At 55.5% G+C, this 452,044-nt stretch carries 431 protein-coding genes, 6 tRNA genes, 16 pseudogenes, 1 CRISPR repeat array and 1 riboswitch (2 of these 455 only partly in view); of the genes and pseudogenes, 239 read left to right on the forward strand and 214 right to left on the reverse strand.

Annotation, left to right across the window (positions count from 1 at the left end):
• A protein-coding gene (locus O77CONTIG1_RS20260) for a DnaJ C-terminal domain-containing protein (protein WP_068514461.1) crosses the window boundary here: on the forward strand, nt 1-95 show its 3' portion. It extends 883 nt beyond the left edge of the window; only the last 95 of its 978 coding nucleotides appear in the window; the start codon falls outside the window, past its left edge; the stop codon is at nt 93-95.
• 279 nt (nt 96-374) lie between these two features.
• Here the strand turns inward: O77CONTIG1_RS20260 and O77CONTIG1_RS20265 are convergent, their stop codons facing one another.
• A complete protein-coding gene (locus tag O77CONTIG1_RS20265; RefSeq protein ID WP_084783070.1) occupies nt 375-1,994 on the reverse strand; it encodes a sensor histidine kinase in 1,620 nt (539 codons plus the stop codon).
• 356 nt (nt 1,995-2,350) lie between these two features.
• Here O77CONTIG1_RS20265 and O77CONTIG1_RS20270 point away from each other — a divergent pair, with 356 nt between their 5' ends.
• Nucleotides 2,351-2,962, forward strand: coding sequence for a hypothetical protein (locus tag O77CONTIG1_RS20270; RefSeq protein WP_068514466.1), 612 nt, complete (start codon nt 2,351-2,353; stop codon nt 2,960-2,962).
• Between the two features lie 39 nt (nt 2,963-3,001).
• Complete coding sequence (locus O77CONTIG1_RS20275; protein WP_068514469.1) at nt 3,002-3,526, forward strand: GNAT family N-acetyltransferase; 525 nt, start codon at nt 3,002-3,004, stop codon at nt 3,524-3,526.
• Between the two features lie 90 nt (nt 3,527-3,616).
• On the opposite strand, the gene O77CONTIG1_RS20280 is transcribed toward O77CONTIG1_RS20275, so the two are convergent.
• Nucleotides 3,617-3,697, reverse strand: a tRNA-Leu gene (locus O77CONTIG1_RS20280).
• 247 nt (nt 3,698-3,944) lie between these two features.
• Between O77CONTIG1_RS20280 and O77CONTIG1_RS20285 the strand changes: the two genes are divergently transcribed.
• The gene (locus tag O77CONTIG1_RS20285) at nt 3,945-5,501 is read left to right on the forward strand and encodes an adenylate/guanylate cyclase domain-containing protein (protein WP_068514471.1); all 1,557 of its coding nucleotides are present in this window, start codon (nt 3,945-3,947) and stop codon (nt 5,499-5,501) included.
• Between the two features lie 554 nt (nt 5,502-6,055).
• A complete protein-coding gene (locus O77CONTIG1_RS20290) occupies nt 6,056-9,754 on the forward strand; it encodes a Calx-beta domain-containing protein (RefSeq protein ID WP_068514475.1) in 3,699 nt (1,232 codons plus the stop codon).
• Nucleotides 9,755-9,879: 125 nt separating this feature from the next.
• Here the strand turns inward: O77CONTIG1_RS20290 and O77CONTIG1_RS20295 are convergent, their stop codons facing one another.
• Nucleotides 9,880-11,025, reverse strand: a complete 1,146-nt coding sequence (locus O77CONTIG1_RS20295) for an NAD(P)/FAD-dependent oxidoreductase (RefSeq protein ID WP_197673252.1) — start codon at nt 11,023-11,025, stop codon at nt 9,880-9,882.
• A gap of 31 nt (nt 11,026-11,056) precedes the next feature.
• Entirely contained in the window at nt 11,057-11,515 is a 459-nt protein-coding gene (gene psbQ / locus O77CONTIG1_RS20300; RefSeq protein ID WP_068514484.1) for a photosystem II protein PsbQ, read from the reverse strand.
• A 263-nt stretch (nt 11,516-11,778) separates the two neighbouring features.
• On the opposite strand from psbQ, the gene O77CONTIG1_RS20305 reads away from it, so the two are divergent.
• Nucleotides 11,779-12,699, forward strand: coding sequence for a PfkB family carbohydrate kinase (locus tag O77CONTIG1_RS20305; protein ID WP_068516856.1), 921 nt, complete (start codon nt 11,779-11,781; stop codon nt 12,697-12,699).
• A 22-nt stretch (nt 12,700-12,721) separates the two neighbouring features.
• Here O77CONTIG1_RS20305 and O77CONTIG1_RS20310 read toward each other — a convergent pair whose 3' ends face one another.
• Nucleotides 12,722-12,943, reverse strand: a complete 222-nt coding sequence (locus O77CONTIG1_RS20310) for a hypothetical protein (RefSeq protein ID WP_068514486.1) — start codon at nt 12,941-12,943, stop codon at nt 12,722-12,724.
• Between the two features lie 321 nt (nt 12,944-13,264).
• On the opposite strand from O77CONTIG1_RS20310, the gene O77CONTIG1_RS20315 reads away from it, so the two are divergent.
• Nucleotides 13,265-14,176 carry a 3'(2'),5'-bisphosphate nucleotidase CysQ gene (locus O77CONTIG1_RS20315; RefSeq protein ID WP_225894625.1) on the forward strand — a complete coding sequence of 304 codons (912 nt, stop codon included), beginning with the start codon at nt 13,265-13,267 and terminating at the stop codon, nt 14,174-14,176.
• Between the two features lie 213 nt (nt 14,177-14,389).
• A complete protein-coding gene (locus O77CONTIG1_RS20320) occupies nt 14,390-14,596 on the forward strand; it encodes a hypothetical protein (protein ID WP_068514492.1) in 207 nt (68 codons plus the stop codon).
• Here the strand turns inward: O77CONTIG1_RS20320 and O77CONTIG1_RS27230 are convergent.
• Nucleotides 14,593-14,718 (reverse strand): hypothetical protein, encoded by a 126-nt coding sequence (locus O77CONTIG1_RS27230; protein WP_286132429.1) that lies wholly within the window; start codon nt 14,716-14,718, stop codon nt 14,593-14,595. The genes O77CONTIG1_RS20320 and O77CONTIG1_RS27230 overlap by 4 nt on opposite strands.
• 81 nt (nt 14,719-14,799) lie before the next feature.
• Here O77CONTIG1_RS27230 and O77CONTIG1_RS20325 point away from each other — a divergent pair, with 81 nt between their 5' ends.
• Both O77CONTIG1_RS20325 and O77CONTIG1_RS20330 read left to right on the forward strand, forming a co-directional pair.
• Complete coding sequence (locus tag O77CONTIG1_RS20325) at nt 14,800-15,939, forward strand: glycosyltransferase family 2 protein (protein WP_068514495.1); 1,140 nt, start codon at nt 14,800-14,802, stop codon at nt 15,937-15,939.
• A gap of 75 nt (nt 15,940-16,014) precedes the next feature.
• The gene (locus tag O77CONTIG1_RS20330) at nt 16,015-17,025 is read left to right on the forward strand and encodes a glycosyltransferase family 2 protein (protein ID WP_068514498.1); all 1,011 of its coding nucleotides are present in this window, start codon (nt 16,015-16,017) and stop codon (nt 17,023-17,025) included.
• 113 nt (nt 17,026-17,138) lie between these two features.
• On the opposite strand, the gene O77CONTIG1_RS20335 is transcribed toward O77CONTIG1_RS20330, so the two are convergent.
• Nucleotides 17,139-18,371 carry an MFS transporter gene (locus O77CONTIG1_RS20335; RefSeq protein WP_068516857.1) on the reverse strand — a complete coding sequence of 411 codons (1,233 nt, stop codon included), beginning with the start codon at nt 18,369-18,371 and terminating at the stop codon, nt 17,139-17,141.
• A 223-nt stretch (nt 18,372-18,594) separates the two neighbouring features.
• Between O77CONTIG1_RS20335 and O77CONTIG1_RS20340 the strand changes: the two genes are divergently transcribed.
• Complete coding sequence (locus tag O77CONTIG1_RS20340; RefSeq protein WP_068514501.1) at nt 18,595-19,275, forward strand: hypothetical protein; 681 nt, start codon at nt 18,595-18,597, stop codon at nt 19,273-19,275.
• Between the two features lie 112 nt (nt 19,276-19,387).
• Here the strand turns inward: O77CONTIG1_RS20340 and O77CONTIG1_RS20345 are convergent, their stop codons facing one another.
• The 3 genes from O77CONTIG1_RS20345 to O77CONTIG1_RS20355 form a co-directional block, all read right to left on the reverse strand.
• On the reverse strand, nt 19,388-20,572 hold the full coding sequence (locus tag O77CONTIG1_RS20345) for a glycosyltransferase family 4 protein (RefSeq protein ID WP_068514504.1): 1,185 nt from the start codon (nt 20,570-20,572) through the stop codon (nt 19,388-19,390).
• Entirely contained in the window at nt 20,547-21,248 is a 702-nt protein-coding gene (locus O77CONTIG1_RS20350; protein ID WP_068514511.1) for an ATP-dependent Zn protease, read from the reverse strand. The genes O77CONTIG1_RS20345 and O77CONTIG1_RS20350 overlap by 26 nt, the downstream gene beginning before the upstream one ends.
• A 161-nt stretch (nt 21,249-21,409) precedes the next feature.
• Nucleotides 21,410-22,003 (reverse strand): hypothetical protein, encoded by a 594-nt coding sequence (locus O77CONTIG1_RS20355; protein WP_156435512.1) that lies wholly within the window; start codon nt 22,001-22,003, stop codon nt 21,410-21,412.
• Nucleotides 22,004-22,331: 328 nt separating this feature from the next.
• On the opposite strand from O77CONTIG1_RS20355, the gene O77CONTIG1_RS20360 reads away from it, so the two are divergent.
• Both O77CONTIG1_RS20360 and O77CONTIG1_RS20365 read left to right on the forward strand, forming a co-directional pair.
• Nucleotides 22,332-23,189 carry a ParA family protein gene (locus O77CONTIG1_RS20360; RefSeq protein ID WP_068514514.1) on the forward strand — a complete coding sequence of 286 codons (858 nt, stop codon included), beginning with the start codon at nt 22,332-22,334 and terminating at the stop codon, nt 23,187-23,189.
• A gap of 3 nt (nt 23,190-23,192) precedes the next feature.
• On the forward strand, nt 23,193-23,921 hold the full coding sequence (locus O77CONTIG1_RS20365) for a ParB N-terminal domain-containing protein (RefSeq protein ID WP_068514516.1): 729 nt from the start codon (nt 23,193-23,195) through the stop codon (nt 23,919-23,921).
• Nucleotides 23,922-23,999: 78 nt separating this feature from the next.
• Here O77CONTIG1_RS20365 and O77CONTIG1_RS24915 read toward each other — a convergent pair whose 3' ends face one another.
• Nucleotides 24,000-24,287 (reverse strand): hypothetical protein, encoded by a 288-nt coding sequence (locus O77CONTIG1_RS24915; protein ID WP_156435514.1) that lies wholly within the window; start codon nt 24,285-24,287, stop codon nt 24,000-24,002.
• A 282-nt stretch (nt 24,288-24,569) separates the two neighbouring features.
• Between O77CONTIG1_RS24915 and O77CONTIG1_RS20370 the strand changes: the two genes are divergently transcribed.
• The 3 genes from O77CONTIG1_RS20370 (at nt 24,570) to O77CONTIG1_RS28165 (ending at nt 27,107) form a co-directional block, all read left to right on the forward strand.
• The gene (locus O77CONTIG1_RS20370) at nt 24,570-26,051 is read left to right on the forward strand and encodes a PLP-dependent aminotransferase family protein (protein ID WP_286132430.1); all 1,482 of its coding nucleotides are present in this window, start codon (nt 24,570-24,572) and stop codon (nt 26,049-26,051) included.
• Between the two features lie 340 nt (nt 26,052-26,391).
• Complete coding sequence (locus tag O77CONTIG1_RS28160; RefSeq protein WP_317134149.1) at nt 26,392-26,799, forward strand: Uma2 family endonuclease; 408 nt, start codon at nt 26,392-26,394, stop codon at nt 26,797-26,799.
• Nucleotides 26,800-26,834: 35 nt separating this feature from the next.
• Complete coding sequence (locus tag O77CONTIG1_RS28165; RefSeq protein WP_317134150.1) at nt 26,835-27,107, forward strand: hypothetical protein; 273 nt, start codon at nt 26,835-26,837, stop codon at nt 27,105-27,107.
• Between the two features lie 113 nt (nt 27,108-27,220).
• Here the strand turns inward: O77CONTIG1_RS28165 and O77CONTIG1_RS20380 are convergent, their stop codons facing one another.
• Nucleotides 27,221-27,478: a hypothetical protein gene (locus O77CONTIG1_RS20380; RefSeq protein ID WP_068514522.1), complete on the reverse strand. Its 258-nt coding sequence runs from the start codon at nt 27,476-27,478 to the stop codon at nt 27,221-27,223.
• Nucleotides 27,479-28,077: 599 nt separating this feature from the next.
• Between O77CONTIG1_RS20380 and O77CONTIG1_RS20385 the strand changes: the two genes are divergently transcribed.
• Nucleotides 28,078-28,596, forward strand: coding sequence for a hypothetical protein (locus O77CONTIG1_RS20385; RefSeq protein WP_068514523.1), 519 nt, complete (start codon nt 28,078-28,080; stop codon nt 28,594-28,596).
• Here O77CONTIG1_RS20385 and O77CONTIG1_RS20390 read toward each other — a convergent pair.
• Together O77CONTIG1_RS20390 and O77CONTIG1_RS20395 are read right to left on the reverse strand one after the other, a co-directional pair.
• Nucleotides 28,593-28,922, reverse strand: a complete 330-nt coding sequence (locus tag O77CONTIG1_RS20390; RefSeq protein ID WP_068514526.1) for a TMEM165/GDT1 family protein — start codon at nt 28,920-28,922, stop codon at nt 28,593-28,595. The two genes, O77CONTIG1_RS20385 and O77CONTIG1_RS20390, sit on opposite strands and share 4 nt — an antisense overlap.
• A 6-nt stretch (nt 28,923-28,928) precedes the next feature.
• Nucleotides 28,929-29,360, reverse strand: coding sequence for a TMEM165/GDT1 family protein (locus O77CONTIG1_RS20395; protein ID WP_225894626.1), 432 nt, complete (start codon nt 29,358-29,360; stop codon nt 28,929-28,931).
• Nucleotides 29,361-29,450: 90 nt separating this feature from the next.
• Here O77CONTIG1_RS20395 and O77CONTIG1_RS20400 point away from each other — a divergent pair, with 90 nt between their 5' ends.
• From O77CONTIG1_RS20400 to O77CONTIG1_RS20420, 6 genes and pseudogenes are all read left to right on the forward strand, one after another.
• Entirely contained in the window at nt 29,451-30,134 is a 684-nt protein-coding gene (locus O77CONTIG1_RS20400) for a bifunctional 4-hydroxy-2-oxoglutarate aldolase/2-dehydro-3-deoxy-phosphogluconate aldolase (protein ID WP_225894627.1), read from the forward strand.
• 150 nt (nt 30,135-30,284) lie between these two features.
• Nucleotides 30,285-30,894, forward strand: a pseudogene (locus tag O77CONTIG1_RS20405) (superoxide dismutase).
• 188 nt (nt 30,895-31,082) lie between these two features.
• Nucleotides 31,083-31,289, forward strand: a complete 207-nt coding sequence (locus O77CONTIG1_RS20410) for a hypothetical protein (protein WP_068514529.1) — start codon at nt 31,083-31,085, stop codon at nt 31,287-31,289.
• Between the two features lie 204 nt (nt 31,290-31,493).
• Nucleotides 31,494-31,841, forward strand: a pseudogene (locus O77CONTIG1_RS28170) (RNA degradosome polyphosphate kinase); the annotation flags it as partial.
• Between the two features lie 107 nt (nt 31,842-31,948).
• Nucleotides 31,949-33,508: a polyphosphate kinase 1 gene (gene ppk1 / locus O77CONTIG1_RS20415; protein ID WP_317134151.1), complete on the forward strand. Its 1,560-nt coding sequence runs from the start codon at nt 31,949-31,951 to the stop codon at nt 33,506-33,508.
• 320 nt (nt 33,509-33,828) lie between these two features.
• Nucleotides 33,829-34,350, forward strand: coding sequence for a hypothetical protein (locus tag O77CONTIG1_RS20420; RefSeq protein ID WP_068514533.1), 522 nt, complete (start codon nt 33,829-33,831; stop codon nt 34,348-34,350).
• Between the two features lie 8 nt (nt 34,351-34,358).
• Here O77CONTIG1_RS20420 and O77CONTIG1_RS20425 read toward each other — a convergent pair.
• The 3 genes from O77CONTIG1_RS20425 to O77CONTIG1_RS20435 all read right to left on the reverse strand — a co-directional run bounded on the left by O77CONTIG1_RS20425 (nt 34,359) and on the right by O77CONTIG1_RS20435 (nt 35,975).
• Nucleotides 34,359-34,430, reverse strand: a tRNA-Thr gene (locus tag O77CONTIG1_RS20425).
• A 10-nt stretch (nt 34,431-34,440) separates the two neighbouring features.
• A tRNA-Tyr gene (locus O77CONTIG1_RS20430) sits at nt 34,441-34,522 on the reverse strand.
• A gap of 190 nt (nt 34,523-34,712) precedes the next feature.
• Complete coding sequence (locus tag O77CONTIG1_RS20435; protein WP_068514538.1) at nt 34,713-35,975, reverse strand: aspartate aminotransferase family protein; 1,263 nt, start codon at nt 35,973-35,975, stop codon at nt 34,713-34,715.
• A 529-nt stretch (nt 35,976-36,504) separates the two neighbouring features.
• Here O77CONTIG1_RS20435 and ureE point away from each other — a divergent pair.
• The 3 genes from ureE to O77CONTIG1_RS20450 are packed head-to-tail and all read left to right on the forward strand — an operon-like array spanning nt 36,505 to nt 38,651.
• Nucleotides 36,505-37,182 (forward strand): urease accessory protein UreE, encoded by a 678-nt coding sequence (ureE, locus tag O77CONTIG1_RS23880; protein WP_084783072.1) that lies wholly within the window; start codon nt 36,505-36,507, stop codon nt 37,180-37,182.
• A complete protein-coding gene (locus O77CONTIG1_RS20445) occupies nt 37,172-37,888 on the forward strand; it encodes an urease accessory protein UreF (protein WP_068514540.1) in 717 nt (238 codons plus the stop codon). Before ureE ends, O77CONTIG1_RS20445 begins: the two co-directional genes overlap by 11 nt.
• 31 nt (nt 37,889-37,919) lie before the next feature.
• Nucleotides 37,920-38,651, forward strand: coding sequence for a phytanoyl-CoA dioxygenase family protein (locus O77CONTIG1_RS20450; protein ID WP_068514543.1), 732 nt, complete (start codon nt 37,920-37,922; stop codon nt 38,649-38,651).
• A gap of 38 nt (nt 38,652-38,689) precedes the next feature.
• Here O77CONTIG1_RS20450 and O77CONTIG1_RS20455 read toward each other — a convergent pair whose 3' ends face one another.
• A complete protein-coding gene (locus O77CONTIG1_RS20455; protein WP_084782877.1) occupies nt 38,690-39,061 on the reverse strand; it encodes an ArsR/SmtB family transcription factor in 372 nt (123 codons plus the stop codon).
• A gap of 275 nt (nt 39,062-39,336) precedes the next feature.
• On the opposite strand from O77CONTIG1_RS20455, the gene O77CONTIG1_RS20460 reads away from it, so the two are divergent.
• From O77CONTIG1_RS20460 to O77CONTIG1_RS20490, 6 genes are all read left to right on the forward strand, one after another.
• Entirely contained in the window at nt 39,337-41,901 is a 2,565-nt protein-coding gene (locus O77CONTIG1_RS20460; protein ID WP_068514547.1) for a sigma 54-interacting transcriptional regulator, read from the forward strand.
• Between the two features lie 385 nt (nt 41,902-42,286).
• The gene (locus O77CONTIG1_RS20465; protein ID WP_068514549.1) at nt 42,287-43,300 is read left to right on the forward strand and encodes an ABC transporter ATP-binding protein; all 1,014 of its coding nucleotides are present in this window, start codon (nt 42,287-42,289) and stop codon (nt 43,298-43,300) included.
• A complete protein-coding gene (locus O77CONTIG1_RS20470) occupies nt 43,301-44,101 on the forward strand; it encodes an ABC transporter permease (protein ID WP_068514552.1) in 801 nt (266 codons plus the stop codon). It abuts the gene before it with no gap.
• 260 nt (nt 44,102-44,361) lie between these two features.
• Complete coding sequence (locus O77CONTIG1_RS20480) at nt 44,362-45,738, forward strand: GldG family protein (RefSeq protein WP_068514559.1); 1,377 nt, start codon at nt 44,362-44,364, stop codon at nt 45,736-45,738.
• The gene (locus O77CONTIG1_RS27235) at nt 45,696-45,953 is read left to right on the forward strand and encodes a hypothetical protein (protein WP_068514562.1); all 258 of its coding nucleotides are present in this window, start codon (nt 45,696-45,698) and stop codon (nt 45,951-45,953) included. Before O77CONTIG1_RS20480 ends, O77CONTIG1_RS27235 begins: the two co-directional genes overlap by 43 nt.
• A gap of 111 nt (nt 45,954-46,064) precedes the next feature.
• Nucleotides 46,065-46,628: a DUF4340 domain-containing protein gene (locus tag O77CONTIG1_RS20490; RefSeq protein ID WP_068514565.1), complete on the forward strand. Its 564-nt coding sequence runs from the start codon at nt 46,065-46,067 to the stop codon at nt 46,626-46,628.
• 130 nt (nt 46,629-46,758) lie between these two features.
• On the opposite strand, the gene yidD is transcribed toward O77CONTIG1_RS20490, so the two are convergent.
• Both yidD and O77CONTIG1_RS20500 read right to left on the reverse strand, forming a co-directional pair.
• Entirely contained in the window at nt 46,759-46,980 is a 222-nt protein-coding gene (yidD, locus tag O77CONTIG1_RS20495) for a membrane protein insertion efficiency factor YidD (RefSeq protein ID WP_068514569.1), read from the reverse strand.
• A gap of 15 nt (nt 46,981-46,995) precedes the next feature.
• Nucleotides 46,996-47,655: a Uma2 family endonuclease gene (locus O77CONTIG1_RS20500; RefSeq protein ID WP_068514573.1), complete on the reverse strand. Its 660-nt coding sequence runs from the start codon at nt 47,653-47,655 to the stop codon at nt 46,996-46,998.
• Between the two features lie 245 nt (nt 47,656-47,900).
• Here O77CONTIG1_RS20500 and O77CONTIG1_RS20505 point away from each other — a divergent pair, with 245 nt between their 5' ends.
• From O77CONTIG1_RS20505 to O77CONTIG1_RS27245, 4 genes are all read left to right on the forward strand, one after another.
• A complete protein-coding gene (locus O77CONTIG1_RS20505; RefSeq protein ID WP_156435518.1) occupies nt 47,901-48,362 on the forward strand; it encodes a hypothetical protein in 462 nt (153 codons plus the stop codon).
• A 69-nt stretch (nt 48,363-48,431) separates the two neighbouring features.
• On the forward strand, nt 48,432-48,887 hold the full coding sequence (locus tag O77CONTIG1_RS20510) for a hypothetical protein (protein WP_068514578.1): 456 nt from the start codon (nt 48,432-48,434) through the stop codon (nt 48,885-48,887).
• Nucleotides 48,888-48,900: 13 nt separating this feature from the next.
• Entirely contained in the window at nt 48,901-50,340 is a 1,440-nt protein-coding gene (locus tag O77CONTIG1_RS27240; protein WP_172799734.1) for an ATP-binding protein, read from the forward strand.
• Nucleotides 50,277-52,226, forward strand: coding sequence for a tetratricopeptide repeat protein (locus O77CONTIG1_RS27245; RefSeq protein ID WP_084783073.1), 1,950 nt, complete (start codon nt 50,277-50,279; stop codon nt 52,224-52,226). Before O77CONTIG1_RS27240 ends, O77CONTIG1_RS27245 begins: the two co-directional genes overlap by 64 nt.
• Nucleotides 52,227-52,241: 15 nt before the next feature.
• On the opposite strand, the gene O77CONTIG1_RS20520 is transcribed toward O77CONTIG1_RS27245, so the two are convergent.
• The 3 genes from O77CONTIG1_RS20520 to O77CONTIG1_RS20530 all read right to left on the reverse strand — a co-directional run bounded on the left by O77CONTIG1_RS20520 (nt 52,242) and on the right by O77CONTIG1_RS20530 (nt 53,334).
• Nucleotides 52,242-52,613 carry a XisI protein gene (locus O77CONTIG1_RS20520; RefSeq protein WP_068514581.1) on the reverse strand — a complete coding sequence of 124 codons (372 nt, stop codon included), beginning with the start codon at nt 52,611-52,613 and terminating at the stop codon, nt 52,242-52,244.
• On the reverse strand, nt 52,604-53,026 hold the full coding sequence (locus O77CONTIG1_RS20525; RefSeq protein ID WP_068514583.1) for an element excision factor XisH family protein: 423 nt from the start codon (nt 53,024-53,026) through the stop codon (nt 52,604-52,606). Before O77CONTIG1_RS20525 ends, O77CONTIG1_RS20520 begins: the two co-directional genes overlap by 10 nt.
• A 71-nt stretch (nt 53,027-53,097) precedes the next feature.
• Nucleotides 53,098-53,334, reverse strand: coding sequence for a hypothetical protein (locus O77CONTIG1_RS20530; RefSeq protein WP_068514586.1), 237 nt, complete (start codon nt 53,332-53,334; stop codon nt 53,098-53,100).
• Nucleotides 53,335-53,436: 102 nt separating this feature from the next.
• On the opposite strand from O77CONTIG1_RS20530, the gene O77CONTIG1_RS20535 reads away from it, so the two are divergent.
• Together O77CONTIG1_RS20535 and O77CONTIG1_RS20540 are read left to right on the forward strand one after the other, a co-directional pair.
• On the forward strand, nt 53,437-53,685 hold the full coding sequence (locus O77CONTIG1_RS20535; RefSeq protein WP_068514590.1) for a helix-turn-helix domain-containing protein: 249 nt from the start codon (nt 53,437-53,439) through the stop codon (nt 53,683-53,685).
• Nucleotides 53,686-53,905: 220 nt separating this feature from the next.
• On the forward strand, nt 53,906-54,493 hold the full coding sequence (locus tag O77CONTIG1_RS20540; RefSeq protein ID WP_068514592.1) for a Uma2 family endonuclease: 588 nt from the start codon (nt 53,906-53,908) through the stop codon (nt 54,491-54,493).
• Nucleotides 54,494-54,546: 53 nt separating this feature from the next.
• Here the strand turns inward: O77CONTIG1_RS20540 and O77CONTIG1_RS20545 are convergent, their stop codons facing one another.
• A complete protein-coding gene (locus tag O77CONTIG1_RS20545) occupies nt 54,547-54,924 on the reverse strand; it encodes a winged helix-turn-helix transcriptional regulator (protein WP_068514596.1) in 378 nt (125 codons plus the stop codon).
• Nucleotides 54,925-55,190: 266 nt separating this feature from the next.
• On the opposite strand from O77CONTIG1_RS20545, the gene O77CONTIG1_RS20550 reads away from it, so the two are divergent.
• The 4 genes from O77CONTIG1_RS20550 (at nt 55,191) to O77CONTIG1_RS20565 (ending at nt 57,186) form a co-directional block, all read left to right on the forward strand.
• Complete coding sequence (locus O77CONTIG1_RS20550; protein WP_068514597.1) at nt 55,191-55,430, forward strand: CDGSH iron-sulfur domain-containing protein; 240 nt, start codon at nt 55,191-55,193, stop codon at nt 55,428-55,430.
• Nucleotides 55,431-55,559: 129 nt separating this feature from the next.
• A complete protein-coding gene (locus tag O77CONTIG1_RS20555; protein ID WP_068514600.1) occupies nt 55,560-56,258 on the forward strand; it encodes a pirin family protein in 699 nt (232 codons plus the stop codon).
• 79 nt (nt 56,259-56,337) lie between these two features.
• Complete coding sequence (locus O77CONTIG1_RS20560) at nt 56,338-56,523, forward strand: hypothetical protein (protein ID WP_156435520.1); 186 nt, start codon at nt 56,338-56,340, stop codon at nt 56,521-56,523.
• Between the two features lie 81 nt (nt 56,524-56,604).
• Complete coding sequence (locus O77CONTIG1_RS20565; RefSeq protein ID WP_068514608.1) at nt 56,605-57,186, forward strand: Uma2 family endonuclease; 582 nt, start codon at nt 56,605-56,607, stop codon at nt 57,184-57,186.
• Nucleotides 57,187-57,211: 25 nt separating this feature from the next.
• On the opposite strand, the gene recQ is transcribed toward O77CONTIG1_RS20565, so the two are convergent.
• Nucleotides 57,212-59,503, reverse strand: a complete 2,292-nt coding sequence (gene recQ, locus O77CONTIG1_RS20570) for a DNA helicase RecQ (RefSeq protein WP_068514610.1) — start codon at nt 59,501-59,503, stop codon at nt 57,212-57,214.
• A gap of 561 nt (nt 59,504-60,064) precedes the next feature.
• On the opposite strand from recQ, the gene O77CONTIG1_RS20575 reads away from it, so the two are divergent.
• The 5 genes from O77CONTIG1_RS20575 to O77CONTIG1_RS20595 all read left to right on the forward strand — a co-directional run bounded on the left by O77CONTIG1_RS20575 (nt 60,065) and on the right by O77CONTIG1_RS20595 (nt 66,250).
• Nucleotides 60,065-60,997: a prohibitin family protein gene (locus O77CONTIG1_RS20575; RefSeq protein WP_197673253.1), complete on the forward strand. Its 933-nt coding sequence runs from the start codon at nt 60,065-60,067 to the stop codon at nt 60,995-60,997.
• 104 nt (nt 60,998-61,101) lie between these two features.
• Nucleotides 61,102-61,518 carry a fluoride efflux transporter CrcB gene (gene crcB, locus O77CONTIG1_RS20580; RefSeq protein WP_068514613.1) on the forward strand — a complete coding sequence of 139 codons (417 nt, stop codon included), beginning with the start codon at nt 61,102-61,104 and terminating at the stop codon, nt 61,516-61,518.
• Between the two features lie 34 nt (nt 61,519-61,552).
• Nucleotides 61,553-61,966, forward strand: a complete 414-nt coding sequence (crcB, locus tag O77CONTIG1_RS20585) for a fluoride efflux transporter CrcB (RefSeq protein WP_068514616.1) — start codon at nt 61,553-61,555, stop codon at nt 61,964-61,966.
• A gap of 70 nt (nt 61,967-62,036) precedes the next feature.
• Nucleotides 62,037-64,094, forward strand: a complete 2,058-nt coding sequence (locus tag O77CONTIG1_RS20590; protein ID WP_286132431.1) for a cation:proton antiporter — start codon at nt 62,037-62,039, stop codon at nt 64,092-64,094.
• Nucleotides 64,095-64,294: 200 nt separating this feature from the next.
• Nucleotides 64,295-66,250 carry a PAS domain S-box protein gene (locus O77CONTIG1_RS20595; RefSeq protein WP_068514620.1) on the forward strand — a complete coding sequence of 652 codons (1,956 nt, stop codon included), beginning with the start codon at nt 64,295-64,297 and terminating at the stop codon, nt 66,248-66,250.
• Nucleotides 66,251-66,314: 64 nt separating this feature from the next.
• On the opposite strand, the gene O77CONTIG1_RS27250 is transcribed toward O77CONTIG1_RS20595, so the two are convergent.
• Nucleotides 66,315-66,446 carry a hypothetical protein gene (locus O77CONTIG1_RS27250; protein ID WP_286132432.1) on the reverse strand — a complete coding sequence of 44 codons (132 nt, stop codon included), beginning with the start codon at nt 66,444-66,446 and terminating at the stop codon, nt 66,315-66,317.
• Nucleotides 66,447-66,661: 215 nt separating this feature from the next.
• Here O77CONTIG1_RS27250 and O77CONTIG1_RS20605 point away from each other — a divergent pair, with 215 nt between their 5' ends.
• Nucleotides 66,662-66,874 carry a helix-turn-helix domain-containing protein gene (locus O77CONTIG1_RS20605; protein WP_068514626.1) on the forward strand — a complete coding sequence of 71 codons (213 nt, stop codon included), beginning with the start codon at nt 66,662-66,664 and terminating at the stop codon, nt 66,872-66,874.
• A gap of 68 nt (nt 66,875-66,942) precedes the next feature.
• Here O77CONTIG1_RS20605 and O77CONTIG1_RS20610 read toward each other — a convergent pair whose 3' ends face one another.
• From O77CONTIG1_RS20610 to O77CONTIG1_RS24925, 3 genes are all read right to left on the reverse strand, one after another.
• A complete protein-coding gene (locus tag O77CONTIG1_RS20610) occupies nt 66,943-67,155 on the reverse strand; it encodes a hypothetical protein (protein WP_068514629.1) in 213 nt (70 codons plus the stop codon).
• A gap of 213 nt (nt 67,156-67,368) precedes the next feature.
• Nucleotides 67,369-67,593, reverse strand: coding sequence for a hypothetical protein (locus O77CONTIG1_RS25740; protein WP_197673254.1), 225 nt, complete (start codon nt 67,591-67,593; stop codon nt 67,369-67,371).
• Nucleotides 67,593-67,949, reverse strand: coding sequence for a hypothetical protein (locus O77CONTIG1_RS24925; RefSeq protein ID WP_156435522.1), 357 nt, complete (start codon nt 67,947-67,949; stop codon nt 67,593-67,595). Before O77CONTIG1_RS24925 ends, O77CONTIG1_RS25740 begins: the two co-directional genes overlap by 1 nt.
• 207 nt (nt 67,950-68,156) lie before the next feature.
• Here O77CONTIG1_RS24925 and O77CONTIG1_RS25745 point away from each other — a divergent pair, with 207 nt between their 5' ends.
• From O77CONTIG1_RS25745 to O77CONTIG1_RS25760, 4 genes are read left to right on the forward strand one after another with little or no spacing between them, the layout of a single operon-like run.
• A complete protein-coding gene (locus O77CONTIG1_RS25745) occupies nt 68,157-68,399 on the forward strand; it encodes a hypothetical protein (protein WP_197673255.1) in 243 nt (80 codons plus the stop codon).
• Complete coding sequence (locus O77CONTIG1_RS25750) at nt 68,390-68,581, forward strand: hypothetical protein (protein ID WP_197673256.1); 192 nt, start codon at nt 68,390-68,392, stop codon at nt 68,579-68,581. Before O77CONTIG1_RS25745 ends, O77CONTIG1_RS25750 begins: the two co-directional genes overlap by 10 nt.
• Before the next feature lie 8 nt (nt 68,582-68,589).
• The gene (locus O77CONTIG1_RS25755; RefSeq protein ID WP_197673257.1) at nt 68,590-68,778 is read left to right on the forward strand and encodes a hypothetical protein; all 189 of its coding nucleotides are present in this window, start codon (nt 68,590-68,592) and stop codon (nt 68,776-68,778) included.
• 28 nt (nt 68,779-68,806) lie between these two features.
• Nucleotides 68,807-69,100 (forward strand): transposase, encoded by a 294-nt coding sequence (locus O77CONTIG1_RS25760; RefSeq protein ID WP_197673258.1) that lies wholly within the window; start codon nt 68,807-68,809, stop codon nt 69,098-69,100.
• Between the two features lie 336 nt (nt 69,101-69,436).
• Here O77CONTIG1_RS25760 and O77CONTIG1_RS25765 read toward each other — a convergent pair whose 3' ends face one another.
• The 4 genes from O77CONTIG1_RS25765 to O77CONTIG1_RS20645 form a co-directional block, all read right to left on the reverse strand.
• A complete protein-coding gene (locus O77CONTIG1_RS25765; protein WP_068514635.1) occupies nt 69,437-69,916 on the reverse strand; it encodes an NACHT domain-containing protein in 480 nt (159 codons plus the stop codon).
• Nucleotides 69,917-70,493: 577 nt separating this feature from the next.
• The gene (locus O77CONTIG1_RS25770; protein ID WP_068514641.1) at nt 70,494-71,519 is read right to left on the reverse strand and encodes a hypothetical protein; all 1,026 of its coding nucleotides are present in this window, start codon (nt 71,517-71,519) and stop codon (nt 70,494-70,496) included.
• Nucleotides 71,520-71,679: 160 nt separating this feature from the next.
• Nucleotides 71,680-73,419 carry a ShlB/FhaC/HecB family hemolysin secretion/activation protein gene (locus O77CONTIG1_RS20640; RefSeq protein ID WP_068514643.1) on the reverse strand — a complete coding sequence of 580 codons (1,740 nt, stop codon included), beginning with the start codon at nt 73,417-73,419 and terminating at the stop codon, nt 71,680-71,682.
• Nucleotides 73,420-73,567: 148 nt separating this feature from the next.
• Nucleotides 73,568-74,755, reverse strand: coding sequence for a DNA double-strand break repair nuclease NurA (locus O77CONTIG1_RS20645; protein WP_068514646.1), 1,188 nt, complete (start codon nt 74,753-74,755; stop codon nt 73,568-73,570).
• 411 nt (nt 74,756-75,166) lie between these two features.
• Between O77CONTIG1_RS20645 and O77CONTIG1_RS20650 the strand changes: the two genes are divergently transcribed.
• Entirely contained in the window at nt 75,167-75,385 is a 219-nt protein-coding gene (locus tag O77CONTIG1_RS20650; RefSeq protein ID WP_068514648.1) for a hypothetical protein, read from the forward strand.
• A 62-nt stretch (nt 75,386-75,447) separates the two neighbouring features.
• Here O77CONTIG1_RS20650 and O77CONTIG1_RS20655 read toward each other — a convergent pair whose 3' ends face one another.
• The 5 genes from O77CONTIG1_RS20655 to O77CONTIG1_RS20675 all read right to left on the reverse strand — a co-directional run bounded on the left by O77CONTIG1_RS20655 (nt 75,448) and on the right by O77CONTIG1_RS20675 (nt 78,998).
• A complete protein-coding gene (locus O77CONTIG1_RS20655) occupies nt 75,448-76,272 on the reverse strand; it encodes a dienelactone hydrolase family protein (RefSeq protein WP_084782880.1) in 825 nt (274 codons plus the stop codon).
• Between the two features lie 75 nt (nt 76,273-76,347).
• On the reverse strand, nt 76,348-76,989 hold the full coding sequence (locus O77CONTIG1_RS27255) for a hypothetical protein (protein ID WP_068514650.1): 642 nt from the start codon (nt 76,987-76,989) through the stop codon (nt 76,348-76,350).
• 122 nt (nt 76,990-77,111) lie between these two features.
• Complete coding sequence (locus O77CONTIG1_RS20665) at nt 77,112-78,122, reverse strand: DMT family transporter (protein WP_197673259.1); 1,011 nt, start codon at nt 78,120-78,122, stop codon at nt 77,112-77,114.
• 88 nt (nt 78,123-78,210) lie between these two features.
• The gene (locus O77CONTIG1_RS20670; protein WP_068514656.1) at nt 78,211-78,531 is read right to left on the reverse strand and encodes a DUF6464 family protein; all 321 of its coding nucleotides are present in this window, start codon (nt 78,529-78,531) and stop codon (nt 78,211-78,213) included.
• Between the two features lie 242 nt (nt 78,532-78,773).
• The gene (locus O77CONTIG1_RS20675; RefSeq protein WP_068514662.1) at nt 78,774-78,998 is read right to left on the reverse strand and encodes a Calvin cycle protein CP12; all 225 of its coding nucleotides are present in this window, start codon (nt 78,996-78,998) and stop codon (nt 78,774-78,776) included.
• Nucleotides 78,999-79,429: 431 nt separating this feature from the next.
• Here O77CONTIG1_RS20675 and O77CONTIG1_RS20680 point away from each other — a divergent pair, with 431 nt between their 5' ends.
• Nucleotides 79,430-80,668 carry an FIST C-terminal domain-containing protein gene (locus O77CONTIG1_RS20680; protein WP_317134152.1) on the forward strand — a complete coding sequence of 413 codons (1,239 nt, stop codon included), beginning with the start codon at nt 79,430-79,432 and terminating at the stop codon, nt 80,666-80,668.
• A gap of 130 nt (nt 80,669-80,798) precedes the next feature.
• Here the strand turns inward: O77CONTIG1_RS20680 and pyrF are convergent, their stop codons facing one another.
• Nucleotides 80,799-81,542: an orotidine-5'-phosphate decarboxylase gene (pyrF, locus tag O77CONTIG1_RS20685; RefSeq protein WP_068514666.1), complete on the reverse strand. Its 744-nt coding sequence runs from the start codon at nt 81,540-81,542 to the stop codon at nt 80,799-80,801.
• 149 nt (nt 81,543-81,691) lie between these two features.
• On the opposite strand from pyrF, the gene O77CONTIG1_RS20690 reads away from it, so the two are divergent.
• The 3 genes from O77CONTIG1_RS20690 (at nt 81,692) to O77CONTIG1_RS20695 (ending at nt 84,287) form a co-directional block, all read left to right on the forward strand.
• Nucleotides 81,692-82,438 carry a SulP family inorganic anion transporter gene (locus O77CONTIG1_RS20690; RefSeq protein ID WP_068514669.1) on the forward strand — a complete coding sequence of 249 codons (747 nt, stop codon included), beginning with the start codon at nt 81,692-81,694 and terminating at the stop codon, nt 82,436-82,438.
• Nucleotides 82,410-82,598 (forward strand): hypothetical protein, encoded by a 189-nt coding sequence (locus O77CONTIG1_RS28175; protein ID WP_286132434.1) that lies wholly within the window; start codon nt 82,410-82,412, stop codon nt 82,596-82,598. Before O77CONTIG1_RS20690 ends, O77CONTIG1_RS28175 begins: the two co-directional genes overlap by 29 nt.
• A gap of 297 nt (nt 82,599-82,895) precedes the next feature.
• Nucleotides 82,896-84,287, forward strand: a complete 1,392-nt coding sequence (locus O77CONTIG1_RS20695) for a malic enzyme-like NAD(P)-binding protein (RefSeq protein ID WP_068514672.1) — start codon at nt 82,896-82,898, stop codon at nt 84,285-84,287.
• A gap of 89 nt (nt 84,288-84,376) precedes the next feature.
• Here O77CONTIG1_RS20695 and O77CONTIG1_RS20700 read toward each other — a convergent pair.
• Nucleotides 84,377-84,448: transfer RNA gene (locus O77CONTIG1_RS20700), tRNA-Lys, on the reverse strand.
• 44 nt (nt 84,449-84,492) lie between these two features.
• Between O77CONTIG1_RS20700 and O77CONTIG1_RS20705 the strand changes: the two genes are divergently transcribed.
• Nucleotides 84,493-85,731 (forward strand): anion transporter, encoded by a 1,239-nt coding sequence (locus O77CONTIG1_RS20705; RefSeq protein ID WP_286132435.1) that lies wholly within the window; start codon nt 84,493-84,495, stop codon nt 85,729-85,731.
• Nucleotides 85,732-85,792: 61 nt separating this feature from the next.
• Here O77CONTIG1_RS20705 and gatA read toward each other — a convergent pair whose 3' ends face one another.
• Nucleotides 85,793-87,250, reverse strand: a complete 1,458-nt coding sequence (gatA, locus tag O77CONTIG1_RS20710; protein WP_068514674.1) for an Asp-tRNA(Asn)/Glu-tRNA(Gln) amidotransferase subunit GatA — start codon at nt 87,248-87,250, stop codon at nt 85,793-85,795.
• 460 nt (nt 87,251-87,710) lie between these two features.
• On the opposite strand from gatA, the gene O77CONTIG1_RS20715 reads away from it, so the two are divergent.
• On the forward strand, nt 87,711-89,048 hold the full coding sequence (locus tag O77CONTIG1_RS20715) for a serine hydrolase (RefSeq protein ID WP_156435526.1): 1,338 nt from the start codon (nt 87,711-87,713) through the stop codon (nt 89,046-89,048).
• The gene (locus tag O77CONTIG1_RS20720; RefSeq protein ID WP_068514683.1) at nt 89,048-89,938 is read left to right on the forward strand and encodes a carbohydrate ABC transporter permease; all 891 of its coding nucleotides are present in this window, start codon (nt 89,048-89,050) and stop codon (nt 89,936-89,938) included. The genes O77CONTIG1_RS20715 and O77CONTIG1_RS20720 overlap by 1 nt, the downstream gene beginning before the upstream one ends.
• Nucleotides 89,939-90,062: 124 nt before the next feature.
• On the opposite strand, the gene O77CONTIG1_RS20725 is transcribed toward O77CONTIG1_RS20720, so the two are convergent.
• Both O77CONTIG1_RS20725 and O77CONTIG1_RS20730 read right to left on the reverse strand, forming a co-directional pair.
• Nucleotides 90,063-90,413 carry a hypothetical protein gene (locus O77CONTIG1_RS20725; RefSeq protein WP_156435528.1) on the reverse strand — a complete coding sequence of 117 codons (351 nt, stop codon included), beginning with the start codon at nt 90,411-90,413 and terminating at the stop codon, nt 90,063-90,065.
• Nucleotides 90,389-91,027, reverse strand: a complete 639-nt coding sequence (locus tag O77CONTIG1_RS20730; protein WP_068514688.1) for a hypothetical protein — start codon at nt 91,025-91,027, stop codon at nt 90,389-90,391. The genes O77CONTIG1_RS20725 and O77CONTIG1_RS20730 overlap by 25 nt, the downstream gene beginning before the upstream one ends.
• 185 nt (nt 91,028-91,212) lie before the next feature.
• Between O77CONTIG1_RS20730 and O77CONTIG1_RS20735 the strand changes: the two genes are divergently transcribed.
• Nucleotides 91,213-92,340: a pentapeptide repeat-containing protein gene (locus O77CONTIG1_RS20735; RefSeq protein WP_068514692.1), complete on the forward strand. Its 1,128-nt coding sequence runs from the start codon at nt 91,213-91,215 to the stop codon at nt 92,338-92,340.
• Between the two features lie 584 nt (nt 92,341-92,924).
• Nucleotides 92,925-95,735: a calcium-binding protein gene (locus O77CONTIG1_RS27265; protein WP_156435529.1), complete on the forward strand. Its 2,811-nt coding sequence runs from the start codon at nt 92,925-92,927 to the stop codon at nt 95,733-95,735.
• A 21-nt stretch (nt 95,736-95,756) separates the two neighbouring features.
• Here O77CONTIG1_RS27265 and O77CONTIG1_RS20745 read toward each other — a convergent pair whose 3' ends face one another.
• The gene (locus tag O77CONTIG1_RS20745) at nt 95,757-96,380 is read right to left on the reverse strand and encodes a DUF4126 domain-containing protein (protein WP_068514698.1); all 624 of its coding nucleotides are present in this window, start codon (nt 96,378-96,380) and stop codon (nt 95,757-95,759) included.
• A 124-nt stretch (nt 96,381-96,504) separates the two neighbouring features.
• Entirely contained in the window at nt 96,505-97,995 is a 1,491-nt protein-coding gene (locus O77CONTIG1_RS20750) for a sodium:solute symporter family transporter (RefSeq protein WP_068514700.1), read from the reverse strand.
• Nucleotides 97,996-98,299: 304 nt separating this feature from the next.
• A riboswitch (TPP riboswitch) is annotated at nt 98,300-98,424 on the reverse strand.
• Nucleotides 98,425-98,514: 90 nt separating this feature from the next.
• Here O77CONTIG1_RS20750 and O77CONTIG1_RS20755 point away from each other — a divergent pair.
• The gene (locus tag O77CONTIG1_RS20755) at nt 98,515-99,231 is read left to right on the forward strand and encodes a Uma2 family endonuclease (RefSeq protein WP_068514703.1); all 717 of its coding nucleotides are present in this window, start codon (nt 98,515-98,517) and stop codon (nt 99,229-99,231) included.
• 53 nt (nt 99,232-99,284) lie between these two features.
• On the opposite strand, the gene O77CONTIG1_RS24930 is transcribed toward O77CONTIG1_RS20755, so the two are convergent.
• Nucleotides 99,285-99,455 (reverse strand): hypothetical protein, encoded by a 171-nt coding sequence (locus O77CONTIG1_RS24930; RefSeq protein WP_156435531.1) that lies wholly within the window; start codon nt 99,453-99,455, stop codon nt 99,285-99,287.
• Nucleotides 99,456-99,803: 348 nt separating this feature from the next.
• On the opposite strand from O77CONTIG1_RS24930, the gene O77CONTIG1_RS20760 reads away from it, so the two are divergent.
• On the forward strand, nt 99,804-100,100 hold the full coding sequence (locus O77CONTIG1_RS20760; RefSeq protein WP_068514707.1) for a YkvA family protein: 297 nt from the start codon (nt 99,804-99,806) through the stop codon (nt 100,098-100,100).
• Nucleotides 100,101-100,320: 220 nt separating this feature from the next.
• Here O77CONTIG1_RS20760 and O77CONTIG1_RS20765 read toward each other — a convergent pair whose 3' ends face one another.
• The 9 genes from O77CONTIG1_RS20765 to O77CONTIG1_RS28185 all read right to left on the reverse strand — a co-directional run bounded on the left by O77CONTIG1_RS20765 (nt 100,321) and on the right by O77CONTIG1_RS28185 (nt 106,302).
• Complete coding sequence (locus O77CONTIG1_RS20765; RefSeq protein ID WP_068514709.1) at nt 100,321-100,983, reverse strand: Na(+)/H(+) antiporter subunit B; 663 nt, start codon at nt 100,981-100,983, stop codon at nt 100,321-100,323.
• Nucleotides 100,980-101,561, reverse strand: a complete 582-nt coding sequence (locus O77CONTIG1_RS20770) for a DUF4040 domain-containing protein (RefSeq protein ID WP_286132436.1) — start codon at nt 101,559-101,561, stop codon at nt 100,980-100,982. Before O77CONTIG1_RS20770 ends, O77CONTIG1_RS20765 begins: the two co-directional genes overlap by 4 nt.
• 74 nt (nt 101,562-101,635) lie before the next feature.
• The gene (locus tag O77CONTIG1_RS20775) at nt 101,636-102,022 is read right to left on the reverse strand and encodes a monovalent cation/H(+) antiporter subunit G (protein WP_317134153.1); all 387 of its coding nucleotides are present in this window, start codon (nt 102,020-102,022) and stop codon (nt 101,636-101,638) included.
• A gap of 45 nt (nt 102,023-102,067) precedes the next feature.
• Nucleotides 102,068-102,331, reverse strand: coding sequence for a hypothetical protein (locus O77CONTIG1_RS20780; RefSeq protein ID WP_068514712.1), 264 nt, complete (start codon nt 102,329-102,331; stop codon nt 102,068-102,070).
• On the reverse strand, nt 102,328-102,654 hold the full coding sequence (locus O77CONTIG1_RS20785) for a cation:proton antiporter (protein ID WP_317134154.1): 327 nt from the start codon (nt 102,652-102,654) through the stop codon (nt 102,328-102,330). The genes O77CONTIG1_RS20780 and O77CONTIG1_RS20785 overlap by 4 nt, the downstream gene beginning before the upstream one ends.
• Nucleotides 102,655-102,710: 56 nt before the next feature.
• Entirely contained in the window at nt 102,711-104,240 is a 1,530-nt protein-coding gene (locus tag O77CONTIG1_RS20790) for a cation:proton antiporter (protein ID WP_317134155.1), read from the reverse strand.
• Nucleotides 104,228-104,617, reverse strand: a complete 390-nt coding sequence (locus O77CONTIG1_RS20795) for a cation:proton antiporter subunit C (protein ID WP_068516863.1) — start codon at nt 104,615-104,617, stop codon at nt 104,228-104,230. The genes O77CONTIG1_RS20790 and O77CONTIG1_RS20795 overlap by 13 nt, the downstream gene beginning before the upstream one ends.
• Before the next feature lie 300 nt (nt 104,618-104,917).
• Nucleotides 104,918-105,703: a magnesium transporter gene (gene mgtE, locus O77CONTIG1_RS28180; RefSeq protein ID WP_286132437.1), complete on the reverse strand. Its 786-nt coding sequence runs from the start codon at nt 105,701-105,703 to the stop codon at nt 104,918-104,920.
• The gene (locus O77CONTIG1_RS28185; protein ID WP_286132438.1) at nt 105,679-106,302 is read right to left on the reverse strand and encodes a magnesium transporter MgtE N-terminal domain-containing protein; all 624 of its coding nucleotides are present in this window, start codon (nt 106,300-106,302) and stop codon (nt 105,679-105,681) included. The genes mgtE and O77CONTIG1_RS28185 overlap by 25 nt, the downstream gene beginning before the upstream one ends.
• A gap of 225 nt (nt 106,303-106,527) precedes the next feature.
• Here O77CONTIG1_RS28185 and O77CONTIG1_RS20805 point away from each other — a divergent pair.
• The 3 genes from O77CONTIG1_RS20805 to O77CONTIG1_RS24940 all read left to right on the forward strand — a co-directional run bounded on the left by O77CONTIG1_RS20805 (nt 106,528) and on the right by O77CONTIG1_RS24940 (nt 108,365).
• Nucleotides 106,528-106,604 (forward strand) — tRNA-Met (locus tag O77CONTIG1_RS20805).
• A gap of 201 nt (nt 106,605-106,805) precedes the next feature.
• The gene (locus O77CONTIG1_RS24935; RefSeq protein ID WP_068514718.1) at nt 106,806-107,591 is read left to right on the forward strand and encodes a hypothetical protein; all 786 of its coding nucleotides are present in this window, start codon (nt 106,806-106,808) and stop codon (nt 107,589-107,591) included.
• Nucleotides 107,592-107,594: 3 nt separating this feature from the next.
• Nucleotides 107,595-108,365 (forward strand): YcjF family protein, encoded by a 771-nt coding sequence (locus O77CONTIG1_RS24940; RefSeq protein ID WP_068514722.1) that lies wholly within the window; start codon nt 107,595-107,597, stop codon nt 108,363-108,365.
• 17 nt (nt 108,366-108,382) lie between these two features.
• Here the strand turns inward: O77CONTIG1_RS24940 and O77CONTIG1_RS20820 are convergent, their stop codons facing one another.
• The 4 genes from O77CONTIG1_RS20820 to O77CONTIG1_RS20830 all read right to left on the reverse strand — a co-directional run bounded on the left by O77CONTIG1_RS20820 (nt 108,383) and on the right by O77CONTIG1_RS20830 (nt 112,576).
• Complete coding sequence (locus O77CONTIG1_RS20820) at nt 108,383-109,942, reverse strand: anthranilate synthase component I family protein (protein ID WP_068514724.1); 1,560 nt, start codon at nt 109,940-109,942, stop codon at nt 108,383-108,385.
• 275 nt (nt 109,943-110,217) lie between these two features.
• A complete protein-coding gene (gene psaD, locus O77CONTIG1_RS20825; RefSeq protein WP_410503475.1) occupies nt 110,218-110,526 on the reverse strand; it encodes a photosystem I reaction center subunit II in 309 nt (102 codons plus the stop codon).
• A 480-nt stretch (nt 110,527-111,006) separates the two neighbouring features.
• Nucleotides 111,007-111,201 carry a hypothetical protein gene (locus tag O77CONTIG1_RS27280; RefSeq protein ID WP_197673260.1) on the reverse strand — a complete coding sequence of 65 codons (195 nt, stop codon included), beginning with the start codon at nt 111,199-111,201 and terminating at the stop codon, nt 111,007-111,009.
• Nucleotides 111,182-112,576: a DUF6930 domain-containing protein gene (locus O77CONTIG1_RS20830; protein WP_197673261.1), complete on the reverse strand. Its 1,395-nt coding sequence runs from the start codon at nt 112,574-112,576 to the stop codon at nt 111,182-111,184. The genes O77CONTIG1_RS27280 and O77CONTIG1_RS20830 overlap by 20 nt, the downstream gene beginning before the upstream one ends.
• A 299-nt stretch (nt 112,577-112,875) precedes the next feature.
• Between O77CONTIG1_RS20830 and O77CONTIG1_RS20835 the strand changes: the two genes are divergently transcribed.
• The 6 genes from O77CONTIG1_RS20835 to O77CONTIG1_RS20860 all read left to right on the forward strand — a co-directional run bounded on the left by O77CONTIG1_RS20835 (nt 112,876) and on the right by O77CONTIG1_RS20860 (nt 117,723).
• Nucleotides 112,876-113,232 carry a HesB/IscA family protein gene (locus O77CONTIG1_RS20835; protein WP_068516864.1) on the forward strand — a complete coding sequence of 119 codons (357 nt, stop codon included), beginning with the start codon at nt 112,876-112,878 and terminating at the stop codon, nt 113,230-113,232.
• A 50-nt stretch (nt 113,233-113,282) separates the two neighbouring features.
• On the forward strand, nt 113,283-113,708 hold the full coding sequence (locus tag O77CONTIG1_RS20840) for a tetratricopeptide repeat protein (RefSeq protein ID WP_068514727.1): 426 nt from the start codon (nt 113,283-113,285) through the stop codon (nt 113,706-113,708).
• Nucleotides 113,709-113,974: 266 nt separating this feature from the next.
• Entirely contained in the window at nt 113,975-114,157 is a 183-nt protein-coding gene (locus tag O77CONTIG1_RS20845) for a hypothetical protein (protein ID WP_068514730.1), read from the forward strand.
• A 426-nt stretch (nt 114,158-114,583) separates the two neighbouring features.
• Nucleotides 114,584-114,838, forward strand: coding sequence for a hypothetical protein (locus tag O77CONTIG1_RS20850; RefSeq protein WP_084782882.1), 255 nt, complete (start codon nt 114,584-114,586; stop codon nt 114,836-114,838).
• A 344-nt stretch (nt 114,839-115,182) separates the two neighbouring features.
• The gene (locus O77CONTIG1_RS20855; protein WP_156435539.1) at nt 115,183-116,940 is read left to right on the forward strand and encodes a sensor domain-containing diguanylate cyclase; all 1,758 of its coding nucleotides are present in this window, start codon (nt 115,183-115,185) and stop codon (nt 116,938-116,940) included.
• 243 nt (nt 116,941-117,183) lie between these two features.
• Nucleotides 117,184-117,723 carry a DoxX family protein gene (locus tag O77CONTIG1_RS20860; protein ID WP_068514740.1) on the forward strand — a complete coding sequence of 180 codons (540 nt, stop codon included), beginning with the start codon at nt 117,184-117,186 and terminating at the stop codon, nt 117,721-117,723.
• A 146-nt stretch (nt 117,724-117,869) separates the two neighbouring features.
• Here the strand turns inward: O77CONTIG1_RS20860 and O77CONTIG1_RS20865 are convergent, their stop codons facing one another.
• The 5 genes from O77CONTIG1_RS20865 to O77CONTIG1_RS20885 all read right to left on the reverse strand — a co-directional run bounded on the left by O77CONTIG1_RS20865 (nt 117,870) and on the right by O77CONTIG1_RS20885 (nt 123,115).
• Nucleotides 117,870-118,505, reverse strand: coding sequence for a DUF3318 domain-containing protein (locus O77CONTIG1_RS20865; protein ID WP_068514743.1), 636 nt, complete (start codon nt 118,503-118,505; stop codon nt 117,870-117,872).
• 326 nt (nt 118,506-118,831) lie between these two features.
• Entirely contained in the window at nt 118,832-119,545 is a 714-nt protein-coding gene (locus O77CONTIG1_RS20870; RefSeq protein WP_068514745.1) for a rhomboid family intramembrane serine protease, read from the reverse strand.
• A gap of 377 nt (nt 119,546-119,922) precedes the next feature.
• A complete protein-coding gene (petE, locus tag O77CONTIG1_RS20875) occupies nt 119,923-120,282 on the reverse strand; it encodes a plastocyanin (RefSeq protein WP_286132439.1) in 360 nt (119 codons plus the stop codon).
• A gap of 273 nt (nt 120,283-120,555) precedes the next feature.
• Entirely contained in the window at nt 120,556-121,458 is a 903-nt protein-coding gene (locus O77CONTIG1_RS20880; protein WP_068514752.1) for a cell division protein FtsX, read from the reverse strand.
• A gap of 247 nt (nt 121,459-121,705) precedes the next feature.
• Complete coding sequence (locus O77CONTIG1_RS20885; protein WP_068514755.1) at nt 121,706-123,115, reverse strand: amidohydrolase; 1,410 nt, start codon at nt 123,113-123,115, stop codon at nt 121,706-121,708.
• Nucleotides 123,116-123,236: 121 nt separating this feature from the next.
• Between O77CONTIG1_RS20885 and O77CONTIG1_RS24945 the strand changes: the two genes are divergently transcribed.
• The 8 genes from O77CONTIG1_RS24945 (at nt 123,237) to O77CONTIG1_RS20920 (ending at nt 129,842) form a co-directional block, all read left to right on the forward strand.
• The gene (locus O77CONTIG1_RS24945) at nt 123,237-123,464 is read left to right on the forward strand and encodes a hypothetical protein (protein ID WP_156435541.1); all 228 of its coding nucleotides are present in this window, start codon (nt 123,237-123,239) and stop codon (nt 123,462-123,464) included.
• 247 nt (nt 123,465-123,711) lie between these two features.
• Entirely contained in the window at nt 123,712-124,101 is a 390-nt protein-coding gene (locus O77CONTIG1_RS20890) for a RidA family protein (RefSeq protein WP_068514758.1), read from the forward strand.
• 249 nt (nt 124,102-124,350) lie between these two features.
• Entirely contained in the window at nt 124,351-125,106 is a 756-nt protein-coding gene (locus O77CONTIG1_RS20895) for a cysteine hydrolase family protein (protein WP_068514761.1), read from the forward strand.
• A gap of 86 nt (nt 125,107-125,192) precedes the next feature.
• On the forward strand, nt 125,193-125,648 hold the full coding sequence (locus O77CONTIG1_RS20900) for a cupin domain-containing protein (protein ID WP_068514764.1): 456 nt from the start codon (nt 125,193-125,195) through the stop codon (nt 125,646-125,648).
• Between the two features lie 368 nt (nt 125,649-126,016).
• The gene (locus tag O77CONTIG1_RS20905) at nt 126,017-126,316 is read left to right on the forward strand and encodes a hypothetical protein (protein WP_225894628.1); all 300 of its coding nucleotides are present in this window, start codon (nt 126,017-126,019) and stop codon (nt 126,314-126,316) included.
• A 762-nt stretch (nt 126,317-127,078) separates the two neighbouring features.
• On the forward strand, nt 127,079-128,404 hold the full coding sequence (locus O77CONTIG1_RS20910; protein ID WP_068514767.1) for a mechanosensitive ion channel: 1,326 nt from the start codon (nt 127,079-127,081) through the stop codon (nt 128,402-128,404).
• Nucleotides 128,405-128,540: 136 nt separating this feature from the next.
• Complete coding sequence (locus O77CONTIG1_RS25780) at nt 128,541-128,753, forward strand: hypothetical protein (protein WP_068514770.1); 213 nt, start codon at nt 128,541-128,543, stop codon at nt 128,751-128,753.
• Between the two features lie 276 nt (nt 128,754-129,029).
• On the forward strand, nt 129,030-129,842 hold the full coding sequence (locus tag O77CONTIG1_RS20920; RefSeq protein WP_084782884.1) for an intradiol ring-cleavage dioxygenase: 813 nt from the start codon (nt 129,030-129,032) through the stop codon (nt 129,840-129,842).
• 18 nt (nt 129,843-129,860) lie between these two features.
• Here O77CONTIG1_RS20920 and O77CONTIG1_RS26420 read toward each other — a convergent pair whose 3' ends face one another.
• Both O77CONTIG1_RS26420 and O77CONTIG1_RS20925 read right to left on the reverse strand, forming a co-directional pair.
• Entirely contained in the window at nt 129,861-130,082 is a 222-nt protein-coding gene (locus O77CONTIG1_RS26420) for a hypothetical protein (protein ID WP_225894629.1), read from the reverse strand.
• Nucleotides 130,079-130,879: a phytanoyl-CoA dioxygenase family protein gene (locus tag O77CONTIG1_RS20925; protein ID WP_225894630.1), complete on the reverse strand. Its 801-nt coding sequence runs from the start codon at nt 130,877-130,879 to the stop codon at nt 130,079-130,081. The genes O77CONTIG1_RS26420 and O77CONTIG1_RS20925 overlap by 4 nt, the downstream gene beginning before the upstream one ends.
• A 75-nt stretch (nt 130,880-130,954) precedes the next feature.
• Between O77CONTIG1_RS20925 and O77CONTIG1_RS20930 the strand changes: the two genes are divergently transcribed.
• The 8 genes from O77CONTIG1_RS20930 (at nt 130,955) to O77CONTIG1_RS20950 (ending at nt 137,426) form a co-directional block, all read left to right on the forward strand.
• Complete coding sequence (locus O77CONTIG1_RS20930; protein WP_068514772.1) at nt 130,955-131,665, forward strand: substrate-binding periplasmic protein; 711 nt, start codon at nt 130,955-130,957, stop codon at nt 131,663-131,665.
• Between the two features lie 11 nt (nt 131,666-131,676).
• Nucleotides 131,677-133,536 carry a DUF1989 domain-containing protein gene (locus O77CONTIG1_RS20935; RefSeq protein ID WP_084782885.1) on the forward strand — a complete coding sequence of 620 codons (1,860 nt, stop codon included), beginning with the start codon at nt 131,677-131,679 and terminating at the stop codon, nt 133,534-133,536.
• Nucleotides 133,537-133,646: 110 nt separating this feature from the next.
• On the forward strand, nt 133,647-134,048 hold the full coding sequence (locus tag O77CONTIG1_RS20940; RefSeq protein WP_068514775.1) for a hypothetical protein: 402 nt from the start codon (nt 133,647-133,649) through the stop codon (nt 134,046-134,048).
• A gap of 45 nt (nt 134,049-134,093) precedes the next feature.
• Nucleotides 134,094-134,339 (forward strand): hypothetical protein, encoded by a 246-nt coding sequence (locus O77CONTIG1_RS24950; protein WP_156435544.1) that lies wholly within the window; start codon nt 134,094-134,096, stop codon nt 134,337-134,339.
• 133 nt (nt 134,340-134,472) lie between these two features.
• The gene (locus tag O77CONTIG1_RS28190; RefSeq protein WP_286132440.1) at nt 134,473-135,000 is read left to right on the forward strand and encodes an NAD(P)/FAD-dependent oxidoreductase; all 528 of its coding nucleotides are present in this window, start codon (nt 134,473-134,475) and stop codon (nt 134,998-135,000) included.
• A complete protein-coding gene (locus O77CONTIG1_RS28195; RefSeq protein ID WP_286132441.1) occupies nt 134,945-135,448 on the forward strand; it encodes an NAD(P)-binding domain-containing protein in 504 nt (167 codons plus the stop codon). Before O77CONTIG1_RS28190 ends, O77CONTIG1_RS28195 begins: the two co-directional genes overlap by 56 nt.
• Nucleotides 135,448-135,813, forward strand: a complete 366-nt coding sequence (locus tag O77CONTIG1_RS28200) for a hypothetical protein (protein ID WP_286132442.1) — start codon at nt 135,448-135,450, stop codon at nt 135,811-135,813. Before O77CONTIG1_RS28195 ends, O77CONTIG1_RS28200 begins: the two co-directional genes overlap by 1 nt.
• 110 nt (nt 135,814-135,923) lie before the next feature.
• Nucleotides 135,924-137,426: a glutamine synthetase family protein gene (locus tag O77CONTIG1_RS20950; protein ID WP_197673262.1), complete on the forward strand. Its 1,503-nt coding sequence runs from the start codon at nt 135,924-135,926 to the stop codon at nt 137,424-137,426.
• A 111-nt stretch (nt 137,427-137,537) separates the two neighbouring features.
• On the opposite strand, the gene O77CONTIG1_RS20955 is transcribed toward O77CONTIG1_RS20950, so the two are convergent.
• Complete coding sequence (locus O77CONTIG1_RS20955; protein WP_084782886.1) at nt 137,538-139,763, reverse strand: pentapeptide repeat-containing protein; 2,226 nt, start codon at nt 139,761-139,763, stop codon at nt 137,538-137,540.
• An 82-nt stretch (nt 139,764-139,845) separates the two neighbouring features.
• Nucleotides 139,846-139,995, reverse strand: coding sequence for a hypothetical protein (locus O77CONTIG1_RS24955; RefSeq protein WP_156435546.1), 150 nt, complete (start codon nt 139,993-139,995; stop codon nt 139,846-139,848).
• Between the two features lie 180 nt (nt 139,996-140,175).
• Here O77CONTIG1_RS24955 and O77CONTIG1_RS20960 point away from each other — a divergent pair, with 180 nt between their 5' ends.
• A complete protein-coding gene (locus O77CONTIG1_RS20960) occupies nt 140,176-140,406 on the forward strand; it encodes a hypothetical protein (protein WP_068514778.1) in 231 nt (76 codons plus the stop codon).
• Between the two features lie 196 nt (nt 140,407-140,602).
• A complete protein-coding gene (locus O77CONTIG1_RS20965; RefSeq protein WP_068514781.1) occupies nt 140,603-141,358 on the forward strand; it encodes a Uma2 family endonuclease in 756 nt (251 codons plus the stop codon).
• 42 nt (nt 141,359-141,400) lie between these two features.
• Here the strand turns inward: O77CONTIG1_RS20965 and O77CONTIG1_RS20970 are convergent, their stop codons facing one another.
• On the reverse strand, nt 141,401-142,447 hold the full coding sequence (locus tag O77CONTIG1_RS20970) for a thiamine phosphate synthase (protein WP_068514783.1): 1,047 nt from the start codon (nt 142,445-142,447) through the stop codon (nt 141,401-141,403).
• 347 nt (nt 142,448-142,794) lie between these two features.
• Here O77CONTIG1_RS20970 and O77CONTIG1_RS20980 point away from each other — a divergent pair, with 347 nt between their 5' ends.
• Nucleotides 142,795-144,363 carry a DUF1565 domain-containing protein gene (locus tag O77CONTIG1_RS20980; RefSeq protein ID WP_084782887.1) on the forward strand — a complete coding sequence of 523 codons (1,569 nt, stop codon included), beginning with the start codon at nt 142,795-142,797 and terminating at the stop codon, nt 144,361-144,363.
• Nucleotides 144,364-144,459: 96 nt separating this feature from the next.
• Here O77CONTIG1_RS20980 and lpxD read toward each other — a convergent pair whose 3' ends face one another.
• The 5 genes and pseudogenes from lpxD to O77CONTIG1_RS21010 form a co-directional block, all read right to left on the reverse strand.
• The gene (gene lpxD, locus O77CONTIG1_RS20985; RefSeq protein ID WP_068514791.1) at nt 144,460-145,509 is read right to left on the reverse strand and encodes a UDP-3-O-(3-hydroxymyristoyl)glucosamine N-acyltransferase; all 1,050 of its coding nucleotides are present in this window, start codon (nt 145,507-145,509) and stop codon (nt 144,460-144,462) included.
• A 12-nt stretch (nt 145,510-145,521) separates the two neighbouring features.
• Complete coding sequence (grpE, locus tag O77CONTIG1_RS20990) at nt 145,522-146,223, reverse strand: nucleotide exchange factor GrpE (protein ID WP_068514794.1); 702 nt, start codon at nt 146,221-146,223, stop codon at nt 145,522-145,524.
• Between the two features lie 15 nt (nt 146,224-146,238).
• On the reverse strand, nt 146,239-146,499 hold the full coding sequence (locus O77CONTIG1_RS20995) for a sulfiredoxin (protein ID WP_068514797.1): 261 nt from the start codon (nt 146,497-146,499) through the stop codon (nt 146,239-146,241).
• A gap of 518 nt (nt 146,500-147,017) precedes the next feature.
• Nucleotides 147,018-148,077 (reverse strand): annotated as a pseudogene (locus O77CONTIG1_RS21000) (ISKra4 family transposase).
• A gap of 243 nt (nt 148,078-148,320) precedes the next feature.
• Nucleotides 148,321-149,217 (reverse strand): AraC family transcriptional regulator, encoded by an 897-nt coding sequence (locus O77CONTIG1_RS21010; RefSeq protein WP_068514800.1) that lies wholly within the window; start codon nt 149,215-149,217, stop codon nt 148,321-148,323.
• 339 nt (nt 149,218-149,556) lie between these two features.
• Here O77CONTIG1_RS21010 and O77CONTIG1_RS21015 point away from each other — a divergent pair, with 339 nt between their 5' ends.
• The 8 genes from O77CONTIG1_RS21015 (at nt 149,557) to O77CONTIG1_RS21045 (ending at nt 155,694) form a co-directional block, all read left to right on the forward strand.
• Complete coding sequence (locus O77CONTIG1_RS21015) at nt 149,557-150,330, forward strand: class I SAM-dependent methyltransferase (RefSeq protein WP_068514803.1); 774 nt, start codon at nt 149,557-149,559, stop codon at nt 150,328-150,330.
• Between the two features lie 3 nt (nt 150,331-150,333).
• Nucleotides 150,334-151,704: an SMI1/KNR4 family protein gene (locus O77CONTIG1_RS21020; RefSeq protein ID WP_068514805.1), complete on the forward strand. Its 1,371-nt coding sequence runs from the start codon at nt 150,334-150,336 to the stop codon at nt 151,702-151,704.
• A 102-nt stretch (nt 151,705-151,806) separates the two neighbouring features.
• Nucleotides 151,807-152,181 (forward strand): bleomycin resistance protein, encoded by a 375-nt coding sequence (locus O77CONTIG1_RS23905; protein ID WP_172799735.1) that lies wholly within the window; start codon nt 151,807-151,809, stop codon nt 152,179-152,181.
• 159 nt (nt 152,182-152,340) lie between these two features.
• The gene (locus tag O77CONTIG1_RS21025; protein ID WP_197673263.1) at nt 152,341-153,654 is read left to right on the forward strand and encodes a tetratricopeptide repeat protein; all 1,314 of its coding nucleotides are present in this window, start codon (nt 152,341-152,343) and stop codon (nt 153,652-153,654) included.
• The gene (locus O77CONTIG1_RS21030) at nt 153,651-154,124 is read left to right on the forward strand and encodes a DUF6882 domain-containing protein (protein ID WP_068514810.1); all 474 of its coding nucleotides are present in this window, start codon (nt 153,651-153,653) and stop codon (nt 154,122-154,124) included. The genes O77CONTIG1_RS21025 and O77CONTIG1_RS21030 overlap by 4 nt, the downstream gene beginning before the upstream one ends.
• Nucleotides 154,125-154,151: 27 nt before the next feature.
• Nucleotides 154,152-154,841 carry an ATP-dependent Clp protease adaptor ClpS gene (locus O77CONTIG1_RS21035; RefSeq protein ID WP_068514813.1) on the forward strand — a complete coding sequence of 230 codons (690 nt, stop codon included), beginning with the start codon at nt 154,152-154,154 and terminating at the stop codon, nt 154,839-154,841.
• 255 nt (nt 154,842-155,096) lie between these two features.
• Nucleotides 155,097-155,309: a type II toxin-antitoxin system VapB family antitoxin gene (locus tag O77CONTIG1_RS21040; protein WP_068514815.1), complete on the forward strand. Its 213-nt coding sequence runs from the start codon at nt 155,097-155,099 to the stop codon at nt 155,307-155,309.
• Nucleotides 155,296-155,694 carry a PIN domain nuclease gene (locus O77CONTIG1_RS21045; protein WP_068514818.1) on the forward strand — a complete coding sequence of 133 codons (399 nt, stop codon included), beginning with the start codon at nt 155,296-155,298 and terminating at the stop codon, nt 155,692-155,694. The genes O77CONTIG1_RS21040 and O77CONTIG1_RS21045 overlap by 14 nt, the downstream gene beginning before the upstream one ends.
• A gap of 333 nt (nt 155,695-156,027) precedes the next feature.
• Here O77CONTIG1_RS21045 and O77CONTIG1_RS21050 read toward each other — a convergent pair whose 3' ends face one another.
• Nucleotides 156,028-157,149, reverse strand: a complete 1,122-nt coding sequence (locus O77CONTIG1_RS21050) for a transposase (RefSeq protein WP_084782520.1) — start codon at nt 157,147-157,149, stop codon at nt 156,028-156,030.
• 75 nt (nt 157,150-157,224) lie between these two features.
• On the opposite strand from O77CONTIG1_RS21050, the gene O77CONTIG1_RS21055 reads away from it, so the two are divergent.
• From O77CONTIG1_RS21055 to O77CONTIG1_RS23910, 3 genes are read left to right on the forward strand one after another with little or no spacing between them, the layout of a single operon-like run.
• The gene (locus O77CONTIG1_RS21055) at nt 157,225-158,055 is read left to right on the forward strand and encodes a restriction endonuclease (RefSeq protein WP_225894631.1); all 831 of its coding nucleotides are present in this window, start codon (nt 157,225-157,227) and stop codon (nt 158,053-158,055) included.
• A 23-nt stretch (nt 158,056-158,078) separates the two neighbouring features.
• Entirely contained in the window at nt 158,079-158,321 is a 243-nt protein-coding gene (locus O77CONTIG1_RS21060) for a hypothetical protein (RefSeq protein ID WP_068514821.1), read from the forward strand.
• Complete coding sequence (locus tag O77CONTIG1_RS23910) at nt 158,308-158,760, forward strand: HNH endonuclease (RefSeq protein ID WP_084782888.1); 453 nt, start codon at nt 158,308-158,310, stop codon at nt 158,758-158,760. The genes O77CONTIG1_RS21060 and O77CONTIG1_RS23910 overlap by 14 nt, the downstream gene beginning before the upstream one ends.
• Nucleotides 158,761-158,912: 152 nt before the next feature.
• Here O77CONTIG1_RS23910 and O77CONTIG1_RS24960 read toward each other — a convergent pair whose 3' ends face one another.
• Complete coding sequence (locus O77CONTIG1_RS24960; protein ID WP_156435547.1) at nt 158,913-159,224, reverse strand: hypothetical protein; 312 nt, start codon at nt 159,222-159,224, stop codon at nt 158,913-158,915.
• A gap of 372 nt (nt 159,225-159,596) precedes the next feature.
• Here O77CONTIG1_RS24960 and O77CONTIG1_RS21065 point away from each other — a divergent pair, with 372 nt between their 5' ends.
• Nucleotides 159,597-160,460: a M48 family metallopeptidase gene (locus O77CONTIG1_RS21065; RefSeq protein ID WP_068514823.1), complete on the forward strand. Its 864-nt coding sequence runs from the start codon at nt 159,597-159,599 to the stop codon at nt 160,458-160,460.
• A 26-nt stretch (nt 160,461-160,486) separates the two neighbouring features.
• Nucleotides 160,487-160,807, forward strand: coding sequence for a hypothetical protein (locus O77CONTIG1_RS21070; protein WP_225894632.1), 321 nt, complete (start codon nt 160,487-160,489; stop codon nt 160,805-160,807).
• Between the two features lie 21 nt (nt 160,808-160,828).
• Here the strand turns inward: O77CONTIG1_RS21070 and O77CONTIG1_RS21075 are convergent, their stop codons facing one another.
• The 3 genes from O77CONTIG1_RS21075 to O77CONTIG1_RS21080 form a co-directional block, all read right to left on the reverse strand.
• On the reverse strand, nt 160,829-163,198 hold the full coding sequence (locus O77CONTIG1_RS21075; RefSeq protein WP_172799736.1) for a T3SS effector HopA1 family protein: 2,370 nt from the start codon (nt 163,196-163,198) through the stop codon (nt 160,829-160,831).
• A gap of 318 nt (nt 163,199-163,516) precedes the next feature.
• Nucleotides 163,517-163,732, reverse strand: a complete 216-nt coding sequence (locus O77CONTIG1_RS24965; protein WP_156435551.1) for a hypothetical protein — start codon at nt 163,730-163,732, stop codon at nt 163,517-163,519.
• 335 nt (nt 163,733-164,067) lie between these two features.
• Nucleotides 164,068-164,988, reverse strand: a complete 921-nt coding sequence (locus O77CONTIG1_RS21080; RefSeq protein WP_286132444.1) for an IS4 family transposase — start codon at nt 164,986-164,988, stop codon at nt 164,068-164,070.
• Nucleotides 164,989-165,519: 531 nt separating this feature from the next.
• Here O77CONTIG1_RS21080 and O77CONTIG1_RS21085 point away from each other — a divergent pair.
• From O77CONTIG1_RS21085 to O77CONTIG1_RS25790, 5 genes and pseudogenes are all read left to right on the forward strand, one after another.
• Nucleotides 165,520-166,483: pseudogene (locus O77CONTIG1_RS21085) on the forward strand (transposase).
• Nucleotides 166,484-166,850: 367 nt separating this feature from the next.
• Nucleotides 166,851-167,189 (forward strand): hypothetical protein, encoded by a 339-nt coding sequence (locus tag O77CONTIG1_RS25785; protein WP_068514829.1) that lies wholly within the window; start codon nt 166,851-166,853, stop codon nt 167,187-167,189.
• A 130-nt stretch (nt 167,190-167,319) separates the two neighbouring features.
• Nucleotides 167,320-171,072, forward strand: a complete 3,753-nt coding sequence (locus tag O77CONTIG1_RS21095; RefSeq protein WP_068514832.1) for an ATP-binding protein — start codon at nt 167,320-167,322, stop codon at nt 171,070-171,072.
• On the forward strand, nt 171,045-171,260 hold the full coding sequence (locus tag O77CONTIG1_RS26425) for a hypothetical protein (RefSeq protein ID WP_068514835.1): 216 nt from the start codon (nt 171,045-171,047) through the stop codon (nt 171,258-171,260). Before O77CONTIG1_RS21095 ends, O77CONTIG1_RS26425 begins: the two co-directional genes overlap by 28 nt.
• A complete protein-coding gene (locus O77CONTIG1_RS25790; RefSeq protein WP_068514838.1) occupies nt 171,229-172,374 on the forward strand; it encodes a sensor histidine kinase in 1,146 nt (381 codons plus the stop codon). Before O77CONTIG1_RS26425 ends, O77CONTIG1_RS25790 begins: the two co-directional genes overlap by 32 nt.
• A gap of 237 nt (nt 172,375-172,611) precedes the next feature.
• On the opposite strand, the gene map is transcribed toward O77CONTIG1_RS25790, so the two are convergent.
• Together map and pabB are read right to left on the reverse strand one after the other, a co-directional pair.
• A complete protein-coding gene (gene map, locus O77CONTIG1_RS21110) occupies nt 172,612-173,391 on the reverse strand; it encodes a type I methionyl aminopeptidase (RefSeq protein WP_068514841.1) in 780 nt (259 codons plus the stop codon).
• A gap of 109 nt (nt 173,392-173,500) precedes the next feature.
• Nucleotides 173,501-175,339, reverse strand: coding sequence for an aminodeoxychorismate synthase component I (pabB, locus tag O77CONTIG1_RS21115; protein WP_068514844.1), 1,839 nt, complete (start codon nt 175,337-175,339; stop codon nt 173,501-173,503).
• Nucleotides 175,340-175,793: 454 nt separating this feature from the next.
• Between pabB and O77CONTIG1_RS21120 the strand changes: the two genes are divergently transcribed.
• From O77CONTIG1_RS21120 to O77CONTIG1_RS21130, 3 genes are all read left to right on the forward strand, one after another.
• A complete protein-coding gene (locus O77CONTIG1_RS21120) occupies nt 175,794-176,954 on the forward strand; it encodes a caspase domain-containing protein (RefSeq protein ID WP_068514848.1) in 1,161 nt (386 codons plus the stop codon).
• Nucleotides 176,873-177,760: a hypothetical protein gene (locus O77CONTIG1_RS21125; protein ID WP_156435553.1), complete on the forward strand. Its 888-nt coding sequence runs from the start codon at nt 176,873-176,875 to the stop codon at nt 177,758-177,760. The genes O77CONTIG1_RS21120 and O77CONTIG1_RS21125 overlap by 82 nt, the downstream gene beginning before the upstream one ends.
• 529 nt (nt 177,761-178,289) lie before the next feature.
• On the forward strand, nt 178,290-179,336 hold the full coding sequence (locus tag O77CONTIG1_RS21130; RefSeq protein ID WP_068514853.1) for a pentapeptide repeat-containing protein: 1,047 nt from the start codon (nt 178,290-178,292) through the stop codon (nt 179,334-179,336).
• A 1,180-nt stretch (nt 179,337-180,516) separates the two neighbouring features.
• On the opposite strand, the gene O77CONTIG1_RS21135 is transcribed toward O77CONTIG1_RS21130, so the two are convergent.
• Both O77CONTIG1_RS21135 and O77CONTIG1_RS24970 read right to left on the reverse strand, forming a co-directional pair.
• On the reverse strand, nt 180,517-180,777 hold the full coding sequence (locus O77CONTIG1_RS21135) for a hypothetical protein (RefSeq protein ID WP_068514856.1): 261 nt from the start codon (nt 180,775-180,777) through the stop codon (nt 180,517-180,519).
• 194 nt (nt 180,778-180,971) lie between these two features.
• Nucleotides 180,972-181,220, reverse strand: a pseudogene (locus O77CONTIG1_RS24970) (helix-turn-helix domain-containing protein); the annotation flags it as partial.
• A 161-nt stretch (nt 181,221-181,381) separates the two neighbouring features.
• Between O77CONTIG1_RS24970 and O77CONTIG1_RS21145 the strand changes: the two are divergent.
• Both O77CONTIG1_RS21145 and O77CONTIG1_RS21150 read left to right on the forward strand, forming a co-directional pair.
• On the forward strand, nt 181,382-181,846 hold the full coding sequence (locus tag O77CONTIG1_RS21145; RefSeq protein ID WP_084782890.1) for a DUF4168 domain-containing protein: 465 nt from the start codon (nt 181,382-181,384) through the stop codon (nt 181,844-181,846).
• Nucleotides 181,847-181,850: 4 nt separating this feature from the next.
• On the forward strand, nt 181,851-182,831 hold the full coding sequence (locus O77CONTIG1_RS21150; RefSeq protein WP_068514859.1) for a carbohydrate kinase family protein: 981 nt from the start codon (nt 181,851-181,853) through the stop codon (nt 182,829-182,831).
• 12 nt (nt 182,832-182,843) lie between these two features.
• Here the strand turns inward: O77CONTIG1_RS21150 and O77CONTIG1_RS21155 are convergent, their stop codons facing one another.
• Nucleotides 182,844-184,268 carry a uridine diphosphate-N-acetylglucosamine-binding protein YvcK gene (locus O77CONTIG1_RS21155; RefSeq protein ID WP_084783078.1) on the reverse strand — a complete coding sequence of 475 codons (1,425 nt, stop codon included), beginning with the start codon at nt 184,266-184,268 and terminating at the stop codon, nt 182,844-182,846.
• A gap of 546 nt (nt 184,269-184,814) precedes the next feature.
• Here O77CONTIG1_RS21155 and O77CONTIG1_RS21160 point away from each other — a divergent pair.
• Nucleotides 184,815-185,723 (forward strand): ABC transporter ATP-binding protein, encoded by a 909-nt coding sequence (locus O77CONTIG1_RS21160; RefSeq protein WP_197673265.1) that lies wholly within the window; start codon nt 184,815-184,817, stop codon nt 185,721-185,723.
• A 74-nt stretch (nt 185,724-185,797) separates the two neighbouring features.
• On the opposite strand, the gene O77CONTIG1_RS21165 is transcribed toward O77CONTIG1_RS21160, so the two are convergent.
• Nucleotides 185,798-188,788, reverse strand: a complete 2,991-nt coding sequence (locus O77CONTIG1_RS21165; protein WP_068514862.1) for a GAF domain-containing protein — start codon at nt 188,786-188,788, stop codon at nt 185,798-185,800.
• Here O77CONTIG1_RS21165 and O77CONTIG1_RS24975 point away from each other — a divergent pair.
• Entirely contained in the window at nt 188,787-188,942 is a 156-nt protein-coding gene (locus tag O77CONTIG1_RS24975; RefSeq protein ID WP_156435555.1) for a hypothetical protein, read from the forward strand. The genes O77CONTIG1_RS21165 and O77CONTIG1_RS24975 overlap by 2 nt on opposite strands.
• A gap of 622 nt (nt 188,943-189,564) precedes the next feature.
• Here the strand turns inward: O77CONTIG1_RS24975 and O77CONTIG1_RS23920 are convergent.
• The 3 genes and pseudogenes from O77CONTIG1_RS23920 to O77CONTIG1_RS28205 all read right to left on the reverse strand — a co-directional run bounded on the left by O77CONTIG1_RS23920 (nt 189,565) and on the right by O77CONTIG1_RS28205 (nt 192,907).
• A pseudogene (locus O77CONTIG1_RS23920) lies at nt 189,565-190,326 on the reverse strand (IS5 family transposase).
• A 56-nt stretch (nt 190,327-190,382) separates the two neighbouring features.
• The gene (locus O77CONTIG1_RS21180) at nt 190,383-192,536 is read right to left on the reverse strand and encodes a DNA topoisomerase (ATP-hydrolyzing) subunit A (RefSeq protein ID WP_286132445.1); all 2,154 of its coding nucleotides are present in this window, start codon (nt 192,534-192,536) and stop codon (nt 190,383-190,385) included.
• Nucleotides 192,485-192,907, reverse strand: coding sequence for a DNA gyrase subunit A (locus O77CONTIG1_RS28205; protein ID WP_286132446.1), 423 nt, complete (start codon nt 192,905-192,907; stop codon nt 192,485-192,487). Before O77CONTIG1_RS28205 ends, O77CONTIG1_RS21180 begins: the two co-directional genes overlap by 52 nt.
• A gap of 465 nt (nt 192,908-193,372) precedes the next feature.
• Between O77CONTIG1_RS28205 and O77CONTIG1_RS21190 the strand changes: the two genes are divergently transcribed.
• Together O77CONTIG1_RS21190 and O77CONTIG1_RS21195 are read left to right on the forward strand one after the other, a co-directional pair.
• Nucleotides 193,373-193,771: a response regulator gene (locus tag O77CONTIG1_RS21190; RefSeq protein WP_068514867.1), complete on the forward strand. Its 399-nt coding sequence runs from the start codon at nt 193,373-193,375 to the stop codon at nt 193,769-193,771.
• A 368-nt stretch (nt 193,772-194,139) separates the two neighbouring features.
• Nucleotides 194,140-195,381: a glycoside hydrolase family 10 protein gene (locus O77CONTIG1_RS21195; RefSeq protein ID WP_225894633.1), complete on the forward strand. Its 1,242-nt coding sequence runs from the start codon at nt 194,140-194,142 to the stop codon at nt 195,379-195,381.
• 119 nt (nt 195,382-195,500) lie between these two features.
• Here the strand turns inward: O77CONTIG1_RS21195 and O77CONTIG1_RS21200 are convergent, their stop codons facing one another.
• Nucleotides 195,501-196,343: a tetratricopeptide repeat protein gene (locus O77CONTIG1_RS21200; protein ID WP_225894634.1), complete on the reverse strand. Its 843-nt coding sequence runs from the start codon at nt 196,341-196,343 to the stop codon at nt 195,501-195,503.
• A gap of 272 nt (nt 196,344-196,615) precedes the next feature.
• Nucleotides 196,616-197,380: pseudogene (locus tag O77CONTIG1_RS21205) on the reverse strand (IS1 family transposase).
• A gap of 222 nt (nt 197,381-197,602) precedes the next feature.
• Between O77CONTIG1_RS21205 and O77CONTIG1_RS21210 the strand changes: the two are divergent.
• Complete coding sequence (locus tag O77CONTIG1_RS21210; protein WP_068514869.1) at nt 197,603-197,818, forward strand: hypothetical protein; 216 nt, start codon at nt 197,603-197,605, stop codon at nt 197,816-197,818.
• A gap of 18 nt (nt 197,819-197,836) precedes the next feature.
• Here the strand turns inward: O77CONTIG1_RS21210 and O77CONTIG1_RS21215 are convergent, their stop codons facing one another.
• Genes O77CONTIG1_RS21215 through O77CONTIG1_RS21225 form a run of 3 tightly spaced genes read right to left on the reverse strand, consistent with a single transcriptional unit; the run spans nt 197,837 to nt 201,908 of the window.
• Nucleotides 197,837-199,213 carry an O-antigen ligase family protein gene (locus tag O77CONTIG1_RS21215; protein ID WP_084782891.1) on the reverse strand — a complete coding sequence of 459 codons (1,377 nt, stop codon included), beginning with the start codon at nt 199,211-199,213 and terminating at the stop codon, nt 197,837-197,839.
• Between the two features lie 31 nt (nt 199,214-199,244).
• Nucleotides 199,245-200,687 carry an undecaprenyl-phosphate galactose phosphotransferase WbaP gene (gene wbaP / locus O77CONTIG1_RS21220; protein ID WP_068514874.1) on the reverse strand — a complete coding sequence of 481 codons (1,443 nt, stop codon included), beginning with the start codon at nt 200,685-200,687 and terminating at the stop codon, nt 199,245-199,247.
• Nucleotides 200,688-200,732: 45 nt separating this feature from the next.
• On the reverse strand, nt 200,733-201,908 hold the full coding sequence (locus tag O77CONTIG1_RS21225; RefSeq protein ID WP_286132447.1) for a glycosyltransferase family 4 protein: 1,176 nt from the start codon (nt 201,906-201,908) through the stop codon (nt 200,733-200,735).
• Nucleotides 201,909-202,156: 248 nt separating this feature from the next.
• Between O77CONTIG1_RS21225 and O77CONTIG1_RS21230 the strand changes: the two genes are divergently transcribed.
• Entirely contained in the window at nt 202,157-202,972 is an 816-nt protein-coding gene (locus tag O77CONTIG1_RS21230; protein WP_068514880.1) for an ABC transporter permease, read from the forward strand.
• Nucleotides 202,973-203,031: 59 nt separating this feature from the next.
• Here O77CONTIG1_RS21230 and O77CONTIG1_RS21235 read toward each other — a convergent pair whose 3' ends face one another.
• Nucleotides 203,032-204,249, reverse strand: coding sequence for an NAD(P)/FAD-dependent oxidoreductase (locus O77CONTIG1_RS21235; protein WP_317134267.1), 1,218 nt, complete (start codon nt 204,247-204,249; stop codon nt 203,032-203,034).
• A gap of 161 nt (nt 204,250-204,410) precedes the next feature.
• Here O77CONTIG1_RS21235 and O77CONTIG1_RS21240 point away from each other — a divergent pair, with 161 nt between their 5' ends.
• Genes O77CONTIG1_RS21240 through O77CONTIG1_RS21250 form a run of 3 tightly spaced genes read left to right on the forward strand, consistent with a single transcriptional unit; the run spans nt 204,411 to nt 206,321 of the window.
• A complete protein-coding gene (locus O77CONTIG1_RS21240) occupies nt 204,411-205,049 on the forward strand; it encodes a Uma2 family endonuclease (protein ID WP_225894635.1) in 639 nt (212 codons plus the stop codon).
• A gap of 45 nt (nt 205,050-205,094) precedes the next feature.
• A complete protein-coding gene (locus tag O77CONTIG1_RS21245; RefSeq protein WP_068514886.1) occupies nt 205,095-205,688 on the forward strand; it encodes a Uma2 family endonuclease in 594 nt (197 codons plus the stop codon).
• Nucleotides 205,689-205,733: 45 nt separating this feature from the next.
• Nucleotides 205,734-206,321, forward strand: a complete 588-nt coding sequence (locus tag O77CONTIG1_RS21250) for a Uma2 family endonuclease (RefSeq protein WP_068514888.1) — start codon at nt 205,734-205,736, stop codon at nt 206,319-206,321.
• 19 nt (nt 206,322-206,340) lie between these two features.
• Here O77CONTIG1_RS21250 and O77CONTIG1_RS21255 read toward each other — a convergent pair whose 3' ends face one another.
• Nucleotides 206,341-207,084: a sucrose-phosphate phosphatase gene (locus O77CONTIG1_RS21255; protein WP_068514891.1), complete on the reverse strand. Its 744-nt coding sequence runs from the start codon at nt 207,082-207,084 to the stop codon at nt 206,341-206,343.
• A gap of 212 nt (nt 207,085-207,296) precedes the next feature.
• On the opposite strand from O77CONTIG1_RS21255, the gene O77CONTIG1_RS21260 reads away from it, so the two are divergent.
• Complete coding sequence (locus O77CONTIG1_RS21260) at nt 207,297-208,706, forward strand: polysaccharide pyruvyl transferase family protein (RefSeq protein ID WP_197673266.1); 1,410 nt, start codon at nt 207,297-207,299, stop codon at nt 208,704-208,706.
• A gap of 121 nt (nt 208,707-208,827) precedes the next feature.
• Here O77CONTIG1_RS21260 and ilvB read toward each other — a convergent pair whose 3' ends face one another.
• The 4 genes from ilvB to O77CONTIG1_RS21270 all read right to left on the reverse strand — a co-directional run bounded on the left by ilvB (nt 208,828) and on the right by O77CONTIG1_RS21270 (nt 212,655).
• Nucleotides 208,828-210,426 carry a biosynthetic-type acetolactate synthase large subunit gene (gene ilvB / locus O77CONTIG1_RS21265; protein ID WP_317134156.1) on the reverse strand — a complete coding sequence of 533 codons (1,599 nt, stop codon included), beginning with the start codon at nt 210,424-210,426 and terminating at the stop codon, nt 208,828-208,830.
• On the reverse strand, nt 210,336-210,716 hold the full coding sequence (locus O77CONTIG1_RS28210; protein ID WP_317134157.1) for a thiamine pyrophosphate-binding protein: 381 nt from the start codon (nt 210,714-210,716) through the stop codon (nt 210,336-210,338). The genes ilvB and O77CONTIG1_RS28210 overlap by 91 nt, the downstream gene beginning before the upstream one ends.
• A gap of 449 nt (nt 210,717-211,165) precedes the next feature.
• Nucleotides 211,166-211,321 carry a protein adenylyltransferase SelO family protein gene (locus O77CONTIG1_RS28215; protein WP_286132724.1) on the reverse strand — a complete coding sequence of 52 codons (156 nt, stop codon included), beginning with the start codon at nt 211,319-211,321 and terminating at the stop codon, nt 211,166-211,168.
• A gap of 29 nt (nt 211,322-211,350) precedes the next feature.
• Nucleotides 211,351-212,655: a protein adenylyltransferase SelO gene (locus tag O77CONTIG1_RS21270; protein ID WP_286132449.1), complete on the reverse strand. Its 1,305-nt coding sequence runs from the start codon at nt 212,653-212,655 to the stop codon at nt 211,351-211,353.
• 282 nt (nt 212,656-212,937) lie between these two features.
• Here O77CONTIG1_RS21270 and O77CONTIG1_RS21275 point away from each other — a divergent pair, with 282 nt between their 5' ends.
• From O77CONTIG1_RS21275 to O77CONTIG1_RS21290, 4 genes are all read left to right on the forward strand, one after another.
• Entirely contained in the window at nt 212,938-213,252 is a 315-nt protein-coding gene (locus O77CONTIG1_RS21275; RefSeq protein WP_068514894.1) for an RNA recognition motif domain-containing protein, read from the forward strand.
• Between the two features lie 430 nt (nt 213,253-213,682).
• Nucleotides 213,683-213,865, forward strand: coding sequence for a 30S ribosomal protein S21 (gene rpsU / locus O77CONTIG1_RS21280; protein ID WP_068514896.1), 183 nt, complete (start codon nt 213,683-213,685; stop codon nt 213,863-213,865).
• A gap of 269 nt (nt 213,866-214,134) precedes the next feature.
• Complete coding sequence (locus O77CONTIG1_RS21285; protein WP_068514898.1) at nt 214,135-214,890, forward strand: ParA family protein; 756 nt, start codon at nt 214,135-214,137, stop codon at nt 214,888-214,890.
• A 3-nt stretch (nt 214,891-214,893) separates the two neighbouring features.
• Nucleotides 214,894-215,535, forward strand: a complete 642-nt coding sequence (locus O77CONTIG1_RS21290; protein ID WP_068514900.1) for an ABC transporter permease — start codon at nt 214,894-214,896, stop codon at nt 215,533-215,535.
• A 1-nt stretch (nt 215,536) separates the two neighbouring features.
• Here the strand turns inward: O77CONTIG1_RS21290 and O77CONTIG1_RS21295 are convergent, their stop codons facing one another.
• Both O77CONTIG1_RS21295 and O77CONTIG1_RS27310 read right to left on the reverse strand, forming a co-directional pair.
• Nucleotides 215,537-215,914, reverse strand: coding sequence for a TspO/MBR family protein (locus tag O77CONTIG1_RS21295; protein ID WP_286132725.1), 378 nt, complete (start codon nt 215,912-215,914; stop codon nt 215,537-215,539).
• Entirely contained in the window at nt 215,886-216,014 is a 129-nt protein-coding gene (locus O77CONTIG1_RS27310; RefSeq protein ID WP_286132450.1) for a hypothetical protein, read from the reverse strand. Before O77CONTIG1_RS27310 ends, O77CONTIG1_RS21295 begins: the two co-directional genes overlap by 29 nt.
• 206 nt (nt 216,015-216,220) lie before the next feature.
• Here O77CONTIG1_RS27310 and O77CONTIG1_RS23925 point away from each other — a divergent pair.
• A pseudogene (locus O77CONTIG1_RS23925) lies at nt 216,221-216,981 on the forward strand (IS5 family transposase).
• Here the strand turns inward: O77CONTIG1_RS23925 and cobS are convergent.
• Entirely contained in the window at nt 216,974-217,780 is an 807-nt protein-coding gene (gene cobS / locus O77CONTIG1_RS21310) for an adenosylcobinamide-GDP ribazoletransferase (protein ID WP_068514905.1), read from the reverse strand. The pseudogene O77CONTIG1_RS23925 and the gene cobS sit on opposite strands and share 8 nt — an antisense overlap.
• A 578-nt stretch (nt 217,781-218,358) precedes the next feature.
• On the opposite strand from cobS, the gene O77CONTIG1_RS21315 reads away from it, so the two are divergent.
• Together O77CONTIG1_RS21315 and tgt are read left to right on the forward strand one after the other, a co-directional pair.
• Nucleotides 218,359-218,766 carry a hypothetical protein gene (locus O77CONTIG1_RS21315; protein ID WP_286132451.1) on the forward strand — a complete coding sequence of 136 codons (408 nt, stop codon included), beginning with the start codon at nt 218,359-218,361 and terminating at the stop codon, nt 218,764-218,766.
• A gap of 18 nt (nt 218,767-218,784) precedes the next feature.
• On the forward strand, nt 218,785-219,894 hold the full coding sequence (gene tgt / locus O77CONTIG1_RS21320) for a tRNA guanosine(34) transglycosylase Tgt (RefSeq protein WP_084782892.1): 1,110 nt from the start codon (nt 218,785-218,787) through the stop codon (nt 219,892-219,894).
• 110 nt (nt 219,895-220,004) lie between these two features.
• Here the strand turns inward: tgt and O77CONTIG1_RS21325 are convergent, their stop codons facing one another.
• A complete protein-coding gene (locus tag O77CONTIG1_RS21325; RefSeq protein ID WP_068514912.1) occupies nt 220,005-220,994 on the reverse strand; it encodes a M48 family metallopeptidase in 990 nt (329 codons plus the stop codon).
• A gap of 215 nt (nt 220,995-221,209) precedes the next feature.
• Here O77CONTIG1_RS21325 and smc point away from each other — a divergent pair, with 215 nt between their 5' ends.
• On the forward strand, nt 221,210-224,944 hold the full coding sequence (gene smc / locus O77CONTIG1_RS21330) for a chromosome segregation protein SMC (protein WP_068514914.1): 3,735 nt from the start codon (nt 221,210-221,212) through the stop codon (nt 224,942-224,944).
• Nucleotides 224,945-225,199: 255 nt separating this feature from the next.
• Nucleotides 225,200-226,159 (forward strand): PRC-barrel domain-containing protein, encoded by a 960-nt coding sequence (locus O77CONTIG1_RS21335; protein ID WP_068514916.1) that lies wholly within the window; start codon nt 225,200-225,202, stop codon nt 226,157-226,159.
• A gap of 336 nt (nt 226,160-226,495) precedes the next feature.
• Here O77CONTIG1_RS21335 and O77CONTIG1_RS21340 read toward each other — a convergent pair whose 3' ends face one another.
• The gene (locus O77CONTIG1_RS21340) at nt 226,496-228,721 is read right to left on the reverse strand and encodes a GAF domain-containing protein (RefSeq protein ID WP_068514918.1); all 2,226 of its coding nucleotides are present in this window, start codon (nt 228,719-228,721) and stop codon (nt 226,496-226,498) included.
• Between the two features lie 567 nt (nt 228,722-229,288).
• On the opposite strand from O77CONTIG1_RS21340, the gene O77CONTIG1_RS21345 reads away from it, so the two are divergent.
• Nucleotides 229,289-230,539: an IS256 family transposase gene (locus O77CONTIG1_RS21345; protein ID WP_068510290.1), complete on the forward strand. Its 1,251-nt coding sequence runs from the start codon at nt 229,289-229,291 to the stop codon at nt 230,537-230,539.
• Between the two features lie 197 nt (nt 230,540-230,736).
• Here the strand turns inward: O77CONTIG1_RS21345 and rsgA are convergent, their stop codons facing one another.
• The 5 genes from rsgA to grpE (O77CONTIG1_RS21370) all read right to left on the reverse strand — a co-directional run bounded on the left by rsgA (nt 230,737) and on the right by grpE (O77CONTIG1_RS21370) (nt 236,560).
• Nucleotides 230,737-231,858 carry a small ribosomal subunit biogenesis GTPase RsgA gene (gene rsgA / locus O77CONTIG1_RS21350; RefSeq protein WP_068514921.1) on the reverse strand — a complete coding sequence of 374 codons (1,122 nt, stop codon included), beginning with the start codon at nt 231,856-231,858 and terminating at the stop codon, nt 230,737-230,739.
• A 2-nt stretch (nt 231,859-231,860) separates the two neighbouring features.
• Entirely contained in the window at nt 231,861-232,115 is a 255-nt protein-coding gene (locus tag O77CONTIG1_RS21355; protein WP_068514924.1) for a sulfurtransferase TusA family protein, read from the reverse strand.
• A gap of 9 nt (nt 232,116-232,124) precedes the next feature.
• Nucleotides 232,125-233,255 carry a molecular chaperone DnaJ gene (dnaJ, locus tag O77CONTIG1_RS21360; RefSeq protein ID WP_068514926.1) on the reverse strand — a complete coding sequence of 377 codons (1,131 nt, stop codon included), beginning with the start codon at nt 233,253-233,255 and terminating at the stop codon, nt 232,125-232,127.
• 282 nt (nt 233,256-233,537) lie between these two features.
• A complete protein-coding gene (dnaK, locus tag O77CONTIG1_RS21365) occupies nt 233,538-235,544 on the reverse strand; it encodes a molecular chaperone DnaK (protein ID WP_068514929.1) in 2,007 nt (668 codons plus the stop codon).
• Nucleotides 235,545-235,867: 323 nt separating this feature from the next.
• Nucleotides 235,868-236,560, reverse strand: a complete 693-nt coding sequence (gene grpE / locus O77CONTIG1_RS21370; RefSeq protein ID WP_068514932.1) for a nucleotide exchange factor GrpE — start codon at nt 236,558-236,560, stop codon at nt 235,868-235,870.
• Between the two features lie 797 nt (nt 236,561-237,357).
• Between grpE (O77CONTIG1_RS21370) and O77CONTIG1_RS21375 the strand changes: the two genes are divergently transcribed.
• The 4 genes from O77CONTIG1_RS21375 (at nt 237,358) to O77CONTIG1_RS21390 (ending at nt 242,903) form a co-directional block, all read left to right on the forward strand.
• Complete coding sequence (locus tag O77CONTIG1_RS21375) at nt 237,358-239,361, forward strand: GspE/PulE family protein (RefSeq protein WP_068514935.1); 2,004 nt, start codon at nt 237,358-237,360, stop codon at nt 239,359-239,361.
• A gap of 91 nt (nt 239,362-239,452) precedes the next feature.
• Nucleotides 239,453-240,583, forward strand: a complete 1,131-nt coding sequence (locus tag O77CONTIG1_RS21380; RefSeq protein ID WP_068514937.1) for a type IV pilus twitching motility protein PilT — start codon at nt 239,453-239,455, stop codon at nt 240,581-240,583.
• Between the two features lie 328 nt (nt 240,584-240,911).
• On the forward strand, nt 240,912-242,147 hold the full coding sequence (locus tag O77CONTIG1_RS21385; protein ID WP_068514940.1) for a type II secretion system F family protein: 1,236 nt from the start codon (nt 240,912-240,914) through the stop codon (nt 242,145-242,147).
• Nucleotides 242,148-242,297: 150 nt separating this feature from the next.
• Nucleotides 242,298-242,903, forward strand: coding sequence for a hypothetical protein (locus tag O77CONTIG1_RS21390; protein ID WP_068514943.1), 606 nt, complete (start codon nt 242,298-242,300; stop codon nt 242,901-242,903).
• A gap of 35 nt (nt 242,904-242,938) precedes the next feature.
• Here O77CONTIG1_RS21390 and O77CONTIG1_RS21395 read toward each other — a convergent pair whose 3' ends face one another.
• Genes O77CONTIG1_RS21395 through O77CONTIG1_RS21400 form a run of 3 tightly spaced genes read right to left on the reverse strand, consistent with a single transcriptional unit; the run spans nt 242,939 to nt 243,986 of the window.
• Entirely contained in the window at nt 242,939-243,397 is a 459-nt protein-coding gene (locus O77CONTIG1_RS21395) for a hypothetical protein (RefSeq protein ID WP_286132454.1), read from the reverse strand.
• The gene (locus O77CONTIG1_RS27315; protein ID WP_286132455.1) at nt 243,349-243,528 is read right to left on the reverse strand and encodes a hypothetical protein; all 180 of its coding nucleotides are present in this window, start codon (nt 243,526-243,528) and stop codon (nt 243,349-243,351) included. The genes O77CONTIG1_RS21395 and O77CONTIG1_RS27315 overlap by 49 nt, the downstream gene beginning before the upstream one ends.
• 20 nt (nt 243,529-243,548) lie before the next feature.
• Nucleotides 243,549-243,986, reverse strand: coding sequence for a DUF4079 domain-containing protein (locus O77CONTIG1_RS21400; protein WP_068514946.1), 438 nt, complete (start codon nt 243,984-243,986; stop codon nt 243,549-243,551).
• A gap of 287 nt (nt 243,987-244,273) precedes the next feature.
• On the opposite strand from O77CONTIG1_RS21400, the gene atpD reads away from it, so the two are divergent.
• Both atpD and atpC read left to right on the forward strand, forming a co-directional pair.
• A complete protein-coding gene (gene atpD, locus O77CONTIG1_RS21405) occupies nt 244,274-245,731 on the forward strand; it encodes a F0F1 ATP synthase subunit beta (protein ID WP_068516879.1) in 1,458 nt (485 codons plus the stop codon).
• Nucleotides 245,732-245,841: 110 nt separating this feature from the next.
• On the forward strand, nt 245,842-246,255 hold the full coding sequence (atpC, locus tag O77CONTIG1_RS21410; RefSeq protein ID WP_068514949.1) for an ATP synthase F1 subunit epsilon: 414 nt from the start codon (nt 245,842-245,844) through the stop codon (nt 246,253-246,255).
• A 153-nt stretch (nt 246,256-246,408) separates the two neighbouring features.
• Here atpC and O77CONTIG1_RS21415 read toward each other — a convergent pair whose 3' ends face one another.
• Together O77CONTIG1_RS21415 and O77CONTIG1_RS21420 are read right to left on the reverse strand one after the other, a co-directional pair.
• Nucleotides 246,409-247,089, reverse strand: coding sequence for a queuosine precursor transporter (locus O77CONTIG1_RS21415; protein ID WP_068514952.1), 681 nt, complete (start codon nt 247,087-247,089; stop codon nt 246,409-246,411).
• A gap of 150 nt (nt 247,090-247,239) precedes the next feature.
• The gene (locus O77CONTIG1_RS21420; RefSeq protein WP_068514956.1) at nt 247,240-247,332 is read right to left on the reverse strand and encodes a cytochrome B6; all 93 of its coding nucleotides are present in this window, start codon (nt 247,330-247,332) and stop codon (nt 247,240-247,242) included.
• Between the two features lie 1,163 nt (nt 247,333-248,495).
• Between O77CONTIG1_RS21420 and O77CONTIG1_RS21425 the strand changes: the two genes are divergently transcribed.
• Entirely contained in the window at nt 248,496-248,849 is a 354-nt protein-coding gene (locus O77CONTIG1_RS21425; protein ID WP_068514960.1) for a resolvase, read from the forward strand.
• Nucleotides 248,850-249,026: 177 nt separating this feature from the next.
• Here the strand turns inward: O77CONTIG1_RS21425 and O77CONTIG1_RS21430 are convergent, their stop codons facing one another.
• Nucleotides 249,027-249,992, reverse strand: a complete 966-nt coding sequence (locus O77CONTIG1_RS21430) for a hypothetical protein (protein WP_068514963.1) — start codon at nt 249,990-249,992, stop codon at nt 249,027-249,029.
• Nucleotides 249,993-250,312: 320 nt separating this feature from the next.
• Between O77CONTIG1_RS21430 and O77CONTIG1_RS24980 the strand changes: the two are divergent.
• The 4 pseudogenes from O77CONTIG1_RS24980 to O77CONTIG1_RS21450 form a co-directional block, all read left to right on the forward strand.
• Nucleotides 250,313-250,695, forward strand: a pseudogene (locus O77CONTIG1_RS24980) (ISKra4 family transposase); the annotation flags it as partial.
• Between the two features lie 94 nt (nt 250,696-250,789).
• A pseudogene (locus tag O77CONTIG1_RS21440) lies at nt 250,790-251,801 on the forward strand (IS4 family transposase).
• 64 nt (nt 251,802-251,865) lie between these two features.
• Nucleotides 251,866-252,554, forward strand: a pseudogene (locus O77CONTIG1_RS21445) (ISKra4 family transposase); the annotation flags it as partial.
• A gap of 109 nt (nt 252,555-252,663) precedes the next feature.
• A pseudogene (locus O77CONTIG1_RS21450) lies at nt 252,664-253,913 on the forward strand (IS256 family transposase).
• On the opposite strand, the gene O77CONTIG1_RS21455 reads toward O77CONTIG1_RS21450, so the two are convergent.
• From O77CONTIG1_RS21455 to O77CONTIG1_RS21470, 5 genes are all read right to left on the reverse strand, one after another.
• Nucleotides 253,910-254,722, reverse strand: coding sequence for a hypothetical protein (locus O77CONTIG1_RS21455; protein WP_068514969.1), 813 nt, complete (start codon nt 254,720-254,722; stop codon nt 253,910-253,912). The pseudogene O77CONTIG1_RS21450 and the gene O77CONTIG1_RS21455 overlap by 4 nt on opposite strands.
• 194 nt (nt 254,723-254,916) lie before the next feature.
• Nucleotides 254,917-255,708, reverse strand: coding sequence for an HNH endonuclease (locus tag O77CONTIG1_RS23930; protein WP_084782894.1), 792 nt, complete (start codon nt 255,706-255,708; stop codon nt 254,917-254,919).
• 196 nt (nt 255,709-255,904) lie between these two features.
• Nucleotides 255,905-256,447 (reverse strand): ElyC/SanA/YdcF family protein, encoded by a 543-nt coding sequence (locus O77CONTIG1_RS23935; protein ID WP_084782895.1) that lies wholly within the window; start codon nt 256,445-256,447, stop codon nt 255,905-255,907.
• Nucleotides 256,448-256,457: 10 nt separating this feature from the next.
• Nucleotides 256,458-257,753: a tetratricopeptide repeat protein gene (locus O77CONTIG1_RS21465; protein ID WP_084782896.1), complete on the reverse strand. Its 1,296-nt coding sequence runs from the start codon at nt 257,751-257,753 to the stop codon at nt 256,458-256,460.
• A gap of 15 nt (nt 257,754-257,768) precedes the next feature.
• Nucleotides 257,769-259,172, reverse strand: a complete 1,404-nt coding sequence (locus O77CONTIG1_RS21470) for an ATP-binding protein (RefSeq protein ID WP_068514978.1) — start codon at nt 259,170-259,172, stop codon at nt 257,769-257,771.
• A gap of 527 nt (nt 259,173-259,699) precedes the next feature.
• Here O77CONTIG1_RS21470 and O77CONTIG1_RS24985 point away from each other — a divergent pair.
• Together O77CONTIG1_RS24985 and O77CONTIG1_RS24990 are read left to right on the forward strand one after the other, a co-directional pair.
• Nucleotides 259,700-259,927 carry a hypothetical protein gene (locus O77CONTIG1_RS24985; protein ID WP_156435561.1) on the forward strand — a complete coding sequence of 76 codons (228 nt, stop codon included), beginning with the start codon at nt 259,700-259,702 and terminating at the stop codon, nt 259,925-259,927.
• Nucleotides 259,928-260,011: 84 nt separating this feature from the next.
• Nucleotides 260,012-260,275: a hypothetical protein gene (locus O77CONTIG1_RS24990; protein WP_156435563.1), complete on the forward strand. Its 264-nt coding sequence runs from the start codon at nt 260,012-260,014 to the stop codon at nt 260,273-260,275.
• 154 nt (nt 260,276-260,429) lie between these two features.
• Here O77CONTIG1_RS24990 and O77CONTIG1_RS21475 read toward each other — a convergent pair whose 3' ends face one another.
• The 3 genes from O77CONTIG1_RS21475 to O77CONTIG1_RS23945 all read right to left on the reverse strand — a co-directional run bounded on the left by O77CONTIG1_RS21475 (nt 260,430) and on the right by O77CONTIG1_RS23945 (nt 263,045).
• A complete protein-coding gene (locus tag O77CONTIG1_RS21475; protein ID WP_068514980.1) occupies nt 260,430-260,882 on the reverse strand; it encodes a ribonuclease III domain-containing protein in 453 nt (150 codons plus the stop codon).
• Nucleotides 260,883-261,094: 212 nt separating this feature from the next.
• On the reverse strand, nt 261,095-261,982 hold the full coding sequence (locus O77CONTIG1_RS23940) for a NotI family restriction endonuclease (RefSeq protein ID WP_084782897.1): 888 nt from the start codon (nt 261,980-261,982) through the stop codon (nt 261,095-261,097).
• The gene (locus O77CONTIG1_RS23945) at nt 261,975-263,045 is read right to left on the reverse strand and encodes a DNA-methyltransferase (protein ID WP_084782898.1); all 1,071 of its coding nucleotides are present in this window, start codon (nt 263,043-263,045) and stop codon (nt 261,975-261,977) included. The genes O77CONTIG1_RS23940 and O77CONTIG1_RS23945 overlap by 8 nt, the downstream gene beginning before the upstream one ends.
• Before the next feature lie 145 nt (nt 263,046-263,190).
• Here O77CONTIG1_RS23945 and O77CONTIG1_RS24995 point away from each other — a divergent pair, with 145 nt between their 5' ends.
• Both O77CONTIG1_RS24995 and O77CONTIG1_RS28475 read left to right on the forward strand, forming a co-directional pair.
• Nucleotides 263,191-263,328, forward strand: coding sequence for a hypothetical protein (locus O77CONTIG1_RS24995; RefSeq protein WP_156435565.1), 138 nt, complete (start codon nt 263,191-263,193; stop codon nt 263,326-263,328).
• Between the two features lie 420 nt (nt 263,329-263,748).
• Nucleotides 263,749-263,925: a hypothetical protein gene (locus O77CONTIG1_RS28475; protein ID WP_172799737.1), complete on the forward strand. Its 177-nt coding sequence runs from the start codon at nt 263,749-263,751 to the stop codon at nt 263,923-263,925.
• Between the two features lie 103 nt (nt 263,926-264,028).
• Here the strand turns inward: O77CONTIG1_RS28475 and O77CONTIG1_RS21485 are convergent, their stop codons facing one another.
• Together O77CONTIG1_RS21485 and O77CONTIG1_RS27320 are read right to left on the reverse strand one after the other, a co-directional pair.
• A complete protein-coding gene (locus O77CONTIG1_RS21485; RefSeq protein WP_084782900.1) occupies nt 264,029-264,301 on the reverse strand; it encodes a hypothetical protein in 273 nt (90 codons plus the stop codon).
• A gap of 299 nt (nt 264,302-264,600) precedes the next feature.
• A complete protein-coding gene (locus O77CONTIG1_RS27320) occupies nt 264,601-264,732 on the reverse strand; it encodes a hypothetical protein (protein ID WP_286132456.1) in 132 nt (43 codons plus the stop codon).
• Nucleotides 264,733-264,919: 187 nt separating this feature from the next.
• Here O77CONTIG1_RS27320 and O77CONTIG1_RS21490 point away from each other — a divergent pair, with 187 nt between their 5' ends.
• Together O77CONTIG1_RS21490 and O77CONTIG1_RS21495 are read left to right on the forward strand one after the other, a co-directional pair.
• Nucleotides 264,920-265,453, forward strand: a complete 534-nt coding sequence (locus tag O77CONTIG1_RS21490; protein ID WP_068514986.1) for a DUF4330 domain-containing protein — start codon at nt 264,920-264,922, stop codon at nt 265,451-265,453.
• A 232-nt stretch (nt 265,454-265,685) separates the two neighbouring features.
• Complete coding sequence (locus O77CONTIG1_RS21495; RefSeq protein WP_068514989.1) at nt 265,686-266,630, forward strand: glycosyltransferase family 2 protein; 945 nt, start codon at nt 265,686-265,688, stop codon at nt 266,628-266,630.
• A 33-nt stretch (nt 266,631-266,663) separates the two neighbouring features.
• On the opposite strand, the gene O77CONTIG1_RS21500 is transcribed toward O77CONTIG1_RS21495, so the two are convergent.
• Genes O77CONTIG1_RS21500 through O77CONTIG1_RS21510 form a run of 3 tightly spaced genes read right to left on the reverse strand, consistent with a single transcriptional unit; the run spans nt 266,664 to nt 268,517 of the window.
• Nucleotides 266,664-267,065, reverse strand: a complete 402-nt coding sequence (locus O77CONTIG1_RS21500) for an ExbD/TolR family protein (RefSeq protein WP_068514992.1) — start codon at nt 267,063-267,065, stop codon at nt 266,664-266,666.
• The gene (locus O77CONTIG1_RS21505) at nt 267,049-267,699 is read right to left on the reverse strand and encodes a MotA/TolQ/ExbB proton channel family protein (RefSeq protein ID WP_068514995.1); all 651 of its coding nucleotides are present in this window, start codon (nt 267,697-267,699) and stop codon (nt 267,049-267,051) included. Before O77CONTIG1_RS21505 ends, O77CONTIG1_RS21500 begins: the two co-directional genes overlap by 17 nt.
• 23 nt (nt 267,700-267,722) lie before the next feature.
• Nucleotides 267,723-268,517 carry a DUF2993 domain-containing protein gene (locus O77CONTIG1_RS21510; protein ID WP_068514998.1) on the reverse strand — a complete coding sequence of 265 codons (795 nt, stop codon included), beginning with the start codon at nt 268,515-268,517 and terminating at the stop codon, nt 267,723-267,725.
• A gap of 463 nt (nt 268,518-268,980) precedes the next feature.
• Between O77CONTIG1_RS21510 and O77CONTIG1_RS21515 the strand changes: the two genes are divergently transcribed.
• From O77CONTIG1_RS21515 to O77CONTIG1_RS27325, 6 genes are all read left to right on the forward strand, one after another.
• Nucleotides 268,981-269,928, forward strand: coding sequence for an NAD(+) kinase (locus tag O77CONTIG1_RS21515; RefSeq protein ID WP_410503477.1), 948 nt, complete (start codon nt 268,981-268,983; stop codon nt 269,926-269,928).
• Between the two features lie 44 nt (nt 269,929-269,972).
• Nucleotides 269,973-270,323 (forward strand): DUF565 domain-containing protein, encoded by a 351-nt coding sequence (locus O77CONTIG1_RS21520; RefSeq protein ID WP_068515001.1) that lies wholly within the window; start codon nt 269,973-269,975, stop codon nt 270,321-270,323.
• A gap of 29 nt (nt 270,324-270,352) precedes the next feature.
• Entirely contained in the window at nt 270,353-271,447 is a 1,095-nt protein-coding gene (locus tag O77CONTIG1_RS21525; RefSeq protein ID WP_156435568.1) for a glycerate kinase, read from the forward strand.
• A 92-nt stretch (nt 271,448-271,539) separates the two neighbouring features.
• Nucleotides 271,540-272,952 carry a protein translocase subunit SecD gene (gene secD / locus O77CONTIG1_RS21530; RefSeq protein WP_068515005.1) on the forward strand — a complete coding sequence of 471 codons (1,413 nt, stop codon included), beginning with the start codon at nt 271,540-271,542 and terminating at the stop codon, nt 272,950-272,952.
• Nucleotides 272,953-273,028: 76 nt separating this feature from the next.
• Entirely contained in the window at nt 273,029-274,015 is a 987-nt protein-coding gene (gene secF / locus O77CONTIG1_RS21535; protein ID WP_068515008.1) for a protein translocase subunit SecF, read from the forward strand.
• Between the two features lie 124 nt (nt 274,016-274,139).
• Complete coding sequence (locus tag O77CONTIG1_RS27325) at nt 274,140-274,649, forward strand: hypothetical protein (RefSeq protein ID WP_197673267.1); 510 nt, start codon at nt 274,140-274,142, stop codon at nt 274,647-274,649.
• On the opposite strand, the gene O77CONTIG1_RS25000 is transcribed toward O77CONTIG1_RS27325, so the two are convergent.
• Nucleotides 274,590-274,829 carry a hypothetical protein gene (locus O77CONTIG1_RS25000; RefSeq protein WP_156435570.1) on the reverse strand — a complete coding sequence of 80 codons (240 nt, stop codon included), beginning with the start codon at nt 274,827-274,829 and terminating at the stop codon, nt 274,590-274,592. The genes O77CONTIG1_RS27325 and O77CONTIG1_RS25000 overlap by 60 nt on opposite strands.
• Nucleotides 274,830-274,856: 27 nt before the next feature.
• Here O77CONTIG1_RS25000 and O77CONTIG1_RS21545 point away from each other — a divergent pair, with 27 nt between their 5' ends.
• Nucleotides 274,857-275,231 (forward strand): hypothetical protein, encoded by a 375-nt coding sequence (locus tag O77CONTIG1_RS21545; protein WP_156435572.1) that lies wholly within the window; start codon nt 274,857-274,859, stop codon nt 275,229-275,231.
• A gap of 362 nt (nt 275,232-275,593) precedes the next feature.
• Here the strand turns inward: O77CONTIG1_RS21545 and O77CONTIG1_RS21550 are convergent, their stop codons facing one another.
• Together O77CONTIG1_RS21550 and hpf are read right to left on the reverse strand one after the other, a co-directional pair.
• Nucleotides 275,594-277,039 (reverse strand): sugar transferase, encoded by a 1,446-nt coding sequence (locus O77CONTIG1_RS21550; protein WP_068515014.1) that lies wholly within the window; start codon nt 277,037-277,039, stop codon nt 275,594-275,596.
• Nucleotides 277,040-278,063: 1,024 nt separating this feature from the next.
• Nucleotides 278,064-278,729, reverse strand: a complete 666-nt coding sequence (hpf, locus tag O77CONTIG1_RS21555; protein WP_068515016.1) for a ribosome hibernation-promoting factor, HPF/YfiA family — start codon at nt 278,727-278,729, stop codon at nt 278,064-278,066.
• A gap of 173 nt (nt 278,730-278,902) precedes the next feature.
• Here hpf and lipB point away from each other — a divergent pair, with 173 nt between their 5' ends.
• Nucleotides 278,903-279,595: a lipoyl(octanoyl) transferase LipB gene (gene lipB, locus O77CONTIG1_RS21560; protein WP_068515019.1), complete on the forward strand. Its 693-nt coding sequence runs from the start codon at nt 278,903-278,905 to the stop codon at nt 279,593-279,595.
• Nucleotides 279,596-279,941: 346 nt separating this feature from the next.
• Here the strand turns inward: lipB and O77CONTIG1_RS25005 are convergent, their stop codons facing one another.
• On the reverse strand, nt 279,942-280,136 hold the full coding sequence (locus O77CONTIG1_RS25005) for a hypothetical protein (RefSeq protein WP_156435575.1): 195 nt from the start codon (nt 280,134-280,136) through the stop codon (nt 279,942-279,944).
• A gap of 45 nt (nt 280,137-280,181) precedes the next feature.
• Between O77CONTIG1_RS25005 and O77CONTIG1_RS25795 the strand changes: the two genes are divergently transcribed.
• The 3 genes and pseudogenes from O77CONTIG1_RS25795 to O77CONTIG1_RS28480 all read left to right on the forward strand — a co-directional run.
• Nucleotides 280,182-280,595, forward strand: a complete 414-nt coding sequence (locus O77CONTIG1_RS25795) for a hypothetical protein (protein WP_197673268.1) — start codon at nt 280,182-280,184, stop codon at nt 280,593-280,595.
• 432 nt (nt 280,596-281,027) lie between these two features.
• The gene (locus O77CONTIG1_RS21570; RefSeq protein ID WP_225894636.1) at nt 281,028-281,327 is read left to right on the forward strand and encodes a hypothetical protein; all 300 of its coding nucleotides are present in this window, start codon (nt 281,028-281,030) and stop codon (nt 281,325-281,327) included.
• A 123-nt stretch (nt 281,328-281,450) separates the two neighbouring features.
• Nucleotides 281,451-281,576, forward strand: a pseudogene (locus O77CONTIG1_RS28480) (type I glyceraldehyde-3-phosphate dehydrogenase); the annotation flags it as partial.
• A gap of 393 nt (nt 281,577-281,969) precedes the next feature.
• Here the strand turns inward: O77CONTIG1_RS28480 and O77CONTIG1_RS21575 are convergent.
• A protein-coding gene (locus O77CONTIG1_RS21575) for an ISKra4 family transposase (protein WP_156434832.1) occupies nt 281,970-283,030 on the reverse strand; the annotation gives its coding sequence in 2 pieces (ribosomal slippage) (nt 281,970-282,874 and nt 282,874-283,030; 1,062 coding nt in all).
• Between the two features lie 160 nt (nt 283,031-283,190).
• Here O77CONTIG1_RS21575 and O77CONTIG1_RS21585 point away from each other — a divergent pair.
• Nucleotides 283,191-284,282 carry a DNA cytosine methyltransferase gene (locus O77CONTIG1_RS21585; protein WP_286132726.1) on the forward strand — a complete coding sequence of 364 codons (1,092 nt, stop codon included), beginning with the start codon at nt 283,191-283,193 and terminating at the stop codon, nt 284,280-284,282.
• Here the strand turns inward: O77CONTIG1_RS21585 and O77CONTIG1_RS23960 are convergent.
• Nucleotides 284,274-284,747, reverse strand: coding sequence for a SinI family restriction endonuclease (locus tag O77CONTIG1_RS23960; protein ID WP_084782902.1), 474 nt, complete (start codon nt 284,745-284,747; stop codon nt 284,274-284,276). The genes O77CONTIG1_RS21585 and O77CONTIG1_RS23960 overlap by 9 nt on opposite strands.
• Nucleotides 284,748-284,836: 89 nt before the next feature.
• Between O77CONTIG1_RS23960 and O77CONTIG1_RS21595 the strand changes: the two are divergent.
• Nucleotides 284,837-285,896, forward strand: a pseudogene (locus O77CONTIG1_RS21595) (ISKra4 family transposase).
• A gap of 74 nt (nt 285,897-285,970) precedes the next feature.
• On the opposite strand, the gene O77CONTIG1_RS23965 reads toward O77CONTIG1_RS21595, so the two are convergent.
• From O77CONTIG1_RS23965 to mfd, 3 genes are all read right to left on the reverse strand, one after another.
• Nucleotides 285,971-286,734 (reverse strand): IS5 family transposase gene (locus O77CONTIG1_RS23965; RefSeq protein ID WP_410503478.1). Its coding sequence is split into 2 segments (ribosomal slippage): nt 285,971-286,404 and nt 286,404-286,734, totalling 765 coding nucleotides; the frame shifts between segments, so codons are not numbered across the junction.
• 261 nt (nt 286,735-286,995) lie between these two features.
• Complete coding sequence (locus O77CONTIG1_RS21610; protein ID WP_068515025.1) at nt 286,996-288,159, reverse strand: PIN domain-containing protein; 1,164 nt, start codon at nt 288,157-288,159, stop codon at nt 286,996-286,998.
• A gap of 112 nt (nt 288,160-288,271) precedes the next feature.
• Entirely contained in the window at nt 288,272-291,817 is a 3,546-nt protein-coding gene (gene mfd, locus O77CONTIG1_RS21615; protein WP_068515029.1) for a transcription-repair coupling factor, read from the reverse strand.
• A 388-nt stretch (nt 291,818-292,205) separates the two neighbouring features.
• Here mfd and O77CONTIG1_RS21620 point away from each other — a divergent pair, with 388 nt between their 5' ends.
• The 5 genes from O77CONTIG1_RS21620 (at nt 292,206) to O77CONTIG1_RS28225 (ending at nt 298,405) form a co-directional block, all read left to right on the forward strand.
• Entirely contained in the window at nt 292,206-293,534 is a 1,329-nt protein-coding gene (locus O77CONTIG1_RS21620; RefSeq protein WP_068515032.1) for a hemolysin family protein, read from the forward strand.
• A 105-nt stretch (nt 293,535-293,639) separates the two neighbouring features.
• Nucleotides 293,640-294,413 carry an ABC transporter permease gene (locus tag O77CONTIG1_RS21625; protein ID WP_068515034.1) on the forward strand — a complete coding sequence of 258 codons (774 nt, stop codon included), beginning with the start codon at nt 293,640-293,642 and terminating at the stop codon, nt 294,411-294,413.
• A 284-nt stretch (nt 294,414-294,697) separates the two neighbouring features.
• Entirely contained in the window at nt 294,698-295,615 is a 918-nt protein-coding gene (gene nei / locus O77CONTIG1_RS21630) for an endonuclease VIII (protein ID WP_068515037.1), read from the forward strand.
• Nucleotides 295,616-295,785: 170 nt separating this feature from the next.
• A complete protein-coding gene (locus O77CONTIG1_RS21635) occupies nt 295,786-296,676 on the forward strand; it encodes an ABC transporter permease (RefSeq protein WP_068515040.1) in 891 nt (296 codons plus the stop codon).
• A 7-nt stretch (nt 296,677-296,683) separates the two neighbouring features.
• Nucleotides 296,684-298,405 (forward strand): ROK family protein, encoded by a 1,722-nt coding sequence (locus O77CONTIG1_RS28225; RefSeq protein ID WP_084782903.1) that lies wholly within the window; start codon nt 296,684-296,686, stop codon nt 298,403-298,405.
• 332 nt (nt 298,406-298,737) lie between these two features.
• On the opposite strand, the gene O77CONTIG1_RS21645 is transcribed toward O77CONTIG1_RS28225, so the two are convergent.
• A complete protein-coding gene (locus tag O77CONTIG1_RS21645; protein WP_068515043.1) occupies nt 298,738-299,217 on the reverse strand; it encodes a hypothetical protein in 480 nt (159 codons plus the stop codon).
• Between the two features lie 445 nt (nt 299,218-299,662).
• Here O77CONTIG1_RS21645 and O77CONTIG1_RS21650 point away from each other — a divergent pair, with 445 nt between their 5' ends.
• On the forward strand, nt 299,663-300,058 hold the full coding sequence (locus tag O77CONTIG1_RS21650; RefSeq protein WP_286132457.1) for a DUF1499 domain-containing protein: 396 nt from the start codon (nt 299,663-299,665) through the stop codon (nt 300,056-300,058).
• Nucleotides 300,059-300,383: 325 nt separating this feature from the next.
• On the opposite strand, the gene O77CONTIG1_RS26445 is transcribed toward O77CONTIG1_RS21650, so the two are convergent.
• From O77CONTIG1_RS26445 to O77CONTIG1_RS25020, 4 genes are all read right to left on the reverse strand, one after another.
• Nucleotides 300,384-301,202, reverse strand: a complete 819-nt coding sequence (locus O77CONTIG1_RS26445; protein ID WP_225894638.1) for a CAP domain-containing protein — start codon at nt 301,200-301,202, stop codon at nt 300,384-300,386.
• Between the two features lie 272 nt (nt 301,203-301,474).
• Entirely contained in the window at nt 301,475-302,257 is a 783-nt protein-coding gene (locus tag O77CONTIG1_RS21660; protein ID WP_084782905.1) for a M15 family metallopeptidase, read from the reverse strand.
• Nucleotides 302,254-303,297: a diguanylate cyclase gene (locus O77CONTIG1_RS21665; RefSeq protein WP_068515047.1), complete on the reverse strand. Its 1,044-nt coding sequence runs from the start codon at nt 303,295-303,297 to the stop codon at nt 302,254-302,256. The genes O77CONTIG1_RS21660 and O77CONTIG1_RS21665 overlap by 4 nt, the downstream gene beginning before the upstream one ends.
• A 1,173-nt stretch (nt 303,298-304,470) precedes the next feature.
• Nucleotides 304,471-305,130, reverse strand: coding sequence for a hypothetical protein (locus O77CONTIG1_RS25020; RefSeq protein WP_156435577.1), 660 nt, complete (start codon nt 305,128-305,130; stop codon nt 304,471-304,473).
• Here O77CONTIG1_RS25020 and O77CONTIG1_RS28230 point away from each other — a divergent pair.
• Both O77CONTIG1_RS28230 and alaS read left to right on the forward strand, forming a co-directional pair.
• Nucleotides 305,111-305,794 (forward strand): alanine--tRNA ligase-related protein, encoded by a 684-nt coding sequence (locus tag O77CONTIG1_RS28230; RefSeq protein WP_317134158.1) that lies wholly within the window; start codon nt 305,111-305,113, stop codon nt 305,792-305,794. The genes O77CONTIG1_RS25020 and O77CONTIG1_RS28230 overlap by 20 nt on opposite strands.
• 53 nt (nt 305,795-305,847) lie before the next feature.
• On the forward strand, nt 305,848-307,791 hold the full coding sequence (gene alaS, locus O77CONTIG1_RS21675) for an alanine--tRNA ligase (protein WP_317134159.1): 1,944 nt from the start codon (nt 305,848-305,850) through the stop codon (nt 307,789-307,791).
• 259 nt (nt 307,792-308,050) lie between these two features.
• On the opposite strand, the gene O77CONTIG1_RS21680 is transcribed toward alaS, so the two are convergent.
• Together O77CONTIG1_RS21680 and O77CONTIG1_RS25025 are read right to left on the reverse strand one after the other, a co-directional pair.
• The gene (locus tag O77CONTIG1_RS21680) at nt 308,051-309,178 is read right to left on the reverse strand and encodes a transporter substrate-binding domain-containing protein (RefSeq protein ID WP_225894639.1); all 1,128 of its coding nucleotides are present in this window, start codon (nt 309,176-309,178) and stop codon (nt 308,051-308,053) included.
• A 26-nt stretch (nt 309,179-309,204) separates the two neighbouring features.
• Entirely contained in the window at nt 309,205-309,426 is a 222-nt protein-coding gene (locus O77CONTIG1_RS25025; RefSeq protein ID WP_156435579.1) for a hypothetical protein, read from the reverse strand.
• 9 nt (nt 309,427-309,435) lie between these two features.
• Here O77CONTIG1_RS25025 and O77CONTIG1_RS21685 point away from each other — a divergent pair, with 9 nt between their 5' ends.
• Together O77CONTIG1_RS21685 and nblS are read left to right on the forward strand one after the other, a co-directional pair.
• Nucleotides 309,436-310,584 (forward strand): glycosyltransferase, encoded by a 1,149-nt coding sequence (locus tag O77CONTIG1_RS21685; protein WP_068515057.1) that lies wholly within the window; start codon nt 309,436-309,438, stop codon nt 310,582-310,584.
• Nucleotides 310,585-310,679: 95 nt separating this feature from the next.
• Entirely contained in the window at nt 310,680-312,746 is a 2,067-nt protein-coding gene (nblS, locus tag O77CONTIG1_RS21690; RefSeq protein WP_286132458.1) for a two-component system sensor histidine kinase NblS, read from the forward strand.
• Nucleotides 312,747-312,847: 101 nt separating this feature from the next.
• Here the strand turns inward: nblS and mutY are convergent, their stop codons facing one another.
• The 5 genes from mutY to O77CONTIG1_RS21715 form a co-directional block, all read right to left on the reverse strand.
• Complete coding sequence (gene mutY, locus O77CONTIG1_RS21695; protein WP_068515061.1) at nt 312,848-313,927, reverse strand: A/G-specific adenine glycosylase; 1,080 nt, start codon at nt 313,925-313,927, stop codon at nt 312,848-312,850.
• A 120-nt stretch (nt 313,928-314,047) separates the two neighbouring features.
• Complete coding sequence (locus tag O77CONTIG1_RS21700; protein ID WP_068515063.1) at nt 314,048-314,380, reverse strand: DUF760 domain-containing protein; 333 nt, start codon at nt 314,378-314,380, stop codon at nt 314,048-314,050.
• Between the two features lie 128 nt (nt 314,381-314,508).
• A complete protein-coding gene (locus O77CONTIG1_RS21705) occupies nt 314,509-314,898 on the reverse strand; it encodes a RidA family protein (RefSeq protein ID WP_068515068.1) in 390 nt (129 codons plus the stop codon).
• Nucleotides 314,899-314,933: 35 nt separating this feature from the next.
• On the reverse strand, nt 314,934-315,365 hold the full coding sequence (locus tag O77CONTIG1_RS21710) for an NUDIX domain-containing protein (protein ID WP_068515070.1): 432 nt from the start codon (nt 315,363-315,365) through the stop codon (nt 314,934-314,936).
• A 153-nt stretch (nt 315,366-315,518) separates the two neighbouring features.
• On the reverse strand, nt 315,519-315,890 hold the full coding sequence (locus O77CONTIG1_RS21715) for a PleD family two-component system response regulator (protein ID WP_068515072.1): 372 nt from the start codon (nt 315,888-315,890) through the stop codon (nt 315,519-315,521).
• Between the two features lie 512 nt (nt 315,891-316,402).
• Between O77CONTIG1_RS21715 and psbV the strand changes: the two genes are divergently transcribed.
• From psbV to O77CONTIG1_RS21735, 4 genes are all read left to right on the forward strand, one after another.
• Complete coding sequence (gene psbV, locus O77CONTIG1_RS21720; protein WP_068515074.1) at nt 316,403-316,894, forward strand: photosystem II cytochrome c-550; 492 nt, start codon at nt 316,403-316,405, stop codon at nt 316,892-316,894.
• A 382-nt stretch (nt 316,895-317,276) separates the two neighbouring features.
• Nucleotides 317,277-318,056 (forward strand): WD40 repeat domain-containing protein, encoded by a 780-nt coding sequence (locus O77CONTIG1_RS21725; RefSeq protein WP_068515077.1) that lies wholly within the window; start codon nt 317,277-317,279, stop codon nt 318,054-318,056.
• 79 nt (nt 318,057-318,135) lie between these two features.
• Entirely contained in the window at nt 318,136-318,723 is a 588-nt protein-coding gene (locus tag O77CONTIG1_RS21730) for a DUF924 family protein (RefSeq protein ID WP_068515080.1), read from the forward strand.
• A 151-nt stretch (nt 318,724-318,874) separates the two neighbouring features.
• Entirely contained in the window at nt 318,875-319,582 is a 708-nt protein-coding gene (locus tag O77CONTIG1_RS21735; protein WP_068515083.1) for an N-acetylmuramoyl-L-alanine amidase, read from the forward strand.
• Nucleotides 319,583-319,834: 252 nt separating this feature from the next.
• On the opposite strand, the gene hppD is transcribed toward O77CONTIG1_RS21735, so the two are convergent.
• Nucleotides 319,835-320,950, reverse strand: a complete 1,116-nt coding sequence (gene hppD, locus O77CONTIG1_RS21740; protein ID WP_068515086.1) for a 4-hydroxyphenylpyruvate dioxygenase — start codon at nt 320,948-320,950, stop codon at nt 319,835-319,837.
• 576 nt (nt 320,951-321,526) lie between these two features.
• Between hppD and O77CONTIG1_RS21745 the strand changes: the two genes are divergently transcribed.
• Nucleotides 321,527-321,958, forward strand: coding sequence for a CAAD domain-containing protein (locus O77CONTIG1_RS21745; RefSeq protein WP_068515090.1), 432 nt, complete (start codon nt 321,527-321,529; stop codon nt 321,956-321,958).
• A 201-nt stretch (nt 321,959-322,159) separates the two neighbouring features.
• Nucleotides 322,160-323,143, forward strand: a complete 984-nt coding sequence (locus O77CONTIG1_RS21750) for a glycosyltransferase (protein ID WP_068515093.1) — start codon at nt 322,160-322,162, stop codon at nt 323,141-323,143.
• A 99-nt stretch (nt 323,144-323,242) separates the two neighbouring features.
• Here O77CONTIG1_RS21750 and O77CONTIG1_RS21755 read toward each other — a convergent pair whose 3' ends face one another.
• Nucleotides 323,243-323,620, reverse strand: a complete 378-nt coding sequence (locus O77CONTIG1_RS21755) for a hypothetical protein (protein WP_225894640.1) — start codon at nt 323,618-323,620, stop codon at nt 323,243-323,245.
• Nucleotides 323,621-323,793: 173 nt separating this feature from the next.
• On the opposite strand from O77CONTIG1_RS21755, the gene O77CONTIG1_RS21760 reads away from it, so the two are divergent.
• From O77CONTIG1_RS21760 to queG, 3 genes are all read left to right on the forward strand, one after another.
• Complete coding sequence (locus O77CONTIG1_RS21760; protein ID WP_068515099.1) at nt 323,794-324,429, forward strand: LppP/LprE family lipoprotein; 636 nt, start codon at nt 323,794-323,796, stop codon at nt 324,427-324,429.
• A gap of 115 nt (nt 324,430-324,544) precedes the next feature.
• Nucleotides 324,545-326,410: a mechanosensitive ion channel family protein gene (locus O77CONTIG1_RS21765; RefSeq protein WP_225894641.1), complete on the forward strand. Its 1,866-nt coding sequence runs from the start codon at nt 324,545-324,547 to the stop codon at nt 326,408-326,410.
• Complete coding sequence (gene queG / locus O77CONTIG1_RS21770) at nt 326,407-327,360, forward strand: tRNA epoxyqueuosine(34) reductase QueG (protein ID WP_068515101.1); 954 nt, start codon at nt 326,407-326,409, stop codon at nt 327,358-327,360. The genes O77CONTIG1_RS21765 and queG overlap by 4 nt, the downstream gene beginning before the upstream one ends.
• Nucleotides 327,361-327,495: 135 nt before the next feature.
• Here the strand turns inward: queG and O77CONTIG1_RS21775 are convergent, their stop codons facing one another.
• Nucleotides 327,496-327,708, reverse strand: coding sequence for a hypothetical protein (locus O77CONTIG1_RS21775; RefSeq protein WP_068515104.1), 213 nt, complete (start codon nt 327,706-327,708; stop codon nt 327,496-327,498).
• Nucleotides 327,709-327,771: 63 nt separating this feature from the next.
• Nucleotides 327,772-329,256, reverse strand: coding sequence for a glutamate synthase subunit beta (locus O77CONTIG1_RS21780; protein ID WP_068515107.1), 1,485 nt, complete (start codon nt 329,254-329,256; stop codon nt 327,772-327,774).
• Between the two features lie 68 nt (nt 329,257-329,324).
• On the opposite strand from O77CONTIG1_RS21780, the gene O77CONTIG1_RS21785 reads away from it, so the two are divergent.
• The gene (locus tag O77CONTIG1_RS21785) at nt 329,325-329,678 is read left to right on the forward strand and encodes a hypothetical protein (RefSeq protein WP_068515110.1); all 354 of its coding nucleotides are present in this window, start codon (nt 329,325-329,327) and stop codon (nt 329,676-329,678) included.
• 48 nt (nt 329,679-329,726) lie between these two features.
• Here the strand turns inward: O77CONTIG1_RS21785 and gltB are convergent, their stop codons facing one another.
• The 8 genes and pseudogenes from gltB to O77CONTIG1_RS21820 form a co-directional block, all read right to left on the reverse strand.
• Nucleotides 329,727-334,424 (reverse strand): glutamate synthase large subunit, encoded by a 4,698-nt coding sequence (gltB, locus tag O77CONTIG1_RS21790; RefSeq protein ID WP_068515113.1) that lies wholly within the window; start codon nt 334,422-334,424, stop codon nt 329,727-329,729.
• Nucleotides 334,425-334,955: 531 nt separating this feature from the next.
• Nucleotides 334,956-335,357, reverse strand: coding sequence for a fasciclin domain-containing protein (locus tag O77CONTIG1_RS21795; protein WP_068515115.1), 402 nt, complete (start codon nt 335,355-335,357; stop codon nt 334,956-334,958).
• A 189-nt stretch (nt 335,358-335,546) separates the two neighbouring features.
• The gene (locus O77CONTIG1_RS21800; RefSeq protein ID WP_068515117.1) at nt 335,547-336,854 is read right to left on the reverse strand and encodes a CO2 hydration protein; all 1,308 of its coding nucleotides are present in this window, start codon (nt 336,852-336,854) and stop codon (nt 335,547-335,549) included.
• A gap of 133 nt (nt 336,855-336,987) precedes the next feature.
• Nucleotides 336,988-338,568 (reverse strand): NADH-quinone oxidoreductase subunit M, encoded by a 1,581-nt coding sequence (locus tag O77CONTIG1_RS21805; protein ID WP_068515123.1) that lies wholly within the window; start codon nt 338,566-338,568, stop codon nt 336,988-336,990.
• Nucleotides 338,569-338,708: 140 nt separating this feature from the next.
• Nucleotides 338,709-340,571, reverse strand: a complete 1,863-nt coding sequence (locus O77CONTIG1_RS21810; RefSeq protein WP_068515124.1) for an NAD(P)H-quinone oxidoreductase subunit F — start codon at nt 340,569-340,571, stop codon at nt 338,709-338,711.
• A gap of 441 nt (nt 340,572-341,012) precedes the next feature.
• Nucleotides 341,013-341,442: pseudogene (locus O77CONTIG1_RS28485) on the reverse strand (peptidylprolyl isomerase).
• 85 nt (nt 341,443-341,527) lie between these two features.
• Complete coding sequence (locus O77CONTIG1_RS26450; RefSeq protein ID WP_225894642.1) at nt 341,528-341,842, reverse strand: hypothetical protein; 315 nt, start codon at nt 341,840-341,842, stop codon at nt 341,528-341,530.
• Nucleotides 341,839-343,596: an HAD-IC family P-type ATPase gene (locus O77CONTIG1_RS21820; RefSeq protein WP_225894643.1), complete on the reverse strand. Its 1,758-nt coding sequence runs from the start codon at nt 343,594-343,596 to the stop codon at nt 341,839-341,841. Before O77CONTIG1_RS21820 ends, O77CONTIG1_RS26450 begins: the two co-directional genes overlap by 4 nt.
• A 93-nt stretch (nt 343,597-343,689) precedes the next feature.
• Between O77CONTIG1_RS21820 and O77CONTIG1_RS26455 the strand changes: the two genes are divergently transcribed.
• On the forward strand, nt 343,690-343,836 hold the full coding sequence (locus tag O77CONTIG1_RS26455) for a hypothetical protein (RefSeq protein WP_225894644.1): 147 nt from the start codon (nt 343,690-343,692) through the stop codon (nt 343,834-343,836).
• Nucleotides 343,837-344,039: 203 nt separating this feature from the next.
• Here the strand turns inward: O77CONTIG1_RS26455 and O77CONTIG1_RS27345 are convergent, their stop codons facing one another.
• The 3 genes from O77CONTIG1_RS27345 to O77CONTIG1_RS21830 all read right to left on the reverse strand — a co-directional run bounded on the left by O77CONTIG1_RS27345 (nt 344,040) and on the right by O77CONTIG1_RS21830 (nt 345,888).
• Nucleotides 344,040-344,786, reverse strand: coding sequence for a hemolysin family protein (locus O77CONTIG1_RS27345; RefSeq protein ID WP_286132460.1), 747 nt, complete (start codon nt 344,784-344,786; stop codon nt 344,040-344,042).
• Between the two features lie 189 nt (nt 344,787-344,975).
• Nucleotides 344,976-345,500, reverse strand: coding sequence for a CNNM domain-containing protein (locus tag O77CONTIG1_RS27350; RefSeq protein WP_286132461.1), 525 nt, complete (start codon nt 345,498-345,500; stop codon nt 344,976-344,978).
• A gap of 37 nt (nt 345,501-345,537) precedes the next feature.
• A complete protein-coding gene (locus O77CONTIG1_RS21830; protein ID WP_156435581.1) occupies nt 345,538-345,888 on the reverse strand; it encodes a hypothetical protein in 351 nt (116 codons plus the stop codon).
• 305 nt (nt 345,889-346,193) lie between these two features.
• On the opposite strand from O77CONTIG1_RS21830, the gene O77CONTIG1_RS25030 reads away from it, so the two are divergent.
• From O77CONTIG1_RS25030 to O77CONTIG1_RS21845, 5 genes are all read left to right on the forward strand, one after another.
• Nucleotides 346,194-346,266, forward strand: a tRNA-Ile gene (locus tag O77CONTIG1_RS25030).
• A gap of 74 nt (nt 346,267-346,340) precedes the next feature.
• Entirely contained in the window at nt 346,341-346,931 is a 591-nt protein-coding gene (gene pyrE, locus O77CONTIG1_RS21835) for an orotate phosphoribosyltransferase (protein WP_317134160.1), read from the forward strand.
• A 5-nt stretch (nt 346,932-346,936) separates the two neighbouring features.
• Complete coding sequence (locus tag O77CONTIG1_RS21840; RefSeq protein WP_084782908.1) at nt 346,937-347,722, forward strand: zinc-dependent alcohol dehydrogenase; 786 nt, start codon at nt 346,937-346,939, stop codon at nt 347,720-347,722.
• Nucleotides 347,617-348,078 (forward strand): zinc-binding dehydrogenase, encoded by a 462-nt coding sequence (locus O77CONTIG1_RS28245; protein ID WP_084783082.1) that lies wholly within the window; start codon nt 347,617-347,619, stop codon nt 348,076-348,078. Before O77CONTIG1_RS21840 ends, O77CONTIG1_RS28245 begins: the two co-directional genes overlap by 106 nt.
• A gap of 495 nt (nt 348,079-348,573) precedes the next feature.
• Nucleotides 348,574-348,810 (forward strand): hypothetical protein, encoded by a 237-nt coding sequence (locus O77CONTIG1_RS21845; protein ID WP_068515125.1) that lies wholly within the window; start codon nt 348,574-348,576, stop codon nt 348,808-348,810.
• Nucleotides 348,811-349,107: 297 nt separating this feature from the next.
• Here O77CONTIG1_RS21845 and chlP read toward each other — a convergent pair whose 3' ends face one another.
• From chlP to O77CONTIG1_RS21865, 4 genes are all read right to left on the reverse strand, one after another.
• Nucleotides 349,108-350,331 (reverse strand): geranylgeranyl reductase, encoded by a 1,224-nt coding sequence (gene chlP / locus O77CONTIG1_RS21850; RefSeq protein WP_068515126.1) that lies wholly within the window; start codon nt 350,329-350,331, stop codon nt 349,108-349,110.
• A gap of 253 nt (nt 350,332-350,584) precedes the next feature.
• Nucleotides 350,585-351,088, reverse strand: a complete 504-nt coding sequence (locus tag O77CONTIG1_RS21855; protein ID WP_068515127.1) for a hypothetical protein — start codon at nt 351,086-351,088, stop codon at nt 350,585-350,587.
• Nucleotides 351,089-351,237: 149 nt separating this feature from the next.
• Nucleotides 351,238-352,047 carry a cobyrinic acid a,c-diamide synthase gene (locus O77CONTIG1_RS21860; RefSeq protein ID WP_068515130.1) on the reverse strand — a complete coding sequence of 270 codons (810 nt, stop codon included), beginning with the start codon at nt 352,045-352,047 and terminating at the stop codon, nt 351,238-351,240.
• A 554-nt stretch (nt 352,048-352,601) separates the two neighbouring features.
• Complete coding sequence (locus tag O77CONTIG1_RS21865) at nt 352,602-354,317, reverse strand: CocE/NonD family hydrolase (RefSeq protein ID WP_317134161.1); 1,716 nt, start codon at nt 354,315-354,317, stop codon at nt 352,602-352,604.
• A 42-nt stretch (nt 354,318-354,359) separates the two neighbouring features.
• Here O77CONTIG1_RS21865 and O77CONTIG1_RS25035 point away from each other — a divergent pair, with 42 nt between their 5' ends.
• From O77CONTIG1_RS25035 to O77CONTIG1_RS21885, 5 genes are all read left to right on the forward strand, one after another.
• On the forward strand, nt 354,360-354,536 hold the full coding sequence (locus O77CONTIG1_RS25035; protein WP_156435583.1) for a hypothetical protein: 177 nt from the start codon (nt 354,360-354,362) through the stop codon (nt 354,534-354,536).
• A gap of 330 nt (nt 354,537-354,866) precedes the next feature.
• Nucleotides 354,867-355,592: a tetratricopeptide repeat protein gene (locus O77CONTIG1_RS21870; RefSeq protein ID WP_068515135.1), complete on the forward strand. Its 726-nt coding sequence runs from the start codon at nt 354,867-354,869 to the stop codon at nt 355,590-355,592.
• Between the two features lie 461 nt (nt 355,593-356,053).
• Nucleotides 356,054-360,484, forward strand: coding sequence for a glycogen/starch/alpha-glucan family phosphorylase (glgP, locus tag O77CONTIG1_RS23980; protein ID WP_084782909.1), 4,431 nt, complete (start codon nt 356,054-356,056; stop codon nt 360,482-360,484).
• A gap of 260 nt (nt 360,485-360,744) precedes the next feature.
• Nucleotides 360,745-361,140 carry a hypothetical protein gene (locus O77CONTIG1_RS21880; RefSeq protein WP_068515140.1) on the forward strand — a complete coding sequence of 132 codons (396 nt, stop codon included), beginning with the start codon at nt 360,745-360,747 and terminating at the stop codon, nt 361,138-361,140.
• A gap of 209 nt (nt 361,141-361,349) precedes the next feature.
• Nucleotides 361,350-363,737: a DUF4912 domain-containing protein gene (locus O77CONTIG1_RS21885; protein ID WP_084782910.1), complete on the forward strand. Its 2,388-nt coding sequence runs from the start codon at nt 361,350-361,352 to the stop codon at nt 363,735-363,737.
• Nucleotides 363,738-363,931: 194 nt separating this feature from the next.
• Here O77CONTIG1_RS21885 and O77CONTIG1_RS21890 read toward each other — a convergent pair whose 3' ends face one another.
• Entirely contained in the window at nt 363,932-365,242 is a 1,311-nt protein-coding gene (locus O77CONTIG1_RS21890) for a TldD/PmbA family protein (RefSeq protein ID WP_068515144.1), read from the reverse strand.
• Between the two features lie 81 nt (nt 365,243-365,323).
• Nucleotides 365,324-366,190, reverse strand: a complete 867-nt coding sequence (locus O77CONTIG1_RS21895) for a Tab2/Atab2 family RNA-binding protein (RefSeq protein ID WP_068515146.1) — start codon at nt 366,188-366,190, stop codon at nt 365,324-365,326.
• Between the two features lie 141 nt (nt 366,191-366,331).
• Between O77CONTIG1_RS21895 and O77CONTIG1_RS21900 the strand changes: the two genes are divergently transcribed.
• A complete protein-coding gene (locus O77CONTIG1_RS21900; protein WP_197673269.1) occupies nt 366,332-366,658 on the forward strand; it encodes a hypothetical protein in 327 nt (108 codons plus the stop codon).
• A gap of 63 nt (nt 366,659-366,721) precedes the next feature.
• On the opposite strand, the gene O77CONTIG1_RS21905 is transcribed toward O77CONTIG1_RS21900, so the two are convergent.
• The 4 genes from O77CONTIG1_RS21905 to O77CONTIG1_RS21920 all read right to left on the reverse strand — a co-directional run bounded on the left by O77CONTIG1_RS21905 (nt 366,722) and on the right by O77CONTIG1_RS21920 (nt 371,823).
• On the reverse strand, nt 366,722-367,750 hold the full coding sequence (locus O77CONTIG1_RS21905; RefSeq protein WP_317134162.1) for an alpha/beta fold hydrolase: 1,029 nt from the start codon (nt 367,748-367,750) through the stop codon (nt 366,722-366,724).
• Nucleotides 367,751-367,897: 147 nt separating this feature from the next.
• On the reverse strand, nt 367,898-368,527 hold the full coding sequence (locus O77CONTIG1_RS21910; protein ID WP_068515151.1) for a ribonuclease H-like domain-containing protein: 630 nt from the start codon (nt 368,525-368,527) through the stop codon (nt 367,898-367,900).
• Nucleotides 368,528-368,548: 21 nt separating this feature from the next.
• Complete coding sequence (trpB, locus tag O77CONTIG1_RS21915; protein ID WP_410503510.1) at nt 368,549-369,766, reverse strand: tryptophan synthase subunit beta; 1,218 nt, start codon at nt 369,764-369,766, stop codon at nt 368,549-368,551.
• A 185-nt stretch (nt 369,767-369,951) separates the two neighbouring features.
• The gene (locus O77CONTIG1_RS21920; protein ID WP_068515156.1) at nt 369,952-371,823 is read right to left on the reverse strand and encodes a PPC domain-containing protein; all 1,872 of its coding nucleotides are present in this window, start codon (nt 371,821-371,823) and stop codon (nt 369,952-369,954) included.
• 825 nt (nt 371,824-372,648) lie between these two features.
• Here O77CONTIG1_RS21920 and O77CONTIG1_RS21925 point away from each other — a divergent pair.
• The 5 genes from O77CONTIG1_RS21925 (at nt 372,649) to hydA (ending at nt 378,014) form a co-directional block, all read left to right on the forward strand.
• The gene (locus O77CONTIG1_RS21925; RefSeq protein WP_068515159.1) at nt 372,649-372,981 is read left to right on the forward strand and encodes a translation initiation factor; all 333 of its coding nucleotides are present in this window, start codon (nt 372,649-372,651) and stop codon (nt 372,979-372,981) included.
• A 356-nt stretch (nt 372,982-373,337) separates the two neighbouring features.
• On the forward strand, nt 373,338-374,672 hold the full coding sequence (locus O77CONTIG1_RS21930) for an MlaD family protein (protein WP_068515162.1): 1,335 nt from the start codon (nt 373,338-373,340) through the stop codon (nt 374,670-374,672).
• A gap of 78 nt (nt 374,673-374,750) precedes the next feature.
• Complete coding sequence (plsY, locus tag O77CONTIG1_RS21935; protein ID WP_068515164.1) at nt 374,751-375,410, forward strand: glycerol-3-phosphate 1-O-acyltransferase PlsY; 660 nt, start codon at nt 374,751-374,753, stop codon at nt 375,408-375,410.
• Nucleotides 375,411-375,702: 292 nt separating this feature from the next.
• A complete protein-coding gene (locus O77CONTIG1_RS21940; protein WP_172799739.1) occupies nt 375,703-376,275 on the forward strand; it encodes a Spy/CpxP family protein refolding chaperone in 573 nt (190 codons plus the stop codon).
• 317 nt (nt 376,276-376,592) lie between these two features.
• Nucleotides 376,593-378,014, forward strand: a complete 1,422-nt coding sequence (gene hydA, locus O77CONTIG1_RS21945) for a dihydropyrimidinase (protein ID WP_068515168.1) — start codon at nt 376,593-376,595, stop codon at nt 378,012-378,014.
• A 113-nt stretch (nt 378,015-378,127) separates the two neighbouring features.
• Here the strand turns inward: hydA and O77CONTIG1_RS21950 are convergent, their stop codons facing one another.
• Nucleotides 378,128-378,910, reverse strand: coding sequence for an RNA polymerase sigma factor SigF (locus tag O77CONTIG1_RS21950; RefSeq protein ID WP_084782913.1), 783 nt, complete (start codon nt 378,908-378,910; stop codon nt 378,128-378,130).
• A gap of 372 nt (nt 378,911-379,282) precedes the next feature.
• On the opposite strand from O77CONTIG1_RS21950, the gene O77CONTIG1_RS21955 reads away from it, so the two are divergent.
• Nucleotides 379,283-380,008: a Bax inhibitor-1 family protein gene (locus O77CONTIG1_RS21955; RefSeq protein WP_068515172.1), complete on the forward strand. Its 726-nt coding sequence runs from the start codon at nt 379,283-379,285 to the stop codon at nt 380,006-380,008.
• 253 nt (nt 380,009-380,261) lie between these two features.
• Here O77CONTIG1_RS21955 and O77CONTIG1_RS25040 read toward each other — a convergent pair whose 3' ends face one another.
• From O77CONTIG1_RS25040 to O77CONTIG1_RS21970, 4 genes are all read right to left on the reverse strand, one after another.
• Entirely contained in the window at nt 380,262-380,498 is a 237-nt protein-coding gene (locus O77CONTIG1_RS25040) for a hypothetical protein (RefSeq protein ID WP_156435585.1), read from the reverse strand.
• 563 nt (nt 380,499-381,061) lie between these two features.
• The gene (locus O77CONTIG1_RS21960; RefSeq protein WP_068515175.1) at nt 381,062-382,468 is read right to left on the reverse strand and encodes a diacylglycerol/polyprenol kinase family protein; all 1,407 of its coding nucleotides are present in this window, start codon (nt 382,466-382,468) and stop codon (nt 381,062-381,064) included.
• Nucleotides 382,469-382,670: 202 nt separating this feature from the next.
• Nucleotides 382,671-383,849, reverse strand: coding sequence for a sensor histidine kinase (locus O77CONTIG1_RS21965; RefSeq protein WP_084782914.1), 1,179 nt, complete (start codon nt 383,847-383,849; stop codon nt 382,671-382,673).
• The gene (locus O77CONTIG1_RS21970) at nt 383,850-385,013 is read right to left on the reverse strand and encodes an FIST signal transduction protein (protein WP_068515176.1); all 1,164 of its coding nucleotides are present in this window, start codon (nt 385,011-385,013) and stop codon (nt 383,850-383,852) included.
• An 11-nt stretch (nt 385,014-385,024) separates the two neighbouring features.
• On the opposite strand from O77CONTIG1_RS21970, the gene O77CONTIG1_RS25045 reads away from it, so the two are divergent.
• The 12 genes from O77CONTIG1_RS25045 to O77CONTIG1_RS22020 all read left to right on the forward strand — a co-directional run bounded on the left by O77CONTIG1_RS25045 (nt 385,025) and on the right by O77CONTIG1_RS22020 (nt 399,323).
• Entirely contained in the window at nt 385,025-385,240 is a 216-nt protein-coding gene (locus O77CONTIG1_RS25045) for a hypothetical protein (protein WP_156435587.1), read from the forward strand.
• A gap of 132 nt (nt 385,241-385,372) precedes the next feature.
• A complete protein-coding gene (locus O77CONTIG1_RS21975) occupies nt 385,373-388,828 on the forward strand; it encodes a CHAT domain-containing tetratricopeptide repeat protein (protein WP_068515178.1) in 3,456 nt (1,151 codons plus the stop codon).
• A gap of 357 nt (nt 388,829-389,185) precedes the next feature.
• Complete coding sequence (locus O77CONTIG1_RS21980) at nt 389,186-390,544, forward strand: hypothetical protein (RefSeq protein WP_068515179.1); 1,359 nt, start codon at nt 389,186-389,188, stop codon at nt 390,542-390,544.
• Between the two features lie 59 nt (nt 390,545-390,603).
• Nucleotides 390,604-391,734, forward strand: a complete 1,131-nt coding sequence (locus tag O77CONTIG1_RS21985) for a DUF1822 family protein (protein ID WP_068515181.1) — start codon at nt 390,604-390,606, stop codon at nt 391,732-391,734.
• Nucleotides 391,735-391,744: 10 nt separating this feature from the next.
• Nucleotides 391,745-394,144 (forward strand): CHASE2 domain-containing protein, encoded by a 2,400-nt coding sequence (locus tag O77CONTIG1_RS21990; protein WP_068515183.1) that lies wholly within the window; start codon nt 391,745-391,747, stop codon nt 394,142-394,144.
• A complete protein-coding gene (locus tag O77CONTIG1_RS21995; RefSeq protein ID WP_068515185.1) occupies nt 394,131-394,889 on the forward strand; it encodes a hypothetical protein in 759 nt (252 codons plus the stop codon). Before O77CONTIG1_RS21990 ends, O77CONTIG1_RS21995 begins: the two co-directional genes overlap by 14 nt.
• 73 nt (nt 394,890-394,962) lie before the next feature.
• A complete protein-coding gene (locus O77CONTIG1_RS22000; protein WP_156435589.1) occupies nt 394,963-395,493 on the forward strand; it encodes a hypothetical protein in 531 nt (176 codons plus the stop codon).
• A 200-nt stretch (nt 395,494-395,693) separates the two neighbouring features.
• Entirely contained in the window at nt 395,694-396,380 is a 687-nt protein-coding gene (locus O77CONTIG1_RS22005) for a hypothetical protein (RefSeq protein ID WP_068515190.1), read from the forward strand.
• A gap of 364 nt (nt 396,381-396,744) precedes the next feature.
• Entirely contained in the window at nt 396,745-397,221 is a 477-nt protein-coding gene (locus O77CONTIG1_RS25050; RefSeq protein ID WP_156435591.1) for a hypothetical protein, read from the forward strand.
• A gap of 30 nt (nt 397,222-397,251) precedes the next feature.
• The gene (locus tag O77CONTIG1_RS22015; RefSeq protein WP_156435593.1) at nt 397,252-398,247 is read left to right on the forward strand and encodes a hypothetical protein; all 996 of its coding nucleotides are present in this window, start codon (nt 397,252-397,254) and stop codon (nt 398,245-398,247) included.
• Nucleotides 398,248-398,482: 235 nt separating this feature from the next.
• Nucleotides 398,483-398,689 (forward strand): hypothetical protein, encoded by a 207-nt coding sequence (locus O77CONTIG1_RS25055; RefSeq protein WP_156435594.1) that lies wholly within the window; start codon nt 398,483-398,485, stop codon nt 398,687-398,689.
• Nucleotides 398,690-398,816: 127 nt separating this feature from the next.
• Complete coding sequence (locus tag O77CONTIG1_RS22020; RefSeq protein ID WP_156435596.1) at nt 398,817-399,323, forward strand: hypothetical protein; 507 nt, start codon at nt 398,817-398,819, stop codon at nt 399,321-399,323.
• Nucleotides 399,324-399,557: 234 nt separating this feature from the next.
• Here O77CONTIG1_RS22020 and O77CONTIG1_RS22025 read toward each other — a convergent pair whose 3' ends face one another.
• From O77CONTIG1_RS22025 to O77CONTIG1_RS27605, 4 genes and pseudogenes are all read right to left on the reverse strand, one after another.
• On the reverse strand, nt 399,558-400,748 hold the full coding sequence (locus tag O77CONTIG1_RS22025) for a lipocalin-like domain-containing protein (RefSeq protein WP_084782915.1): 1,191 nt from the start codon (nt 400,746-400,748) through the stop codon (nt 399,558-399,560).
• A 115-nt stretch (nt 400,749-400,863) separates the two neighbouring features.
• Nucleotides 400,864-403,440: an FtsX-like permease family protein gene (locus tag O77CONTIG1_RS22030; protein WP_068515217.1), complete on the reverse strand. Its 2,577-nt coding sequence runs from the start codon at nt 403,438-403,440 to the stop codon at nt 400,864-400,866.
• Nucleotides 403,437-403,652: a hypothetical protein gene (locus tag O77CONTIG1_RS28250; RefSeq protein WP_286132731.1), complete on the reverse strand. Its 216-nt coding sequence runs from the start codon at nt 403,650-403,652 to the stop codon at nt 403,437-403,439. The genes O77CONTIG1_RS22030 and O77CONTIG1_RS28250 overlap by 4 nt, the downstream gene beginning before the upstream one ends.
• A gap of 42 nt (nt 403,653-403,694) precedes the next feature.
• A pseudogene (locus O77CONTIG1_RS27605) lies at nt 403,695-404,233 on the reverse strand (ABC transporter ATP-binding protein); the annotation flags it as partial.
• Between the two features lie 250 nt (nt 404,234-404,483).
• On the opposite strand from O77CONTIG1_RS27605, the gene O77CONTIG1_RS22040 reads away from it, so the two are divergent.
• Nucleotides 404,484-405,293: a DUF4058 family protein gene (locus O77CONTIG1_RS22040; RefSeq protein ID WP_068515220.1), complete on the forward strand. Its 810-nt coding sequence runs from the start codon at nt 404,484-404,486 to the stop codon at nt 405,291-405,293.
• A 19-nt stretch (nt 405,294-405,312) separates the two neighbouring features.
• On the opposite strand, the gene cas6 is transcribed toward O77CONTIG1_RS22040, so the two are convergent.
• Complete coding sequence (gene cas6, locus O77CONTIG1_RS22045; protein WP_225894645.1) at nt 405,313-406,404, reverse strand: CRISPR-associated endoribonuclease Cas6; 1,092 nt, start codon at nt 406,402-406,404, stop codon at nt 405,313-405,315.
• 584 nt (nt 406,405-406,988) lie between these two features.
• Between cas6 and O77CONTIG1_RS22050 the strand changes: the two genes are divergently transcribed.
• Entirely contained in the window at nt 406,989-407,195 is a 207-nt protein-coding gene (locus O77CONTIG1_RS22050; protein WP_068515225.1) for a hypothetical protein, read from the forward strand.
• A gap of 76 nt (nt 407,196-407,271) precedes the next feature.
• On the opposite strand, the gene O77CONTIG1_RS22055 is transcribed toward O77CONTIG1_RS22050, so the two are convergent.
• The 3 genes from O77CONTIG1_RS22055 to cas1 form a co-directional block, all read right to left on the reverse strand.
• Nucleotides 407,272-407,847: a four helix bundle protein gene (locus O77CONTIG1_RS22055; RefSeq protein WP_286132463.1), complete on the reverse strand. Its 576-nt coding sequence runs from the start codon at nt 407,845-407,847 to the stop codon at nt 407,272-407,274.
• A 306-nt stretch (nt 407,848-408,153) separates the two neighbouring features.
• A CRISPR array of direct repeats spans nt 408,154-408,711; the repeat unit is 35 nt; unit sequence GTTTCAGTCCCCTTGCGGGGAAGTGGTGGTGAAAG.
• A gap of 327 nt (nt 408,712-409,038) precedes the next feature.
• Nucleotides 409,039-409,314: a CRISPR-associated endonuclease Cas2 gene (gene cas2 / locus O77CONTIG1_RS22060; protein WP_068515230.1), complete on the reverse strand. Its 276-nt coding sequence runs from the start codon at nt 409,312-409,314 to the stop codon at nt 409,039-409,041.
• A gap of 12 nt (nt 409,315-409,326) precedes the next feature.
• Nucleotides 409,327-411,054: a CRISPR-associated endonuclease Cas1 gene (cas1, locus tag O77CONTIG1_RS22065; protein ID WP_225894646.1), complete on the reverse strand. Its 1,728-nt coding sequence runs from the start codon at nt 411,052-411,054 to the stop codon at nt 409,327-409,329.
• Here cas1 and O77CONTIG1_RS25285 point away from each other — a divergent pair.
• The 3 genes from O77CONTIG1_RS25285 to O77CONTIG1_RS22075 all read left to right on the forward strand — a co-directional run bounded on the left by O77CONTIG1_RS25285 (nt 410,945) and on the right by O77CONTIG1_RS22075 (nt 412,545).
• Nucleotides 410,945-411,238: a hypothetical protein gene (locus tag O77CONTIG1_RS25285; protein WP_172799610.1), complete on the forward strand. Its 294-nt coding sequence runs from the start codon at nt 410,945-410,947 to the stop codon at nt 411,236-411,238. The two genes, cas1 and O77CONTIG1_RS25285, sit on opposite strands and share 110 nt — an antisense overlap.
• A 77-nt stretch (nt 411,239-411,315) precedes the next feature.
• Nucleotides 411,316-411,927 (forward strand): Uma2 family endonuclease, encoded by a 612-nt coding sequence (locus O77CONTIG1_RS22070; RefSeq protein ID WP_068515232.1) that lies wholly within the window; start codon nt 411,316-411,318, stop codon nt 411,925-411,927.
• Between the two features lie 6 nt (nt 411,928-411,933).
• Nucleotides 411,934-412,545: a Uma2 family endonuclease gene (locus tag O77CONTIG1_RS22075; RefSeq protein ID WP_068515236.1), complete on the forward strand. Its 612-nt coding sequence runs from the start codon at nt 411,934-411,936 to the stop codon at nt 412,543-412,545.
• Between the two features lie 127 nt (nt 412,546-412,672).
• On the opposite strand, the gene O77CONTIG1_RS22080 is transcribed toward O77CONTIG1_RS22075, so the two are convergent.
• From O77CONTIG1_RS22080 to nifB, 25 genes are all read right to left on the reverse strand, one after another.
• Nucleotides 412,673-413,584 (reverse strand): phosphodiester glycosidase family protein, encoded by a 912-nt coding sequence (locus O77CONTIG1_RS22080; protein ID WP_068515239.1) that lies wholly within the window; start codon nt 413,582-413,584, stop codon nt 412,673-412,675.
• Nucleotides 413,585-413,972: 388 nt separating this feature from the next.
• Nucleotides 413,973-414,251: a CHAT domain-containing protein gene (locus O77CONTIG1_RS22085; RefSeq protein ID WP_068515241.1), complete on the reverse strand. Its 279-nt coding sequence runs from the start codon at nt 414,249-414,251 to the stop codon at nt 413,973-413,975.
• Entirely contained in the window at nt 414,248-414,415 is a 168-nt protein-coding gene (locus O77CONTIG1_RS25060; protein ID WP_156435598.1) for a hypothetical protein, read from the reverse strand. The genes O77CONTIG1_RS22085 and O77CONTIG1_RS25060 overlap by 4 nt, the downstream gene beginning before the upstream one ends.
• Nucleotides 414,416-414,698: 283 nt before the next feature.
• On the reverse strand, nt 414,699-415,577 hold the full coding sequence (locus tag O77CONTIG1_RS22090; RefSeq protein ID WP_068515242.1) for a Uma2 family endonuclease: 879 nt from the start codon (nt 415,575-415,577) through the stop codon (nt 414,699-414,701).
• Nucleotides 415,578-415,637: 60 nt separating this feature from the next.
• Nucleotides 415,638-415,967 (reverse strand): transposase, encoded by a 330-nt coding sequence (locus O77CONTIG1_RS28490; protein ID WP_315874834.1) that lies wholly within the window; start codon nt 415,965-415,967, stop codon nt 415,638-415,640.
• Complete coding sequence (locus O77CONTIG1_RS26460) at nt 415,859-416,119, reverse strand: hypothetical protein (RefSeq protein ID WP_225894821.1); 261 nt, start codon at nt 416,117-416,119, stop codon at nt 415,859-415,861. The genes O77CONTIG1_RS28490 and O77CONTIG1_RS26460 overlap by 109 nt, the downstream gene beginning before the upstream one ends.
• Nucleotides 416,116-416,757, reverse strand: coding sequence for a hypothetical protein (locus O77CONTIG1_RS25805; RefSeq protein WP_197673271.1), 642 nt, complete (start codon nt 416,755-416,757; stop codon nt 416,116-416,118). Before O77CONTIG1_RS25805 ends, O77CONTIG1_RS26460 begins: the two co-directional genes overlap by 4 nt.
• A gap of 1,539 nt (nt 416,758-418,296) precedes the next feature.
• Nucleotides 418,297-419,895, reverse strand: a complete 1,599-nt coding sequence (locus O77CONTIG1_RS22105) for a helix-turn-helix domain-containing protein (protein ID WP_068515247.1) — start codon at nt 419,893-419,895, stop codon at nt 418,297-418,299.
• A 247-nt stretch (nt 419,896-420,142) separates the two neighbouring features.
• Entirely contained in the window at nt 420,143-420,796 is a 654-nt protein-coding gene (locus tag O77CONTIG1_RS22110; RefSeq protein ID WP_068515249.1) for a (2Fe-2S) ferredoxin domain-containing protein, read from the reverse strand.
• Nucleotides 420,797-420,861: 65 nt separating this feature from the next.
• On the reverse strand, nt 420,862-421,065 hold the full coding sequence (gene nifT / locus O77CONTIG1_RS22115) for a putative nitrogen fixation protein NifT (RefSeq protein ID WP_068515251.1): 204 nt from the start codon (nt 421,063-421,065) through the stop codon (nt 420,862-420,864).
• Nucleotides 421,066-421,137: 72 nt separating this feature from the next.
• Nucleotides 421,138-422,259 (reverse strand): homocitrate synthase, encoded by a 1,122-nt coding sequence (nifV, locus tag O77CONTIG1_RS22120; protein ID WP_068515253.1) that lies wholly within the window; start codon nt 422,257-422,259, stop codon nt 421,138-421,140.
• 164 nt (nt 422,260-422,423) lie between these two features.
• Nucleotides 422,424-422,966 carry a Dps family protein gene (locus O77CONTIG1_RS22125; protein ID WP_068515255.1) on the reverse strand — a complete coding sequence of 181 codons (543 nt, stop codon included), beginning with the start codon at nt 422,964-422,966 and terminating at the stop codon, nt 422,424-422,426.
• A gap of 412 nt (nt 422,967-423,378) precedes the next feature.
• Complete coding sequence (locus O77CONTIG1_RS22130) at nt 423,379-423,855, reverse strand: NifX-associated nitrogen fixation protein (protein WP_068515272.1); 477 nt, start codon at nt 423,853-423,855, stop codon at nt 423,379-423,381.
• Entirely contained in the window at nt 423,852-424,277 is a 426-nt protein-coding gene (gene nifX / locus O77CONTIG1_RS22135) for a nitrogen fixation protein NifX (protein WP_068515278.1), read from the reverse strand. Before nifX ends, O77CONTIG1_RS22130 begins: the two co-directional genes overlap by 4 nt.
• 220 nt (nt 424,278-424,497) lie before the next feature.
• Nucleotides 424,498-425,802: a nitrogenase iron-molybdenum cofactor biosynthesis protein NifN gene (gene nifN, locus O77CONTIG1_RS22140; protein WP_286132465.1), complete on the reverse strand. Its 1,305-nt coding sequence runs from the start codon at nt 425,800-425,802 to the stop codon at nt 424,498-424,500.
• Entirely contained in the window at nt 425,784-427,259 is a 1,476-nt protein-coding gene (nifE, locus tag O77CONTIG1_RS22145) for a nitrogenase iron-molybdenum cofactor biosynthesis protein NifE (RefSeq protein ID WP_084782916.1), read from the reverse strand. Before nifE ends, nifN begins: the two co-directional genes overlap by 19 nt.
• Nucleotides 427,260-427,394: 135 nt before the next feature.
• Nucleotides 427,395-427,700 carry a Mo-dependent nitrogenase C-terminal domain-containing protein gene (locus O77CONTIG1_RS22150; RefSeq protein ID WP_068515281.1) on the reverse strand — a complete coding sequence of 102 codons (306 nt, stop codon included), beginning with the start codon at nt 427,698-427,700 and terminating at the stop codon, nt 427,395-427,397.
• A gap of 91 nt (nt 427,701-427,791) precedes the next feature.
• Nucleotides 427,792-428,094 carry a nitrogen fixation protein NifZ gene (locus O77CONTIG1_RS22155; RefSeq protein ID WP_068515283.1) on the reverse strand — a complete coding sequence of 101 codons (303 nt, stop codon included), beginning with the start codon at nt 428,092-428,094 and terminating at the stop codon, nt 427,792-427,794.
• A 60-nt stretch (nt 428,095-428,154) separates the two neighbouring features.
• Nucleotides 428,155-429,732 carry a nitrogenase molybdenum-iron protein subunit beta gene (gene nifK / locus O77CONTIG1_RS22160; RefSeq protein ID WP_068515285.1) on the reverse strand — a complete coding sequence of 526 codons (1,578 nt, stop codon included), beginning with the start codon at nt 429,730-429,732 and terminating at the stop codon, nt 428,155-428,157.
• A 106-nt stretch (nt 429,733-429,838) separates the two neighbouring features.
• On the reverse strand, nt 429,839-431,293 hold the full coding sequence (gene nifD / locus O77CONTIG1_RS22165) for a nitrogenase molybdenum-iron protein alpha chain (protein ID WP_068515287.1): 1,455 nt from the start codon (nt 431,291-431,293) through the stop codon (nt 429,839-429,841).
• A gap of 224 nt (nt 431,294-431,517) precedes the next feature.
• On the reverse strand, nt 431,518-432,393 hold the full coding sequence (nifH, locus tag O77CONTIG1_RS22170) for a nitrogenase iron protein (protein WP_068515290.1): 876 nt from the start codon (nt 432,391-432,393) through the stop codon (nt 431,518-431,520).
• A 198-nt stretch (nt 432,394-432,591) separates the two neighbouring features.
• Nucleotides 432,592-433,497 carry a Fe-S cluster assembly protein NifU gene (gene nifU / locus O77CONTIG1_RS22175; protein ID WP_068515292.1) on the reverse strand — a complete coding sequence of 302 codons (906 nt, stop codon included), beginning with the start codon at nt 433,495-433,497 and terminating at the stop codon, nt 432,592-432,594.
• 179 nt (nt 433,498-433,676) lie between these two features.
• The gene (gene nifS / locus O77CONTIG1_RS22180; protein WP_068515294.1) at nt 433,677-434,870 is read right to left on the reverse strand and encodes a cysteine desulfurase NifS; all 1,194 of its coding nucleotides are present in this window, start codon (nt 434,868-434,870) and stop codon (nt 433,677-433,679) included.
• Between the two features lie 105 nt (nt 434,871-434,975).
• The gene (locus O77CONTIG1_RS22185) at nt 434,976-435,350 is read right to left on the reverse strand and encodes a 4Fe-4S binding protein (RefSeq protein ID WP_068515297.1); all 375 of its coding nucleotides are present in this window, start codon (nt 435,348-435,350) and stop codon (nt 434,976-434,978) included.
• Between the two features lie 152 nt (nt 435,351-435,502).
• A complete protein-coding gene (nifB, locus tag O77CONTIG1_RS22190; protein WP_068515299.1) occupies nt 435,503-436,993 on the reverse strand; it encodes a nitrogenase cofactor biosynthesis protein NifB in 1,491 nt (496 codons plus the stop codon).
• Nucleotides 436,994-438,320: 1,327 nt separating this feature from the next.
• On the opposite strand from nifB, the gene cysE reads away from it, so the two are divergent.
• The 11 genes from cysE to O77CONTIG1_RS22240 all read left to right on the forward strand — a co-directional run bounded on the left by cysE (nt 438,321) and on the right by O77CONTIG1_RS22240 (nt 443,993).
• On the forward strand, nt 438,321-439,046 hold the full coding sequence (cysE, locus tag O77CONTIG1_RS22195) for a serine O-acetyltransferase (RefSeq protein ID WP_068515300.1): 726 nt from the start codon (nt 438,321-438,323) through the stop codon (nt 439,044-439,046).
• Nucleotides 439,043-439,309, forward strand: coding sequence for an Asr1405/Asl0597 family protein (locus O77CONTIG1_RS23990; protein WP_084782917.1), 267 nt, complete (start codon nt 439,043-439,045; stop codon nt 439,307-439,309). The genes cysE and O77CONTIG1_RS23990 overlap by 4 nt, the downstream gene beginning before the upstream one ends.
• Nucleotides 439,310-439,412: 103 nt before the next feature.
• Entirely contained in the window at nt 439,413-439,631 is a 219-nt protein-coding gene (locus O77CONTIG1_RS22200; protein WP_068515301.1) for a CCE_0567 family metalloprotein, read from the forward strand.
• Nucleotides 439,628-439,945: a nitrogenase-stabilizing/protective protein NifW gene (gene nifW, locus O77CONTIG1_RS22205; RefSeq protein ID WP_068515304.1), complete on the forward strand. Its 318-nt coding sequence runs from the start codon at nt 439,628-439,630 to the stop codon at nt 439,943-439,945. Before O77CONTIG1_RS22200 ends, nifW begins: the two co-directional genes overlap by 4 nt.
• Before the next feature lie 208 nt (nt 439,946-440,153).
• On the forward strand, nt 440,154-440,954 hold the full coding sequence (locus O77CONTIG1_RS22210; RefSeq protein ID WP_172799740.1) for a HesA/MoeB/ThiF family protein: 801 nt from the start codon (nt 440,154-440,156) through the stop codon (nt 440,952-440,954).
• A gap of 139 nt (nt 440,955-441,093) precedes the next feature.
• The gene (locus O77CONTIG1_RS22215; RefSeq protein WP_068516892.1) at nt 441,094-441,462 is read left to right on the forward strand and encodes a HesB/IscA family protein; all 369 of its coding nucleotides are present in this window, start codon (nt 441,094-441,096) and stop codon (nt 441,460-441,462) included.
• Between the two features lie 109 nt (nt 441,463-441,571).
• Nucleotides 441,572-441,874 carry a 2Fe-2S iron-sulfur cluster-binding protein gene (locus tag O77CONTIG1_RS22220; RefSeq protein ID WP_068516893.1) on the forward strand — a complete coding sequence of 101 codons (303 nt, stop codon included), beginning with the start codon at nt 441,572-441,574 and terminating at the stop codon, nt 441,872-441,874.
• Nucleotides 441,875-441,944: 70 nt separating this feature from the next.
• Nucleotides 441,945-442,256 carry a ferrous iron transport protein A gene (locus tag O77CONTIG1_RS22225; protein WP_068515317.1) on the forward strand — a complete coding sequence of 104 codons (312 nt, stop codon included), beginning with the start codon at nt 441,945-441,947 and terminating at the stop codon, nt 442,254-442,256.
• A 53-nt stretch (nt 442,257-442,309) separates the two neighbouring features.
• Entirely contained in the window at nt 442,310-442,840 is a 531-nt protein-coding gene (locus tag O77CONTIG1_RS22230; RefSeq protein ID WP_068515319.1) for a flavodoxin, read from the forward strand.
• A 62-nt stretch (nt 442,841-442,902) separates the two neighbouring features.
• Nucleotides 442,903-443,316, forward strand: coding sequence for an ArsC/Spx/MgsR family protein (locus O77CONTIG1_RS22235; RefSeq protein WP_068515322.1), 414 nt, complete (start codon nt 442,903-442,905; stop codon nt 443,314-443,316).
• A 74-nt stretch (nt 443,317-443,390) separates the two neighbouring features.
• Nucleotides 443,391-443,993, forward strand: coding sequence for a class I SAM-dependent methyltransferase (locus O77CONTIG1_RS22240; protein ID WP_225894647.1), 603 nt, complete (start codon nt 443,391-443,393; stop codon nt 443,991-443,993).
• A 1-nt stretch (nt 443,994) separates the two neighbouring features.
• Here the strand turns inward: O77CONTIG1_RS22240 and O77CONTIG1_RS22245 are convergent, their stop codons facing one another.
• Nucleotides 443,995-444,204 carry a molybdopterin-binding protein gene (locus tag O77CONTIG1_RS22245; protein ID WP_068515324.1) on the reverse strand — a complete coding sequence of 70 codons (210 nt, stop codon included), beginning with the start codon at nt 444,202-444,204 and terminating at the stop codon, nt 443,995-443,997.
• Nucleotides 444,205-444,517: 313 nt separating this feature from the next.
• Between O77CONTIG1_RS22245 and O77CONTIG1_RS25065 the strand changes: the two genes are divergently transcribed.
• The gene (locus O77CONTIG1_RS25065; RefSeq protein WP_156435600.1) at nt 444,518-444,712 is read left to right on the forward strand and encodes a hypothetical protein; all 195 of its coding nucleotides are present in this window, start codon (nt 444,518-444,520) and stop codon (nt 444,710-444,712) included.
• Nucleotides 444,713-444,758: 46 nt separating this feature from the next.
• Nucleotides 444,759-445,208, forward strand: a complete 450-nt coding sequence (locus tag O77CONTIG1_RS23995) for an ArsR/SmtB family transcription factor (protein WP_197673272.1) — start codon at nt 444,759-444,761, stop codon at nt 445,206-445,208.
• A gap of 234 nt (nt 445,209-445,442) precedes the next feature.
• Here the strand turns inward: O77CONTIG1_RS23995 and O77CONTIG1_RS22255 are convergent, their stop codons facing one another.
• Entirely contained in the window at nt 445,443-446,771 is a 1,329-nt protein-coding gene (locus O77CONTIG1_RS22255; RefSeq protein WP_068515330.1) for an FAD/NAD(P)-binding oxidoreductase, read from the reverse strand.
• Between the two features lie 343 nt (nt 446,772-447,114).
• On the opposite strand from O77CONTIG1_RS22255, the gene O77CONTIG1_RS22260 reads away from it, so the two are divergent.
• The 6 genes from O77CONTIG1_RS22260 to cydB all read left to right on the forward strand — a co-directional run.
• Complete coding sequence (locus O77CONTIG1_RS22260) at nt 447,115-447,813, forward strand: MBL fold metallo-hydrolase (protein WP_068515333.1); 699 nt, start codon at nt 447,115-447,117, stop codon at nt 447,811-447,813.
• Between the two features lie 57 nt (nt 447,814-447,870).
• On the forward strand, nt 447,871-448,359 hold the full coding sequence (locus tag O77CONTIG1_RS22265) for a beta-lactamase hydrolase domain-containing protein (RefSeq protein ID WP_068515336.1): 489 nt from the start codon (nt 447,871-447,873) through the stop codon (nt 448,357-448,359).
• Complete coding sequence (locus O77CONTIG1_RS22270; RefSeq protein ID WP_068515340.1) at nt 448,343-448,930, forward strand: rhodanese-like domain-containing protein; 588 nt, start codon at nt 448,343-448,345, stop codon at nt 448,928-448,930. The genes O77CONTIG1_RS22265 and O77CONTIG1_RS22270 overlap by 17 nt, the downstream gene beginning before the upstream one ends.
• A gap of 159 nt (nt 448,931-449,089) precedes the next feature.
• Nucleotides 449,090-449,869 (forward strand): sulfite exporter TauE/SafE family protein, encoded by a 780-nt coding sequence (locus O77CONTIG1_RS22275; protein WP_068515344.1) that lies wholly within the window; start codon nt 449,090-449,092, stop codon nt 449,867-449,869.
• A gap of 136 nt (nt 449,870-450,005) precedes the next feature.
• On the forward strand, nt 450,006-451,382 hold the full coding sequence (locus O77CONTIG1_RS22280) for a cytochrome ubiquinol oxidase subunit I (RefSeq protein ID WP_317134268.1): 1,377 nt from the start codon (nt 450,006-450,008) through the stop codon (nt 451,380-451,382).
• 58 nt (nt 451,383-451,440) lie between these two features.
• Nucleotides 451,441-452,044: the 5' portion of a cytochrome d ubiquinol oxidase subunit II gene (gene cydB / locus O77CONTIG1_RS22285; RefSeq protein ID WP_068515353.1), read on the forward strand. The gene runs 410 nt beyond the window's last position; 604 of the gene's 1,014 nt are visible here — the first part of the coding sequence; it begins with the start codon at nt 451,441-451,443; the stop codon falls past the right edge of the window.

Raw genomic sequence — 452,044 nt, forward strand, 5'->3', positions numbered from 1 at the left:
AGGATCTCAGCTCCATAGAGCGCGAATACTACGAAAAAATCCGCAATATCCGCACGTTTGACCCCCGCAGTGGACTAAAGCACATCCGGCTCTAGCCCCTGTTTTCAATTTAGAAAGCAGGCTGCTGGAAAGCGGCTCCTCATATTTACCTCCTGAGACAGAGGACACACCTGGATCAAGTTAAATACTGTGGATACATATCTTGACTCCCTGAGGGGATGTGCCAACGGCGCGTCCCTCTTTTTGTTGCCAACCTCTTTATTGCCAACCTCTCATGGGGTTCGCTGGATTATGGCGATTGTGGATTTTAGATTGCCGATTTTGGATTGTAAATCCATGGATTTATCGAGCTTTTAGCTATTCCGGGCTTTTGGCTACCTCGACTCCAGCGGCAGAAACACCGTCAGCACTTCGCCTCGCTGGGGTCTTTGTTTCACAATCAGCTTGCCGCCTAGCGCCTGGAACAGATTTTTAGTCACTGCTAGGCTGAGGCTGAGGCTGCCGGTTTCCGGCTGGAACATCAGCAGTTGCCCCAGCGATTTTAGCGGTGGCACAAAGCCTAGATTAGCTCCGGCTGGGTCGGCGGCTGGCTGTTCTGCCTCGAACTGGAGCTTGAGCTGGTGTCCGGCTAGCTCCACCTGGAGGCGAATTTCGCTCCCTGGCGCAAGGGTCTGCGTGAGTCGGTCGATCAGCCCTGTCAACACCTGATCAAATAGGTTGGGGTCGGTGACGACGTTCGGCAGCTTTTGCGGCAGTTCGACCTTGAGTTCTAAACTGCGCTGGCTGGCCAGTTGCTTCCACCGAGACACGTTTTGCTCGAACACCTGCGCCAGAGACACCGGGGCCAGCGGCATCAGCGGATGCTTGACCGGAGCCGTCTCCAGTTCTGCGGCTCGGAAAATCAGGTTAAACCGATCGATTTGTTCGGTGCATTCCTGGTCGATGACTTGCAGGCGCTTTAGCACGTCGGGGCTGAGGTCTTTGCGCTTGAGCAGGAGCCGCGTCAGGGTGCGGATGGTGGTTAGCGGGGTGCGGACTTCGTGGGCGATCGCCTGCAAGAGTTCCATATCCAGGTGTTCGCTCTTGGCGCTCAGCAGATCATCTGCCTCTGCCTGGCCCTTGCGGCTAGCGTTGTTGCCATTGGTCGAGCTTGACTGCTGCAAGCCCAGGGCGATCGCCTCGCCATCGTGGAGCCAGTGCAAGGGCGACACCGCCACCACTTCGGCCGATTCGTCTTTGGCGCTGGGGCGATCGCCCAATGTTGGCAGCGAGTTGGGGTGGGCTTCCCACTCCAGCGGCTCTGGCAAAAAGTCGAGCATCAGCCGATTGAACCGGGACACTAGTCGATAGTCAGGCAGCGCCGTGGGACAATCGTCGGGACGATTTGGATCAAGCGGCATGAACTGGATGACCAGTGGCTCGATCTGTCCCAAAATGCCTGCGCCCGCAAACAGCAGCCGCGCCCGCAGCGCTTGCCACGCCGCCCGTACCACCACCGGGTCAAAGGACAGCATAAACGCAGGCGTGCCTTCCAGATCTTCCCCCAGCACCATGACCAGCCCAAAGGTCGGCGTTAGCACCAGACAAAACTGCTCCGCCGCCAGCGGATCGTTGGGCATGAGGGGCACTGTGGCTGCCGTAGAGCCGTGCGGGGCGTTATGCTGGGCCGAGGGCAACAGCCGAAACGGCAGCCACGAGGCTGTTTCTAGCGCATTTACCGTGAAATTCCAGGTGGCAACCCGCGCCACGAGATCGGGCACTTCCAGCACAGGCAGCGGCCCCGACAGCACCAACGCCTGGGCTTTTGCTTTTGATGTGCGAGATTTTGGGTCGGTGGGCAGTGTTTCCAGAAGCAGATGGTTGAGCGCGGCGATCGCCCCCCACCATTCGCGCTCAGCCTTAAGCTGCTGCCGGGCCACAGGGCCAGGCTGCCGCACCGGGCTTTCTGCCTGGGCAACGACTTCACTGAGGGTGGGTAGATACCACTTATGCACGGCTGCGCGTCCTGGAAACAAAGGGTTCCAATGTCGATGAGTGCAGAGCGGCGAGAGAGAACGCGGCTGCAATTGCCTTTGAGAAGGTTCTTTTGAGAAGGTTCTTTTGAGAAGGTTCTTTTGAGAAGGTTCTACAGAGGCAGTATACCCGCAGGCATCCGTCTCTGGCACATCTCTCTGGCACATCTCTCTGGCACAACCCATGCCGCTGACTGGCACAGGGCTAATTAGCACAGGGCTAACGGGTAGAAGGGCGATCGCGCCCTGCCATCTCATGCTCCTATATAAGACGATATCGACAAACTCCCAGAGAGCCTAGCTCTAGAACCGAACTCAACGGTCGCAATGCCCGCCCTATGATGAAAGAGCAAAGGCTGGGGATTGGAAATTTGGCGGGTGTGATTGTGGTGTGTCCGGGGGTGCATTCGCCCCAGTTGACGGAGGCGTTTTTGCGGGCAATCGCGCTGGAGGCGCTGGGCGGAGCATCAGTCTGCATAGTGCCGGGCGATCGCCTACCCGTTTATGCGCCGCTGCCTGTGCTGAGTTTTTTGCAGCAGCGCCTGGGCGCTCCCTGGAATGCGCCGCCTGTGCTGTTTCTGGGCTTTAGCGCGGGGGTGGTGGGGCTGGCGGCGGTCGCGCCTGTCTGGCAAGCGCTGGGTGGAACGGTGCAAGGGCTAATCGCGCTGGACGGCTGGGGGGTGCCGCTAGCGGGCAATTTCCCGATTCATCGACTCAGCCACGATCGCTTTACTGACTGGAGTTCGGCGCTGCTGGATGTGCCCCTGGATCTGCTCACTGCTGCGGCAAGGGGCGATCGCTTTTATGCAGAGCCAGCCGTAGCGCATCTAGACCTGTGGCGATCGCCCCACATGACGACGGGCTGGTGGCATTCGGCATCGGGGTCTCAGGTGTTTACCACGGCGGCGGCGTGCCTGCAAGCGCTGATTCAGACCGCTGTTGCTCAATGACCGCTTTAGGGTCGCATATCCACCTAATCGACAACCCCAATGCTCCACTCCACACCTGAACTAGAAACGCAGCAACTTTATCTACAACAGTTTCAACCCAGCGATCTAGATGCGCTGGCGGCGCTATGCGCCAAGCCAGACGTGATGCGCTATGTGGGGCATGGTATTCGCACACGGGAGGAAACCCAGACGGGGCTGCATCGCATGATGGCGCACTGGCAAGCGCACGGCTTTGGCATGTGGAAGCTGCTGGAAAAAGAGACAGGCGCTTTTGTTGGGCGAGCAGGGCTGAGTTATCTGGACAGGACACCGGAGATCGAAGTGGGGTATATGCTCGATCGCCCGTTTTGGGGACGTGGGCTGGCCACCGAAGCGGCGCGGGCCAGCCTCCAGTTTGGGTTTGACACGCTGGGGCTAACGCGAATTGTGGCGATCGCCCGCCCCGAAAACCTGGCTTCGCAGCGCGTCATGCAAAAACTCGGTATGACCTACGAAAAAGACGCTTTTTATTACAACTGTGAGGTCGTATATTGGGCGATCGCCCGCGAAAACTTTTCGCTATAACGCACCCTAACCCCTTTCCGAACGAAACTAGCCTGAGACTGCCTTCAAACTGGCGTAGAAGGGAAGAATAGAGCAATACACTAAACTCAATGCGGATGGCGAGACTCGAACTCGCAAGGCAAAGCCACACGCCCCTCAAACGTGCGCGTATACCAATTCCGCCACATCCGCGTGGGGGAAACGGGCAAATCAGCATGAGGGATCACTGCTGACTTACTCACAGTCTTTAACTGTACTCCAAAATCGCGCAATCGTCCAAGCCACGCGCTGCAAATTTGCCACCAATTTCTCGCCAATTTCGCCTATGTTTTTCTCAGGGTTAGAAAATTTTTGCATCCCTCAAGTTTTACGCCTCTCATTGTTGCGTCCTCTCAAGGGGTGCGCCTCGTCTCGGTTGGGCCCATTTCGTTAGCCGCTGATGCTGTCTCCTTCTTCGCCCAACTCACTCCCAAAGCCGCTGGTTGACCTAGAGCAGCGAATGCGCCCGCTTCTGCCCGCCAGCCTCTATGCCGCGCTGTGGGTCGATCCCACCGCCGACACGCTGATGCAGGTGTTTCAGCACCTACGCACGATGCAGCAGGTGTTGCATGACTACATGCCCCGCCAGGTGTCCGAAGCGCCGCCCATGCCAGGAGAACTGCGCTATGGCTGGCAGGAGGGGACGCTGCTGTTTACCGATTTGGCGGGCTTCACGCCCCTGCTAGAGGCAAATGCGGATGCAGGTCAGGAGGGCGCGGCGGCGCTGTTGACGCTGATTAACCAGTATTTCTCCAGCATGATTGAAATTGTCAGCAAGTCGGGGGGCGACCTGCTGGAGTTTACGGGAGATGCCATGCTGGTGCAGTTTTTGCCAGGGCGAGATGGCAGCGATGCGGCGCAGGCGGTGCGGGCGGGTCTGCGAATGCAGCGGGCAATGACTCAATTCACTGCGCTGGAAATGCCCCAGGGTCAGTTTTCGCTGGAGATGCGGGTGGGCATTCATTCTGGCCGATTTCTAACAGCGGATATTGGCACGCCAGAGCGCATGGGGCGGGTGCTGCTGGGAAAGACGGTGCAGCAGGCGAAGCGGGCAGAGTCGGCTAGCGATGTGGGGCGGGTGTGCGTGAGTCGGGAAGTGGGCGATCGCCTGGGGAATGAATTTCCGCTCCAGCCGCTCGATGCCCAGCACAGCCTGGTGATTGACCAGCTTAGCCCGGAGGAACTGGGAGAATATGACATCACGCTGCCCCGTCGCCGCATGGCTTCATCAATGCTGATGGATCGCAGCATCCTCGGTCTGAGTGAGGAAATTCAGAAGTCGGTAGGTCTGGTAGAGCCGCTGGCCAGCTACTTGCCCGCGCCGATTCTGAACCTGCTGGTGGAATGCGCTGCTCAGCGTCAGATCCCGCCCGCCTTTCCAACGCCGACTGTGGTCTTTGTTAACCTCATGGGGCTGCCCGAAGCGGTAGATCTGGCCTCACCCGATGAAGTGGATCTGCTGGTGCGCCGCTATTCGCAGGCGTTTGCGCTGATCCATGCCAGCGTGCGATCGCGCGGCGGCATTTTGCAAAAGGTGACCTATCATTCCCTCGGTTCCGACATGCTGGTCTACTTCGGAGCGCTAGGCAGCCACCCCGAAGATGCGCTGCGGGCGGCGGACATGGCTCTGGAGGTTCGCCAAATCGTCCGCCAGCTTGCACCACCACGATCTGCGAGTCAGCCTGTGGACATCGCCTGTCGCATCGGCCTCGACCAGGGCCCAGTGTTTGCCGCCGAAATCGGCTCGCCCCGCGCCCGCCGCGAGTTTAATATCCTGGGGGACCCCGTGAACACGGCCGCCCGCCTGATGACCCTTGCCAGCAGTGGACAAATTTTGCTGACGGAATCGGTGTATCGGGCGATCGCCCCCCACTATCCCTGCATGCCCATCGGTAATTTGGTTCTCAAGGGCAAAACCACACCCCAGCCCACCTTTGAGCTTGAATCCCCTGTTTGAGAGGAAGACGCATTAAGTTCCAATCCCAGCTTCAGGCTCAAAAAAATTGTCCTGACTGAAACAGGGGTTGCTATCATTAAGCCGTTTTTCAGAGCAATTTTTGCAGCGCTCTGAAAAGCAGGCTTCAGCGCGACTTGTGCAGATACAGCATGGTTTTTCAGATGACTTATCCACACGCCAAACTCCAGATTCAAAGCCGCCTTTACGCTTTCTCTGAGGGAAAATTATAGGGCGATCGCATACGGATTCAGTTTTATGTCAAAAAGGACACTTGGTTAATTGAATTAATCAGTTGGCATGTTAATTTCATCGCTCTAGATTGGGCAACCTTGCCTTATCACATTTGTTTCAAACGCTAGAGTTCAGGTTCAACCTCCTGGCAAGGTCACGTCCTAGTTCCCTTCCTCAACCTTCCAAAGAGTTCTCAAACATGCTCTCAGAAGCATGAAACAGAACTCCGAAAAAATTCCGATGTTCCCGATCTAGCAACACAGAATCCCTTTTCCCCCCTCCGTACTTCCTCCCGCTGTTCAAGTTCGTTAGGAAAACAGTTAATGGCTACTCTGATTGGAACCCCCGGCCCGGACTTTTTGCTTGGTACTCCTGATGCTGATCTCATTTTTGGTGAAGATGGAGATGACTACCTCCTCGGCGCTGCTGGCGACGATCAAATTAACAGTGGCAACGGCAACGACCTGCTCCAAGGCAATGCAGGCAATGACCTGATAGACGGTGGATCTGGAGACGATACCCTCTCCGGCGGCATCGGCAATGACACCCTCAATGGTGGCGACGGCGACGACTTGATCTATGCCGACAGCGGCCTCAATCGGCTAAATGGTGGACAAGGAGCCGATACGCTGGTCGCGGGCACTGGCGGGCGCGATGTCATGACCGGCGGCCCCGGCCGCGATGTGTTTGTCCTGGCCAACGGCACGGGCGGTAGTCGCCGGAGAAACGCCAACGTTATCGCCGATTTCAATCCCAACCAAGACCGCATTGGTCTAGCAGGCGATCTTCGCTTCAATAACCTCAGCATCGTCCAGGGCACAGGCAACAACCGCAACAACGTCATCATCCGAAATCGTCAGACGGGTGAATTTTTGGCAATTGTCCGGAATGTGAACGTCAGCCGCCTCACCCGCACCAACGTCGTCGCCTTCCCGCTGCCTGCCCGCGACACCACGCCGCCCAGCGCTGCCAACCTAGTCATCGCCAATCCCAATATCACTGTTGCGGGGGGAACTACCCAGACCTTCACCATTCAATATGCCGATGCGGTTCAGCTCAATAGCCTCAGCTTCCGCAATGGCAACCTGCTCGTCACAGGCCCCAACGGTTTTGTCCAGGGGGCGCAGTTGGTCGGCTTTACACCCGTCGGCAATGGCACTTCCCGCACCGTGACCTATCAAATCACCGCCCCCGGCGGCACTTGGGATGCCAACGACAACGGCACCTACCAGGTTTCGCTGCAAGCCGGACAAATCTTCGACACCAGCGGCAACGCAGCGCCTCCCGCAACGCTCGGCAGCTTTAATGTCAGCGTGCCAATCCCTATCGTGCCTGTTAGCGTTGCCGTCTCGCCCGCCAACGTGGTCGAAGACAGCGGTGGCACTCTGGTCTACACCTTCACCCGCACCACCTACATTCGCAACGCCCTGACCGTCAACTTCACCCTGGGCGGCACTGCTACGCGCGGCAGTGACTACAACGTGACGGGAGCCAGCATCACTGGCAGTACGGGTACGATCATCTTTGCCCCTAACGCCAGCACCGCTACTATCCGAGTCACTCCCATCGCCGACAATCTGGTTGAGCCAAACGAAACGGTCATCGTGGCGCTGGCTCCTGGGGTAGGCTATAGTCTGGCTTCTGCCAGCAGCGCCACAGGCACCATCATCGACGACGAGAGCCAAATCGCGCTGTCTGTTTCTCCTGCCAGCGTCCTAGAAGATAGTGGCAGCGAGCTGGTCTATACCTTCACTCGTACGGGTTTCCTCGACCGCAGCATCACGGTTAGTTTTGGCGTGGGCGGCACCGCAGGCTTCGGCGTGACGAGTGACTATACTGTGAACGCACCGCCAGGGACTACGTTTACCTATGGGGCATCGGCGGGCACGATTACCTTTGGCGCAGGGGAAAGCACCAAAACGCTCCGTATTCGTCCCAATGCAGACACAGTAGTTGAACCTGATGAAACCGTCGCCCTTACCCTGAACAACGGGGTGGGTTATGCTCGGCTGACCACGGCTCCTGTGGTTGGCACCATCCTAAACGACGATAGTTCAGTGAGCGTGGCGGTTTTGCCCAATACTGTGCTAGAAGACAGCGGTACGGGTATGGTCTACACCTTCACCCGCAACGGATTCACAGGCAACGCAATCACGGTGAACTTTACAGTTGGCGGCACGGCAACCCTGGGCGGCCCAAGCTCAGACTATACGATTACGGGCGCAACGGTCACGGGCGGCACAGGCACCATCAGTTTCGCAGCCGGAGAAACCACCAAGACTATCACCGTCACGCCTACCAGCGACAACGTCGTGGAGCCGAATGAAACCGTTGTGGTTGGGGTTGCGGCTGGCACGGGCTATATTGTCGGCACATCCAGCAACGCGACGGGCACGATTCAAAACGATGATTCTAGCGTCCAGCTTTCGGTATCGCCTAGCAGCGTGCTAGAGGATAGCGGTAATGATCTAGTCTTTACCTTCACCCGTACAGCTTTCCTCGATCGCCCGATTACGGTCAACTTCGGCGTGGGCGGCACAGCTACCTTCAGCACCGACTACACGGTGTCTGCGCCCGTCGGCACGACCTTTACCTACACGGCGCTGGGGGGAACGGTGCAATTTGCAGCGGGCGAATCGACCAAGACGATCCTCGTGAAGCCCGTTGCAGACTCCAACCTGGAGCCGAATGAACTGGTGACGCTGACCCTGCAACCGGGGACAGGCTACACGCCCGTCAGCACCACGCCAGTCTCCGGCATCATCGAAGACGACGACGCAATCGTGACACTAACGGTTTCGCCCGACAATGTTTTGGAAGACAGCGGACAGGAAATTGTCTACACTTTTACGCGAGTAGGGGCAATGAGCCGTGAACTGACGGTGAGCTTCACGGTCGGCGGGACGGCAGTATTTGGCACGGCGGGCAATGACTATACCGTCGAAGGCGCAGCCAGCTTTAACCCCACGGCGGGCACGATTAAGTTTGCGCCCGGTGCGACTACGGCGGTTTTGCGGATTAAGCCCGTTGCAGATCTAGACACAATTGAGCCAGACGAAACCATCAGCCTGACGCTGGTCAACGGGCCGGGCTATACCTCTGGCACGGCCAGTCCGCAGGTCAGCACTATCCGCAACGATGACGGCATCGTCACCAATACGAACGATTCTGGAGCGGGGTCGCTGCGCCAGGCGATTATTGCCGCGAACAATAACAACTCGATCCTTAACCCAACGATTACCTTTGCGCCATCAGTGAGCGGCACGATTCAACTTGCCTCAGCGTTGCCTACTCTGTCGCGCAATATGACGATCGATGGCCCTGGCGCTGGAACGCTTACTATTTCACGAAATTCGACAGACAACTTCAGGATCTTTACTCTCCAATCTGGTATAGAAGCAACTATTGAAGGGCTGACGATTTCAGGCGGCAACGCAGGCATTGGGAATGGCGGTGGTATTGCCAACCTGGGCGGCACGCTGACGCTGCAAAATCTGGTCGTGCAAAATAACCAGGCGCGGCTGGGGGGCGGCATCTTTAACCAGAGCGGCACGTTGACGTTGATCAATACCAATGTGAACACTAACGCTGCTGTGCAAACTGAGAGTCAGGGTGGCGCAGGCGGTGGTATCAGCAACCAGGCTGGCACAGTCAATATTCAGGGTGGCAGCCAGATTGTAGACAACACAGCCGTCAGCATTGGCGGTGGTGTTTCAAATGATGTGGGCGGGACGTTGAACGTGACGGGTGCCGCAGGATCGCCAATTTTGTTCTCAGGCAATATTGCTCAGAACTCTTCTGGCGGTGGTTTGTACAACGCTGGAACCTCCACTATCAACTTTGCCAACTTTGTTAACAACCGGGCGAGCAACATCGGGAGTGGGGGCGGCGGGATCTTTGTAGCGCCCGGTGGAGTTTTGACTGTGAATAACTCTATCTTTAATAACTCGCCGCTTAATACGCCGAACAACCTTGCAGGCGACTTGGCCAACTTTACTGGCTCTGGCAATCAAGGCATTTAGCCTGTATTTTGCATTGTGTGACATGAGCTAACCGCTGCTTAACCCGATGCGCCAGTTTGCGAGTGGTGCATCGGGTTTTTCCGTTAAGAGGTTTTCGGCTGGGTATTGGGTAGGCGATCGCCCCCTTACTCAATTCCCGCCAAAATCTCTCCTTTCACCCACTCAGCGGTCGCAGGAGCCAGCAGCACGCCGTTGCGGTAGTGCCCCGTTGCCAGAATGAGGTTTGGGCAGGTATTTAGCCGCTCCAGCACAGGCGCGGGGCGGTTGGCGGGGCGGGGGCGCAGACCCGACCAGGTGTGCAGCACTTCTGCCTGGGACAATTCAGGACACAGGGCGATCGCCCCTTCCCAGACCGTTTCCAGCGCGGCGGGATTGGCGGCGATCGCCTCCAGCTTGCTAAACGAGTCTGTAGTTGAGAAATCGCTTTCGGGAAACTCGACGGTTGCGCCGATCCAGTATTCGCCCTGGCCCAGCGGCACGATATGGATGTCGTCGCCCGTAATCACGGGTTGAAACGTGCGATCGCCCATTGGTTCTCCCAGTTTCACCCGCATCGCCTGTCCCAAAACGGGGCGGATGTCGATTTTGGGGAGGGGCAGCGCGTCTAGCAGCGGCGTTGTGCCTAGCCCGGAGGCGATCACTACCCAATCGGCCAAGAGGCGATCGCCCTGCGCGGTTCGCACGCCCACGCAGCGCTGCCCCGTCGCATCGACAAATTCTAGCGATGCAACCGGACTCGAAAAATCAAACTGCACGCCGCGCTGTGCGGCCCCTGTCACCAGCGCACGGGTCAAGGCCGTCGGATCAATCTGGTAGTCCTGTGGCGAGTAGATGCCCGCTGTGACTGCATTCAGAGAAACCTGGGGACAGCGATCGCCCACCTGGGCAGGTCTCCAAAGCTCCAGCGGCCAGCCCTGCTGCTGACGAATGCTGGACAGCGTTTCCCACTTAGACAAATCTTCTTCAAAAGACAGCAGCAAAACTCCCTGACGGTTTACGGGCACTGGCTGCTCGGTGAGCGCTTCTAGCTCTGGGAGCCACTGCTGATAACGGCGCAGGCTGGTTTGCCGCAGATTCCAGGCGCGTCCTTTGGTCTTCTGGCTAATCACGCCCATCAACACGCCCAGCGCGGCCCCCGTCGAGGCGCGGGCCGGAGGCTGGCGATCGACGACAGTAATTGCCAGACCATTCACCTGGCTTAGCTCGTAGGCGATCGCCGCTCCCACCACGCCGCAGCCCACGATTACCACACGACCCCCGTCGGTTGGCACAGGTCTACTCGTCTCTACGCACTCGGCTATACTAACCGTCTTGTGTCGTCGGCATCAGATCCAAAAACACTTGGAAGTCGCGCAGGGCCTCGTTATAGTTCAGCAGCGCCTTCTGAGAATCACCCGTCTGCGTCGCCTCGTCAATTGCGATCAGGTGACCAAATACGTCCTTGGCGGCATCCAGTGCGGCGGGCTGAGCCTTCTTGGGTTCTAGCAGTCGCGCCAGACGGGTCATCTTAGCCCGCAGTTCACCCAGCGGCCCGTGAATAAAGGACTGCACATCCACCCATTCTTTCTTTTCCACGAGCGGCGGAATTTCTTGCATCCGCACCCTCAGTGCGTCTACATCGCTTACGTATTTTTCAATTTGCGCCAGTTGTTCGGGTGAATAAAGTGGCCCTTTGGCAACGGGGGCGCTGCTACAGCCAATGGACAGGAGGGCGATCGCCACCAACACCAAACTGAGGACGCTTCGATACCACTTTTTCATAGATCTCACTCTATTACTTACCCAATATTTGCCAACGGATTACCCCAGAATACATCAGCCAATGGCGGGATAGTCGCGGCATCCCGATAGACTGAACACTGGCTCCGGTAAAGCACTATAAACCACAAGGGGACGAGTGGGAAGGGCTTCCCAGGGCGAGAGGGCACTGAATCTGACCGGAACCCTGCGCGTTCCCAATGCATGGTTCCAAACGGCAATCGAAAATCCAAAATCCAAAATCCAGAAATCCAAAAGTAATGAACATGGGAGAGCCTTCAAAAGGGCGTGGGCTATTTGTTGGCCTAACAACCCTCGATCTGATTTACCAGGTCGAGGCAGTGCCTACCAGCAATCAGAAAGTGGTGGCCCAGGATGTGGCGATCGCCGCTGGGGGCCCCGCAACCAACGCAGCCGTGACCTTTGCCCACCTGGGCGGAGACGCTATGCTGCTCAGCAGCTTGGGACGGCACCCAATCGCAGGGCCAATTCGGGCAGACTTGGCAACCTGGGGGGTGCAGCACCTCGACCTTGACCCAGAGCGGCAGGCCTCGCCAGCGGTGTCGTCGATTTTGGTGACGGCGGCGACGGGCGATCGCGCGGTCGTGTCGCGCAACGCGGTCGGGGCGCAGGTAGCGGGCGATCGCCTTCCAGCCGACCTGATGCAAGCCCTGAAAGAGCGCAGGTTTGACGTGGTGCTGCTCGACGGACACCAGATGGCCGTGAGCGAGGCGATCGCCCAGCAGTCAAAAGCCCTGGGCATTCCCGTGGTGGTCGATGGCGGCAGTTGGAAACCCAGCTTTGGGGCGGTCTTGCGCCACACGGACTATGCCATTTGCTCGGCCAACTTTTTGCCGCCGGAGTGCGACTCGGCGGATGTGCTGCCCTACTTGCGATCGCTCGGCATTGCCCAAGTCGCACGAACCCACGGTTCCCAGCCCGTGGAATATCTTAATGGCGAACAAGCAGGGCAAATAGCGGTTCCCACCATTTCCCCAGTAGACACCCTAGGGGCAGGCGATATCTTTCACGGTGCGTTTTGCTACTTCATTTTGCAAACAGGATTTGAGGCGGCGATCGCCCAAGCAGCCCAAGTAGCTGCCCGCGCCTGTCAATTCTTTGGCCCGCGCCGCTGGATGGACGCGCCACCCCACCTAGACAAATCCAGTTTGTCTAACGAGGGATGAGGAGAAAAAAGCTGCCTGGAGATTAGTCCACGTTTAAGACTGGTGGTGCGGTGGGTTCTTCCCATTCCAGTTCAGCAGGCGGCGACACCCGCACCCACGAGATGCCCATCACCAGACCCAGAAAGATTCCCAGCATCAGCGTCCATATATGAGATGGGTCTAGCGAACACAGCAGGCGGCGATCGCCACTGTACACTTGAACAGACCATCCTCCATCTGTCACTTGATCTGGCAGCTTCTTCATCGCAGTTACCTCTAGCAAAAGAGTGGCAAAAGAGCAGTGGCAGACGCAGACAGCACCGATCGCCATCGCGTCTATTTCCTAGACTAGATATAAATTCAATTCATGAAAAGAGGTTTTATATATAGCCTTGCTTTATGCCTGATAACGCCTGCTTAAGCTTTAGTTCAGAATTGGGCAAACTCGTGCCCTATAATTGACGAGCCGTTCTATGCTGATGCCGTAGCGGCTTGCAGTAGCGATTTGCAGTAGCGGCTTGCAGTAGCGGCTTGCAGTAGCGGCAAAGACGCTCGCCCATGCCCAAAAAACGCGAAAGGAGACGTTGTGATCCAGGCAAACCCTGCGGAATTGAGAGATAGCCATCCCTTGGAAGACCTATTGGCGATCGCCCGTGCGTTGGGCTGGGGTGCGGCAAAAATTCTGCGGGCCTATTATCGGGGGGAACCGTTTCAGGATGGCACGGCCCGCAATCTCGATATCCAGAACGAAAAAGACGGCCCGGTGACCGCAGCCGATCTGGCAGTGAACAGCTTCGTACTCGGCAGACTACATGATTTGCTGGGGGGTGAGCAGTTTGGCTATCTCAGCGAAGAAACCTACAAATCTCAAGCCTCCGCCGCGCCTTTCCCCCAAGACTGGGTGTGGATTCTCGATCCGCTCGACGGCACGCGAGATTTCATTGACAAAACGGGGGAATATGCCTTTCACCTGGCGCTGGCTTATCGCGGTCGCCCGGTGCTATCGGTGGTCACCTGCCCAGAGCTAGAGCGGCAGTATTTTGCTACCCTCGGTGGCGGGGCATTTGTGGAAACGCCCGATGGAAAGGTGGAGCGGTTGCAGGTGTCGGCGTGCGATCGCCCTGCCGATCTGGTCGTGGTGGTCAGCCGCACCCACCGCGACGGACGGCTGAATGCCCTGCTGCAAAAGCTGCCCTGCCAAAACCAGCTCTCCGTTGGCAGCGTGGGTGGCAAAGTCGCCGCCCTGGTCGATCGTCGGGCCGACCTCTACATCTCGCTCTCCGGCAAGTCTGCCCCCAAGGATTGGGACATGGCCGCCCCCGAACTCATCCTCACCGAGGCTGGCGGCAAATTTACCCACTTTAACGGCGAACCCTTGCGGTATAACACGGGCGATGTCAACCAGTGGGGCGGGCTGATGGCCTCCAACGGTTGCTGCCACGAAGCCCTCTGCGCCGAAGCCACTCGCATCCTGGCGGAAATCGACGGTCTTTCCTGACCCCCAAGCGCTGCGCCCAGCTCCGCTGCTACGCAGAATCTTCACAGTCCTGACACCTGCCATTACAGAAGCTTTGCCCCCGATCTCCTGGTTTCGCCAGATGATCGAGCTATAGGGGCGGAACCTGGGTTTACTAAGGCTAGGGAAACCGTTCCTGTCATAAGGATCTGGTCAGAGTTTAGCAACAAAGGTTCACTAGCAGAGGTTCACTACATGGTTTGGGCGCTTCCTGGTCGCGCCAGCGTCTCCACGCAAGCGCTGGTCGATCGAATTTTGTCTTCAGGGCAAATGACCCGCAAAGAGCATCTTCAACTTGCTGCCACAATCCTGTCAGATCGGCGGTTAACCCAGGCGGAACGCTATCACATTAGCCGCGTATTTGATGAGTTGCAGGCGGGCCGCGTCACGCTGGTGGATTAGGTTGAACTGAGTGGAGAGTGGGCGAGGGCTGAATTGGGCGATTGATTGGGCGATCGCCCAGCGCGATTCACCCCAGTGTTCAGCACTGACGTAATTGGATTGGCAGCAGTCTCACGTAGCACGTCTGCTAAGCTCTGGGTGTAGGTTTATCGTCTCCGTCATTTCGAGGGTTTGGAGCCGTGCCCCACGCATCATCTGTTCCTATGCCACACGTTACCCTCATCGTGACGCAGCGAGAGCGATTCAGCCTCAGCCAGGTGTCGCTAGAGAGCCTGCTGGCCAGCTATAGTGATTACCCGTTTCGACTGATTTATGTAGACGGCAACTCGCCCCCGCCCGTGCGCTGCTATCTGGAGCGTCAGGCTGCGACCTACCCCTGGATGACGCTGATTCGTCGGGAGCGCTATCTGCGGTCAAACGAGGCGCGAAACCTGGCGCTGCCGCAGGTGCAGGGTGCAGATCAAGATACAGATTACGTGGTGTTTTTGGATAACGACGTGGTGGTGCGGCCAGGATGGTTGCGATCGCTCGTTTTGGCGGCCGAAGCGGAACAGGCCGCTGTTGCTGCGCCGTTGATTTTGCAGGGCGACCCCAGTGCCGAGGCGCTAGAGGTTCACGTCGCGGGTATTGCCACCCGCTTTCATGCCTGTCGGTGGGGCAAGCGCTGGTTTGAGCAAAAGCAACTCATGGCTGGCGTGCCCCTCTCTCAGGCAGAGCCTAACCTGCGAAGACAAGAGATGGACTCCGCCGAGTTTCACTGTCTGATGGTGCGGTGGGATGTCTTGAAACGGGTACAACTTGACGACCAGTTCGACAGCCTCGCCAGCCATACAGATTTGTCGTTTCAGGTGGCGGCGCTCGGTGGCAAGCACATCCTGGAACCGTCTGCCCGCGTCATTTTTCTGAATCCGGAACTGGTGCCCCAGTTTGACAAAACGGATCTACCGTTTTATCGATTCAAGTGGAGCGAGGGCTACACCGCGCGAAATTTTGCCCATGCGGTGCGGAAGTGGGGACTGGCGGCGGATGATCCCAGCATTTGGTCGATCTGGCGATGGGTGATCAAAAATCGGCAAATTCCAGCGCGGCTGTCGGTGCAGGAGGGGAGTTTGGAAGAGCAGTTGTTGACGCTGTGTGGCGATCGCCGCTGTCCTGGCTGGCTGCGAATGGCGATCGAGGGCTGGGTGCTGCGGGCGAACTTCCCGTCAGAGGGCTTATCAGCCGCCAAGCCAGACGCGAGCGTGTCGCGAACAGATCAAACGGGTCAAACTCAAACGGGTCAAACTCAAACGGGTCAGACTCAAACGGGGCAAACCCAAACTTACCAAACTTATCAAACTTAAACTTGCCAAACTTGTCTAGACAACCATTCCAGGGTCAACGGTTCAACTCGGTAGGTTATCTTATTTTCCTTGCTCATGCCTCCGCTGGTTTCGGTCGTCGTCACTGCCTTTGACCAGGCGCGGTTTCTGGAAGATGCCGTGAACAGCGTGCTGTGGCAGGATTATGAGAATATCGAGTGCTGGATTATCAACGACGGCTCGACTGATGATACAGAGGCGATCGCCCAAGGGCTGATGCAGCAAGATGGGCGAGTTCATTACCAGTCGCAGCCCAACGGCGGCGTGTCGGCGGCTCGCAATCTGGGGGCGCAGTGTGCCCGTGGGGAGTGGGTGCAGTTTTTGGATGGCGACGACTGGATTGCGCCGGATAAGCTATCACGCCAGCTTGCGGCGGTGGCCGGGAGTAACCCCGAGCGGCTGGTCATTTACTCCGACTATGAGCGGGTGGAGCGATCGGGACTGCGCCAGCGCTGTGAAATTGGCTCACAGCCTCCAGAAGCCCTAGCGCGGCGATTGCTGATTTGCCCCGATCGCCTGGCCGACACCCCCTTTCCGCTGCTGCAACAGGCCATGCTGCTGCATCGGTCGGTGCTGGCTCAGTTCTCGTTTGACGACACCCTGCGAGCCTGTGAGGATCGCGCCTTTGGGCTGACGCTGCTGCGGGGCGGAGCGCGGTTGGTGTACGTGCCGATGGTGGCGGCGTTTTATCGACAGCATGGCGCAAACCTGACGCAAAACGCCAGGATACTGAGGCAGTCCTACGCAGCGCTATTTCGCTGGGTGGGCGATCGCCATCCCGATCTACTCCCCCATTGCCAGCAGAGCCTTCATTTCTTACTCGATGCAACCCTGGAGGCGGCAGAATATGACCTGTTTCAGGCGATCGCCCCGCTGGTGCAGTTTTCAAGTCAGGCAGCCCTGATTGAGGAACCGCTGCGGCTATTGGGCGGTATGCTGCCAGTCCGCTCCCATCAGGACTTGCGGCTGGCCGTAGCGCTGCGCCGACTGCTGCCCGCCCGCTGGCTCTATCCCCACCAGCGCGGCCCCAGGCTGCGATCGCTCCTACAGCATTTTCTTGCCTCGTGAGGCACATGCTGTCCTCACGAGGCAAGGGCTTATTGACCATCCGTGTGCCTCACTAGCTTCAAAAACGCTGTAGCACGGTTTGGGAAGTGACGGAATGCTGGAAGGTCGCTCCATCAGCCCACGATTCCCCGCTTTCCCACACCCTCTTTGTCCCTCAGCTTTAGCCACAGCACCGCACCCAGCGTCACCAGCAGCAGCGGCAGTGCAGCATAATTCACCACAGTCCAGCCAAAGTCATTGAGCAGGTGCCCTGACAGAAACGTAAAGCCTGCCACCGCGCCAAACATCAGGAAATCGTGGGCGGCTTGCGTTTTTGCTTTTTCGGCGGGCGTGTAGGTTTCGGTGAGCAGCGTGGTGGAGCCGACAAACATGAAATTCCAGCCCAGCCCCAACACCGTGAGCGCAATTAGGAAATGGAGGAGCGTCACGCCGGAGAGGGCGATCGCCACGCTAGCGAGATTCAGCACGACTCCTGCAAGGATAATATTGAGAACGCCAAATCTCGCAATCAGGAATCCGGTGAAGAACGACGGTGCGAACATGCCCAGGACGTGCCACTGAATAACGGAGGCCGCTGAATGGAACGGATGATTCATTCCCGTCATGGCAAGCGGTGTGGCGGTCATTAGCAGCGCCATCACGCCATAGCCGACGCTGCTGCCCAGGGCTGCAACGATAAACACAGGCTGTCGCAAAATCTGTGAAAGGCTTCTGTCTTCAGGCTTTGAGGGCGATCGCCCTGCTGCTGCAATGCCCTTTTGCATTACAGAACGCTGCACGACAGGCAGCCGGATGCCGATCAGCAGCAGCAAAATCAAGACTTGCAGACCCACGATCGACAGCAGCGATCCGGCGAATTCTGCCTGGGCGATTGCATCTTTTGCTAGGCTGGCCAGGTTGGGCCCTAGCAGCGCTGCAACCACGCCGCCTGCCACCACCAGCGAAATCGCCTGCGCCCGAAACGACTCGCTAGCGGCCTCTGCCGCCGCAAATCGATAGAACCCCGAAAACCCGCTAAACACGCCCATCAAGACGGTTCCCGCACAAAACAGCGGAAAGCTCTGGATCAGCACTGCCGACACCGCCAACCCAATCCCGACGATGCCAATTAGCGTGCCAGTTGCAAAACCAAACCGCCTGCCCCGCCGCTGCATCAGCATCGACGCTGGAATCGTCGCCAGCATCACTGCAAACTGCATGATTGCCAGTGGCAAGGTTGCCAGCGATGCGTCGGACACCAGTGCCTTACCTACCAGTGCCGCCACGGTAAACAGCACCGTCATGCTGGTCATGGCGAGAGCTTGACACAATGCCAGCAAAGCTACATTCTGCGTTTCGCGATTCATAGTTCGCAGTTCATGGATGGATAGCAACTTGAGATGCTGCATTCTCAGCTTCATGCTCGGGCGGCAACTTCCCCCGATTGGGCTAGCCTTGGGCAAATTGGGTGTGCGTATGTGCAAGCATTGCGGAAACTTGAAAACATTGTGTACAGCGAGTTTTCAGCCTTGTCCAATGTGCTAAATTCCTCAGCGAAAGGGATCTCATACATCCGAGGAGCTGAACGGTATGACGCGACAAATAACGTGGACTCACAAGTTTCTTAACTATGGCGGACTGGTTGCAGGAGTTGCAGGTCTGCTGGGCATGAGCGTGCTGTCTCCGCTGACGGCTCAGGCGATCGCCCCATCCACTGACTCCGCCGATGCCCCCAGTCTGCGCGAGTCGGCAGATTTGCTAGCCCAAGCCCCGATCGCCCAGGCAACCGATGTCCAGGTGTTTGAGCGGCCGAGCTATGTGAATACCTGTCGCAACAGTGGCGCGAGTACGCTAGCCGTTTATACCAGCACTGCCCAAGGCACCGTTGTCCGACAGCTTCCGCCCTACACCCGAATTACGCTGACGGGCGTGCTGGGGGATGGGGTCGCACAGATTCGTGAACCTGCGGTAGGCTGGGTGCGTTCGGCGACGCTGTTGACCAACTGCGACGCGCGGCCCCCCGTTGATCCTGTTGGTCAATGCTATCAGGTGACGCAGCCCGAACTGATTGTGCGCTCGGCTCCCTACGGCACGATTCTGTCTAGCGTATTGAGTGGCGAGCGCATTTACGGCACCAATCCTGTCCAGCGTCAAACGACGGCTGATGGCCGCATCTGGCAGCGCGTCTATTATCGCGGCACGACGAACCTCGGCTGGGTTGCTGAAACCGGAACAGGTGGCATTGGGATCAACTTCGTGCGATGCCCGTAGCGATGCCCCTAGGTTAAACAAGGGTGGGGGGACGGCGTGTATCCTTCATTTGTAGCCCTCACCCTGAACCCCTCTCCCAGCGCGGGAGAGGGACTTAAGCCCCAATGCCTTGTCACCCGGTTACTCGCTCCAGCACTGCCCGCAGCGCGATCGCCATTCGGTCAAGGCTATACAGCGCCACGCAGCGATCGCGGGCCCGCTGTCCTCTACGTTGGGCCTCATCGGGATGGTCAAGGATCTGCTGAAGCTGAACGGCAAGCTGGGCGGGCGAGTCCGGATCTGCTAGGTAGCCCGTGTCGCCGAGGATATCGGGAATATCGCCGACGCGAGTGGAAAGGACGGGTTTGCCCATGGCCATGCCGTCGGTCAGCTTGAGCGGAAACTGGGCACGGGCGATCGCCGTGTCGCGCTGGGGCACGACGACCACATCGGCGGCCGCCAGCACAGCGGGCATTTCCGCTAAAGGCGTTTTGGGTAGCGAGATAATCCACCGACCCCAGCGCGATCGCAACTGCTCGTCATAGTCGTCGTAGGGGTTGCCGCCCACAATCACCAGCCGCGCCGAGGAATGGTTCAATTGCTCGATTGCGGTTAGCAAATCCTCCAGCCCCTTGTGCGGACGCGGCGCACCGGGAAACATCAGCACCCAATAGTCTGCCAGTCCCCACCGCTGACGGCTGGCGGCTGCATCCTGCCGCGCTGGGTCAAATAGCGACGTATCTTTGCCGTTGGGCAGATACGTGCCGCCAAACCGCCGCTGCAAAAAGGTGGTGTCCACCGTCAGTCCGTCGGCCCAGGGCACGGCCTGCTCTAGCCAGCGAAGGTAAAGGGGATGATCGGGCGATTGCAGCGCCCCGCTGGGTTTCAGCAGATCTCGCGCCAGTTGCCGGGGGCCAGGTCGATAGCGCCAGTCGTCGCCACCGTGCCAGCTTAGCTCCCAATCGTCCATGTCCAGCAGCAGCGGCCGCCGCACTTGCAACCGTCGCAGCAGCCCCAGTCCAAAGCTAGTGGGCTTGGGCTTCACGGCATAAAGGACATCGCCCGTCAGGTGGGACAAAACCCGCCGCACCGTGCCCAAGATCGCGGGATAGCTTGCACCCGGAAACGCCAGCACCTCTATCCCCGCAGGCGGCTCTGTATACAGCGCCTTGCCAAACTGAAAGCCGACCAACTGTACGCCACAGCCCAGGGTTTTCAACGCCTGCGCCAGCAACAACGCCCGCACAGCCCCGCCCCCCGACCAGTCGCTGACCACCAGCGACACCGTGAGTTCATGCAGCGGACGGAGAGGAGGCATCGAGTGAGCTATCTAAAATGGCGCGACAGGCTTCTACGCTGTCTCGGCGCTCCATTGCTGCCACCAGTCGATCGTAGGCAGCGCGATTGGCTTCCAGAATTGTCTTCGCCTGGAGCGTCGCCCAGCGTTCTTTGAGGACGGCTTCGGCGGGCGATCGCCGCAACGCATTCCACAGCGCATAAAGCGTCTGGCGATCGTTGCCGCCGCCCTCGGCATTGCCATAGACCAGCGTTTCCGCCGCGATGCCCGCCATCCAGACGGTACAGTAGCGATCGATTTGCTGAGCCGACAGTTTACCCTGCAAGAGTTCTGCGTCTAACTGGGTCGTGTCGAAGCTCACGCCGCCCGCGCCAGATTGCCCCTGCCGCAACGCTTCCCAGGCGCTCAGCGTGTAGCCCGTGATGGGAATGTCGAGGTGGTGTGCTACCAGAAAATGCCCCGCCTCGTGCCGTAGCACCCGCGCCCGATGTTCTGGCGAAAAGCCCGCCACCCAGTCCAGCAGCAGCGTCCCGCCGCGCCCCTGCCAGCTCAGCGTATCCAGCGTCGCCGCGCCCAGCAGCCCTCCAGCGGCGATCGCTGTCACCAGCGGCGACACATGAATCACCGGCCCCAGCAGGCTCAGCATCGTAAACGCAAAGACCGTAACCGCGATCAGGTTCAGCGCAGACTGATTCATGAACACTCAAGCACAAGAAAACAACAACCGGAGGCAGCAATAATTCCCCCTCCCCTTCCCATCATCGCATCATCCCTCTTCGTTCTTCGTTCTTCCCTCTTCCCTCTTCCCTCTTCGTTCTTCCCTCTTCCCTCTTCCCTCTTCCCTCTTCCCTCTTCCCCTTAGCTCCAAACCACCCCGCCCCCCGAACACCCCTGCATCCCGGAAAACACCGCCTGCGAAGCCCGCCATGTCTCAAGCTGACGGCGATATTGCACCAACTGGGCGCGATATTCTGGCGAAATGCTGGGAGAGCCAATCATCGGGCCAATCACCCGCAGTGCCTCGGCCCAGTCATTGCTGCAAATCGACCCCTGAAACGCGGCATAGAGCTGCTCAAAGCTAATGTCTTGGGCTTCGGGCGCAAAGACAATGGTGCGCTCAACGGGCTGATCCGACCAGATGGGCTGGGCGCTGCTCTGGCAACTGGGCAGGTTGGCGTAGACCGCCCGCACGGCCCGCAGATCCTCGAGTTGGTGGCGATATTCGACCAACTGCTGACGCGACTCTGGCGTAATGCCCGCCGAGGCAATGAGGGGGGCGATCGCCCTGAGTGCCCCGTTCCAGTCGTTGCTGCACACCGACAGTTGCAGATTGCGATACAGTTCCTCAGCCCGCAGGTTGACCGGCGACTGCGCCGCCTCTGCCGCCTCGCCCAGCGCCCCCACGGCCAGCGCCGGAGCCATCATCGTCAGGGAATAGATTGCTTTTTTCATAACCACGCTCATCCAGGAAACGTTGAGAAAGTTGAACTCAGACATCCGTCCAAATATCTCAACTTCCACCAGGGCGATCGCCCATCCGGAAGAAGCATGAGCGCCTCCCTACAGCAGCACCCTGGACATCAGCCCGATTGGTGAAACAGCAAGCAGGTATCTGGTAGTTTATCTGTCTGCATCAAGCAAGTGCCCCGTAGAACAAGACTTAAATCTTTACTAGATTCCTGTGGATCTGGATGATTTGTTTAGAATCCTGATGGTAATACTTGTGCTTGAATACTTGTGCTTGAATAAACGAGAGATTTTTTAGCGGAATGTAGTCCTGATGAAAGCGATCGCTATATACCACAACAAAGGTGGAGTCGGAAAAACCACTACGGCTGTTAACCTGGCTGCTGCCTTTGCCAATAAGGGCAAGAAGGTATTGCTGGTGGATATTGATGCCCAGGCCAACTCCACCTTTGCGACGGGCCTGATCAAGTTTCAGTTTGAAGAAGAGGACGACCTCAAAGACCGCAATATTTTTCACATCATCAGTGCCGGAGATTTCAACTTCATCCCCAGAATTGTCCGTCGCTCCAAAAGGTTCAACACGCCAGAAATTGATGTCATCCCTTCGCACATTATGCTAATCGATGAACAACAGCGCCTTACTCGCATTGCCGCCAGTCGCCTGCGCCTGAACATGAAACTCCAGCAAGTAGAAGACGACTACGACCTTGTGATTATTGATGCGCCACCCTCCCGTGACCTCTATGCAGAAATTGCGCTAATTGCAGCTGATTATTTGATCATTCCTTCGGATTTGAAGCCCTTTGCAAACCAAGGCTTGAGCAATGTCAAGAACTTCGTCAGTGAGGTAAATGAAACACGGTCTAGCATCGGCAAGCAGCCACTCAATGTCTTAGGGGTTTTGCCTTCTAAAGTGTTAACGAATAACCGTTACCTGGAGCATGTCTTTCCCCGGCAGCGGGAAGCGGTGGTTCAGCGGTATGGGCTTCCGCTGCTGGATACTGTCATCTATGAGCGGATCGCCTTGTCTAACTGTGTAAACAACACCTTGACGATGGGAAACTTGGAGATTCCAGATCCCAAGTCTATTTTTGAATTTGATGCGGATTCCGAGTCGGTGAAGGAGTTCAGGAACCTTTCCTACGAAGTGATGCAAAAAATTGGGGCCTAGGGGATGAGCGAATACTATCTGGTGGATGTCAAAAGTATTATCTCGAAGGTGCCCCGCTCTCAGTTTGCTGTGGATGAAATCGAAGCGCTGGCTAAGAGCATTTTGGCGGCGGGGGGGTTGCTGTCTCCCATTCTGCTGAAGCAAACCGGGGCAGAAAGCTATGAAGTGCTAGCGGGCGATCGCGAGTATTATGCCGCTGTTCGGGCACGAGAAATCAACCCTCGAGAAGCCGAGATGGTTAATGCGTTTGTGGTTCCAGAGGGTATGTCAGACGCTGCGGTTGAACAATTTGAACGATCTAGAGCGCTGCATCCGTCTCTGCCTTCAGTGCCCATCTCTGACACGCAAACGCCTACCCTAGCCCCTCCTGCCTATGTGGATCAACGAATCACCAATCTGGAGTCACGATTGGATGCAGCAATCCAAGACATGAAACAAACCCAGCAGCGAGACATGCAGCGGTTAGAGCAACAACTCCAGGCGCTCCAGCAGCAGATTCCTCAGAAGGTAGAGCCGCTGGAAATCTTTAATACCGCCGCTCCAGAAACCCTGATGCAGAAGCTGGCGATCGCCGGAATTCGGGGTAAAACGGCTGAAACACTCATCAAAAACATGGAAAAAGCTCGTGCCAAAGCGCCCTTTACCTCATTTGTAGATGTGGTCAAACGGGTAGAGAAGTTGGGCGAAAAGCGAATGCTCAGTATCCTAGATGCCTGGAATGGAGTCTTCTAAGAGACTCGAAGAAGAGCTTACAGGTCAGTCTTCTCTTCGTAGGGTTGCCATGAGCTGGGGTTTGTTATTAGCTGGCAGCTATTTTGCAGAATAGTGCTGCTCTATCCAAATTCTGACTTCGCGTTCGGAAGCGCAAGTGATTTTAGATTGAGTGTGTGGATCGTAGATTTGCCAGAGGCTTGAGCCAGTCTTTTGCGGAATTTCTCGAATGATTGGCTCTGAGCTTCCTGAGAGGTGATTAACCCAACTTGAAACCAGTTCTAACCAATGATTTTGAGTTGAATGATTCGGATTTTCGAGATGAGATGCGGCGCTGACCGAAGGAGCCTGGGATGAAGAGGTGGGAGAAACTTCAGAAATATTCATACGGCTTGGAGAAGGGAAAGGGGTTCACAGTTCCAAGCTTCGCTAATTCAAAGTCATTTGATAAGGTACAGATTTTCAAACTTTAACTGGTACAGTTATTGGAGACCGAAAACCGTACTACCTGTTTTGAGCCAAACTGTACCGGGTGAAACCGGGGGCGATCGCCTATAGTGCATCTACAGCATTTTCTTGCGGGGTGAGGCACATGCTGCCCTCACGAGGCAAGGGCTTATTGACCATCCGTGTGCCTCACTAGCTTCAAAAACGCTGTATAGTGCTTTCGTGGCGGTTGTTTTGCGCCGCTCTGCGCCTGTGAAAATTCCCCTCGATCGGCGATCGCCCCAGCCCGTCTACCTGCAAATTCGCCAGCGCATCCATCGCCTGATTCAGTCGGGAACGCTGCAACCGGGCGATCGCCTGCCGTCTATCCGGAGCCTTGCTGAAGCAGCCCAGGTCAACAAGCTGACAGTCATCGAAGCCTACAGCGTGCTAGAAGCAGACGGGCTGATCTATGCCCGCCCTGGCTCTGGCTATTTCGTTAGCGAACCGTCCGTCACCTCGCCGATTCCGCCGTCCCGCTTTGCCCCCTCTCAGGAGGTCATTATTCCTGACCAGGGCGAAATGTCTTACTTCGACATTTACATGGCCTCCGTGTCGGCGCTGCATCAGGATGGCGTGACGGTCTTCAGTTCCGGCTTTCCCCACCCCCACGACACAGACATTCTCCAGCGGGTGGCTCGTCGCGCCTTTAAGGAGATGGGGGCGCTGCTGTTTAACTATGACCTGCCGCAGGGACAATATCCCTTGCGAAAGCAAATTGCTCAACTGCTGGTGCAAAAGGGGCTAGATGCCTCGCCCGACCAGTTGATTGTCACCAATGGTTCGATGCAGGGACTGTCGCTGGTGATGCAGGAAATTGTGCAGCCCGGTGACTGGGTCATTGTAGAAAGCCCGACTTTTCACGGCGCGTTGGCGGTTCTTCAGCAGCTTGGCGCACGGGTGATCGGCATTCCTATGACTCGCGACGGCATGAACCTCGACCTGCTGGCGCAATATCTCCATAGTCACCGCCCCCGGCTGATTTACACCATCAGCACGCTGCACAACCCAACGGGCATCACCACCGACCTCGCCCATCGCCAGCAGTTGCTCGACCTGGCCCGCCGCTACGATTGCCGCATTCTGGAAGACAACGCCTACGAAGGGCTGAACTTTGACCCCGTGCCGCCACCCATCAAGGCGCTGGATCAAGACAACCTGGTGATTTACGCAGGGACATTTACCAAAACGCTGATGCCCGGTCTGCGGGTGGGCTATCTGGTCGCGACGGGGGACGACTATGGACGGCTGCGGGAGCGCAAGATGCTGCATGACCTGTGTGTGTCCACGGCTTCGCAGGCGATCGTCAGCGAGTACCTGGCGACGGGCTACTATCGCCGTCATCTGGCGCAGTTGTGTACGCGCAATCTTCAGGGGCGCGGCGTGATGCTGAAGGCATTGGAGCGTCACTTTCCCGCTGAGGCATCGTGGACAGTGCCCACCGGGGGGCTGTTTCTCTGGGTAAAGCTGCCGGACTCTTTGCCGATGCAGTTGGTGTGCAGCGAGGCAGCGGCCGAGGGCATCTTGGTCACGCCCGGTTCCACGTTTTTCCCAAATTTGCAGGGCTACCCGGCGATGCGGCTGAATTTTTCCTTTGATGCGGAGACGATTGAGCGGGGGATGGCAATCCTTGGACGCATCATGAAGCGCCATTTGGCCACCTGAGCGGAACATTTCGGAGCAGTTTGGGCAACCCTGGTGCTCTTGGAGCGCGATCGCCCACCTTCTCCCCCAACCAAGCCGCCCTTAAAATAGAACTCAGCAGTTTAGATCGATTTGCGATTTTGGATTTGCAATTTTGGATTGTCAGCCAAGCGTCTATTGCCAGCCAAACGTCTACAGAGCTTCCAGCAGCCTCATTTTTAGCAATCTCATTGGTAACGCTACTTCACAAATCTCGCAAATCTACAGATGTCACTATCCTTGGATAGCTCGCCCAAGATCTTCAATTCAGAATCCAAAGTCTAAAATCCAAAATCAGCAGCGCTCCATCGGGAGGACAACGATGGTTCAAATTCCTGAAAAATCGACCGTCATCTATCCCGAAGCCGATGGGGAACCGATGGCAAACAATACCGAGCAGTTCACTTGGATTGTCACCATTAAGGAAAACCTGGAACTGCTGTTTGCCGACGATCCTGACGTGTTTGTGGCGGGCGACCTGCTGTGGTATCCCGTCGAGGGCGACAACACACTACGTCAAGCTCCTGATGCGATGGTGGTGTTTGGGCGGCCCAAAGGACGGCGCGGCTCCTATCTTCAGTGGCGCGAGGCAAACATCCCGCCTCAGGTGGTCTTTGAAATTTTGTCGCCGGGGAATACACTCAAAGAAATGGCGAAAAAGTTTCGCTTTTACGAGCAATATGGCGTGGAGGAGTATTACCTCTACGACCCCGGACAAGATTTGACTTAAGCGGATGGCTGCGATCGCCCGCTGGACGGCTCGACGTGATCGAGGAGATGGACGGCTGGGTCAGTCCGCGCTTGCAGATTCGGTTTGAACCCAGCGAGTCGAGCTTGCAGATTTTCCGCCCAGATGGGCAGCCTTTTCTGACGTTTGTAGAACTGGAAACGCTACGACTTCAGGCCCAGCAGCGAGCCGAGCAGGCAGAGCAGCGGGCTGAACAGGCCCAGCAGCGAGCTGAGCAGGCAGAGCGCCGCGCAGAACGGCTCGCCGAGCGCTTGCGGGCCCTCGGCATTGATCCAGAATCTATCCAATAGCGAAGGAACCCCGAACCTTGAGATGGCGAACTGTGGGAAAGGGCAAACGTCGGGCGCGATCGCCCCAAATCATTCCCTAAGGAATGCTTAGACGAAACGGTATATCGAACTTACTAGCGAGACACGCCGATGGTATCGGTGATGGACTGGCTGAGCGATCGCCACTCTTCGTACTCCAGCTTGTCCGATTCGTACAGTTCGCGCAGCACGCCGGAAAACTGCTGGCAGGCGAGATAGAGATCAACTAGCGCCTTGCCTGCATTTAGCGCCAGAAAGTCGCGCGAGTAGATTACGTCGTCATCGATCCGCTGCCGAGAGGGGGAATAGCAAACGCTGGTATAACCGATTCCTTGAGGCACAACCTCAATCATCCAACCGCGATAAAAGTCTGTTAAGCAAGCACTATTCATACAGTTGACTGGTTTTTCTACATTCGTTGGGAATTCGTTGAGATTGTTCGAGTCTGCGTACGCTACGAGGCACCGAATTTGATTCAGTAGCACCAAGACCTGAAGCAAACGGACGAAAGCGAGTGCCGGAATGCTCTGGCAGCTTGCGCCAACCTGGCTAGTCAAGCCTTAATGCCTTACAACGCTCATCAGCGACCCGTACTGCCGAGCGTGCTGAGCGGTATCAAGCTGCGCTGAGAGAATTTCTCCGTAGGATCGAGAGCGATCGCCCCAGACGGCTACATGAGACAAACTAAAACCAAGAATTTCCTGAACGCTCTGGAAAACCAGCAGAACCGAGCAATCTAAATTAAGGAAGCTATCCGAGAAAATACTGAATTTTCCTGATCTGAGAATAGCGCGAACCAGCGTAATTACTTACGTTAAGTCAGCAAGAATTTATTAATGATTTGTTGAAGCTCGATTCAGACAAATCTAGTTACGACTCGAAACGATTGTTCATGACTGGATTGAGCCAGATCCGATAGGCTGGAGATGAGAGTTAAGAATGTCTTATATTCATGATTACTTCTACTAAAGTTAATCTGCTGCCGGGTCGCTCTGTCTGGCAGTCGGCGGTATTCCTGGCGGTAGGGTTTTGGCTCAGCGGCAGCCTGATGCTGGATCTGGTCGTGATGCCTGCCCTATATGTCAGCGGCATGATGACGCAGCCCGGTTTTGCCAGCGCTGGCTACAGTATGTTCTGGATTTTCAACCGTCTGGGGCTGCTGTGTGTGGCGATCGCCTTCGTGGGGCTTCTCTCGCTTTTGCGGCAGCACAAAGTCGCGGGCTGGGCGATCGCCGCAGTCTGGCTTCTGTTGGGGGTGACCTTTGCGCTGACTTACGTGATGACTCCCGTGATGAGCGGGCTGGCGATGCCGCTGAACTGGCTGACGAGCGAAGCCCGCATTCCTGGCAGCATGGCGCAAATGCACGGAATTTACTGGGTCTTGGAACTGGTTAAGCTGGGGCTGAGTGCAGCACTGCTGGTCGCGGTGGGTTTGCGGTTTTCGGGCGATCGGCTAGAAGCGGGACGCTAGGCAGGTTCGTTACCATCCAGCGACTCATCCAGCGGCTCGTCTGGCAACTCATCCGCCGCGTCCGGCAGCAGCAAACGGATGGCCATGACGACAAACCCAATGGCAGCGATCGCCTTGATCCACCGGGTCGGCACGACCTGAGCCACGCCGCCGCCCAGCATCACGCCCAAAAAACTGGCCAGCACCAGCGCTACTGCCGTTCCCAAAAACACAGCCCGAACAGACTTGCCGCTGCTGCCGAGGGCGATCGCCGCAAGCTGGCTTTTGTCGCCCAGTTCCGACACAAACACCGTGACAAACGCCAGTCCCAGCAAATTCCAGTCCATTTCGCTCTACCCCTGAATGACATCCCACACCAGCATTCCCGCCACCACCAGCAGCAACACGGCCGCTGCTTTGTCGAGCAGCCGGGGCGCAATGCGGGTCGAGAGCCACTTGCCCAGCAGCACCCCACAAAGACTCGTGGCGATTAGCGCTGAACCTGCTCCCAGAAACACCACCCACGGCGCTTGGGACTGGGCACTCATGAGCAGCACCGTCATCTGAGTTTTGTCGCCAATTTCTGCCAGGAAAATCGTGATGAACGTCGAGAAGAAAATGCCGAATTCGTCTCGCAGACTGAGCGGCTGAGCCGTCGGCGCAGGCTGGGTCGAATCGACAGCCCTGTCAGACGACGCAGCAGGGGGCTGAATCGAAGGGGGGGCGGGGCGCTCAGCGGTCAAAACGGGTGAAGATAGAATCGAGTCGGGGGAAACCAGGCTCACGGGCAGTCACCAATGCTTTTCATATTCTTTTCATTTTATGGCAATGCGTCTGCTCCGTCACCCGCCCTCCTGAAAGTCCGCTAAAAAATCGTGATTTCCTCACACTCTCAGGCTGTTTCATTCAAAGATCGATGGCTGCATTGGCTGCAAACCGAACGGGCGATCGCCGTCATTCGTGCGCCCAACCTGGCAACCGGCGAGGTCATGGCGCGGGCAGTGGCGGCGGGCGGAATGCGGCTGATCGAAGTCACCTGGAATAGCGATCGCCCTGAAACCCTGGTGCGTCACCTGCGGCAGCGCTTGCCCGACTGTCTGATTGGCGCGGGCACGATTACCACTCCCCAACAGGTCAGCGCGGCGATCGCCAGCGGGGCCCAGTTTTTGTTTAGCCCCCATACGCATCGAGCGCTGATTCAGCAGGCGGCCGAGTTCGAGATTCCCTTTGTGGCAGGGGCCCTCACGCCGACAGAAATCGTGACCGCATGGCAGGCGGGCGCAGCAGCGGTGAAGGTGTTCCCCATTCAGTGTGTCGGCGGCGCAGACTATTTGCGGGCCGTGCGAGAGCCGCTGGGCGAGATTCCGCTAGTGCCCACGGGCGGGGTCACGCTGGAGAATGCGCGAGCCATGCTGGAGGCAGGGGCGATCGCCGTTGGGCTGGCAGGGCAGTTGTTTCCCAAGGCGGCTGTGAAAAATGGCGAATGGGCGATCGTGCAAGAGCGAGCCGCGCAGCTAAAACAAAGCCTCGGCAGTCGGGCTACGTTCGGTGCTGTGTAAGACACGACACTGGCGATTTTTGATATAAAATTCTATCAATAGTTTGAGACTGCATTCCGTCCTAGCTCCGTCTGGCGGATCATGCGTAAGGGATGTTAGCGCTCTTACACTCAAACTCAGTACAGCGCAGTTATGTAGAGGACGAACACTATGCCTATCGAACAGCCGCCCTTGCCTTTTGCGATGGATGCTCTAGAACCCTATGGCATGAAGGCCGAAACCTTTGAATATCACTACGGCAAGCATCACAAAGCTTACGTCGATAACCTGAACAAAGCGATCGAGAGCGATTCTTCCCTGGCGGGCAAGTCTCTGGAAGAAATCATCGTGGCGACTTTTGGCGACTCTGCCAAGGCTGGCGTGTTCAACAACGCTGCTCAGGTCTGGAATCACACCTTCTTCTGGAACAGCCTGAAGCCCGGTGGTGGCGGTGCGCCGACGGGCGACCTGGCCGCCAAGATCGACGCTTCTTTCGGCAGCTACGACAAGTTCCGTGAGGCCTTCGCCAACGCGGCTGCGACCCAGTTTGGCAGCGGCTGGGCCCTGGCTGATTGATGACAACGGTACGCTGAAAGTGACCAAGACTCCCCAACGCCGAAAACCCCCTAGCACACATGGGCAAAAAGCGCTGCTGACCCTCGATGTGTGGGAACATGCCTACTACATCGACTTCCGCAATGCCCGCCCTGCCTTTATCCAGAACTTTTTGGATAAGCTGGTGAACTGGGATTTTGTCGCTGAGAACCTGGCTGCTGCCTAGATACAATCTGGTTTCGGCTGACGCTGGCGCTTTTTCTGAGGCTTTTTCTAGCTTGATAAAGCGCACGGTTCAGTTTTGCAAGTTATGAAACTGCTGCGAGTGGATAGAGTACAAAATCGCTTTATCCACTCTTGCTTTCTGAGCAGTTTCCTATGAATAGTTCCTAATAGTTGCTGCGGATAGTTCCTATGAATAGTGAGGACTTAGCGCGTTATATGGCCGAGAGCGATCGCCTCCATCAGCCGTGGCTCCTGGCACAACTGCGACTCAAAAAATTGCAGGAGCAGCGAGAAAGCCTTTCTAGCGAGGAGTATCTCCGGGCGTTGGCGGATGTGCATCACGACCTGATGCAGCTTGGGGAATGGTGGGTCGGCCGCGAGGATGAGGTGTTTTGAGTATCTTCAGTTCGAGAATAGGGGGATAATAATCTGATATGATCGGCTGTCCAGCGTTCGCTTCAGATTTCCTAGCTTCAGCCCCCCGCCTTTCCTATCGTGTCTTCTACCCAGCCGCCCCAACCCAACTGGTCAGATCCGCAATACTACTTCAGCCGCGAACTGAGCTGGATTGAGTTTAATGCGCGGGTGCTGCATGAGGCGATGGACGAGCGCACGCCCTTGCTGGAGCGGGTAAAGTTTGCGGCGATTTTTAGCAGCAATCTGGATGAGTTTTTTATGGTGCGAGTGGCGGGCATCAAGCGCCAGATCCAGGCACAGGTGGATCGGCGATCGCTCGACGGGCGCACGCCACAGGAACAGCTCGAAGCCATCTGCCAAAAGCTCTTGCCCCTGGTGACAAAGCAGCATCAGCATGTGCAGTCGGTCTTGCGGCCGCAGCTTGCAAGCCACGGCATTTTCCTGCTGGACTATGCAGCGCTCAACCAGGCCCAGCAGCGCTATTTGCGGGAGTATTTTGAAGAGCGGATTTTCCCTGTGCTAACGCCGCTGGCGGTCGATCCGGGGCATCCCTTTCCGCATATTTCTAACCTCAGCTTGAAATCTGGCGGTGGGTGGTGCGATCGCCCGAAGGAACCAGCCACTTTGCCCGTCTCAAAGTGCCCAGTTCACTGCCCCGATTCGTCCTGTTGCCGCTGGAACTGCAACGTCGCAAGCAGATGCCCGTGTGGATGGGCGTGCCAATTGAGCAAATCATTACCCACAATCTGGACAAGCTGTTTCCAGGCATGGAGGTCGTCGCCTGCCATGTGTTTCGAGTTACCCGCAATGCTGACCTGGAAGTGCAGGAGGACGAAGCCGATGACCTGCTCCAGGCAATCGAGCAGGAGCTTCGTAAGCGGCGGTTTGCGGGGTCTGTGGTGCGGCTAGAAGTTCACGAATCCATGCCGGATGAAATTCGCCAAACGCTGATGGCGGAGATGGGGCTGAGCAACGCAGATGTGTATCCGGTGGTGGGGCTGTTGGGCGGGCGCGACCTGATGGCACTGGTGGATCTGCCGTTGCCCCATCTCAAGGATGCGCCCTGGAAGCCTGTGAGTCATCCCCGACTGCGCCGACTCATGGAGTCTGAATATTCCACAGATGAGGATTTTTTTGCCCTGATTCGTAAGCAGGATTTGCTGGTGCATCATCCATATCAGTCGTTTTCGTCGTCGGTGCAGGCGTTTCTTCAGCGGGCAGCCCAAGATCCCGACGTGCTGACGATTAAGATGACGCTGTATCGCACGTCGGGCGATTCGCCAATTGTGGACGCGCTGATCGCCGCCGCCGAGAACGGTAAACAGGTGGCGGTGCTGGTGGAGCTAAAGGCACGCTTTGACGAAGAGAATAATATTCAGTGGGCGCGGAAGCTAGAGCAGGTGGGCGTTCATGTAGTCTATGGGCTGGTGGGGCTAAAAACGCATACTAAGCTAATGTTGGTGGTGCGGCAGGAGGGCGATCGCCTGCGTCGCTATGTCCACATTGGCACGGGTAATTACAACCCCAAAACGGCGCGGCTCTACACCGATCTGGGCTTGCTGACCTGTCGGGAGGATTTGGGTGCAGACGTGACGGAGTTGTTTAACGCGCTGACGGGCTACTCGCGGCAGCAAACCTATCGCAAGCTGCTGGTGGCTCCGACCAATTTGCGCGATCGCCTGCTTGACCTGATTCACCGAGAGCGCGAGACTGCCCGTGCGGGTCGCCATGCCCGGATCGTCGCCAAGATGAACGCGCTGGTTGATCCGCCGCTGATTGCTGCACTCTATGAAGCGTCGCAGGCCGGCGTGCAAATTGATCTCATCGTGCGGGGCATTTGCTGTCTGCGGCCGGGGCTGTCAGGCGTGAGCGATCGCATTCGAGTGATTAGCATCGTGGGGCGGTTTTTGGAACATTCCCGCATTTTTTATTTTTACAATGGCGGCGCGGAGGACGTATACATCGGTAGTGCCGACTGGATGCCGCGCAATCTGGATCGGCGCGTGGAGGCCGTTACGCCAGTGGATGACAGGGCGATCGCCAAAGATTTGCAGGAAATTCTCGGCATCTTGCTGGCCGACAACCGCCAGGCATGGGAGCTTCAGCCCGACGGCAGCTATCGCCAGCGCCATCCTGTCTCCCCAGACGCGGTGCAAAGTGCCCAACAAATTCTCATGGACATGGCGCGGCAGTCCTGATAAAGCGGTTGGGCGATTCGCGAAGCGATCCCTACGGGAATCACGCTCAGGTGTGCCCTGCGGCTCCCACTACGCTGAGGGATGGGTCAGAGCCAGGACTCGATCTGGCATTTCCAGACCTGAGCATCCCGATCGAAATGTTACTCCAGTAAGTCTTCAATCTGTAGGTCTTCAATCACGTCGGGAATCGCCATGATTCAGCGCTCCAATCCCCTACACGACGTTTGATGAGTTCGTTAAGTGGCTGCCCGAATTTTCAGAATCCCGCTATGAGTTGTGCCGTGGGAATATTATTCAACTATTCGCAGCGGAATAGCGCCATGAGTGAGAACCAACCAACCATCGATGAACGCCTTGACCGTGTGGCAGTGTTGCTAGAAACCTCGACCCAGCAAATTGCCTATCTGTCAGAGCTAATTGTTACTAATGGACAACAGGCGGCCCAGCGGGATGCGTCGCTGAATGCCAAGCTGGATCGATTATCTGAAGAGGCGGCCCAGCGGGATGCGTCGCTGAATGCCAAGCTGGATCGATTATCTGAAGAGGCGGCCCAGCGGGATGCGTCGCTGAATGCCAAGCTCGACCGATTGTCTGAAGAGGCGGCCCAGCGGGATGCGTCGCTGAATGCCAAGCTGGATCGATTGACTGAGGCGATCGCCACGTTTGTTGACCAGACCCAGCAGCGAACTGTTGCCATTGACGACAGACTTGACCGCATTGCGATTACGCTGGAAAGCCAGAACCGGGCGCTAGAGGGGCACATCCGCCTAGCGGAGCAGCAGGCGCAGAGTGTGGCAACGCTCACGACACTGGTTTCTCAGCTACTCGCAGCCAGGGTATGAAGCGATAAAGCCCGTGATGAGGATTGAACTCATGACCTCACCCTTACCAAGGGTGTGCTCTACCACTGAGCTACACGGGCAATCGGGGGATGGGCCGGGCTGGATTCGAACCAGCGTAGGCGTAGCCAGCGGATTTACAGTCCGCCCCCATTAACCACTCGGGCACCGACCCGTCCATCCCACGATTGATAATCGTAGCACGGGAAGAGGGGACTCTTCTACAAATTTCTCACACAAATTTCTCAAAAGATTTCCCAGAAAAGTTTCAGGGCATCTACGACCTTGCTTCGGGTTAGGCAGTATTGACCCGAAAATTGACCCGAAGCAAGGTCGCCTGGTTGCCTAAAACCAACGCCTCAGCCCTAGAGAGACAGGTTGCTGAGGGCCTGGTTTAGCCGTCCGAGGGCTTGCTCAATTTCCGCAGCAGTGACGATCAGCGGGGGCACAAAGCGCACCACCTTCGGGCCAGCAGGAACGAGCAGCAGCCCTTGGGCGATCGCCGCCTTCACGATATCTGCCGATACTGTAGCAGCGTCTTCCTTCAGCACCAGACCGTTAATTAGTCCCCAGCCGCGCACTTCTGCGACGAGTGCAGGATATTGCTGGGCGATCGCCCGCAGCCCGTTCCGCAGTTGTTCGCCGCGCTCTCGCACATTGTGCAGCAAGTTGTCGCGCTCCAGAGTTTTGCACACTTCTAGCGCCACGCCGCAGGCGAAGGGATTGCCGCCGAAGGTGCTGGCGTGGTCGCCGGGCTGAAAGATGTCGCAAAACGACTTGCAGAGCATCGCGCCAATGGGGATGCCGCCGCCCAGGCCTTTAGCTGAGGTGAAAATGTCGGGTTCGATGCCCAGATTCTCGTAGCCCCAAAGTTGCCCGCTGCGGCCCATGCCGACCTGCACTTCGTCCAGAATGAGCAGAATTCCCTTTTCATCGCAGATTTCACGAATCCGCTGGAAATAAGCGCGATCGCCCGGCCGCACGCCGCCTTCGCCCTGGAGTGCCTCCAGCAGAATGGCCGCCACCTGGGGCTGGTTGGCATCCAGTTGGGCGATCGCCGCTTCCAGGGCTGCAATATCGTTGTAGGGAACGTAGTGAAATCCTGGCATCAGCGGGTCAAAGTTCTTCTGATACTTTGGCTGACCGGTGGCAGTGATGGTAGCCAGAGTGCGCCCGTGGAAGCTGGCATGAGCCGTCAGCACGATCGGGTTGGCGATGCCGCGCACCGTGTGGGCATACTTCCGCGCCAGTTTAATTGCGCCTTCGTTCGCCTCTGCGCCAGAGTTGCAGAAAAATACGCGATCGGCACAGGAATGCTCGACCAGCCATTTTGCCAGGTCGCCCTGCTCTGGGATATAGAACAGGTTAGAAACGTGGTGCAGCTTTTGAATCTGGCGATTGACTGCGTTCACCATAGCCGGATGGGCGTGGCCCAGCGTGCAGGTGGCAATACCCGCCACAAAGTCCAGATAATCGCGTCCCTCACTGTCCCACACGCGGCAACCTTCGCCTCGCTCTAGCACGATGGGAAAACGAGCATAGCTATTGATGACGTAGGCATCGAACTCGGTGGGAGAGTAGGGACTTGCGGCGGCAATCGGCGGCGAGATAAGGGTTTCTGGACTCACAAGCGGCTCCTTGATGATATGAAGTGGCTCAATCTAAAAATGAAGTTGACTCCGCAGCGCACCTGACACTTTATGCACCTGACACTTTATACAGCAGGTTGCCCAGGGCTAGAGGCTGCATCAAGTAATCATCGAATGATTGTCGAACGATTCTCAAGTGGCTATCGAATCATTAGTTTAAGCCCCATCTTAGGGTAGTTTTTGGGCTGGGGGCTATGCCTGATCGGGTGAGGCGATCGCCTTCTGGTTATGAAATCCAGATATTCGGCGCCCCGATACTTGGCAATAGGGGGAGCGCAAGACTGGCGCACCTGCGAGGGTTGGATTGGCGTGGGTTGGCGGGTTTGGCACTCAACCCCCTGGGTAGATGCACCTAACCGATGTGTTTGGCAATGGTTGGCGCTGTAGATGATTCCTGATTCGGGTGTAATCTACTTCCATAGTGCTTTTTAGCCCCCGGGGGCATGGCACATCCCTGATGAATCCCTCAAAACGCGAACCCCAAATCACCCAGAATCTCAAATCTGCCATGCTTGTCCTCACCCAACGGCTTTCTCTGAGCGATCGCCCCGAAGTCTGCCCTGAACCTGCTGAGTTGACGCTGCTGCTGACGGCGGAAGAACGAGTGCGATCGCGCCATTATTTTGAATCTGTGGAGGGCATACCCTGTTCGCTGCAATTGCCCAGGGGAACCGTGCTGCGAGATGGAGACGTGCTGCTGGCGGCTTCGGGGGAGCGAGTGCGCGTGGTGGCCAGGCCAGAACCCGTCGTCACCGTCACCGCCCACACGCCGCTGGCGTTGCTGCGAGCCGCCTATCATCTGGGCAATCGCCATGTGCCGCTGGAGGTCGCAGAAACCTATCTGCGCTTTTCGCCCGACTCGGTTTTGCAAGACATGGTGGAAAAAATGGGGTTGCATCTGCAACTGGAGGAGCGTCCCTTTCAGCCAGAGACGGGAGCCTATGAAGGGTTGGGGTTCAAAGATCAGGAGTTAGGCCATTCGCATCATGGTTCGCCTCACCATTCGCCTCACCATTCTCACCGTCATTCTCACAATCATGATTCCGAACATAATCATGCCAATGAGGATATACATCATCCTGAGCCTTTACGTCAGCATTCTGAAATGAGTTCTCAAGTAGGTTCTCTTCAGCATTCTCACAAGTCTACATCTGAGGATTCGCAGGAGTCTTCTCATGACGTGTGAAGCGGCGTTGGGTGGAGAGCGTCTGCTGCGGCTATTGCAGTTGGCGAGTCCGGCGCTGCCTGTAGGGGCTTACAGCTACTCCGAAGGGCTGGAGACGCTGGTGGCGCAGGGGCAATTGCCAGATGTATCCAGCTTGCAGCACTGGATTGAGCAGGAGTTGGCGGCTGGAGCGATGCGGCTGGAGGCGGCGGTGATGGCGCGGGTCTATGAGGCGGCGATCGCCCCCGATCTTCCTGCTTTGCGCCACTGGAACCAATGGCTGTCGGCGCTGCGCGAGGCAGAGGAACTGCGGCTACAAAGCTGGCAAATGGGGCGATCGCTCTACCGGCTGCTGCTCGAACTTGACCCCAGCGTTTCCCCGCTCTTGGAAGCCTGCGGGGAAACCAGCAACGCAGCCGAAAGTTTTGCGGTGAATTTTGCCGTCGCGTATGCGATCGCCGCTGCCCACTGGCAGATCGACTCGCGGGCTGCCATCCTTGGCTATTTGCACAGTTGGGCCAGCAATTTGGTCAATGCAGGCGTGAAGCTGATTCCGCTGGGACAAACGGCCGGGCAACGGCTGCTGCTGAGTCTTGCTCCAGCGATCGCCCGCACAACCGACGAAGCGCTAGTCTTACCCACAGACGACTTTGGGGCGTGCAGTTGGGGACAGGCGATCGCCTGCATGGCCCACGAAACGCTTTACACCCGACTATTCCGCAGCTAATTCCCAACGATTCCCGATTCAGGAGACAATCTTGAACGCACAAGAATGGTATTTATTCGACTTGCAGGGTTATCTGGTGGTGGAAAACGTGCTGACGGCAGCGCAACTAGATGCGCTCAATGCCGAACTCGATCGCCAGATTGCCGCCGTCAACGACCCCGATCGCCTCTGGTTTCGCTGGGACAGGCTGCTGCCCTGGGGAAAACCGTTTCAAGACCTGATCGACCCTGCGCCGCTGATGCCCTACTTGAAGACCCTGCTGGGCGAGGGCTTTCGGCTGGATCACGACTACACGCACATCATCCGCCGGGGCAAAGGGCCCATCGGCACGCGGCTCCACGGCGGCGGCACGCCCTACGACCCCTGCCAGTATTACCACGTCCACAATGGGCGCATGTATAACGGGCTGACGGCTGTCGCCTATGAACTGCGGGACGTGCGCCCTGGCGAGGGCGGCTTTGCCTGTATTCCCGGCAGCCACAAAAGCAACGCCCCCTTTCCGGACGAATGGCGCGATCTGGAGCATCCGCCTGCCTGTATGCGGCCCATCGCCCTCTCCGCAGGCAGCGCCATTGTGTTTACCGAAGCACTCACCCACGGCACGCTGCCCTGGCGCGGCCAGGGAGAGCGGCGCACCCTGTTCTATAAATACTCGCCGCGATCGAATGCTTGGGCGCGATCGCTCTACAATCCTGACGAGTTTCCCAACCTTACCGAAGCTCAGCGGCGGCTGCTCCTCTCGCCGGGCATTTATCCGTACTAGAGACTCGACGCTCGCTGGGTTACTGCCTCCTCAACCCATCACACCGACCGCTTCAACACCTGCCCACTGGTCAGCCCGAACGCCCGAAATCGCCGGGCCTGGAGTTCGATGCGGCTGGCGAGGCGATCGCACACCAGGTTACACAGCTCAAACGTCAAGTCATCCTGCACACTGTAGTATGCAGAGGTGCCCTCGGTGCGGCGCGAGAGGATACCCGCTTGCAGCATCACTTTCAAGTGCTTGGAAACGTTGGCCTGGCTGGTGGCGGTCGCTTCGACCAAATCTTGCACACACCGTTCGCCGTTGCGGAGGACGCTGAGAATGCGGAGGCGGGTCGGCTCACTCAGCACGCTAAAATACTCCGCCACCTGCTGCATGATTTCAACTGAGACCGGATCTGCCGTTTTCATGCGGGTCATTTCAAAAAAGACTTAATTTTAAGATATTCAGGACTTACGCATTTGCGATAGGCTCTTTGGGTTTTGGACAATTTCTCACGGGCTGCGCCCGCTAGAAATTGTCCAACTGCGTAAGTCCTAATATTAACAATTTGTTCAGAATTAAAAATAGAGTAGTAGATTACACATTAGAATTTTGAAACTCTCGCAGCAGGCACTCACCTTAGAAACATCAGTGCCACAATCAAAAGCAATGGGTTCTATTTTGCCAGGCGAGGGGTCGCTTCATGGAACTTGCCGACCGAGTGCAGTGGATACAGCAGCAGACCCAATTTGGAGACCTGTCGGTAGCGGCAGTGCGGGCGATCGCCCAGCAGATTCGCGAAATCCACATGCCCGAAAATCATCGGCTGGCGCTGGAAGACACTGAGCCGAAAGCCCTCTACATTCTGAAATCAGGACGGCTGGAGCGCTATCGCACGCGGCCAGACAGCCTGGCAGACACGCTCAGTCTGCTGCCTGGTTCAGTGCTGTATCTAAAAGAATTGTTACTCGAAAAGCCTGCGGAACACACCGTCGTTACCCTCAGCGATTGCGAAATCTGGACTGTGCCCCGTGAAGCCTTCCGCGAACTGGTGGCGCAGTTTCCGGAGCTAAACCGCACCGTGTCGCGGCAGTTGGCAGACGAAGTGACGGAACTCAGCTCCCAGCTTGCCTTTGAGCAAGAGCGTCAGGCAGCCCTGCGACCCTATCTCGTGCCCAAAGTGCGGCGGGGCATTGTGGGCGCAAGTCGCTACGCCGTGCGGCTGCGGCAGGCAATCAAAAAAGCTGCGGGCGATCGCCTGCCAGTACTCATCTTTGGCGAGCCGGGGCTGGGCAAGGACAACACAGCGGCGCTGATCCACTTTGGTAGTGGCGATCGCAAGCAGCCGATGATCAAGCTCAATGGCGATATGCTGCAACCCAGCGGCGCAGATCTGTTTGGTCGGGTCAATGGGAAGCCCGGTTTACTCAGTTGGCTGGGCAGCGGCACGCTGCTGATTAACAACGTGCAGGATGTGCCCAAGGCGCTCCAGCCCAAGCTGGCGGAACTGCTGGAAACGGGAATCTACCGACCCGTCGCCCGCGAAGGCGAGCCAGAACCAGAGCCGCGCCAGTCGAATGCGCGAATTATGTTCACCTCAGAGCGATCGCTCTCTGAACTCGATCGCCATGTCGGCCATGTCATTAAAGTTCCGCCCCTGCGCGTGCGACGGGCTGACCTCGAAACCCAGGTCAACTATTACATCAGCCTATACTGTGCCGCTCGCGGGTTGTCCCGCCCCAAGGTTGCGCCAGAGGCACTGCGGCGGCTCCAGGGCTACGACTTTCCGGGCAACCTGACGGAGCTAGAGGGCATGGTCGGCCGCGCCATTATCCAGTCCAACGGCGCACCTATGCTAACGGAAGAGGTGTTTTGGGCAACGGGTAGCAAAAATCGCCGCTTCCGCGTCAATCTGCTGAATGCCTACCCCAAGCTGCGCCAGTTTCTTCGCAGCCCGTGGTGGCCCGACCGGATAAACTACGGCTTCACGCTCTGGTTTTTCCCGCTGGTGATTGCGGTGCTGTGGCTGGGGCCGCAGACGCGCGATCGCAACTTTGCGCTGAATTTCTTCTGGGCCTGGTGGTGGCCGCTGGTGCTAGTCGGCTTCCCGTTTGTGGGGCGGCTGTGGTGCGCCGTGTGCCCGTTTATGATCTACGGCGAAATTTCGCAAAAAGTCTCAACTAGCGTGTTGGGACGCACGCTGCTGCCCTGGTCGCGCCCAGAGGCGGAAAAATGGGGCGGCTGGTTTCTGTTTGGGCTATTTGCGCTGATTTTGCTCTGGGAAGAACTGTGGCATCTGGAGAACACAGCCTATCTCTCTGCCTGCCTGCTGCTGTTGATTACCGCTGGAGCCATGATTTTTTCGTTCCTGTTTGAGCGGCGCTTCTGGTGTCGCTATCTCTGCCCCATTGGCGGCATGAACGGCCTGTTTGCCAAGCTGTCGATGATTGAACTGCGGGCGCAGCAGGGCATCTGCTCTGCCACCTGCACCACCTACCAGTGCTATAAGGGTGGGCCGCAAAAGGGCGAAGGGCAAGAAACGGGCGGCTGTCCGATTTATTCCCACCCGGCACAACTTCAGGACAATCGCGACTGTGTGCTGTGTATGACCTGCCTAAAGGCGTGTCCGCACCGCTCTGTTGAGCTAAACTTGCGTCCCCCCGGTATCGAACTCTGGACGACCCACAAGCCGACGCTGCCGGAGGTGTGCCTGCTGTTTTTGCTGACGGGGGCGGTGGTGCTGCATCGGCTGCCGACGATTTTGACGCTGCTGGGGTTTGGCGACCGTGATTTGCTAGCAACGCTGCTGCAATACGATGCGGCTCCGCTGGGCCCCTTTGCCCTCCATGCGGGACTGGCTGGGCTGGCGCTGGCGCTACCGGGGGCGATCGCCCTCTTCTGCCACAGCCTGCTAAAACTCTTCAACCCCAAGTCCAAACCCTTCGTCGAACTGGCCTACGGCTATCTGCCGCTGACCCTCGGCTGCAACCTGGCGCACTATCTGCATCTGGGATTGACCGAAGCCGGCCGCATCGTGCCCGTTACCCTCGCCACCTTTGGACTGAGCGGCGCAGGGCTGCCCGTCGTCGTCGCCCATCCCGCCGTGATTGCGTTTTTGCAGGGCGTGACGCTGCTCAGCACCCTTGCCCTCAGCGTTTTTCTGACGCAGAAAATTGCCCGCCAGCGGCTGCAAAACCTGCTGCCGCAGCACGTTGGACTGGGGGCGATCGCCCTTTTGGTCTGGTGGAGTGTGGTTGGACAAGACTAAGCCAAAGCTGGAACCTGAGTCGCAAAGCATGAGTTGCAAAGCATGAGCCGCAAAGCATGAGTCGCAAAGCATAGCCGACAAGCAAAGATTCGATGCGCCGTCACACGCTTGACACATCTCCGTCAGATCGGAAATTCGCAATTTTGGCTACAATTTGCCGTTGTTGGGCGTTGAGGAATTCAGAGGCAAGGGATGTTGTTTCGCAGCGCTTTCAATCCTGCTGCAAGCCTCCTGCGACACAGGAACTGCTGAATCCTCCTTGTTTCCTCACTCCAACATCCCCAAACCCTTGATCCCTTAATCTAAATCCCTGAGGCTAATTCCTGAATCTAAATCCCTGAATCTAAATCCCTGAATCTAAATCCCTTAATACTGATAGCCCCTCATGATTACCGTCGAACACCTCAGCAAAATCTACGGCTCTACCCCTGCAATTACGGACGTGACGTTCTCAGTAGAGCCGGGGGAGATTCTGGGCTTTTTGGGGCCAAACGGGGCAGGCAAAACGACGACAATGCGGATTTTGACGGGCTACCTGCCCGCCACTAGCGGCACAGCTACCGTAGCCGGGTTCGACGTGCATGAAGACTCGATGGCAGTGCGGCAGCGGATTGGCTATCTGCCCGAAACACCGCCGCTGTACCCAGACATGACGGTGGAAGGGTTTCTGCATTTCGTGGCGCGGCTAAAGGGCGTGGCAGCGGGCGATCGCCCCCAGCGCGTACAGTCTTCGCTAGAACGCTGCAACCTGCTGGAACGGCGCGACACCCTGATTCGCAAACTGTCTAAGGGCTTTCGGCAGCGGGTCGGCATTGCCCAGGCAATCGTTCACGACCCGCCCGTCATCGTGTTGGATGAGCCGACGGTCGGCCTCGACCCGCGCCAAATCATCGACGTGCGGAACCTGATTAAAAGTCTGGCCGGCGACCACACCATCATTCTTTCGACCCACATTCTGCCGGAAGTCAGCATGACCTGTAGCCGTGTCGCTATTATCAACCGCGGCCGAATTGTGGCAACTAATACGCCCGATCGCCTGATGGAAGAACTGTCGGGCGGCGCGGGCTATGAGCTAGAAGTGGAGGGCGAACTGTTGGTGGCTCAGGAGCGGCTGCAATACCTCGCAGGCGTAAAGTCCGTCACCGCACTAACTGTCGAAGGGCTGCCGCCCCACCGCTACAAACTGCGCGTCATCTCCAATCCAGGAACCGACCCTGGCCGCGACATTGCCGCCACCGTCATCAACGCAGGGGTGGGGCTATACGAAATGCGGCGGGTGCAGGCCAACCTAGAGCAGGTGTTTCTGGAACTCACCATGGCCGACGCACCCGCCGACCCCGACCCCAGTCTTTCCAATGAACCCCAAAACCAGTCCCCATCCCAGGAGGAAGCAGCCTAGATGCGCGTCATTTTGAGCAATATTCTGGCGATTTATCGGCGAGAACTCCAGAGCTACTTTGCCTCGCCCTTTGCCTATGCGATCGCCGCTGTGTTCTGGCTGCTAAGCGGCTTTTTCTTCGTAGTGATTCTATTTGGCCCAGAGGGGCTGCTGGCCGCCGTCGCCCAGCGCGACCAGGCCGGCATCACCGACCCGCCCGTAGACGTGCCCTACCAATTTCTGAATGTGTTTTTGGGGTTGCTCGGCTCTCTAGCATTATTCCTGCTGCCGATGCTGTCGATGGGACTCTATTCCGAAGAGCGCAAGCGCGGCACGCTGGAACTGCTGGCCACCTCGCCCATTACCAACTGGGCCGTCGCTGTCGGCAAGCTGCTGGGCGTGTTGACCTTCTTCATCACCATGCTGCTGCCCATTCTGCTGTATGAAAGCAGCCTGTTTATTGCATCCAACCCCGCCGCCAATCTGAACGTGCTGTTTATGGGGCATCTGGGTCTGATTCTGATGGCCGCCGCCGTGCTGTCCCTGGGTATGTTCATCTCCTCCCTCACCGACAGCACTATCCTCGCCGCCGTGTTGACCTTTGGGCTGATGCTGCTGCTCTGGGTCACCGACCTAATCGCCAACGGGGTCGGCGGTTCCACCGGAGAGGCGATCGCCCACCTCTCGCTAATCAAGCACTACAACGACCTCAGCCGAGGCATCTTCAACACCAGCAGCCTCGTCCTCTACCTCAGCTACATCCTGCTGGGCATCTTCCTCACCGCCCAATCCATCGAAGCCCTCCGATTCCAGCGTTCCTAAGCAACCAGAGCCAATACCCCAAGGCGAATCCTAGACAGGGAAAAAAGCAGAAAGAAGAACGAAGAACGAAAAACGAAAAAAAACACCTATTTCTTCGTTCTTCCCTCTTCGTCCTTCTCTCTTCGTCCTTCCCTCTTCGTCCTTCCCTCTTCGTTCTTCCCTCTTCGTTCTTCGTCCTTCCCTCTTCGTTCTTCCCTCTTCGTTCTTCCCTCTTCCCTCTTCGTTCTTCCCTCTTCCCTCTTCGTTTTTCATTTTTTCTCATGAAACTCCTCCGTCCCTACCTCAAACTCAAACACCTGATCTGGCCTGGCCTGTTTCTCATTCTCATGGGGCTAACGGCAGGTCTGGTGGCAGGAACTTGGGGCCCCGTACCCGTCGGGCTATTGAGCGCGGGCATTGGGCTATTGGTGGTGTGGCTGGGGTCGCAGGCCAGCGGGTTTCAGGGGCTATGGGGTAAACGCTCGACCCAGGCAGGTACGAATGCGGTGCTGGCAACGCTGGCAGTGCTGGCCATTTTCCTGCTGACGAACTTTTTGGCATCGCGCTACAACACACGGCTAGACCTGACGGAAAATCGCCTATTTACTCTCGCGCCCCAGTCGCAGGAGGTGGTGCAGTCGCTCGAAGATCCGGTCAAGGTGTGGATTTTTGACCTGGCTCCAAATCCCGCCGATCGGGATCTGTTGGAAAACTATCGCCGCCAAAATCCCGACGGGTTTGCCTACGAATATGTCGATCCACAGGTGCAGCCCGGACTTGCCGAGCGCTTTGGCGTGCAGAACTTTGGCGAAGTGTATGTAGAGAAGGGCGATTCGCGAAGCGATCCCGCTGGGAATCGCCGTCAGTTGGTGCAGACCATCAGCCCATCCCAACGCCTCTCCGAGCGACGGCTGACCACTGCGCTGGTGAAGATCACGAGCGATCGCCAGACCAAGGTCTACTTTTTGCAAGGGCACGGCGAGCGGCAGCTAGACCCCGGTCAGGGCGGGCTGGGGCAAGCCGTCACCAGCCTAACAGACGAAACCTTTCAGGCAGAGCCGCTAAACCTGGCAAACACTGCCGAAATTCCCGCCGATGCTGCGGTGATTGTGGTGGCTGGGCCGCAGCGGCCGCTTTTGGCAGAAGAAATCTCTCGCCTCAAGGACTTTCAGACCCGCAAGGGCGGGCTGCTGCTGCTGGTCGATCCGCAGACCAATCCCGAACTAGATGGCTTGCTGGAAGGCTGGGGCGTTGCCTTTAGCGATCGCGTCTTAGTAGACCCGGCCGCCGGACGCGATGGCGCAGTCACCATCATCACGGAATACGGCCCCCACCCGATTACCGACGGACTCAACAACGGCATCACCTTCTTTCCCCTGGCGCGACCGCTGGAACTGGGCGAAGTCGAAGGCGTAGAGATCACCCCACTGCTGTTTACCAACGTTCGCACCCAGGCGCAGCAGATTGGCGAAGACGGCCAACTCCAGCTTGACCCCGAAGCGCCAGAGGGCAATCTTGTTCTGGGCGCTGCCTTTAGCCGTCGCCTGTCAAACGCGCCCGCCCCCAACCCCCTCGCCCGATGCAGAGGAGCCCGCCTGTTCAGGACGAAGCGCGAATGGTGGCGATCGGCAACTCCACGTTTGCCACCAATGGACTAATTGATCAGCAGCTCAACCGCGACCTCTTCCTCAACGCTATTGGCTGGCTCAGCCAGGAAGCCGACCCAACCTTCTCCGTCCGCGCCGCCGAACCCACCAATCGCCGCGTGCTGTTCTCGCCTTCCCAGCAAATTGCGCTGATTCTTGCCTCGCTGGTCTTTTTGCCGCTGGCGGGGCTGGCGCTAGCGGTGGGGGTGTGGTGGCGACGGCGCTAATCAGGGTTCGGCGGATACCTGAGAAACCTGCACCAGAAACCTGCACCGGAAACTTGCGCCGATTCCCCAACCCTCTAGCCCTCCAATCCCTCGTCACTGTTACCCTGCGCTATGAAACTCAAGCCCGCTACTTTCTGGCTCCTCTTTGCCGCGCTGATCTTGGGCAGCGTCAGCCTGTGGTCGTTGCAGCAGCCTCCACGCACCGAAGAGGCAGGACAAACCACTCCGCAAAAGCTGTTTGCAATAGAGGAGAGCCAGATCCAGTCGCTGACGGTGAAAAAGCCGGATCAAACGCTGGTGTTTGAAAAAGACGAAAATGGCGTGTGGCAAATGAAGCAGCCCCAGCAAGGCGTGGCCAACGATGCCGCCGTTGCGTTTTTGGCGAACTTGCTGGCGACTGGGACGAGCGATCGCACTTTCTCGGTTCCCCCCGCTGACCTTGCCACCTACGGACTCGACCAGCCCACCACCACCCTTGAATTCACCACCGCCGACGGCAAACCCCACACCCTCGCCCTCGGCAGCAAAAACTTTAACCAGAGCGCGATCTACGCCCTGATTGACGCACCGGAAAATCCGCAGAACCTCACCGTTTCTCTCGTCTCGCTCGATTTTGAAACCGCTACGGGGCGATCGCCCGATAGCTGGCTCCAGCCAGAAGCGGCAGGGGAGTGAGGGAAGAGGGAAGAGAGAAGAGAGAAGAGAGAAGAGGGAAGAACGAAGAGGGAAGAACGAAGAGAGAACAGGTTTGGGAGATGCGTAAGAATTTTCGTTTTTCGTTCTTCGTTCTTCTTTTTTCCATTTGTCACTTTTCTTCCGTCGGCACGGGGTCATAGCCGCCTTCGCTCCACGGATGGCAGCGGGCGATGCGCTTGGCCGTCAGCCAGCCGCCTTTGATGGAGCCGTAGCGGGCGATCGCCTCCAGTCCGTATTGCGAGCAGGTGGGGTGAAAGCGGCAGGTCGGCGGGAATAGCGGCGAGATCAGGATGCGGTAGGAGTGGATGAGTCCGAGAAGGAGGACTTTCATAGCGGTTGGGAACGTTCAAGCGGTAGGTTCGATGCCTATGGCCCGGAGCTGATCTGCCAGCAGGTCGGCGCGGTGCTGGGCTTGCAGGGCGACTTCTTCGGGCGTGGGCACGCGCTGCCCGTCGGGCTGAAAGTAGCGCAGGTTTCCGTCTTCTACGCCCAGATACAGGCTCAGGCTGTCGCTCCACAGCCACCCTGCCTCATTCGCGGCGATCGCCTCATACACCTGGTTGACCAGCCGGAAGCCTTCTAGCTCCAGCGTGTCGGGCGAAAACCAAAAATATTCATGCGTCCGAAAGCGGTCTTGATATAGCTCCTTTTTCAGCGTCTGATCGACCTCAGCCGTGGACTCCGACAGCAGCTCGATAATCAGGTCGGGATATTTGCCGTCCTCTTCCCACACCACCCACGATTTGCGCGGGTGCTTCTGCGTCTTTTTGACCAGGAAAAAGTCGGGCCCGCGAAAGTCTCGATGCTTAAGCTGCTGACGGCTAAAGTAAATCGTCAAATTCGCGCCGATAAAGAAATCGGTGCGATCGCGCCACAGCCACTCCAAACACGCCACCAGCAGCGCCAACTGGGCATAGTGCAGCGAACTTTCCATTTCTGGCTCGTCGCTCTCGATTTGGGTGGCATCTGGCATGAGGTCTGCCAACTGCTGCGCGGTGATGACCATCGGCGTGTGTCCAGATAGAACTGAAGGGGCGATTCGCGAAGCGTTCGCGCAAGCGGTGCGGCGCACTTTCCCTGCGAGAATCGCCCGCCTGTTTCCATCTTAGAGATTGGACGGGCGGTTTTGGATTTGGGGTTTTGGATTTTGGACTGGTGTTGGCGTAGGTCTGGAGGGCAACGTTGCGCTGTCGTCTACGCTAGGGTATCTCAGAGATCGGATACAGAATGCTAAGCAGCGGCAACTCGAATTTGAAGACTTACGATAGCTTACTGACGGCGATCGAATTTAGTGAAGGGCAACTGAGTCTTTTGCTGGCGGTGTGTGATGATCGGCAACGTCGAGCTGCTCTAATTGCCAGCTGTGAACGCGACCTTGCGCCCCAGATTCGAGCCTATCGGCTGTCTCTAGACTGCTATGAACCGAGTTTGAAGGGTGCGATTTATCAAGTCTGGAAGCAAGATGATTACTTGCAACAGGGCGGACGTGCAGTGCTGACGCTGGAGATCACAGAACCGCTTTTAGAACAGAATCAGGAACAGGATGACACTGGGCGAGATAGGTTCTTTGGCTATTTGCAATGGACAAGAGAAGGGCTGCGAGAATTCCGTTTCCCGATTGTGATTTGGATGCCCTCGCTGTTTCTAGAAGTGCTGAGCCGTAGAGCGCCAGACTTTTGGAGCTGGCGTAAGGGTGTATTTCGATTTCTCTAAAAGAAATGCTCGAATCTCCGAAACTTTTGGGTTATAACGGAGCTAGCGCATTCAGGCTGGATAGAAAAAATGGTTGACCCGGCAACGCTGACCGCAGGCGCGATCGCCACTCTTGCCTTCCAAAAGTTTATGGAAACGAGCGCGGGGAAACTGGCGGAAAAGTTTTCGGAAATGGCGATCGCCCGCATGGATGATCTCTTAAAGCGCATCTGGGCCAAGCTGCGCGGACGGCCGCGTGTGGAGGAGATCAAAGCCGCCGTCGAAAAGACCCACAAAATCACGGCAGAGCAGGTGAATCAAATCGCGGCCTATCTCCAGGTGGCGATGGACGAAGACCCGCAGTTTGCCAACGAGATTCGGCTTTTGGCCCAGGAAATCAACGCAGGCAAGCTGATCGACCAGAGCCACATGACGCAAAACATCATTGGCGACCATGCCAAAGGCTGGCAAACCAAAGTCGAAGGTGGCACGGCCTACATTGGCGACATCACCATTCACCAAACCCAACCGCCCGCAAGCTCCTGACGCAATCCTCCCCATGAGCGACCAGCACATTCACGACCAGGGCAAGGGCTATCAGGTTGAAGTGAAAGGCGGCACAGCCTACATCGGCGACAACAAAATCTATCAACCGCTGCCACCGCCCTCGCCTACCGGAATTCCTAGCAATCTGCCGCAGTATCCCAGTAAAACCTTTCGGGGGCGCGAGGACGACTGGGCCAAGCTGCACGACGCCTTGCAGCAGACGGAGCGAGTTGCGATCACTGCGCTGCACGGGATGGGCGGCGTGGGCAAAACGGAGCTGGCGCTGCAATATGCCACGGCAAAGCTGCGGGAGGGCGCGTATCCCGGTGGCGTGTGCTGGCTGGGGGCGCGAGAGCAAGAGATCGGCACGCAGATTACGCAATACTTTCAGGCGCAACTGGGATTGCAACTGCCGGAAGAGCTGGATGACCTGGCCGCGCAGGTGGGCTATTGCTGGCGGCACTGGCGCGAGGGCGAGGTGCTGGTGGTGGTGGACGACGTGGCCTATCAGCGGGTGGCGGAATACGAGAAAACGATCAAGCCCTACCTGCCCACCGACCCGCGCTTTCGGGTGGTGGTGACGACGCGCCAAGACCTGGGAGCCAGCTTTCGTCGGGTGCCGCTGGGCGTGCTGGCGGAAGGCGCGGCGCTGGACGTGCTGCGAGATTTGGCGGGAGCCAGCCGCATCGATAGCCAGATCGCTGACGCAAAGCGGCTCTGTGAATGGCTGGGCTATTTGCCGCTGGGGCTGGAGCTGGTGGGGCGATATTTGGCAAACAAGCCAGATTTGGCGCTGGCGGAACTGTTGCAGCGGCTGGATCGCCAAAAGCTGGCGGCGCGGGCGCTGAACAGACCAGAAGAGGTGATGACCGCCACCCACGAGAGCGTAGCCGCCGCCTTTGAACTAAGCTGGAACGACCTGACGGCAGCGCAGCGGCAACTGGGAGAACGGCTGAGCCTGTTTGCGCTGGCCCCGATTCCCTGGGCACTGGTGGAAGCGATGCAGTCCGAAGCGGAGACCGAAGACCTGGAAGATGATTGCAGCACGCTGGTAAACCGCAACCTGCTGAACCGCGTGGGCGAGGGCAGCTACCAACTGCACAGCCTGATTCGCGAGTTTTTTGCGGCAAAGCGAGAGCAAGATGCTGATGCCAACACGCTGAAGCAAGCTCATTGCGCGGTGCTTGTGCAAATTGCCAAAGCGATTCCCTGGACAGCCCCACAGGCAACCTATTTGGACGTTGCTCCGGTTGTGCCGCATCTGGTGGAAGTGGTGAATCACCACATGCAGGCGGTCAGCGATGAGGCGGTGCTTTCCCCTGCCAACGGGTTGGCAATGTTCTACTACGGACAGGGCTTGTATGCCGAAGGCGTGCGCTGGGCGGAGCAATGCAAGGAACAGGTGGAAAGCACGCCTGGGGCGCAGACCATCCCGACACGGCGAGTAGTTTGAACAATTTGGCGGGGTTGTATCACTCAATGGGACGCTACAGTGAGGCGGAACCGTTGTATCGGCGATCGCTCGCCATCCGCGAAGCGCAGCTCGGCGCAGACCATCCCGCCACGGCGAGTAGTTTGAACGCTTTGGCGGGGTTGTATTGCTCAATGGGTCGCTACAGTGAGGCGGAACCGTTGTATCGGCGATCGCTCGCCATCTACGAAGCGCAGCTCGGCGCAGACCATCCCGCCACGGCGAGTAGTTTGAACAATTTGGCGGGGTTGTATTACTCAATGGGTCGCTACAGTGAGGCGGAACCGTTGTATCGGCGATCGCTCGCCATCCGCGAAGCGCAGCTCGGCGCAGACCATCCCGACACGGCGAGTAGTTTGAACAATTTGGCGGGGTTGTATCGCTCAATGGGACGCTACAGTGAGGCGGAACCGTTGTATGGGCGATCGCTCGCCATCCACGAAGCGCAGCTCGGCGCAGACCATCCCGACACGGCGATGAGTTTGCACAATTTGGCGGGGTTGTATTACTCAATGGGACGCTACAGTGAGGCGGAACCGTTGTTGGTGCGATCGCTCGCCATCCGCGAAGCGCAGCTCGGCGCAGACCATCCCGCCACGGCGAGTAGTTTGCACAATTTGGCGGGGTTGTATTACTCAATGGGACGCTACAGTGAGGCGGAACCGTTGTTGGTGCGATCGCTCGCCATCCACGAAGCGCAGCTCGGCGCAGACCATCCCGCCACGGCGAGTAGTTTGAACAATTTGGCGGCGTTGTATGACTCAATGGGACGCTACGGTGAGGCGGAACCGTTGTTTCGGCGATCGCTCGCCATCCGCGAAGCGCAGCTCGGCGCAGACCATCCCGACACGGCGACGAGTTTGCACAATTTGGCGGCGTTGTATGAATCAATGGGACGCTACAGTGAGGCGGAACCGTTGTATCGGCGATCGCTCGCCATCCGCGAAGCGCAGCTCGGCGCAGACCATCCCGACACGGCGAGGAGTTTGAACAATTTGGCGGGGTTGTATGAATCAATGGGACGCTACAGTGAGGCGGAACCGTTGTATGGGCGATCGCTCGCCATCTGCGAAGCGCAGCTCGGCGCAGACCATCCCGACACGGCGAGGAGTTTGAACAATTTGGCGGGGTTGTATGAATCAATGGGACGCTACAGTGAGGCGGAACCGTTGTATGGGCGATCGCTCGCCATCCGCGAAGCGCAGCTCGGCGCAGACCATCCCGACACGGCGAGTAGTTTGAACAATTTGGCGGGGTTGTATCGCTCAATGGGACGCTACAGTGAGGCGGAACCGTTGTATGGGCGATCGCTCGCCATCCGCGAAGCGCAGCTCGGCGCAGACCATCCCGACACGGCGAGTAGTTTGAACAATTTGGCGGCGTTGTATCGCTCAATGGGTCGCTACAGTGAGGCGGAACCGTTGTATGGGCGATCGCTCGCCATCCACGAAGCGCAGCTCGGCGCAGACCATCCCGCCACGGCGAGTAGTTTGAACAATTTGGCGGGGTTGTATGAATCAATGGGTCGCTACAGTGAGGCGGAACCGTTGTATGGGCGATCGCTCGCCATCTGCGAAGCGCAGCTCGGCGCAGACCATCCCGACACGGCGAGTAGTTTGAACAATTTGGCTCTGTTGTATTACTCAATGGGACGCTACAGTGAGGCGGAACCGTTGTATTTGAGGGCGCTGCCGATTTTATTCAGCCGCCTGGGGCAAGACCATCCCACCGCTCAAACGGTAAGGAAAAACTTTGAGGAGCTTGTAAAGTTAGCAGTGCAGGCGAGGCGGGCGGGCGAGTTGTCTGACCATCCGCTGACGCAGGCGCTGATTCAGCAGATTCCAGGCGGAGAAGAAATAGAGCGGTAGGGCGCAATTTTCCTGTTAGGCTTCTGAAGTCAACCCAGCCAGCACTCGATATTCCGGCGGGATAAGTCCTTGCACAATATCCTGCTGCGGAATGCCCAACGTGATTAATTCCGCTTCAATTTCAACCTCAGTTTGATTGCGCTGAATCCAGACCTTTCCCTCGCGGATGTCCAGATGCATCAACACCCAATACACCCGCTCTTGCCCGCGCCATCCCTGACTGAGGATTAAATAGCGATCGCGCTTCGGGTCAAAAATAGGCTGACTCTCAATCCCGCTGCCATCATCTTCGCTGCTTTGACTCAACAAAAACTGCATCACAATCTGACGATAGCGCTCAATCCCTGACAACCCATCTTGGGAAATATTCACCAGTTCTACAGCCATTGCAAAACCTCCTGACGAATGGGGTCGTATACCATTAACGACAAACCATTTTCCTGAACGAGACGTTTTGGAAACGGACGTTGAAAAAAGTCAGCATACGCGGCAAGCGGAATCGCTAGGTAGAGCTGGCGATCGGGTTCCAACTCTGACAGCGCTAAACGATAGGCAATAAACTGTCCCAACGCAGCATGGAGTTCATTGGTTGGCGAAGATGAAATAAAACTCTTCACTTCAACCGCAATTTTCTCCGTATCCCGCTCGGCAGCCAAAACTCCGTCAGCTAAGGCTTCAGCCCCAAAATCAACTTCTAGCTTCACGCCCCCGATTTCCAGCTTGAGCGGGTCATGGGTTATCTTCCAGCCTGCCTTGATCAAAGCAGCTTTGACTTGCGAGTAGAAGCGATCTCTAGCCATGCCTCTGCGAGCTGATGCCACCCTTTCATCATAATTCTATGAGACAGGGGTATTACACGGTCGCGGTTAGGCTAGCGCCACAGCCATTTGGTCAACACGCTCATCCACTGGCGCGTGGCGGGTTCCACTTGCAGCTTGCTCCATTCGCCCGCCTGCGCGAACCCCAGCCGATGCAGCGTGTGGATGATCAGCAGCACCGCCCAGCGCGAGCCAACGACCATAATTTTCACAGGTTCCCGCTCAGGGTTCACCGGGGGCGCAGCGGGAGCTTGGGACTCAGCCCCGTTTGAGAAAAATTCTTTAGCCATTGTTTTCGCTTAATGTGGTCTAGAAAGACAACATTAAATTTATCAGATGTAGTCTACATAGACAACATTTACGACTCACCCATCCTCTGACAGGATTGGGGCATGGGACGGGCAAACCAAGCACTAAAGCAAGTTCTAGAAACCTATCGCATCAGCCAAAATCGACTTGCCGTGATGCTGGGAATCGATCGCTCTGCGGTGTTTAAGTGGGTGCGCGACCAGCGAGAACCCAGCTCCGAGACCATTGCTGAAATTACCAAAGCGCTGAAGCAGTTGAATCCCGACGCAGCGCGGGACTTTGTGCAGCTTTACTTGGGCGACATTTTGGAGGACGATGCGGGCGAGGAATGAGGAATAACCGTCAATCAATTTGCGTAAATGTCCGACAAAGCAGCGCGATCGCTATTTCTAGCTAATTACATTTCTAGCTAATTACATTTCATCAAAATAGAATCAAAGTTCAGATCTGCAAGGCTAACGCCAACGCCCCTGCGCCAAATTCCCTCATCTAGCGATCGCCTATACTGAAGGCACTGCTTTGGATGCGAACTCGTGACGGGGAGGGGGTTTGATGGCGATCGCAACGCAAAAACTGACCTTTGAGGAGTACCTGACCTACAGCGATGGCACTGATACCCGCTATGAACTGGTCGATGGAGAACTGGTGCCCATGAGTCTGGGAACTGGCAAACATGGGGCAATCATCCGGTTTATTGTGCAGCAATTTGAAGGCGCACTGGCGCAATCCGGACAGCCCTGGGTGGCGTTGCCTGCTCTGGTGGGGGTTCGTTCTCCACGAGGGCGCAACTGGGACACGTCTCGCATTCCCGATGTCACAGTTTTAACGCTGGCTCAGTGGGAAGCGATGGGCGACCGCGAAGCGGTGATTAACCTAAATGAATCGCCTCCCCTTTTGGTGGTTGAGGTTGTCAGTCCCTCTACCAAAATGGATGACTACCGCTCGAAACGGGCTGAGTATGGATTGCTAGACATCCCTGAATATTGGATCGTAGACCCGCTAGATGAAAAAGTTACGATCTGTCTTCTGGAGCATCATTTCTACGACGCGGCGGAATACCAAGGAAATGATTTGATTCAATCGCCTACCTTTCCAGAGCTTCGCCTCACTGCCGCTCAAATCCTTGCAGGCAAGCGGTAGGCTCCAAAGTCCACAATCCAAAGTCCCCAATCCAAAATCCAAAATCGCCAACTCTACCGCTCTCCTTGCTCTGCCAAATACCGCTCGCCCCACTCGTGCATGACTGCCAGGATCGGCTCCAGGCTTTGACCCAGGGGCGTTAGGGAATATTCCACCCTGGGCGGCACCTGCTGATAGACCTCGCGATGCACGATGCCGTCGTCTTCCATCTCGCGCAGTTGCTGCGTCAGCATCTTTTGGGTAATGCCCGTGAGCGACCGATGCAGTTCGTTAAACCGCTTCACGCCGCCGAGCAGTTCCCGCAAGATCAGCACCTTCCAGCGGCCGCCGATGATGGCGATGGTGGTTTCTACCGCGCAGCTTGGGCGCTCCAAAACGGTGGGCGATGGGGCAGGTTGAAGGGTTTTGGGGTCAGCGTTGTGGAGTGACATTGCCTGACTAGGTTCCAATGTAGGGATATCTTTTATAGTCATACCTTCAGCCTCTGACAGTTTCCTTTTGGGAAGTACCTTACCAAAAAGTGCATACTTCCCAAACTCATTGTATCTACTATAAACTCAAAGTAGTTCCGAGTACGACTTTGATTTAAACCACTCAACACTTTGATTCAAGTCTGCTCGAACGTTTCGCAAGCACTTTGAGAACACGCGAGCGCTGACTGGCACGCCAGTTGACTCGTACACAGAGGAGAACACCAATGAGCGAACCCGTGATTGCAGATACGAAACCCGTGGTGATGGAGCTAGAACCGGGCACCTACTACTGGTGTCGCTGTGGGCGATCGCAAGGGCAGCCGTTTTGCGACGGTTCCTATGAGGGCACAGACTTTACGCCCCTCGCCTTTGAAGTGACCGAAACCCAGAAAGTGGCCCTCTGCCTCTGCAAGCATACGGGCAGCGAACCCTTCTGTGACGGGTCGCACACCAAGCTCAAGTGATGGCTTGATGGCGTGATGGCGTGACGGGATTTTGGAGCAACTTCATCCCATCCCCCCATCCCCCTTACTCATTCATCCCTGATCCTTCCTTCTTCGTTCTTCGTTCTTCTTTCTTCAAGGAGCCTCTCCATGATTACTGTCCGTCCGTCTGAAGAACGCGGTCACGCTAACCACGGCTGGCTGGATAGCTACCATACGTTTTCCTTTGCCAACTACTATGATCCTGACCACATGGGCTTTCGCGCCCTGCGCGTGATCAACGAAGACCGGGTTGCGCCGGGTCGCGGCTTTGGCACGCATCCGCACCGCGACATGGAAATTATTTCCTACGTGCTGTCGGGGTCGCTAGCGCACAAAGACAGCATGGGCAACGCCGCCACGATTGGCGCGGGCGAAGTGCAAAAAATTACGGCGGGTACGGGCATTGCCCACAGCGAGTTTAACCCGTCGCAAACGGAAGGCGTGCATTTTCTGCAAATCTGGATTTTGCCAGAGGAAGCAGGATTAACGCCCAATTACGAAGAGAAGGTGTTTCCTCCTGAGGCCAAGCGGGGGCAGTGGCGACGCATTGCCAGCCGCACGGGGGCCGATGGCGCGGTGCAAATTCATCAGGATGTGGAACTGTATGCAACGGTGCTGAAGGCCGGTGAAGGGCGATCGCTCGAATTGCGTCTTGGCCGATATGCCTGGGTGCAGGTGGCGCAGGGCAAAATCAGCCTCAACGGAGTGTCGCTGGAAGCGGGCGACGGCGCAGCCATCAGCGACGAAACGCTGCTGGAGGTGCAAGCTGTCAGCGATGCGGAAGTGCTGCTGTTTGACCTGGCGTAGGTTTAGGGGAGTGGGAGATCGCATCGACTCGATCTCCCGCCTGTCTCTTCCCTGCTGCTGCCGATCTGCGAAATTGCCCTTGACCCAGCAGATTGGCCAGGTGAACCGTGATTTCTGGGAAACGAGCGTCGGGCGATCGCCATCCATTAAGGCGATCGCCCTTTTCTGCAAGCACCCGCACCTGGGCGATCGCCCTTTGCCCCATTTGATCACGCTCTCACTGTTACACTTGGGGCAGCCAACACCCGATTTTCAGCGCATCTAGCGCACCGTCTCGTACCATTTGGCATTGTCTATCAGATGCTTCCGGTAACTAACCATTTCAAATCTTGGAGGTAAGCCTGTCATGATGGCTCAAACTGAGACAAAACGCTATACCGCTGAAGAATATTTGGAACTTGAAGTTGCGTCGGAAACCCGCAACGAATATCGCGATGGAGAAATTGTTCCTATGACGGGCGGCACCCCAAACCACAATGACATCGCAGGAAACTTATATATTCTGCTTAAATCTGCCCTTAAAGGAAAAGACCATCGGATCTTCTATGCTGATCAGCGGCTCTGGATTCCCGGCGCAAGTCTCTATACATATCCTGATGTGATGGTTTTGCCAAAGCCGCTAGAGTTGCAAGCTGGGCGAAAAGACACGGTGATGAATCCCTGTTTTATTGCTGAGGTGTTGTCCAAATCAACCCGTAGCTATGACCGGAGTGATAAATTTGCAGCTTATCGCACCATCTCTAGCTTTCAGGAATACCTGCTCATTGATCAGGATAAAATCCACGTTGAGCATCATGTAAAAGTTGCGGAAAATCAATGGCTTTTTTCTGAATATAACGATCCAGAATTTAACCTTTCACTTCGCACATTAGATTTGCAAGTTCAGATTGCAGATCTCTACGAAAATATTGAGTTTTCTGAAAGTTAAATAGAGGCTAAATGTTCGCTGGTTTCTAGCTATCTTGGCGATTGGCATGTCGCCATTTGGCACGGACGAGGCGAATCGAGTTGTAATCAATCGTTTCGCCCAGCGTGTTTTGGAGGTGTTCGTAAAGCGCCTTGAGCGATGCAGTGCCCACCGCTTCGATCGCCCCTTCGATTTTTGCCTGGCGATCGCCCGCCACTAGCTTACCTAAATCCACCGCCTGCCCCGCCTCCAGTAACTTATCCAGGTGGTTGTAAATCGTGTGGATGCCGCAGCCGCGTTTTTCGGCAATCTCTGCGGGTGATAAACCTTGCTGATGCAACTCCAGCGTATAAAACACCGTGCGAGACACAGATTTGAGACGCATCGCTGAACGCGACTCGGAGCGATCGCGCGGCGGTTTTGCATAGGCAAGTACAGGGTCAAACGAATCTTCCTCAGAATCACTAGGGATTGTGCCGATGCTGGGCGATCGCAGCGGGATGTCATGCTCTGTGCAAAAGTCGCGGATTTCGGTGACGAACGCTTCGCCGTATTGACTCAGCTTGCGGCTGCCCACGCCAGAGATCCGCGCAAACTCACGCAGCGTGTGCGGCTGTTTCTCCGCCATTTGCCGCAGGCTGACATCCGAAAAGACCACGTAGGGCGGAACGTTTTGCGCGTCGGCGAGGCGCTTTCGCAACTGGCGCAGGCGCTCAAACAGGCTGTCGGCTTTGGGCCCGGTTTGTTTCAAGAAGCGATCGCCCACGGGGGCAGGTTCGTCGAGCGATCGCGCAGGCAGGGAAATCATCACCGTCCGCTGACCGCGCATCACTTCCCAACTCTGGGCGTTTAGCTTGGGGATAGAATAGCCGTCGGTGGTTTCATCCATCAAGCCCTGGTGTAAGAGCGATCGCCCCAGGTGTTTCCAGGCTTCGATGCTGCGGTGTTTGCCAATGCCATAGGTGGAAAGCTTGTCATGCCCATATTGCAGCACTTTTTGGCTGCGAGAGCCGCGCAGCACGTCGATTAGGTGGTTCATGCCAAAGCGCTCTTTGCACCGCGCTACGCAGGAGAGAAACTTTTGCGCGTCGATTGTCCAATCTTCCACCGGCCGCGGGTGCAGGCAGTTGTCGCAGTTCTGGCAATTGCCTACAAAGCTTTCGCCAAAGTACGCTAGCTGAATCTTGCGGCGGCAATCTGTCCCTTCGGCATAGTCCACCACGCGGCGGAGCTGCTGACGGGCGATGCGCTGCTCGTCTTCGAGGGGCGCTCCGGTAATCGGATCGACCTTCTGAGAAATCATAAAATCGACTGTGTTCAAATCGCCATAGCCAAAGAACAGCGTGCATTTCGCCGGATCGCCATCGCGCCCCGCCCGGCCCGCTTCCTGATAATAATTTTCCAGGCTGCGCGGCAGGTCGTAGTGAATCACAAACCGCACGTCGGGCTTGTTGATGCCCATGCCAAAGGCGACCGTGGCCACCATCACGCGCACGTCATCGCGGATAAAGCGGGTTTGATTCGTAGTGCGGGTTTCATCCTCCAGTCCGGCGTGATATGGCAGCGCCTCAATGCCGTCCTGCTGGAGCCGGAAGGTAAGTTCGTCTACCTTTTTGCGGCTGAGGCAATAGACGATTCCAGCGCCGGGGGTTTGGCGAATCAGTTGCAGCAGGTCGCGATACACATCGCGCCGCTTAGGGCGCACTTCGTAATACAGGTTCGTGCGGTTGAAGCTGGCGACGTGGATGCGTGGGTTCCGCAGGGTGAGTTGAGCAACGATATCTTCCTGGACGCGCTGGGTGGCGGTGGCCGTCAGCGCTGTCATGGGCACGGCGGGATAGCGCTGGCGCAGGGTTTTAAGCTGGCGATATTCCGGGCGAAAGTCGTGACCCCATTCTGACAAACAGTGGGCTTCGTCGATGGCAAAGGCGGCAATGCCCACTTCGGCATTGATGCGCTCCAAAAACGGCAAGAAGCGATCGCCCATCAATCGCTCTGGCGCGACATACAGCAGCTTGATTTTGCCCGCCAGCACCGCCTGTTCCGTCGATCGCAGTTCCGCCAGCCCCAGGCTGCTATTCAAAAACGCCGCGCCAATGCCGTTGTCTTGCAACGCCTGCACCTGATCCTGCATCAGCGCAATCAGCGGCGACACCACAATCGTCACGCCGTCCATCAGCAGCGCCGGAAGCTGGTAGCAAATCGACTTGCCGCCGCCCGTTGGCATGATTACAAGCTGGTCGCGTCGGGCGATCGCCGTGTCGATGATCTCGCGCTGTCCGGGGCGAAAGGCATCATAGCCGAAGTAGAATTTGAGGGCTTCTTCGGGAGTGGGCATGAGAATGGATAAAGAGGGAGTGAGAGTGAGAGATGCTGGGGTGAGGAATCGTCCCCAATTTTTGCAGCACTGATTCAAGCTTACCCAAGCTGGCTAGTTATCTTTGATGGTCTACCTAGTGCAAGGTCGTTCGGAGTGGCGACTCGTTCGTAGTGGCGACTTCAGTCGCCCGATTCAAGGCTTCGGAGTGGCGACTTCAGTCGCCCGATTCAAGGCTTCGTAGTGGCGACTTCAGTCGCCCGATTCAAGGCTTCGGAGTGGCGACTTCAGTCGCCCGATTCAAGGCTTCGGAGTGGCGACTTCAGTCGCCCGATTCAAGGCTTCGGAGTGGCGACTTCAGTCGCCCGATTCAAGGCTTCGTAGTGGCGACTTCAGTCGCCCGATTCAAGGCTTTTCGGAGGCAGACTAAAGTCTGCACTACAAACTAGGGGCAAAACTTCTGCCTCAGAGTATCTTGAGGAGCTACCGGCCCTTGATTTCAGCCTAATTTCACACTGCCATCTGGAATCTGCCTGGCGCATAGTGGAAACAAGGTATAGGAAAGTTTTGGAGCATTGACAGATGATGAAATCTGCACCGACCAATACAGCCTGGGGCTTGCTGGCGGCGGGGGCGATCACCCTCTTTTTGGCATTCAATTCCTTCGTGGTGATTAATCCCGGCCAGGCCGGCGTGCTGAGCATTCTCGGCAAGGCCCAGGACGGCACGCTGCTGGAGGGCATCCACCTGAAGCCGCCGTTCGTCTCTAAAGTGGATATTTACGATGTCACGGTGCAAAAGTTTGAAGTGCCCGCCCAGAGTTCTACCAAGGATTTGCAGTATCTTTCCGCCAGTTTTGCGATTAACTTCCGGCTTGACCCCATGCGAATTGTGGAAATTCGCCGCAAACAGGGCACATTAGCCAACATTGTCACCAAAGTCATTGCACCCCAGACCCAAGAAGCCTTCAAAATTGCCGCCGCCCGCCGCACGGCCGAAGAGTCCATTACCCAGCGAGAGGAGTTGAGGCAGGATTTTGACATTGCCCTTAGCCAGCGGCTAGAGAAATATGGCATTTTGCTGCTGGATACCAGCGTGGTGGATGTCAAATTTTCAGATGAATTTGCCCATGCGGTGGAAGATAAGCAAATTGCCGAACAGCAGGCACAGCGAGCGGTCTACATCGCGCAACAGGCTCAGCAAGAGGCCCAGGCAGAAATCAACCGCGCCAAGGGCAAGGCAGAAGCGCAACGGCTTTTGGCAGAAACGCTGAAAAGTGCAGGCGGGCAACTGGTGCTGCAAAAGGAGGCGATCGAGGCATGGCGAGAGGGGGGTGCCCAGATGCCTCGCGTGCTGGTGATGGGCAAGGATGCCGGGAGTGTGCCGTTTTTGTTCAATCTGGGAGATCCAGGAGATCCAGACGAGGAGCTAGTCGCACAAACCGTGGATTCAAACGGCGATCGCCCCCGCCCCAACAGCAAATCGGGCAGTAAAGTCAGCAGCAAGGATCTATAGAAATCTGTAAAAGACCTATGATGCTTCCTGGTTGCTTCTCATCAAGCAGCCTCGATCCAGCAACCTGTGCTAGGGCGATCGCCCCTCTCTCCTTCTGCAAACCCATGCTGCAAAATCTCGCGTTCCGAACCCCAATGGCGATCGCCCTAGGAGCCATCCTCGGTGCCCTCAGCCGCTACTTTCTCAGCAGTTGGATTTCCCACTGGGGCGGGTCTGACTTGCCCTTGGGTACGCTGCTGGTCAACCTGACGGGCTGTTTTGGTATGGGGCTATTGGCGACGCTGTTTAGCCAGCGGGTGCTGGGTCATGCGCCCGAACTCCAGCTCATGCTGACGACCGGGTTTCTCGGCTCCTACACCACCTTCTCCAGCTATGAGCTAGACCTGGCGCGGCTGGCCTATCGGCGAGAACTGTTGGCCGACGGGCTATATTGGGGCGCGAGTACCCTGCTGGGGTTCGGGAGCCTGCTGCTGGGGGTGTGGGTCGCTAGGGCGATCGCCCCGCCTGTCACCCTAGATTGACCCAAAGCTTGATCCAAACTACCCCTCCCTCATCATGTCTGCTGGATCAGATTCGCTACCGCTAACCGTGCTGCTCATTTCCCTGGGCGCGGTGCTGGGCGCATGGAGCCGCTACTATGTCACCCGATTTTGCACCCGGCGGTTTGGGCTGGACTTTCCTGTGGGGACGCTGCTGGTGAACCTGTCTGGGTCGCTGCTGATGGGCGTGGCGGCGGGGCTGTTTCGCATTCGCTTTGCGCTGCCCAATCTCGATCACCTGTTTATGGTTGGGTTTTTCGGCTCCTACACGACCTTTTCCACCTACGCGCTGGATGTCCATGCCCTGTTTCGACGAAAGGCGATCGCCCCAGCACTGCTCTTTTGGCTGGGCAGTCCGCTGGCGGGGTTTCTGTGTGTAGAACTGGGCATCTTGCTGGCGCTCTGGCTAACGGGGGGAATTTCCTCCTGAGAGGAGGGTGAAGAATTCCAACAGGCAGACTAGGATGAGGCTGACACATTTGCACATCCAAGGGTTGCCTGTGGTTCTTCAACCTGCCCTCGTGGCGTTCATTTTCCGGCCGATTACCGACCCGGTGGCAGTGTTTTTGGTGATTATCGCCATCATGCTGGTGTCGCCGCTGGTGTTTGAGCGGATTCGGCTACCGGGAATTGTAGGGCTGATTTTGGCTGGGCTAATTGTGGGGCCCTACGGGCTGAACATTTTGGAGCGCGACAGCACGATCGTTCTGCTGGGAACCGTAGGGCTGCTGTTTCTAATGTTTATGGCGGGGCTGGAAACCAGCCTGGATGACCTGAAAACGAACGCCAAGGGAGCCATTTCCTTTGGGCTGGCCACATTCTTGATTCCCATGATTATGGGCACGGTGGCGATGCTGCTGCTGGGCTATTCGTTTTTGGCGGCAATCCTGGTTGCGTCCTGTTTTGCGTCACATACGCTGCTGTCTCTGCCCATTGCCAGCAAGCTGGGCATCATGCGGACGCAAACCGTCACGATTACGCTGGGTGGCACACTGATTACCAACGTGCTGGCGCTGCTGGTGCTGGCGGTGGTGGTGAAGGCGCACCAGGGCGACCTAACGCTCAGCTTTTGGCTATTTCTGATTCCGTCGCTGGCAATCTATACCTTTGCGACGCTGTGGGGCGTGCCGCGCATCGGGCGCTGGTTTTTTCAGCGGTTTGGACACGACGAAGGGGCCGAATTTACCTTTGTGGTGGCGGCGCTGTTTCTGGTGTCCTACGTGGCGCGGCTAATCGAGATTGAGCCAATTATTGGCGCGTTTTTGGCGGGCGTGGCGATCGCCCCCCTGATCCCCCAGTTCAGCCCGCTAATGAACCGGATTCAGTTCATCGGCAACAGCCTATTTGTGCCGTTTTTTCTGATTTCGGTGGGAATGTTGGTCAACCCGCTGATTCTGCTTCAGGAACCCAAGTCGATTGCGGTGGCGGCGGTGATGGTGGGCGTGGCAATTGTGGCGAAGTATCTGCCCGCCTGGATGACAGCCAAGTGGTTTCGCCTCAGCCCCCCCAGCATGATGGTCATGTTTGGGCTGTCGGTGGCGCAGGCGGCTTCCACCCTGGCGGCAATCACCGTTGCCTACAATATCGAACTCGTGGGATCAGCGACCGTGAATGGCACGATCATGATGATTCTGGTGACCTGCATCGCGTCGCCGTGGATTACCTCGCGCTGGGGCGATCGCATCCCCGTTGCCTCCGACATGGCAGCCGAACCCGCCTCAACGCTGGTCGCCGATTCGCAAAAAGAACTGAAAACCGTACCGCTGCGGGTGCTGGTGCCCGTCGCCAACCCCGACACCGAAGCCAACCTGCTGCAACTGGCGCTGATTTTGGTGCGCTCTACCGAGGGGACGCTGCTGCCGCTGCACGTCCTGCCCGATTCACAAGACTGGGTGACAGCGGCCGACAAAAGTCAGCAAATGATGCTGCTGGGTGCGGCAGAAACTCTCGCCAACGCGGCTGTGGCCGATGTGGAACCCATCGGACGCATCGACGACGCTATCGACCGGGGCATTTTGCGGACGGCGCAGGAGCGGGATGCGAACCTGATCGTCTGCGGCTGGAAGGGGTTTTCTACTTACCGGGATCACCTGTTTGGCAGCGTCATCGACAATGTGGTGCGGCGGGCAGGCATTCCCGTTTTGGTGACGCGGCTGATGCAGCCGATGAACACGGTAGAGCGGGTGCTGCTGGTGGTGACGGCGGAAGACTTTGCCTCGCCGCAGTTTGCCGATGCGCTGGCGCTGGTGAAGGGGCTGGCGACGGGGCTAAAGGCGACCTTTGTGCTGGGGCTGGCCATGTCAGACGAGGCGATCGCCACCAATCACCTCGACTCGCTCAAAAGCGAACTAAAAGATTCGGTCTATCCGCTGCACGGCGACATCGTTCGCAGCCTGTCGTACATTCTCGACCCAAACGATCTGCTGGTGGTGCTGCATGAAACGCGGCCCTATGCCCCCTATGCCTTTGGCCAGCCGACGCTGGGCGTGACTCCAGAGGCGATCGCCCGCCAATATCGCGCTGTGTCGATGGCGATCGTCAACTTGCCAGGTGGCTGAGCCTGCCCATCTCCCGCCCATCTCCCGCCAATCCTCGAAGGAAAAATCCGCAGCATATCTTTCGCAGCATATCTTCCGCAGCATATCTGGAGACCCGGCTGGTTAGCTGGCTTAGGCGTGTTTGAAATTCGCTTAAACAGGGAATTTTTAAATCAGCACTGATGCTGATTTTAATTGCTGAATTAATATTCTCTGTGTGTATGCCCAACCAATCCTGCCAGTCGGAATGGGAAACCTTGCAGCAGCGCAACCAGCAGCTTGAGCAAGAATTGCAAACCCTCACCCAGACCAATCTTGCGCTGACACACGAGATCGAACAGCTCAGACAAGCAGAAACCCAACATCAGCACACCGAAGCTGCACTAAAGCAATACGCCGACGAGATCGCCGATCTCTACAACAACGCACCCTGTGGCTACCATTCTCTCGACCCCAACGGCATCATTGTGCAAATCAATGACACCGAACTGGGCTGGCTGGGCTACGCCAGAGAAGAAGTCCTTGGCAAAATGCACATCACAGAACTGCTCACGCCAGAGGGCGGGGCGGCGTTTCGTGCTGGGTTTGCTCAGTTCAAACAAGAGGGTGAGTCCAGGGATCTAGAATTCGATTTGGTTTGCAAGGATGGTTCGACCTTTCCGGTGTTGCTAACCAGCAGCGTTATCTACGACGCAGATGGCAACTATGTCATGAGTCGGTCTACGGTGTTTGATATTCGAGAGCGCAAACGCGCAGAACAGTCCTTGCGACAGGCCAAAGAGGCGCTGGAGTCGGTGGTGAAGGAACGCACGCTAGAACTCCAGGCAATCGTATATCAGCTCCGCCAGGAGCAAGAATTTACTCAGGTGGTGGTGGAAAATGTGTCGGATGGCGTGGTGGCCTGCGATGCCGAGGGGCGGCTAAAGTTGTTTAACCGGGCGGCCCGCGAGTGGCATGGCTGCGACCCGCGAGAGGTGCCGCCAGAATTGTGGGCAACGCTATATGACCTCTACGAAGCAGATGGCGTAACGCCGCTGGCGACCGAACGGATTCCGCTGCTGCGGGCATTTCAGGGTGAGTCGGTGCGGCAGGCGGGCATGGCGATCGCCGCTCAGGGCCAGGAAACGCGCTACATTCTGGCCAGCGGTGACCCCCTGTTTGACGCAAGCGGGCACAAGATTGGCGCAGTGGTGGCGATGCACGATATCACCGAGCGGCGAAAATCGGAAGCGGCGCTGCGCCAGTCAGAAGCTCAACTGCGACAGCGAACCCAGGAGCTAGAAGAAGCACTGCGAGAGCTACAGCGCACCCAATCGCAACTGGTGCAGAGCGAAAAAATGTCATCCTTGGGGCAATTGGTGGCCGGTGTGGCGCATGAAATTAACAATCCCGTGAATTTTATCTACGGGAACCTGGCCCACGCCAACGCCTACACACAGGATTTGCTGAACTTGGTTCGGCTGTATCAGCAGCACTATCCCAACCCAGTGCCTGCGGTTCAGCAAGAGATTCAGCAGGTTGATTTGGATTTCTTACTTGCAGACTTGCCCAGACTGCTGTCGTCGATGCGGGTAGGGGCCGAGCGGATTCAGAAGATTGTGGCTTCGCTGCGGACGTTTTCTCGCATGGACGAGGCGGAGTGCAAGGCAGTGGATATTCACGAGGGCATCGACAGCACGCTGATGATTTTGCAAAATCGCCTGAAGGCCAAGGGCGATCGCCCAGAAATTCAGGTCATCAAGCACTATGGCATCTTACCTTTGGTGGAATGCTACGCCGGCCAACTGAATCAGGTGTTTATGAACATTCTGGCAAATGCCATCGATGCGCTGGAGGAATCCTACGCGCTCGGCCGCTGGAACCCAAACATGCTGCCCAACTTGGGCGATCGCCCCATAGACTCTCCCAGTGGGCCGATGATCACGATCCAGACCGAACAGGTTAGCCCCAGTTCGATTGCAATTCGCATTGCCGACAACGGCATCGGCATGTCTGCTGCCGTCCAACAGCGCCTCTTCGATCCGTTCTTTACGACCAAACCCGTCGGCAAGGGGACGGGCATGGGCCTCTCGATCAGCTACCAAATTATTACCGAGCGGCATCAGGGTACGCTGCGCTGCTGCTCAGAAGTGGGCCAGGGCACTGAGTTTATGATTCAGATTCCGGTGCGTCAGTAAGGGCGATTGCCACCTGGACTCGCCCCTCGCCTTTGCTGAAAGAGACAGAGGGGCGGGAAATGCATCAGTCTGCGCTCCGCCAATAGCGCACCAAAATGCGAATGACTTCACCCTGCACCGGCGAGGGCAGCGGCGGCGACCACTCACCCGCTTCGGCAAAGCGGCGGACATGAAGCTGATGAACGATATGATTCACTCCTGGACACGCCGCAGAGCAAGATGCGGACGGGCTGCTGATCGGGCGCAATCGGAACGGGCACCCGCAGTAAATCGGGTACGGACTTTGGGGTTATCATGGTGTCACCTGTAATAAGGTACAGCGATCGCACTTCTAGCCTCGAAAACTTGAGTGCGATCGCTTTTTGATTAACGACCATTAAAGGATGCAATTGCAGACTTGTCAATACAGGAATGGGGCTAATTCGGCTGCGGATTAAGGAGTTTGCCGAGGAGCGAGGCTGGACTCTCAAAGAAGTAGCCGATCGCTCTGACGTAAATTACAAAACGATTGTGAGCTATGTTCGGCGAGATCGCATGGCAATGATCGACTATACTGCCGTTCTCAAAATTGCCCGCGCTTTTGAAATTCCGATCGAAGATTTAGTGGAAGTATTGGAAGAATAGGGCGATCGCAACTAAACCCTATGTCCTGACTTAAATCACTGAAGAGTCCATTCTAGGACGGAGAAAAACTAACCTTTCCAGTTTTGTTTAGCTCTAGAAAAAATCTCGTCTAATTGCTGTTCTTCATAGATCTGACGAGAAATTTTTACATAGTCAGTCGAGTTTTGATTGATCAATGCTAAAAAGCGCAGAGTAGCCGCCATGCCGAGTTCCTGTTTGAGGGTGGCAAGAGCTTTGACTCGAAGTTGAGAGTCATTCAGAGTTGGCGTGGAATCTGTCATAGGGTTTTTCTCCGAATATAATCAACTGGGTTCATGACTTCACAGGTTAAGGTAAGCTTCTTGGCTTGACGCATTAGGGCATCATCACAGGTGAGGAAAAAGTTTGCCTGAGCATGACTAGCACACGCCACATGCAAAATGTCCTTTGCCGAAAACTTGCCCTTATGGATGAGTTCTTGAGCAAGAATATAGATAGCGTCTTCTGGGGCAATTCTAATTTGGCAAGGCTGGAAAGTTCAGGGCAAACTCTTGTCGTTCTGGAAAAGGGCAGAGTAACGTTTCGTCTTCATGCATGAATGACCAGATCAACTGAACTGTTTTAGCTTCTGCCTGATTGAAGATTTCCTGGCAGGCTAATGCTTCAATTTGAATGCGAATCTGGTTGGGGTCATCAAATCTTTGCTGAAAGCAGTTGTAGTCCAGGTAAATCAAGTCCATCAGCCTGATCCTCCCTGGCTCTCCATCTTCTGCAACCGCTCCTGTGCCCATTCTCGTAGTTGTTCATCGGGGTCATTGAGGGCGCGATCGCGCAGCAGCGCCGGAACTTTAGGATTGTTAGGATAATAAGTGGAGAGAGCCTGTAAAGCTAGTTGACGTGGGCTATCTACAGCACAACCTACTAAACTTCCCGCCGCATCCATAGAGTAAAAATTGTTTTCTACTGCAACTTCGCTCAGTGATGCAATTAAGCTTGGATGATCTTTCCAATTATCCACTAGTCCGAGTATCGCAGCCAAACACATTTCTTGTAGGACTGCCTCTTTTGCTGTATTCACAAGCCAATGATAAACCATTGTATCGCCTCGTCCTACATCAGCAATAAGGCGGACTATCTTAATACATTCCTTAACAAGGAATACTTACATCTTGCACCAGTACAGATGAACGGCTTTTCGGCGGGTGCAATCAATGAGAGAAAAGGGCGTGAAGTCACAAACAACAAGAACAGTGGAAACCATTCTTGGCACGCCCAAGCGTTAGTCTACACCCTGCTCAGCCTGATGCCGAGTGCCTACCAAAGAGACAGCCTGCAAGCGATGCTGGGGTTGTTCCTAGAAGCTCAAGGGCAACCCTCGCCGCAACACAGTTTGATTAAGTCGGGTAGTGCGTTGAGCCGATTTCTCAACGAGTATGCCTGGCCCACCCGCCAAGTCGTGCGCGTGGTGCGACGGCAGATCGTGCAGCAACTGTTGCAGTCTGCTCCAAAGGTCGCCGTCCCTGGTTGCAGGTGGTGGTGGATCTGACGACGTTGGAGAAATGCGGCAAGTTCAAAGCGTTTGCATCGCTGATTCGTGTGCTGCAAGGCAAGCGAGGATTGCATCTGGTGGTGCTGTATCTGGTGGTTGGAGAGTGTCGAGTGCCCTGGAGTTTTCGGTCTGGCGTGGCAAACATCAGCGGACTGCGGTGCAGTTGGCGATTCGCTTAATAGGTAGCTTGCCCCCTGCGTTAACGAGCGCCTTCCGGGTGGTCATTCTGGCAGACACCGCCTTTGGCAGCGTGGCCTTCCTCAAAGCGATGCGAAAGCGCCGTTACTCGGTAATTGTCGGGGTGCGGTGTGACCGCAAACTGGCTGATGGTCGCTGTGTGAGCAAACTGGTGAAAAAAGGGCAACAGGTGGCTTAGAGGGACTGAACTTCCCGGTGACGATTTCTTGGCTTTACCTCAAACGCGACGGCCAGTTGGAGAAACGCTTTGTCCTCTCGACTCGTCCCCTCAAAGGCAGCACCATCACTTGGTGGGGGCGCGTAGACGATGGAGCATTGAGGGATTTTTCAAAACCATCAAACATCGCTTTGGGTTGCATCGCTTTGCTCAGCAGACGCTCAAGGGCGTATATCGCTGGTTGATGTTGTGTTTCCTCAGCTTTGTGCTGGTTCATTGGGTTACCGCGCAACTCACGCCAAAGCGACCCCTGATTGGAAAGTCGCTGCAACTGCTGCATTAGACGCCTTGTTCCCGGAAGTCGCAGCTTGTTTAGCGCTGCTTCAAGTTGAGCGAGCGCGATCCCTGCTCGATTCACTCGGTATTGCGGTGCACTTTGTCCACCTCGCTGAGCTAAAAACGTAGGCTAAATGTACTGGTGCAAGATGTAAGAATATCAATTCAGGTTCACTAAGACCCAAAAGGCTCATCGCCAACAGAGATGAAAGAAATATTTCAAGCTTACTGATTAATAGCAGCGCGATGTGTCTAATTTCTTGATAACTGTCAACCTCTTGGAGAAATGTAGAAGTTAGACAAATATCACCTCCTACGGATTTAAGAATGTGGTTATATAAAGTCAAAAGTCATCATCTTTATTCTTTAAATTATTGAATTCTACTTCATCTCCTAAAGATATATCCATCAAAAATTCAACTAATTGACCTACAAATTTAGGAGAAATCATTCCACAAATCAATCTCAAAACTTCATGCCAGGTTTCATCTTGCCAGTGTTGCCCAAATACCTCATCTCGCAGTTGTTCAAAAGTGAGGGTATATTGTTTCTCAAAGCGATGAACAATTTCGACAGCACAGAAATATTCTAAAAAAGTACGATGTACAAAACCGTAGGTATCGGAACCGTAGTGGCAAATTGCAGAATCTCGTCTGTAAAGCTGATCAATCAGGAGCTTTGCAATACTTGGCGCATTTAGTGCTTCCAAAGTCAGTTTTTCAAAGTAGAGCTTTAAACAATTCTCCAAGTCCTCTCTTGAAATCAAATTTCCATTTAATCCGCTGCTACTTGCTTGCATGAAATAGGCAACTTGCCGAAGCATCGCTTGCTTATCTCGATAATCAATTTCAACTGGATACTTCTCCCCAGCGAGGATCTTTTAGATCATGCTTTGCTTCATAATCCCCACTTGTGCAACAGAAGTTTAGAAGCCCTCGTTGTAAGGTCAATCTTTATTTTGAGGTAAACCTTCTTCTTTCTCTTTATTCAGAGTTACCATCATTGTTAGCAACAGTGGATTGTCTGCTAAGTTGGCGATAGCTTTTGATTGGCGATCGCATCCTTCAATCGCTGTTTCAGTCGCGCTTTATCGGGGATCGCTGCTCATCGAGAGGTCATACCAGCGATCGATAAATTTGTGGATTTCGTTAGTATCAAGTGATTGAATGGTGAAGTGTCGGAACCCCGCTGTGCTGGAGGCGCTCGGGGATTGTAACCAAATGATGCGAGACGTGACCAAAACCTGGGCTTTGGGATATTGCTGCGAAAAGCGAATGATGTCGTCGATGACGGTCGATTGAGTGGCGCGATCGAATACCTCGTCCAGACCCGTCGAACATCACTAATGTGGGGAAATTCTAGCAAGTGCTGATGAAGCTGTTGCTGATCAAACTGCCAATCTACACCTCGACCGCGATGGAGAAATTCGAGAGAAAGTTTGCAGATGGATTGACAGCAAATTCTCTTAACTCAATTAGTAACGGAAGTTTCTCGTTTTTGCCCTCAACCCATTCCAGTGCCAGATATTGCAACAGACTTGACTTACCCGATCCCGGATCACCTAAAATCACCGCCCGCTGAGAGTCTGCTACTGCTTCTAGAATCTTTCGCGCAGGTTGCTGAAAGTATTCATGACGATAATGCTCCAGGGCTTTAGGCGATAAATTGGCTTCAAGTTGTCCTGCGGCTTGCAGTTGTCGTTTCAAATCCAAAGGTAGGTCATAGCGCGTTGGGGGCAAGGCTTCTCGTACCGTTTGCTCAATGAACATTGCCCAGAGCTTGATGGCATCAGCGCGATCGGTGCTGTCGAGGGTGTATAGCTTCAGAGAGCCATAGCTAGACTGCAAACTGTGACGATATTTTTCAACATCAAATCCAGGTGAAAGTTGTGCGGTATTACGAGCAATGTCTCCGAGTAGGTCAGAGTTCAAAATTTCCCGCAATTCTGCATTCGCCTTGATAATCCCTTTAACTTCATAGATATATTCTTTGCAGACACCGCGCCAATCAAATTCTTCTGTAGGAAATTGCCATCCGGAGACTTGATGCTGCTCTGTCCAAATTTTCTCTAGCTGTGCGTAGTCAATTTGTTTGCAATCCTTATCAAAGGCTTTTCCCAAAAGTGGGCGCACCGCCTCATCCTGCACAAACTTTTTGATCGCTGCGTGATAGTGATGCTGAATGCTAGTTTCGGGAACGTCGTTAATCTGAAGCTCTTTAATAAAGCGCTTAATAAAGTAGCCAACTGCTTCTGCCATTAGCGTTTTCAGTGCTGCGGCATTGAGGCGGCTGATTCCGCTACTCAGGCAATCCTTAAAAAAATCTTGAACATATCCCTCTAGAACAGGCTTACTCAAATCGAGAACCTGTTCTAGCACTAGCTTTCCTAGCTCTATTCCTGTTGTAGCTGCCAACCAATCCAGCATACGGGGATTTCAGGGGTGACTAAGTAATACCTCTAATATTGCACTCATATTTGAGGAGGAACCAGAGATTACGAACTCAAACTACAGCAGGCAATCTTGCATCACACCCTGAGCGCACTGAATAGGTTTTGTGTCTAAAATCGGCCATTCAAACCACCCATTAGAACCGATAGTCTACGGAAAAGTAGAACCCGCGATCCTGGGCGTTTTCGCCTGCGCCATCAAACTCGGTGATGGGAATGGCGAAGTCGAGTCGTAGATTGAGCCGGGGCAGTGCTTCCCACAGCAGCCCCACACCCGCCCCGATGAGAAACGGGCTGTCGTCGTCTTCGCCATTTAGCCAGACGGCTCCCGCATCCACAAACGGCGCAACCTGAAACACCGACTCGCCCGCCTCATTGCGTCCCAGCGTAATGCGGTCTTCGATCGAGACGCGAAAGCCGCTGTCGCCCAGCAGCGCATTTTGCCGATAGCCCCGCAGCGACTGCCCGCCGCCGATCGCCAACTGCTGGGAAGACGGGAGGCGATCGCCCGACACCTGCACATCCGCCTGCAAAATCAGCAAGTTTCCCGGCTGCAAAATCTGCACCCGCTGTACTCGCCCCAGCCAGTAGACAAACAAACTGTCGCGATCGCCCCCCACATCTGCATCCAGCAGCCCCACGCCCACATTCAGCGTCGATTGCAGCGCCCAGGCCCCCGACGCATCCCGCCGCACAAAATCCTGCCCAAAGGCAATCAGGCTGGTAGATTCACTCTTCAGCAAAAAATCCTCAAAAAAGCGATTGTCACTAAAAAACGAGCTGCCATCCCGGTGCAGCAGACTCAGCGACAGGGCAAATTCTTCGCGGGGCGTTTTGAACAAGGGCTGGCGAAAGCTGAGTTCATATTCATCGGCGCTGCCGCTGAGGTCAAGGTCTACAAATTCCGGGTCAGTAATGCGATATTCGCTGGGGGCGTAGCGGACCTGCACGGTGCCATCCATCGGGTTGAGCGACAGGCGATAGGCAAAGTCGAAGCTGCTCGACCCGCCCGTAGTGCTGCGATAGTACGTTCCCGAAAGCTCGTCGCCCCAGCCCGTCAGGTTGCGGACCACCAGCTCCGCGCCCAGCCGCTCGGAGCCGACACCGGGAGGCGAATAGTTGTCCACACTGACAAAGCCGCTGACGGGACGCGCCTCCGTCACGCGCACCACCAGGATACTCTGCCCCAGCCCGCTGCCCGCCCGCAGGCTGGCCTCCACGGTTTCAAACAGCGGATTCAGCCGCAGCAGCCGCAGTTGGTCTTCTAGTCGCGCCTGATTCAGCGGCGTGGTTGCGCCCAGCAAGATGCGGCTCCGCACATAGTCCGGATGGAGACGATTGGTTCCTTCCACCTCGATGCGCTCCAGGCTGCCTTCTACAATGCGGTATTGCACCACACCATCGGCCACGAGTTGGTCGCCCAGAATGGCCCGCGAGGTTAGGTAGCCTTGGTCAAGATAGAGCTGGGTGAGCTGGTCGGCAATGTCGCGCAGTTCCCGCAGCGTGAGCGATCGCCCTTCGTAGGGCTGCACAATCGGCGCAAAGTCTGGTTCGGTAAACACCGTGCTGCCCCGCACCTCAATCCGCCGGATGGGAATCTGCACGGTTTCATCCGTCGGCAGCGGTTGGGGAAATCCATCGGGCGTGGACAGAATGGGCGACTGCTCTTCGGGCGACAGGGGAACGGCGGGTAGGGTCGGCGCAGGCAGGCGATCCCTGTAGGGATCGCTTCGCGAATCGCGCTCTGGCTGGGTCGGCGCAAGCTGAGGCGAAACCGCTTGGGCCAGGGCGATCGCCCCGCCTGGCATCTCGCCCCATCGGAACCCCAGCAGCACCCAAACGCCAGCAGCGGCAATGGTCTGCCCAATCTTTTGCATGAATGGCTCTCCTCACGGTGGCTCTCCAGCAGGGTGTACGCTGGAGAGTCCCGACCTCATAGATAGCGTCATTGCGGGCCGTTTGGGGATAATCTCTAGAAAATTTTATTGATCCTGAATTCCTCGAATCGGCTACGGGCTGGTGGAGCTAGCGCCGCCGGGCCTTGCTCAACATCTTGCGAGAAAAGCGCAGGTCTAGCCCCTGCTTGTCTGCCCATTCTTGCAGCAGGCGAAAGAACAACTGGCGATCGCCCACTTGCAGCACCGCAGTCTGATCCGCCGTTTCGATGGCGTAGGGGTAGCCGCCCCCTGCGATCACCTCCGCCCGCACCCAGTCGATCACGGTGTCCGCCAGACCCGCCTCCACCACCCACAGCGGGAGTTCCAGCCGAGCCGGATAGGTGTCGCGGGTGGTTTTCAAATACGTAAAGGCAATCCGGCGGCGATGGTGGCCATAGCGGCTTAAAATGCCCGGCCGCTCGCAGAGAAACAGCGGCGTGCGATCGCCCCAGCGCATCAGCGCGTTCAAAATCTGCGCGTCGTGAATCGCGTCGGCTGGCTCCAGGTCGTACAACAGTCGCAGCATCCGCACCAAGTCATCGGCATAGGACGTGTCGATGTAGGCCACCAGCGGCACTCGCTGGGCTTCGCTGGCGTGCAGCAGCGGCAGCAGGCAGTCTACGTAAAACTGCTGGTTTGCCTCGTCAAACGGCTCCGCAAAGCTGGCCACCATCGACCCATCTAAAAACACCAGCGTTTTCTCGGAAAGGCTCTGTGATTGCGCTTTGCGGCTCTGGATGTACTCCGTCAGCCGCCGCGTCTCAAGCTGAAATCGACGCATATTCACCCGCCGATCCACCGGGTTGCCCTGGCCACCCTCGCGCAAATCCTGTGGGGTCATCAGGTCTACCGCCACGTCCTTTTCGTAAGCTCCGCTGGGACTGTGGCGATTTTCATACCAGCCGATTTGCACCAGCGCCACAGGAATCGACAGATCTTTGCCAGGGTAAATCTGCGACCCATCAACGGCAAAGGTGGTGATATTCAGCAGGCGATCGCGGGCCCACGCCAAACTCTGCTCTCGGTTATCCCACTGAAACGTCCAGGGCACGACACACTGCGGCGCGTCGGACAGGCTCTCGATCGGCCGTGCGCCCAGGTCATTGCCCGGATATTGGGCCAGCAAGTGCGATCGCCCTTCGTCAGAAAGCTGGCAAAACTGGCACAGTGCCGCCCGATAGCGCTGAAACTGCTGCACCGCCGACTGGTCAAACGCGGTGAATTGCTCTCGTCGAGCATCCAGCAGTTGCAAAATCTGGGAAGGCTTGAGCGTCATAGCGACCCTGGGTACACGGGCTTGAGTAATACTTAAATACTAATTCCAAATCTCTGATTCCAAGTCACAACTTTCTCGCAACTTTCAAAGCTTCCTGGTGCGAGAACTAATACCTACGTATCTTACGGAGAAAACCTTGCCAACGAAGAAAAAATCGTTGAATCTACGGAGTGCCAAAGATTAAAAAAATATAAAAAATAAGAGTATTCAGGAATGCTTCTATGAAGGCTTTTGGAACGTCAGTCGCAAAACTACGGATACACGACCAAGGAGCCTCTTTTGTGCTGGAACCGCTCAACAGTTGCCAAATTTCCCGAAATGAAGCGCTGAGCTGCCCGCATATCCCCTCAGCCAAGGTTCATCCAAACCTAGTCCAAACTTAGTCCAAGCCTAGATGGAGTCAAGACTCACATGATTGGTAGTACCGTGAATATTGCAGACGTGTTTCGCCTCGCGGAAGACCGGGGCTGCACCCTCCGCATCAGCATGATGGACAATCGCCTTCTGTACTGGGTCGAAAGTCGCTACTTTATCGGTCGTCCCTACAGCCAGATGAATGATTTGGTGGAGTTTATTGAAACGCTGCCGCTGGTCATGCCCGGAGAAGCAGCCGCCAACTTCAGCCTTTAGCAGCAGAAGCGCTGGCGTTTCCGATGACTCGATCCAGAGTAGCAGTTCGGAATCGCAGCCTACTACTCGCTATCGGTGTCGCTATCGGTGTCGCTGTCAGTCTCGCTGTCGGTGTCGCTGTCAGTCTCGCTGTCGGTCTGAAGCTGTTGAAAAAGCTGCTGGACTTTTTCCCAGGCATCAGCAGCCGCTTTGGGCCGATAGTCGGGACGGCGATCGCAGAAGAAGCCGTGCCCCGCACTGTCGTAGCGAAAGATGCGATGCGCGATGTAGTTTTCCTGGAGGGTCGATTCGATTTGATCTACCTGCTCTTGGGGAATGCTGGCATCCTCTTTGCCAAAGAATAGATAGATCGTGCCGTTGATATCCGGCGTGTAGCTGACGGTGGGAATGCCGTTGCCAGGACACCAAGTGGTGATGCCCGCCCCGTAGAAAGATGCAGTAGCCACAACTTCTGGCAGCGTCGCCGCCAGATACGCCACATGCCCGCCAAAGCAAAAGCCGATGCAGCCAACACCGCCGGGTTTGACTTGGGGCAGCATGTGTAAAAAGGCGATCGCCGCCTGGATATCACTCAGCAGGTCTTCTCGCTTCGTCTGCTCTTTGTAAACCCGTCCCTGCTTCACGTCTTCCGGCGTATAGCCCGCCTCGAACCCCGGCGCAAGTCGCTGATAGATGGCGGGGGCGATCGCCACGTAGCCCAGTCCTGCGATGCGCTCTGTCACGTCGCGGATATGCTCGTTCACCCCAAAAATTTCCTGAATCACCACCACCGCCGGAAACGTCCCGTCACCCGCAGGCATCGCCAGATAAGCATCAATTTGCAAGTCGCCGTTGGGCACCTGCACCCATTGCGTCGGGCTAGAGAAGAGTGGTGTCTGGAGGGGCATGGTGAGTCAACCTGATGATGAATCGGGGCTTAATTTCGGATTGGGACTTGAATCAATCTTCAGGACAGCTTTATCCTAATTCTCCAGCTTACTATAGACGATATATCCCCTCAAAACTTCCCATACAGAAGAAGACCAATAGGACAAAAAACTCCTCAGCAAGACAACCTCGATAAATAGCAAAACAACACCCAAAAACAAGAAAATTGAGAGTTCCATCCTCTTGGAAAACTTTCGGGTAAACGCCTTTGTTGCAGATAGGGCAAAAATGGGGAAGCAGATGAGAAGGCTCCTGGACGTTGTACTCATAGCCATCATCTTTTCAGCGATTTCGGCGGTTTTAGGCAGCTTTTCATAGACAATGAGCGATGCATATCGATAGTAGTCAACATCGCCCAAGGGAGTAATTTCCAGGCTGCTGTCGATCAGCGCTCGAACCATTTTTATATCTGGAAAGTCTCTAATAATCCCCTCTAGGACTCCCTCTCCAAACAGGTAGTACAGCGGATAGATGACCGCTCCTGAGAGCCGATGAACGATGATGCCCAATACATAGGACAGAATCAAAAAAAGGGTCAGCATTCCAAGTCCAATCTTGTCGTTATCTAGGCTTAGGGATTCTGGTGAGAATAGAAACAGCAAAGAAATGCCGATTAGAAATCCTGGAATGACATAGACTAGTGTGTCGAATAGATTGGACGGTAAAATGCTGTTCACGCCGCTTTGCTGGTTTAACTTGTAAGGTTCCAGGTGAAAGTATAGCGATGGCTTTCGACGATTTTCTAAATCGTAACTTATGTTTTTCTTCTAGAAATAATTAAAGCAAAAACTTCGCGATCTTACTTGGTAATTGACAGATAAATGCCTGTCAGCACGACCGCAAAGGCGATCGCATCCATCAAACTAATGGTCTGCGAAAACGCCACCAGCGCCAGCCCTGCGGAGATTATCGGCACCGCCAGCAGCACCACCGACACCACACCCGCTGAAAACCGCTTGAGGCTGTAGGTAATCAGCCCGTGGCCGCCCATCTGCGTTACTAGCGCCAGCCCCACGACGGCCGCTGCGCTCGTTCCGTTGGGGGGCAGGGGCGATTCACCTTGCAGCAGGACGGTGGGCAGCAGCAGCAGACTGCCGATCGCGCATTCGACCATCGCCAGCAGGGACACTGCAAAGCGCGATCGCAACTGTTCCATAATCAAAATTTCGGTGGCAAACAGCAGCGCCACGCCCAGGGCCGCTGCATCCCCCCACAGACTGTTGTCGCCGCCGCCAAAGTCGTCGATGCCAATGGCGATCGCCCCGACCACCGCCACCATCATGCCGATCAAAAATCGCCTGCTAAACCGCCGCCCCAGCACCAGCCACGCGCCCAGCGTGGTGAACAGCGGCATCATGTGGGTAAACAGCGAGGCTTTGGCAACGCTGGTCTGGGTAAACGACCAGGCCAGCAGCACCAGCGACAGCGCAAAGCAGATGCCTGCCGCCAGCAGCAGCAGCCAGTCCAAGGCTTTTGGTGGATTGGTCTTACGAAGCTCCGGAATCAAATCGGGCTGGCACAATGCCTGAATGCCGTTTAGCGCAGCAAAGACGATCGCCGCGATGATCAGACGATTGAGGGCGATCGCATTGGGACTCATCTCGCGCCCCGCCGCCACAGAAAAGATAGAGCCAATGGAAATGCCGAACAGCGCCAATCCCAGCGCTGCGGCCGCCTGCCAGTCTGTAGGATCGGCCCGTCCTACCGGAGAATCTGTCGCTGCCTGCCATTCTAGATCCGTCGAACCGGATGCCGAACTTGCCGCCAAATCGGTCATTTGCGGCTCCAGATTTTGCTCTGCGTTACTCAAAGTTGCTCGACCGCCTGCTGCCTGCCTGAACCTTACGTTTGACCTCTGCACTATAGAGCAATTCGCCTTGGGAAATTGTGCGCGTTGCTCAGGAATCGAGCATCACCGACTCATCGGGAATCACCGGGTCGTATTGTCGGCAGCCTTCGCAGGGGCCCGATGGGTTGATGGCGCAGCGGAGGTAGCGCGATCGCGCGTTGTAGCGACAGGTAAAATCTCCAATCAGCAGCCCAATGCCTTCGATGTAGCGCAGGTCTGGCGTGGGCTGGAGGGAGGGGAGTCCTCGATGGGCGATCGCCTCTAGCACATGGCGCAGTCGCTCCTGAGCTTGGGCATCAGCTTGGCGCATGATCCAGAGCGACACCAGCGAAGGCGTGAGTCCAATCATTAAAATAAGCAGCGCAACCATCACAGCACAGCGTTTGAAAAAACCGAGTGGTGAAACCGAGTTTTCTTCATGCTAATGCCAGATGGGGCAAAAGGCAGAGGGCAGAAACAGCAATGGGCAGGGAGAATAGAACGGGCGATCGCTCTCCTCTCACTGCCCATCACCTAAACTAACTGCTGAAAGTCGCTGCTGAGAACGAGCTAGCCCGCAGCCACTCTCGCCCGCAGTAACTTGTCACTTGCCCCAAAGGGCTGCCAATCGCTTTAGTTGTCGTAGACGCGGCACTCTGCGGCTTCAGGATTGTCGTCGCAGTATTGCTCCAGCGAAGTCTTCTCTATTTCCTTGTCGCGCTGGTGGGCGGCTTCTGCCTGAAGTTCTTCAACCGCATCCCAGGCGGCAGCGCACTCGGCAGATCCGTCACCCTTGAGTTCACAGACTTCGCGAGCTTCTTGGCGCTCTTGTTGAATTTTGGCTTGGATATCGCTCATAGATTTCAGTGGCTCTAAAGTTGCAAATTTGATTCTAAGGTTCGAGCTTCAAGCTCTACTAGGGAGAATAGGAAACATCTAATCTGAGAGACATCTCATCTGAGATATATCTGAACAGCAGCGTTCAGAACAGGCATCTCGGTAGAAAGCTTCCAGACAGATCGTGCGAGGAACCTCTCGGTAGCAGGCCGGTATCCTTTTTCTTAGAGTACCCTGAGGACGGGAGCCGTCAAGAGAATGGCGGGAATGTCTTAAGGTCTTAAGGCAAGGGGTCTGTCTACCTAAAGCGGGAATCAATCAGGTTTTTGTCTCGTCTCCATGCTAGCAAGCGATCGCCCTTTCCCGTGGGTCGAGAGATCCCGAGTGTCCCATTCGGCACTACCATTTTTCTATGAGTAGCTGGTTGTCACTGATACGAGGGAGAACTGCCCGTGGCTGACACGATGCGATGGGTCAATGCATTATCCACGCGCCCGTCTTTGGAAGCGGCGGTGCGAGAGGTAGTAGAGCGATCGCAGGCGCAGCTCGAGTCCCCTGCCGACTTGGGGCTGGTTTTTATCTCCTCTACCTTTGCCAGCGAATATCCCCGCCTGCTGCCCCTGCTCAGCGAGGCGCTGGATTTGCCTGTGCTGGTGGGCTGCGGAGGTGGTGGCATTGTGGGGATGGAAAGCCCCAACCGCATTCAGGAAATCGAAGGCGAAACCGCCCTCAGCCTCACCCTCGCTCGCCTGCCAGGGGTAAAGCTCCACGCCTTTCATCTGTCTGCGGAGGATCTGCCTGATTTGGACAGCCCTCCCGATGCCTGGGCTGAGTTGGTCGGCGTTGACCCGGCGGAGCAGCCCAATTTCATCCTGATGGCGGAGCCTGTCTTTTCCAGCATTAACGACCTGCTGCAAGGGTTGGACTATGCCTATCCGGGCGCAATCAAGGTGGGTGGGCTGACGGACGGCAGCGGGATGGGCCACGGCAACCTGTTTTGCAACGGCAAGCTCTACCGAGACGGCGTGGTGGGCGTGGCGCTGAGTGGCAACCTGGTGATGGAAACCATTGTGGCGCAGGGCTGTCGCCCCATTGGTCAGCCGTTTCGCGTAGTGGAGGGCGATCGCAACATCATGATCAAGATCGCACCAGAAACCGCTCAACCGGGTTCCACCCCCGACCGCACGCCGCTAGAGGCGCTGCAAGAGCTATTGCAAGACCTCAGTGATGCAGATCGTGAGCTAGCCCAGCATTCGCTGTTCGTCGGCATTGCCCAGAGTGAGTTCAAGCAGCAGCTCGAGCAGGGCGATTTTCTGATTCGCAATTTGCTGGGGGTCGATCCCCGCGCTGGGGCAGTGGCCATTGGCGATCGCGTCCGGCCAGGTCAGCGCATCCAGTTTCATCTGCGCGATGCCGATGCGTCGGCGACAGACCTAGAAACCCTGCTGCGCCGCTATCAGGCCCAGTCGGGGCAAGCCTCTGCCGCCGGAGCGCTGATGTTTTCTTGCCTGGGGCGCGGCGAAGGGCTGTATGGCAAACCCAACTTCGACTCTGCCCTGTTCCAGCGCTACATCGCCCACACGCCCGTCAGCGGCTTCTTCTGCAACGGCGAAATTGGCCCCGTTGGCAGCACGACGTTTTTGCATGGCTATACGTCGGTGTTTGGCATTTGCCGGCCGCGGCAGGCGTGAAGAGAGGGAGGTTTAGAAGGCTGCTGGGATGGTGTCATCTGGATTTTGGCTTTTCGATTTTGGATTACCAGTCAACAGTGCTGCTCAAGTGCTGCTCAAGTGCTGCTCAAGAGAAATACACGCCGCTTCGTTACCCTGTGACCTCTGCAACCTCCTGACAAATTCGCGCAAACGCTTCTGCTGGGTCGGGGGCGACGGTGATTGGGCGACCAATTACCAGATAGCTTGCGCCTGCCCGGAGCGCTTCGGCAGGAGTCATGACGCGGCGCTGGTCGTTGGCGCTGGCCCAGATGGGGCGCACGCCGGGGCAGACGAGCAGGAAGCGATCGCCACAGACCTGGCGCAGGTGGGCAGCCTCCTGGGGCGAGCAGACCACGCCGGATAGCCCGCTGTCTTGCGCCAGCAGCGCCATCTGGAGGGCAAAGTCGGGCAGTTCTAGAGGCATCTTTAGCTCGAAGGCGAGGGCACGGGGCGAAATGCTGGTCAGCACCGTCACAGCGATGACCTTGGGGGGCGGGTTGCCCGCAGCAGCGGCACCCTCTTGGGCGGCGACGTTGGCGGCGACGAGGGCCTCTTTGCCTGCCGTGGCGTGAACGGTAAGCAGGTCTACGCCATAGCGTCCGGCAGCGCGACAGGCTCCGGCCATGGTGTTGGGAATGTCGTGAAATTTGAGGTCGAGAAAAATCCGCTTCTGCCGGGCTTTCAGTTCTGCCAGAATGGTTGCGCCCGTGCTGACGAAGAGTTCCAGCCCGACTTTCCAAAAGCGGACGGCGGGGATCTGGTCTACGAGGGCGATCGCCTCTTCTAGCGTTGGTGCATCCAGCGGCACAATAATCTGATCCCGGTTATCCCTAAAGTCTTGAGAGTCTGCCATAGTGCCTGCGTCGAATGGGTGAATGCATGTCGAATGGGTGAATGAAGTCAAGACATCTTGAAAGAAACGCCCAAACCAGATTTCCAGCCGTATCCTGCGAGGCTAGGGCCTATCGCAACATCTGGGCCATATCCTGGAGGCTTGCCATTGTGACTGCAATCAACTCCTGGCTAAGACAGTTTACTCATGTTCTGAAACCCCCAGACCTCCATTTTCGTAATTTTCGAGATGACTTTTGGGGCGGACTCACCGCAGCAATCGTGGCGTTGCCGCTGGCGCTGGCGTTTGGCGTATCGTCTGGGGCGGGTGCGGTGACGGGACTCTACGGCGCAATCTTCGTCGGCATTTTCGCGGCATTGTTTGGCGGCACGCCCGCTCAGGTGTCTGGCCCAACTGGGCCAATGACGGTGGTAGTAGCAACGATTTTCACGGTACTGATTGGCCGGTATCCCGAAACCGGCCTGGCGCTTTCATTTACTGTCATTGCGCTGGGGGGGCTGTTCCAGATTTTGTTTGGGGTGCTGCGTTTGGGAACGTACATCACGCTCATGCCCTACACGGTCATTTCTGGCTTTATGTCGGGCATCGGGGTCATTATTATCTCCCTCCAGATTGGGCCGTTGTTTGGCTACAAAGGGTCGAGTGGAGTCGTGGAATCTCTGCGGAACCTGCCGACGTATCTGACGCATCCCAACGGGTTCGCGCTGGGGCTGGGGCTGATGACGCTGGCGATCGTGTTTACCTGGCCGCGTCGGCTGAATCGCATCATTCCTTCGCCGCTGCTAGCGCTGGTGATCGGGACACTCGTATCGCTGTTTTTTTGGCGAGGGTGCAAACCTGACGCGGATTGGGGCCATTCCTACAGCAGTGCCACAGCCGCACTGGCCAGCGTTTGAGTGGGAGGCACTGCGCGTGATGACGGGCTATGGGCTGATGCTGGCGACGCTGGGATCGATCGACTCGCTGCTGACTTCTCTCGTTGCCGACAACATCACCCGGACACAGCACGCTTGTTTCCTACGCGCCCGTCTGCGCTGCAACGGGCGATCGCCCTAATTGCCCCCCCGAAGCAGGAATTAGAGGTTAAGAGTTAAAGCTGATTAGAAGTGGGTTTCAGGTTTCAGTCTTTAGCACCATTAGCCCCAGCACCATTAGCACCAACGGTTGGCCGCCTTGCCCACCAGAACCCGAACCCTAATCGATTGTTCACTCTGGCACAATTGCAGTCCGGCAACTCCCTTACGCTAGGGACGATCCGTAGCGGTAAGATGATCACTGCACTGCGGATAGGGAAGACATTCAGCGTCCCCAAAATCCAAAACCCAAAATCCAAAATCCAAAATCGAGAATCCTATGGTCAGCCTCACTCCCAATCCCAGCTTCAGCCTCATGGTGCGCGTGCAGTTGCCCAACCAGGCAGGAATGCTGGCCTACGTCACCATGGCCATTGGCGAGGCGGGCGGCAATATTGACCAGATCGAGGTGATCGAGCGGACGCTGAAAACCATCATCCGCGACATCACGATTGAAGCGTCGAGCGTGGAACATGCCGAGGCAATCGTCACGGCGCTGAAGGGACTGGAGCATATCAAGGTGCTGAACGTGTCGGATCGCACGTTTAACCTGCATCGGGGCGGCAAGATCAGCGTTCAGAGCAAGATTTCTCTGAAAAACCAGAGCGACCTGGCGATGGCCTACACACCGGGGGTGGGGCGCATCTGCACGGCGATCGCCGAAGATCCTGCCAAGGTCTATTCTCTGACGATCAAGAGCAACACTGTGGCGATCGTCACCGATGGCAGTGCCGTGCTGGGTCTGGGCAATCTTGGCCCCGCCGGAGCGCTGCCCGTGATGGAGGGCAAAGCCATGCTGTTTAAGGAATTTGGCGGCATTGATGCCTTTCCGATTTGCCTGAACACGCAGGATACCGACGAAATCGTGCGGACGGTGAAGAACATTGCGCCCGTGTTTGGCGGCGTGAATCTGGAAGACATCAGCGCCCCCCGCTGCTTTGAAATCGAGGCGCGGCTTCAGCGGGAGCTGGATATTCCCATCTTTCACGATGATCAGCATGGCACGGCGATCGTCTCGCTGGCGGCGCTCTACAACGCGCTGAAGCTGGTGAATAAATCGATGGAGTCGGTGCAGATTGTGATTAACGGCGCGGGCGCAGCGGGACTGGCGATCGCCCGACTGTTGCAAAAAGCCGGAGCCACCCAGATTGTAATCTGCGACTCGCGGGGCATCCTCAGCCACAGCCGCAGCGACCTGACCGACCAAAAGAAAGAATTTGCCGTAGACCAAAGCGGCTCCCTGGCGGATGCGATGGTGGGCGCGGATGTATTCATGGGCGTGAGTGCGCCGGGGGTGGTAACGGTGGACATGGTGAAGTCGATGGCAAAAGACCCGATTGTATTTGCCATGGCCAATCCAATTCCTGAAATTCAGCCGGAACTGGTGACCGATGACGTGGCGGTGATGGCGACAGGCCGCAGCGACTATCCCAACCAGATCAACAATGTGCTGGCCTTTCCCGGCATCTTTCGCGGGGCCCTGGACTGCGGCGCAAAGACCATGACCACGACCATGTTCCTGGAGGCAGCAGGGGCGATCGCCTCGCTCATTACCGCCGCCGACCTCAACCGGGAGTACATCGTGCCATCGGTGTTTGACGAGCGCGTGGCGACTGCCGTCTCTGCTGCGGTTCAGCGGGCTGCCCGCGCCGACGGGGTGGCGACCCGCTAGGCTGGCGATCGCGAAGGGGATCAATTGGGCGAGGGATTGCCCTCCCTAACCGCCACAACTCAGCTTCTCAATTCAGCCTCTCAAAGTGATGGGTGACCTGGGATTCGAACCCAGAACCAGCGGATTAAGAGTCCGATGCGCTACCGTTGCGCTAGTCACCCTGGGGTTTACTATTGTATCACCTGAACTTTGGGCATCAAAACCAGTGCTATATTTTGGCATCGCGTTTCGCGCCCTCGCCCAATGGCTTCCCGTTGCCCAGGCGGCGGTGATTGGGCTGACCTATGTGGGATTGGCACTGGGGTCAGTGCCAGGGCTGCGGATGAATCGGGCCACGATGGCGATCGCCGGAACGGCTGCCCTCATCGCCCTGGGCACGCTGTCCCTCAAGGAGGCCTGGCAGGCCATTGACCCAACGACCATTGTGTTTCTGCTCAGCACGATGATCGTCAATGCCTACCTTAGCTACGCCGGATTTTTTCAGCTGGCGCTGCTATATCTCATCCGCCTCACAAGTAGCCCCTTTGGGCTGCTGGTAGCGCTGACGCTGGGCTGCGGGGCACTCTCGGCGGTGTTCCTGAACGACACGATTGCCCTGGTGTTTACGCCGCTCACGGTCAGCCTGGCCCAAACCCTGTCGCTCAATCCGGTTCCCTACCTGCTGGCGCTGGCAGCCGCCACCAACATCGGCTCCGTCGCTACGCTCAACGGCAATCCGCAGAATATTCTGGTCGGCTCCTTTTCGGGCATTGCCTACGCCGAGTTTGCGCGGGTGATGATCCCCATTGCCCTGATGGGTCTGCTGCTGCAAATTGGGCTGCTGGGGTGGATGTATCCAGACGTGCGATCGCTCAAACCGCGCCCCTACGTACCCACCTTTCGCCCCCGCGCCTACCGCCCGCTGCTGCGAAAAACGCTGCTTGTGAGTAGCTTAATGCTGGCTGCCTTTGTGGTGGGATTGCCGCTGGCCGAGTCGGCTTTGGCGGCGACGGGCGTGCTGCTGATTACGCGCCGCATCAAGCCTCAGCGCGTGTTGCAGGATGTGGACTGGGGCCTGCTGGTGATTTTTTCGGGCCTGTTTGTGCTGACGCGCAGCCTGCAATCCTTTAATCTACTGTCGGGGCTGCTCCCCTGGATTGCCCATCCCGTGGGTCTGGTCAGCATCACAACGCTCTTGTCAAACCTGATTTCCAATGTGCCTGCGGTGCTGCTGCTGCAATCGCTGATCGACCGTGGAGATAAGCAATCCTGGCTGCTGCTGGCGGTTAGCTCCACGCTGGCAGGCAACCTGACACTGTTTGGCGCGGTGGCCAACCTGATTACCGCCGAAGCCGCCGCCAGCCAGGGATATTCGCTGTCGTTTTGGACGCACCTGCGGTTTGGGCTGCCGCTGACGCTGGCGACCCTGGCGATCGCCACCACCTGGGTTCTCTGGCAGGGTTGACCCGAAAGCAGGATTAACACTGATCAGCCTCAGCCAATGGGACAGCCCGCCCGCGCCAGTCCTAGACTACAGGCGCTTTCTTATGCCACTCCGTCGTCTGCTCATAGGCATGGGCCACACTCAGCAGCAGGTCTTCCCGCAGCACGTTGCCAATCATCTGCAGGCCAATCGGCAAGCCCTGTTCGTCAAAACCGCAGGGCAGACTGAGGGCAGGCAATCCCGCCAGGTTCACCGGAATCGTCATCAGGTCAGACAGGTACATGCTGAGCGGATCATCGGTCTTTTCGCCCGCCTTGAAGGCCGTTGTCGGTGAGGTGGGGCACACCAGCACGTCCACTTTTTGGAAGGCAATCTCAAAGTCTTGCTTGATCAGCGTCCGCACCTTTTGCGCCTTGAGGTAGTAGGCATCGTAATAGCCCGCTGACAGCGCATAGGTGCCAATCATGATGCGCCGCTTCACCTCTGCGCCAAAGCCCTTAGCGCGGGTCTTGGCGTACATATCTAGTAGGTTTTCGGGGTCGTCGGCGCGAAAGCCATACTTCACGCCGTCGTAGCGGGCCAGGTTGGCCGAGGCTTCAGACGGGGCGATGATGTAGTACGTAGGCAGCCCATAGCGAAACTTAGGACAGTTAATCACCTGGATTTCGGCACCGAGTGCTTGCAAGGTTTCAACGGCTTTGGTGACGGCCGCTTCTACGGTAGAGTCCAGCCCTTCGCCAAAGGTTTCTTGAATTACGCCAATCCGCAGTTTGCCTCGCGGCTTGAAGTCGGGCTTGAGGGCAGCGGCGTAGTCAGGGATTTCGACCTTAAGGCTGGTGGAGTCCTGCGGGTCATACCCAGCGATCGCCCCCAGCAAGATTGCCGCGTCTTCCACCGTGCGAGCAAAGGGACCAATCTGATCCAGCGACGAGGCGTAGGCCACCAGCCCATAGCGCGACACCAGCCCGTAGGTCGGCTTCATGCCCACCACGCCACAGAGAGACGCAGGTTGACGGATCGAACCACCCGTATCTGATCCCAGCGCCACAACGCACTGCCCCGCGGCCACCGCTGCGGCAGAACCGCCCGAAGATCCACCCGGTACGCGCTCCAAATCCCACGGGTTCGCCGTCACCTGATAGGCAGAGGTTTCCGTCGAACTGCCCATCGCAAACTCGTCCATATTCGTTTTGCCCACCATCACCGCGCCTGCATCGAACAAGCGCTGCGTCACGGTGGACTCGTAGGGCGGCACAAAGTTTTCCAGAATGCGGGAGCCGCAGGTGGTGCGGATGCCTTTCGTGCAGAGGTTATCCTTGATGCCAATCGGAATGCCCGCCAGCAGCCCAATTTCCTCACCGGCTGCAATCTGGGCATCCACGCGCTGCGCCTGGGCGATCGCCCGGTCGGCCGTCACGCTGATAAAGCTGTGCAGTTTGGGTTCTAGGGCTTGAACCCGCTCCAGGGCTTCGGTGGCAATTTCGACGGCCGAGCGCTCTTTGCGGACGAGCTGTTGATGCAACTCACGGATGGATGCCATTGGAGAACCTCAAAATGAAACGGAAACGCGGTGCGTAGACGGCAATCGGAGCAGATGGCAAAAAACTCCAACCCTCACTCTAGACGATTTCCAGACGCTTTTTGGCGATCGCCCCACCCAAGCCGAGCCACCCTGACCTCCTATGGCTTTGCGCCCTCTATTCCCCAGTGCCCCAACGTCTATCTACTGGAGCGTTCCGGTTTAATCCGCAAGCCATATACTTGAACTGGCCTAGTGGTCTGACCGCAATGCCCTGGGCAGCTGCTTCCGCCACAACTTCTTGCCAGATTGCGTCACACTGCACCATTCAAATACGGAGAATGGTCTTATTATTTAACTTTAATTAAGTTCAGTTACAGAGTTGCTTGTTCAAAGTCGAACTTCGTCGAACTTCCCTCGTCGAACTTCAAAGTTTCACTGATGGATACGCATCTGGTCTTGCGTGGTGAGGAGTGAATCCGTGGTCGCAATCATGAAATCAGTGGCGCATCGCTGGTGGTGGTATGCCCTCGTTGCACCCATCAGCGCAGTCGGAGTCATGGCAGGATCTGTCCTGGTTCATTCTTATCCAGCCCTGACACCCGTGCTGGAGCGTCCCTCCGAAGAGGGGGAATCTCTCATTTCTGAAGCCAAGTCGCTGGCAGAGCTATACGAAATCCGCGATCGCCTCCAGCAAGACATCGAGAACCAGCCGCCCACCCTGGTTTCCGTGGCAACAGGAGCGGCCTCTACCCCCACAAACTTGCTAGAAAAGCTGCAAGCGGTCGAAATCCGCATTGGCGTGGAAGAATCTGCCAAAGCAAGCTGGGAACAAGCCATCCGCACGGCAAATCAGGCGGTTGAACTGAAGCAACAGCCAGACCAAACCGAGGAAACCATTGCCAAGCGCTATCAGCTCTGGAAATCTGCAACCGATTCGCTGCGGGAAGTGTCCGCCGATTCATTTGTGGGGGAACAGGCTGCCAAGAAGCTGAAGGAATATGAGGGCATCTTGAGCGTGGTGGCCTACGAATACGACACTGCCCGCTCCGGGTTCCTGAAGGCGATCGCCGACAGCACAGGCATGGGCGCTCGCGTTCATGTCACGGTCTGCACGCTAGAGCGCGAGTGTCGCCGCTATCAGGGCAAAGAGCCACCCGCCAGCCCCGCCAGCCTGATCAAGGTGCCGCTGGCGATCGCCACAATGGAAAAGCTGACCCGCGAAAAGATCGACCCCAACACGCCAATTTTCATCGACCGCAGCAACTACACGGAAGACGCAGCCAAGATCTGGGTCGGCACGGAGTACCCGATTCGGCAGGTGCTTCTGCAAATGATTACCCACAGCAGCAACATCGCCACGAATCAACTCATTGACTACGTGGGCTGGGAAGCGATTAACCAAACCCTGCGCGATCGCGGCTACGAATACACCCGCGTTAGCACCAAGCTCGTTGGTAACTACACCTACCCTACTGCCAACATGGGCGGCGTGCCCAACGAAATCAACATGGACGAACTCACCGACATGATGGTGAGCGTCTATAACAATGAAGTCCCCGGTGCAGACCTGATTTTGGAAGGACTCGTAAACCAGTACGACTGGGAATTGGGCTATGAGGCCATTCGGCGACCCGCTGTGTGGATTGGCGAAAAAACGGGGCAAAACTCCAGCGTACTGGGCACGACCGTCGGCGTGAACATCAAGGGCAAACGCTACGTCATTTCGGTCGCCATTAATTACACCGCCAGCGAACCCGCTGTGAAGCAGGTGATCTCTGGCATTGTGAAGCATTTAATAGACCACGACGGCTTCTGATGTCCCCAAGGTTTCAAAGGCCCGGTGGGGGCGATCGCCCTTCACAGGATACCCTCACTGCATGGCTGTTTCTCGCCCCAGCGCTGACGTTTTTAGGCGTTTTTGTATTTTTCCCGATTGCCTATCTCGCCTATCTCAGCCTGACCCAGGGCAGCTTCACTCGCAGCGGCGTGCATTGGGTGGGTTTAGGAAACTACGAACGCTTGCTGGCTACGCCCGATTTCTGGCAGGTCTTGGGCAATACGGTTTACTTCACCGTGGCAACCGTCCTGCCCAGCTTGGTCTTGCCGCTTGGATTGGCTGTGTTGCTAAATCGAGCCGTGAAGTTTCGGGACTGGCTGCGAGCGGCCTATTTCATCCCTTCGATTACGTCTTTGGTCGCCGTAGGTCTGGGCTGGCGCTGGCTATTTCAAACCGACGGCCCCGTCAATGCGGCGCTGGGCTGGCTGGGGGTTGATCCAATTCCGTGGCTGGGCAGCACTACTTGGGCCATGCCCGTGCTAATTTTGTTCAGCATTTGGAAGCAGCTTGGATTTAACCTCGTCGTTTTTTTAGCAGGGCTGCAAACCATTCCCCAAAGCCGCTACGAAGCCGCCGAGCTAGACGGAGCCAATGACTGGCAGCAGTTTTGGCACATTACACTCCCCGGACTGCGACCGACTCTGATCTTTGCCATTGTCACAACGACCCTCTTCACGCTCCGCAGCTTCGAGCAGCCCTACGTGATCACAGGCGGCGGCCCGCTGAATACCACGAACCTACTGGTCTATTACGTCTACACCGAAGCCTTCGCCCAGTTTGATTTTGGCTATGCGGCGGCGGCGGCGACCCTGCTGCTGCTCGTCACGCTGCTGCTGATTTATCTCCAGTTCACAAGGATGAACGAATAAAAGCGCAAATCCCTGGCAGCATTCTATGCAGCAATTGGCCCTTGAATGGCTAATCGCTACAGTCGTCTGTGGGTCATAACAACTGCCCAATATTTTCGTTTGGAATGTTGACTAGTAACCAGACCTAGAGAGCCAGTAGACGCTCAATCAATGGTGGCTTGTTTATTTTTTTAGGAACAGTGATTCCTAATTCCTCAGCCCAGGCGAGAAGACAATCTTTTGTCACCTGCTTTTGATTTAGGTCGGCTTTTAGCTGGGCCGCGGGCACAGAACTGGGGTCTTGGCGGAATTGTTTGAGCCTAGCTGCAAGATCGCTGAGATCGACGGTCTTTCTACCCGTAGAGCGCGAGGCAGCGGGACGTTGCTTGAGGCTTTCTACGCTGTGGGTGAGGTTGGAAATCGCATCGGTGAGGTGGTTGAGCCGTCTTTCCAAAAGGTCTAGCTTGTTTTCTAGGAGGGCGATCGCCCCCTCCACCCCCATTCCCCAGCACCCACCAAACTCGACAGCCGCGCCAGCGTTTGATCCAGCTTTTGATCAAGCGTTTGATTCAGCTTTTGATCGAGCATAGAACTGAGCGATCGCATCAGCGTTTCCAGCATCAGATCAGACGCAGATACGATTGACTGGGGCGTAGAACTGGAATACATCGGGGCGGATTCTTGAGGTTCAGCCGCTGCTTGAAGGGGCGAGGCAGGGTTATCGGCGGAGGTGTCTGGAGGAGTGGCTAGAGAAGTGTCTAGCAACATGGCGAATTCAGCTTGCGTCACCTTCACCTCTTCATCGCTCAAGTCAAACACCCATGCCCACAGCGTCTCAATGCCCATCTCCTCCGCAACCTTAACCCAATCGGCTCCGTAAATCGCTTCGTATTCCTTTTCATCGCCGAGGCTATCGGTGCGGCGCACCACAATGGGGATCAAATTACTCTTGTGATTCTCCAGGCTCCAGCGCAACTCCGCATAGCGTTCAGGAGAAATCTCTGGCTGCGATCGCACGCCCACCGTGTAGGTATAGACCTGTCCGTGGCTGAGGGGCTGAATTTTCAAGCTTTCGCGAATCAGCCTGCGACGCTCGTGATAGTCGGCCATAGTGTTGTAATGGGTGGTGTGATGGGGGATGTAATATGAATAGCCCCCCGTTCGTGTTCTAGCGTGAATGATTCCCGCAAGAGGCGCAAGCGGGCAATCCCTCATCGGTTAGGCTGGAGGTGTTTGATCGATTGCTAGGGGCCTAGAGTTCCGTGCTAAAGCCAATTTCTTCCCTTTTTCCTGCTATGGATCGAAAAGATATCATGGCGCTGCTAACGGTCGCCGTCTTTTTGGGATCGCTGGTCACCGCCGTGGGATTGGTTCGTATGGGCAATGCCGCAAAGGCCGGGCGAGTGAACCAGCTCTTGCGGACGAAAGCCTGCGTCAGTTGTGACCTGGAGCGCGTCAGGCTGAATAATGCAGAACTCGATGAAGTAGACCTACAATATGCCAACCTCCAGGATGTCTTGATGCGCGGGGCTGACCTGAAGCGGGCAAACCTGAGTAGTGCCAACCTGACCAGAGCCGCCCTGGACAGAGCCGATCTGCGGAAGGGGCTGCTGACAGATGCGACGCTGGGTGGAGCCGTGTTGATGGACGCGCGACTAGAAGAAGCCGACCTGCGGCGGGCTTATCTAGGGGATGCCGACCTAGAGCGGGCCCGGCTCAATGCGGCCTATCTGGGGGAAGCGATTTTTAGTCGGGCAAATTTGCGGGCAGCCACGCTCAACCGAGCCTACTTGGTTGGGGCCAACTTGGGCGAGGCCAACTTGACCGGCGTGGATGCTCGAAATGCCGATATGCGGCGGGCTTACTTGGGCAATGCACGACTCAAGGATGCGCGGCTTCGCAATGCCAACCTGTCGCGGGCCAACCTGACCCGCACCGACATGCGCCGCGCCAGGCTGCAACAGACTGCACTCAATGATACTGACCTGACGGCAGCCAACTTGAGTGAGGCAAACCTGACGGCAGCCAGTCTGCTGCGGGCCAATCTGGGGCGGGCCCAACTGCCAGGGGCGACCCTGCAACGGGCAAACCTGCAATCGGCCAACCTACGGCGCTCTGACCTGACGGGGGCGAACCTGACCGACGCAAATCTAACGGGGGCGAGCTTGAACGGCGCAAAGCTGGACGGGGCGATTCTTTGCCGCACGACGATGCCCGATGGGGCGATCGCCCACGATGATTGCCCCGTTCCCCTCGATCCGTTCGCTCCCAATTCACCAACCACTCCCCGAAAGCTCCTGCCGCCCGCGTTTCACCCACAGAAGCCGCGCCTACTGGAACTCCCTCGCCCATGCCCACGCCCTGATTCGGAGTTTGCAAGTCGCAGTTTTGGATCGCATTTTCCCCATCAGGCTCCTCCGTAATCTTTGTGACCTGCTGCAATCAGCAGACTCGGCTTCATCAAGCTGGGATAATTTTGCGAATAATTCAGGAAATTTTTGAGAAATCGAGCAAATCCGCATTTGGGCGATCGCTCTTGTCTGTGTGGTTTGACGCAGACAATGGGATGCCTCCGCCAAAGAGTAATGCGGTTCTGTAAGCTCACTCGGCTTTGAACATCAAGCAACTGTGAGGTTAGCAACCTACAGACGCGGAGATTAACAGGTGTGAAGTCTTCTTAAAGAGTCGCGCAGAGAGCCGAAGCCATTTTCTGATAAGGGGTTGGGCGATCGCCCCTAGCATTTTAGGTGAAAAATCCAGTTCCCAAAGTTTTCGGAGGTCTTTGTCTAAAGCAGCACCGCACACTTTGTATTGTCAGGGTTTCTCATCTCCGGTATTTTGCCGAATTTATGCAGTTCTCCGGTCGTCCGCCCGGATTTCGGCAAGGGGGTCAGTACTAGAGATTGGCTCTCAGGGGTCAGCGGGTGGGAAGGGTGATGGGTCAAGGCCCGCGTCCTGTCGCATCCGCTTGCAGCCAGCTTTACGACAGTCTGGGAGGATTGCATTCATGCCAACAGCACGTTTGCCAACAGCACGTTTGGAGGAGGAGCGGTCAATCACAGGGCGATCTATAGAGCGATCGCTCGGCATCGGTCTAACCAGCATCAACGACTTTTCGCCCCAGCTTCCGTTTCTGGATCTGTTCAAAACCGCTCGCGCCTGGATTCCGCAAACTGAACAGGTCTGGGACACCCGTGAAACAGTGCTCAATCTGGATGCCCACGGCTGGCCCACCCGTCTGCCCACTGCCGCCAACGGCACGACCTACACCAAGCTCAGCACGCTGCTGCTGCGCGACATCCCCGGAGCCTATCGCCCCGGTCACTATGTGGTGATGTATGACGGGCAGGGCACGCTGGAATATGGTTTTAACGCCGCAAAACTAGAGAACCTGTCCCGGCCCGGCCGCGACGTAATCCAGGTCGATCCCGCCAAAGACGCGGGCATTCTGCTCTCGATCACCGCGACCGACCCGCAGAAAACGGGCGACTACCTGCGAAACATCCGCGTTTATCACGAAGATGACCTGCCCTTGGTGGCGCAGGGTTTGATTTTTAACCCCACGTTCCAGGAGCGGATTCGCAACTTTGGCACGCTGCGGTTTATGGACTGGATGGAGACCAACGATTCCACCCAGCGCGAGTGGCGCGATCGCCCCAAACCGACCGACGCAAGCTGGGCCTGGAAGGGCGCATCGGTGGAAACAATGGTGGCCCTGGCGAATGAAATGCAGGTGTCGCCCTGGTTCAACATGCCGCACCAGGCAACGGATGAATACATCGCCAACTTCGCCGCCTACGTGCGCGACCATCTCGACCCCAACCTGCGAGTGTATGTGGAATTTTCCAACGAGGTGTGGAACTGGCAGTTTGAGCAGGCCCACTATGCCCAGGCGCAGGCCGAAGCCCGCTGGGGCAAAGACGTGCAGGGCGGCTGGATGCAGTGGTACGGCATGAGGGCGGCGCAGACCGCCAAGATCTGGAAGGACACCTTTGCAGAAAAGAGCGGTGGCAATCGCCTTGCAGCGCAAGATCGCGTCATCGCTGTGCTGGCTACGCAAACGGGCTGGAAGGGGCTAGAAACCTATGCGCTAAACACGCCCGCCTGGGTTGCTGAGGGCAACGAACCCGCCTGGAAAGCCGTCGATGCCTACGCCGTTACGGGCTACTTTGGCAACAATCTGGGCAGCCCCACCCACGCCAACACGGTGCGCTCTTGGCTCTCGGAACCCGACGGCGGCTTTGCCAAAGCCTTTCAGCACCTCCGCGAGGGCGGCCTGCTGGGCGACAGCAAAGATTCCGTCAAAGACACGATCGCCCTATTTAAGTACCATGCCGACGTGGCCAAGCGCCACAATTTGCAACTGGTGGCCTACGAAGGCGGGCAGCACATCGTCGGCACGTCGGGCATCGAAAACGACGCGCAGTTGACCGAGTTTTTCATTGCGCTCAACCGTCGCCCCGAAATGGGTGAACTCTATCAACAACTGCTCGACGGCTGGAAAGAGTCAGGCGGCACGCTGTTCAATCATTTCGTCGATATTGCCCGCCCCAGCAAATGGGGCAGTTGGGGCATGATGGAGAGCCTTTATCAGACCGATGCGCCCAAATATACCGCCCTGCAAGCCTTCATGAGCGCCAATCCCCGCTGGTGGGCAGAACCAGACTTGGGCACTGTGTCGCCAGAACCACCCCGCCCGTCTGACCCGCTGAACCTAGCGGGAACCGACGGCAACGATCGGTTAATCGGCGGCGACGGCAGCGACACGCTGATGGGTGGTGCGGGCGACGATACGCTGATGGGGCACGATGGGGGCGATCGCCTCGACGGGGGCCCTGGGGCCGATGAGCTAGTCGGCGGCAAGGGCAATGATACCTACAGGGTGGATCATGCGGGCGATCGCGTGATTGAGCAAGCCGACGGCGGCATCGACACTGTGGAAGCCAGCATCAGCTACACTCTGCCCGACCCTGTAGAAAACCTGACGCTGAAGGGCACAGCGCTAGAGGGCATCGGCAACGCACTGCGTAACGGGATGTTGGGCAATTCCCGCAGCAACATGCTGAGGGGCATGGGCGGCCACGACCGGATGCGCGGCTTCGACGGACACGACTGGATGGATGGGGGCAGCGGCAACGACACGCTGGAGGGCGGTCGCGGCAACGATACCTATGTCGTAGCCAGCCTCGGCGATGGGGTCATCGAACTGCTCAGGGCAGGAGCTGATACGATCATCGCTCTAGTGAGTTGGGTGCTGGGCAATCCTGTAGAAAACCTCACTCTCAGCGGCGATGCCCTCACGGGGCGCGGCAATGGGCTGAGCAATCTGATCATTGGCAATGGAGCCGATAACCTGCTCTTGGGGGGGGGCGGCGGCGACACCCTGCGCGGCGAGGGCGGGAATGACACGCTCAAAGGGGAAGCCGGAAATGACGTGCTGATCGGCAATGCGGGGAACGACCTGCTGGTGGGTGGCGTAGGACGTGACACGCTGACTGGCGGCGCAGGTCGCGACTCCTTTGACCTATCTACCACCCGCAGCGACGGACTGGACACGCTGATTGACTTTCGCCCCGGTGAAGATGTGCTGCGGGTTCCCGCCGCCGAGTTTAATCTCGCAGATTTAGCAGGGACATTGCCCACAACGCTTCTACGCCAAGGCACGCGGGCCGTTCGAGAAGGCGATCGCTTCATTTACGACCGCAGCACGGGCAACCTGTTCTTTGACCCCGACGGCAGCGGCAGCGCTCCCCAGGTGCAGATTGCTCAACTCCCCATTGGCGCGGCGCTAGCGGCGACGAATATCCTGGTGATTTAGCAGCGTGTTTTAGCAGTCGCTTCAGGTGGACGGGGGCAGCATGTCGGAATCAGGCGCAGGTAATTCCGTCGCGGGCTGTCCCAGCAGCCCTGTCCGCACTCGCAGCCATAGCCGCCCCAATAGCCCCAACAGTCCTAGGAGCAAGCCGATCGCTGCGCCCGGAAGGGCGATCGCCAGCACCGACAGCACCACCGCGATCAGGATTTCCAGCGACGTAATCAAAAAATTCGCCAGTCCGCCTGTGAAGATTGTGGTTAACTGCCGCGAAAACCCCGACAGCCCCCGCATTGCGCCGGCCGCACCACCCCCCGCCAAAATCGCCAAACTCCACCCCAAAAACGGGTCTAGCCCGCTGGAGAACGCCGCCGTCAGCAGTGTCCCCGCAATAATCGACGCGGGAAAGGCAACCAAATCCAGCAGCGTATCCAGCCAGGGCACAAAGTAGGCGATCACCTCCACCAGCACCGCCACGCCCAGCGTCAGGAGGGCTGGGAACGAATCCACCCACTGCAAATCGGGCGTGACGGGGAAATGCCCAAATAGCGCCGCCATGCTCAGCACCAAAAACGGAACCAGCAGCCGAAAGCCAGCCGCCGCGCTGAGGCCGATGCCGATGCAGAGGTCGATGATGAGGTTCCAGTCCATTTAGGGGGGTCGGCGTAGTGCAGGGCTGAGGTCGTGGAGGCTTGGGGTACAGATGCTTGACTGGCAGTTTAAAAATTACAAATCCAAAAATTACAAATCCAAAATCAAGAATTGCTGGAAGCCCCTACTTGCTGATGTTAATCTGATCGGGTGCGAGAGCGGCGTAGGCGCGGCTACGATCGCCCAGGGTGGCAAAATCAAATTGTGCCGCACGAGGGGCGATCGCACTTCCAAGGAGGGCTATTCCAGCAGAAACGGCGATCGCCACGGCAAAGCTCACCAGCAGGTCGCCCGCAAAGGGCAGACTGTTCCAGGGCGAAAAGTCGGGCTTTGGGAAAAACAGGGCACCCGCGCCGATGCCTGCGATCGCGCTGAGGAACGCCGTTTTGCCTGTGATGCGGCGAGAGTAGAGGCCCCAAACGACCGGAAACAGGGCTCCGGCGCAGACCAGATCCGCCAGCAGAAACAGATACAGCACGTCGAAGCCCCGCGCTGCGATGGCGATCGCCGGAAGCCCCACTGCCACCGTTAGCAGCCGCGACGCTCGCAGCAGTCCGCTGGTCTGCATTTGCGGAAACAGGCGAATCAAGTCAATGGTAAACACGCTGGCAATGCCATTCAGCAAAGAAGACAGCGTACTCATCACCAGCGCCAGCGCCAGCACCAGCACCAGCACCGTGAACCACAGCGGCAAAGCAAGCTGCTGCAACAGAGAAAAGAAAGCGCGATCGTCCGTGAAGCCCAAGCTGGCCGCCAGCAGCCCCAGCGCCCCCGCTACCATCAGCAGCGGCAGAATGATCACGGCGGAACCCAGAAACGATTGCTGTACGGTCTTGTCGGTGCGGCTGGCGTAGACCCGCTGCCAGTTTGCCTGGTTAAACACCTCAGCAGCAACAATTGCCAGCACCAGGGTTGCGCCAAACTTGATGCCGTCTATATTTCCCAGCGAGAGTAACTGGGGTGCATTCAGCCGCACGGGTTGCAGTGCCGCTTCCCAGCCGCCCATCGCCACCAGCGCTACCCCAAAGCTGATTAGCAGCAGCGGCACCATCACCGCAAACTGGATCGCGTCGGTGAAAATCGTTGCGCCCAAGCCGCCGTAGGTGGTGTAGACGAACGTTGCGGCGATGACCACCAGCGCCGTCCAGCCGAGGGGCACGTCTGCTAGGATTTGCACCGCTTTGGCGATCGCCGTCAGTTCTGCCGCCAGGTAGATGAACATATAAAACACAATCACGCCCAGCGCTAGCAGATACATCGCATTGCCAAAGCGATACAGCACAAACTCGTTGAGCGAGTGACCCTGCGGCAAAATTCGGCGCAGGCGCGGGCCGATTTGGGTAAACAGCGCCAGCGGAGCCGCTGACCCCAGGCAATAGCCAACGATGCCCGCAATGCCGCTGCTGGCTCCCACCTGGGGCGGACTAAACAAAATCCACACGCCCAGCGCCGACGCAACCACAGTGGCAAACGACATCCACGGGCCAAACCGATTGCGGCTGACCATGTAATCTTCTAAGCTCATCGTCTGCTGGCTAGCCCGCACCAGCCCCAGCAAGGCAAACCCGCCCGCCGTCGCCAGCGTCACCAGCAGTGCCACAGATTGAACCGACATGCTCAAACCCTCCTCTGGGAATTGTTCGGTAAAGTCGCTAGAGGCTGGTTTGGTCTTGGGGATTGTCGCAGCTTGTTTGCAAGCGAGTGTCGCTGAATCTAGTCTGTCCTTGCAGGTTTTTGCCAGGATTTACGCAAGCCCTCGTGAATGCAACTCGGATGCTTGCGCGAATTGACCGGACTGATGTTGAAGACGCGATCGCGAACGGTGACGTGAATAGATTGGAGGGCAGCTTGGGGTAGGGTAGAGGGCGATCGCCCCCACCCATTTCACTCACCTAATTCTGCCAACCCTTCGGATGTCGTCGATGCAAACCTCGCTTCCCTCCGCTGGCATAACCCAGTCTCAGGTTCCAAGGGTGTAATCTCAGCCCGCTCTGTCTTGATTCATGTCTTGATTCAGACAAGGCAGGCACCCCTAGCTTGAGAAGCATTCTATCATTGAGCGACCGTTTCTCAGCCGCTAGAATCAAGTCACGCGCTCTCAAGCCCCTCGCGCTGTTGCTCTCACTCCGCTGCCATGCTTAAGTTCTACGATCCGCGCCTCTGCCTGCCCTCGTCCGAAGAACTGCCCGACTCCGACGAAACGCCCGTGGATAACGAACTCCAAGACCTGATGCCCGGTTTGTTGAAAGCAATCCTGGCCCAGATCTGGGCCGATCGGCAGGACTGGTTTTTTGGCGTAGACATGGGCATCTACTACGACCCGGAGGAGCCAGCCATCGTCCCCGACGGCTTTTTGAGCCTGGGCGTGGAGCGGATTGTAGACGAAGAATTGCGCCTTAGCTATGTGCTGTGGGAGGAGCAGAACATCGTTCCAGTGCTGGTGCTGGAGGTTGTCTCGCGCAAGTATCGGGGCGAATACAGCAGCAAAAAAGCCTTTTATGCTGAGATGGGCGTGAAATACTACGCCGTTTATTCCACGCGCCGCCGCCGCAAACCGCCGCTAGAAATCTACCGCCTGCAAGACGGTGTGTACACGCTCCAGCGCGACAATCCCCTGTGGATGCCGGAAATTGGGCTGGGGCTGGGGCGCGATCGCGGCACGTACCTAGGCATCACGCGGGAATGGCTGTACTGGTATTCTGAAGCGGGCGATCGCTACCCCACGCCTGAAGAACGCGCAGCCCAGGCAGAAGCAGAACTCGCTGCCGAACGCCAGCGCACCCAGCTCCTCCTGGAGCAACTGCGGCGGCGCGGCATCGACCCGACGGAGCTACTGGAAGGACTGGAATAGGGCGATCGCCCACTAGCATTGTTCAGCTTACGGCCCTGATTTGCGAATCAGGCTCAGCGGCTGAGCCAATGCCAGTGCTGATAGTTGGGATGCAGATGGCGCGGCAGGGCAAGATGGCGGATGGAGCCTAGTTCATGGCGATCGCCCGCGATCACGGGCAGGCGATCTCGAAGTGAAGCATCAGAAGCAAGCAAACTGGAGCAGTCAGATTTTAGATTTCGCATTGCGAACCTCCTGGTAAATCAACGATCAGGAGGCACATCCAAACCTGTCACCATGCTTGATGCAGCCAAGTATGGCGAACTTGGGCAGCAGGGGCATGTGCGAATCTTTTTTTGTGCCTTGGGGGGCAGCCGTTTCAGCGTTCAAACAGGCTGAAAAATTGGCTCACCTCTAATCATATCGAATAAACTTCCATTTTGTATCTTAAGCTACAGAAGCTTGGAACGCATCCTCCTGCGGAGCTAGACCGAGAGTGGGTGGGGTTCCTATCCCAACGCAGACGGTTTTTCCCACTCTACAGCGCAGGCACAATCTCGCAGAATGAAGATGTTGAGTAAAGGACATTCCCGATGGCGTTCTCCCTGCAAAGTCTCTACGACTGGTATCGCGATGTCATTCGCAATCCCAAATACCGCTGGTGGATTATCTTAGGCACGATTGCATATATCGTTATGCCGTTTGACATCGCGCCCGATTTCATTCCCATCATCGGTCAAATTGATGATGCGATCATTATCACGCTGCTGTTCACAGAAGTTTCTCAACTGCTGATCGAGCGCGTGAAAAACAAGAAAGAAGTGGTGGATTCTGAGCAGGTTGCGTCTGCGGACACGCCTGTAGATGTGCAAGCAGTGTCCATCGACTAAGATTTCATCTTCTCGTCGTTGCTACTGAAAGCGTCTGTTCTAGAAACAGGCGATCGCCCTTCACAATTAAGTTTTTTCCCAGCAATCGAGAGCGAAGGGTGAGGCTTCGAGATAAAAACTCAGGCTAGAGTTGTTGCAGAGAGTCGATTCTCAACTTGGAATCGGCTCTCTGCTTGTATTACAAGAATTTGACTCTCAAAGCCTTGATTGTTAAGCCTTGCTACAGCAAACCTCGATAGCGGATAAATACTAAGATGACTGCCCAGGAACCCAGCGCCACTTTCAGCGCCACCAAAATATTCAGAATGGGAATCACGCCGCCGCTAACCAGGCTGCCCAGTTCGCCGTGCGGCAGTTCGAGTCCCACCAGCGTCATCACAGCTAGCACGATGAAAATCATCACCGAGATTTTTTCCCAGCGGGCGGTGTGCCAGCGTTGGTAGATGCTCTGCATCAGTTCTGAAGAGGATGTGATTGCCACCAGTCCGATGGCCGTGCCGCCTGCCACACCAGCCGCAAAACCGCCGCCGGGGCTGAGGTGTCCGCGAATCGCCAGTTCAATGCCCACCAGGGCGGCGATCGTCGCGCCCAGCCGCGCCAGCACGATGGAGGGTTCGTCGGTAAAGCGGCGAAACTTAGCCGAAGGCTTTTCGTTTGCCAGTAGGAAATAGGCTCCCATGATAGCAATGGTGAACACCACGACTTCAAAGATGGTGTCGTAGAGCCGATTGCGAAAGATGATGCCCGTGACGGCGTTGGGCACGCCGCTATCTTGCACGATGGCTTCAACGATGGAAAACTCCAGTTCACTAGGGGCAGGCTGGGGCATCAGCAGGATTTTCAAAAAAATGGCAACGCCTGCCAGCAGATAAATCCAGATCATGGCTGCTTTGCTCCGGGAGTGGGTGGGCCAACGTAGGCGATCGCCGGGGAAGACGGCAACTCGGCTTGCAAGATGTCGTAGATGCGGCGGAGGCGCGTGGCTGTCTGGTAGGCCGTCTTGACCGCGACATCGTGCGGGGTAGATGAGTCGTCTGCCTCAAGCTGGGTGCAGGTGAGATGCACCTCCTTTTCGAGGAGCGCCTGCTGCAAATCTTCTGGGCTGAGATAGGGAATTAGCTCCAGTCGCAGATGGTATTTCCCAAATGTGATCCGGAGGTCATCGATGAGCGACTTGAGGGGAGATTCAATCGGCAAGGGCGATGATGGATTGGAGGGTTGGTCAGATGCCTCTGGCAACAGGCGAAGGGCGATCGCCTCATCCTTTAGCACGCCCAGCCGCAGCACCATTGAGGAACGGACGGCCACCGCGTAAAGCGTTACCGCCAGCATCGTGCCCACCATTGCCTCCGTCAGCGCCACATCTGCTGCGCCCAGCAGCGTGTATACCAGGGCCGCCACTGCGCCCAGAATGCCGCGAATCACCAGCGCATGGTAGGGATTCACCTGAAACACCAGCATGGCAGCGGACAGAGGCAGAAGCGCCGTAATTGCGTACACGTATTCGTCGTGGGGTCCGAATATGCTGTGTGGCATCATGCGTCCCCCCGATCAGTCTGCGGCTCGTTCGTCAAGCTACTCGTCATGCTGCTAAACGGCTCTACAGCCTCTCCCCAGCGTTCTTCGGCGGGCAGGTCGCTGGCGCAGTAGGCCAGCACATAGCCCAGCATGGTGTTCCATAGCGCCAATGAGAAGATGGCCAGCAGCAGCAGCGGCCACTCGCGGGGAATTTTTAGCAACAGCCCAAAGACGATGCTGAGCGACCCCAGCGTGTCGGCGATCGAGAGGCTGTGCAGCTTGTAAAGAACAGAGCGATCGCCCACCAGCGGCCAGGTACCCCAAAACCAGAAGACCAGCCCCAGCCCGATGCAGCCGTAGCTTAAAACATTGACCAAAGTGTTAATCACTGGTGCGTTGATCATGACAGGTTTCTAATCAGATGCGGTGCAATTTGGGGTGGTTTTTTTCTAAAGGGTTTGCGAGAGATCGTTCAACCGCTTGATGACGTGAGCCAGCAACATCAAGCCTGCATTTCCCACACTGAGAATTAGCACACCTACTACGCCAATCATCCAGTCGTCTTGCAAAATCGACACGATCAAAATCATGATCGAAGTTTTGGTGGCGATGCTGGCAAAAGCCAACATTTTCTGCCAGATATTATCGTCTTGCCACGCTTCGTAAATTGGGATCAGCAGCGCCGCCAGCATAATCATGAGTATCAAGTTCATGATCCGCTCCCCCGCTTAACACGATGCACTTCAAACCATCCCGCTTCGTGATATTTCAACACAATGGTTTTGGGTGTGAAGGTAATCAGAAAAATGTCTAGAAACAGAAGATGGGGCGATCGCCGAGGCTGCACATGCTGCAAGACAATTTCCTCCCGTTTGTGGGGACGAAGAATCATCTCCAAGGCTTCGGCATAGGCTTGAGGAATAGATGCGAAAACCTTGAACACCACCCGCAGCCATTCGCTGAGGCGGTCGTCTCGGCCGGTATCACCCCGGGGCAGCAGCAGCGCCACAGTCACGCCGATCACGATATTTGCCAAGCTCAAATTTGCGGTGAGCAAAAACCAAATTGTGAGCCTTAAGATAAGCTGCCGAGCTAGTTTGCCACCCATGCAAAGACCATCCAGAATACGAGGATTAACATTAAGCTCATGCCGCCGATTAAATGCTCAAACTTTTCAGCCGTGCGGGGAAGTTTGACATTTGCTTGCCGGAAGATCAGCTTGTGGACAATCCAGGCAATTCCAATAATGAGCAGCGGCTTCAGGATATTTTCGACCGTATACGCTTCGTAGTAGACCGCATTAGCCAGCACCAATCCACCCAGTAGCAACAGCATCGCCGCCCAAAATCCGGGCTTGAGCGGCTGGCTCTGGGAGTCTGGTGGAAATGAGCGATGGGGCAGAAAGATAAATTTTGCAAAGGCGATCGCCGTTCCGACGGCTGCCAGATTCATGCCAACGACCTGCCACGGCAGCAGGCTTTTCATCGTCAGCACTTTTGCGCCAAAGCCCGACAGCAGCGGAAACCCAGAAATTGAGAAACTAGCGATCGCCAGCGCAATCCACAGCGACCTGCGAATCGGCACCTGGTGTAGCTCCTTGAAACTGCGACTGGGCAGGTTGCCTGCCAGCAAGAATAAGGACGACTTCACCAGTCCGTGCGTCAGCGCATAGAAGCCGCCCACCTCCGGTGCCGCCAGCACAAAGCCCAACTGCGAGACAGTGCTAAACGCCAGCAGGCGCTTGGTGTCTTTTTCAAACACTGCATAGGCTACGCCCAGCAAGGCCCGTCCCCCACGCCAAACACCCGCACCATCGGGGTCGATTTCCGGCAGCAGCAGGGCACAGCGCATCAGCGGGTAAATCCCTGCCTTCACCACCACGCCCGACAGCAGCGCCGACACAGGCGATTCTGATTCGGAATGCGTGAGTGGCAGCCACAGCCCTGCCACAAACACACCGCCCTTGACCAGCAGCCCCAGAAAAATCAGGGCGATCGCCTCTAGTGGCGCACGGCTCAGCCCGCTGTAGGCAAAGGAGTGATTCGCTTGGTAGACCAGCACCGCCCCCATCAGGTAAAACAGCATTGCCGTATTGCTGACAAAGAGATAGCGCAAGCCCACCCAAATCGAGCGATCGCTCCGGGGATAGGCAATCAGCAGAAACGCCGCAATGCTGATTACCTCCAGCGCCACGTAGAGACTCATAAAATCAGCACAGGCAAACGCTGCGTTGACGCTGCCGTGCAAAATCGTGAGCTGAGTATAAAAAAACGCCGACTTGCCTGTATCCCAGCAGTAGAGAATCACGGCTGCGGTCACCAGCGCGTTGGTGAAAATGAAAAATCCGCTGAGCGGGTCGAGTAGCAGCGTCACGCCAAACCGATCCAGCAGCCCAAAGCTGAGCGGCACTTCGCGCAAAAACAGCAGTGTGGCGTAAACCGCAGAGGCGAGTGCTGCTGCCAGCGCCAGAGGGCGAGCCAGACGGGGTATCAGGTACACCACAAATCCAGCAAACAGCGGCAACGCCACCCAGCCAATGGTCAAACGACTCATCGTGGTGTTGCTAATGCTCAGATCTGTGGCAATCGGGCTGCTAAACGAAAACCCGCTCATCCACCCCATTGAACCCCCTCCAAGAGGCCGGCGAGATGGTTCATGGCGTGTTCCCCCCTTTCAATCTCGTTGGCCTCCAAAATGGGGTTGTCTCTCGCCAGTTTCATGATGCCAACCAGCATCAGCGCTTGGATCGAGAATCCAATCACGATTGCGGTCAAAATCACGGCTTGGGGCACGGGGTCGGCATAGGCTGTTGCTGCGCTGTCCAGTCCCTCGGTCAGAATTGGCGTTTTCAAGCCCTCTCGCGAAGCAATCAGCACGTAGTAGGCGATCACGCCTGTACTCATCACGTCCATCGAGATGATTTTCATCACCAGATTCTTTTTGAAGACGATGCCAAAGAACCCACACAAAATGGTGGCAATTACAAAGGCCTCTAACACAGCATCCTCCTTGTCCAAATCAAGCCTGACCCCTTTAGCGCTGCCGCAGCCCAATCCCTGCGGCAATGGTTTCAACCCATGCTGTCTAGAGCGAGCCAAAACTATAGACTTAATTCAATCATCAAATACCCATTGATAGCAATCATACTATGATTGGTTCTCGGTGTCTGAGAATATGAACTTTTTGTAAGGGCATAGAAACCCGGCTGAAGATGTCTAGGCGGAGATAGCCAGTTGGGGATATCCAGTTAAAAATATCCAGTTAGAGATATCCAGTTAGAGATATCCAGCCGGAGATAGCTAGCCAATGTTGAGCAGTAGTTTGGCGATGTTGAGGTAGATTAAAATGCCTAAGATGTCGGCAACGGTGGTGATGAACGGCGATGCCATAAACGCTGGGTCAAAGCCCATTTTGTGAAACAGATAGGGCAGCAGTGTGCCGACTGTGGCAGCCAGAGCAGCGATCGCAATCAGACTGAGACCCACCGTCAGCCCAATCTCCACCTTGCCGACAAACACCATCGCAATGCCCAACACCAGCACCGCCAACACCAGCCCCAGCGCAGCCCCAGCGAACAGTTCTCGCAAAATAACCCGCACAGGCTTCTTGTTTCGCAACTCGTCGGTACTCAGCCCGCGAATCAGCACCGTAGAAGACTGCGCCCCGATATTACCGCCCGTATCGATGAGCAGCGGCGTAAAGAAGGCGAGTTCCACCACGCTGTCCAGCACTTCTTCGTACCGCGACATGATGAACACAGTGGCAATATTTGTCACCACCAGCACCAACAGCCAGGGCGATCGCTTTTTCAAGATTGACAAAAAGCCGCTGTCGAAGTAGCTTTCGCCTTCAGCCCGCACGCCGCCGATGGCGTAAATATCCTCAGTTGCTTCCTCTTCTAAAATGTCGATGACATCGTCTACCGTAACCACGCCCAGCAGAATGCCCTCCTGATCCACAATCGGCAGTGCCAGCAGGTCATAGCGCTGAATCAGCCGCGCCACTTCTTCCTGGTCTACATCGGCTCGTGCAAAGATCACGTCGCGCTCCATCACGTCTTCTACCCGCTGATCGGGCGATGCCAAAAATCAGATCGCGCAGCGACACAGTGCCCCAACAGCCGCTTGACCGGATCGGTGACGTAGACGTAGTAAGCCACTTCCTTGTCGCGGGCCAGTTCTCGAATGCGCTCCTGGGCCTGGCTAACGGTCATATCGGCCCGCACCGAGATAAATTCGGGGGTCATGACGCGGCCAGCGGTGTCGGGCTTATAGCCTAGCAGCAGGGCGGTGGCCTGGCGTTCGCTGGGGTCGAGTCGGGCTAGCACCCGCCGCACTAGGTTTGCGGGCATTTCGTCGAATAGGTTAGCCCGGTCGTCAGGGGCCATGCTCTCTACGATGTCGAGCGCTTCCTGATCGCGAAACTCTTCGAGAAGAGATTGCTGAACATCGCTGTCGAGATATTCATAAACGGCGATCGCCTCTGCTTTACTCAACAGGCGAAACGCAAGCATTTGCATTGGCTTCGACAATCCCTGAATCGCCTCGGCAATATCCACAGGAGGAACCGGAACCAGCAACATCTTTGCGCCTTCGTAGTTTTTTTGCTCCAGCAGCAGTTGGAGCTGATTGCGAACAATGTCGCGCAGTTCGCTGCTGGAGGTGGGGTTGACGGCTTGGGCCATTGCCTTTGTCCTCCTTGCTTACAAGATCAACAGGAAAAAAAATCAACAGGATGGAGAGAGCGATCGAATCAGATGCGATGCGATCGCCCCTCTCCGTCACACTCCCACATTGTTCAACAAAAGCCCCCACCCTGACTAGGTTGACCAGAATGCACAGCCAGTTTTCCACGAGTTCTCCAAAAAAAGGACACACCCGCCAATCTTTCGCTATACTTGAAAAGACAACGCGGGATAGAGCAGCCTGGTAGCTCGTCGGGCTCATAACCCGAAGGTCAGTGGTTCAAATCCACTTCCCGCCACCAAATTCGATCCCTGTATTGGGTTTCTAATTTAAGGAAAGTCAGATATGTTCTGGCTTTCCTTTTTGCTTTTCATCTTCAGGATTAACGCAAAAGCAGCCAGTTTGGTGGATTCTGGCTGCTTTTTGTAGAGGACTCCACACTCCAGCGCACCCAGCCAGCCCGGTAGAATAGAACAGGTGATGTGAAAGCGGTGAAACGAGCATGGTTCCTAAGATTCGGCGGCCGTTGGTGGTGGGGAGTGTGGGGCTGACAGCGAGCGCCTGGCTGATGCAATTGGGTCATCCCACCGGGGCGCATTGGGGCGAAACGATTGTTTGGGGAGCGATCGCCCTCGGCGGCGGCCTGTGGTGGTTTCGGCAACAGCAGCCTACGCCAGAGTTGGACACCACGGCTCCGCTAGACCGCACGACAGTTGAGCAAGCGCTGAAGGCGCTAGAGCCGCTGCTAGATCAGCTAGAGCGAGAATCCGCCACGCCTGCAAAATCGGCGGACAGCACCGTTACGCCGTCGCTGCAACCCGGACTGAGCGATATTGCTCCGCAACGCTGGCGCGAGCGCCTCGCCCTGCTGAAAACGGAACTGAATCGCGACCAGCTCAACGTCGCCATCGTGGGTGGCAAATCCGTCGGCAAAACCACGCTTGCCCAGCGCCTCACCGCCGAATGGCTCCCCAACCTGACCCAAACCGTAACGCTGACCGATACTCCGGCGCTGTTCGATAAGCTAGATGACGCATCAGAAGTCGCCCTAGCTGCGGCGGCTGATTTGGTGGTTTTTGTGACGGCAGGCGACATCACCGATTCAGAATTTCAAGTGCTGAAGGAATTGTCGCGCCAGCAGCAGCGAATCGTGCTGGCGTTTAATAAGCAGGATCAGTACCTACCGGGCGATCGCCCGCTGATTCTCCAACAAATTCGAGAGCGCTTGCTGGGTCAGGTTCCGGTGCAGGAAGTCGTCGCCCATTGCCGCCGCACCTGCACCCCTTAAAAAGTGCGCCAGCATCAGCCCGATGGCACAGTTCAAGAAATGATGGAGCAGCCCGCGCCGGATCTATCGGCGCTGACCGAGCGATTGACGGGAATCGTCTCCGTTGCGGGGCCGCAGTTGGTGCTGAATACGACCCTGCGCCGCGCCGCTGCACTAAAAGCCGAGATCCTGTCCACGCTGAATCAATTACGCCGCGATCGCGCCCTGCCGATGATCGAGCAGGCGCAGTGGCTTGCGGGCGCGGCTGCCTTTGCCACGCCAGTGCCCAGCCTCGACCTGCTGGCAACGGGCGCAATCAACATACAGATGGTGATGGATTTGGGCGCAGTGTATCAGCAGGCGTTTTCGATGGAGCAGGCGAAGGCGATCGCCACCACCATGGCCGAAACGATGGTGAAGCTGGGGCTGGTGGAAGTCTCGACCCAGGCGATCGCCCCGCTGCTGAAAAGTCATCTGGCAACGTTCGCAGTGGGCGGTGCCCTACAAGGGGTGAGTGCCGCCTACCTGACCCGCGTCGCCGGCCTCAGCTTGGTCACTTATTTTGAGGAGCAAAGCCCGACGGCGGCTCCGGCAGGCGAGTTTGCCCTAAAGCGCGATCGCCTGATTCAGTCCATCAAAGCGGTCTTTCAAAACAACCAGCGCACAGACTTTCTGCAAACCCTCGTGACACAAGCCGCCAAACAACTCGCCCCCGCCGCCGCGCAACCTGTGGCGCTATCTACCGCAACACCCATTCCAGAACCCGTCAGCGCCCAGACCCAGCTCGGCAGCTAAGCCCTGACCCCTGACCCCTAACCCTGCTGTAAACAGCGGATGGCTTCCAGCATTCCCCGCGCCTTGTTCAGGGTTTCCTGGTATTCCTTATCGGGGTCGGAGTCGGCGACGAGGCCTGCGCCTGCCTGCACGCTGACGGTGGAGGAGCCATCGGGCTGATTGCGGACGACCATCGTGCGGATGGCGATCGCCGTATTCAGTTGACCCTCAAAGTCGTAATAGCCGTAGGCTCCGGAGTACACGCCGCGACGGTTGCCTTCGAGTTCATGAATAATTTCCATCGCGCGAATCTTAGGTGCGCCGCTGACGGTGCCCGCTGGGAAGCAAGCCTTCAGCAGTTCCCAAGCCGTTTTGCCCGGAGCCAAAATGCCCACTACGTTGCTGACGATGTGCATAACGTGGGAATAGCGCTCGATCACCATCAGCTCATCCACGCGCACCGTACCGCTGCTGCACACGCGCCCCAGGTCGTTGCGCCCCAGGTCTACCAGCATGACGTGTTCGGCGATTTCTTTGGGGTCTTGCAGCAGGTCTGCGGCGAGGGCGTTGTCTTCGGCGGTGGTTTTGCCACGCGGGCGAGTTCCAGCGATGGGGCGCACGGTGGCGATTTTGCCGCCCTCGCCGTTTTCTGCTTTCACCATCACCTCCGGGCTAGAGCCAATAATCTGCCAGGTGGGGAAGTGAAAATACGCCATATAGGGCGAGGGGTTGATTAGCCTTAGCGACCGATAGAGCGAGAACGAGTCGCCGCGATACTGCGTCGAGAGCCGCTGGGAAATCACCACCTGGAAGATGTCGCCAGCGCGGATGTAGTCCTTCGCCTTGACCACGTTCGCGCAAAATTGCGCTTTGGTGGTGTTGCTGCTGTAGTCCGGAGGCACGGAAGCGTTTAATTCCGCCTTCATCCTTCTGCCTTCATCCTTCCTCGGCGGTGTCCATTCCAAGATCGTGTCTTTGCCTGCCAGCGGCAGTTGCAGCTTGTCTACCATTTGCCGGACGCGATCGCCCGCCTGCTCATAGGCCGCCCGCAAATCAGTCGCCGGATCGCGCAGATCGGCATAGGCGATCGCCCAAATCTTGCGCTGTACTTGGTCAAACACCAGCAGGTGATCAATCTGCATCCACAATCCATCCGGCGTGTCGTCGTCCTGCGCGGCAAATACCGGCACTCGCGGCTCGATCCAGTGAATTAGCTCATAGCCCCAAAAGCCAAACAGCCCGCCAATTCCCGGCGGGAGCTGCGGCAGCGTCACCGGGTGATAGGGTTCCAAACAGGCTGACAACGCCTCAAACGGATCGCCCTCAAACGCAACCTGGGAACCATCCCGATGAGTTTGCACAGTACGAGAACCCCGCGCCTCCAATACCCACTGCGGGTCGCAGCCGACAAAGCTATAGCGCCCGACGCGATCGCCCCCTTCTACCGACTCCAGCAAAAAGCTGTAGGGCTGCCCCGCGCACACCTTAAACCACGCCGACACGGGCGTATCCAGATCGGCAACCCACTCCTGATACACCGGGACAAAGTTGCCCTGGGCAGCGAGTTCGGTGAAGTGCTGGAAATCAGGAAGGAGCATTGCGGTGAGGGAGTAATGGGGTGGTGGGGTAAGGGGAAAGAACGAAGGAGGGAGCAACCGTTGGGGTCAAGACCTCCTGACTGCACTATTCCCCATCTCTGACCCCTCATTCTAATCTGACCCCTCATTCTAAGAGGAAACCCACAAAAAAACAGGGCAGACCTGAGCCTGCCCCATCGCCAAAAAATATAGAAAATTAGGCCAAGAGAAACCTGGCCAAGAGAAATTCGGCCAAGACGTTAGACCAGAAATTAGGACAGACCCAGGGCGATCGCCTAAGCATCAAACGTGTTGCGACCACTGAACTTGACCGTGGCAGGGTCGGGGTTGCTGCCAATGTTCCGCATCACCGTACCCACCTGCTGGCGGCCTTGGTTCACCTTTTCAGGGAACACACCGTCTGCTGGGTGGAGATACTGGATCTCACCGTTGGGATAGATGCGGTAGATCTTGTAGTCCTCAATCCTAGGCTTGAATTTCGTGCGAAGTTGAGTGCCCAGCGCAAGACATTGCTCCTTGCGGGCCAGATAGAGTAGGTTTTCACCCTGGTTCATAATGGCCGCGCCGCCCGTGGGGCATTTCAAAGACCTGCTCCTTGGGGCTGGTCCCACGTGATGGCGTATTTTTCTTCAGTATCAGCTTTTGCTCAGCAGGCCGCCGATGCTGCCGCCGAATTTGGGCGTTTGTCCAGTAAGCGTCTCTGTCATGAAAAGTATTTCCCTGAACAGTTTTACGCATCGTATCACTGGGTTTGAACCCCCGAATCAAATTCTTGAGGAACTGTTACAGTTCTTTAGGCAGAAGGGATTCCGAGGCGATGCCCCCCCATCCACAGGTGGACATTTAGGGGGCAACAGGGGCACGCCTGTCAAGCCTGTTTGATTGCCTGTTGAGCGACAGACTTGGTGGGCTAAAGGTTGGTGGGCTAAAACTCGTCAAGTGGTCTTGCAAGTGGTCTTGGTAGAAGCTGGAGCGTCCCCAATCCAACTTCTTCGGAGGAGAGCGATCGCGCTCAAAAAAGCCCAGCATGTGTTGCAGAGCCGGGTTGCCGCGAGATTTGCCCGTCAGCCCCCATTGCCCACAATTAGCCCCCACACTGTCCCCTTGGTCTTTTTGCAGCGCTGATCCCACTTGCGCCCGCGCTGCAAGGTGAACCGGATCTCGGTCACGAAACTCGCCCCAGCAGATGCATCTTGCCATCGTTGGTGTGCAAAAATGGCGAGGTCGAAGTGACTCTGGCTAGACGGGGTCTTCGCCAAGGTTAAAGGAGATACCCTTCACGCCGCCAAACGCTTGAATTTCAGCCAGCAGTTCATTCGCTTTGGGGCGCGAAGTTTGGATCATGATGACCGGAAACTCGCTGGCTTTGGCAGGGAGTGGGGCGGGGCCAGGCTGGTGATGGGACACCCTCAGGCGCAGCGTTTCAATCAGCGTAGTTGGGATTGCCCCCAGACTGTACATCGCATCTTTGGGCACTAGATCGTCTAGCAAGACGGGCACTGGCTCCGACTCATCCTCTAAGACCCCCAGCGAGTTGAGATAGTTCATATAGTCGGAAGGGTCGCTGCCCGACATTTCTGCCAGTTCTGCGGCTACATCGGGCAGGGTAGACACTTTGACCGAGACTTTTGCTTTGGGATTTTTGGGATCGGGCAGACGATAGCTCTTGGTCAACGCCGGAAAGGTTTCCGGGCTGAGCCGATCGAGGTGCTGCCCAAAAAACTTGTGGAGTGCTTGGAGCGTGAGCAAAACGGCGATCGCCTCTTCTTCGTACAGCACCGATCGCATTCCCTCAAGCGGGTGCAAATTGCCGAAGGTCGGGATCATCTCGTCCAATTCCCCTAAGTCTTGTAGGAGAGACTCGACAGGGTCTGCCCCGTTCCCCAAAAACTCCTCGTCTGCGGGGTCAAAGGTCAGAAAAAAGCAGTCTTGCTGCAAAAAAGCCTGCTGCAATTCGCGGGGCGAGTCTTCGGCGGCGAGAGCTTGCTGACGAAACTGCTTGAGAGACTCGACCGAGCGATACATCAACACGCCAAATTCCGCGCCCATCAGCCCCAAAATGGAGATATAGAGCGTGCCTACATCGCCGTAGTTCAGCTCGACGGCGAAAATCTTTTCTTCGTCCAGGGTTTCCCAGGGGGCATCTTCCCAGATTTGTGCGGCCGCTTCTAGCACGGCACTGGCATATGTGGGCGGGAGGGATGGCGGGCGCTGGCGGGCGGCATCCTGCAATCCGTAGAAGATTTCGTCGATAATCGGCAACTCAGCGACATATTCCACGGCGATATCTAGGCCCTGCAGCACACCGCGCAGAAAAAACTGAAGCTCGCGATCGCGCACCAAAATGCGCTGGGGCCGGCCGGGCCGAGCGCTGCCGCTATGGGGATTTTCCATCGCCCGCAGCAGCGTCCGCACGATCGCCTCCGAGCCAGTTTCGCTGGGGACAACATCCATCGCCCGCACAATTTCCTCGACCCCATCTACCCAGAGAATGCAGTCGCCCTGCATGTCTTCGTCGGCATCCAGGGTTCCGGCAATCTCTGGCATCAGCGTCCGGCGATCGCCCTCCCACACGCTAGAGAGCAGGGGCAATTTTTGCAGCCGTCGCCGAGTCGATGGAGTCAATCCTGTCATACGTCTAAACCAGAGCTAGCCCAATGGGGCTGGGTAGATATAGCGATTCTGCAAACTGAATACACCGTCTTTGAAAACTTAGCTATTGAAAGCCTGCTCAACGGCATATACAGCCTATCTAAATGCTAAATGATACTAATCCTAGATGATTCGGCAGACCGAAGAACCCAGGTTTTGTTAGCATAAATTCACGCTCGCAGCGCTAAAACCGACCTGTGAGCCGTTTGCGTGTCTTTCCTCAAGTCTTTCTGGAAACGTTTGAGAAGTTCATTTACCTCGCCAAGGAGAGCTTCAAGCCCATGACCACTCAAGCACCACAATCCCAACAGCGCGGTATCTTGATGACCGACGCAGCGCTTCAGCATGTGCTGCAACTGCGCGAAAAGCAGGGCAAGGATCTTTGTCTGCGGGTGGGCGTGCGCCAGGGCGGCTGCTCTGGCATGTCCTACATGATGGATTTTGAAGATCCCAACAACATCCAGCCCACCGACGAAGTGTTTGACTATGACGGGTTTAAGGTCGTCTGCGACCCCAAGAGTATGCTGTATCTCTACGGACTGGTGCTGGACTATAGCGACGCGATGATTGGCGGCGGCTTCCAGTTCACCAATCCCAACGCCAACCAAACCTGCGGCTGTGGGAAGTCGTTCTCCTAAGTTAGAACTCCTAAGCTAGAACTCCTAAGTTAGAAACTATCCGTTAAACCATGACCGAACTGACCGTCGAAGAATTGTTTGAGCAGGGGGTGCAGCGCTATCAGGCTGGTGAAAGTCCAGACGTTTTGATTCCGCTGTTTAAGGAAGTGTGCGATCGCTCGCCCAAGAGTAGCGCCGCCTGGACCTGTCTGTCGTGGCTATACCTGCTAGACAGCAAGCCCACGCCTGCCCAGAAGGCTGCTCAAAAAGCCGTCAAGCTAAACCCCCAAGACCCACAGGCGCGAGTCAATCTGGCGATCGCCATGCTGGAAACCGCCAGCAAAGGCGTGCGCGAACACGTAGAAATTGCAGGGCAAATTGTGGCGATCGCTCCCGAACTCAAGGAAGAAGTCGAAGGCAACTTTAAAGAAGGGTTAAGCCGCCGTCCCGACTGGAAGAGCCTAAAGCGCGTCCAGTCGTGGTTGTTTGAGAGCTGAGTTACAACGCTTAATAGTTTGAACTGCTGTACTGCCTCCATTTTCTGCCGGGTTAATGTTGCTCAACCCGATAGAGAATGGAGGTTTTGCCATTTTGAATTGGGGCACTTACACAATCATTTAATTATTTAGAAGACGCAATCTTTCCTTAAGACTTTTAACCATGATTCAGCGAGGCGGATGATAAGATTTCATGAAATCGGTGATAAGTTTCGGCTATGACTTATCGCCCACAAAGCATATTCATATTCAAGGAGTTGACAGCTATGTCGTATGACAATGTCGAAGTAAAGCCGGATACTCGCAATCACAAGGGCTTTTTCATCCAAGAAGGTCAATACAAGTTCATGGGCATTGACCAATCGGGCTGGGCACTAATCTGTGTGGATGACGCGACTTGTCACTACGTAGATCCCGATAGCCTGGAATTGGTGGGCAGCGCCGAGTAATCAGTCCTCTGGGTTGATTGAGCAAGGCTTGCCTGAAAGCTTGCCTGAGAGAAAGTTAACTGAGAGAAGGCGAAACGGCGTTCTCTCAATCCTTTCTCAAACGCAATTCTCAGCAGGTGTGTTCAACAACGAATCCCAAGATCAATCCCAACTATTCAATTGTTTTGAGATCCGTGTGAAAACTACAAGTGTGAGGCTCGTCTTGCGGCTCCTAGCCAACTGAGACGAGCCTTCTCCTTTGATGGGGCAGTGGGTTATGGGGTTATTGGGGCATTCTAAATTTCAAGCAGCCTGCCGCGTCGGGAGGCTATTCTATGATTTAAGCAAGGATAGTCCTAGCAGACTGGAAGGGGCAGGCTGGTTTACCCTCGCCGTTAACCTGGTTGCTCTGACTGATGTGTTTCGTTGATTTGCTGCCAATTGCCTATGCCACTCGACAATTGCCCAAAATGCCAGCATCGGTTGGGGCCGCCGCTGAAGTCTTCGGGTCGTCAGGTTTGCATGAAATGTGGCTGGTCGGATAAGCCGCGCCAGGCCGCCGCACAGCCGCAGAAAGCTGCGCCCCCGCCGCGTGACCTCACGCCAGATGAAATTCACAAAATTTTGTCGCAAGCGGCGGCTGTTTCGCTTAACAATATGAAACCAAAGAGCAAACAAGATCCAACGATTAAAGACGAATAGGTGGCACGGCACATGCACAGGACTGCATCCTTTGGGAGGATACTGATACCCCCTCATCGAAGGATGCCGCAGAATTGCGATTGAGGCTAGGCTTTAAGTGCTACAGCATTTTCTTGCGGGGTGAGGCACACGCTGCCCTCATGAGGCAAGGGCTTATTGACCATCCGTGTGCCTCACTAGCTTCAAAAATGCTGTACACAGGTTCCGGTTTGGCGATTAGCCAGGTAGTTAGCTCAGTGACCTTGTGAGCGAGTGCTTGGACGCAGTTTGAGGTTTCGGGTTTGAGTTTGGGCGTTTTTCCTTGTCCTCTGCGCTTTGAGCGGCGCAGGCCGTTTGGTGAAAAAGTGAAACCCTTAAAACAACTGGTCAGCCTTGAGGAGCGGGCGATCGCTCTCCCAAGCCCCACCGACTTGCTGCTGCGAAGGGCCGTTCAGGCGATCGCCTCCTACTTCCAGGTTGAGTGTTTGCTGTGGACGGCTCTGGAGGGCGAACCGGGTGAGTCCCGCGTGTATGGTTCACCGGGTGCAGGGGCCATGCTCCATGATGTGGAGGTTCAGCCTACTGGGGTAGAGCCTGCTGTTCCTAACCTCGCCGATTCGGATGCCGATTCTGATATTGATCAGCCCGCGCAGGATGAGGGGTCGATCGCCTGCTACATGCCGAGCGACTTTCCGGCATGGCTGATTGACCAACTCGATGCGCCCCGGCTGACCCAGCTAGAGACAGGCGACCTGATCGTGCCAATTTTGGCGCAGGTGTTCGATGTGGATGGATTCACCCCAGAAACCTACAGCGGGACTCGCGGCAATCTGCAACTGCTGCTGCAAGTCCGGCGATCGCCCCAAGACTCGATTCTGTGTGACCCAGCCCACGCCTCGGATCTGAGCAGCCCTGCTGTGATCGCGCCGCCGGGAGACTCTGCCGATGTCAATCAACTGGAGGGCTGGACGGCTTATGATGTTAGCTTGCTCAAGCGGCTGGCTAATGAGCTTGGGTTGACATATAGTTCGCTGCTGTGGCGAGAAAAGTTTGAGCGATCGCAGCGACAGATCGCCCTGATGAGCCGGATTGCTCACCTGCTGAATTCTGGTTTGGAAACAGATGACATTTTGCAGCAAATTGCCGCTGAGTTAGGCCAGGGGCTGATGGGCGATCGCTGCTTGGTGATGCGGCTCCAAGCGACAGGCGTTGCGCCAGTGGCGCGCTGGGAGCGATCGCAGGTGGCGTTGCCTGCGCTAGAACATCTGGAGCGCAGCGAGGTCTGGCAGCCCGTCATCGACACCTTCTTAGACGGTGGTGCGTCTTATTTGACGGTTCGCCCCGATGCGACTTCTAGCGCTCTCCAACACTGGCTGCAACACATGGGCGCAACGTCTGCCCTGCTGATTCCAGTTTTGATTCAGTCCGATTTCTTTGGCGCGATTTGCCTGCTCGACTATTTCAAAGTGCGGTGGTATGCCCTGGATGAGGTGCAAACCGTGCGACAGGTGGCAGATCATACGGCGATCGCCCTCGCCAGCGCCCAACACCACCATGATTCCCATCGGCAAACCACGGCGCTGCGGCTGCAAGTCATGGTTCCCCAAACGTCCCTGCGCGACTCGCTGACGCAGTTGCTCAATGCCGAAGCCTTCGACCAGGAGCTTCAGCAGCTTAGTCGGCCGGCCCTGTGGACAGTGCAGCCGCCCTTCAGCCTGATTATTTGCGATATTGACTATTTCAAGCTGATTAACGAGACCTACGGCTACAGCGTCGGCGACCAAATCTTGAGCCAATTAGCCCAGCGCTTGCGTCGCCAGTTGCGCCAGGGTACGCTAGCCTACCGCTATGGTGGCGAAGAATTTGCCATTATCCTGCCGCGCACCTCGCTGACCGCTGCGCTAGACGTGGCCGAGCGTCTGCTGAATGCGATTCATGGCCACCCGTTTGACACATCGGCGGGGCCGGTTTCGGTCACCGTTAGTTTTGGGGTGGCGCAGCAAGACCCCAGGGGCGATCGCAACGCCCGCAGCGTGCTGCAACGCGCCGAGAAAGCCTTACAAGATGCAAAACGTCAGGGCCGCGACTGTGCCAAAGGGCTGGAATTTGGGCTGGGTGCTTGAAGCTTAAGGGCTGCCGTTCAGTAGGGCCGCCGTTGAGTCAGTCTGCCGTTCAATAGGGCCGCCTTGCAATGCCGCCTTGCAATGCCGCCTTGCAATAGAGTTCATGCAAGATGCAGATTCGAGGTGGGGAAATCTCACTAAGAATTTGCATTTGGGAACTGGTCTTGACTATTAATTTTCGTTATATTACTTAATGAAGATATGTATCCACTTTAATCTCGTTTACCTCCAGTCGCACCCCTTATGAATACAATCCAGCGTGCCACCGGGCTATTGTCCGCCGTCCTCCGTCCAAACCTCACGCCGAACTATCCCTCACAACTTGCCTGGACAGTGCTTCGTGTGATTGCTGGTGTGGTGATGATCCATAACGGACTTGATAAGCTGTCCGACATTCCCAGCTTCGCGGAAGCCTACGTCAAAGTGATTGGGCTGCCGTTCCCGATTTTCTTTAGCTACCTCGCCGCCTACACCGAACTGCTGGCATCGCCGCTGGTGGCGCTAGGCCTGTTCACTCGCCCCGCTGCGCTGGGCCTGTTCTCGACGATGCTGGTTGCCATGTATCACCATGTCAAGGTGGCGGGCTTGAGCATTCCCTACCTGGAACTCTCGACGCTCTATGCAGCCGTGTTCCTGTTCTTCACCATCAACGGTGCGGGCCTGTTTTCGGTGGATGCGCTGCTGTCGGGCTGGCTGACGGCAATGTGGGGCGGCACGCCGGCTAAGTCCATTGCAGACTTAGAAAATGCCTACCAGCTTTCTGAAACGGCTTCTAATCAGTAAGGCTGCCGTTAAGCACTCAGAAAGGTCTGCCCGAATAGAGAGAGGAAAAAAATGCGATCGCCTTTCATGAGTGCGATCGCATTTTTTACAAGTTTTTTAACAAGTTTCTCACGGGTCAAACCGAAGCCATCAAGCGTCGCAAAGCCTTAGTACGCTTCTCCCTTCGAGCGAGCTTTTGCCTTAGCAGCGCTCTTCTTCAGCGCGTCCAGACGCAGTTCATAGCGGCGGCGCTCCTTTTTGTTCTTGCTTTGCTCCACCAAAATCTTGAGCGCACTGCCCAGGCTCTTGTAGGCATTGGGCAGAGAATAGCCAAAGCGCGTCGCCAGGGCGATCGCCTTTTCATCCGCTTCAATTGCCTCTCGCAGCGTCTTCTCACTATTGTTTCGGGCATAGAGCCGCCAACCCGACACGCCGCACAGCCCCAGCGCCAACATCAGCAGCAGTCCGTCCTGCACCCACAGTTCGCCAACCGCGCCGCCCAAGCCGATGGCCAGAGCCGCCATTTCCCAGCCATCCTTAGGAATGGTGTCGTTTTGGATGCGGGCCACTTCATGCCAGAACAGCAGGTTTCGCTGATCCAGCGCCAGCGCATCCCACTTGGCCAGATCGACTTGAACCTCGACCTGATCTTTGCCAATCTCCTCACTGGTGATCAGCGGCGGATTGACTCCAGGCGACGCTTCGATCGTTACCCAGCTCCGCAACTCAGGCGGCAGCAGCGATTTCAGTCGGCGCAGTTCGCTTAAATCGGCTCTGGCAGAAGCAGTTGCGTAAGAGGTCATAGGACTTGTCTGGACTTGTCTAAGGAGTATGGTCTAAAAATATGGTCTAGTTTTGTCTACAGGAAAACCGGGAATCGCCAAGTACGCCACGAATCTGCCGTCACCCTGTTCTCCGCAATTCTAAAACAGCACCCTCGTAAAGGTACTTTCATGCAGTATAGCGATCGCTCGCTCCAAGTTCATAGCCGGATCTCCGAACTTCAATCAGGCGACTAAGCACCCCCAAAAACCTCGCTCTCCCCTCTTCGTTCTTCCCTCTTCGTTCTTTCCTCTTCGTTCTTCGTTCTTTCCCTTCTCTCCCTATCCTAGCTCGACCCACACGCGCCTCAACGAAACTCGCGAGTGCCGTCGCTAAACAGCCCCAGCAGCGGCCCCAAAATCATGCCAAAAATAAAGCCGCCTGCGTGGGCCCAATAGGCAATGCCACCTGTTTCTACCGCAGTAGTCACGTTTAGGCTAGCCAGGCCAGAGAATGCCTGCATCACGAACCAAAAGCCGAGGAATAGCAGCGCCGGAATGCGAAACGGAATCAAGATAATGCCCAGTGGCACCAGCGTCAGAATTCGCGCCTTGGGGAATCGCAAAATGTAAGCTCCCATCACACCGGCGATCGCCCCACTCGCGCCCAGCGACGGCACATTTGACCCCGAAGCGACAAACCATTGACACAGCGCCGCCAGCGCACCACAGGCCAGGTAAAAAATCAGGAATTTGCTGTGACCCAGCTTGTCTTCGATATTGTTACCGAAGATCCACAGATAGAGCATATTGCCCGCCAGATGCAAAAAGCCGCCGTGGAGAAACTGAGAAGTAAACAGCGTCACCCATTCTGGAACGGGCGTAGAAGAGATGGCTGCCGTGCCATCTCCAAAACTTGCCGTAAGCTGGCGAGGCACGACTGCCCAGGTTTGCAGAAACCGCTCTAGCTCTGGCTGCGACAGCGAAATCTCATACAAAAAGACCAGAACGTTCGCAATAATCAACCCGTAGGTGACATAGGGGGTGATTCGGGTTGGATTGTCGTCGTTTAAGGGAACCACAAGAAATTTTCCGGCTAACTCATACCGAGTACTCTACTATGGGGACGCTCAGGGGGGGAATATCTACTGCGAACGATATTGCTCAAGGTAGGGAAAAACTTTCAAAAAATTACTCTAGGGAGGGTTTCCCAAGACTCCAGGAACCGGGCTAATTTCTAGTTCAAATCATTGGCAATAACTAATCTTCGACAATCCAGTCCTCGACAATCTCTCCAAAAATTTTTCCAAAAACTAAGGCTTGCGCTCCAGAGCAAGCTGATGGAAAGCATCGGCTGAACTGGACACCCAAGCCTTAGTTTTGAATCGGTTTTGACGGAGGCAAGCCCTATGCCGATGTGCGTCAGATGCCACACATTTTGGAGTTACGGAGAAGCAAGTTAGCCTTCGACCGTGATTTTGCCCACCATGCCAGCCCCCCGGTGAGGAGCGCAGTAGTAGGTGTAGGTTCCGGCAGGGAAATCGCTGGAGAAGGTAATCTCGTAGGACTCGCCAGGAGAAAACATCAGCTGATTGTGGCTCAGTTTATCGGCCAAATCTTTGCTAGCGCCGGGAACTTGCTTGTCATCAAACAGAATGTTATGGGGAGGGAGCTTGTTATTCACCCACTTCACGGTATCGCCAGGATGAACAGTGATATTGGCAGGCTCAAACTGGAGCAAGCCGCTATCGGCTCCCATCTTGACGGTGAAGGTTTCAGCCGCGGCAGGAGAAACCACTGCCACGAAGCTGCTAACCATCAGCACAAGCGCGAAGAGGGCAAGACTTAGACTCCGTGAAATTTGAGCAATCAACTTCATGGTGACCTCGAAAATTTAAGTGTTAAGTCATGACCCACATAGCATTCTAGCCTGAAGCCGTCATTCTGAAGCAATCATAAAGCCCGTTCAAAAACAAAAATCCGTCGCTAGCTTGAGCCTGTGTGGCAATTGCTGCTTCAGGCGATACGGGAATCTGGATTGCTCTATAGAATAGCGATGAAGTAAAGGCTCTACTTGCTGGCGAATGGGCTTCTAACGGGTGGCGAAACGGCGCACTGCAAACAGGCTGCCAAGCAGCCCAACGGAGCTACCCAGGGCCAGCAATGCTAGCGGCAAGATAAGCGCTTTTTCTGGGCTGAGGCGGAGTCCTTCGGTCAAAAACTGAATGAAGTCTGCCTGCTGGCTGAGCAGTTCATGGATAAAGCCCTGAACGCCCGAAATGAGGCCCCAGGAGGCGATCGCCCCCACCACGCCAAACGCCAAGCCCTGCAAAATAAACGGCAGATAAATCCAGGCAGAGGTTGCGCCGACCAGTTGCATCACCTCGATCTCGCGGCGGCGGGCCATCACGATCAGACGAATCGTGGTCGTGAGAACGGCGATCGCCGTTAGCGTCAGTACGGTAATAATCCCCGCGCTGATCCAGCCCAAGCCCTGATGCAGTTGAGCAATCCGGCGCACTGCCTCATCGACATACTGCACCGCATCCACACCCGGCGTTTTTTCGAGCCGCTGCGCCAAAGTTGCCACACTCTCAGAACTCCGCGCCCGCACCTTTAGCTCGTCCACCAGCGGGTTGCCATTTAGCTGCTGCGTCGCGCCGCGAATATCGGAGATGCCCAACTCCTTCACCAATTGCTCCCAGGCTTCCTCCTTAGACACAGCCACCACCTCTGCCACCTCCGGCATTGCCTGCACCTGGGGCGCAAGCGTGTTGGCCTGCACTCCCGACTGGAGGAATACGGACACCTGAAGCTGGCTGCCAAACTGATTGAGCAACCCTTCCAGTTGCCAGGATGCCTGCAAGCTGATGCCAAACAGGAACAGCAACACCGTCATCGTGCTGATGGCGGCCCAGTTCATCCAGCCGCCCCGCCGTAGCCCTAGTAGCGTCTCCCGCAGTAGATAATCCGATTTGGTGAAAAAGCCTAGCATGACGAAATCCCAGGATGTTGCACAAACTCCGATTCAGAAACTTTAGCGCAACAAACGTAGGATGACGTGTCAAGTTCTGTGATCGGCAGGCGGGAGTGATGAAGTGTTGAATCAGGTTCTACAGCATTTTTGAAGCTAGTGAGGCACACGGATGGTCAATAAGCCCTTGCCTCGTGAGGGCAGCGTGTGCCTCACCCTGCAAGAAAATGCTGTATCAGCCTGCCCCAGGCTCCATCGCCCTGCCAGCCTATCCCCCCTGCAATCCCATTACGTCGCGATACCGGGACTCCAGCGCATTCCGAGTTGGCGATTCTCGATTAAAATCCCACCGGCTCCGGGCAAAGAGTTCCTGACGCAGATGGTGGACATCTACCGTCGTCATGTTGCCCTCGGCAATCACCTGACGGCCGCCCACCCAGGCGCTATGAACAGCCTGCACCGGGCGACCCAGCACCAGCAGCCCGATGGGGTCGGTGCGCGGCAGCAGCGATAGGTTGGTGAGGTCATACAGCACCAGATCGGCCAGCTTCCCGACTTCCAGAGAGCCGATCTGGTCTTGCATTCCCAGCCCGGTTGCGCCGCCAAGGGAGGCCATCGTGACGGCCTGACGGGGGGTGATCCAGTGGCGATAGTCAAAGTCGGTGACGTTGTGCAAAATAGAGCCGATTTTGATCGCTTCGAGCAAGTCCTGAGAATCGTTGCTGGCGGAGCCATCGCAGCCAAAGGTAACGTTCACACCGGCCTGCCGATATTTCAAGATTGGCGCGATGCCGCTGCCCAGGCGCAGGTTGCTGAGGGGATTGTGGACGACGGTGGAGTTTGTGGCGGCGAGAAGCTGGATGTCTTGGTCGTTCAGCCAGACGCAGTGGGCCAAGGAGGTGCGTGGCCCCAGGAACTCTAGCCGTTTCAGATATTCCACTGCCGTACAGCCGTATTTTTCTTCTGCTAGCAGCTTCTGGGCTTTGCTCTCTAGCAGGTGGGTGTGGCGGCAGAGTCCGTGGCGATCGCTCAGTTCATTGCACCCAGCAAATAGTTCGTCAGAGCAAAGCTGGGGCCCAGTCGGAGCCATCACAATATAGATACCGTCGTCGGGACGATGAAACTGGGCGATCGCCTCGCTCATCATCTCTAGTGTTTCTTGGGCTGTGCAGGCATACGGCTCGTAGACCTGGGCAGTTCCTCCCGTGGGAATGCTAGAGGGCAGCGACTGATCCTGAATCAGCGGCGCGACAAACGCGCGAATGCCCGCCTCGCGATAGCCCTTCACCGCCGCGCCAATGGTTTCCAGTTCTTGACCCGGCATGATGGTCAGGTGATCGACAACGGTGGTGCCCCCAGAGAGCAAGGTTTCCACTGCCGTACCAATAGCACTCAGGTAGACCTGCTCCGGATCGGCAGGCGCAAAGTCGTAGAGTTCCGCCAGCCATAGCTCCAAGGGATAAGGCAAAATTGCCCCCCGCTGCCACAGTTCCGAGGAGTGGGTATGGGCATTGACAAACCCTGGCAACAAGAGCTTGTCGCGTCCATCCACAACGGTTCCCACGGGGTCAAGCTGGGGAGCAATCTTCGCAATTTGCCCGCCCTCAATTTGTACGTCTACTGTGTCGTAACCCGTTTCACTTGCAATCCATGCCTGCCGAATCGTATAGCCTGTCAATGGTTTAACCCTCAGAATCGCTGTATAGAAAATTTCGTCCCTCGGCTTGGCAGATGGCATACTGCCTTTTCTTGCAGGGTGAGATTGTCCTGTCCTGAACAGGACGAGACTTCGTAACTACTTGCATATCTCACGCGCTGCAAAAACACCGTATCAAAAATTCGCCAACTGCCTCAATCCTCCTTGGGGTTATTACAGAGGAGATTGGAACAGCATTCGCAAAAGCATCCAAAACTTTTCAAAAATGCTGACCTTTGCACAGCAGGATTATGACATTTCCTGCCTGTGGCACGCACGAGAGTTCCGTAAAGTACCTATTTCAAGGGATGCTCGTTTTGCGATAGAGTGACCGGATGTTTGTAGGAGAATGCAGTTACTTTTGAGTTCCAACTTTGTAAGTTCCAGCGTTCAAGCGCAAACTTTCAAGTTGCAAATGGGTATAAACCGTTCAAAATATCCAGTGCTTTGAGTAATTGGCAATTAAAACTAGATCCAGGTCAGATTTAAGTCGGATTTAAGTCAGATTTAATAAATTCTCTGGATTACTGCCTACAAAACTATATTCTGTTTGTCTTCTCATCTACCCGTTCCCAACCATGCTTCAGTACATCACTCTCGATGGTCTACCCTGCGTCGCGCCCTATTGCCATGCTGTGCGAGCAGGCGATTTCCTGTTTGTGACAGGGCAACTCGCAGAAGACCCCAAGACTGGCGAGGTCGTGCGCGGCCCCATTGAGGAGCAGGCAGTGCGGGTGATGGAAAATCTGAAGATGGTGCTAGAGGCTTCGGGTAGCAGCTTTAGCCAGGTTGTGATGGCGCGGATTTTTGTCACCGATTTTCGCTTCTATGATGCAGTGAATGATATCTACAAGTCGTACTTTGAAGCAGGACGACTGCCAGGACGCACCACAGTCGGCGTGTCGGCGCTGGCAGACTTTGGCGATGTCGAAATTGATTTGATTGCCTACTGCGGGGAGTCGGCTTGAGGGGTTGAGGAGCGGGGATCGGCTCTGGGAACAAAGCCAAAAGAGCCTGTCCCTGGTTTTGCAGTGCAAAATCCCCAATCCCATATCTAAAATCGGCAATCTAGAAATCTAAAATCAGCGCGGCACATTAAGCTTTGTGGTGCAAATCCGCCAATCGCAGAAGTGTCGGTGAATACTGAAGGCGATCGCCTTTTATCGTAGGACTAGTCGATACTGGCTTGTCATAACAACTTTGGACGAGGTTTCCCTATGCGATCGCTTGGCACGCCGCCCAACGCCTGGACTGTCGATGCCCACAATGCCGACCTTACGCGCCCACCGCTGCCGCCCCGCCCTATCTCGCTCAAAGCAGACACCAAAATGCTGCGAGTTGATCTGGCAAAAGCAGCCATGCTGGTCATTGACATGCAAAATGACTTTTGCCATCCCGACGGCTGGCTGGCACATATCGGCGTAGATGTGACCCCCGCCCGCGCCCCCATTGGCCCGCTGCAAGGTCTACTGCCCGTGCTGCGTGGGTTGGACGTGCCCATTCTCTGGGTCAACTGGGGTAACCGACCCGACCTGCTCAATATCAGCGCCGGACTGCGCCACGTCTACAACAGTTCTGGCGATGGCGTGGGGCTGGGCGATCCCCTGCCCAAAACCGGCGCACCCGTTCTGCAAAAAGATAGCTGGGCCGCCGCCGTAGTAGACGAGTTAGAGCAACTGCCGCAAGATATCAAAGTCGATAAGTATCGCATGAGCGGCTTTTGGGACACGCCGCTCGACAGCATTTTGCGAAACCTGGGGCGGACGACCCTGTTCTTTGGCGGAGTCAACGCCGATCAGTGCGTCATGGCCACGCTGCAAGATGCCAACTTTCTTGGCTACGATTGCATTTTGATTAGCGATTGCACTGCCACCACGTCGCCCGAATACTGCTGGCAAGCCACAGTCTACAACGTGAATCAGTGCTTCGGCTTTGTTACTCACTCTCACGCAATTCTGGATGCCGTGAAGTAAGTATTTGGAGGGTGGGAACAAGCTTTCTGATCTTGCCCGGTCACCCCTTATCCTGTCACTCTATACCCTATCCCTCCTGCCTACCCATGACTACCGAAACCTGCGTCATTCCGGTGATCAAAACGCCCAAGGACTATCAGGCGTTTCGCATTAGTCCACAGGATACAAATCGACTGGCGATCGTATTTGACCCGATCAGTGCAAATATGTCGCTGACCTATTGCGTGGAAATTTTTGACGTGGGTGGGAAAACGCCGCCCAATCGGCATCAGCTTGCTGTGGAAATGTTTTTTGTCTTGAAGGGCGAGGGGAGAGCCACTTGCGACGGCAAGACGGTGGATATTTCCGCAGGAGATAGCATTCTGGTTCCTGCAACGGGGACGCATGAAATTGAAAACACCGGGCCGGGGCGGCTATATGCTCTGTGCATCATGGTGCCTAATGAAGACTTTGCCGAACTAATCCGCAGCGGCATCCCCGCAGAACTGGATGAGGAAGACCTAGCGGTGCTGCGCCGATCAGACGGGCTGCGGGTAAGCTAGGGCCGACATTGCGGTGCAAGTTTCGGCGTGCAAGCTTCGGCAGGGTATTCTTGCCTCCAAAGCGGCGACAAACCCCTTCACATTCCGTAGCAAAATTTTGCTTGCGTCGATTAGGGGTATCCACTACAATCGTCCATCAAGCTGTAATTTTTCCAACACGCAGCTTATTCCACGCCCCGAAAATTTGGCCGGTTCGTCGATTACGGCATTGGTAGATGCGCCAACACCTACCAACGCCTGACCCCAGGACAGTAGTAGCTGTCTCAGGGCTTTGCCTATTGTATGGCCGCCTTGAAACCTGCTTTGCGTCGTTTGGGCGGCCATCTTTTCGGGGTTTCCCTACCTCGTTTCCAAGGAGGAAACCCCAAATGCTGACAGTTCAATCCACCTGGTCGTCCCCGCGCTCGGAGGCGACCCAGTTTTCGCTGCCGCCGCTCACCTGCGAACTGCCGCGCCGTCGCCGCCTGCGCCACTACATCATCGGCCTGCCCGAAGACGCGCAACTGGCCATCGACCGGCTGCACCTGCTCCGCTACGCCGAACGCTTCGAGTGGACGCACGCCTTGGAATTTCCGCCCAACGGCATCGTCCTCAACGCCGAGCAACCCGGCGAAGTGCTGCGCTGCCTGCACCGTGAAATGCGGAGCAACCCTAGCGCGAATGAGTAAGAACAGATAAGGGTGATTTTGGGTTTTGGATTTTGGCGGTTCAATCCCCCAATCCAAAATCCAAACTCCCCAATCGAAAATTTCAAACAGGGCGCTCAGACGTTGGTTACAAGTCTTTCCTGTCGCTTCACTGCAAACCGGATTTGAGCAATTGACGCACAGGAGGAATGGGTTCTTCTGCCCACTGGTGCAGGTTGAACCTGAAACTCATCTTTTCATCTGCTTAGAGTGACCGAAGAGGGATTGGGTGCATCCCACTTTTGTAACCCTTACCCTAAATCTCTCTCCCAAAGCGGGAGAGGGAAATTCCAATCCGGCTCCCCTTCTCCCTATTTTGGGAGAAGGGGCTGGGGGGATGAGGGCAAGCTTGCAGAACCGGGATGCGCCTGAGGGATTAGCCCTTTTAGGGTATGGAAACGGTGCTGTAAATGTGTTCTAGCACTCATCGATCCAGGAAGCAAAACCGATATACTGATTTGGTCTATTTTTTCTCCCTATCTTAAAGATTTGTCTGTCGGTGGGATGATGGATTTCCTTTAGGAAGCTATTAACATTACTCTCGACAGGCTTATATTTCTAGGTGATTCTAGCTGGTTGCGCTCTGGCTGTTTCGTAGTCAGGGCTGCAAGATTTGCCCCTCACACTCTTCATTCGCTTTAGAAATACTGTCAATCTTCGGGAGCTTCTTGAGGGGGTTCTCTAAGGTTTTTTTGCGTAGCTTGATTGTTCTCTTTGTAGTTCTCCTTGTATCCAAATGGTCTTATGGCGTTTGATCCTGCTTTTCTGACGAATATCAACACTCAATTGGGGAGCTTTCTGCCCAGTCTGCTGGGTGCAATTTTAATTCTCATTGCCGGTTGGGTTCTGGCGGCGATCGCCGCTTCTATTACCAAGCGAATTCTGCTGCAAACGAACCTGGACAACCGACTGGCATCTACCTTTTTGCCCGCCGGATCAACGGCTCGTCCCCGTGTGGAACAGTGGGGCGCGGCGCTGGTGTTTTGGGTGATCATGATCTTTGCTATCGTAGCGTTTCTGAATGCGCTGCGGCTGGATGTAGTCTCGCAACCTTTGAACAATTTCCTCCAGCAGATTTTTAGCTATCTGCCTCGGCTGGGCGGTGCTGCAATTCTGGTGGCGCTGGCTTGGGTTTTGGCTAGCCTAGTCAAGGTTTTGGTGACTCGCGGATTGGCGCGATTTGGATTAGACGAAAAGCTAAATGTCGCCCCAAGAGAATCAGAGGCGGGGGTGGCTGATCCCTACGTGGCCGCAAGAAGCGCAGAGGTAGGCGCGGTTGATCCATCCCAACAGCCTGTAGCCGAAAGCCCGTTTCTCCTGAGTGAAACGCTGGGCAATGTGCTGTATTGGTTTGTCTTTTTGTTCTTTTTGCCGCTGATTTTAGATGTGCTGCAATTGCAGGGGCCGTTGCAGCCTGTGCAGACCCTGCTCAACGATTTTTTGGTGATTTTGCCGCGAGTTTTGAGCGCGATCGCCATTGGTGCGGCGGGCTGGTTTATTGCCCAGGTTGTGCGGAATATTGTTACGAACCTGCTGCGGGCTGCGCGGGTCGATCGGCTGGGTACTCAGTTTGGCCTTTCCCGCACTCAGGGGGCGCTGTCCCTTTCTAGCTTGATTGGTACGCTGGTTTATGTGCTGATTTTGATCCCGACGGCGATCGCTGCGTTGCAAGCACTAGGAATTCGGGCGATTTCCGATCCGGCGATCGCCATGCTGAACGACATTCTGACCGCGTTGCCTCGCATCTTCACGGCGGTAGTGCTGTTGATCGTGTTTTACGTCATTGGGCGATTTATTGCAGACTTGGTGACGAACCTGTTGACCAGCTTCGGTTTCAACAATGTGTTTGAGTGGATGGGGCTGCCCAGACAAACGGTAGCTGCGGTTTCCCCTCCGCCGTCCAGCCCGCCCTACGATGCAACGCCGGGAGGGGAACCCACGGTCGTCCAGCCTGCTGCGACGCTGCCCTCGGCGCACCCCCTTCAGAAATCGTCGGCATTTTGGCGCTGGTGGGGATTATGCTGTTTGCCGCCGTGGCAGCGGCTGAGGTTCTGCAATTCCAGCAGCTAACGGCTATTGTGAATGGCATTTTGGCAGTGTCGGCGCGGGTGCTGGTGGGCATCATTGTCTTTGGCGTGGGGTTATACCTGGCGAATTTGGCCTTTAATCTCATTGCGGGATCGGGCGGGTCGGCAGGCGCGAATTTTTGGCGCAGGCAGCTCGGATTGCGATTATTGCGCTGGTTTCTGCGATGGCGCTCCAGCAGATGGGCATTGCGACCAATATTGTGGCGCTGGCGTTTGGCCTGCTGCTGGGGGCGATCGCCGTGGCGCTGGCGATCGCCTTTGGGCTGGGCGGACGTGAGGTTGCCGCAGAGCAGCTCCGCGAATGGCTGGCTTCTTTCAAGCAGCACTCCTAGGGCGTGCTTGAAAGCCCTTTGATCCCCCTCAGCCCCCCCTCAGAAAAGAGGGGAACCGGGCCGAACCGCTCTGGCAGTCTCCCCTTAGAAAAGGAGGATTTAAGGGGGATCGACTCAGGTTCTCCTGCATGAATCGTTGTGTGGGTAGCGTCGCGCAACGATTCAAACCCTCAAAAGAGGTCTTCGTGCAGGCGGTTTAACATGGATTAGGTGTATGGATTCAGTGCGAGCGAGTGTCTACAGATGACTGAGCCTGTATCCAAAAGAACTAGCGTCATGAACCACCTGCGCTCGCCAGCAATTTCACGCTCCCCCCACCAGCAGGCTTGCGCGATCTCGGCGAGAAGTCCCTCGGCTTTTTGGGGCGGCGTTGCGGGTACGGCGCTGTTTGGGTGTTCCCGTCAGCCGGAGGGGGTTGCCGCCTGTGCGTCATCTAGCTCGGCGAATGCAGAAGCTCCGCTCGATTGTATTGTGCGGCCCCAGCAGACGGCAGGGCCCTTCTTTGTCGATACGCAACTCAATCGGGTGGACCTTCGCGCTGACCCTGCCACAGGGCGGATCAGTTCAGGCGTGCCTCTGGGGCTGTCTTTTCAAATCTTTCAGGTGGGGAACATTCAGCCGGAAGGCCCCCGCATGTGTATGCCGCTGCCCAATGCCGTCGTGGATGTGTGGCACTGTGATGCGGCGGGTCTCTACTCTGGCGTGCGCGATCGCCAGTCAGACACCACAGGTCAGGCATTTCTACGGGGCTACCAGGTGACTGATCAAAACGGGGTTGCAGAGTTTATGACTATCTATCCGGGTTGGTATCCTGGCAGAACTGTTCATATTCACTTCAAGATTCGTACCGTCTCTGCATCAGGGGCGATCGCCCCAATCCACTACGAGTTCACCTCCCAGCTTTACTTTGACGATGCCCTGACCGATCGAATTCATCGCCAAACGCCTTACACAGCTAGGGGACAGCGGGCCCAGCGGAATCATCAAGATGCGATCTTCCAGTTTGGCGGAGCGCAACTTCTGCTGCCTGTAGCGCAGACCGATCGGGGGTATTTCGGCAGATTTGGGATTGGATTAGAGATGGGCTAGAGATGGGCTAGAGATGGGTTAAACCAGGGCTGGTAGGGCGATCGCATCTCTGCAATAGCTGGCTAGATGGGGCGATCGGTAGCCGTCCTGCGTCCACAGGATGGGGAAGAAGGATTCATCCAGGGTGTTGTCGTTGATCCGCTTGTAGCGGCCGTAAATATAGCCGGGGGGAACGTCGCTAAACCGCGCTTCAGAACTAATCGTGTGAAATGCCCAGGCTGCGGCGCGGCGTGGTTTCACTCAGGGTTTTTGCCAGAGCCGTGCCACAACAGCCCGTGGTGGAAAGCGCAACCCCCGGCGGGGATTGTCAAGGGCACGATGTCTGGCTCGCTGACCCCGGCTGCTTTTGCGGTTTCTAGCATGGCCCAGCGATAATCTTTTTGGGGCGCATGAAACTCTCCCGCAACCTCAAGCAAGGGCCAGCGGTGGGACCCGCGTACATACTGAAGCGTGCCCGTTTCCAGGCTCACATCATCCAGCGCAATCCAGCAGGTAACCATTTCGGCGGGCGTGAGATAGTTGATGTAGGCTCCGTCCTGATGCAGGGCAATCTCCTTGCCGCCACCGGGTGGTTTGTACCAAAGGCTATCCTGGCCAATGCGTGCCCCCGGCCAGCCCGCCAGTTGGGCGCTGATGCGGCCAACCTCTGCTGATAGAGCGACACTGGCAATCGTGCGATCGCTCTTCCACGCATTGCAAATTTCGCGGGTCACGTCTGGCAGGCTCAGCCCGGGTCGCCAGTGCCATTCGTCGGGGTAGACCGTTGTTTCAAATTCGCCCCGAAACAGCGGCTCGATGCGATCGCGCAGCCGCTGCACTAGCTCCAGATCGATAAACTGCTCCAGGATGACAAATCCGTCTGTCTGGAAGCGTTGAATGTCGTCCTCAGTGATCTGAAGGGGGAGAATAAGCCATACCGCAGAAATCCGAATGAAACGCGATGAAACGTGATGAAACGTGGGGGGAATCGAGCCTGTCTGGATCACCAGCGGAATACAGCCCCGGTATCGATGGCCACTGTAGCGCTGCCTGCCCACTCTATATTGTGAAATTCGCTACGGTCTGCAAGGGCCAAGTTCCGCACAATGGGGTGCGTCCGTTTGTGCAGGATTATGGAATTTTCAACGCTAACGCCGGGGCAACTCACGATTGCCGCTAGTGATTTTGATGCTCGCCCCATGAGCTATCTCGAAAATGGTGAACGGCTGGGATATGAACCCGCCGTGGCCCGGGCCGTGTGTGCCAAGCTGGGGCTGGTGCCCGTGTGGCAAAATCTGCCCATGTCTGAGTTTTATTCCACGCTGCACGCGGGGCAGTGTGATGTGGTGTGGTTTAACCAAGCGGTGACGGCAGAACGCCTCAGCCACAGCCGCTTTACCCAGCCCTACGGGATCTATAACGAAGCGGTGATTGTGCGGGCCGATAGCCCTATCTACGCGGTGGACGATCTGCGGGGAAGGAAACTGGGAGGATTGGCGGATAGCACGAACCTGGCGCTGGGGGAGCAATTTGCCAACGTGACGCTGGTGCCGTTTCCGGGGAGCGATCAGGTGTTGCCGGAGATGCTGGCGGCGCTGCGGGCGGGCGAGATTGACGCGCTGGTAGATGATGAACTGGTGCTGATCACGGCGGCCGAGGCTGACCCGTCGCTGCGGCTGGCGTTTACGGTGGAAACGCGGCATCCGTTTGCGATCGCCCTCCGACCGGCTGACGAAGGTCTGCGACAAGCGCTGGATCAAACCCTAGAGGCGCTGCTCAGCGACGGCACGCTGGCTGCGCTGTGGAGCCAGTGGATTCCCTGGCGACCGTTTCCGTTTGTGTAGTGGGGGGTGTGATGCAACAAGCTTGGGTGCCCGCGCCAGACCGCTATGATGACCTGCCCGCGCCTCTTGCGCCCGTCGTGGCGGAGTATCGGATTGCCCCAGGAACGGCGATCGCCTATTCGGTCAAAGCGGGTCAATTCATCCAGATTATTGACGTAGACGGCAGCCAGTGTTCAGATTTTCTGGCCTTTGCGGGCGAGGGCTATGAAGAGGAACTGGACGGCACCGTAACGCGGACGCTGCTAGGCCTGGCGATGCCCCAAGTGGGCTTGTTCAGCCACTATTTTTCTCAGCAGATGCGGCCGCTGGTGGAGGTGGTGCAAGATACCTGCGGTCGCCATGATAGCTTCATGCTGGCCTGCACCCGCCGCTATTACGAAGATGCGGGCTATCCAGGGCATCCCAGTTGCAGCGAAAACTTTAATCGGGTGCTTGGGCCCTACGGCATTGCGCCCCGGTTGGGCTGGCCTGCGATCAATTTCTTTTTCAATACCGAGGTGGATAGCACGGGCGCGATTCTTGCCGGAGAAGCCTGGTCGCGTCCAGGAGATTATGTGCTGCTGAGGGCGCACCAAGACTTGCTCTGTGCGAGTTCGGCTTGTCCGGACGACATCGACCCTGTAAATGGCTGGCATCCCACGCCTATTCACGTCCGCATCTATGGGGCGGAGTCTTCGTTCTCCAGGCTGAGGGGCCATCGCGCTGCGCTCAGTCTGCCGCTGCGCCTGACGCAAGACAGCGCCTTTACGCCGCGCATTCGAGACCTGACGCGGCATCTGGCAGACTACAACGGCTTTTGGGTTCCCATTTCGTATCCTCAGCAGGGCAAGGCGGCGGACTATTGGGCCCTGCGGGAGCGGGTGGCGGTGATGGATCTGTCGGCGCTGCGAAAGTTTGACCTGACGGGAACCGATGCGCTGGCGCTGCTCCAGTGGGTGTTTTCGCGCAACGTTGCCCAGCTCACGGTGGGGCAGTCGGCCTATGGCTGCTTGCTCAATCCCCATGGAGGGATCGTGGACGATGGGATTGTGTTTCGCCTGGGGGAAGCGGCGTTTCGCTATGTGGGCAACTGCGACACTGATGAACTGTGGCTGCGAACCGTGGCCCAGGAGCGGGGCTTTGCGGTGGAGATTACGCCAACGAGCGATCGCCTCCATAATTTATCTGTGCAGGGGCCTCACTCTCGCGACCTGCTGACCCCGCTGATCCGGCTCGACCCCCAGTGGGGCCTCTCGACGCTGGCGGAACTAGGCTATTTTCGCTTTGCCACGGGGACGCTGGAGGGCATCCCGGTGTTCATTTCGCGCACGGGCTACACGGGTGAGCTAGGCTATGAACTGTTTGTAGACCCCCGTGACGGACTGGCGCTGTGGGATGCAGTGATGCAGGCGGGCAAACCGTTTGGGCTGTTGCCAATGGGAATGCAGGCGATCGACTGTGCCCGCATCGAAGCTGGGCTGCTGGCGGCTGGTCGGGAATTTAATGACCTGATCTCGCCCTATCAGGCGGGCATTGGGTGGAGCGTGGCGCTGAAGAGCAAAGGCGATTTTATCGGTCGGGCGGCTCTAGAAGCGCTGCGATCGCGCCCCCCCTTTGTCGCGGTTGGGCTAACTCTGGCGGGGAATGAGGTCGCCTGTGGCGGGCAGGGGGTCTATGCCGAAGGGCAGCCCTGGCGGATTGGACAGGTGACGAGCGGGACGTTTTCGCCCGTGCTGAACCGCAGCATTGCGATCGCCCAGATTGCGCCAGACTATGCCCAACTCGGCACGGTCGTTGAGGTTGGCTTTTTGGATGGCATCAAGCGGCGCGATCGCGCAACGGTCGGTCCCCTCTCTCCCTACGACCCCAGCAAAAGCCGGGTCAAAGCATAGCCATCAGACTCCGACTTCTGGTGTTCAGCGAGGCTTGTCTCTCCATCTTCACCTTCTAGCGTTCCGCAACGCTTGTATCTCTATCTCCATCTCCATTTACGCTACGCGCTATGCCCCTTGCCCCCTCCACCGATCGCACGCTCTGGGACCTTGCTGGAATTGACGGACTGCAAGTCGCCCGCCATCTGTTTGGCGAGTCCATTGCCCATATCAGCCCGTTCCAATCCCTCACAACTACGCTGCAAGGCTATCCCTGCGCGGTGCTGCGGCTCTGTGAAAATAACTTTCGGGTTGCCTTGCCGCAGGTGTTGGCACTCGATGGGCTGATTCGTCCGCTGCGCTGGCGGGTCTGGGTGGCGCGATCGCCCTACCTGACTGCACTCACGCTGCCTGTGGAGCCGGGTCTCTGCTGGCTCTATCAGCGGGCCACGACCAAGCCCCTCTATAGGCTGCAACCGCTGCTGGGCGATCGCGCGGTTCCTGCCCCGACTGGAGGGCATTGCCCCTGCTAATCTGGCATCACGAATGGCTTGGCCAGCCCCCGGCTAGAACTTCACATGGCCACCGCTGATTTGCCCTCTGGTGCAGGCGCACATTGCGAAGGCTGGGCTGGGGGAGGAACGGCGGGCGATCGCCCCGTAGCCAGGTGCCATAATCCTGCCAAGAGCAAAATTATCTCAGCCAACCTGAGCAAACCCCCGTTGAAAGTGGGTCAAAATTCACAAAGCCCTACACCGCAAGCACCCCAGACCCAGCCGCCATCCCGTCCCCTGACTCCCGACGGCATTCAGTATCCGTTTTAGCAAAATCAACTTGTCGGAACACAAGCTATAAAACCCCAGTATTTAGAGCGGGCGATCGCTCTAACCTCCAAACCCTGACCCCAAACCCAACTATCCGTCGAAAACTATCAGTCGAAAGAGGTAAAACCAAGCGATGACTCCTCGTGTGGCGATCATTGGGGCTGGCCCCTGCGGACTCTCTCAGCTTCAAGCCTTCGAGCAAGCTCGGCTGAAGGGGGCCGACATTCCAGAAATTGTGTGCTTTGAAAAGCAGTCCAACTGGGGCGGACTGTGGAACTATACCTGGCGCACCGGGCTAGACGAATACGGCGAACCCGTCCACGGCAGTATGTATCGCTATCTGTGGTCGAATGGGCCCAAAGAATGCCTGGAATTTGCAGACTACACCTTTGACGAACACTTTCAGCGACCGATTCCCTCGTTCCCGCCGCGCGAGGTGTTGTACGACTACATCACAGGACGGGCTAAGAAGAATAATCTCCAGCGCTACATCCAGTTCAGTACGGTCGTTCGGCAGGTGGAGTTTCGCGAGGGACAGTTTCGCGTCCGCGTCAAAGACTTGGTGGCCGACCAGGAGCGCGTTGAAGCCTTTGACTTTGTGGTGGTTGCAACGGGGCACTTTTCAATCCCCCAACCCTGCCCAAATTCGAGAGGGGATTGAGCAATTTCCCGGCCGCGTTCTGCACAGTCACGACTTTCGGGAAGCCCGTGAGTTTGCAGGTAAGGATCTATTGGTGGTGGGCAGCAGCTATTCGGCTGAGGATATTGCGCTGCAAACCTACAAGTACGGCGCAAAGTCGGTCACAATTAGCTATCGCACTGCGCCGATGGGGTTCAAATGGCCGGAGGGGATTGAGGAAGTTCCGCTGCTGACCAAGCTGGAGGGCAAAGTGGCGCATTTCCAGGACGGCAGCAGCAAAAAGGTCGATGCAATCATATTCTGTGTGGGCTATCAGCACAGCTTCCCGTTTCTGGAAGACAGTCTGCGGCTAAGAACCAAGAACCGCCTCTATCCTGGCGCTCTCTACAAAGGTATTTTCTGGCTGCCTAATCCCAAGCTGATGTACCTGGGGAATGCAGGATCAGTTCTATACCTTCAGCATGTTTGATGTGCAGGGCGTGGTATGCGCGGGATGTGATGCTGGGGCGCATTGCCTTGCCGTCTTATGAGGAAATGGCTGCCGACATTGCCCACTGGCAGGCGCGGGAAGAGAGTCTGGCCAATCCCTTCGAGCAGATTGACTTTCAGAAGGATTACATCGTCGATCTGGCTGACCATGTAGACTATCCCCCTTGCGATTGGGAACTGACGACGGAGCTATTCAAGGAATGGGAACACGATAAGGAACAGAGCATTTTGGGCTATCGAGATCAGGCGTTTCGATCTCCCTGCACAGGGACGGAAGCAACGGTACATCATACTCCGTGGATTGAGGCGATGGACGACTCGCTGGCTAGCTTTTTAGGGAAGTAGCAGCCCTAGTTCTTTTTGCTTCGCCGCTTGTATCGAACTTACTTGAGACTTGATTGACGCTTACTTGAACTGACCTGGAATTTGCAATTTGGCAATAAGGAGATTGACCCGTGACTGCTCTCGTTCCCAAACCGGAAACCCTGACCCACCTAGAAGCCTACGTCGCTCAGCCGGGACGTGCAGAACTGGTAGCCCAGGTTCGCGCCAAGATTGATGAACTGGGTATCCAGTACATCTATTACCAGTTTGTGTCGGTGACGGGGCGGATTACGGGTAAGGGGGTTCCTGCTGCTCACTGGGAAAGCGTTGCAGAGCGCGGTATCCAGTTGGTGTATGGGGCGATGGCCAATCTGTTTCTCGACCGCTACGGTAACTACATCGGCTATGGGCCCGAAGCGTCGGAACTGGTGGCGATTCCTGACCCAGATACCTTTTGTCAACTGCCGTGGGATAAGCGGGTGGCTCGTGTCTTTTGTACGTGCTTCCGCAACCGCGAAGAGCCGGAAGCGCCCGGATCTTATCTAACGGCTGACTGTCGCGGCAATTTGCGCCGTATCCATGCCCAGTTTCAGGCGGATCACGATGGGTTGCACCTGCGCCACGGCACGGAGCCGGAGATGATGTGGCTGAAGAAGGGGCCAGATGGCAAGCCGGATGGCGGAGTGACGAAGCCCAACTGCTACCATATCCACCAGTTTGAGGAACTGCGGCCGGTGGTGTTGCGGGTGATTGAGTATGCAAACGCGATGGGGCTGGATATGATTCAGGGCGACCATGAGGACGCGCCAGGGCAGTTGGAGCTGAATTTCATGTTTGATGAGGCGCTGCGGACGTGCGATCGCCTCACGACCTATCGCCAGATCTGTGCCCAGGTGGCCCGTGAATTTAATCTCATTGCCTGCTTTATGTCGAAGCCGTTTATGGGGCTATCGGCCAATGGCTGTCACCACAACCTGTCGCTATGGTATGGCGGACAGGATGAGGTCAACGCCCTGGGGCTGGATTCGCTGCCTGGAATGCCCGGCACGTTTAGCTATCGCAAGGGCGGCGAAAACACCTTCCTGCCTGATCCGAGTCTTAGCCAGACCAAGCCCGGCCCGATCGGGCTACAGTCGATTGGGGGTGTGATTGAGCATTTGGGGGCGCTGACAGCGATTGGCTGCTCTACGGTCAACTCCTATCGTCGCCTGTGGGACAAGGGGTTGTGGGCCCCGGTCTATGCGGATTGGGGCTTTCAGAATCGTACCTGCGGGCTGCGAGTCTCGGCACCGGGTCGGTTTGAGTATCGCGCGGTGGATTCGATGGTCAATCCATATTTGATGGCGGCTGCTCTGCTGAAGGCGTTTGATGATGGGATTCGGCGCAACCTCGATCCGGGTGAGCCGGAAAGCCGAAACCTCTACGAAGCGATGGAGGCTGGAAAGCAGGTGAAGAAGCTGCCGATGTCGCTGGGGGAGGCGCTGGCCCGTCTCGATGAGGATGAGGTGATTCGGTCTGCACTGCCGGGTGAGATGTACAAACTCTACACCTGGTATAAGCGGGATGAATGGGAGAAGTTTCTGGCGACGACCTCGGACTGGGATGTGGAGATGTATCTGGATTGCTTGCCTTAGGGTGTTTGTGAATCCTTTGAAGATTAGTTACTTGAAGTAGTTTGCTTGAAGTAGTTTGCTTGAAGCACCTTACTTAAAGCAGTTCACTTAAAGTAGTTTACCTGAGGTAATTTACTTGAAGTAAATAAGCAGGTTTAGCCCCGGAATGGTGCGCGAGAGCGTCCACAGCAATAGGCCGGTGTAGATCAGTCCAAAGGCCCACTGATACCAGACCAAGGTGGTGATTAGCCCCGGCAGATGCTCGTCGCGCAGGCGGATGTCGTTGAACCCAAAGCGCAGCAGGTTGTTGGCGCTGAGGTCGAGATAGTTGAGCCAGTTCCAGCGGCGATCCCACAGTAGCGGTGCATAACGCTCCCGAAACATGGGGTAGCGGGGAATGGTGGGCAAGCGCCCAATGAGAATCCGCAACTGGCGCAGCGTGCCCTCTTCGACAAAGTAGCTCACGTCCATTTTGGGATGGAACCGCCCGCCGCGATAGAGCAAAAATAGCAGGGTTGCCGGGACGGGAATGATGACTGCGCCGAGGCAGGCGAGGGTAAGCCAGGGTGATTCTGCGAGCCGAAAGACGATGGAGAGTCCGATGGTGGCTAGTAGCCCGGTGCTGCTGAGCATCCACATGGCTTCGCTGGGGGTGGGCAGGATGGGCTGGGGATGGAGCCGCCGCACGCGGTCTACGAGCCAGAATACGAGCGCAAAGTAGGCGACGGCAATTAGCCCCACGCCGAAGGTGAGTCCGGAACTGGTGCCGTAGCGGGTCAGGGTGAGCAGGAGCGCTAGCCCGACCCAGTTTAGCGCAGTGCCCAGCCAGCCAAAGATAGAGCGGGGTTCGCTGGCAACGACGCGATCGCGCACTTTGACATAGGTGGCCAGGTCGATGCTGTCGAGTTTGAGCAGGTCGCCCAGGCTGCGAAAGGGATGCTGGGCGCGGGAAAGGGCGATCGCCTCGGCCTGTTTTGCCGAAAAGCCAATCTGCTGAAGCTGTGCCTGGGAAGCGGTGTTCAGGTTCAGGCCCCAGAGGGAGCGCTCGATTTGGCGCGATCGCAGTCGTTGCGCCAGGTAGCCAATCTGGTTGGCATCGGCAATTTGCTCGATGGAGCGGAAGTTTCGCACCAGGTTTCGCAAGATCGTTTCGTTGCCTTGCAGGGTGGGCACGGAAATGGCTCGACCGATCTGTCCTGGACTGCCCAAGATTTTGGCGCGATCGGGGTTGAATTGCAGTCCGGCCACATTTAAGTAGGCCCCCGGGGCAAAGCTGGCATCGCCAAAGTCAGTCTGCGCCTGAATGACTGCGCCGCGTAGGTTAACGGGCTGCCCAAACTGCACCTCGCGGAAGGTCGCTGTCTGCTCAAACACTGCATCCGAGAGAAAATACCGACTGGGCAAAACTGGCTCTGGTTGAAAAACTGCCGCTGCTTCCCAGTGGGTCTGGGCAAAGTCGGCATTCCCCTGCCAGCGTACCCGGCTGAAATTGGCGACCTGCTGAAAGGTTGCCCGATTGAAGTTTGCCGCACCCTGAAACTCGCTGCTCTGAAACGTGGCTCCACCCTGAAAGCGCGATCGCCCAAAGGTAGCTCGCTCAAAAAAGATGACGCTGCGAAACCGCGCCTCCTGACGAAAGCGGGCATCGGCAAAGCTGGCGGGCTGCCCAAAGCGGGCATCCGACCAATCTGCTTCCTGACTAAAATCGGCTCCGGCGGCGTCTACTTTACCCAAGAAAAACGTGTTGCTGAAATCCGCCACGCCTTCGATTCGCGCCTGGGCCAGCAGCAGGGGGCCGCGCAGCACAGTCAGCTTTAGCACTGGGGGTGGGTCCTGGGTCAGCAGGGATCTGGATAGTTGGCTGAGTTGGGTAATCCGGCGGCGATCGCGCTTGAGTTGGTTGCGCTCGTCTTCGGTCAGCAGGTCAGATAGCTCGTCGCCAAAGACCGGAGCCTGCAAGCCCAGTTGGGCGATGTCGAGCTTGCCCTGGATCAGGCTGCTGCTGAGGTCGAGGCCGAGGGGTGTGGGCGATCGCCGCAAGGTTGCCTGCACCAGCCGATAAAACTGGTCGCGGAAGGCGATATTTTCTGGCCGCAGGTCGATCGCTACGTTCCGCAGATCAATCGCTGCGCCGTCGTCCAGGGTCACGGGCTTTTTGAGCCGCTGCTGCAACAGTTCCAGCGTCAGGGGTTGCTGATCTTGCAGCGGAGCCGCGGCCTGAGCAGGATGCATCCACCCCAGCCCGCTTACCAGCACCAGCAACGCCACCGCCCAAACCCATCCCAGCCGCCGCAAGCCTGCCCACTGTTGCTTCAGTTGCCTGCCCAGCCGCGCCCCCACGTTTTGCCTGACTCCCATCTACCCGTCACAAGGTTCGCCACAGCGTTTGCCCTTGCATCATCCCACACGACCGTCACCAGAGTTGCTATAGCTCGTCAGTCTAGCCGTGACCTGGATTCGGCGGTGTCCCCCGTTTTTCACCTTTCGCTAAAATCACCAGGGCTTTGTCAATCTCCCGCACTTTAATTGCCCGCACTGCCGTCAGCAGGGCGCGAATCAGCGCCACTTCATTTTCAAACAAGACCACCATTTGCTGAAACTCCGTTGTTCTTATTTGCCAGGTCTCTGCATTATGCATAAAAGCAGATAAGCATATAATCAGATAATCAGATAATTAGATAATTAGATAAGCAGATAAGCAGATAAGTAGATTTATTGCAGTGCATATTGCCCTATGACAGAATTGCAATAATGTTTATCTGTCTTCACAATGGTCAAGGTTAAGACTGTTCAGTTTAGAGCGCAGGTTCCACAGGATATTGATTTCCTGATTCGGGCGATCGCCCCCTTCAAAAACGCAGGGAAAGACTGGACGCTCAGTGATATTGCAGTGGAAGCTCTGACAGAGTGGCTGCAAAAACCAGAAAATCGTGAGTTGGTGGAGGCTCACAACATTCTGGAGGGATTAGAGCGTAGAGGCTTGACTAGCAATATTTTTTGAACCTATTTACAGCATTTTTGAAGCTAGTGAGGCACACGGATGGTCAATAAGCCCTTGCCTCGTGAGGGCAGCGTGTGCCTCACCCCGCAAGAAAATGCTGTATCAACCTGGCAATATTTGACCTTGCATCCCGAGCCGCCTTCATTCCCCTGCCCGCCTACAATGGATGCATTCTAAGGATGTTTGAGGTTTCGCTATGCTGCCGATCGACCTACAGCATTTGCCCTCCAGCGAAGAGCTGCCTTGCTCGGATGATACGCCCGTGGACAATGAAGACCAGAATCTTTTGCCCAATATTCTGCTGTTTTTGCTCAATTCGATGTGGGCGAACCGCAACGATTGGTATTTTGGCGTGGACATGGGCATTTATCACACGACTGGCAAAAATCCGAGAGTGCCTGTGATTCCGGATGGATTTTTGAGTTTGGGGGTTGACCGTCGCAAGCCGAGCCGCAAGGGACGAGGACGGCTCAGCTATGTGCTGTGGGAAGAGAACAACATTCCGCCGATTTTGACGCTGGAGTTGGTGTCTCATAGCTATGGCGGGGAGTATGACGAAAAGATGAACCTCTACGCCCGCTTGGGGGTGCTTTACTATGTCATCTACAATCCAGAGTTTTGGCAGCGGGACGGGCATCAGCCGTTTGAGGTGTACAAATTAACGAACGGACAGTATGAGTTGCAGAGTGGGGAACCGTACTGGATGCCGGAGGTGGGGTTGGGCATTGGACGGCATCAAGCTGTGTTTGGCAATCTGCCGCAGGAGCAGTTGGCGTGGTTTGATGCGAAGGGCGATCGCTACCTGAGTGAAGCTGAAATCGAACGGCAGCGGGCCGAAGCCGAACGGCAGCGACGAGAGCAACTGGAGGCGTTTTTGCGATCGCACGGCTTTGATCCAGACCAGTTGCCGCCTGGCCAAGTGCCTGAAAACCTGAAAAATAGAGGCGACTGAGAAGGGCATTTCTTCAGCAAAACCCGGTTCAAGACCTAAGCGCTACGCCCCAGCCCCCAGCCTAGTTAGCAGCGCTTGGGTCGCCTGGGTTGGCTGCTGCGCTTGCATGATGGCTCGCACGACGGCAACCTGGGTTGCGCCAGCGGCGATTACGTCGCCCAGATTTTCGGCATCGATGCCGCCGATGGCAAACCAGGGCACAGGCGAATGGGCTGCGGCGTAGCGCACGTAGTCGAGGCCGGCGGCGGCTTTGCCTGCTTTGGTTGGCGTTTCGTACACGGGGCCCACGCCGATGTAGTCTGCGCCTTCGCTGAGGGCCCGCTGCATTTCGTCGGGGTTGGTGGTGGAGCGGCCGATGATGCGGCTGGGGCCGAGGATTTGCCGGGCCAGGGCGATGGGAATGTCCTGCTGACCCAGATGCACGCCGTCGGCATCGACGGCCAGGGCAATGTCTACTCGGTCGTTGACCAAAAACAGGGCATCGTAGCGACGGCAGAGGTGACACAGCTTTTCAGCAAGCTGGAGCCGGGTGGGGTCGTCGGCGGTTTTGTCGCGATATTGCACCAGGCTCAGCCCGCCCTGGAGCGCGGCTTCCACAATGGGCAGCAGGTGTTCGTGGGGCGAGGTGACGAGGTAGAGGGGCGATCGCCGCAGTTTGTGCATCCGTCCGTCGTGCGATCGCCCCATGAGCTGGCTGTCTAGCGCATAGACCCGATAGCGGAGTTGTTTGCAGGCGGCGGCCATTTCGGGCCGGTCAATTTTGCTGTATTCCTCCAGCACCCGCAGTGCCTCCTGCACTCGACACAGGTTGGCTTGTAGCAGTGCATCGAGGCTAGGACGCTCCATTTCGGCGGCGTGGGTCAGGTCGGTGCCGGGGTCGCCAGGGGTGTCGCGGGCGGCTCGCAGGTCGGCGGTGTGCCACTGGGCGAGGTGCTGGCGCAGGTCTTTGCAGTCTGCGGTCAGGCTGGCATCGTTCAGCCCAAAGCGGCACCACTCTTCTACGATTCGCAGCCCCTCGCGGGCCCGATCCAGGTTGGCATCCAAAATGCGGTGAATGGCGGTGAGGGGGCGGTCGGCTGGGTGGTGCATACGACAAGGGATGAGGGTGAAGACGATTAGACTGCGGAGGGGTTGGGCTGAATCGGGGAGCAAGTTGCAGCAAAACAAAGCCGAGAGCGATCGTAGCGAATTTGAGCAGCAGGGGCAAAGGCGGGAGGGGAAGTGTGAATGTTGCAGGGGAGAAATTGAGGCGGAAGGTGCTGGAAGGAGCAGGAAAAATGATGGGGGCGATCGCCAGAAGTTATCTTTATTCGACTTGCTTCAGAACTTTTTTACATAAAAAAGTGAGCAGATTTTGAGAGATTCGCTAGTATGAATGGCTGAATTTCTAAACACCATAACCCGTAAAAATTTCCAGCTTTTTTGGGAGGGCAGCGATGACTCTAAAGGGATGGGTACGGCCGCCAGTCGGGATGCGAGTGCAATCTATTCGGTCGATTCGGCAATCTCCGGCGACGCTGCACATCCAGCAGGGGAGCCAGTTGGCCGTTCTAATGTTGGGGCTGTTGGGGACGTTGGGCGCGCTGGAGGGTGTGCCTCGCCGATTTGCTCAGGCCAATGAACCTGTGGTGCAAGCGGCCGTTTCCCAACTGATCTTTGTGCATCCGGTGTTGGGCAGCGATGCCACAGGAGACGGATCGCCGCGATCGCCCTTCCGCACGATTACCCACGCTGCCCGACTTGCGCCGCCCAATACAGTCATTCTGCTTGCGGCGGGAACCTATGCAGCGGCCAACGGGGAACGATTTCCGATTTTGCTGCCGCCGGGGGTGGCGGTGCAGGCAGATCCGACCACGGGCGGCGAGGGGGTGGTGATTCAGGGGCAAATCGCGCAGGGCGATGCGACCCCGATGGCTGCGACTGCTGCCCCTGCTGTTATGCCGCGCCCAGCCGCCCGGTCTGCTGTGCCAATTGCGCCGCAGGCCAGCATCAGCGCTGAGGTTGTGGAAGAACCCGCTGTGCCGTTTCCCTTTGCAGCGGCGGGCACCGGGTTTCTGCCAACCATGCCGACGGGCGATTTTCCGGTATCCAGCGGGCTGAACCCACAGCGAGGAGCCACCCCGCGCACGTTTGGGCGGGCGGCTGGAGGGCGATCGCCCTCGTCTGCCAGTGCCCCGCCCGCAGCGCCGATGCCAGCTCAGGGTTCGATGCCAATGCAGGGTTCGATGCCGACGCAGGTTGCGCCCCAGTTTCTCCAGGGCATTCCCATTTCCGTTGCGCCGCCTGCGGTAATCTACCCACAACAATCTCAAGCTGGAGATGGCAACAGCCCATTGCCTAGTCAGTTTGTGCCTGGCCAGCCCATGCCTAGCCAGGCTATTTCATCGGGGAGCTTTGCCGCGCCGGCTCCCGTGCGGCGGCCGGTTGAGCAGCGTGCCTTTCGTCCTTTGCCCCAGCGCACATCCCAGGGCGGTGCAGTGGCGCTGTCGCCGTCTCGTCAGGAACCCGTTGCGAATTTCCAGGGCGTGATCGAGATTCCTGTGCCGCCGCCAGAAAGCTCTGGACGTGTGGCTCCGCGCCAGTCTAGAGCAACGGTGCAGCGATATGAGCGGCCGCCTGCGGTGGGGCGATCGCCCGTTCTAGTTCCGCCTGCCCCTCCCTACACACAATACACGCTGCTGCCTGTGCCCGACCCCAATGCGCCGATTGGCAACGTCAGCGGCGTGCCCAGTGTGCCAGTGTCTGGCGCTCGTCCCCGCCCCACTACGCCCGTTGCCAGCCGCGCTAGCGAGCTAGGGCTGCGCTATCGGGTGGTGGTTCCTGCTGCCAGTGCGGCTGTGCAAGATCGGGTGCTGAGCGTGTTTCCGGGTGCGTTTCTCACCTACGATCGCCGCCAGTCGGTCGTTATGCAGGTGGGCGCGTTCAATAGCGAAGCCAATGCCCAGGAAGTGATTGATATTCTCCGTCAGAACGGGGTTCGCGCCCAAATTGAGCGAGTGGACTAGGTATGGGGGGGCGGCAGCCAGACCAATTTGGGGTTTTGGATTTTGGATTTTGGATTTTGGATTGCCGATTATGCCTTCGTCCAGATTAAACCCCTCCTACAATCCCAAATGTTTCTGCACCTGTCGCAGGGTGCGCTGCATGTCGGGGAGGCGTTTCCAGGCGGCGGCAATGCGACGAAATTCTGCGGCAGGCATGGCGGGTGCGCCCATGATGATGCTGTTGGGCGGAATATCGGCGTGAATCATGGATTTTCCAGCAATTTGGCTGAAGTTGCCGATGTGAACTTGGTTATTGATACCGACCTGTCCGCCAACGATGACGCGATCGCCCAGGCTGCTGCCGCCGGCCATGCCCGTTTGAGCGGCGATCGCGCAGGCTTCGCCAATGATGCAACCGTGGCCAATCTGTACTAAGTTGTCGATCTTGGTGTTGCGGCGGATGCGGGTTTCGCCGACGGCGGGGCGATCGACGGCGCTATTGCAGCCAATTTCTACGCCGTCTTCGAGGACGGTGCGGCCGGATTGCTCCATCTTTAGCCAGCCGTCGCGGGTGGGCACAAAGCCGAAGCCTTCAGAACCGATGACTGCGCCGCTGTGGATGACGCAATCTGCGCCGATTTGGGTGCGCTCGTGGAGGGTGCAGTTGGCGTGAAGGATGGTGCGATCGCCCACGGAAACGCCGGGATACAGCACGACGTTGGGATGGATGCAAACGTGGTCGCCAAGCACGCAGCCTGCCTGGATCACCACATTTGCGCCGATGGAGATATGCTTGCCGAGGGTGGTGGTGGGGTCGATGATGGCGCTGGGGTGAACGCCGGGGGCGGGCTGGAAGGGTTGGTAAAACAGGGCGATCGCCTGGGCAAAGAGGAGGCGCGGGTTGGGGGTGGCGATCCAGGCGATGGCGCGATCGCTGGCGGCCTGTTGCAGGGCGGCATCCTGGGGCAAGATCAGGGCGCTGGCGGCGGTAGTGGCGATCTGTTTGGCAAACTTACCGCCTTCGATGTAGCTGAGAGTGCCGCTTGGGGCGGTTTCGATGGGGGCGATCGTGCTGATCTCTGGGTCGAGGTGGGGCTGCTGGGGGAGGCTACTATCCAGGGTGTGACCTGGCTTGCCGAGCTGGTGGACAATTTCGCTAAAGCGCATTTTGACAGAATCTTAGGGGTGGGTATCGTTGGGCTGCACTGGGCTGACTTTGGCCCGAAACAGCAGGTGATCGCCCCAATAGTATCCGGCAAAGCGCACCCGAATGCGATTGCCCGGTTGCACGGCTGTCCTCGAAGTTTCCATTAGTTCGTGCTTTTGGGGGTCATAGCTTGCTTCGCTGCCAATCGGCGCAATGGGGGTCACGTCCCAATCGGTGAGCAGTCGCTCAAGCGGGCGCAAGTGGGGCACGAGTTGTCGGGCTGGAAAGTCAGGGTTTTGCTCAATCACATTCAGGAAGACAGGCAGTTTTTCGAGCAACGGCTCTAACTGCAACAGCGCGGCCCGCTGGCAGGACTGGACGGCTTCGGCGGTCTGCTGTTCGACCTGGCGCTGCAAGCGCTCATACTCTTTTTGCAGGGTCGTCAGCGATTCGGATCGAGCAGCTTTTGAAGTGGAATGCAAGTCTGGACGTGCGACGGGCGGAGAACCCGAAAAGGTGGCAATCAGGTCGCTAATCGAGGTGTTTAAGGCTTGGCTGAGTTGGGCGATCGCCCCCACGCGCAGCTTCAGCACGCTACCGCGCCGCAGTTGGTCGATTTGCCAAGCAGATACGCCCGCTTGATGAGCCAGTGCGGCAAAGCTGGGGATGCCAGCCTGTTGCATGAGCGATCGCAACTGCGGCGTATAGGGAAACGAATTGTTAGACGAAACCATGCGATGAGCCAGACGCTATGCCAGGTGCATCTTAAGAATCGACGGAGAGGCCCGCCGCACCTTGCATAAAATCGTCTCATGTCCCAGGCGCGAACAGGCCTCAAAACGGTGGCAGCCTGAAAATCCGTAATATTGGCCGTTTACTTCCAGAACATCAATCGGCTCCTGGAGTCCAATTTCTTGGATGGATTCCATCAGCGCCCGGACTTTTTCCGGGTCATTTTGACGAAAGAGCGGTCGCTGGATTAAGCGAATGGGGATTGCTTCGATTCTCATGGCAGTGCAAGGGATAGTGTGCAATGTAGTTTTGGTGAGGCTGCTGGTGCAGATGCAGCCTGCTTTTCTCAAGCATACTCATAACGAGTACGACTTGCAAACGATCGCCTGGTGAACTCGCTAAATGGGGCTTTGCGGCTTGCCTAAGTGTTTTTCGGACTTTTTAATGCTTCTTCACGGATTCTTCATGATTTTTCTGCGTAAGTAGCGCCGCAGGAACCGCGTTTCTGATGAAAACACTGTAAGTTATGCTACAGCGTTTTTGAAGCTAGTGAGGCACGCAGATGGTTGAGAAGTCTTTTCCTAGTCAGGACTGTGTGTGCCTCACCCTGCAAGAAAATGCTGTAGCAATATAAAAACTTGAGAAAAAGGCTCTCGAATGTAAATCTATATTTCTCTGCTAGCTTTGATTTAGCTAATGCTTTTCGCTTTATTAATAGCTGGCAGGCCTTTATGTTGTGGCTGTAGATAGTAAGGCAACGTTTTACAGCAATGAGTGCATCCCAATTTTGCAAGACTCATGTTGAGAATTGCCCATTGAGGTAGGCACAACGTTGCTTCAGCACCTGCGGAACGTTATCTTTGTCCCACTGCGCCCCCGATATCTTGATTCGCCGCCCAAGTTGTTTAACGGTCGATTCAATTGCCCCGGAACCAATGGAGACTCCTTCAGCTTGATAGTAGCCATAATTGACAATCCGCTGTCGATGCTTGTTAAGGTAGCTAACGAAATTCGTAACCCGCTCGTGTTGCCAATCCTCAAACTGTGCAATTGCGCCCTCGACATCGCCTTGCCACAAACAGGTTTCCACGGCATCTAAACGTTGCACAGAACCACCCACTTTGCCCAAATTCTCAACCAAGTGATACCAGTCCAAAATCTCCCGTCTTTGGGTCTGGTTGCCAATCTGGGTGTAGACATTCCAGACCCATCATGCCCATCTCCAATACAAGTCAATGGGTCAGATAAAGACTGAACATTGACCCAGTTGACCAACTGCTCATTGTCTTGAAAGAAGGCAGCAACACAGGACTCGTGCAGATTCACTGCCTTGTAATCTCGCCATTCACTCGGTTCTCCTTCGGGTGTTCGCAATCGCACTTTACCTCCATCGATACTCATCTCCTCAACCGTTTCTTCCACTTGCGGTAACTCAAAGATTTGACGATGCACTAATCGCTGTTGAGTACTGTGAGAAACCTTTATCCCAGTCAACACTTCAATGTCTTCTGCCGCCCGCTCATACGATTCATTGGCACTCACCAACAAACAACACCGCTCCAGGTAAGGACTCCATCGTGTGTACGCTTTCACCTCCAGAATTTGAGCTTGTTTCTCACTCACTTGCAGTTGTCCAAGGATGCTCTCGATGCGACGCTTTCGTCCACTTGTCGTGCCGCTACTTGTTGCAATAAAAAATCCCCGATCTCTGGGCTGACATGTTCGAGCAGATGTCCTCGCACTGCCGCCTCAATCCCTGCCAACGTTTTCACTTGCTCTGGGTCAGTTTCCTCGTATAGCAGAGCGGCAAGGGCACGAGCATGGGCTTGGATTTGGGCTTTTTTCTCAGCGTCCATGACAGGTATCGGGTAAAAGTACAATACTCAAAGTTTATCGCTATCGCCAAAGTCTAGAACTAAGCACTTTTACTCATCGCAAAAGTGGGATGCACTCAGAACACATTGTGTGTTCTACTTATCTACGCCATCGTCAGGTTGGGTTATTCAAGGGAGCTACAATCGCATAAAAATTGAGCCAGCGGGATCAACAATGTCGAGATCGCACGCAAACACGCAGTTAAATTTTGATTGGAACCTTTACTAGGGTAAAACAGCCTTGCGGTAAGCTGTTGGCGTTACTCCAACCGTTTGGTGAAACTGTCGAGTAAAGTGGCTAGGACTAATAAACCCACATTGTAGCCCCACCTCTAAAATACTCAGGTGGGGTTGCTGAAGCAATGTTTTTGCCTTTTCAAGGCGCTGCTGGCGAACATACTGAAATGGGGCGATTCCCATTGTTTGTCGAAACATGCGGCAGAAGTAGTACTGACTCATCCCAGCAATGTTGGCTAAGTCCTGCAAGCTGATAGAGTGTTGCAGATGGGCGTCGATGTATTCCAACACAGGGATTAATCTGTATCGAGGGATGCCTCCGGTATAGACTGGCAACAGAGGTGGTCGCGTTACGTACTGCTTGAGTAAATGGACGATCAAAGCCGTGGTTAGAGAATCTCCATAGATCGGCCCGATGGGGTGACCAGACTCTGTATCGGCCTTGAGTAGGTGTAAAATCTGGCTGACGAAGGCATCGCCATCGTGCAACCAGCAAAAGTTGAGTTCGATGCGATCGCACCCCACCGCCTCATGGGCCACCGTCCTCAATAAAAATGGATCTAACGCCAGCACAATCGCCTGCGATCGACTCTGCCAGCGCGAGGCAAAGGGTAAGCTAGCTGGAATGATGGAGAGACTGCCTCTAGGAGCCATTTCTGAACGGTGACGACCGTCAATCCACCGTTCTCCGTGCCAGGAACCCAGCAGCACGCCGATGTGATGGTGGGAGGCACAACATTCGGGGAACTCCCAAGGAGGCGCGTCATGGTGTTCCAACACTACCCCTTGCCAGTGCCCCTGGCTGAGCAGCAACGGCGGGGATGGTAACAGTTTGTCGTACTCAAGCCCTTGATGATAATCGAGCAAGGCAGGCAACTTCGGCACGATGGATGGCTTAAAGGATGTAGATGATTTTCTAAAATATCTTATTTTCCACCCTGCGCTTCAAGCGTTTTGTCAAAGACAAAAGGCAACTGAAGACAAGTTTGAGCAAGCGCTGGCAAGACAAAGGCTAAAAGGTAGTAGCTAGGGTAGAGAAGTTGTTGGACATTGATAACCGTTACTAACCACATCTCCATGCGTAGTTGAGAAATCTGTCAGGAGACAGGGGAACATCGACTAGTACGCCTTGGCTTGTAGTTAGCGCTTCAGCGCTAAAGCGCTGACTACCAACCTAAGTTCTAGCTATGACATAGCATTAGAGAGTTATGACATTGAGGTGCCATGACTGAACCATTTCCGTTTTATCAGGGGTATGACTGCTATCGTGCTCGCTATCCGAAGGGGGCGATCGCCCAAATCCTTTCTGGCATAACCAACCGTCCCATCGTTGCTGCTGACATCGGGGCCGGGACAGGCATTGGCTCCCGGCAACTGGCAGACCAAGGAGTGCAGGTGATTGCGGTGGAACCGGGGGCTGAGATGCGGAATGGGGCAGTTCCCTACGATGGTGTGAACTTTGTGGAAGGGACTGCTGAGCAGGTGCCACTGGAAACTGCATCGGTCGATTTAGTCACCTCTTTCCAGGCGTTTCACTGGTTCGACTTTGCCCAAAGCCTGAAGGAATTCCACCGCATCCTCAAGCCCGATGGCCGTTTGGCGCTGGTTTGGAACTTCTGGAACCAGCAGGATGCTGTTTCTCAGACTTACACAAAATACCTTTACCAGGCATCTCAACCGGCAGATAAGTATCTGAAACCAATTGAAAAACTTTCCCTTAAAGGCGGACTTAATGCCCTCCGCTACCAGCTTTTTTGGTACGGCGTTTACTTGCCTTACTTTAAGAATCTGCGGCGCTACATCTTCACCTTTGAGCAGTTTCTAGATCTGGAAGGGTTGATTGGACTGGCTCGTAGCCAGGGGTTTACGCCACAGTCGAGGGCGGAGTTGGCAAAGCTGGAGGCAAAGCTGGCGGATCTGTGCGATCGCCATTCTAACCCCCAGGGACAGGTGCGCCTGCTCTACACAACCCACCTTTATCTGGCCTACAGGAACTGAACAATGAATGGATTGATTCAGCGGTTAGACCAGTGGTTGCAACAAAACTGCCCCGAATACTACGCTGTCCTGCAACCAGGAGTCGAACAGGATCTCTGGTCGGCCTTGGAGCAGTCTCTGGGGGTAGCCCTGCCCGGTGAGTTCCAGCAGATTTATCAGTGGCGTAATGGGGAGGCTATGCGGCGTGGGCAGTATGAGCGAATCGGCTTCTGGTTTCCCTACAACTGGATGCCCCACCATAGTGTTCTCAACGCCCGCAAAACCCTGAACGGGCTGCTCGACGAGGGAGAGTTTGCCTTAGAGAACTGGTGGAACACCCGGTGGGTGCCCTTCTTTGAGTTCAATAACAATTACCTCTGCCTCGACATGGCGGGGTGCTGGACGGGGCAGGTGGGGCAGGTGTTGGAGTTCTGGCATGAGGATTGCGATCGCAGAATCCTGGCTCCCTCCTTTCGACAGTGGTTAGAGGCTTTGGTGGTAGGTCTGGAGCAGGAGCGACTGGTCTATCAGGTCGAAGCCCAACAGGTAGTTTCAACAAATGAGAACAACACCCGCACCTGGCTGACCGCCCACCTACCCAACTACCCCCGCTATGTCGAAGCCGGATGGACTCTGGCAGAAAGCACCTTACCGCCAACTTTAGCTCCCTTTACCCCAGAGCAACTGACCCAAATTCCTGCCTATTGGGCAAAGTGGTTGAGTTGCGCCCAGCGCACCGCCCGCATCACCCAATCCATCATCCGCACTATCCTGGAACGAACCTATCGCTTACTTGGGTTAGAATGCCCCGCTATTCACTTTGCAGAAAGCCCCCTACAAGCCGTAGAAATGCTGCTCTCGCAGGAAGATCGAGAAGACCCTGACCGTTCTCTGGCAGACTATTTTGGCGAGCATTTGCTTTATAACTATGCCAAACATCTGCGCCACTACCAGCCAAGCTGTCCGGCTCTGGAATGGCCCCAGGACAATCTAGCTCTGCAAAATCTGGATTTGCTAAATGAACAGGTAATGCAGCAGATCGAAGAGCAGATCGATCTATCCATACAATCGTTTGATGGGCTGGGAACATTTGGCTTTGGGTATCCAGATTCTGCCCTTCCGAGGGCTTTCTGTCTGGATAGCATCAGTATGGAATGGGGCGTTTTTGCGGATATTAATATCTCCCTGCGGAACTGGAAGTACGACCCGGAACGATGGGAGTTATTTCAGGCTCTAATGTGGGAATGTGGCTGGATTTATCCTCTGAAAACCGTTTGTGTCGTGTGCGATCGCCCTACTGTCATCGATCTGACTGCCGACCCACCCTGCATCGAGTTTTCCGATGGGTTTACTGCAACCGTCGTCACCAATGACGGTTGTTATGACGAGTACTGAGGGAAAAGCAATGGAGCAAGAAATTACCATTCCCGAACCGTTCTGGTCACTGCTGCGCTGCTGCAAGGTGTACTGCTACTCAACCAATGGGAGACCTTAATTATGCCGTCAGATCAGGCCATTCCTATCCTGCTGTCACGGGACATTCCTAAAAGTGTTGACTTCTATCAAAAGTTAGGATTTGAGAATCGTTATCCGGTCAATCCAACCACCGATTACGTTATTCTATGCCGGGGTTCCCTAGAAATTCATCTCTCTTTCTTTCCAGAAATTGTACCCTCAGAGTCGCATCTGGCCTGCTATTTACGAGTTACCCACGTAGATGAATTATTTCAAGCATTTCAAACCTTAAAACTACCCGCGGAAGGCATTCCTCGCCTCGGCTCCTTAGAAGATAAACCCTGGGGAATGCGGGAATTTTATGTCGTTGATCCAGATGGAAACTTACTAAAAATAGGGCAGGTGATTGCAGGGTGAAAGCCATCCTAATTGTCCTGGGGAATCCTCCCAATTCTGATGGAAGCGTGAGTCGAATCCTTCAATCCAGGTTAGATTTGGCGATCGCGCTCTATCACACAGGCAAGGTTCATAAACTGATTCTGACAGGAGGTGCTGTCAACCGGTATGAGTGACGCTTTGCCACAGTACTCAAGCGCTGAGGACTATTATCAGGCCGGGTTAGCCGCGTTAGACGATTGGTCTACCCGCCAGGACGCGATCGCCCTGTTTCAGCAGGCGGTTGAGCTAGACCCCGAACACCTGGATGCCTGGTACGCGCTAGCCAAACAGCAGCAGGAAGCCGCAGACTATGCTGGAGCGTTGGCTGCCTGCGATCGCATCCTCACCCTCAACCCAGACCATAGCCAAGCCTGGGCTTGCCGAGCGGCAGCACTGCATGACCTCCAACGGTTTGCAGAAGCCATCGATAGCTACGAACGGGCACTTGCAGGGTTTGCTGATTTACCAGATGTTGAGTTGTTGGACCACTGTAGTCTGTGGGCAAACCGGGGGAGTCTCTTGGCTCACCTAGGACGACCAGAAGACGCGATCGCCAGCTATGACGAGGCGATCGCCCTTTTAGAGGCAGAAGACGATCCAGAAAACGATCAGACATTGGGGTCTTATTACGGAGACAAGGGCAATATCCTTTTCAGCCTGGAGCGATATGTAGAGGCCATTGATACCTACAACCAAGCGGTCTTTCTAGAGGCAACCGCCCAGGAAAATCGCTATAAAGCCTATGTTCGTTTAGGGCGAGAACAGGAACTTCTGGATGCCTATGATCAGCAGCTCAGCGAATTTCCTGAAGCTGATAATAGCCCTAACCAATATGGCGAAACTCCAGACTGGATCTGGAGACAAAAAGGCGATGTTTTGATGCAAGCTGAGCGTTATGAAGAAGCGCTTGTGGCCTATCAAAAAGCCTTTGAGTTGAACCCCGATTGCCATGATTTGGCGGTTAATGATGCCTTAGGCAAGTTGAACTACCCAGAGCATGAAGTCTTTGCGCTGCTATTGGAAAACTATGACCGGGCTTTAGGAAACTATCCGGACAATGCCCAACTCTGGTACAAACGAGCGATGTTGCTCAGCACGCAACCGAATCAAGCAGAAGCAGCCCTAGAAAGTTTTGACCGTTCTTTAGCCATTGATTCCAGTGATGTGGGTTGCTGGTATAACCGGGCATTGCTGCTAACCAAACTGCAACGGCTGGAAGAGGCTGTCATCAGCTATGAACGGGCACTGGCGATCGACCCCGACAATGAGAGCTGCTGGCACAATCAAGCCCTCCTTTTGGAGCAACTCGGGCGATACGAAGAGGCTTTGAACTGCTACGACAGACTCCTCGACATTTACTCCCGCACCAAACCGCCCAAAGCGGCTTCCTGGGTACGCGATAAACAAACTGAACTCCTAAGACGGATCGAACGCAGGGAAGACCACTCATGAACCCGGAACCACCCGCCTACCCCATCCTGCTGGCTCGCAGCCTGGAAGAACTACATTTCAAAACCCAGGCGCAGGAACAACTCTGGCTACTGGGACAATGCAACTGGGAGGTAGACCAGGCGCAGGGCAGCATCCGGTTCACCAACCCCAGAGGCCAGATCATCACCGCCCCAGTGCAAATCATCGGCACCTACAACACCCTGGATGGCACCTGGCTCTGGGGGTGGGAGCATCCCTCTGTAGTGCCCGCTCTCCAGAACCATGCCCGCGCTCTACGAGACTACGGCGAAGCCCAGGGCGTAGACCGATTGACCACGCGCAAACTGCACTGTTCAGAACCGGAAGCTTGGGAACTCACTGCCCTTGCCTGCTGCCTCTGCCATGCCGAGGGTGCCTATTGTGGTCCGGCGGGCACCACCCTCGTTTTCATGACCTTTGGCAAAACCACCATCAGTCCGGGGAATGGATAGGTCTACCCAGTCAAGGAGAAGCGTTTCATGATCTGGTTTATCAGTCTGGTTGGTCTGTTGCTGCTGATTTGTGTGATAGATGCCATCAAATTTGAGTGGGACCACTCGGAACCTGACCCATTGGCTCAATCAAGACAGCGTTGGCGGCAACAACGCAATCGCACTCAGCGCATTCTGACTCAAGGCGGTCCCCAATCCCTGGCAGAATACCTAGAAATTTTCCCCGATGCCTGCCCTCGTTGCGGCGGACGCCACCTTTACGAAAGCCTTGCGATTCGACGGTCTTTTATCACCCTACTGCTGAGAAACCGCAAACCAAAGCACTCCTGGGTTTGTACTCGTTGCGGACACAACAATTTCGCTAACAAACCTGTGCAACCTTTGCAAAACCTCCGGTTGGTCACTTCTCCATATCTGTCGGCAGAAGCAGCCCAAGCCATCCCGGAGTGGTTCTGGGAGCATCCCCCGGTGGTTCCGGTTTATCTACACAACGATGACACGACGACGATGGAATTTGTCGTGGAAGTGCTGGAGCAGGTGTTTGAACTGCCGAAGGATCTGGCAATTCAATGCATGATTTATACCCATCAACTGGGGCGAAATTTTGTCGTTGCACTGCCCTTTGAGGAAGCCCAGAAGAAAGTTGCGATCGCTCACCAGCGCAGTAAAGGGAAAAACTACCCCCTGCGCTTCACTGTTGAAAATGAGTGGACATAAAACATAAATTCATGAGAATACCTAGGAGGTTGTCTGTTGAGGCAATGGTTTGAGTATTATCTGTGGTTGCAGAAGCACCCAGAAGATAGTCGGTGAGAGCAGTAGCGAGGAGCGACCCCTGCGGGATCTGCAAAGCAGTACGGTCATTACAAAAACGCTTAGGAGGCGATCGGTGGGCTAGTATTGGGGGGCAATCGGTAAGTTCAGCTACACTAAGAGTCAAACTCCCTTAACTCATTTCGCCGGTGGTTGCCCATGAAAATTACCCTCAATCTTGACGAAACCCTTGTGAACGAAGCACTCCAACTCACTAACGTTGCGACTCAGGAAGAACTCATCAACCTTGCACTGCAAGAACTGGTGCGATCGCGTCGCAGGAAAAACCTGCTCGATTTAGCAGGACAAATTCAGTTTGCGACGGATTTTGATCACAAAGCTCTGCGTGAAACTCGTCATGTTGCTGATTGATACCTCCGTTTGGATCAGCGTCTTCCGCGATCGTAGTGGTCAGGTTCGCCAGCAGCTTGAAGCTCTGATTGCTGATCGAGAAGTTCTAATTACTCGATTTACTCAGCTTGAGTTGCTTCAGGGAAGTCTAAATGAGCAGGAATGGAATCTTCTCTCCACTTATCTTGAAACACAGGATTACGCCGAGCTGACTCATCAGTCTTGGCAGGCAGCAGCCCGCATCTACTTTGATCTACGTCGCCAAGGACTTACCGTTCGTAGCCCAATCGATTGCTGTATCGCTCAAGTAGCATTGGAAAATAATTTACTTCTGATTCATAGCGATCGTGACTTTGAAACCATTGACCAAGTGCGTCCCCTTCAAAATCTTCGTTTCCAGCCTTGAACCCTCTTCGTACTGAGAGGTTATCTGTTGGGCAAAGCAGCTAACACTACGTTGGTGCAGACGGTACAAAAGTTATCAGTAGGTATTCAAGGTTATCTGTCGCCGCACAACTTTGACGTTAGCTGGCTTCGTTTTTGGGTTAGGGCTGCATATCCAGATGGCTTGTAAGATACACAGCCTGAGAGATCGCAGGGCTCCACATCTTAAGTAGCGGTTTATATTTGACAAAGTAGCCCTTTTGTAAGTCAACTTGTCTGTATGAAGCGATCTGCCTCCTCAGTGCCAACATTTGATGCAATGCTTATACTTACATCTTGCACCAGTACATTTAGCCTACGTTTTTAGCTCAGCGAGGTGGACAAAGTGCACCGCAATACCGAGTGAATCGAGCAGGGATCGCGCTCGCTCAACTTGAAGCAGCGCTAAACAAGCTGCGACTTCCGGGAACAAGGCGTCTAATGCAGCAGTTGCAGCGACTTTCCAATCAGGGGTCGCTTTGGCGTGAGTTGCGCGGTGAACCCAATGAACCAGCACAAAGCTGAGGAAACACAACATCAACCAGCGATATACGCCCTTGAGCGTCTGCTGAGCAAAGCGATGCAACCCAAAGCGATGTTTGATGGTTTTGAAAAATCCCTCAATGCTCCATCGTCTACGCCCCCACCAAGTGATGGTGCTGCCTTTGAGGGGACGAGTCGAGAGGACAAAGCGTTTCTCCAACTGGCCGTCGCGTTTGAGGTAAAGCCAAGAAATCGTCACCGGGAAGTTCAGTCCCTCTAAGCGCACCTGTTGCCCTTTTTTCACCAGTTTGCTCACACAGCGACCATCAGCCAGTTTGCGGTCACACCGCACCCCGACAATTACCGAGTAACGGCGCTTTCGCATCGCTTTGAGGAATGCCACGCTGCCAAAGGCGGTGTCTGCCAGAATGACCACCCGGAAGGCGCTCGTTAACGCAGGGGGCAAGCTACCTATTAAGCGAATCGCCAACTGCACCGCAGTCCGCTGATGTTTGCCACGCCAGACCCGAAAACTCCAGGGCACTCGACACTCTCCAACCACCAGATACAGCACCACCAGATGCAATCCTCGCTTGCCTTGCAGCACACGAATCAGCGATGCAAACGCTTTGAACTTGCCGCATTTCTCCAACGTCGTCAGATCCACCACCACCTGCAACCAGGGACGGCGACCTTTGGGAGCAGACTGCAACAGTTGCTGCACGATCTGCCGTCGCACCACGCGCACGACTTGGCGGGTGGGCCAGGCATACTCGTTGAGAAATCGGCTCAACGCACTACCCGACTTAATCAAACTGTGTTGCGGCGAGGGTTGCCCTTGAGCTTCTAGGAACAACCCCAGCATCGCTTGCAGGCTGTCTCTTTGGTAGGCACTCGGCATCAGGCTGAGCAGGGTGTAGACTAACGCTTGGGCGTGTCCAAGAATGGTTTCCACTGTTCTTGTTGTTTGTGACTTCACGCCCTTTTCTCTCATTGATTGCACCCGCCGAAAAGCCGTTCATCTGTACTGGTGCAAGATGTAAGTATACCCACAATTCAGGCTCTACAAATTCTGGGTGGGTCTGGTACAACTGAGGAGATTTATGACCAAGTGGCGCAAATCCTCAAGTTGCCAGATGAAGTGCTTGAAATCCCACATGGAAGTAGCTCACAAAGTGAAGTTGAGTACCGTCTTACATGGAGTCGTACCTATTTGAAGAAATATGGACTTTTGCAGAATTCGGCACGGGGAGTATGGTCGTTGTTGTCAACCACTATCAATCTTAATGACTTAGATCCCAAAGAAATTGTCAAAACTGTTCGAGATGCAGAAAAGAGCAAGGTTGTTCCTTCAGATCCAACCACCGAGACCGTTGAATCAATCGAAACCCTGGAAGAACTCGCATGGCATCAACAGTTACATAAAATGCTTCTAGAGCTTGAACCGTCTGCATTTGAGCGTTTGGCACAACGCCTACTGCGTGAATCGGGTTTTATCCAAGTTCAAGTTACTGGAAAATCTGGCGACGGTGGCATTGATGGAGTCGGCATTGCCCGCATCAACGGCTTCTTGAGCTTCCATGTTCTTTTTCAATGTAAGCGTTATCAAGGATCAGTAACGGCGGGGCAAATTCGAGATTTTCGGGGAGCCATGCAAGGTCGCACTGACAAGGGGTTATTGATCACAACTGGCACATTTACCAGAGATGCAATTAAGGAGGCAACCAGGGATGGCGCACCCCCGATTGACTTAATCGATGGTGAGCAACTAGTCCAACGCTTGAAAGAACTGGGACTTGGTGTCAAGATCACAATGATTGAGTCAGTAGAAGTTGACACAGCTTGGTTCGCAAAAATTTAATTCTTTAATTCAATGAGGGCTAAATGGTTACAACTCTCAATAAACCATCTTCTCTAATTCATGAGATCCAACTCGAGAAAGTCGGCAACTGGAGTTTATTCAAATTTAGTGAGTCTCTTCAACTGCGAATGGAAACCCTTCTAGAAAAGAAAAAGGCTGATCAACTCACGCCTGATGAAGTTGCTGAATTAGATGCGATTGGAGAGCTAGATCGTATTTTTACGCATATCAACGCGATGCTTGCTACTCAACATGCCGATCAGTGATGAAGTCAGACAGGCTATTCGAGAGCGTGCTAACTATATCTGCGAGTATTGTCACTCTCCAGAACGGTTGAGTGCTAATCGGTTTACTATTGATCATGTCATCCCAAAATCTTTGGGGGGTTCCGACGCACTCGACAATCTTGCGCTGGCATGTCGTCGTTGCAACGAGAGGCGTTACAATTTTGTGGCTGGTATCGATCCAGAGACTCAAGAGATTGTTCCCATTTTCAATCCCCGCAAACAAAAATGGGCAGAGCATTTTGTTTGGCAAGATAAGGGCGTTGTCATAGGAGGAACTACACCCATTGGTCGCGCAACTTGCTTACGGCTTGATTTGAATGATACCTGTTATCCAGAGGAAGATTCTATTCGAGCAACCAGACGATTTTGGATACAAACCGGATTACACCCTCCAGCAGGTGATCCGTGTCAAGCTTGAAGTAGTGTGGCTGCCAGCCAGCTAACACTGCGTGGCAGCGGACGGACGAAAGATATCTGTGAGAGGTAAGGGTTACTTGCCGCCGCTGCACTTCACCGTTAGCCCTCAGCGTTCTGGTTCAGTCAGCTTACGGGTGGGTGGGCGATTCGCCCTCAATTGCGAAGGTGCAGTTCTTCAAGAACTCGGTCAACCCGAACACTCCCAATAGCTTTCGGGTAAGATGCCAACGTTGAGCGGTGATAGGCTTGGGTCAGCAGTTCGAGGTTCAAAGAGGTGTCGGGGGGCGATCGCCCAGAGGTGTTGGTGTTGGGTAGATAAAGGGCGATCGCCGAGAGGTGTGGGTGTTGGATGAGGGCGATCGCCCAAAGGTGTTGGTGTTGGGGAGATAAGGGGCGATCGCGAAGGCTAATGTAGATCCTGATGGAGACGGAGTTAACAGGTGGCCGCGAAGAAGTGCTGAGCAAGCGGGCGGCAGAAAAATTATCTGTGAGATTTCGAGGTTATCTGCTGCCGCACAACTTCACCGTTGGGGAGAGTGATTTTTGGAGGGATTGTGGAACGCTAGAGAGAGTTTCTGGAAGTAACGCTTAAAAAGGGCTGGGGGGCGATCGCTCTCACCTGCATCATCACACCGGCCCGCGCAAGATGCCTGCTCACGCAACAATTTTGCATAATCTACGTCTCAACAATCAATATATCTGGATTGATCCAGGCTCAATTTTTTGATCTTGAGGAATCCCGAAGCTTCAGGCAAGCTTGTTGTTATCTGTTACGCCTAATACGCCTAACTCCTGAACTCCTCCGCACGTCAACATTCCACACTCTGGCAAAGCATCATGATTGACTTTCTCCTTCACCAATTTGGCAATCTGCGCCGCCGCTGGCTCTATGGGTTGATGGCAGGCGTGATGGCAACGGGGCTGATTGTGCTTAGCCCTTCGCCGTCTCATTCGCAAACCGTGCCGCGCTGGCTGGAACTGCTGATTCGCGGGGCGCAAATTGTTCAAATCTCCAATATGTCGGAGCGGCAAGAGTTGGAGCTAGGTCGGCAGATCAACCAGCAATTGTTGACGCAGCAGTTTCGGCTTTATCGGAATTCGACGGTTTCTGAATACGTTAACCGCGTGGGACAGGGCCTCGTGCCCCACAGCGATCGCCCCCAGATTCCCTATACCTTCCAGGTGGTCGAGAGCAATCAGATTAATGCCTTTGCCACAATGGGCGGCTATGTCTACGTCACCACTGCACTGCTGCAAGCAATGGACAACGAGGCTGAGCTAGCGGGCGTATTGGGGCATGAGATTGGGCATATTGCCTCGCGCCACTCGGTCGAACAGTTGCGCGATCGGGCGATCGCCGCTGGGGCTGCCCGTGCTGCCGGACTGGACCGCAACACGGCCGTCGCCCTGGGTGTGGAACTCGCCATCAACCGGCCCAACAGCCGCCGCGACGAATACGAAGCCGACGAGCGCGGCCTAAACAACATGATCCGCGCTGGCTATGCCCCGATTGGCCTGGTCAGCTTTATGGAAAAACTCCAGCAGCGGGGCGGCTCGGTGCCCACCTTCCTCAGCACCCACCCCAACTCTGGGGAACGCGCTGCCCGCCTGCGGCAGATGGTAGATGAAGCCGCCCTCACCCAGGGCAGAGGGCTAGACACTGCCGACTATCGCAACCAGATTCGTCCACTCGTGCGCTAAATGCTCTCTCTTAGCAGGAACGTGAAATGAGACGCTGGATTGCTGGGGTTGGCGCGGGCGTGGTGTGCGGCACCGCAGGCGCAATGGGCGTTGGGGCCGGTTTGGGGCACGCGCTGCCGCCGCCGGAGGACGTGCCAGAGGAAGTGCTGCGGACGCAGATTGTGCTGGAGGGGCGATCGCCCGTCACGGGGGAACCGCTCACTGCAAGCGAACATGCCACTCAGCAGGCCAGTCGCCAGACGGCGATTGAGGAACAACCCCGCGATCTGCCGCCCGAAATCCGGCAAACAGTGATGCTCTTGAAGCTGCGGCGGCTACTGCGCCCGGTACTGCCGTTTATTTTCTAAACCCAGCAATCGTCGAGCCATTCAAAGCGAGTAGCGATCGCCCGCACCAGGATTCAGATATGGCCGGTCAAGCAACAGCCCTGCCTGCTGAAACTGACGGGCGATCGCCGCTAGCCGCGTGGTTGGGTCGGCGCTGTCTAGCAGCCCATCGGCAACCAACTGAGCGCGGTGCAGCCCAAACTCGATCGCCTCGTTGCAGGCTTCCTCAATCGGTTCCTCCGCTAGCCCCACTCCCGGCGCGAGGGCCTTGGTAAACAGAGGCACGGCCCGCTGGAGGTGCGATCGCACGGCTAGATAAGCCTGCCGCAGCATCGGAGCCGCCGCTGCCCAATCGACCTGGCAAATTCGCAAGATGGCTGAATCGCGCCGATCATAGTCGGCCGGGTCGTGCAGCAGGCTGAGTGCAAAGGGCAGCGCCGCCGTATTTAGCGCCGGAATCAGGACGTGCATGAGGGCGATCGCCCCCGCAGGCGACAGGTTGAAATAGACTTGCACCGCTGGTACATCGGGCGAAATCGGGCCGCGATCGCCCAACACGGTATAAAAACTCGCGTCCATGCGATGGGGCGGCATCCACACTGCAACCGCGTTGCCCACTGCCGGATGTCTTTGGGAGGGAGATAAATGGCGATCGCGCTCCAGCCGCAAGATCAACCCATTGCGCTGAACCAAGGCCGTCGTTTCGTCGATCTGGGTGACAATCCAGCCCGCGTCAAAATAGCCCTGTCCTGTGTTTGCCGCGCTAAGCTGCTCAAAAAATTCCACATCCACCCCAGCCTGCACCGAGTTTCGCAGATCCGTCGCCGCAGGCTGGTCGGTCAGTTGCCGTCCACAAAAGTAAAGGTCATAGATCACATTGCGAAGCTGGAGCCGAAGGTAGGAGCGCTGCACCTCTGGCGGCAACTGGTCAAAGGGGCGATCGTCTTCTACTAGCACCGCCGCCGGACAGCGATCGTGATAAATCCGTCCCTCCGCGCTGATGTGGAGATGTCGCAGCAAATCGTCTAGCCCCGCTCCGGGCGGCAGCTTGAGCGTCGGGGTCGCGTTTGGAACTGTCGCGGGGGAACCTGCTAGTTCGCCAGAGCCAGATGTCGCCGCAAGGTCGGATTGGCTATCTGGCTGGTTGCCCAATTCTGGGTCAGATGCTTTACTGTCTAGCCAGTCCTGAAGCGGCCCGCCAAAAATCGACCGAATCGACGCATCGGGCCGATTGAGCAGCGAATTCGCCACCTGCATCGTGCAAATGCCCACATTGCCCAGCGGCTCGAAATGTAGCGCCTTGACCCGCAGCGTGCGAACCAGGCTATAGCCCGCAAACTGCATCGCCCGCTGCCAAAAGTCTGGCGATCGCCCCATTTCGGGAAACGCCGCCGCATAGCCCCGCACGAGCGATCGCAGCGACGGCTGGAGAGCCTCCAGTGGCACGGCCGCCAGCCGCAGCGCCTCGGTCAAATCCAGCCCCGACACCACCAAACTCTGTAGCCATAGCCGCAGATAGCAAGCAATCAGAAAGCCCATATCCAGCGCTGGGTCGCCCCATTCCGCCTTTTCCCAGTCGATCAGGCGCAGGGGTTGCGGGGCAGCATTCCAAGGCTGATTGTTCGCGGATGATTTTTTAGCTGATTCTGCTGATTCTTTTAATTCTTTAGAGGCGGCTCGAATCAACTGCGGCCAGTTGCGATGCAATAGCACATTGCCGAATTTGAAATCTTGGTGCGTGAGGCAGCAGGGGTCGTAAATCTCGCTTAAATGGGCGATCGCCCTCCGCAAATCCTCAGCCTGAAAATACAGCTCAAAAAACCGCTGCCCATCTTCGCTGATCCGCCCCAAATCTTCTGGAGTCAGCCACTCCAGCCCGTCTTCAAAATTAGGAACAATCGTCGCGATGTCATCCTCTGCCATCGCCGCCGTTTGGGTTTGCTGGAGGGCGGCCCGATGAAGCACCTCCTCGTCGGGATGAAGCTGGTGATAGATCGGCCAATAGTCCAATGTAGTGCGGTGAAATTGTGCGGCCAGATGCCCTAACTGGTGGGCGATCGCCGTTGGAAACATCTGCCGTTCGGCATAGAAAGTTTCCAGATCGAGATAGTCCTGAAGATAGTTCATCACCAGGATGTGATTGGCTGGATCAAACAGCAAAATGCCCGCCGTTAAAGGAATCAAGCTGCTCAGTTCAGAATGCGCTTGAAACAGCGATTGCACCTCTCCTTCAATCAGCAAATCTCCAGCGGCATTGCCCTGGGCATCCAGCGGCTCTTGTTTCACCAACAGCAGGCGATCGCCCGTCAGCCGCACCAGCAAATTAAAGTTTTTGGAAGACTTGGCTTCGATAGAAATGACAGATTCTAATTGGCGATCGCAGATATTACGCCTCACCAAATAATCAAACACGTTCTGATAATCCAATCTAAACGGTGTCTCTGTATGCATTTTGGAATTTATCGAATCAGCGTCTCTAAATCAAACAATCTGACACAAGCTGACACAAGCTTTCTGCTGTTCTGGTTTGCATCTCTAAAAAACTTAGCCAGAGCCACTCAGGACTCTGGCTATGGCTCTGACTCAACCAAAGGTTGAAGAGCCGCCTCTGCCAAAAGAGGGATTTTAAGTCATGTGAATTCTGAACCCCCTAATCAGCAGTTGCTCGATCAAAACGAGCGAAACCTTACAACCTAAAACGAATCAAACACCAAAGCTTGGTTGCAAGCATTAGGTCGTGAAAATATTACGGCGACGTACCACTCGGCGGGTTGTCCGACGGCGCACAACTCGTCGAGGATTGCGGCGCGGAGGGGTCGAATTTCGCCGCCGTCCTCCTGTGATCAGCAGCTCGTTCTCTTCAGTTAGCACTTGCGACAATCCTTCGATGCCCAGGAACAGATCGATGCCCGCGGGCTGATGTTGTGAAAGTTGCTTATTAGTCATTGCACGATCCTCATTACTAACTATCGACTTATGTTGGAAACACTTGCATCTGCAAGAGACTTGTTTTTTGTGCTTCCTCCATGTGTCTTCAGCTTATCGATATGAACAATCGAAGGCAATCTTTATTAGAGTTTTCTAATGCTTCTCTTATTGAGCGTTAAAGCAACGTTTTTGGAATAAGACTCAGGACGAGGATGCCTATATCCAAGGGCATAGAGGTATTGCCAGAAAGCTCCTGCCAGAGTGCATCTCAGGAGATGGATATCAAAAGTGTTGAATCTTAAGATTTTCTTTTCTAAAAATAGACACACTAATCCTGTGGCAAGCTGGTTTTGTCAACAAAACACTAATTTTTGGAGCCAGTGGGCATAACTGATATTTTCACACATAAAAGCCTGTAAATATCGTAGCTTATCTAATACTTTGTTGCCAAATTCTTTCGGAATTGTCACCAATTGCAAAATCACATAAGCTACCAAACACGCATAAATCTGCATCTCAATCCCGTTCACATTCTTAGTAATTAGTCGATCTAGTTTCAGATGCATCTTCAGAAATTTCCAAAATAACTCTATCTGCCAACGCAAACGATAAAATTCGCTAATTTCCTCATTGGAAATGGTATTTTCTCCCCCTATCGGTAGATTCGTTGACAAGCGATATTCTGTTTGTGATTCTAAATCACAAAAGGCGACAACCCGTGCTTCAACTTGCTCCTTACCCGTGCCAATCAAGAAGTTGCCATTTTCTAGCATCTTGAGACTAATATTATTCTTGATTCTGACGATAAAGTAGCGATTCTCTTGATTCAGTAAATAGCGAATTCGAGCTAGGCTAAAAAAGCCCCGATCCATGACCCCGACACTATTATCAGGCACAGCATCGATCGTTTCCTTCCCATGTTTACTGTCATGACCTTGACCAAAGTGGATGAAAACACCCCCCGGCTCATGTGTCATTAAATCTAAACCACTAAACAGCTTTACTTGGTGAATACCCTGCGCCCAGAGCAACTTGCTCGTCAAACTAACAATGGTTGAATCCAGCGGAAATAAAGTCAGCTTTGCAGCATCAATCTTATGCCTTTTGTGGAGTTCCTGCTTCAATACCCAAAAAAGATCATAAAGTATCTGGGGATCACGGTTCTTGCTGGCTTTAGAAAAAGTAGAAATCTTGACCTTGATGCCACGAATATTTAACGCTTGAAGACGCTCCTCATACTGCTTTGACTCTGATCGAGAACCAAGGAGAGCCAAATAGAAACAAATAGAAAGCTGTTGAGAACCGGATAGTCATCCGTGGCGAGGTGGCCCAGATGCTTTTTGACGATCTCAGGAAAGTTTGATATCATGATACTAACATTATTTTCTTTTTTATAGCCTCTAGTTTACACGATTAGGGGCTATTTTTTTAAACATATTTGCTATCATTCAACACTTCTGGATGGATATAAAAGTTCCCGAATTTAGAAAAGCTTTTGATTTTATTTAGGAACTTTTGAAAAGATTGAACGTCGCCTGCTTTTTGAAATGAGTTTTGGAATAAGTTCTGAATTTCGGGAACTTTTTTAATTCGGTCTTCGTCTGTGGCGCGATCGCCTTTTCACAAGCGCAAAATAAGCCCAAACAGTACGCTCTAAACGCACCGCAGAAACACGCTGAACTGACTTCAAAAACTGACTTCAACAAATTGAGTCTGAAGCAGAAGTGTTGAAAGATAGATTAAGCGATGAAAAAAAGGGACAGAATGCAGTATTCTGTCCCCTAGTAAACAAAAAATGATGCCTGATGATAGCCTCATTTCCGAAGCTTGTCAAATCGATCTTGATGCAGCTTTGTCCGCATGACTATCCCGTTTTGAACTCGCGCTTGTTCTTTGAAATCTGGTTGACCTTTGTGTTGGACAAGGGCTTAACCAGCATGAGAGACTTATTTTACCGCCTAAATCGTACAGGTGTTGAGGTCGATATATCCACCTTTTCTAAAGCTTGCAAAACTCGAACGGATGGGCACTTTTGTCGAATCTATGCACAGTTGATTGAGCAAGTAAAGCGCAAACAGCCGACCGCGGCTCAGATACTTTTTCCGATTGATTCAACCATCGTTACACTTACCAGCAAGCTATTTTGGCTGCAAGGATATCACCAAGTTAAATTACTGAATGGAATCAACTTAGAGCAAGGATATTCGAGTGAATGCTTGATTCATTTTGGGCAAGGACATGATGCAAAGTTTGCCGATTCGATTAGCACGATGATTCCCGAAAACGGCATCGGCATCCATGGATAGAGGCTTCGCAAGCTGGGAATTTCTCGACCAAATGAGTCTCACTCAAACAAAGTTTGTGGTGCGAATCAAGAACAATATGAAGACTGAACTTGACCACGACCGTTACCGCGTGGTTTGGTTCTGTGATTTGGAGAGTCGGAGCGAGTTTCGTCTGGCAACTAATGTCAATGAGATGAGCGACGAAGAAATCAGTGATACCTATCGGCATCGTTGGCAAATTGAGGTGTTATGGAAGTTTCTCAAGATGCACTTAAAGCTCGATCGTCTCATCACCAAGAATGTGAATGGGGTGAGTATTCAGATTTATATGGTGCTCATCACGTATTTAATCTTATTGTTAATCGAAATTCCAGCATTCTATGGCAGTGAATTGCTCGACAAGTTTCGGTATTTACAACTGGAACTGAGCCGTGCTCCAATGGTTCATTGGAGCTACGATCTGCTGCCCGAAACACTCGTATGACTCTTGTAAGCTAAAATGTAAAGTTTTCTATCTGGATTCAACACTTCTGCTATTTTTTCTCCTGATGAAGTAGCTGCCTTGCGGTGCAATAGGCTAGATGGCGGATGATCATTGTCGATTATTCATCTAGCAAAGTTTGTTAAGTCCCTGGTTGAAACGGGCACTCTAGCCACAGCATTGTTGCAGGGGTCAGTGGGAAAAGGATATGGGGTGTCGCTCGCAACGCTGGCGCAAATGGGGCTGAAATTAATCTGACTCGGATTTGCAGGCTTTCTGGGCAGACATTCTGAGATTGTTCTACCTTTTCTCTTCAACTGTGATGAGGAGTCTTTCTTCCTTCACGCTTAGCCATAAAACTAGAGTATCCATGCACGGAACGATTGAGATTTTAGGTTATCAGTCTCTAGGCTTGATTCACGAAGGCGTGAATACGGTGCTGTATCGGGCTGTTTCCCAGATTACCCAGCAGCCGTTCATTCTCAAGGTGTTGCGGGCGGAGCATCCTACTCTGGAGCAGATTACTCGGCTAAAGCACGAGTATCAGGTGGCGGCCAATCTCGATTTGCCTGGTGTGGTGCGGGTATACGGGCTGGAAACGCATGGGCATCGGGCCGTGCTGGTGTTGGAAGATTTTGGTGGGCGATCGCTCAAGCAGGTTTTTGGCCAACCGCAAGTGCAAGATCCTCGATCCGGGCGCGGGTGCTGAATATCGCGATTCAGCTGACTCAAGCGCTGGCCTCGCTTCAGCAGGCTCGCATTATTCACAAAGACATAAAGCCTTCCCAACATCCTCCTCAACGAGGAAACAGGCGAAGTAAAGCTCACGGACTTTAGCATTGCCCTCGCGCCTGGGCGAAGAGCTGACCCTGCCGCAGGAGCTAAACCAGCTTGAGGGAACGCTGGTCTACATGTCGCCGGAGCAGACGGGGCGGATGAACCGGACGCTGGACTATCGCAGCGACTTCTATTCTCTGGGTATTACGCTGTATGAGCTGCTGGCGGGGCGGCTGCCGTTTCGGGGAAACGATCCTCTGGAATTGGTGCATTGTCACATTGCCAAAGCGCCGCCGCCGCTGCGGAGTTTGAACCCCAATGTTCCGGGGGCGATCGCCGCTATTGTTCACAAGCTGATGGCGAAAAACGCGGAAGACCGCTACCAGAGCGCAGCAGGATTGTTGGCTGACTTAGAGCGCTGCCGCGATGCTTTGACAGAGGGCAAGACGATTCCTGACTTTACGCCCGGAGAGCGCGATCGCTCGTCCCAACTGCTGATTCCCAAAACCCTCTATGGGCGCGAGTCAGAGGTGTCTGCACTGCTGGCGGCATTTGATCGGGTGTCGGCAAACACGAGTCCGCTGCTGGCGCTGGGCGGCGAAGAGAGCAGCCGCAGCGAGCTGATGCTGGTGTCGGGCTATTCGGGCATCGGCAAATCTTCTCTGGTGAACGAAATCCACAAGCCGGTGGTGCGGCAGCGGGGCTACTTTATCAGCGGCAAGTTTGACCAATACAAGCGCAATGTGCCCTATGCCTCGATTATTCAGGCGTTTCAATCGCTGACGCAGCAGGTGCTGACGGAAAGTGGCGATCGCCTGGAGAAATGGCGCGAAAAGCTGCTCGCTGCCCTAGGCCCCAACGGACAAGTCGTAATCGACGTAATTCCCCAGATGGAGCTGATTTTGGGCACCCAGCCGCCCGTCCCAGAACTAGGCGCAACGGAGGCACAAAATCGCTTTCTCCAGGTCTTTCAATCGCTGGTCGGCGTGTTTGCCCAGCCGACTCATCCGCTGGTGCTGTTTCTCGACGATTTGCAGTGGGCCGATTCGGCCTCGCTGAAGCTGATTCAGGCGCTGATGTCCAATCCCGACAGTCGCTACCTGCTGATGATCGGCGCATATCGGGACAACGAAGTTAGCCCGGTTCACCCGCTGATGAAAACGGTGGAAGAGATTCAGCAGGCGGGCGGCGTGGTGAACCAGATTGTGCTGAAGCCGCTGCCCCTGGAAGCAGTGCAACGGCTAGTGCAGGATGCGCTGACGGGCAGGCGAGCCTCGCGCAGCCGGAGAGCCGAAGAACAGCCTTCAGAATATCTGCACCCGCTGGCGGAACTGCTGTTTGCCAAAACCCAGGGCAATCCGTTCTTTTTGACGCAACTGCTGAAAACGCTGTATCAAGAAAAGCTGCTCACCTTCGACTTTGCGACGGGCGGCTGGCAATGGGACGTGCAGGCGATTCAAGAAACGGGCATTGCCGACCAGTCAGTGGTGGAACTGGTGGCAGGTAATTTGGTGAAGCTGCCGCCAGAGACGCAGACGGTGCTGAAGCTGGCGGCCTGTGTGGGCGATCGCTTTAGTTTGCCGACGCTGGTGGTGATCAGCGGACTGAGCCTGTCGGCGCTGGCGCAAGCTCTGCAACCTGCGCTGGAGGAGCGTTTCATCTTGCCGCTCAGCCAGGATTACAAAATTCCGCTGCTGTTTTCAGAAGATGAACTCGGCAACTTGCTAGCCGATGCTGCCCAGTCGGGGGCCAAGCAGCCGTTTACTTATCGCTTTTTGCACGATCGGGTGCAGCAGGCTGCTTACTCGTTAATTGACGAGGGCGATCGCCCAGCCACACATTTGCAAATTGGTCGGCTGCTGCTGCAAACGATTCCCGCTGCGGATCGCGCCACAGGACAATTTGAAGGATTGTTTGAAATCGTCAACGCGCTGAACTACGGGGCTGATCTCATCAACGAGCCGCAGGAGCGGGTAGACCTGGTGCGGCTGAACCTAGCAGCAGGGCGGCGGGCCAAGGCGGCAGCGGCGTATGAAACGGCGGACAGCTTTTTGCAACAGGGGCGATCGCTCCTGCCAGAAAACGCCTGGACGACGCACTATGACCTGACGCTGGCACTGCACGCCGAAGCCGCCCAAGCGGCTTACCTGGTGACGAAATACGACGAAGCAGAGGCGATCGCCAATACCCTGGAGCAACATGCCGCCAGTGTTCTCGATGCAGTGCAGTCCTACGAGCTAAAGATCCAGATTTACATCGCCCAGCTGCAAATGTGGCGATCGCTCGCGGTGGCCTTCGACGGGCTGATGCTGCTGGGCTTTACCATCGCTAGCCCGCTGAACCACGATCATTTCCAAATTTCACTGCCCGCACTGGATGCGCTGGATGCCGTACCCGAACTGACCGATCCCGAAAAGCTGGCAGCCCTGCGAATTTTGAACGCAGTAACGGGCACCGCGTATCAAACTCAGCCAGAGGTGTTTCGCTGGGTTGCCACCACGCAGCTTGAACTCTGCGTCCGTTATGGTCATTCGCCCTTGGCGGCCCCTAGCTACGCCACCTATGCCTGGTATTGCAGCACGATTCCCGCCGCAGACCGCGCCTACGAGGCGGGGCAGATTGCCATGAAGCTGCTGGAGCGCTATCAGTGCCGCGAGTGGCAGTGCAGCATTGTGCAACTGTTTGAATGCTTTGTGCGGCACCATAAGGAACACATTCGCAATACCTTTGCGCCACTGGTGGAAGGCATTCATGTAGGGCAAGAAACGGGTGATTTAGGCTACGTCAGCTATTCGATCATGAACTATTGCGACCACCGATTTTTTAGCGGCGAGTCGCTGGAAGGTCATTACGAAAATCAGGTGCAGTATGGAGCGCTGCTGCTGCAACTGAAGCAGCATTTTCAGCTTTCTGCGGCTCGCATGTGGCAACAGGTGACGCTGAATCTGCTGGGACGATCGGAAAATCCGACGCTGCTGGTGGGCGAAGCGTTTAATGAAATCGAAATGCTGCCGCGTTTGGAAGAGTCGCAAAATTATCAAGCGCTCTTTGTCTTTCACCTGGCCAAGCTGATGCTGCACTACTGGTTTGGTGAATATGAGGCGGCGATCGCCTCTGCCAAACGCGGGGAACAATACGCAGGCTGCGGCGCGGGGCTGATGGCCACCCCGGTTTACTGGTTCTACTACGGGCTGGCGCTGCTGGCGGCCTATCCAGCGGGCAGTGCAGATCAGCAGGCGGAATGGATGCCGCAGTTGCTCGCCTGTCAGACGACTGTGCAGCAGTGGGCTGCGTCTGCACCGATGAACCACCAGCACAAAGCCGACCTGCTGGCAGCGGAGTTGGCCCAGATTCGGGGCGATCGCCAGACCGCGATGGACTGCTACGATCTCGCCATTGCCCGCGCCACCAAAGAAGGCTTCATTCACGAAGCGGCTGTGGCCAGCGAACGGGCTGCCCAGTTTTATGCGGCGTTAGGCAAAACCCGCCTTTCCCAGAATTATTTAATCGATGCCTACTATGGCTACATCCAGTGGGGGGCGATCGCCAAAGTTCATGCGCTCACTGCCGAGCATCCTCTGCTACTCCAGCAGGACGAAGCCAGCAGCGCTCCAGCCGTCGATGCCACCATCACCGCTACTGCGACCACCACCCGCTCGACCCGCAGCACTAGCGGCCAGCGCGATTCCCTCGATTTGAACACGGTGATGAAAGCCGCCGAGGCGATCGCCAGCGAACTGCATCTCGACGCGCTGCTCAGCCGCATTCTCTCGATCATCCTGGAAAAATGCAGGCGCACAAAAAGGGCTGCCTGATTTTGGAAAAAGAAGGAAAGCTACAAATTGAGGCGATCGACAACAACCCAGACCAGACGGCTGTGGTGTTTACAATCGACACCCCTGGAGAGCAGCCGCGAGAGGTTCCCGTGTCGCTCATCCATCTGGGTATGGCGGACGCAGCAGCCGCTAGTATTGTCAGACGCAGCCAGCGATTCGCGGTTTGAGGGCGATCGCTATCTCCAGCAGCACCAGCCCAAATCCGTCCTGTGTGCCCCGATTCTCTATCAGGGCAAGCGCACGGGTGTCGTATACCTAGAAAACCCGCTAACGGCCAACGCCTTTCCACCGTCGCGGCTAGAACTCCTGAAATTGCTGACGACCCAAGCGGCGATCGCCCTAGAAAACGCCCAGCTCTATGCCCGCGAGCAAGACAAATCCCAGTGCCTCCAAGAATCCCTGCAAAAGCTCCAGCAAACCCAGGCGCAGCTCGTGCAAACCGAAAAAATCTCCCAACTGGGGCAACTGGTGGCCGGGGTCGCCCACGAAGTCAACAATCCCGTCAGCTTCATCGCAGGCAACCTGGCCCACGCCAGCCGCTATATCGAAGACCTGGTGGAACATCTGGCACTATATCAGCAGCACTACGCCCCACCCATCGCAGCGATTCAACACCACGCCGAAGAAATTGACCTGGAATTTTTGCTCGATGATTTGCCCAAAATGGTGAACTCCATGAAACTGGGCACTGACCGCATTCGGGATATCATGCAATCGCTGCGAACCTACTCCCGCGCCGACGGCAGCGAAAAACGCCCCACCGATCTGCACGCAGGATTGGATACCACGCTGCTGATCCTGTCGCATCGGCTAAAGGCAAAGCCAGAGCGTCCGGCGATTCGCATTGTCAAAAACTACGGCACGCTACCGCCTGTGAATTGCTACAGCGGGCAAATCAACCAGGTGTTTATGAACCTGATTGCCAATGCCATCGACGCGATGGAAGAGGGCAACGCCGGGAAAGCTTTGTCGGAGCTAGAGCAGCACCCCAATACGATTACGATTTCTACAACAGCTACCGACCATGCCGTCACAATCCGCATTGCCGACAATGGGCCGGGCATGAGCGAAGCCGTTCGGCAAAAGCTGTTTGATGCCTTTTTCACCACCAAGCCAGAGGGTAAAGGAACTGGTCTAGGGCTATCCATCAGCTACCAGATCGTGGCAGAAAATCATGGCGGGACGTTGGAATGCTACAGTTCGCCAGGGCAGGGCGCAGAGTTTGTGGTGCAAATTCCAGTTCAGTCCGAAGTGCCGGCCCACGTTCTGGTTAGCTCCTAGATCTGTTAGGACTTACGCAGTTGGACAATTTCTCGCGGGCTGTGCCCGCGAGAAATTGTCCAAACCCCAAGGAGCTTACCGCAAGTGCGTAAGTCCTGTCTGTTTTTTGGAGGAGGGGTTCGTAGAAAATCTCCCACTGCCGTCGCGGTTGCAGGCTTGCAATTTCTTAAGAATGGGTCAAGCCCTGCACAAGGCCCACACAAGACCCACACAAGACCCGTACAAGCCCCCTAATAGCTAGGCGACGGCCAATTCTGGCATCAGCGTCAGCACATCCACCCCCGTGGCCGTCACTGCAACCGTGTGTTCAAACTGGGCAGAAAGCTGCCGATCTTTCGTCACCGCAGTCCATTTATCCGATAAAACCTCCACTTCCCAAGTGCCGACGTTAATCATTGGCTCAATTGTGAACACCATGCCAGGGCGCAGCTTTTTGCCCTTGCCGCGCTTGCCATAGTGGGGAATTTGGGGAGCCGTGTGGAAGATGCGCCCAACGCCGTGCCCCACAAAATCTTGCACCACCGAGAAGCCCTGGGATTCAGCATATTCCTGAATGGCGGCCCCAATGTCGCCGATGCGGGCCCCCGGCTTGACCTCGCGAATGCCACGCCACATGCACTCTTCCGTCACCTCTACTAGCTTGCGGGCAAGGGGCGACGGCTCTCCTACAAAGAACGTGCGCGAGGTGTCGCCGTGGTAGCCATCCACAATCGGCGTTACGTCGATGTTAATAATGTCGCCGTCGCGCAGGATTTGCTTGGCATTGGGGATGCCGTGACACACGACTTCATTGACGCTGGTGCAGATTGATTTGGGAAAGTCGTGATAGCCCAGCGGGGCGCTTTTGGCTCCATGCCTTTGAGTCCATTCCTCTGCGGCATCGTTTAGCTCCAGCGTGCTGACCCCTGGCTTCACCAGCGGCTCTAGATAGGCAAGAAGCTGGGCAGCAAGCTGTCCGGCCTGGCGCATTTTTTCGATTTCGCGCTGTGACATGAGGGTGATGGTTTCGTTGGACATTTTGGAGGGAGCTAGACGCTAAACGTTGGAGGTTCGAGGCTGCTGTTAAAACTACTAGGACTGCTGCTACGGCGGCAGATCTACAAAGCGGCCCTTTCTACTTCAATTTCTACTTTAATCGGCAGAGGGAGTTTGAATCGAGTGTGGCGTTCCACTGGTGGCGAACGGCGTTGATCAGCAAGATTCGAGTGCAGCGGGAGAGATCTCCGAGTCGCACGATGCGCTCTTTTATTTTGCCCTGTTCCAGCAAAAAGGAGCGATAGATACCGGGCAGCAAGCCGCAATGGACGGGTGGAGTCACCCATTCGCCATCCAGTTCTAGCACCAGGTTGGCAATACAGGTTTCGGTGAGTTCGCCGCGCTCGTTCCACAGCAGGGTGTCGTCGGCTTCGGGGTGTGCCTGTTGTGCCTGCATGTAGACGAGGCGATGGGTGGTTTTGTGATAGAGAAACGGATTGCCAGAGTCAATGGGCGTTTGGGCGATCGCCACTCGATAGACCCTCGGCAGGGGGGCGATTGCCTGGGCTTCGACCGTGGGCGGATGGGTCGGCGGCACAATCAGCCGCAGCTTGTGGGGCTGGGGCGGGAGGGTAGCGAGGCGCTGCTGAATGGCGTTTTCAACCGCATCCCAGTCTACCGTAAAGCCGAAATAGTCTGCGGAGGCGCGGAGTCGGGCCAGGTGGCGATCGCCCCAGGCAATTCCTGCCTCTGGAGTCCACAGCATCGACTCCAGCAGGGAAAAGGCAGGACGCACCTGGGTCAGCACCTGCGCCTTGGTGCGGCATTCCTGAAACTCAGAGTCGGCTGTAGAATCCCAGACAATGCCGCCGCCGACCCCATATTCCGCCTGCCCTGTGGGGCGATGCACCAGCACCGTGCGAATTGCCACGTTAAATTGCGCCTGAACATGCGCCTGAGCAGAGGCCTGCGGGTTGGGGCGAATGTACCCAATGGTGCCCGTGTAGACCCGTCGGGGGGCCGTTTCTAGGTCGGCGATGAGAGACATGGTGCGGGCTTTGGGCGCTCCGGTGATAGACGCAGGCGGAAACAGGGCTTGAAAAATGGCTGGCAGGCTGGCTGAGGTTTCTGCCTGAACCGTGCTAGTCATCTGCCAGACAGTGGGATAGCGCTCCAGGGCAAACAGGCGCGATACCTGCACGCTGCCCAGCCGCGCTACCCGCGCCAGGTCGTTTCGCACCATGTCCACGATCATCACGTTCTCGGCACGGTTCTTGTCTGAGTGGTACAGATCCTCAGCCTGCTGGCGATCGCCCGCTGCCCACAATCCCCGCGCCGTTGTTCCCTTCATCGGCTTGGATGTCAGCGTGTTGCCCTTCCGCGAAAAAAATAGCTCTGGCGACGCGCTGCACACGGCCCACTCCGGCAGATTGATAAACGCGCCATAGCCCAACGGCTGCGCCCGAATCATCTGACACCAGAGGGCCCACGGATCGCGCACATTCTCTGCTTGCAGCCGAAAGGTATAGTTGACCTGATAGGTGTCGCCTGCGTGGATGTGGTGCTTGATGCGGGCGATCGCCGCCTGAAACTCTTCGACCGATAGGTTAGGCTGCCAATTCAGCAGGGGCGGGCTGGCTGCTGTCATTCGCTGGGTCAGGTCTTGCTGCGACAGGATTTGCGGCGCTGGATATAGCCCAAACGCCAGCAGCGGAAAGCGGACGGATGCAGATGGGTGTTCGTTCCGTACCGTCAGGGCGGGATCAAAAGCAGGCGCAGCTTCGTAACTCACTAGCCCCATCGCCCACAGGCACTCCTGCTGTACCCGCGCTTCAATCTCCGCCAGCGCAGGCAGCCCGTCCGCTAGGTCATACACCTCATACTTCGCCACCGGATTCTGGAACCACAGCCAGCGATCGCGCTCCGCCTCTCGCACCAGCGCTTCCCATTCGCCCACACCCTGCCATTCCAAGTCTTCCAACTTGCTCAATCACCCGTCCTAATGCTCATTCCCTCACGCTAGCACGGCTTTACATGCTGAGGCAGATGCCTAAACGGTAGACCTGTAGCTAATCTGCAACTCAACAGCCAGAGAAGCTGTTCATACCACCTCCGCAAAATCTGTGCTACTTGGTGTTGCGTGATTTGGCACTGCGTAATCCGGTGCTGCAATTCCAGAGGTTTTTGCACCACTTTTCAATTTTTTGGGCATCTTAGAAGAAGGATAGATATGATCTGAGTCTAAAAGCGGGATTCAACAAGCGGGATTCAACTGGCGCTTTGGAGACTGGGTCAGGCCTCGATTTTTCAGATTTCTGAGGCTTTGGGGCTGGATTAGAGGTCGGAGTTTATGCTGAGCTTGGCAACTTCCCTTGAGTAGCGTCTTAGGTGCAGTTGGAAGCTGAAAGCCCTTTTTCGGGAAACTGCTTGGGGTGTCTGAAACGATGACAAACTACTGGGCGATCGCCATTGGTATTAATCAGTATCCACAGTTGCCACCCCTCGTCTATGCCGAGCGGGATGCCCAGTCTTTGATTCAGAGTTTGATTAACGACGCGGGGTTTCTGCCCGATACTTGCGTGCGGCTGACCGATAACTCGCCCCCAGCGGCCTGGGGGGCCACCACGCCCGACCGCGCTGGCATTCAAACGGCGATTGCCCAGGTGTGTCAGCGGCTCAAGTCAAACGATTGCCTCTGGCTATTTTTCAGCGGCTACGGGATGCATTATCAAGGCAAAGACTATTTAATGCCTCAAGATAGCGACCCCACCCAGCCCGCCCAGACCGGGCTTTCGGTCGAATTTCTCTATTCTCTATTGCAGGCAGCGCCGACGAAAAACCTGCTCGTGCTGCTGGACATGAACCGGAGCCAGGGCGTGCTGTCGGGGGTCAGCGCGGGTACTCATACCGCAGCCCTGGCCGAGCAATATGGCATTCCCACACTGCTGTCCTGTCGTCCAAACCAGCTTTCTCATGAAACAATCGCCCTACGTCACGGATTGTTTACGGCTGCGGTGCTGGAGGGGCTAAAGCGTCCGGGCTGCGTCACGCTGGAGCATCTGGTGCAGTTTTTGCAAACGCGCCTGCCAGAGCTAAGCGACCACCACTGGCGACCTCGCCAAGAGCCTTTGGCCATCATTCCAGATAGCCTGCGCTATCAGCTAATCGTGCCCGGAAAGGAGACTCTATCGCCCGCTCTGCCATCTTTTGCGCCTGTGGACGCTCCGGATCGGTTGCAGCCCGTTTCTCATCGGGATGAACCGCCTCGTCGGGCAGGGTCGGAGTGGCAGCCCTCCCAGAGTCCTGAATCCCATCCTGACTGGCGACACTCCAGCCCGCAAAAGCCCAGCTTGCAAACCCCTGCAATTTGGCAGGATCGCCCGGTCGAGCGAGTTACGCCATCTCCACCTCCGATTCCGGTTGTGTCGGAGGCAGAACTCCGTCGTGAGCCAGCAGACACACCGCTTCCGCCGTCCTCATCACTCCCTGCGCCGCCCCCCACCCCCCACCCCACCGTACGCCCGTGGCGATCGCCTCTGATGCGTCTGAAGATCGCTCCTGGTGGCAACTGGTGCGCTGGGGGGGCGGGCTTTTGTCGCTGTTAATGGCGGCGGTGATTGTGCGAAATGTGGGCACGGTCTTGCGATCGCCCTCCGACAGCCAGACCATTGCCGTGCAGCCCAGTCCGGGTGTGGTTGCCTCGCCTGCTGGAACCTCGCTGCCAAACCCCGCCGCCAACTCGATTACTTCCACCGCCCCGTCGCCTGCACCGATGCCCACTCCGGTTCCGGTGGCAAACCCAGCAGCCAATTCGCTGAACCTCCCTGCTCAGTCTTCTGTGCCGTCTGTGCCGGATACCCGCCCTGTGAGCGAGCCTGCACCGCCCCTGTCAGATCGCGACATCATGAATGCGGCAATGGCAAACCTGACCAAAGTGCGGGCCGAATCGTCGAGCAATCAGGTATCGGAAATTTCAGAGGCAATTCGGCTGTTGCGGCAAATTCGTCCCGATCAGCCGTTGTATAAAGATGCACAGCAGGCGATTGATCGCTGGAGTCAGGTGATTTTGGATATGGCGTCGGGTCGAGCCATGCAGCGCAACGGAGGCGACCTGTGGCTAGCGGCTAACAATTATCGGGCGGCGATCGCCGCCGCCCAGCTCGTGCCCAGCGATCGCGCCAATACCTATCAAGCGGCTCAGCAAGCGATCGCCGGATGGAGTCAGCAAATTTTGAATTTGGCGAATATCCACGCCCAGTCGGGTGCCCTGGCCCAGGCGGTGCAGGTGGCTCAGCTGGTGCCGCCCGGTACGGCTGCCTACGATGCGGCTCAAGGGGCGATCGCCGCCTGGCAAAATCAGCTAGCCGCTGGCATTGATGCTGTGCCACAAGACCAACCGCTGGCATTCTAACGTTGCAACGGCTTACGCCGGGGCTGAGAGATTTTTGACCTGTTTTGGGAATACTGACAGTACTCAAGCCCCAAAGCACGGATTTCTCAGTCTCTTTTTCGTTACGTTTCTACGTGATTTGGGTTCGATCGCGCCCCAGAGCAGAATTCTCGCTTCTGCTAGGGACAAGGGCGATCGCTCGTTACCAGTTCTCGTTATTGCTATGCAGAGTCTTTGCAAGCCTCCTGCAAGCAGCTGGCGAGAGGCTTGCAGGCTCCTTTCAAACCTTTTACAAACCTTTTTCAGACCTTCTGCAATTCCAGCATCACTCCTCCGTAATTTCTCGGTTTGGCTTCACCTGAATTAGTGCCACTTTTATCTTGGAATTATATGGAAATCTTCTGAAATTCCCCCCTTGGCGCAACCATCTTCAACCCAGGAACCGCCTCAAAATCCTCCTGCTGACCAGCCTGAGATTTTGCCAAAGACATCCGCGCCGTCCTGTCTCCAGTTTCGCGTTCTGGCAGTTTGCAAAAGAGATGCACCACTCATGGCAAATCATGAACATCTAGCTCTGCTGAAACAGGGCGCAAACGCCTGGAACCAGTGGCGCGAAACCCATGCTGAAATTCATCCGAACCTCAGTCAGGCTGCACTTGACCAAGCCAACTTGCGCGAAGTCACCCTCAACCAGGCAGATTTGCGAGGAGGCATCTTAAGCCGAGCCGATTTCTGCATGGCCAGCCTGCGGCAGGCCGATCTGAGTCGGGCAGACCTACGCGAGGCAATTCTCTACACCACCGACCTGAGCGAAGCCAACCTGAGCGAAGCCAGCTTGATTGGGGCAGACCTGCGAGAAGCGAATCTGAGTAGCGCCAACCTCTCGCTGGCCAGCCTTTGCACTGCAACTCTGTGTACCGCAGACCTGCGACGGGCAAATCTGCGCGAAGCCCTCCTACAGGGTGCAAATCTAAGCCATGCCTCGCTGAATCAGGCAGATTTATGTCTGTCTAACTTGCGCGAAGCCGACCTGAGCCGGGCTGATTTGCGGGGCGCACGGCTATATACCGCTAATCTCTCCCACAGCAATCTCTACGGGGCGAACCTGAGTCAGGCCGATCTGCGCGAGGCTACGCTAAGCCAAGCCAACCTGCGCGAAGCCGATTTGCGACAGGCAAACCTTGGTATGTCCATCATTTGCCTGGCAAACCTCGTGGGTGCAACCCTGTATCAGGCTAATTTGACGCGGGCAAACCTCAGCATGTCGAACCTATGCATGGCGAACCTGAGCCATGCGAGCTTGGGCGACTCCATTCTGATTGGCACGAATCTAATTGGCGCAAATCTTTACATCGCAGACCTGAGGGCGAGCGTCTTGACGGAAGCCGATCTGCGTGAAGCAGCGCTCAACGAGGCAGATTTGTCGAACGCGAGTCTTTTTCGGGCTGATTTGAGTATGGCGAATCTGAGTCACGCCAACTTGTGTGGGGCCGATTTGCGGCAGGCAAACCTGCGACATTCAAACCTTTGGGAGGCTCAGATGAATAGGGCGAAGTTGAGCGGGGCGATCATGCCCGATGGACAAATTCATCCATAGTGGCGTTTAGGAGGTGCGGTGTTAGGTGTCTTGCTAGAAACAAGAGGAAGCTTTAGGGAAGAAGGAAGTGAGGAAGAAAGAAGAACGAAGAGGGGAAAGAGAAGGTTTCAGGCTGTCTTGCTAGAAACACAAGGAAGCCTCTCTATACTGAATACTGAAAGTTGTCTGGATAGTGAAATAGAAGGGAGGGACTGGTTTTCGGAGGTGTGTAGGCTGGATCAGGTCTACCGAAGTATCTAGACCTACATCCAGAGATTTTGCGGGCGATCGCCCAAGTGCCATAAATTTCTAATATTTGTATAAAGCCTGCACAAATAGATCATGCTTTAGCGGTATGCTTTGGGCGACACAGCGACTTCAGGCAGCAATTTCAGTACAGGGCTTTTGAAGCGAGTGAGGTACGCAGACGGACAAGCAACTCTTACTTTGTCAAGGCAGCGCGTGCCTCACCCTGCAAGAAAATGCTGTACGAACCTGATGTAAACCCTAGATGCGTGAACGATGTACGAATGATGAAACCTCTAAAATCCTGCGCGAGTCTTGTGCTGGTCTGGGGACATTACTACTTAAGACCCCATCTAAACTTTGATTAACTGCCGATTAAACTGCCGATTAATGCCGTCAAGACCTGTGTTTTTTTGCTACATACCGTGTAAAACTCAACATTGGGCTGCTTACTGAAACATCTTTTATACATCACTTAGTAAAATTACTAGTATTTTCAACTAGCTTAAGCAATCGTTAGTTAAATGCCCTGATTGAGAAGCCCCTTGTTATAAGCCACTATTGAGTCACGACTGAATCACGGCCGCATCTACCAGGAAACTATGGACATCATTGCAATCACCGTTGTTTTGCTGACTTCGCTTACCTCATTTTTTGCTAGCGAAAACGTATCCTATCTACAAGACTTGCAGGCTAAAAACCCGCCCTGTGAAGCTATCTACGCAGAGTGTCGATAGGCACACTGAGTATTGATTGACTCTCTGGTTTATGCCTTTGTTCCTCTGTTGCTTTATTTCTCTTTTGGTTCTTTGTTGTTTCGTCAGTCATGTTCGATCACGTAGGGCTTTTGGGTGAGCGAACTTGTGATGGCACAAATGAATGAAAAAATGAAAAGGGCGACTCTCTGAATTGGAGGTCGCCCTTTTTGCTGGATATTCAAGCTGGATTGAACGCCTTAGACGGCAGGGGCGATCGCCTGCCAAGCGCCAAAGCGATCGCTGTAATATTGCAAAATTCGCTCGACTTGCTGCCGCGCGGCAACTGTCGCCTCCTCATCATCAATTTCTAAACCACCCACCTGGCTTTGCTGATAGTCAAACTCGGTGGACGTTTGGGGCAATAGCCCAACCGATACCCCAGGAACCTGGCGCAGATGAGCGGCAACCTCTCGGTACACCGCAAGCGGAAGCTGGGGCCAGCAGATCTGCCGCTTCATAGCGCTACTTCGTTCACCATATCAACAACATCATCCACTGAAGCATCTACGGAGTCGGCATCAACCGAGTCTGCCCCGGTTTCCGCATCCACATCATCTACTGCTTCAGTCAGGACTTCCGCAGATTCGGACGCTTCGGCTTGGGGCTTTGCATCAGGCAGAGGACTGGACGCTTTAGGGATTGCCCCGGTCGTGGGCAGCACGCAGCAGTTCACCTCATCCAGACAGACCTTTCCCCATTGCAACGCCCAACGCACCAGCGCTACCCGGTTGCCGGTTGCGGTTTTGGTCAGGATATTGCTGATGTGATTATCGACTGTGCGCTTGCTAATTTCTAGCTTCTCGGCAATTTCCTGGTTGGTTAAGCCCGCCGCCACTAGTTCAACAATTTGCAGTTCCCGATCGGAAAGAGAACTAGAGTTTTGAGACTCATCAACCCCCATAGTCTGCCCTGTCACGTATATGTACCTACTCGATACTTCAATTTTAGGCGGATGTTTTGCAAAACTGTTGTTAAATCTATCTGTGAATCAAGTTCTGATGCCCTAATGGGTCAGATTAGGCAAGAGGGCTGGGCTATTCTGAAAGAAGTGAAATTTGACCGATGCTGAGATTGGGCCGTAGAACAGGTTGTCAAGAGCAGGCTGGACGGAGGGGGCGATCGCTCGTTGCACTGCTGCTGGGCTGCCTAGTCAGCCTGCTGCTGATGGGTGCGGCTGGGAATGCGGCCGAACTTGCGCCCCAAGCAGGAACGCCTGCGCCCATTGACCAACCATTGCCGCCGACTAGCCTGAGCGCAGAAGATATTGCTACTGAGAAGGTTCACCAGTTTGTGCAGGCCTATCTCAAGGTGCTGAAACTCGTGGAAAGTCGCGAGGGCGAGCTACAGGCTGCGGAAACTCAGCTAGAATCCCAACGGGTGCAGCAAGAGGTGGAATTGGAAGCGCTGGCTCTGATCGAGGCGGCAGGGCTGACCCAACGAGAATATCTGCAATTGTTGGGGCTGGCAAATACCGACTTGGAGTTTCGGGAACGGATGGTGGCTCAACTACAGGAAATGATGGACTAGCAAGATGACACAGCCGCGTGTGCTTTGTTTGGGTGAGGTGTTGCTGGATTATCTGGCCGATCAGCCAGGGAAACCGATGGAGCAGGTGATGTCCTGGACGGCCTATCCGGGTGGTGCGCCCGCGAATGTGGCTTGTGCCCTGGCAAAGCTGGGCACGCCGTCTGGCTTTGTGGGCTGTGTGGGCAACGATGAGGCGGGCGACGCGCTGGTGAAACTGCTGCTAGAGTCAGGGGTAGACGGAGCGGGCATCCAGCGACACGATACTGCGCCGACGCGGGGCGTGTATGTGGTGCGCGATGAGGCGGGCGATCGCCATTTTGCTGGGTTTGGCGGGCGGCCCTCGGATGCCTTTGCCGACACGCGCCTGAAAGCCGACGCTCTGCCCGAAGGTCTGTTTGCCAATGCCGATTTTTTGGTGCTGGGCACGCTGGAGCTGGCTTACCCAGAGTCGGCTGGGGCGATCGCCCGCGCTTTGGAATTGGCGGAGCAATACTTTGTCAAAATTTTGGTGGATGTCAACTGGCGGCCCGTGTTTTGGGCCGATCCCGAATCGGCTCGGCAGCCGATTCATGCTTTGATCAAGCGAGTCGATTTTCTAAAGCTCTCCGCCGAAGAAGCCGACTGGCTGTTTGAAACCCGCGACCCCGCCATCATTGCCCATCGCCTGGATAATTTGGAAGGGGTGCTGATTACCGATGGCGACAAGGGCTGTGCCTATTGCCTCAGCGGTAACGACGGGCGCGTTCCGGCCTTCCCGGTCGAAGTGGAAGACACGACGGGCGCGGGCGATGCCTTCGTCGCTGGGTTTTTGCACCAAATTTGTCAGCAGGGAATCGCGGCCCTGGCCAATCCTGAGTTGGCCCGGCAAATCGTGACCTATGCCTCAGCGGTGGGCGGACTCACGACGACTCGACCTGGAGCGATCGCTGCTCAGCCCAGTCCCGCAGAAGTGGGGGCGTTCTTGTATATGCAGCAGCAGGGCTAGAGGGTGACTCCGCTACCGAATCCCGGCCACGCGGCTATACCAGCGCAGCAGGATGCGGGCGAGGCGATCGCTGTCGTGGCGCACCAGGCCCGTCTCGACTTCTTCGTCGATGACGTTGGCGATGACGACGCGGCGACCCGTTTGCATCACGCCTTCTCGGTCAAAATAGACCGGGTTTGAGCCTTCCTGAGCATAGCGGATGAGCGAGTGGGCAGAGGGCATTTTCTTTTGCACCAGAACTGCGTCAAACAGGCGCTTGCCCGAGGTCACCTGGTCGATGGCGCGGATATGGTCGGACACCGCATAGCCATCGGTTTCGCCAGGTTGGGTCATAACATTGCACACATAGATGCGAGGCACCTGGCGCTGGGCGATCGCCTCAACGATTTCTGGCACCAGCAGATTGGGAATAATGCTGGTGTACAAGCTGCCGGGGCCGATGATGATGTAATCGGCTTCCTCAATGGCCGCCAGGGCACGGGGCAGCGCAGGCGGATTGGCAGGCGTGCAGCCAATTCGCACAATTTTGCCCTGGGCTTCGGTAATGTTTGATTCGCCCTCGATGTGGCGGCCGTCTTCCAAATCGGCCCAGAGGCGCACATCGCTGAGGGTTGCAGGCAATACCTGTCCCCGCACGGCAAGGACTTTGGAGCTAGCGGCGATCGCCTGCTCCAAATCCCCCGCCACCTCGCTCATCGCTGTCAAAAATAAATTGCCGAAGCTGTGACCTACCAGTCCATCGCCCGCCTGAAAGCGATATTTGAATAACTCCGTCAGCAGCTTTTCCTCATCGGCCAGCGCCGCCAGACAGTTGCGAATATCCCCCGGCGGCAACACGCCAATCTCGCGCCGCAGCCGCCCCGACGACCCACCATCATCCGCCACCGTCACAATCGCCGTAATATTGGCGCTATAGTGTTTCAGCCCCCGCAGCAGCGTAGACAGCCCCGTACCGCCACCCAGCACTACAATTCGCGGGCCCCGATTCAGACGGCGATGGGCCATCAGCCGATCCACCAGTTCCTCCTCTTCTCCTGGCATCAGCACTTCAGTAATCGACCCCAAGCTGCGCGTCTGCCCCCAAAACACCAGCAGCAGACCTGCCAGCATTACCAGTGGCCCACTGATGTAGTTCGGCACGATGCGCGTGATGACTTCCAGCACATCCCCAATGAGCTGCCCCAGGCGAAAGATTGGCGTTTGCCGCGACCAAATTGCAATCCCCAGCAGCAGCAGCAGACAGCCCCCAATGGTGATAAACAGCCACCGCTTGACCGATAGCCCCGGCGATAGCCATTTAAACCATTGATTCACCCGATGGGGCGTGCGATGGCGGTTTGCCGCTTTGGGCGCGGGCTTTTTGGATAGGTTGGCCTGGCGGAGGCGCAGCTCAGGCTTGATGGCTTGGAGGGCGTGCTTTAAGAGTCCGTTTGACATGGTGACCTGGCTGGGGCAAAAGGGCAGCAACGCTGCGTATCAGTTTATACTCTGAAAATCGACCTGGGTTTTGCAAAACCTATCACGCTCTGATAACGTTCTAGCCTCGTGGTATTTCACAGGTGAAGCTATAACTAGATGACGCTGTAACGGAATAGAAAAATGATTAAGAACGGGTTAAATTCAATCCTCTGACGGGGTCAGCGAAGTCAGTATTTCGTTAACTATCCTGACATTTCAGGGCTGTGGGATGCGTTCGTGTAAAGTCTTGATGAATTCGTGATGAAGTTTTGGAAGCTTCCCCATTGATTGCACTTTCCTAACTTATGCCACTGTCGTTCAGGGTTGAATTGGGTCTACTTCCGCTGCAAGGATATTAGCCTATCCCGATTGAATCCACGGTTTCTTTTTTAAGAAAGCTGGCTTTCGCTTGCCTGGGACGGGTAGACCCTTTCACGCTGCAATCACTGCGGGTTTGCGAGACTGGACTTATCATTTGGGTAGCCGGAGGGATGCCAGTTGGTAGGATGCTAGTCAGTGGGATATATGTACGAAGCGAACGTGCGGATACAAAAAGAGGGCACACTGGAAGCAGTTACACCAGGGGAAGGCACACTGGAAGCAAGCACCCGGGGGGAAGGCACACTGGAAGCAGGCACACAGGCGCAAAGCATAGGCGAACCGTTGATTGAGTTGCGCGGAGTGAGCAAGTCCTTTGGCGATCGCGTCGTGCTGGACGAAGTGGATCTGGCCATTTACCCCAATGAGGCAGTGGGCATCATCGGCCCATCGGGTACCGGAAAATCAACCATCCTTCGCCTGATTGCGGGGCTGATCGCGCCGGATGCAGGCGAAATCTATCTGAAAGGGCAGCGCCGCATGGGGCTAGTAGACGAGGGCAAAGATCCCTTTGGCGTGGGTATGGTGTTTCAGCGGGCGGCGCTGTTCGATTCGCTGACGGTGGATGAAAACGTTGGCTTTTTGCTGTATCAGCATTCTCGGTTGCCGCGTCAGCAAATTCGTCAGCAGGTAGAGCGGGTGTTGGAAATGGTGGGGTTGCCAGGAACGGGCGATCGCTATCCGTCGGAACTCTCTGGCGGGATGCGCCAGCGGGTCAGCTTTGCCCGCGCCATTCTAAAAAACCCCGATAATCCGGCAGACAACCCCGAACTGCTGCTCTATGATGAGCCAACCGCTGGGCTAGATCCGATTGCCTCTACGGTGATCGAAGACCTGATCCGCAAGCTGCAATGTCCTGAGGACGGCTGCACCACCTACGCCATTGTGACCCATCAGCACAGCACCATTCGCCGCACTGCCGACCGCATTGTTTTTTTGCACCAGGGCAAAGTGCAGTGGGAAGGGCGAGTGGAGGACATCGACACGACGGACAATCCAGCCATGCGGCAGTTTTTTACGGGCAGCGTGGAAGGGCCGATACGAGTGGTTGGGTAATCAGGCAATGGGGTATGAGGCGAAGAGGACCCATGATCTGCAAGTTTCTCCCCCTCTGTATCAATTCCACTCCATTACTCCCCCAGTGGCATCTCTAAGCTAGGCAGCGTAACGATAAAGCGGGTTTCTCCTCGACTGTCTTCGGTGTGGCTACTTTCAACGGCGATCGCCCCCCTGAGTCGCTCCACCAGCCGCCTGACCAACGCCAGCCCCAGCCCTGTGCCGCCATAGCGCCAGGGGTCGTTGCTGGGAATGCGATAGAACCGATCAAAAATGCGATCGCGCTCTGCTGCGGGAATTTCGACCCCAGTGTTGGTAACGCAGATTTGGAAGAGGGTCGGCGTGTTGGGGGCGGTTGGCTCGGTTGGGTCGGTGAAAGCTTGTCCACTCTGCTCCTGGCGGCGCGGTCGGTTCCACGGTCTGGCTTCGACGGTGATGCGCTCTCCAGCGGGGGTATACTTGCAGGCGTTGGTCAGCAGTTCTGTCAAAATGCGCTCCAGGTAGGACGAGTCGGTGATTAGCAGGGGCAAGTTTGCTGCAACGTTGATAAACAACTGCTGCTGATTGTTGCGGGTTTGCTCGATAAACGCTTCGGCAATGTGCGGCACCCAGAGATCGAGGCGGACTTCGCTAGGCAACAGCGGATCGACCTCGGCATCGAGATGCGACAGATCCAGCAGGTTGTTGATCAGGTTTGATTCGCGCTGGCACTCGTCTTGCAAGATTTGGAAATAGCGCGTGATGGGGTTGCTGCGATCGCCCAAAATGCCCAGCCGATCCAGGTGAATTTCCAAAAGCTGAATCGACATCTTGATGCTAGCGATGGGCGTGCGTAGCTCATGGGAAACAGTGCTGAGAAAGTCGTCCTTAAGGCGATTGAGCCGCTCTAGCTCTTCGACCTGAGACAGCGATGTGTAATAAAGTCGGGCCTGCCGGATGGCGATCGCACATTGCGTTGCGACCTGCTGCACTAGGCGAATCTCCGCATCGTTAAACCACTGCTGGCGCTCTCGAAATAGCCAGATATCGCCCAAGATGCCCTGGTCGTCAAACACCGGAAATGCCAAAACTGTCAGAGACGTTTGCATCTGGGGCACAGAATCGGGGACAAGCTGGCAAAACTGAAAGGACAGCCCAGCCAGCAGTTGTCGATATAAATCCGGTTTGTCGGCAAACTGCACGACCTCTCCTTCGGCGCTGGGCAGCCAGGTTGTGTATTCATAGCCAATGATGCTGCTTTGCAAATCAGGGCTGTAGGTCGCAGTCCTACAGCACAGAATGTTGGGCAATCCGCGCCCCACTTCCTCCACCACACCCTGCAAAATCTGGGTTTCGTCCAGGCTGTCGCGCACTTTGTCAGTAATTCGCTTTAGCAGTGCCTCAAACTCTAGCGCCTGCTGCAATTGAGCAGTGCGGTGCGCGACCTGATGCTCCAGGTCATCATTCAGTCGCTGCACTGACTGATACAGACCTGCCTGCTGAATGGCGATCGCCAATTGATCCACCACCGCCTGCACCGTTTCCAACTCCCAACTTTGCCACTGCCGCGACGGTTGCTGATAGTTCAGCGATAGCGACCCCCACACCCGCCGCTCTGCCGCCTCCGTTTCGGCTATGCCAATTCGGGGAATCGGAACCAGCATCCACGCACCCGGAAAATGCTCCGCAAAGGATTGACTAATGGGGTCGGGTTCATTGGCCAAGCTGCTAACGTGCATGACTTGGAGTTGTTTTAGCCCGGCTGCGATTGGATTGCCTGCATCGGGAATGACCACCCCGTTGGCATCAGGCAATTCTGGGCGGTTGCGATAGCTGCATACGTTGATCCAGCAGCCTTGTTCGGGCTGATAGCGCACCAGTTCCGCCCGGTCGAGCCGCAGCATTTCGCCGATTGCAGTCGTGGCGTTGGCGAAAACCGTTTGCAAATCTAGAGAATTGCGAACAGATTGGACAAGCTGGTTTACAAGCTGTTCCTTTTGGGCTTGCTGTTGAGTTTGTCGATACAGTTCGGCCTGGGAAATGCCAATCGCCAGTTGGGTGCTGAGCTGTTGCAGCAGGTCTTCGCTGAGGGCATCCCACTGGTGCGGCGCGGTGCAATGGTGAGACACCAACAGTCCCCATAGCCGATCTTTTACAACAATGGGAATGATCAGCACCGCCCGCACCTGAAGCTGGGTCAACATCTCTCGATAGCAGTCCGACAGATCATCACGCTGCACATCGTTGACGCGATGGATGCGGCCACTCACGTAGGGATGCGAGTCGGGGAGGGACAAGGATGCTGCGAAGCAGGGATCTTCGATGACTCGATCGAGCAGTGATAAAGGGTCGCGGGCGACCGACTCGGCGACGACTTTGCCGCTCCAGTCGGGCTGAAACTGGTAGATCAGCACCCGATCTACCGTGAGGAAGTGTCGTACCTGTTCCACTGTGGCGTGGAGCATAGTCTGCAAATCGAGCGACTGGCGGATGGTTTGTGCTAGCCGGGTAATGAAGCGCTCTCGCTCAATTGCCTGCTGTTCGGTTGCGAGGGTCTGCTGCATGTCAGCCAGCGATCGCCCCTCCAAGGTTTCGGCCTCTTTTTCAGGATCATTTTCAGAGTCATTTGCCTCGCCCAGATCTCGCAAAATTGCCAAGTGTAAATCTGGCGCAGTGCAGGCGGCGATCGCCCGATAGGCAACCTGTCGCAAGCGTCCATCGGCTGTCGAAATCAGTGTTTGCCCAGACTGCTGGCGATCCCGCAGAAATTGGGCCCAGGCAGTTTCAGACTGGCACTCTGGAGGCACAAAATCCTGGAGTCGCCGCCGACACAGCACATCCACAGGCAATTCCAGAAGATTGCTGGCGGCTGAGTTGGCAGCTCGACAATAGCCCGCATCGTCAAACGCCAGCACTGCGTCAAAAGACAGCCCAAAGAGGACTTGCAAGACGGGATTCGCTTCAAGCTCGGTGAGTGGTCTGGCGGCTGGGTTTCCGATGCGCTCATCGTAGATGGACGGACGGATGGGAAAACCCGTAACAGCGTCGCCAGACTCCGGAGGTGGAAGAGACTGTTCAGGGTTCATGTCCCTAGTCAAACTATGGCTGATGTTTATGAATGCAGCGATCGGTGCCAACCAAGGATGGCAAATCGTCGCCTGCTTAGTAATTGAAAATAGAAAAAACTCGGAGCAGCTAGACTTAGTTGCCGTGATGCTGGAGCGCCTGATGGCATGGTAGCAAGAACATTGGGCGCATCCCAGACATGCAAGTTTGCCCTCATCCCCCAGCCCCTTCTCCCCAAAAAAGGAGAAGGGGAGCCGGATTGGAAGTCCCTCTCCCGCTTTAGGGGAGGGATTTAGGGTGAGGGTTACAAAAGTTGGGATACACCCAGAACATTTCACCCTGAGCCATTCGGAAATCGAATTATATCTGCAAACGTTTTATATCTGCAAACGTTACCGAGTGGATGTTGGGTGAAGGTTCCTCTTGAACCGTTTCGACCGTCATTTTGGGGCTGTCTGTCTCGACCGAGCAGCTATCAAAAACTAGCGCTGGGAATAAGACCCTTATTTGCGATTGGTTGGGAGAAAACATTCAGGGAACGGATTGAGTGAACCGATATATTGGGTGAATTGAAAGGTTTGAGTCTTCTACTGTAAGAAGCAGCACTTTACAGGCCATCGACAAAATTAGAGAACTTTCTTGGAAACGAGGGCGATCGCCCGCTGTAATTGAGTGTTTCTACGATTACACTCTCAAAAAATAAAAAACTTGGGCGCATCGCTATAGATTGCCGCGGCTGAAATTTGCGGCCGGAATTTGCAGTTAGAACTTAAGAAAGGGAGACTAGGGCGTGTCATCAATTAAGCCAAGTCAGGGCAGCCGCCATGTAAATTGCACTCAGAAACGTCTCGGCTAACTTGTCATAGCGTGTCGCAATCGCTCGATACTGCTTGAGTTTGGCAAAGAAGTTCTCAATCAGATGCCGCGCTTTGTATAGCTCCTTGTCGTAATCACGCGGTGTCTTGCGGTTTCGCTTGGGCGGAATCACAGCAGCCTTGCCCTGTTGTTGGAGTCGCTCAACCACCCGTTGGTCTGCGTCATATCCTTTGTCAGCCAGGACTGTATCAGCTTGAATGTTCTCTAGCAGCACATCAGCCCCATCAAGGTCACAGGTCTGCCCGGGTGTGAGGTGAAAGCCTGTCGGATTGCCCAGTGCATCGACAGTCGCATGAATCTTGGTGCTCAATCCCCCTTTACTACGACCAATGGCTTGGGCATTGGCATCCCCCCTTTGCCCCAGCACTATGCTGATGAGCACGCACAATCGTGGTGTCGATCATGGCGTATTCGTTGTCTGCATCTTCAGACAGCACCTGAAACACCCGTTGCCATACGCCCGTCTTTGCCCAGCGCCGAAAGCGGGTGTGAACCTTGCGAAAATGACCAAACCGCTCTGGCAAGTCTCGCCAGGGAATGCCGGCTCGATATCGATATAGCACTGCCTCGACAAACAGACGATTATCCTTTGCTGTGACTCCCACCGCCCCCGTCGTCCAGGGAGCAAATCTTGGAGCCGTTCCCATTGGTCATCGCGCAGGGCGTAGCGTCGGGTTGTCATAATCGTCAGATAGCTGAATCACTGCTGATTACAGCTTATCTAATTGATGACACTCCCTAGCCTTCATCCTGAGTATCTTCGGTCTCATCTTCGGCGGGCAAGAGAGCTGGAATGAGGGTAGTAATAAACTCGTTTTTGGTCAGCTTCAGCAGTTTCTCGCCGCTCGTCGCACCACAGGGGAAAGACTCGGCGGGAAGGCGGGCGAGGCGATCGCCACTGGTCAGCACGGTCACCATCGTCCCGTCGTAGGCAGGCACTAGCCCCACCACCGCATCCGTCTTGGCCACAAACTGGAGCGCCTGACCCAAGTCGCCACGATTTGCCAGACGCAGGCTCCGCACGGGCAGCCGCTTGCCCATGCCCTGGCGCGAAATCAGCAGGATCTCGTCGTTCGCCGTCAGCGCGACGCAGCCCGCCAGGGTTTCCTGCTTGCCCAGGCGAATGGCCTGCAATCTCTGTGCCGTGCGGCTTTGCACCGGAAGCTGGTCTTCGTTAATCTCAAATCGCAGCATCCGTCCGCCTGCTGTTGCTAAGACGAGTTGTTCACCCTCAGCCGCCAGCAGCGCAAATTGCAGTGCATCACCATCTTTTAGCTTCAGGGCCGTCAGCCCGCGCCCCGTCAAGTTGGTAAACTCTGCCAGCGGCACCCGCTTGATCCGTCCTTGGGCTGTCAGCATCACCAAATCTAGGCTTTCCAAAAACTCTGGAGCCAGTACAAACTGCGCCACGATCGCATCTTCTCCAGTCTGCGCTCCTGGTGGCAGCAGCGTCACCAGGGGCGTTCCCCGCGACTGGCGCGAGGTGGGAGGAATGTCGCCCACCTTGAGGGTGTAGGCCTTGCCGCTGCGGGTCAGCACGAGCAACTCTTGAGTAGTCAGGGCGGACTCGGTTTGCAGCGCCGGGTCTTCGCTGTCGATCAGCGTTTTGGGTGGCAGGTCGTCTTGCTTGGTCTGCTGCCGCTCGAAGGCTTTGGGCGTAGAGCGGCGCACATAGCCCCGCTGGGTAAACTCCAGCACCACCTCCTCTTCGATCACCTCTTCGGCAATGTCTGCAAGAGTTTCGGCTTCTTCGAGCCGCTCGGTTTCCGTTTGCAGGCGGGTACGGCGCGGGTCAGCAAATTTTTTCTTGAGGGCCCGCAGGTCTTTTTTCAGAGATTTCAGCAGTTCCCGGCGGTTGCTCAGCAGGGTGCGGAGTTCCTGCATCCGGGCGGCGGTTTCGTCGTATTCGGTCTGGAGTTTTTGCTGTTCTAGCCCGGTGAGGCGACGCAGCGGCATGGAGAGAATGGCATCACACTGGCGATCGCTAAAGTCGAACTCTTCTCGAAACTGGATCTTGGCCGCGCCACCATCGGGTGCGTTTCGCAAAATTTCAATCACCCGATCCAAATTTGCCAGCGCCCGCAGCAGCCCTTCTAGGATGTGAATATGGCTCTCTGCCTTGCTTAGCTCGTAGTTGTATTGGCGGGTGAGGGTTTCTTCGCGGAAGGTGAGAAACTGTTGCAGCAGTTCCCGCAGCGGCATCTGGCGCGGCTGTCCATCGGCCAGCGCCAGGAAAATTGCGCCAAAGTTGCTTTGCAGGGGGGTCATTTTGTAAAGCTGGCTCAGCACCCGCTGGGGGTTGGCCTCGCGCTTGAGTTCAATGACCACTCGCATTCCGTCGCGATCGCTCTCATCGCGGATATCCTGAATTCCTTCAATCCGTGCCTGGTTCACCAGATCGGCAATTTTCTCAATCCAGGCGGCCTTGTTCACTTGGAAGGGCAGCTCTGTAACCACGATGGCCGTGCGGCGATGGCGACCGCGCCCTGGCTGAATTTCTTCAAACTGAGCAATGCCGCGTATGGCGATGCTGCCGCGCCCAGTGGTATAGGCATCGCGGATTCCCTCCGTGCCCACGATTTCGCCGCCTGTGGGGAAGTCGGGGCCAGGAATCAGCGCAAAAAGCTGGTCATCGGGCAGGTCGGGATTGTCGATGAGCGCTACCAGCCCGTCCACCACTTCGCCCAGGTTGTGCGGCGGAATATTCGTCGCCATGCCCACGGCGATGCCGGAGGAGCCATTCAGCAGCAGTGTTGGCAACTGGGCCGGCAGCACGACGGGTTCCTGCTGCGAGTTGTCAAAGTTGGGGATGAAATCGACCGTGGCTTCGCCAATTTCCGCTAGCAGCGCCTCATGGCTGATGGCGGCGAGGCGCGTTTCGGTGTAGCGCATGGCGGCGGGGCGGGTCGTCGTCTACCCGAGCCAAAGTTGCCGTGTCCGCCCAGTAGCGGGTAGCGGCTGGAGAAATCCTGCACCATCCGCACCAGCGCGTCGTACACCGCCTGGTCGCCGTGGGGGTGATATTTGCCCAGCACGTCGCCCACGACGCGGGCGCATTTTCGGAAGGGGCGATCGGGCGTGAGTCCCAGTTCGTGCATGGCGTAGAGGATGCGGCGATGTACGGGTTTTAGCCCGTCGCGCACATCTGGCAGCGCCCGCCCCACGATGACGCTCATGGCGTATTCCAGGTAGGACTGCTGCACTTCGGTATGCAGCGCTGTGGCCACTACTTGGCCGGCGGAGAGGTTGAGCTGTCTAGCCATGAGCGTTTTTAAGGACTAAAAGGCAGGTTGAACGAGCAAGAGAACGAACAAGGACGTAAACTTCAAAAAGGTTTGAGCCAGGTTTGGGAGGATTTTTGCAAAAAGTCAAAAAAACGACTTTTTAGGACATCAGCTCGGCATGTCTGAGTTGCCAATGCTTCAGGCTCGCAGGCAAGTTGCCCGAAGATTGTCCGAAACCCAAACATAGCGCTAATTTCGCACTTATCAGCAGCATTACTGAATTACCGATGATCTGCAAGTAGAGTGGGGATTTGGGCGTAGCTGGGCGATCGCCGGGGTCGATCGACCGCGATGACAGGGCGATCGCCATCGAAACCACTGCAAAATGCTATGCTCAGGTTTATTCCTCTTTTATATTTCTTCATCATGTAGCCTAACTGTCTTGGTTAGAAATGTTTCATTCTTTTGAGTAAGGGTGAATAGTGGAGAGAGTGAGCAATTGGCATGAAGACAGTTCTAATTGTTGAAGACGACTTAATTAACGCTCGCGTCTTTTCCAAGATTTTGACCAAGCGGGGCGGGCTTGGAGGTTCGCACACCGAGAATGTGGATGAGGTCATGGAAATTGCGACGGCGCGAGCAGCAGACATTATTTTGATGGATGTGTCGCTGTCGCACAGTGTCTATCAGGGCAAGCCCGTTGACGGCATCAAGATTACCCAAATGCTGAAGGCTGATCCCAAAACGGCGGATTTGCCGATTATTCTGGTTACGGCTCATGCGATGGAGGGCGATCGCGAGAATTTCCTGAAGCAGAGCGGAGCCGACGACTATATCTCCAAGCCCGTGGTGGATCACCAGCGGTTTGTTGAGCAAATCATGTCGCTGCTGCCCCAAGAGTAATTTGATTCTAGTACATTTGTATGAACTTGCCGCTCCCGCATTTGCAGAGGCGGCTTTTTTGTGGGGCAGGGTTCTGCGGCGGGTAGCGCTTTCCGAGCCAGCAATCCTTGGGGGAAGCTTTCCCCCAAACCTCCGCTTGGGGGACGAAGCGCGTCCCCCAAACCCCCTCCGACCTGGCGATCGGCGGTGAAACTGAGAAACGGGCCGCAGCAGATGCGGTTGGAGGATCGCTCAGATTGCCGCCCTGATTACTCCCTGGATTGTGTTTGCGCTGAAAGGGCAACTGGTCGCGGGAACTTCTGTCTGGGTAGAGAAATCCTAAAATCTATCTGCAAAGTCAATCAAAAAAGTTAATTCCACGACAAATCGTGAAATTTCGACAGTTCTACTCTACTTTCCGGCGAGAAACTCCTTTTTCTGCCTTTCTTGCCGGCGTTTTCACTGCCTTTCAACGGCATCCGTTTCGCTCCTGGCGCACGAGGCTAATCGCGCTGGGTCTGGCGCTGTCGATGCTGCTTCACCTGCCGCTGAGCGGGATGGCGCAGTCTGCGCTGCCCACGACGGAGCTGCGCGGCGTTTGGCTCACCAATATCGACAGCGATGTGCTGTTTTCGAGCGATCGCCTCTCCGAGGGACTCCGCCGCCTCTCGCGCCTGCATTTCAACAGCATCTATCCCACTGTCTGGAACTGGGGCTACACGCTCTATCCCAGCGCCACTGCCGAGCGCGTCATCGGGCGACGGGTCGATCCGCACTCCGGGTTGCAGCAGCGCGATATGCTTGCCGAAGCGGTGCAGCAGGGCCACCGCCTGGGTCTGGCCGTGGTTCCCTGGTTCGAGTTTGGCTTTATGGCTCCGGCTGATTCAGAACTGGCGCGACGGCATCCCGACTGGCTGACGCAGCGGCGTGATGGCTCCCAAGTGGTGATGGAGGGCATTTGGCCCCGCGTCTGGATGAACCCATTCCATCCGCAGGTGCAGGAATTCATCTTGAGCTTAATTGCCGAACTCGCCGCCAATTACGAAATCGACGGGCTGCAACTGGACGACCACTTTGGGCTACCCGCCGAACTGGGCTACGACCCCTACACTGTCAAGCTATATCAGCAGGAGCATCAGGGCCAGTCGCCGCCCGCCGACCCCCACGATGCGGAATGGACGCGCTGGCGGGCCGATCGCATCTCTGCTCTAATGGTGCGCCTGTTTGAAACCGCGAAATCCTACCGCCCCGACTGCCTGGTCGCTCTATCGCCCAACACCCAGGACTATGCCTATCGCCACTATCTGCAAGACTGGAAGACCTGGGAGCGGCGCGGCTATGTAGAAGAACTGATTATTCAAATCTATCGGGATAACCTGTCTAGCTTTGCCGCCGAACTCAGCCGCCCCGAAATTGTCGAAGCCCGCAGCCACATTCCCGTCGCCATCGGCATTCTCGCCGGACTCAAAGACCGCCCCGCCCGCCCAGAGGTGATCCGCCAGCAGGTCTTTGCCGTCCGGCAACAGGGCTTTGCGGGGGTGTCGTTCTTCTTCTACGAAACGCTATACGGGCGCGATCGCACGCTCCGCACACTATTTCCCAGAGCAGCCCAGCGACCGAGGGTGGGGTGATGGGGGGAGAGGCGGAAAAAATGAAGAATGAAGAACGAAAAACGAAAAACGGACACTCTTCGTTCTTCTCTCTTCGTTCTTCTCTCTTCGTTCTTTCCTCTTTCCCCCCTCCCTCGCCCTTAACCACCCGACTGCCGAATCTGCGCCAGCGTCTCGCGTATCCGGGGAAGCTGAAGGAACCGTCGGGTTTGCTCAATCAGGCGATCGCCCCACAGGTTTTCTCGCAAAAAGTCGATCTCGGCGTAGCGGTCGTCCAGGCTGAGGGCGGCTTCGCCAGTGGTCAGGGCTTCTTCCTGTTTGCCCTGCACAAACAGCGCCACTGCGACCGCAAGCTGCGGCTCGGCCTGGGTGCCGTCGATGGCGATCGCCTCGCGCCATTTCTCCAGCGCCCCGTCGATGTCGCCCATTTCATACAGCACCAGCCCGATGTTGTTGATGGACGGCCAAAAGTCTTCCTGAAGCTCGACCGACTTTTCGTAGCTCTCGATCGCGTTAGCGTATTGTTTTTGCATGTAGTAGGCATTGCCCAGGTCAAACCATGCGCCGGGTTCGTCGTCCTTGAGCGCCAGCCCCTTTCGCAGGTATTCCACCGAGCGGGCATAGTTTTCTGCACGGAAATAGGCTGTGCCCAGGGCAAATAAAATCGCCGGATCTTCCCGGCTGAGCGATTCGGCCTTGAGCAAAGGGGCGATCGCCTTCTCACCCTGACCCACTTGCAGATACAGGCTGCCCAGCAGCGCCCACACCTGCCCGTTCTGGGGCACAAGCTGCGTCGCCAACTGCGCCCGAATCAGCGCCAGCTCATATTGCTGAAACTGCGCGAGTTGCGCCGCCTCCTGGGCCAGACTTAGCCCTTGCTGCTCCATCCGGGCATAGTCCAACTGGGGCACATGGGGAATCAACGCCTGGGCGATCGCCGGACGCGCCCAAAAGCCTGCGCCCAACGCCAACGGCAGAGCCAAGAGAGGAAAACGCTTCAACACAATCAATTTCAGCTTTAGCAAGGTTTAATTCCAGCACTATCGTTAAATACTGAGCATAGCTTAGACGATGACTCGACAAATCGCCAAAATAAATCGCCGGTAGTGCCTTTTAATAAAGGACGGAGAAAATTAGGAGTCGATATTATAGAGCAGCCCTGATTGTGTACCCACTCACGAACTTGATCCATCATGAAGCCGTATCTCCTCTGCCCGAGCTGTGATTCCGATGACATCATGAAAAGGTAGTGCCATTAGGTAAAGGATGGGGAAAAATCAGTTGTTTGCTCTCGTTGCAGTTTCTCTCGAATCTTTTGGTTGTAGTGATGGATGAAGTTCCAAATCGCCCCAATGTGATTTTCGAGCTTCTTTGAAAATGACAAACTCCGTCGCACTAACCGGGAGATGCGCTGGCGCAACGTATTATTTAATCGCTCAATATGACTCGTTAAACCCGAATCTTTATCCACTGCAAAATGCCGTTTACTGGGCAGTACACTCCTATAAGCCTCCCAATGGTCGGTGTAAATCCGTGCATACTGACGGTATTGACGAGGTAGAGACTGCCATAACGCTTGTGCCGATTGAGCAGAACGGTTTCCCACATGACACCCGATAATTTCACGGCTTGCTCTATCAATCGCCAGCCAGCCCCAGTGTTTGTTGCCCTTCTCATCCACAAATGAGCACAACTCATCCATCTGCACCACCAGTCGGCACGTTGGTTTGGCAACCACCTCCGCTTGCTGAGGTACCTCGGCATAGCTAGCATTCACGTACTGTTGCAACCAACTCTCGGACAATTGCAGCACCCGGGCAATGCCAGCAAGGGGAATGCGTTCGAGCGCATGCAATCAATCAGCGCACAGGTGTCCTTGTCTTTCGGTTTCCATTGAGGATTCTCCACAAACTGACGACCACAATCGCGACATTTATAGTTTTGTTTGCCCCGACGAAGTTGTGCCATTTTTCATGATGTCATCGGAATCACAGCTCGGGCAGAGGAGATACGGCTTCATGATGGATCAAGTTCGTGAGTGGGTACACAATCAGGGCTGCTCTATGATATCGACTCCTAATTTTCTCCGTCCTTTATTAAAAGGCACTACCTGGTGCGGCTAGATTATCTGTGGCTAGATTTAGAAGTAGACTGGTTGGTAAGAAATTAATTGGCAAATTGGCAAATTGCCAAGATTTTCAGCCACTCCCAGTCAAGAACTTGCGACCGACCCCAATGCCCTATGCAAGCCGCCGACACATCCGATAGTTTTCAAAAAGCAGTCCTAGAGCGTCTGGACACCCTCAAGGCAGAGGTAGACGGACTCAAGCAAGAACTGAGCCAGACGAACGTGCGCGTGGAGGCCTACCAAAAGGCATCGAATCAGGTGGTGAATCTGGCGTTTGGGCTGATTGCAACGGCAACGCTGACGATTATTGTCAGCACGGTTTTGCGATAGGAAGCCAGCGAGAGAACGCTAGGGTAGAGGCGAGGAATGGGCTGATCTCTTGGCAGCAAAACTAAAAATTCCTGCTAGCAGCACCCAGTTCAGCACGTTGACCCGCGAATCGTATAGCGGCACGTCGAACAGCGCAAAGCCAACGCTGCTGAAGAAGCCTAGGAGATAGCCGAACAGAATGCCGCGCTCTGGGGCTTGGAAGTTTTGAGACAAAAATTGCCGCACGCCCCGCGCACAGATCCGCCCCACCAGCAGCGTCAGCAGCAGCATTGCCGGAATGCCTGCCTCCACGGCCAGGGTCAGCCACAGATTGTGGGCATGGGAGATGTCCTGAAAATCTGACAGCGCCATCAGGTCGGGCGTGAGGTACTGCGGATACACCAGCTTGTAGTTGCCCAGACCCCAGCCGAGCCAGGGATGGCCGCCAATCATCTGCACTGCTGCGCCCCAGAGTTTCACTCGCGGATCGTCGGCCCAGGTGGATAAGTCGAGCGATCGCCCGCCAATGCCAATCACCGCTGCTCCACCGATTAGGACGACTAGCCCACCCAGCGCCGCCGCTACCGTTTTCCAGCTCGACCGCGCCACCATCAGCGCAAAGCATAGCAGTTGCAACACCGCCAGCAGCAGGGCATTGCGAGAGCCTGAGCAAAAAATGCCCAGCAGGTTGAGCAAGGTCGCGCCGGAAATCAAACGCAGGGGAACAGACTGGAGGGCCTCTGCCCCAGCGTTTTGTGCGTCGGGTTGGTGGTTTGACCAAACGGACTCTGCGGAGTCTGGCAGACTGTGTGGCACAACGGCCCGATCCAGCGCCAGCCGATAGAGGATCAGCCCCAACCCCAGCGCCATCACCAGCACCAAAAAGCTGCCCATCGCATTGGGATGTTCGAACATCACCATTGCCCGACCCTTGTGGGGGGCGGAACGAATCCAGCGAAACAGCGGAAAATGCCGCCACCAAACGGGCATTCGGGGAATTTTGATGATATATTCCACCAGGCTGATCAGGTTGATGGGAATGGCAACCAGAACCAACCCCAGCGCAATCTGGGCAAGCCGTTCAACGCGGTTCAACAAGTACGGCAGAATGGCGAAAAACAGGAAGTAGGGCAAAAAATTCGCCAGTTGCAGCAGCGCTTCGCCCCGGTCGTAAGCAAATACCGCACTCAGCAGCAGCAGCCCGCTCAGCAGCAGCAATCCGCCGCCTGTAAACCTGTCTAGCCCCGCCCGCCGAAACCGCCGCCATAGCCGCGCCGTCACGGCCACCATGCCCAGCAGCCCCACGTAGGAGACGTAGGGCATCGCCATCAGGCTGACCCAAAATAGATGCCATACAGAGTTCCATACAGAGTTCCATAGAGAGCGCAGGGAGCGCGATCGCCCCCAAAACCGCATTGGTTCGCGCCTGGCTCTCTGTCCTGCCACGTCAGTACGCCCCTTCGCCCGACAGCACCACCCACACCGTCCGCATCAGGATATACAAATCCAGCCATACCGACCAGTTGCGGACGTAGTAGGCATCCAGATTCACCCGCTCTTTATAGGACAAATTGTTGCGCCCCGACACCTGCCACAGCCCCGTCAACCCCGGCGTGACCTTTGTATACAGGGCAAATTTTTCGCCATAGCGCGGAATCTCCTCATCCACAATCGGGCGCGGCCCCACCAGGCTCATTTCGCCGCGCAGGATATTCCAAAGCTGGGGCAATTCATCCAGGCTGGTCTGTCGCAAAAACCGCCCGACGCGGGTAACCCGCGGATCGCGGCGCAGCTTGTGATCCCGTTCCCAGGAGCGGCGCAGCTTGGGGTGAGCGTCCAGATAATCCTGCAAAACCTGGTCGGCGTTTTGCACCATCGAGCGAAATTTCCACGCCTTAAAGGGTTCGCCGTTTTGCCCGATGCGGGTTTGCCCGTAGAAGATGGGGCCGGGCGAATCGAGCCGAATTAGCACCGCAATCAGGATGATAAACGGCAGCACCAGCAGCCCGCCAAACAGGGTAATGACGCGATCGAGCGCAAACTTGACCAGGCGCGGCCCTGGCAAGAGCAACTGCTGCCGCACCTCTAGTCCCAAAATGCCGCCCATGTCCCGCGCTTCGACCCAGAGGCTAGAAAAGTCGAATAAATCGGGAATCACCAGCAGGTGGGCAAAGGTTTGGGTGTGCTGCTCAATTACGTCTAACAAACGGACGCGGGGCACGCCGGGCATGGCCACAATGGCATAGGGAATGTGGCGCGATCGCGCGATGACGGGAGCCAGATCAATGCCGCCCATCACCGGAACCCCGTGCAGCGAGCCGTGCTTGGCGGGGTCGTCATCCAGCACCACCACCGGGCGCAGCCCAATGCGGGGTCGCTTTTGCAGCGTCCGCACGACCATTTCGCCCGTCTTGCCTGCGCCCAGCACCACTACCGGGTAGCCCCACCAGCGCTTGCGGGCAAACCAGTGCCGCGTGAGCGATCGCCCAATCAGCACCAGCACGATAGACAACAGCCACGCCATCACAAAAATGCCGCGTGAGTAGACCTCACCGCTCTGCCGCAAAAAAATCGTCACACCCAGCAGAAAATACACCAGGCTCGTGCCAATGGTGACGCAGCGAAACTCATCAATGGGACTCTGAGCCACACCAGGATACAGCCCAATTGCGGCATACACGACCACAAACAGTCCCATCAGTGGCAGCAGTTGCCAGTAGAGGATCGGCTGAAACTTGCCATCGAGAAACCAGCGCAAATAGACGCTAATTGTTCCTGCCAGACTCAGCATTAGCAAATCAGAGCCAATCATTCCCACCAGCGTTGGAACGGTGCGGGTGGAAATGCTCAAAGCAGATAGCGCCGGACGTAGGGTTCGGTTAAGTTGCATTGCGTTCCGTTACTCCTCACGCTACTACTTTAGGGGATCTTTACCTCATCCCCGCTGAAATTTTGCCCACTGCTGGTCTACAAATTGCGCTAGCTCGGCACGAAAGCGATCTGGGGTAAATCGTTCGGCATTTTGGCGTGAGTCGTCGGGGCAGAAATGAAAATCCCCCGCTTCGAGCGATCGCACGGCTTTGACGATCGCCGCCACCGTCTGTTCCGGCATCAGAATCCCTGTTTTGCCAGGAACGACTGTCTCCGCCGCGCCGCCGCGCCCATAGCCAATGACAGGCGCACCCGCCGCCTGCGCTTCTACCATCGCAATGCCAAAGTCTTCCTCGGCCGGATAAACAAACGCCTTGCAGCGCTGCATGTGGTCGCGCACCACGTCGTCGGGCTGTCGGCCCAATAGACGCACCGTGGGCCCCGCCAGTGCCGCCACGCGCCGAAATTCTGACCCGTCGCCAATCACCACCAGCGGCAAGCCCAGTTGCGTAAATGCTTCCACCACCAAATCCACTCGCTTGTAAGGCACAAATCGCGACAGCGTAAAGTAAAAGTCTTCCCGCTTTTCCTCCGGCGAAAACTGATCCACCGCGACGGGCGGATAGATTACCCTGGCAGGCCGCCGATACGTTTTCCAAATTCGACGAGCCACAAACCGGGAATTTGCAATGAAATGATCGACGCGATTGGCACAGGCAACATCCCACAGGCGCAGGTAATGGAGAATCCCCTGGGCGATCGCCGCCTTGGGTCCCCGCAGCCGAGCTTCCTGAAAATACTGCTGCTGCATTTCCCAGGCATAGCGGATGGGCGTATGCACATAGCTAATGTGGAGCTGGTCGGCGCGGGTGATCACGCCCTTGGCCACAGCATGATGGCTCGACAAAATCACGTCGTAGGGCGACAGGTCAAACTGCTCGATTGCCAGCGGCATCAGCGGCAGATAGGCCCGAAAGCGCGGATTGGCAAACGGCAGATGCTGCAAAAACGAAGTCGTTACCGGGCGGTGCTGAATAAAAAAGCGCAGATCCTCCGGCAAAAAATCCACCAGGCTAAACAAATCAGCTTTGGGATAAAGCTGCAACATCTGCTCGCACACCCGCTCCGACCCGGCATAGGTGACCAGCCACTCATGGACAACGGCGATCTTCATGGCACAGTCTTGGGCGCGGGATAAATCATGGGGTCTGGGCGTGGCGTGGTTTGAATCGGTGTGCAAGGGGCTGGCTCGACAGGTTTCGCGATGCGCGTTCTCCTTCTCTCCACCGACCCACTACACCCAGAGACGTAGCGCCTTAGAGTAGAGTATTATCATGCATCGAGTGTGAATAATTGCAAATTGCACCCGTCCCAACCCAGCAGGCTGCCCCAACAGAAACCGGAAGAAACCGGACACAAAGCCAGCGGCTAGGAAGATTGTAGACAGCGAGTGTGGCGTTTGAATGAGGAGCGTTTTGGCCTGAGCCTATGGCAACACTGAAACCAATTCGACAGCGGGGTGTGAAGTTCGCCTTCAACCAGCACCAGCTCGAAAACTACCGCGATCTACTGCTCGTTCTGTTTCAAAAAGAATTTAAAGTCCGCTATAAGGGCAAGTTTCTGGGCTATCTCTGGTCAATTGCCAGCCCGTTGGCCTTTGCGATGGTTTATTACATCGCCTTCAGCGGCATCATGCGAGTGGCGGTAGAAGGTTATCCGCTGATTCTGGTGTCGGGGCTGTTTCCCTGGCAGTGGTTTCAAAACTCGGTCGGTTCTGCGCCCAACCTGTTTGTGGGCAATGCCAGCCTGATCAAAAAGCTCAACTTTCCGCGCAATATTCTTTCACTGTCCACCATTCTGAATCACATGGTGCATTTCTTACTGTCGCTGCCTGTGATTCTCATTTTTATGGTGATTTATGGCAAATCGCCGACGCTGGCGTGGCTCTATGGGCTGCCCGTAATGATGGTGGTTCAGCTTTTTACCGTCTATGGACTGGCGCTGGTGCTGGCAACGCTCAATCTGTTTTTGCGAGACATTGAGCGGCTGACGCAAATCGTGATGACCTTCGTATTTTATTTTACGCCGATTATTTTCACGGCGGATATGATTCCAGAGCGATTTCGCCCGCTGATTCCGCTGAATCCGGCCGCGCCGCTGATGATCAACTGGCGAAACCTGTTTCTCCACGGCTACATCGATGGACATTATCTGCTGATCAGCGCAGGCTATGCGGTGGCGTTCTTTATCATCGGCACGCTGGTCTATCGCAAGCTCTCATGGAAGTTTGCGGAAGTGCTGTAGGCTATCCAAAATCGCCAATCCAAAACCCAAAATCCTAGAAAGTGGTGTTCAGTTGGCGCTTAGCGGAAGGTGGCGATCGCCCGTCCTGCCAGCCAGCCCGTCGTCCAGGCGCTTTGAAAATTAAAACCGCCCGTCACCCCGTCGATATCCAGAATTTCGCCTGCAAGATAGAGTCCGGGGCAGACTCGGCTTTCCATTGTCTTGAAATCCACTTGCTTGAGCGACACACCGCCACAGGTGACAAATTCATCTTTAAACACGCCTTTGCCGGAAACCGCGTGCTGGCTCTGGGTCAGTTCTTGCAAGAGTCGGTTGAGCTGAGTTTTGGACAAATCGGCCCAGCGCTGGTCGGGCGAAATCTGAGCGCGATCGCCCAGATAGTTCCACAGGCGGCGTGGCAGGGGGATAGTCGGCGGTGCAGCGGCGCGAACGACCCGCTTGCCCCAGTCGGTTTTGGCTTGCTGCAAGATTTGCCGGACTTGCTCGGGCGATTGGGCGGGCAGCCAGTTGACCTGGGCGATCGCCCGATAGCCGCAGTCGTGCAGCGCCCTGGCTCCCCAGGCCGATAGTTTTAGCACGGCCGGCCCGCTCAGCCCCCAGTGCGTGACTAGCAGCGGCCCGGTTTGCGTTAGCGGCTTTTGGTCGGCAATTTTCACTGTCACCTGCGCTGACTCAATGGACACACCCGCCAGTTCTCGCAGGGCTGGCTCTGGCACGTTGAAGGTAAACAGCGAGGGGACAGGCGGCTCCAGCGTGTGGCCGAGCTTCTGGGCAATGCGGTGGCCCTGAGGACTGTTGCCCGTGGCCAGCAAGAGGCGATCGCCCCGCAGCATTCCGCCCGTTCGCAACTGCACCCCAAAGCCCCGGTCATCGCGCACCACTGCCGTCACGGCAGCGCCCGTTTTCACCTGCACGCCCGCTGCCTCGGCCGTCCGCACCAGACAATCTACAATCGTCGCCGAGTCGTCTGTAGTGGGAAACATACGCCCGTCGGCCTCGGTTTTTAGCGCTACGCCGCGCCGCCGAAACCACGCCACCGTGTCTCGCGGCTGAAACCGGGTAAAAGCTCCCCGCAGCGCCTTACCGCCTCGCGGATAGTGCTGCACCAGCGCCGCTGGGTCAAAGCAGGCATGGGTAACGTTGCAGCGGCCACCGCCGGAGATGCGGACTTTGCCCAGCGGCTCTCGCGCTGCCTCTAGCAGCGTCACGCGGGCCCGGGGACAAGCCTCGGCAGCGGCGATCGCCCCAAAGAAGCCCGCCGCGCCGCCGCCAATCACCAAAATCGTAGGAGATGTAGGAGTAGAAGAAATAGAAGAAATAACTGAGTCAGCCCAAAGAGGACGAAGATTAGTGTATCGCTATGGGGCAAAGATCAGGGAACGGGCTTAGCCGCTTGGGTCAGACTCGGTTTTTGCTCGACGCAAAAGTCAAATACCCTATGATCGAAGACATTCGAGCGCTGCGACCACTGGAGGCGATCGCCATGACGTTTATCCAAAAGCTGACCTTTGCCGACTATCTCGCTCTGGAAGACTCTGCGCGAGAAGAGAAATCGGAATTGATTAATGGAGAACTGATCGCCTTGCCACCGGAAGCCTGGCTAAACAACGACATTGCCATGTTTTTGTTCTTGCAACTGGTGGCGATCGGGGTTCCGTTTCAGCGCGTGAAGGTGCATAGCTGCGAGTTGCAAACGCCAGTTCTGGAAGCCGGGGATGCGGCAAATCGCTATCCCGATTTGGTGGTGGTCGAGCCAGTGCATCGCGCCAATCCCGACCAGCGGATGACGATCACACTGGAGATGCCGCCGCTGCTGTGGGTGATGGAGGTGGTCAGTCCAGGCAAAACAAACCGCGATCGCGATTACATTCGCAAGCGGGCGCAGTATGCGGCAGTGGGCATTCCCGAATATGTGATCGTTGACCCGCCGGAGCAGGCGGCGCTGGTGCTGCGGCTAGAGCAGGGGGAATATATCGAAGCGGGACGCTACACGGGCGAGTGCCCCCTCCAGTCGCCTACGTTCCCCGCGCTGAACCTGACCGCAGCCCAGATCCTCAGCGCTGGGCAAGACGGCTGACCGCGTGTAAAGCAGGTAAAGCAGATAACCAGGAGGGCGATCGCCATGACGTTTACCCAAAAGCTGACCTTTGCCGACTATCTCGCTCTGGAAGACACGGGCATCGAGGGACGCGCCGAACTGATCGAGGGAGAACTGATCGCCTTGCCACCGGAATCCAGAATCAACACCGAAATTGCAACCTTTGTTTTCTCATCGCTACTGGCGATCGCCATTCCGCATTATTTGCTGAAGCTCTATTCCTGCGAGGTGCAAACGCCTGTGCTGGAACCCAGAGATGCGGCCAATCGGTATCCCGACCTAGTGCTGATTCGAGAGGAACACCGAGCCTTGTGCGATCGCCGCATGACCATTACGCTGGAGATGCCGCCGCCGCTGTGGGTGATGGAGGTGGTCAGTCCAGGGAAAACAAACCGCGATCGCGATTACATTCGCAAGCGGGCGCAGTATGCGGCAGTGGGCATTCCCGAATATGTGATCGTTGACCCGCCGGAGCAGACGGTGCTGGTGCTGCGGCTAGAGCAGGGGGAATATATCGAAGCGGGACGCTACACGGGCGAGTGCCCCCTCCAGTCGCCTACGTTCCCCGCGCTGAACCTGACCGCAGCCCAGATCCTCAGCGCTGGGCAAGACGGCTGACCGCGTGTAAAGCAGGTAAAGCAGATAACCAGGAGGGCGATCGCCATGACGTTTACCCAAAAGCTGACCTTTGCCGACTATCTGGCGCTGGAGGACACAGGCATTGAAGGACGCGCCGAACTGATCGAGGGAGAACTGATCGCCTTGCCACCGGAAGCTGGATTAAATCTGGACATTGCTGCGTTTGTTTACATAGCGCTGGTCGGGCTGGGGATTCCATACCCGCTCATCCAAATGGGACGATGCGAGGTGCAAACACCCGTTCTCGCGCCCAAGGATGCGGCAAATCGGTTTCCCGATCTGGTCGTGCTGCGGCCAGAGCATCGCGCCCTGACTCGCCAACGCATGACCATCACGCTGGAGATGCCGCCGCCGCTGTGGGTGATGGAGGTGGTCAGTCCGGGCAAAACAAACCGCGATCGCGACTATGTTCGCAAGCGGGCGCAATATGCGGCAGTGGGCATTCCCGAATATGTGATCGTTGACCCGCCGGAGCAGACGGTGCTGGTGCTGCGGCTGGAAAATGGCGAATATGTTGAAGCAGGACGCTATGCAGGCGATCGCCGCATTGAGTCACCCACGTTCCCCGCGCTCGACCTGACCGCAGCGCAAATTCTCAGCGCGGGGCAGTAGCCCTGCCGTCAACCCAGCGTTACAAAAAGCCGAAATAGCCCAGCCCTTCCAGAATGCCAGCGGCGCAGTGTCCGTCTGCCAGATAGCGATGCGGCGCGAGGTTTTCCTGATGCCACTGGCGCAATTCGGGCATGGCGTTGCCCACGATGATGCCGCGCTCTTCGCCCATCGCAAACATCGACAGGTCGTTGCCCGAATCGCCACAGGCCACGGTGCGCTCTGGCTCAAAGCCCCACTGCTGCCGCAAAAACACCATCGCTAGCCCTTTGTTGGCGCTTTGGGGCAAGATGTCGAGGTGGCGGCCGCCGCTGTAGACCAGGTTGATTTGCAGCCCTTGGGACTGGAGGGCAGATTCTAGCTCAGGCAGCAAATCAGGGGCGATCGCCGCATCCAGAAAATAGCTCGCCTTAAACTCGTTTTGCTCCTCTGCGGGCTGAAGCTCCAGATCGGCAAAGTGCGCGACTGTAGACAGAACGCGATCGCGCGACCAGCCATCACTCAGCTTTTCCCACCAGAGGGAATCGGGGCTGCCGTCGGGATAGGTGATGGCCGTGCCGACCCCTGTGACTACGGCATCCGGGGGCAGCAGGGGCTTTTCCGTCAGGAGTTGCTGATACAGCGAGGGCGATCGCCCCGTCGAGTAGACAATCTTGGTGTCGTGGGTGCGGCGATGCCAATCGAGCGCCTCGTTGAGCTGCGCCATTGCTTCATCATCGCCTACCAGCGTATGATCCAGGTCGGTAATGAATAAAAACTGCGTCACGACTCCTCTATCCTCCGGGGTTGACCGCTCCTACCATAGCTCGAAGCGGGAATACTATTAAGATAAGCGGCGCACATCGCTTTCCTCCTCATCCTTTCAGCAGAAAAAACCGTGTAAAAGCCAAGTCAAACGCCAGAAGTTCTGCCTAGCCACCCCCTGGATGCTGGGCTGGCAAAACCCAGTTTGCTCGATCAGCCCGCAGCGAGACCCTAATGCAGCAAAGAGACGTTTCTCACGAGTCCAATCGCGACTCTTCTGTTTCAGAATTCACATTCGCCAAGCCAGAGCTAATCCAAGAAGAGTCTGCTGACGGGTTGGATCAAGCACCACAGGTCATTGGGCAAGGTTCAGAGATTAGGCCCGGATTGCAGTCTATTCAGGATTTTTGGCGATCGCTCCAGACGGGTAGCTTGGCAAACGCCGTGCTGCGCTATTTCGATCGCCATTTATACCCCCAACTTTCGATTGCTGACCGGGTTGAAAAAGTGGACGCGGCATCTTCGCCTGCCCCTGCTGATGTGCAAGCTGATGTCCAAACGGAGGCTGAGCAGGCCTCCCGCCAGATGCTCCACGCTGCCGATTCGGATCAGCCCAAAGCCTCCAGTGGGTTCCGCGCTAAAGTAGTGCAAACCTTTGGGCGATTGCCCCGCTTGCAGGCCAATGCTCCTGTGCCCCTGTGCTGGGCCGCGACGACGCTGCGGCAGCCCTACGCAAATCTGGGCGATGCGCTCAGCCCGGTGATCGTCAGTGCGCTATCGGGCTTGCCGATTGTGCATCAGCGGTTCGACTCGGCTTCCGAGCGTCTGGCCAGCGTGGGCACGATTGGGCACGGGCTAAAGAACGGTTCGGTTCACCTCTGGGGCACGGGCATCGACGGCAAGCGGCATCCTTACCACCGCCACCTGACGTACTATGAGCGGCCGGAAAATACAGAATTTACGATTCACGCGCTGCGCGGCCCCTTTAGCGCCAGAGTGTTTGAAAAGCAGGGCATTCCAGTGACCGATGCCTACGGCGACCCGGTGATGCTGTTGCCCAAGATCATGTCTCCTGCCGCCGAAAAGACCCACGAACTGGGCATCGTGGTACATATTTCTGAACTGCGCGAGCTGAAAGACGGGGCTGCGGTGCGAAACGATCTGGGGCGCTACTACATTCCCGAAGACCTGCGCGATGCGGTGAAAATCATCACCACGCTCACCGATGCCAACCTGACGGCGCTGGAAGACCGCGTGCGGGAAATGACCGCCTGCAAGCGCATCCTCAGCACTAGCCTGCATGGATTGGTGATTGCTGAAACCTATGGCATTCCTTGCGCCTACTTTCGCCCGTTTGGGCGGGGCCCGCTCCAGGTGGATTTGATGGACGAGCAGGTGTTTCTCGACCATCGCGTGCGCGACTACTACGCAGGCATGGGGCTAAAGACGCTGCAAATCTTTTGCCGCGAACGCAAGCGCCCGACCAACTGGGAACGGGCGATCGCCGCGATTGACCGCATCTGGCAGCCCGTCGAGTGGTCGCCCCAGCGCTTGCTGGAGGCCTTTCCCCTGCCCCTGGCGGTGAATCCAATGGAGGTCGAAACGTTGGGCGATCGCGCTTTGCTAGAGCGCATCCGATTGTAAAAACGCGAATTAAAAACGCGAATTAAAAACGCTACAAAAATGCAAAGCAAGCGGGCACTGCCCGCTTGCCTGCTTTCCCCTTGCTTGTTTTCTTAGAGCTGCTCTCTTTAGAGCTGCTTTCTTAGAGCTTCGTACCGCAATTTGGACAGAAATTATTGTCTGGCTGGTTCTCTGTGCCGCAGCGATTGCAGACTACAAGCGCCTGCTCTGGCTCTGCCTTGGGGCGTTCCGGCAGACCGATCATCTGCGAGTTGCTCTTGCCGGGGGCCACCATTGGGTAACAGTTCTCGTTGCGATTCACCTGCACATCCATCAGCACCGGGCCAGGATGGGCAAGCATTTCGGCGATCGCCCCTGCCAGTTCCTCACGACTGTGAACCACCATCCCTTTCACACCATAGGCCTCAGCCAGCTTCACAAAATCCGGCATACTCGGCTTCATTTCCGAAGAAGAGTAGCGCTCCTCGTAGAAGGTTTCCTGCCACTGGCGCACCATGCCCTGCCAACCGTTGTTGATAATTACCGTCTTGGCAGCAATGCCATACTGTGCCAGCGTGCCTAGCTCCTGAATATTCATCTGGATGCTGGCATCACCGCTGATGCAGATTACCTGCTCCTCTGGCAAAGCCATTTTCACGCCCATCGCCGCAGGCATTCCAAAGCCCATCGTGCCCAGCCCTGCGCTAGAGATCCACTTGCGCGGCCCCGTCTTGAGGAACTGCGCCGCCCACATTTGGTGCTGACCCACATCAGTCGTGTAGTAGGCATCGGGCGCTTGCCGACCCACTTCTACAATCACCTCCTGAGGCGACAGCATATCTGGATACTGGGGCACTACCAGCGGATAGTCGCGTTTCCAGCGGTCAATGCGGGCCAGCCACTCCCGCGTCTGGTGTGGGTTAGGAGCAACGCTGCTTTCCACATCACGCCGCAGCAAATCCGTCAGCACATGGCGCACATCACCCACAATAGGAACCTCTGGCGCACGATTCTTGCCGACTTCTGCTGGGTCTACGTCGATGTGAATGACCTTGGCGCGAGAGGCAAACTCATCCAACTTGCCCGTCACTCGGTCGTCAAAGCGGGCCCCCACGGCAATCAGCAGGTCACACTCGCTGACGGCGTAGTTCGCGTAGGCCGTGCCGTGCATTCCCAGCATCCCCACCGACAGCGGATGATGCTCGTCGAACGCGCCCTTGCCCATTAGCGTCGTCGTGACGGGCAACCGGAACCGCTCCGCCAACGCATGAACCTCCGCATGGGCATCTGCCGTAATCGCGCCGCCGCCGACATAAAGGAGCGGCTGCTTCGCCTCGCGAATCAGCTTCAGCGCCTTGAGAACCTGGTTTGGATTGCCGCGCACAGTGGGGCGATAGCCCGGCAGTTTCACGCTTCCTGGCTCAACGGGCAGATAGTCAAATGCTTCTAGCCCCACATCCTTGGGCACGTCAATCAGCACCGGACCGGGACGACCAGAGCGGGCAATGTAGAAGGCTTCTGCCACGATCCGCGCCATATCTTTGGGATCGCGCACGACGTAGGAATGCTTCACGATCGGCAGCGTAATGCCAAAGATGTCGGTTTCCTGGAAGGCATCTGTGCCGATCGCGCTGCGAGAGACTTGCCCCGTCACCACCACCAGCGGAATCGAGTCCATCTGCGCCGTGGCAATGCCCGTGACCAGGTTGGGTCGCGCCCGGGGCCAGACGTACCAAAGCACACGCCGACTTTCCCTGTAGCGCGAGCATAGGCATCAGCGGCATGGGACGCACCCTGCTCATGGCGCACCAGAATATGGCGGAGTGCGCCCGTCTGCTCAAAGCGGTACAGTTCGTCATAAATCGGCAGAATCGCGCCGCCGGGATAGCCAAAAATATGCTGAACCCCGTGCCGTACCAGGCTGTCCATCAGAGCGTAGGCACCAGTGGCCCGAATGGGCGCAGCAAGGGGGGGTGCAGAAACACGAGCGGCGGAAGCGACCTTGGACGGATCGGGCAGAAGTTCTCGCATAGCTAGGCTTTCTATCTGTATCGATTGATGCATAAGACCGGATATCCCAGTCTAGTTCTGATGTTGCAATCCTGTCGAGTGACCTGAGCAGGTGATTTTTGAGGATTTTCTGGGGATCAATATAGACTCGGTTCTAAAAGGGTTAGCAATCTCTGAAAGTGCCGTCGAAGACCGCTCATCGGGGCGATCGCCCCCGCCTTGGCTCATCTGCTCCGTAGATCCGTTCTACCGCCGCTGAACAGCGACTTTTCACGATGCTCAGCGGTTCCAAGAGCAATGTTTGAAACCTGTTTTGAGGGCGTTTTTTTAAGCATTTACCGCTTATTTTCGAGCGTGCCAAATTCCATTAAATTTGGCGACAACCTGTCAAGGATTGGTGACTATTGTAACGATTGGAAACCTTTCCGCATTTGGGGATTGGAGTTGGGGATTGGAGTTGGGGATTGGAGTTATGGCAGGGGCGGCTCAACAGAGGAGCGAATACGCCGAAGAAGCGTGTTGAATGGCTCCCAATCGTCCAATTCGGCGATCGCCCCCCACACGGCTTCAATTTCTGAACGGATAATCACCAAAATCGGGTTGTGCCGCGCCAGTCGCGCCTTCACCTCGGTCAAGGCTGTTTCAGGGATGTGGTTCAGCGCCCCGGTGATAGGCGAGTCGCCACGCCCTTGAAGGTGCTTTCCAGCGCGTCGGCATTGCTAGACACCGAGTCAGTAAAAATCAGCGCCGCATCTGCTCGCCAACTGGGTGAAAAACTGCTCCCGCAGCGCCCGAAAAAAGTCGTGATAGCCAATCTTAGTTGCCTGCAAAAAACTGGATCGTCCCGCCCGATTAGCTCATGCCCGATTTCGGTGGGCAACTCGTCGAACCCCAGCTTTTGCAGCATCAGTTGGCTGTAGGCCGCAATGTAGTGCGTTTCAAACATCGCCAAGCCTGCTTCCAAGTCTGCTGCATCCATCACCTGTTTCAGCGGCTCCTGCAACAGTTCTAGATTCAGCTTGCAAATCCCTGGCTGGTTGGCGTAGGCGTAGCGCCCCATCTGGTCAAAATAGGCGGCGGTAAAGCGGGGATCAAACCGCTCGATGAAGGCGTAGGGGCCATAGTCAAAGCTTTCGCCCGTGATGGCCATGTTGTCGGTATTCAGCACCGCATGGCAAAAGCCCGCCGCCATCCACTGGGCCGCCAGTTCTGCCACGCGCTGCACCAATTCGGCATAAAAGCGGGCATCCCGATCTGGCTCCTGGTTCAGGTGTGCGTAGTAGGTGTCGATGACGTGATCGAGCAGTTTGCGGATCAGGTCAGGGCGTTCGAGGTAATGCAGCCGCTCGAAGGTGCCAAACCGAATGTGCGATCGCTGCATTCGCACCATCACCGACGAGCGGGTTGGGGATGGCTCATCGCCCCGCCACAGAGCCTCCCCAGTTTCAATCAAGCTGAGGCAGCGCGACGTTCGCACGCCCATGACGTGCAGCATCTCCGCCGCCAGCACCTCGCGCACGCCGCCCTTCAGCGTCAGCCGCCCATCGCCGCCGCGAGAATAGGGCGTAGTGCCCGATCCCTTGGTTCCCAGGTCGTACAGGTTGCCGTCTACGCCGCGCACCTGTCCGTATAAAAAGCCGCGCCCGTCACCCAGATCAGGATTGTAATAGCCGAACTGGTAGCCGTGATAGCGCATCGCCAGCAGCGGAAAGCGTCCTGCAAATTTGCCGAACGCTTGGATAAAATGCTCATCTGCGACCTCATCCGAATGAAGCCCTAGGGTTTCAAGTAAGTCATCATTGCGAAACCGGAGAAGATGCTGGGGAAATTGGGCTGCATCCACGGGATCGGCATAGTCTTCGCCAAGAGATTCAAACGCAGGCTCAAAGTCGAGGGTTAATAGCGGGTTTTCTGACGGATTGTCGGACGTGTTTTCAGCAGTGTCTACAGGATTAGTCATCACAAAGCGGACTTTGCTTACAAAAGTTAATGGAAAGACGACGAAATTTGAAGGTTCTTTACCTCATTATCCCCAGTGCAAAGTCCGGCAAACAATTGTCTGATAAAGTTTTTGGCTGATTTTTGGCTTGTTTCTCTGCCGCCACCAGATGAACGACTTGCCACTGCTTTTGTGAGAGTGTGTTAGGGTTAGGTGGGATTATTTTCGGCTGTGTACTCGCGTGACGAATGGCTCTCCGAATCTAACTCTCTGCAACTTTTTTTGATTCTGGAAGGAGTCCAAATGTCCATTTACATCGGTAATCTGTCCTACGAGGCAACGCAGGAAGAAATTACCCAAGTTTTTGCTGAATACGGTACGGTAAAGCGCGTTCAGCTTCCCACCGATCGGGAAACCGGTCGCCCTCGTGGCTTCGGCTTCGTGGAAATGAGTACGGATGCGGAAGAAGAAGCGGCAATCGAAGCGCTGGATGGCGCAGAGTGGATGGGTCGCGATCTGAAGGTGAACAAGGCCAAGCCTCGCGAAGATCGCTCCTCTGGCGGTAGCTGGGGTGGCAACCGGGGCGGCGGCGGTGGCAACTTCTCTCGCCGCTACTAGATCTTGCAAAGGTCTGGTTTGTCGTCTTGCATTTTGCCAGGTTTTAACTTGCTGAAGCAGGTTTTTCTGAGCTAGTTTTTGCGCTAAGGCGCAGCGCAGGTTTCCTAATTTCTAGTATTTGCCTGTTTGCTTGGGGCTGCATGTTGAAGCAAATGTGCAGTTCCAAGCAATTATTTTTGTCTTTGCAGGTTGTCTTGGTGGGCTGTTTTGGCGGGTTGTCTTTGCAGGTTGTCTTAGCGGGTGATGGGCTTGCTGCTGCAATGGATAACGCCTGTTATCTGGGGCGATCGCCCTGTTGCCCTTCAGTGTAGCGTCTACGGTCAGTAACCAGAATCAAGACCAGGATCAAAACAGGGAGAGAAGGATTTTGCAAACAGGCTGATTGAGATTTTTTCTAAATCTCCAGTCTGAACATTTAAGAGGAGATGGAATGGCCCAAGTTGTACTTGGAGAAAACGAAGGAATTGAATCGGCCCTCCGCCGCTTCAAGCGCAAGGTTTCTCAAGCAGGAATCTTTCCAGATATGCGGAAGAATCGCCATTTTGAAACGCCGATTGAAAAGCGGAAGCGCAAGGCGTTGGCAAAGCGGAAACTGCGCCGGAAGCGTTTCTAGAAGTGATGTTGCTAGAGAGCGGGTTGATCTTTTTCAAAGCCCCTTTTCTTGAGGTCTATCAATTAGGCTGAATATAAACCAACCAATGCTGTGGGTCGTTGTGGATTTTTGTCTGCACGCGCACAGCATTTGTGTTTGAAATGGAGATTTGGAGTGGAGATTTGGAGCTTGTGCGACGGTAAGGGGTAACATGGTTAGCTGACGGCAAAAGGAAAGGCAGACATGCTGCTCGTGGAGTGGCATGTTTTGGATGTAGGGCGGATCGGCCGATGATCATTGCGATCGCCAATCAGAAAGGCGGCGTTGCAAAAACCACGTCTACAATCGCGCTGGCGGGTCTGCTGGCGGAGGAAGGGCCGTGCCTTGCCGTAGATCTCGACCCACAGGGCAACTTGTCTACAGGACTGGGCGTAGATGCGTCGTCGCTTCCCTACACGACCTACGACGTGATTACCGCGAAGGTTGGCATTACTGAGGCGATCGCCCCGACTCGGTTTGGACTCAGCCTGCTGGCTACAGACATTTCCCTGGTCAAAGCAGAAAAAGATTTGCTTTCCCAGCCCGATCGGTTTTATGCGCTGAAAACGGCGCTGGAGCCTGCCAAGTCGCAGTTTGAACAGATTTTGATCGACTGTCCGCCCAGCCTGGGGCTGCTGACGCTGAATGCCCTGTCGGCGGCGGACTGGCTGCTGATTCCCGTGCAGTGTCAGTTTTTTGCCATTAAAGGGCTAGAGGGATTGCTGGAGACGATTGACTCAGTAAAGAGCCGCCTGAATCCGAATTTGCGGGTGCTGGGCGTGCTGCCGACGATGGCAGAAACAAACACGGTGATTACGCAGGACGTGCTGAAACTCTTGCGATCGCAGCTTGAGGGCGTGCGCGTATTTGACCCCGTGCCCAAGTCGGTGCGCTTCCCAGAGTCGAACATGGCAGGGGAACCGATTCATGTCTTTACCCGCGAGTGGCGCGTGGTGCAGCCCTACCGGGAGGTGGTGCGCGAGCTGCTGATGCTGGAGGAGGCGTAGCGCGTGGGCGTGTTTGGGCAGGCGTATGAATATGCACTGGAAAACTGGGACGCGCTGCTGAATGCGTTGCAGCAGCATTTGTGGCTGGTGGCAGTGCCGCTGGCGGTGGGGCTGCTGCTGGGATTGCCGCTGGGGTTGTGGAGTGCGCGATCGCCTGCTGTCTCGACTGTCCTCATCAATGGCTTCAACGCGCTGCGGGTGATTCCCAGTTTGGCGATCTTGTTTCTGGCGATTCCCTATTTTGGGCTGAGCTTTCAATCGGCGGCGATCGCCCTGACGCTGCTCGTGATGCCGCCGATTTTGATCAGCACCGATGTCGCCTTTCGCACCATCGACCCGATGATCCGCGAAGCTGCCCACGGCATGGGCATGAGTCCGGCACAGGTGTTGCAGCAGGTAGAGTTTCCCCTGGCGCTGCCTGTGATTATTGCGGGAATTAAAACAGCGCTGGTGGAGGTAATTGCCAGCGCAACGCTGGCGGCGTTTATCGGCGCGGGCGGGCTGGGAACCTTTATTGTGCGCGGCTTTGCGCTATACGACAGCGCCATCTTGCTGGTGGGCGCAGTTCCCGTGGCGCTGCTGGCGTTGGCGGCGGAACTGGGCATGAGCGCCTTGCAGAGGTCGGTGCAGCCCCCCACAAGCTAAATCAGGCTTCTTCAGGATTGAGCTGCATCATTTCCCAGGTCGTGTAAGTGCCGATGGGACTCCAGATCAAATACGGCAGCAGCAGCCAGGCCGCCGGCCGCGACAGCGGCAGCAACATGACAAAGAGGGCGATCGCCACCACCAACCCCGCCGCACCCAGCCATAGCCCCACGCGAATTCGCCGCACACTCAGCATTACGGGCGTATAAAGCAGGGTCACGATTTCCAGGAGCAAATAAACCACCATTAGTCCCCAAGTTTTGGAAGTGCCCGGTTCGCGCTCCCAGATAATGTAGGCAGACCAGGCGGCGCAGGTAAACACCGTCGTCCAAATCACGGGGATAAATTTCTCAAACGTGAGCCAGTCGGGCCGCCGCAGCCGCCGAAACCAGCCGCGCCCCCGCGAAGTGGTCACGCTGCCCCAGCGCAAACGCCAGACCCAGCATCACCCCGCCAATCACCATCCAAGATCGAATCATGGAACCTATAGGATTTAATAGAACTTGGGGCGATCGCCCCCGATGATACCCCCTCCCGCTGCTCATTCTAATGGGTTCCGCCAGCTGGGTTCTGCAATTTCCTTAAAATCTGCCGTTTTGCCACACAAGGCTCTAGGTCTAGCGACTTAGGGAGTGTAATCAATTAAGTAAGCTGTAATCAGCAGTGATTCAGCTATCTGACGATTATGACAACCCGACGCTACGCCCTGCGCGATGACCAATGGAACGGCTCCAAGATTTGCTCCCTGGACGAGCGGGGCGGTGGGAGTCACAGCAAAGGATAATCGTCTGTTTGTCGAGGCAGTGCTATATCGATATCGAGCCGGCATTCCCTGGCGAGACTTGCCAGAGCGGTTTGGTCTTTTCGCAAGGTTCACACCCGCTTTCGGCGCTGGGCAAAGACGGGCGTATGGCAACGGGTGTTTCAGGTGCTGTGTGAAGATGCAGACAACGAATACGCCATGATCGACACCACGATTGTGCGTGCTCATCAGCATCGTGCTGGGGCAAAGGGGGGGATGCCAATGCCCAAGCCATTGGTCGCAGTAAAGGGGGATTGAGCACCAAGATTCATGCGACTGTCGATGCACTGGGCAATCCGACAGGCTTTCACCTCACACCCGGGCAGACCTGTGACCTTGATGGGGCTGATGTGCTGCTAGAGAACATTCAAGCTGATACAGTCCTGGCTGACAAAGGATATGACGCAGACCAACGGGTGGTTGAGCGACTCCAACAACAGGGCAAGACTGCTGTGATTTCGCCCAAGCGAAACCGCAAGACACCGCGTGATTACGACAAGGAGCTATACAAAGCGCGGCATCTGATTGAGAACTTCTTTGCCAAACTCAAGCAGTATCGAGCGATTGCGACACGCTATGACAAGTTAGCCGAGACGTTTCTGAGTGCAATTTACATGGCGGCTGCCCTTATTTGGCTTAATTGATGACACGCCCTAGGGTACACAACACCAGCACCAGCGCCTCTGTCCATTCCACGACTGCGCCGTAGGTGTCGCCTGTGTGTCCTCCTAGGCGGCGATGAAACCAGGCGGGAAGCAGGAGGGCGATCGCCCCACTGCCCAGTCCTAAAATCAGGCTCCAGCGCCACAGATCAGGATTTGCCAGGGCGGGATAGAGGCTGAGGACGAGCAGCAGTAGCAAGCTGGGCAACGTATGGGAAAGCGTGGGTAGGGCTGCTTTGTGAAATGCGCCTTTTCCCGTGGGCTTGAGATAAGGATAGCGGGCGATCGCCACTTGCTGGCTCCAGCGGCCCCAGCCTGCCGCCAGCGTGAGCAACAGCAGGCGCGGCAGGGCGGGTTCCGCCAGATCGGTCAGGGCGGCAGTTTTGAGCAGGAGGAGGGCGATCGCCGCCATCACGCCAAACGCCCCGGCACGGCTATCAGCCATCACCGCCAGGCGACGCTGCGGGTCTAGGACGGCCAACCCGTCAGCGGTATCCATCGCGCCATCCAGATGCAGCCCGCCCGTCACCCCCACCCATAGCCCGACCACCACTACGCTGCGGGTTAGCACGGGCATTCCCAACTGATTCAAACTGGCATCCACTAGCCCCAGCAGCGCCCCAATTAGCAGACCAACCACGGGGGCCATGCGGGCGACTTGCGGAAAAGCCGGATGCATCCAGTCGGGCACGGGCAGGCAGGTGTAGAAGGCGATCGCCCCTGCGAACGTTTGCGCGGCTTCTACTATGCCGACTCGAACCCGCCGAATAATCTGCCTCAAACCGCATATCTCCTGCGCTCAGTCCTATAAAATCCACACGTAAAATCCACACAATCAGCCTTCATGACTAGCACATTTGATCTGGATCTACATCCGCCATGATGCTGACTCATACTGTTCAAGCCGCGCCATAATTTAGGGCATGTTCTGCTTTGCAAAGCAAAAAATTATGAGGCTAGGCCGCAACCATTACAAATATTAAAAAACGGTCAAAATTGACACCAAAAATGGTTCAAGCTGGCTGTGAGTGCCCATCCCATGCTCCCCGCTCCCATCAGGATATAAATCTTGAGATATGATCTACACAGGCATCGTCAAGCTAGCCGAGATATCGGTAGATTTGCTATCTCGCTGGTAATGATTCTCGGCTCTGGCAAATTCTCTAAACTCTAAGCGGCTATTTTCAGGGTTTTGTATTCTTAACTTTGTCTTCGGTCTAGGCTGCATGGACGCAGCCACATTCGCTGTTCCATCGTCCTCAGCCCATTCCAGATTTGGATTTTGGTGCGATCGCAGGTTTTCTTGTTATGAGTCACGATTCACCATCCAGCAACCCTCGACTTCCCGCCCCTTGCATTGTGGACACGGGTATCCTGGTCAACAAGCAAGATATGCAGCGCCTCCTGGCGGATCTCCATCAAGTCCGCTATTGCTACATCCAGGACGGCGTCCCCGGCAGCGAGAGCGAAGGCTACGTGATGGAAGTATTCTCCGACCCCCAGTGTTCTAGCCTGGTGGCAAACCACACGCTCTATCTCAATGTTCAGAGCTTTGATTATCTGGAGCTATCTCAGTTGCCAGAGGGTGAAACCTGCTTTGACCTGGTGCAGGACAATCGCCTGCTGCGGCTGGTGCCCCTTTCCAACCCGCTGGATGACCAAAACTGTCGCAGGCTAAACGCGGCCGCCCTAGAAGCAGTGGTCACGGAAGTCTTGTCTGCCGGATGGGATGTCCGAATTGACGACGAAGAAAATTTCTCAATGTAGCGGGCGCTAGAGCAGGTCTTGGGTAGTCATTTTTCGTATACGTGTCAGGCGCGATGCTGCGTCACAAGGGCGCGGGCAGGCGTGTTTCATACGCCCCACGGTGTGGTTGAAACACCCCGGTTTATGCCCGTGGGCACGCTGGCCAACGTGAAAACCGTCACGCCCGCCCAACTGAGGGGCACGGGCGCACAAATGGTGCTGGCAAACACCTACCACCTGCACTTGCAGCCGGGTGAAGACCTGGTGGCCGAGGCCGGCGGGCTGCATCGCTTCATGGGCTGGGATGGGCCAATGCTGACGGATTCGGGCGGGTTTCAGGTCTTCAGCCTGAGCGAGATGCGCCAAATTTCCGATGAAGGCGTGACCTTTCGATCGCCCCGCGACGGCAAAATGATTCAAATTACGCCAGAGCGGTCGATTCAGATTCAGAATGCGCTGGGGGCGGATGTGATTATGGCGTTTGACGAATGCCCGCCCCACCCGGCCACCTGGGACGAGGTGAAGCAGGCGACCGATCGCACGATGCGCTGGCTAGAGCGCTGTTTTGCTGCCCATGCCCGATCCGATCAGGCATTATTCCCGATTGTGCAGGGCGGTGTGTATCCTGACTTGCGGCAGGAGGCGGCGGCGGCGATCGCCCGGTTTGATGCCTTCGGCTATGCCATCGGCGGCGTGAGTGTTGGGGAGCCGCCGGAACTGATTGAGAAAATTGTGCAGATAACAGCACCGCTGCTGCCGGAAGACAAACCCCGATACCTGATGGGCGTGGGGACGCATAAGGAAATGGTGCGGGCGATCGCCGCTGGGGTAGACTTGTTTGACTGCGTGATTCCCACCCGGCTGGCGCGGCATGGGGCGGCGCTGGTGCAGGGCGATCGCTGGAATTTGAAAAACAACCGCTTCCGCCGCGATTTCACGCCGCTAGACGATACCTGCCCCTGCTACACCTGCCAAAATTTCACCCGCGCCTACCTCAGCCACCTGCTCCACGCCCGCGAAATTCTGGCGTTTACGCTGATTTCGATTCACAACATCACGGAACTGGTGCGCTTTACCCAGCGGATTCGAGACGCAATTCTGGGCGATCGCTTTCACACCGAATTTGCCGAGTGGCTGGGGCAAGACTAGTGAGGGAGTTTGGATTGGGGAGTTTGGATTGGGGAGTTTGGATTGGGGAGTTTGGATGGCTATCGGAGAAATGACTAGATTTCTGAGGATTCCAAATTTCTAAAGGTTGACTACTCTGAGCGCGATCGCCGAATTCGGTCAATCTCCCGCTGCAAATCTGCGACTTCACGCCGTAGCCGCTCCACGTCCGCCTCACCAGCAGGCGGGTTAGTGCTGGGCGATGGCGGTTCTACATTCACCGTCGGCTCTCCCGCTCGACGATAGTTGCCCGCCCGAATCTGCCGCAGTTCTTCCGATTCCGACCATTCCTTCAGAAAATGCACCCGCTCCACGGTGAACGGATGCGTCTGAAAAAATCCCTGTGACAGGTTGTTATAGAGCAGAAATTTATAAACCTGGTTGATGCCGTCTTGATCCAGGTTTTGGTAGCGCTCCGACTGGCGCGAAAACTCTTCCAGGCTTAGCTCGTGGGCATAGCGACTGCTGCCGCCCGCCAGCTTCATCATGTTTTGCAGCACGGGCTTCACGTCGTCCATCACCAGCAGCGCCGCCCGATCCGCCGACAGTTCCGCCTTCCGCAGCCATTCGTAAAACGCCAGGATTAGCCCCGTGCTGACGAGGCTGCTCAGCCCGAAGGTCATTTCCGCCAGCCCCGATGCCGCAGTGATTGCCCAGCTCGCCATCTGGTTGAGCGTCGAGTGTCCACATTTCAGATGCCCCAGCTCATGAGCCAGCACAGCTTTTAGCTCAGCCTCATCGCTCAGGTCTAGCAAGGCCGTGCTCAGCACGACGCAGGGCCGATCTTGTCCCAGGGCGTAGGCGTTCACCATCGGCGACTGCGACACAAACAGCGTCGGCTCTGGGGAAATGTCGAGCGATCGCAGGCATTCCCGAAACAGTTGAAACAGCGTGGAATATTGCCGTGGGCCGACCTCAATCGCATTGCCCAACAGAAAAACCTGGCGCGGCCGTTCGTAGACAAATTCCACAAACCGCCGCGCCACCAGGTCAAACCCTGGCACGCTGCGGAGGGCTTGCTCGGCCTGCTGATCGAGCGGGTGACGGAAGGCTTCGCTGGAGATTCCGGGATAGACGGGCATAGGAACCAGTTTGGAGGATAAGGATTGAGGAGTGGACGTAGCCTGCTGAACCTCCGCTACTCTAGCGGCTGGCCGCCGCGTCTGGGGAAGCATGAAGCTTCTCTTAAACTTTATGGTGGCTTCCTGGCTCAAGGTCAAGTTTTTTTGTTAAAACTGGTGTTCAGTAGTCCAGCGAATTAGTATATTCGTATTAACCCCTCTGCTCCTGCCCCTTTGTGTACGTTAAGCGCGTAGAGCTGTCTCACTTTAAATCCTTTGGCGGCACAACGCAGGTTCCGTTGCTGCCGGGGTTTACTGTGATTTCCGGGCCCAATGGATCGGGTAAATCAAATATTCTCGACGCGCTGCTGTTTGCGCTGGGGCTGGCGGGTTCTAAAGGGATGCGAGCAGAGCGGCTGCCGGATCTGGTGAACCAAAGCGTCGCCAGTCGCGGACGCAGTACGGTGGAAGCCAGCGTCACCGTTACCTTTGCGCTGGATGAAGAAGATATCGCAGCCTACCAGGGCGATGACGACCCCTTGCCCAGCGCTGATCTGGCCTTTGGCGAAGGCAACGGGCAGGTTGGGGCTGTAGACGCTCAGAGCCATTTGAACGGTAATAACGGCAACGGTAGTCATGGCAATGGGAATGGCAAAACGCCGGATGCCAGCCAACTCAGCGTTGCCCCGGCGATGGTCCCTTTCAGCGAATGGAGCGTGACGCGCAAGCTGCGGGTGACGCAGCAGGGAACCTACACCTCGAACTATTACATTAATGGGCAGCCCTGCACGCTGAATGAACTGCATGAGCAGCTTCACCGCTTTCGGATTTATCCCGAAGGCTATAACGTCGTGCTGCAAGGCGACGTGACCAACATCATTTCCATGAATCCGCGCGAACGCCGGGAAATTATCGACGAGTTGGCGGGCGTGGCCGCGTTTGACCGCAAGATTTCTCAGGCGAAGGACAAGCTGGACGCGGTGAAGGAGCGGGAGGAAAAGTTTCGCATTGTGGAGCGGGAGCTGATCGAACAGCGCGATCGCCTCGCTCAAGATCGCCTCAAGGCAGAGAAATATCGGCGACTCAAGGCTGAGTTTCAGACCAAGAGCCAGTGGGAATTGGTGCTGAACTGGCGCAGTCAGCAAGACCAGGCGCAGAAGCTCCAGCAGCAGATCGAGGAGGGCGATCGCGCTCTTTCGGAAACTGCTACTCAACTCACGGCGCTGGCGACTGAAATTCAGCAAATCACCGCTGACCTAGACCGGCTGAATGCGCGGGTGAAGGCGCTGGGCGAGGATGAACAGCTTGCCTTGCAATCGACCCTGGCGACGCACGAGGCGGAACTGCGCCAGCTTCAACGGCAGGAGCAAGACCTGCTGACGGCGAACCGCGACACAATGGCGCAGATTGCCCAGACGCAGCAGGCGCTTCAGGAGCAAATGCAGATGCTGGAACAGGCTTCTGCGGATCAGCAGCGCATCGAAACGCAGGACATTGCCTCGCTGCGAGCCGCCTGCGATCGCGCTCAGCAGGCGCTGCAAGCCAGCCGAGAACAGTCCAGCGCGATCGCCGAAGCGTCAGATGCCTGGGTGCAGGAGCAGGCTGCCCTGCGCCACCAGATGGAGAATTTGCTGAACCAAATCGAGCCGCAGCGCATGGAGCAGGCGCGGCTGCAAGAGCGGGTGTCGCAGCTCTGCGCCAAGATTCAGGAGCAAACGGAGGCACTGGGGGCGATCGCCCAATCGCTGGCTGAAAAGCAGTCCGAGCAGTCTACCGTTGAAGCGCAACGGGCCGAGGCTGAAACCCAGGTGCAGCGAGTCGCTCAAGTGCTTGCCGAAGCCGAACAAGACCTCCGCACCCAGCAGGAAACGCAAACCCGCCTGCTGAGTGAGCAGCGCGACAAACAGCGCCAGCTTGATCGGCTAGAAGCCCAAACCCAGGCCATGCAAGAAGCGCAGGGCACGGGAGCCAGCCAGGTGATTTTGAATGCGGGCATCGACGGCGTGCATGGACTGGTGGCGCAGCTGGGGCGCGTCGATTCGCAATATCAACTGGCGCTGGAAATCGCGGCGGGGGGTCGCCTGGGCAATCTGGTGGTAGAAGACGACCGGATCGCGGCGCGGTGCATCGACCTGCTGAAGCAGCGACGAGCGGGGCGGGCGACGTTTCTGCCGATGAACAAAATCCGCGTGCCGCAGTTCACCGAAGTTCCCAAGGGTAACCGACCGGACGGGTTTGTGGACTATGCCGTGAACCTGATCGACTGCGATCGCCGCTTTGAGGACGTGTTTGCCTATGTCTTTGGCGGCACGGTGGTCTTTCGCACGCTGGAGCAAGCGCGACCCCATCTGGGCAAATATCGCATCGTGACGCTGGACGGCGAACTGCTGGAAACCAGCGGCGCGATGACGGGCGGCAGCCTGTCCCAGCGGCAAGGCTCCCTAAGATTTGGCACGGTGCAGCCAGGAGAATCGGCCGAGGCAGCAGCCTTGCGCGATCGCCTCTCGGAAATCGACACCATTCTGCGGCGCTGTGAAGGGGCGATCGCCCAGGGCACTGAAGCCGTCCGCACCCACACTCAGGCGCTCAACGAAGCCCGCCAGCAGCAGCGCGAGGTGCAGATGCAAGCGAATCAGCTCCAGTCCCAACTGGCGACGCTGGTGACGCAGGAAGGGCAGCTTCGCACCCAGCTTTCGCAAAACCGCCAGGAGCTTGGCCCGTCCGAAGAGCGCCTGCAAACGCTGGAGCGTGACCTGCCCGCCCAGGAAGCCGAACTCCAGCGCCAGCGCCAAGTTCTGGCAGACCTGGAGCAATCCCAAACCCACAGCGAGTGGCAGCAGATTCAGGCGACGATTCGCCAGCAGGAGGCAGAACTGGGCGATCGCCAGCTTGCTCTGCGGGCCGCCGAGCAGCGGGTACAAGACCTGGAAATTCAGCGGCAGCGCCTCCAGGAAAAAATCACCCAGCTTACCCAGCGACTGCAAGATCTGCGCGCCCAGCAAACTACCCAGATGCAGCAGCGTTCTGCGCTGGGGACACAGCAGACCGCCCTCAGCCAGACGATCGCCCAGACCCGCGCCGCGCTAGATTCGCTAGAGGCATCCCTCGCGTCGGAAAAACAGGAGCGCGATCGCACGGAACGACTGTTGCGCGATCGCCAAACCGCTCAGCAACAGGCCGACTGGCAGCGCCAAAAGCTCCAGGAAACCCAGCAGACCCGCCGCGAAAGTTTAGTCATGCTCCAGGCAGCGCTAGAAACGAAGCGAAGCGAACTGCCCGACCCGCTGCCGGAGTTGCCCGACCCGCTGCCCGACCTGGGCGAATTGCAGCACGAACTGCGATCGCTCCAGCGCCGCATCGAAAACATGGAACCCGTCAACATGCTGGCCCTGGAGGAATACGAGCGCACCCAGGAGCGCCTAGAAGACCTCAGCCAAAAGCTAAGCACCCTGGACGAAGAGCGCAGCGAATTGCTCCTCCGCATCGAGAACTTCACCACCCTGCGCCAGCGGGCCTTCAAAGAAGCTTTTGATGCCGTAAATGTAAACTTTCAGTCTATCTTTGCCGAACTGTCCGACGGCGATGGCTACCTGCAACTCGACGACCCCAACGATCCTTTTGGCAGCGGGCTAAACCTAGTTGCCCATCCCAAGGGCAAGCCCGTCCGCCGCCTCGCTTCAATGTCCGGGGGTGAAAAATCCCTTACTGCTCTCAGCTTCATCTTTGCTCTCCAGCGCTATCGCCCCTCGCCCTTCTACGCGTTCGACGAAGTGGATATGTTCCTGGATGGGGCAAACGTGGAGCGTCTTTCCCGCATGATCAAGCACCAGGCCCAGCAGGCCCAGTTCATCGTCGTCAGCCTCCGCCGCCCGATGATCGAAGCCGCCCAGCGCACCATCGGCGTTACCCAGGCACGGGGAGCCTACACGCAGGTGCTGGGCATCGACTTGCAGCAGAACGTTTCGGGGTGAGGGAGGAGTGGAGGAGGAAAGAGCGAAGAACGAAGAATGAAGGGCGAAGAGCGAAGAGATTCCGTTTTTCGTTTTTCACTTTTCGTTTTTTCCGTCTCTTGCCCCATCCCCCAAAGGGCGGCTTTCCGAACTCAAGACAGACTTACCAAACGTTCGAGTTTGGTTAAGATTGGCTTAGTATTGATATCTGACCGTATCTACTGTATTCATATTTCAATCGAACTATTTCAACCAGTTCGAGGTTAGGACTCGACAATGACATCTGAACAAATCCGCCAACGCTCAGACCTTCTTGGAACTCAGATCATTACCCGCGACACGGGCAAACGCCTGGGTGTCGTTAGCCAACTATGGGTAGATGTCGATCGCCGCGAGGTGGTTGCCATTGGTCTGCGGGAAAGCATTCTATCGGGCGTGGTATCTGGCACCCAGCAGATGATGTATCTTGCGAACATTCGCCAGATCGGCGACGTGATTCTAGTCGATGACGACTCTGCGGTAGAGGATGAAGTTGACACGGAAGCGTATAGCAGCCTGATCAACAGCGAAGTGATCACCGAGACGGGAGAACTGCTGGGGAAGGTGCGGGGCTTCCGGTTCAACGTCGAAGATGGTCATCTAGAGTCTATTATTATTGCCTCGATTGGGTTTCCCTTCATTCCTGATCAGGTCGTCAGTACCTACGAACTGTCGATTGAAGAGGTGGTGAGCAGCGGTCCCGATCGCCTGATTGTGTTTGAAGGGGCAGAGCAAAAGATGACCCAACTCAGCGTGGGCTTTTTGGAGCGCATCGGCATTGGCCGCCCGCCGTGGGAGCGCGACGAAGAAGACTACATCATGCCTGTGTCTACGTCCAACCAGTTGCCGACGGGCGTGCGGACTCCTGCGCCTCAGCCACTGCGTGCGCCAGCCCGCGAATCCACCTGGGATGACGACACCTGGGAAGAACCCCGCCGCCCGATTCAGGAGCCACTGCGCCAGCGCCAGCCGGAGCCGCTTTATCGGGATGAGCCGGAAGATAACTGGAACGAGTCACCCCGTCGCCAGCAGTATGCCGAAGCTTATGAAGATGCCGATGCCTACGAACCTCCGATGAAAGAGGAACTGGATGATGTGTGGGAAGACGATGATAATCCCCAGCCCTATCGCGCACCACAGTTAAATATCCCTGAGCGGCAAAAGGTTGTGGAATATGAGGAAGATGCGGATTATTAGAATTATTAGAAACTAGGAACGAAGTAATTACGGCTCTCCTGGCTTTACGCTGATAAGCGAAACTCATATCAATCTACAGCATTTTTGAAGCTAGTGAGGCACACGGATGGTCAATAAGCCCTTGCCTCGTGAGGGCAGCGTGTGCCTCACCTCGCAAGAAAATGCTGTATACACCAGCTTCTAATGCAATATCACAGCTAGAACTTAGATTGGTCGTTAGCACTTTAGCGCTGAAGCGCTGACTACGAGCTAGGGCATTCCCCTAAAATTAAACCGTGACAAAACCGTGACACTGCACTAGCCATTGATCAGACAGCATTATTAAATCAGACGGCATTATTGGGCAAGCTCTGGAGGTCTAGGAGTTTGTCCTGCTAGTTTGTGTTGATGAATTGGGATTAAAATCTGGAATTCTGTACCTCTGCCGGGTTGCGAGATGCATTTCAGTGTGCCGTTATGCCGTTCGCAAATAATTTGCTGGCTAATTGAAAGTCCTAGACCTGTGCCTTTGCCGACGGGCTTGGTTGTAAAAAAGGGATCGAATAGTTTGGTTTGGAGTTTTTCAGGTATTCCAGGGCCGTTGTCGGCAATCCGAATCGCAACGTACTGAGCGGAAACACCCTGAGGGCGATCGCTCGCTAAGATTGCACGCTCTCTTGCACGCTCTAAAGCTGGGCGATCGTCCTCATAATCGCCTAGATCATCGGACTGATCGTGTCGATCGCATAGTTCAGTCCGAATCGTAATGGTGGGTTGGAGCAGGTTATTGACACTATCACTCCCTGACTGCTGAAGCATTTTTTCTCGCGATGCAATTTGCTCTTCTAAGGCATCAATGGCATTGCTGAGCAAATTCATAAACACCTGATTGAGCTGGCTTGGATAGCATTCCACTAGCGGTAATTGTCCATACTCTTTGACCAATCGAATATTTTGAGCAGGATTAGAAATCGACTTGGGTTTGAGACGATATTGCAAGATCAGCAGCGTACTTTCTAGTCCTTCGTGCAAGTCCACAACTTTCATCTCTGCTTCATCGAGCCGTGAGAAATTCCGAAGAGACAACACAATGTTGCGAATTCGTTCAGCTCCGATTTGCATCGATGCTAGCATTTGTGGAAAGTCTTCCATCAAAAAATCGATGTCAATTTCTTCGGCGCGATCGCTCACCGCGCCAACAGGTTCTGGATAACTATTCTGGTAAGTTTTAACTAATTCCATTAAATCTTGAGCGTAGCGGCGAGCGTATCCTACATTGCCATGAATAAAGTTGACAGGGTTATTAATCTCATGGGCGATCCCGGCTACAAGCTGTCCCAGACTTGACATTTTCTCGCTTTGAATCAACTGGGTTTGTGCCTTTTTGAGATGCTCTAACGCAAGACCGAGCTCAACAGTTTGTTGTTGAGTTTTGGCTAATAGCTCTGCCTGCTGGAGCCCAACGCTGAGATGAGCTGCAATTTGCTTGGCGAATTCAATCTCTTCTGCTTCCCAAAAACGAGGCTTAGCACATTGATGAATGCACAACAGACCCCACAAATACGTTCCCTGCAAAAGAGGTACTACCAAGTTGGCTCTAATTTGAAAGCGCGACAATACTTCGATATGACACGCCTGAAGACCAGATGAGTAAATATCAGCAACCGCCTGAATTTGTCCTTGATGATAAGCCGCAGCGTAGCGATCGCCAAAACAATGGTCGTAAACTCTCTCTGCCAATACTGAGGCATAGCCCTGTTCAACACTCTCCGATACAAACTCCCCATCATTCCAATTGGAATCAGGCGCAAACTGAAAAATTGCAACCCGATCAGACTTGAGCAATTGTCGAGATTCAGTTGCAGCCGTTCTAAAAATCGTTGCCAAGTCCATTGGTTCTCGAATTCGAGTAATAACCTTAAACAAGGCTTTTTGCTGCTCTGTCTGAAAGCGCACTTTCTCCAAGAGTTTTGCTTGCTGAAGCGCAACACCAAGATGAGTTGCAACTTGCTGAATAAACTCGATTTCATGAGATGCCCAAACGCGAGGAGCAGAACATTGATGAATGCAAAGTAGTCCCCAAAGTGTCTGCTCCTCTAGCACCGGCACGACTAAATTGGCACGGATCTGAAAGCGAGTCAAAATCTCAATATGACAGTCTTTCAGCCCTGCTGTTTGAATATCACTAACGGCTTGTACTCGCCCTTTGTGGTAATCAATCGCATACTGATCACCGAAGCAGTGGTCATGAACTTTTTCTGATAAAACTGACTTAAATTCAAGGGAGACATCTTCTGCGACAAACTCGCCATCATTCCAACCAGAATCGGGAGCAAAGCAAAAAAGCGCGACGCGATCTGCATTTAGCAGTTGCCGGACTTCAATTGCAGTTGTCTTAAAAATTGCTTTTAGGTCTAAGGATTCACGAATTTTTGTAATGACTCGAAATAGGGCTTTCTGCTGCCCTGTTTTCGAACCATCTATCTCGGCCGAAAGATACTGCTGGATCTGCTCGCAGGCGGGATCATTGTTGCAAATGGCTTTCAGGTGTCCTATCAGGTGTTCTAGTTGTTGTTGATCCATGGAAATTTTGACGAAATATAAATTTCTGCGAAATATTAAGAGGACGTGGCACGAGCCTCGAATACTTTAGCCCTAGAAAACCTCGAACACTAGAGACGCTTGTTAAGAAAAGCTGGATACGGCGTTTTTGCAGTTAGTGAGGTGCACGGATGGTCAAGATGCGTTTGCCTCGCCCAGGCTGTACATGTCTCGCCCTGCAAGAACATGCTATGTACCGTGATTTATTTCGCAATGCGGCTATTAACTAAGGCTCCTAATTAAGGCTCCTCATTACATAGAACAGGTTATTGGAGGAACCAACAGAAAGATCTTTGTTAGGATTTGCAACCGTTTGCAAAAGGACGGTATTTGGCTGAGCAGGACTTAAATTTAGGTTTCCCAAGAATCTTTGCAAAATTAACATGCAAATTAAGCAACTTAGAGGTGGACTTTACGACTTTATGCTTAGTTTAGGTTGCGAAAGTCTGCCGTTGTGTTAAGTTTACTAACGAAAGTGTAAGTAAATGAGAGACTGTAAATTATTTTGTGTAAGCGGTCAAAATTAGTTCAAACATCAGGAGACCGCCCATGCCTCGCCGTCGTCGCCCCCAAGATAAAGTAGACCACCTGCTGGATGAGCTGCTTGCCGATTACTCCACCCCCGAGCAAATCCTGGGAGAACAAGGACTGCTCAAACAACTGACCAAACGACTGGTGGAACGAGCACTGCAAGCAGAATTGAGCCATCACCTGGAAACCGAAGTCCAAGCTCCGCCTCCTGAAGAAACCAGTTCCAGCAAGCGTCGCAATAGTCGTAACGGGTACTCCTCTAAAACCGTCAAAGCAGACTGTGGAGAATTGGCACTCTCGATTCCCCGCGACCGTAACAGCACCTTTGAGCCGATTTTGGTGCCCAAAGGAGAGCGACGCTTGAGTGGGCTGGATGACAAAATCATGGCAATGTATGCCCGAGGCTTGAGCACTCGAGATATTCAAGCGCAACTGGAGGAACTCTATGGGGTGGAGGTTTCTCCCACGTTGATTAGCCAAGTCACCGATGCGGTCAGTGACGAGGTGCGTCAGTGGCAGAACCGCCCGCTGGCTAAGCTGTATCCGATTGTTTACCTCGATGCCATTCACGTTCATGTGCGAGAAGACGGGCGGGTGAGCAATCATGCCGTTTACGTTGTCTTAGGTGTAACGCTTGACGGGATTAAGGAAGTCCTAGGGCTATGGATGTCTGCCAATGAAGGGGCAAAGTTTTGGCTCAAAGTGCTGACCGACCTCAAGAATCGCGGCGTAGAAGACATTTTCATCGCCTGTGTAGATGGACTCAAAGGCTTCCCCGATGCGATTGCAGCGGTCTTTCCCAAAACACGAGTGCAGTTGTGTATCGTGCATCTGATTCGCAACTCTTTGCGCTATGTGCCCTGGGGCAGCCAAGCCGAAGTCATTGCCGACCTCAAGCCGATTTATCAAGCGGCCACGGTAGAGGAGGCTGAGACCGCACTAGAAAACTTCGCTGATAAGTGGGACAGGCTCTATCCCACGATTTCCCAGATCTGGTTGCGTCACTGGAACAACATCATCCCCTTCTTTGACTATCCACCAGACATTCGCAAAGTGATTTACACCACCAATGCAATCGAGTCGCTCAATCGCTCGTTGCGTAAGGTGCTCAAGACAAAGGGATGCTTCCCCAATGAGGAATCGGTCTACAAGCTGCTCTACTTGGCGCTTAACAATATTGCCAAAAAGTGGACGATGCCGATCCGCGATTGGAAAGCAGCACTCATGCGTTTTGCCATTGAGTTCCCCGATCGCTTTCCTCAGTTCTAAGCCTTACACAAAAAAATTGACACTCTCGTAAATGAACTTTAAATAAGGTAGATAGTATTTGCAGAGCTTTTCTATTTTTTGCATGGCCTCTTGCTGACTGCGCTTGTATGCTCAAGGGGATAGGCTGATGTGGGAGGAGGGTTTTTCGTGGGTGCAGCCTGGGTGTCTGGCTAATCTCTGGATAGTCTAATCTCCGGCTAATCTAATGCATCCTCCGTATCTACTTCTGCTTGCCATTCCCGAAGGCGCTGCTTTTCAACTCGGCGGGAGGGCTGGCGATATTTTTTGCGCTCTAGCTTTGGTTCGATTTCGGTTTGACCGTGTTGGCGGCTTTTCTGTTTGGTTGTGGCTTCGGCATCGCGGGTTCGCTCTAGGGCTTCCTGATGGGCGATCGCCTCTTCTAGAAAAATTCGATAGTGTTCATAGCGCTCCCAATCGCCACGAATGGCACAGCCTGGCTCTTCTCGATGCAGGCAGTTGCTAAATTGACACGCGGCTTTGTCCATACACCGACGGGCTTCGGGGAAATAATGGGCCAACTCAACCGGGGAACAGTCCAGATCGGGCTGGTTGAACCCAGGACTATCGGCCAGCAGCCCGCCCGCAGGCAGCTCAAACAACTCTACATGGCGCGTGGTGTGGCGACCTCGCTGAAGCTTACCAGAGACTTCCCCAACACGCAGATCGACCGCTGGAATCAGCGCATTGAGCAGGCTGGATTTGCCCACACCAGACGGCCCAGAAACGACGGTGATTTGCTGTGCCAGATATGGCGCAAGTTGATCCAGCCCCAGGCTCTCGCGCACACTGACCATCAGCGGTGTATAACCCCACTGCCGCAGGCGATCGCCCCACGCCACCAATTCCACCTCCGGTAGCAGGTCGCATTTATTCAAACATAGGCATACCGATAGTCCTGTGGACTCGGCTTTGACCAAAAAGCGGCTGAGTTGGAAGGGATCGAGTGTGGGTTCTGCCAGGGCAAACACCAGCAAAATCTGGTCGGCATTGGCAATGGGTGGGCGATCGAGTTCGGAGCGACGGGGAAACACTTGGGCGATCGCCCCTCGCTGTCCGGCCCAATCGGGTTCTTCAACTTCGACGCGATCGCCCACCCAAACTTGCTGCCCGATTTTTCGCAGGCGCGATCGCCGGGTACACAGCAGCATATCCCCCACGTCTGGCGGATAGCAGCCTGGGTCTAGCCGCACAAAGTAGTAATTGGCCTGCACCGCCAGCACTGTACCCGTGATCCGTTGCGACCCCACCTGCTGAACCGTGGCCTCAACGAGCGACTGGGGCTGGCAATCTGCACCCATAACTAGGGACGGCGAATGCTAAGGGCAAAATAAGCGCCGTCTCCGCTTTGTCGCTCCTGCACTTGCTCGATCGGGTACCCTTCCATTCGCAAGCTATCGGGCACCTGCTCCATCGGCTCTCCTGGATCAAGCCACACTTCCAGGAGCGATCCAGCAGGCATTTTTTCTAGCCGCAGCTTGGTACGCACAAAATTGAGCGGGCAGGGTGTGCCGCGCAGGTCAAGCTGGACATCTGGGACTGGGGAAGATTCCGTCATGCATCCTGCTCAAGACTTGTGAAACAGATTGTCCAGGAAGCCCATGCCACCCTTGCCGATGCGATCGCCCCGCAGTTTGGCAAGTTCCTCTAGCAGCTTCCGTTCTTCTGCCGAAACGCGGGTAGGAATATCTACCTGAACCGTAATAAGATGGTCGCCCCGGCTGGTCGGGTTGCCCAGACGCGGCACACCGCGATTTTCTAGCGTGATCACAGTACCGGGCTGAGTTCCAGGCGGGACAATTGTTTCCACCGGCCCATCGACTGTGTTCACTTCCAGCTTTGAGCCAAGAATTGCTTGCAGATAGCTGATCTTCAGGTTCGACAAAATGTTGATGCCGTCCCGCTGGAATTCCGCGTCGTCATTCACAAACAGAAACACGTAAAGATCCCCCGGTGGGCCACCCCGCATTCCTGCATCTCCCTCAGAAGAAATGCGGAGCCGTGTCCCATTGTCCACGCCAGCGGGAATCGTAATTTTGAGTTTTTTGGCTTCCTGCTTTTGTCCGCTGCCGCCGCATACGTCGCACTTTTCTTCAATCATCTGCCCGCTGCCGTTGCAAGTGGGGCAGGTGGATACCTGGGTAAAGCTGCCGAAGGGGGTTCGGGTGGCCCGCCGCACCTGCCCCGCTCCCCCACAGGTCGTGCAGGTTTTGGGCCGAGTGCCGGGCTCTGCGCCTGACCCGCCACAGTGGGTGCAGGTTTCCAGGTGGCTAATGCGGATTTCTTTTTCGCCGCCAAAGATCGCTTCACGAAAGTCAAGCTTCAGGTCAAGCCGCAGATCCTCGCCGCGGGTGGGGCCACTGCGACGGCGGGCCTGCTGACCCGAAGCCGCACCCGCAAAGTTGCCAAAAAAGCTCTCGAACAGATCTGCAAAGCCGCCTAAATCGGTAAAGTCTTGATAGCCTGCGCCAGCCGCAGAGCCAACGCCTGCTTCACCAAAGCGATCGTAGCGGGCGCGAGTTTCTGGCTCTGAAAGCACTTCGTAGGCGCGGTTAATTTCTTTGAAACGTTCTTCAGCGCCTTCCTCTTTGTTGACATCGGGGTGATACTTGCGGGCAAGCCGTCGATAGGCTTGCTTTAGCTCCTCTTTGTCGGCATCGCGAGAGACACCCAGAATGTCGTAGTAGTCACGGGCCATAGAACGCTGCTGGGGGTTGAGTGATTTGGCGTGAATAGAGTCGGGGAAACTAGGTCAGCACCGTACAAACAGGCGATTTGGACACCCAATTCCCCACATCCTACATCGTAACGAATTGTTTGCGATCGCACGCCTTAATTAAAGTAGGCATTACCGAACCAATCCCCTACTCAAGCATTAGCGGCTAGGTAAACCTGCGCCTGCTAATCTAAAGAATGCTGACCAGGACAGAATACCTGTCCCGATCACTCCAGTGTGAATGCGCTATCTAGTTCTACTGCCTTAATCTACCGCCTCATAATCAGCGGTAACAGTCTCATCCGTCTCAAAGATGAAATTGTCTTCGTCGATCGGCTCTGTCAATTCGGCTTCACCTCTTCCGTTGAACCAGGGCATAGTTGGGTCATTGATCCCATCGTACTCCTGAGGGTCGGAGCTGCCATAACCGCCATTCATCCCATCATCTGCTTCTGGGTGTCTGGCCTGCTCGTAGATGGCTGAACCAATGGCAAACAGGGCTTGCTGGAGTCCATCCAAACGAGACTTCATGGTGTCTACATCGAGCGTCCGATTGGCGATCGCTGCTCGTAGTTCTGCCACTTTTTCAGCAGCCTGCGCCTTGTAATGTTCGGGAATCAGATCGCCATTTTCCCGCACCATAGTTTCGTAGTTGTTGAAAAGAATATCCGCCTGATTCCGACACTCCACGAGAAGACGACGATTTTGGTCTTCTTCAGCGTACAGGTCAGCCTCCTGACGCATCCGCTCTACTTCTGCCTCGCTGAGACCGCCTGTATTGGTGATGCGAATGGTTTGTGCTCGCCCCGTCCCCTTATCGCGGGCACTAACTTGCAAAATGCCGTCTGCATCGATTTCAAAGGACACCTCGATTTGCGGTACGCCACGCGGCGCAGGCGGAATCCCCGTCAGTTGGAACTTCCCGAGGCTCTTGTTGTCCTTCACCATCGCCCGTTCCCCTTGCAGAACGTGGATCTCGACTGAGGTCTGTCCATCCGTTGCCGTGGAGAAAGTCTGGGTCTTGCTGGTAGGAACGGTAGTGTTGCGCTCGATGATGCGGGTAAACACGCCACCGAGTGTTTCAATCCCCAGCGAGAGCGGCGTTACATCTAGCAGCAGCAGGTCTTTTACTTCGCCGCCCAAAACGCCTGCCTGAATTGCCGCACCCAGGGCAACCGCCTCATCGGGGTTGACCGAGCGATCGGGAGTTTTGCCGTTGAAGTACTTCTTGATGGCTTCTTGAACTGCTGGAATCCGGGTAGAGCCGCCGACCAGCAAAATGCGATCTAGGTCATCTGCGTTCAGACCGCAGTCTTTGAGCGCCTGCTCAACGGGTTCAAGCGTGCTTTCGACCAGATCGCTGATCAGTTCTTCAAACTTGGCGCGGGTCAGCTCCATTTCCAGATGCTTTGGCCCGGTTTCATCGGCTGTAATGAACGGCAGGTTGATGGTCGTTGTAAGCATACTCGATAGCTCAATCTTGGCTTTCTCCGCAGCTTCACGTAGGCGTTGTAGCGCCATCTTGTCGCTAGAGAGGTCGATGCCTTCTTGCTGCTGGAAGCTGGACATGAGCCACTGAACCAGCACATTGTCAAAGTCGTCGCCGCCCAAGTGGTTGTTGCCAGAGGTGGACTTCACCTCAAACACGCCGTCGCCGAGTTGCAGAACGGAAACATCAAACGTCCCGCCGCCCAGGTCAAACACCAGCACGCTTTGTTCTTGGTCTTGCTTGTCCAAGCCGTAGGACAGGGCCGCTGCGGTCGGTTCGTTGATGATCCGCAGCACTTCTAGACCTGCAATAGTGCCTGCATCTTTGGTCGCTTGGCGTTGGGCATCTGTGAAGTAGGCCGGTACGGTGATGACCGCCTGGGTGACCGGTTCTCCTAGGTAGTTTTCAGCGTCCTGCTTCAGCTTTTGCAGGATCATGGCAGAAATTTCTTGAGGCGTGTAGGAACGTCCGCGAATTTGCACGTCCACTGTGTCATCTTTCCCCCGGACGCAGGTGTAGGGGACTCGGCTTTGCTCGTCGGCTGTGTCGTCCCAGCGTCGCCCGATAAACCGTTTAATGCTGAAAATGGTGTTTTCGGCATTGGTCACAGCCTGACGCTTGGCAAGCTGCCCTATGAGCCGCTCACCGTTTTTGCCAAACCCAACAATGCTAGGAGTGGTGCGTCCTCCCTCTGAGCTGGAAATGACAACGGGTTGACCGCCCTCTAGGACAGCAACACAGCTATTCGTTGTGCCCAGGTCGATGCCAATGACTTTTCCCATAATTTAGCTAGTAGCGGCTATCAGATTTCAAGTGAATGAGTCGGAGACCAGAAGCTGATTTAACTCTTAGCAAGTATTCCGCAATTGTTCGGGAATTTAATCAGTCGCGCTTAAAAATGTTTTTAGAGGCTCCGCAAAAAGCAGGAGATTTGCTGGATGATAGCCTTTTTAGGCTGAGTTTTTGGGTACAACTACCTGAATCTTGCTCCAGACTGCATGGTGTAGTCAGGTTTGATTGAGTGACTCAGGACGATTCTTGAAAAGCGCTTACCTTTCGCACAACGGTTGGCCAGCAGATTCCCGAACTAAATTCTGGTATAGCTTTATCCCTCAGACGATGAATTAGCGTCACCATCGTCTGAAGGAGCGACAGCAGTGGCAACCTTGACCATGGCATGGCGCAAGACGCGATCGCCCAGCATATAGCCCCGTACCAGTTCTTCGATGACCGTGCCCTCGGCGTATTCTTCGGACGGCTCCCGCATTACGGCTTCGTGCAGGTTTGGGTCAAACTCTTTACCCTCAGACCGCATCGGCGAAACCCCAATGCGCTTGAGCCGTTCTACCAGATCTTTGTACACACCCTGATAGCTCTTGTGGATCGCCATGCCTTCGTCGCCTTGGGGCTTGATCTGCGATCGCGCTCGTTCAAAGTTATCGACCACAGGCAGCAGTTCCTCAACAGTTTTGCACTTGATCTGCTGCTCCAGGTCTTCTTTTTCTTTCTGGGTGCGCTTGCGGAAGTTCTCAAAGTCCGCCGCAATACGCTTGCAGTGATTCGTCCATTCTTCAAGCTGCTGCTCTAGCGTTGCCACTTTTGCATTTAGCTCATCAACGAGTGCTGAAGAGTCTCCGCTGGTCACCTCCGCGACGACCTCCACCTGAGGCTCGGTCGATGACTCGACTGCCGAGGCAGACGGTTCAACTGCTTCAGTATTCATGACTTCGCTTTCCACGGCATTGCTTTCAGAGGACACGTCATCACTCTCCATCGGTTGTTTCTCTTCTTCGATCATGCTTGCTTAATGGATATTGTTTCGTGAACTGGACAAAATCTAAGTGGAAGGGGCAGTTGCTCCAGCATTAAGTCCAGAGTTTAGACTCCCTCCAGAAGCTTGCAATCAAGAGCCTGAAGTTGATCTGGTCAAAGGACTTGGTTCCTTGTCCTATTACCTTGTCTTGCTGACTTTTCCTCGAATCAACCTGGCGTTAACCCTCACCTGTTAACCCTCACCTTTTGTTGATCTTTCCTACGTACTCTTGCAACGCTTCTACTTTCATGTATTGTGCCTCAGGTTTAAGAATTCTGACATGGCAGACGAATATCCCTTATCTCTATTGCCAGAGCGATCGCCCGTACCTGTAGAACTCAGCCAAACAGGCAAACCATTAGGTCTAAACCGTTTATCCCAGTTTGTGTAACGGATGAGTCTGGGCTGTGCTATACAGAATGCATCGATCACCAGCCCATCAGCTACCTAATCCAGAGTACCCTAACGACGATAGTTTATTGACCTCTGTGGGGAATACTGGAGGCATTCGTGATAATCCACGCTCGTTCAGGGAATTTTTCAGACGGGTCATGGGCAATGGGCGAATCTGGCGATCGCCCTTTGCAGCGAAATGCCGTCAGGCTATCCGAACTAACGCTCGGAATGCCCAAGCTGACTTCCGCAACCCGATTTCCATAATCCCGTTTTAGAACTTGTAAACCGCAAGTTCACTCTCGCTTCCTCCAGCAGCCCCAGACACCCTCTGGCATTAGCGCTGGGACAATAACTCTATACAGGCTATAAACCTCTCAGCAGCAGCTATGGCTAACTCTTCATCCCAACGTCGTGCCCTCGTTGTCCAGCATAATTTTTCGCCGTTTAGCAACAAGCTCATCCAGGCGGGCTACGTCAACAACGACCAGATGCAGCAAGCCCTGGTGGAAAGCCGCAAAACAGGGCGACCGCTGACAGATGTGTTGGAGATGATTACGGGTCAGCAGTTGCCGCCCGACCTGCTGCGTCAGTATAAGAAGCAACAGCTTTTTGAGCTTAAAATTCTCTACGGAGTTGAATCCCTCGATCCGGAACTCAACGAAATTTCGACGGCCCAGGTTGGGCAACTCATCGACAGCCTGATTCCCGTCGATCTATGCCGTCGCTATCGCCTTGTGCCGCTATCACGCACCGAAAGCAACCCACCCGCCGTGCTGATCGCAATGGTCGATCCCGATGACCTAGCTGCACAAGACGACCTCAACCGCATTCTGCGTCCGCAGGGTCTGGGGCTAATGCGGATGGTGATCACGGTTGAAGACTATCAGCGGATCATCTCTCAATATCTAGATGAGCAGGTCGAACGCCAGAAGCAGCTTGAGTTTCAGTCCAAGGTGGATGTGAAGGCAGATCTTGAAGGGCTGGATTACCTTGATCTGGAGGAACCACCCGACGATATCGAAGCAAACTTGGATGCTGCCCTTCAGGATGCAGACGCTGCACCTGTGATTGCCTTGGTCAACAAAATTCTGGTGAAGGCGCTTCAGGAAGGGGTTTCCGATATCCACATCGAGCCACAGGAAGAACATCTCCGCATCCGCTTCCGCAAGGATGGCGTGCTGCGGGAGGGTCTGGAGCCGCTGCCCAAGAAAATCGTTCCGGCGGTCACCGCTCGCTTCAAAATCATTGCTGATCTGGACATTGCCGAACGCCGAATGCCCCAGGACGGACGCATTCGCCGGATTTTTGACGGGCGCAAAGTGGACTTCCGGGTGAACACGCTGCCCAGCCGCTACGGCGAAAAGGTGGTGCTGCGGATTCTCGACAACTCCGCTACTCAGCTTGGGCTGGACAAACTGATCACCGACCCAGAAACGCTGCAAATTGTGCAGGAAATGGTATCGCGTCCCTTTGGTCTGATCCTGGTGACGGGGCCGACTGGATCGGGTAAAACGACAACGCTCTACTCTGCCCTGGCGGAGCGCAATAGTCCCGGCGTGAACATCAGCACCGCCGAAGACCCAATTGAATACTCCCTGCCGGGGATTACGCAGGTGCAGGTGATTCGCGAAAAGGGCATGGACTTTGCCTCGATTCTGCGAGCCTTCCTGCGGCAAGACCCGGACGTGATTCTGGTGGGTGAGACTCGTGACAAGGAAACGGCGAAGACGGCGATTGAGGCGGCGCTGACCGGACACCTAGTGCTGACGACGCTGCACACGAATGATGCTGCGAGTGCGATCGCCCGTCTCGAAGAAATGGGCGTCGAGTCCTTCATGGTGTCTAGCTCCCTCATCGGCGTGCTGGCCCAGCGCCTCATGCGCCGCGTCTGCCCCGACTGCCGTATTCCCTACAGCCCTAGCCCCGAAGAACTGGCCCGCTTTGGACTTTCGGCTTCTCGCGAAGCAGAAGTGACCTTCTATAAGGCCAACGAACTATCACCCGAAGAAATTCAGACCGCCCGCGCCCAAAATACGTTGTGCCCTACCTGCAAGGGCAGCGGCTATAAAGGGCGCTGTGGGGTGTATGAAGTGATGCGGGTGACAGAACAAATCCAAACCCTGATTACCGAAGGTGCGCCCACCGAGCGAATTAAGGAGGTGGCAGTAGAAGAAGGTATGAAAACGCTGCTGGCCTACAGCCTTAACCTGGTGCGTCAGGGCAGCACAACTCTTGAAGAGGTAGAGCGCGTTACCTTCACTGATACCGGTTTAGAGGCTGAACTCAAGGCCAAGCGCAAGAGTTCGCTGACCTGTCGCAACTGCGCCGCTGAGCTGCGCCCCGAGTGGCTAGATTGTCCCTACTGCACCACGCCTCGCTTCCAGGATTAGTGCTGCTGCTTGCCCTCAGGGCTGAACTGTTTCTAAAACCATTTCTAACTTGTCTTACTAAGCACAACCCCGCATAGAAGGAGCCACCCACATGGAATTGATGATCGAAGACCTGATGGAGCAACTAATCGAGATGGGCGGGTCGGATATGCACCTGTCGGCTGGACTGCCGCCCTACTTCCGTATCAATGGACACCTCGCCCCCATCAGTGATGAGCCGATGACCTCAGAGCAGTGCCAGCGGCTCATCTTTAGTATGCTCAACAACACCCAGCGCAAAAATCTGGAGCAAAACTGGGAGTTGGACTGCTCCTATGGCGTAAAAGGACTGGCCCGCTTCCGGGTGAATGTGTATAAAGATCGGGGCACCTACGCCGCCTGCTTGCGGGCACTGAGTTCCAAAATTCCCAGTTTCGAGAAACTAGGCTTGCCGGACGTGGTGCGAGAAATGGCGGAAAAGCCTAGAGGACTGATTCTGGTGACGGGTCCAACAGGTTCTGGCAAAACCACGACGTTGGCGGCCATCATCGACCTGATCAACCGTACTCGCGCAGAGCATATTCTGACCGTCGAAGACCCGATTGAATTTGTCTATGAACCCATTAAAAGCTTGATCCACCAGCGTCAGCTTGGAGAAGACACCAAGAGCTTTGCTAACGCGCTGAAGGCGGCTCTACGGGAAGATCCAGATGTGATTCTGGTAGGCGAAATGCGTGACCTGGAGACGATTTCACTGGCAATTTCGGCAGCGGAAACCGGACACTTGGTGATGGGGACGCTGCATACCAGTTCCGCTTCCCAGACGGTTGACCGGATGATTGATGTGTTCCCGGCTGAGCGCCAGCAGCAGGTGCGGGTGCAGCTTTCTAACTCGCTGGTGGCGGTGTTTAGCCAAACGCTGGTGCCCAAAAAGAACCCCAAGCCGGGTGAGTTTGGCCGCGTGATGGCTCAGGAAATCATGGTTGTCACGCCGGCGATCGCCAACCTGATTCGCGAAGGCAAAACCGCCCAAATCTATTCCGCCATTCAAACAGGGGGCAAATTGGGCATGGTGACACTGGAAAAGGTGCTGGCTGATTTGTACAAGGCGGGCACCGTTTCCTTTGAGGCGGCGATGTCGAAAACCTCTCGCCCTGACGAACTCCAACGGCTGATCGGCGGCGCAATGCAGCAACCCGCGCCGGGTGGTGCGCGTCCGGGTGCGCCCGTGGGCACTCGCTAGGGAAAAGCATTGGGGCAAGCGTTGGGGCAATGGGAAAGCACCAGAACAGCAGCCCCGATCGCCCGATCGATGGACGCAGGGCTTACTTAGCCCCCCCTTCATCCGGCTGCTGTTCACCCAACGTGCTGTCTGCTCAAAGCGCCCTCCGCTAAAGTTGCATCTAAAGTTGCACCAGAGTTGTGTCATTTTGAGCAAATTTCACTAAACTGCTAGGTATCAAAAATAGGGCTTGAAAAAGCGGAACCCAAGCTCTCGCTGACGGGCAAGCTTGCACTCCACCCAGCAAAATTCCTGATTCACGTCGTCTTGTCCCCCTTCTCAACCTGCCATGCAAACCTATGTTGTCCGCGCCCGCGACTCTAAGGGCAACCCAGTAAAACGCAAAATCAGCGCTGCCTCTCCCGCTGAGGCACGAACCACGCTGCGGGAACAGGGCCTGTTTGTGCAAGAGTTGGCTGAGGATCGCAGTCTGTTTGAGAAGCTCAACACGCTCGATCTCAAGGACATTCAAAACTCTTTTGCAAAGGTCACAGTCAAGGATAGGGCCGTTTTTTCTCGACAGTTTGCGGCATTGGTCAACGCAGGTGTGGCGCTGGTGCGTGGTCTGGGAGTGCTGGCAGATCAGTGCCCCAATCCCAAGCTGAAAAAGTCGCTCCAGGCCATTAGTGCAGATGTGCAGCAGGGAACGAACCTGTCGGATGCGATGCGTAAGCATCCGGAGTGCTTTGATGACCTGTATGTCAGCATGGTGCAGGCTGGCGAAGTCGGCGGCGTGCTGGATGACGTGCTGAATCGGCTGTCCAAACTGCTGGAAGACATTGCCCGATTGCAGAACCAGATTAAATCTGCGATGGCGTATCCGGTAACGGTGGGAACTATTGCCATTCTGGTGTTTTTGGGCATGACAATTTTTCTATTGCCCATTTTTGCAAATATTTTTGACGAACTGGACGCAGAGCTACCTGCGTTTACCCAGCTCATGCTGAATATTAGTAATTTCCTAAGAACGCCAATTTACCTGATTGCGCTGGTGATTATTGTGATTCTGGGAGCTTTTGCCTATCGCCAGTATTACAAAACCCGCGTGGGTCGGGAAACGATGGATCGCTTTTTCCTCAAGATGCCGCTGTTTGGCGATCTGGTGCAAAAGAGCGCGACGGCTCGCTTTTGCCGGACGTTTGGGGCGCTTTCTCGCTCTGGAGTTCCAATTTTGACTTCGTTAGAAATTGTGCGCGATACGGCAGGCAATCAGGTAATTTCTAACGCCGTGGATGAGGCGCGAAAGGAGGTGCAGTCGGGCGGCATGATTAGTCTGGCACTCCAGCGGGAGCAGGTGTTTCCACTCATGGCGATCCAGATGATCAGTATTGGTGAGGAAACGGGCGAGATCGACTCGATGCTGATGAAGGTGGCAGACTTCTATGAGGACGAAGTGGAGCAGGCTGTAAAGGCGCTGACCAGCATCATGGAACCAATCATGATTGTGTTTTTGGGTGGCATGGTGGGGTCGATTCTGGTGGCGATGTATCTGCCGATGTTTGCGGTGATGGACAATATTAAATAGACAAAATTAAATAGGCCAAAGAACAGGCGAGGACACACAAACGCCGCTTCTTGTCTAGACAACCTATCTTTTAGTAAGAACTCAAGCAAGATGCAGAGCAAGGGCGGACGAAACTGGAGCGATCGCCCTCCTTCGATTCATCTAAGTCCTATGGCGAACCTGCAACTGCGCTACGAAGAACTGCTGGCTGAGTACAGCGACCATCGGGGGGCGATCGCCCTGCTCAAGCAATATCGCCCTTACCTGGAAACCGTGCCCAGTATGCGCCGCCCGGACGACAGTGTGATTACCATTCCGCTGCCGGTGGTGCGGGTACGGCAGGCGGGCGTGTCGGCTGAGTCGGGCGGCGCAACGGTGTCGGCAGGTGAGGTGCTGCGGCTGCCCTGCGACGTGGCAATTCTGATGTGCGATCCGGAGTGGCAGGTGAAAACCGGGCCAGAAATCTTCGTCTTTATTTATCGTCCTAATGAGGACTTTTCGGAATTGCTAAGCCGCTGGCGGCGCACCCAGGTGCTTCTCGACAAGGGCTATGAATGGCTGATGCCGCCGCGTCATAAGCACATTCTGAGTGAAGCGGCTGAAGAAACTCACCCGCTGTTTGTGGTGTTTCAGGACACGCCGGAGCGGATTCGTCGGGGGCTGCGGGGCGCTGGGCTGCCGTTTGTGGTGCAGGCGATCGCCGACTGGCCAGAGGACGAGGATAAGGCTCTCTCGCCAGAGCGGGCTTCGTCAGAAGTTCTGGAAACTGAAGAATAGAGGTCTATCCCGGAAATTCGCTCTGGCATTGGGCATTAAGCAGGCATCCCAACAGTCAGCGCGATCCAGATTGTCCAGGTGTCTATCAACAGCAGCAGGAGCGTCAGCCCCAGCAAAATCAGATACATCCACGGCTGAGACAGCGGGCGCACGTCGGTCGTGTCGATGCCTGTCTTGGTCTGCACCAGCGACACTAGCCGAGCAAAGCCTGCCACCCGCATCGGCAGCAGTTTTGCATCGCCTGCTTGAGTCAAAAAGTAGTAGACTAGTCCGCCCTGCCCGGTGGAGCGCGGCTTGAGTGATGTAATCTCTGACCAGTCTAGGCTCCAGCCCTTTCGCAATAAATCGGGAACCCAGCGGGGATAGGCAACCTGAATGCCCGTATTGGTTACGATCACTCGCTCGCTGAGGGCGGCGTAGAGGGCGATCGCCCCTAGCCCCAGCGCTACTGCCAGCGCACTTGGCGGCACGGGCGACGCGATGTTAAGCGCCACGTACACTCAGCAAGGCAGAGCAGCGCGACATAAAACAGCAGCAGCGTCAGGCGGATCAGCGGCGAAATGCGGAACGTCTGAGGCAACTCTGGCAACGGCGGAGATAGCGATTCAGCGGAAGAGGTAGCCATAGAACTTAGAAGTGAAAAAACTAGGGCAGGTATTTTTGCACCACGCTCCAGCCCGACAGAGAGACAGCCAGAAAGCCTAGGAGCAAAACCAAATTCGTGCCTATATGGAGCGATCGCGCCCAGGGTCGTCCGGCTCCAATCTGCGTGGCGCTACCCGCAGACAGCAGCACCAGCGCCACCACCGTCAGCCCTGCGACCAGATGCACCGAATGCCCCAAACTGCCGTAGTAGCCCAGCGTTCCAACCAGCCCAATCGTTAGCAGTAGCAGCACCAGCAGCACCAGCAACCCGCCCAGAGCCAGGTGGAGCGATCGCAGCCACCCGGATCTGGGAACCGCCTGACGACGACTACGCCGCATCCAAACCCCGCTGATCCCCAGCAGGCTATAGGTCAATAGCGATAGCCCCATCGACCAGGCCGCAATGCGCCAGAGCCAGAGAAAAGAAGGAAGGTTCAAATTACCATCCAGGATAGATACATAGATCCTTTACGCAAGCCAGGTTGCCAGACGGCTAGCACCCAGCAATTATCCTCATTATTGGCTATTTGGGGGACTGGTTGAACAGTCGGTGCAGGTCTGAAGCAGCTCTGATGAGGTGGCTACAGAGCGTCGTCACTGGAGATCCTAAAAATTTTGAGAACTTTTTGTGACAGGTTTAGTGATAATCTGAAAAGTGGCAATTTTACGTTATGTTAAAGCTGTCACGAACCCCTCAAAAAGCTGATCAGACGATAGGCGAAAGCATGGTCACCACAGCAGAGAAAACTAATATTGGCTACATTACTCAGGTCATTGGGCCCGTCGTAGACGTGCGCTTTCCCAGTGGCAGCCTGCCTCAGATTTATAATGCATTGACGGTTAAAGGACAAAACGCCGCTGGGCAAGAAATCTCGGTTACCTGCGAAGTGCAGCAGCTTCTAGGTGACAACCAAATCCGCGCCGTGGCGATGAGTTCGACCGATGGACTGGTGCGGGGCATGGAGGCGATAGACACGGGCGCACCCATCAACGTGCCTGTGGGAACGGCAACGCTGGGAAGAATTTTTAACGTACTGGGTGAGCCGGTTGATAACAAAGGTGATGTGGCAACGCAGGATACCCTGCCAATTCACCGCGAAGCTCCTAAGCTGACCGACCTGGAAACCAAACCCTCGGTGTTTGAAACTGGGATTAAGGTGGTTGACCTGCTCACTCCCTATCGCCGGGGCGGCAAAATTGGCCTGTTCGGCGGCGCTGGTGTGGGCAAGACCGTGATCATGATGGAACTGATCAACAACATTGCGACCCAGCATGGCGGTGTGTCGGTGTTTGGCGGCGTGGGCGAACGCACCCGCGAAGGCAACGACCTCTACAACGAAATGATTGAGTCGGGTGTGATCGACAAGGACAACCCTGCCAACTCGAAGATTGCGCTGGTGTATGGCCAGATGAATGAGCCGCCCGGAGCGCGGATGCGGGTGGGTCTGTCGGCGCTGACGATGGCAGAATACTTCCGGGACGTCAACAAGCAGGACGTGCTGCTGTTTATTGACAATATCTTCCGGTTTGTGCAAGCAGGTTCTGAAGTATCTGCGCTGCTGGGCCGGATGCCGTCTGCGGTGGGCTATCAGCCGACGCTGAGTACTGACGTGGGGGCGCTGCAAGAGCGGATTACCTCGACCCGCGAAGGTTCGATTACCTCGATTCAGGCGGTGTACGTGCCTGCGGACGACTTGACCGACCCCGCCCCAGCAACGACCTTCGCCCACCTGGATGGAACCACGGTGCTGTCTCGCGGCTTGGCCTCCAAGGGCATTTATCCTGCGGTAGACCCGCTGGATTCTGCTTCGACCATGCTCCAGCCGGACATCGTGGGTGAGGATCATTACAACACGGCTCGTGCGGTGCAGGCGACGCTCCAGCGCTACAAGGAGCTTCAGGACATCATCGCGATTCTGGGTCTGGATGAACTGTCGGAAGATGACCGTCTGACGGTGGCCCGCGCTCGCAAGATTGAGAAGTTCCTGTCGCAGCCGTTCTTTGTGGCGGAGGTGTTTACGGGTGCCCCTGGCAAGTATGTGACGCTCGATAAAACCATCCAGGGCTTTAAGAAGATCCTGTCGGGTGAACTGGATGATCTGCCGGAAGGGGCCTTCTACATGGTGGGCGACATTGACGAGGCGATCGCCAAGGGCGAAAAGATGAAGTCTGAGGGCAAATAATTTCTAGGTTGCCAGGTATGTACGATTCACGCTGTACATACCTGGTTTCAGGTAATCTGCACACGACTTCCTCCGACTCGCTTTTGATCCTCTAACCCCAATTCAACGTTATGCCGCTAACTGTTCGAGTCATTGCGCCAGACAAAACGGTCTGGGATTCTCCGGCAGAAGAAGTGATTCTGCCCAGCACTACGGGCCAGCTTGGTGTGCTGAGTGGACACGCGCCTATGCTGACAGCTCTGGATACGGGCGTGATGCGCGTCCGTGCGAATAAGGACTGGGTGGCGATCGCCCTGATGGGTGGCTTTGCGGAGGTCGATCAGGACGAGGTTACGATCCTGGTGAACGGCGCAGAGCGTGGCGATGCAATCAACCAGGAAGAGGCGCGGACTGCCTTTAGTGAGGCTCAGTCCAAGCTTAACCAGGCTCAAAGCGGTGGCTCTCGCCAAGAGCAGCTTCGTGCAACTCAGGCCTATAAGCGGGCCCGCGCTCGGTTTCAGGCATCGGGTGGCATGGTACAGTAACCTGACGCTCGTCGGTTCGATTCATTCTGGTTTCATCTCACCCAAACGCGATAGACAGACACTATTTCAGCGCAGGTCTGTCCATCGCGTTTTTGTTTTCTCGCTTTTTTATTGGCTAACGGCTGTTGACCTGTCACAGCTTAGTTTCGCAGTTTATTGGTGTGTTTGCGACAGGTGGAAGGGATTGAAGTTGGTGTTGCGATCGTAGTAATCTTCCTGTTCCTCCTGCTTGAGCCAGCCTGTAATCGCATAGGTGGCGGGTGTAAAGAGAATCTCCACGCCGCACTTGAATAAATAATTGGACACAATGAGTGGCCACAGCAGGGAGTTTGGCACGACCCCCGTAAAGGCGATCAGCACAAATAGCCCGGTGTCGAGCAGTTGACCAATTAGCGTGGAGCCAATGGTGCGGAGCCAGAGCCAGCGTCCGGCCGTGCGAATTTTGAGCTTTGCCAGCGTGAAGGAGTTGGAAAACTCTCCCGCAACGTAGGCAATCAGGCTTGCTGCCACGATGCGCGGCGTTTGCCCCAGAATGGTTTCATAGGCGGCCTGGTTGCCCCAGTCGGCGGCGGGTGGCAGCGCCCCCACAATGGCGAGCGTGATTGCCATCACCAGCGCTGACACAAAGCCCAACCAAATTACCCGGCGCGATCGCCCATAGCCGTAGACCTCGGTCAAGATGTCGCCAAAGATATAGCTAAGGGGAAATAGAATCGTGCCGCCGTCGAAGGTAAACGGGCCAAGGGTCAAAATCTTGGTGGAGGCAATGTTGGAGATTAGCAGCACTGCGACAAACAGCGCGGTAATGGTGTCGAGATGCTTGAATGCACGCATGGAATCGGGGATTGGAGGGGGAGGGTTGGCATACACAGAAAAGCCGGCATTTCAGACCATGTGGGGGCTGAAGGACCAGCTTTTTGAGGAAACGAAGAATGACGGACTTTTTTGAGGGCGATCGCGCTCAATCCGCTTGCCCAATGCAACCTAAATCAGCTTTACGGTTCGCAGGGCATAGTATAGACCAATTGCGCCACCAAAGGCGATCGCCAGCATTAGCACGTAAGCAACAAATCCCATCGTACCTATTCTCCTTCACCATCAAACTGGATTGCTCTTTCTTCAGGACTTACGCACTTGCGATAAGCTCTTTGGTCTTCGGACAATTTCTCGCAGGCTACGCCCGCGAGAAATTGTCCAACTGCGTAAGTCCTGTTTCTTATTGAATCATTGATTCGGGGTTTGAAACCGTTTTCGCTGCCGATGCTTGAACCTGAAACCCGCTCAACACGCTATGTATGCTCCAGTTAGCGGCCTCCAAACCCAGACTTTTGCGTTGGTTTGGCATTGGTCTCTAAAGAGGTGATGAACGCCTGAGAAGCTTGTTTTGCAAAGGTTCTAGCCGACTTGCCGCAAGTAGTCTGAAATCTGCATCAGCTATGCATTCTAGAGGCTTATCACCTGCTAACAGTCCAGTGCCCATAGTAAAGCAAGGACTATTCTGAAAAAACCTGAAAGAAAAGACCAGAGTTGCATGACTGCCAAAGGCTTCACTGACGCTGGAAACGTGGTAAAGGGCTAAAGGGCCGCCAGTGCTGAAACACCAAGTGCAGCTAGATTGTTCATTGCCAGTCTGACTGGCTGCGGTCAACGCAAATACTCAATGCAGCAAAATGCTCTGCTAGTAAAGCTTTCAATGATGCAGTTTATTTCCTGGACTTAATTTGGACTATTCTTTTAACCCCTGTAGGGCAGCCAGGCAACGCTAGTCTTCTGAATCGATAACGCTGTAGCGATCGCCCTGCTCCATTGAAAACTCTGGCGTTTTGCCGCCTCAACCCTAACACAGCCCGTGCGGAAGAGCGCAGAAGTTTGATTGCAACTTCAATTGTCAGATCCGAATAGCGGAGTCGAGTCATATTCCTAAAAAGTCTTAATTTGAGACTATTAATCCATTTTCTGGACTCTTTTTAAGATTAAAAGTCTTTTTATAGGTCTAATAATGAGCGTGTTTGTCCAAAAAGAGACAAAGGCGACTGCTTTTTCAATCAGAGAAATAAAATACACTAAAAAGCTCGTCCAACAAAGAGACTTACATTATCTTTTTAAGACTTAAAATAAGACAATAAATCCAATCGAAAGACTATTATCGAGATAAATATTCTTAAATATAGACTCAAGGTAAGACGGGTCGGATAAAATTAAGACAAGCGCAATTCTTAAAAATTCTCGTCTGCAAATTCATGGACAACCGAGTTTTCACCACCCCCGAAGGACTGCTGACCGTCGAAGCTGCCCAAAAAGTGCTGAATCGCTCCCGTGCTTCGGTCTACCGCTATGCCAACACCGACCCAAATACCCTAAATCCGCCCTATGACCCATCGCGGCTCAACCCAGAATTGCGCCAATCGCTCGAAGATCCCATCCTGTTTCACCCCAATGAAGTTGCCCGCTTTGCAGCCGATATCCTTGGAATGAAACAAGTCACAATTCAGGTTCAAGAATCAGCAGAAACCACCACCCACAAGCTATTGCGGGCGATTCTCTCAGAACTTCAAAGCATTCGAGAGCTACTCGAATCTAAGCCCCCAAGTTGAGCAGTGGAGTCATTAAAAATAAATTAAAAATAAATCGGGATGCGGCATTCTTCCAGCAGGCGATCGCCCTTTTCTTGCAGCGCTTGAATTTCTGCCTCAAGCCTTGCAGGAACAGGCAAACTGGCGATCGCCAACAGGTCTCGAAGACGATAGCGCCAGTCGTGCCGCAGCAGACACTCACAGTGATTTCGGAGGGAGTTTTGCTGTAAAAAAATCCTGATCCGCTAGTAGAGATTCTAAAAACTCAACCGCATTACTTTCCCTTGGAAAATCAATTGCGCTGTTTTCCCAATCCATCAACTCCGCCACACCCGACCCAAACGGACGTTTCCCAACGATCGTGCAGCCGTAGAGCCAACCCTCTACCCATCGATACAGCAAGGGAGAATCCTGATAGAAACGCGGTACGTCGCTCGCTTCAAAGCAAAGGCTAATCTTTGCATGATTGAGCAACCTCGAATGGAGCATCCCATGCTCGCCTCGATCAAGCAGATCAGGCTTTGAAAAAGTGGAATACAAATAAAAGCGATCGCTCTCCGCCTGTCCAAATCGCTGATGAAGCTGTCGATGGATCGCTTCATTTCGACGACCATAGCTCAAGATATCAATCCAGCGGTGCCGCCGATTGAGTTCCACACCCAACGTATTGGTTGCCAGCGGCAAGTATATTGCATTAATGCCGTGCATCTCTCTCACAGAATCAGCCATATCTTGACTGATTGTAAATAGATAGTCTAGGCAGGAAATAGCAGTAGGATTGAGGTGATTTGCGCTAAATCCATCCAACAGGTAACCAATTCTTACATCAAACCGTTTTAGCAAAGGGCCGAGCACATGCATCGACAGTAGAAACTGCGACCCAAGCCCCACAATCAGCAATACATTTATCCCAGAATCCAAACTGGGCAACTGCTCCAACTCATACCAGGAGCGAAATAGGCGATGCCGATATCGTCGCGTAAAAGCCACATAACGATCGGAAACTTTCAGCGGCCCTAGCCGAATTGACTGGTTATGCGTGGGATAGAGAAAGACAGGCTTAAAAATACTGGATAGAACTTCTTCTAGATTCTGGCTGACTGACCAACCTACATGTTGATTATCAGGAGAATTTTCAGAAAAGACGTAGAGATTCAGCCCCATATACAGCAACAGCTAGGAGTTTTAGAAGATAGAAATCAAGATACTGTTAGCAGGGCTGTTTCATTCTAAATTTCGACTTTTGTGTATCTACGAGAATGCGACGTTCCAGGATTCGGTGATTTTAACCTTCGATGACTGAAATCGCCTAAGCTCGTCGCCCAAATCTAGAATGAAATGACCCTGATACTGTTAGCCTGGAGAATACAAATACAACATTGCTGTAGAGTGCATCCCACTTTTGCGATGAGTAAAAGTGCTTAGTTCTAGACTTTGGCGATAGCGATAAACTTTGAGTATTGTACTTTTACCCGATACCCGTCATGGACGCTGAGAAAAAAGCCCAAATCCAAGCCCATGCTCGTGCCCTTGCCGCTCTGCTATACGAGGAAACTGACCCAGAGCAAGTGAAAACGTTGGCAGGGATTGAGGCGGCAGTGCGAGGACATCTGCTCGAACATGTCAGCCCAGAGATCGGGGATTTTTTATTGCAACAAGTAGCGGCACGACAAGTGGACGAAAGCGTCGCATCGAGAGCATCCTTGGACAACTGCAAGTGAGTGAGAAACAAGCTCAAATTCTGGAGGTGAAAGCGTACACACGATGGAGTCCTTACCTGGAGCGGTGTTGTTTGTTGGTGAGTGCCAATGAATCGTATGAGCGGGCGGCAGAAGACATTGAAGTGTTGACTGGGATAAAGGTTTCTCACCAGAAGTGTTGAATGATAGCAAATATGTTTAAAAAAATAGCCCCTAATCGTGTAAACTAGAGGCTATAAAAAAGAAAATAATGTTAGTATCATGATATCAAACTTTCCTGAGATCGTCAAAAAGCATCTGGGCCACCTCGCCACGGATGACTATCCGGTTCTCAACAGCTTTCTATTTGTTTCTATTTGGCTCTCCTTGGTTCTCGATCAGAGTCAAAGCAGTATGAGGAGCGTCTTCAAGCGCTTAAATATTCGTGGCATCAAGGTCAAGATTTCTACTTTTTCTAAAGCCAGCAAGAACCGTGATCCCCAGATACTTTATGATCTTTTTTGGGTATTGAAGCAGGAACTCCACAAAAGGCATAAGATTGATGCTGCAAAGCTGACTTTATTTCCGCTGGATTCAACCATTGTTAGTTTGACGAGCAAGTTGCTCTGGGCGCAGGGTATTCACCAAGTAAAGCTGTTTAGTGGTTTAGATTTAATGACACATGAGCCGGGGGGTGTTTTATCCACTTTGGTCAAGGTCATGACAGTAAACATGGGAAGGAAACGATCGATGCTGTGCCTGATAATAGTGTCGGGGTCATGGATCGGGGCTTTTTTAGCCTAGCTCGAATTCGCTATTTACTGAATCAAGAGAATCGCTACTTTATCGTCAGAATCAAGAATAATATTAGTCTCAAGATGCTAGAAAATGGCAACTTCTTGATTGGCACGGGTAAGGAGCAAGTTGAAGCACGGGTTGTCGCCTTTTGTGATTTAGAATCACAAACAGAATATCGCTTGTCAACGAATCTACCGATAGGGGGAGAAAATACCATTTCCAATGAGGAAATTAGCGAATTTTATCGTTTGCGTTGGCAGATAGTTTTTGTGAATTTCTGAAGATGCATCTGAAACTAGATCGACTAATTACTAAGAATGTGAACGGGATTGAGATGCAGATTTATGCGTGTTTGGTAGCTTATGTGATTTTGCAATTGGTGACAATTCCGAAAGAATTTGGCAACAAAGTATTAGATAAGCTACGATATTTACAGGCTTTTATGTGTGAAAATATCAGTTATGCCCACTGGCTCCAAAAATTAGTGTTTTGTTGACAAAACCAGCTTGCCACAGGATTAGTGTGTCTATTTTTAGAAAAGAAAATCTTAAGATTCAACACTTTTGGTTTCTCACAGTACTCAACAGCGATTAGTGCATCGTCAAATCTTTGAGTTACCGCAAGTGGAAGAAACGGTTGAGGAGATGAGTATCGATGGAGGTAAAGTGCGATTGCGAACACCCGAAGGAGAACCGAGTGAATGGCGAGATTACAAGGCAGTGAATCTGCACGAGTCCTGTGTTGCTGCCTTCTTTCAAGACAATGAGCAGTTGGTCAACTGGGTCAATGTTCAGTCTTTATCTGACCCATTGACTTGTATTGGAGATGGGCATGATGGGATCTGGAATGTCTACACCCAGATTGGCAACCAGACCCAAAGACGGGAGATTTTGGACTGGTATCACTTGGTTGAGAATTTGGGCAAAGTGGGTGGTTCTGTGCAACGTTTAGATGCCGTGGAAACCTGTTTGTGGCAAGGCGATGTCGAGGGCGCAATTGCACAGTTTGAGGATTGGCAACACGAGCGGGTTACGAATTTCGTTAGCTACCTTAACAAGCATCGACAGCGGATTGTCAATTATGGCTACTATCAAGCTGAAGGAGTCTCCATTGGTTCCGGGGCAATTGAATCGACCGTTAAACAACTTGGGCGGCGAATCAAGATATCGGGGCGCAGTGGGACAAAGATAACGTTCCGCAGGTGCTGAAGCAACGTTGTGCCTACCTCAATGGGCAATTCTCAACATGAGTCTTGCAAAATTGGGATGCACTCGTAAAGTATCAGGTAGCGTTTCCTTGAGACTGTAAATTATTTTGTGTAAGCGGTCAAAATTAGTTCAAACATCAGGAGACCGCCCATGCCTCGCCGTCGTCGCCCCCAAGATAAAGTAGACCACCTGCTGGATGAGCTGCTTGCCGATTACTCCACCCCCGAGCAAATCCTGGGAGAACAAGGACTGCTCAAACAACTGACCAAACGACTGGTGGAACGAGCACTGCAAGCAGAATTGAGCCATCACCTGGAAACCGAAGTCCAAGCTCCGCCTCCTGAAGAAACCAGTTCCAGCAAGCGTCGCAATAGTCGTAACGGGTACTCCTCTAAAACCGTCAAAGCAGACTGTGGAGAATTGGCACTCTCGATTCCCCGCGACCGTAACAGCACCTTTGAGCCGATTTTGGTGCCCAAAGGAGAGCGACGCTTGAGTGGGCTGGATGACAAAATCATGGCAATGTATGCCCGAGGCTTGAGCACTCGAGATATTCAAGCGCAACTGGAGGAACTCTATGGGGTGGAGGTTTCTCCCACGTTGATTAGCCAAGTCACCGATGCGGTCAGTGACGAGGTGCGTCAGTGGCAGAACCGCCCGCTGGCTAAGCTGTATCCGATTGTTTACCTCGATGCCATTCACGTTCATGTCGAGAAGACGGGCGGGTGAGCAATCATGCCGTTTACGTTGTCTTAGGTGTAACGCTTGACGGGATTAAGGAAGTCCTAGGGCTATGGATGTCTGCCAATGAAGGGGCAAAGTTTTGGCTCAAAGTGCTGACCGACCTCAAGAATCGCGGCGTAGAAGACATTTTCATCGCCTGTGTAGATGGACTCAAAGGCTTCCCCGATGCGATTGCAGCGGTCTTTCCCAAAACACGAGTGCAGTTGTGTATCGTGCATCTGATTCGCAACTCTTTGCGCTATGTGCCCTGGGGCAGCCAAGCCGAAGTCATTGCCGACCTCAAGCCGATTTATCAAGCGGCCACGGTAGAGGAGGCTGAGACCGCACTAGAAAACTTCGCTGATAAGTGGGACAGGCTCTATCCCACGATTTCCCAGATCTGGTTGCGTCACTGGAACAACATCATCCCCTTCTTTGACTATCCACCAGACATTCGCAAAGTGATTTACACCACCAATGCAATCGAGTCGCTCAATCGCTCGTTGCGTAAGGTGCTCAAGACAAAGGGATGCTTCCCCAATGAGGAATCGGTCTACAAGCTGCTCTACTTGGCGCTTAACAATATTGCCAAAAAGTGGACGATGCCGATCCGCGATTGGAAAGCAGCACTCATGCGTTTTGCCATTGAGTTCCCCGATCGCTTTCCTCAGTTCTAAGCCTTACACAAAAAAATTGACACTCTCGTTTCCTTGCTTGACAGTCTCAACTGTTGCCCAAGAATTCCTAGAGCAAGCGATGTTTCAAGCAAGGCTTCAATTCTCTTTTCAGGTTCAATAGCCTTGATTTTTAAAAGGTCGGGTTTATCTAGAGACAACAGTTGATATAGATTCGCAGTATTAGCTCTTGCTGGAGTAAAATTTGGTGCCTCATTGAAACTTAAATCTTGAAGAACTTCTTCTGCTTGCTCAAATCTTTTTTGTCTTAAGTTCTCAAGTGTTTCTGAGGATAGATTCAATTCACGAGCTGCAAAATTAAAAATCTCTTTGAAGAGTGTTCTTCGGCTACGAAAAGTTTTTGCCTGCAAAATTTTAGATGCTTTTAACTTAGCATAAACTTCTTTGTCGTCTGAAGTGATGAGAAAAAATCTATTTAGGGCTTCAATTTTCTGAAAAATTTTTTCATTCTTTGTATTCAGAAAAAAGACTGTCAATTTATACGGAATTTCAGAGAAAAAATCATAATCTTCCAGAAGATAATCATCAAATAGGATACCAAAATTTATATGGGAAGGTACATAAATCCTTGTGTTTGCTAAATGCCAATCTAGTGGATTAAGAATTTGTATAATGCTTTTAGGTAGAAAGTTTATTGAATCAAGCCACTCAGATACAAACATTTCTGGAGGCTCGTAATTGATTGATTCGGGTCTCGTTCCAATCAGAAAATATTGAATTCGATCTTCTAACACAGGTCTAAAAAAGTTTTCTTCCTCAAAAGACGATGATTGCATAGTTGATTGATTCATCCTGCTGAATTTGCTTACAGTACTTCTGCAAGATGCTAACACAGGTACTAATGCAAAAACTTGTATTAAAAGTTTCCAGAAATAAAGTGATTGGTACACGCATCAGAAGTGCTGTCCTCAACAGACTCCCAAGCAGCCTAACGGTTCGGGTCAGCGGTTGCCAGTACCTTTGCAGCTCACCCAAGCGGCTTCGGTCAATCCGCTGCACCCGAATTGTTAGGAGGCGGTTGAACTTTAGAACTACTCAACAAAACCTGAACCTCCTCAATACTCAACGGGGGAGAACGGCGATGAATCATGGCATGACAGTTAGGACACACGGGACGTAAATCTTTGACAGGATCAACCTCGTACTCTTCGGCAATCTCAGAAATGGGACAGAGATGGTGTACGTGAATAAAACCCTCGCCTAATTCTCCGAAAACCGTACCAAAATTGAATCCACACGCAAAGCAACTTGTTCCATAGTGAGCTATGCATCGTTGACGAGCTTGGGGGCTTCGTTCATAAGCATTAACTGAAACTTTGCAAACTGCGCCTTCTCGGAAAACTGTAGTCTCATCAACTTCATCAGGAAACGTGACCGACAAAGAACTTTCAGGTGTAACCCAACCCAAAACTTCGAGAGCTTCTGCAACTTCTGGATGCATTTCCCAGAAAAATCGGTAGGGATTGCGCTCTTCATATCCACTAGACCAAACAGACCACCATCGATGTGTACCAACTTCTCGCTGACTTGGCTCAAACCCTGTTGCCTCACAAAATAACCGTCCTAGCCGACCATACAGCAGATTGATTGCGCCACGCCCGCTTTCAATACCTATTAACTCTGCAAGCTGGGTTGCTGTAGCAGTACGATTTGGGGCGTAATACTGCTCTTGTAGCAAACGAACCTGTGATTCATTGATACGAGAACGGATCGCAGATAAACCTGACACATACTCGTCAACAGTTGGGATTGCACTTGGTTTGAAGATGTGACCCATACCAGGCACTTTCTGATTGTGATTTAAGCGTCACACTAATGGTCTTTCGGTTGCGCCCCCACAGATAACCTTGAGCCGCCTAACGACCAAGCTCACCGGACGCAGATAACCTTGGCAACTCAACCGACCAGCTTTCGGCGTTCCGGTGCAGCGACTTGTTAGCTGGCTGGCGCAACACAACCAATCTCAAATTTGATTATCTACTTGAGCGTCCCAAGACTTTATCCATAACTCTATTCCATCTACTTCTAGTACTAGAAAGCGTATCACTTAGCCCAGGAAAAATGGCACCTAATGCTTGAATTACTGTAGATGGAATTTGTACTAAATACATTAAAGCAAATTCTTTGCGACCAAAAGATATGATTGTCACGGAGTAATTACTAAAAATAATTCTTGACAAACAGAAGACTTTAAAGCTTCTCACTGAGTCACAAAATATATAAATTCTTTGAAAAGGATAAGCAAGATTTTCTAAAATTTCCTTTGCAAATAAAAGATTATGCAGGGAAGTAACAGAAGCCTCTTCAAGGATAAACTCCTGATCAACTTCCCTCTGCTGGAGAAGCTTCCGCATTAGTCCTGCTTCTGAATAGGGCGAATTTTCTACAGTATATCCTCCACAAAGAATTAGCTTATCTATATCACTAGAAGACAAAAAGAGTGAGATAGAATCTGCATAAATTTCTAGGTCATTTTCTAATGAAACCCCATAACCACATATAATTCCTACATTCATGATTACTATCTCACATAGTCCACTTTTTATTACCAAAAGTCCAGACCAAGGCTAATTTTAACATTCTGCGGAATCTTGTTCGATTTAGAATGCCAAGGTTGTAGTAAAGATAAAACCCTTTTAGCAAATAAAAAATAGCCTTCAAGAAATTACGTTTATTCCAGAATGCTAATGCCAAATCTAATGTCGAGCTTGCAGTTCCGTGACGATTACCTATCATCTTTCTAGTATTCAGTGAACGTTGAAAATGGTTTTTGGCTTGATCAAAATTTCTTTGAGCTAAGCAAATAAGTCCCATTTGTTCATAACAGTCTGACAGTCCCCACTGATTATCAAATTTCTGATATCCATTAATTGAGAACTTGCACAGATCTTCTGCCAGATCTGGATTACCTTGATTCAGAAGAACATATGCTAAGTGATGGCTAACCCAAACTACTTGACTTTCACTTTCAATTTCAGTTGCTTGCTTTTTTGCTTTTTCTAAAAAAGTTCTTGCCTGTTCATAGTCCCCAATTTTTCTTGCGATGATTCCTTGATGAGCAAGAGGACCTATAATCTTATGAAAAAGTCCTAGCTCCTCTCTTAAAGAAATGACCTCACTATATAATCTCATTGCATCTTGAAAATGACTAGCATTCATTTCAAAAAAAGCTAAATTCTCTAAGATATCTGTTTTTAGCTCCTTGATTTTTGCGGTATCCACAAAATCGCTTTTGTCAGCTTTAAGCAGAGCAGAATTTAAATTTTCTATCCCTTCTTTATATGAGCCTGAGTTAACTTGCCGCATTCCAAGGTATGCCAAAGACTCAATATGTATCTCTGTACCTGATAGCGATTTATTGAATAGCTCTTCTAGTAGCACTCTTGCTTCTTCTAGTTGATTATTTGTCGCTGACATGGCTCTTGCTTTCAACAACTCAACAAATGTCAAGTCATGTTCATAACCTTCTAATGAAGTGAGAATTTCCTGTGAAATTGCTAGTAATTCCCTCGAAAGCTCATTAAATAAAAGATACTCATACAAAGGTAGTGAAATATTTGAATTGATTGGAAGAGATTTGTGAAGAATAATTTGTATCTTTTCCCATTCTTGAAGTTCGCACAAAAGATGTAATGCTTCCTTATATCCTTTTGTCTTCTCAAGCGCAGAACTTCCAGGTTTGAGTTTTCGACGTGTAAGCCAATTGACAATTCCAATGTAGTTGTCAAGTTCCTGGCTAGAACAATTGTCAGCCAAGGTTTGCGGACAGATTCCTAGATCCTTGAGCAATAGTTCATTATCTGATGATGAGATGGAAACCATATTGTTAAATGATGATTATATTGTGCTGAATAATTCCAGTCGATGAGAAATTGCAACACTTCGGATTAGATTATGTTGACCTACTAGCTGTTCATCCTCTTCATCAATGCCTCCATCTTCAACAAGGTAACGATCTCGCAAAGCCTGCATAGAGTTCCTTTGCCTTTGCCTGTCGTAACCCCTGTACTCAAGGTGGGTCAACCACCAGTTTTCCTGCACTTCACAGCGATAAATTGATGATGCACAAAGCAATAAATAAGCATCCGGAACATCACGCTTAAGGCGCTCAAGTGTTCTCTCAACTCGTTCTCTAACCAAGTTCCGCAAAGTTCTTGTGTAGGAATCAAGATTCCATCGATCATCAACACCAGTTGTAGCACCTGATTGACGGGCTAAATCTAAATCTCTTTTAACATTTTCAATGTAAAGTCCATTATCTTTCCAATATGCTTCAACCCTGCTGTTATATTTCTGTTTGATTTCTCCTGCAATAACCCTTAAAGCAAGAGGATGACCATCATAAACTTGTCCAATTACCCTTAATGGACTGTCAGCTACTTCTAGTCGATCATCTAAATCAACTTTTTTGAATAACTTAATCTGTTCTTCAGCGTCTAATCCCTTTAAAAGCTTACAGAGCCAATAATTCTTATATCGATCAAACTCTGCCGTATCAAATTGAGTCGGCAGATCCTGAGATGTGAGGATAAAGCGGCTAGAGAAATTGGGTTCAGCAAGTAACTGAATGAAAAAGTTTGCCCACTCCGGATCAGCAAAACCACCCCATCCCTCATCTACATTACCTGTTAGCAGACACTCTAAAGAATCCATTAAAATAAGATGTTTATTCTCGCATAGCCTCTTTATAAGTCTACGGCGTAGCTGTTGAGGGTGGCGTTGATCTGGAGCAACGAACTCTCCCCAACGCTGAAGCCACTGGAAAGAAACGCTAACAAAGTCTGAAGATTTTTCCTGATTTTCAAAGTTTTCCCGATCCTCTATCCATACTCCTCGTAATTTCTCGACAAGCTTTTCAGCCAAGGCTGTTTTTCCGATACCTGTAAGACCAACAAGTAAAAGTACTCGATGAGAACTGTGAATTTTTTGACTTAGCTCATCGATGATAGGCTCTCGACCAACCCAATCCTCATCGTAGACGGAGAAATTAATGTAAGAAGTCTTGGTCTGGATAGGGTTCGTATCAATAAGTTTTTGCCAATCCTCAATACCGATCGCTTTACAGATGTTAATGAATGTGTCCTGCTGTATTGGTTGCCCTGCCCAAAACCTTTTTAGAGTTGATTCTGACGTGTAAGCCAAACCATACCAAGCTTCTTCTGTTTTCTTCCAGCCTTTTCTTCGTCGAATTTGATCCACATAAGTTAGCCCTGCTTGAGTTGCCCTAATCGTCGTTGCCATTGCGATGTATCACATTTTTAGTGTTTTCAGGTTCAATTTTGGCTCAGTTCCAGGTTAGATGTCATCTGCTCTCTTTATTGGGCTAATCCTAAGCCTTGTAAGGGTTTTGGGAGGTTGATGATGAAATTGTCGAGATCAAACAGAAATCATGCAACCTCAACAAACAACTACCGTGAGCCAAGCTACACCTCCTATTGCACCAATCAATCCTGAAACAGTTATGGAACATGGTGAGTCACCCACTGCAATCATTTTAGCTGTCACAATTCTTATTACGACCCTTATGGGTTCCGTGACCAACCTTGTTCAAGTCATGATTCGGGGCATTACTCAACACTCAAAGTCTACTGTGAGGTAAAACTTGACTGGCAACCGAGCTTCTTGATTACTGAGGCTCGGTTGTTCTTTTTATTTAACTGAGTCCGCCAAGTAGGGTATGCCCGTAGCCCTAAAACGAAGCCAGCTAACGGTGAAGCTCAACGGCGGTCGGTTGCTCTCGGTCTTGCTCAGAGTCTCTGTTCCGTCCGTTGCAGCGAGGTGTTAGCCTTCGCGATCGCCCTTCATCTCCCAACACCAAAACCTCTCGGCGATCGCCCCCCGACACCTCTCGGAACCTCAAACGGCTGACCCAAGCCTATCGCTGCTCAACGTTGGCATCTTACCCGAACGCTGTTGGGAGTGTTCGGGTTGACCGAGTTCTTGAAGAACTGCACCTTCGCAATTGGGGGCGAATCGCCCACCCACCCGAAAGCTAACTGAACCAGAGCGCTGAGGGCTAACGGTGAAGCTCAACGGCGGTCAGTGGCTCTTGGTCTCAACCAGCATCTCTGTTCCGTCCGTTGCAGCGAGGTGTTAGCCTTCGCGATCGCCCTTCATCTCCCAACACCAACACCTCTGGGCGATCGCCCGTCTCTCTCAGCACCGACACCTCTTGGCGATCGCCCCCCGATACCTCTCGGAACCTCAAACGGCTGACCCAAGCCTATCACCGCTCAACGTTGGCATCTTACCCGAACGCTGTTGGGAGTGTTCGGGTTGACCGAGTTCTTGAAGAACTGCACCTTCGCAATTGGGGGCGAATCGCCCACCCACCCGAAAGCTAACTGAACCAGAGCGCTGAGGGCTAACGTTCCCAACCAGCGGCGGCAGATAACCTCGAACTCAGCACCAGCGGCTTTCGTCCGTCCGCTGCGTTGGGGTTGTTATGGGGCGACAACTACCTGAAATAGTTGTGTCAAAATCAAAGCCTTCATGGAACTAAATTAGTGGACTAAACCACTTCACCACTAGTTTTTTAATGATTTCGTATCCCCCATCTTTGTAAATTGCTGCAACAATTGCCTCAAATGTCTCTGCTAAGGCTAAAGACTGTTCTTGCACCCCGATACTTCGTTCTCCAATGCCAACAATCGGAGTTATCTCCATTGCTCGAAGCATTGCACTCAAGTTCTCTTCATTCTCTAACTTCTCTTTCTTCTGAGTGATGCTACCGCGAGTCGTGTAACCTTGGTGAATCAACAACTCCGTCAAAATTGCTTTAAGAACGGCATCTCCAAGGGTGCGAAAAACTTCTTGGTCTTCGCATAGATTTCCTTTTTGCCTTTGCTCCTGAGCCGCAGCCTTGCGTGTGAGGGCTTGAACGAGTAACTCTTGGTCTAAAAAGATATATCCCAAACGGATTTCAATAGCTCTGATTTCTTCAGGAGTCATCGTGTTAACTCTTAGCGATCACCCAACTTGAGGTTGCCCAACTTTGAACTCTCACAGATAAGCTCACAGCACCGTCCTAACCAAAAGATAAAGCCGCATAACGGTGAAGTTGTGCGGCGGCAGACAAGCTTGAACACTCACCGATAACCTTTGTTCCATCCGCACCAACGCGGTGTTAGGCAGCATTTACTGACAACTCATACAAACAATGTTTAGCTGTCATCAGCAATATCTTCATGAGTTGAAACAGGTAAAGATTGTCCAAGAGACAACAAAGTGCTTTGTGGTAATCTTTCTTCGATTTGTCTCAAAATCACCTCCAATTCCACTCTCGGACTCGTTTGTAAACCAAGGCATTGTGCAATTCCATTAGCATCTGTACTCCAACGCTGTGCAAGTTGAAGACGATAACCTGAAGCTTCGGTCAACAATTCATAAGAATGAAAATGCATAGGGTTCCCAAGTCGGGCATCCTGAATATGGTCAAATGAAAACTCCCTCTGCATATATTCAATAAGACAATCTTGAGCTACTAGAACAAGATGTTTACTGAGATGTTCAAAGGTATGAATTTTATGATGAAGTTGCATCAAGATAGTTTTTGCCGTCATTTTCCAATTCATGCCAAAACCTTTTCCTGATTTAACCTCTGAATCTTTAACTTCAACACCATGATTTTGTAGAAAACGTTGCCGTTCGGGCCATACTGTTCCAGTAGTATCAAGAGTTTGCAATTCAATGCCGACAAAATCAATAACTTTACCAGAGCGTACAGAAGCAAGACAATAATCTATGCTACCTCCAGGAACTGAAATCTCAGGCACGATTCTAAGTTCATTACCAGGCTCATGAAGTGTTAGCAAATGAATGCAGTCTGTAAAAATTTGGCTTCGCTCAAGAAGACGAAATGGGCAAATGATAATATTACGAACCTCTTTACCATAAGCTACTGTGCATGTTCCAATGGTGATGTCAGGCTCACTTTTTCGGTTTTTAAGGCATTTACGAGTTAGGAAGGGGCAGTTCTGACTGGAAGCAATATCACCCCAAGACATAGGATGATTTGTAGAATTTCCATACAATTCAGCAACTTTAGTCATTGGTTAACCCACACCTTTCATAAGCAATATTAATATAATCACCAGAAATATCTATTCCAATCGATTTTCGTTGTAAATGATATGCAACTAAGCTTGTTGTACCTGTTCCCATAAATGGATCTAGTACAATGCCAGATTTAGGACAGGTAGCAAGAATCGGAATCTTACATAAATCTTCAGGATAAGGAGCAAAGTGAGATTTTCGCCTTTGCGTATCCTCAGGTAAGATGTCCCAAACATCACTCGGTTTACTACCATTTGGATGGTATTTAAGAAAATAAAAACCCTTTTCAGCGAGTTCACGGGCACGCCCAGAAACTTTTTCTGAATCTGAATGTGTTGTTCGTTGCTGACCACGAATAATCATCCGAAAATCAGATGTTTTACCTGCTCTTACCTCTTCTAAAACTTCATCAAGAGCTTTGAGCGCATTTATTCGTTCAGAATCATTAAGTGCTGTGGATAATTCAATTTGCCGCCGATAACGTACACCAGAAACACCTGTAGCAGAAACTACAGAGCCATTAACAACTTTAGATTGCCTTGGCTTGGTGCGAATTGCATCGACATCATAGAAATAACGAGCTGTCTTAACAAAGTGAAAGAAAGGTTCATATACGTTTCGGAGTTTATCTTTTGCATTGTCAGGTGCGCCCTTGACTTTATTCCAGACAACACTGTTACGAATAATCCAACCTTGCTGATCAGTCATCTGAAGTGCAATCCGCCAAGGTATACCAATCAAAGATTTATTCTGATAGGTATCACCGATATTGAGCCAAAAAGAACCGCTAGGCTTGAGAATTCTTTTTACCTCAACGAAGATTAAAAGTAATTTGGTAATGTAATCCTCCCAGTTCTCCTCTAGCCCAATCCCTCCATTTGCATAGGCTCTATGCCCCCAATATGGTGGGGAAGTTATTATACAGTCGATGCAATCATCGGGAAATAGTTGTAAAAGCTTATATGTGTCGGCTTCTAAGAACAAAGGCATAAGGTCTGGTGAAGTGAAATAATCCTTAACCTTACCCATATTTTTTAGAAGTCTACTTTCCACAACCATTGAGCTACCTAACTGTTACATCTCATAACTTTACTGGAATTTGAGGAAGTTATAGCTATGGAGGGGTTGCTTGGTGGCTGCCTAACGGTGAAGCTCAACGGCGGTCAGTGGCTCTCGGTTTCAGCCAGGATCTCTGTTCCGTCCGTTGCAGCGAGGTGTTAGCCTTCGCGATCGCCCTTCATCTCCCAACACCAACACCTCTGGGCGATCGCCCCTTATCTCCCAGCACCCGCACCTTTCGGCGATCGCCCCCCGGATACCTTTTGGAACCTCGAACTGCTGACCCAAATCTACCGCGACTTAAAGTTTGCAACTTACTCGAAAGTGTTTGGGAGTGTTCGATTTGACCCAGATCTCGAAGAACCGAGCCTCTGCAAGTGGGGGGCGAATCGCCTACCCACCGACAAGCTGACAGAACCAGAACGCTGAGGGCTAACTAGTAATTAGACTGATCGCGTCTGCCTATCTACCCCGCAGAGGGCAATTAGGCTGAAATCCGTCTGTCTAAGATCCCAAATTGGGGAGATAGGCTGATTCAGATCTGTCTAAGATCCCAAATTGGGTAGATAGGCAGGCAATAATCTGCATAATACCCCTGATTCTGGGAATTAGGCAGACAGCTTCAGTAAAGCTTCATATAAAAAGAACAAATGTATCGTGGTAGCTTTCTATACAGATGTTCTGCTGAAGAAGATTGGGTTTTGTGGAAGCACGTCCTAAAAAGCTACTGGATCAGGTGCGGGATACGCTGCGATTCAAACACTACTCTTACCGCACGGTGCAGGAGCTATTGGGGCACAAGGATGTGAAGACGATGATGATTTGTACCCATGTGCCGAATCGGGGTGGGCGAGGGGTGCGGAGTCCGCTGGATGGATGAACTGGATGGATGAGCTAGAAAAAGATTTTGGGCTGTAGATTTTGGATTTTGGATTTCAGCGATTTCTCACCAAAGTCCAAAACCCAAAATCGGCTAGCTTATCTTACCTGTTGCGCTGCAAATAGCGCAGCACGTCGCCTGCGTCGGGCTGGATGAGGATGCCATTTTCTGCAATGGGGACGGATCGGCTCCACTCAAAGCGTTCGGCATAGCGGAGCAAGTGAAGGCGATCGACCTCCTGCTGCGTGTCGGCGGGGGAGCCGACGAGGTAGAGGCGCAGGCGGCGGCGACGCGGCAACTCACAGGTGAGCGGGGGCAGCGAGAACTGGGTCGCCTCCGAGCGTGGGGACGACCAGGTGTATTGGATTGTCAGCATTTGGGGTTTCCTCCAGGAAACGAGTGGGGTAGGAAACCCCGAAATGTTGGCCGCCCACGGACGTGAAGCGCTGATGACAGGGCGGCCTACAATGGACGCAGCCCTGAGACAGGCATCGGCTGTCGAGGGGTCAGGCGTTGGTGGGTGCGGGAACACCTGCCAGCGCCGCAAGTGACTAAACGACCAAAATTTCGGGGGAAAGGTAAGCCGCGCTGACTTGGGGTCATTCACAGCTTGATGGACGATTGTACTGGATGCGATCGCCCCCGTCAATTGCCCTGTGCCAGCAGCAGCAACTCTCAGGATGGTGGCTCAGTTGATACTGGGCGAGTGGTGCTGGGCGAGATGTGTAGCTCCAGACCGTGCAGCATAAAGGTGAGCAGATGCTCCCAACTGTCGAAATACAGGCAGACCACTCGTAGCGGGTTCATGCCCGCAAATCATCAAACAAGGTCTTACAAGGTCTTAAGTCCCTCGACTGCCTAAATATTTTCCCCCTCCAGCTACCTAGCTGCACCACCGTCATCCCGTCGTGCTACTCTTTCAGAGTCTGCTGCACTTGCAGTGGAGCAAAAATTGGGTTAAACCTGGTATTGCGTCGGCTAGAACGCTTCAGACATGGCTATTCTGGACTCAAAGGGACGGTTGTTTGGCAAGGTCAATATCCTCGATTTGGGCGCGGCGCTGGTGATGCTGCTGGTAACGGTGGCAGTTTTTCTAGTGCCAGGAACGTCGGGTTCCTCGGTGGCGCAGCTTGGCGTACAGACCAAGCCCGTGCAGGTCGATACCATTGTGCGTGGGCTAACGGTCAGCGATCCAGCGGCGCTGGTGCAATCCTTGCAAGAGAGCAAAAAGGTCAATGTGATCATCCGTAACCAGCCCTATGGCGAACTGGACGTGGTGGGCGTAAAGCAGCTTCCCCGCTCGGTGGCGGTTCCCCAGCCCGATGGCACGGTGATTTCGCTGCCCGACCCGCGTCCAGAGTTGGACTTCACCCTGGACATGATGATTACCCTAGCCGGAGATGCCCAAATGACGGACGATGGGCCGGTGCTGGGCAACAACAAGGTGAAAGTAGGCACGCCGCTGGAACTGGAGGGACAAACCTTCCGATTCAATGCGCCGGTGGTCGGTGTGCGAATTCAGGAATAAGCGTCCTCTATTTGGGATAGGTCGCCTGGCGGCTGCGCTAAGCTCAGAGTGATGTGCTGGCGGCCGTAGGCTGCTGGGGCTAGTGTCCGATTCTCCCAGGTGGCGTGCGAAAGAAATTGCTAGAGGCCCAACAACAGCTTGATTGGCAATCCAAAATCGCACATCCAATCGCGAATCCAAAATCGAGAATTGAGATTGCACCGCCTGATTCAGAACTTGTCTGAGGGAAAGCGTGTTCTTTAGCGTTGTTATTCCGACTTACAACCGCAAGCCGATTCTGGAAAAATGCCTGCGATCGCTCGAACAGCAGGTCATTCCGCCCAATAGCCCCATCGAAGGCTATGAAGTCGTTGTCGTAGATGACGGCTCGACAGATGAAACCGTCGGCTGGCTCCGGGCAAACGCCGCATCCCTGCCACACGTCCGCCTGTTTCTGCAAGATCACCAGGGGCCGGCCGCGGCTCGGAACCTGGGCGTAGAAAAAGCGACAGGCGACACGATTATCTTTATCGACAGCGATCTGGTGGTGACGGAGGTCTTCTTGCAGGCCCACGCGGCGGCGCTGGCGGAAGGCGCAAAGCGGCTGGGGAGCGATCGCCTCTTTACCTACGGCCGCGTGATCAACACCTGCAATTTCGACGACCCGACGGCTGAACCATTTAAGGTGACGGATTTTTCGGCGGCGTACTTTGCCACTGGAAACGTGGCGATCGCCCGTCACTGGCTGGAGCAGGCGGGGCTGTTTGACACGCGCTTTCAGCTCTACGGCTGGGAAGATCTAGAACTGGGCGTTCGCCTGAAAAACCTGGGTCTAACCCTGGTAAAATGCCCCGAAGCCGTCGGCTATCACTGGCATCCGCCCTTCGCCCTCAGCCAAATTCCCAACCTGATTGACAAAGAAATTCAGCGCGGCCGCATGGGCGTGTTGTTCTACCAAAAGCACCCCACCTGGGACGTGCGCCTGATGATCCAGATGACCTGGCTACACCGCGTTCTGTGGGGCGTGCTGTCTCTCGGCGGCCGGCTCAACGAGCGCACCCTCGCGCCGCTGCTGCAATGGCTGATTGACCAGGGCAAACCGCAGCTTGCGCTAGAAATTGCCCGCGTTTTCCTCAACTGGTATAACGTCCAGGGTGTTTATGCCGCCTACGACGAGTTCCTCGCTTCTAAAGCCTAAGATCCTAAATCTCAAATCTAAACCCCAAAATCTTTAGGGCCGCTCCGTGGCGATCGCCAGCCGCACATTCGGAATCGCCCGCAGCCGATCCATCACCGCCACCACCTGACCGTGGGGCACGGCCTTGTCGGCATTAATCACCACCAGCGGCGAATTGCCCCCGTCCGTCTGCTGGCGCACCGCCGCATCCAGCGCGTCTAGCGTGATCGGCTGTCGGTTTAGCGACAGGTTCCCGCTAGCGTCAATCGTGACGACGGTTTGCTCCTGGGGTTGCAGATCTGCCGTCGCCGCCCCTGGCAAGTTCACAGGCAACCCCTCGGAGCGCGTCAGAAACAGCGTAGACAGGACAAAGAAGGTGAGAATCGCAAAAATCACGTCAATCATCGGCACAATGTTGATCGACGGCGGCGGATCTGGCTCACTGGGTAGGCGCATAGGGAGGACTCCGATATTCCTGACGGCGGCGGTGCAGCAGTTCCAACTGGCCCCCGTATTCCTGAATCAGCGCCACCTGCCGCTGATATAGGCCGCGAAACGTGTTGGCAAACAGGAGCGTGATAATTGCCACAATCAGCCCAGCAGCGGTGGAAATAAGCGCCTCGCTGATGCCCGCTGTCACCCCTGCGGTCTGCGTACCGCCGAGATCGCCCAGTCGCAGCGAGCTAAAGGACTGGATCAACCCCAGAATCGTGCCCAATAGCCCCAGCAGCGGCGCAACGCTGATCACTGTATCGAAGACGGTGTTGAACCGTCGTAGCAAGGGCAGTTCTGCCTGGGCCGCGCTCTCCAGCGCCAGTCGAAACTCGTCTGGCGTGGCCTGCTCTAGCTCCAGCGCCGCCAGGAAAATGCGAGCCATAGGCAAGTTGGCGTGCTGCTCTAGCTTTTGAAACGCGGCGCGGGGGCTGCGGCGATAGAGGGCCAGCGTGTCCTGGATGACGCGATCCTGCTGGCGGGTCAACTGCCACCAGAACACGAGCCGCTCTAGCACTAGCGCCATCGCCAAGATCGATAGCCCCAGCAGCGGCACCATCACCAGTCCGCCTGTGGCAAATAGACTAGGAATTGACATGAAACGGGGCAAAAAGGGCGACTTTACCCAGAACCGGGAAAGTGATCTATTTGAGCATACCCGGTAAAGACCAGTTTTTTGCCGTGAGTTTCCAGGCGGTTAATCCGCACCATCACGCCGTCCAGATCAAACCGATCCAGATCCACCATGCCGTCTAGCACCTCGGCAAAGGCAAGGCTGACGATTTTAGAGAGCGATCGCCCCTCCTCAGGCACCCCTGCTGGGTCAAACTCGGCATTTTGAAAGCGGATCTGTCGGCGCTTTTCAACGGCGATCGTAGACCGCAGGCTAATCGGCAGATCCTTCCGGTTTGGCAAATCAACCTTTGCGCCAACATGTACCTGGTTTTCAGGCATCAAGGTAATATGGATATCCCGAAAAGACACAGGTTCGCCGCCCGATAGATTTGTCAGCGCCTCCATCTCCACATTCACCAAATGCTGGCGCACCAAATCAGCGTCAAACGCTTTATTAATCCCGTCCTCTGTCAGAATCACCTGCGCCACGGCCTGTGTCGGCTGCTTAAGGCGGAGCTTCCCACCCAGCGCCGAGGCCGGGTCAATCGACACCGCATCGGTGGTAAACGACATTTCTTCGACCCGGAAATCCCGCCGAATCACCAGGTTACGGCCCTGCATCTTGAAGCTGTCAATACTGCCCTGCAACAACTTGCTGGAGGGAAAGCAGCGGATCTGCACATCGATGGCTTCGCTGCTCGTGAACAGGTGGCGGATGGACTGGTTTGCAACCGCATTCAGCACCTGCTCACCCATATCCGTATTGAGTGGGCGTGTGAAACCAGTAAAACCGCCAAACATAGGCTTTATTAAAAGGGTATCCAGCAGTAGGGTGGTTGGAGGCATCCGCAGCGGATCGTCCAATTCTTGTAACGAATTTGTAACGAAACCACCTCACTTGTAACAAGTATTCACAAAAGTCGCAACTCAAAGCAGAATTGGGGAGATTGGAGAATCCGCATGGGGTTATTAGCTGGGATTATGGGATTATCAGTCTGTATCAGGGGCGATCGCCCCATCCCCTGCCAACTCCTGAGCAGCAACGTGCAAACTTCTACGGTTGGACATAATCTAAATAGTAAGGGAATGATGAGTCAGCCTGGAGCGCAGCTCTATCTCGGCTAGCTCTCTTTTGGTCGCTCTTGGCCGCTCTTGCAGAGGCGTGTTGCCTGGGTTCAAGCTGCATCGCTGCTGCGGAGCCAGTCTGGGGGGCGATCGCTAGATTCGCCGACTCAACTCTAGGTGCGACCCTTTCTCTCAACGATTGCCCAACCACCAGAACCGGACGCTGAGTGTGCCCAAAATCGGGATTATCTACAACGACATCAAACCTGTGGCCTGCCGCATTGCGGAGGAACTGAGCGAGAAAATTGCAGGCTATGGCTGGGAGGTACACCTGGCAACCGGAATGGGCGGCATCCTGGGATATTCCAAGCCAAACCGGCCCATGTGTCATACGCCGATCGCCAGTCTGGCTCCCACCGGGTTTGACGAAGACATGGCGCTGGCGGTGGTGCTGGGCGGAGATGGCACAGTGCTGGCGGCCTTCCGGCAGGTGGCTCCCCACGGCATCCCGCTGCTGGCCATCAACACAGGACACATGGGCTTTTTGACCGAAACCTATTTGAACCAGCTTCCTCAGGCAATTGAGGCAATTTTGGCGCGGGACTACGATATCGAAGAGCGCCTGATGCTCACGGTTCAGTTGTTTCAAAAGGACGTGCTGGCCTGGGAGGCGCTCTGCCTGAACGAGATGGTGCTGCATCGAGAGCCGCTGACCAGCATGTGCCACTTCGAGGTGGAAGTGGGCCGCCACGCGCCCGTCGATATCGCCGCCGACGGCATTATTCTCTCGACCCCCACGGGGTCCACCGCCTACGCGCTGTCGGCAGGCGGCCCGGTGATCACGCCCGACGTAGCCGTGATGCAGTTGGTGCCGATCTGCCCGCATTCGCTGGCCTCTCGCGCCCTGGTTTTTTCTGCCACAGAACCCGTTACAATCTACGCAGCCAATCCTGATCGCCTGGTGATGGTCGTGGACGGCAACGCAGGCTGCTACGTGTGTCCTGAAGACCGGGTGCGCGTGCAGCGATCGCCCTATCCTGCCAAGTTTGTGCGGCTAAAGCCCCCCGAATTTTTCCACGTTCTCCGCGAAAAGCTTGGCTGGGGACTGCCCCACGTTGCCAAGCCCACCTCCGTCGAATTGCCTTAACCCCCAACTTAAACCCACTAACTTAGTGACCCCCAATTGCCAACATGCAGGACACTCGCCTAACTCGCCTCCTCAACGGTACGCTGGGCCAGTTTGACCAATGGCTGCTCAATCCCTGGCGGCGGATTTCGCTGGTGGTGATGAGTCTGCTGCTGGGAAATTTTCTGGCGGGGGCAGTTTCTACGACTGCGGGGGCGACATCCGAGTGGGACATTTTGGCCTCAGTAGTGGTGGTCGCCGTAACCGAGGCGATTAGCTGGTTTGTCTATTGGCGGCGGCGATCGCAGCTTGTCAACGGCCGCCCCCGCCCGTCCATCGTGTCAGAGATGCTCAACGCCATGAAAATGGGGCTGACCTACGGACTGTTTTTGGAAGCCTTCAAGCTGGGAAGCTGAGGCGCAGCCGAGCTTTGGCAGGACGCATCGTGGCAACTCAGAACGCTCCATTCCAGAATCTTCTGGCGCGACTCGCTGACGAACCGTTTCATCGGCGGGGTTCCGATCCGTCCGCAGCGGTTTCGTTGCTGAGGGCAGATTGGCTGGCACGGGGCTGGCGACCTGAGCAGTTTGGGCTTGCCGATGCCCAGCTAGACGACTGGATGATCACCCAAGCCGAACAATTTCAACAGGCTTATCGGGCAATCGCCCCCCTTTGCCAGGATGAACTCGGCTGGGACGCAGTGCCCCTAGATCTGCTGTGGGGTCTGTGGCTGCCGCTGGCAGAATGGCTTAAGCAGCGCTGGCGATTGCACTCGCGCCCTCTGATTCAGGCCATCTTGGGCGGGCAGGGCACGGGCAAATCAACCCTGGCGCGGCTGCTACGCGGCATTTGGGCGGCGGACGGGCTGCGGGTTGTTTGTTTATCGATTGATGACTTGTACAAAACCTGGGGCGATCGCCAGCGGTTGCAGCAGGCCGATCCGCGATTGCGCTGGCGTGGCCCCCCCGGCACTCACGATGTGGATCTGGGAATTCAGACGCTACAAGCCCTGCGGCAGGGCAACAGTCCTGTGCTGCTGCCCCGGTTCGACAAATCGCTGCACCAGGGCCAGGGCGATCGCATTGCGCCAGAGCCAGTTTCCGGTGCAGACTTGGTGCTGTTTGAAGGCTGGTTTGTCGGGCTGCGACCCATCGACTCAGCTGCCTTCGACGACGCGCCGCCGCCCCTTCTCACCGCCGCCGACCGAGCCTTTGCCCGCGACTGCAATACCCGCTTAGCAGACTATCTGCCCCTGTGGAACCTGCTGCACGGGCTGATCGTGCTGCGCCCCGAAGACTATCGCCTCAGCCAGCAGTGGCGCAAGCAAGCCGAACATCGCATGACTGCTGCTGGCCGCCCCGGCATGAGCGATGCCGAAATCGACCAGTTTGTGGAATATTTCTGGCGATCGCTCCATCCCGCGCTGTTTTACCCGCCGCTGCTGCGGGATTCTGAGCAAGTGGATTGGGTGGTGGAGGTGCGGGCAGATCGGCAAGTGGATCGCGTTTGGAAGGGCAGAGGGAATGACGGGACAGCATGATCCTCGATTTCCACAGTTCCACCCCAAGGCGCTAACGCCCCAACACTCCCCAAATCCGGCTATCATAGCGGTTGTCGTATGAGCTACAAAGCATGGGCAGACAGCGTTCTCTCCTGGCGTTGATTTTACTGTTGGCGATCGCCGCGGCGGTTTTGCTAACCCAGCGACCGCTAAATTTGGGTCTGGATTTGCGGGGCGGGTCGCAGTTGACGCTCCAGGTCAGCCCCACCGCAGAGGTGCCCGAAATCACCCCAGAGAAGATGGAGAGCGTGCGGGCGGTGGTAGAACGCCGGGTCAACGGGCTGGGCGTATCGGAGGCGCTGGTGCAGACGGTGGGCGACACGCAACTTTTGGTGCAGCTTCCGGGCGTGAGCGATCCGGCCCAGGCAGAGCGAGTGTTGGGCGACACGGCCCAGCTCGATTTTCGCCAACAGCGCCAGGGCACAGAAGCCCAGCTTCGAGCAGAATACGAGGTGCTGCAAGGGCTGCTGGTAAAGCAGGCGAATCTGGAAATTAACAACGCAGACCCAGCAGAACTGGCCGAAAACCGAGCCGCCATCGAGCGCAGCAACCAGGCGATCGCCAGCTTGTTCGACAAAGTAGGGCTGACGGGCGACATGCTGCGAAACGCCTACGCCCAGCCCATCAGCGGCAACGCCTGGGAAGTGGGGCTGGAATTTAACGAGGAGGGCGGCCAGAAATTTGCCGAAATGACCAAAGCCGTAGCGGGCACAGGCCGCAGCCTGGGCATTTTCCTAGATGACGATCTGCTCAGCGCTCCTACCGTAGACGTGAAATATGCCGAAACGGGCATCGTCGGCGGTCGCGCCAGCATCAGCGGCGGCTTTGACGCACAGCGGGCCGGGGAACTGGCGCTGCAACTGCGGAGTGGGGCGCTGCCTGTGCCGGTGGAAATTGTCGAAAACCGCACCGTCGGCGCAACTCTGGGCCGCGACAGCATTCAGCGGAGTATCTATGCGGCGATCGCCGGCCTCATTCTCGTCCTCATCTTTATGGTGGTGTATTACCGCCTGCCGGGTCTGCTAGCTGATATTGCTTTGCTCGTCTACGCGCTGCTGACCCTGGCGCTGTTTAACCTGCTGAATGTAACGCTCACCCTACCGGGGATTGCCGGGTTTATCCTCAGCATCGGCATGGCAGTAGATGCTAACGTGCTGATCTTCGAGCGCACCCGCGAAGAATTGCGGTCTGGCAAAACCCTCTACCGCTCCGTAGAATCTGGCTTCTATCGTGCTTTTTCCAGCATTTTGGACAGCAACGTCACCACGCTAATTGCCTGTGCTGCCCTGTTCTGGCTGGGGGTAGGCCTGGTCAAAGGCTTCGCCCTAACGCTGGCCATTGGCGTGGTCGTCAGCATGTTTACCGCGCTGACCTGTACCCGCACGCTGCTGCTCACTGCGCTGTCGGTTCCCAGCCTGCGGAAGCCCAGCTACTATAGCCCCGGCGTTTCCAATTCCCCCTCGGCTCGGCCCTCTTCGACCTGAGAAGGTTTGAGCATTTCTCGAAACAAGGCTCCGCTCTGCCGTTCATTTCTGCCGCACGTCTGGCAAAGGCAACTCCATGAAACTGCACGTCATCAAACAGCGCAACCTCTGGTGGGCGATCTCCGCTGCGTTCATCCTCAGTGGACTGGCAGCGATGTTGATCTCCTGGCAAAACTTTGGTGCGCCGCTGCGGCCCAGCCTTGACTTCGTAGGCGGCTCTCGGCTCCAGCTAGAGCTGGCCTGCGCCCGCGAAAAAACCTGTGAGCAGCCTATCGATCCGGCAACGGTGCGCTCTGTGCTGGCGGAGCAAGGTTTGGGAAATAGCAGCATCCAGGTATTAGGAACCGAGCAAGATGCACTGCTGATTCGCACTTCGACGCTGAATGTGGAACAGCGAACCGAACTCCTGCAAGCACTAGAGGCAAAGCTGGGCAAATTCGACCCTGCTGCAACCCAGATTGACACCGTGGGACCCACGCTCGGTCGGCAGATTTTCACATCGGGGCTACTGGCGCTAATGGCGGCCTTTGCAGGCATTATGGTCTACCTCAGCCTGCGGTTCCAGTTTGACTATGCTCTGTTTGCAATTGTGGCGCTGCTGCATGATGTATTGGTGACGCTGGGGCTGTTTTCGATCCTGGGACTGGTCTCTGGGCTGGAGGTGGATAGCCTGTTTATTGTGGCGCTACTGACGATTGTGGGCTTTTCGGTGAATGATACGGTGGTCATTTACGATCGCATCCGGGAGCGTATCAAGGACAGCCCTGGTCGCCATATCAACGATATTGTGGATGAAGCGGTCAACCAAACCCTGACCCGCTCGATCAATACGACGTTAACCACCATCTTGAGCTTAGTGGCAATCTTCCTGTTTGGTGGAGAAACGCTGAAATACTTTGCCCTGGCGCTGATTGTGGGATTTGTAGCAGGTGCTTATTCCAGTATTTTTATCGCCAGCACGCTGCTGGCCTTTTGGCGAGAGCGGACGGGACGGGCGATCGCCCAGCCAGAACCCGTTGCCGACGGCCCGCTAGACATTACTCCCAGCCCAGAAGATGCCTGACCACCCAGGGCATCTAGACAGCGCCGACGCAGTTTTACTTAGATATGGCTTTTTTGGAAATGGCTTTTTTGGAAATGGCTTTTTGGAAATGGCTTTTTGATGTAGCTTCTTAGACGTGGCTTCTATGTGGCCCAAACTGATTTGGAAAAAACCTGCGGCCCAGCCAGATCCCTTTCCCACAGATTCAGACTTTCAGGCTGAAGTGGAGCGGCTGCATCAGCACTGGATGAACATGCGCTGGCGGTGGCTGAGGCTGTTGTGGCTGGCGGTCGTGCCGCTCTCCCTGTGGCACCTGCGCGATGAAATTGCGCTCTGGCGGCAATATTTCACCTGGACTGCTGTGCGCTACGGGCTGATTTACCATCCACTGGCGGCCACCGGGCTAATTCTCTGCGCTAGCCTCACGGTTTCAACCCTGCTGTGGCAAAGCTGTACGCTCCTGTTTGGCATTCCCACCGACTACCGCCGTCGCCTGAGTGAGTGCGTTCTAGAAATTCGCCAGCGGGGGCCAAGGCATCCCCTGTGGCGCAGGGTGTGTCAGTCGCTTCAACCTACACCCTCGGCGACCAGTCTGCTATCTCAGCACCCCCCACACGATCAGCCACGCCCCCAGCGCCGCAAACGCGCTCCCTAAAACCATATCCTGCCAAAAGGTTCGACTTCGCTGCCCTGACGCTTGCACGTCGTTCCAGGCTTGCAGCAGCAGCAGCCCGCCCACAAATACCAGCACAATGCCCGTGGCTCGCATGGTTGCTTTGGAAATCGGATCATTGGATATCACATTGGATATCACATTGGATATCAGCAGTCTCATCGGCCAATCCTCCCACACTCCCCAACCGTGACTCAACGGCGATCGCTCTCTTATTTCTTGGCGGTGCTGCTAGGCATTGTACTGGCACTGCTGCTGTTCACACCGCTGCGGTTTGGGGTGCTGAGCTGGTTGGGCATTTCGGTTTCGATTCGCTCGGTGCAGCAGATGCCGTTTGTTTTCAGCGTGCCAGTCCGAGTGTCGGGCGTGGTGGGCGATCGCGCTCCGCTTGTAGATGCGTTGCTGTATGAACTGCAAGACAACACAGGTAGCATCTGGGTTCTATCGCCAGACACAACGGTGCAATCCGGAGAGCGGCGAACCGTGCGGGGCAAGCTGATGTTTGAGAGCATTATGATCGACGGAAACGAACAGGGTGAGGTTTATTTACTTAGCACAGAATAAACGTAGTGAATAAGCAGCTAAACGCCGCAGAAGAACCATAACCTTGAACCATAACCTTCAGAAGAGCGCTTAGCCCTAATCTTCAGGAGAGCGATTACCATAGCGGATAACTGGTTGGTTAGGACATATAGGACGGACATAGTTGCTGTTGAGACTCGTAGTGAGGACTTAAGTCCTCGCTACAAACGTCTTAACTAACCTGCGTGTTGCTATAGAAGAGCAATTATAAAATCATAAAAATATAAAAAGAATAAAAAGAAGCGAGAGAGCATGGTGCCCCCCGCTTGGGTTGTATAATTCCTGATATGCTTAATACGCTGCCAACAGGTGATCGCAAGTTTTTCCTACACCCTCAGAGAGGCTTAGTAAGCGCCGCTCTTGCCAATAACCACCTGAACGGTCTTCAGCAGAATCTTTAAGTCAAGCCAGAGCGACCAGTTGGCGATGTAGATCAAGTCAAGCTGCACGGCCTTCTCAAAATCGGTGATATCCGAACGCCCTGAAACCTGCCACAGCCCCGTAATCCCAGGCAGCACTTCCTGCCGAATGAAGTGGCGCTCTTGAAAGCGCTCAACATCTCGCACGGGCAGGGGGCGCGGGCCGACAAAGCTCATCTCACCTACCAGCACATTAAACAACTGCGGTAGCTCATCCAGGCTATAGCGACGCAAGAACTTGCCGACTCGCGTGATTCGCGGGTCGTCCTTCATTTTGAACAGCACGCCGTCTTTCATTTCGTTCTGCGCCTCTAGCACTGCCTGAAGCTGCGCCGCATTTTGCACCATTGTGCGGAACTTCCAAACCTTGAACTTGTTGCCATGCAGCCCAATGCGGGTTTGCCGGAAGAAGATGGGCCCCGGAGAATCCATCCGAATCAGCAGGGCGATCGCAATATAGAGCGGGGAGAACACCAGAATGGCGATTACCGCGCCCCAGAAATCAAAAAACCGCTTGACCCAAAAATCACTGCCGACCAGAACTGGCGCTTCCAGCGTCAGCGTCGGCAACTCACCCATCATCCGAAACTGCGACTTGGGAAACGAGGAGGCAATCTCACCCGGCAAGATACGAAGTGTGATACCCGCCGTTTGGAAATGCCAGCAGAGATGGAGTCGATTTTGAATCGCAGTCCAAGAAACAAACAGCTCTGCGATGCCAAGCTCTCGGACTCGTCGAATCGTTTCATCTCGATTGCGTCGGTCGAGGGCGCGGGCACTCGCCACCCCCATCAGGCGATAACGATTTTCTTTTTCAATCAATTGAATATTTCGCTGCTGCTCATCATCATCACAGATTAGAAACACTGGATAGCAGGCTGCACCGCGCTTGCGAACGATCTCAGTGCCTCGGTCAATCAAGAACCGACCACCGCATACAAATGCCACACTCAGGAACCAGGAAATCAGAAACGTCGAGCGTGAGACGTATCGATCTGGTTCATAAAGGAAGGCAATCAGCAGCAGCAGCCCTTCCGCCAGCGAAAGCGCTTTGACAACTCCCAGATAGTCTCGACGGGTCAGCCCCGAACCGTATAGCCCTCGCGAAATCATGACTCCCAGCTTGACCGCCAGAATGAGCGGCAAGAAGGAGTAGCGGCCCAAACTACTCCAGGGTGAGTCCAACTCGGTTCCCAGAGAAACCGCCAGCCCCCAAGCCAGTAAAATCGCAGCAGCATCCGACACGAGCAGACTGAGCATCCGCACCCAGCCAATTGCCACACCTCGACGAAGTTGAGTAAAGGCGGGCGATCGCAAGTCGGATAGGGTTCTAGATGCCGAACCAAGCGAGAGGGATTTTATGGAAACCATCTCTTTTGAATCTCCAGCTAACACTCAAACGTAACCGAAACACATGCACCCCAGACCAGATGATCAGTCATGCACCTAAAATCGGGGGTTGAAACCAAGGTTGATCAGGCAACAAGCTTGAACTCTGATGCAAGAGAAACTCTGCCGACAAACCAACAACCGAATCAGCGGAACAGAACTAAACTCCAGTCAAAATACGTTTCAACCCCCCTTCAACACCCCCTAAAGCGCTTATTGCCTGAAATGAGCCAGACACTTGATTGCCCTCAAAGAGACTGACAAACCAGAAACACCTCAAAAACCACCTGCGCCTGCGTCAGTGAAACCACTCACCTCAACATCAGGCAGTAAATAAACCTACTTCTTAAAGTTTTTAAGATTCCACTGCGTATATGTACAACTTAGACCGTGTAACTACGGATAGAAAGAGGTATCCGGTGAGTCCATTGAATCTTCATCATTTCCGACCTGTGTATGAATTTACTTTGTAGAGCGTAGATTAGCTGAATCGTCAAAGAGGCTGATACTCATACCCCCAGGTCTTTACGGAAAATTCACGGTGCTTTTATTGAGGCATCATAAAGTACTTCTATGCACTCAGACTGGCTATGTATACGTACCTGCTTTCTAAAGACTCAAAAGAGAAGGCTCAAAATACAATCTGCATAAAGACTCTATGATCGATGTATTAAATCGATCATTTATCTGCATACCTGATGCCAGTTTGCCTGCGTAACACTATGAAAGACTTGGGCATTTGGAGAATTTTTCGTCAAAAACCGTCTAAAATCCAGAAAATTTATCGCAAGTGCGTCAGTCCTGCCGCTTGAGGAGTTGTTTGAGGACAGGGCTTTAGTTTTCAAGGGCTTAGATTCTCCTAAAACCAAAACGGGAGCCAAGCGAAACTGCTAGACTCCCGTTTTTTCATTAGAAGCGGTCAATCGAAGCGATGAGTACCCCTCAGACTGCCCTAATTGCCGTAGTTTAAGTGAACGAACAAGCGTGAACGAACAACCCGTGCTGTCTAGTTTCCTTTATGAACCGAAGCAGAAGTCGAAGGCGTATAGGCTTTGGTGCCATTTTGAGCCGCTTTGCCGTTGCCATTTTCGGCAGGGTGGTGGCCATTGGTGCGGCGCGGCTGAATCACGCCATAGCCGCCGTGATTGCGTTCGTAAATCACGTTGATTTCGCCCGTCTCGGCGTTAAGAAACATATAAAAATCGTGATCTACCAGTTCGAGCTGTTCTAGCGCCTGCTCGATGGTCATTGGCGGCATGGCAAAATACTTGCTTCGCACCACCTCCGAGGGCAGTTCGGGTTCGCGGTTGGCGAGCAAGTCGGCATCAACGGGTTGATAGGGCAACACCTCAGCCGTGCGGATGGGTGTGTGTGTGTTCCGCTTTTCTTTGAACTTGCGGAGCTGGCGGCTAATCTTGTCTGCCACGAGGTCGATGCTGGCGTAGAGGTTTTCGCTGCTTTCTTCGGCACGAACCACCGCGCCGTTTGCGTAGATTGTCACCTCAGCCGTTTGTCGAGGGTTAATCCGGGGGTTACGAGCTACCGACAAACACACATCCACTTCGGTCGTCAGGTTTTGGAAATGACTGACTGCTTTCTCAACTTTCTGACGAACGTATTCATGGAGTGCATCGGTGATCTCAATGTTTTTGCCCTGGATGACAAGCTTCATAGAGCTTCCTCCCCTTAATGGTGGGTATTCAATTACCCTGTTGTAGTGGGTATATTTTCACCCTAGCACCTTGTATTCTGGACGACGGATTCGTTACATAATGCTTTGCAAGCTGTGATGATTCTTGATTTGTTGGCAGGTGCAGACTGTCGCTGTTGAGCGGGATAAGTCCTTTGGTAGAGCAACGGGTAAATCAATCATCCAGCCGTATTTGCTGGCTTTGGGAAGCGGGACTTGTGCCTTACAAAACGGCCTGGGAATGGCAGCGATCGCACGTCAATCGCCTGATCCAGCGGCCCAATTCCCCAGACCTGCTGCTTTTACTGGAGCATCCACCCGTCTACACGCTGGGGCAGGGGGCAACGCTGGATTTTGTGAAGTTTGATCTTGAGCGGACGGATGCAGAGATTCACCGGGTCGAGCGCGGCGGCGAAGTGACGTATCACGGGCCGGGGCAACTGGTGGGCTATCCAATTTTGAACCTGCGGCACTATCGGCAGGATTTGCACTGGTATTTGCGGCAGTTGGAGGAGGTGCTGATCCGGGCGATCGCCCCGTTTGGGCTGGCAGGCGGTCGGATCGACGGGCTGACGGGCGTGTGGGTGGATGGGCGCAAGGTCGGCGCAATCGGCATCAAGGTGAGCCGCTGGGTGACGATGCATGGCTTTTCACTAAACGTGTGCCCGGAGATGCGTGGCTTTGGGGTGATTGTGCCCTGCGGCATTGGCGATCGCCCGGTGGGTTGCCTGGCCGACTGGATTCCAGAGATTACCGTGGCGGAGGTGCAAGGGGCGATCGCCCAGTCTTTTGCCGAGGTCTTTGAAGTGACGATCCAGCCCTATGACATAACCGTGAACGAGCTGTAAATAAATTGGCAACTCTCCGGATTTTTTCGTATCTTCAAGAAATAGGGTGTTTCTCAAATTTCCGCAGCATTGCTGAAGCCAAAATCTGGTTTAAGCAGTAGCAACTTTTGCTATCTCGTGGATTCAAGAATCTGTTGAGTCTGGTTGCTTCTGGTACTCAGGATCTGCTTAGTCCCAGTTCAATTAATTCACCTGTAATTCACCTGGGCGATCGCACTCTGCCAGTCTTCAGTCTGCAAACCCAATACTTCTGAAGTGCCCGCAGGCTTACATTGCCTGATTTTCAGGACATTATGCAGGCATTTCAGTATAAGGTCGGTTGGTCTAGGTTCGGAATCCCGACAGACTAAGTTAAACGCTGTTCCCAGTCGCGCTGTTCCTGCTGAAACGCTGCTCCCAGTTCCATAGCCTGTTGCGTCCCGGTGGCATAACCCGGTCGAACAAAGCGCGATCGCGCTAGCTCGTTGCACCCCAACTTCACCACCCGCCAAGTATACACAGACGCACACGCGCACCAGACCAGCCTGCGCTGCTTCGCCATCTCTCCTGTTCCACTCCTCCTCCCTCCTCTTCCCACACACCCTCCATGTTCCTCACCTCCCCTCACGACAACGCCGACCCGTCTCTGGCAGAACTGTTGGAGTTCAGTGCGCGTGCCCTCACCCGCAAGCGCGTGGCTCGTCGGCAGGCTGTGGGCACAACACCCGCTGTGCGACTGCCCGATGGGGACATAGCGCTGGCAAGGGTAGAGCCAGGAAGCAGGCTTGCACCCCTGCCTGAATTGCCAATCGTCCCGCCTGTTGAAACGCCAACGCTGGCTCCTCTGCGCGATCGCGACCTGAAGGCGCTAGAAGACTGGTTTGCAGTGAAAAATCTGGATGAAATTGAAGCGGACGTGCTGGCAAACCTGGCGTTGCTGTTGCCTGCCCCCTGCTGGGAAGACGACCCCTTCAGTGCAGATGCCGCCGATGCCCTCGATTTTCTGGCAGAGTACCTGTAGCTCGTCAGCCGCTTGAGGCATCATCTTGCTCGCCTGCATCGTAATTCCAAGTTCGTAGACAGGCTAAAGCACTCGATGCGTTTGCGACTCCACCACCTCAAGTTCGGCGAAGTGCCCATCCCACAACTGATTCATCCTTGAATTCAGCAAGGCCCAAAATTTTGCTTGCGCCGATCAGGCGTATCGACTACAATCGTCCATCAAGCTGTAATTTCCCCAACACGCAGCTTATTCCACTCCCCGAAAATTTGGCCGGTTCGTCGTTTACGGCATTGGTAGATGGGCCAACACCTACCAACGCCTGACCCCAGGACAGAGATAGCTGTCTCAGGGCTTTGCCTATTGTATGGCCGCCTTGAAACCTGCTTTGCGTCGTTTGGGCGGCCATCTTTTCGGGGTTTCCCTACCTCGTTTCCAAGGAGGAAACCCCAAATGCTGACAGTTCAATACACCTGGTCGTCCCCGCGCTCGGAGGCGACCCAGTTTTCGCTGCCGCCGCTCACCTGCGAACTGCCGCGCCGTCGCCGCCTGCGCCACTACATCATCGGCCTGCCCGAAGACGCGCAACTGGCCATCGACCGACTGCACCTGCTCCGCTACGCCGAACGCTTCGAGTGGACTCGTGCCCTGGAATTTCCGCCCAACGGCATCGTCCTCAACGCCGAGCAACCCGGCGAAGTGTTGCGCTGCCTGCACCGTGAAGTCCGGAGCAACCCTGGCGCGAATGAGTAAGAACAGATAAGGAGGGTTTTGGGTTTTGGATTTTGGATTTTAGCAGGGCATCCCCGCCATCCAAAATCCAAACTCCCCAATCCAAAATCTCCCCATTCCCAAGCCAAACCATCGCAACCTCCTCAAGGGCTGATGACTCCGGTTCACTCTATCACCGCCACCTAGCCCACCGTCGATGGCCCCAGCAAAAAGGACTGGCGCGGCGGCCGCGGCGCTTCCCAAAACATCATTCCCTCGTCCACAGGTGCTGAGCCAAGAACATTAGTTCAGAATGCTTGCAAGCCCGTTACCCTGGCGATAGTATGGGCACCTAGTTTCAGTTTCGCTTCCGAAAGTATGGCGACCCAGTACCTCTCCGTAAAAGAAACCTCTGAAATCCTAAATTGCTCAGAGCAATATGTTCGTCAACTGCTCCGGTATGGCGAAATCAGAGGGGAACGGATTAGCAGCCGGTGGATTGTCGCATCAGACTCCGTTCAAAACTACCGAATCAAAGGAGAAGATACAAGCTTAAGCATTCCTGATCATGGGCGACGCTCGTCTAAAAAACCCGATCTGAAAGCCTTGAGTTTTTTTTCTGGTTGCATGGGTTTGGACTTAGGACTAGAAAAGGAAGGCGAGTGCATCCCAATTTTGCAAGACTCATGTTGAGAATTGCCCATTGAGGTAGGCACAACGTTGCTTCAGCACCTGCGGAACGTTATCTTTGTCCCACTGCGCCCCCGATATCTTGATTCGCCGCCCAAGTTGTTTAACGGTCGATTCAATTGCCCCGGAACCAATGGAGACTCCTTCAGCTTGATAGTAGCCATAATTGACAATCCGCTGTCGATGCTTGTTAAGGTAGCTAACGAAATTCGTAACCCGCTCGTGTTGCCAATCCTCAAACTGTGCAATTGCGCCCTCGACATCGCCTTGCCACAAACAGGTTTCCACGGCATCTAAACGTTGCACAGAACCACCCACTTTGCCCAAATTCTCAACCAAGTGATACCAGTCCAAAATCTCCCGTCTTTGGGTCTGGTTGCCAATCTGGGTGTAGACATTCCAGATCCCATCATGCCCATCTCCAATACAAGTCAATGGGTCAGATAAAGACTGAACATTGACCCAGTTGACCAACTGCTCATTGTCTTGAAAGAAGGCAGCAACACAGGACTCGTGCAGATTCACTGCCTTGTAATCTCGCCATTCACTCGGTTCTCCTTCGGGTGTTCGCAATCGCACTTTACCTCCATCGATACTCATCTCCTCAACCGTTTCTTCCACTTGCGGTAACTCAAAGATTTGACGATGCACTAATCGCTGTTGAGTACTGTGAGAAACCTTTATCCCAGTCAACACTTCAATGTCTTCTGCCGCCCGCTCATACGATTCATTGGCACTCACCAACAAACAACACCGCTCCAGGTAAGGACTCCATCGTGTGTACGCTTTCACCTCCAGAATTTGAGCTTGTTTCTCACTCACTTGCAGTTGTCCAAGGATGCTCTCGATGCGACGCTTTCGTCCACTTGTCGTGCCGCTACTTGTTGCAATAAAAAATCCCCGATCTCTGGGCTGACATGTTCGAGCAGATGTCCTCGCACTGCCGCCTCAATCCCTGCCAACGTTTTCACTTGCTCTGGGTCAGTTTCCTCGTATAGCAGAGCGGCAAGGGCACGAGCATGGGCTTGGATTTGGGCTTTTTTCTCAGCGTCCATGACAGGTATCGGGTAAAAGTACAATACTCAAAGTTTATCGCTATCGCCAAAGTCTAGAACTAAGCACTTTTACTCATCGCAAAAGTGGGATGCACTCAAGGAAGGCATCCAGGTACTACTGGCTTGTGAAGTCGATACAGCCGCTCGAAAAACAATTGAGATCAATCGACCCGATATAGCGTTGATCGGGGATATTCGAGATTACTCAGCTTCAGAAATTCGAGAAAAGGCAGGGCTGAGTTCGACCGACGAAATTGATGTTATCGTTGGCGGGCCTCCATGCCAAGCCTTTAGCAGTGCAGGCAAACGTCAAGGATTCAATGACGAGCGAGGTAATGTCTTTTTGACGTTTATCGATTTAATCATTGAGTTGAAGCCGAGATTTGCAGTTATTGAAAATGTTCGAGGATTACTGTCTGCTCCGTTGAAGCACAGACCTCATGAAATGCGAGGAAAAAATTTTCCGCCATTGTCTCAAGATGAGCAGAGAGGCGGTGCCCTGCTCTTTATTGCTCAACGGCTCAGGGAGGCTGGGTACAGTATCTCTTTTAATTTGTATAATGCTGCTAATTTTGGAGCGCCGCAGCAACGGGAAAGGGTCGTCATTGCTTGTAGCCGGGATGGCGAGAAACTTCCTTACCTCACCCCCACTCATTCAGAAAAAGGTCTGTACGGATTGCCAACCTGGAAAAGCTTACGAGAAGCCTTACAAGGACTACCTGAAGATGGACATCATTTTGTCAAGTTTCCTGAAAAACGGCTCAAGTATTACAAGTTGCTAAAGCCAGGACAATACTGGCGAGACTTGCCAGAAGAACTACATCAAGAAGCGCTAGGAGCTTCTTATCATGCGGGAGGGGGAAAGACGGGTTTTTACCGCAGGCTAGCGTGGGATAAGCCCGCCCCAACCTTGGTTACCCATCCAGCTATGCCTGCGACTGATCTAGCGCATCCAGAGGAAGATAGACCCCTTAGCATTGAAGAATATAAGCGTATTCAAGAGTTCCCAGACGATTGGATTATTGCAGGCACCTTACTCGATCAATATCGACAAGTAGGCAATGCTGTACCTTGCTCTCTAGGAAGGGCGATCGCCAGGATGTTGCTATCTCATTTAAAGGGTGAGCAGCCTCTAAATTACCCAGATTTCCCGTATTCTCGCTACCACAAAACGGATGATGTCAATTGGATGAAGGAGATGGGTTGTTTTGAAGAATCCTCAGTAAAGCAGCTATCTCTCAACTTAGTTTGATAACCCTGATAGATCCTGCCAAGGATTATTTAATTCAATAGCGAGGGCATTTGGGTTAGCTGACAAAATGCGTTGAACAAAAGTAACAAAATTTTCTTCTGAAAATCGATCCGTACTGTACTTGTCATTGAAATAAGACCATCGGTAGGAACCCGTTCTAGCATCAACCCGATACCATTTTTCAATGGGTCGATTAATCCTTACTCTAGAGGATGAACTGTTTTCTGAGTTGCTTCGGTTCTTGACCTGCAAAAGAGAGCCATCGACATTGCAAAAATCTACGTGCCGAACCGATTCTCCCCAACAACAGTACCAACCGTAATCAGCAAGCTGCTCAGCTAAAAATTCTTCTAACAGTAGTCCCTGGATGTTTTCGGCAGACATCGATAGCCTATGAGCATATTTGATTTGCTCGAGCTGTTCTGTTGTTAATCCTGGCAATCGAGCATTGATGATGGAGTGCATCCCACTTTTGCGATGAGTAAAAGTGCTTAGTTCTAGACTTTGGCGATAGCGATAAACTTTGAGTATTGTACTTTTACCCGATACCTGTCATGGACGCTGAGAAAAAAGCCCAAATCCAAGCCCATGCTCGTGCCCTTGCCGCTCTGCTATACGAGGAAACTGACCCAGAGCAAGTGAAAACGTTGGCAGGGATTGAGGCGGCAGTGCGAGGACATCTGCTCGAACATGTCAGCCCAGAGATCGGGGATTTTTTATTGCAACAAGTAGCGGCACGACAAGTGGACGAAAGCGTCGCATCGAGAGCATCCTTGGACAACTGCAAGTGAGTGAGAAACAAGCTCAAATTCTGGAGGTGAAAGCGTACACACGATGGAGTCCTTACCTGGAGCGGTGTTGTTTGTTGGTGAGTGCCAATGAATCGTATGAGCGGGCGGCAGAAGACATTGAAGTGTTGACTGGGATAAAGGTTTCTCACAGTACTCAACAGCGATTAGTGCATCGTCAAATCTTTGAGTTACCGCAAGTGGAAGAAACGGTTGAGGAGATGAGTATCGATGGAGGTAAAGTGCGATTGCGAACACCCGAAGGAGAACCGAGTGAATGGCGAGATTACAAGGCAGTGAATCTGCACGAGTCCTGTGTTGCTGCCTTCTTTCAAGACAATGAGCAGTTGGTCAACTGGGTCAATGTTCAGTCTTTATCTGACCCATTGACTTGTATTGGAGATGGGCATGATGGATCTGGAATGTCTACACCCAGATTGGCAACCAGACCCAAAGACGGGAGATTTTGGACTGGTATCACTTGGTTGAGAATTTGGGCAAAGTGGGTGGTTCTGTGCAACGTTTAGATGCCGTGGAAACCTGTTTGTGGCAAGGCGATGTCGAGGGCGCAATTGCACAGTTTGAGGATTGGCAACACGAGCGGGTTACGAATTTCGTTAGCTACCTTAACAAGCATCGACAGCGGATTGTCAATTATGGCTACTATCAAGCTGAAGGAGTCTCCATTGGTTCCGGGGCAATTGAATCGACCGTTAAACAACTTGGGCGGCGAATCAAGATATCGGGGGCGCAGTGGGACAAAGATAACGTTCCGCAGGTGCTGAAGCAACGTTGTGCCTACCTCAATGGGCAATTCTCAACATGAGTCTTGCAAAATTGGGATGCACTCTTGATGATGATACTGACGATTGGATCGGCGACTGTGCCTAGGGCGTGTCATCAATTAAGCCAAATAAGGGCAGCCGCCATGTAAATTGCACTCAGAAACGTCTCGGCTAACTTGTCATAGCGTGTCGCAATCGCTCGATACTGCTTGAGTTTGGCAAAGAAGTTCTCAATCAGATGCCGCGCTTTGTATAGCTCCTTGTCGTAATCACGCGGTGTCTTGCGGTTTCGCTTGGGCGGAATCACAGCAGTCTTGCCCTGTTGTTGGAGTCGCTCAACCACCCGTTGGTCTGCGTCATATCCTTTGTCAGCCAGGACTGTATCAGCTTGAATATTCTCTAGCAGCACATCAGCCCCATCAAGGTCACAGACCTGCCCGGGTGTGAGGTGAAAGCCTGTCGGATTGCCCAGCGCATCGACAGTCGTATGAATCTTGGTGCTCAATCCCCCTTTACTGCGACCAATGGCTTGGGCATTGGCATCCCCCCCTTTGCTCCAGCACGATGCTGATGAGCACGCACAATCGTGGTGTCGATCAGGGCGTATTCGTTGTCTGCATCTTCACACAGCACCTGAAACACCCGTTGCCCCACGCCCGTCTTTGCCCAGCGCCGAAAGCGGGTGTGAACCTTGCGAAAATCACCAAACCGCTCTGGCAAGTCTCGCCAGGGAATGCCGGCTCGATATCGATAGAGCACTGCCTCGACAAACAGACGATTATCCTTTGCTGTGACTCCCACCGCCCCCGCTCGTCCAGGGAGCAAATCTTGGAGCCGTTCCCATTGGTCATCGCGCAGGGCGTAGCGGCGGGTTGTCATAATCGTCAGATAGCTGAATCACTGCTGATTACAGCTTATCTAATTGATGACACTCCCTAGAATCTGGTGTGCAACTTTGCTGTCCCCTCACCCTAATCGCAACTCTGTTGAGACGGGGTTGATATTCTTTGTAGAAGCTCCGCTACACGGGGCTTCTACAAAAAATATTTAACGTTCCGCTTCACTCGCCGCTAGCAATCCCTCGGACTCAACGAAGAGATTTGAGATAGTTGGTATGCCAGAAAGTTGTTATGCAGCTTCTCAGTAATCGTAGTCTTCACCCATCCAATCTGGCCCAATCTCGCCAAAATCAACTGAATCAAGTTTTTTGACTTCAATTTCGATGTTATCCACCTCGACATCTGCTCCAATCTTGTCTAAGCTCCCTATAAATGAAACTAAGATATCTACGTCTAAATTTGTTTGAATATTTGCACTACTACTTCCAAACGGAACTTCGTCCTTATCTATGGAATCATGTATAGAAAATAAAAAGCTACATTCAATATTGACATCCACGCTTAATTTCGATTCAGCCACTAAACTATCATCGTCAAAATTAACTGGTCTAAATATTAAGTTAGGAGGCTCGAACAAATTGAATTCAAATCCATTGAGGGATACCTCTATTGAATTTTGCTCATACAGGAATGAGGAACTCACTTCTGGGTGAATCTCAAGATCGCTTAGTTGATACTCCAAAGCATTAGAGATAGCTTGTTTCACGTTCTGCAATTCACCCTTTTCATACTTTTCTGATAGATACTTGCAAATGTCATCAGCATCTTGAAGTTGAAATAATCCTAAAGCTCCAGCAAAATCATCAATAACAATAAGCCTTCCAGAGTCTTTGCAAAATTTCTTCCAATCGTCGTCAGATGTGACAACAATAACTTTTGTTTGATGTTTATTTGCCCAAGTTTCTAAAGACATTAGAGCAATAGCATCAGGGAATTCATTCTTCTTTTTTCCTATTTCTGAGAACGGAGGTCTAGCTTTAAAGTATTTTTGTATTAAGTCACTTATCATCACATGATTTTGAGCTTCGACTATCTCTATCGACGTAAGCTCTGAAAATTGATTAAATCGCTCAAAAACGACTTCCTTTGCTTCATGTCCACAAAAAATTATTTCTTTTATTTTTTCAACATCCTGCTCCTCAACACGCCACTGTTCTTTAGCCTGTTTCAAAGATTTTTCAATTTCCTTCTGTGTGTCTCTCGCTTTTTCCATAAGATGCGACAAGACTTCTTCCTTTACTATTTCCGAAAGAATCAACCTTGTTGAACTATCTTGAAATTGCTCTAGTTGCTTAAGTAATCCTGATTCCAGTCTTAAGCCTTGAGCATCAAAAATTGACGTGTCTAAGGTAATAGCCCCAAACTCTCCTGCTCTAACAAGCTTTTTAAGTTCATCTAGCTCCATATTTATAAACTCAAGTTATGGGTAATTCGTGAAAAGTACAGCTTTTAGAGGGCACATTTCACCAGTCGCCATGCTTTGTAACTTCTAAATTAGCTGGACTCAATATCAATCCCTAGGCCAACGTCGGCTCCAGCAACGCCCCCTGCATCCGGCTGAGCCAGTCGATCAGGTTCTCTAGCTGGAGGTCGGCGCTGAGGGCCCCCAGTCCGCGGACGGTGACTTTGCCGGGGGTGTAGACAAAGCGGGGTTGCAGGTGGCTGGGCAGCTTGTCCTTTAGTAGGTTCCAGGCGGGTTCTTCCATCGGCGTTTCTAGCAGGATGTGCTGCTTGCCGTCGGGCTTGATGCGCGAGAAGCCCAGCTTCTTAGCGATTTGCTTCAGTTCTACCACGCGGAACAGTTGCAGCGCGGCGGGGGGAATGGGGCCATAGCGATCGCTCCAATCCACCGCAATCTCGGTCAATTCCTGCTTGGTCTGGGCAGCGGCAACGGCGCGATAGGCGCTCATCTTTTGATCCAGGTCGGGGATATAGTCGGCGGGGATGAAGGCGGTGAGGCGCAGGTCGATTTGCGTGTCGTCTACCTGGGGAATTTCCTGGCCGCGAATTTCCTTGATGGCTTCCTCCAGCATTTCCATATACAGGTCAAAGCCGATCGCATCCATCTGGCCCGACTGCTCTGCCCCCAGCAGATTGCCCACGCCGCGAATCTCCATATCGCGCATGGCCAACTGATAGCCAGAGCCAAGCTGGGTAAATTCTTGAATGGCGCGGAGGCGCTGGCGGGCGGTTTCTGTAAGCTGGCTCTGTTTCGGGTAAAACAGCCACGCATGGGCCTGGATGCCCGCTCGTCCCACTCGTCCCCGGAGCTGATAAAGCTGCGACAGACCGAACTTTTGTGCGTCTTCGATCAGGATCGTATTGACGCGGGGGATGTCCAGCCCCGATTCGATAATCGTGGTGCAGACGAGAATATCCGCCTCGCCGTTGTTGAAGGTGAGCATGGTGGCTTCCAGTTCGCCTTCCTGCATTTGCCCGTGGGCGATCGCCATCCGCACCCCCGGCACCATCTCTCGGAGCTTGGCGGCGGTTTCCTCAATGCCCTCCACCCGTGGCACCACGTAAAACACCTGCCCACCGCGATCGAGTTCCTGCCGAATCGCCGTCCGCACCATCTCCGGATCGTAGGGCGACAGGTGCGTTTTGATGGGGCGGCGGGAGGGCGGCGGCGTGGTGATCAGGCTCATTTCGCGCACGCCCGACAGCGCCATGTAAAGCGTCCGGGGAATCGGCGTGGCGCTGAGGGTCAGCACGTCTACCTGAGTTTTCAGGGTTTTGATTTTTTCCTTTTGGTTCACGCCAAAGCGCTGCTCTTCGTCCACCACCAGCAGCCCCAAGTCTTTGAACTGCACGCCCTTGCCCAAAAGCTGATGCGTCCCTACGACCACATCCAGTTCCCCAGAGGCGAGGCGCTTCAGGATGTCCTGCTTTTCGGCATTGGTGCGAAAACGGTTCAGCAGACCGACCTGAATCGGGTATGGGGCAAAGCGTTCCTTCAGCGTGTGGTAGTGCTGCTGCGTCAGAATCGTCGTCGGCGCGAGCAGGGCGACCTGTTTCCCAGCGGTGATCGCCTTGAACACAGCGCGGATGGCGACCTCGGTTTTGCCGAAGCCCACGTCGCCGCAGACCAGCCGATCCATCGGGCGATCGCCCTCCATATCCCGCTTCACGTCCTGAATCGCCTTGAGCTGGTCGGTCGTCGGCTGGTAGGGGAACGAGTCCTCCATTTCTTCCTGCCAGGGCGTGTCTGGCGGGTAGGCGTGGCCCTGCTGCTGGGCCCGCTGGGCGTAGAGTTGCAGCAGGTCAAAGGCAACCTTCTTAATCGCCTTGCGAACTTTTTGCTTGGTGCGCTCCCAGGCTTTGCCCGTCATCTTGCTGAGTTCGGGTTTGCCCTCGCCCACCCCGCGAAACCGCGACAGCGCATTCACCTGATCCGCCGCCACCCGCAGTAGCCCGTCGGCATATTTCAGCACCAGATATTCGCGGGTTTCATTATCCAGCGTCAGGCTTTCCAGCTTAATAAACTGGCCAATGCCGTGGTTTTTATGAACGACGTAATCGCCCGGTTGCAGTTTATTCGGGTCAACCTGTTTGGAAGCAGCACGGCGGCGCTTGCGGACGTAGCTGGGCGTGGCCAGCGTGTGCTGCCCAAAGAACTCGCGGTCGGTAATGACGACGATGCGGAACGTCGGCAGGATGAAGCCTTCTAGCTCCGCCAAGCCGGAATATTTCACCGCCGTCGGCACTCGGTTCGCCTGGAGCCGCTCGATCGCCGGATAGTCGTGCGGATTGGGAATGAACTGCGCCGGACAGTCGTGTTCCTGCAACAGCGCCACTGACCGCGACGGCTGCGCCGAAATTAGCCACACGCCAAACTTGCGATCGCGCTCTTGCCGAATCGTCTCCGCTAATCGCCCAAACTGATGCGGCACAGCGGGAACGGGGCGACTCGACAGGTTCAGCCCGTTGCCCTCTTCCGCCAGTTCGGACAGGTGTAGACAGAGGAAGCGATCGCACGCCGCAAGGGACTCCGTAAACGGTCGGTGGGTCTTGGGAAGGGTTGGGGCCGTGGGAGATTGTGCCGTCACGCCGTCGTTCTCCGTGCCCTGCCCCCCGGATACCTCGCGCCAGTGGTCTTCCGCATGGTCAAACCAGCGATCGCCATGTGCCTGACATTGCTCCATCTCATCAATGGCAACCAGGGTATTCTCCGGTAAATAATCCAGCAGCGACGCGGGCCGGTCAAACGCCAGCCCCAAAAACCGCCGTGCCCCCTCCAGTCGTCCGCTTTCCGCCAATCGCTCCGCTTCTTCCGGGGATAGGTACGGCTGGAGACGCTCCAAACTTTCTGCCAGATCGCCCTGACCGCTGGCCCCCAATCCCAACAACACCATCGGCGCAAAATCCGTTGCCGTCAGCACCAACTGCGGCACATTGTCGAGCGATCGCTGGCTGGCCGGGTCAAACTCGCGGATCTTCTCTAGCTCATCGCCAAATAGCTCCAGGCGCACGGGCAACTCCGCCGCCACCGGAAACACATCGATGATGTCGCCGCGCTGGCTCCACTGTCCCTCGGTTTCCACCATCGCCACTTTTTCATAGCCCAGTAGCGCCAGTTGGCGGCTGAGGGATTTCAGGTCAATTTCCAAGCCCTGGGTCAGCGTGACGCAAAACTGGCGAAATGTCTCCACGGGCGGCAGATGCGGCTGGAGCGATCGCTCGGTAGACACAATTGCAAGCTGGGACGGCTGGGACGATGACTCAACCCGCGCCAGATCTGCCAACACCTGCAACTGCCCCCAGGTCATTTCCGATTCGGGGTCAAAGGGTTCGTAGGGCGACGCTTCTGAGGTGGGGTAGAAATGCACGGTGGTCCAGCCCATCGCTTCCAGTTGGGCCGTCCAGCGTCCGGCTTCCTCTAGCGTGGCGGCAACCACCAGCAGCGGGCGCTGGGCCGTTTGGGCCAGGGTTGAGGCGACCAGTCCCTTGGGCAGGCGGGCAATGCCGTTGAGACTGAGGCGGCGCTGCTGGTTCAGCTTGGTGAGCAGTTCGGCGGTGAGGGGCGATCGCCCCATGACGCGACAAATCGACGAAAACGCCATAGCGGTTGGGATTTCGGGAAGCAGTGGTTGAGCTAAAGACTGTTGACCATTGTAAAGCGCTGCCAGAGATTCAGGATTGGGGGAACCGCTTCCGGAAAGACGGGTCAGGGCCCAGGATTCAGGAAATCGGTTCCAGATGTCAGGTCAAATCTGTCGCTGACCCCTGGCCGCCTGCGAGAAAATCTGCTGATCCTACAATTTCACCCTGGTCGAGGTGCTACCTTCATCTATAAGTTTGCGAGATGCGCGTGCCAATTTGGCTTGCCAAACCTGGTTAGCAAAATTGAGTCTGCAAGCACCTGCAAGCTTGTCTTCCCTTCAAACTCAACTCCAAAGACGTTTCTAGCCCCTTTTGCCGGACGCGGGCTGCTGCCGGAGACTGCCACCAATGCCTTCCGTTGCTGTTGAAGTTTTAATCGTGCTGCTGCTGATTTTGGCAAATGGCATCTTTGCGATGTCGGAGATGGCGATTGTGTCTGCCCGCAAAATCCGCCTTCAGGAGATGGCCGAGCGAGGCGACAAAAAAGCCCAGGCAGCGATAGAACTGGCGACTTCTCCCAATCGGTTTCTCTCAACGGTGCAGGTTGGCATCACGCTCATTGGCATTCTGGCGGGCGCGTTTGGCGGGGCGACAATTGCGAATACGCTGGCAGGGGCGATCGCCCAGATTCCCGCGCTTGAACCCTACAGTGGGGCGATCGCCTTCAGCGTCGTCGTCCTGGCTATCACCTACCTCTCGCTGATCATCGGCGAACTGGTGCCCAAGCGCATCGCCCTCAGCAGCCCCGAAAAAATCGCCAGGGCCGTCTCTCGCCCCATGCGCTGCCTCTCTTCTCTGGCCTACCCGCTGGTGCACTTGTTAAGCGCTTCCACCGAAGGCATCCTGAAACTGGTGGGCGTGAATCAGTCTTCTAATGAACCCTTGGTAACGGAAGAAGAAATTAAGGTGATGGTGCGCCAGGGTGCAGAGGCCGGTATGTTTGATGCAGCCGAGCAAGACATGGTAGAGCGCGTCTTTCACCTGGGCGACCAGCGCGTCAGCGGCCTGATGACCCCACGCCTGGAAATTGTCTGGCTTGACCTGAATGATCCTGAACATATCAATCGTCAAAAAGTGATTGAAAACGGACACAGCCGCTATCTGGTCTGTCAGGAAACGCTGGACAACGTGCTGGGCGTGGCTCATGTCACTGATCTGCTGTCGCGCAGCCTGTCTGGCCAACCCTTTGACCTGGCGGGCAACCTGCGGCAGCCGCTCTTCGTGCCCGAATCCAGCCCTGCGCTGAAGGTGCTGGAGTTGTTCAAACAGTCCAGCACGCACCTGGCGATTATTGTGGATGAATATGGCGTGGTGCAGGGCATCGTCACGCTCAACGATGTGATGGAAGTGATCATCGGTGACGTGCCAATGGCAGACCACGGCTTTGAAGCGGCCGTTGTGCAGCGCGAAGACGGCTCCTGGCTGCTAGACGGGATGCTGCCCATCGACAAGCTCAAGGAACTGTTCGACATTGACGAACTGCCGGATGAAGACCGGGGTAACTATCAAACGCTGGGGGGCTTCGTGATCATGCAACTCGGCCGGATTCCTACCGCTGCCGACTATTTCAACTGGCACAACCTGCGGTTTGAGGTGATGGATATGGACGGCAATCGAGTAGATAAGATGCTGGTGATGCCAGTGGTGCAGAAGGACGATAGCGCAATGGGGGGATGAGTTGCGATTCAGGAAAATAACAGGATGATGGAATGAAGCGATGATGAAACATTCCAATCCCCTTAAGCTTCGATCCTTCGATACCCCGATCCTCTAGGTCTTCCAATGCTCGAACTTTTTCTGGCCGAACTGCGTCGAAGCTGGATTCAACTGCTGCGATACTCCACCGAGGCGATCGCCGGTATTGTGATTACGACGGTCGTGTTTTACGGGCTGTTTCTGAGTGCGCGGTATATTGCCGGGCCAGACTTGCAGTTTGGCGATCGCCTCGATGCGGTGGTCATCGGCTACGTGCTGTGGACACTGGCGCTGTTCATCATGAGCGACGTAGCAGGCAACTTGCAGCGCGAAGCGCAGACGGGCACGCTGGAGCAGCTATTTCTATCGCCCTACAGCCCGCCCCGGCTCTTCCTGACGCGGGCGCTAGCCAGCCTGACGATTCAGCTCACGCTGATTGCCTGCATTTTGGGTGTGATTTCGCTGCTCACGGGCACGCGGCTCTCCTTTCCACCTGCGGTTTTGCCCGCCTTTGCCACGGTGCTGTTAGGAGCCTACGGGCTGGCCTTTGCGATGGGGTCGCTGTCGCTCTTGCTGAAGCAGGTGCAGCAATTGTTGGGTATTTTCCAGTTTGCGCTGCTGTTTTTGCTGGCAGTGCCGTCAGAAACCTGGTCAGGCCCGCTGCGGCTGCTGGGGATGCTGCTACCAATGGCTCCCGGTGCGGGGCTGATGCGCGATGTCATGGCGCGGGGCGTGCCGCTCAGGGCCAGCAACTTTGGGCTGGCGCTGCTGAATGGTGCAATTTATTTTGGACTGGGCTTGACGCTGTTTCACCTGGCCGAGCGCGAAACCAAGCGGCGCGGCAAGCTAGCGGGCTACTGATAGAGTCTATGGACAGAAAAGAGTTGAGGAATATTGCGCTGATTTTTCCAAAATGGTAGGCTGTGAGCCTGTAAAGCTGACCCCATTGCTGATTAACGCCTAAAAGCTCGAAATCCCTCTGATATGCTTCCTGAATTCATCAGCAACTTGGCGGATTTCACTCAGCCTTTTACGCAAACAGAACGAAAATCGTACGCAAATCGGATGAACGCCAGCGATTCGGATGATTCGATAGCTCCAGCCTCCAGCTTTAAATCCTTAACCCCCAATCTCTAAGCCCTAATATGCCTGAAGGCCCCGAAATCCGCCGTGCTGCGGACGAAGTTGAACGTGCCATAGTCCGCGAGCCTGTCCAAGATATTTTCTTCGCCTTTGAGCATCTGAAACCCTACGAAGACAAACTGAGGGGCGATCGCATCCTAAACGTACAAACACGCGGCAAGGGAATGCTGATTCGCTTTGCCTGCCAGCTCAATATCTATAGCCACAACCAGCTCTACGGCATCTGGTTCGTCCGCAAAGCCTACGATTTCCCAAAAACAAAGCGTCAACTCCGTTTGGCAATTCACAACAGCCAAAAATCTGCCCTGCTCTACAGCGCCTCGGATATCGAAGTGCTGCGCGAAGATGAGCTATTGCAGCACCCCTTCTGGAGCCAAGTCGGCCCCGACGTGCTGGATTCCGCCGTCACCGTTGAACAAGTCGCCGCCCGATTTCTCGATCCACGCTTTCACCGTCGCGGGCTAATGTCGCTGCTGCTCGATCAAAAATTCCTCTGCGGCCTGGGCAACTATCTCCGCAGTGAGGTGCTGTTTGTGGCGGGCGTGCATCCTAGCCTGCGCCCGATCGATTGCACCCCAGAGCGCATCGCATGCACCCCAGAGCAAATAACTGGACTGGCTGAGGCGGCGATCGCCCTTTCCCGTCAGTCCTACACCACCGGCGGCATCACCAACGACCTCAACCTAGTAACCCAACTGAAGCAGCAAGGCCTCAGCCGTGGGCAGTATCGCTTTCGGGTGTTTAACCGCGACGGACAGCCCTGCTGGGTGTGCCAAACGCCAATCGAGAAAGACACCCTGGGCGGACGACGGATTTACTACTGTCCGGTTTGTCAGAGCAAGGGCGTAAGGCCTGTCGTAAGTCCTGTCTTTTTAAGTAGCGCTCCGGATGAAATGCCTGAAAGCCCCGCAGAGGCTTGACTAGCACGCCAAAATCGCCCCTCCAAAATCCAAAATCGCCCCTCCAAAATCCAAAATCGCCCCTCCAAAATTCAAAATCGCTAGTATCCCAACTCGCTATCACGCTTCCTCAGACGTGCGACAATAGGCCACGATCTTTTCCCTTTTTTGCTCCTGGAATCCCATTTGGCATGGCGCTTACCAATTTGCGATCGCTCCGATTTTTACGCACGACACAGCGGCCGAGTTTGTCGGTGCAAATGATGTGGGTGGGCGTGGCGATCGGGGCAGTGTTTGTGCTGGTGGCGCTGTTGGCTCCGCTGTTTCACACCTGGGGCTGGCTGCAAGACCCGCTGGAGGCGCTGGCGAACCCAATTCATGAATCACCGTCGGCGGCGCACTGGTTTGGCACCGATCGACAGGGCTACGACATTTTTGCTCGCACCCTCTATGGCGCACAGGCGGCGCTGAAGGTAGTGGTGCTGGCGACGGCGCTGAGCGTGCTGGTGGGCGTGCCGCTAGGAATGCTGAGCGGCTATTTGGGCGGCTGGCTAGACCGAGTGCTGCTGTTTCTCATGGACACGATCTACACGCTGCCGGGGCTGCTGCTGTCGGTGACGCTGGCGTTTGTGGTGGGGCGGGGCGTGCTAAATGCGGCGATCGCCCTCAGCATTGCCTACGTGCCGCAGTACTATCGCGTCGTGCGGAACCACACTGTTAGCGTCAAAACCGAGCTATTTATAGAAGCGGCCCAGTCGATGGGTGCGTCCACTTGGCGCGTTTTGAGCAAGTACCTCTTTGCCAACGTGATCCAGAGCGTGCCCGTGCTGTTTACGCTCAACGCCGCCGATGCCGCGCTGACGCTAGGAGGACTCGGCTTTTTGGGACTGGGCTTGCCCGACCAAACCCCCGAATGGGGCGCAGATCTCCGCCAAGCGCTGGACGCGCTGCCGACGGGCATCTGGTGGCCCGCCCTCTTCCCCGGCCTCGCCCTGACGCTGCTGGTCACGGGCCTGTCTTTGGTTGGCGAAGGGCTGAATGAGTTTGTTAATCCACTGCTGCGGCGAGAAAACTGGAAGTAACATCCCTATGCCCTACGTAATTGGCATCGACCTCGGCGGCACGGCGATCAAGCTGGGGCGATATGACGCTCAGGGAAAGTGCGCTGCATCCGTGACCGTGCCCACGCCGCAACCGCCGCAGCCAGAGCAGGTGGTCGAGGCAATGGCAGCGGCGATCGCCCAGGTTGATCCCCAAAATGAGGCGATCGCCCTTGGGGTCGGCACGCCAGGCCCAGCAGACGCAGCGGGGCGGGTGGCGCGGGTTGCCATCAACCTCGGCTGGCAGGATGTGCCCCTGGCAGATTGGCTGGAGGCGAAGACAGGCAAACCGACGGTGCTGGCCAACGATGCCAACTGTGCGGGGCTGGGCGAAAGCTGGCTGGGGGCAGGGCGCAACTTTCGCGACGTGATCCTGCTGACGCTGGGGACGGGCGTGGGTGGAGCGATCGTGCTGGATGGCAGGCTGTTTGCGGGGCGACAGGGCACGGGCGGCGAACTGGGGCTAATCACGTTGAATCCGCAGGGGCCAGAATGCAACAGCGGCAATCGTGGTTCCCTGGAGCAATATTGCTCGGTGCAGGCGATTCGACGGCGCACGGGGCTAGAGCCAGGAGAACTGGGCCGCAGAGCTAAGGCGGGAGATTTGGAGGCGATCGCCTTCTGGCAAGAATATGGGCGCGACCTCGGCGCGGGCATCGCCAGCCTGGTTTATGTCCTCACGCCAGAAGCGGTAATCCTCAGCGGTGGCATCAGCGCCAGCTTCGAGTTTTTCTACCCGACGCTGTGGGCGGAACTGCAAACCCGCGTGCTGCCCAGTTCCCGCGAAGGGCTGCAAGTTTTGCCCGCTGCTCTGGGCAATCAGGCCGGTGAGGTGGGCGCGGCCAAGCTGGCGTGGGAGTTGGTGAGAGCACAGGGGTTGCAAAGCGATGGACTGGAGCGGAATGATGGGAGGGAGTCGCCGCTCCCCAAATCCCTCCGCCAACTGGAAATGGCCTACTGGCTAGCGTCCGAACAGGCGCGGTTCAACGCCGGGTTTCTGGCGCGGGTGTCTCATGAACTGCGATCGCCCATTAACGGCGTAATCGGGCTACAGCAGTTGATTCTCAACGATCTGTGCGATAGCCCAGAGGAGGAGCGAGAGTTTGTGCGACAGGCCAATGGCGCAGCCCAAAAGATGCTGGGGCTGCTGGATCAGGCGATCGCCATTTCGCGCATTTCCCAGGACTTTCGCAAGCTGGAGCTACAGCCCGTGCAGCTTGCAGGAACGTTTCTGGCAGTGGGCGATCGCACCCAGCTTCTGGCCCGCAACCGCAATTTGCAGCTAGAAATCCTCCCGCCTAGCCCAGCCTACTACGTGCTGGCCGATCCGCAGTGGTTGCAGCAGGGGTTGGTGAGCCTGGTGAGCGGGGCGATCGCCACCATGCGCGATGGCTCGATTCGCCTGATGGCAGAAATCGACGCAGCCACCAAACTGGCCCATCTCATCCTGGAAGACATGCGCCCCACTGAGGCCTGGCAAGAACCCCTCGACCAGTTAGCTGCTCTATCGCAAAACCCCAAAATTACCCGCAGCAGCGGCTATGTGCCTGTGGCTCAACTCTCGTCGGGATTAGGCCTGCTGGCATTTCAATCTATCCTAGAGGCAATGGGCGGACGGCTGGAATTGCTGAATACGCCCACCGCAGATAATCCACTGTCGCGATTGCAAATAACCCTGCCCCTGATTCAAGAAGAAGACGAGGGGGTTTGAGCCATAGAAAAGAGATGGCACTGAGTATATGGAGATGGCACTGATAGTCGTACCCAGATGATGGGGGGGGAGGCCCACTCCCCCCAGCTTCATGAACGAGAGCCAGTGGAGAGGGGGGGCGTTGCTGAACAGAAGCATGTTTCTCGTGCTTGAGCTTCTTGCAATCCTCACCCTCGCCCTCTTCCAAAAGAAAGGGAACAAAAGGAAAGGGAGCAAGCGTTGTGGCTCCCTTATCCCTGGGGAGAACCGATTATCTTGAATGTCAAACGAATCGTACAGATTGAAAGTTGCATTGAAAGTTGCACATTGCGTTGTTATGAGTTGATTGCCAGCTAGGAGGTCGGCAAGTTTGACACACTCAGCCGCAGGCGATAGTTCACCGGGGCGCTAGAAGCCGTCGAAACGCGCACAAAATAAGTGCTGGGCATAAGGCCTGTCAGGCTAAACCTGCGAACCCCCGCCAGCACAGGAAACGCCAGCTTCTGCCCGCCAAACCTCAGCACTCTGCCCCTGGCATTTAGCACTGCTAGCTGAACGGTCGGCGCACCCGACTTGCGAAAGACAATCTGCGCGGCGGATGGATTTTTTACCACTAGCCGATACAAGTCGCGGTCTGAGCGGCTGACCGAATCTCGCCGATTAAAGGCTCCGGGAATAGGTCTGACCCGTAGCGCGGATGCCAGCGTTCCTCCGGGTTCTCGCTGAGAGGCGCGGGCGGCTGTCCGCACGCTGAGCGCAGCTAGGGGCGAAGATTTGACAGGCGCAGAAAGACTGCGATTGCTGGAGATACTGGATTTTAGAGGCTGAGACATGACGATTTTTAAAACAGGAAGACTTCTAGCTTATCCCTGGAAATACGGAAATGAGGATGTGCTTTTTATAAAGCTTAAATATTCTCTAAATATTCTCAAAGATTAGATGACAGGCAAACGAGCAATTCTTTGTTTTTTGGAGGGATCGAGCTTGAGTTGGGCAGGATTGTAAAGATATTGTTATGAAATCTATGGCAGGGTGTCGAATCGCAGTTTCTATGCCGTCAGAATAAACGCCCAAACGCTCGATAACGGCGTAAATAAACCCCAAAAAAAGAGGCAACGTATGAATCGATGGAAGTGGCTGACTGTCTTTGCTCTGATGATGCTGCTGGTAGGCAGTTTGATGCGTCCGGCAGCAACGCTGGCGGCTCCGCATTCGACCTTAGTTTCTCCGATCTCGATCTCTGTGACCATGTTTGCTGAATCTTCTGGAGGTGCTTCGTTGTTTTCTTTTTCTGGATCGCGTCCCACCAATCTGGGAGTAAAGGACGGTAAACTGACAGCTTGCCCTGGCTCACCCAACTGCGTCAATAGTCAAGCTCTGGGGTCGGATGCCGAGCATTACATTGCGCCCCTGAGCTATAGCGGCTCACCCGCGGAGGCGATCGCCCGTCTCAAGGGCATCATTACCGCCATGCCGCGCACCCAGATCATCACCGAGTCTGATCATTACCTCTACGCCGAGTTCACCAGTGCGCTGATGGGGTTTGTGGACGATGTGGAGTTCTACGTAGACGAGGCGGCGGGCGTGGTGCAGGTGCGATCAGCCTCGCGCCTGGGTCAGTCTGATTTGGGCGTGAATCGCAAGCGAGTTGAGGAAATTCGGGCTAAGCTGTAGAGATTTTGGATTGGGAATTTTGGATTGGGGATTTTAGATTGAGCAAGAGGGTTGGGGCGATCGCTCTGTCCCATAGTCCAAAAACTCTCTTCATTTTCTGCCAAAAAACTTTGTAAAAAAAGAGGCGAGAACGCAGCACATTCTCGCCTTCGTTTTGCTGTGCAAACCAAACTGTCTTGCTGTGCAAACCAAACTGTCTTGCAAGGCTTGCCCTCACCCTTTGATATCAATCTCTCTTCAGTAGCGTTACGAATTAAATTGCCGAAAGCCCTGCAAACGCTCGACTAGCAATCCAAAATCGCAAATCCAAAATCGAACTCCAGCCCTACAGGGGCTTGCCAAAGTTCTGCGTCCAATAGTGGTAATAATTCACCTGGCCAGTGTCATTGGCGAGGTAGTGGTAGCCGATGCCGATGTCCTGATAGTTGGGATTGAGCATCGCCGCCCGATGTCCGGGGCTGTTGATCCAAGCATTGACCACGGCCTGAGGCGTGGTGTAGCCCGCAGCAATGTTTTCGCCCGTGAACGACCACTGATATCCGGCCGCCGTAACCCGCTGACTAAAGGTAGAGCCGTCTTTGCCCGTGTGGCTAAAGAAGTCCTGATTCGCCATATTGAGGCTGTGCCTCTGGGCTGCATTACTCAGCTTGCTGTTATAAGACAGCGGCCGCAGGCCATTTTGCTGGCGAAACGCATTGGTCAGCCGCAGCACCTCGGCAATGAACCCAGTCGGCTGGGTTTCGCGAGTGCCACTACTGGAGGATGTATCCGATGGGGTCGTTTCCATTGCCAGGTTGTAATTGAGACTGCCACCCTGGCTGCGGACTCTGAGGAAGAATGTGCCCGTCAGGTTTTTGGCGGCTAGCGTGTTGGATTGCCCAGGGCGAATAGGCATTCTGCCTTTAACCTCGTTGGCATCGAGGCGGCCGTTGTTGTTCAGGTCTTGGATTAGATGGGCGATCGCCCCTATGCCACTACCTGTTCCCGAAGCCGCAATGGTGAAATTGCTTGATTTACTGAAATTGAGGCGGTAGATGTCATCCCGATCGCCAGAGCCGACCCAATCGGTGAGGTTCAGCTTCCCAGAAGAGAAGCGGAGCCTGCGGGCCGTTGCAAAGGTGTTTCCAGCAGTGTCTTTTTGCATATCACGTGGATGACTGCCTATCGGGTGGACTCTTCCAGTAAGACCCATCCGTACAGCCAGCGCCAACCCGGTATACACGGAGACTCTTTACACTTAAATTACGAACTGTCAAGCGAATAAAAGCTTGACCTGAATTCGCCTGATTTCATCTATTTCAATACCGTTGAAGAGCGATCGCCCATCCTAAAAAAGATATCAAATTTAGATATCGAATAATTTCGTGCAGAAATTAATACACTTGTACTATTGCTTCTACACCTTCGGGTATCAATTCAAACCGCACCATATCGTGCAACTACGTGCTGGTTTGCATTGTCCACCGTGTCGTCTAAATTTGCACAAGCCGAATTTGACCGGGCCAGCGCCAAGTGATCTGAAGTTTTGAGCCAGGCCCAAAGCTGATCGCCGATCGAAAAATGCCACCATTCATTGGGATGGCGACAGAACCCCGCCGACTGCATGGCGGTAGCTAGATGCTGGCGGTTTCGGTGAGCGATCGCCCGCGCTGGGTCATAGCGGTCGGAAGTGGGGTCGGCGTAAGGCGCAAAGTAATCGGGGTAGGAGCGGGGGCTGAGTTCGTCGATTGAAGAACCCATCTCGGCGGGTTGACCGCTGGCATCGAGCAGGGTGACATCGACGGCTGCGCCCGTGCTGTGGGGTGGGGGCGTGGCGGGGTTGTGGTTTGGCACGGCCCAAAACTGGTAGACCTGCTGCCAGAAGTCATGCTGCTGGGCTTCGCTGAGATTGGCAGGGTCGAGTCCGTGCGATCGCACTAGGTCTTGAAAGGTATAGTCCACCATGAACTGCTGCACGGCAATGGGGCGATAGGCATCGAAGATTTGGATGCGCCAGCCGGGGCAGCGTTCCTGCAAGTTTGCCTGGGCCAGCCGCAGCCGCTCCAGCACGCCCTGCCGCACAAAAAACGGAGAGCGATCGTCATAGGGCGCACCCAGCACCGCGTAGGGATGGGGTTCCACCCGCGCAAATTCATCGGCGGGAAGTTCCACCAGCGGCTCACCACATTCCTGAATCGCCACTTGCTGATAGGGTTTCATGATTCTCGCGGGAGAGGAGAATCGGAATTGCCCGAACTGCTTTCGCCCGGTGCATCGTTTTCTTGACCGCCGACGACCCGATTTCGCCCCAGCGCCTTTGCCCGCAGCAGGTTTTGGTCGGCCCGTCGCAGCAGGCTGATGCCTCGCGCATCGTCCTGTGCTATCAGCGATGCAGTGCCCGCGCTGATAGTGATGTTGAGATCCAGAGAGTCGTCGATGACGAATGGCTGGTCGCTGATGAGCCGACAGATGCGATTGGCGATCGCCTCTGCTTCCTGGTTGCCCGTGTCGCTGAGGATAATCACAAACTCTTCGCCGCCATAGCGAAACGGCGTGTCATAAAAGCGCAAGTTGTGGCGCAGCCGCGACGCAATTAGCTGTAGAGCGCGATCGCCCACCAGATGCCCATAGGTGTCGTTGATGCTTTTAAAGAAGTCTACATCCAGCATCAGCAGGCTAATGGGCATTCCCCGCAGCCGCGCATTATGAATCTGCCGGGGCAGTTCCCACTCAAAGGCGCGGCGGTTGTTTAGCTCGGTGAGCGGGTCTGACAGGGCGATCGCCGATAAAATATCATTGGTGCGAATTAACTCTCGATGGTTTTGCACACGCCGCAGCCCCGCCTGCACATGGGCACTGATCAGCGACTGGGCATCTTTTTCAGCAGACTTGTCTTGCAACTTGGCTCGCCATAGCTCCACACAGGCATCTGCACCCATCATCAGTGCCGAAGTTTCCAGTTGCACGCCCTCTTGGGGGCGATCGCCCAATTCGCCCAGCGCAGGCGGCTGTCGATCATCCACAACCACACAATAGATCCACGCCAGATGGCTTTGCGCCTTTACCCTTTGACACAAGTCCAGACTGCCCGGCTGGGTCGCCTGGATAATCAGCAAATCGGGTTGTTGAGCCTGAATCAGCGGTGTCGCTTCATGCGGATTGGGCGCAACCTCCAGGGTAAACGCAGTCAGATCAGAAGTCAGAGCCGAAAGGGATGCCAGAAATTCGCGATCCCCCACAATGAGAATCGAAGCGTCCATGGAATGCGGAGCCTACCTCGAAAGTTTAAAAGACCAACATTGAACTCACCGCTGCTTGCCTAAGCTAACCAATGCCTAAACAGCTTGAAGAGAACCCTCTCCAGCCGCAAAATCATATTCAGAGAGAAAATAAGGCGTATCGTTAGACTCGACCTTGCAAAAGCAATCCTGCAAAAGAAATTTAGGCGGAGATTCTTACGCTGCGTAGTACATTAAAAGCTACATGGGGCATTAAAAATAGAATCAACGCAAGATTGGTTCGGGAAACCCATCCTTTAACCCAATGAAACCTGGTTCAAAAAGTCCCCAAGATAATTGCGGCGATAGTTCGGGATACACATCCTTCGACCCAATGAAACTACGGATAGAAATGGATACATTAGCCGAATCTGCTATTTCGGAATTTGCAGAACAAATTTCTTGCTCTACAAGGCTTCCCAATTCATTCCGTTCTTGGCAGGTATAAGAATATACTCGACTCGAATACGATTTATTAAATCCCAAGCTGCATACCTCCATAACTTTAGGCATCTCTTTAGGCATCTATTTAATTCAATCCTGCAACAGACCTGAACGGCAAATACGGCGACTCCTGAATGACCGCTAATATCAACTCTCCTGAGTGTCGCCACAAATAAAATTGCTGGAAGTCTCGCAGACGCTTGACTAGCAATCCAAAATCGCAGGTTCAAAATCGAGAATTGAGGTTACAACAGATTCATCCTCGACAACGGAGATTCCGAAACAGGTAACACGCAAGCTATGCAGCGTTACAAACGATGCATAGCCCAGGATAGTGAGAGGAGTGAAATGAAAGAAGGAGAAGCGTAAGCAGACGGAGCAGCCCATCTCAGAAGCCACACACGTCAGTCAAAGCAGCCCTGCCCAGATCCTAAGTGCAACGGCCCGCAAACAACATAAGAGTCAAAAACAACAGTCTATCGTCTAAAGAGTCAAATGCAGGTTCCAAAATGCAAAGAAACCTACATCAGAACCGACCGGACAGACTGGGTATGCTGCTAGCGTTGCAAGCAGGACTCTGAACCCCTGTCGTCTGCAATGCCTGGATCAGCAGTCAGGCGATTAGAAATCATTTAGACTGCTCAGCACCTAGACTGCTCAACGCCAATTTTGGTTCAATAAAGTCCAGCTTGGAGGATTTTGGTCAGTTATTCAATCGCCAGTTCTGAAACTAGCACGACCTGCTGCCTGAGCACATAGAGAAATCCCAGGACATTCATTATCAAAAACGTCACCCCAACAAAACATCACCCCAAATTCATGCGGGTCAAATTCATGCGGGATTGCTGATTGAGTCCTGTTTGATTCTGCGAAATTGTGGGCGGCGGCTGCGCGATCGCGCATTATAAATCCCGCTGATGGCTGGATTAAGCAATCCGGCTCAAGACTGCTATTTTGCTGTTTTCTGGCTGTTTTTTGTGGTATCAATGCCCCGTTGCGGAGGCGGTGCTGATGGGTTCTGTCAGAATACCCAAAGTCCGGCAAAATTCTCTCAGCATTTCCTGATTTTTGGGTTGCTGAATCTGCCAGGCAGATTGCAAGATCGTAGTAACCAGGATTTTTGATAAGATTTGTCGTCGTTCCAGCCCTTGTTCCAAGTGTCTGGCGGTGTCTGGATGACCAGTGCTTGGTTTGCAGCCGACCGCCTGCGCCGCTTGACCAGCCGCCTTGGGGACATCGAGATCTGGTGCGATCGCCCCTATCCTGAGCCATACCCTCCATTTCCGCTCTGCCGCCAACCGCTTGCAGCCCCATCATCCAGTTCTTCTCTCGGCCTGTTTCGAGTTGATCTATGCCTAAATCGCCGCCCAAATCGCCGTCCCCTTCTGCCGCTTTGACCCAGCCGCCCAACCTCAGCGGGGCGCAGATTCGCCAGACCTTTCTCGACTTCTACGCCGAGCGGGGGCATCAGGTTCTCCCCAGCGCGTCGCTGGTGCCCGAAGATCCGACGGTGCTGCTGACGATCGCCGGAATGCTGCCGTTCAAGCCAATTTTCCTGGGGCAGCGGGCCGCCGAATTTCCCCGCGCCACCACCTCACAAAAGTGCATCCGCACCAACGACATCGAGAACGTTGGCCGCACGGCTCGTCACCACACCTTTTTTGAAATGCTGGGCAACTTTAGCTTTGGCGACTATTTCAAAGAAAAGGCGATCGCCTGGGCGTGGGAACTCTCGACCGAAGTCTTCAAGCTGCCCCCAGAACGATTGGTGGTCAGTGTGTTTCGAGAAGACGACGAAGCGTTCGCCATCTGGCGCGACCAGATCGGCATTCCCGAAGCCCGCATTAAACGGATGGATGAGAAGGACAACTTCTGGCAGTCTGGCCCGACGGGCCCCTGCGGCCCCTGCTCTGAGATTTACTACGACTTTCACCCAGAGCGGGGCGATGATCATATCGATCTAGAAGACGACACCCGCTTCATCGAGTTCTATAACCTGGTGTTTATGCAATATAACCAGGATGCGGGAGGGTAACCCTGACTCCCCTGTCGGCGCAGAACATCGACACGGGCATGGGGTTGGAGCGAATGGCGCAGATTCTCCAGCGCGTGCCGAACAACTACGAAACTGACCTAATTTTCCCGATTATCCAGGCCGCAGCGCAGATTGCAGGGCTGGACTATGCTGCGTGTGACGACAAGACCAAAACCTCGCTGAAGGTGATTGGCGACCATGTGCGGGCGGTAACGCATTTGATTGCGGACGGCGTGAATGCCTCTAACCTGGGGCGCGGCTATGTGCTGCGTCGCCTGATTCGCCGCGTGGTGCGCCACGGTCGGCTGATTGGCATTGGGCAGCCGTTTATTACGCAAGTTGCCGAGTCGGCGATCGCCCTTGCTGAAGCCGCCTACCCCAACCTGCGCCAGCGCGAAAGAGCCATCAAGGCTGAACTGGCGCTAGAAGAATCCCGTTTTCTGGAAACCCTGGAGCGCGGCGAAAAGCTGCTGGCAGACATCATGGCCAAGTTGCCTGCAAAGGGGCAGATTTCGGGACAGGATGCCTTCACGCTCTACGACACCTACGGCTTTCCGCTGGAGCTAACCCAGGAAATCGCCGAAGAAGCAGGACTGACGGTGGACACCGACGGCTTTGAAGTAGAGATGGAGAAACAGCGCGATCGCGCTCGGGCCGCCCACGAAACCATCGACCTCACCGTGCAGGGCAGCCTCGACACGCTGGCGGAGAACCTGCATGAAACCAGTTTCCTGGGCTATACCCAGCCGCAAGCGGAGGCAGAGGTGAAGCTGGTGCTAGTGCAGGGCAAGCCTGTGGACACGGCCGCTGCGGGAACCGACGTGCAGGTGATTCTCGACCAAACGCCGTTTTATGCTGAATCGGGCGGGCAGGTGGGCGATCGCGGCGTTCTGCTGGGTGAAGCAGGACTGCGGGTGCGCGTTCAAGACGTGCAAAAGGATGGCGCGATTTTCGTTCACTTTGGCACCGTGGAAGCGGGCACGCTGAAAACGGGCGATCGCCTCACTGCCCAGATCGACCTCGCTTGCCGCCGCCGCGCCCAAGCCAACCACACGGCGACGCACCTGCTTCAGGCCGCGCTAAAGAAACTCATTGATGAGAACATTGGTCAGCAGGGATCAATGGTCGCCTTTGACCGACTGCGGTTTGACTATAACCTGGCTCGGCCGCTGACGGCGGAGGAAATTCAGCAGATCGAAGACCAGGTGAACACCTGGATCGCCGAAGCCCACGCCGCTGATGTGTCGATCATGCCGCTGGCTACCGCCAAAGCGAAGGGCGCAACCGCCATGTTTGGCGAAAAATATGCCGACGAAGTGCGCGTCATCGACTTTCCTGGTGTGTCGATGGAACTGTGCGGCGGCACCCACGTCAGCAACACGGCCGAAATTGGTCTGTTCAAGATCATCTCAGAAACGGGCGTGTCTGCTGGGGTACGCCGCATCGAGGCCGTTGCGGGGCCTGCGGTGCTGGAATACCTGAACCTGCGTGACAGGGTGGTGCGCGACTTGGGCGATCGCTTCAAAGCCAAGCCCGAAGAGATTCCCGACCGCATCACCGCGCTTCAGGACGAGCTAAAGGCGACTCAGAAAGAACTCGCCGCGTTGAAAGCAGAACTGGCGATCGCCCAGTCTAACCAACTGCTCGACCAAGCAGAGACGCTGGGCGATTTCAAAATCCTGGTGGCAGAAATGCCCGGTGCCGACGCAGATGCGCTGAAAACCGCCGCTGAGCGCCTGCTGCAAAAGCTAGGCGAAGGTGCAGTTTTCCTGGGTTCTGCACCCGCTACCGATAAAGTCGCCCTCGTCGCCGCCTTTAGCCCAACGGTCAACCAAAAAGGACTGCAAGCCGGAAAGCTGATCGGGGCGATCGCCAAACTCTGCGGCGGCGGCGGCGGCGGCCGACCCAACTTTGCCCAGGCCGGCGGCCGCGACCCCAGCAAGCTAGCAGAGGCACTGAAAGAAGCGCGATCGCAGATTCATGCCGCTCTAGGTTAGCCGCTCTAGGCTAAACGTCCAAACGAGATGTGCAACGTTGCCAACCTCCCTCACCATTTCTGGTAACCCGAAGGCGTTAAGCCCGCTCTGGAAGAAGCGGCTGGGGGATGAGGGGGTTCGGAATGCAGATCAAAATATTGCCAGGTTAATAGGATCAGGGCTTACGCACTTGCGATAAGCGCTTTGGGTTTTGGACAATTTCTCACAGGTTGCGCCCGCGAGAAATTGTCCAACTGCGTAAGTTCTAAGGATGTCCTAATCACTGCTGCTGCGGCTCTCCAAACCATTTGCGGCACAAAAACTCGAAGTATTCCTTTTCTTGCAGGGTTAGCAGGGCGCGGTTGATGTCTTCGCGGAGGTCGTCGCCTTCCCTCAGGGCAATGCCGTAGTGTTCCTGGCTGAGGCGATCGCCCGCCATCACCAGGTCAGGCTCTTGAACCGTCAGGTATTCTGCCACAGGACGGTCTATCACAATTGCCACCACTTCGCCCGACCGCAATGCCCTCAGCGAGGCTTCTAAATCCGCCAGCGGCACCCGCTTCACGGGTTTGGTCTGCAAAAACGAATCGGCAGTTGTGCCCTGGCTTGCACCGATGGGCTGTCCGGCAAGGTCGCTCAGGCTTTGCACCGGAGCGGCCTGCTGGCGGGCAGTCGTCATCGCCGAGATAAAATCCGCCAGGATGAAAAAGCTAACCCCCATCCAGAGACCCGCCACAATGCGCCCCGGTAGGCCCACAGGCGTGACATCGCCATAGCCGAAAGTGCCCAGCGTCACCACGGCAAACCAGATGCCTTGACCGATGCCCGCTAGGGGCCCATGCTGAAAGTGGGAATTGTGTCGCCGTTCAAATAGCCAAATCAAAAATCCGACAACGATCGAGCTAAGCAAAACACGTCCGACCGCTTGCAAGGCTCTGCCGCCGCCTAGATAATCGAGCAGCCGAGCAACCTGGGATTTTTGCGATCGCATCACCAGTAATTGCAGCCCGGCCTCATAGGTGGGGTGAGAAAAGTCGAGTCCTGTGGCTTCTCGGCTGGCGGTGATGGAAATGCCCGCGATCGCCACATCGACTTCGCCCCGGCGCAAGGCATCCAGCAGTTCCGGCGTAGTGTCATAGACCACATACTGGGTTTGGGCGTTGATCTGGGGGGCGATCGCCGTCCACAGGTCAATGCTATAGCCCGTCGGGTTGCCCTGCTCTGCGGCAAACACAAACGGCTCAATCGGCTTTACGCCCACCCGGAGCGATCGCTCTGCCAGCATGGGCGAAGGCACAGGAGACAGTTGAGCCGTCTGGGCCCAACTGTCTCCTGTGCCAACCCCCTCCACCGCCAGCACACAGCCGACCGCCCACACTGCTGCCTTCCATCTGACATCCCATGCCACCTTCCGTCTCTGTCCCACGCAGTTTCTCACGCCTCCCATGCCGACACTGTACTAGCCGTTGCAGCCGTTTCCAATACGCCAGTTTCCAATACGATGATTGAGAATGCCAAGCATCCCGGCGACACAGGTTGCCAAAATCTTGCCAAAACCTGCCAAAATCCAAAATCTAAAATCCAAAATCTAAAATCCAAAATCAAACCTGATCCGCTGTTTCCAGACAATTTCTCTGACAGGTCTTCCAGATTCATCCCCGACTGATGAAAATTCTGTTTCTCGACCAAAGCGGCAAACCAGGCGGCGCGGAGCTTTGCCTGCTCGACATCGCTGCGCCCTATCGGGAAACCTGCCGAGTGGCCCTGTTTGCCGACGGTTCGTTCAAAACTCTGCTGGAGCAGCGCCAGATCCCGGTGCAAGTGCTGATGCAGGACGGGCTGCGAGTCCGCAAAGAAAGCGGGCTGCGGCAAGGCTTGATGAGCCTAAAGCAGCTTGCACCGCTGATCGGTCGTGTGGCGAAGCTGGCGCGAGATTATGACCTGATTTACGCCAATACGCAAAAAGCGCTGGTGGTGGGGGCGATCGCCAGCTTTCTGACCCGCCGCCCGCTGGTCTATCACCTGCATGACATCCTCTCGCTTGACCACTTCAGCCCCACCAACCGCCGCATCGCCGTAGCGCTGGCCAATCGGGCCGCGCTGGTGATTGCCAATTCCCAAGCCAGTCGGCAGGCGCTCATCGACGCAGGCGCAAAGGGCGATCGCACGGTTGTGATCTACAACGGCTTCCAACCCGACCTCTATCGCCAACCTGCTCAAGACCGCGAGACGCTGCGACGAGCCTGGGGGCTAGAGAATTCCTTTGTGGTCGGGCATTTTAGTCGATTGTCGCCGTGGAAAGGGCAGCATGTGCTGCTCGAGGCGCTGGCAGCGTGCCCGCTGTCGGTCGCCGCTGTGCTGGTGGGTGAGGCGCTGTTTGGCGAAGAAGGGTATGCGAAACAATTGTGGCGGCAGGTCGAGGCGCTGGGGCTGGGCGATCGCGTCCGGTTCTTGGGTTTCCAGTCCGACGTGGTCTCGCTAATGCACGCCTGTGACCTGATCGCCCACACCTCTACCGCCCCGGAACCCTTTGGGCGCGTTGTGGTGGAAGGAATGCTCTGTGGTCGCCCGGTCGTTGCCGCCGACGCAGGCGGCGTGAGGGAATTGATTGATCCAGAAAAAACGGGCTGGCTTACGTCGCCGGGTGATGCCGTTGCGCTGGCCGCTGCGATACAGCAGTGTTTCCAGCAGCCAGAAACAGGAGGGCGGAGGGCGATCGCCGCCCAATCTTTCGCCAGCCACCGCTTTCACATTGACCACGTAAATGCCGAGATCCACGCTCAGTTGCAGCACCTACTGGCAGGAATAGCGTGACGGAGCATAGCAGTAGAACCCCAACGCCGCATGTCACGGTGAAGACGGTTGTATGATAAAAAGAACACATTTTTGGCAAGCTACCAGGGCGCATCATGGCTCCTGGTACTGTTAGAATCCTTGCTCATCTTGCATTCTGGGTAGATAGTGCGGCTTTGCTAAATCTGCTAAAGCAACTCCAAGACATCATTCGCCGCTGGTGGTTGGAATTTACGCTCCAGACCAAGCTAATGGCGATCGGCACGCTGATGGTGTCGCTGCTGATGAGCGGGCTGACCTTTTGGGCCGTGAACTCGATCCAGCAGGATGCGCGGCTCAACGACACGCGCTTTGGCAGCGACCTGGGCTTGTTGCTGTCGGCCAACGTCGCGCCGCTGGTGGGCGAAAACAACCTGACGGAACTGGCTCGTTTCTCCCAGCGCTTCTACAGCAGCACCTCCAGCGTCCGCTACATGCTCTACGCCGATGCCGATGGCGAAATTTTCTTCGGCATCCCCTATTCCCAGTCCGAGGTGCAAAACTCGCTCACCATCCGTCGCCGGATGCAGCTTCCCGAAAACTTTAACCCGGCGCTGGAATATCCGATGGTGCGCCAACACCTCACGCCGGATGGAGAAGTGACGGATGTCTTCGTGCCGCTGAACTACAACGGCAAGTATCTGGGCGTTTTAGCCATTGGCACAAACCCGAACCCCACCGTGGTCACGTCCTCTCACCTGACGCGAGACGTGACAATTGCCGTTTTCGTGTCCATCTGGGTGATGGTGATCTTGGGGGCGGTGTTTAACGCGCTGCAAATCACCAAGCCAATCAAGGAACTGCTGGTGGGTGTGAAAAACATTGCCGCCGGGAATTTTAAGCAGCGCATCGACCTGCCCTTTGGCGGAGAACTGGGCGAACTGATTCTGAACTTCAACGAAATGGCGGAGCGGCTGGAGCGCTACGAAGAGCAAAACATCGAAGAACTGACCGCTGAAAAGGCCAAGCTGGAAACGCTGGTGTCTACGATTGCCGATGGGGCGGTGCTGCTCGATTCCGATATGGATGTGATTTTGGTGAACCCCACGGCACGCCGCCTGTTTGGCTGGGACAACACGCCGGATTTGCTGGGGCAGCCCGTGCTAAACCTCCTGCCGGAGCCAGTCAAAGCAGCCCTCAGCCAGCCGCTGCAAGAGATTACGCAGGAAGGGCTATCGTCAGACATGCTGCGCGATCGCGCTGAATCAGAGTTCACCATCGCCGTGCCAGAACCCGTCAACCGGACGCTGCGGGTGCTGCTGAATACGGTGCTGGATCAGTCCCGCGAAAATGTGAAAGGCATCGCCATCACGGTGCAGGACATCACCCGCGAGGTGGAGCTAAACGAAGCCAAAAGCCAGTTCATCAGCAACGTATCGCACGAATTGCGAACCCCGCTGTTTAACATCAAGTCGTTCATCGAAACGCTGCATGAGTATGGCGAAGACCTAAGCAACGACGAGAAGCGGGAATTCCTGGAAACGGCAAACCGGGAAACCGATCGCCTGACGCGCCTGGTCAACGACGTGCTGGATCTATCGCGTCTGGAGTCTAGCAAGCGCTATCACTTCGAGGCGATCGACCTGACGCAGCCCATCGAGCAGACCCTCCGCACCCATCAGCTCAACGCCCGCGACAAGGCAATCGAACTGGTGCAGGATGTGGAGCCACACCTGCCGACGGTGCTAGGCAACTATGACCTGTTGCTGCAAGTGCTGAATAACCTGCTGGGCAACGCGCTGAAATTTACCCAGGCCGGCGGGCGCATCGCAGTTCGCGCCTACGCGATGGGCTGCGAACCGGAGCATCCCCACTTGGCAACCTGCGTGCGTGTGGAGGTGTCGGATACGGGCATTGGCATCGACGCTGAAGATCAGTCCTGCATCTTCGATCGCTTCTTCCGGGTGGAGAACCGGGTTCACACGCTGGAGGGCACAGGTCTGGGGCTGTCCATCGTGCGGAATATCATCGAAAAGCACCATAGCCGCGTGCATCTGGTGAGCGAAGTCGGCGTGGGGACAACCTTCTGGTTCGATCTGCCCGTGTTCCAGAAGGACACGCCGCTGCTGGATGGGGCGCTGAATAATGGCAAGACCATTGATTCTACTGCCACCCAGTCGCTAGAACCACAGGTGGCGAAATGATTCAGGTAGCGAAGTGATTTAGGATAGGCAGGGCACGGAAGAAACTCTACTCCGAGTGGATCGCCCCTTCCTGCTGCAATTTCCGCCAGAAATTCAGACTCCTAAGCGTTTGCTGCTCGAATTGCCTCGATAATTTGCAGGTTGGCCTTGGGAAAGGGAAACTGGTCTAGCTCTGCCGCTGTCACCCAGCGCACCTCGTCGCATTCGATGGGCTGGGGGTGGCCACTGAGGTGGCGGCAGTGATAGACATTCAGCGTGACGCGGAAATGGGTGTAGGCGTGGTCGATAACCATTAGGCGATCGCCCACTTCAATTTCAATGCCCAATTCTTCCCGAATTTCGCGGCGGATACAGTCTTGCACCGTTTCGCCCGGCTCGATCTTGCCGCCCGGAAATTCCCACAGCCCGCCTAGCAGTCCTTCGGGCTTGCGCCGATCGATCAGGATGTGTCCCTGCTCGTTCCAGATGACGGCCACGCCGATTTGCTTGTGGGGCAGCGGGGCGCGAGTTTCGGCAATGGGCAATTCGTTCTGCATGTTTCGCTGATGGGCAAGACAGTAGGGTTGCCAGGGGCAGCGCAGGCAAGCGGGGTTGCGCGGGGTGCAGCAGGTCGCGCCCAGATCCATGAGCGCTTGGTTAAAATCTCGTGGACGCTGCGGATCGAGGATGGCTTCCGACGCTTGCCAGAGTGCAGCCAGAGCGCGACCAGGCGGCACTGCCAGCGCCAGCAGCCGCGCCAGCACTCGCTTCACATTACCATCCAAAATGGGCACGGGTTGGTTAAATGCGACACTGAGGATGCCCCCAGCGGTGGTGCGCCCAATGCCGGGGAGGGTAAGCGCCGTGGCCAGGTCAGCGGGAAACTGGCCGCCGTGTTGCTCGACGATCACCTGGGCAGCACGATGCAGATTGCGGGCGCGAGCGTAGTAGCCTAGCCCTTCCCAGGCTTTGAGGACTTGGGTTTGCTCGGCGGCGGCTAGGGCAGTCACAGTGGGAAACTGCGTCAGCCAGCGCTCGTAGTAGGGGATTACCGTTTTTACCTGGGTTTGCTGGAGCATGATCTCCGAAATCCAGATGGCATAGGGGTCGCGGCTGTGTCGCCAGGGCAGCTCGCGGGCGTGGTCGGCGTACCAAATCAAGAGCGATCGCCGCAGTTCTGCAATATCCCCAACGATCAGCATTTCTGTCACCCGCCGTCGCAAAGTGAAAGCTCGATCGACCTACCAGATCGACCGAGCTAAAATCCCAAAAACAGGAGTTAAAATCCGAACCTTGACTCACAAGCAGACTCACAGACGCACCTAGCCGACTTCGGGCACATCTTGGAGCGATCGCTCAAACGCCATGCGCTGCTCGGCGTTGCGGAGAAAGTAGCCGCTCATCATTGCTGAGGCCAGCAAGCGACCCAAGTTCTCGCGGCTGGTCGTAATCGACACATCAAAATGCTCAGAGGGTAAGCCACCTAGCAGTCCAATGATATTGCGCTCCATGACCTGAAACACTTCCTGAGACCCAGGCTTGGAGAGTTGAGCGACCGTCTCAGGACTCATGGATTGAACATACTGCCAGAGCAGATTTCCCGATTCTGCACCATCGCCAAACAGCTCTGAGATTTTGTTAGACGCATTGTTCACAGCAGTAACCTCGCTCAGACAGTGGTTATTGATTAATACTGTAACAATCCTGTTGGGGTTGGGGGAGGTGGGTGAACCGAACCGCCAAGTGTCAATTGCGCGAATTTACCCCGACTTTTTAGCTTTGTTCAGGGATTCACAACCGCAATACACTCGATTTCTACGCGCACATCCTTGGGCAGCCGCGCTACCTCCACGCAGGCCCGCGCCGGAGCCGTCGCCTCGTCAAAGACGCGAGTATACACGCTATTCATAGCCCCAAAGTCATTCATATCAGCTAGGAAAACCGTCGTCTTGACCACATCGGCAAACGTCGCGCCCGCTGCCTTCAAAATCGCCTCCAGATTTGCCAGCACTTGCTCCGTCTGGGTAGACACCTCTTCGCCCACGATCGCCCCCGTTTCGGGATGCAGGGGAATCTGCCCTGCGACAAACACCAGTCGCCCCTGAGCGGCGATCGCCTGACTATAGGGCCCCACCGGAGCCGGAGCCGCCTCTGTCCGAATCACTTCCCGCATACCATATCCTCCTCACCTTAGATTGATCCCAAGCGCTATCCCAACTTTGGCCGCAGCCCATGCTCCCGAAAATAGCGATAATCTCGCAAGATCCGGTCATGGTCAAAGCACAAATTGCTGGGTAAGTCCCAAATCTCAAACACGCCCAGATTTTTGGCATCGTCGCCTGCAAAGGGGTTGCCCTTGGCCGTTGCCAGAAACACGACGCTGAGAGTGTGGAGCCGGGGGTCGCGCTGTGGGTCAGAATACACTTGAAACTGCTCCGTCAGCTTGACTTGCAGCCCGGTTTCCTCAGCGGCCTCGCGCTCCGCAGCATCCTCTACCGACTCGCCATAGTCCACAAAGCCCCCCGGCAGGGCCCAGCCAAAGGGCGGGTTTAGCCGTTCGATTAGCACAATGGGTCGGTAGGGCCGATCCATGAGTTCAATGATGATATCTACGGTGGGAACGGGATTCCTGTAGCTCACAGGTCTATGTCTTTGAGGAATGTATAGACAGCACCAGACTTGCTAAGCAGCATAGACCCTTTTGGCGCGTCCGAATACCCTGATGCAATTTAACGTGAGCAAAATTTATTGTGTCGGGCGGCGGTGATGGTTTCAACTAGCAATTGGCAATATCTAGCGGTGGCCCTGGAGCAGTTGCCTGACGGTCTTGAGCAACTCTGGCGGGTGAAAAGGCTTAGTGATGTAGGCATCTGCGCCCTGCTTCATGCCCCAGTAGCGGTCAAATTCTTCGCTTTTAGTCGAGCAGATGAGGACGGGAATTTTTTGAGCGGCGGGGTCGTTTTTGATCCAGCGACAAAGCTCGTAGCCATTCATCTCCGGCATGATCAGGTCAGTGATGACCAGATCCGGTGCGTTGGATTGGATCATTGCCTTGGCTTCAATGCCGTTGGTAGCCTCCATGACCTGCATTCCGTTGCCCTGAAGCAATTCCAAAAGCATTTGCCGCAACGTTTGGCTGTCGTCCACAATCAACACGGTTCTCATGGTTTGTCTTGACTCCGGCTTGCTGGATGGGGGCTGGACAAATCGCAAATCCCTTCAGGAGTATTCCCATTCTCGCTTAGAGAAGGCAGGACTGATGCAACCCTAGGGCGATCGCCCTAGAAAATTGCTCCACACAATCCTTCCAGAATCTCGCCACAATCTCCAGAGTCCCTTCATAAAGAGTCTCAATCGATGGCATGATAAAGAATTAGGATTGCCTGACATACCTTAACAATTCCTCTCATTTAAGGCTGCGGCTGGAAAACCCTGTGGTGGGGCGAGAAGAGTTGGGTCAGGTTGCCGGATGCTGTGTTGAGCTGCCGATATCTGAATTCAATTTAATTTGCAGGTATCTGAGCCATTTTTGGCAGTTTCACCAGGTTGCAGTTCTGTCCTGTCCAGGGTTTATGCTTAGCCATCGCGGACTAGCCATCACACTGGGTCAGGATGGGGCCGGTCGGTAGCTGCCTCAATTTATATTGATGTTCTTGGATGGAAGGAGAACGATTTCTGTGCTTAAGAGATACGTCTGGCTAGTTGTAGGGATAGCCCTTTTTATCTTCCAGGTTGTCGGTGGGGCTGCGATCGCCGCTGAACTCGACGCTGCGACGCGCACCGTGCCTCTCAATGCGGCAGGAGACACGATTACACTCACGCAAAAGCAGGTTGCAGACGGCAAACGCCTGTTTAACTATGCCTGTGGTCAGTGTCACGTCGGCGGCATCACCAAAACCGACCCTAACGTAGGGCTAGATCCCGAAACCCTGGCGCTGGCGACACCCCCGCGCACCAACATCGAAGCTCTGGTGGATTATATGAACAATCCCACCACCTATGATGGACAGACCGAAATTTCGGAACTGCACCCCAGCACCAAGAGTACCGACATCTTCCCCAAGATGCGGAACCTGACCCAAGATGACCTGAAGGTGATTGCAGGACACATCCTAATTCAGCCTAAGGTGGTGGGAGCCAAGTGGGGCGGCGGTAAGATTTACTATTAATCTCTACGCGGCTGATGTCTACTCGGTTGAGTTTCACAGGTTAGGGCAGCAGTTGTCTGTGCGGCATTTATCTGTGCTCAGTTTGTTTGCACCCAGTGCGAACGTCCGTAAGACATATATTCTTTTTGAGCAGCGGGTTTTGACAGCGCTTAGAGCGGTCAAGGCCCGTTTCGCTATAAAAACTACCCTGCCCCTTCTTTTGCCTTTTGTCTTCTGCTTCTTTACTCCATCAATCGGATGTGCAGGGGTGAAGCGCGATGACAAAAGATGTAGTCGAGCGATCGTTATTTTCGGACGGAGCAGCCAGTATAGTCAGGCTTGTTCTGGTTAGGCGTGTCATGGTTTTACAGATGACCTCGGCGGCGCGATCGCCCTTCGCTAGATGAGCGGTTTGGGTTCCAACCGACGACGCTGGCGGGCGGTGCAGGTTTCGGTCGTCCTGGGCGCTTGGCTATTGGGCGGCTGGTTGTTCTATGGCAATACCGTTTCACTAGTCGAGGGTTGGGGTTCTCTGCGGATGCTAGAGCCACAATTGCCAGCCGCCTCAATGCTGATGATTCCGGAGAGCAATCGGGAGATCGCCAGGAATCAGGGGTTGATGGAGGCGGCCGATACTTTCTGGAACGAGGCGGGCGATCGCTGGCAGCAGTTGTTTCAAGTCTGGTTGCCCCCTAACCTCTCGCCAGTGGGCGACTCGATTAAGCCGGGCAAACAGTCAGGTAAACCACCAGGTAAGCCACCAGGTAAACCACCAGATAAATCGCCAGATCAACCGGGCGATCGCCTGACGCTAGCAGATTTGGCGCGTCCTGTTGCTGCGCCTGCTACACCATTGCCCAGTTTGAACCTGCCTGCGCCGTGGTCAGCGACTCCGACCGAAGAGGGACTAGGGCGATCGCTCGCCATCTTTGGGGACAATCGACGCGCCGTGTGGGACGTTGCCTTTAGCCCAGATCAAGCGCATCTCGCCACCGCCAGCACCGATGGCGCGGTTCGCTTCTGGAACCTGAATGGTGGACTTGTGGAAACCTTTGAGGGACATCGCCGTGCAGTCTGGAGTGTTAGCTTTCGTCCCGATGGCAAATGGCTAGCCTCCGCCGGGGCAGACGGCACCGCTCGGATTTGGGAACTGCCCGCGTCGCTCAAGGCAGACCCTACCTGATGTAGACGTTCCTTCGGTGGCGATCGCCCTACCGTGTTCCAAAACGCTTGAAACCCGTTCCCCTTGACCCAAGACAGATATGCCTCCTTCACCCAGCAGCCTTCTAGACTTTTGGTTTGGTGCGCCCGACGCGACAGACCGCAGCTACGAGCAGCGTCGCAAGCTGTGGTTTACCAAAAAAAACAAAACAGACGAACAGATGCGCGATCGCTTCCTGGCGCTCTATGAGCAGGCCGCCAGGGGCGACCTGGACGAGTGGCAGGGGGAACCGCGTTCCTGTCTGGCGCTGGTGCTACTGCTAGATCAGATTCCGCGTAATATCTTTCGCAACACGCCCAAAGCCTTTGCCACGGACGCAAAGGCACTGGCGGTGAGCCAGGGGGCGATCGCCCGTGGGCTGGATCAGGCGCTGAATCCGCTGGAGCGGCTGTTTCTCTACCTACCGCTGGAACATAGCGAAAACCTGGCGCACCAGCAGCAGTGTGTAGACTTGATGCAAAAGCTAGCGGCGATCGCCCCCGAACTCCACGACCCCTATGACTATGCTTTGCGCCACCGCGACATCATCCAGCGCTTCGGCCGCTTTCCCCATCGCAATCACATTCTGGGGCGACGCTCCACGCCAGAAGAAGTCGAATTTCTCAAGCAGCCCGGTTCGTCATTCTAGCCAGACTATTGTCACTCTAGGCAGACTATGTTAATTCTCGATTTTGGATTTGAAGGAAGAACGAAGAAGGAAGAATGAAGAGCGAAGAAGGAAGAACGAAAAATCCAAAATCCAAAATCTAAAATCGGTGCAACGCTAGGAGACGACCCGCATGGCAACCTGGATCAAAGAAACCGACTCTGCCATTTATCTGATGGAAGGTGGCTACTATCTGGAGCGAATTTTCAAAAAGCCCCGCGCCAATGGCGAAAAGGAACTCAACATTCGCCCCATGCACGAATGGTTTAAGCGAGCCGACGCGCCGGGGGGCATGGTGGTGGCGGTCGGCGTGCCCGGGCCAGAACCCCAGCCCAAGCCAGGAACCGGCCACGAAGGCGGCGGCTCTGGCGGAATGCCTAAACCCCAGGTGACGTTTATTCCGGCGCACCCGTCCAACTATCGCGCTCGCCGCGAAGGGTTCAAGATTAACAGCATTGTGTTTCACAACACGGTGGCTCCGGTGCAAAGCGCCATCAACACCTTCCAAAGCTCGACCTCGCAGGTGTCGGCGCACTACATCATCGACCGCTCTGGCGAAATTATCCAGATGGTGCAGGACGACTACTGCGCCTTTCATGCAGGCAATAAGGATGTGAATGATCGCTCGATCGGCATTGAACACGAAGCCACGCCTGCACAAAAGGGCTTTACGCCTGCCCAAGAAAAGGCCAGCATTACGCTGATTCGGTATTTACTGGATGCCTATGGGATTCCTAAGGCAAATATCGTGACCCATCGCAGCGTGCGGCCGACCCAGTGCCCCAGCCTAATTTTTGGGACAGACCCAGAGTTTCAGCAGTGGGTGATGCGAAATTTCTAGGAACTGGCGCTGCTTTAGGCTCCTGTATTTTTAAGGCTATCGAGAAGCCCCGCAGCGGTTTGCCCGATAATCCAAAATCCAAAATCCGCATCACTCCGGTTCCTCGTCCTTCTGGTTCCCCGTCCTGTATAACACTTCCTATCAAACCTGTGCCCTGAGTTACGGCTGCGATCGGGTTGGGGCCGCAACATCAATACACCAATGCAGAGGGATGCCTCTCTCCCCAACCCTGCAATCCTGCATCGCCTCTCTTTACCCCAAACTCCCCCGCTTCTGCTGCTCTCGCTCCATTGCGCGAAACAGGGCTTGAAAATTGCCCTCGCCAAAGCCGTCGGGGAGGCGCTGCTGCTGACCGGCCCAGTAGGCGCGGCGTTCGATCACCTCTAGGAAGAAGGTTGGCTGTGGAAAGATGGGCTGGGTAAATGCCTGGAGCAGCATGGCGTTCGGTTCGTGGGCGGCCCAATCAACCAGGATTTGCTGCTGGGCGATCGCCCGCCAGGCCTCCTCCGACAGCGAAAAGCCCTCACGCTGCCGCAGTTGGGCGTAGTATTCTGGCGGCACATCGAGAAACTCGACCCCGCGCTGGCGCAACTGGGCGATCGCCCCCAGGGCATCCCGCGTCCGCAGCGCAACGTGCTGAATCCCTGCACCCTGGTTGATATCGAGAAACTCCTGAATTTGAGAGTTGGGCGAGGCGGGTTCATTAATTGGCAGTTGCACCGTGCCGCCAGGATGCCCCAACACGCGGCTGCACAGCCCAGAACGCTCGGTCTGAATGGTGAAGCCCTGCTGTCGTCGCAGCCCTAGCACCTGTTCATACCAGACGGTGGCTGGCTCTAGGTCGCCTGCTGCCACATTCAGCACTGCATGGTCGATCTGTTCAAAAAAACCAGCGCAGTGAGGCGACATGGCTCCCGGCTCCCAAAAGTCCAGCGTTTCTAAATCGGGCAAGGTGGCCCACAGGGGGACTGCCGCTTGTCCCGACCATTCCAGCAGCGTGTGGCGCAGGTCTGGCCATCCGGCGATCGCCCCCCAACGCAGGGTTCCGTTGAGCAAGTCTTCTGCTACAACGGGCTGCAACACGGTTGCCCCAGCGGCGATCGCCTGGTTCATGACCGCCGCCACATTGCTCACACTAAATGCCAAGTCCGCGACTCCCGGCGGGTGCCGATCGAGATAACGCGCCACTGGGCTACTGCGGGTTCGGGCTGAGGATACCGCTATCCACACCCCTCCACAGCGCACGATTTCTGTCCAGGTTTCGCGGCTGCGGGCCGTCGCCACAGGCAAAAAGCCCAACCGCTCGATCAACCACTCGCGCCATTCCCCCGCATGGTCCACATAAAAGTGAATATGCTGAATGTCCATCGTCAGCCTGCCTACCAAAATGCAACCCAAACACACCCACACCAAACGCCCTCAGCTTATCGCGTGTCTGTCTAAAATGCAGCGAGGGAGACGACCCCAAATACGGAGAAGCCTGAGAACAAGAGCATGAGGAAGCATGGGAGTCGCCGTCCCAAGTTAAAGATTTGTCAACTAAAGATTTGTCAACTCGTCAACTCTTTGATCGCCAACTGCCCTTCCTCTCTTGCGCTTGTCCTGCAAGACTCAGGTTGTTCGACAAGACAGGAGGGTAGTCTTGCATTTTCTCAAGGTCTGCTTTAGTGTCGAATGGAATCTAAAGGTAAGAATTTTTTTGAAAAAATCTAAATGTCTTTTCCTGCAAGGTTTCTGTCGTTCCAAACGGAGATCGCAGGGCGAGAGGTATAGGAGTAGTTACAAGAGTAGTTACAAATAGTTGTTGCCAGAGGACAGCAGTTCGTTAGACTATCATCTTGGCAAGTGCTGTCCGACCTGAACACGATTCATACGATTCAACAGTATCCAATCGCGAAACCTCAGATTGCTGTCACCCGATTGTTGTTGTAATAAGGAACGGTTATGGAACCTGAAGTCAAAAACGAAATTAACACCCCTGACTTTATCAACGCCGAGGACACGGGAAAGCTGACTTCCTTCGGCACCGAGGAAAACACGGGCGAAGAGTGGCGTGAGTACGTGGATAAAGCAACAGAATTTGTTGCCGACCTGCCCAAGTATCTATCTGAGTTTTTTGGGCAATACAAAAGCCCCTTTGTCACCATTGGTCTGCTGCTAGCAGCGCTGATTGCGGTGCGGCTGGTGCTGGCGATCCTGCGGTCGGTCAACGATATTCCCCTGCTAGCCCCGACCTTCGAGCTGATTGGGCTGGGCTATACGGCGTGGTTTGTCTATCGCTATCTGCTGCGGGCCTCAAATCGGAAGGAACTGGTCAACGATTTCAACGAGCTGAAGTCGCAAGTGCTGGGGCATCGCAATAACCCGCCGCTTTAGGGCTTGGCTAGGGATTGAGTTGTCTTGAAGCGTTATCTCATTGCGGGGTTGCCCCAGAAACTGGGTAATCTAGCGATGGAAGTGTCCGTATAGCAGCGCTTGCCCAATGTAAAGGGGCACTAAAAGGACGCTAGAAGGGCCCTAGAAGGGCGCTAGAACGGCACCGAAAGGGCACGAAGAGATCCTACAGAGGGCAACTCGATGAACAGTGTAGGAGTTGTTGCAATTGGGCGCAACGAGGGCGATCGCCTGCGGCAGTGCCTCTCATCAGTTGTGGGGCTGGCAGCGCAAGTCGTTTATGTCGATTCTGGCTCGACGGATGGCAGCGTGGAACTAGCGCGATCGCTCGGTGCGGAGGTGGTCGCGCTGGATCTGTCGATTCCCTTCACCGCGGCCCGCGCCCGCAATGCTGGGTTTGCCCGACTGCTAGAACTGCTTCCTCAAGCGGAATTTGTGCAGTTTGTCGATGGCGACTGCGAAATTGTCTCCGGTTGGATAGAACAGGCCACCCAGGCCCTGCATGACCATCCCGACTGGGCCGTGGTGTGCGGGCGGCGGCGGGAGCGCTTTCCCGACGCGACGCTCTATAACCGCCTGTGCGACATCGAGTGGAATACGCCCGTGGGCGAGGCGAAGGCGTGTGGCGGCGATGCGCTGATGCGGGTGGCGGCGGTGCAGCAGGTGGGCGGCTATAACCCCACGCTGATCGCAGGCGAGGAGCCGGAACTGTGTGTGCGCTTGCGGCAGCAGGGCTGGAAGATCTTTCGGCTGGATGCCGAGATGACGCTACACGATGCGAATATGACGCGCTTTGCTCAGTGGTGGAAGCGCACGAAGCGGGCCGGCCACGCCTACGCCGAAGGCTCCTGGCTGCACGGGGCCCCGCCGGAGCGCCACTGGGTGAAGGAAACCCGGAGTATCTGGCTTTGGGGATTGGGAATTCCCCTGGGGGCGATCGCCCTCGCCCCATTCACCCAAGGCTTCAGCCTGCTGCTGCTGCTGGGTTATCCCGTCACGATTTATCGCATCTATCGCTATTTCAAACAGCAGGGCTACAAAGCCTCCGACGCGCTGCCCTACGCCATATCTTGCGTGCTGGGCAAGTTTCCGGGGCTGGCGGGCGTGCTGCAATTTCACGTCAATCGCCTGCTCGGTCGCCGCAACGCGCTGATTGAATATAAATAATGCTGCGATTGTCTGTCTTAACCCTTATCTCTTAAACTCAATTCCCTAAGCCAAACCCGATTCCTGGAATGCGCGTTCTAGATCAGCCGCAACCCCCAATTAGATAGACCAGTTTTGCAAGTAGGCGATGTCAAGCTGATCCATTTGGGTTTTCAAGATTCCTAAAATGTCTCGCCACTGCTGCTCTGACTGGCTAAATTGCCGCCATTGCAGCTTGCTCAAAATCAAATCTTCTGGAGACGCAAAGTACTGGAGACGCAAAGTAAAGGTCGCCACTTTTTCAGCAAACGCCTGGAGAGACAAGGATGGAAGCTGCTGCTGGAGGCTGACCCATGACAGCTCACGGGCACTCCGTTGCAGCGCGGCTGCCATTTCCAGGCGACTGGCCGCAGACTGTTGGCGCAGCAGTTTGAACCGAAACTGGTCTGGGGCAAGGCTCGTATCGCTCGCTTGAGGTTGGTAGTCAGAGGATTGCACGGGCATCGGGTCTAGTTGTCTGCTTTGGAGATTGAGTCGCTAGGCGGTTCGATTTGCTCTGTGGTTCCTCTGGTATAACTACTTGTATTCTATTTCTTTGCAAATTTCCGTCAGATCCCCGCTAGAGTTCTGTTCAAACTTCCTTTAGAAATTTTTGTCCAAAAATCAACCCTATGCGTCGTTCTACTTCCCTTCTTAGCGCTGCATTTCTGGTTTGGGTGGCCGGGCTGTCGGGGGCGATTCCCGCAGGGATCGCTTCGCGAGTCGCCCAAACCCCGCCACCCAGCTCCGCTAGCGCCTGGCTCGACGAAAACACCCCCAACTGGAACCAGCCCGGTGCTGCCATTCCCGCCGCCCCTCAGCCAGAAGGCGGCAGCAACCTGGAATATTGTGAGCGCACCTTTCGTCAGGCGACCCTGCCCGAAGATGCCCTAGTAGAGTCTGCGGGCTGGACGCTGACCGGAGCCGTCCAGATTTTTAACGACACAACTATCATTACCGGCATGGCAAACGCTGACGGGATGTGCCGCCCGCTGAGTTATCAAGTATTCGTGTTCAGCAAGGGGGCTTTTGTCGGCACGATATCGCCCAATGTGATGGATTCTCGCACCGACGGCAGCGTGTTCAGCGTGGATCTGTATCAACCGGACGAGTTGAGCGCTCGGTTTAACCGCTATGAACCGGAGGATGCGCTCTGCTGCGCTTCGGGAGAGAGCCGAGTTTTCTACGAAATTCAAACCGAAGGGGATGCCGTCGTGCTGGTGCCTGAGCTGCCAGCCGCGACCTTCTCCAGTCCGGATGCACAATAGCAGTCAGACCCGATTCTCCAGTTCAGATGCTCCCCAGCCCTGAACTTATTTGGGTAGGAGTGGGGCAGCAGACCGCGCTGCGATTGGGGGTTTTTATCAGGTCTTGTGCCAGTTTATGCGCCAGTTTATGCGCCAGTTTATGCGCCAGTTTTTTGCTTTTCGCTTTGCCCAAACGGCTCTCCGGTTTGTGCTGATCAGCCTGCTAGCTTGTGGGCTGGCGATCGCCGGGGAGCTTTCAAGCGGCACTCTGCCCGCCCTGGGGCAACTGCCGTCCTTGCCAACGGGCGATGCATCCTTTAGCCCGCCGTCCGAAGTGAGCCGCCACGGAGAATACGAAACTGCGTCTATTCGCTCTCCGCTGGACAATAAGATGCTCTTTGAGGTCACGTCGCCCACGATCTTTAATCGGGCGGAGGTGCCGGAAAATCGACTGCCTGTGGAAGTGCGAGCGCAGGAGGTGAATGCGCGACTGTGGCGCGTGCTGAATCGAGCGATCAATGCCAAAGACACGCCCCAAGTGACGATTGCCATTCTCAATAATCGTCCTGTTTTGCAAATCAGCGACGACCAAACCACACGCCCCATTCGCTTAGTCACCGTCACGGAACCTGACTCTGATTGGAATGGCAAACCCCTGGATGAGCTGGCAGAAGAATGGCGGGACATTCTGCAAGACGAGATGGTTCGCTTTAAGCAACTCACCTCAAAAGACATTATTTGGCAGCGCCTTCGGCAGGCATTTCGGCTTTTGGTGGGGCTGCTTTTGGCAAGTGGCATCATCTGGTTTTTGCAGCGACTTTTGACTCGCCGCCAGCGGACGTTAGAAGCCCGCTATGAGGAACAGCTTGCGGCGATCGCCAACGCAGAAAAACCTCATCAGCGTAACGAATCAACAGTCACAAATGCCTCATCCGAATTGCTAGACGGAGAAGAATCAGAAGCGCGAGAAATCGCAGAAATGCGATCGCATTTTTTAGAAACTTTGCAGGCTCAGTTCAGCGTCAAACGGCAACTCGATGTTGACAAGTTCCTGAAGTGGGCACTGTTTTGGATTTTCGTTTTGATATGGTATGTCGGCATTGCCAGAATTATGTCAACCGTGCCGCTTTTGATGCGATGGAGCGTTTACGTTTGGGCAACTCCTCTCGCTCTGCTGGCGATCTGGTTTGGCATTAGTTTACTCATTCGCATTAGCCGAAGCCTAATCGATCGATTTCTATTTTCCTGGAAGATCAATGGACTTTTGCCCATTGGAGAAACACAGCGCATTGCCCTGCGAACCAAGACAATTTCTGAAGCCCTGAAGGGGCTAATTACGTTTGTTTTGATCTTAGTGGGAATCGTCTGGACGCTGGGACTGTTCAACATTCCGACGAGTTCTATTCTGGCAGGTGGCGCAGTTATTGGCCTGGCGATTTCCTTCGGCTCTCAAAGCCTGATCAAAGATTTGGTCAACGGCTGTCTTATTTTGATCGAAGATCAGTTTGCAGTTGGAGATGTGGTGCAAATTGGGGACAAGAGCGGACTGGTTGAACGACTGAATCTGCGCGTTACTCAGCTCCGCAACGGCGAAGGACAACTGATCACTATTCCAAACAGTAACATCACCAATGTTTGCAACTTGACGCGCCTCTGGTCGCGGGTCAATTTCTCGATTGTAGTTGCTTATGACAATGATCCAGTGAAGGTTCTCAATGTGCTAAAGCAGGTTTCTGAAACACTCTATCGCGAACCCAAATGGCGCGATCGCCTGATAGAATCACCAGAAGTTTTAGGCATTGATGAACTAGACCATACAGGGATGTTGGTGCGCGTGTGGATTAAGACAATTCCGCTAGAACAATGGAGCGTTGGCCGCGAATTTCGGCTGCGCGTTCGCCAAGCATTTGAAGCGAATCATATTCAAATTGGCAAGCCCCAATGGATTGCCTACAATGCCAATTTGGAGAAGCCCAGCCCTGAAGCTAGCCCTACATCATGACCTCACCTGCAACGCCAGAATTCATCCAGGCTGGGCAGGTAAAGCAAGCCGCGCTAAGCCTGGGGTTTCACAAGGTCGGCATAGCAGCGGTTCCAGACGAAGCAGAGGCGATCGCCCTCAATCGATGGCTAGCACAGGGCTATCATGCGGACATGGCGTGGATGGCGAATTCCCGGCGGCAGGACGTGCGGCAGATTATGCCAGAGGTGCAGTCCGTCATCTGCGTCGCGATCAATTACTACGTTGACCTGGAGCGATCGCCCGCTTCTGGCACTGCCAAAATCTCGCGCTACGCCTGGGGGCGAGACTATCACCGCGTCCTGCACAAAAAGCTGAAGGCGCTGTGTCGCTGGCTGGAGGCGCAGGGCGACGGCATCCAGACGCGCTTTTATGCCGACACAGGGCCGATTCAGGATAAGGTGTGGGCGGAACGGGCCGGGCTGGGCTGGATTGCCAAAAACAGCAACCTGATCACCCGCGAATATGGCTCCTGGGTGTTTTTGGGCGAAGTGCTGACGAATCTGCCGCTGGCGGCGGATACGCCCCACACCCAGCACTGCGGCACCTGCACCCGCTGCATCGAGGCGTGCCCCACAGGCGCAATTGTGGAACCCTTTGTCGTCGATGCCAACCGCTGCATCGCCTATCACACCATCGAAAATCGCGCCGAGGCGCTACCCGCCGACATCGCTGCCAAGCTGAATGGCTGGGTGGCGGGCTGCGACATTTGTCAGGACGTATGCCCCTGGAATCAGCGTTTTGCCCAACCGACAGACGTAGACGAATTTCAGCCTTATCCCTGGCATGTCAACCCGCCGCTGGCAGAGCTAGCGGAGATTTCGGATGAGGAATGGGGCGATCGCACGACGGCTTCGGCGCTGCGGCGGATCAAGCCGGAGATGATGCGGCGCAATGCGCGGGCGGCGAGTGGCGAGGGGAAGATGGAGTGAGGAAGCAAGGGGGAGAGGCGATGACAGGGGGGCGGCGTGTTGAAGTACTGGCATCCCAACGAAACAGAATACAGCTCTCATCATTTCCCCCTTGGACTGATCTCCTTATTCCATTATCTCATTCCCCTCGGTGGGCTAATAGCTATCTCCCTTGCTGACGGTCTTTTGCCCAAGCTGGTAGTTGGCTTGATGGAGTCGGTTGGCGATCGCCTGTCGCCAGACCAAATCGACATTCGGATCAGCAATCACCTCCTGAGCCAACTGGCGATAGAGAGCGCTGGTGGCCGCATTGACCTGTTCCAGCAGCCGGAGGTTGTGATATACGGTGCGAGGAGAGGGAGTGTTCATAGGGGTCGGGGGGTAAGGGGTTTTGGAAGGAAAGGGGTAGAAACGATGAGCATTTTTCATCCCTTACGGCAGATCTGTGCTGCCCATCAAGTAGCGATCGCACTCCCGCGCTGCGCCGCGCCCTTCATTGATCGCCCAGACAATCAGGCTCTGTCCCCGGCGACAGTCGCCCGCAGCAAACACGCCAGGAAGGCTGGTGGTGAACTGACCGTGGGCAGCTTTGATATTGCTGCGGGGGTCGCGCTCGATGCCCAGGGAGTCCAGCAGCGGCTGTTCTGGGCCCAAGAAGCCCATCGCCAACAGCACCAGTTGAGCGGGCAGCACTTTTTCTGTTCCAGGAACGGGTTGGGGAATGAACTGTCCCTTGTCATTCTTGGCCCATTCCACCTGCGTAATGTGAATCGCTTTCACGTTCCCATTTTCATCCCCTTCAAACTTCGTTGTGGTGGTGAGGTACGTGCGCGGATCTGCCCCAAACAGGGCTGCCGCCTCTTCTTGCCCATAGTCCATCTTGTAGACCTTGGGCCATTCTGGCCAGGGGTTGTTGGCGGCGCGTTCTAGCGGGGGTTTAGGCATGATTTCAAGCTGCACCAGGCTCTTGCAGCCGTGGCGAATCGACGTGCCCACGCAGTCGGTTCCGGTGTCCCCGCCACCGATAATCACTACATCCTTTCCGGCTGCGGAAATGTAGTCTTTTCCAGGTTGTTTATCGAGAACGGCGCGGGTATTTTCTGTGAGAAATTCCATTGCAAAGTGAATCCCGTTCAGGTTCCGCCCTTCGATCGGTAGGTCGCGCGGTTTGGTTGCGCCTGTGCAAAGAATCACGGCATCATAATCCCGCAGCAAGGCTTCGGCTGGCAGGTCTTTGCCGATTTCCGTATTGCAAATAAACTTGATGCCCTCGGCTTCTAACAAATCCAGCCGCCGCCGCACGATCTTTTCCTTATCCAGCTTCATGTTGGGGATGCCGTACATCAGCAGCCCACCGGGGCGATCGGCCCGCTCAAACACCGTAACCCAGTGGCCAGCGCGGTTAAGCTGGTCGGCGGCGGCTAGTCCAGCCGGGCCGGACCCGACGATCGCCACTTTTTTGCCCGTGCGGTGGGCAGGTGGCTTGGGCGTAATCCAGCCTTCTTCCCAGCCCTTTTCGATGATGGAATATTCGATGTTTTTGATGGTGACGGGCGGATTGTTGATGCCCAGCACGCAGGAGCCTTCGCAGGGAGCCGGACAGACGCGCCCGGTGAATTCGGGAAAGTTGTTGGTCTTGTGGAGGCGATCGAGCGCTTCGCGCCACAGCCCGCGATACACCAAGTCATTCCATTCGGGAATCAGGTTGTTGATGGGGCAACCGCTGGCCATGCCGCTGATCAGCATTCCCGTGTGGCAGAAGGGAATGCCACAGTCCATGCAGCGGGCCCCTTGGGTGCGGAGCCGATCCTCCGGCATGGGGTTATGAAACTCGTTCCAGTCGCGAATGCGATCGCCCGGTTCGCGTTCGGTGGGCGCTTCGCGGAGAAATTCGATAAAGCCGGTTGGTTTTCCCATGGTGGTGTTTTGACGAATTAGATCTCTAAAGGGATGAGTTAGGCTAGATTCAGTGCGGAAACGAAATCATGCAAGTTCCAGATAATCCAAGCAATAGCGATATTCGAGATGTCCTGATTCAGTTTCGAGACGAATTCATTCTGTTTCGAGATGACGTAAATCAGAAGTTTGAGCAGCTTGACGATCGGTTTGAGCAACTAGAGCAACAAGTCGAAGGGCTTGGAGGCAAGGTTGATCGGTTGGAGAATCAAGTTGAAAAGCTAGACTACAAGTTCGATACCTATCAGAAAGGGACGGATGGCATGGTTCGTATGGCAACGACCATCATCATTGCAACTGCTTCCGTTGTCGTGCTGGCGAATTTAAGTCCGGCCGTCAATGCTCTGATTACTGCCTTTTTCAAGACCTCCAGCGGCACTTAAGCGTTACAGAGCAGGCGCAGACCCACTCTTTAACAAAACCTCAACACCTCAACTGCCGCCCACGCGGGCCACATCGCGGGCGTTTTGCTCGAAGGCGGCGGCTAGGGCATCGTCGCCACTGAGGCCAGAAGACATCGCAGCGGCGATCGCCTCCAATACGCGCTTGTAGTCCTTCGGCATCACCTTGACGAACTTCGGCACGGTATTCTCCCAGTCAGCAAGGACTCGCTGAGCCACCGCGCTCTGGGTATAGTCAGCGTGCTGCTGAATCAACTGGCGCAGGTCGCTGATTTCTTCAGCGTCCTCTAGGCTTTCCAGCCCCACCATCGCCGTGTTGCAGCGGGTCGCAAAATCGCCTGCCTCGTCCAGTACGTAGGCCACGCCGCCGCTCATGCCCGCAGCAAAGTTGCGCCCGGTGCTGCCCAGCACGACCACCTTGCCGCCCGTCATGTATTCGCAGCCGTGGTCGCCCACACCCTCCACCACCGCCGTCACGCCGGAGTTGCGGACAGCAAAGCGTTCGCCCGCGATGCCCCGCGCATACAGTTCGCCAGCGGTCGCACCATAGAGCGCCACATTCCCGACAATGATGTTTTCTTCCGCCACAAACGTCGAACCAGCAGGTGGATAGACAATAATCTTGCCGCCGCTGAGGCCCTTACCCAGGTAATCATTCGCGTCGCCCTCCAGTTCTAGCGTTACGCCGCGCGGCACAAATGCACCGAGGCTCTGGCCCGCGCTGCCCTGGAAATGCAGATGCACGGTGTCGTCCGGCAACCCTTCCCAATGGCGCTTGGTGATTTCGTTGCCGAGGATCGTGCCGACAACGCGATTCACGTTTTTGATCGGCAGCGTAGCGCGGACGGGTTCGCCCCGCTCGATGGCAGGTTTACAACGATCTAACAACACTGTCATGTCAAGGGATTTTTCTAGCCCATGATCCTGCGGCATCTGGCAATAGCGGCCGACTTCGGGCCCGACTTCGGGCTGATAGAGAATCTTGGAGAAGTCCAGCCCCTTAGCTTTCCAGTGGTCAATAGCGCGTTTTGGCTCCAGCACATCTGTCCGTCCGACCATTTCGTTCAGCGTGCGGAAGCCCAGTTCCGCCATGATTTCCCGCACTTCCTGGGCGATGAAGGTCATGAAGTTGACCGTGTGCTGCGGGTCGCCCGTGAACTTTTCACGCAACTGCGGGTCTTGGGTGGCGATGCCGACGGGGCAGGTGTTGAGGTGGCAGGCCCGCATCATGATGCAGCCCAGCGTCACCAGGGGCGCGGTGGCAAAGCCGAATTCTTCGGCACCCAGCAGAGCGGCGATCGCCACGTCGCGTCCCGTCTTCATCTGCCCGTCGGTTTCCACCACAATGCGCGATCGCAGATTGTTCAGCACCAGGGTTTGGTGGGTTTCCGCCAGTCCCAGTTCCCAGGGCAAGCCTGCGTGCTTGATGGAGGTCTGGGGCGATGCGCCCGTGCCGCCATCGAAGCCAGAAATCAGCACCACGTCGGCGTGGGCTTTTGAAACCCCAGCGGCAATCGTGCCCACGCCCACTTCGGAAACGAGCTTGACACTGATGCGGGCCTCGCGGTTGGCATTTTTTAGGTCGTGAATCAGTTCTGCCAGGTCTTCGATGGAGTAAATATCGTGGTGCGGCGGCGGCGAAATTAGCCCCACGCCAGGGGTTGAGTGGCGCACCTTGGCAATCCAGGGATAGACCTTCTTGCCCGGAAGCTGGCCGCCTTCGCCAGGTTTTGCACCCTGGGCCATTTTGATCTGGATTTCCTTTGCCTGGGACAGGTAGAGACTGGTCACGCCAAAGCGACCAGAGGCGACTTGCTTAATCGCGCTGTTTTTGGAATCGCCGCGCTCATTCGTCCAGGTGTAGCGGTCGGGGTCTTCGCCGCCCTCGCCTGTGTTGGACTTGCCGCCAATGCGATTCATGGCGATCGCCAGTGTTTCGTGCGCCTCTTTGGAAATCGAGCCGTAGCTCATTGCGCCGGTTTTGAAGCGCTTCAAAATCGCCTCCACCGGCTCCACTTCCTCAATCGGCACGGGCTGCCGTGGCTTGAATTGCAGCAATCCGCGCAGCGTGAAGTATTGTTGATTTTGCTCATTCACGAGGGCGGAATATTGCTTGAACAACTCGTAGTTGCCCTCGCGCACGGCCCGTTGCAGCGTGTGGATCGTCAGCGGGCTAAATAGATGCGCTTCGCCATCCTTCCGCCATTGATACTCGCCGCCCACATCGAGCGTTTCGTTATCCGTCGTGCGTTCCGCGAAGGCGTGATGATGCCGCAAAATCGCTTCCTGGGCAATGACCTCTAAGCCTACACCTTCGATACGCGAGGCCGTCCAGCTAAAGTAGCGATCCACGACGGCCCGATTTAGCCCAATTGCCTCAAAAATCTGCGCCCCACGATAGCTCTGGATGGTGGAAATGCCAATCTTTGAGGCGACTTTGATCACGCCCTTGGTGGCAGACTTGACATAATTTTTGCAGGCCGTGGCGTAGTCCACATCCACCAGCAGCCCGTCGTCGATCATGCCCTGGAGGGTCGCAAACGCCAGATAGGGATTAATCGCGCCGCAGCCATAGCCGATCAGCGTGGCGAAATGATGCACCTCGCGCGGTTCGCCCGACTCCAGCACGATGCCGCAGCGGGTACGATTGCCCTGGCGAATCAGGTGATGGTGCAGTCCCGCCACTGCCAGCAGCGCTGGAATCGGAGCCTGCGTCTCGCTCACCGAGCGATCGCTCAGGATTAAAATACTGGCTCCAGCGGCGATCGCCCCATCCGCCGCCGCAAACAGTGCGTCCAATGCCTGCTCCAGTCCGGCCGCGCCCGCCTGCGGGTCAAACACGATCGGCAGCGTTGCCGAGCGGAACGGCCCGTCTGGTTGCGCCTTCAGCTTCGCCAGTTCTGCATTCGTCAGAATCGGCGTTTTCAGCTTGATCATCTGGCAGCTTTCGGCCACGGGTTCCAGCAGGTTGCGCTCGGAACCGATGGTGGTTTCCGCCGAGGTGATGATTTCTTCCCGAATCGAGTCAATCGGCGGATTCGTCACCTGGGCAAAGAGTTGCTTGAAGTAGGTGTAGAGCAACTTGGGGCGATCGCTCAGCACCGATAGCGGCGTATCCGTGCCCATTGCGCCCACCGCCTCCACGCCGTCCCGCGCCATCGGCAGCAGCAGCATCCGCAGGTCCTCGAAGGTGTAGCCGAAGGTGGTTTGAAGAGAGATGAGGGGATGAGGGGATGAGGAGGTAAGCGGATGAAGAGATCGGTCTGGATTCTCCTCATCTCCCCCTCTCCTCATCTCCTCATCAAAGCGTTGCGCCGTCACCGGCTCCCCGGCTGGCAAGTCGGCGAGATCCACCAGATACCGATCCAGCCACTCGCGGTAGGGCTGCTGGGTGACGATTTGCTGCTTTAGCTCGTCGTCGGCAATGATGCGTCCCTGGTTCATGTCTACCAGGAACATGCGGCCGGGCTGGAGGCGACCCTTATGGGCGACGCGCTCTGGCTCGATGGGCAGCACGCCTGCCTCGGAGGCCATAATCACTAGGTCGTCATGCGTGACATAGTAGCGGGAGGGACGCAGCCCATTGCGATCCAGCACTGCGCCCATCATCGTGCCGTCGGTAAAGGCAATAGAGGCGGGACCATCCCAGGGTTCCATCAGGCAGGCGTGGTATTCGTAAAACGCCTTTTTGTCCTGGCTCATGGACTCGTGAGCCGTCCAGGGTTCTGGAATCATCATCATGACGGCGTGGGGGAGCGATCGCCCGGCCAAGGTCAGCAGTTCCAGCGTGTTGTCAAAGATTCCAGAGTCGCTACCGTTGACGTTGATCAGGTTGGGGACTTTTTTCAGGTCATCCCCAAACAGATCGGACTCAAACAAGGCTTGACGGGCGTGCATCCAGTTGATGTTGCCCCGCAGGGTATTGATTTCGCCGTTGTGCGCGATGTAGCGATAGGGGTGCGCTCGCTCCCAGCTTGGGAACGTGTTGGTACTAAAGCGTGAATGCACCAGACCCAGCGCACTCTCCATGTCCGGATCATGCAAGTCGGGATAGTATTTGCCCACCTGCTCCGGCATCAGCATCCCTTTATAGACCAGCGTGCGGCACGACAAACTAGCCTGATACCAGAACGGATCGATACCAGCCGTGCGAATAGCTTTGTGAACGCGCTTGCGAATGACGAAGAGCTTGCGCTCGAACGCCAGATCATCTGCCAAATCGGGCGATCGCTGAATAAACACCTGCCGCATAAACGGCTCGCTGGCCTTGGCCGTGTTGCCCAGGGATGAATTATCCGTTGGCACGTCGCGCCAGCCCAGCAGCGTTTGCCCTTCTTCGGCAATGATCTGAGCGGCGATCGCCTCTCCCTGCCGCCGCTGCTCCGGATCGGGCGAGGTGTAGGTCATCCCCACGCCATACTGCCCCGGTGCAGGCAGCGCAATGCCTTCGACTGCTGCTACTTTCTCCAAAAACTTGTGGGGAATTTGCATTAAAATTCCTGCCCCGTCGCCCGTATTGCTCTCGCAGCCACACGCGCCCCGGTGATCCAGATTGATTAAAATCGTCAGCGCTTGCTCAATGATGTCATGGGATTTTTGCCCCTTCATCTGCACCACAAAGCCCACACCGCAGGCATCATGCTCAAACTGCGGATCATAGAGTCCCTGGCAATCGGGCAGGTGATTCAAAACATGGGGCGGCTCAGCGGATAAAGCGTGCTGGTTCATGGCGACGACCTGAAGGCGAAACGTGAAGTTTTATCTAGAAGCGGGCGTTGACCATAACCTCTAGATGCAACTGGCATTTTCTAACAGGCTTTTGGGTGAAGGTGCAGGTCTTAAGGATGTTGTCAGATCTGGCGTAGAAATGTCATCGTTTGGTGTGTTTTGCAACAAAGCTGGGACACAAAACCGTTGCAGAAGTTATTAAAAATTCACTCGATTTGAGCAGGCGTTATTCTCTAGGAAAGCTCTGAGAGCTAAGTACGTCTCACTTTATGTGCCTCGCTCTTTTCTGGTCTGTCAAAAGCTTTAAGCCAGGGTAGCCCTAAAAATATCCCTAAAAATATAAGGATGGGCCGCGCACCGTGCGGCCCATCCTTATGCCAAGAATCATTACTTTTCGGGCACTGCCTAACCCAGAAAAGGGTGGAGGCCAAGAAATGCTGCGTCAAACAGGTTAGGGCTTTAACAAGGAGGCTTTGGAGGGATCTGACTGCGTCAGTCCTGAGAGATCGGGAAGGATCAACCTACTTAGATTCAGCCCATCAAGATCACGTTATCAATGACGTGAATCACGCCATTGTCCGCTTCCACGTCGGGCATCACCACCGTCGCGTTTTTCACCTCAAAGGCATCGGACAGATCAAGCGGAATTACTGAGCCTTCGACAGAAGTCAGGCTTTTCAGTCCCTTGAGATCTGCCTGGGTGTACTTTCCGGACACGACATGGTACTTCAAGATGCGCCCAAGCTGCGGTGGATTTTGCACAAGGGTTTGAATGGTGCCGGGTGGCAATTTGGCAAAGGCATCGTCCGTCGGCGCGAACACGGTGAACGGCCCGCCGCTCTGCAAAACCTCTACCAGACCCGCCGCTTGAACTGCTGCGACGAGCGTTGAAAAGCCCTCAGTCTGCACTGCAATGTCGACAATCGTAGGCATAGTTAAGTGAATACGGAGTGGATTGATCGATAAATAGATCAACGAATTGATTTGAGCAAAAATAGGATCAGAGTACTGAAGCCTTAGAGCCTGCTCCCACCCTAACTCCCCATAACAAGAAGGTTACTGAGCCGCTCAGGAACTCTCCCTTTGTGTAGGGGAGTTGGGATATACAGGAGCGAGGATGCTCTATCGATAGTCCGGACTCTGAATGTTCCGCAGACGTGCTTCTGGGCGCAAGAAGCGATCCATCTGGGCTTCAAAGAACTTGCGATTAGCCATGCGGTGCTTGGGATTTGGATCATCTAGCGGATACAGCAGCGCCGTCCGCAAAGCCTGAATTACTGCTGATGTGACGTTGTACATCGAGCGCTGGAAGGTAATCCCTAGCTGAATTAGCATGTCGTCTTTGCCCCGGCAGTGCTGTTGATAATACTCCACCAAGTAAGGCGGCAGAAAGTGCAGCATGTCCTGCATGAGCAGGGTCGGCGGAATACCTGCGGTGCCGACGGGAAACACATCGGCGTAGAGAATGCCGTAGTGAAAGTCTTTCTGGTCGTCGGGCACCTGATGGGCCTGGGCATTGTAGGACTTGGTGCCCCGGAAGGGAGAGGTGCGGTAGAACACGGCTTCTACGTAGGGTAGCGCCGCCTCGTAGAGCCAGGTAAACCCCTTGGACTTGGGAATGATTTCGTAACATTCGCCATCGATGTAGGCGTGATGGTAGATGGGGCGGCCGGCGATCGCAAAAATGCCGTTTACCAAAAAGTTCATTGCGTCGGGTACGCCTTTAAACCCGCCCTCATCGTAGATGTCCGACATCTCGAAAAACACCGGAGCCATCACTTCCCAAAACAGCCCCAGATTGGAGTAGTAAGACAGTTCCCGCACCTTTTCCAGGAACATATCGGGGAAGAGCTGATACAGCCCCAGCATCACCGGATTTTTCTTGAAATAGGCGCGGATGGCGCGATCGGCATTTTGCTTATATTCGTCGGAGTCGAGATAGGCATCAAACTGGTTCACCGGAGCGTACATGTGCCGATGCCACAGCATGGCCCGCATACATTCTTCGGCAAATTCCATATTCACCCGGTCGTGCCAGAGGTGGTGCAAGAGTTTGGGCAGCTTTTTCTTGAGTTCACCCTTTTCCATAAATTCCAGCAGTTCCGGGTGGGCAGACGCTCGACCACGCCAAATTCGCAGGTCGGCCGTGTCTCCGGCGTAGTGGTTGGGGCGATCCAGATATTCCTGGGAAATGAAGTACTTGAAAAAGGGAAACGGGTCAAGAAACACCTGCTCGGCGATATAGAGCAAGTCGCGCCAGTAGAAATCCATCGGCACAGCATAGGCCTTGTAGATGCCGATGATCTGCATTAGGTTTTCAGGGGTGTCGGGCAGCATGGAGCCGCCAGCTTCTAGCCGATGGATGATGTCGGCGTAGGGGTGGCGAGAAGGAGGAATGAGGGTAGGGGGTGCTTCGAGGGTCGTGACCATAGGGGTTACCAGAGGAGGAATGAGTCAGGACAAAAAGGAAGGAAATGATCCTAAAGTCAGCCGCAGTTTTGAGGAGGGAGGGGACGGGGGAACGATCGACTCCGCTGCTCTACCGCCACCCTCCAGCTTGTCTTCACTTAATCCTTGGGCTAGACATTGCTGGGCTGGACATGAGAAATGAGCTGACTGATTGGGGCGTGGGGGCGATTCCCGCAGGGATCGCTTCGCGAATCGCCAGACGAGCTTCAGCAGGCATAGTCACAACGGCAATTAGCGTATTGCTCGTAGCTTCGACCCAGCGGACAAGCCAGCTTGGCTGAATACCCAGCAGGAAGATAATCCAGGCTAAAACTAGGGCCGGCGTGCGTTCTGCCCATTGGACTTGGGGGAAGTAGGCGATCGCATTGTCGAGTCTGCCAAAGCAGGTGCGGTTCAACAGGATGACAAAATAAACGGCTGTCATGCCTGTTCCTGCAACGGCCATTAGGGTTTGCACTGGGAAGACGGCATAGCTGCCCTGGAAAATCAAAAACTCGGCGACGAAGCCAAATAGACCGGGGATACCTGCACTAGCCATGCCGCCCAGAATTAGCAGAGCGCTAATGGATGGCAAGCCGCGAATTGGGTTCAGCAAGCCATTGAGCACATCGAGGTCGCGGGTGCCGACTTTGGTTTCAATCACGCCCACCAAGTGAAACAGCAACGCTAGAATCACGCCGTGGGCAAACATTTGGGAAATTGCGCCCACCATGCTGAGGCTGGTGAGGGCTGCGCCCGCCAGCAGCAAGTAGCCCATGTGCCCGACAGAACTGTAGGCGACCATACGCTTGATGTCCTTTTGGGCGATCGCCGTGGTTGCGCCATAGAGGATGCTGATCGAGCCCCAAGTCGCCAGCCAGGGAGCCAGCAGCGTCCAGGCATCGGGAAACAGGGCCAGACAAAAGCGGAAGAGACCGTAGGCTCCTAGCTTGGCCAGCACACCGCCTAGCAGGATTGCAACAGGAGCCGATGCAGAAACATAGGTATCGGGCAGCCAAGTGTGGAAGGGCACCAGCGGCACCTTAATCCCAAAACCAATCAGCAGCGTCACCAATAGCGCAACTTGCAGACCCAGCGGCAGCGTTTGCCCCATCAAGGTGTTGTAGTCAAACGACTTGGCTCCTGTAAACCAGACCAGCCCCAGGAATCCTGCCAAAATCAGCGCTCCCGAAAGAGCGGTATAGATTAAAAACTTGACCGCTGCATAGCCCCGCTTTTCGCCCCCCCAGATAGAAATCAGCAGATAAAAGGGCACCAGTTCCAGCTCATACAGCAGGAAGAACAGCATCAAGTTTTGCGCGACAAACGCGCCCGCCACGCCGCCGCTGACCAGCAGCACAAGGGAATAAAACAGGCGCGGCCGCTCGGTCGTTTCGGCACTGCTGAAGATAGCGATCCAAGTCAGCAGACTGTTCAGCACGAGCAGCACTAGCGATAGCCCATCTATGCCGAGTCGATAGTCTAACCCCAGCGGCTCAATCCAGGGCAGATACTCTTGCATCTGTAGACCTGGGTTGGTGAGGTCAAACTGGCTCGCAAGAAACAGGGTGTAGAGCAGAATGCCAGCGGAACCCCAGAGGGCGATCGCCCTCACCCTTGTACCGGGAATGGAGGGCGGCAGCAGCGCCAGCACGAAGGCAATTACAACTGGTAACCAAATGAGGACGCTAAGCATAGGTTTAGTCAGGGGTCAGGACGTAAGGGAGCAGGAATCAGGGAGGGCTGATGGTCTTAACTCTCTTTTACGAGATTGAACCCTGAGAAATCAGGGGGCAAACCAGCGAGAGTGATCTGCAACCACCACAAGCGAAGAAACTAGCCGAGGGTAACCAATTTCAGGTTAGACAAAATTGACCAAGCGCTCAGTAGAATTAGCACCGTCACACCTACCGCAATGGTGAGCGCGTAGGACTGAGTTTTTCCAGTGTTGCCGTATTTCAGCGTCTCGCCGCCAAAGATAGAGACAATGCCGACCAAGTTAACCAAGCCATCGACAATGTAGCGATCGCCCCAGTCCACCAAGCGCGACAAAATATCCACGCTACCAACCACGCTAGAACGATAGAGTTTGGGGGTGTAAAAGTCGTAAGCCAGGAGGTCTTGCAGCGGCTTCCAGGGTAGGCGCACCGGCTTTTCAACGGGACCAAGGTAAACCACAGCGGCAATTACAATCCCTGCCAAGCTCGACCAAGTGAGCAACAGCGCCACGGTTTTGTCGATTTGCGCCCAGCTTGGCAGCAGGTTCAGGCTTTGTAGCACCAGCGGCAGATGCACGGTGAGAGAAGCCATGATGACCATTGGCAGAGTTACGGGCCAGAGATTTTCGGGCGATCGCTGCGCCATCTGCTTCGGCTGATTGCCAAAAATTAGGCAGAACCCGCGTACCAAGCTAAACGCTACCAAGTCGTTCACAACGAGCAGCAGCACCGCCACCGTAGGATAATCATCCCGCAGTCCATCCACCAGCTTGAGCAGCGCCCAAAACCCGCCCAGCGGCGGAACCGCGACCATTCCCAAAGCACCGACGGCGTAGGCCAATCCGGATATCGGGCGACGGCTCCATAGACCCCCAAGCTGCGTCACGTCCTGGGTAATGCTGTTCAACACGATCGAACCACAGCTCATGATCACGGACGAAACAGCGATCGCATAGGTCAGCAGTAGCAGCAGTGCCGCCTGGGTTTGCCCTGCACCCACCGCCATAAACACAATGCCCATGTAAGCGCTAGCCAGATAAGAAAGCACCCGCTTTACGTCAATCTGAGCGATAGAAATTAGAGATGCACCCAGGGCAGTGACGGCTCCAATAGCAATCACAGCAGTCGTGACAGTGGGCGATAGAGCCAGGACGGGCTGCAACTTAATCAACACCCAGGCTCCCGTCGCAACAACCACCGAATTTCGCAGCACTGTGCTGGGGAAGGGCCCTTCCATCGCCTCGTCCAGCCACAGGTGCAGGGGAAACTGGGCGCATTTGCCCATTGGCCCTGCCACCAGCGCCAGCCCAACTAGCGTCATCAGCTTGGGATTCACTTCGGCCGTCTGGGCCCAGGCTGCCAGCCCGTCAAAGTCCCAAGTGCCCGCCAGTGGATAAATCGCCAGCACGCCCATCAGCAAAAATAGGTCACCAATCCGCTTGGTCAGGAAAGCATCCCGCGCCCCCGTCACCACCAGCGATTGATTAAACCAGAAGCCAATCAGCAGGTAGGTTCCCAGCGTTAGGATCTCTAGAATCATGTAGGAGAAAAACAGCGAGTCGCACAGCGCCAAGCCGCACATGCCGCCTTCAAACAGAGCCAGGAGCGCATAAAACCGCGCCCAGCCCCAATCCATCTCTAGGTAGCCGACGGCGTAGAGTTGGGCCAGGAAGTTAATTCCAGTAATCAGCAGAATTGCGCGCCTACCCGTCAGGGCGGAGACTTCCAGCGGCAGGGTCAGATTTAGCCCTGCAACGGACAACCAGGGGAATTGAAACTCGACGGCGGGTTTCTGCCAGATTGCTGGAAAGACTAGGAGTGCGTGTAAAAAGGCGATCGCCGTCATTAACAAATTCACATATCCCGCCGGACGCGGGCCGGTCAGGCGAGTAATTGAGGGAAACCAGAGCATAGACAGCGCCATGCCCATCAGCGGGTAGCAAGGAATGAGCCAGACGCTTTGAATAAGGAATTCAGCCATATTCAGAGATTGGGGGTGAGGGATCGGGTCTGAAAGCGAAGTAGCTCAACGCCTCAACCATCCAGACCTACTTCAAATCAGCTCTGTGATGCAGAACTGTACATCAGCGTCAGAGTGTAGGAGGTCGCGGTTGGAAGCTTGAGCGCGAAGACCTAAGTCTATGACGACCTAGATAGATATTGAAAAAAATCTATATCAGATGTTCTCTAGATTAGCTTAAAACCTAGAGCAAATCGAAACTGGATAGATTTTCTTCGATATGGATCGCTTAATGCATCGAAGAAAGTCTGCTTATATCGCTTCTCCGTTTATTGTCCTACGATTCATTACACAAAAAGCGGATGCCAGGAGAAGAGGCTCTAGGCATCCGCTTGGTTTTTGGAAAAACCCTCGCGCACCGGGCAAGGGGTCAATGAGGCTAAGGGATAGCCTAGGCTGAGACTACGGCTCGATCTTAACCGACAAAATCTTGTCACCGGGGCAAATCGCGTTCACCACGTCCATATCTTCCGTCTTGCCAAACACCGTGTGCTTGCCGTCTAGGTGGGGCTGGGGCGAATGGCAGATAAAGAACTGGCTGCCGCCTGTGTCTTTTCCAGCATGGGCCATCGACAGGGAGCCGGCCTGGTGCTTGTGGGGGTTGCCAGCGCGGTTTCGCACTTAATGGTGTAGCCGGGGACCGCCCGCGGCCGTCGCCGTTGGGGCAGCCACCTTGAATCACAAAGTCGGGGATGACGCGATGAAAGTTCAGCCCGTCATAAAAGCCTTTGTTCGACAAATCCACAAAGTTTTTTACGGTGTTGGGCGCGTCCTGGTCAAACAGTTCCAGGGTAATCGTGCCCTTCTCGGTTTCCATAATGGCGCGGGTCATGGGGTCTCCTGAGATTGCAAACGAGCATCTAATGAAAAATGCCTGGGAATGCATATTCGGATGAAGAATATGCCGTCTTAGTGTATCAACTAGGGCGATCGCTCAGATCAACGCCCAGAAATCGATCGAAAAAGCGCGATCGCCAGATAAAGCGCAGCAGCAGGCACCATTCCACCGCCACTAGCCCGATGTAGAGATAGCCGGGAAGGCTCAGCGGCGACAGTTCAAAGAATTCTCGCAGCGGCGGCAGGGCGACAATTAGCAGGTAAATCCCCAGCAGGGCGATCGCCATCAGGGTATATCGCCAGTCGCCGCTGTAGGGTTCGCCGCCGACCCAGGCGCGGGTGGGGGGTTTGAGAAACGGCAATAGGCACAGTTGCCCCAGGATTAGAATCGTCACCAGGGCACTGCGGGGCAGGGGAATAATCGACCTGGCGGAGTTCCCTGAAACGGCGGCAAATCCAGCACAGCGCTGACCAGGAAAAACAGGTACACCAGCAGCGACACCAGCGTCAGGCTGAGGGTGGCAGGCACAACAAAATGCAGCATCGAGCGCACCAGTCCGCCGCGTGGCGTGGGCGCAGGCTTGGCCCAGACAGGGATAAAGATTGTCGGCAGCCCCACGCCGATCAGCGTTACCACTGCGCTTTGCTTGTTTTCGAGGGGGAAACTGTCGGTGACGATGGCCGTAGCAAAGATCAGCAGCGTAACGCAAAACACGCGCACCAGGAATAGCTTCATCACGTCCTGGATGCCGCTGCGAATCCGCTGTCCCTCCAGAAACGCATGGGGCAGTGCGGCAAAAGAGTCCCGCAGCAGCACGATGTCGGCGACCCCGCGCGTGGCCTTGCTGCCGCTTTCCATAGCGATCGCCAGATGGGCCTGCTTCAGCGCCAGCACGTCGTTTACGCCATCGCCGATCATCGCAACGTAGCGACCCGACCTTCTCAGCGCCCTCACCAGAGCGGCCTTTTGGTCGGGCGTGATGCGTCCAAAAATGGTGTGCGTCTGAGCAGCCTGGTCAAACTGGGCAGCATCGAGGCCGGCCAATTCTGTGCCGGAAATGAGCGAGATTTGGTCGCTCAGTCCTGCCTGCTTAGCCAAGGCGGCGACGGTCTGGGGGTTGTCGCCAGAGATAATTTTCACCTCGATCCCCGCCTGCCGGAAGCCCTTGAGCGTTTCGTAGGCCTCTGGTCGCAACTGGTCGCTAAAGCAGAGTAATCCCAGCGGCGTGAGGTCGGGCGGCATCTGGGGGACGGCGGCGGTTTCCTTGAGCGCTGCCCAGTTGGCACTCCAGGCCAGCAGCACCACCCGCAGTCCTTCTTCTGTCATGCGCCGTATCCGGCTGACCCAGTTGGCGGGCAGGGGCGCGACTTTCAGGAGAATTTCGGGCGCACCCAGCACGTAGGTTCCGGGACGCGGGCCGTCGTCAAAGGCGATCGCACTCCATTTTCGCGCCGAGGAAAAGGGCACTTCGGCAATGGGCGATCGCACGGAACCAGGACAAACAGCGGCGATCGCCTCGCTGGTGCGGTTCGTAGCGCTGAGGTTGGCGGCAAAGTCGCCCAAGTGCGATCGCAGTTCTTCCTCTGGAATATCAATGGGATAGATCGCTTCCAGCGTCAAGTGATTGGTCGTCAGCGTCCCTGTTTTGTCCAGACACAGCACCTCCACATGGCTCAGCGACTCCACTGCATTCGCCTGCTGAATCAACACCTGCTGACCCAGCATCCGCACTGCTCCCAGCCCGTAGGCCAGCGTGATGGCCAGCAGCAGCCCTGCGGGAACTAGCCCTGCCACCACGGCCGCCCGCTGCGCCACGTCGTTGAGCGAATAAGACTGGCTGAGAAAGCTAATGCTGATCAAAATCCACAAAAAGCAGGCAATCAGCACGAACACGCGAATCACGACATTAATTTCACGCTGGAGCGGGGTCAGGATATTGCGAAACGCCCGCGCCCCCGCCATTAGCTGATAGGCAAAGGTGTCCTTGCCAACTTTCTGCGCCTCGTAGCAGGCTGTCCCGCTGACGCAAAAGCTGCCGGAATAGACCCGTTCGCCCGCAGTTTTAGGAACGAGTTCTGATTCACCCGTCAGCAGCGACTCGTCTAGCTCTGCACGGCCGTCGCCCAAAATCACCCCATCCACCACCACCTGATCGCCCCGGCCGCAGCAACAGCACGTCTCCCCAGCACGATTTCACTGGGGTCAATTTCGCGCTCCTGTCCGGCGCGGATCACGGTCGCTTTGGGGTCGGCTGAGGAGGGCGATCTGATCCAGCTTCCGTTTCGCCCAAATTTCCTGGTAGATGTTGATCAACACGCCGCCGAAGATAACGACTACGACCCAGAAATCCGTCACCTGGCCGCCGCAGCAAAAACATCACCAGGCTGAGCAAAAAGAAAACACTGTTGATAAACGTAAACAGATTTTCGCGAAGAATCTGCCCGTAGGAGCGGGTGGATTGGAGGGTGACGTTATTGCCTTGTCCTGCTGCGCGTCGTGCGATCGCCTCGTCCTCGGGTTAGCCCATGCAGCGCAAATGCTTGAGGAACACCCCGCTTCACTCATATGTGTGCATCAAGTCCGTATGACGGCTAGTGTAGCAAGTTAGGGGTTGGGGGGTTATGGATGACGCATTGGCATCGGCTGAGGTTGTGGAGGAAGAGGCTGAGTCTGGGACGGGCGATCGCTCGATGCGAATCTGGTGCAATCGGGGGGCCGGCCGCCGAGGTTACCGTCAGGTGCAAATCGCCGTAGCGGAGGCTGTCGCCCTGCACGGGGATTTTTTGCAATTGGTGAATCAAAAAGCCACCTAGCGTTTGGTAGTCGTCTAGAATCGGCAGATCGAGGTCGAGTGCTTCGTTCACCTCTTCGAGGGTCATCTGCGCCTGCACCAGCGTCGTTCGTTCATCCAACTGCTGGATCATCGGCTCCTCTTCGGGAGTGTCTGGCTCGTCAGGATAGCCAATAATCTCTGAGGCCAGATCCTTCAGCGTCACCAGTCCAGCTGTGCCGCCAAACTCATCGACGACCATGACCAGGGCCTGGCGCGATCGCTGCATCAGTTGCAATAGCTCACTGAGTTCCAGGTTTTCGGGTACAAACTGGGCCGGGCGCACCCACGGCGTAATCGGGCTTTCGAGCGTGATTTGTCCCTGCACCAGCGGAGCCGCCAACTCTTTGAAATAGATAATGCCCAGGATGTCATCCAGCGAGTCGCCAATCACGGGATAGCGAGAGTGCCCCGTTTCCGCCACGGCATTCAGCAAGTCTTGAAAAGAGGCATCCTGGGGCAGCGCCGTGATGCTGATGCGGGGCACCATGACCGCCTGCACAGACACTTCGGCAAACTCCAGCGCGTTGCTGAGGAGTTCCGCTCTTCTTCTCCAGTCCGCTGTTTCGCTGAGGTTTGGATGATGAGCTGCAATTCTTCGGGCGTGACGCGATTGTACCAGCCCTGGTTGCTGTCGCGGATGCCAATCAGCCGCAGCAGCCAGTGGGTAGACTGGTTCAGCACCCAGATAAAGGGGTTAAAAAAAGCGGGGCGATCGCCAGACTCGGCGGGCCCCAGAAAATCGAGACAGTTGCTCTGGATAGAGCAGCGCCAGTGCCTTAGGACAGAGTTCCCCCAGCACAATTTGCAAATAGGCAATCAGCAAAAAGGATGCCAGAATGCCCACAGAGTGAGAAATCGCCAGTTGCCCCGTCGCGCCCAGCGGCAAGCGGCTGAGTCCGGCTTGCAGCAGCACGGCTACCGTTTTTTCCCCAATCCAACCCAGCGCCAAACTGGATAAGGTAATGCCCAACTGGGCAGTAGACAGCAGCTTTTCTAGACTGCGCTGCAAATCCTGCACGGTTCTAGCCTGCACATCACCCGCCATGACCAACTGGCTGATGCGCGACTGCCGCACGGACACGATGGAAAATTCTGCTGCCACAAAAAATGCATTGATGGCAATCAGCGACAGAACCGCCAGAAGTCTTAACATCACGCCAGAGGTCGTGAGGGGCTGGGCAGCGCTGAGCGCAACAACCAAAGCAGCAAGGGGAATCATCCGCGACTATCAGGAAAACAGGGACAAGACCAAAGACTCATCCAAGCCACCACCCGGCTCGATTGACAGGGTTGATCGTGTCCTCCTTGGCTCCAGCGTTGCTGACTCGTCCCAGTCCTTCTGTGCTGGAGCGAGCAGGCTGACTGTTGTTGATTCGATTTTTTACATCCTCGATGATTTTAGATTCGGGAATGATGATGATCTCGTCGCGGCTGCCCTGTTCTCCGGCGGCTTCGCTGCCCAGCGAGGTCGGCCGCACATCGGGCTGGGTCACGCCGCGCAGCGCCTCACGCCCCAGCGCATAGCCCCAAATGCCGCTTGCCACCCCCGCTGCGGCCATGAGCGCCAGCAAGATTAACGTAAGTGCGACGGTAGAATTAAGTTTCATAGAGGCTTTTAATTCTGTAGTAAAAGCTTTAAGGAATTGCGGAACTGACGCGATGCGAGGCAAGTGGGGGCCAACTAGCTTTGAGATACGAGCTTGAGACGTGAGCTTGAGAGGAGATTCTATTAAGAAAGCAAGCGCTTCCAAAAATACAGGCACTTCAGAACGCACGCTTTCAGAATCAAGAATATCAACAGCCTGGAAAATCGGCACTGGAAAATTCAAGCATGTGTTGACTTGAAATCCCCCACTCCGACATTACAATGGACTAGCAAAGGCATGGTACTCCGTGCGGGCGATTTGCCTAACCAGGGTTGGCCGAGCGGATTAGGCAGCGAACTCATAATTCGCCTCAGGCAGGTTCGACCCCTGCACCCTGGATTTTCTGGGTTTTCAAGATCATCCTAACCTACAACATGACCCTCCAAAGTTCTAGTCCACACCCTCCTGTTGCTGTGGCCACCTGCGACCTGCCTACGCTGCGCCAGTCGGTGCTGGATTTATTTTGCGAGGCGGCGTACAAGGAAGGCGAGTTTACCCTGTCCTCTGGGCAGACGAGCCGCTACTACATCAATGGCAAGCTGGTGACGCTGCATCCGTGGGGTGGGTTGGCCTGTGGACGGCTGCTGCTGGCCCAGGTTCCGGCGGCGGCGGTGGCGGTGGCGGGGCTGACGCTGGGGGCCGATCCGCTGGTGACGGCGACGAGCGTGGTGGGGGCCTATGAGGGGCGATCGCTCGCCGCGCTGATCGTCCGCAAAGAGGCGAAGGGCCACGGCACCCAGGCTTATATTGAAGGGCCGGTTTTGCCGTCGGGTAGCCCGGTAGTGGTGCTAGAAGACGTGGTGACCACAGGACAATCGGCGCTCAAAGCGGTCGATCGTCTGCGCGATGCCGGGTATGCGGTGAACCATATTATTTCCCTAGTCGATCGCCATCAGGGCGCAGCAGACTTGTATTACCAAGAGGGGCTGGGCTTTCAGGCGATTTTTTCGATTACCGAGATCCAGTCTCGCTGGGCAGCGCTGCAACGAGCGGGTGAGGGATAAAGAAAATGCTGGCAGCCGTCCTCTATGGTCAGGAAGACCTGCGCCTGGAGCAGCAAGCCCCACCCGCGCCGGGGCCAGGAGAGGTGCTGCTGCGGGTGACGGCGGCAACGACCTGCGGCACGGATCTCAAGGTGTGGCGGCGGGGTGGCCATGCCAAGATGCTGAGGCCGCCGACTCGCTTTGGGCACGAGGGCGCTGGGCATATCGCGGCGCTGGGCGACGGGGTGACGGGCTGGCGGGTGGGCGATCGCGTCGTGGCAAACAACTCTGCGCCCTGCATGGGCTGCTTTTTTTGCCAAAAGCAGGAATATTCGCTCTGCACTAATCTGGTGTTTAACAACGGCACGTTTGCAGAGTTTTTGACCATTCCCGCGCCCATTGTGCAGCACAATCTCTTGCCAATTCCTGAAGGCATGTCCGATGCGATCGCCGCGATGACAGAACCCCTGGCTTGCGTGCTGCACGGGCTGTCCCGCTCGAATATCCAGCCGGGCGATCGCGTCGTAATCCTGGGCGACGGGGCGATTGGGCTGATGTTTGTGGCAGCGCTGTCGCTGGGCTATGGCGTTGGGGGGGAGAGGGGGGAGAGGCGGAAAGAACGAAAAACGAAGAACGAAAAACGGAACCTCTTCGTTCTTCGTTCTTCTCTCTTCCCTCACGCCAACACGCCAACACTCCTTGCGAAATCTTCCTCTTCGGCGGTAGCCCCACACGGCTCCAGGTCGGCGAGGCGTTTGGGGCATCGCAGGGGTTCAACCATCGCCTGGTGGCGGATGTGCCTGGGCTGGTGAAGTTGCTGACAGAGGGCTGGGGCGCGGATGTGGTCATCGAAGCGACGGGAGTGCCCAGCGTGTGGGAACAGGCGATCGCCTGTGTGCGCCCAGGGGGAACCGTGAATCTGTTTGGCGGCTGCCCACGGGACACCACGATTACCGTCAGCACTGAGCAACTGCACTACAGCGAACTGACGCTGAAGGGAGTCTTTCACAGCACGCCGCGCCACGTTCGCGATGCGCTGGCGATGCTGGCGGCGGGCGATCGCCCCTTTGAAAAGCTGATCAGCGACGAGCGGCCGCTGAAGGACTTGCAACAGACTTTTTACGATATGCGCGATCGCACTGTGATCAAAGTCGCTATGCGCCCCTAACGCCTGGGAAATCGCGTGAAAATGCGGACGGATCTCTCCTTCACCCGGCATACCCTAATGCTTAGAGAGCGGAACCAGGAACCTCAGGGATGAGGAGCGGGAGGCGACTCTATCGATTCTCGATTTTGGATTTGCGATTTTGGGTTGCTCGTCAAGCGTCTGCAAGGCTTCCAGCAATCTCATTCGTAACTCCGCTTAAGAGAACTGATGTTACGCCACTTCAGCCTGATCCAGGCTAAATCCAAAATCCAAAACCCAAAATTCCAAACCCCCTCCGGAACATAGCCCTACAGGACTGAAGCATCAATTAGAACTAGCCTGTCTGACCTGCGAAACTTCACCCACTTGTACCAGGTATAAACCTCCCCCTCAGCGCTACACTTAGCAATGAGATTCACCAGAGCTAGCTTTCAATTCGCTTCACTCTGTCTAGGAACTTAACTGACCTCAACCGAGACGGCTTTATTCATCCCCCCGTCTCCAGGAGATAAGCCAATGAGCGATTTTGTTCTCGATGCACCCGCCGCAAACCGCAACACCTATTTTGTGGCGTACTACGGCAGTCAATATCAAAAGCAGACTGCGGTTCTCCATGTTCAGCACAACTTTGATGATTCGATTCAAAAGCTGCACCTGCTGATTCGCAAGCGAATTAACGAGGTTCTCGGAGAAGAGACCCCCGCTTGCTATCACATCCTGGCGCTGGCAGCTCCCGAAACGATTCCTGTTTAATGCTTCTGTCTAATTTAGTTGCTAATTTAGTTGTCTAATTTAGAAGGCTCATCCAGAAGCGGCTGACCATGAGCGGTGTGGAGTTCGTCCATCATCGTTGGATACAGATCAAGCAATAAAAAGATCAAGCAATAAAAAGACTAGTGCAGTGTCACGGTTTAGTTTTAGGGTGATGCCTCGGCTCGTAGTCAGCGCTTCAGCGCTAAAGCGCTGACTACCAACCTAAGTTCTAGCTGTGACATAGCACTAGGTTAGGGATTCCCTCGCCTAGTCTTTTTGAGTTTCTAGCCTGGATTTTTAGGGAGCCAAGGCGTTGCCGCGCAGGAGACTGCCGATGGTTTTGGCGGTAATCTTAAGCTGCGTCAGTGGGTTGGCGGGCACGACTGTCTTGTACAAGTAGCTGTCGAAGGTCAGCTTTTGCACGTCGATGTCAGCACACATTTCCACAAAGGCTTCGCGGGTCGCATCGGAGCGATAAAACACGCGCTGAAGCAAATCCAACACCAGGTACGTTGCACCGTAGGCTTTGTCCCAGCGCTTGATGTAAACCTTGAGGTCATCTTCCGTGGGAATGCGCTGACCCTTGTTAGACAGTTCCACAATCGTTTCGGCGCACATGCGGCCCGACTTGGCCGCAAAGTAGATGCCTTCGCCGGAGGACTTGGTGACATAGCCAGCAGCATCGCCCACCAGCGCCACACGGCCCACCACCCGGCGGGGGCGGGGATGTTCGGGAATGGGGTGCGCTTCGACTTTGATGATTTCGCCGCCTTCTAGCTTGGCTGCGGCGCGTTGGCGAATGCCCGCTTGCAAATCTTTGATGCGGGACTTGTTCACCTTCATCGTGCCCGTGCCAACGGCAACGTGGTCGTATTTCGGGAAGACCCAGGCGTAGAAGTCAGGCGACACGTCATCGCCGACATACATTTCGGCTAGCTCGTGGTAATACGCCATTTTGTCTTGGGGCAGGCGAATACGCTCCTGGAAGGCGATCGCATAGTTATAGTCCCCCGCATCAATGGCTTTGGCAACGCGAGAGTTTGCGCCGTCTGCACCGATCACCAGGTCAACTTGCAGGGTTTGGGCAGTGCCCTCCACGCTGCCGTTGGAGTGGTCGGCGTAGTGGAGGGTGTAGGGGTCGCTGCTGGTTTTCGGCAGATCCAATCCATAGACAGTGCCGTTGATTAGCTTTGCGCCGAGTTTGGCAGCGCGATCGCGCAAAAAGCCATCCAGCACTTCGCGGCGACACATGCCGATATATTCGTCATCCTTGAGTGTGCTGCCGATGTTGACCTCGATATTGGAGGGCGAGATCATTTTCATCTTGCGGACGCGGCGATCGATAATTTCTGGCGGCAGGTCAAATTCGCCTACCATGCAGAGCGGAATCGCCCCCCCGCAGGGTTTTGCGTTGTCTAACTTGCGTTCAATGAGATAAGTTTCGATACCTGCTTTTGCTAGGGTCTCGGCAGCGGAAGAACCTGCCGGCCCGGAACCAACGACAGCAACCCGTAGAGCCAAAGGTCGTCTCCCAAACTTTCATATAAAGCGTACGAATGGCATCGTAGCATGAGCGGAGAGCCTGATTCAGCAAGGGTTTTGGGGATATGGCGAAATTGAAACAGACTGTAACTTATCGTTACGAGAATTAAGCCACAGCAGGATTTCTCTGCATCCCTCACCCTTTGCTCAGCAAGGCTTTCAGAGATTTCCCCAAAAGTATTGAAAATTGTCAATGGCGATCTCCAGTTTTCCTGCAACTTACTGGAACGGGCTAGCTGGGCGATCGCAGTTTTAGATGCTTGGGCGGATTCTGTGGCGAGTCGTTTGGCAAGTCCTTGGGTAAGTTGTCTGCTTGGAGCAAGTCTGACGGCACTTGCTTGGTCAGCCATACTAGAAAGTTGCCCAACGTGCCCTCTAGCAGTTCCTCCAAATCCCCTTCCAGAAACACCTCGAAGGCTTGTTGGACATCTTCATAGAGCGACAGTTCCCAATCAAACCAGCACACCTGCGTCCAGTGCAAATCCGCTTCTAGGCGATCGCCCGGCAGCAGTTTCCCAAAGGGTAGTCCCGAATATTGCTCCAACTGCTGAGCCGCAAAGTTAACGACCGCTTCTGCAACGCCCAGCGATTTGCCGTAGGTGTGAAACCATTCCTGGGGGCTGAGGCATGGCCGCCGCTGGAGCGATCGCACCACCCGCCGCCGCATTGCCAGATCAGGACGCAGGGCTGTGTAGCTACGCAAGCTATAGAACCAGTTTCGGAGCCGATGCCACATAGACGCAGGAGATGGGTAAAAACCCAGAGGGCACTTTCCACAAAGTATTCCCATTTGACGGGGAATCTCTCAGAAGGGGCCTGATCCCCAAGGCAGAGATTGCCACCCCAAAACCCGCGCCAGTCTCTTACTTCGTCCTATTACTCCGTCTACTCCGTCGCGTTCAGATCAAAAATCACATCCTGTTCCAGATCAAAAATGTGGTCGTAGTCAAAAATGAGTGAATTCGGGTGGCGCATCAGCGAAAAGCCAAAGTTCGAGACGACATCAGTCGTAAACGTCGCCATCACCAGTTCAACCAGCCGCTTTTCGGGAATTTCTGGTTCCTGTACAAAGTAATTTCGCCGTGCAAAAAATACGCCCTCATCCTTGGGCACGACGATACTATTGACCCGATGGGCGTATTGAATCGGCTTAATATAAGTGGCAATAAATTCGTCCTGGTTGCGCTGGAGGCGATACAGCTTTTCATGCTGATACCAGCTCATGCGAAACATCATCTTTAGCAGCTCAAAGCCCAGCACATAGCTGAACACGTTGTTACGCTCCTCCGTGCTGAACACCAGCCGCAGCGCCGATTCCAGGTATAAATCTGGCTGTCGCCGCGCATCCTGGGCGGAATGTACATAAAACTGACGAATGTAGCGCCGCAGCATTCCTGCATCTAGCTCGGTGGCGATGCGAAATTCTTTGAGATAATCCCGCACGCGCTGCTCGGTTTCTTTGTCCTCCAGCTTGCGCGACACCAGCCCATCGGCGGTGTAGTCATCGAGAAACTCTGCCTGCACCTCTGGCGACGCTGCACACATTAAATGACATAGTGACAGCACATAGCGTCGCTGATGCCAGGGCAGGCTTTCTACCCAAATCTTTGCCTCAGGCGGCAGCTTGTTGAGAATGCTCCCGGCTGTGCCGTCTCGATAAAAACCGTTGCGTCGGGGAGGTCGGGGTTTTGCCATAGAAGGGCAAACGGTCTAGCGCCAATAAAGAGCCGTCGAGGGTTGATGAATTGCGATATTTCTATAATTTAACGTTTACTGCCGGATGCCTACCCAGTTTAATGGCTACCCAGTTGGCCTGCAATGACTCTGTTAAAAGGGCGATCGCCCTTCATCCAACTCTTCATCCACCCGTTCTATCCAACCCCCACTCGCGTTCCCATTAGCCCACCCGCTCCAAGTATTTACGGATATCGAACAAAAAGCATGAACTTTTATCTCGATTTCCCAGTCACTCCGTGTAAGGCCGCTTCATCTTTTCCATTCGTTTAGACAAATTAGAACTTACGCAGTTGGACGATTTCTTGCGGGCCAGCCCGTGAAAAATCGTCCAAAACCCAGAAAACCTATCGCAAGTGCGTAAGTCCTGATTTTTTTGGGTTTGGTTTGGGGCGGGAGGGGATTGGCAGACCGCTTATGCATGCCTAAGCCGCTGTGTCTTGCCAGCCCGATCTCAGATAAAGACACTTGTGCCTTTTCTGGAAAAAGCTAAGCGACCCGGCTGCTACAAAGCTCTACAAATCCACAGACTTGACCACAGGCAGCATCACCCGCGACGGCGCGTCCGTTGTGCCAGAATACACCGACACCGTAATCACCCGCGCATCGATCAGTTGGCTGTCGGCAGGGAGCGTGCCGCCGCCCGCATTCACCGGATAGGCAGGCGAACTGGCACCGCTGAGGCTGAGCCGCAGGGCACTGCCCTTAGGAAGCTGGATGCAGGTGGGCTGGAGGGCGATCGTGTAGCGTGGCGCAGGCTGGGCGGGATAGTGCGTGCCAATTCGCAGATAGCCCTGGGTGAATTGCAGCACCGTGCCGTTGGGCTTCACTTCCGATAGCGCTGCGCTCAGGTCAAAGCTAAAGGTGTCGGCGTTGCAGCACACGTCCACCAAAATTTCTCCAGCGATCAGCAGGTCATCGGCAAGCGGTTCGCTGGTGTAGGTGACGACATCCGTGCGGCTGTCCAGCGCCGCCCGATCGACTGGGCCCGGCGGCACAGTGGCATGGCCGCCCAGCGCGGGCACGGGTCGCCACGGGTCGTGAACAAAGCTGTCGGGCACTGCGGCTCCCCCGTCAACATCCACCGCCGACGCACCCATTTGGGGAGTCAGCGTGCCGTGGCCGTCGCCCATCGCCGCCAGACCGTCGCTGGCCAGCCAGAGCGGCGTTTTGGGCGGATTGGGAAACGCACCGAGCGATCGCCACTGGTTGCTGCCCAAATCAAACAAATGCACCGGCGACTCGTACATTAGCTCAGAATCAATGCCCTTGAGAAACTGGTCAAACCAGCGGATCTGCACCTGGTCAATCGGTGAACTGGCCGCCGGGCCATAGTCCACGCTGCCGACGCGCCGCCCCCAGGGCAGGTGCGCCCAGGGCCCCACCCAAAGGTGCTGGAGATAGCTGCTGCGGGCCGCCATCGAGCGATAGAGCCGCAGCGTGCCCCGCAGGTGCGTATCAAACCAGCCGCCGATGTGCAGCATGGGCAGATCTACTTCACCCCAATAGGTCTTGGGCGAGAGCCGTCGCCAATAGTCGGCCGTGGGGTCAGGGTTGCTCAGCCAGTCGTGATAGAAAGAGTCGGGCGCGAGGCGTTCCAGTAGTTCCGAGCGGGGGCAGACCGGATCGACCTTAAACGGCGCATGGGCAACTGCATACAGCGCTTCGTAAGCCTCTGGATCGCCCTGGCGGCGGGCGGTTTCGCTGGCCAGTTGCAGCGCCCAACTGAGATTGTTCTGATAGCAAAAGGCTCCGCCTTCGTAGGCCCAGTCGGCGTAGAGGTCAAAGGCGACCATGCTGGGGCAGATGGTTCGCAGGGCAGCAGGTTGGGCGATCGCCGCGTAGAGCTGGGTCATGCCCTGATAGGAAAAGCCATACATCCCCACCTGTCCCGTGCTACCCGGAAGCTGGGAGGCCCATTCCACCGTGTCGGCTCCGTCCTCGATCTCGTGGGCAAACAGACTAAACTCGCCCTCCGAAGTGCCCCGCCCGCGCACGTCCTGAATCACCACGATGTAGCCGTGGGCGGCATACCAGGCGGGATGAGCATAGACCACCGTAGAGGCGATCGCCCGTCCGTAGGGCTGGCGCATCAGCAGCACTGGGAACGGCCCCTCTGCATCGGGATAATAGACATCCGCATCCAGCCGCACCCGATCGCGGGTGTACATCGACGCGGTTTTCTTAGGCAGCACAGGCAGCATGGCGAAATCGCGGGGAGAAGGGGGCACTATAAGCAGGGAGTGATCGGAGGACAACATCAGGAACCCTCAATGACTGGACTGGAAGATTTAGCTTCACCTCAAGCTAGCTTCACAAATCGTCAACTGGGGGAAAACGCGGAGCGCCTTACAAAAAGTTTCCAGAATTGTAAGGAATTTTCAGCATCAACAATGAATCTTGTTAGTATCATGAGCGCCGTTGAAAATCCTGCACAAGGACTGGCATAGGTCTGTGCGGGTTTCGCATAGAGAGTTGCAGAGAGTTGCGGAGAGTTGCACAGACCCAGATAGGGACAAGGCGCAACTTGCTAGGTTCACAGGCACTTTCAACGCTATTCATCACTCCTGGCTCATCGCGGTTGGAACCTAAACTGGGGCTGAATCTCGCTCAGCGGCGACCCATCTCTCTAGATCTAGAAGTTTCCAACCCATGTTTCCCTAACGTTGATCCCACTGAGTTTCGGTCACTGAGTTTTGGTCACTGAGTTTTGACCGAATTCCCAATCCGTTCCCAGGCAGGCTCTCAAGCTAACTACGAGTCAATTCAAGGATATTCCTATGAGAAATCGACGATTTCAATATAAGCGGTTGGGGCTGTTGCTGGCACTGTCCACCGGGCTGAGCTGTGTGTCGCTGGGGTTGCCGCTTCAGCGGGCCCTGGCCAACGGCTGGATTCTCTATCAGGAGGGGAATTTGCAACCACTGGTGGGGACGCACACCTTTGCGGGGACAGCAGGGCAAACCGTGGCGATCGCCCTTCGCGTCAATGGCTTCACGGGCGCAGTAACGCTGATTGCCCCCAATGGCGATGAAATCGCCAGCAATGAATACTACGGGCGTTCCGGCGTTCCCACGATTGTAACGACTCTGCCCAGCAGCGGCGCATACAAAATCCTGGCGCGATCGCCCTACGGCCAGGCCGGCACTTACACCGTCAACGTGCGTGTGGCGACCGCCTACGATTTGGCATTTTCGCGGGGCGTTCAGTTGAACCAGCAGGGTGACTATGCTGGGGCGATCGCCGCCTTTAATGAAGCCATTCGGGCCGACCCGCAAAATCCCGATGCCTATGTAGAACTCGGCGACTTGCTCTATGCCGAGGCGATGCGACTCAAGCCGGAGGAAGTTCGCAGCATTGTGTCTGCCTATGAACAAGCCGCCGCTGCCTACGAACGGCAGGGCAACCAGGAAATGGCGCAAATGCTGCGCGAGCAGATCGCCGCGATTCGCTCAGAGGTCAGCCCCGTCACCTCAGAGCCGCTGCCAGAGGGGGGCGTTCGATAGCTTGCCAAAAGGCTCTGTGGTTCGAGATTGTCGGCTGGAATGCCAAGCCCTGAAGTATCCAGATTTCGAGACAACGTAACGTTTCTTCTGCAAAGGCCGCGGCAGCGCGGCTTTTTTTGTGTTTGCGACTCTGCTTTATAGCCCCCTGTAGGGGTGTATCCAGCAGAACTTACCGTTTTGGGCACTTTCTGAGAGTATCGGTAGCAGCTTGGCACCCGCCGGGGTTCTCCGGGCACAATGGCTTGCCTGTTCGCGGTTCGTTGTTCTTGCGCCAGCTTTTTAAGAGGCAGGACACACGCACTGGCAACGAGATTGTCAAGTTTTGGATGATTTCTCGCAGGCCGCGCCTACAAGCAGGCCGCGCCTACAAGAAGTCAGACGACTGCGTAAGTCTAAGAGAGTTTGCTTTAGAAAAGCAGCTTAGCGCCTATCTGTAGAGCCAAACCTATCGGTGATCTTCGATGATGCGACTCCAGCGATTTTTCCCAGCGTTTTGCCTTGCGCTTTGCTCCACAGCCGCGCCGATGTTGCTGTTCAGCCCTGTGGCGATTGCCGCAGAGATCGCTCCGCGAATCGCCCAGACCGCTCCTGCCCAGCCCAGCCTGGTGCTTGCCGAAACCGTCCTGAACCCGACAGCACCCGATGTTGTAGAAGACTTGCTGGCAGAAGACCTGGACGTGCGGATCGACGGTTCGCCCACCATGTTGCCCATCAACCAGGCGCTGAAGAAATATTACGAACAAGAGGTCGCAGGCAGCGAAGTCACCATCGATGCCAGTGGCACGGAAGCAGCGATCGAGAAACTGATCGACGGTGAAATCGACCTGGCGGCGATCGCCCGTCCCCTCACCCGCACCGAAAAAGCGCAGGGGCTAAAGGAAATTCCCATCAGCCTGGAAAAGATCGCCGTCATCGTTGGCAAAAACAATCCGTTTGACGGCGTGCTGACGGTGGATCAGTTCGCCCAGATCTTTCGCGGCGAAATCACCGACTGGTCAGAAGTCGGCGGCGAACCAGGCGCGATCCGCTTCATCGATCGCCCGCTGGATAGCGACACCCGACTGGCGCTGGGCAAATACGGCATTTTGCGCGAGGGCGAGGTAGCGCTGGGCGAAAATGTGGTGCAGCTCGAAAAAGACGACACCGCCGAGGTGATTCGCCTGCTGGGCAAAGACGGCATCAGCTATGCGATCGCCAGCCAGCTTACCAACCAGACCAAAGCCCGCCCGGTGAAAATCGGCGTGCTGCAAGAAACCCTGCCCGAAGACGCGATTTATCCCTACACCGTGCCCCGTGGCTATGCCTATCGCGATGGCAGCGCGGCGATCGCCTCTTTTCTGGGACTGGCGCAGGGCGAAACCGGACAGTCGGCCATTGCCGCCGCCAAGCTAGAAGAGGCAAAGGCGATCGCCACCGGCCGCGTGGTCAAGAAAGTTGCGGAACCCGTGGTCGAAACCGTGGCCCAGGCAGCCGATGATGCCGTCGTGGCAGAGCGACGCGGACTTCCCGGCTGGCTGTGGCTGCTGCTGCCGCTGGCGCTGCTGGCGCTGGCGGCCCGCTGGCTGGGGGGCTGGCTGGCTAAGCGCGGCCCGGCGGTCAAGGATGTGCAGCAGTCGTCGATGGTTCCCCCACCTGCACCCAAGACAGAAACCCAGGTGGAACCTGTAGTTACGGAAACGGTGGAACCTGTGGTTACGGAAACGGTCGCCGTAGAACCCGTCGTTGCGCCGCAGCCCGTGATGGAACCCGTCGTTCCTGCGGAGCCTGTGGTCGCTCCTCGCGTGGTGGACGTGCCTACGCTGTTTATCCAGGCCTCCAAGCTGGTGGAAAGTGGCCGCTATGCCGAAGCGCTGCCCTACCTGGATGAGGTCGTCGAGGCAGAATCCAACGACGCGCAGATCTGGCTGAATCGGGGGCTGGCCCTGGCGGGGTTGGGCCGTCGAGAACCTGCTATCGAAAGCTTTGACCGGGCGATCGCCCTCCAGCCCGACCTCACTGAAGCCTGGATCGGCAAGGGCGAAACCTTGGTGCTGCTGGGTCGTGAGGACGATGCCCGGGCCGCGTTTAATAAAGTCGTGGAACTGCGCCCGACCTTTGTGCGCCCTGGCTATACCCCTGTTCCTATTGTCACGCCAGAGCCAGAGGTAATCGCGCCCGTGCCCACAGAGTCGCCTGCAGTGACGGAACCTGAAATTGTAGAACTAATCAGCACCGAAGAGGTGATTGAGCTGGCAGAGCAGCCCGTTTCCGAAGCGCCTGTGGCCGACTCCTTTGAAGCGCTGAAGGAATCGGTTGAAGAAGCCGTTGCGCCAGTCGTGGAATCGGTTGTGGAACCTGTAGCGGAAACGATTGAGCCGAAGATTGACACAGCAACGGAAACGATAACGGAAACAGTGAGCGAACCTGTTGTGGAACCCATCATGGAACCTGTTGTGGAACCCATCATGGAACCCATCGTGGAACCCGTGATAGAACCCATCGCAGAAGCAGTTCCAGAAACGCCTGTGGAACCAGCGGGTGGAACGCTGAAGCAAGCCTTTTTGGACGCGCTGATGCACTATTGCGGCAAGACCCTCGACACAGCGGAACCTTGGGATAAGTACATGGCGCTGTCCTACGTGGTGCGCGATCGCCTGCTTGCCCTGAGAACACCAGAGACGGATTGGGCCACCCTGGGCGATCGCCTGGTGATTGAGCTTTCGGCAGAATATCTCCCCGGGCCTCACTTAGCCAATAATCTGTTCGCAATGGGCCTGTCGCCCGAAGCGCAGACTTCGCTGGCAGAACTGGGCATTCCCCTGGAGGATTTGATCGCGCTGGAAGAAGAACCTGGTCTGGGCCGCGGCGGGCTGGGTCGGCTGATGATTTGCTACCTCGATTCGCTGGCGACGGCCACCATCCCGGCGATCGGCTATGGCATCCGCTACGAGTTCGGCATTTTCGACCAGGACTTCAGCGACGGCTGGCAGGTCGAAGTGGTGGACGAATGGCTGAAAAACGGCAACCCCTGGGAAATTGAGCGCCCGGAAGCAGCGGTGAACGTGCTGTTTGGCGGCCGCAGCGAAGCCTACATGGATGCCGACGGGCGCTATCGGATGCGCTGGGTGCCCGACGAAGCCATTCGCGCCATTCCCTACGACACGCTGATTCCGGGCTATCGCTCTGGCGCGGCCAGCCTGCTGCGCCTGTGGAAAGCAGAAACTGACGAAAACCTGTCGAAGGTGCTGTATCCCAGCGACATGGAGGAATATGGCAAGGAAGTGCGGCTGCGGCAGCAGTTCTTCTTTGTGTCGGCCTCGCTGCAAGACGCGATTCGCCGGCACCTGGAGGCAGGCGGCAGCATCGACACCTTGCCAGATCGGATCACCATCCAGATCAACGACACTGACCCGATCATCGCCATCCCCGAACTGATGCGCCTGCTGATGGACGGGCACGGGCTGGAGTGGGATCAGGCGTGGAATATTACTGGCAAAACTTTCGCCTACACCAACCACAGCCTGCTGCCAGAGGCGCTGGACTCCAACCACTACTCGCTGCCAACGGTGCAAAAGCTGTTCCCGCGCCACTTCGAGATTTTGCTGGATCTCAACAGCCGATTTTTGGGCACGGTGCGCGAGCAGTGTCCCGGCGACGAAGGCAAGGTGATCCGCCTGTCACTGGTAGATGAGGCGGGCGAAAAGCACTTCCGCCTGGTGAATCTGGCACTGCTCAGTAGCTATGCGGTCAACGGCGTATCGGTGCAGCACACCGACCTGCTGAAGCAAAAGTTCGCCGATTTCACTGAGCTAGCGCCGCAGAAATTTAGCAACCAGACCAATGGCGTATCGCCGCGCCGCTTTATCGCGCTGAGCAATCCGCCCCTGACTAATCTAATCACCCAAACGCTGAGCAACGGCTGGCTGACCCATCTGGAGACACTGAAGGAGCTGGAAAGCCGCGCCGATGATGCCGAGTTTCGGGCGCTGTGGCGACAGGCAAAGCTAGCAGCGAAACATGCTCTAGTGGCGTTGATCCAGCAGCAGTGGGGCCTGTCGGTGAATCCGATGAGCCTGTTTGACCTGCAAGCGAACGAAATCCACGAGCATAAGCGCCAGCATCTTAACCTGCTGCATGTGGTGACGCTCTACAACCGGATCAAGGCGAATCCGGATGCTGCCTTCACGCCGCGTACCGTGCTGTTTGCAGGCAAAGCCGCGCCAGACTACGCCACGGCCAAGCTGATGATTAAGTTAATCAACGCGGTGGCGGAAACGGTGAGTGCAGATGCCGAAGTGGGCGATCGCCTCAAGGTAGTTTTCATCAAAGACTTCACCATCAAAAATAGCCAGGTGATTTTCCCGGCGGCCGATGTGGCGGAGTACATCGCCACAGCGGGCACCGAAGCCTCTGCCACGGGCAATCTGATCGCCGCCCTCAACGGTGGCCTGCTATTGGGCACGCTGGACGGCTCCAACCTGGAACTGGCAGATGCCGTCGGTGCAGAAAACAGCTTCCTGTTTGGACGCACGGCGGCGGAGTCTCTGCCGCTTTATGAAGGTGACCACAACCGCTATCACCTGTACGAGTCGCTGCCCGAACTGAAGCAGGCCATCGACCAAATTGCGTCGGGAGCATTCTCCTATGGCGACGGCGGCCTGTTCCGCCCGCTGCTGGATCGGCTACTCTACGGCGATCCCTACGGTGTGCTGGCAGACTACGCCGCCTACGTGGCCGCCCAAGATCGAGTCGCCACAGCCTACGGTGATGTTGAGGGCTGGACGCGCAAATCCATCCTGACAGCGGCGCGGGCGGGCTACTTTTCGAGCGATCGCGCGATTTACGGCTACAGCCAGTCCATCTGGAAAATTGCCACCAGCCCACTGCAAGCCTCGATCTCGATTCCTGGCTAGTCTCCTACTAGCAGGGGTTCAGGTTTGATGGTCGGGGTGTGAAACAAACGCAAGAGACGCTGCGTGAACTGGAAGGTTTTACCCGATTTACGCAGCGTCTATGAACTTTACACTCAGTTCATAAGCCCGTATAATCCACGCTTGAAAAAGGAAAAGTTATCGTCTTGATTTCATCACTTTTCGATGGTTTCAAGTAAAGCTGCCAGTTGGCATTTTTGAATGAATTCAAGTTGTTTCTGTTTTAGTACAAGAGGTTAGCAATGGTGGGTACTGTCGTCGCCGAACTGGATGTTCACAGTCAGCGGAACTGCTATTTTTTCACGCCTGAGCAAATGGAGAAGCTGCAAAAGGAAGTTGCGGTTTCCACCGTGTTAGAGCCGGGTGTTTACACGCTGAAAATCAAGAGTGGAACCTTTAGCTATCGCGGGCTGAGTGGACACTCTGGTGAGCCTCTGGTGCTGCTGTGGATTTATGGCGGACCATTCACCAATCGAGACACAGGGGTTTCTGTAGGCGCAACCTGGGTCTCGCTAAACGGCTACGAAGATGCTGTGACGCTAGAGGTCAAGGGGCAGACTACCGTGTCTGCTTTCTTTTTTGACACCTATCTGGAGGACAACAGTGGTGAACTTTTTTTAACCGTCGCCAAGCACTAGTTTTCTGAGTTTTCTAAGTGCTGTCCTGTCCACTGAGCAGTTTTCTGAGCGTTGATTCCGGGTTGATTCGCTGAGCGAAGTTGTAGCGAAAAGTACGATCCGTACCTTGGTAAGAGGGCACGCAGTTTCAACGGCTGTTTTCTTCTAAAGTTTCCTGCATTTCCTAACAGTTTCTCAATATTTGCTCCATTTACTTCGGTTGATTAACCATGCGTTTAAAATCTTCTGTCCTTCGACTGTCGGCTACAGTGCTGACGCTAGCCGCCGCCACAGATGCGATCGCCGCATCGCTAAATCGCCGCCCCACGCTGATTTCCCAGGTGATTGCCCAGGCTCCTCGCTTTACCCTGCCCGACTCCCTGCCCGCAGATACCGTCGTGCGAGTCGATGGCTCCAGCAGTATGCGGGTGCCCAATGAGGGGCTGAAGGGTCGCTTTGAGGGCAAATACAGCGGCTCTAGAGTAGAACTGGCCGAAAGCGGCAGTATCCCCGCGCTAGAGGCGCTCGACGCGGGCAATATTGACATCGCGGCCATCGGCCGTCCCCTCACCGAAGCCGACCGGGCCAAGGGCTTCCGAGAAGAAAAGCTAGAGCGCGAAAAGATTGCCATTATCGTCGGCCCCAACAGCGCCTTTGACGGCGACCTCACCTTTGAGCAATTCGCTCGGATGTTCAAGGGCGAAATCACCAATTGGTCAGAAGTCGGCGGTCCGAACCTGCCAATTAAGTTTGTCGATCGTCCGGACTCCAGCGACACTCGCCTTGCTCTAAGTACCTACGATGTCTTTAAGGAGGTGTTTGCAGGTGCGCCGATTGCAGTCGGGGCGAACGGTGTGCAAGTTGCAGAAGACACCACCGAAGCAGTAACGGCGGAACTGGGCGAAAACGGCATCAGCTATGCGATCGCCGATCAGGCCATTGGCAACAGCGCCGTCAAGATTGTGCCCATGCACAAAACCCTGCCGGACGACCCCCGCTATCCCTACTCCCAGCCCCGCGCCTACGTTTATAAGGATTTGAACCCCGGCAGTGAGGCCTTGCTTGGGTTTGCTACCACCGCACCGGGTCAGGAAGTGTTTGCAGCAGCCAGTCCTGCGGCATCGCCTTCGCCCAGCCCGGTCGCTGAATCGCCGTCCCCCACACCGACTCCGACTCCCACGGAAATTGTTGCGGCTGCTCCAGCGGAAACTGCTCCAGCACGGGGCGGCTTCCCCTGGTGGCTGTTGCCGCTGCTAGCAGCCGCGGGCGGCTTGCTGTGGTGGCTGACTCGTCCCAAAGCTGCGCCTGCGCCCGTAGTGGCCGCGCCGCCCGTGCCCCTGCCGCCCCCGGTGCGCCCCAGCAGCCGCGTAGTGCTAACGCCTTACAACTGTCGAGATGCCTACGCCTATTGGGAACTGACGGACGATCAGAAGGCCGACCTGAAGCGTCGGGGCGGCCGCGACCTGAAGCTGAAACTGCTGGACGTGACGGACATCGACCTGAGCCGTCAAGAGCCGCACAGCGTCCAGATGTTCGACGTGGCAGACACCGACCAGGATCGCCACCTGCCCATTGCCGTGGACGACCGCGATTATCTGGTGGAAGTGGGCTATACCACCGCCGATGGCACCTGGCTTCCCGCAGTACGCTCTGAGCATGTGCGCGTCCCCGCTTGCCCGGTAGAAGCAGCTGATATTGCGCCTGTGGCGGCGATGCCCGAAACCCGCGAAGTTATCCAGGCAACTCGTGTCCCCGGTGCAGCAGTGCTCGGGGGCGCGGCGGCCGCAGGGGCAGCGCTGGTGGGGCTGGCAGGCAGGGACAAGACTGGCCGCATCGTGCTAACCCCCCGCGATTCCAAAACCGCCTACGCCTATTGGGAAGTGCCTGATGAGCAAAAGGCAGACCTGAAAGCGAAGGGGGGGCGCGACTTTAAGCTGAAGCTATATGACGTGACCAACATTGACCTGGACAAACAATCGGCCCACGATGTCAAAACCTATGACGTGTCGGAGCTAGACCAGGATTATCATGTGCCTATTAGCACGCCCGATCGCGACTATCTGGCCGAAGTCGGCTACACCACTGCCGATGGCACTTGGCTCCCTGCTGCTCGGTCGGAGCATGTGCGCGTTCCTTCGGTGTTTGCCGATGGGGTTCCAGCCGCAGGCGCGGTGCTGGGGGGCGTAGCGGCGGGTGGTGCGGCGATCGCCAGTTTAACCCAGCCGACCTACACCTCCGTCGCCGACCTGAAGGTAGACAGCAAGGCAAACTGCCTCCTGCTGAGCGATCCCGAAATCAGCCGCATTCAGAACGACATCGCGGTCAAGGCAGATCTAGAACCCGGCAAGTATGCTATCCGCATCACGGAAGGAGCCTTTGACTACAAAGCCGAAGCCGGCCATCCGGGCGAACCGTGGGTCATCCTGTGGATCTACAACGGCAAGGTGATCAACCAGAAGACGGGCGTTCCTGTCGGCGCAACCTGGTCTACGCTGAACGGCTACGACGACGTGCTGCACCTGGAAGTGCTGGAACCGGCCAAGCTAGATGCCTTCTTTGTGGATACTCACTTGGAGGACAACGAAGGCGTTGTCAAAGTGGTGGTGACCAAGGAATAGCGCGGGTTCGCATTTCATTCACCTGTTTTTAGCCTGTTTTTAGAGCGATCTCATAAGCGGCATGGAACAAGTCGAGTGTTTCCGTGCCGCTTACGTTTTTGACCTCGTTGCCATGAGATATCAGGAGGCCTTGATTCCCAATCTAAAATCCAAAATCTAAAATCCGAAATCCAAAATCCCCAAAACCCACACCCTTACAGTCGCCCTGTCACCGATAGCCCTCCCACCACCACCGACGGCGTATAGCAAGAGCCATTCCATTCGGCATCGCCGCCCAATTCAATCAGGTTTCGCAGCGCCGTGTAGACATTTCCTGCAACCATTGTGTCCTTGACGCGACCCACCACCTCACCGCGCCGCACTCGATAGCCCAGATCGACATTGATCGAAAATTCGCCCGAAATGCCTGCGCCGCCGCCCAGCATTTGATCCACGATAATGCCGTCTTCTATGGTTTCCAGCAGGCTTTCCAGTGGCTTGAAGCCGGGTTCGACAATCAGGTTGAACAGGCCCGGCGTGGGATAGCTGCCCAGTCCTGGACGAAAGCCGTTGCCTGTGGTGCCGCTGCTGAGGGCGCGACCAATCGTGCGATCGGTATAGAAGAGTTGTAATGCGCCCTCTTTGACAAAGGTAATCGGCTGCGTAGGGCTGCCTTCATCGTCGAAGGGACAGCTAAAGGGGCCGATGTCGGGATGCTGAGACAGCGTGAGGCGCGAGTCCATGACGGGTTCGCCGAGGCGATCGCTCCAGGGCGAGGCCCGCTCGATCACCTGCTTGCCGTTCATGGCAGATTGCACCGTGCCCCAGAGCATGTCTGCGGCTTTGGAGGTGAACAGCACGGGCACTTTGCCCACGGGCGGCGCGGTGTTGCGTTGCGCCCAATCCAGCCGCTGCAAAATCTGCTGCGCCAGGGAAACCGGGTCGAGAATGCCGCGCTCGGTCTGCCCGTCTGCCACGCTGAGAAAATCTTCACCGCGAATCCACTCTGCCGCCATGTAGCAGCTTAGCGTGGTGTCGGTATAGCCGCAGTCCAGCCCGTTGGAGTTGATCAGCCGCGTGGTTTCCACGTCGCACTCCCAGTCCGCCGTGCAGAGCGCTTCGGGATATCGTTCACGCACCAGGGCGATCGCCTCTCGTCCCCATTCCACTAGTTGTTCGATGGGTACGCCCACCCCCAAATCGGGATACTGCTTGGGATGGGCCGGAGCCAGTTCGATCGTCTCTGGCTCACTCAGCTGACTGAGGGCGATCGCCCGTTCCACCAGCGCGGCTGCATCCACCGGCCCGTAGGCCACCGCCAGCCCCGGCCGCCCATCCCGCCACAGCCGCAGCGCAGTTCCCTCTGCCTGTGAAGTTTCCAACTGCTTCAGCCGATTGGCCTCAAAAAACACCGGCCGCGATAGCGATTGCGACTCATACACCTCCGCCGCCTCGGCCCCAGACCGCAGCGCCAATTCCAGCAGTTGTTCTGCCAGGGATAGGGGTGAGGTCGGACGTGGAGGCATAGGCGGGGTTTTGGGAAAGTGGTAATGGAGCGATAGAGAGGGAAGGCGGGGAGACGGGGAGAGCGGATCTTCATCCTTGCCTCAGCCCAGCACCCGCTCCGCTAGCAGCCAGAATCCCTTAAATTCCTCCGCCTGCGGATCGGTTTGCACGGCGATGAAATGGATGCCGCTAGCTTTGGTTTTGGCCATTTCAAACTGGGCGGCTTCTTGCTGGAGGGCGGCCGTCGTTAGGGTTGCCAAAATCCAGGAGTCGCTGCCGCCCGTTTCCAAAAGCAGTTGGGGTGGCTTGGATTCAGGCAGATATTTCACGTAGGCGAGTTCCAGCCCCGACATCCAGGCGGCGAGGGGCAAAGCGCGGCTGGAAAACAGCAGCAGACCCGGAACAGGAATGTCAGGGGCGAGTCCGGCTAGCGCCAGCGGAAACGATTCCCCAAAGTCGATCGCCCACTCGCTCAAATCGTCAAACGCTGCCGCCTCCAGCGTGACAAAGGCCCACTTTTCGCCAATCAGGGCATCGGGGAGGGGCTGGGGCGTGGGGTTGGGCAGCAGCACGGAGGGGTTGCCGCCGGCCTGATAGTTGGGCATCTCAGGATAGACATTGGCCAGGCGCTCGTCGAGCCAGCGGCTGAGGGCGAGGGTGCGGCGGCTGGGGTAAGCGGGAATGCCAGCTTCTTCGCAGGCTTTGGTAATCATGTTCGACATTTGCCGCCGAAAGAAGCGGATTTTGTCGGGGGGGGTGGGGGCCTGGGCGATCGCCGCTTCGACGGCTTCGCGCAGCTTGACCGAGTTGACTTCGGTATTGCTTAAAAAGGTGGAATAGCGAAATAGCCCGTCAACTGACTGCTTCACGTCCAGCGGGCTTTCGCAGATCAAAACTTCCCACAGCTTTTTGCCCTTCTCATCCAAAACCGGACGAGAATAGAAATCTAGCTCCCAAATGATTGGCATTCCTAGTCTGCTAACGTGCGTCTCTGCACTTGATCATACGGGACGGTGGATCATTAGATATTTTGGATTTTGGATTGGGGATTTTAGATTGAAAATTCCTGGGGTTCGGATTGGGAAACGTAGTGGCAATACGAGGAAAAAATGCTGGAGGCAAGGCGACTGCTAGTGTGGCTGCTGGCCTTGGGGCTGGGATTGTGTTTAGGGGCTTTAGCGCCAGCCCCGCAGAGCGGCATTGCCGCGCCCATATTTTGCCGCGTGGTGGACGGGCATTCGGTGTGTGTGCTGAGCCTCCAGCGCAGCGCCAAGAACTTTTGGGAATATCGCGCAGCCGTGAGCGTGGACGGGGTAGTGCGTCCGGTAGAGGTGTATGACTGTCGCGATCGCCTCCGGCACAGGGCAGACGGCACGACGGTTCCCTTTGCTAAAGACCTTGCAGGGGCGATCGTTTGTCGCCTGTATCGGCACTAGCTCAGCAATTGGAGCCAGCAAATCAGGCTAATCAGGCTAATCAGGCTAATCAGGCTAATCAGGCTAATCCGCAATGGCTTGCAAACTCTGATCTGCAACGTGCTGCGCCAAAATTGCTTGCAGGTGCGTAACCACTGCATCCGTCTGTTCAATCATAGCTAGATGCCCGCAGTCGGGAATTTGCACCACGTTCTGCCCGCACTGTTGAAACAGATGATGGAAGCTGGCCAGGTGAAGCACGTACTGCGGCTCCATCACGGTGTCATTTTCTCCGGCGATGAAGTAGACCGGCTGCGACAGTCGAGAGACGACCTGCGGCAGGCGATGAACCTCGGTCTCGGTTGTCGAGTCAAGCAGTGCGCCGATGGCTGCTGCTGGGTCGGCGCTTACCCAATCTACCAGGCGTTGCCGTCCCCAGGCGCGGTCGATGGGGCGGGCGACGTTCATGTAGGTCATCATCAGATCCACCAGCGGCAGGTGGCACAGCCAGCGGGGGCGCAGTTTGACCAATTGCTGCCCTGCGGCCCGAAAGCGCTCAAATTCTTCTTTTAGGTAAATACCGCCACCGGAGTTGACGCAGGTCACGCCCTTCACCCGATCGGGCATTCGGTCTGCGGCCCACAGCGCAATACTGCCACCGAGGGAGTGCCCAATCAGCCAGACGTTGGAAATATCCAGGGTTTCGAGGAGTTGCTCCAGGTCGCAAGCGTAGTCGCTGGGGGTATAGCCTGGTCGAGATTGCGGGGCGATCGCCCTAGCCTGCGACGAAACCGACACAGCAGCCAACTCACCCGGAACGCTACCAGACGCACCATTTGCAGGTTGCCTCAAAGTGCTGGCGGGATAGGGCGAGGCGGGAGAGGAGTCGCTGGGCTGATAACGCATCGCTGCCCGTCCCCTCTGCGAATCGCCAAACCCGCGCAAATCATAAGACAGGCAGGTATAATTCGGCGCAAGCTGCTGAATCACGGGTTGCCAATAGGCACGACTCAGCAGCCAGCCGTGAATAAAAACCAGGGTTATCGGTGTTTGGGTGGGAGCAGTTCGCTCGTAGGCGTGGGGGGTGCCCAGGACATCGACGACATTCATCATACTTCCATCCTATCCCCAGAGTGGGGCCGATGGGGAGTCTGGGTGGATACTTGGCTTCAGGGGCTAAGGGGTTGAGGCGTGGAAAGGATGCGGGGGAATGGGGCGATGGAATCAATGAATCAGTAAATTTACTGAGGTTCTTGCTGATTAGTGTTCAAAAATATTCTCGTAGTGCAGCAAATCTAGATTGACGAAGGTGGGGAGACATTGGAAGCAAGATTCTGCCAACGTCAACCGCTCTTCGCGCTGGAGCATTTCGGTCAGCTTTTGGCGGATGCTCAGCAGAAACCGCACATCGTTCGCGGCGTAGCGGAGTTGCTCCTCCGAGAGGTTCAGCGCGTTGCCCCAGTCAGAGCTTTGGGCGGTTTTGTCCAGTTCCACCCGCTCTAGCTCCTGCACTACCTCCTTGAGGCCGTGGCGGGGGGCGTAGGTGCGGGCCAGCTTGCTGGCAATTTTGGTGCAAAAAACTGGACGAACCGCAATGTTGAGATGGTACTGAAACGCCGCCATGTCAAAGCGGGCAAAGTGAAAGACTTTGGTGATTTGCGGCGCTTCTAGCAACTGCTGGAGGTGGGGGGCGGCGGTTTGGCCCCGCAGGATGCGAACGACAGACACGCGCCCCGCAGGATCGCAAAGCTGCACCACACAGAGGCGATCGCGCCAGGGACGCAGCCCCATTGTTTCCGTATCAACGGCGATCGCCTCCACGGTTGAATATTCCGCCAGCGCTTCCGCCGACAGATCCTCATCGAACACCTGAAACTCGTCTAACGCCATGCCCTAATTCAAGTCCAGGTACTATTGCAAATCCAGGTATTTTGCGACGTTCTGCATGTCCTTGTCGCCGCGACCGGAGCAGTTGATGACAATGCGGGGGCTGCCTTCCAATTGTGGGCAGAGCTTGCTGAGATGGGCGATCGCATGGGCCGTTTCCAGGGCGGGAATAATGCCCTCCAACCGCGACAGCAGTTGTAGTCCTTCCAGCGCCTCTGCATCGGTGATGCTGTAGTACTCTGCCCGACCCGAATCCTTCAAAAAGCTATGCTCTGGCCCCACGCCCGGATAGTCCAGCCCCGCGCTAATGGAATGCGGCTCGATCACCTGTCCATCTTCGTCTTGCAGCAGATAGCTCATTGCGCCGTGCAGCACACCCACCCGCCCGCGAGTCAGCGTCGCCGCGTGCTTTTCCGAATCCACACCTTCGCCGCCCGCCTCAATACCGATTAGCCGCACCGACGGCTCGTTCACAAACTCATGGAACAGCCCCATCGCGTTAGAGCCACCGCCCACGCAGGCCAGCAAGATATCTGGCAAGCCGCCCCACTTTTCCTGGGCCTGCTGCCGCGTTTCCTGCCCAATGATGGCTTGGAAGTCTCGCACAATCATCGGATACGGATGCGGCCCTGCCACCGAGCCGAGAATGTAGTGCGTCGTTTCCACATTCGTCACCCAGTCGCGGATCGCCTCCGAGGTCGCGTCCTTCAGCGTGCCCGTACCCGCCTCCACCGGGCGCACCTCCGCCCCCATTAGCCGCATCCGAAACACGTTGAGCGCCTGCCGCTCCATGTCATGCACGCCCATATAGATGATGCACTCCAGCCCAAACCGCGCACACACCGTCGCCGTGGCTACGCCATGCTGCCCTGCCCCCGTTTCGGCAATGATGCGCTGCTTGCCCATGCGCTTGGCTAGGAGCACTTGCCCCAAGGCGTTATTGATTTTGTGGGCCCCCGTGTGGTTCAGGTCTTCCCGCTTTAGGTAAATCTGTGGGCCTGTGCCATCGGGTTGGGCGAAATGCTGGGTCAGCCGCTCCGCAAAATACAGCGGCGTAGGGCGACCGACGTAATCCTTCAGCAGCGCCTGAAACTCTGCCTGAAACTCCGCATCATCGCGATATTGATAAAACGCCGCCTCCAACTCACTCAGCGCGGGCATCAGCGTCTCTGGCACATATTTGCCGCCAAATTTGCCATATCGGCCAAGCGCATCCGGCCGCTGAACTGAGGCTTGGTTGATGGGGAGAGGAGTTAGAGTCACAACGGTAAACGGGTTTGAATACTTACAGCCCTCATTATCGGGCTACTGGGGCGAGATGGCTAGGGGTGAGGCTTTTGAGAACTGCGGCCCTGTGCCCCTTACAAGCAAAATCGCTGCGTAGCCATAGCCACGCAGCGATCCTTAGCTAATCAGCTACCTAAGATTTATATGAGTGCAAAATCTACGGTGTAGTTCGTTGCAACCCCAGGACGGGGTGTCACTCTAAAGAAGTAGGTGCCAGCAGCCAGCCCATTTTGGATGAAGCTGGAGAGGTAAGAATCACTAAAGTTAGTATCGCTCCGAATCAGTTCACCACTGTCAACCAGCCCATTGCCGTTCGAGTCTCGAATTAGCTCAATGGTCGTGTTGCCCGATGTGCCTTGAACTCGCGCTTGCAAATTCGCTGTTGAATTCAGCGTGAATTGGTAGAAATCGCTGGGGTCAACATTGGTGCTGACATGTTCCTTAGCCAAGAAGGTATTGGACAGCACTCCAATATTACGGGCAGTGGAAATCGTGCTGCCGGGATCAGGCTGCCCGTTGCCACCGAAGGGGGTGGACACCAGGCTCATCTGGTAGAGCGTGGAGGCGCTGGCCGTGCGGCTAGCTACCGTGATGAAATAGGTGCCCACAGGTAAGTCTCGCGTAATCTGAGACAGGTTGGAAGAACTAAAGTTTGTATCCGAAGCAATGACTTCGCCGTTGTCGATCAACCCATTGCCGTTGATATCGCGAACAAGCTGGATCTCAGTATTGGTAGAAGTGGCTTGAACATTGATCTGAACGTTAGAGAGATCGTTCAAGGTGAATCGATAGGCATCAAGACCATCGATAACCCCGACGTATTCTTTAATGTTGACCGTCCCGGCTACAGGGCCCAGGTTGCGGGCAGAAGACAGCAAGTTGCCTGGGTCAGGCTGACCATTGCCGCCATAGGGGGTCGCGACCAGGTTCAGTTCATAAAGCGTGGAGGCGCTGGTATTGCGGCTGGCCACAGTGATGAAATAGGTGCCAGGGGGCAAGTCCTGGGTGAATCGAGACAGATTGGCAGAACTGAAGTTTGTTTCAGAAACGATGACTTCCCCGTTGTCAACTAGCCCGTTGCCGTTGATATCGCGAACGAGCTGGATTTGAGTATTGGTAGAAGTTGCCTGGACGCTGACCTGAATATTGGACAGATCGTTTAGGGTAAAGCGATAGGCATCGAGACTGTCTAGCACGCCGACATATTCTCTAGCGGTTACTGTACCTGCCACTGCGCCCAAATCGCGGGCAGATGCCAGGATATTTCCCGGATCGGGGGGAGGGCTGCCGCCAAAGGGCGTGTTGACGAGGGTCAGCTCGTATTGGGTTGAGTTGCTGGGGTTGGAGGGCGAAACTCGGACGTAGTATGTCCCCTGCGGCAGATCGGTCGCAATGCTGGGCTGGAAGGGCGCGAAGGAATCGACCTCAGAGGCAATCACTTCGCCGCTGTCGATCAGCCCGTTGTTGTTCAGATCTCGGATGAGTTCTACGCGACTGCCTGCTGAGATGCTGTTGACCCGTGCTTGCAGGTTGCCCACATCATTGATGGTGAACTTGTAGAGATCAGAGGGGTCGGTGGTGCCGACAAACTCCGAGACGATTGAGGTTCCTGCCAGGACTCCGAGATCGCGGGCGGTGTCGAGGCGTTCGCCGGGTTCGGCAGGGCGGGCGGCGGCGGTGATTTTGTAATTTACTTCGCCTCTGATCCGCTGGATGCCGATGAAGTAGGTGCCGGGGCCAAAGTCGTCCCGAAAGGTGATGTTTCGGCGGCCTGTGTTGAAGCTGCGGATGATGCTACCGCGAGCGTCTCGGAGGGTGATGCGGGCGCTGCTGGCTCGGTTGGCGATGCGTCCGATGGAGAGGTTGAGTTCGCGAACCTCTCCTAGCGTGAATTTTGCGAAGTCAATGCGATCGCGGGAACCGACAAATCCATTGACTCGCTTGTTGCCGTTGCCTAGCCTGCCGAGATTACGAGCACCTCTGAGGGTATTGTCTCTGTTGCTAATTGACATGACTTTGGAGTAGTTAGACGACGGGTCAATAGCTCAAAAGCACTGAAACTGGGCGGAAATTGCCCCTTCAGCGTGAGCCTTGCCCTAAGTAGTTCTGCGGGCTAAGAAGATATGCAATTGCAAAACACTGGTTACCCAAAGTCAACCTTTACTTGTGCGGGCGATCGCCTGAGATGGAATTTTTCAACAGGGCGATCGCCCCACTTGAGCGCGGTTCTGAATGGTTTTTCACATTAAGAAAAACTTTTGGGAAGCTTAACCTAAAGTTTATTTAGTTGCGAACTCCCTGCGTTTACCCTTGAACTTTTGCAAGTGTATAACAAGCCTCCAGGAAAATACTTAGGTTTTCAGTGTTTTCACTATAAATTCATCATAAAGTTGTCGTATTTCTTGGAGTTCAGAAAATTTTCTCGGCAAAATACTGGTTTCTTACTACAGCATTTTTGAAGCTAGTACTCTGAGGCGGGAGTTCTGCCCCTAGTTGGTAGTGCAGACTTGAGTCTGCCTCCTAAGCCCGCTTCCAAGGAACTAGCTGTGAATCGGGTGACTGAAGTCACTACTACGAACGGTCAGGCTGTTTACGCTGCCCAGCACTAGTGAGGTACGCAGATGGTCGAGAATTCCTTGCCTGATCAGGACGGTGTGTGCCTTGCACCGCAAGAAAATGCGGTAAATTGCTGTAATTACCGATTTTGGATGAATTAAATCAACCAGATAAGTCAGCCAAATTGAGTAGATTTAGATCGGCTAGATCAGCTAGATTAGGTGGATCGAGTTTTTATGGGTAGCTCAAGCCGTAAGAAGAATGCAAAATCGGCAAACCAAATGCCGAGCGATAAAATCGCCTGGCAAGAATTTGGTACAGGCACTCCAGAAAATCCAACTTTTGAGCGTCCTGTGCAGGAACTACCGCCAAACCAGCAGCAGATTCGGGTGCAGGCCTCGCGCAAAGGTCGCGGCGGCAAAACCGTAACGGTGATCAGTGGGTTTCAAGCAAAGCCCGAAACACTGGCGGCGCTGCTAAAAACGCTGAAAACTCAGTGTGGCGCAGGCGGCACGGTGAAAGACCTGGAAATCGAGATCCAGGGGGATCACCGCGAGAAGATCGTGCAAGTCTTGGTGAAGCAGGGATATAAGGCGAAGGTGAGTGGGGGGTAGAGACGGAAAAATGAAGAACGAAAAACGAAAAACGAAAAACGAAAATATGGAACCCTCTTCCCTCTTCCCTCTTCGTTCTTCTGTTTTCGTTCTTCCCTCTTCTGTTTTCGTTCTTCCCTCTTCGTTCTTCTGTTTTCGTTCTTCCCTCTTCTGTTTTCGTTCTTCCCTTTTCCCTCTTCGCTCTTCGTTCTTCTGTTTTCGTTCTTCCCTCTTCGCTCTTCGTTCTTCTGTTTTCGTTCTTCCCTTTCCCTCTTCCCTCGCCCCGTTTTGCCCAATTTAGAGTACTCTGGTTCGAGTAAATGCCCGGTTTTTCGCGAAGCGGGTTAGGAGATTTTTCTGGTTTGTAGGATAAGCTCATGCGATCGCGAACCATTCGAGAAGGCTCTGTTGGATTACTGATTCTGCTGGCGTTGGGCATTTTTGGCAGTCTGCTGCTGTGGCTGCGGGGGCTGAGCCTGGGCAATCGCAGCTATCGCGCTGTGGTGGAGTTTCCGAACGTGGTGGGCATGGTAGAAGGCTCTCCCGTGCGATATCGTGGCGTGATTGTGGGCAAGGTGCGGAAGATTCGTCCGGGGGCGCAGTTTGCGGAGGTGGAAATTCAGATTTCCCCTGCAACAGTGCAGATTCCTCGCGATTCGACCATTCAAACCAACCAGGCGGGGCTAATTGGGGAAACGGCGGTCGACATTGTGCCGCGTCAGGAATTTGTGGGGACGGTGGCAACCAATCCGTTGGCGGCAGATTGTCCGGGCAGTGAAATTATTTGTGATGGCGATCGCCTACCTGGAGAAGTCGGTGTCACCTTCGATGCGCTGATTAGCTCCACGATTCGCCTGTCTAACCAGTTTTCTGATCCAGAACTAATCGAAAACTTGAAAGCGCTGACCTTCAACTCTTCCCTGGCGGCGGCGGGCGTAACGACGCTAACGGGCGAAGTGACTGAACTAGCAAAATCGGTGCAGATGGAACTGAGAACCCTGGCCGGGTCTGCCAATCGAACCACGACATCGGTGGGCGGCGCGGCGACTCAGCTTGGCCTTACCGCTGCCCAAGTCAACTCGCTGTTGGAAACCAATCGCTACGCCATCAGCAGCACTTTGTCTAACCTGGAGCAAGCCAGCAACCAGGTGCGCCTGCTGACGACTCGCCTCACGCCGCTGGTGGACGATAGCGCCTTTGTGCAAAACCTGAACGCGCTGTCGGACAATGCGGCCCGCGCCTCACTGACACTGCGGAGCCTGACGGATGCAATTGGCACACCCGAAAATGCGCTGGCGCTCCAGCAAACGCTAGATTCGGCCCGCGCCACGTTTCAAAATGCAGAAAAGATTACCGCAGATTTAGACGAGCTGACGGGCGATCCGGCATTTCGCAACACCGTCCGCGATTTGCTGCGGAGTTTGGACAATTTGCTGTCTTCAACTCAGCAGCTTGAGCAGCAGGTCGAGCTAGAGCAACTCTTGACCCCAGCGGCGATCGCCCTGCAAGGCAAACCCACTGCGCCACCCACACCTGAGCCAGACACAGCAGTTCAGCCAGCCGCGCCAGCCCCGATGTCCGCTGTTCGCCCGCTCGCCGCATCGCCGCACCCTGCGGTTCGCCAGTCTCCGCGACTAGGGCGATCGCTCTCCGTTCCAGAAGCCCCATCTGCTGATAAGCTCAGAACCGTAAACACAAATTTGCCAGAGTAATTTACCGAGTCATTTCCTAAGTCATTGACGGAGTATTTTACCGGGCAAATGACTCGGCAATTCGCAGAGTAACTTACTATGAACGCTTGGGTGGTGTTGGGTTTGGTGCTGCTGGCGGCGTATGGGCTGGGAGCCACGCCGACGGGCTACTGGGCGGGCAAGCTGCTCAAGGACATCGACATTCGGCAATATGGCTCCAAGTCTACAGGCGCGACCAATGTGCTGCGGATTTTGGGACGCGGCCCGGCGATCGCCGTTTTGCTGATCGATATCTTGAAAGGCGTAGCGGCGATCGCCCTCACCCGCTATGTCTATAGCCTCCCCAGCATCGCCGCGCTGCCCCTGCCCAACGGACTGCCGCTGGGCACCTGGCTACCCTGGGCAGTGATGCTCTCTGGGTTGGTTGCCATTGTGGGCCATAGCAAATCTATGTGGATTGGGTTCAAAGGCGGTAAGTCGGCGGCGACCGCGCTGGGCGTGCTGTTTGCGCTGTCGTGGCAGGTGGGGCTGGGCGTGGCAGCCGTTTTTCTGCTGATGCTGGCGCTGTTTCGCATCGTGTCGCTGGGGTCGATCGCCGGAGCCATTTCCGCCTCCCTGTGGATGCTTGCCCTGAAACAGCCCTTACCCTACCTCTTGCTGGCGATCGCCGGAGGCATTTACGTCCTGATTACCCACCGGGCAAATATTCAGCGCTTGCTGGCAGGAACGGAACCGCGAGTTGGGCAGAAGCATTTGTAAAAGCGGCCTTGATGAAAGCGCATTAAAAGCCGCTTTCGTGGATGTCACTAGTCAATCAGCGATGTCACAAGCGGGAATCGCTGGGTTTGGGTTTTGAGTTTGAGCTTCGAGTTTGAGCTTCGAGTTTGAGCTTCGAGTTTGAGCTTCGACTCAGTCCTGTGACCAAAGTCATGCTTCAGGTCGTGACCTTTGCCTGAGGCGATCGCCCCATTTGGCTTCATAGGATTAATTCATCCCCCCAAGCAGTTTAAGCGACTCACATCGCATGCGGGACAAACCATTTGGAGGTTCTATGAAACTAAATCGAAAGGCATTTCTTTGGGCTGGTCTTATGGCTGGCGTGATGGCGATCGCACCTTTAGCGGCGATCGCCGATCCCCCCGGTGGCATGGGCGGGCCCCGTTCCGGCCTAATGGAACGGCTAAACTTGACCGATGCCCAGCGCCAGCAGTTGCAAGCCATTCGAGAAAACAGCCGCCGCCAGATTGAGGCCGTGTTGACGGCAGAACAGCGCCAGCAGATGGAAGCCCGCCGCGCCGAGATGGAGCGTCGCCGCGAAGAATTTGCCAGCCTCACCCCACAGCAGCGCCAGCAGCTTCGCCGCGAACGCATGGAACAGCACGGCCCGGGCGGCCCCGGACGAGGGCCTCGCCTAGCCCCCTTCGCCGATCTGAACCTGACCGACAGCCAGCGTCAGCAAATCCGCACCATTATGGAAAATGCCCGGACGCAGAGCGAGGCAGTCCTCACCCCGGAACAGCGCCAGCAGATTGAAAACATGCGCCCAAATCGGGGCGATCGCCGGGGGCCAGGCCCAATGGGTCGCGGGATGAGCCGTTCTGGCCCGTCTGGGCAGGGGCAATAGCCCGATTCAGCGGTTTTTGGGCAAAAACACTGAACTGAAATACTGCGTCAATACTGCGTCATAGAGTGAGATTTGCGGCCTACGGTCAGCAGATCTCACTCTGCTCAATTCAACGCCCAACTCCCCTCCGCAGAAAATCCGCAGCGCCCCCTCTGCAACGACAAATTACGAGTCGTAAAGAACTAAGCAAAGCCGTCTTGCGATCGCCCGAAATGATGTAGAACTCAGAGTCTAGGGCTGGTTTCAAGGTTGGCACGGCTCGAAAAGCGCCCGCCTTTAGCAGTTTAAATCAGCCCCTTTTTGCAAGGAGTGTGGCGATGTCTGAGGTGGGGTCTGAGGTGCTGATCAAGGGCGGGCGGATTGTAACGGCGGTGGATGACTATGTGGCGGATATTTGGGTAAAAGATGGGCGAATTGAGGCGATCGCCCGCGACCTCTCCATCGACAGCGCCACCGTTCACGATGCCAGCGGTCTGATCGTGTTTCCCGGCGGCATCGATGTCCACACCCACATGGAATTTGACCTGGGCGCAGCGCAAACCGTAGACACCTTTGAAACTGGGACGCGCTCGGCGGCCTTTGGCGGCACTACAACAATTGTGGACTTTGCGCTCCAGAAACAGGGCGACACCCCCAAACAGGCGCTCGATCGCCGCCTCGCCGCCGCCGAACCGCAATGCTGCGTGGACTACAGCTTTCACATCATCCTTACCCACGTCACGCCAGAAGCCCTGGCGGAACTGCCCGACCTGGTAAACCACGACGGCGTATCCAGCTTCAAAATGTTCATGGCCTATCCAGGCGTGCTGATGGTGGAAGATGCAGACATCTTTCGCGCCATGCGAAAGGTCGGGGCCCACGGCGGCATGATCAACCTGCACGCCGAAAATGGCAGCGTGATTCAAGCGCTGATCCAGGAGGCGCTGGAGCAGGGCAACACCTCGCCTAAATACCACATGCTGACGCGCCCCAGCATCATGGAAGGCGAAGCCACCCATCGGGGCATCCGGATTGCGGAGCTGGCCGAAGTGCCTGTGTATTTTGTACACCTATCGGCAGAGGAGGCACTCAGCTCGGTGGTGGAGGCCCGCGATCGCGGCATTCCCGCCTACGCCGAGACCTGTCCCCACTACTTGTTTCTGGATGACTCGGAATACGATCGCCCTGGGTTTGAAGCCGCGAAATACGTAATGACCCCGCCGCTGCGATCGCACACCTGCCAGCACGCCCTCTGGCGCGGTCTGAAAACCGATGACCTGCAAATTGTTTCCACCGACCACTGCCCCTTCTGCTATAACGAGTCACCCTTTGGGCTACGCAAGTCCAAGCAAATGGGCCGCGACGACTTTGAGAAAATTCCCAATGGTGCGCCTGGTGTCGAATTTCGGCTGCACTTGCTTTACGATGGCGGCGTGAATGCAGGTCGCCTTTCGCTCAATCGCTTTGTGCAGTTGACTGCCACTGCCCCCGCGAAGATGTTTGGCCTGTTTCCCCGCAAGGGCACGATCGCCGTTGGCAGCGATGCCGATCTGGTTCTTTTTGACCCCCACCAGCGCCACACGCTCAGCGCCAGCACCCAGCATTCCAACGCCGACTATTCGCTCTATGAAGGGCGCGAGGTGACGGGCAAGGTGAAGAAGGTATTTTTGCGGGGTGAGCTGATTGTGGAGGGCGATCGCTGGCTCGGTCGCGCTGGACAAGGGCAATTCCAGCGGCGATCGGCCTCCGGCCGCGTATAAAGTTAATCAGCCCCCAACATGACAAATGACCAGCCCCGGAGGACTGGTCATGGAGACGGCTTATTGACGATTTTCAGAACAAAACTCAACCAAACTCGAAAACTTCAACAATCTTAGGAGCCAGTCTGAATCGTTTGCATTTGCAGGAACGACACCATTTGCTCCAGTCCGCGCTGGATGCGCCGCGTCACGGTCATCGGGCTAACGCCGATACGCTCGGCGACTTCTTTGCGCGACAAGTCGCTAAAAAACACAAACTCGATCGCCGCACGGGTCTTGTCTTCCAGTTGGCTCAGCGCCCGCTGGAGCTGCTGACGGTCTTCTTCGAGGCGCTGGAGAGCCTGGTAGCGAGCATCGGGCAGTGTTTCGCCCAGCGTGATAGAGGAATCGACCTGCTGAACCGTCGCATCCAGGCTCAGGGGCAGACGATTACGCACCGCCATCTTGATTTCACGCCACTCGTGAACCGAGATGCCCATATGCTCCGCGATTTCCTGATCCATCGGCTGGCGGCCCAGATCTTTCACCAATTCTGCTCGCACGCGCTGACCTTCTTTTTGCAGGTCTTGCCAGCGGCGAGGAACTTTCACTGCACTGCCGCGATCGCGCAAAAAGTGCAGCATCTCACCGCGAATGTAGGGCACCGCAAAGGAACTGAAGGCACAGCCCTGGCTGGGGTTAAACCGCTCGATCGCCCGAATCAGCCCCAGATAGCCAATCTGCTCTAGATCTTCATAAGGCTCTGCACACTGATGGCTGACCCGGTGGGCAATTTTGCGAACTAGACCAGCATTCAACTTCACAAGCTGATTGCGAATGCTCACCGACTTGTTCTGCTGATAAGCCATCAGCAATTCCATGCTGTGGGAACGGAGAGAAGGTTGAGTAGCCGTCATCTGGGAAGTACCTGTTCTCTAAGATTTAGGCTCATTGTCCGCACTGGCGAGGGGTGAAACCATCGTTATTTCACGGGAATGAACAGCGTACCTCTTTGGTATGTCAGCGTAAACACGGAGTTTCCCTGAAAACGCGCCTGCTTTGCCTGCGGTTTGTGAGGCAGCAAGTCTACGGGAAAGCGCTTGCCCGACCTCGGTTAACATCCGCCAAATCGCCTAAAATCGAGGCACTAACTCAAAGACTGCAACTGTGTTAACGATTCCATACTTAAGTTGCCGGACGTAATCCTCAAATTTTGAGTAACCTGGAATGAACTAACCCCATTCGTCAACGGTTCGATCCACAACCTTTCAGCGACTAACAGAGTACGTATGAGCAACACCAGTAATTTTCGAGATGCCATTCGCAAGGCCCAGACTCACGCCTTGGTTGGCCCTAACGTGATTCGCAATGCCTTGCCCTACGTCGGAGGCGGGCTGGTGCTGACAGCCCTGGGAACCTACGGGGGGCTGGGCGTAATGCAAAACAGTCCCGCGCTGTTTATGCCGACTTTCATCGCAGCGCTGATTGCCCAGTTGGTTCTCTTCTTTGTGGCACGGGGTGTCGCAGAAAAAGGCAACAACGGTGTGGCGCTGCCCCTTTTGGCGACCTACAGCCTGCTGACGGGCTACACCCTGACGGGGCTGATTGCGATTGCCCTGGGAACCTCTGGGGTCGGTGTGGCAGGGATTGGGCTGGCCGCCCTGGGCTGTGGCGCGACGTTTATCGTGGCGCGGCAGATTGGGTCTAACCTGTCGGATCAGGACGGTATGGCGCTAACCAGAACCGTACAGCTTGGCATGATTGCTCTGCTAGTCGTCCTGGTCGGGCAATTGCTGCTGGCTCTGTTTGGAGTATATACGCCTACTTTTCTGGAAATTGGCATTTCTGCCTTTGGCGTGTTTTTGTTTGCAGGGGCGGCAGTGGTCGATTTCTACATTCTTCCTCGCACGTATCGCGATGACCAATATCTGCCTGCGGCGCTGTCGATGTATTTGACCTACATCAATTTGTTTGTCTTTATTTTGCGCCTGCTGATTGCGTTCAACCGGGATTAAGGTCAAGGAAGGCAAAGGCTTAACTCTGCATGACGCAATCCATGATGCAAGCGTTGTGCAGAGCAAGCCTTTTCTGTAGGCGCACGCAGTCGGTCTGCACCCGATAGCAATTGGGCAAAATAACAATTGGGCAAATGCGGGTTTGATGGGCAATGCCATCACAAATTCTGCCCTTTGCCCTGATGCATAGCGCACCGATAGCCTGCCGAGGTACTGTTCATCGACAATCTGGCGGGCGATCGCCAACAAATCCTTACTTTATCGGAGCATCCTTCAGGAGGGTGTCAGACTGCGGATTCGCAGGCACTTGTAAGGCAGGATGTCCGGTATCTGGCTTGGCGACTTCGCACTGACCGAACAAACAGTCTGCCAGTCCTGGGTCTGGGCAAAACCCAAAATTGCAGATATTTGCGGCGACACCAGAACAGTCGTAGAAATTGCAGGATTGTACAGCAGAAACGGTTGGTTCTAGCAGGGCAGTAAGAGCCACACCCAAAGCCCCAATTCCAATGATCTGCCCAGCGACTTGACTCAGTTGTACGGCGGTTGAAGGTTGCATAAGGGTATCTGTCAATCAACATCAAAGGAGTTGAGCAAAGGAGCCAAACCGAGTCAACTCAGATTCTTAGCGGGGAATCATCAGCAAAGACAGCCAGCGAGATCTGGATGATCCCGTCCAGCACTGAGTTAACCTGGTTTTGTCGTGTTTTGCCGTGAGCGTTTCAGGAACTGGGCAAGGCTTGGATCTAGTAGCCTGAGACTTCGCACGTCTCAAGTGAAATGAGAGATAAGATAGCGAATAGCTTCTGCAAACTCATTTCTCGCTAAACTCATTTCTCGCTAACTATCAGTGGCTAACTATCAGTGTCTAACTATCAGTGGCTAACTATCAGTGGCAGATGTTTATCGGCAGATGCTTATCTACAGACGCTTATCTACAGACTTCAGCCTTACTGGAGATCCTACTGGGAGGTCAGTAAATTTTTTGTCAGGGAATTTGGGAAATTCCGTAAAATTTCCATCAAGAAAATTGAGACTCTGCCCGCTGTGCAGCTACCCGCCCGCGCCAAGGGCGATCGCCCCCAGTCCCAAACACGATACCAGCGTTGTGAACAGCGCCCGATAGACCCAGCGCATGGACTCTGCACAGTGCTGCTGCAAAAGCGGCTGGATGCGATAAAAGGCGATCGCCCCTAGAGCAGTGCCCACCAGACCCACCAACACAGCGGCGATCGCGCTAGTGGAAGCCCCCTGAAGGATCAACAGCGGCCCAAACAGCAGCAGCCAGCTCAGCACAACGTGTCGCATGACCTGCCACTGATGGCGACGGCTCCAATAGCGGACAGGTGACAGACTCGCCACACAAATCACCGCCAGATTCACCGCAAACGCGAGGGTGTAGGGATAAATCAACTGTGGCCGGTCAAACGTTTGCGCCAGAAACAGCCACAGCAGCCCCGCCGCCGCCACACTCAGTACGGCATAGACATTGTGAATGCGCGTCCAGGCGTTTGAGTCGGCTTCTGTGGGCTGCCAGACCATAACGGCTTTTTCGGCGGGGCTGAGGGGCTGCTGTGGGGTAGGACGGTAGATCAACAGGGGATAACACAACACCAGCGTCAGCGGAGCCAGCAGCCACGGCCAGCCGCCAACCGACCAGCAAAAATAGCCCACCAGCGCCGCCCCCAGCAGCGCCCCATCGTTGAGTGTTGTGTGACTGCGCCACAGCCAGAGAAACCCGATCAGTGCGCCCAGCACAACCAGCCGCGTCACTAGGGCGGGCGTATCCATTGCCAGGTGGGTTTGCAACAGCAAAAAGCTGCCCAGCGGAATGAACAGATTGTCGAGTCCCTGCCAGGCGATCGCCTCGATCAGCATCACCAGTAGCCCCAAGATTGTGGCAATCAGCAGCGATTCGGGTCGCCCCGCCTCGCTAAATAGCAGCAGCGGCACATGCACGCTAAAAAACGTCGCCATGAAGAAGCTGAGCGATCCTTCGGTGCTTTTGTAGCCCTCGGTGGCGACGTAGCGCATCTGTCCATAGCGCGTCCCCACCAGCGCCGCCGCCGCATCGGCCAGCGCCAGGATCAAAATTGGAATAACGTAAAGCAACGGCTGGCCCGGCGTGAGGGCAAACAAGATCACCACCGACAGCGGAAAATAGACCTCGCCGAGCGATCGCCGCCCCACGCCCCCCAGCACCGACCCCAACCCTTGCGCCAGCGGTCGATAGAGCCGCAGGGTCATCAGCCAGGCGATCGCCAGTCCGCCCAACACCGCCACCTGCCAAACCGACTCAAAGAGCCAGGGAAACGTCAGCGTCACCATTCCCATTGGAATGTGCAAGAGCTTCCGCACCAGTTCTGGATTGGGTCGCGCCGTCTGCTGCCAGCGTCGCAGCGCCAGCATCAGCCCACTAAGGATGAGTAAGATCAGGGGAATGTTTAGCCAGGCGTTCATGCAGGAGAGGGCAACATCAGGGACTTGCCTCGATCATCGCATTTCTCTGGGATGACTGGGAAATAGCATCCATTCTCCACAGACGCTTGACTGACAATTCAAAATTGCAAATCTAAAATCGCAAATCTAAATAAAATCGCAAATCTAAAATCGCAAATCCAAAATCGAGAATCGACAGGGTTGGAGGCGATGCGCTTCTGCATTACCGTCTGGGCAGGTTTGTGGCGACTGGATGGCTCTGGCGGCGAGGAATTTGGATTATGAACTCTGTGCCTTCATTCAGCTTAGAACGACACACAAGCTGACCATGATGCTGGTCGGTGACAATCTGGTAGCTAATCGACAGCCCCAACCCCACGCCGTGACCAACAGGCTTGGTTGTGAAGAATGGGTTGAATAAACGAGAGCGATCGCCCTCTGCAATACCAATTCCATTGTCAATCACATGAATCGCCACGGAGTCGCCGATTTGGCGGGTTTTCAGCGTGATTTGTGGCGTTGGCTTGGTTCCTTCGGTTTTGCGATATCGTTCCTGCACCGCATCAATGGCGTTAGCCAGCAGGTTCATAAACACTTGATTTAACTTACCCGGATAACATTCAACCAATGGCAACGGCTCAAAATCTTTGATGATTTTGACTTCGGGCAGGTTGCCGCAGGCCTTGAGCCGATGTTGCAGAATCATCAGGGTGCTTTCTAAGCCCTCATGCAGGTCTGCGTCTTTAAAGTCGGCTTCGTCGAGGCGCGAAAACGTGCGGAGCGATCGCACGATATCGCTGATCCGCTTGGTGCCTATCTGCATCGATTGCAGCACCTTGGTTACATCCTCTCGCAAAAACTCCAGATCCACCTCTTCGAGCAACGCCTGGATGCTGGGGGTTGGAATTGGATAAGCGTCTTGATAAGCAGTGATAATCCGCAGGAGTTCCCGGACGTAGGTTTGCATGTAGTTCACGTTGCCATGCACAAAACCCACAGGATTGTTAATCTCGTGAGCGATCCCTGCAACTAACGTTCCCAGCGCCGACATTTTTTCAGCTTCAATCAACTGAACTTGCGCCTGCTGCAACTGTGAAAGGGTTTGCTCTAGTTCTTCCCCGCGCCGCGCCAGCGCGGCCCTCGATGCCTCTAGCTCTGTAATCACGTTCCGCATGAGTCTTTCAGAGCGATCTACGTTGGTTTCCAGAATCTGGCGATCGCGCTCTGAGCGTTCCAGCTTTTTACGGAGAATCCGGTTTTCTTTCTCCAACGCTGCCAGCACTTGTGCAGGCGTGAGTTCATCTCCCCCTTGGCGTTCGACAGACCGCAAGGATGTAGAGTTAACGTGATTCCGAGCCAGAGCAGGAGAGGGAAGAGCAACGGGCGTTTGGGCAATATCCATCTAAGCGGTTCCTAGCAGCAGGGTGACAAACGTGGAATGATGCGCTCGAGAAGGGGTATTTGGAGTTACGGGGGCGATTTCGCCGTAGGTATAGAACCCGGCAGTAGCAGGCATTTGCGGCAGCGCTTCTTGCACCAGCTTGTATTCTTGCTGAGTCCGCAAGCCTAAGAGCGTATGACGTACACAGCAGGAAAAGAGGAGTACGGCTTCCACGTGCTGTCCCGGATAGCTATCTAGGGCGGCCTGCATCGAAGCGCGTGCGCCTTCGAGAATCTCGTCCCGGCTGCTTTTGGCAATTTGCACCTGAGCGTTTTTGGGCCAAATAGGAATAGACCGGATGCTGCCCGTTTCTGGATCAAACCCAATGGAAGCCCGGAGATAATAACCTTCAACCCCCTCTTCCCAAACGGCCAGCGGAAACTCGGTCGAGGGCAGCAAATCGTTCATGTAGCGCTGATAGAACTCCAGCGCTGGCCGGTGGTCAATTTCCTGGAGAAGATGCCCATCGGTGCGGGTGATGTTGCCTTTTGCGCCGACGGGCATCCAGCCGTGGGCCACGCCATGACCCAGCTTCAGGTCTCCAAAAAATAGCAGCAGCGGAATTGCATCCGTCAGCACTTCGGAGCCATAGAACTGATAGGTTTTTTGGAACTGGCTTTGGTCGCCCGCGAAGCCGCCGAAGAGCGGAACCGAGTCACCCAGGGCTTTTTGTAAATGAGCAACGACCAGAGGGCTATCGTAGGTCAGGCTTTCGGGAAACGTAAGGCAGAGGGATGGAACCGCATCGGGAGGCAGGTTGAGGCTTTCGCGAGCCTGAGCGATCGCCCGTTGAATCGCCGCATCCGGATCACGCGAGAGTCCATAGCCTACGCCTGCACCAATGGAGAGCGTATCTGAGGCGATCGCCATTAGCACCACTGAGTCTTGCTGAAATGCCAACTCAGACGACAGTTCACCATCAGTGGTGCAGCCGACGACGACCATCTCTGGAAATGACGCTCTCAGGGTTTCGAGAACCAGACCGTGGTCAAAATCGAGTGCTGCAAACAGGATGCCAACCTGGGGCGATCGCCCCTGAAGCTTTGTCTGACACTGCTCAATCACGTCCTTTGCAGCCGCATACGCATCCGGATCGTCGCTATGGCCGATGGCAACCGTTAACACAGCATTCTCCTTTGAAACTGACCAGCATTGCAGGCCGCACAAACCCCATGCTGCCGGGAATCAGCCGGGAGCGCTATCCCCAGCGACGCAGCAGTAAGGGCATCAGCCCGTGTAACTATTCAAATTATGAGTTTTGGAAAAAGCTGATGACATCGGCAACAGGTCAGCCAGTTGGCGGAACTCCAAATAACTTAGCCAATTCCTCAAAAAAACGCGGAGTTGCGTGAGCTTTTAATGGGTGTCTCTCGACAGTTGCCTTTCAATGCCTTTCCTTTCAATGCCTTTCAATGATCTAGTCTGTACTGGCAGCGTTTCCTGCTCACTTAGTACACTGGCATGAGTATTGGCGAGCTAAACTCATGACGCTAAAACAGCACAACCGCATGGCAGCCCTGCTGCTGGCATGGCTCTTGGGCGGACAAATGCCAAGACTCGCGTTTGCTGCCGTGCCTGCAACCACAGAGCGATCGCCCGGACAGATTACCGCTCCCCGCGTGACCCGATCGCCAGCAGCGCCGACGCTGGCAGATGCCGAACGGCTGTATGAGGAGGTAAATCAACTGTATGCCCAGGGGCGCTATGAAGCAGCGCTAGACCGAGCAAAACAGGCGCTTCGAGTGTTGGAACAGGTGTTGCCATCGACTAATCCCAATATTCCCCACGGATTTAACCAGGTGGCGGTGCTGCTGAGTTTGCTAGATCGCCATGAAGAAGCCGAAAGCTATCACACGATGGCTCGCTTGCTGACTCGCGGAGGAAAAGGCACACCGATTGCGCCCGCGGCTCTTGCTCAACTAGCCCAGACCTTCCCCCAGAATGTGGTTGGGCAACTGGATGTCCGCAGCTTGCAGGCAAATCGTCACGATTATCTAGAAGTCTTTGAGCCTGTGCTGTCCAGCGTAGCGCTTTCCCAATTGCCCCAGATGCCGCTGACGGGGGGCTATTTCAACCTCCACCAGTTTGATGGCGTGGCAGGGCAGACGGTCAACCTGGCGGTCACAAGCGAGGATCTCGATGATTTAATCATTTTTGTATTTAGCCGCCAGCAGGGGTTTATCGCCGCCGCCAGCGGTCGAGCAACTCAGATTTCCCTATCGCTCGAAGACGCGGGCCCTTATCAGGTGACGGTGGGGTCTCGGACAGCGGGCCGCACGGGGCGCTATCGCGTGTGGTGGGGCAACGCCAGCGGCACGGCTACAAACGCCCTCACCTATCGGGGAGAACACAATCGGGTGCCCAGGGGCGGGGAATATTCCCTGGATAGCCTGTATACCCTGGCAGCCCCAAACCTGGAAGAGCATATTGCGCGGTTGCGGGCTGAGAAGGGCGATCGCCATCCTGAGGTGGTTGAACCGCTCATCTCCCTAGCGACAACTTACGTCCTGGTAGAGCGTTGGGCCGATGCGGGCAGCGCCTATGCAGAAGCTCTGGAGATTCTGCGGGCCCAGCGTGACCCCAATCCTCAGCACCTAGCCCAAGCGCTCGACGGCATCGCTTCGATGGCCTACCAGCAGGGAGATTTGGAACGAGCCGCAGCCCTGTATCAAGAGGCGCTTTCCTTAGAACGGGCCAGGCTGGGGCGGACTGCACTGCTGAATGGGGAGGAAGGCTTTGTAGCGCAGCGGGCGATCGCCGCCAGATTGCTGTTCCTGGTTCAGATTTACCAGGCTCAACAGCGCTACGACGAAGCAGAACCGCTGCTCATCGAGATGATTGACCTCGCCAGGCGCTTCAACCAGCCGTCAGAACGGGCCATTTTCCTAGAGGCAGCGTCCACCATCTATCGCACCCAAGGCCGCAATGCCGAGGCAGACGCTTTAGCTTTAGAAGCATTTGCAGGTCAGCCGACCGCGCCCATAGAGAGTTCTCCCCGCGATCCACACCAGCTCAATGGTCGAGCGCTGACACACCATAGCCAGGGACGCTACGACGAGGCCGAACGCCTCTACCGTCAGGCCCTGGACGCAGCAGAGACTTTGTATAGCGGCGATCTGCAAGCCTTCCGAGCGTCCATTGCGTCCATTTTTTACAACCTTGCGGGTCTATATCAGGCCCAGGGAAAAATCCCGGCTGCGCTGGAGGTTTTGCAAGCAGGCATCGCCCTAGAGCAGCAAGAGTTTGATCGCCGCCTGGCCACACTGAATGAAACAGCACGACAGCGCTATACCGCCTCGGTGGCCAACACGCTGAACCACGCGATTTCGCTGCATCTAAAAACCGCGCCAAACGACCTGGCTGCGGCTCAGCTGGCGGCGACAACGCTGCTCCGCCGCAAGGGACGGGTGCTGGAGGCAGGCATCACTACCCTGACGCTGCTGGAGCAAAACCCCAACCCGGAAGATCAGCGGCTATTGTCCGAACTGGATCGGCGGCGGCAGCAAGTTGCAGAAATTATCTTTGCAGAACAGGGGGCTTCTCCCCAAGCGCAGGTTCAACTGAGGACGCTGCGGAGCCAAATCGATGAGATCGAAGCCGTGCTAGCCCGTCGCAGCGCGGCCTTGGCTGGGGATGCGCCGCTGGTGAACCTGGCAGACATTCAGGCCCGCCTGCCGGCCGATGGCGCGTTGGTGGAGTATGTGCGCTACCGCCCCTTTGACCCCCGTAATCCCCTGGGGCAAAAGCCAGCTAGCACCCTAAGTGACTGGAGTGACAGAGGATTTGGCGACCCCCGCTATGCGGCCTATGTGCTGCTGCCGTCTGGGGACGTGCGCTGGGCCGATCTGGGAGAGGCAGCCGCCATTGATGGACAAATTCAGAGATTCCTGGAATTTTTGCGCTGCGGAGAGCGACGGGCCACGCCCTGCTATGAACCTGAACAGTTGAAACCTGTTGCCCAGACGCTTTATCAACTGATTTTTGCACCTGTTCAGGCCCACTTGGGGAACGCCAGCCATGTGCTGATTTCTCCCGATAGCCAGCTTAATCTGGTGCCCTTTGCGGCGCTGGTGGACGGGCAAAATCGCTACCTGATTGAAACCTACACCCTGACCTATCTCACCAGTGGGCGCGATTTGCTGCGGCAACCGCACGCGGCTCCCCCGCAGCAGCCCCCGGTGGTGTTGGCGAATCCAGACTTCGACACTGCCGATGCCCAGGGCGTGATTCAGGTGGCCTCCGCCAGTCGCGGAGGAGCGCGATCGCCCGATATGGGCAGTCTGCGATTTGGGCCTCTGGAGGGCAGCGCCCTGGAAGTGGCAGCCATTCGTCCCTGGCTGGGGGAAAAAGCGGTGGTGCTGACCGAGGCCAAAGCTACAGAAAATGCCCTCAAGCAGGTGCAGGGGCCGAGCATTTTGCACCTGGCTACCCACGGATTCTTTTTGCAGGATGTCGCGGTTCCCCCACCAGAGACAGCCGTTAGAACACCAGCCCAGCCCGCCAATCGGGTCGAAAATCCGCTGCTGCGGTCGGGGCTGGCCCTGGCCGGCTTTAACCAGCGGGAGAGCGATGGCGAAGATGGCGTACTCACGGCCCTGGAGGTGGCCAGTCTGAACCTGCGGGGGACGCGCCTGGTGGTGCTGAGCGCCTGCGAAACCGGCCTGGGGGATGTGGCCGATGGCGAAGGGGTTTACGGGTTGCGACGGGCTTTTGTGTTGGCAGGGGCCGAAAGCCTGCTGATGAGCCTGTGGCAGGTGGGCGATCGCCGCACCGCTGACCTCATGCAGCAATATTACGAACGCCTGGCCCAAGGAACCGGGCGCAGCGAGGCCCTGCGTCAGATACAACTTGCCGCTCTAGAAAATCCAGCCCATCGCCATCCCTACCACTGGGCTGCTTTTTTCCTTTCGGGTCAGTGGACTGCAACGGAGCCACTCTAAATGACTGAAGATGACTGAATAGGTGCTGAGTTCAGAGAACTATAGCCCTAAGGATTCAAGCTGATTCCCTGAATCCCCTTTGAGTTAGGAGGGAACTGGGGTAAAAGTCCCCCTTTTACTGCTTAAGGGAGATTTAGAAGGAACTGCGGCATACGTCCTCAGAGCAAAGTCCACTGGTGGGCTATTGCTACGGTTAAGTCGGGGTCGCCAGTATCGGGTGGCATACAGCCTTTTCTGGCAGGATGAGGCACGCGCTGCCTTGACGAGGCGAGGGCTTCTTGACTGTTCGCGTCCCTCACTCGCTTCAAAAACGCTGTACATATCGGATTGAAACGCTGCTGAACGGTCACCAGATTCATGGATAACGTTTTTCGCTATTGGCAACTCATGCGGCTGACCAGCACGGGCCAGCCCCAACCCATCGAAATTTCCACAGTGAAAACCTGGCTAGAGGAAACCTATCCTGATACGTTGCTCGGCTCAGAAGGGGCGGATCGCAAGCTGCAAAAGACGTTACTGGGAGTTTGGCAGGGGCAGGGCGAAGGTTCTGAGTTGGCCCAGATGAGCCTGCGCTGCTGGATCTCGCACCAAATTCGCAATAGCTGTGTCGGTTTAGCCCAGCGCTATGGCGATCGCCACGGGTTTGCTGCAACCGATTTGTTTCCGCTGGTGCTGGATGACAATGGCCACGCGGCCCCCAGCTATCGTCCGCTCAGTTTAGAGATTTTAACCAGCTTTGACTCGACCAAAGCCAGCCTGGGCACCTGGTGCAGCCTGCTGACCAAGAGCCACCCGGCCCTGACTCGCCTGCTGCTCGAAAAGGGCATCTACTTGGCTAGCGACTGGGCTATTCTCAATGACACGGATCTGGATCAGGCGCGGCGCATTTTGGGAGAGTATCACCTCTGTAGTGCCTTTGAGATTGATCAGGCAGTGACGCTACTAGAGCGCTATCAGGCGGTATATCAGCGCGATCGCATTCGCCAGCGGCAGGCCGGGCAAACCGGACGCTGCCCCGAACCAACCCCCGCCCAACTCCAGGAAATGATGCCCTCCCTCAGCCCCAAAGCGGTCAAAGCCCAACTCAAACACCTGGCCAGCCAACTGCGCCAGTACCGCATCCACGCCCGCAGTGGCAATCCCCAAATCTACCAGCCCCAGGACGACAGCGAGCTAGAGCGCCTGGGCGGAACTCAGACTGGTTTGGCAGCCGAAGACGACTCCAACACATTTCTCCATCGCTATCGTCAGGTACTCGATCAACTGCTCGGGCAGACCATTGCAGCGGCGATCGCCGCGAATATGTCCCGCTTTAGCCGTCGCACCCCGCCCCAAGATCGGCCCTATGTCCAGGGGCTGTACCTGCGCCTCTGCGAGGGAGTCTCTATGACCCAAATTGCGCCCCGCATCGGGCTGACCTCTCAAGTGCAGGTCACGCGCCTGCTAAATCTGAAACGGCTGCGAGCGGACGTGCGCCATCTCCTAATTCCCCAACTCACCGCAGCGGTGCGGCAGGAAGCAGCAGAGTTGGTGTCTGCCGATCGTCTTCGAGACCTCGATGCCACCCTAGAAGCCGTTCTGTCTGAGCAAGTAGACACCCTGATGGCCGATGCCGCCGCCGAGGCCCAATCTCCCAAACCCCGCAAGGTCAAAAGTCGATTTGCCGATCGCCTCTGTGCCGAAATCCATGCTTTTATGACAGGTCAAACCCCATGAACCCACGGATAATAGCCTCTATTCCCTTTGTCTCTATTCCCTTTTCGAGCCTGCACCCCATGCGCCATTCCACCGAACTCTCAGACTATGAGTTTGAACCGCTGCAACCGACCACGGTGGCCCTGTCTCCTGCTGCGGTGGACTGGGCAGCGCAGATTTGCCAGCAGGTGCCTCCAGAGCAGCAGTGGATGACGTTTTTGCGAGCGCTGGCGCTGGGGGGGGTGCAGCAGTGGCTTGAAGACGGCGTGTCAGGCTTGACGCTGACCTACGACCCCGCCCAGCCGCCGGGTTTGCATGTGCAGGGAACGGTGCATGGGTTTCGCCTGTGTATTGTGCCCCAGGGAACCCTCAGCGATGGCCAGGTGCCCATTCCCCAACCCACGCTGGAGGATGTCCAGGGGTTTGCTCACCTGTATCTGCTAGTGGAGGTGCGAGAAGAGGTCGATCAGGTGACGATTCTCGGCGGTCTGCGGCGCGATCGCCTGCTAACCCAGCGAGACGCGCTGACCCTCAACGACAACGGCACTTATACCGTTCCCGTGGCATTCTTCGACACGGCTCCTGAGGAAATTCTGCTTTACCTCAACTGCCTAGACCCGGCCCAGTTGGAAACGGTGGGTCAACTGCCCCAAGCCGCTTCCCCAACCCAGGAGATGACTCAGGAGGCGATTAATGTGTGGCGCTGGCTGGGCGATCGCCTCGACACGCTATCCAACACCGTCACTAGCACCCTGACCTGGGCGCTGCTGCCGCCGCTGGCGATGTCCCCTGCGCTGCGGTCGAGCCACGGCCCGGCTGAAACCCTGGCCACTGTGCTACGTCAGCTAGAACCGGCGGGGGTGATGATTCCTGCCACGGCCCGGGGAGCCTATACAGATTTGCAACGGGCGGGCGTGCCCCTGCGCCTTTGTGCCCTCACCTGGACGCATCTGGAAGGCTCCCAGCCGGAATGGTGTTTGCTGTTGGTGCTGGGGCCGACCCTCGGTGAACAGATCTTGCCGGGAACTCGTCTGGTGGTGCGCGATGCCGAAAAAATCCTGGCAGATAGCACCCTTTCCCCTATCTCTGGCGCAAACCACCTGTATGCTCAGGTTTTCGGCACCTGGGAGGAAGCCTTCCGGGTTTCCGTTACCCTGCCGGATGGGTCTACTCTAAGCTGGCCGCCCTTTGTATTTCATCCCGAAGCATGAGAGGACGGCAATGGTGTATCGTCTCACCGTCCACAAAATTGACCAAAGCTGCTTGTTTGATCTGTCCTGGGGCAAAGGGCAACGGCTGACCGCCAGTGTGGTCTTTCCAGAGGAGATGCTGTCGCTCTACGCAGCCTGGCAGCGGGCTTATCTGGGCTATTACAAGCAGGCATTGCGGGGGCGGGCAGGGGGCGCAGGGCAGGTGACCGCCCCTGCGATCGACTGGCATAGCCAACTGGTGCAGGCAGAGGCGCGGCTGTTGTCGGAGTTTCATACCTGGCTGAGGCAGGGCGATCTGTATGATTTGCGCCAGGAGGTGGTGGCGGCGGCGCAGTCCCAGGGGTTGGCAGAACTGTTTCTCACCTGTACGCCGCTGGATCTGGCCCGGCTGCCCTGGGAAACTTGGGAGTTTGGCGGGCCGGTGCAAATTGTGCGATCGCCCGCCACAATCCGAGCCACCACAGCCCACCGACCCACCGGCCGACGCAGCAAAGCCAGGGTGTTGGCGATTTTGGGCGATGAAACGGGATTGAACTTCAGCGGCGAACGGCAGGCCCTCGATGCTCAGCGGCGACTCCTGGAGATTCACTATGTGGGCTGGCAGCCCGGAGAAGACCCCATTGCTCTGAAGCAGCGGGTGTGTGAGGCGATCGCCGACTCGCTGGGATGGGATGTGCTGTTTTTTGCGGGCCACAGCAATGAGGCGGCCCTGGTAGGCGGACAAGTGGCGATCGCCCCCCAGACCTCTCTCACGCTCAAAGACCTGACCCCCTATCTGCAAACCGCCCAGCAGCGCGGACTCCAGTTTGCCTTTTTCAACTCGTGCAGTGGTCTCGACATTGCTCAGGGGCTAATTAACCTCGGACTCAGCCAAGTCGCCATCATGCGAGAGCCGATTCATAACGAAGTCGCTCAGGCGTTTTTGGCGCAACTGCTGCAACGGCTAACCCAGGAGCAAAACGTGCAGGAGGCGCTGCATGGAGCCTGTCAGTCTCTCCGGGCCGAACAAAGCCTCACCTATCCCTCGGCCTATCTGGTGCCGTCGCTGTTTCGCCACCCGACCTCCGTGCCCTACCGTCTGGAACCTGGGGGCTGGCGATCGCGGCTGCGGCGCTGGCGGCCTACCCGACACGAAGCCCAAATCGTTGCGGCCCTGGCGCTGGTGAGCCTGATCCCGACGCTGCCGCCGACGGAATTTCCAGTTTCGCCCCAGGCCTGGCTCCTGGATCGGCGGGTGCTGGCCCAGGCCGTTTATCGGGATCTCACCGGGCAACTGGGCGATGATGACCCATCCGCCGTGGTGTTGGTGCAGATCGATGGCGAAAGCTTCCGCCAGTGGGATATTTCCACTTACCACCCGATTAACCGGGTGATGGTGGCCGATATTGTCGCCACGCTGGTCGATCGAGGTGCGGCCGTCGTGGGCATCGACTACCTGCTCGATCTGGCTCAGCCGGGGCAGGATGACCAACTGAATGAAGTTTTGACAGGGGCGATCGCCCAGCAGCAAACCTGGTTTGTGTTTGGCACGGTGCGACAGAACGGCCGCTGGCTGCCACCTCATCCCAATGTGATTGACTCAGACCGCATCCTGCTGGGAGATGCCTGGTCGCCCTGGCGACGGGTGCAGCCCTACCGCCCCCAGAGCGATCGCCCCGGCCCGTTTAGCCACCAGCTTGTTGTTGCCCAACGGCTCCGTCAACAGCGACGCACCGGGACGCGCTCCGGGCCACAGCCCACGCTCCAGGGGCCGCCCCTGGCTGAGCAGGTTCGCCGCGCCTTGCAAACCCACGACCTGAATCTGTCCCCACGGGCTACGCTGCACCCGCTTACAGAACTGTCCTACGAAGCCTGGCAGCACTGGCTCCAGCCGATTCTTGATTTGTCCCTGCCGCCAGAGCGGGCGTTTACCGCCATCCCGGCCTGGTCGCTGCGTCAGGATGCCGCAGCGTTGCCCGACTTTAGGGACGCGATTGTGATTGTGGCCGCAGGGGGCTACGAAGCGGCCGGGCTGGCCCCCAACGGAGCCGATAACCTAGTGCCGCCGCCCGCCCTGCGCTACTGGCGCGATCGCACGCTGCATCCAGCGACCCACTTCACAGGCGGCGAAGCCCACGCCTACATGACCCACCACCGCCTTGCCAATCGCCTGGTCATCCCCATTCCCGATCTGTGGATGATTCTGCTGGCGGCGGTGGGCGGCAAGGCTCTGAGCTTATCCCTGGGCGATCGCCCCCGCCCCCGCCCCCTCGTTGCTGCGGGCCTGAGCGCTGCGACTGCTGGATACGGACTGCTGTCCCTGCAACTCTACATCAGCGCCGGGATGCTGCTGCCCTGGCTACTGCCATCCCTAGTGGTGTGGTGTTATAGTTTACCCAGACTACGGGAGAATACGGATGAACCTCGTTAAAACCCCAGCAATCCCCCTAAGCCTGTGGGTCGGTCTGTGGGTTGGACTATCCGCCCTGTCCCCATCCATCGCCCTGGCAAACCCCACCGACCCCTCCCAAGCAGACTCTCAAGACGCTGGTTCATGGCGGCGCTTTGTAGAATTTTTTCAGCGCGAGCGAGAAGATCGCAGCCGGGGGGAACCCGGACTTTCCCGCAGCCCTGATGTTCCCCCTAACGACACCTTTTGCATTGTCACCCCCGGACGGCGCGAGGTGATCTGGCACCAGCAGCCGATGTTTGTCATGCAGGGACAGGTGAACCGAATGCACCTGCGGCCTGCTTGGAAAGACCTGACCCAGCCCGCACCCGCCACGCTGGGAACCGATTCGGCAACCCCCAACGCTGGTGGCTTCGTGACGACTCGCTTTGGCAATCTGGCACTGGAACCCGGCACTGAGTACGAGTGGCTCTTCTACGACACGCCCACCGATGACCTGCTCTACCGGTTGCCCTTTTCAGTCATGGCAGCCGGGGAAGAGCGGGATCAAATTGCCGCCGATCTGTCCCAGATAGAAACGGGCTTGGCGCAGCAGGGAGCCAATCAGGAGGCGATCGCCCAGGCCAAAGCCACCTATTTTCTGGAAAAAGATATGCCCGCCGACGCGCTCCATGTCCTCTTTGCGGTGGACAATCCCACGCCGGAGTGGGTTGCCCTTCAGTCTGAGGCAATCGCGGCGATTTGCAGTTTTCCCCTGGGGCTATAGGCATCGTTGGGTGAATCAGTCGCTATTTGCCAGAACTAGAACGAGCCAGTAGTCACCGAATTTTTTCCTGACAATGGCTCTACAACCAATTCCTAAAGCCCGACCCTCTGTCATGGGGCGATCGCTCGTGCGGCGATCGCTGCTCACTGCCTGTGCTGCCCTGTCTACGCTGGGTGTCGCTCTGGAAAGTGCGATCGCCTCCGTCCGCGTGCAGGCCGAACCCCTACGCGGCATTTCGCAAATGCCTGTGCGCGTGATGAAACTCTGTCATTTGGGCAGTCGCGAAGATCAACTGCAAGCGGCGGTGGTGCAACACCTCAACCGCCACAACATTCCGGCGGTCTCCAACCCGCGCGGACAACCTGTGGCCACCCCGCGATACGTGATCTCCATTGAATGTACCGACGATGGCGGGGCGATCAGTGTGCGGGGCAGTGTGTTTCACAACGTTCAACTCAATGGCCGCACCATAGAAGCCAATATCTACGGCAGTGGGGGAGGATACGGATCTCTAGGTTATGGGATGAGTTACTCTCAGGCGGAAAGAGAGCTATTGACCGGTCTGCTAGACACATTCATCCGGGATTGGCGATCGACCCGGTAAAGCATTACAGGTTGAGGAACTGCGCCCTGTTGCATTCGTTTCTACGAACCACCTCGCCCTTCCCCAGGATGAATACGTTTTTCCTCGTTAGCACGACCGGCCTTCAAGAAGTGGTTATCGCAAATTGGCTGAATAAGTGTGTCCCATCCAGAACTATGACCTGACGACTGCAATGCCACCCGTTTATGAGGACTTACCCTATGCAGATTTCTCGCGCTCGTCGCTGCGCCCTTGCGCTGGGTTTACCTGGCTTGGCTCTGACCTCACTATTGGGAAGTGCCCCCAGCCTCGCCGCTGCCCAACCCTCAAGCGCAGCCCGCGCCGCCGCAGACAACTCAGCCATCGTAACGAATCCGTTGGAAGCCCCGCAAGCGCTCAACACCGCTCACCTACCCATCCAAAGTCTCCAGGAGAGTCCAGCCTCGACTCACTATCTCCTAGCTCAAACTCCCCGTGAGGCCAATCGAATTAGATTGCAGCAACAGGCTGAAGCCTACAGACGACGGGCAGAGGAACGCAGGCGACGAGCAGAACAGCAGCGACAACAGGCCCAGGAACGCAGGCAGCGCAATGCAGAACGGGGGCAGCGCATTGCCGAACAGCGACGGCTAGAAGCAGAGCGGCAGCGGCGATATTTTGAAAGTCTCTCTCCAGAACAGCAGCAGGCCTATTTAGCTCGGCAGAGAGCTTTGAGACAGCAAGCTAATCAGGCTGCTGCCGCTTTCTGGATATGGGTACTTTCAAATAGCTTGAGTTCGGGCGGGTCTGGTTCTGCTCCGTCGCGCAGTCCTGACTACTATGTGGTTCCAGACAATCGTCCCGCCCCTCAGCCTGCCCCAGCGCCGGTCGCTCCCATCAGCCCCTTCTATGGCGATCGCCACTGGTAACCCCTAATCTGCCCCAGTCTCATAGCGCTGGGGCACGCTACTCAATTCCATAGCGCTGAATGAGTTTAGACTACAGAGAACTAAGAACTTGCAGCCCCCGCGTTTGAACTTTACTTTACAAACTGAAGGAAGCCTCCCATGCAATACGCCGTTGCTCGTTACCTTATTCGAGCTAATCTTACTCGCAAGTTGGGACTTCCCAGCCTGATTCTCGCTTCGCTGCTCAGCACCTCTCCCAGCCTTGCCGCAACGCAAGTCCGCGGAGCCCACCGTCCCCAACGAATCTAGCCCCGGTGCTGATGGCCAATATCTTCCGGCGCATTCGTGAAACGGTTCGGGGATGTCACCGATACGATTAACACGATTGACTCCTCCTTCCCCGCGAGGCAACCGGGGCGATCGCGAGAATACCTCACCACCGCAGCCCCAGTCCGCCCCACCCAGCGCAAACTCTGCCCCTTCTGCGCCTCCCGCATCCCGCCCTGCTCCGGCATCGAGCGATATTCAGATAGTTCATCGAGATAATGCGCCTAGTCGCTGCCAGGCTCAAGGCAACACTCTGCTGAGATGTGAAGCCTTCCAAATCGCAAGGGTTCATTCTGAAGGCGCTCTCATCTTTAGCTACTACTTTAACGGCAGTCCCTTTTCGTTTGTCACTGATGCCGCCTCTGAATTTCGCTTGGATCATGCCTCAAGCTATCGTGTTGTGGGGCTGATGTATGGTGGCGAAACGAGAGAGATACGTGGCTCCTGCGGTGTCACTCTCATCGGTGGTCAATATCGAGGAGCCGTCTGCCAAGCCGAGAACGGTATAGAGTTTACGTATCTCAATCGCAATTAATCGCCCTCATTCGCCGCCAGGAAACGCTCTATGCCACCCACTTTTAAGTGCTTGAAACTCTGGGGCGATCCAATCGCTGCTGCTCTCAGGCTGCTGGTCGGCATCAGTCTGTCCTTGGCCCTGTCCCCCAGCCCCGCGTGGGCCAACGGTGGCAGCGCCCTGCTGTGGACAGGTCTAATTCACTTGGTGGTCGGCAACCTGGTGATTGCTTATCTAGAAGCGGGGCTACTCTGCTGGTGGTTTGGCACTCCCAGGGGGCGATCGCTCCTATTGCTGCTGGTGGCCAACTACGCCTCGGCCTGGGCGGGGGCGCTGCTGCTAGCCAATCGCCTGTCGCAGTATTCGGGCCTCACCATTGCGAATGTGCAGGTCTGGCTGGCGATCGCCGCCTTACTCGCTTTCTTACTCACTCTGGTCATCGAGTATCCCTTCTTCTGGCTCCTGCTGCGCCAGCGCAAGCGGCCGATTCAGACCGCGCTCAAGGCGACCCTGCTGATCCACGGCCTCAGCTACCTACTCCTGTTTGGCTGGTACAGTTTCAATAGCCAGACCAGCCTGATTAGCCAGACGCGAGTCGTGCCTGCGGCCCAACTCCAGCCCAGCCCCGCCTACACCCTGCATTACCTCAGTCCCGATGGCGCTCAGGCGCTACGACTGACCTCAGGCAAAACGGAACCCGTTGCCATCGACCGCGCCGCCTTTGATGCCCTGGCCGCGGAGCCACAGCCGAGCTTTGGCCCAGTGCCCAAACTCACTACCCGCACAGACTGGGATTACTACACCTATGTCTTTGCTGCGGGTGGCCTTATCGGGCGAAACCGGATCACCCAAGCTCGCCAGCACTTTGCTTTAGAAACTCCCTTTGCGGTTTGGCCCATCAGCCATGCCACTCACCTGCCAGGCGATTGGCTGGTCTTTCAGCTTGGCCGCGACCAAATCTGCCTGCTGCATCCCGCCAGCCAGCGCATAGCCCTAATTGCCCGTGGCAAAACCCCCATCGTGAGGCTCTTCGACCATGCTGAGTAAGTTGCTGAATGGGTCGCTGAATGGGTCGCTGAATGGGTCGCTGAATAGGTTAAACATCCCCACAACTAGGTGTGGGAAAGCTTCTCCTCGCTCTGGGGCCGCTACCTGACTCTTGATCCCTGCCACATCTGCCGATAAACCTTTTGTGAAGGAACTTACTCTGATGTTTTTTCCGATCAGTAGCCGTTTAAGATTGGCACGATACTCAACAAGCTAGCCAATATGTTATTTACGATTGGAGCGATCGCCCGCACCCAGTCATCACCACCTACCGCCCATTGAGCCATTCCCGATTTCTCTCCCAATTTCTCAGGTTATTCCCTCATCTCCCGCTCTCAACCAAGCCCGTCCCGCAGGGGGAACTGGGGCCGACTGGAACGCCTGGAAGCGCGATCGCCCCGCCAGCGATGTGCAGCCCTTTGCAGGGATCTGGCGGAAGTAACTACCAGAGAATATCCCAGAGAATATCAACGATATTCCTCACGATTCAGAACATAATTCAGAACACGATTCGGAAAATGATGATGAAGTCTACCTTAATTTGCTCTGCTTTGCTAGGAGTCTCAGTGGTGCTGTCAGAGCCTTTGGGGGCGATCGCCCAGACTCCCCAATTACTAATTGCCCAAAGGGCTGGCCGTCAGCCTATCGATTTTGCTGCCAATCCTGACCTGTGCCGGGGACAAGTGGTCAACAATGGGCAAATCTGCGTGACAAACCTACCCGCTACCCAGCGCCCTGGGCAACGGCTAGCCACGATGGGCTATCTTTACACCGACCCCAATCTTTTCACGCGCACTGTAACCACCATCCGGGTTATCGAGATGGAACCCAACCCAGCAAACCTGTCCTACGCGGTCTTTGTAGATGACAGAACCTTGCCCAACCAGTTCAACCCCGACGGGTTTGATCGCCCTCTCTTGTTTCTCGGTATCCGCAATGATGGGGCAGTCGTCATCAATTCAGGCTATGGCCAGTATCCTCCCCAGTTTGACCCAGAAGCAGAGGCCAACCGTCTGCTAGACCTGCACCAACCTGCGATTCAGCAGCTAATCACCGCGCTGATTCAAACCCAATAAGTCAACACGCCGCCGTCTGGGTCGGATAAATAGGGAGGGGCGTGCCCAGACGCTCGATTGACTCCATCAACACTACACAAGTCATACTCATCATGAGTATGACTTAGGAAAGAGTGTACAGTGAATTCTTTTCGAGGTGTTCGCTTAAATACAAAACGTTACGGTAAACCCACAGCCAGCAGAGAATTGCCGCCAGAGAATTGCCGCTAGGGAATTAAGGATCTATCCGTCTGCTCATGGTGTGCTTTCAGACAAAAGGGAATCTAGGCGGGTGGCATAACCCGTTAGTTCTACATAGCCCTCTCCCCGAATTGGCCGGTCTTGTCGGGTGCCCTCAAAAGCGGTTGCCCCTTCCCAATAGGTGGCTGTGGAGGTGTTGAGTTCCTGGTCTGCAAGGCGCGATCGCCCCTCTAGCAGCAGATTTAGCCGGGGAATGCGAATCTGCCACTGGGCGGGATAAACCGCTTTGCTGCGGGGGCTTGTCCAGGTTTTGAGGACGCGGATCGTCCAGTCGTCATGATTCAGATGGGTCGTCTCGCCGGAGGCCGAAACAAACGTGCCTGCGGAGGTGATTTCGGGCGTACCGTCTTCGTGGCGCAACTGATAAAGCATCAGGGCAGACCCGTCCTCCAGTTGAATCGAGAACCAGTCCCAGCCGACCGTGCCCGCGGTCAACGCGCTGGTGGAGAATTCGTGATCCGTCCAGGTTTTGCCCTGTACCGAAAAGGCTTGGCCCTGAATCGTGATGGTTCCGCTGGTGGGCTGCTGAACCAGGGAATAGTAGTAGGACGCATTCCCCGGCTCCAATCCCTTGATGCTGAGGCCGCGATCGCCCTGCAACACAGGCGGACGGGTCTGCTGAACCGTGAGGTCAATAGCCACCTCCTGGGATTGAGCCTGAAGCCGCACTACACCGGGTTCTAACTCAGTCGCCGACCAATCGTTGAGCCAGACGCGGTAGGGCGTTGCTGTGGCTCCGGCCAGCCCGATGGCGTTGCGGCTGAACTGCTCGTCTACGTAAAAACCTTCGCCCGCAATGTCGCTGACGGTGAAATGGGCAGAGTAGATTTGATTCGTTCGCCAACTGGATGGTGTAGATTCTACCGCCACCGTTGGCGAAATCGCCTGTCGGAAGAAGGTTAGCTGAAAGCCAAACGGTCGCCCCTCCTCGGTTTCCAGGTTGCCTGTGTAGTACCACCATTCCGTTTGGTAGTCATTGTGCGGGCCAAAGTCTTCGGGAAAGTGCCAGTCTGGTAGGGCGATCGCCTTGCGGTATTCTGCACTGGCTGCGGGTAGCGGTTGCCAGGTAACGACATTGGCGGCGATCGCCGGACATGCAGCCCCCAGGAACACACCCAGGAATGTACCCAGGAACACGCCGCAGAACGCCAGCAGTACGCCAAACCGAATCAAGCGCGATCGCATTTTGACCTCCCTCCTACCCGTTCTTCCGAATCTCACGCTACATCCTTATCTGAAGATCTGAACGTCTTACAGAAGACTCGCCAGATTACCAGAACCCAAAATCCAGAACCCAAAATCATTCTTGTCTCAGCGCCGCCGCAATATTCATCCGCCCCAGCCGCAGCGCCGGATACAGACCTGCGAGTAAAGCAGCGGCGATCGCCACCAGCCACGCCTGCCAGAAATAGCGGGCCTCCAGCGCCATTTGCAGCGTCCAGCCAAAGGAACGCACGTTGATCACATAAATCAAAATCCAGGCGAGGACAAAACCCAGCGGCATGGCAAATACGCCCGCCAGCGTCCCCATCAGCCCGGTTTCTAGCAGCGTCAGCTGGCCCAACTGGCTAGGAGTCATGCCCGTGGCGCGGAGAATGCCCAGTTCCCGCGTCCGCTCCAGTTGCAGGCTCATGAGCGTACTGAGAACGCCGATAAAGGCAACGACCACCGACAGCAGTTGCAGAGCGCTGGTAATGGCAAAGGTGCGGTCGAAAATTTCCAGCGACCCCTGCCGCAGGCTGCGGTTCGACTGCACCAGCAAATCCTGTCGTCCCTGAAAGTGCGATCGAATATCCTGTACCACTGCTTCCACATCGACACCAGGCTGGGTGAACAGGCCCAACGAGGCGATGCGGTCATCCTGCCACAGGTTCAGATAAACGTCGTCATCCAGAATAATCGTGCCGCGATCGGAGGAATAGTCGTAGAAGACTGCGAGGACGGGAAACGGGCGATCGCCCACTGGCGTTTCCAGCGTGATCGTTTCCGGCGGCGCGGGCAGGTTTTCTCGACGGATCAGCGCCTCAGAAATGATCACGCCCTCGCCCGCATTCAGCGCTGTCCAGGGGTCGGGTTCTAGCCCCGGACGAATCCAGGCGTAGGGCCGCTTGCCCTGAGATACGTCGCCATCGGCGGAGATCAGCTTGGCAGTGCGGTCAAAGTCCACCACGCGCACATCGGCATCGTTGTAGCTGACGGCAAACCGCAGTCCTTCCCAGTGCTTTAGCGCCTCCACCACCTGCGGATCGAGCTTGCCCAGCACGCGGTTGGCCGTCGTGGTGGGCGGCGACACGTAGATATCTGCCTGAAGCGTCTGATCCAGCCATTGCACCACCGTCCCCCGAAACGAGCCGATCATCACCGACACGCCGACAATCACCGACACCGACACCATGAGGGCGGCGATCGCCACGGAGGTGCGGCTGAGCGATCGTAAAATGTCCCGTGGAGCCAGCCGCCCCACCACGCCAAACAGCCGGTAGCCCGCTGACGCAAGCCCCCGCATCAGCAGCGCGATGGCAGGCGGAACCAGCAGTGCTGCCCCCAGCAACACGGCAAAGAGTCCTGCAAAGGCAGCCACCAGCCCGCCAGATGACCACCGCAGCAGGGCGACTCCGGCAAGCGAGAAGCCAATCCAGCCAACCGTCAACAGCGGCAGCAATTTCTGAACTTTGCCCTCTAAGGTCGAGCGCTGCAAGGTAAGCGTCGGCGTGGTGTTCATTGCCTCCAGCGCTGGCAAAGCAGAGGCAAACAGCGCCGCCGCCACGCCAATTACCAGACCCTTGGCGATGGTGGCGTTTGAGAGCGTCACCTGCTGCACCGAGACGACGAAGTAAAAATCATTAATCGTCTGGGTGATTAGCCCCACGATGCTGCGCCCTAGCACAATGCCCAACCCCACGCCAAGCAGGGAGCCGAGGATGCTAAACAGCGCCGCTTCGCCCAAAATCAGGGCAAAGAGCTGTCCCCGCGTCGCGCCAAGGCAGCGCAAAATGCCGAACAGGGGACGGCGCTGCACCACGCTGAAGGTAACGGTGTTGTAAATCAAAAACATACCCACCACCAGCGCCAGCAGGCTGAGAGCCGTAAGATTGAGTTCAAAGGCGGCTGTCATTTGCTGCACGGCGTTTTTCTGCGCCTCTGCTGTTTCTAGCTTCAGGCCAGCAGGCAGGGCGGTTTGAATGGCGTTGATTTCAGCAGGAGAAGAGGCGATCGCATCGATATAGCTCAGCCGCCCCGTCTGTCCCAAAAGTTCCTGCGCCGTGGCAATGTCGGCAAACAGCAGCGTGCTGAGGGCGCGGCGGTTGAGGGAATCATCGGACTGGACGAGGGCAACCGCAGTGACATCGCGATGCTGGCCGGCGATGTCCAGATGCAGCAGATCTCCCAATGCCACCCCGTACTGAGCCGCCACATCCTGCGACAAGACAATCGCCTGGGGATTGGTCAGCAACTGAACCGAAGCTGCGTCTAGGCTTTCGCCCTCGGCCCCAAAGTAATTGCGAAAGGGCGACTCTGCTAGCACGTCCACCCCCACCAAGCGCATCGGCTGAGCGCCCAACTCTTCCACCAGCACGTAGCCTTCCACGATCGGTGCGAGGGGAATGTGGGGGGCGACGCGGTGCAGGTCAGCATACACCGTTTCGGGAATGCCCGTGGGGGCGATCGCCTCGATGCGGTGGGTGGCGCGTCCCGTAATTGCGTCAGTAGACAGGGCAAAGGCCCGCTGCGCCGAACCGTTCGCCAGATCGATCGACACCATCATGGCAACGCCAAGGGCAATTCCCAAAATGCAGAGGAGATATTGCAGCGGGCGCTGCTGAATTCGCTGCCACGCCAAGCGCCAGAGGGGTGCGTTAGAAACGACTGCCGTCATGCCACCACTTCCTCGGCTAAGTCAGGATGCACAATCACAGGAATCAGGTGCCCGTCTTGAACCCGCAACACGCGGTCGGCATGGCGAGCGATATCTGGATTGTGGGTCGCCATGATCAGGGTTTTGCCCTTCGTGCGGGTGAGATTGAGTAACAGTTCCAACACCTGCTGCCCGGTTTCTTCGTCTAGGTTGCCCGTCGGCTCATCTGCCAAAATAATCTGTGGATCGTGGGCCAGGGCGCGGGCGATCGCCACTCGCTGCTGCTGCCCGCCAGATAGCTTATCTGGATAAGTCTCCAGGCGATCGCCCAGCCCCACCTGCTGCAAAAGCTGAAGCGCCGACTGACGCGCCGCGCTCGGCGACTTGCCCGCCAACTCTTGCGGCAGGGTGACGTTTTTCCAGCACCCGTCAACGTTGGAATGAGGTTGAAAAACTGGAAGACGAATCCGATGCGATCGCGCCGAAACAGAGTGCGCGATTTTTCGTCCAGATCGGTAATGGCAAGGCCATCAATCCGAATCGTGCCGGTGGACGGCTGATCAATGCCGCTAATCAGATTCAGCAGCGTACTTTTGCCGCTGCCGCTGTGCCCCAGCAGCACGACAAATTCTCCGGGTTCAAACTGCAAATTGATGCCATTCAGCACCTTCCGCGTCACGTCACCTTCCTGAAATTCTTTACACAAATTCGTTAGCTCGACCCTGGCCCCCTGAGCCGCCGCAGAGGTGCTTTCGAGGGCGATCGCCGGTTGAGCCGCAGCGAATAAACCAGACCACCAGGAACTTGCTGACATAGGGACACCGTGAGACACCGTGGGACACCGTTTAGAATGACGCTAGCAAGCCTTCTGAGAAAGCTCTTAAAGAATCTTAACGTAGATCGCCGGACAAGTCTTCTGCTTTGGGCGACAGTCCTTCAAAGTTTCCCCGCTCCAATCACAATCGGCTTCCTGTAAAGCGTTGCTTATGAAGCGTTACCTAATAAGACGATGAATCTGGGATCTACCTGGTTTTGAATTGATTCAGAAGAACGGAGAAAGTGTTGTGGATAATCCATTTCCCGGAATGAATCCTTACCTAGAACACCCCCAACTTTGGCATCAGGTTCATAATCGTTTGATTGTGGCGATCGCAGATGATCTCACACCCCAAGTTGCGCCTCGCTACCGGGTCGCCATCGAAGAGCGAGTTTACCAGAGCATTGACGACTCCTTATCAGTTGGCTTGGTGGACATTGCTGATATCGCTTTGACTCGCCGCTCTGCGGGTGATATCGAGCCATCCAGCCCGATCGCCACTGCCAGCAAAAAAACTCCGATTTCAGTTCAGGTTCCTCTGCCACAAGAGGTGGTCGAGCGATTCTTGGAAGTGCGCTCTACCCAAACCGGAGAGGTTGTTTGTGTCATTGAGATCTTGTCTCCCCAAAATAAACGGAATAAGGATGGACGAGCGGCCTACATTAGCAAGCGCCAGAAAATCTTAGGCTCCAGCACGAGCTTGGTCGAGATTGACTTGTTGCGAGAGGGAGAGCCAATGCCCATCCTGGGTGCGACAGACTCGCTATACCGCATCCTGATTAGTCGAGCAAGCCATCGTCCCATCGCCGATCTTTACGCTTTCGAGTTGCAAGACTCCATTCCCGCAATTCCTATTCCACTGCTCGTTCACGACCCAGAACCCGTGATCAATCTGCAACGCATCCTGAATGACGTATATCGACGTGCCCGCTTTGACCTGGCAATTGACTATACCCAACCCCCAAAACCCGCGTTGCGCCCCGAAAATGAAGCGTGGGTGCGTGAGATTTTGCAGCCAGCCGACCTAGAGAATCCGGTTTCAGGCGATTTGTCGTAAAGTACTTCAAAGCGAAGCATTAGGGCAGTGCCTCTGCGGCTTTTCGGGCCAGCTTGGCGTAGGTTTTGGCGGTTTCATAGCGCAGCCCCAGGTCTTCAGCAATGTCTTGCAGCGATTCGCCCAGTTCGCGCCGGGCCAGGATGGTGGCCCAGGTTTCGGCGATCGCCGTTGCTCGTTCTCCTCCAGTGCGCTTACGTTGCGTTAGGAAATGCTCAGTAAGGGCGGCAATTCGCTGAGCCAGCAGGTCTTGCAGGGTAGACTGGGGCGCTTCGGTTTCGGCAGGCGACCAGCCCAGGCGGGTTTGCCCCAGCCCAAAGGTCGTTTTGTGCCCAGTGCCGCAATAGGGGGCGAGGCGGCCCAGCGCCATAAACAACTGCACATATTCAGAGTCTTCTAGCGCTGTCTTACTTAAGCTTATCTCAATCGCTCCGGTAAATCCCGTCACCGAGCCCCGCTTGCCCGCGACCGTTTTGACAGACTGCAAGTGATGGCGGGTGATAATCACCGATTGATCGATCCAGTCGAGAAAATCTTCCTGGTCATACTCAAGCTCTGAAAAATCATTCCAGCGGCGCAAGTAGCTGTGGAATAAGTTAACGGGCACAGGGAGTGGAAAGTGATGTTTGTGGCGGCGAAAGCTAGTGGGCGAGCGGAAGGAAAGGGCGATCGCCGGATTGGGCGGAATCGCCACGTCAAACAACTGCTTGTAGGTCGCAGGCGGATGGGAGGGAGCAGTCAGCCCCCAGTCGAGTATTTTGAGCGGTGCGCCCCGCAGGTCGATGGTTTGGGGGGGCTGCCGCAGCCAGTCTGTGAGCCAGGCGACGACGGGTTGAGAGAGTGCCGTAATCGTCCAGGTATAAGGGCGATCGCCCCTGAGTCTTGGGCTGCCGCCGGGGGCAACTTCTACACCCTGTAGCGCAGAAATCGTAAAGGGTTTTTCGGATTCGCCATCGTGCAAATAAGCAGACAACTCCGGATTGGTCTGGCGCACTTGGTCGAGCAGCCAGGCATGAAGCCCGATGGTGTATTGCGGATAGAGCGTGCTGTCGGCAAGGGGCTGAAGCTGGAGCGTCAGGCCAACCAGTTGCGTGTCTGTGGGCCAGTGTGCCATAGCAGAGGATTTTTGAACCGTGGTGCGAAGGCGGGGCATGGATGCTGGAGCAATTCAGCGGGATTCGTGTCCTATTTTAGTCCCCTATTGGGGATTTGGAATAGGGCGATCGCCCAGTCGATTGGAAAGGGGGCTTTCCAGCAGGGAGCTATTCTACGGTCAGTTGCTTTCAGAACCTCATTCATGATTCCCTCACCCAAAAAGCCTCAGCCGTCTGTGTCATGGTTTGCTTATCCTTGTGTTCAAAATGTTCAAAGCTTACTTTACTTTACTTCGTGCTGCTGTCGAGCAGTGCGATCGCCCCTTACCTTCAACCCGCGATCGGGTTATAACCAGTTGCTCTAAACCATCGCCACTAACCGCAACCTCTTGACCTCTAGTTCGGTAATTTCCAAAAAAATAGGAACCACATTATGAACTATCGACGCTTGATGAGCCGAGTTTCCCTTGCGTGTCTGACAATCATACTGATGGAAGGACTGAACCCACTTGCAGCGAAAGCAGAACCGGTAAGCCCACTCCATGCCGGAGGGGCAAATTGGATAACATTAACGATCAGTCGATCAGGAGGCTATATCCTTGAAGTGACCTCCGCTCTGGGCGATGTAGATGTGGAACTCTATGACCCCACAGGTCGGCAGTTTGCTCGGGGTCAGCGATTTGGGAACGAAACCATTTTCTTTACCGTTCCTCCCGGTGCAGAAGGCACCTTTCGAGTGCGCTACAGTATGCCAATCTGCGTCAATCCGCTAGGTGCCTGCAATGTAAATATCAGCATATATCGCCAATAAAAAGAACGAAGAAGGAAGAGGGAAAAGCGAAGAAGGAAGAGATTCTGGACAGGACTTAATTTTCGTTCTTCATTCTTCATTTTTCCTTCTTCTCTCTCGTTCTTCTCGCCCGATTAGAGAGGGCCACAAAAATTGCGATAAGTTCGTTTGTTTCATTCATTAAGCTGCCGATTTTTTGAGGAGTAACCAGTCCGGCATCGGTCAACAGTTCTAGCCAGTAAATCGATTCTTCGAGTTCTTGTAGCCCAATCCCTATCTTGCTGATGTACTCAGTTTTAGACCTGGAGCGAACTGCCTCTCGATAGTGGGCACCGACAGAGGTTCCGCTGCGGAGTAGCTGTTTGCCCAAAACCTGAGCTTCGGTGGTTTTGGGCAAAGCGTTGTACACCTTGATAATCCGCAAGGCAAAGGCTTTTGTGCGCTGTCGTAGGTCTTCTTTTGGGAGTTCAGGCATGGCGTAGGGAGATACGCTGACTTGTTTAGAATGCCCAAAGGAAGAGGGAAGAGGGAAGAGGGAAAAAGGAAGAACGAAGAGGGAAGAGGGAAAAAGGAAGAACGAAGAGGGAAGAGGGAAAAGGGAAGAACGAAGAGGGAGGCAATTCTGGGCAAATCCAGTTTCCTTTTTCGTTTTTCGTTTTTCGTTCTTTCCCAAAGCTTTCCGTCCCCTTGCGGGGAAGTGGTGGTGAAAGGAGAAGGGAAAAAGGAAGAACGAAGAGGGAAGAACGAAGAGGGAAGAGGGAAGATTTGGGATGTCTTAGCTTTTCTTTTTTCGTTTTTCGTTTTTCGTTCTTTCCCAAAGCTTTCCGTCCCCTTGCGGGGAAGTGGTGGTGAAAGGAGAAGGGAAAAAGGAAGAACGAAGAGGGAAGAACGAAGAGGGCAGAACGAAGAGGGAAGAGGGAAGATTTGGGATGTCTTAGCTTTTCTTTTTTCGTTTTTCGTTTTTCGTTCTTTCCCAAAGCTTTCCGTCCCCTTGCGGGGAAGTGGTGGTGAAAGGATCGGCTTTTTTTCAGGGCAACTCGTCGGCCCCCAAACTAGTTTCAGTCCCCTTGCGGGGAAGTGGTGGTGAAAGCGCAGGATGTCATCGGGGCATTCAATCGTGCAGCCAATGTTTCAGTCCCCTTGCGGGGAAGTGGTGGTGAAAGCGAAACTCTCCGTGGCGAAAGAGAGTTGGATCGGATTCGGGTTTCAGTCCCCTTGCGGGGAAGTGGTGGTGAAAGGTGGCTTGTCTGATCATTCTTGGCGCGGCGCGGTAGGAGCGTTTCAGTCCCCTTGCGGGGAAGTGGTGGTGAAAGATTGGCGATCAACTCACTGGTATCAACGACGGCATTGAAGGTTTCAGTCCCCTTGCGGGGAAGTGGTGGTGAAAGCAGTGTGTATCTGTATTACCTCTGTCACCACTGGACAGGTGAGTTTCAGTCCCCTTGCGGGGAAGTGGTGGTGAAAGCTAGGCACATACATGAAAGAACCATGTCCTTTATCCAGTTTCAGTCCCCTTGCGGGGAAGTGGTGGTGAAAGTGTGCCGTCTGAAACTTTGTCTGGACAAAGCTCCCAGAGCAAAAATCGACACGATCTTTCTGAAGTGGCAATAAAGCAAAGAAAAGTGTCACCAGGACTTTTCTCCGAGAGCCAGAACCCTTGCTGAGTCAGGCATCTCCACAATCGAACGAAGTTGTGCGGTTTTCAAGGTGCGGTTGGATCGTGGAGGCGACCCATCGACACCCCAAGAATAGTGGGTTCTCTCTCAAAAAGTCAATGGAAGAAAAAATAAAAACGGACAGAGGTTGCCCTCCATCCGTTCCATTGGTTTTGCCCGTTGCCCAGGCTGCTGCCAAACGATTTGCGCTAGATGATATAGGCCTTTGGCGGGGGCGCGGGCGGTTCGCTGCCGATCGTCAGCGTTTTGGGCAGGCTGTCGGCAGCGATCCAATAAAACCGCACATTATCTTCAGCAGGCTTGACCTGTCGCTTCACCTTTGCATGGAGCTTCTTCATCTCTGACAAGGAAAGAAAACATTCAAACACGCTGTATTGCACCCGCCGCCCGTGCCCTTCTAGCAAGATAGCGAGGCGATCGCGGCGTTTGTCATCGGGAATGTCGTACACCACAAGCACTAGCATGGCATCCCTCCCTCAAATGCTCCGAATAAACGGGGCGTAGGGCTGGGAATCTTGCAGGCATTTCTTGTATCGCTGGATTTGGAGCTGAATCGCCCGTCGATAGCTAACGGGCTGCTGCACGGTGGGATGAGTCACCGTTTCGGTAATGCGATCTTCAAAATGTTTGAGAAACACACGCCGCGCCGTGTTTTCCAGGTACACGCCACCTTCGGCATTGGGAAAAGTGAAATCGGTCGGGCGAATGGCTTTTTTATTAATCAGCCACATCACCAGACTATCGACAATGGGCGATCGCCATTCTTCCATCAGGTCAAACGCGAGGTGTGGCTCCTTGCGGTCGGAGCGGTGCAGGTTGCCCAGGTAGGGATTTAGCCCTTCGGCGAGGATGAGGCTGAGGACGTTGTTGAACAGCAGCGTGTAGCCAAAGCTGAGGAGGCTGTTGACGGGATCTTTGGGCGGGCGGCGGTTGCGCTCCGTCAGGCTAAAGCCGGGGTTGGTGATCAACTGCCCCAAAGCCTGAAAGTAGAGCCGGGCCGATGCGCCTTCGTGCCCGCGCATTGCGTCCAGATCTGTCGTTTTGGTCAGCGCGGCGATGTGCTGGTCGATGCGGTGGATTTTGGCACTCAGCCCTTCTACCTTGCGCTTGCGATTGAGTCGCAGCAGCAGATGGCGCGAGTTGGTCAGCTTGCCATGCAGGATTTGCTGCGCCATTTTGACCTGAAAGCCGGGATCATGCCGCCGCCCAAACTGGGCCGCCTCGGTGGGCAGGTCGCAAAACTCGCTGCTCCAGAGGTGTCCTTTATAGTCTCCGGCGCGGCTCATAAACACAACAGGAATCTGATGTTCCAAACATTCCGACAGGGCACTGGTGCTGATTTGCACATTGCCCAATACCAAAATGCGCCCGACTTCTTTAATCGGGATTTCAAGCGGGGGGAATGGCTCTGGGGTTTTGGATTGGGGATTTTGGGGTTTGGATTTGGGGGTTGGAGGTTGGGACGGGGGCGATTGCGCCGTGAGGCTTTCGTCTTCGTCGGTTTCAAACCGGCCGCCCTCGATGACGAAGCGCCCGTGGTCTTTGCGGAGCGTTGTGCCCTGACGAACCAGATACAGCGTAGACATGCCGTTTTTCCAACTCCATTCTTTAGATTCGATTTGCACGGGTTTTTCGTCGCGCACCCGATAGCCCATGACGACATACAGCGGCGGCGGAATTGGCTGTTCTGCGGTTTGAATGGCCGCCAAGAGGGCTTGCTGCATTTGGGTTGTTTGGGGCGGCGGGTCGCTGTGGTGGAGGATGGGGGATGCCTCTGGGTGAGTGGCTTTTTGGGCGATCGCCGTTTGCTCAAGCTGCCACTGCTGCCGGGTTTTGGGCTGGTCTTGCACGACGAGCGATCGCACAAAGGTATGGCCCAAAAACCGGAATCCTTCGTTGAAAGTTGTGACGCGGGTTTTGTCGGGGTGCAGTTCCAGCCCCATCGCGTGGAGTAAACTTGCTACCAGGTTGTAGGCTCTTTCGATCCGCGCTTTGGACTTGGCCAAAATCACAAAATCATCGGCATAGCGCACCAGCTTCAGCCCGGCGGCTTCGATGGCTTCGTCAAAATCATCGAAATACACATTGGCCAAAATGGGCGAAATCACCGCCCCCTGGGGCACGCCCTTATTCGGCAAGATCAGCCCCGACGCGGTGGACACACCGCTGCCGATCCACTGCTCTACCAGATGCCCGATCGCCACTCGGGCACGCCAGCAGTCCGCCCATCTGCATGACGTAGCTGTTCAGTTTGACCAAGCCCGTCGGTCTGCCCAGCAAGCCGCCTTTGCTGCCCGGATGCAGACCTACCTAGCGTCGGGCGACCCGATCCTGATGCGAGAGGCGATCGCCTGGATGCAAGCGCGATCGCCCAGCCCTCACCCATGACATCTCCACTCATAACATCCTCACCCATGACATAATGAAACCCAGGATCTAAGTAGGGATTCAATCGGGACGACCCTATGGTTTCATTGACGTTGCCCCTGGTGCTGGAGACGACCGAGGTTCATCTCACCGATGAGCAGTTTTATCAGCTTTGCCGCAGTAACCCCGACCTGTCCATTGAACGAAGTGCCAAAGGAGCTTTGATTGTTATGACTCCTGTGGGGGGAGAGGGCGGCAGCTATGAGATGGATCTGGGTGGCGAACTGTACTTATGGAATAAGCAGTCTGGACGGGGGAAAGTCTTCAGTTCCTCCACCTTGTTTAAGCTGCCGATTGGCGGTGGGGGCGAAGCCAGCGCATCCAGCTTTCGCTCTCCAGATGCCGCATGGGTGGAGCTATCCCGCTGGCAGGCGCTGACCCCAGAACAGCGGCGAAAATTTCCCCCCATTGCCCCTGACTTTGTGATTGAACTGCGCTCTCCTACTGATGACCTGGAACTGTTGCAGGCAAAGATGCAGGAATACATGGATGCCGGGGTTCGATTGGGCTGGATGCTGAACCCGCAGGAACAACAGGTGGAGATTTATCGCCAGGGGCAGCCCAAAGAGGTGCGCGAGTTGCCCACAGAACTCTCTGGCGAAGACGTGCTGCCTGGATTTATGTTGCCAGTGTCCCGCTTTGAAGATTGAGGCGTTATGGTTTCATTGACGTTGCCCCTGGTGCTGGAGACGACCGAGGTTCATCTCACCGATGAGCAGTTTTACCAGCTTTGCCGCAGTAACCCCGACCTGTCCATTGAACGAAGTGCCAAAGGAGCTTTGATTGTTATGACTCCTGTGGGGGGAGAGGGTGGCAGCTATGAGATGGAATTGGGAGCAGATTTGACCCTGTGGAATCGACAAACCAAACTGGGCAAAACCTTCAGTTCCTCCACCTTGTTTAAGCTGCCGATTGGCGGTGGGGGCGAAGCCAGCGCATCCAGCTTTCGCTCTCCAGATGCCGCATGGGTGGAGCTATCCCGCTGGCAGGCGCTGACCCCAGAACAGCGGCGAAAATTTCCCCCCATTGCCCCTGACTTTGTGATTGAACTGCGCTCTCCTACTGATGACCTGGAACTGTTGCAGGCAAAGATGCAGGAATACATGGATGCCGGGGTTCGATTGGGCTGGATGCTGAACCCGCAGGAACAACAGGTGGAGATTTATCGCCAGGGGCAGCCCAAAGAGGTGCGCGAGTTGCCCACAGAACTCTCTGGCGAAGACGTGCTGCCTGGATTTATGTTGTCAGTGTCCCGCTTTGAAGATTGAGGGGTCAACTCGGCGGAAATTTGCGTAAATTTTTTGCGTATTTGCGTAAATTTTTTGCGTAAATATTAGAGAGGCGTAAACTATTAGAGAGGCGTAAATATTAGAGAGGCGTAAACTTGGCTGGACTTTACGGCACCTGCGGGCGCAGTTGCCCCTGCTGAAACTGCGTCCAGGCGGTTTGGAGCGCCGGGGGAGCAGGGGTACGGGCATCGTAGACCGCAATCACATTCGTCAGGTTGCGTCCGGCAGGATAGACAATCGTGCCCCGCGCCGCCAGCGCCACAGACGCACCACCATCCAGGTTCATCGCCTGGTATGCGCCCAACTCTCGCAGGATTTCGGCGGCGCGACGCAGGGAGACTGCATCGATAAACGCCACCATCAGCAGCGTCCGACCGTCTTGGGAAAACCCGATGGCAGACCGCCCCGCCGCCGCCTGGGGATTCACTAAATGTCCAGTGGTAAATCCCTCGGCACGGACACTCTCAGCCGTCACCGACACTTGCCCAGCGGTCACTAACCGAGGCCCACAGGTAAGCGAAAACCAGTATTCGCCCCATGCCCGCGGCCGGTTTTCCAGATTGGGCGTGATCATCTCTGGCTGCTGGTTTTGCCGCAGGCTGAGGGTAGTGCCCCGCGTTTCCCAGGCAAAATAACGCAGCAATCGCCCCGCTCCTACCATATTTCCCATTACATCCCGATGAGGCGCAGCGGTATTGAAAAATGTGCCATTTGCCACCACGGCCGCCTGCATTCGCCGGACGATTTGCGGGAACGGCTCGTCGCCATAGGAGCGCTGGGGCGTGTTGGCCTGGGGTGCGTCGTTGGCCAACCCAAGGGTGACCAGGGTTTCTGGCTGCGACAGGTCTACGGTGGTCAGGTGGAAGGCAATGCCCTGGAGCGATCGCCGCTGGGTGTCTACTGCGGCCGGGGGTTGGGCGATCGCCCTGCGAGACACGCCGTAGGCCGCGCCCAGGGCCGCGCTACCCAGGAGGAGCGATCGTCTTGAGAGTTTGCGAGTGAAAGGTGAGTTGTTCATCTTGGCTGACCTGAGATTTCAATCTGTGCGGAGAAAGTGGCGATCGCCCTTGAAAAATCGTCTATAGCATTTTCTTGCGGGGTGAGGCACATGCTGCCCTCACAAGGCAAGGGCTTATTGACCATCCGTGTGCCTCACTAGCTTCAAAAACGCTGTATCTGAAGTAATCCAAAATCTGAAATAATCCAAAATCGCCCATCTGAACTCCAAAATGCAGTCGGGCGATCGCCCCCTAACCCGCCTGAGCTATCGCGCAAACTGGCGGATAAAGGCCACAATCGGGTCAATTTTAACCCCGTAGTTCACCACGCCCTCACGGACACGCTGACCAGGGTCATCTTCAGGGAAGAGGGAAGAACGAAGAAGGAAGAACGAAGAACGAAAATCTTTACAGTCCATTGCCGATGATCACAAATGCTGACCAGTAGTAGGGATGGGCGAAGCGGGTGTCTACGCTGATGCCTTCTAGGGGCACGATTGGCGCAGTGCTGGAACCACCAGAGGCATGGTGGATATTGCCGCTGCGGAGCATTTGCAGTTGGGCTTGCTGCATGGCCTGGGCGATCGCCATCGGCTGCTGGTCTGTTCCCTGGGCGAGGGTGCTGTAGAACTTCTGTATGAGTTCACTGGTTGCGCCGTCCTTCACCTGCCACAGTGACGCAATCACCGTATTCGCTCCGGCACGGCTTGAAGCCGCTGAATATCGGCCTCAGTGCGGCAAGACGTGGTTTCGCACTGGCACATGAGCTGGCGAAACTCCAGCGCGGCATCGCGCTGGCACTTGCCCACGCCCTGCACCTCGATGGAGTAGGGCACGCCCGCCGCCGTCATCCACAAAAGCCACAGTCAGTTGTCCCTGCCCGCTAGAGCGCCATCCGATCTGCCACGCCCTGCCGTACCAGCAGCGGGCGGTTGCTGCTAGCTCGCAGTTCTGTGACGTATTTCGCGAAGGCAGCCGGATTTCATTCATGGCGAGTGATTTAATCCCAACGTCGGAAGAGTCGGCCCAAGTGGCCGAGGCGAGGGCTGAGGCAGAACAACAACACAGGGAAAAGCTACGACAAAGCTGCGGGAATTAGACATCGACCCAGATGCTTAAATGCATCATCTGTGCTCAAAGCTGATTCACTTGTTCGGTCGAGAGGCCCAGCAACTCTGCCACTTGGGCTAGGGGCATACCAGTCGCCAAAAGATTTCGGGCTGCTTGCAGCAGTTGCGCCTGCGCCCGCTCTTTTTCCTGCTGCTCTCGCTCTGTATCCGTCAAGTACCAATTACCGTCTGCATCACACCACCGCAGCCAGCAGCTTGAGACCCCCTCAAAGACCCCCTCCCATAGCCCCAAGCCAATCTGCAAATCCTCCAGCCAGACCTGCGGAGGGGTCGGATTGAGGGGCTGCTCCCGGTAGCGACCGCCTGCCCATTGAAAATAGCGGAGTTGACGGGTTTGTCGGCTATAGGTCAGATAATGGGGCACGCGGAGATCCTGCTCGTAGACCTGAAACTTGGTCGGCGGTGAGTTGTCCCGATAGGGCTGGGAAGACGGCAACGTTGCCGCTTCTACGCCTGCTTCAATCGCATCTTCGGCCCGATAAAAGCGTCCCAGATCTTCTGGCTCGGTTCCGGGCGACAGAAATTCAATCACCACATGGGGATTCCGCCCTTCTTGCCAGGTGACATAACTGCGGCGAAAGTCTTGTCCAGCATAGAGGCGAGGCACACCCACGGCCAAAAACCAGTCTGGGCGCTTGTACCAGAGGGGATGATGGACATCGTAGTACAGGTTGAGGTCAGCACCGGTAAACCACTGGTCGCGGGGATAGTCTGCCAAAGATAGGGTGCGGCTCAACAACTGCGGCTGGAGGTCGTGAAATTCGTCAGGCAAGCCGGGTTCCCCAATCACTTCACTGGGCAAATCATACATGGTGGGCAGTGTCTCGCGGGGTGGGCGCGGTGGTTCGGCTTGGGGAACGGCATGGCCAGTGGTGAAGCTCATAATGGCAATCAGGAAGCGCTGATTTTCAGTGTACTTACATCTTGCACCAGTACATTTAGCCTACGTTTTTAGCTCAGCGAGGTGGACAAAGTGCACCGCAATACCGAGTGAATCGAGCAGGGATCGCGCTCGCTCAACTTGAAGCAGCGCTAAACAAGCTGCGACTTCCGGGAACAAGGCGTCTAATGCAGCAGTTGCAGCGACTTTCCAATCAGGGGTCGCTTTGGCGTGAGTTGCGCGGTGAACCCAATGAACCAGCACAAAGCTGAGGAAACACAACATCAACCAGCGATATACGCCCTTGAGCGTCTGCTGAGCAAAGCGATGCAACCCAAAGCGATGTTTGATGGTTTTGAAAAATCCCTCAATGCTCCATCGTCTACGCCCCACCAAGTGATGGTGCTGCCTTTGAGGGGACGAGTCGAGAGGACAAAGCGTTTCTCCAACTGGCCGTCGCGTTTGAGGTAAAGCCAAGAAATCGTCACCGGGAAGTTCAGTCCCTCTAAGCGCACCTGTTGCCCTTTTTTCACCAGTTTGCTCACACAGCGACCATCAGCCAGTTTGCGGTCACACCGCACCCCACAATTACCGAGTAACGGCGCTTTCGCATCGCTTTGAGGAAGGCCACGCTGCCAAAGGCGGTGTCTGCCAGAATGACCACCCGGAAGGCGCTCGTTAACGCAGGGGGCAAGCTACCTATTAAGCGAATCGCCAACTGCACCGCAGTCCGCTGATGTTTGCCACGCCAGACCCGAAAACTCCAGGGCACTCGACACTCTCCAACCACCAGATACAGCACCACCAGATGCAATCCTCGCTTGCCTTGCAGCACACGAATCAGCGATGCAAACGCTTTGAACTTGCCGCATTTCTCCAACGTCGTCAGATCCACCACCACCTGCAACCAGGGACGGCGACCTTTGGGAGCAGACTGCAACAGTTGCTGCACGATCTGCCGTCGCACCACGCGCACGACTTGGCGGGTGGGCCAGGCATACTCGTTGAGAAATCGGCTCAACGCACTACCCGACTTAATCAAACTGTGTTGCGGCGAGGGTTGCCCTTGAGCTTCTAGGAACAACCCCAGCATCGCTTGCAGGCTGTCTCTTTGGTAGGCACTCGGCATCAGGCTGAGCAGGGTGTAGACTAACGCTTGGGCGTGTCCAAGAATGGTTTCCACTGTTCTTGTTGTTTGTGACTTCACGCCCTTTTCTCTCATTGATTGCACCCGCCGAAAAGCCGTTCATCTGTACTGGTGCAAGATGTAAGTGTACCTACTTTATGTAGGCCGCTCAGCCTCTGGTTTTCAGAGATGGTGTTGGTTAGCAACAGCCAGAACTGCACCAAGTCGGGGTCTCGCAGGACGAAGGTGAGAGCAACCCGAAAAGTTGTTAGGACGACTGCGATCGCCGCTGCCGTTTCTTCGGTGTTCAAGTGAGCGATCGCTACTTCGCGAAGCACCCAATCTCCAGCACAAACAGTTGGTGGGTTCTGGCTACTGCATCATCTCAGCAGGTCAAACCAAGGGCCATCACCGTTGTCAGTTATGCTAGCCGAGGGCGCTCGCTTGTGACATCAACCGAGCAACCCCTCGACTTATCAGTAGGCAATTAACTAAGCCACGAGTTTAGGAATCTCCTCAAGATGAAGAGCTTTCATGCAACTGATTTCCTCAACAAGATGGAACAGTCCAGATGCGCTAATTAGCAAATTAGCATGTACTCGTGTAGCGTGGTTCGTTGATAGCGGTATTAGTAGGAGTCAGATTGGTAGTAGTCAGCGGTACTGGCTCTACCCCAATAATGCTTATTGTTCGAGGAGGACGGTTTCGCAAAGTTGGATTAGAACTAGCATGTTCAGGAAGTAGGTCATCCACTTGAACACGGATTCGAGTAAGATTACCTCCTGGTCTGTCTTCCAGAATAATATCAATTCCTCGAATAGGCTCGCCTGCCGCCCGTTGTCTAAAACAGACTCCAGGGGGAGGAGAGGGAGGAACTGGCACATTAGGAGTTGCTGGAGGAGTTGCTGGCCTGCCTAAAGCAGGTCGAGAAGAGGGGATAGCTAGGGCTAAAGAGGCTTGCAGTGTTCCTATAAGTGCTAGCCCAGCAACTGCAAAAATTGATTTCACTGACTTCATGATCAATCTCCTTAACAATTCAAATCATGGAACCAACCCCCGCTGAACAAATCAAATCGCATGTGTTTCCATTGATGAATTGACTTCCCCAGAAAGTGGGAATTGGTTAGAGGATAGTATTAGGAATGCCCACCTTTTGGTAGTTTCCATCAATTCATTTAAAAACTTCACTTCTAACCCTGACTGCCTGACAGCGTGGATGAACGGTCTGAAAACTCCTAGCGCTAAGGAGAAAAGGTGAGGCGACATGAGACGCTGAAATTCGCGTCACATCAGGGACTGTACTATGTCAGTGTGGCGTTGCCGTCAGCAGTTCTGCCTAGTGCCCTCTATGGTGACGAGCTGCCTTTGGAATCCCATCTCCACTCACTGTAGTGCCCAGCCGCTAAGACGGCGTTCGATGGCTGTGGGTAGGGGCTTACATCATTGTGCGATCGCTCCACCCGCAATCAACGGAATCCTGGCCTTGCCGAATGAAGCGATGCACCCTAGAAGGACTGGGATAGTGTCGAATAATCCCTGAATAATCCCTGAATAATCCCTGAATAATCCCTGAGTAATCCCTGCCATCAAGCCTGCTTAAATAAGGCCCAGAGCTTCTTGCATCCGAGCGCGATCGCTGGCTCCGAGGCTAAATCGGCCATTCTCCACGTCGCGAATCCAGCTTTGGCTTTTGCCCAAGCGTTCGGCGAGGGCCCGCTGGCTCAGGTTTTGGCGCTGGCGGGCGGATTTGATGGCTGCGCCGGAGAGGGGCACGGCCTGCGGCGGGGGGGTGGATTTGGGCGATCGCCGTCGTTTGGGACGGGCTTTGCCGACGCTCTGTCGCCAGTCCTCTGAAAGCTCAAACCCCAACAGGCGGGCGTTGAGTAGTCGCTGCCCCTTGTCGCGGGGGGCGCGATCGGTGAGGCTGAGGTCGCTGTGGGCATCATCAGTCCAAAAGTTGAGGGCGGCCTCGGCATCGTCGGGAATGTCGGCCACCCTAGCCCATAGGGGCTGGATAACAGGCGGGTAGGTGTCGGGGTCGAACTGGGGCTTGAGGCCGTAGTGGTAGAGAGCCTCCAGGTCGTTTTCAAAGGTTTTGATCAGGCGCTTATGGGCACCGCGCACGGTCAGCGCCTCAGTAAGGCGATCTTCGCCGTAGGCAATCCGCAGCAGGGTGCGTATGGTGATGCGGTGGTCGCTACCCAGGCGCAGCTTAAAGACCAGCCACAGCAGCAGGCGCATGGCCCCCTCGTGCTGTTGCCAATTGCCCATTACCTCGGTGAGCAAGGACTGAGGCAGAGTGCCGTACTGGTAAAAGGCCGTCTGGCGGCGGTAGTCCTGTCGGTTGAGAAAGCGCTGCGCCCAAGCCCCGGCCCGCACTGTGAAACTCAGGCCAATCAGGTGACGGCAACCCTCAGCATCGGTTTCAAAGTAATACTGGGTGTGGAGGAGTTGCCAGACGGGGTGTTCATCGAGGCTAAAGCCCTGCACCTTACCTTGGCGCGGCCAGTCGAGGGACACCAGCACCCGACAGGCTTGGTAGACTAGCGTTTTAATCAGCGTTAGCCGTTCCAGCTTGGTCAGGTCTTTGCGACGGTGTAGACCCAGGTACTGCTCGATGTGCTGGTCGTTGAGTACGAAAGATTCTGCCCAAGGGCGATCGCAGGTGGTGGCCTGGGCAGCAAAGATCAAGTGCAGACAGGTGGCCCGCAGGTCAAACTGGGTCAGGGATGCGATTCCCAGGGTGTAATCTATGGGGCGGATCTGGGGGGCTTCCGGGTCTGTGGCCAGGCGAAACCGGAGTTCCCCCCGTCCCCGGTGGATGGTGCGATGGTAGGTTAGGCAGCCGTCGTCGTCGGCCTGCCAGGGCAAGGACTGGCGCTGGGCTAGCAGATTGCAAGCTTCCCATACCACCATGCAGGAGGCAAAGGGGGTGGTTTTGCCGTTGAGGAAAAGGCTGGGAATAGCAGCGGGCAGCAGGGTACTTTTGTTGCGGCCTTTTTTGGGCTGGAGGGGAGCTAGGGAGCCGATAGTGCAGGCTTCCACACAGCGAGGCGTGTCCAGATCGGCGCAGCGATCGCACAGGGTAGGGTCAATCCAGTAGCCGTTATCGGCTTGGGTCTTAATGGCTCCGGTGGGGCACTGGGGCCGACAGCGATCGCAGGCAATGCAGCCATCTTTCACGGTATAGACCATGGCTCAGTTCTTTCCCTTGACCAGTTGACTCTCCCAGGGATAACAACCTCGATAATCAATTTTTATGCTGATCGATACGGTTTAAGGATCTCTTTTTTATTGCCAAAAAGAGGTTCAGAATGGACGTTTGCGTGCGAAATTTGGTGACTTCAACAACAAGAATTCAGCCCCAAATTGATAGATTGATGACCCTATTTCATCTCACTTATCAATTCATTGAAAAACGCAACAAGACCTTAGGATTGGGTTACATTGGGTCAGGTTGGGTGGGCTTTGTGGAGGCAAAGTGGCGATCGAGCATTTCAGGCAGGTGCGACAGCTTGACCTGGCTATATCGGTACCCACCAGGCATGATGGTGAAAGTAGGGGCTTCAGAACAGCGCTTCTGGCAGCCAGTGTGCTGAATTTCGACCTGGGAGTGGAGGTTGCGATCGCGAAGTGCCTGCCGTAACGCTTCGACCAACTCGCGACTACCCCGCTTTTGGCAGCCAGATTTGCGGCAGACCTGAATTTTGAGGGATGGAAGGAATGGGGGAGTGGGTTGGGAAGATAAGGAGGGGTGGCGCACGGCTGTGCGTTTGCACAGAGGATCTGCCCCTGACAGGGTTGGAGAGAAATGACGATCAGTGCTGTTGGGAAGAGGCGGGAAGGTAAGGATGTGGTAGGCTTTGAGCTTGATGGTGCTGCCATCGAGCTTGGTGCGGCCAATGCAGCGCAGGTAGTCGCCGGGTTGCAGGTGCGCTCGCAGAATGGCTCGTCCTTCCTTTGGCAGTTTGATGGTTAGCACTTCGCCCTCTACGTCAAGGTAAATGGCCTGGGCAGTGGTAGAGTCTGCGCCTACAAAACCGAGGAAGGTGCCGTCGAGGTTGAAGAGCCAGGGAAGACTGGAGAAAGGGGACATAGGGCCTATGAGGTACGAGGTGGTGAGGTAAATCGGTCTAAGCAGACCGGAGATTAGAAGTTTCCTTAGTTCAGTTTGCGGGCTTCGACGGTTTGGGGGGTTTGGATGGGGTCGCTGAGACCGGCGATCGCCAATTCCCAGCCGTTGGAAAGGGTGAAGATTTGAGCATCCTCTTGCTGGGTTTGGGAGATGACTTCTTCCTCCAGGTCTTTTTTGGCTACGTAGACCAGGAGCTTGCCTGCGGCGTTGGTGCGGAGCATGACTTTCATGAGTGGGTAGGAAGATGGGAATGGATAAAGAGTGGGTGAGGTAAGAAGAAATAAGATATCGAAGCTCCCTTGTCATGCCATCATGCACGCTCGGTCTGCGGCGATGCTGAGCAGTTCTTCGAGGGTGAGGCTCCGTTTTAGGGAGACGGCGCGATCTCGAACGTCATTCAAGATGGACTGAGTGCGATCGCTGTCGAGGTGGATGCCCTGGGTGGCGAGAACCTGCTCGATTAGGTGGCGGCCAGAGTGCTTGCCCACGACTAACCGCCGCTGGCGGCCGACTTCGCGGGGGTCGAAGGGTTCGTAGGTACGAGAGTTTTGCAGAACGCCGTGGGCGTGGATGCCGGACTCATGGGCAAAGGTGTTGTCGCCGACGATGGCCTTCCAGGGGGGAACGTCGCAGTGGACGGTTTTGGCCACAAAGCGGGAGAGTTCCAGGAAGTATTGGGTTTGGATGCCAGTTTTAAGGTCATAGAGGTGTTTCAGGGCCATCACCACCTCTTCGAGGGCGGCGTTTCCGGCCCGTTCCCCTAGCCCGTTGACGGTGGTGTTGACAGAGGTCGCGCCAGCCCGTATCCCGGCCAGGGCGTTGGCGGTGGCTAGACCCAGGTCGTTGTGGGTGTGCATTTCCACCGGAATGTCCAGGGCTTCCACCAGGGCTTTTACCCGTTCGTGGGTGGTGAACGGGTCAAGAATGCCGACGGTGTCGCAGAATCGGAATCGAAATGCGCCCCACTCTTGGGCATACTGGGCAGCGTCGATTAGAAAGCTCTTGTCGGCGCGGGAGCTGTCTTCGCCGCCGACGCTTACCGCCAGCCCGTGGTCGCGGGCAAAGGCAAGAGCATCGCGCAACTGCTCCAGCATGGCCCGCCAGCGACCTTGAAACTTTACCTGAATCTGGATCTCTGAGACTGGGATTGAGATGTGAATTCGCTTCAGCCCGCAATGGATTGATGCCTGAATGTCGGACAACACGGCGCGGTTCCAGCCCAGCAGGTGGGCGTTGAGGCCGAGGTCGGCGATCGCCCGAATCGCCCGGGCCTCATCCTGTCCCATAGCAGGAATGCCTACTTCTAGCTCATGGACTCCAATTGCATCAAGGAATTTGGCGATCGCAACTTTCTCCTCTAGTCCAAAGGCTATGCCTGCGGCCTGTTCGCCATCGCGGAGGGTGGTGTCGTTGATGTAGATCATGGTGAGGGGGCGGGTTGGTAAGGGGATGGGGGAGGTCGGGAGTGGGGAATTAGAGACCTACGACCGCTCTACAGCGTTTTTGAAGCTAGTGAGGCACACGGATGGTCAATAAGCCCTTGCCTCGTGAGGGCAGCATGTGCCTCACCCCGCAAGAAAATGCTGTATCACGCCGTCATAAACGCCGGGGTTAAACTGTCGTGGGCGAGGAAGTGGTTGATATGAAAGGCGCGGTCTTCGGTTTTGAGCAGGATTTCGTCGTAGAGGTAGCGGGTAGCGCGATCGCCCAAACTTTCAGCCTGGACAGAGAGGCGGCGCAGCAGGTCGATAGCGGCCTGTTCGGCTGCAAGGTCGTGTTCGAGCATGGCGCGGCAGGTGTAGGCTCCATCCGGTTCGGGGGCAAAGCAGCAGAGGTCTGAGAGGGTGGCGAAGCTGCCCGCCGGAATGCCGCCTAGACCGTTGAGCCGCTCTGCTAGGTCGTGGGCATGGCTTTGAGTCGCGTTGTAGCTCTCCTGAAAGAACTCGTGGATGGAGTAGAACTCTGCCCCTTCTACTACAAAGTGATGCTTTTGGTATTGCAGGTAAAGAGCCTGGAAGCTGGCATAGGCAAGGTTCAGCCCTTCACAGATAGCAGTCGTGATATCGAGATCAAAGCCAACGGGGTTTGGGCCAACCTGGCCAAAGGCGCGAACAAGAGTTTCGGTGGTCATAGGAAATCCTAGAGTATAGAGCCACTGTGTACACACATCTCGACTCTTTGCGTAAGGCTCCGAAAGATCCCCCCTTTACTGAGGGAACTTCTGATCCAGTTCGCCCCCCCTTAAGCAAGGGGGGCAATCTGTTCAATTCCCCCCCTTGTTCAAGGGGGTTAGGGGGGGATCAAAGCATCGCCGCTCATGTCTAGAAGACTGGTGCGTTCACAGTAGGAGATACGGAGGGAGCATCAGGAAAGAGAGCGCACGGGAGAGATTGGGTTGAGGATTGTGAGTGTCCTGGAGTTTTCGCCACCTATGATCCAGCCATCTCTGCAATCCTCATAGCATGACTCCTCCCAATCGGTCATTTTTCGGTCATTCTGAGGGTGGCGAGTAAGTTAAAACCTAACCTCAATCCAAAGTTTCCTTACCACTGGCTGACTTCTGGGAACCGGGTGGCCAACTCTAGGCCTTTCTGCACCAGCCGTTCGCCTTCCTCGTTGAGTTTTTCCAAGGAGGCAAAGCCAAACCGCTGGGCATCGCGCAGGGTTTTGGAGACCAGCAGCAGGCGACCGGAAAACACCAGTGCCCAGCCAAAGCCCTCGTGGCTGAGGTCGATGACCACCTGAGAGAGCAGGCCGGTTTCCTGCTCAATGCGGTAGGCGACGGCCCGGAAAAATGCCAGAATGCGGCCCTGGGTGAGGGGGTCTACCTCGCCCTCGACGGAGATTTCGCGCTTTTGGGCTTTGGTGAGGATGTAGGGCTTGAGCAGAAGTTCGTCGGTCCAGTGGCGATAGGTGCCGTAGGCATCGTTGGCGCGAATTTGCTGGGCGATCGCCCGCAAAAAGGGCGCATCGGCTACGGTCAAACTGGGGGACAGGGTGGAGGTTTCAGCGGTGGTCATAGCAGGATTTCCTCTTCGGTTTCGATGTAGGCGTTTTCAAAGTGGGTGGCTTGTTCCTGACGCAGCACCTTGCGTAGCCAGGGTGGCGGGCTGCCCTGGAGGGTTTGCATCAGCTGAGCCAAAATCGCTGTAATTTTGTCATTCTCAGAGTTGGACTTCATCGGGGTAATGCGGCGGTTGATTAGCCGCGCCGCCGCACTGCCGCCAATGTCAGCCACGTAGACAATGGTGCAGCCCTCCAGCGCTTTGAGCTTAGGCTCTAGCTTGTCCTCGTTGCCGTCCTCCTTCAGCGTGCCGCCAAAGGTGAGGGTTTCGAGAAAGGTGAAGCCGTCTGGGGTCAGGTCGTAGACATCGATTTTGCTGGCCCAGCCAAAGTGGGCATTGATGTGGATGTTGTCTTGGGTGGCAAAGGCTATTTTCATGGCAAGTCTCCCTTGGATTTTGGATTGGGGATTTTGGATTTTGGATTGGCTTCCCTCTCCCAAAGGGCGAGGAGTTGGGGGTGAGGGTCTGCGGAAATTTTGCGTCTCCGATTCCCCTCCTCGGAGGGGTTAGGGGTGGGTTAGCGAGAAATTCTGGATTGGGGTTTTGGATTTTGGAAAGGCTGTTGACTCAATCGCAAATCCAAAATCCAAAATCCCTTCATTTCCCTCCTTCCCGCCATCGATGTACCAGCCTATGGGTGCGCTCTTCGTCGGCTGCTAGCAGGATGTTGCCGATCGCAAACAGCAGATCCAGGGTGCCGCGATAGCCGACGGTGCAGCGGTGGCCGTTGCCCAAGTGCTCTAGCATGGGGAAGCCGTGCAGGTAGAGGGGAATGCCGAGGCGGCGGGCGATGGGGCGGGCCTTGGAGTTGGTGATCCAGAGATCGGCAGTGGCCCCGAGGTCTTCTAGGTCTTCAAAGTCGCCGATGGTGACCTGCTCGATGGGCAGATCCTTCAGCAAGGGGGATGGGGCCGGGGCCACGGCGGTCTGAATTTCGGCTCCGGTGCTGTGCAGCCACCAGGCGACGTTGTGCAGCAGGTCGGGTTCGAGGGCGATCGCCACCCGTTTCCGCCCAAAGAAAAAGTGGGTGTCGAGCATGGCATCCTGCACTTGGCGGCGCTGGCGCTGATACTTGGCGGGCACAGGCTGGCCGCTGAGCTGGGCCAGGGTGTGAAGAAACTCATCCACTGCCCCCAGACCAGTCAGCCGGGTGAAGGTCTGGGCGGGGGTGCCGAAGCGTTCCGTCAAAATCTTCGCCGCCCCGGCCATGCTGCCGCCCAGGGCCAGAGTGAGGGCAGAACGGCCCACGGCCTGTAGGTCTGCGATCGGAGTGCCACCCGTGGGGGTGGTGTAGTAGTCGGCATCGTCTAGGTGGCCGTCTAGGGAGGTGGACAGGTCGGGCACGGCGATCGCCCTCAATCCAAACGCCTCCACCATCTCCTTCAGCTCCGCCACATCCCCAGGACCGAAGGCGGCACTGGCCAGCAGAGTGACCTGTTTAGGGTTAATCTCCCCTGGTTCAGGGATGGTCTGCACCAGGCTCTCCACCGCCCGGGCAAAGCCATCCTCCAGGCTGCCCTTGTAGTCGGGGGTGGAGGCAAACACGATGGGCACCGTGACTTCCGGATTCGCTGTGTGGAAGTCCCGCAGAATGCCCTGCATGTCGTCGCCCCGGGTTTCCGTCAGCCCGGTGGTAAACAGCCCCACCAGCTCTGGCTGAGAGTTCTGGATCACCGTCAGCAGACCGCCGTGGACGTTGTCGTCGCCCCCCAGCACGGTGCTGACCTCGCTCATGGCCGTGGTCGCTAGGGGAATGGCCTCCTGAAAGTGGTTGACTAGCAGTACCTTGGCAAAGGCCGTGCAGCCCTGGGACCCGTGGAACAGCGGCATTGCCCCCTGAATGCCCAGGAAGGCTAAGGCCGCCCCCAGGGGCTGGCTCTGCTTCAGCGGGTTGACGACCACGGCCTTGCGGCGGGCAATGATCTTGGTAGCAGTCCTCTCTCCACTTTCGGCCCCCCCGCTCCCCAAGGGAGAGGGGCTGGGGGGTGAGGGCTTGCCCAGGGTGCTTCCCGCCGCACCTCCGCCCACACCGGGCTGTGCAGACTCTCGTCCAGTTCCTTGGCCATCTCCAGCAGGCCGCCGTAGCCGGAGTAGGGGTTGTGGCGCTCCTGGTTGATATGCAGAAAGGGGATGCGGGCCTTGAGGGCGGTGTACTGGTTGCGCCCGCCGGCGATCAGCATGTCGGCGTTGGTTTGCTCGATCACCTTCAGCAGTTCGGCAGCCCCGCCCTTTTCCAGCGTGATGCCGTCCTGGCCCAGTAGAGTTTTGATCCGGGCTTTGTCCTCCTCGGTGCTCTTTTTGCTGCTGGTGGCGACCACTTTGATGCCTAGATCTTGGGCCGCCGAGATGATTGACCAAGACTTGACGCCGCCAGTGTAGAGGACCACGCGCTTGCCCTGGAGGCGATCGCGGTAGGGGGCCAGTTGCTGGTTCAGCTTCTCGGTTTCTTCAGCGATCACGGCTTCGACGCGGGCCTGCATGGTCTCGTCGCCCAGCTTGGCGGCGATCGCCCGCAGACAGTGATTCATATCCGCCACGCCGTAGAACGACTCTTCTACATAGGGAATGCCGTAGCGCTCCTGCATCTTGTGGGCCAGGTTGATCAGCGCCTTAGAGCAGATCATCACGTTCAGCTTGGCCCGGTGGGCGTAGGCCACCTCCCGATAGCGGGCATCGCCCGTGATCTTGGAGAGCACCCGAATCCCCACCTTCTCGAACAGGGGCAGCACGCCCCACAGTTCCCCAGCGATGTTGTACTCGCCGATCAGGTTGATGTCGTAGGGGGTAGTGAACTCCGGTTCCGCGGTGCCAATCACATGCTCCAACAGGGCCTCCCCAGCCAGGCGGTTGCCCAGATTTTTGCTGCCCACAAAGCCAGGGGACTGCACCGGCACCACCGGCAGGCCCAGCTTTTCTGTAGCCGTCTTACACACCGCCTCCAGGTCGTCGCCAATCAGCGCCGTCACACAGGTGGAATAGACAAACACGGCGGCAGGGCTGTAGCGCTCCTGCACATCCTGAATAGCTTTGTAGAGCTTCTTCTCGCCACCGAAAATAATGTCGTTCTCGCTCAGGTCGGTGGTAAAGCCCATTTTGTACAGGGTTTTGCCGGAGGACAGACTGCCCCGCCCGCCCCAGGAGTTGCCCGCACAGGCGATCGGCCCATGCACCAGGTGGGCTGCATCGGTAATCGGCACCAGAGCAATGCTGGCCCCATCAAAGGCACAGCCCCCTTGGGCAGCCCCAGGCTTGGCCTGCTGCTGACACACCTTGTTGTGGCCCTTGCCGTTTTTCTTGTGGTTGTACTCGCAACCCGGCTGGGTCAGGAGTTCTGTCATGGTGGCTTTGGTGGAAGGCATGGCAGGGAGGGGGTAAGGGTTGGTGAGTTGAATGGGTGGGTTGAATGGGTGGATGGATGAAGGGAACCATCAGGGCACAGCGCTGATGAGCAGTTTCGTCAACGCGAAGCAATACATCGTCAAGAACCTTGCGGCTCAGCACAAATACTGGGTCACGTCTTCGCCGCAGGTGTCGGCCAGGTAGGTCAGTGCCCTCAGGCGCAGCGCTACCAGCTCGTCGTACACCGGGTTGAGTTTGCACAGGGCTGGAATGTGAATGGTGCGACCCAGCACTGTCAAATCGCGCTCGAAGGGGCAGCAACAGGGAATCAGGCGGCAGATCCGGTGGGCAAAGCGGCGGTTGGTGACCTCCAGCCCGCTAATCCAGTGGCGCAGGGGGGCGAGGGGGGGGGGCGGGTGGAGGGGTGGGTGGGTGGAGGGGTGGCGAGTGAGGGTAGCCATGACTGTACTCGGTAGGTGAGGGCGAGAACGTAGTGGGTTCTGGTTCCGGCTCCCCTCTCCCCTGGGGAGAGGGGTTGGGGGTGAGGGCTAGTTACCCGGTGTGATCGTCGTCCTGGGCAATGAGAGGTGGGCGGTCTTCGGTGAGTTCCAGTTCGCGGCCCAGGCAGCCGACCACGTAGTTGCTTTCCAGAAAATGCACCGAGTAGATGTAGGCCCGTTGCAGGTAGGTGCCAATGCCGACGATGTAGCCGATGTCTCCCTTTTTGGCCAGGGGTGTCCCCACCTCTTTGCCAGGGAAGGTTCCGTCATTGCGGATCAGCTTCAGGACGCGGACGCGATCGCCCATGTCAAAGGTCGGCGGATCGTCGATTTCGATAGTTTCAGGAAGACGCATGGGAGTAGGTGGGTGGGGGGGGACAGTAGGGGCGAACCGCCGTTCACCCCCATCGAGGAACTAGCGGATCAAATCAAACGAGATGTCCGTCTTGGCGGGCACGATGGTTTGGCGATCCAACTCATCCAGAATGGTGTTCACAATCCAGTTGAACTGATTGATCGCGCCCTGGTAGCCCAGGGTGGCGTAGCGGTGCATGTGGTGGCGATCGAAGATTGGGTAGCCAATCCGCACTAAGGGAGTGCCGGTGTCGCGCCACAGATACTTGCCGTAGCTGTTGCCAATCAGCAGATCCACAGGCTCGGTGAAGAGGAGCGATCGCAGGTGCCACAGATCCTTGCCGCCCCACACCGTCGCACCCTGGCCGTAGGGGCTGTTGGCCAGCAGTTCGCGGGCTTCGGCCTCAAACTCGTCATTGCTATTGGTCACTACAATGTGGGTCGGCTCCGCCCCCATCTCCAGCAAGAACTGAACCAGCCCCAGCACATGGTCGGGGTCGCCGTAGAGGGCGATCTTCTTGCCATGAATCCAGGCCTGGGAGTCGGTCAGGGCATCCACCGCCCGGCCCCGCTCCTGCTGGAGTTCCAGCGGAATCGGCCTGCCGCTAATCGCCGACAGCGCCATCAAGAACTCGTCGGTGCCCTTGATGCCGAAGGGCCGGAAGTTGTAGGTCTTTTGGCCCCACTCGTTGGCAATGTATTCCTGGGTCTTCGGCGTAGTGTACTTCTGGAAGAACACGGTGCCCTCGGCGTTGATGCTGTCGGCGGTATCCGCCAGAGTGGTAAGGCCGTTGTACATCTTGAACTCGCCCGTGTTGGGGGAGTCAAAGGCATCGGAGTTGTCCGACAGGATGGTGTAATCAATCCCAAACAGACCCAGAATCCGCTTCAGTTCGCGAATGTTGCCGATGTAGGGATCAAAGCCCAGGTTGAAGTTGAACTTGCCATTGGTGGTCTCGGCTTTTTCATCCTTAGTCAGGGTCTTGAGAATGCCCTTCAGCATGTTGTCGTAGCCAGTGATGTGGGACCCTACAAAGCTCGGCGTGTGGGCGTAGGGCACCGGCAATTCCTCAGGAATGTGGCCTTCGTTCTTCGCAGTGGTAATGAACGCACCCAGGTCATCTCCAATCACCTCTGCCATGCAGGTGGTGCAGAGGGCGATCATCTTGGGCTTATAAAGGGCGTGGGCGTTTTCCAACCCCTGCTTCAGGTTGTTCAGTCCGCCAAACACCGCCGCATCCTCGGTCATCGACGATGACACCGCCTGGAAGGGCTCCTTGTAGTTGCGGGTCAGGTGGGTGCGGAAGTAGGCCACACAGCCCTGGGAACCGTGGCTGTAGGGGAGGGTATCTTCAAATCCGGCGGCCACAAACAGCGCCCCCAGCGGTTGGCAGGCTTTGGCGGGGTTCACGGTCAGGGCTTCGCGGGCAAAGTTCTTCTCCCGGTAGTCCCAGCTTTTTGTCCATTCGGCAATTTCTGCAACCTTTTCAGGACTGTGGGCACCCTCAAACTGGCGCTTGTACTCAAACAAGTTCTGGTAGGTATCGGTGTGGAACAGGTCAAAGTGGTCTTTAATCTGACCTGGGTCGTCGCCCCCACAGGAGGGTGTGGGGATAGTGTTGTCAAGATTGTCAGTCATGGCTTTAAGGGGGATGGGTGGATGCGGGCGTGAGTGATAAGAGGCATTGGAGCGAAGTACCCATTAGGGCGCACTGCTGTGCGCCCGTACAAGGCTCAAATTTCGCCTAGTCCTGGGAGATCTGCCAGGGTGGGCTGATCAAACTCCAAGTGGGGTTGTTGATGGCCATGTCCATGTCGCGGGCAAAGACTTCAAAGCCGTCGTAGCCGTGGTAGGGGCCGGAGTAATCCCAGGAGTGCATCTGGCGGAAAGGCAGGGCCATCTTCTGGAAGACGTACTTCTCTTTGATGCCAGAGGCAATTAGGTCAGGCTTGAGGTTCTTGGCAAGTTCCTCGAACTCATAGCCGCTGACATCGTCGTAAATTACTGTGCCTTCGTCGATGTATTCGGTGGTGCGCTTATAGTCGTCGCCGTGACCAAACTCATAGCCGGTGCCAATCACCTCCATGCCCAGGTCGGTAAAGGCAGGCACCACGTGGCGGGGGCGCAGGCCGCCGACCATCAGCATCACCTTCTTGCCTTCGAGGCGGGGGCGATACTTGGCCACAATCGCATCCATGCGTGGCTGGTACTTGGCAATCACCTGCTCCGCCTTTTCCTGAATGGTTTCGTCAAACTGGGCGGCAATCTTCCGTAGGGATTTGGCAATCTGGGTGGGGCCAAAGAAGTTGTACTCCAGCCAGCCAATGCCGTACTTCTCTTCCATAAACCGGCAAATGTAGTTCATCGACCGATAGCAGTGGATTAAGTTAAGCTTGGCTAGGGGTGTCATCACCACTTCGTTAAAGGTGCCGTCCCCCGAAAACTGACAGATCACCCGCAAACCAATCGCCTCCAGCAGCAGACGGCTGGGCCAGGCATCGCCGCCGATGTTGTAGTCGCCGATGATGTTGACATCGTAGGGGCCAGGTTCGTAGCCCTCCGGCAGTTTGCGGTACTCGTCGGCCTTGGGCAGCACCCAGTCCCGCACGGTGTCGTTGGCGATGTGGTGGCCCAGGGATTGGGACACCCCCCGGAACCCTTCACAGCGCACGGGCACTACGGGCTTGCCGTATTCCTTCGCCTTCTTGCGGGCCACGGCCTCAATGTCGTCGCCGATCAGGCCTACCGGGCATTCCGATTCGATGGTGGTACCCTTGCTCAGAGGAAACAGAATTTCCAGTTCATCGATCAGTTTGTCGAGCTTTTTGTCGCCGCCAAAGACAATGTCGCGCTCCTGAAAGTCGGAGGTGAACTGCATAGTGCCGAAGCTATCGACCCCGGTGGTGCCAATGTAGTAGTTGCGGCGGCCTGACCAGGAGTAGTAGCCGCAGCCTACTGGCCCGTGGCTAAGGTGGATCATGTCTTTGACCGGGCCCCAGACCACTCCTTTGGCCCCTGCATAGGCGCAGCCACGAGTGGTCATCACACCGGGGACGGACTTTTTGTTAGACTTTACGCCACAGTCGGTCTTTTCGGCCTCTTGGACGCTGATGTGCTTGGCCCGCAGCTTTTTGGCTTTGTCGGGGTAGGCCTCTAGCACCTCGTCGATGAGTGCTTTTCTATCTTCTACGGTAGTCATGGTGCCCTCTCGGGTAGGGGTGGATGGGTGGGGTCTTCCGCAGCTCCCCTCCTGGGAGGGGTAAGGGGCGGGTCTGCGGGAATTTTGGATTGGCGATTTTGGATTTTGAACGGGTGGTCAGGTTTAGCCCTCATCCCCCAGCCCCTTCTCCCTGGGGAGAAGGGGAGCCGGATTCAAAGTCCCTCTCCCTCGGGGAGAGGGATTTAGGGTGAGGGTCAGGGAACCTAGACCGCTGCCAGGGCCTTGTCGGCCTCCAGAGCCTTCTGGTACTCTTCATCACCATCGAGAATGCCGAATTCAATCAGCAACTCCTCTAGCTCGTCCATCGAGATGGGAGTGGGGATGGTGAGATTCTTGTTGTTGATGATCTTGTCGGCCAGTTGGGCATACTCCTTCGCTTGGTTGCTGTTGGGGGCGTACTCGTTTACCGTCATGCGGCGCAGTTCGGCGTGCTGCACCACGTTGTCGCGGGGCACGAAGTGGAGCATCTGGGTGTTGAGCTTGGCGGCCAAGGCTTCGATTAGCTCAATTTCCCGGTCGGTGTTGCGGCTGTTGCAGATTAGACCGCCCAGGCGCACGCCGCCGGAGTGGGCATATTTCAGCACGCCTCGAGCAATGTTGTTGGCTGCATACATAGCCATCATTTCGCCCGACACCACGATGTAGATCTCCTGGGCTTTGCCTTCCCGGATGGGCATGGCGAACCCGCCGCAGACCACGTCGCCTAGCACGTCGTAGGAGACGAAGTCTAGGTCTTCGTACGCGCCTTCTTCTTCTAGAAAGTTGATGGCGGTGATGATGCCCCGTCCAGCACAGCCGACACCGGGTTCGGGGCCGCCGGACTCGACGCACTTAACGCCGCGATAGCCAGTGAGCAGCACCTCGTCCAGTTCCAAATCTTCCACCGCGCCGCGCTCGGCGGCTAGGTGCAGGATGGTGGTTTGGGCTTTGCTGTGGAGCATCAGGCGGGTGGAGTCGGCCTTGGGGTCACAGCCGACGATCATGATCCGCTGGCCCTTTTCGGCCATGGCGGCAAGGGTGTTTTGGGAGGTGGTGGACTTGCCGATGCCGCCTTTTCCATAGAATGCAATCTGTCGCATGGGGGGATTTCTCCTTGGGTTTGATTTCGGATCGAGGGGTAATGAAACGTTCGTCAATTCGGATCAGGCAAGGGCCTGGAGGAGGGCCGGCGGGTCGCGCCCGGCGCGGGGGATAGAGGGGTGCATGGGTGGGAGGAGGGGTTAGGAATTTGGGGTTGGTGATTTTGGATTTTGGGGAGAGCCTATGGGATGTCGAAATTAGATTGCTTCGACGATGAGGGAGGGCAAGACTAGATCTTTCAACTTGGCCTCGATTGCGTACTTCAGGGTTTCTGTGCTGCTGGGGCAGGAGCCGCACGCCCCTTGGAGCTTGACTAGGACGCGATCGCCCTCCACGTCGTGCAAACTGACATCGCCGCCGTCGGCCAGCAGGAGGGGCCGCACCTCGGTGTCGATCACCTGCTGGATCAGGGTAATTTTTTGCAGGTTAGTGAGGGGGGTGGAGGGATAAGGTAAGGCTTGGGTGCTCTGCTCCTTATCTAGGGCGAGGGCGGGGGCAACTTTTACGGATTCTGCCGAGTGTTGAATTTCCAGCAGAATGTCCTCAATGTCCGCTAGGCAGGAGCCGCATCCACCCCCGGCTTTGACGTAGTTGGTGACTTGCTCTACGGTGGTTAGGCGGTTTTCGGCGATCGCCCGCCGGATCTTCTTCTCGCTGATGCCGTAGCAGGTGCAGACCAGGGTGCCATCGTCGTCCTCGTGATGCTCCACCTCGATGCCGCGATACTTGTAGATCGCCGCCTCCAGGGCTTCCTGCCCCATCACCGAGCAGTGCATTTTGGCTTCGGGCAGACCGCCGAGGAAGTTGGCAATGTCTTGGTTGGTGATGTGCAATGCCTCGTCTAGGGTTTTGCCCTTGATGATTTCGGTCAGGGCCGAGGAGGAGGCGATCGCACTCGTGCAGCCAAAGGTCTGGAACCGCGCATCCAAAATACTGTCGGTGGATTGCTGAATCTTCAGGTGCAGCCGCAGGGCATCGCCACAGGCAATGCTGCCCACTTCGCCGTAGACCACCGCCACATCGGGTTCCTGTGGGTCATCGATGGTGCCCTGGTTGATGGGGTTGTAGAAGAGTTCGAGTACCTTTTCGGAGTAGTCCCACATGGCAGTTTTGGGGGAATGAAGGAATTGTGGATTTGGGATTGGCGATTTTGGATTGTGGTGGGGGCGGTCCCCTCCTGGGAGGGGTGCCCAGAGGGCAGGGTGGGTCGGCAGGAATTTGGGGTTGGCGATTTTGGATGAAGCAAGCAATCCAAAATCCAAAGTCCAAAACCCAAAATGCCTCAGGTTGCAACGGCTAAATCTCGCTCCTGCAACCACTCCGCCTGGTCGTTGTTAAAGGGCGATAGGGCCCGCAGGCGTTCCACAATTTCGGGCATGACGGCGAGCACCTGGCGGATTTCGGCTTCGGTGGTGTAGCGGGAAAGGCTGAAGCGGATAGAGCCGTGGAGGATGGTATAGGGCAGCCCCATGGCCGTCAGCACATGGGAGGGGTCGAGGCTGCCGGAGGTGCAGGCGGAGCCGGAGGAGGCACAGATACCCTCGCGGTTGAGCATGAACAGGATGGCTTCCCCTTCGATGTACTTGAAGCCGATGTTGGTGGTGTTGGGCAGCCGGAGGGCACCGCCGCCGTTGACTACGGTATCGGGGATAGTGGTCAAAATGCCGCACTCCAGCAGATCCCGCAGTTCGGCTTCGCGCTGGACATGGGCCAAGTGGATCTGGGCCAGTTCCGCCGCTTTGCCTAGGGCAACGATACCTGGCACATTGTGGGTGCCCGCCCGGCGGCCCCGCTCCTGGTGGCCCCCCAGCAAAAAGGGGCGGAAGCGGAAGCCTTTACGGACGTACAATGCGCCGATACCCTTGGGGGCGTGGAGCTTGTGGCCCGAGAGGGTGAGCAGGTCGATGGGGCTGGTGGACAGGTCAATAGGCACCTTGCCGACGGCCTGCACGGCATCGACGTGGTAGGCGGCTCCGTAGGCTTTGGCGATCGCCCCAATCTGCTCCACTGGAAAGATCACCCCGGTTTCGTTGTTGGCATACATCGTAGTAACCAGAGCCGTGCCGCCGGTCATTGCCGCCTCCAGTTCCATCAAGTCCAGCTCGCCGCGCCCGTCCACGGAGAGGTAGGTGACGGTGTAGCCCCGCTTCTCCAGGTGCTTGCACACCGCCAGAATCGCCGGGTGCTCGACTGCTGTGGTGACGATGTGGCGCTTCTCCGGCTGGGCCGCCAGGGCAGCGTGGATGGCGGTGTTGTTGCCCTCACTGCCGCAGCTATTGAAGATAATCTCCGTCGGCTCGGCCCCCAGCAGAGCAGCCACCTGCTCCCGGGCGGTTTCAATTGCCGCTCCTACCTGGCCGCCAAAGCTGTGCATCGACGACGGGTTGCCGTATAGCTCGCTCAGGTAGGGCAGCATCGCCGCCAAAACGTCGGGGTCGATGCGGGTGGTGGCGTTGTTGTCGAGATAAGTGACCATGGCAGTTAGAGAATTTTGGATTGGGAATTTTGGATTGGGAATTTTGGATCGGAGATGGTACTTCCGGCTCCCCTCTCTCTGAGGGAGAGGGACTGGGGGTGAGGGTCAATGGGCCGTTTGCAATCGCTTCAAAGCCTGCGAATAGGTATCAAACCAGTGGTGCCAATAGCTCGACTCCTGCATCCCCCGGAGCCTGGCCACCATGCGGGTGTAGGTGGCAAACCAGGCCTCCCAGTAGTCGGGCGATCGCTCCAATGTTGAGGACGATGGCACCGCCGCCACGCCACTGGTCAGAGGCACACAGCCCTCGTTAGTAGGGCAGATAGCCCAGCACTGGGCCACCCCGTAGGTTCCCTGACACTGGTTGCAGCGATCGCTCGCAATCCAGAATTTTGTGCCATCGGTCTGAATCGCCCCCGTGGGGCAGGCGGAGAGGCAACGCCGACAACCGATACAGCTTTGGGTGATGGTGTAGCTCATTGGGGGCCTCCGGGGGTGGGCAGGTGGATGGGTGGGCGGGTGGAGGGGATGGTGGGGTAGTGGGTTCGGTTCCCCTCCTCTGAGGGGCTAGGGGTGGGTTCGGTTCGGTTCCCCCCTCTCCTAGGGAGAGGGGTTAGGGGTGAGGGACAGACCTATCGTTTCAACACATGCTCGTCATAGAACCTGCGGGCTACGGTCTCGATCACGTCGTAGTCTTCGACCACCACCAGGCCCGCTTCCTGCAACCGCTTGCTGGGGCAGGGACCGACTTTAGCCGCCAGCACCGCTTTGCAGTCAGCAATGGTGTCGATGATGCCCGTCAGCATCGCCTCTTCGCCATAGCCGCCCTGGCAGTAATCGGCCACCTTGCGATGGCTGATGAACCGAGCCTCGGCAGCATCCACTTCGTAAATCATGAATTCCTTGGCATGGCCAAAGTGCTGGTTCACAATGCCGCCGCCCTTGGTGGCTACAGCAACGAGAACCTTGGGCGAATCCTCCGATCGCTCACCGGGAATGCGGGCGGCGGACTGCTTCTTGGCAGCCACGGCAGCCTTAGCCTGCTCAATGCTAAGATGCACCGCCTGGCGGGTTTCCAGGCTGTAGTCCACAGGCATTTCCATAAACTTCTGCTTGGTGAATTCCTGGCTGCGGTCTTCCCCCAGCAGACCCACGGCATCAGCCCGGCACTGGCGACAGTGGCGCATCAGCTTCAGGTTGCCAGCGCAGTTGTCCTGCACCTGCTTCAGTTCCTTGGGGCTAGGGCCGCGCTGCCCATTCAGTCCAAAGTAGGTGCCGTGCTCCGGGGCCGAAATCAGCGGCATGATGTTGTGCAAAAACGCGCCCCGCTCCCGAATAGCGGCATTCACCTCGGGCATGTGCTCGTCGTTGATGCCAGGAATCAGTACGGAATTGACCTTGCAGAGAATGTCAGCCTCTTTCAAAGCCTGCAATCCCTCCATCTGCCGCTCGTGGAGGATGCGTACCCCCTCAAGGCCCCGATAGCGCTTGCGGCGGTAGTGAACCCAGGGATAAATCTTCTCGCCCACGCTGGGGTCCACCATATTAATAGTGATGGTGACATGATCGACATTTAGCGCTTTGATGCGATCCACATAATCCGGCAGCATCAGGCCGTTGGTGGAGAGGCAGAGCTTGATGTCCGGGGCCCGCTCGGCGATCAGCTCAAAGGTGCGGAAGGTTTTTTCGGGGTTCGCCAGGGGATCGCCGGGGCCAGCGATGCCTAGCACGGTCATCTGAGGAATTTTGCCCGCCACCACTAAGACCTTGTGGGCAGCCTCTTCGGGAGTAAGCAGTTCGCTGACCACACCGGGGCGGCTCTCGTTGGCGCAGTCGTACTTGCGGTTGCAGTAGTTGCACTGAATGTTGCAGGCGGGGGCTACTGCGACATGCATCCGGGCATAGTGGTGGTGGGCCTCTTCGCTGTAGCAGGGATGCTTTTCAATGCGGGCCTGGATGCTCTCGCTGAGGGCGGTGTCGGTCTTGGTAGTGCAGCCAGAGGCGGTCGTGCCACAGCCGCCGCCCGCCGGTTTGACCACGGTTTTGGTCTTGGTCAGGGTAATGTCCAGATCGGGCGTCGCGGTGGGCGCGGAGGTCAGGGCAGAGGATGGCGGTGGCGTCATGGGTTTGGGGAGGTAGGGGTGGATAGGGCGGGGTTGGAACGCATGGCGGCGCAGCCAGACAAGGGCTGGAGAATTTCCTTCGCCAGCTGGTGGGTGCCCTCAGGGGAGCAGAACCCATCAGCCAGCGACGTGCTGATAAAGGCGATTCCCCTGCGTGGGTGGTGTCGCGAGGAAATCGGTGGGCTGTTCGATTGCTGTTTAGGCACTGACAGGGCAACGTGTCAAAGTTATTAGCTTTAACCAAGCTGGGGTTGACGTTGCCATCTGCTGAGTACCCTTTCAGGTATCGAGTAACGCTGGTGTGTTCGGCGTTGAAAGAGTTATAGCAACGGGAATTTTGCTGCTTTGGTCGCTTGTCCCGGTAGAGTTGATTGAATGATTAGCGGTGTACTTAACTGCCAGACACCCGGATTACAGAAACCTTGATCTTTTTTGGCAGGGTGGGGGGCTAGTATTTCCCAAGAGAAATGCTGGTATTTCAATAGCCGAGTGCTGTATTTCTGTACTCAGATGAAGTGCCCATTGGAGAAAGGATTTAGCATTGGTATAACGCTTTAAATAGCCGAGGTTTCTGAGTACTCAAAGCTCGCATTTTGGCATCATTTACTACAGAATGAACGTTGTTTTCAAGTGTCAAATATTAAACCGTATCGATTTTGTCTGTCTGCTTAGCGTAATGGTTATCAACGTTACTTTTAGTGGGTTAAGAAATGTTTTGGCAGCCCGGAGCGTGATGAGTTTGCCGACTTGGATGACTGGGTAATCTCAATCCCAAATCTCTCTTAGAGAGGGACTTTGAAATTTCAGTTCTCTGCTTCTCTCAGGGGTTGGGGAGATAGAAGCAGACTTCAGATATTCAGACGGTTTATCAGACGGTTTACTAGTTGGTTTACTTTCTTCAAGGGCAACAGATGTAGGGCAACAGATGTAGGGCAACAGATGTTAAGGATTTCTGAATTAAATAGAGGAGCTTCTGATAAATCTGCTACAGTTTTTTGTGTTAAAGGCCAATTGCAGGCTTGGAAGCCCCTATCTTGAGTGCATAATTGACAGAATCTTGACCCACTTGCTAAATCATCTAAAGCCTTTGCTGAGTCAGAATTTTTGGTGAGTACATAATGCTTGAACCTAGGGGTAAAAATGCGTCTTCCCGCCATGAGAAATACCCGTCCCCTGACCATCAAAAACTTTTTTCCCTTGAATTGATAGGGGATTTGGGGTTGAGTGCAGTCGTAATTGGTTTAGTCATCTGGATGAGTTAGCCCTCAACTGGCAGTCTTGAAGTCATTGCTATAAAGCAGAGAAACAAAACGCCTCCACTGGAGCTATGTTTCTCTCTTTTTCTCGCAGTTTTACCCAGCCTTCGGTCGATATCCCCAAGCGGTTGCCCATTCTGGCCGCTTTACGAGAGGACTTTGCCATCATCTTTAAACGCGATCCGGCGGCGAGTCACTGGCTGGAGGTGCTGTGCTGCTATCCCGGCCTGCACGCCCTGGCCGCCCATCGCCTAGCCCACGGATTGCGCGATCGCGGCATCCCTTTTCTGCCCCGGTTTATCGCCCACCTCAGCCGCTTTTTCACAGGCATCGACATTCATCCCGGTGCCCAGATTGGCCAGGGTGTCTTCATCGACCACGGCATGGGCGTGGTGATTGGTGAGACGGCGATCGTGGGCGATTACTGCCTGATTTACCAGGGAGTCACCTTGGGGGGCACTGGCAAAGAGACTGGCAAGCGCCACCCCACTGTGGGCAGTCATGTGGTAATTGGTTCCGGGGCCAAGGTGCTTGGCAACATTACCCTTGGCGACTATGCCCGCATTGGGGCCGGGGCGGTGGTGCTGCAATCGGTGCCTGCCCACTGCACCGCTGTCGGCGTGCCCAGCCGCAATGTCTGCCGCTGCAATACCGCCACCGCTCCCCTGGATCATGCCCAACTGCCCGATGCCGAAGCGAGGACGATCCGCGCCCTACTCGATCGCATCGAAACCTTGGAAACTCAGGTGAGCCAACTCAGACAGTCTGCCCCTATCCCCGTGGAGCTAGTGCCATGAACTCGTCTTCTTCTGTCTCCGGTTGGGGACAAGTGATTTCAGTGAACCGATGCGATCGCTGGTCGATCTTCCTCCGCCTGCGAGATTTGAATATCCCCTGCGCTTGCCCGACAGATGGCACGCTTCGAGTAGAGGTCAACCACGCCCTTGCGCTATTGCTGGTTCGCAGTGCCCTGTTTCAGTTTTCCTGCTCTCGCCAGGAACGGGTGGACTGGCTGGAAAGATGCTGGCGGAGCCGGGAGGAATGCGTAGCTAATTCGTGACACTTCTGATTCTAAAAATTATCCAAATCCTCAATCGCTAACTCTGAATTTTTGTTTTGCCTAATCTCTTGTCTAATCCGAAATTCCCAATCGAAAGTCTCCAATGCTAACCACTGACTCTTCTACCATTAACGCTCTCAAGGACCAAATCAAAAAGCTCAATAGCAAAGCTGGGCAACTCAAGATGGATCTGCACGATATTGCTGAAGGTCTGCCCGCCGATTTAGATCTTTTGCCTGATGCAGCAGCCCGCACCTACGAGGTCTATTGCCAACTGCGTGACTTGAAACAACAACTGCACACCCTGGAGCAAGCCCAATGAGTTCTAAAGTAACGACCTTTAATGAAATTACCCAGGCTGAAGACTACTTTGCGTTTTTTGGACTGTCCTACGACCCGCAGTTTCTCAATGTCAATCGCCTGCACATCTTGCAAAAATTCTCCCGACTGATGCAAGAGAAGGGGGTCGAAAATCCAGATATGGCGAATGATGCCACCTTTAACCAGTACCGAGAACTGTTGCAGGAGGCTTACAGCCTGTTCCAAACCTCGTCGCCTCTTCAGCAAAAACTGTTCAAAGTTTTCAACAACAAACCCCAAAATGTCGTCCTTCTCTCTGACATTGAAGTCGAGTAAGACATTAGGACTTATGCAGTTGGACAATTGCTTGCAGGCTGCACCCGTAAGCAATTGTCCAAAACCCAGAAAACTTGTCGCAAGTACGTAAGTCCTGACATTTTGAATTTTCAGGTTTGAACCGTGAATTTCAGTCAAAGCTTCAAGCTGCAATCTCAAAATTTTCCATCCCTATCTCCCTATCTCCCTATCTCCCTATCTCTCTGTCATGACAACACTCCATGCTATGCTCTCACCTACCGAGCGCGATCGCTACCGTCGTCAAATGCAAATCCCTGGCTTTGGCCAGGAGTCGCAGGAACGACTGAAATCCACTACTGCCCTAGTGACTGGGGTGGGCGGACTGGGCGGCACAGCAGCGCTGTATCTGGCGGCGGCGGGGGTGGGGCGGTTGATTTTGCTGCGGGGGGGCGACCTTCAGCGGGATGACTTGAATCGTCAGGTGCTGATGACCGATGACTGGGTAGGTAGGCCGAGGGTGCTCAAGGCCCAACAGACCTTGGCCGCCTTTAACCCCGACATTGAGATTGAAGCGGTGTGCGAGTACGTTACTGCTGAAAACATCGATGCTCTGGTGCAGCGGGCAGACATCGCCCTAGACTGCGCCTTTGACTTCAAAGAGCGCGATTTGCTCAACGCCGCCTGTGTGCGCTGGGGCAAGCCGATGGTGGAAGCGGCGATGAACGCAATGGAGGGCTACTTGCTCACCGTGATTCCGGGGAAAACCCCCTGCCTGTCGTGCTTGTTTCCCGAAAAACCGGAGTGGGATCGCTGGGGCTTTGGAGTGCTGGGGGCGGTGTCGGGCACCCTGGCCTGCTTGGCGGCCCTGGAAGCGATCAAACTTGTCACTGGGTTGGGCGAGCCGCTGCTGGGTCAGCTCCTCACTATGGATCTGGCGCGGGCAGAGTTTGCTAAACGCCGTGCCTACTACGACCCGGATTGCCCGGTGTGCGGTGGGGTGAAGGCAAAGGGCGATCGCACTATTCCCGTAGCAATGGCGAGGAGGTAGCCCATGACCTTTTCTCGCGATCCACCTTGAGGTAGCGGTGGGCAATGCCTATCCTACAACAGCACTGCCAAAATCCAGAATCGCCAATCCAAAATTCATCTACCCCTTTACCCATCCAATTCTTACCTATCCATTTGCTATGACTATCACAATTACCGAACTCGCCGAACTGCGCTTGCGTACCTTCCTGCGCGGCACCCCGAACTACACTCCCGAACGCGGCGTTCGTTTGGCGGTGAAAGACGGCGGCTGCAACGGCTACGAGTACGATATTAAAATTGCCAACGCTCCTAAGCCCGACGATCGGGTTGTGGAATCGGGCAGTTTGAAGGTTTTTGTGGACCCCATAAGCTGGCCCCTGCTGGACGGCATTGTGGTGGACTACATCGATAGCCTGCTAGAGAGCGGGTTTAAATTCACCAACCCCAACGCCACTGCCACCTGCGGCTGCGGCAAGTCGTTCCAGGCGGCGGGCGATTGCAGCCCTGCTGGGGTGCCCTGTAGTTAAAGGCTTTGAGCATTGAGTTTTTGGACTGCGTTTTTAGGCTTGAATGCAGGAATTCGACTCAGCACTCAAAGTTCAACATCCACAAACTGCCTCTCAAAGGAGTCCTACCATGACGAAAACCTATCAAGTTCGTCTAATCAACAAGAAGCGTAATATCGATGTCACTATTCCGGTGGATGAGAACACTTACATCATTGACGCGGCAGAAGAGAACGACATTGACCTACCCTTCTCCTGTCGGTCGGGCGCTTGCTCTAGCTGCGTTGGCAAACTGGTCGAAGGTGAGGTTAATCAGGAGGAGCAGTCTTTTCTAGACGACGAGCAGATTGCCAAGGGCTTTATCGTACTTTGCTCATCGTATCCGCGATCGGACTGCACGATTAAGACCCATATGGAGGCGTATTTAATTTGACGATTAAGGGGGTGCATTGCTCCGTGGATGCAGCCTACGGTTGACCCAATCTTTTCGCTGGAGTTGCGTCATGTTTAATCGATTTACGGTTGCAGGAGCAGCATTACAGGTTCTCAATGTGGGCGATCGCGGCACGATTGCTCGCTTTACCCAGACTGATTCCCAAATTCTTTCTCACCTGCAATCCCTTGGTTTAACTCAAGGAAAAACCATTGCTATTACCCAGCGCTACCCCAACTTCATGATTCGCACCGAAAACGGACATCTTACCTTGCCGCCTGTGCTAGTGAGCGCGATCTACGTGCGACTGGTCGGCCCCCAATCTGATTGGGAGGAAAGAAACAGCCGCCAAAATTTAGACGATAGTGGCTCTACGAATTAGACGATGCCCAACCTATCCCCTCTACCTTCTACCTGTTTTCAAGGAGTAAACCCGTGGCAGACATTGGACTTTTCTACGGCAGCACTTCTGGCGTTACAGAAGAAATTGCTGAAAAAATTCGAGATGCAATCGGTGAAGATCGCTGCGATCTCTACAGCATGGAGTCTGACTACGACAGCGTAGATGACCTGCTCCAGTATGACTACCTGATCCTCGGCTGCTCCACTTGGGGGGCGGGCGAATTGCAGAACGACTGGCGCGAACCCATATTCGACATGGAAATGGACAAGCCCGACTTTTCGGGGAAGACCATTGCCCTGTTTGGCCCCGGCGATTGCGAAGGCCACAGCAAGCATTTTGTTGGGGCTTTGGGCATTCTATACGACCAGTTCAAGGCGCTAGGGGCCACTATCGTCGGGGCGGTTTCTGCGGAAGACTACACCTTTGAAAAGTCCACTGCTATCCGCGACGGCAAGTTTGTGGGGCTGCCCCTGGATGAGGTAAACGAAAGTGAGAAAACTGACCAGCGCATTGCCAACTGGCTGGAGATTTTGAAGGCAGACTTTCCGGCGATCGCCCGCTAACCCCATCTCCCCTAGCCCACCCGCAGACCCCGACCCAACCCCACCCATCCAAGAGGTTCCCCATGGCCACAGTTACCTTCTACGAAAAGCCCGGCTGCTTTAACAACGCCCGCCAAAAGCGTTTGTTGGAAGCCGCAGGGCATCGGGTGATCGTCCGCAACCTGCTGACCGAGCCGTGGACCTGCGATCGCCTGCGCCCCTTCTTCGCTGGGCTGCCCGTGCCCCAGTGGTTCAACGCCAGCGCCCCGGCGATCGCCTCTGGGGTGGTCGTGCCTGCCCAACTTGATGCTGACACTGCCCTAGAACTGATGATGCTGAACCCATTGCTGATCCGCCGCCCGCTGCTGGAGGTGGAGGGCGATCGCCGTGCTGGCTTCGACTCCGAGGCGATCGATCGCTGGATCGGCCTTACCGTTGCCACCCCGACCCCCGATCTCGAAACCTGTCCTCGAACCCTTGCACTTTGGAGGGGCTAGCCAGCCTAATCCCCATGTGTGACTTTCTAAAGCGTTGGCCGATGGGCGATCTGTCCTCAGCCGCGGAGGCAGCAATGAAATTTGAAACCCGGTGGCATCAATACTATCAGGCAGTGGAAGGGCGGCCTCCCCGGACGACCCTGACCCGAGCGCTGGATTCCATTGCCCAAGACCCCAACCCCCTGCCTCGGTTTGCGGTGGACCTAGGCTGCGGCGACGGGCGCGACACCGTGGAACTGCTGCGCCGGGGCTGGCGAGTGCTGGCTATCGATGGTGAACCCGAGGCGATCGCCCGCCTACGGCAGCGGGATGACTGCGATCGCACCTACCTAGAGACCCGTGTCCAGCGCTTCGAGAACCTCACCCTACCCCCAGCGGTCAGCTTGATCAACGCCAGCTTCTGCCTACCCTTCTGCCCACCCCAGCACTTTGCCCACCTGTGGGAAGAAATTGTGGTGGCCCTAGCACCCAGCGGGCGCTTCTGCGGACAACTCTTTGGTGACCAGGATTCCTGGGCGGTCTATGCTGACCTCACCCACCACAGCCGCATCGAGATCAATCAACTGCTAGAACCTTTTGCCGTCGAATGGCTGGAGGAAGAAAACCACCCCGGCAAAACTGCCTTGGGGGAAGACAAGCACTGGCACATCTTCCACATCGTGGCCCGAAAGCAGTAGCCTAATCCACAGCCACCATCACGTCGGAGGCTTTGACCACGGCGTAGGCTTCATCGCCTACCTTCAGCCCCAGGTTCTCAGCCGATGACTTAGTGATGACAGCGGCCACCTCCAGCCCTGGAGCTACTTCGATGACAACTGCTGCTGTCACCATGCCAGAAACCACTGATTTTACGGTGCCCTTCATTGCATTCCGAGCGCTGATCTTCATAACTGTGTGGGCTAATGTTTATAACTGAACAGCAAAACTTTAACTACACAATATAACAGATGTCCTTGAACCAAATTTTGAAGTGGTTAAAAATCCTTGGAGAGGTGCTATTTGGTAGTTGCTCAAATTGTAGGATTTGCAACTAGATTGAGATGGAAAATGTATTGAGTTGAACCAAGATATGGTGTTTCACCAACTTTATCAATAGAAAGCATTGGTAACTAAAATGCCCGGCTCGATACCCAGCATGGGCTGAGAAATATCAAATCTCCAAAGATCTGCTACATATAAGAAGACGTTAGAGCTAGCCACCATGAGTGGAGTCCTCAAAATCGATATCGCTGAAACAGCAGAAGAACTAAAAGCCGTCTTGGAACAACAGCAACGGTCATCTCAGCGCCGTAAAGTACAGGTGTTGTGGTGGTTAAAAACAGGACAAGCGAATCTGTCAAACAGCGCCATCTTTGTACTCTCCGTTAATTGTGCAGGTTCTACTACCGTGTGGTAATATAGTGATAATAAATAAGATCCGTCCAAGTTGCGGAATGCCTCCCATGCCTACAAAATCATCCAGAAAGCCTGTTGCGGTTCAAGAAAGAGCGCCAGAACAAGTAGATGCAAGCCTAGCCCATGCAAACCTAGTCAATGAGTGCGGTATTTCTAAACTCACTCCCCAAGCATTGAGCCTGATGGCAGACTTCTTCAAAGTTTTATCAGAAGTGAGTCGCCTTCAAATCGTATGTTCTCTGAAAACAGGTGCTAAGAATGTAACAGAGATTATCGAAGAAACCGGCTTGGGACAGGCGAATGTTTCTAAGCATCTTAAAATGCTGACTCAAGCTGGGGTGGTTGCTCGCGAACAGCGTGGAGTCTGTGTTTACTATCGCATTGCCAATCCATTTCTGTTTGAACTGTGCGATTTGGTTTGTGATGCGTTGACGATGCAAGTTGAACAGCAGAGTCAACAGCTTCAGCAATTATCACAGCTAAGACAGAGCCGCTAGCGTTTGCTGAGATCATCAAATGCAATTCCGACAACTTGCTCGAGACGAGTCGTTTGACAGACGACTCGCCTCGTTTTTGCATCTAGGGCGATGATTTCTAGCGCTTGGTTTCCGTAATCGCACAGAAGCTTGGCATCTGAACCAGTGTAGTAGACGCGATCGCCAACCTTAAAACACAGGGAACTGCCCGAGCATTGAGGGGATGGGCAGCGACCATCCCCTCCGCAATCTCGTTTAGTGCCGGAGCAGTCGGTTGATGGGCTTGAAAATATCCGCTTCAAATCCTTCACCCCTTAGCATTCGATTCCAGTACAACCAGGGCAACACATGGGTCTTTGCCAAATACATTGAGTAGCGCTCTTGGGTGGGATCGAGCGGAAACGAGGGAGCCAGCTTTCCACCATAGGCAAACTCTGCCATGATGGTTGAGTTGTAGCCTGTGATGAGGGGACAGCAGGTATAGCCGTCATATTCTTCGGTTATCGGCTGCGATTGAATCAAAGACAGCAAGTTCTGAACGAGAATCGGCGCTTGCTTACGGGCGGCTGCGGCCGTCTTAGAGGTCGGCAAAGAAGACGCATCGCCGAGTGAAAACACGTTGGCGTAGCGAGTGTGTTGCAGCGTTGCCTGATCAACATCCACCCAGCCACCGGCTCCAGCCAGCGGGCTTTGCTTGATAAAATCAGGGGCACTCATGGGGGGAGCCACATGGATCATGTCGTAGTGAATGCTGACTTCCTCGGTGCCGTTATCGGTGGTGACATCAAAAATTGCTTCTTGTGTGTCTGCCTTGATTTCCTTGAGGTTGTGCTTGAACTTGGTAACAATGCCGCGTCGCGCCACTACTTTATCCAGAGCGGCTGCATATTCTGGTACGGCAAACATAGAGGCCCCAGCGGTGCAGAACATCACCGTGGTGTTCACTCCGACACCGCTCTTGTGCTTGAAGGTGTCATCGGCCATATACATCACTTTCTGAGGCGCACCGCCACACTTGATTGGCGTGGCGGGATAGGTAAAGAGGGCGTTCCCGCCTTTGAAGTTTTGGATAGTTTCCCAGGTGTAGGGGGCGTAATCTTTGGAGTAGTTACTGGTGACTCCGCCTTTACCCAGGGCTTCTTTTAAGCCTTTGATTAGATGCCAGTCAATTTGAATGCCGGGGCATAGTACCAAGTACTCATACTCAATGGCTTGGCCGGCTTCGGTGATGACCGTGTTGCGATCGGGGTCTAGTTTTGCGACTCGCGCTTGAATCCAGTTTGCCCCTTTGGGAATGACATCTTTTTCATCTCGAATGAATTTCTCAATCGGAGCCACGCCGCCGCCTACCAGCGTCCAGCCAGGTTGGTAGTAGTGTTTGTCGGACGGTTCGATGATGGCAATATCTAGGGCGCGGTTTCGCCTCAGCAGTTGGGCCGCAACCGTGATTCCGGCGGCTCCTCCCCCCACAATCACAATTTGGTGGTGCTTCACGGGCGGGGCGATCGCCTCGGCGGTCGAGAGATTTTGACGAAGCTGTTCAGCAGGGTGGGTGGGTTGGGTTTGCTGTGCAGTCGGTGACACGGTAGTTCCTCAAATGTAACGAAAGGTGTAGAAAATGAGTCGATGACGTAAGATATTTACTATGTGTACCATACTGCCAGTTGGTAATATAGTTGTCTCTTCTGAATAAAATCTTAAATCCATTTCAGCGGCTTGACGAAAATCAATTCTTAAACTATATTACTATATAGTAATTAAATTGAAAACCGGAATCCCTAAGTCAACGCTACGGGGCGATCGCAGTCATAGTTGCTGGCTATCTCACGTTTTTCTCAATCCTGGTTGTTGTCGCCATTCTGTTTGTAGCGGGCGACCTCTAGAACACAACCCTTCTGCACAACACCGTCTCACGAGGCAACGAACGATGCTATTTCGACAACTTTTTGATCAAGACACCTGGACTTACACCTATTTGATTGCTGACCCCAAGACCAAGGAAGCAGTTTTGGTGGACTCCGTGATTGAACAGGTCGAGCGCGATTACAAGCTGGTTAACGAATTGGGATTGACCTTGAAATACTGCCTAGAAACCCACGTCCATGCTGACCACATCACGGGGGCTGGCAAACTTCGGGAGCTAACGGGCTGTGAAACGATTGTTCCGGAAAAGGCGCAGGTTGCTTGTGCCAACCGCCACATCCGGCATGGGGAAGTCTTGAAGGTCGGAGAAGTTGAAATTCGGGCGATCGCCACTCCAGGACATACCGATAGCCACATGGCGTATCTGGTGAATGGCGACCGAGTGCTAACGGGCGATGCATTGTTTATTCGGGGCTGCGGACGGACTGATTTCCAAAGCGGCGATGCAGGGACACTGTATGACTCCGTAACAGAGAACCTGTTTACGCTGCCAGATGGTACGCTCGTGTACCCTGCCCACGACTATCGCGGTCACAGCGTCTCCACGATCGCTGAAGAAGAACAGTGGAACCCGCGCTTTGCTGGGCGAACCCGCGATCAGTTCATAGAGTTTATGAACGGGCTGAATCTGCCTGATCCAAAGAAAATCATGGAAGCCGTTCCCGCAAATGAGCAGTGTGGCAATGTACTTGTAACCAGCTAGAAGACCCAGTTTGGCAGGGTAGGAGGATGGCTTAAACACAGAAATGGGAATGCAGAAATGAACGAAACGCAGCTAGTTGGCATCCACCGGATAGACGCAGACGTTTCTGTGGCCGGAGAGCTTAGCCCAGAGCAATTGCAGCAAGCATCTCAACAGGGCTTCAAATCAGTGATCAATCTGAGGATGCCGAAGGAGAAGGGATTTCTGCCCGATGAGCCGCAGATTGTGGAATCGTTGAGAATGCAGTATGCCCATGTTCCTGTAAATCCCTCTAGTCTGAGCGGTGAGGTTATCGCTCAGGTGTGTGAGCACGTTGATCAGCTCCCAAAGCCAGTTTTGATGCACTGCTCACTAGGGCTGCGATCGGCTGGGATTGCGCTGTTGCGGTCTGGCATTGAGCGGGGCATGACCGTCGAAGAATTTCTCCACCGAACAACGGCGATGGGCTTGGACTTTAACAGTCGCCCGGGTGTCAAGCGATTTTTTGTAGACTACATCACTCAACATTTGGAACAGTTAGGAGAACACGATGACGAGCTTGAATAATATCCATCTCAACACTTTATCAAGGCAAAACGTGCATGATCGCTTGAAGACGATCGATCCTGCTTCTCTGAAGGTGCTTTTAGATCAGCAAGCCGTCACGTTAGTTGATGTTCGCGAACCCTCTGAACATGCGGGCGAAAAAATCCCTAGCTCAATCCTAGTGCCGTTGTCCAAATTCGATCCGAATCGCATTCCGTTTGGTGGCAACAAAGATGGCAACAAAACTGTGGTGTTGTATTGCCGAACAGGCAATCGATCGGCTCAGGCAGCACAGAAATTATTCGCAGCAGGAATCGATGAAGTGACCCATTTGGAAGGCGGATTATCGGCTTGGGTGCAGGCTGGGTTTCCAACTGAGGTAAACAGACGTGCCCCCATTAGCCTGATGCGCCAGGTGCAGATTGTCGCAGGTTCGCTGGTTGTAACTGGCACTTTACTGGGTGCGTTTGTCTCTCCCTGGTTTTTGCTCCTCAGCGGTTTTGTGGGTGCTGGTCTGGTGTTTGCTGGGATTACGAATACCTGTGCATTAGGAATGCTGCTGGCTAAACTGCCTTACAACCAGCGCGTTTGAGTTTAAGGTTTTAGGGCGCTCATCGAGCGTCCTAATTTTTTGGAGTGGTGATTGCAACAGATCTTCTAGGACTGGGCGATCGCCCAGTTTTGCATGGCTTAGCAAACAAATCTAGAACCATACATCTCTAGAACCATACATCTCTAGGACGATACATCAATGTTAATCACTGTTATTGGGCATTTGCTGGCAATTTGTATTGGCATTAGCCTGGGGTTGATTGGTGGGGGTGGGTCGATCTTGGCGGCTCCTGTGCTGATCTATGTCATGTCCGTCCCTGCAAAATCTGCCTTTGCCATGACTTTGGTCATTGTGGGAGTTGCGAGCTTGATCGGTGCGATTCCTCACTGGCGGCAAGGCAATGTCAATCCTAAAATTATCGCGCTGTTTGCGCCTGCTTCCATGCTAGGGGCTTATCTAGGAGCGAGGATAGCCTCGTTGCCATTTATTAACCCTACAATTCAGCTTGTGACCTTTGGAGTCATGATGCTGATTGCCTCAATCACCATGATTCGCAAAGGAGCCAGCAAATCAGAAAACCCGCTCGATAAGGCCGATCATTCTGATCACCACACAGTCATTCCTAAGTGGTTGGCAATTGCTCTGGAAGGTCTTGCCGTTGGCACCCTCACAGGCTTCATCGGTATTGGGGGTGGGTTTCTGGTGATTCCGGCCTTGGTGCTGCTAGGAAAAACCCCCATGAAAGAAGCTGTGGGAACGTCCCTAATTATCCTGGCGCTAAAATCCGTTACTGGGTTTGCCGGATACTTTGGTCACGTTCCGATTGATTGGAACTTGCTTTTGTCTTTTACAATCGCCTCTAGCGCTGGAATTCTTTTAGGATCTTACTTAAATCAATTCGTCAGCGCCAAGCAGCTTGAAAAAGGGTTCGGTTACTTCGTGTTAGCGGTCGCCGTTTTTGTTCTCATCAAGCGATGAGAATTGTCCCTTGCCTGTTCGTTCCGATCCGTTCTAAACCTTTGTCTAAACCCTTGTCAATGAGGCAACTATGGCTATCTGGGCTGATACTGTCACACTGTCGCGAATGCAGTTTGCTTTGACGGCTATCTTTCACATGCTCTGGCCCGTTCTTACAACAGGTATGGCAATCTACCTTGTTGTGGTTGAAGGATTGTGGCTGAGGACGAAAAATCCAGATTACTACCGCCACGCCCGCTTCTGGTCGAAACTATATGTTCTAAACTTTGGCATTGGTGTTGCCTCTGGCTTGCCGATGGAGTTTCAGTTCGGCACAAACTGGGCCCCTTTTTCAGAAGCAGTGGGCGATTTTTTTGGCAGCATTCTGGGGTTTGAAGGCGCAATGGCCTTCATGCTCGAAGCTGGATTCCTAGGCATTATGCTCTTTGGCTGGGAGCGAGTACATCCAGTCATTCATTATTTCTCCACCATTATGGTTGCTTTTGGTGCGAACCTTTCCACATTTTGGATTTTGGTGGCAAATTCCTGGCTGCAAACACCCGCAGGTGGAGAGCTTGTCAACGGAAAGTTCATCGTGGATGACTACTTTCAGGCGATTTTGAATCCCTTCATGTTCATCAGCGTTTCCCATATGTTCTTCGCAACCTTGGAAACGTCGCTGTTTGTCATTGGCGGAATTAGTGCCTGGTATATTCTCAACCACCGCCATCCTGAGTTCTTTGCCCGATCGCTCAAAATTGCTGTGGCAGTGGCGATCGCCGTCACTCCCTTGCAGATTTACATTGGGCACCTCAGCGCCGAGCAGGTAGCGCACTATCAGCCAACTAAGCTAGCCGCAATGGAGGCCAAGTGGGAAACCAGCCCAGCGGGACAACCTGCGGATTGGAGCTTGGTGGCGTTGCCCAACAACAAGCTAGAGCGAAACGACTGGGAGATTTCTATTCCCAATGGACTGGGCTACATTTTGGAATTCAAGAAAAACCTCTCTGAACCTGTTTTGGGCCTTAAAGAATGGCAGCCAGACGACCGACCCAAAATGGTGGGCTTGGTTTATTACTCGTTCCGCATCATGAGCGGGATTGGCTTTTTCTTGGCGGGCTTGATGGGGGTGAGTGTGATCCAATGGCTGCGGGGCAAGTTTGCACCAGAGGCGATCGCCCACCAAAAGTGGCTATTGCGAACCTGGCTACTAGCGGCTCCCTTGGGCTACATTGCCGTAGAGTCGGGATGGATTGTGCGCTGTGTAGGACGACAGCCCTGGGTGGTGTACGGGCAAATTCGCACAGCGGAGGGGGTTTCCAACTTGCCTGCGAGCGAGGTGTTGACATCCCTGCTAATTTTTGCAGCCGTGTATACGACTCTGTTTATCTGTGCGCTATTTTTTGGCAGTCGCATTATTCGTCGGGGCCCCAACCTAGAATTGCCTGTGCCGGGAATCGAGAATCAACCTGCGGTAGAGACAGAACCCGCTAAATTTATTCCTGACCAACGCCCTATTGAAGCCCAGCAGTAAGGTTGAGCCTATTGAGTAAGTATCTGGCAAGGGTAGACCTCACTCATTTGATAAGAGTATGGAAAATTTAGAACACTTTCTAACACAGGTCTGGTTTGTCATTTTGGCTCTGTTCCTGTTCCTTTATGTCATGCTAGATGGCTTTGATTTGGGCGTGGGTATTTTGTCGCTGACGAGTTCTGATGAAAAACGACGCAGCATTCTCATGACCAGTTTGGGAAATGTTTGGGATGCGAATGAAACTTGGCTGGTGCTAATGGGCGGAGCATTGTTTGGTGCGTTCCCCCTTGCCTACGGCACGATCTTAAATGCACTCTATATTCCAATTTTTGGGATGATTTTTGGTTTGATTTTTCGAGCCGTTGCTTTTGAATTTCGAGAACATTCCACCAACAAGGTGTTTTGGAATCTAGCGTTTGGTGTGGGGAGCTTTATGGCAGCCCTGTTTCAGGGTTTTGCTTTAGGTAGTGTTTTGGAGGGAATTGCGGTCGATGAAGCTGGCCACTTTGTTGGAAGCATTTGGGACTGGCTCGATTGGCGATCGCTCTTGGTCGCTCTCACACTCATTCAAGGATATGTTTTGATTGGCTCAACGTATCTAATTCTCAAAACCGATGGAGAACTTCAAAACACGCACTACCGCACTGCAAAGTTAGCAGCCG

Origin of the sequence: Leptolyngbya sp. O-77 (assembly GCF_001548395.1) — a bacterium.
Taxonomy (GTDB): domain Bacteria; phylum Cyanobacteriota; class Cyanobacteriia; order Elainellales; family Elainellaceae; genus Thermoleptolyngbya.

Excerpts from the sequence above, each read along its gene's own strand:
- O77CONTIG1_RS20270 (WP_068514466.1), top strand. The coding sequence starts at position 2,351 with ATGATGAAAGAGCAAAGGCTGGGGATTGGAAATTTGGCGGGTGTGATT.
- O77CONTIG1_RS20275 (WP_068514469.1), top strand. The coding sequence starts at position 3,002 with ATGCTCCACTCCACACCTGAACTAGAAACGCAGCAACTTTATCTACAA.
- O77CONTIG1_RS20285 (WP_068514471.1), top strand. The coding sequence starts at position 3,945 with ATGCTGTCTCCTTCTTCGCCCAACTCACTCCCAAAGCCGCTGGTTGAC.
- O77CONTIG1_RS20290 (WP_068514475.1), top strand. The coding sequence starts at position 6,056 with ATGGCTACTCTGATTGGAACCCCCGGCCCGGACTTTTTGCTTGGTACT.
- psbQ (WP_068514484.1), bottom strand. The coding sequence starts at position 11,515 with ATGAAAAAGTGGTATCGAAGCGTCCTCAGTTTGGTGTTGGTGGCGATC.
- O77CONTIG1_RS20305 (WP_068516856.1), top strand. The coding sequence starts at position 11,779 with ATGGGAGAGCCTTCAAAAGGGCGTGGGCTATTTGTTGGCCTAACAACC.
- O77CONTIG1_RS20310 (WP_068514486.1), bottom strand. The coding sequence starts at position 12,943 with ATGAAGAAGCTGCCAGATCAAGTGACAGATGGAGGATGGTCTGTTCAA.
- O77CONTIG1_RS20320 (WP_068514492.1), top strand. The coding sequence starts at position 14,390 with ATGGTTTGGGCGCTTCCTGGTCGCGCCAGCGTCTCCACGCAAGCGCTG.
- O77CONTIG1_RS20325 (WP_068514495.1), top strand. The coding sequence starts at position 14,800 with ATGCCACACGTTACCCTCATCGTGACGCAGCGAGAGCGATTCAGCCTC.
- O77CONTIG1_RS20330 (WP_068514498.1), top strand. The coding sequence starts at position 16,015 with ATGCCTCCGCTGGTTTCGGTCGTCGTCACTGCCTTTGACCAGGCGCGG.
- O77CONTIG1_RS20335 (WP_068516857.1), bottom strand. The coding sequence starts at position 18,371 with ATGAATCGCGAAACGCAGAATGTAGCTTTGCTGGCATTGTGTCAAGCT.
- O77CONTIG1_RS20340 (WP_068514501.1), top strand. The coding sequence starts at position 18,595 with ATGACGCGACAAATAACGTGGACTCACAAGTTTCTTAACTATGGCGGA.
- O77CONTIG1_RS20345 (WP_068514504.1), bottom strand. The coding sequence starts at position 20,572 with ATGCCTCCTCTCCGTCCGCTGCATGAACTCACGGTGTCGCTGGTGGTC.
- O77CONTIG1_RS20350 (WP_068514511.1), bottom strand. The coding sequence starts at position 21,248 with ATGAATCAGTCTGCGCTGAACCTGATCGCGGTTACGGTCTTTGCGTTT.
- O77CONTIG1_RS20355 (WP_156435512.1), bottom strand. The coding sequence starts at position 22,003 with ATGAAAAAAGCAATCTATTCCCTGACGATGATGGCTCCGGCGCTGGCC.
- O77CONTIG1_RS20360 (WP_068514514.1), top strand. The coding sequence starts at position 22,332 with ATGAAAGCGATCGCTATATACCACAACAAAGGTGGAGTCGGAAAAACC.
- O77CONTIG1_RS20365 (WP_068514516.1), top strand. The coding sequence starts at position 23,193 with ATGAGCGAATACTATCTGGTGGATGTCAAAAGTATTATCTCGAAGGTG.
- O77CONTIG1_RS24915 (WP_156435514.1), bottom strand. The coding sequence starts at position 24,287 with ATGAATATTTCTGAAGTTTCTCCCACCTCTTCATCCCAGGCTCCTTCG.
- O77CONTIG1_RS28160 (WP_317134149.1), top strand. The coding sequence starts at position 26,392 with ATGGTTCAAATTCCTGAAAAATCGACCGTCATCTATCCCGAAGCCGAT.
- O77CONTIG1_RS20380 (WP_068514522.1), bottom strand. The coding sequence starts at position 27,478 with ATGATTGAGGTTGTGCCTCAAGGAATCGGTTATACCAGCGTTTGCTAT.
- O77CONTIG1_RS20385 (WP_068514523.1), top strand. The coding sequence starts at position 28,078 with ATGATTACTTCTACTAAAGTTAATCTGCTGCCGGGTCGCTCTGTCTGG.
- O77CONTIG1_RS20390 (WP_068514526.1), bottom strand. The coding sequence starts at position 28,922 with ATGGACTGGAATTTGCTGGGACTGGCGTTTGTCACGGTGTTTGTGTCG.
- O77CONTIG1_RS20410 (WP_068514529.1), top strand. The coding sequence starts at position 31,083 with ATGAATAGTGAGGACTTAGCGCGTTATATGGCCGAGAGCGATCGCCTC.
- O77CONTIG1_RS20420 (WP_068514533.1), top strand. The coding sequence starts at position 33,829 with ATGAGTGAGAACCAACCAACCATCGATGAACGCCTTGACCGTGTGGCA.
- ureE (WP_084783072.1), top strand. The coding sequence starts at position 36,505 with ATGCTTGTCCTCACCCAACGGCTTTCTCTGAGCGATCGCCCCGAAGTC.
- O77CONTIG1_RS20445 (WP_068514540.1), top strand. The coding sequence starts at position 37,172 with ATGACGTGTGAAGCGGCGTTGGGTGGAGAGCGTCTGCTGCGGCTATTG.
- O77CONTIG1_RS20455 (WP_084782877.1), bottom strand. The coding sequence starts at position 39,061 with ATGAAAACGGCAGATCCGGTCTCAGTTGAAATCATGCAGCAGGTGGCG.
- O77CONTIG1_RS20460 (WP_068514547.1), top strand. The coding sequence starts at position 39,337 with ATGGAACTTGCCGACCGAGTGCAGTGGATACAGCAGCAGACCCAATTT.
- O77CONTIG1_RS20465 (WP_068514549.1), top strand. The coding sequence starts at position 42,287 with ATGATTACCGTCGAACACCTCAGCAAAATCTACGGCTCTACCCCTGCA.
- O77CONTIG1_RS20470 (WP_068514552.1), top strand. The coding sequence starts at position 43,301 with ATGCGCGTCATTTTGAGCAATATTCTGGCGATTTATCGGCGAGAACTC.
- O77CONTIG1_RS20480 (WP_068514559.1), top strand. The coding sequence starts at position 44,362 with ATGAAACTCCTCCGTCCCTACCTCAAACTCAAACACCTGATCTGGCCT.
- O77CONTIG1_RS27235 (WP_068514562.1), top strand. The coding sequence starts at position 45,696 with ATGGTGGCGATCGGCAACTCCACGTTTGCCACCAATGGACTAATTGAT.
- O77CONTIG1_RS20490 (WP_068514565.1), top strand. The coding sequence starts at position 46,065 with ATGAAACTCAAGCCCGCTACTTTCTGGCTCCTCTTTGCCGCGCTGATC.
- yidD (WP_068514569.1), bottom strand. The coding sequence starts at position 46,980 with ATGAAAGTCCTCCTTCTCGGACTCATCCACTCCTACCGCATCCTGATC.
- O77CONTIG1_RS20500 (WP_068514573.1), bottom strand. The coding sequence starts at position 47,655 with ATGGTCATCACCGCGCAGCAGTTGGCAGACCTCATGCCAGATGCCACC.
- O77CONTIG1_RS20510 (WP_068514578.1), top strand. The coding sequence starts at position 48,432 with ATGGTTGACCCGGCAACGCTGACCGCAGGCGCGATCGCCACTCTTGCC.
- O77CONTIG1_RS27240 (WP_172799734.1), top strand. The coding sequence starts at position 48,901 with ATGAGCGACCAGCACATTCACGACCAGGGCAAGGGCTATCAGGTTGAA.
- O77CONTIG1_RS27245 (WP_084783073.1), top strand. The coding sequence starts at position 50,277 with ATGCAAGGAACAGGTGGAAAGCACGCCTGGGGCGCAGACCATCCCGAC.
- O77CONTIG1_RS20520 (WP_068514581.1), bottom strand. The coding sequence starts at position 52,613 with ATGGCTGTAGAACTGGTGAATATTTCCCAAGATGGGTTGTCAGGGATT.
- O77CONTIG1_RS20525 (WP_068514583.1), bottom strand. The coding sequence starts at position 53,026 with ATGGCTAGAGATCGCTTCTACTCGCAAGTCAAAGCTGCTTTGATCAAG.
- O77CONTIG1_RS20530 (WP_068514586.1), bottom strand. The coding sequence starts at position 53,334 with ATGGCTAAAGAATTTTTCTCAAACGGGGCTGAGTCCCAAGCTCCCGCT.
- O77CONTIG1_RS20535 (WP_068514590.1), top strand. The coding sequence starts at position 53,437 with ATGGGACGGGCAAACCAAGCACTAAAGCAAGTTCTAGAAACCTATCGC.
- O77CONTIG1_RS20540 (WP_068514592.1), top strand. The coding sequence starts at position 53,906 with ATGGCGATCGCAACGCAAAAACTGACCTTTGAGGAGTACCTGACCTAC.
- O77CONTIG1_RS20545 (WP_068514596.1), bottom strand. The coding sequence starts at position 54,924 with ATGTCACTCCACAACGCTGACCCCAAAACCCTTCAACCTGCCCCATCG.
- O77CONTIG1_RS20550 (WP_068514597.1), top strand. The coding sequence starts at position 55,191 with ATGAGCGAACCCGTGATTGCAGATACGAAACCCGTGGTGATGGAGCTA.
- O77CONTIG1_RS20555 (WP_068514600.1), top strand. The coding sequence starts at position 55,560 with ATGATTACTGTCCGTCCGTCTGAAGAACGCGGTCACGCTAACCACGGC.
- O77CONTIG1_RS20565 (WP_068514608.1), top strand. The coding sequence starts at position 56,605 with ATGATGGCTCAAACTGAGACAAAACGCTATACCGCTGAAGAATATTTG.
- recQ (WP_068514610.1), bottom strand. The coding sequence starts at position 59,503 with ATGCCCACTCCCGAAGAAGCCCTCAAATTCTACTTCGGCTATGATGCC.
- O77CONTIG1_RS20575 (WP_197673253.1), top strand. The coding sequence starts at position 60,065 with ATGATGAAATCTGCACCGACCAATACAGCCTGGGGCTTGCTGGCGGCG.
- crcB (WP_068514613.1), top strand. The coding sequence starts at position 61,102 with ATGCTGCAAAATCTCGCGTTCCGAACCCCAATGGCGATCGCCCTAGGA.
- crcB (WP_068514616.1), top strand. The coding sequence starts at position 61,553 with ATGTCTGCTGGATCAGATTCGCTACCGCTAACCGTGCTGCTCATTTCC.
- O77CONTIG1_RS20595 (WP_068514620.1), top strand. The coding sequence starts at position 64,295 with ATGCCCAACCAATCCTGCCAGTCGGAATGGGAAACCTTGCAGCAGCGC.
- O77CONTIG1_RS20605 (WP_068514626.1), top strand. The coding sequence starts at position 66,662 with ATGGGGCTAATTCGGCTGCGGATTAAGGAGTTTGCCGAGGAGCGAGGC.
- O77CONTIG1_RS20610 (WP_068514629.1), bottom strand. The coding sequence starts at position 67,155 with ATGACAGATTCCACGCCAACTCTGAATGACTCTCAACTTCGAGTCAAA.
- O77CONTIG1_RS25740 (WP_197673254.1), bottom strand. The coding sequence starts at position 67,593 with ATGGACTTGATTTACCTGGACTACAACTGCTTTCAGCAAAGATTTGAT.
- O77CONTIG1_RS24925 (WP_156435522.1), bottom strand. The coding sequence starts at position 67,949 with ATGGTTTATCATTGGCTTGTGAATACAGCAAAAGAGGCAGTCCTACAA.
- O77CONTIG1_RS25745 (WP_197673255.1), top strand. The coding sequence starts at position 68,157 with ATGCCGAGTGCCTACCAAAGAGACAGCCTGCAAGCGATGCTGGGGTTG.
- O77CONTIG1_RS25765 (WP_068514635.1), bottom strand. The coding sequence starts at position 69,916 with ATGCTTCGGCAAGTTGCCTATTTCATGCAAGCAAGTAGCAGCGGATTA.
- O77CONTIG1_RS25770 (WP_068514641.1), bottom strand. The coding sequence starts at position 71,519 with ATGCTGGATTGGTTGGCAGCTACAACAGGAATAGAGCTAGGAAAGCTA.
- O77CONTIG1_RS20640 (WP_068514643.1), bottom strand. The coding sequence starts at position 73,419 with ATGCAAAAGATTGGGCAGACCATTGCCGCTGCTGGCGTTTGGGTGCTG.
- O77CONTIG1_RS20645 (WP_068514646.1), bottom strand. The coding sequence starts at position 74,755 with ATGACGCTCAAGCCTTCCCAGATTTTGCAACTGCTGGATGCTCGACGA.
- O77CONTIG1_RS20650 (WP_068514648.1), top strand. The coding sequence starts at position 75,167 with ATGATTGGTAGTACCGTGAATATTGCAGACGTGTTTCGCCTCGCGGAA.
- O77CONTIG1_RS20655 (WP_084782880.1), bottom strand. The coding sequence starts at position 76,272 with ATGCCCCTCCAGACACCACTCTTCTCTAGCCCGACGCAATGGGTGCAG.
- O77CONTIG1_RS20670 (WP_068514656.1), bottom strand. The coding sequence starts at position 78,531 with ATGGTTGCGCTGCTTATTTTAATGATTGGACTCACGCCTTCGCTGGTG.
- O77CONTIG1_RS20675 (WP_068514662.1), bottom strand. The coding sequence starts at position 78,998 with ATGAGCGATATCCAAGCCAAAATTCAACAAGAGCGCCAAGAAGCTCGC.
- pyrF (WP_068514666.1), bottom strand. The coding sequence starts at position 81,542 with ATGGCAGACTCTCAAGACTTTAGGGATAACCGGGATCAGATTATTGTG.
- O77CONTIG1_RS20695 (WP_068514672.1), top strand. The coding sequence starts at position 82,896 with ATGGTCAGCCTCACTCCCAATCCCAGCTTCAGCCTCATGGTGCGCGTG.
- gatA (WP_068514674.1), bottom strand. The coding sequence starts at position 87,250 with ATGGCATCCATCCGTGAGTTGCATCAACAGCTCGTCCGCAAAGAGCGC.
- O77CONTIG1_RS20720 (WP_068514683.1), top strand. The coding sequence starts at position 89,048 with ATGTCCCCAAGGTTTCAAAGGCCCGGTGGGGGCGATCGCCCTTCACAG.
- O77CONTIG1_RS20730 (WP_068514688.1), bottom strand. The coding sequence starts at position 91,027 with ATGGCCGACTATCACGAGCGTCGCAGGCTGATTCGCGAAAGCTTGAAA.
- O77CONTIG1_RS20735 (WP_068514692.1), top strand. The coding sequence starts at position 91,213 with ATGGATCGAAAAGATATCATGGCGCTGCTAACGGTCGCCGTCTTTTTG.
- O77CONTIG1_RS27265 (WP_156435529.1), top strand. The coding sequence starts at position 92,925 with ATGCCAACAGCACGTTTGCCAACAGCACGTTTGGAGGAGGAGCGGTCA.
- O77CONTIG1_RS20745 (WP_068514698.1), bottom strand. The coding sequence starts at position 96,380 with ATGGACTGGAACCTCATCATCGACCTCTGCATCGGCATCGGCCTCAGC.
- O77CONTIG1_RS20750 (WP_068514700.1), bottom strand. The coding sequence starts at position 97,995 with ATGTCGGTTCAATCTGTGGCACTGCTGGTGACGCTGGCGACGGCGGGC.
- O77CONTIG1_RS20755 (WP_068514703.1), top strand. The coding sequence starts at position 98,515 with ATGCTTAAGTTCTACGATCCGCGCCTCTGCCTGCCCTCGTCCGAAGAA.
- O77CONTIG1_RS24930 (WP_156435531.1), bottom strand. The coding sequence starts at position 99,455 with ATGCGAAATCTAAAATCTGACTGCTCCAGTTTGCTTGCTTCTGATGCT.
- O77CONTIG1_RS20760 (WP_068514707.1), top strand. The coding sequence starts at position 99,804 with ATGGCGTTCTCCCTGCAAAGTCTCTACGACTGGTATCGCGATGTCATT.
- O77CONTIG1_RS20765 (WP_068514709.1), bottom strand. The coding sequence starts at position 100,983 with ATGATCTGGATTTATCTGCTGGCAGGCGTTGCCATTTTTTTGAAAATC.
- O77CONTIG1_RS20770 (WP_286132436.1), bottom strand. The coding sequence starts at position 101,561 with ATGCTGGTGTTTCAGGTGAATCCCTACCATGCGCTGGTGATTCGCGGC.
- O77CONTIG1_RS20775 (WP_317134153.1), bottom strand. The coding sequence starts at position 102,022 with ATGATCAACGCACCAGTGATTAACACTTTGGTCAATGTTTTAAGCTAC.
- O77CONTIG1_RS20780 (WP_068514712.1), bottom strand. The coding sequence starts at position 102,331 with ATGAACTTGATACTCATGATTATGCTGGCGGCGCTGCTGATCCCAATT.
- O77CONTIG1_RS20790 (WP_317134155.1), bottom strand. The coding sequence starts at position 104,240 with ATGGGGTGGATGAGCGGGTTTTCGTTTAGCAGCCCGATTGCCACAGAT.
- O77CONTIG1_RS28185 (WP_286132438.1), bottom strand. The coding sequence starts at position 106,302 with ATGGCCCAAGCCGTCAACCCCACCTCCAGCAGCGAACTGCGCGACATT.
- O77CONTIG1_RS24935 (WP_068514718.1), top strand. The coding sequence starts at position 106,806 with ATGGTTCCTAAGATTCGGCGGCCGTTGGTGGTGGGGAGTGTGGGGCTG.
- O77CONTIG1_RS20820 (WP_068514724.1), bottom strand. The coding sequence starts at position 109,942 with ATGCTCCTTCCTGATTTCCAGCACTTCACCGAACTCGCTGCCCAGGGC.
- O77CONTIG1_RS20830 (WP_197673261.1), bottom strand. The coding sequence starts at position 112,576 with ATGACAGGATTGACTCCATCGACTCGGCGACGGCTGCAAAAATTGCCC.
- O77CONTIG1_RS20835 (WP_068516864.1), top strand. The coding sequence starts at position 112,876 with ATGACCACTCAAGCACCACAATCCCAACAGCGCGGTATCTTGATGACC.
- O77CONTIG1_RS20840 (WP_068514727.1), top strand. The coding sequence starts at position 113,283 with ATGACCGAACTGACCGTCGAAGAATTGTTTGAGCAGGGGGTGCAGCGC.
- O77CONTIG1_RS20845 (WP_068514730.1), top strand. The coding sequence starts at position 113,975 with ATGTCGTATGACAATGTCGAAGTAAAGCCGGATACTCGCAATCACAAG.
- O77CONTIG1_RS20850 (WP_084782882.1), top strand. The coding sequence starts at position 114,584 with ATGCCACTCGACAATTGCCCAAAATGCCAGCATCGGTTGGGGCCGCCG.
- O77CONTIG1_RS20860 (WP_068514740.1), top strand. The coding sequence starts at position 117,184 with ATGAATACAATCCAGCGTGCCACCGGGCTATTGTCCGCCGTCCTCCGT.
- O77CONTIG1_RS20865 (WP_068514743.1), bottom strand. The coding sequence starts at position 118,505 with ATGACCTCTTACGCAACTGCTTCTGCCAGAGCCGATTTAAGCGAACTG.
- petE (WP_286132439.1), bottom strand. The coding sequence starts at position 120,282 with ATGGTTAGCAGCTTCGTGGCAGTGGTTTCTCCTGCCGCGGCTGAAACC.
- O77CONTIG1_RS20880 (WP_068514752.1), bottom strand. The coding sequence starts at position 121,458 with ATGCTAGGCTTTTTCACCAAATCGGATTATCTACTGCGGGAGACGCTA.
- O77CONTIG1_RS20890 (WP_068514758.1), top strand. The coding sequence starts at position 123,712 with ATGCTTCAGTACATCACTCTCGATGGTCTACCCTGCGTCGCGCCCTAT.
- O77CONTIG1_RS20895 (WP_068514761.1), top strand. The coding sequence starts at position 124,351 with ATGCGATCGCTTGGCACGCCGCCCAACGCCTGGACTGTCGATGCCCAC.
- O77CONTIG1_RS20900 (WP_068514764.1), top strand. The coding sequence starts at position 125,193 with ATGACTACCGAAACCTGCGTCATTCCGGTGATCAAAACGCCCAAGGAC.
- O77CONTIG1_RS20905 (WP_225894628.1), top strand. The coding sequence starts at position 126,017 with ATGCTGACAGTTCAATCCACCTGGTCGTCCCCGCGCTCGGAGGCGACC.
- O77CONTIG1_RS20910 (WP_068514767.1), top strand. The coding sequence starts at position 127,079 with ATGGCGTTTGATCCTGCTTTTCTGACGAATATCAACACTCAATTGGGG.
- O77CONTIG1_RS20920 (WP_084782884.1), top strand. The coding sequence starts at position 129,030 with ATGAACCACCTGCGCTCGCCAGCAATTTCACGCTCCCCCCACCAGCAG.
- O77CONTIG1_RS20930 (WP_068514772.1), top strand. The coding sequence starts at position 130,955 with ATGGAATTTTCAACGCTAACGCCGGGGCAACTCACGATTGCCGCTAGT.
- O77CONTIG1_RS20935 (WP_084782885.1), top strand. The coding sequence starts at position 131,677 with ATGCAACAAGCTTGGGTGCCCGCGCCAGACCGCTATGATGACCTGCCC.
- O77CONTIG1_RS20940 (WP_068514775.1), top strand. The coding sequence starts at position 133,647 with ATGCCCCTTGCCCCCTCCACCGATCGCACGCTCTGGGACCTTGCTGGA.
- O77CONTIG1_RS24950 (WP_156435544.1), top strand. The coding sequence starts at position 134,094 with ATGGCCACCGCTGATTTGCCCTCTGGTGCAGGCGCACATTGCGAAGGC.
- O77CONTIG1_RS28190 (WP_286132440.1), top strand. The coding sequence starts at position 134,473 with ATGACTCCTCGTGTGGCGATCATTGGGGCTGGCCCCTGCGGACTCTCT.
- O77CONTIG1_RS28200 (WP_286132442.1), top strand. The coding sequence starts at position 135,448 with ATGTGCAGGGCGTGGTATGCGCGGGATGTGATGCTGGGGCGCATTGCC.
- O77CONTIG1_RS20955 (WP_084782886.1), bottom strand. The coding sequence starts at position 139,763 with ATGGGAGTCAGGCAAAACGTGGGGGCGCGGCTGGGCAGGCAACTGAAG.
- O77CONTIG1_RS24955 (WP_156435546.1), bottom strand. The coding sequence starts at position 139,995 with ATGGTGGTCTTGTTTGAAAATGAAGTGGCGCTGATTCGCGCCCTGCTG.
- O77CONTIG1_RS20960 (WP_068514778.1), top strand. The coding sequence starts at position 140,176 with ATGGTCAAGGTTAAGACTGTTCAGTTTAGAGCGCAGGTTCCACAGGAT.
- O77CONTIG1_RS20965 (WP_068514781.1), top strand. The coding sequence starts at position 140,603 with ATGCTGCCGATCGACCTACAGCATTTGCCCTCCAGCGAAGAGCTGCCT.
- O77CONTIG1_RS20970 (WP_068514783.1), bottom strand. The coding sequence starts at position 142,447 with ATGCACCACCCAGCCGACCGCCCCCTCACCGCCATTCACCGCATTTTG.
- O77CONTIG1_RS20980 (WP_084782887.1), top strand. The coding sequence starts at position 142,795 with ATGACTCTAAAGGGATGGGTACGGCCGCCAGTCGGGATGCGAGTGCAA.
- lpxD (WP_068514791.1), bottom strand. The coding sequence starts at position 145,509 with ATGCGCTTTAGCGAAATTGTCCACCAGCTCGGCAAGCCAGGTCACACC.
- grpE (WP_068514794.1), bottom strand. The coding sequence starts at position 146,223 with ATGGTTTCGTCTAACAATTCGTTTCCCTATACGCCGCAGTTGCGATCG.
- O77CONTIG1_RS20995 (WP_068514797.1), bottom strand. The coding sequence starts at position 146,499 with ATGAGAATCGAAGCAATCCCCATTCGCTTAATCCAGCGACCGCTCTTT.
- O77CONTIG1_RS21015 (WP_068514803.1), top strand. The coding sequence starts at position 149,557 with ATGACTGAACCATTTCCGTTTTATCAGGGGTATGACTGCTATCGTGCT.
- O77CONTIG1_RS21020 (WP_068514805.1), top strand. The coding sequence starts at position 150,334 with ATGAATGGATTGATTCAGCGGTTAGACCAGTGGTTGCAACAAAACTGC.
- O77CONTIG1_RS23905 (WP_172799735.1), top strand. The coding sequence starts at position 151,807 with ATGCCGTCAGATCAGGCCATTCCTATCCTGCTGTCACGGGACATTCCT.
- O77CONTIG1_RS21030 (WP_068514810.1), top strand. The coding sequence starts at position 153,651 with ATGAACCCGGAACCACCCGCCTACCCCATCCTGCTGGCTCGCAGCCTG.
- O77CONTIG1_RS21035 (WP_068514813.1), top strand. The coding sequence starts at position 154,152 with ATGATCTGGTTTATCAGTCTGGTTGGTCTGTTGCTGCTGATTTGTGTG.
- O77CONTIG1_RS21040 (WP_068514815.1), top strand. The coding sequence starts at position 155,097 with ATGAAAATTACCCTCAATCTTGACGAAACCCTTGTGAACGAAGCACTC.
- O77CONTIG1_RS21045 (WP_068514818.1), top strand. The coding sequence starts at position 155,296 with ATGTTGCTGATTGATACCTCCGTTTGGATCAGCGTCTTCCGCGATCGT.
- O77CONTIG1_RS21060 (WP_068514821.1), top strand. The coding sequence starts at position 158,079 with ATGGTTACAACTCTCAATAAACCATCTTCTCTAATTCATGAGATCCAA.
- O77CONTIG1_RS23910 (WP_084782888.1), top strand. The coding sequence starts at position 158,308 with ATGCCGATCAGTGATGAAGTCAGACAGGCTATTCGAGAGCGTGCTAAC.
- O77CONTIG1_RS21065 (WP_068514823.1), top strand. The coding sequence starts at position 159,597 with ATGATTGACTTTCTCCTTCACCAATTTGGCAATCTGCGCCGCCGCTGG.
- O77CONTIG1_RS21070 (WP_225894632.1), top strand. The coding sequence starts at position 160,487 with ATGAGACGCTGGATTGCTGGGGTTGGCGCGGGCGTGGTGTGCGGCACC.
- O77CONTIG1_RS24965 (WP_156435551.1), bottom strand. The coding sequence starts at position 163,732 with ATGACTAATAAGCAACTTTCACAACATCAGCCCGCGGGCATCGATCTG.
- O77CONTIG1_RS25785 (WP_068514829.1), top strand. The coding sequence starts at position 166,851 with ATGCACGGAACGATTGAGATTTTAGGTTATCAGTCTCTAGGCTTGATT.
- O77CONTIG1_RS26425 (WP_068514835.1), top strand. The coding sequence starts at position 171,045 with ATGCAGGCGCACAAAAAGGGCTGCCTGATTTTGGAAAAAGAAGGAAAG.
- map (WP_068514841.1), bottom strand. The coding sequence starts at position 173,391 with ATGTCCAACGAAACCATCACCCTCATGTCACAGCGCGAAATCGAAAAA.
- O77CONTIG1_RS21120 (WP_068514848.1), top strand. The coding sequence starts at position 175,794 with ATGACAAACTACTGGGCGATCGCCATTGGTATTAATCAGTATCCACAG.
- O77CONTIG1_RS21130 (WP_068514853.1), top strand. The coding sequence starts at position 178,290 with ATGGCAAATCATGAACATCTAGCTCTGCTGAAACAGGGCGCAAACGCC.
- O77CONTIG1_RS21135 (WP_068514856.1), bottom strand. The coding sequence starts at position 180,777 with ATGAAGCGGCAGATCTGCTGGCCCCAGCTTCCGCTTGCGGTGTACCGA.
- O77CONTIG1_RS21145 (WP_084782890.1), top strand. The coding sequence starts at position 181,382 with ATGCTGAGATTGGGCCGTAGAACAGGTTGTCAAGAGCAGGCTGGACGG.
- O77CONTIG1_RS21150 (WP_068514859.1), top strand. The coding sequence starts at position 181,851 with ATGACACAGCCGCGTGTGCTTTGTTTGGGTGAGGTGTTGCTGGATTAT.
- O77CONTIG1_RS21155 (WP_084783078.1), bottom strand. The coding sequence starts at position 184,268 with ATGTCAAACGGACTCTTAAAGCACGCCCTCCAAGCCATCAAGCCTGAG.
- O77CONTIG1_RS21160 (WP_197673265.1), top strand. The coding sequence starts at position 184,815 with ATGTACGAAGCGAACGTGCGGATACAAAAAGAGGGCACACTGGAAGCA.
- O77CONTIG1_RS24975 (WP_156435555.1), top strand. The coding sequence starts at position 188,787 with ATGTCCCTAGTCAAACTATGGCTGATGTTTATGAATGCAGCGATCGGT.
- O77CONTIG1_RS21165 (WP_068514862.1), bottom strand. The coding sequence starts at position 188,788 with ATGAACCCTGAACAGTCTCTTCCACCTCCGGAGTCTGGCGACGCTGTT.
- O77CONTIG1_RS21180 (WP_286132445.1), bottom strand. The coding sequence starts at position 192,536 with ATGCGCTACACCGAAACGCGCCTCGCCGCCATCAGCCATGAGGCGCTG.
- O77CONTIG1_RS28205 (WP_286132446.1), bottom strand. The coding sequence starts at position 192,907 with ATGGCTAGACAGCTCAACCTCTCCGCCGGCCAAGTAGTGGCCACAGCG.
- O77CONTIG1_RS21190 (WP_068514867.1), top strand. The coding sequence starts at position 193,373 with ATGAAGACAGTTCTAATTGTTGAAGACGACTTAATTAACGCTCGCGTC.
- O77CONTIG1_RS21210 (WP_068514869.1), top strand. The coding sequence starts at position 197,603 with ATGCAAGCCGCCGACACATCCGATAGTTTTCAAAAAGCAGTCCTAGAG.
- O77CONTIG1_RS21215 (WP_084782891.1), bottom strand. The coding sequence starts at position 199,213 with ATGCGGTTTTGGGGGCGATCGCGCTCCCTGCGCTCTCTATGGAACTCT.
- wbaP (WP_068514874.1), bottom strand. The coding sequence starts at position 200,687 with ATGCAACTTAACCGAACCCTACGTCCGGCGCTATCTGCTTTGAGCATT.
- O77CONTIG1_RS21230 (WP_068514880.1), top strand. The coding sequence starts at position 202,157 with ATGGCAACACTGAAACCAATTCGACAGCGGGGTGTGAAGTTCGCCTTC.
- O77CONTIG1_RS21240 (WP_225894635.1), top strand. The coding sequence starts at position 204,411 with ATGATCGAAGACATTCGAGCGCTGCGACCACTGGAGGCGATCGCCATG.
- O77CONTIG1_RS21245 (WP_068514886.1), top strand. The coding sequence starts at position 205,095 with ATGACGTTTACCCAAAAGCTGACCTTTGCCGACTATCTCGCTCTGGAA.
- O77CONTIG1_RS21250 (WP_068514888.1), top strand. The coding sequence starts at position 205,734 with ATGACGTTTACCCAAAAGCTGACCTTTGCCGACTATCTGGCGCTGGAG.
- O77CONTIG1_RS21260 (WP_197673266.1), top strand. The coding sequence starts at position 207,297 with ATGCAGCAAAGAGACGTTTCTCACGAGTCCAATCGCGACTCTTCTGTT.
- O77CONTIG1_RS28210 (WP_317134157.1), bottom strand. The coding sequence starts at position 210,716 with ATGCGAGAACTTCTGCCCGATCCGTCCAAGGTCGCTTCCGCCGCTCGT.
- O77CONTIG1_RS21270 (WP_286132449.1), bottom strand. The coding sequence starts at position 212,655 with ATGACTAATCCTGTAGACACTGCTGAAAACACGTCCGACAATCCGTCA.
- O77CONTIG1_RS21275 (WP_068514894.1), top strand. The coding sequence starts at position 212,938 with ATGTCCATTTACATCGGTAATCTGTCCTACGAGGCAACGCAGGAAGAA.
- rpsU (WP_068514896.1), top strand. The coding sequence starts at position 213,683 with ATGGCCCAAGTTGTACTTGGAGAAAACGAAGGAATTGAATCGGCCCTC.
- O77CONTIG1_RS21285 (WP_068514898.1), top strand. The coding sequence starts at position 214,135 with ATGATCATTGCGATCGCCAATCAGAAAGGCGGCGTTGCAAAAACCACG.
- O77CONTIG1_RS27310 (WP_286132450.1), bottom strand. The coding sequence starts at position 216,014 with ATGATTCGATCTTGGATGGTGATTGGCGGGGTGATGCTGGGTCTGGCG.
- O77CONTIG1_RS21325 (WP_068514912.1), bottom strand. The coding sequence starts at position 220,994 with ATGCCCGTCTATCCCGGAATCTCCAGCGAAGCCTTCCGTCACCCGCTC.
- O77CONTIG1_RS21335 (WP_068514916.1), top strand. The coding sequence starts at position 225,200 with ATGACATCTGAACAAATCCGCCAACGCTCAGACCTTCTTGGAACTCAG.
- O77CONTIG1_RS21340 (WP_068514918.1), bottom strand. The coding sequence starts at position 228,721 with ATGGATCAACAACAACTAGAACACCTGATAGGACACCTGAAAGCCATT.
- O77CONTIG1_RS21345 (WP_068510290.1), top strand. The coding sequence starts at position 229,289 with ATGCCTCGCCGTCGTCGCCCCCAAGATAAAGTAGACCACCTGCTGGAT.
- rsgA (WP_068514921.1), bottom strand. The coding sequence starts at position 231,858 with ATGGGTGCAGATTGCCAGCCCCAGTCGCTCGTTGAGGCCACGGTTCAG.
- O77CONTIG1_RS21355 (WP_068514924.1), bottom strand. The coding sequence starts at position 232,115 with ATGACGGAATCTTCCCCAGTCCCAGATGTCCAGCTTGACCTGCGCGGC.
- dnaJ (WP_068514926.1), bottom strand. The coding sequence starts at position 233,255 with ATGGCCCGTGACTACTACGACATTCTGGGTGTCTCTCGCGATGCCGAC.
- dnaK (WP_068514929.1), bottom strand. The coding sequence starts at position 235,544 with ATGGGAAAAGTCATTGGCATCGACCTGGGCACAACGAATAGCTGTGTT.
- grpE (WP_068514932.1), bottom strand. The coding sequence starts at position 236,560 with ATGATCGAAGAAGAGAAACAACCGATGGAGAGTGATGACGTGTCCTCT.
- O77CONTIG1_RS21375 (WP_068514935.1), top strand. The coding sequence starts at position 237,358 with ATGGCTAACTCTTCATCCCAACGTCGTGCCCTCGTTGTCCAGCATAAT.
- O77CONTIG1_RS21380 (WP_068514937.1), top strand. The coding sequence starts at position 239,453 with ATGGAATTGATGATCGAAGACCTGATGGAGCAACTAATCGAGATGGGC.
- O77CONTIG1_RS21385 (WP_068514940.1), top strand. The coding sequence starts at position 240,912 with ATGCAAACCTATGTTGTCCGCGCCCGCGACTCTAAGGGCAACCCAGTA.
- O77CONTIG1_RS21390 (WP_068514943.1), top strand. The coding sequence starts at position 242,298 with ATGGCGAACCTGCAACTGCGCTACGAAGAACTGCTGGCTGAGTACAGC.
- O77CONTIG1_RS27315 (WP_286132455.1), bottom strand. The coding sequence starts at position 243,528 with ATGGCTACCTCTTCCGCTGAATCGCTATCTCCGCCGTTGCCAGAGTTG.
- atpD (WP_068516879.1), top strand. The coding sequence starts at position 244,274 with ATGGTCACCACAGCAGAGAAAACTAATATTGGCTACATTACTCAGGTC.
- atpC (WP_068514949.1), top strand. The coding sequence starts at position 245,842 with ATGCCGCTAACTGTTCGAGTCATTGCGCCAGACAAAACGGTCTGGGAT.
- O77CONTIG1_RS21415 (WP_068514952.1), bottom strand. The coding sequence starts at position 247,089 with ATGCGTGCATTCAAGCATCTCGACACCATTACCGCGCTGTTTGTCGCA.
- O77CONTIG1_RS21420 (WP_068514956.1), bottom strand. The coding sequence starts at position 247,332 with ATGGGATTTGTTGCTTACGTGCTAATGCTGGCGATCGCCTTTGGTGGC.
- O77CONTIG1_RS21425 (WP_068514960.1), top strand. The coding sequence starts at position 248,496 with ATGGACAACCGAGTTTTCACCACCCCCGAAGGACTGCTGACCGTCGAA.
- O77CONTIG1_RS21430 (WP_068514963.1), bottom strand. The coding sequence starts at position 249,992 with ATGGGGCTGAATCTCTACGTCTTTTCTGAAAATTCTCCTGATAATCAA.
- O77CONTIG1_RS21455 (WP_068514969.1), bottom strand. The coding sequence starts at position 254,722 with ATGAATCAATCAACTATGCAATCATCGTCTTTTGAGGAAGAAAACTTT.
- O77CONTIG1_RS23930 (WP_084782894.1), bottom strand. The coding sequence starts at position 255,708 with ATGGGTCACATCTTCAAACCAAGTGCAATCCCAACTGTTGACGAGTAT.
- O77CONTIG1_RS23935 (WP_084782895.1), bottom strand. The coding sequence starts at position 256,447 with ATGAATGTAGGAATTATATGTGGTTATGGGGTTTCATTAGAAAATGAC.
- O77CONTIG1_RS21465 (WP_084782896.1), bottom strand. The coding sequence starts at position 257,753 with ATGGTTTCCATCTCATCATCAGATAATGAACTATTGCTCAAGGATCTA.
- O77CONTIG1_RS21470 (WP_068514978.1), bottom strand. The coding sequence starts at position 259,172 with ATGGCAACGACGATTAGGGCAACTCAAGCAGGGCTAACTTATGTGGAT.
- O77CONTIG1_RS21475 (WP_068514980.1), bottom strand. The coding sequence starts at position 260,882 with ATGACTCCTGAAGAAATCAGAGCTATTGAAATCCGTTTGGGATATATC.
- O77CONTIG1_RS23940 (WP_084782897.1), bottom strand. The coding sequence starts at position 261,982 with ATGACTAAAGTTGCTGAATTGTATGGAAATTCTACAAATCATCCTATG.
- O77CONTIG1_RS23945 (WP_084782898.1), bottom strand. The coding sequence starts at position 263,045 with ATGGTTGTGGAAAGTAGACTTCTAAAAAATATGGGTAAGGTTAAGGAT.
- O77CONTIG1_RS21485 (WP_084782900.1), bottom strand. The coding sequence starts at position 264,301 with ATGCTGACAATCCAATACACCTGGTCGTCCCCACGCTCGGAGGCGACC.
- O77CONTIG1_RS27320 (WP_286132456.1), bottom strand. The coding sequence starts at position 264,732 with ATGAACCCGCTACGAGTGGTCTGCCTGTATTTCGACAGTTGGGAGCAT.
- O77CONTIG1_RS21490 (WP_068514986.1), top strand. The coding sequence starts at position 264,920 with ATGGCTATTCTGGACTCAAAGGGACGGTTGTTTGGCAAGGTCAATATC.
- O77CONTIG1_RS21500 (WP_068514992.1), bottom strand. The coding sequence starts at position 267,065 with ATGCGCCTACCCAGTGAGCCAGATCCGCCGCCGTCGATCAACATTGTG.
- O77CONTIG1_RS21505 (WP_068514995.1), bottom strand. The coding sequence starts at position 267,699 with ATGTCAATTCCTAGTCTATTTGCCACAGGCGGACTGGTGATGGTGCCG.
- O77CONTIG1_RS21510 (WP_068514998.1), bottom strand. The coding sequence starts at position 268,517 with ATGTTTGGCGGTTTTACTGGTTTCACACGCCCACTCAATACGGATATG.
- O77CONTIG1_RS21520 (WP_068515001.1), top strand. The coding sequence starts at position 269,973 with ATGCAGGACACTCGCCTAACTCGCCTCCTCAACGGTACGCTGGGCCAG.
- secD (WP_068515005.1), top strand. The coding sequence starts at position 271,540 with ATGGGCAGACAGCGTTCTCTCCTGGCGTTGATTTTACTGTTGGCGATC.
- secF (WP_068515008.1), top strand. The coding sequence starts at position 273,029 with ATGAAACTGCACGTCATCAAACAGCGCAACCTCTGGTGGGCGATCTCC.
- O77CONTIG1_RS27325 (WP_197673267.1), top strand. The coding sequence starts at position 274,140 with ATGTGGCCCAAACTGATTTGGAAAAAACCTGCGGCCCAGCCAGATCCC.
- O77CONTIG1_RS25000 (WP_156435570.1), bottom strand. The coding sequence starts at position 274,829 with ATGAGACTGCTGATATCCAATGTGATATCCAATGTGATATCCAATGAT.
- O77CONTIG1_RS21550 (WP_068515014.1), bottom strand. The coding sequence starts at position 277,039 with ATGGTTTCCATAAAATCCCTCTCGCTTGGTTCGGCATCTAGAACCCTA.
- hpf (WP_068515016.1), bottom strand. The coding sequence starts at position 278,729 with ATGAAGCTTGTCATCCAGGGCAAAAACATTGAGATCACCGATGCACTC.
- O77CONTIG1_RS25005 (WP_156435575.1), bottom strand. The coding sequence starts at position 280,136 with ATGGCGAAGCAGCGCAGGCTGGTCTGGTGCGCGTGTGCGTCTGTGTAT.
- O77CONTIG1_RS25795 (WP_197673268.1), top strand. The coding sequence starts at position 280,182 with ATGTTCCTCACCTCCCCTCACGACAACGCCGACCCGTCTCTGGCAGAA.
- O77CONTIG1_RS21570 (WP_225894636.1), top strand. The coding sequence starts at position 281,028 with ATGCTGACAGTTCAATACACCTGGTCGTCCCCGCGCTCGGAGGCGACC.
- O77CONTIG1_RS23960 (WP_084782902.1), bottom strand. The coding sequence starts at position 284,747 with ATGCACTCCATCATCAATGCTCGATTGCCAGGATTAACAACAGAACAG.
- O77CONTIG1_RS21610 (WP_068515025.1), bottom strand. The coding sequence starts at position 288,159 with ATGGAGCTAGATGAACTTAAAAAGCTTGTTAGAGCAGGAGAGTTTGGG.
- mfd (WP_068515029.1), bottom strand. The coding sequence starts at position 291,817 with ATGGCGTTTTCGTCGATTTGTCGCGTCATGGGGCGATCGCCCCTCACC.
- O77CONTIG1_RS21620 (WP_068515032.1), top strand. The coding sequence starts at position 292,206 with ATGCCTTCCGTTGCTGTTGAAGTTTTAATCGTGCTGCTGCTGATTTTG.
- O77CONTIG1_RS21625 (WP_068515034.1), top strand. The coding sequence starts at position 293,640 with ATGCTCGAACTTTTTCTGGCCGAACTGCGTCGAAGCTGGATTCAACTG.
- nei (WP_068515037.1), top strand. The coding sequence starts at position 294,698 with ATGCCTGAAGGCCCCGAAATCCGCCGTGCTGCGGACGAAGTTGAACGT.
- O77CONTIG1_RS21635 (WP_068515040.1), top strand. The coding sequence starts at position 295,786 with ATGGCGCTTACCAATTTGCGATCGCTCCGATTTTTACGCACGACACAG.
- O77CONTIG1_RS28225 (WP_084782903.1), top strand. The coding sequence starts at position 296,684 with ATGCCCTACGTAATTGGCATCGACCTCGGCGGCACGGCGATCAAGCTG.
- O77CONTIG1_RS21645 (WP_068515043.1), bottom strand. The coding sequence starts at position 299,217 with ATGTCTCAGCCTCTAAAATCCAGTATCTCCAGCAATCGCAGTCTTTCT.
- O77CONTIG1_RS26445 (WP_225894638.1), bottom strand. The coding sequence starts at position 301,202 with ATGCAAAAAGACACTGCTGGAAACACCTTTGCAACGGCCCGCAGGCTC.
- O77CONTIG1_RS21660 (WP_084782905.1), bottom strand. The coding sequence starts at position 302,257 with ATGAAACCCTATCAGCAAGTGGCGATTCAGGAATGTGGTGAGCCGCTG.
- O77CONTIG1_RS21665 (WP_068515047.1), bottom strand. The coding sequence starts at position 303,297 with ATGGACGCTTCGATTCTCATTGTGGGGGATCGCGAATTTCTGGCATCC.
- O77CONTIG1_RS28230 (WP_317134158.1), top strand. The coding sequence starts at position 305,111 with ATGCCTAAATCGCCGCCCAAATCGCCGTCCCCTTCTGCCGCTTTGACC.
- alaS (WP_317134159.1), top strand. The coding sequence starts at position 305,848 with ATGGCGCAGATTCTCCAGCGCGTGCCGAACAACTACGAAACTGACCTA.
- O77CONTIG1_RS25025 (WP_156435579.1), bottom strand. The coding sequence starts at position 309,426 with ATGAATCTGGAAGACCTGTCAGAGAAATTGTCTGGAAACAGCGGATCA.
- O77CONTIG1_RS21685 (WP_068515057.1), top strand. The coding sequence starts at position 309,436 with ATGAAAATTCTGTTTCTCGACCAAAGCGGCAAACCAGGCGGCGCGGAG.
- nblS (WP_286132458.1), top strand. The coding sequence starts at position 310,680 with ATGGCTCCTGGTACTGTTAGAATCCTTGCTCATCTTGCATTCTGGGTA.
- mutY (WP_068515061.1), bottom strand. The coding sequence starts at position 313,927 with ATGCTGATCGTTGGGGATATTGCAGAACTGCGGCGATCGCTCTTGATT.
- O77CONTIG1_RS21705 (WP_068515068.1), bottom strand. The coding sequence starts at position 314,898 with ATGCGGGAAGTGATTCGGACAGAGGCGGCTCCGGCTCCGGTGGGGCCC.
- O77CONTIG1_RS21715 (WP_068515072.1), bottom strand. The coding sequence starts at position 315,890 with ATGAGAACCGTGTTGATTGTGGACGACAGCCAAACGTTGCGGCAAATG.
- O77CONTIG1_RS21725 (WP_068515077.1), top strand. The coding sequence starts at position 317,277 with ATGAGCGGTTTGGGTTCCAACCGACGACGCTGGCGGGCGGTGCAGGTT.
- O77CONTIG1_RS21730 (WP_068515080.1), top strand. The coding sequence starts at position 318,136 with ATGCCTCCTTCACCCAGCAGCCTTCTAGACTTTTGGTTTGGTGCGCCC.
- O77CONTIG1_RS21735 (WP_068515083.1), top strand. The coding sequence starts at position 318,875 with ATGGCAACCTGGATCAAAGAAACCGACTCTGCCATTTATCTGATGGAA.
- hppD (WP_068515086.1), bottom strand. The coding sequence starts at position 320,950 with ATGGACATTCAGCATATTCACTTTTATGTGGACCATGCGGGGGAATGG.
- O77CONTIG1_RS21745 (WP_068515090.1), top strand. The coding sequence starts at position 321,527 with ATGGAACCTGAAGTCAAAAACGAAATTAACACCCCTGACTTTATCAAC.
- O77CONTIG1_RS21750 (WP_068515093.1), top strand. The coding sequence starts at position 322,160 with ATGAACAGTGTAGGAGTTGTTGCAATTGGGCGCAACGAGGGCGATCGC.
- O77CONTIG1_RS21760 (WP_068515099.1), top strand. The coding sequence starts at position 323,794 with ATGCGTCGTTCTACTTCCCTTCTTAGCGCTGCATTTCTGGTTTGGGTG.
- O77CONTIG1_RS21765 (WP_225894641.1), top strand. The coding sequence starts at position 324,545 with ATGCGCCAGTTTATGCGCCAGTTTATGCGCCAGTTTTTTGCTTTTCGC.
- queG (WP_068515101.1), top strand. The coding sequence starts at position 326,407 with ATGACCTCACCTGCAACGCCAGAATTCATCCAGGCTGGGCAGGTAAAG.
- O77CONTIG1_RS21775 (WP_068515104.1), bottom strand. The coding sequence starts at position 327,708 with ATGAACACTCCCTCTCCTCGCACCGTATATCACAACCTCCGGCTGCTG.
- O77CONTIG1_RS21780 (WP_068515107.1), bottom strand. The coding sequence starts at position 329,256 with ATGGGAAAACCAACCGGCTTTATCGAATTTCTCCGCGAAGCGCCCACC.
- O77CONTIG1_RS21785 (WP_068515110.1), top strand. The coding sequence starts at position 329,325 with ATGCAAGTTCCAGATAATCCAAGCAATAGCGATATTCGAGATGTCCTG.
- gltB (WP_068515113.1), bottom strand. The coding sequence starts at position 334,424 with ATGAACCAGCACGCTTTATCCGCTGAGCCGCCCCATGTTTTGAATCAC.
- O77CONTIG1_RS21795 (WP_068515115.1), bottom strand. The coding sequence starts at position 335,357 with ATGCCTACGATTGTCGACATTGCAGTGCAGACTGAGGGCTTTTCAACG.
- O77CONTIG1_RS21800 (WP_068515117.1), bottom strand. The coding sequence starts at position 336,854 with ATGGTCACGACCCTCGAAGCACCCCCTACCCTCATTCCTCCTTCTCGC.
- O77CONTIG1_RS21805 (WP_068515123.1), bottom strand. The coding sequence starts at position 338,568 with ATGCTTAGCGTCCTCATTTGGTTACCAGTTGTAATTGCCTTCGTGCTG.
- O77CONTIG1_RS21810 (WP_068515124.1), bottom strand. The coding sequence starts at position 340,571 with ATGGCTGAATTCCTTATTCAAAGCGTCTGGCTCATTCCTTGCTACCCG.
- O77CONTIG1_RS27350 (WP_286132461.1), bottom strand. The coding sequence starts at position 345,500 with ATGATTCCCCTTGCTGCTTTGGTTGTTGCGCTCAGCGCTGCCCAGCCC.
- O77CONTIG1_RS21830 (WP_156435581.1), bottom strand. The coding sequence starts at position 345,888 with ATGAAACTTAATTCTACCGTCGCACTTACGTTAATCTTGCTGGCGCTC.
- O77CONTIG1_RS21840 (WP_084782908.1), top strand. The coding sequence starts at position 346,937 with ATGCTGGCAGCCGTCCTCTATGGTCAGGAAGACCTGCGCCTGGAGCAG.
- O77CONTIG1_RS21845 (WP_068515125.1), top strand. The coding sequence starts at position 348,574 with ATGAGCGATTTTGTTCTCGATGCACCCGCCGCAAACCGCAACACCTAT.
- O77CONTIG1_RS21855 (WP_068515127.1), bottom strand. The coding sequence starts at position 351,088 with ATGTGGCATCGGCTCCGAAACTGGTTCTATAGCTTGCGTAGCTACACA.
- O77CONTIG1_RS21860 (WP_068515130.1), bottom strand. The coding sequence starts at position 352,047 with ATGGCAAAACCCCGACCTCCCCGACGCAACGGTTTTTATCGAGACGGC.
- O77CONTIG1_RS25035 (WP_156435583.1), top strand. The coding sequence starts at position 354,360 with ATGACTGGACTGGAAGATTTAGCTTCACCTCAAGCTAGCTTCACAAAT.
- O77CONTIG1_RS21870 (WP_068515135.1), top strand. The coding sequence starts at position 354,867 with ATGAGAAATCGACGATTTCAATATAAGCGGTTGGGGCTGTTGCTGGCA.
- glgP (WP_084782909.1), top strand. The coding sequence starts at position 356,054 with ATGATGCGACTCCAGCGATTTTTCCCAGCGTTTTGCCTTGCGCTTTGC.
- O77CONTIG1_RS21880 (WP_068515140.1), top strand. The coding sequence starts at position 360,745 with ATGGTGGGTACTGTCGTCGCCGAACTGGATGTTCACAGTCAGCGGAAC.
- O77CONTIG1_RS21885 (WP_084782910.1), top strand. The coding sequence starts at position 361,350 with ATGCGTTTAAAATCTTCTGTCCTTCGACTGTCGGCTACAGTGCTGACG.
- O77CONTIG1_RS21890 (WP_068515144.1), bottom strand. The coding sequence starts at position 365,242 with ATGCCTCCACGTCCGACCTCACCCCTATCCCTGGCAGAACAACTGCTG.
- O77CONTIG1_RS21895 (WP_068515146.1), bottom strand. The coding sequence starts at position 366,190 with ATGCCAATCATTTGGGAGCTAGATTTCTATTCTCGTCCGGTTTTGGAT.
- O77CONTIG1_RS21900 (WP_197673269.1), top strand. The coding sequence starts at position 366,332 with ATGCTGGAGGCAAGGCGACTGCTAGTGTGGCTGCTGGCCTTGGGGCTG.
- O77CONTIG1_RS21905 (WP_317134162.1), bottom strand. The coding sequence starts at position 367,750 with ATGATGAATGTCGTCGATGTCCTGGGCACCCCCCACGCCTACGAGCGA.
- O77CONTIG1_RS21910 (WP_068515151.1), bottom strand. The coding sequence starts at position 368,527 with ATGGCGTTAGACGAGTTTCAGGTGTTCGATGAGGATCTGTCGGCGGAA.
- O77CONTIG1_RS21920 (WP_068515156.1), bottom strand. The coding sequence starts at position 371,823 with ATGTCAATTAGCAACAGAGACAATACCCTCAGAGGTGCTCGTAATCTC.
- O77CONTIG1_RS21925 (WP_068515159.1), top strand. The coding sequence starts at position 372,649 with ATGCCGAGCGATAAAATCGCCTGGCAAGAATTTGGTACAGGCACTCCA.
- O77CONTIG1_RS21930 (WP_068515162.1), top strand. The coding sequence starts at position 373,338 with ATGCGATCGCGAACCATTCGAGAAGGCTCTGTTGGATTACTGATTCTG.
- plsY (WP_068515164.1), top strand. The coding sequence starts at position 374,751 with ATGAACGCTTGGGTGGTGTTGGGTTTGGTGCTGCTGGCGGCGTATGGG.
- O77CONTIG1_RS21940 (WP_172799739.1), top strand. The coding sequence starts at position 375,703 with ATGAAACTAAATCGAAAGGCATTTCTTTGGGCTGGTCTTATGGCTGGC.
- hydA (WP_068515168.1), top strand. The coding sequence starts at position 376,593 with ATGTCTGAGGTGGGGTCTGAGGTGCTGATCAAGGGCGGGCGGATTGTA.
- O77CONTIG1_RS21950 (WP_084782913.1), bottom strand. The coding sequence starts at position 378,910 with ATGACGGCTACTCAACCTTCTCTCCGTTCCCACAGCATGGAATTGCTG.
- O77CONTIG1_RS21955 (WP_068515172.1), top strand. The coding sequence starts at position 379,283 with ATGAGCAACACCAGTAATTTTCGAGATGCCATTCGCAAGGCCCAGACT.
- O77CONTIG1_RS21960 (WP_068515175.1), bottom strand. The coding sequence starts at position 382,468 with ATGAACGCCTGGCTAAACATTCCCCTGATCTTACTCATCCTTAGTGGG.
- O77CONTIG1_RS21965 (WP_084782914.1), bottom strand. The coding sequence starts at position 383,849 with ATGGATATTGCCCAAACGCCCGTTGCTCTTCCCTCTCCTGCTCTGGCT.
- O77CONTIG1_RS21975 (WP_068515178.1), top strand. The coding sequence starts at position 385,373 with ATGACGCTAAAACAGCACAACCGCATGGCAGCCCTGCTGCTGGCATGG.
- O77CONTIG1_RS21980 (WP_068515179.1), top strand. The coding sequence starts at position 389,186 with ATGGATAACGTTTTTCGCTATTGGCAACTCATGCGGCTGACCAGCACG.
- O77CONTIG1_RS21985 (WP_068515181.1), top strand. The coding sequence starts at position 390,604 with ATGCGCCATTCCACCGAACTCTCAGACTATGAGTTTGAACCGCTGCAA.
- O77CONTIG1_RS21990 (WP_068515183.1), top strand. The coding sequence starts at position 391,745 with ATGGTGTATCGTCTCACCGTCCACAAAATTGACCAAAGCTGCTTGTTT.
- O77CONTIG1_RS21995 (WP_068515185.1), top strand. The coding sequence starts at position 394,131 with ATGAACCTCGTTAAAACCCCAGCAATCCCCCTAAGCCTGTGGGTCGGT.
- O77CONTIG1_RS22000 (WP_156435589.1), top strand. The coding sequence starts at position 394,963 with ATGGCTCTACAACCAATTCCTAAAGCCCGACCCTCTGTCATGGGGCGA.
- O77CONTIG1_RS22005 (WP_068515190.1), top strand. The coding sequence starts at position 395,694 with ATGCAGATTTCTCGCGCTCGTCGCTGCGCCCTTGCGCTGGGTTTACCT.
- O77CONTIG1_RS22015 (WP_156435593.1), top strand. The coding sequence starts at position 397,252 with ATGCCACCCACTTTTAAGTGCTTGAAACTCTGGGGCGATCCAATCGCT.
- O77CONTIG1_RS22025 (WP_084782915.1), bottom strand. The coding sequence starts at position 400,748 with ATGCGATCGCGCTTGATTCGGTTTGGCGTACTGCTGGCGTTCTGCGGC.
- O77CONTIG1_RS22030 (WP_068515217.1), bottom strand. The coding sequence starts at position 403,440 with ATGACGGCAGTCGTTTCTAACGCACCCCTCTGGCGCTTGGCGTGGCAG.
- cas6 (WP_225894645.1), bottom strand. The coding sequence starts at position 406,404 with ATGGCACACTGGCCCACAGACACGCAACTGGTTGGCCTGACGCTCCAG.
- cas2 (WP_068515230.1), bottom strand. The coding sequence starts at position 409,314 with ATGCTAGTGCTTGTGGTGTACGACATTCCCGATGACAAACGCCGCGAT.
- O77CONTIG1_RS25285 (WP_172799610.1), top strand. The coding sequence starts at position 410,945 with ATGGGCGAAATCACCGCCCCCTGGGGCACGCCCTTATTCGGCAAGATC.
- O77CONTIG1_RS22070 (WP_068515232.1), top strand. The coding sequence starts at position 411,316 with ATGGTTTCATTGACGTTGCCCCTGGTGCTGGAGACGACCGAGGTTCAT.
- O77CONTIG1_RS22075 (WP_068515236.1), top strand. The coding sequence starts at position 411,934 with ATGGTTTCATTGACGTTGCCCCTGGTGCTGGAGACGACCGAGGTTCAT.
- O77CONTIG1_RS22080 (WP_068515239.1), bottom strand. The coding sequence starts at position 413,584 with ATGAACAACTCACCTTTCACTCGCAAACTCTCAAGACGATCGCTCCTC.
- O77CONTIG1_RS25060 (WP_156435598.1), bottom strand. The coding sequence starts at position 414,415 with ATGACGGCGGCGGGCGTGCCCTACTCCATCGAGGTGCAGGGCGTGGGC.
- O77CONTIG1_RS22090 (WP_068515242.1), bottom strand. The coding sequence starts at position 415,577 with ATGAGCTTCACCACTGGCCATGCCGTTCCCCAAGCCGAACCACCGCGC.
- O77CONTIG1_RS22105 (WP_068515247.1), bottom strand. The coding sequence starts at position 419,895 with ATGGTCTATACCGTGAAAGATGGCTGCATTGCCTGCGATCGCTGTCGG.
- O77CONTIG1_RS22110 (WP_068515249.1), bottom strand. The coding sequence starts at position 420,796 with ATGTCCCCTTTCTCCAGTCTTCCCTGGCTCTTCAACCTCGACGGCACC.
- nifT (WP_068515251.1), bottom strand. The coding sequence starts at position 421,065 with ATGAAAGTCATGCTCCGCACCAACGCCGCAGGCAAGCTCCTGGTCTAC.
- nifV (WP_068515253.1), bottom strand. The coding sequence starts at position 422,259 with ATGATCTACATCAACGACACCACCCTCCGCGATGGCGAACAGGCCGCA.
- O77CONTIG1_RS22125 (WP_068515255.1), bottom strand. The coding sequence starts at position 422,966 with ATGACCACCGAAACTCTTGTTCGCGCCTTTGGCCAGGTTGGCCCAAAC.
- O77CONTIG1_RS22130 (WP_068515272.1), bottom strand. The coding sequence starts at position 423,855 with ATGACCACCGCTGAAACCTCCACCCTGTCCCCCAGTTTGACCGTAGCC.
- nifX (WP_068515278.1), bottom strand. The coding sequence starts at position 424,277 with ATGAAAATAGCCTTTGCCACCCAAGACAACATCCACATCAATGCCCAC.
- nifE (WP_084782916.1), bottom strand. The coding sequence starts at position 427,259 with ATGCCTTCCACCAAAGCCACCATGACAGAACTCCTGACCCAGCCGGGT.
- O77CONTIG1_RS22150 (WP_068515281.1), bottom strand. The coding sequence starts at position 427,700 with ATGGCTACCCTCACTCGCCACCCCTCCACCCACCCACCCCTCCACCCG.
- O77CONTIG1_RS22155 (WP_068515283.1), bottom strand. The coding sequence starts at position 428,094 with ATGCGTCTTCCTGAAACTATCGAAATCGACGATCCGCCGACCTTTGAC.
- nifK (WP_068515285.1), bottom strand. The coding sequence starts at position 429,732 with ATGACTGACAATCTTGACAACACTATCCCCACACCCTCCTGTGGGGGC.
- nifD (WP_068515287.1), bottom strand. The coding sequence starts at position 431,293 with ATGACTACCGTAGAAGATAGAAAAGCACTCATCGACGAGGTGCTAGAG.
- nifH (WP_068515290.1), bottom strand. The coding sequence starts at position 432,393 with ATGCGACAGATTGCATTCTATGGAAAAGGCGGCATCGGCAAGTCCACC.
- nifU (WP_068515292.1), bottom strand. The coding sequence starts at position 433,497 with ATGTGGGACTACTCCGAAAAGGTACTCGAACTCTTCTACAACCCCATC.
- nifS (WP_068515294.1), bottom strand. The coding sequence starts at position 434,870 with ATGGTCACTTATCTCGACAACAACGCCACCACCCGCATCGACCCCGAC.
- O77CONTIG1_RS22185 (WP_068515297.1), bottom strand. The coding sequence starts at position 435,350 with ATGAGCTACACCATCACCCAAAGCTGTATCGGTTGTCGGCGTTGCCTC.
- nifB (WP_068515299.1), bottom strand. The coding sequence starts at position 436,993 with ATGACGCCACCGCCATCCTCTGCCCTGACCTCCGCGCCCACCGCGACG.
- cysE (WP_068515300.1), top strand. The coding sequence starts at position 438,321 with ATGTTTCTCTCTTTTTCTCGCAGTTTTACCCAGCCTTCGGTCGATATC.
- O77CONTIG1_RS23990 (WP_084782917.1), top strand. The coding sequence starts at position 439,043 with ATGAACTCGTCTTCTTCTGTCTCCGGTTGGGGACAAGTGATTTCAGTG.
- O77CONTIG1_RS22200 (WP_068515301.1), top strand. The coding sequence starts at position 439,413 with ATGCTAACCACTGACTCTTCTACCATTAACGCTCTCAAGGACCAAATC.
- nifW (WP_068515304.1), top strand. The coding sequence starts at position 439,628 with ATGAGTTCTAAAGTAACGACCTTTAATGAAATTACCCAGGCTGAAGAC.
- O77CONTIG1_RS22210 (WP_172799740.1), top strand. The coding sequence starts at position 440,154 with ATGACAACACTCCATGCTATGCTCTCACCTACCGAGCGCGATCGCTAC.
- O77CONTIG1_RS22215 (WP_068516892.1), top strand. The coding sequence starts at position 441,094 with ATGACTATCACAATTACCGAACTCGCCGAACTGCGCTTGCGTACCTTC.
- O77CONTIG1_RS22220 (WP_068516893.1), top strand. The coding sequence starts at position 441,572 with ATGACGAAAACCTATCAAGTTCGTCTAATCAACAAGAAGCGTAATATC.
- O77CONTIG1_RS22225 (WP_068515317.1), top strand. The coding sequence starts at position 441,945 with ATGTTTAATCGATTTACGGTTGCAGGAGCAGCATTACAGGTTCTCAAT.
- O77CONTIG1_RS22235 (WP_068515322.1), top strand. The coding sequence starts at position 442,903 with ATGGCCACAGTTACCTTCTACGAAAAGCCCGGCTGCTTTAACAACGCC.
- O77CONTIG1_RS22240 (WP_225894647.1), top strand. The coding sequence starts at position 443,391 with ATGAAATTTGAAACCCGGTGGCATCAATACTATCAGGCAGTGGAAGGG.
- O77CONTIG1_RS22245 (WP_068515324.1), bottom strand. The coding sequence starts at position 444,204 with ATGAAGATCAGCGCTCGGAATGCAATGAAGGGCACCGTAAAATCAGTG.
- O77CONTIG1_RS25065 (WP_156435600.1), top strand. The coding sequence starts at position 444,518 with ATGAGTGGAGTCCTCAAAATCGATATCGCTGAAACAGCAGAAGAACTA.
- O77CONTIG1_RS23995 (WP_197673272.1), top strand. The coding sequence starts at position 444,759 with ATGCCTACAAAATCATCCAGAAAGCCTGTTGCGGTTCAAGAAAGAGCG.
- O77CONTIG1_RS22260 (WP_068515333.1), top strand. The coding sequence starts at position 447,115 with ATGCTATTTCGACAACTTTTTGATCAAGACACCTGGACTTACACCTAT.
- O77CONTIG1_RS22265 (WP_068515336.1), top strand. The coding sequence starts at position 447,871 with ATGAACGAAACGCAGCTAGTTGGCATCCACCGGATAGACGCAGACGTT.
- O77CONTIG1_RS22270 (WP_068515340.1), top strand. The coding sequence starts at position 448,343 with ATGACGAGCTTGAATAATATCCATCTCAACACTTTATCAAGGCAAAAC.
- O77CONTIG1_RS22275 (WP_068515344.1), top strand. The coding sequence starts at position 449,090 with ATGTTAATCACTGTTATTGGGCATTTGCTGGCAATTTGTATTGGCATT.
- O77CONTIG1_RS22280 (WP_317134268.1), top strand. The coding sequence starts at position 450,006 with ATGCTCTGGCCCGTTCTTACAACAGGTATGGCAATCTACCTTGTTGTG.